The organism is Palleronia sp. LCG004, from assembly GCF_032931615.1.
Lineage (GTDB): Bacteria > Pseudomonadota > Alphaproteobacteria > Rhodobacterales > Rhodobacteraceae > Palleronia.
In genome coordinates, this window is record NZ_CP136759.1 from 1,805,769 (window position 1) to 2,254,824 (window position 449,056).

Below are 449,056 nucleotides of genomic sequence, written 5' to 3' on the forward strand. Positions count from 1 at the left end.
AGAACCGACTCGCGGGCGATATCGGTACCGAGCCGTGTTGCTCCTCCATCCCAGAGCAGGAGCTCGGCAGAGATACCGATGGTGGAGGTGGTGTTCGCGTCGTCGCCGATCCGGGTGTCAGGCGTGATCTGCATGCCGTTCGCCGATTGCCCAGGCACAGTCCGATCGTTCGGAAATGTCCAGGTGCGACGTATATTCGCGGAGTAGCTGACGATCGGGCGCAACTGCGAGAGCGCCTGCGCGACGTTTTCGTCCGCGGCCCGCAGGACGGCACGGTTCTTCTCCAGAAGTCCGGCATGGCGATAAGCCAGAACGAGCGCGTCGCCGAGCGTTTCGGCCTGGGCGCTCGCCGTCGCGGCAAGCGTGCCCAATGCCAGGGCGCTCGCGCGCAGAAGGCGACCCGCGGCCCTCACAACGTGAACTCCCGCGTGCGTTCGTAGCCCGGAAGCACCGGAGCCGAAGCGTTGAATGCATAGCGCCAGTGGATGCGGCCATCGACCTTGCGGCCGATCCGTGCAGTGCCGAGCTCACGTTCCATGAAGATGCAGCAGATGCGGCCATTCTCGGCAAGCTGGTCCACGATCGTATCGGGCAGGACTTCGATACCACCCTGAATCACGATCACGTCGAACGGCGCATATTCCGGGGCACCCTCGTTGAGCGCGCCTTCGTTGATGGCGGCATTGTCGATCCCCGCCTCGGCAAGCGCCGCTTGCGCCTCCGTCACGTAGGCCGGCACCGGCTCCACCGCGACGACGGCCTGCGAGAGCCTCGCGAGGATCGCGCTCGAATATCCCATACCGGGACCGATATCGAGCACGAGATCCTCGGGCGTCACGTCGAGCGCATCGCAGAGCTTTGCAAGCGTGCGCGGATCGAGGATCACGCGCCGACTGTCGAGCGGCAGATGCTCACCGCTATAGGCCGCCTCGCGCAGGGCCTGAGGAACGAACAGCTCGCGTGGAACGTCGAGCATCGCGTCGATGATCGGAAATTCCGTGACGTCGGAAGGTCGCACCTGCGTGTCGACCATCATGATGCGGCGTCTGGTATAATCGGCCATCGGCTAAACTCGTCCGTTCATTTCTTGCCTTCCCCGGAAGTGCCACAGGTGCGGCCCGCTGGCAACGCCGATATGCCGGCTCATCTCGCGGGCAGCAGAAGCGAGGCATCTCCGTAGCTGAAGAAGCGGTAATTCGCCGCGATCGCATGGGCATAGATCTGACGGATCTCCTCCAGCCCGAGGAAGGCCGAGACGAGCATCATCAGCGTGGATCTGGGCAGGTGGAAATTCGTCATGAGCCCGTCGGCGATGCGGAATTCGAAGCCCGGCCGGATGAATATGTCTGTATCGCCGCTCCATGCCGCGATCTCGCCCGGCGCGGTCGCGGCCGTCTCTATGAGCCGCAGGGCGGTGGTGCCGACGGCGACGATCCGGCCGCCGGCCGCCCGCGTGGCCATGATCTCGGCCGCCGCAGCCTCGCTCACCTCGCCCCATTCGGCATGCATCCGATGCTGCGACACGTCGTCCACCTTCACGGGCAGGAAGGTTCCCGCGCCGACGTGGAGCGTCACGTGGGTGAGGTCCACACCGCGGGCGGCGAGCGCAGCCATGAGTTCGGCATCGAAATGAAGCGACGCGGTCGGCGCCGCGACGGCCCCTTTTCGCGCAGCCCAGATCGTCTGGTAATCCTCTCGGTCCTGCGCATCGGCGGCGCGTTTGGCCGCGATATAGGGTGGCAGCGGCATGGCACCGGCTTCGGCGAGCGCGGCATCGAAATCGTCGCCCGTGACGTTGAACCGAAGATTGGCCGTACCCTCCTGCCGACCTTCGACTTCGGCGGAAAGCGCGTCGGAGAAGACGATCGTCTCCCCGTTCCGCACCTTCCTCAGGGGCTTCAGCAAGGCGGACCATGTCCCGTCCGCCTGCGGCTCGAGCAGCGTCGCCTCGATCCGGGCCTCCGACGGTCCCGCGTCACCGATGCGTCGGCGCAGCCCCGAAAGCCGGGCGGGGATCACCCTCGTGTCGTTGAGGATCAGCCTGTCGCCGGGCCTAAGCCAATCGGGCAGGTCGAAAACGTGGGCATCGATGATGGAGGAGCCTTCTGCCACCAGCATCCTTGCCGACGAGCGTGGTCGCGCAGGCCTGACCGCAATCCGGTCATCTGGCAGGTCGAAGTCGAAATCCGAAAGTCGCATCGTCAGTTCTCCGCACGTGTGGGTGCCGGACGGCGAAAGATATCGCGAAACATTCCCGGCGTCAGGATCGAGAGCGGATTGACCCCGACCTGTGGATCGGAGACGGCTCCCCGCAATGTGAAGTTCACGCCGAACAGCCCCTCTCCCGGTCGGGTGAGCCCGGCACCCACGCGGTTCAGCACATAGATTGGCGAGACGACGCCCTGCATGTCCATCCTCTTGGTTTCCGGGTCGAAGAGGCCATCCATCGACAGGCCCAGCGCGTTGCCGACCGCCGAGGAGCGGTAAAGCGTGATCCGCCCCGGGCTCAAGCGGAAATCGGCCGTCACCTCGTCGAAGGGAATGCCCTGACCGCGCAGTTGCTCGACAAGACCCACGCCCGATATCGCGCTCAGAAGCTTCGCCATAGCGGGCGCGTTCCTCAGACGCGGCCCCGTGACGGCGACCTCGCCGTCATAGACGCCTTGTCCCTCCGCCGGTCTGAGCGTGAGGTCGAGCGCGCCGCCGGTCACGTTCTCGAAGAAACCCGCATCCCGCAACACCGCGCCTGCATCGCGCGAGGTCACTTGGATCTTCGGGCCGTTCGCCGATTGCGACAACGTACCTGAGATAGGCGCCCCGCCATTCACCCCGCCGCGGAATTGTCCGGAAAGCCCCCGGCCCGCGGCGATCTCTCCCGCGAAATCGTCGAGCGCCAGCGTATCCGTAACCCGCAAACGGTCGAGCCTCAGCTCAATCGGACCGTGCGCGCCCCCGTTTCCGCCACCGCCACCGAGCTCCGCACGGCGGATGTCGATCTCGCCACCGCTCACGCTGATCGCGGGCGACGCTCCCTCCCCTCGCGAGCGAAGCGTGACCGCCCCGTCGAGCCAACCGCCGAGCCGTACGCGGTCGAGCTCCAGCGCCTCGAATCGAGGGCCGGGGGCAAGTCGTACCCGACCACGCGCGTCGAGACCCGGAGCGTCGAGGGAGAGGGTGTCGATCCGTGGAGGAGACCCGAGCGTCATCGCAAGATCGAACTCCGCCGCCCGTTCCACGGCCTTCGACCATGCGACGGCCGGAATGCTGAGACCAAGCCCGACGAGATCCGAGGTGAGCTCCATCCGCGGCGGCACATCCGGTGCGAGGGTCAGATCCATCCGCGCCGTTCCCCGCCCCGACAGGAATCCCTCTGGCAGTGACACGCCGAAAGCACCGAGCGCGTCCGGAGACACCTCGATCTCGCCCTCGACCGATCCGTGTCCGCGATCGTCGCCCACGAGCTGTTGAGCCCAGCTTCCGTCGAACCCCACGCCATCAAGCGTCGCACGTCCCTCGCCCGAGAGCCTGTAATCCTCGAACGCGACCTCCATTCGGTCTGCCCGCAGGTTGCGCCCCTCGACGATGCGCTCGGACGAGAGGTCGTGGATCGTGGCGTCCGCTTCGATATCGATGTCCTCGGGTCGATTGCCCGGCTGCAGGACGAGGTCGATCCGCGCGCGCCCCTCGATCCTGCCGCTTGCGAGATCGGCGTCGCGGCCCCCGCGGCTCAAAAGGCTCATGGGCGGTCTGTCCAAGATCGCCAGAAGCGCGCCGAGGGGGCCATCCGCGCGAATGTCGATCTCGGCGGGGTTGGGCTTGATGCGCCCGTCGGGGATCGTGAAGGTCGTGCCGGCCATCCTCAACGTACCGCGATCGGGCGCGACCATTTCGCCCTCTTCCACCAGAATAGCGAGGCGATGATCGACGAGCGAACCGATCCCCGCTCCGTTCGTCACCGGCGGCAATCCATTCATCACCCTTACCTTCGCATCGCGGAAGCCGAAGGTGAGGTTCAGCTGCGGCTTGTCGAAGTCGGGCCTGTGGCGCAGCGCGAGGACCGCATTCTCGGCCGTTCCGGCAAGGACGTTCTCGTCGAGCCATCTCCGTGCATTGGGCGCGACCGGCAGCGGCCAGAGCTCCAGCAGACGCTCGATGCCGACGGCACCGGCTTCGCCATCGACGGAGACGGTCCATCCGCCCGCCTCGGGGGCCGCGCGGCCGGACAACGTGAGATCACGTCCCGCCCCCCCGAGCGCGGGCAGGTCGAGCGCGCCGATCTCGATCGACAGGGGATCGACCCGCAGCCGCATGTCGAGCTGGCCGCTGTCGATCCGCACGGGATCGGCGAATATCTCAGGCGCATCGAATGCGACCTCCTCGATCGTGAGCTGCCCGAGAAGCGCGCGGGGAAAACCATCCGTTCCGATTTCTGAGAGATAGGCATGGCCGCTAACCCGGCCCTGCCCCAGCGCGCCTCTAACGGATATCTCGTCGAAATTCAGGCGGCTTCGATCGGGATCGAACCCGAAATAGGCCTTCGCCCGATCGAACTCGATGGGCTCGGCCCCGGCCCGCGTGGCGACCGTTCCCGCCCCGATCTCGAACGTACCGGCAAGATCGCCCAGAGCGCCGTCCCCCGACACCTCCGCGCGCAGCGATCCCGAAAGCGGGGCCTCGAGCACGCCGAGGAAGGCCAGCGCGGGGCTTTGAAGGGCGATATCGTCCGAGCGGATCCCGTCGAGCTCGACCTGAGCCACGGTGTCCCTGCCGGGTCCGCCCGTGCGAATATCCGCCGCGATCCGCCCAAGTGCGTCGGTTCCGTTGAAGATATCGGCCGATACCGACAGGCCGAGGCCGGGCGACCTGCGCCGCGCAAGGATGCGGGCACCGCTCAACTGCCAGATCCGCGCGCTGCGCGCATCCTCGACGGTGACGCTTGCCCTTTCGAGCGTCACGCGCGTTATCCGGTCAAGCGGTGCGGTTGCGAGTCCCTCGTCGATTGCGGCCAGAAGGCCTCCGATCCCGCCCTCGAACCGACGCCCGCCGCCGCCGAAGGCAAGCTCGAACACCCCCTCGGCATCGCGACGGAGCGTGATCGTCGCACCCGCAATATCGAGCGAGCGCGGTGCGAGCCGGCCACGGATCGCTGCAAGCGGATCAAGGGCGAGCTCGGTCTCGGCCAGCTGCGCGACGGTCTGCCCGCCCGGAAGTCTGAACCGCAACCTCTCGATCCGAAGCAGCGGAACGAACCCTTCGGCAAGCCCGACAGAGATCTGCCCAAGGTCGATGTCGACATTCGGCGTCGCCTCATCGAGCCTCGTTTCGATCCGGCGGCCGAGATCGGCCGGCAGGACGATCCGCTCCTCCCCCGAACCGAAGATCGCCACTCCGGCCAGTACCGCCGCAACGAAACCCAGAACCAGCGTCCAGGCCCCGGCATGGGCATGGCCTAGCCATCCGCGTCTGCGCCGCGCCGAAGCCCTCATGACGATCCGCCTGCTTTCATGATCCCCTTATCGCCGCGACGACCGGCGCTGCCCAGAGTGCGTACGGCCCGCTGGATCACGAAAGGTCGAGTCCCGCCGCGTATCCGCATCGGATCGGGATGTTGCCGCTTCTTCCTCGCCCGCCTATCGAGAACGACAGGTCCGAAAACGCAAGGAGATGCGACATGACTATGGTCGACCAGCAGGCCCCAGATTTCACCCTGCCCCGCGACGGCGGTGGCGAAGTGACGCTTTCCACCTTCGAAGGTCCGGTCGTGCTCTACTTCTATCCGCGCGACGACACCTCTGGCTGCACGACCGAAGCGCTCGACTTCTCCCAGGCGAAAGAGGCATTCGACCGGCAGGGAGTGACGATCCTCGGTGTCAGCAAGGACAGCGTGGCGAAGCACGACAAGTTCCGGGACAAGCACGGGATCGGCGTGGCACTCCTGAGCGACGAGCACGGCGACGTCTGCGAACGGTACGGCGTCTGGGTCGAAAAGAAGATGTACGGCAAGACTCATATGGGAATCGAACGCTCGACATTCCTGATCGATGCCTCGGGCACGATTCTGCGCGAATGGCGCAAGGTGAAAGTCCCCGGACATGTCGAGGAGGTCCTCGATGCCGCCACCAACTCGCCCAGGGCGGGCGCGAAGTCTTAACGGCTTTCGCACTGGGCGCATCCGATTCCTTTGTCCTCCCGTACGAATGTCGCCTATCGATTCCGCCGTCTTCGGCGGGATCACGCCGATTCCCCAACTGCAAATGGAACCTGTGCCGACCTCGGGGCAAAAATCTTGCGGTGTGACATTCAGGTTGCTAGGCACCCTCAAGCCTAGACGGTCCGTTGGGGAGCGGGCGCTGCCAGAATGACAGCAAAGGGACATGTTTTGACTGCTTCAACGCCAAACCCGATCGGCCGTGCGCTCGCACGCGCCTTTCCCGAAAAGCGACTCTTCCTGCGGTCGAACACGGACACCAGATACGTCCGGCTCAGCCCCTCCACCCAGTGCTTCGCGCTGACCGGAATAGCCGCGGTCTGCGGCTGGACCATCATCGCCTCCGCCGTCCTTCTGATGGATTCGATCGGATCCGGTCACGAACGCGATCAGGCCGCCCGAGAGCAGATGGTCTACGAAGCGCGTCTCAACGCCATGTCGATCGAACGCGACACCGCCCTGCGCGAGGCCGCCGACGCCCATGAGCGCTTCAACGCCGCGCTGCGCCAGGTCAGCACGATGCAGAGCGAGCTTCTCGCCTCCGAAACCCGCGCCGCCGAGCTCGATCGCGGGATGGAGGCAACCTACGGCAAGCTGCGCGACGCCGTGGCCGAACGCGACGCGGCACGCGACAAGGTCGAGACGCTGAACGCGCAGCTCGACGGATCCGGCGACGAGGGCTACGACCTCGCCCGGCTCGGCGACATGGAGCAGACGCTCGACCTTCTCACGGCCGCGCTCAGCGCTGCCTCCGGACAACGCGACGCCATGGCCCTCGAAGCCGAGGAAGCCGAGGATTTCGCCGAGGAGATGATCTTCGAGGCGCGCCTCAAGCAGGATCGCAACGACCGCATCTTCACTCAACTCGAAGAGGCGCTGACGGTCTCGGTCTCGCCGCTCGACGACATGTTCAAGAGCGCCGGCCTTGATCCCGACAACCTTCTGAACCAGGTGCGTCGCGGCTATTCCGGTCAAGGCGGCCCGCTGACGCCGATTTCCTTCTCGACCAAGGGATCCATGCCGGATGCCGAAGGTCTGCGCGCGAACGGGATTCTCGAGAAACTCGACCGGATGAATCTCTACCGGATCGCCGCGCAGAAGACGCCCTTCGCGCTGCCCATCAAGGGTTCCTTCCGCTTCACCAGCGGCTTCGGCCCGCGCTGGGGACGGATGCATAACGGCACCGATTTCGCGGCCTCGCATGGGACGCCGATCTATTCGACGGCCGACGGCGTCGTGACCCATGCGGGTCGGATGTCCGGCTACGGGATTCTCGTGAAGATCCAGCATGAATTCGGCATCGAGACACGCTATGCCCACATGTCCCAGGCACGGGTCAAAGTGGGGCAAAGGGTATCGCGCGGTGAGCGGATCGGTGATATGGGCAATACCGGACGCTCGACCGGCACGCACCTGCACTACGAGGTGCGCGTGGGCGGCAACCCCGTCAATCCGATGACCTACATCAAGGCAGCGCAAGATGTTTTCTAAGAGCAAGATCAACGAGCCCGGCCCGAAACAGGGCGGCGAGGCCGTGTCCAGATCCACCAGCGAGAGTTCCATGAACGCACCGAAGACGAACACCGACGCGCCATCCTCGGCCTCAAAGGCCAAACCCCCGGCATCGATCCTTTCCTCGGACCTGACGGTCAAAGGCAACCTCAAGACGACCGGCGACATCCAGATCGAAGGCAATATCGAAGGCGATATCCGGGCGCATCTGCTGACCGTGGGCGAAGGTGCCACCGTCAAGGGCGAAGTCATGGCTGACGACGTCGTGGTCAACGGCCGCGTCGTCGGTCGCGTGCGCGGCCTGAAGGTACGGCTGACCTCGACCGCGCGTGTCGAAGGCGACATCATCCACAAGACCATCGCAATCGAAAGCGGGGCACATTTCGAAGGCTCCGTCGCACGTCGCGACGATCCGCTAAACACCAACAGCGGCAATGGCGGCGCTGCACGACAGGCGACGTCCGGTGCGTCGAGCCAGTCCACGGGGTCGAGCGCTGCCTCCTCCGCGGCTTCGCATTCGGCCAGCCCCGCAGCCTCGGAAGGCTGATCGCAGCCCCATCGGTCGGAGCGACCTGAATTTCTAAAGGGCACGTAGCGGTGACGCACGTGCCCTTTTTCGTCGGAGAGAAGGTTGTAATGATACCGACGGCCCCTCAGCGCTCGGAGCTGATCTTCGAATAGCCATTCTGTCCATCGTTACGCGAGTGTTACCTCGGCAACCTAGACCTCGTCCCATGCCAAACCGGATGGCGGGTGACGACCGGAGCATGCTGCAATGACGGGATATGAGAAAGGTGCGAAAGAGGTCTTCCGCGCATTTCTCAAACTCGGACTGACCTCGTTCGGCGGGCCGATCGCGCATCTGGGCTATTTCCGGGACGAGTTCGTCACCCGCCGGGGCTGGCTCGACGATTGCGCCTATGCGGATCTTGTCGCGCTCTGCCAGTTCCTTCCCGGACCGGCATCGAGCCAAGTGGGGTTCGCGCTGGGGCTGATGCGGGCAGGCTGGATCGGGGCCCTTACGGCCTTCGCGGCCTTCACCCTGCCCTCCGCGCTGATCCTGATGGGTTTCGCCACAAGCGTCGGCAGCATTTCGGGTCCGGTCGGCACTGGCGCACTCGATGGGCTGAAGATCGTCGCCGTCGCCATCGTCGCGCAGGCTGTGGTCGGAATGGCACGAACTCTCTGTCCCGACAGGGAGCGCGCGGCAATTGCCGTCGGTGCGGTAGTCGTGCTGGCCTTCATCCCCGGTGCGACCGGGATGATCGCAGCCATCGCCCTCGGGGCCTTTGGGGGCCTCGTCCTCAAGCAAGGTGGAAACAAGAAGGCGGGCCTTCCAGTCGCGATGCCGGTCCGCCGCTCTCACGCAGTGACCTGCCTTGCGGCTTTTGGCATTCTTCTGTTCGCCTTGCCGCTCGTCGCGCACTTATCTCAGGGCCTTGCCGTCGTGGACAGCTTCTACCGGGCCGGTGCGCTTGTGTTCGGGGGCGGGCATGTCGTGCTGCCGTTGCTCGAAGCGGAAACGATTGCACCGGGATGGGTGACGCCCGATGCATTCCTCGCCGGATACGGTGCCGCACAGGCCGTGCCGGGACCACTCTTTACATTCGCCGCCTATCTGGGCGCGGTCCTCGGGCCTGAGCCGAACGGGCTCGTGGGTGCTGTAATCGCACTCGTCGCACTTTTCCTCCCCGGCTTCCTGATCCTGTCGGGAACCCTGCCCTTCTGGGATCGCGTGCGGACGATGCCCCGCGCGCAATCTCTGATGCGGGGGACAAACGCCGCTGTCGTGGGAATTCTCGCAGCCGCGCTTTATTCCCCCGTTTTCACCAGCGCGATCGGAGACATGCGGGATTTCGCGCTTGCGTTGCTCTGCTTCGTGCTGCTCGTTGCATGGAGAATGCCACCCTGGGCGGTGGTACTCGTCGCTGCGTTCGGCGGTGTGGGGCAGACACTCGCCCGGTGACGCTGTTCACCCGGACCGAACCACCTCACCATCCTCTTTCGTGAACGGCCCGATGTCACGATCGAGTAGCTCCAATACGCGCTCCGACGGTCGGCAGAGGCGCGTTCCCTTACGGCTTTGCACGATCGGTCGGTTGATCAGGATCGGATCCGCAATCATGGCATCGATCAAATCGTCGTCTGTCAGCGCCGGATCGCCAAGCCCCAGTGCATCGTAAGGCGTCCCCTTCCGGCGAAGCAGATCCCGCGTCCCAAGCCCCATCGCGGCGATCAGCTCCACGAGGCGTTCACGCGACGGCGGCGTTTCCAGGTAGAGAACCACCTTCGGCTCCACACCCGACGCCCGGATCATGGCGAGCGTGTTGCGAGAGGTTCCGCAGGCGGGGTTGTGATAAATGGTGATCATGCAACCTCCGGAAATCTGGCGCGGGTTCGGTTGGCGAATGCGACAAGCGACAGCATCACCGGAACCTCGACGAGCACTCCCACCACAGTCGCGAGCGCCGCGCCTGAATTGAGTCCGAAAAGGCTGATCGCGACGGCGACCGCAAGCTCGAAGAAATTCGACGTGCCGATCATGGCGCAGGGGGCGGCTATACGGTGCGGCACCTTCATCGCCCATGCGGCACCATAGGCCAGAGCGAATATTCCGTAGCTCTGGATGAGGATCGGCACGGCGATGAGCGCGATGACCAGAGGCCGGTCGAGGATCACGCTACCCTGCAACCCGAAGAGGATCGCAACGGTGGCGATCAGGCCGATGGCGGAGACCGGCTTCACCCGCGCGGTGAAGGCGTCGATACGGCTTTGCGATCCGAGCACCGCCCGCGTCGCCAGTCCCGCAAGAAGCGGCATCAGCACGTAGAGCAGCGTGGCGAGTACGAGGGTTTCCCAAGGCACGGAGATTTCCGTCACGCCGAGGAGGAAGGCCACGATTGGCGCGAAAGCCACGATCATGATGAGATCGTTCACCGAGACCTGCACCAGGGTATAGGTCTCGTCGCCCCGCGTGAGCTGCGACCAGACGAACACCATCGCCGTGCAGGGCGCGGCCCCGAGCAGGATCAGCCCCGCAACATACTGGGCGGCATCGTCAGGCGCGATAAACGGCGCGAAGACCACTTCGAAGAAAAGAACGGCGAGCCCTGCCATGGTGAACGGCTTGATCAGCCAATTGATGACCAGCGTGAGGACGAGCCCTTTCGGCTGGCGTGCCACCTGACTCACCGAACCAAAATCGACCCCGACCATCATCGGATAGACCATCGCCCAGATCAGGACCGCGACGACGAGGTTGATGGACGCGACCTCTGCCGCGGCGACAGCCTCGAAAAGACCGGGGGCCAGCGACCCGAGTGCAAGCCCCGCCAGAATGGCGAGCGCCACCCAGAGCGAAAGCAACCGCTCGAAACTGCCCATGGGGGACGGCGCGGATGCGGTCGTATCTGTCATTTTCAGTCGGTCCTTCCAATCGCTCAGCAGGCGCAGGCGATGTCGTCGATCAACGATTTGCAGAGCGCAGGCTCCCCCCCGCAGCATTCCTCGAGCAGGAAGCGGAGCAGTGTCGCGAGCCCGTCGAAATCGGCATAATAACGGATGGAGCGGCCCTCTCGCTCGTTCCGGATGAGGCCCGCGTGACGCAGGACCGTCAGATTGTTCGAGAGAGTGTTCTGCCGCACGTCGAGGATCTCGCCGATATCGCCCGCGATCATCCCGTCGCGGCCCGCCTTCACCAACAGTCGAAAGGTGTCGAGTCGGGTCGGCTGGCTCAGCGCGGCGAACGCGGAAAGTGCGTCATTCTTATCCATACTTCATGTAATAATGAAGTATTTTCCGCCGTCAAGACACCGTCGCCCCGGTCATTCGACCGGCAGTGCAAGCTCTTGGAGAACAGGCAGAATTGCCTCTCTGGCTAGTCGGCGTTCGAAGCCTCTGCTCGCGACTTGCCAGAGACGTCCTGCGCCAGGGTCGCCGCCATGAAGCGGTCGAGATCGCCGTTCAGGACCCCTTGCGTGTCGCTCGTCTCGACGCTCGTCCGCAGATCCTTCACCATCTGATATGGCTGCAGGACGTAGGAGCGGATCTGGTTGCCCCAACCCGCGCTGCCCTTGTCCTCGTGCGCCTCGGTAATGGCGGCGTTCCGACGGTCGAGCTCCATCTGATAGAGTCGCGATTTCAGCGCCTTCATGGCGATGTCGCGGTTCTGGTGCTGCGACTTTTCGGAAGACGTCACGACGATCCCGGTAGGCTCGTGCGTGATCCGGACGGCCGAGTCGGTCGTGTTGACGTGCTGACCGCCAGCCCCGGAAGAGCGATAGGTATCGATGCGGATATCGGCGGGATTGACCTCGATCTCGATATTGTCGTCGACGACCGGATAGACCCAGACGGAACTGAACGAGGTATGCCGCCGCGCCGCGCTGTCATAAGGCGAGATCCTGACGAGGCGATGAACGCCCGATTCGGATTTCAGCCAGCCATAGGCGTTGTGACCGCTGATCTTGTAGGCAGCGGATTTGATTCCCGCCTCTTCGCCGGCGCTCTCGGATTGTAACTCGACCTTGTAGCCCTTCTTCTCGGCCCAGCGAACATACATCCGCGCAAGCATCGCGGCCCAGTCGCAGGACTCGGTCCCGCCGGCCCCCGAATTGATCTCGAGGAAAGTGTCGTTGGCATCGGCCTCGCCGCTCAGCAGCGCTTCGATTTCGGCTGCCGCCGCGCGCTCCTGCAGTTTGGAAAGGGCAGTCTCGGCCTCGCGCACGACTTCCGCATCGTTCTCCATCTCGCCGAGCTCTATCAGCTCGACATTGTCGGAAAGCTCCTGCGTCATCCCTTCGTAGGTGGACATCGCATCGACCAGGGCCTGACGGTCGCGCATCAACTTCTGCGCGTTCTCCGGATCGTTCCAGAGCGTCGGATCCTCGACCCGCGCGTCGAATTCCTCGAGCCGGTAGGCCGCCGTCTCCCAATCCATGCGCTGGCGCAGAAGCTCCAGCGACTTCTCGATGGCCGCGACACTGTTCTGGGTCTCTGCGCGCATGACGGTCCTCCGTTACAGGCGCATCATCTATCAAGCGGAGGATACGCCCGCAACGGGGCGGGCCTCTAGTAAAGCCCGCCGGAGCTCATCGTGCCGTAGGTGGCCTTCTGCTGGGGGATCGTCACGGTGTTGCCCGACGCGTTCTGCACCTGCTGCCCACGCGATGCCTCCTCGAACAGCGGCAGGTTCGACCCCATCGCGAAACCTCCGTCGAAGGCCACACCGAAGACCGGCTCCTCGCCCAGACGGAAATATTCCGCCACGACGTTGTCGCCCGTGGCACCGTCCGAAAGACGCGCGCCGGTGAAGCGGTCGATATTGATGAAATGGCCGCCCGGCGGCACCTCGAACGGTCCGCCGCCGTATTTCTCGGTCGCGACCTGCATGAACTCGTTGAAGACCGGCGCACACAGACCGCCACCCGAACCCGAGCGTCCCATCGGTCGCGGCTGGTCATAGCCGATATAGCATCCCGCAGCGATGTTCGAGGTAAAGCCCACGAACCAGGCGTCCTTCTCGTCGTTCGTCGTGCCCGTCTTGCCTGCGACCGGCACGCTCAGGTTGACCTTTCCGGCCGCGGTACCGCGTTCGACCACGCCCTTCAGCATGGAGGTCAGCTGATAGGCGGTGATCGCGTCCATCACGCGTTCCCGGTCCGACACGATGCGGGGACCGACGCCGGGGTCGAGCGAACTCACCCGGCAGTTCACGCAATCGCGCTCGTCGTGGCGATAGACGGTCTCGCCGTAGCGGTCCTGCACCCGGTCGACGAGGGTCGGCTGCACGCGCTCGCCGCCATTGGCAAACATCGAGTAGGCGGCAACCATCCGGTAGAGCGTCGTCTCCTCCGCCCCGAGCGAATTGGCAAGGAATGTCGTCATGTTGTCGTAGACGCCGAAACGCTCGGCGTAGCTCGCCACGACGTCCATGCCCACTTCCTGGGCCAGACGCACGGTCATGAGGTTCCGCGACTTCTCGATCCCCGTGCGGAGCGGCGTTGGGCCGTAGAACTGGTTGGAATAGTTCTTGGGACGCCACATGCCCTGCGGCGTGTTGATCTCGATCGGCGCATCCACGACGATCGTGGCAGGCGAGAACCCGCTGTCGAGCGCCGCGGCATAGACGAAAGGCTTGAACGACGATCCGGGCTGACGCGTCGCCTGCGTCGCGCGGTTGAAGACCGAATGCTGGTACGAGAACCCGCCTTGCATCGCCAGCACGCGACCCGTCTCGACATCCATCGCCATGAACGCACCCTGGACCTGCGGCACCTGGCGCAGCGTCCAGCGGATGAGCGATCCGTCCGCATCGTTCGTCATCTCGCGAACATGAACGACGTCACCGCGCTCGAAATTGTCGGCGAAACTTCCGCGGATCCACGAGATGTCGTCACGCGGGATCGACTGCTCGCCGTGTCCTTCGACTCCCACGCGCATCGACTGATCGCCGATCTCGAGCACGACGGCCGGGTACCAGCGGTTCACCAGGTCGATGTCGCGGGCAAGCGAAACACCCGCGAGGGCCGTTTCCCAATCGCCGAGCGCATCGGCAGATATCGTCTTGCCTGTGCCGCGCCAGCGACCCAGACCACGGTCGTATTGTTCGAGCGCGCGGCGCAGGCTCACCGCCGCGACCTCCTGCAGCTCCTCGTCGATGGTGGCACGCACCGACAGGCCGCCGGCGAAGAACTCGCCCTCGCCGTAATCACGGCTCAGCTGGCGGCGGATCTCGTCGGTGAAGTAGTCACGCGGCGGGATCTCCTCGCGGAAGCTCGGGAAATCGCCGCCCTGAACCGTCCGGAGGGGAGAAACGCGCGCCTCGCGATAGGCGGCCTCGTCGATATAGCCGTTCTCGAACATCTCGCGCAGCACATAGTTGCGGCGCGAGATTGCGAATTCGCGGTCGCGGACGGGATGTGTATAGGCAGGCCGCTGCGGCAGCGCCCCGAGATAGGCGGCCTCGGACACGGTCAGTTCGTCGAGCGACTTGTTGAAATAGGTCTGCGCGGCAGCCGCGACGCCGTAGGAATTCTGGCCCAGGTAGATCTCGTTCAGATAGAGCTCGAGGATCTCGTCCTTGCTCAGCGAATTCTCGAGCCGGACCGAGAGGATCAGCTCCTTGATCTTGCGCTCGGCCGTCCTGTCGGAGCTCAGCAGGAAGTTCTTCACCACCTGCTGCGGGATCGTCGAAGCCCCCCGGAGCCGTCCTCCCCGCGCCATATCGGCCGCGGCCGACAGCATGCCGAGCGGGTCGTAACCCTGGTGCTGATAGAAATTCTTGTCCTCGGCCGAGATGAACGCGTGCTTGACCAGATCGGGAATGTCCTGCGCCTCGACGAAGAGCCGCCGTTCCTTCGCGAACTCGTCGATGATCTCACCCTCGGAGGAATAGATCCGGCTGATCGTCGGTGGCTGATACTGGCTCAGCTGATCTGTATTCGGAAGATCACTTCCGTACATCCAGAAGATCGCGCCGATGGTCAGCGCCATGGCCAGAAGCCCCATGGTGACGAGCGTGAAGATGCCGCCGAAGATCGAAAGGATGAAACGGATCATGTGACTTGGGCCCCCCAATGTCGCCCGGTGGCCCGCTATATCGCGAGGATGCTAAGAAATCAAAAGCGCAACACCACCCCGATCGGCTGAATGACGCGAAGGTGAGACCTTCGCGCCGACCCCGTTCATTGCCGCACGACGGCCCCTGCCGCGGCATCTTCCTCCGCCCAGGACGCGATCGCCTCGCGCAGGCCCGCGACGGCGCGGGCGCGCCATGCGGGATCGGCGAGATCCGCCCGATCCTCTGCGACGCTCGCGAAATCGAGCGAGACGTGGATGGCCGGAAGCGACGCGGCCTCCGGCACAGAGAACCCCGCGCTGAGACGTGGCCGACGGTGCAGGTCGTCGGTATGTCTGGCAAGCCCGTCGACGATCCAGGCCGCGAGCCTCTCTCCCCTCGGCGCGGCCTCGAGCAGATCGCTATCGTTCCGGGCCGGATCGTCGGACGCAGCTTCCGCGTCCTGCAGCCGCGCGGCGGGAGGGGCAATCCGCCAGGGAGCATCGTCCGGCGCGGCATCTGCGCGAAGCGACAGGACCAGATCGGCGTTTGCGGCACGCGGACCGGGATCGTCTCCCGGCCCGAGCAGATGCACCTCGTGGCCGTCCCGGCCGAGCGCATGGGCAAGCGTGCGTGCGACACCCGCCAGAAGCGCCGACATGTCCTGCGAACGCGGGGCCGATTCGGAAGAGGGTTCGGCACGGCCGGTGTCGATGACGACCTGCAGGCGACCATCCCGGCTTGCTGGAGGCAACTCAGGCGCATCGCTTCCGGGAAGGACGAACAGATCGCTCTCGGGCGCGCCGGAGACCGCCTCGAAATCGCGATCGCTCGTGGGTGCGAGGGACATCTTCAGGACCGCCGCTCCGGGTTGGGCCACCGCTGAAAGGCCCGCCGTCTCGACCCGCATCGGCTGCGCAAGGACGAGCACCATCCTCGACCATCCGGCCCGATAGCGCCCGTAGGTCACGCCTTCGACCAGGTCCGCGTCGACAAGCGCGGCAAGATCGACCTCCGAAAAGTCGAGTTCGGCGAAATCTGCGACCAGACGATGCGGATCGTCGAGCGTGAAGACCCGCCACGGAACCGCTTGGCTCAGCGCGAGCTCGATCTGCAGATCGGACCCGAAATCCTCGATCCGACTGCCGGCCGGGTCGATCTGCGCGATCGCAAGCGGCGCTGCACCGGGCTCGTTCGCGGCCACGGCCGCAGGGCCAAGGATCAGAAGGGCCGGAAAAAGACACGCCCCCACCGCGCGCCCGATAGACGTCTTGAATACCATCGATTGTGCCTCGGTCACTGCCTTCGGGGGTCTTGTCGCCCCTCTCCCTGCAAGCTTAACGCGCGAAATCTTGCCGGGGAAGCGAAAAGCTGCCGATCAGGCCCGGCGACCCTCGCGCCAGCGCTTGAGCCGGGCGAGCCCCTCCGCGATCTCCTCCGTGGATCCTGCGTAGGAAAACCGCAGCATCCGCCCCCCGCGGTCGGGATCGAAATCGAGCCCCGGCGTCACAGCGACCCCGGCCTCGTCCAGTATCTCGGCCGACAGGGCAAGCGCGTCGTCAGTCAGATCCGACACGTCCGCATAGACGTAGAACGCCCCGTCGGGCGGTGCGAAGCGCGAAAAGCCCGCCTCCGCCAGGCCTTCGATCATCGCTTCGCGATTCGCGGTATAGACCGCAAGATTTGCCTCGAGCTCCTCGCGGCAGTCGAACGAAGCGAGTGCGGCGACCTGGCTCGCATGCGAGGGGCAGATGAACATGTTCTGCGCCAGCCGTTCCACCATACGGACATGCGCCTCGGGCACGACCATCCAGCCGATCCTCCACCCGGTCATCGAGAAATACTTGGAAAACGAATTCACGACATAGACATCGTCGGCAAGCTCCAGTGCCGAAACAGGACGACGCTCGTAATCGATACCGTGATAGATCTCGTCCGAGATGAGTGCCACGTCCCGGCCGGCGCAGGCTTCGATCAGCGCACCCAGCGCCTCCTTGTCGAGCATCGTGCCGGCGGGATTTCCCGGCGATGCGAGGATGAGGCCTGCCGCGTCTTCGGGGATCTCCTCCGGGACTGGCTGGAAACGGTTCTCCATCCTGGTCTGGATCCCCACGGGATCGAGGCTCATGGCCTTCAGGATATGACGGTAGGACGGATAGCCGGGAAGGCCCAGCGCAACCCGGTCGCCCGCATCGAAGAGCGCCGAGAACGCCAGCACGAACCCAGCCGAGGCCCCGGCCGTCACGACGACACGCGCGGGGTCGAGATCGACGCCGTAGCGCTCTCCGTAATGCCGCGCGATCCGGGACCTCAGTTCCGGCAGGCCCAGCGCCACGGTATAGCCGAGCGGACCGCGATCCATCGCCGCCCGAAGCGCGTCGCGCGCGCCCTTCGGGGCGGGGGTGCCCGGCTGGCCCACCTCCATATGGACGATATGGCGACCCTCGGCCTCGGCCGCGCGTGCGCGCTCCATCACGTCCATCACGATGAAGGGGTCCACCTGACCACGTCGGGACATGCGCATCGGGCTCTCCTCTCCGGGTTAGGTCGCGTGCCTGCCCCGGCGCGCGCGCCCCGTCAAGCGCTTCACATTCGCCTCATCACGGGTTGCGGATCGGCCGCGATCTGCGAAGTTGACCGCGACATTTTACAGGAGCCGTCCGCGATGAAGACTTCCCTGATCGCCGCAATCCTCGCCCCCTGCCTCATCCTTTCCGCGCCTGTCATGGCGCAGGAGGACGACGCGGAATTCGGCGAGCGTGTGCGCGCCTATCTGCTCGAGAACCCCGAGGTCATCATGGAAGCGGTCGCGGCGCTCGAGGCCCGGCAGGCCGAGGTGCAGACCGCCGCCGACGCGGATCTGATCGCGGCAAATTCGGACGCGCTCTTCCAGAGCGGGGACGACTGGATCGGCGGCAATCCCGAAGGCGACGTGACGATTGTCGAGTTCTTCGACTATCGCTGCGGATACTGCCGCCGCGCGCATCCCGAAGTCTCCGAACTGATCGAGAGCGACGGAAACATCAAGCTGATCCTCAAGGAATTCCCGATCCTCGGTCCGCAATCGGTGCTGGCCTCGCGCTTCGCGCTCTCGACACGTGCCGTCGCGGGCGACGAGGCGTATGGTCAGGTCAAGGATGCCCTGATGACCATGGAAGGGGACATGACGCCCGACAGCCTTCTCGCACTCGCCGAAGAGCTCGATCTCGACGGTCAGGCCATTCTCGACGGCATGGGCGAACCCGAGATCGAGTCGACGATCTCCGCGAACCACGCCCTCGGTCAGGCGATGGGGATCAGCGGCACGCCCAGCTTCGTCTTCGGCGACCAGATGGTGCGTGGTTATGTCCCGCTCGACGCGATGCGCGAACTCGTCGAGGAAGAGCGCGGCGAGGGCTGAGCGGGCTTTGACTTCACCGCAAACCCGCTAGGTCGTGGCTCGGATCGGTCACGACAGGAGAAAGACATGGAGCGCCACCGCAAGCTTGCAGCCGGAAACTGGAAGATGAACGGCCTGTCCGATCATCTGGGCGAGATCGCCGCCCTGATCGGGAGCCATGGCGACGCGACCTGCGAGATCCTGATCTGCCCGCCTGCGACGCTCGTCGCTCCGATGGCGGCGCATGCCGGATCGCGCATTGCCGTGGGCGGACAGGATTGCCATGCCGAGGCGAACGGAGCCCATACCGGCGATATCTCCGCCGAAATGCTGCGCGATGCGGGTGCGACGTATGTCATTACCGGCCATTCGGAACGCCGCGCCGATCATGGCGAAAGCGACGAAGCCGTGCGTGCCAAGACCGAGGCCGGCTGGAAAGCGGGCCTCGTCGTCATCCTCTGCATCGGTGAGACGCTCGATCAGCGCGAGGCTGGCGAGACGCTTTCGGTGATCGACGGCCAACTTGCCGGTTCGGTCCCCGAAGGTGCGACAGGCGACAACCTCGTAATCGCCTACGAGCCGGTCTGGGCGATCGGCACGGGCAAGGTTCCGTCGGTCGAACAGATCGCAGAGGTCCACGACCACATCCGCAAGACACTGTCGGAGCGGTTCGGCACAGGCACCGCCGATGCGGTCCGCCTGCTCTACGGTGGATCGGTCAAACCCGGAAACGCGTCCGAGATCTTCGCGGTCGACAATGTCGACGGTGCGCTGGTCGGGGGGGCGTCCCTCAAGGCGGACGATTTCGGCGGCATCATCTCGGCCCTCGAAGGCTAGGTCACATCGACGGCTCTGCGGTCACGTCGTGTCCGTAGAGCCAGTCGAACCGCTTCAACATTATGCCGGGCGCGAGGTTCGCGAGCTTCAGCCCCGCATGCGCCGCGGCCTTTATCGCGCCCGAAAGATGATAGTTCCGCGCATTGGAGTTCGCCATCGCGATCGCCCGCGCGACGCGCGGCGCGCGACTCGCATGGTAATCGGCAAGCGCCGCGTCGCGATCATCGCGCGAAAGCGCCGCTGCAAGGCACCACGCATCCTCGAGTGCGAGATTTGCCCCCTGGCCCAGGAATGGCAGCGTCGGATGCGCCGCATCGCCCAGAAGCGCCATCGACCGCCCGTGCCAAACGCGGGCCACCGGATGAACGTAGAGCCCCCAGAGGTGACAGGTCTCGACGATGCGAAGCCAATCCGCCACCGGCGACGCGAAACCTGCGAATGCGCGGCGCAGAGCGTCCGGATCGCCCTCGACATGCCAGCCTTCCTCCGCCCAGTCGGCTCGCTCCTCCACCGCGACGAGGTTCAACCGCCCCTCACTCAGGGGATAGGCCACCAGATGACGCCCTGGCCCGACGAAGATCTGCGCCTCGGGGGGCGCGTCCGCAGCGATGGTCGCACGCCATGCGACCTGCCCGGTGAACTCCGCCCGATCGGTTCCGTTCAGCGCCGGGCGAAGTACGGAGTTGATCCCGTCCGCACCGACAGCGAAGCCGGTTTCCTCGGTTCCGCCATCGATGACGAACGTGGCAGCCGTGCCGTCTTGCGCGCTTTCGACACGGGTTCCCGGACGGATCGTGACGCCGGCGTCGCGCGCCGCGCCTTCCAGGATGGCGATAAGGGTCGCCCGATGGACAAGACGGTAATCGCGGCTCTTCATCGGCATGCGGATCAGGCTTCGCCCCGTCAGCCCGTCGGTCAGATGCACCGCGCGGCTCTCGATCGATGCCTTCTCGAGCGCGTCGCCGAGCCCGAGCGCACGCAGGACCGCCATTCCATTCGGGCTGATCTGAACGCCCGCTCCGACCTCGGCGATCTGCGGCGCGCGTTCGAGGATCTCGGAATGGATTCCGCGATGCGCAAGAGCGATCGCATGGGTAAGCCCGCCGATCCCTGCCCCGACGATGCTCACGTAATTCCGCATCGCAGCCTCCCGAACGCAGGACACCGGAGCGGTGACCGCCCCGGTGTCCGGAAATCCTGCAAGGGGATCGGCCTTACTCGTCGCGATGAACCTTCTCGCGGCGCTCGTGACGCTCCTGCGCCTCGAGGCTCAGGGTCGCGATCGGCCGTGCGTCGAGCCGCTTGAGCGAGATGGGTTCGCCCGTGACCTCGCAATAGCCGTATTCCCCGTCCTCGATCCGGCGCAGCGCGGCGTCGATCTTGGCGACCAGCTTGCGCTGCCGGTCGCGGGTCCTGAGTTCGAGCGCGCGATCCGTCTCCTCCGATGCGCGGTCCGTCACGTCGGGTATGTTGCGCGTCCCGTCCTGAAGGCCGGTAATGGTGCTGCGACCCTCGTCGAGAAGGTCGTTGCGCCATGTCATCAGCTTGCGCCGGAAATAGTCGAGCTGACGGTCGTTCATGAACGGTTCGTCCTCGGCCGGCCGATACTCGTCCGCAAGAATGGTATCAACTTTCATCGCGAGCTCCCATTGGATTTCGGCCTGGCCGAACATCCGCTTTCCCCTGCTACTGGGGCGGGAATTAACGCAACGACAATGACTTGTCACGCTCCATATACGTCGGTTGCGACCCTGCCGGGCGGCGATTAAGGTTCGGGCGACGGTCGATTAAGGATTGGGCGCAATGCGGTTCACCTCCACCGAGAGCTACGTCGCGACGGATGATCTGACGCTTGCCGTGAATGCCGCGATCACGCTCGAACGGCCGCTGCTGGTCAAGGGCGAGCCCGGAACCGGCAAGACCGAGCTGGCCCGGCAGGTGGCCCGCGGGCTCGGGCTCGAAATGCTCGAATGGCACGTCAAGTCGACGACCCGCGCTGCGCAGGGGCTCTACGAATACGACGCCGTGAGCCGTCTGCGCGACAGCCAGCTCGGCGACGAACGGGTGCGCGACATCTCGAACTACATCCGCCGGGGCAAGCTCTGGCAGGCCTTCGACCGCGAAGATCGCTGCGTCCTGCTGATCGACGAGATCGACAAGGCCGACATCGAGTTTCCGAACGACCTTCTGCAGGAACTCGACCGGATGGAGTTCCACGTCTACGAGACAGGCGAAACGATCCGAGCCCGCCAGAGGCCGATCGTCATCATCACGTCCAACAACGAGAAGGAACTGCCCGACGCCTTCCTCAGGCGCTGTTTCTTCCACTACATCCGCTTCCCCGACATGGAGACGATGAAACGCATCGTCGAACTGCACCATCCCGGCATAAAGCAGGGCCTTCTGACGGCGGCGCTCACGCAATTCTACGAGTTGCGTGATCAGCATGGCCTGAAAAAGAAGCCTTCCACCTCGGAAGTGCTCGACTGGCTGAAGCTCTTGCTGGCCGAGGACATGGATGCCGCCGACCTGCGACGGGACGGGGGCGCGAGCCTTCCGAAGCTTCACGGCGCGCTTCTCAAGAACGAACAGGACGTCCATCTCTTCGAACGTCTGGCCTTCATGGCCCGGCGGCAGGGGTGAGAGGCCGGTCCGGGCCGGATGTTTCGCGCACGAAACATTTTCGCGGCGGGTCCCCGCCGAAGCGCGCCTGCGAGGACGAACCGCTTGGCATTCGCGACGGGTTCGTGAAACAGACAGGGGCGATGGTCCTGCGATCTCTTCTCCTCGGCGCGACGCTCGCCCTGACGGCCTGCGGTCCGCCAGCGCTCGACCTTGCCGACCGGCGAGGCGGAGCACCTTCGGCCCTGCCCCCGATGAAGACCTTCCCGGGGCCACGGATCACGCGGCCGACACGATCAAATACCGATATCGCACGAGATTTCCTCGACCTGACATTCGAGCTGGAATCGGGGCGCGCGGTTCCCGTTTTCACCCGGTTCGAGGGGCCGATCAGCCTGCGGGTGCGGGGCGAGATCCCGGGCTCGCTGGAACGCGATCTCTCGCGGCTGCTCGGTCGCTTGCGGGACGAGGCTGCGATCGATATCTCGCGTGTCCGTCCCGATGGCCCCGCGAACATCACGATCCAGACGATCTCGCGCCGCGACCTCGAACGCAGCGTTCCGGAAGCCGCCTGCTTCGTCGTCCCCCGCGTCGGAAGCTGGGACGAATTCCGCGCCAATCGTCGCAACGAGGTGACCGACTGGACGACCCTCTCCCAGCGAGAGACATTGTCGATCTTCATTCCCGCCGACGTTCCCCCGCAGGAACTGCGCGATTGCCTGCACGAAGAGCTCGCCCAGGCGCTCGGTCCGCTCAACGACCTCTACCGGCTCGAGGATTCCGTCTTCAACGACGACAATTTCCATACGGTTCTGACCGGGTTCGACATGCTGATCCTGCGAATGACCTATGCCCCCGAGCTGCAGAACGGCATGAGCCGCGCCGAGGTGACCGAACGCCTGCCAGCCATCCTGTCGCGGCTGAACCCCGCGGGCAGCAATCGGCCAAGCGACGGGCGCGGCCCGAGCCCGCGCGGCTGGATCGATGCGATCCACGCCGCCCTTGCACCGCGCGGGTCGCAGGATACACGGCGCGAGGCGGCACTCGAGGCCCTCGCAATTGCCCGCGAAGAGGGATGGGACGACAATCGCATGGCGTTCTCGCTCTTCCTGATCGGGAGGCTGACCCTCGACGTGGCACCGGGCCTCGCGCTCGGAGCATTCCTTCAGGCCGCCAACATCTATTCCGCCGATCCATCCACCCAGATCCATGAGGCCCATGTCGGCATGCAGCTTGCGGCCTTCGCACTGAGCGCAGGTGCCGCCGACCAGGCCGTGGCGATCGTCGATGCAAACACCGATGCGGTCATCGCCGCCGAGAACGCCGCTTTGCTGTCGACGCTGCTCTTCATCAAGGTCGAGGCATTGCAACTCATGGGACGTGCGGGCGAGGCGCAGAGCCTGCGTCGCGAGGCGCTCGGCTGGGCGCGCTATGGTTTCGGAAGCGATGAGGAGGTAAGGCGGCGAATGGCCGAAATCGCGGCGATAACGCCCGAACGCGAAGAGGAGACGGCATCGTGATCATCCTGATCTGCATCCTGGCGGGCATCGCCTGGGGAATCGCCGCCGCGCGGAAGGGGCAAGGCAACAGGCTCGACATGCTGCAATACGCGGCTGCCGCAGGGATCGCCGGCGCGCTCGGCGGCCTGCTCCTCACCATCGTGGTCGAGCGGCTTCTGGGATGACGCGCGGCGCGGACTGAGATGTTCCTGCCCTTCTTCACCGAGTTGCGTGCGCGCAAGGTGCCCGTCGGGCTGGGAGAGTTCCTCGACTTTCTCGCGGTCCTGAAGACCGGTCTCGTCATCTACGACGTGGACGGGTTCTATCACCTCGCACGCGCCACCTTGGTCAAGCGCGAGACGCATCTCGACCGTTTCGACCAGGCCTTTGCGGCCGCGTTCCGGGGAATCGAGGCAATTCCGCCCGAAGCCGTCCTCGACGCACTCGACCTGCCCGAGGATTGGCTGAGGACGATGGCGGAGAAGCATCTTACCCCCGAGGAACGCGCCGAGATCGAGGCGCTGGGCGGCTTCGACGCGCTGATGAAGGCCCTGCGCGAACGCCTGGAGCAGCAGCAAGACCGGCACGAAGGCGGCAGCAAATGGATCGGCACCGCCGGGACATCGCCGTTCGGGGCCCAGGGCTACAATCCCGAAGGCGTTCGGATCGGGCAGGAAAGCTCGCGCCAGCGTCGCGCGGTCAAGGTCTGGGACCGGCGCGAATTCCGCAATCTCGACGATGACCGGGAACTCGGGACACGCAACATCAAGGTCGCGCTCAAACGACTTCGCCGCTGGGCCCGCGAAGGCACCGAGGAAGAGCTCGATCTGCCCGCGACGATCCGGTCCACGGCAAGGAACGGCTATCTGGATGTGCAGACCCGACCCGAACGGCGCAACGCAATCCGTGTCCTGCTCTTTCTCGACGTCGGCGGGTCGATGGACGAGCATGTCGATGTGGTGTCGGACCTCTTCTCGGCCGCCAGATCCGAATTCCGCCATCTCGAACAATTCTACTTTCACAACTGTCTTTACGAAGGGGTCTGGCGCGACAATCGCCGCCGCCGAAACGAACAGGTCCCGACCTGGGATGTCATCCACCGTTACGGTCCGGAATGGCGATGCATCTTTGTCGGCGACGCGGCGATGAGCCCCTATGAGGTCGCGGTCCCGGGCGGCGCGAACGAACACTGGAATGCCGAAGCCGGTGCCACGTGGCTTGCACGGGCGGCCGATCACTGGCCCGCACATCTGTGGATCAATCCAGCGCCCGAGGTTTACTGGTCGCAAACCCGATCGACGCGCATGATCGCGGAGATCCTGGCCCAGGATCGAATGGTCCCCATGACGCTCGACGGGCTGACACGCGGGATGAAGGCGCTCGGCTGAATCGGTCCGATCCTGCCGAGGCTCTTCGATCACTGATCGGAACGTATGGTCCAGAACTGCGTTTTGCCTGCGAACGACGAATAGTAGGAGATCGACATGATCAAGAAGCATGGCAGCGCGAACTGGAAAGGCTCTCTCAAGGAAGGCAACGGTACGGTTTCGACCCAGACGGGCGTGCTCGACAAGCAGAATTACGGGTTCAAGTCCCGCTTCGAAGGCGGCACGAACACCAATCCAGAGGAGCTCATTGGTGCAGCCCATGCCGCTTGCTACTCGATGGCTCTCAGCATGATCCTCGGCCAGAGCGATCTGACGCCCGACAGCATCGACACCAAGGCGACCGTGTCGCTTGACGAGGTCGATGGCGGTTTTGCCGTCACGAAGATTCATCTCGACGTGACGGCCTCGATCCCGGGTGCCGACGACGCCAAGTTCCAGGAAGCGGCACAGGCCGCCAAGGAAGGTTGCCCGATCTCGAAGCTCGTAACCGGTGCCGAGATCACGATGGACGCGAAACTCGTCTGATCCTCTTCGCAGAACATTTCGGGTAAGTTTGGAAACACGGCCTGCATCAACGATGCGGGCCGTGTTCGTTTCTGCCCGCAGAGGGTCAGGCAGTTACATGGTCCGACAGTCTTCACGAACCTTTCCGCGACTTCGACGCTGCAGCTGTTGATCGCGCGCCATGGGTAGCCCATCTTCTCGGGATGCTGAAGTTCACGCCGGTCCTGCTCGCGATCCTCTACGCTTTGGCCATGTACCGCTTTTCGGTCTGGCGCACATCCAAGGAGCTCGACGCGAAATCGACCGAGCTTGCAGATGGAAGGCTCAAGGCACTCTGCGACAGGATGGCGAGTGCTCTCGATCTCGACCGGATCCGTGTCCACGTCTACGAGATCGATCCCGTGAACGGGCTCGCCGCACCGGATGGCCGGATCTTCATCACGCGCGGTTTCTATGAAAAATACCGCCAGGGACATGTGAGCGCCGAAGAACTCGCCTCTGTCATCGCGCATGAGCTCGGGCATGTCGCGCTCGGTCACTCGCGGCGGCGAATGATCGACTTTTCCGGCCAGAACGCGATCCGGACGGCACTCGCGCTCGTCCTCGGACGGATCCTGCCGGGGATCGGTATTCTCATTGCGAATGCGCTCGCCTCGCTTCTGGCGGCAGGGCTTTCGCGAAGCGATGAGTACGAGGCCGATGCCTATGCGTCCGCACTTCTCATCAAGTCGGGGATCGGAACCTCGGCACAGAAATCGCTCTTTGCAAAGCTCGATGCATTGTCCGGCGGATCGGGACGCACGCCCGCCTGGCTCATGAGCCATCCCAAGACCGAGGAACGCGTCGCCGCAATCGAGGCGAACGAAGCGAAATGGCTCGACGGATGACCGCCTAGCGCGTCATCGCCTTTCCAAGCTTGGGCAACCGCGCCCGCTTCAGCAGATCGCGGATCGGCCAGACCTCTCCCGATAGCCGCTCCGCCGTTCGGTGTATGGCGGTCACGACCTCGCGAACGGCATCGGGATCCCTGCCCCAGCACATCTGCAGGAATTGATCGGGATCGAGCCGTACGAGCCCTTCCTCGGCAAGCGTCGCCCGAGGGAAGTCACGTGCGTTGAAGGTGCAGATCGCATCGGCATGGCCAGCAATCGCGCTGGCCAGGACATGAACGTCGTTCGGGTCGGGCAGCGACAATCGCTTCAGATCGGCCTCACGTGGCGGGATCTCCGCCTCTGGCCACTCGGACCTGAGGATCTCAATCTCGCGTCGTGCGACCGTTTCGGCCCCGGCCCCGAGCTTCGGCGTTGCCCGCGCCCATTCCTCCAGGATCCGCGCCGACCAGACAGGTTTGAAGAGACCCTTCGAGGCGCATCCCACCAGGATCTCGCGCAGCACCGTCGGATAAAGCACGCAGGCATCGAGGCAGACCCGCGTGGTCACGGGCTGTATCGATCCCACATGCGTATTTGAAGAAAGCAAAGAGGTCCGGGCGCATCCGGAAACTCTTTGCTTTCGAAAATACGCATGGCGACTCCGATCGTCAGAGGCGGAAGTAGAGGGATTTGAGGTATCCGCTCTCCGCGAGTTGCGGCAGCTGCGGATGGTCCGGGCCCGCGAACCCCGTATGGACGAGTTGCCCACGCCGACCGCCCCTCCCGATGCCGCGTGCGCTTGCGTTGCGAAAGGATGCGAGGTCGGCGGCATGCGAACACGAGCACAGCACCAGATACCCGCCGGGGGCGACCAGCGGCGCCGCGAGCCGGGCCACACGCTCGTAGGCGCGCAGGCCTGCCTCGCGCGCGGATTTCGACGGTGCGAAGGCGGGCGGATCGCAGACGACCATGTCGAAACGCGCCTCCTCCCGACCGAGTTCTTCCAGCACCGCGAAGGCGTCGCCGCGCCTCGTCTCGAACCGCTCCGCCACATTCCCGGCCTCGGCACCCGCCCGCGCAAGGGCCAGCGCAGGCTCCGATCCGTCGACGGCCAAAGCACTCGCCGCACCGTTCGCGAGCGCGGCCAGCCCGAAGCCGCCCACATGCGAAAAGACGTCCAGCACGCGACCGCCCCGTGCCAGTCGCGCGGCGAAGGCATGGTTTTCCCGTTGATCGTAGAACAGCCCCGTCTTCTGGCCGCCCTCGAGATCGGCCATGTAGGTCGCACCGTTCATGACGACCGGGATCGGCCCGGTGAGCGTTCCGCGAATCACGCCGCTCTCATCGTCCAGACCTTCGAGCTGACGGGTCCGACCGCTGGCGCTTTTGACGATCGTCGTCACTCCCGTCACGCGGACCAGCGCCTCGATGAGCGGTTCGAGCAGCCTCTCAGCCCAGGCCGCGTTCGGCTGAACGACCGCCGCATCTCCGAAGCGGTCGATCACGACGCCCGGCAACCCGTCGGCTTCGGCATGGATCAGGCGGTAGAAGGGCAACGGATAGAGCCGTTCGCGATGCGCCAGCGCCTGGCCGATACGATCCGCGAACCAGTCGACGTCGATCCGCGCGTCTATGTCGCGATCGAGCATCCGAGCGATGATCTTGGAAGACGGCGTGAGCGCCACGACACCCAAGGGGTTGCGTTCCGCATCCTCGAGTTGCGCGATGCTACCGGCGGAAAGGGCTTTCGTCCGCCGATCGGTCACGAGTTCTTCGGAGAAGATCCACGGAAAACCGTGGCGGATCGCGCGGGCATTGGCCTTCGGCTTCAACCGGACGATCGGGAGGGATGCGTTCATCATGATGAGCGCCTTACGCCAGCCGCGCTCCCATGAAAAGCACGGAGCCATGGCTGGTAGCGCTACCCGCGCTATGGTAGATACCTCGCGACAGCTGAGCAGCGAGGCCAACATGACGCTTCAAGCCACGATTACGGACGTCACCGAGCGTATCATCGACAGATCGAAGGACACGCGAGCCACCTATCTCGACCGCATGGCGCGCGCCGCCGAGGAAGGCCCCCGTCGCGCGCATCTGACCTGCGGCAATCAGGCCCATGCCTATGCAGCCGCGGGACCGGATCAGGGCGATCTTGCCCATGGCAAGCAGCCCAATCTGGGGATCGTGACGGCGTTCAACGACATGCTTTCGGCGCATCAGCCGTTCGAGCGGTTCCCGGACCTCATCCGCAAGGCGGCGCGCGAGAACGGCGCGACCGCGCAGGTCGCGGGCGGTGTCCCGGCCATGTGCGACGGGGTCACGCAGGGCCAGGTCGGAATGGAGCTTTCGCTCTTTTCGCGCGACGTGATCGCGCTCGCCGCGGGTGTCGCGCTTTCGCACAATGTCTTCGACGCCGCGCTCTATCTCGGTGTCTGCGACAAGATCGTTCCGGGTCTCGTCATCGGGGCCGCCACCTTCGGCTATATCCCCGCCATCTTCCTCCCGGCGGGTCCGATGACCAGCGGCCTGCCCAACGACGAGAAATCGGCGATCCGCCAGAAATTCGCCGCCGGCGAGGTCGGCCGCGAGGAACTGATGAAGGCCGAAATGGCAAGCTATCACGGCCCCGGGACCTGCACCTTCTACGGCACCGCAAATTCGAACCAGATGTTGATGGAGTTCATGGGGCTGCACCTGCCCGGGGCGAGCTTCGTGAATCCGAACACGCCGTTGCGCGACGCGCTGACGGCCGCCGGTGTCGCACGCGCGACCGAGATCACGCAGATGGGCAACGATTACCGTCCGGCGGCGCATGTCCTCGACGAGAAGGCCTTCGTCAACGGCATTGTGGGGCTGATGGCGACCGGTGGCTCGACCAATCTGCTGATTCACCTGCCCGCCATGGCACGGGCCGCGGGGATCCAGCTCGATCTCGAGGATTTCGCCGATATCTCTTCGGTCGTGCCGCTGATGGCGAAGGTCTATCCGAACGGATTGGCCGACGTGAACCATTTCCATGCGGCGGGCGGGCTCACCTACATGATCGGTGAACTGCTGGATGCGGGCCTTCTCCACGACGACACGCTGACCGTGATGGGATCGGGGCTCGGCGATTACGTGAAGGAGCCGAAACTGCGGGGCTCCGAGGTCGTCTGGGAAGATGCCGATCGCTCGACGCTGAACGACAAGATCCTGCGTCCGGCCTCGGACCCGTTCCAGAAGACCGGTGGCCTTGCCGATCTCAAGGGCAATCTGGGGCGCGGCGCGATGAAGGTCTCCGCCGTAAAACCCGAGCATCATGTGATCGAGGCCCCCTGCCGCATCTTCCAGGACCAGGAGGCGGTCAAGACGGCGTTCCGCAACGGCGAATTCACCGAGGACACGGTCGTCGTCGTGCGTTTCCAGGGCCCCCGGGCGAACGGCATGCCCGAACTGCATTCGCTGACGCCGACCCTTGCCGTGCTACAGGATCGCGGATTGAAGGTCGCGCTCGTGACCGACGGCCGGATGTCGGGTGCATCGGGCAAGGTCCCGGCCTGCATCCATGTTTCCCCCGAAGCCGCGCTCGGCGGGCCGATCGCGCGTCTTCGCGACGGCGACGTCGTGCGTGTCGATCCGGAAAGCGGAACGCTCGAGGTGATCGACGTCGATCTCGATGCGCGCGAGCCCGCGACGGCAGACTTGTCCGGGAACGGACATGGCGTGGGCCGCGAGCTCTTCGAGGTGTTCCGGCAGAATGTCGGCCTTGCCAGCCATGGTGCCGGCGTGGTCGTCTGAGCCGAATCGAGACCAAGGACAACAAGGAAGCCAAGACATGACGCCTGAAACCGCCTCGGAACGCGCCGAGGAGATCTGCCGCCTCGCACCGGTGATCCCGGTCCTCGTGGTCCACGATCCCGCCCATGCCGAGCCCCTGGCGCGCGCCCTGGTCGAGGGCGGCCTGCCCGCGCTCGAGGTGACCCTGCGCACGCCGGCCGCGCTCGAGGTCATCGCCGAGATGGCGAAGGTCGAAGGTGGAACGGTCGGTGCAGGCACCCTTCTCACGTCAGCGGATGTCGAGAAGGCGATCGCGGCCGGCGCGCGCTTCGGAGTTTCGCCTGGCGCGACACCGCGCCTGCTCGACGCCGCCGAGGAGGCCGATCTGCCGATGCTGCCCGGGGCTGCCACGTCGAGCGAGGCGATGCTTCTGCTCGAACGCGGCTACACGGTCCAGAAGTTCTTTCCCGCCGAGGCCAATGGCGGTGCAGCCGCGCTCAAGGCCATCGGCGCGCCTCTGCCGCAGATCCGCTTCTGTCCGACCGGTGGCGTCAGTCTCTCGAATGCAGGCGACTATCTCGGGCTGTCAAACACGCTCTGCGTCGGTGGGTCATGGGTCGCACCGCGCGACAAGGTCGAGGCGGGCGACTGGGACGGCATCACGGCCCTTGCGAGGGAGGCGGCAGGCCTGTCGCGCTGACCTGGCAGCGCGCATGGCGGACGTCCTTCCGAAAGAACATCAGGACAGACGAAGCCCGGCTCACGCCGGGCTTTGCTATATCTGGCGTTATCGAAGATATACCTAGGGCCGCGTGGGAGAGCCGGGGACTTCAGTGCGGCCTTGCCGGGCGAGGGCCGCGGCGGGACCTGGTCGGGCGACGCTCCAGCCCCTCGCGCAGCAGGACGTGCATCGGGTGGTCTGAGGGGGCATCCGAATGACGGTCTATGAGAACCCGGATCGCGCTTTCTGGGGTGACCTCGTCAGGCAGTGACAGCGCCCAATCCACGAGGATCGAACGGCACTGATCGGCCGTGATGCCGTCGATCCTGAAAGCCTCGCGGACGAGGCCCTTCGGGTCGTTCGGATCGCCTTTGCCTTTCATGGTTTCGCCCCTTTCTCTTCCTGCGGCTCGCGACCGAGGAACGTCTCGAATATTCCGGCGGCCCGCACCGCGAACTCGTGCAGGATACGAGGAATCTCGTCGAACCGGTCGCAACCGGCTGCGCGCAGCAGAAGGGCCTCTCCGGACGCGCCGAGCGCCTCGGGTTCGATCGTGTCCTCTCCGAGAAGGCGGGTCGCGGTCCTGTAATTGGCGAGCGTGTCGTGCGCCTCGCGCAGCTTTACTGCATCCTCTGCCTCGATCAATCCAGCCGCGGTGCCAGCACGGATCTGCTGGGCAACCGCCCGGGCGGGACTGCGGGAAAGCAGACCCAGCGTCATCGCCAGAAGCTCGATATCCTGGAGCCTTCCGGGTCCGGCCTTCGGGTCGAGCGGGGCTTCGGGCCGCGCCTTCTCGAGCCTTCGACGCATGTCGGCGACATCCGCGCGGATCGCACCGGCGTCCTGCGGCGCGGCGAGCACCTCGTCCCGCACGTCCGTGATCCCCAGTGACAGCACATCGGGTCCGGCAACGACGCGGGCCCGCGTCATGGCCAGATGCTCCCAAGTCCACGCCTCGCCCCGATGGTAGGTCGCGAAGGATTGCAGCGAGGTCGCGACCGGACCCTGCCGGCCTGACGGACGCAGCCGCATGTCGACTTCGTAGAGCCGGCCCTGCGGCATCGGTGCCTGCAATGCGGTGACGAGCGCCTGGGTCAACCGCGTGTAGTAGAGCCGCGCGCCGAGGGGACGGCGGCCATCCGACGCCTCAACCCCGTCCGCGTCGTAGATCACGATGAGATCGAGATCGGAGCGGGCATGAAGCCGCCCTGCCCCGAGCGACCCCATTCCGACGATCGCGGCACCGTGGCCCGGCGGCGGACCATGGCGGGTCGAGAAATCGGCGACAACTTCCGGCCAGATCTGCCTCAGGACGGCCCCGGCAAGATCGGCATATTGCGCCCCCGCCTCTTCGCCGTCGATCAGACCGCGCAGGTGGTGCACCCCGATCCGGAAATGCCAGTCGCGCGCCCATGCGCGGGCCGCGTCAAGCCGCGCTTCGTAATCGGACGCCCGGGCCAGAACCTGCGCCAGCGACGTCTCCAGCGCCGTCTGACCTGGCCACTCGGCAAAGAACGATCCCCCGATCACCGCATCGAGCACCGCGGCGTTGCGCGCGAGATACGAGGCGAGATCGGGCGTCGTTCCCGCGATGTCGGCGATCAGATCGATCAGCTGGGGATTGGCCTCGAAAAGCGAGAACAGCTGCACCCCTGCCGGTAGGCCGCGCAGGAAATCGTCGAACCGTGCGAGCGCCTGATCGGGCCTTGGGCTTTCCAGCAGACGTTCGAGCACCTTGGGCCGGATCCTGTCGAATATGTCGAGCGCACGTTCCGATCTCAGCGCCGGCACGTTGCGCCACTTGGCGACGAGCGTCGCCTGCGCCTCGGTCAGATCGGGATCGCCAGAGCGGGGCGGAGCGTCGGGCGAGAAGAAATCCTCGGTCAACTCGGCCACGTCCGACAGGCGTTCGGTGATCTCCTTGCGCAGATCCTCGGGATCACGGTCCATCATCGCCGCGACGCGTGCGAAACCTTCTTCGTTTTCGGGCAGTGAATGGGTCTGTGCGTCGGCGATCATCTGTAGGCGATGCTCGACCAGGCGATGGGCCTCGTAATGGTCGGAAAGGCGGAAGGCCACGTCCTCTCCGATCCAGCCCGCTGCCGTCAGCCGCGCGAGCCCGTCGAGCGTGCCGCGCACGCGGAGTGCGGGATCGCGCCCCCCGGCGATGATCTGCCGGGTCTGCGTGAAGAACTCGATCTCGCGGATGCCGCCACGTCCGAGCTTCATGTCGTGACCTGGAAGCGTGATCGGACCGCCGAGCCCGCGGTGATCGCGGATCCGCAGACGGATGTCATGGGCATCCTCGATCGCCGCGAAATCGAGATGCTTGCGCCAGATGAAGGGGCGCAGCCGTTCGAGATAGGCCTCTCCCGCCGCGATATCTCCGGCCGCCGGGCGGGCCTTGATATGGGCCGCCCGCTCCCACGTCCGACCGAGCGATTCGTAGTAGCGTTCGGCCCGCGCCATCGCCATGGCGACAGGGGTCACGACCGGATCGGGGCGCAGGCGCAGATCCGTGCGAAAGACGTAGCCTTCGGCCGTCTGATCGGAGAGCAAGGTGCACATACCACGCGCGGCCTTGACGAAAGCCGCCTGCGCTTCGGGGTAGTCGTCCGGTGCGAAGCGGCTCTCGTCGAACAGGCAGATGAGATCGATATCGCTCGAATAATTGAGCTCACCCGCGCCCATCTTGCCCATGGCAAGCGCGACGAGGCCGCCGCCGTCGTCGGCATTCTCGATCCCGGGAAGTTTTCCGCGCTCGATCTGCCGACGGACCTGGTCCTTCAGGGCGAGATCGACGGCCATGTCGGCGAGCCGCGTGAGCGCGCCGGTGACATCGTGAAGCGACCAGACCCCACCCAGATCCGCCAGCGCGGCAATCAGCGCCACCCGACGCTTGGCGACGCGCAATGCCGGACCGAGAGGGCTCTCGATCGCGCCGAGCGCGCCATCGACCGCCGCTTCGGGCCCGTCGGAAAGCGCCTGCCGGAGCCACTCCGCTTCGCGCCGCATGAGGCCGCGCAGATAGGGGCTACATCCGGCCGCGCCGGCCAGTAGCTCCCGGATGGCGGGGGGTTCGCCCTCGAAAAGGGCGGATACCTCTTCGGCCGGGTCGGGGTCGAAGGGGCGCGGGCAACGGGTCAGACGGTTGGCGAAATCCATGAGGCGAGGCTGACGCCAGCCGGCCGTCGGGGTCAAGCGGTGCTTGCGCCCGCACCGCTCCGATGGCACGAGACGAGGATGAGCAAGAGCCTGAAACGCGTATCCGCCGCGCTCGAAAGTGCGGGGATCGAAGGTCGCCCGGTCGAGGCGACGGAGACGACGCGCACGGCCGCCGAGGCTGCCGCGGCCCTGGGCGTCGAGGTCGACCAGATCGGCAAGTCGATCATCCTGCGCGGCGAGGTCTCGGATCGCGCGGTCCTGTTTCTCACCGCGGGTGGCAACAGGGTCGATGCGGCGCTCGCAAGCGCACTTGCCGGCGAAAGCCTCGGCAAGGCGGATGCGGCTCTCATCCGCGCACAGACGGGCTTCGCGATCGGCGGCGTCGCTCCTGTCGGTCATCTAAAGGAGATCCGGGGCTGGATCGACCGGCGTCTTCTCGATTTCGACGTGGTCTGGTGTGCGGCCGGGACACCACGGCACAATTTCCCCGTGGATCCGCGCCAGCTGATCGAAACTTTCGGCCTTGTACCGGGTGATTTCACGAGCTGATCCAAAATGTAAAAAGAGTTTACATCGACCCTTGAAGGGCGGCTGCCGCATGCGCATCTCCTGTCATGTAAAACGGATTTACATGGACCGGCAGACAAAGGAGTTCCCGGATGAGCACTATCGCAGACGTTCCGACCCAGCGCGGCAACTGGCTGGCCCGCGCCGAGAACTGGCTCGATGCCCGTGGCAAGGCGGCCTGGATCGCGGCCATGGTCGTGGGTTTCATCGCCTTCTGGCCCATCGGCCTCGCGCTTCTCGCGTTCATGCTGTTTCGCGGCAAGTTCGGCGAGACGCGGACCTCCTCCCGTGCGCCGCGCTTCATGACGCGGGGCTCCTCGGGCAACGCGGCCTTCGACGCCTATCGCAACGAGACGTTGCGCCGGCTCGAGGACGAACAGAAAGCCTTCGAATCCTTCCTTGAGCGTCTGCGCGAGGCGAAGGACAAGGCCGAGTTCGATGAATTCATGAAGGATCGTGCCGCCAGGCACGACGAGGAACGGCCCGTCGAGGCCTGATCTCAACTTCGGCCCGCCCCGATCGTCGGGGCGGGACATACCAGTTCTGCAGGAGGCCCGAGATGACCGCGATCGGATTGCCGGATCCCGACACGCTGCCGGAATTCTATTCCGATATCCCGACGAAGCGCGCGATGGCCTGGATCGTCGACGTGATCGTCATCACGTTGATCTCCCTGCTGCTGACCCCGCTCACGCTTTTCACCTCGATCTTCTTCTTTCCGATCTTCTATTTCTGCGTGGGATACGCCTATCGCGTGGCGACGCTCGCACGGGGATCGGCCACATGGGGCATGCGTCTCATGGCGATCGAGATTCGCGACCGGACGGGCGGGAAACTCGATCTCGCAAACGCGTTCCTCCACACGACCGGCTATGCGATCTCGGTCGCGGTGTTTCCGCTGCAACTGATCTCGGGCGTCTTGATGCTCGCGACGCCGCGGGCCCAGGGCTTGACCGATCACGCCATGGGATCGGCCGCGATCAACCGCGCGACGCTCTGATCCCCCATTTTGGGGGGCTTGGCGAGGCCCGCGGGCGTTGCTAGGCTCGTCCGAGGTCGGGAGACATCTCATGCGCCATACGCTGCCCATCGCGCCGCAATTCTACGTTACGGCGCCACAGCCCTGCCCCTATCTGCCGGGTCGGATGGAGCGCAAGCTCTTCACCGGGTTGCAGGGCGACGAGGCACCGCTCCTGAACGACAGCTTGTCGAAGCAGGGCTTCAGGCGATCCCAGAACGTCCTCTATCGGCCAAGCTGCGCGGAATGCTCGGCCTGTCTCTCGGCACGAATCCGGGTGGCGGATTTCCGACCCAGCCGCACGCAGCGACGGGTCGCGCGCAGGAACGGATACTTGCGGCGAACCGCCAACGCGCCCTGGGCGACGGAGGAGCAATACGCGCTCTTCCGCGACTATCTCGATTCACGGCATGCCGACGGCGGCATGGCCGACATGGATATCTTTGAATTCGCCGCAATGATCGAGGAAACGCCGATCCGCAGCCGCGTCATCGAGTATCGCGATCAGACCGGGGAGGAAGCCGAGCTTGCAGCCGTCTGCCTGACCGACGTGCTCGATGACGGGTTGTCGATGGTCTATTCCTTCTTCGATCCCGACCGCGTGGGCGACAGCCTCGGCACCTACGCGATCCTCGACCATGTCGAGATCGCACGGGAATCGGGCCTTCCCTACGTCTATCTCGGCTATTGGGTGCCGGGATCGCCCAAGATGGGCTACAAGGCGAAGTTCGACGCGCTGGAGATCTATTTCGGTCGCGCCTGGCAGCCGTTGGGAGATCCCGAGGCATTCGCGGCAGCCCAGCGGCCGCGTGCCACCGATCCGATCGCCGAACAGGTGGCGCGGATCTCGCTTCCCGACACGATGACACGGCGCGACTAGATCCCGCCCGCCCCGACCGTTCTCCCGATCCCCCGCGCTCAGTTCGGAAAGAGCGCGGGAACCAGCGTGACGACACCCGGGAAGAACCACAGCAGCATGAGCCCCAGGATCTGGATCCCCACGAAGGGCAGGACCCCGCGATAGATGTGTCCGGTCGTTACCGATTTCGGCGCGACGCCTCGCAGGTAGAAGAGTGCGAAGCCGAAAGGCGGCGTCAGGAACGACGTCTGCAGGTTCACCGCGATCATGATCGTGACCCATTTCGGATCCATCGTGCCGCCATAGATGACCGGTCCCACGATCGGCACCACGATGTAGATGATTTCGAGGAAGTCGAGCACGAAGCCTAGGACGAAAAGCACCAGCATCACGATCAGGAAGACGACCATCTCGTTGTCGAAACTGCGCAGGAATTGCTGGATGTAATGCTCTCCCCCGAAGGAGATGACGACGAGGTTCAGCAATTGCGATCCGATGAGAATGGTGAAGACCATCGAGGTGACCTTTGCCGTCTCGCGCACCACCGCCGGCAACACCCCTCCGAACCACAGTACCACGCACGCATAGAGCAGTCCGAACATCGCGAAGAGATAGGCAGCCTGCGCCATGAGGAAGGCCAGCCATTGCTCGACATTCGTCTCGCCAAGCCCCACGCGCAGGTCGAAGTTCACGCCGATCAGGATCATCACGATGATGGCGTAGGTCGACCAGATGATGACCCATCCGGACTTGCCCTGATCCTGCAGCTTCCGGAACGCGGCGAGCATGATCGCGCCGCCCGCCCCCAGCGCCGCGGCAGGCGTCGGATTGGTGATCCCTCCGAGGATCGAGCCCAGCACCGCCACGATCAGGACGAGCGGAGGAAAGACGACGCGTACCAGATCGTTGCGCATCAGCATCCCCGAGGACGCCCGAAGCCCGTAGAGCATGAGACCGATCGGTATCAGGAGAATGAGGAACGTGAGCCCCGGTGTCGTCGTGGGTGCGATCAGCACGATGTCGAGGAGCAGCGCGAGAACGACCCCGAGCGCACCCACCATCAATGGCCGGTGATCGTCTAGGGGGGCCACGCCACGCGCAAAGGCAAGGACCAACCCCACGAGCAGAAGGCCCACCGCGATGCCGGTTCCGATGGGCGCGCGGTCCGCGATCCGCGCCTCCACCGCCGCGGCACGCTCCTCGTCCGTGAGACGGACGGCCTGCGCGGCACCGCCCGACGCGTCGATCGCCTGCTGCTGCGCGACGGCTTCGTCCCATGCGTTCTGGCCGTGCAGTTCGATCATCGCGGCCTGGCATTGCGGCGAGACATTGGTTCGCAGCGACGCGCTCTCTCCCGCTTCGGTAAAGCTGCCGACGAAGAAATTCTGCGATCCGATCACGTTTGTGGCGCTCAGCGCGAAGAACCCGAGCAGGAGTGCTGCCGGAACGCCGAGGAACCATGTCAGCGCCTCGTTCCGGGTAATGATCTCGCCCGTGGGGGCACCGCTCACGACCGGCGGGGCCTTGGACGGGTTCAGCAGCGCGAAGCAGAGCGCATAGCCGCCGTAGAGAAGCGCCAGAAGGATGCCGGGCAGCAGCGCCGCCTGGAACAGCGTTCCGACCGAGACGACCGCGGCCTCCCCCAGATAGGTCAGCGCGTCGGAGCAGCCGGCAAGCTGGGCCCGCGTCTCCTGCGCGGTGGAATAGATGTCGCCCGCGAGTGTTCCGAGCAGCACGATGACGATCGAGGGCGGAATGATCTGACCGAGCGTCCCCGAGGCCGCGATGACCCCGGTCGCGAGTTCGGGGGAATAGTTGTTCCGCAGCATCGTCGGCAGCGAAAGAAGCCCCATCGTCACCACAGTCGCACCGACGATCCCCGTGGAGGCGGCGAGAAAGGCCCCCACCACCACGACCGACACGGCCAGCCCGCCCGGAAGCGGGCCGAAGACCCGCGCCATGGTCGTCAGCAGGTCATTCGCGATCCGCGAGCGTTCGAGCGTGATCCCCATCAGGACGAACATGAGAACGGCCAGAAGAGTCTCGATGCTCTGCCCCGCCAGGACGCGTTCGTTGATCCGGTTGACGATGAAGCCGATATTGCGGTCGAGCGCGGTCTCCCATCCCTGGGGGAACAGCGGCTCCGTATAGGTTGCCAGGTCGGGATATCTGAAGCGCGAGATCGCATCGGACCTCACCCCGTCCGCGATCAGCGCGCGATAGGCCTCTGAGCCGGTATCGACGGCCTGGTGAACGAGGATGCCCGCGGAATCGAGAGCCGCGATGATCGCGAAGGAGATGACGGCCGCACCGCCGATCGCGAAGGCCACGGGGAACCCCGACAGGATTCCGCCGAACAGGCACAGGAACACGATGATGAGGCCGATCTCGACGCCGTCCAGTCCGAAAAGCATTGCTTCGATCTCCTAATGCGTTCCGGTGGCGACATCGTCGTCGCCCATCGTGTCACGGTCGAGATATTTCCCTTCGCTCTCGGGCCCTTCGCGGAATTCGAGATAGGCCCGGTAGAAGACCGACACCGCCTGCAGGAAGACCAGCGCGGTGAAGAGCAGGAGCAGCACCTTGAAGAGGAAATACGCGTTGAAGCCGTTGGGCGAGAAGCCGATCGTCTCGACATTCCAGCGCAGCGCGCGGGCGCGCATCAACAGCTGGTCGAGCGTGTTGCTGGCCGAGGGGTTCGGCACGATCAGAACCCGCCACAGGAAGAACCATGCATAGAGCCATGCCAGAAGCGCGAAGGGCATCATGAAGACGACCGCGCCCACCATGTCGATGATCTTCTTGGTGCGGAAGCTCGCCGGCCCGTAGAGCAGGTCGACGCGGACATGGCCGCCCTGCACGAAGGTATAGGCGCAGCACATCACGACGACGAGGGCGTTGTAGAGCTTCAGCTCTTCTGACCACCAGCTCACGTCGAAGCTCATCACGCCACCGAACCCGAAGCTCAGTTGTGACGCCGCGAAGATGCGCTGCATGAAGATGATCACGATCTGCTGGAGCACCATGAGCAGCCCCGCCCAGGCGAAGAACCGCCCGAGCGCGTTGGCCCCCGTCTCGAGCACACGGACCGAGCCCCACATGATCGAATGCCGCCACATCCCCAGACCCGTGAGGATCAGGAAAAACACCAGCACCACGAACAGGAATTCGACCGAGGCCCCGTAATAGACGAACCGCATCAACGCCTCGGGGTTCGACCAGTCGAGCCACGATGACGGGTGCGTCACCGCATAGCCGAAATTGTAGAATGCCAATGCGATATTGGTGATGAGCCAGATCAATCCGTCCAGCATGCGCGCCCTCGCCTGTCGCCTTGAGGCCCCGGCCCTGCCGGACCGGTCCCGTCGCTTCGTCGCTCGGCGGTCGCGGCACCGTGGCCTGCGCCACCAAGCCTTCCGACAGGGTGGCGCAGTGCCGCGGAATGCCGCGGACCTTCCGATCAGTAGCCGCGGATGCGGTCGCGCTGCCGGGTGAAGGTTCCCTCGGAGGTGCTGATCCAGCCTGCGGAGCTTTGCAGCGAGTTCATGTAGCTTTCGTAGATCCGGGCGTAGAGCTCGTCTCCCATCGGCTCCTGCAGAACTTCCTCGGCCGCCGCGCCGAACGCGTCCCAGACCGAATCCGGGAATTCGAGGATCTGCACACCGCCCGATTGCAGGCGCTGCAATGCCGCCGCGTTGTTCGCCATGAAGAGCGTGTAGGTCCAGAGGTTGCAAGAACGCGCGGCGTGCTGGACGATCTTCTGATGCGCCGGGCTCAACTCCTCGTAGACGCCGAGATTGACGCAGAGGTTCAGGTTCGGCCCGGGCTCATGGAAGCCGGCAGTATAGTAATTGTTGGTGATCTCCTGGAAGCCCGCGGTCTCGTCCGCCCAGGGGCCGATCCACTCGGTTCCGTCGATCGCGCCGGACGACAGCGCCTGATAGACCTCGGCACCGGGCAGGTTCTGCACCGACGCGCCGAGCTTGCCGAGAACCTGACCGCCCTGCCCCGGCATCCGGAACCTCAGTCCCTGGAAATCCTCGGGCGCGTTGATCTCCTTCGCGAACCATCCGCCGGATTGCGGGCCGGTATTGCCGGTCGGGAACGGAATGAGGCCGAAGATCGAATAGAGCTCGTGGGCCAGCGCCATGCCGCCCTCGTGGTAGTACCAGTTGTTGTATTCGGTGAAGGTCATCCCGAACGGCACCTGCGAGAAGAACGACAGGGCCGGATGCTGGCCGAGGAAGTAGTAATCGACGCCGTGATACATGTCGGCCTGTCCGGCGGAGACCGCATCGAAGACCTCGAACGCGCCGACCAGCTCGCCTCCCGCGCGCAGGTCGACGGTCAGTTGGCCGTCGCTCATCTCGGTGATCGCATCCGCCACGTATTGCGCGCTGTCATGCACCCCCGCGAGACCGCGCCCCCAGGTCGTGACCATCGTCAGCGTCCGGTTTCCCTGCGCGTAGACGGGCGCGGCGAGCGTCGATGCGGCGGCGGCCCCTCCGCCCAATGCGGACGTTCTCAAAAAAGAGCGTCGATCCATGTTTGTCCTCCCATGGAGCCCGGGTTGCCCCCCGGGCAGTCGGTTTCGGTCTGCGAACCTTAGCGACACCGCTCCACGTGACAAACAAAAAGATCGGCCAACTTGCCGGTTTCGTTGGCGGATCGCGGTCAGGCTTCGGATTCGCGGGAAACCTTCCGCTCGGAGGATTTCCGTTCGAGCAGCTTCGAGACCAGCGCCCCCAGAAGCACGATGCACGAGGACAGCCACATCCAGACGAGCAGGATGATCGTCCCGCCGATCGCTCCGAAGGTCTCGTTGTAGGACCCGAAATACCGGACGTAGATCGCGAATGCGGCGCTGCCCACGATCCACATCACGCAAGCCAGCGCCGCACCGGGCACCAGCGGACCCCAGCCCCTGAAATGACGCGCGGGAGCGATGCGGTAGGTCAGGATCATGCCGAACGCGGCAATCGCGAGAAGGACGGGCCAGCGCAGCAGCATCACCGCGGTCTCTGTCGCGCCGCCGAGAGGCAGCCAGGTGAGAACGGCCGGCACGATCGCCGCGACGGCCACGCAGAAGAGCACGCCCAGGATCAGGCCCAGCGTCAGCCCCAGCTTCGTGAGTGTGGCCCGGATGATGCCACGATCCTCTTCGGTCTCGTGGATCAGGTTCAGCCCGTCCATGAGCCCCTGCATCGCCTTCGAGGCGGAATAGAGCGCGACCAGTATCCCGAAGAGCGCGGCAAGCCCGAGCCCCCCGCTATCCGATCCGGCGACGCTCTGCGCCTGGTTCACGATGATGTCGTAGGCCGCCTGCGGAACCACGCCTTGCAGGACAGACAGCTGATCGACGACCTGTTGCGGATCGGCGAGGATACCCGCGATCGCCATCATGGCACCGATTCCGGGAAACAGCGCGAGCAGCCCGAAGAAAGCCACGCCCGCCCCCAGAAGCGTGAGCTTCATCCGGAAGGATTCGTTGTAGACCGCCTGCGCCATCGCGAAGAGGGTCTGCGGTCGTTTGGTGATGCTGCTCATCGGCGGCGTCCTTTTCCTGGGGCGTGGCTGCAACGCAGGGGGGAAACACGATTTCTTGAGCGGCGTTCCCATGCCCGGACACTCCGACGCAAGGCTGTTGCACTTTTGCGGATCGGTCGCGGAAAGGCGTCGTGGCGAAATAAAGATACCAGAAACCTGTCCGTTTGGTCATTTTTATCGCGGGTTGGTGGTTGACCCCATCGGCAGAGGGGCCTAAGCACGATTGTATCGGATCAAGGATGGCGCGAGATGACGGTCGTACGGATTATTTTGACGAAAGGGCGCCGGGGCCGGTAGTGCCGACCCCTTTCCGATGAGGACATGCGCCCCCGACTGATCCTCGGGGGCTTTTTCTTGCGCGACGATGTGAGGACGGAAACGATGACGAAGCCGATGACCGGAGCGAAGATGGTGGTTCAGGCCCTGAAGGATCAGGGCGTGGAGGTCGTGTTCGGATATCCTGGCGGCGCGGTCCTGCCGATCTACGACGAGATCTTTCAGCAGGAGGACATCCGCCACATTCTGGTGCGCCACGAACAGGCGGCGGTCCATGCGGCCGAGGGCTATGCACGCTCCACCGGCAAGGTCGGCGTCGCGCTCGTCACCTCGGGACCGGGCGCGACCAACGCCGTGACCGGCCTGACGGACGCCCTCATGGATTCGATCCCGATCGTCGTCCTGACGGGTCAGGTTCCGACCTTCATGATCGGCAACGACGCCTTCCAGGAGGCCGACACGGTCGGCATCACCCGCCCCTGCACCAAGCACAACTGGCTCGTGAAGGAGACGGACGCACTGTCGGGCGTCATTCACGAGGCGTTCCACGTCGCCTCGGCGGGCCGTCCGGGTCCGGTGCTCGTCGACATTCCCAAGGACGTTCAATTCGCGAACGGACGCTACACACCGCGCAAATCCGCCAATGTCAGCCGCTACCAGCCGCAGCGCAAAGGCCACCCCGAGACCATCGCGGAACTCGCCGACGCGATCGCGCGTGCGCGCAAACCGGTCATCTATTCGGGCGGTGGCGTCATCAATTCCGGTCCGCAAGCCTCGCATCTGCTGCGCGAACTGGTGGCGGAGACCAATTTTCCCATCACCTCGACGCTGATGGGTCTGGGGGCCTACCCCGCCTCGCGCGAGAACTGGCTCGGCATGCTCGGAATGCACGGGCTCTACGAGGCCAACCTCGCCATGCACGGCTGCGACCTGCTCATCAATGTGGGCGCGCGGTTCGACGATCGCATCACCGGCCGGGTCGACGATTTCAGCCCGCATTCGCGCAAGGCGCATATCGATATCGACGCCTCGTCGATCAATAAGGTCGTGCATGTCGACATGCCGATCCTCGGCGACGTGGGCGAGGTGCTTGGGCAACTGCTCGAGATATGGCGCGAGAAGGGATCGCAGACCGACGGCCAGGCGCTGAAGAAATGGTGGTCGCAGATCAACGAATGGCGCGCGGTCGAATGCCTGGGCTTCAAGCCGTCCGAAAAGGTCATCAAGCCGCAGCACGCGCTGTCCCGGCTCGAGGCGCTGACCAAGGATCACGACCGCTACATCACCACCGAGGTCGGTCAGCACCAGATGTGGGCCGCGCAATATCTCGGCTTCGAGGCACCGAACCGCTGGATGACGTCAGGCGGCCTCGGAACGATGGGTTACGGGCATCCGGCCTCGATCGGGGTCCAGATCGCGCATCCCAACGCGCTCGTCATCAATGTCGCGGGCGAGGCATCGTGGCTGATGAACATGCAGGAGATGGGAACGGCGGTGCAGTATCGCCTGCCCGTCAAGCAGTTCATCCTCAACAACGAACGGCTCGGCATGGTGCGCCAATGGCAGGAACTCCTGCACGGCGAACGCTATTCGCATTCCTGGTCCGAGGCGCTTCCGGATTTCGTGAAGCTCGCCGAGGCGTTCGGCGCGAAGGGGATCCAGTGCTCGGATCCGGCCGATCTCGACGATGCGATCCGCGAGATGCTCGCGCATGACGGGCCGGTCCTCTTCGACTGCCTTGTCGAGAAGCACGAGAACTGCTTCCCGATGATCCCGTCGGGCGAGCCGCACAACAAGATGCTCCTCGCCAATGCCGAGACGCAGGGCCAGATCACCGCCCCCGGCGCGGTGCTGGTCTGAGAGGCCGATCCGGGGGACGTCGCGTTCCCCGGGCCACCCGGACAGTATTTTTCGACAGATGATGGGGCACCGCCCCCGGGAATGGAGACCGAGATGGCGCTGAAGCTCAAGAAGGGGACGTCGAAGCATTCGGCCTACGATCTACGCGACCCGAATTCCCAGGTGATCGAGCGGCATACCCTTGCCGTGATCGTCGACAACGAGGCGGGCGTGCTCGCGCGCGTCATCGGTCTCTTCTCCGGGCGCGGCTACAATATCGAGAGCCTGACCGTGGCCGAGATCGACCACGAGGGTCGCACCTCGCGCATCACCATCGTCACGACCGGCACGCCCGCCGTGATCGAGCAGATCAAGGCGCAGCTCGGCCGGATCGTGCCTGTGCACGATGTCCACGACCTGACCGTCGAGGGGCCGTCGGTCGAGCGTGAGCTCGCGCTCTTCAAGGTCGCGGGCGAGGGCGACAAGCGGCTCGAGGCATTGCGGCTCGCCGATGTCTTCCGCGCGCGCGTCGTCGACAGCTCGCTCACCTCGTTCATCTTCGAACTGACGGGCAGCCCGGAAAAGGTCGACGCCTTTGCCGAACTCATGCGGCCCCTCGGCCTGAAGGAGCTTGCGCGGACCGGTGTCGCGGCGCTTTCGCGCGGAGAGCCTCTGGCCTCGGCAGGCAGGCTCTGACGCCGGCGGAATACAAGGCGCGTCAACGAAATCGACATTCTTCGGCGGCATCTATCGGTGCCGTGCATCCGCAGAAGGTTCCAGCCATGTCCGCCCCGACCAGACCGACCCCCTCGAAGGATGCCAGAGACCGGCCGCCCGCCCCGATCCGGTTCCAGGACTGGGCCAGCATCTGAACGTGGAGGAACCGCACCGGCCCGCGTCGTGTTCACGGGTAATGGAGCAGCATCCCCACTTTCATCGGCTCGAACGGCTCGAACGGCTCGCCGTCAAGCTCGACAGCGCCTTTCGCATTCCCGGCACGAAGATCCGCGTCGGCTGGGACCCGATCGTCAGCGTGGTGCCACTGCTGGGCGACGCGCTCGCGCTCGCGCCGGGGGCCTACATCCTGAACGAATCCCGAAGGATGGGCCTGCCGCGCCACAAGCTTGCCAAGCAGGTCGTGAATTGCGGTATCGATTTCGCGATCGGCTCGATCCCGGTGCTCGGAACCTTCTTCGACGTGGGCTTCCGATCGAACAAGCGGAACGTGAAGATCCTGCGCGACCATCTCGAAGGTGAAATGAAAACGGCCCCCGCCATGGGCGAGGGCCGTATGTCGTCGCATCACCCCGAGATCGGGGGACGCCGCGGAGTTTAGCCGACCAGCTCGAGCCCGGCGAAGAAGTAGGAGATCTCTTCCTTCGCGGTTTCGGGCGCATCCGATCCGTGGACCGAGTTCTCGCCGACCGATTCGGCGAATTCTGCACGGATGGTTCCGGCATCGGCATCGGCGGGATTGGTCGCGCCCATGACTTCACGGTTCTTCGCGATCGCGTCTTCCCCTTCGAGGACTTGCACGACCACCGGCTCGGACGCCATGAACTCGCACAGCTCGTCGTAGAACGGGCGTTCCGCGTGGACCTTGTAGAACTCGCCGGCCTGCGCCTTGGTAAGCTGGATCCGCTTCTGCGCGACGATGCGGAGACCCGCATCCTCGAACTTGGCATTGATCTTGCCGGTCAGGTTGCGCCGCGTCGCGTCGGGCTTGATGATGGACAATGTACGCTCGGTGGCCATGTCGTGCCTCCTCTTGGATCCGGCGGGCCCTGTGCCTGCCTGTAAATTGCGCGTTCCGATAGCATGGGGTTCCCGCGTTGAAAAGGCGGCGGGCAGCAGGCGCGGATCAGCTCTCCGGCATGACGGGTCCGGTCGCGTCGATCGCGCGGATGACGGCCGGCAGTTCCAGCAGACGGTCGAGATAGGCATTCGCGGCATCGCCGGAGAGCACGCCGGCATAGCGCGCCATGGCGAGGAGGTACGAAATCTGCATGTCGGCGAGTGTCAGCGCATCGCCCGTGAGAAACCGGTTTCGTGCCAGATGGTCGTCGATATAGCCCATGTGAAGCGCGATGGCGTCCGCCGATCTGCGGTCGAGCTCGGTTCCCGACCGCCTGGCCCAGAAGGCCGCACCCACCGGACGCGACAGCGATCCCTCGACGTAATCGAGCCATTCGTCGTGATGCGCCCCTTCCGGGGTACCGGGCTCGGGCGCGAAGCGACCCGCACCGTGACGCGCATGGATATAACGAAGAATTGCAGCGGATTCGGCAAGAACAAGGTCGCCATCCTCGATGATCGGCGACTTGCCGAGCGGGTGGATCCGGCGGAGCGCTTCCGGCGCGGTGTAATCCTCGGTGCGGGGATAACGGACAAGCTCGTAGGGCTGGCCCAGCTCCTCGAGCAGCCAGACGATCCGCACGGATCGCGAATATGCGAGCGAATGGACCTTGATCGACATCTGGCGCGGACTCCTCTTTCGCGACCGTTCGAAAGGCGAGCTAGCCACGATCGCAGTACAGTCCACGTCTTTCGCCCGACCCGCCGCTCTGCTAAGCGCCGCACATGCTGCGAATTGACAACATCACCTACGCCGTCGAGGGCCGTACGCTCTTCGAGGGCGCATCCGCGACGATCCCCGAAGGCCACAAGGTCGGCGTGGTGGGGCGCAACGGAACCGGCAAGACGACGCTCTTCCGGCTCATCCGCGGCGAGCTCGTGCTCGAAGGGGGAAGCATCGGCCTGCCCCCGCGCGCGCGGATCGGCGGCGTGCGCCAGGAGGTGCCCTCGTCGGACGTTTCGCTCCTCGACACGGTCCTCGCGGCAGATACCGAACGCGCGAGCCTTCTTTCCGAGGCCGAGACGGCGACCGATCCCGCCCGCATCGCAGAGGTGCAGACACGGCTCGTCGATATCGACGCCTGGTCGGGAGAGGCCCGCGCCACGCAACTGCTGCGGGGGCTGGGCTTCACCCAGGCCGAGATCGCCATGCCCTGCAGCGCCTTCTCGGGCGGCTGGCGGATGCGCGTGGCGCTGGCGGGGGTCCTCTTCTCCCAGCCCGACGTGCTACTGCTCGACGAGCCGACGAACTATCTCGATCTCGAAGGCGCGCTCTGGCTGGAGAATTACCTGACGCGCTATCCGCACACGGTCATCATCATCAGCCACGATCGCGGCCTGCTGAACCGGTCCGTGAACGCGATCCTGAACCTCGAGGCGAAGAAGCTCACGCTCTATACCGGCAATTACGACACCTTCGCGCGCACCAAGGCCGCGCAACGGGCCGCTGCCGAGAGCCAGGCCAAGAAGACGGATGCCCGACGCGCCCATCTTCAGAAGTTCGTCGATCGCTTCCGCGCGCAGGCCACCAAGGCCAAGCAGGCGCAATCGCGGATCAAGATGATCGAAAAGCTCGAAACGATCCAGACGCCGCAGGAGGCCGCCCTGCGCGCCTTCTCCTTCCCGGAACCCGAAGAACTGTCGCCGCCCATCGTCAACCTCGAATCGGCGAGCGTGGGCTACGGCGAGCGCGTGGTGCTGGGCAAGATGACGCTCAGGATCGACCAGGATGACCGCATCGCGCTTCTCGGGCGCAACGGCGAGGGCAAATCGACCCTGTCGAAGCTGCTCGCCGGCAAGCTCGAACCGATGGGCGGCAATATCACCGCCGCCTCGAAACTGCGCGTGGGCTATTTCGCTCAGCATCAGGTCGACGAACTGCATATCGACGAGACGCCGATCGATCATATCCGCCGTCTCCGCCCCGAAGAGGCCCCGGCGCGGCATCGCGCGCGGCTCGCGGGCTTCGGACTGGGGGCCGATCAGGCCGAAACACTGGTCGGCAAGCTGTCCGGCGGGCAGAAGGCGCGGCTGTCGCTGCTGCTGGCGACGATCGACGCGCCGCACATGCTGATCCTCGACGAGCCGACGAACCACCTCGATATGGAAAGCCGCGAGGCGCTGGTCGATGCGCTGACCGCCTATTCGGGCGCGGTCATCCTCGTCAGCCACGACATGCATCTGCTCAGCCTCGTGGCCGACCGGCTCTGGCTGGTGAAGGACGGGCGCGTCACGCCGTTCGAGGACGATCTCGACGCGTATCGCCGGCTACTGCTGCAACCCGACGAGCCGAAGAAGAAGGATGCACCGAAGCCCACCCCGAAACGGGCGAGCCGCGACGACATCCTCGCGCTGCGCTCCGAGGTTAGAAAGGGCGAGGCGCGCGTCGAAAAGCTCAGCGAGATGCGCGACAAGCTCGCGAAGAAGCTGGCCGATCCCGCCCTCTACGACGACGGACGCTCGGGCGAGCTCGAGACCTGGAACCGCAAATACGCCGAGGTGATGGACGGTCTCGACCGGGCCGAGGCATTGTGGATGGCCGCGCTCGAAAAGCTCGAGCGCGCCCAGGCGTGAGGGGGCGATGACGCCGGATTTCTACGTCACCGCCTTCGTCACGCTCTTCGTGATCATCGATCCGATCGGCACGACGCCGATCTACATGGCGCTGACGCAGGGCATGGCGCGGCGGCGCAGGCGGGCGATCGCGATGCGCGCCTGCATCCTCGGCATGGCGATCCTGCTCCTTTTCGGCCTTCTGGGCGAACAATTGCTGGGCTTCGTGGGCATCTCGATGCCGGCCTTCCGCATCGCCGGCGGGATCCTGCTGTTCCTGACCGCGCTCGAAATGCTCTTCGGACGGCGCACGCAGAGACGTCACGATCAGGCCGATCTCGACGATACCTCGCCCGAGGACGACCCCTCGGTCTTCCCCCTCGCCATCCCGCTGCTGGCGGGGCCCGGCGGCATCGCCTCGATCATCCTGCTGACCGACCAGACTGGCGGCGACATCTGGGCGCAGGTCGGGATCTTCGGCGTGATGATCGTCATCTTCGCGATCGTCTTTGCGCTGTTCCTGGCCGCGGGCCTCATCGAAAAGGCGCTGGGCGATACCGGGATCCTGGTGGTCACGCGACTTCTCGGCATGCTGCTCGCCGCGCTCTCGGTCCAGTTCGTTCTCGAGGGGCTCGCCAATTTCGGTCTCGGCTGAGATGACATTGGCCGTCATCGCGCCTATCTGAGCGGCATGGACGGGAACTCCTTCGCATCGCTGCTCTACCTCGTGCTGCTCGGCTGCTTCATCGGCAGTTATTTCGTCGTCTCTCGCCGGAATCTCGGCAAGACCATCCAGCAGGCGGCGATCTGGGCGCTGATCTTCTTCGGCGCGGCCGCGGCAGCTGCGCTCTGGTCCGACCTCGGCCACCGCATCGTGCCCAGCCAGAACGTCGCGATCGACGGCAGCGTCGAGGTGCCGCTCGGCTCCGACGGGCATTACCACATGACGCTCGAGATCGACGGCACACCGATCCCCTTCATCGTCGATACCGGCGCGAGCGATCTCGTGCTCAGCCGCCGCGACGCCGAACGGGTGGGCATCGACCCCGATGGTCTCGCCTATCTTGGGCAGGCCCAGACGGCGAACGGGATGGTCCCGATGGCGCGGGTCGTCCTCGACGAGGTGAGCCTCGGCGGCGTGACCGAGCAGAATGTCGGTGCGTCGGTCAATGGCGGCGAGATGGACGGTTCTCTGCTGGGGATGAGTTATCTCAGCCGCTTCGGCCGGATCGAGATCGAGGGCGGCAGGCTGACGCTCCGCCGCTGAGCGTCAGGCCTCGGCCTTCTTCTCCCACTTCCCCGTCTCCTCGGACCAGTATTGCGCCGACGCCCCCGCCTTGGTGAGCGCCCGCCATTGCGACCGCGCCTTTTCGAGCGCACCATGGTCTGTTCCGTCGAAGAGGATGCAGACCCTGTCGAGCCGTTCGACCTCCTCGGCAGACACGTCCGCGCCATCGACGCTCATGAGGCACGCGATCCCTTCCGGAAGGTCGCCCGGCGGCGCGATCAGGATCGGCTGCGCGTCGTCATGCGGCCCTCCGGCGCGCCCATGCGGCAGGAAGCTCGCCTCCCCGTAGGTCCAGAGGGCGATGTCGATCTGGTCGAGCCGGACCTCGTTGCCCCCGCGCACGAGGACGCGCCATCCGGCCCCCCGTGCACGTTCGAGAAGCTGCGGCAGGACGACCTCGAGCGGGCGCTGCGTCAGGTGATAGAAATAGGCCGCGCCCATCAGCGCCCGGACATCTCGCGCACCATCCGGTCGAGCGTCCGGACCCCCCATCCCGACGCGCCCGCCGGCGCATAGGGGCTGTCGCCCTTGGTGCTCGCCACACCGGCGATGTCGATATGGCACCAGGGCGTGCCGTCCTTGACGAAGCGACGGAGGAACTCGGCGGCGGTCACGGAGCCCGCAGGTCGACCGCCCACGTTCTTGACGTCGGCGATGCGCGATTCGAGCAGTTTCGCATAGGCCTTGCCCAGCGGCATCCGCCACGCGCCCTCGTCCTCGGCACGCGCGGCGGACAGAAGCGCGTCGCAGAGCGCGTCGTCGTTGGAGAAGACACCCGCATTCTCGTGACCCAGCCCCACGATGATGGCACCGGTGAGCGTCGCGAGATCGATCAGCCCCGACGGCTCGAACCGCTGCTGCGCGTACCACATGACGTCCGCGAGGACGAGCCGGCCTTCGGCGTCCGTGTTGATGACCTCGATCGTGTCGCCCTTCATCGCGGTCACGACGTCGCCCGGACGCGTCGCGTCGGGACCGGGCATGTTCTCGACCAGACCGACCAGCCCCACGACATTCGCGCGCGCCTTCCGCATCGCGAGCGTCTTCATCAGGCCCGCGACGACGCCCGCCCCGCCCATGTCCATCGTCATGTCTTCCATGCCCGCCGCGGGCTTGAGGGAGATGCCGCCGGTATCGAAGACGACACCCTTGCCCACGAAGGCAAGCGGAGCCTCATCGCCGCCTCCCTGCCAGCGCATGACGACGACCTTCGACGGGCTCGCGCTGCCCTGCCCGACCGACAGCAGCGCGCCCATGCCGAGCTCGGCAAGCGCGTCTTCCTCCAGCACCTCGACCTCGAGCCCGTGTTCGGACAATGCCTCGAGCCGCCGTGCGAATTCGGTCGTCGTCAGGACGTTCGCCGGCTCATTGACGAGATCGCGGGTGAAGAACACGCCCTCCGCAACGGCCATGAGCCCCTCGGCATCGATCGCGGCCGGATCCTCGACCATCAGCGTGATCGTCGCGGGTTCCTCTTCCGCCTCCTCGGATTTCGTCTTGTGATCGGTGAACTCGTAGCGGCGCAGCAGGGCACCGAGCGCGATCTCGGCCGCATCCGCGCGACCGTCCGCGACGATGGTAAGATCGCCCGTCCCCGCACGGGAAAGCGCCACGCCCGCGCGCCGCGCGGTCTCCGTATCGTCATCGGCATCGAGGCGGGCAATCAGGACGGTCTCGGCCTCCATCCCCGCGGGCCAGGCGATCGCACGGGCCTCGCCCGGCTTCATCCTCGAAGCGGCGCGGCTCGCCGCGAACCGCCCGACGGCACCGTTCGTCAGCGCATCGACGCGTTCGGCACCGCCACCGAGCGCGCCGCCCTCGCCCATGAACGCGGCAACGCTGCCTTTGCTCTGGCCGAGCGTATCGAGGTCCATCGGCACGATCTCGAGAGTGGCGGGACGGGTCATGCGGGCTTCCTTTCCTCGGGCGATGTCGCGCCGACCCTAATCCCGCGGGCCGCCACTGGCCAGAAGGCAGTTTCGCCCGCGCGCGGCATTGGCTAATCTCCGGACGCAAGGAACGCTCGATGGGATGGCACGCTTGGGTCGATTGGACAGGTATCTGCTGTCGCAGCTTCTGATGCTCTTCGGCTTCTTCAGCCTGGTGCTGGTCCTCGTCTACTGGATCAACCGGGCCGTGACGCTGTTCGACCAACTCATCTCGAACGGCCAGACGGCGATCGTCTTCCTCGAATTCACCGCGCTCAGCCTGCCGAACGTGATCCGCGTCGTGCTGCCGGTCTCGGCCTTTGCCGCGTCGGTCTACGTCGCCAACAGGCTTCGGGGCGAGAGTGAGCTCGTCATCATGCAGTCGTCGGGCTTCTCTCCGGCGCGGCTCGCCCGTCCGGTCGCGATCTTCGGCATGTTCTGCGCCCTCGTGACGCTCGTCCTCACGCATCTGTTGGTCCCGCTGTCCAGCGGCCGGCTCGATCAGCGCGCGGCCGAGATCGCCCAGGACGTGACGGCGGGCCTGCTGACCGACGGCGAGTTCCTGCACCCGACGGACGACGTGACGATCTTCATCCGCGAGATCACGCCCGAGACCGAGCTCCTGGGTCTTTTCCTTTCGGATGCCCGCGATCCGCGCAAGCGGCTGACCTATACCGCACGCCGCGGTCTGCTGGTCCGCACCGATGACGGGCCCCGCCTCGTGATGTATTCTGGGCTGGTGCAGGACCTTGATCTCAGAACCGAACGGCTCGCCACGACGCGGTTCGAAAGCCTCTCCTTCGACATCTCGGATCTGGTCGAGATGACCGACGACATGCGCCGCGACGCCTCGGAAGTGCCGACATGGGAGCTTCTGACCGCCGGCCCCGCGCTCAGCGACGAGACGGGCGACAGCGTGACGGAGCTGGTCTACGAGGCACATGAGCGGTTCACCCAAGGGCTCTCGGCGCTGGTGACGCCCCTGGTGGGTTTTGCCGCGATGATGCTCGGAGGTTTCTCGCGGTTCGGGGCCTGGCGGCAGATCACCGGCGCGATCTGCGGTCTCATCGCGGTCGAGCTGGTCGACAACATCGCGGGCGCGCAGGTGCTGGCAGGTGCGCCTTGGCCCGTGGCCTACGCCTCGATCGCCCTTGGGCTGATCCTGACGGCGATCCTCCTTCTGCTGGCATCGCGTCCGGCGCGACGTGCGCGGGGGGCCGCCGCCGCATGATCCTCCATCGCTATTTCGCGCGACGCTTCCTTCGCAGCTTCGTCATGGTCGGCGGTGTCTTCCTCGGCATCCTGGTGCTGCTCGATCTCGTGGAGCAGGTGCGCCGCTTCGACGATGACGGGGCGGGCTTCGCGACGCTTCTGGGGCTGACCATGCTGAGCGTGCCGGAAACCCTCTACAGGATCCTTCCGCTCCTCGTGATCATGGCGACGCTCGCGCTCTTTCTCAATCTCGCGCGCACTTCCGAACTCGTCGTGACGCGCGCCTCGGGTCGGTCGGCCCTGCGCGCGCTCAAGGCCCCCGTCGTCATGGCGATGCTGCTGGGCATCCTCGCCGTCGCGGCGATGAACCCGATCGTGGCGGCCACGACGCGGCATTACGACGTTTTGGCCGAGCGGATCTCGGGCTCGAACGGCAACACCCTCTCGATCAGCGACGAGGGTCTCTGGCTTCGTCAGGGCGGCGGCGCGGGCTCGCAGACGGTGATCCGCGCGACCCGCGCCGACCGCGAGGGCACGACGCTCTACGACACGAGCTTCCAGGGCCTCAGCCTCGCGGGCAGCCCGGTCTTCCGCATCGATGCCGCGATCGCCCGGCTCGACGGTTCGCGCTGGGTTCTGAGCGATGCGAAGGAATGGCGCTTCGACAGCCCCAACCCGGAACAGGGCGCACGACTGCACGACGAGCTCGAGATCGACGCCACGCTGACGGCCGAACAGATCCTCGACAGCTTCGCCACGCCCTCGGCCGTGTCGATCTGGGACCTGCCGGCCTTCATCGCGCAGCTCGAGAATGCCGGCTTCTCGGCGCGCAAGCACCGCGTCTGGTTGCAGATGGAACTCGCGACGCCGCTCCTGTTGACCGCAATGGTGCTCGTGGGCGCGGGTTTCACCATGCGCCACACGCGTTTCGGTCGCACCGGGCTCATGGTGCTTCTCGCACTCGCCATGGGCTTTACCCTTTTCTTCATCCGCAACTTCGCGCAGATCCTTGGAGAGAACGGTCAGATCCCCATCGCGCTCGCCGCATGGGGGCCGCCGGTGGCCGCGATCCTGCTGCCGCTTGGACTGCTTCTGCATTGGGAGGACGGCTGACATGCGCGCGATCTGCCTGAGCCTCGCGCTCGCGCTCGCCCCGTTGTCGGGCACCGCACAGGAACTCGCGACCCTCGTCGCCGACGAATTGCGGGTCGAGGGCGACGATGTCCTCGTTGCCGCGGGATCGGTCGAGGTCCTTTACGGCGAGACGCGGCTCGAGGCTGCGGGCATCGTCTACGACCAGTCGACCGACCGGATCAGCGTCACGGGCCCCATCACCCTCGAGGAAGGGGACCAGATCCTCGTCCTGGCCGATCAGGCCGAACTCGACGCCGATCTCGCCGATGGGATCCTGCGCTCGGCACGGCTCGTCCTCGACCGTCAGCTCCAGCTCGCCGCGACGCAGATCGCGCGGGTCGAGGGACGCTACACGCAGCTTTCGAACACCGTGGCCTCGTCCTGCGAGATCTGCGCCGCGAACCCGACCCCCACATGGGAGATCCGCGCCCGCCGCGTCATCCACGACGAGCAGGAACGCCTTCTCTATTTCGACAATGCGACCTTCCGGCTCCTCGGCGTCCCGGTCGCCTATTTCCCGCGGTTGCGCCTGCCCGACCCGACGCTCTCGCGGTCGAGCGGGTTCCTGATCCCCCGGCTCCGCACCACGTCGCGGTTGGGTACGGGGTTCAAGATCCCCTATTTCCAAACGCTCGGCTCCCATGCCGACGTGACCCTGTCGCCCTACCTCTCCGGCTCGACCAGCACGCTCGAGACGACCTACCGGCAGACCTTTCCGAACGGGGCGCTGCGCTTCGACGCCGCGATCACCCGCGACGATCTCCTGCCGGACGAGACGCGACACTACGTCTTCGCGCGCGGTGCCTTCGACCTGCCGCGCGGCTTCCAGCTCGAATTCGATGTCGAACAGGTTTCCGACGAATCCTACCTCATCGATTACGGCTATGCCGATACCGACCGGCTCGAGACCGGCGTGCGGATCTTCCGCGCCCGTGCCAAGGATCTCTTCAACGCCAGCATCGTCAGCTTCGACACGTTGCGCGGGGCCGAAGGCGCGATTTCGGATCGCCTGCCCTCCTATTACGGCACGGTCGATTACCAGCGCGCCACGCCCTTCGCCCAGGGCGAGGTCGTGCTCGACGTCAACGCCGCGACGCTCTCGCGGTCCTCGACGATCGACGGTGCCGGCCGCGACGTGTCGCGACTGGGGATGGGACTGTCCTATCGGCGCGACTGGATCACGCGCACGGGGATCGCGGGCGAGGCCGAGGCCGGGATCGCGGGGGCGCTCTACACCATCCACAACGACAGCCGTTTCGGAAGCGAGGCCGCGCGTCTCACCCCCTATGCGAGCGTGGATCTGCGCCTGCCGCTCCAGCGCAGTTCGGCGGGCGGCGTGCGCGAGCTGATCGAGCCGATGGTCCAGCTCGCGTGGTCGGACGTGACCGGCGATGCGGTCCCCAACGAGGACAGCATCCTCGCGGAGTTCGACGAGGGCAATCTCATGGCGCTGTCGCGCTTTCCGGGCGACGACCGGATCGAAACGGGCGCGCGCGCCAATGTCGGCGTGCGGTTCACCCGGACGAGCCCGGAAGGCTGGACCCTCGGGGCCGTCGCCGGTCGCGTCTTCCGCACGACGAGCGAGAACGACCTCGACGGCGGGGCCAGCGACAGCACCGGCGGCTTCACCCGTGGGTCCGGCCTCGGGGGCAAGAGCTCCGACTGGCTCGCCGCCGCGCAGGTCCGGCTGGGCGAGCGGATCGCGTTCACGGGGCGGACCCTCTTCGACGACGAGCTCGAGCTCACCAAGAACGAGGCGCGGCTCGGCTATCTCGGCGAGCGTCTCGCGCTCGAGACGGCCTATGTTTTCCTCGACGGCGAGCCCGCCGAGAACCGCCCCCGCGACACCCACGAACTCACCCTCGAGGGCGAGTGGCGGTTGTCGCGCCACTGGATCGGAAAGTTCGATACCCGTTACGATTTCGACGTGGACCGCGCGCAGCGCTCCGGTCTCGGGCTCGAATACCGGTCGGAATGCATCAGCGTCGACATGTCCCTCTCCCGCCGCTTTACGCAGACCGACATCGTGGATCCGGCCACGGAATTCGGGATCACCGTCGCGCTTGCGGGCTTCGGCGACAGCCGTGTCGACGAGACCTTTCGCAAGCGCTGCGATGGATGATATGAGCCCCGCGACACCGCCCCAGCGACGAGAGCGAGCGCCGACATGACATTCCGCCTGTCCCATCTCCTGCTCTGTGCGCTGCTCGCAGCCCCCCAATGGACCTTCGCGCAGAACCTCTTCGCCCCCGCGATCGAGGTCGACGGCCGCGTCGTCACCCGGTTCGAGGTCGATCAGCGGGCACGCATGCTCGAACTCTTCAACGCGCCCGGCGATCCGCGCGAGGCCGCGCGCGAAGCCCTCATCGACGAGCGTCTGCAACTCGCCGAAGCCGCCCGGATCGGACTTGCCATCTCCGAGGAGGATCTCCTCTCCGGCATGGAGGAATTCGCCGCCCGCGCGGATCTCTCGCGCGAGGAATTCGTGGCGCAGCTCGCGTCGCAAGGCGTCGACGAGACCTCGTTCAGGGATTTCGTGCGCGCCGGGATCGCATGGCGGCGCATCGTGCGCGCCCGCTTCGGCAACGAGGCCTCGCGCGTCACCGAGGCCGATGTCGAGGACGAGATCCGCACGCCCCCCGCGCCGGGCCTCCGCGTCCTCATGAGCGAGATCATCCTGCCCGCCAACAATCCCCAGAACGCCGCGCGCTCGCGCGAGATCGCTCCGCGGATCGCCGAGATCGACACGATCCCCGCCTTCGCCGCCGCCGCCCGCGAGATCTCGGCCTCGCCCTCCCGCGATCGGGGCGGTCAGCTCGACTGGCTGCAGCTCTCCGAACTGCCGGGGCCGCTGCGCTCCGCGATCTCGTCTCTCAGCCCGGGCGAGGTGACGCAGCCGCTGTCCTTGCCGAACGCCATCGCCTTCTTCCAGCTCCGCGCGATCGAAGAGGTCGCGATGGATGCGCCGATCCGCTCGATCGACTATGCCGCCTTCTACATTCCCGGCGGCCGTTCGCCCGAGGCGCTTCGACAGGCCGCGGAACTCGACGCGAACGTGCAGACCTGCGACGACCTCTACGGCGTGGCCGAGGGCCTGCCCCCCTCGCGGTTGCAGCGCGATCGCCTGCCCCCCGACCAGATACCCGCCGATGTGGCGGTGGCGCTGTCCCAGCTCGACGAGAACGAGGTTTCAACCGCGCTGACCCGCGCGGACGGGCAGACGCTCGTCTATCTCATGCTCTGCGGTCGCTACTACCAGGACGAGGACACGCTCGAAGCGGTCGATCGCTCCGCCGCGCGCGACGCCCTCATCAACAGGCGGATCGGTCGCCGCGCCGACGCCTATCTCGCCGAGCTGCGCGCGAACGCCGACATCTCCTATCCATGAGCGCGCCCGTCGCGCTCAGCTGCGGAGAGCCCTCGGGCGTCGGCCCCGAGATCGCGGCGGCGGCCTGGCGCGCCCTCGGCCCCGCCCTGCCGTTCTTCTGGATCGGCGACCCCGCGCATCTGCCCCAAGGCACGCCCGTAGCCGAGATCGCGACCCCCGCCGAAGCCGCGGCGGTCGCAGGACATGCGCTTCCGGTCCTGCGTCACCGTTTCGCCGCCCCCAATGTTCCCGGCCGTCCGGACCCCGCGAATGCGGCGGGCGTCGTCTCCGCCATTTCGCGCGGGGTCGATCTCGTCCAATCGGGAGAGGCATCGGCGCTCTGTACCGGGCCCATCCACAAGAAGGCCCTGATCGACGGCGCGAATTTCGCCTATCCGGGCCATACCGAATACCTCGCGGCCCTTGCCGGGGTCGACCGCGTCGTCATGATGCTGGCCTGCGAGGCCCTGCGCGTCGTGCCCGCCACGATCCACATCCCCCTCTCCGACGTGCCGCGCGCCCTGACGCGGGAGGGGTTGGAGGCGACGATCCGCATCACCCATGCCGCCCTCATCCGCGATTTCGGGATCGCCGCGCCGCGGATCGCCATTGCGGGCCTCAACCCCCATGCGGGCGAAGGCGGTGCCATCGGCGGCGAGGAGATCTCGATCATCGCTCCGGTGATCGACGCCTTGCGCGCCGAAGGGTTCGACCTGCGCGGGCCGGCATCCGCGGACACGATGTTCCATGCCGAGGCCCGGTCGCGCTACGATGCCGCGATCGCCATGTATCACGACCAGGCGCTGATCCCGATCAAGACCATCGACTTCTCGGGCGGCGTGAACGTGACGCTGGGCCTTCCGTTCATCCGCACGTCGCCCGACCACGGCACCGCGCTCGACATCGCGGGCACGGGCCGGGCCGATCCGACATCGCTGATCGCGGCGCTCCGCATGGCCGCGCGGATGGCGACCGCCCGGGCCGCGGCATGAGCGCGATCGACGACCTCCCCCCGCTTCGGGCTGTGATCGCGGAGCATGGTCTCTCGGCCCGAAAGTCTCTCGGACAGAATTTCCTCCTCGATCTCAACCTCACGGCCAAGATCGCGCGCCAGGCGGGCGATCTGTCGTCCTCGGACGTGCTCGAGATCGGGCCGGGGCCGGGCGGGCTCACGCGGGGGCTGCTTGCCGAGGGCGCGCGCCGGGTCCTCGCCATCGAGAAGGACGCGCGCTGCGTCCCGGCGCTGCAGCAGATCGCCGACACCTATCCCGGGCGGCTGGAGATCGTGAACGGCGACGCGCTCGAGATCGACCCCGAGGCAAGGCTCACCCCGCCGATCCGGATCGCGGCCAACCTGCCCTACAATGTCGGAACGGAACTGCTGACGCGGTGGCTCGACCCGCCCGACTGGCCGCCCTTCTGGACGTCGCTCACGCTGATGTTCCAGAAAGAGGTCGCGGAACGGATCGTCGCACGCCCGGGCTCGAAGGCCTATGGCCGGCTAGCCATCCTCGCCCAATGGCGCAGCGAAGCCCGGATCGTGATGGAGCTTCCGCCCGAAGCCTTCACGCCGCCGCCCAAGATCCGGTCGGCCGTGGTGCACCTGACGGCCCTGCCCGAGCCGCGCTTCCCGGCTCCGGCGGATCGGCTGTTCCGACTGACGACGGCGGCTTTCGGGCAGCGGCGCAAGATGCTGCGCGCCTCGCTGAAGCCGCTTCATCCCGAAATCGAGGATATCCTGGCCGAGGCCGGCATCGCGCCGACACGCAGGGCCGAGGAGCTTTCGGTCGAGGAATTCTGCACGCTCGCGCGGACCTGGGCCGCGCGTTGAGGCGGCCTTATTCGGCCGCCTGATTCTCGCCGCCGCCATTGCCTTCCTGCGGGGTGTCGTCCGCAGTCTTGCGCTTGCGGGTCCGGCGCGGTTTAGGCGCATTTTCCGGCGTTTCGACAAGGCCCGATCCGCTTTCATCGGATCCGGTGTCGATCACGTCGTCGCGCGGGCCTTCCGTCTTCTGCGGCTCGTCCTTGGGGGCGGGCTTGCGACGGTTGCGCGGCTTGCGGACGGGTTCGGCAGGTGCCTCTTCCTGTGCCGCGGGTTCGGCTGGCCTGGCCTCGTCCCGGCTGCGATCGCCATCGTCCTGTCCCCGCCCGTCATCCGGGCGGCGGGCATCCCCGCCGTCGTTCTGCTGGCGCGGCTGATCGGAATTCGGCTGGCGGTTCTGGTTCTGCTGCTCGTGCTGCTCGCGCTTCTGATCCATCTCGCGCTGCGCCTCGGCCAGCATGCGCGTGTAGTGCTCGGCATGCTGGGCGAAATTCTCGGCGGCGACGCGATCGCCCGAGAGCTGCGCGTCGCGGGTCAGCTGATTGTACTTGTCGATGATCTGCTGCGGCGTTCCGCGCACCTTGCCCTCCGGGCCGGAGCTGTCGAAGACCCGGTTGACGATATTGCCGCCGGAGGGACGATTGCGGTTGTTCTTGGACCGCGAGCGTTTGTTCGAAGTTCGCATATGGAGAAGGTTCCGGCCTGTTATGTGACACGCGCCAGTCCCGTTTGTTGCAAGGGGCCGCGAATGGCGGCCTCGGGTCGGCGTCGATGTTCTGGCTATGCCAGAGGCGAACGCGACCGCGTCCCGCCATCTGTGATCCTTGTCAGACCATGTCGGGATCGTCGTGACAAGGGATTTCTTTCGAATTGCGCGTGTTTTCGCTGTATTTTATCCCGCCAGCCCCAGAACGACCCGATCGCGTCCTTCCAGATCGGCATGACAGGCGATCGACCGGAACCCGGCCGCCTCGAAAAGCCCTTGGACGGCACCGCGCTGCCGCCAGCCGATCTCCACGGCGAGCCAGCCGCCCGGATGCAGGTGATCGCGCGCGCCCTCGACGATCCGGCGGTAGGCCCCGAGGCCGTCGGCCTCGTCCGTCAGCGCGCCGCGGGGATCGTGCCCGCGCACGTCCGGCGACAGGCCCTCCATTTCGTCGAGCGCGATATAGGGCGGGTTCGACACGATCAGGTCGAACCGCCCCGTGACATGCGCGTACCAGTCGGATTGCAGGAACGACGACCGCCCCTCGAGGCCCAGCGCCCGCGCATTGCGCGCCGCGATCCCGAGCGCTCCGTCCGAGACATCCGTCCCCACGCCCCGCGCGTCCTTTCTCTCGGACAGAAGGCTCAGCAATACGCAGCCCGACCCCGTCCCGAGGTCGAGGCAACTCGCCCAGTCGAGGTCTAGCGCACGAGCCACGAGCGTCTCGGTATCGGCACGTGGATCGAGCACGTCATCGCCGATCTCGAACCGATGCGTCCAGAACTCCCGATATCCAAGGATGCGCGAAAGGGGCCTCCCCCCGGCACGCGAGGCCACGAGCGCCTCGAATCGCGGGGCGACCTCCGCGATCCGGTCGTCGTCGAGATCATGGAGCCGGTCTCGCCCCACCCCCGCCGCATGCGCCAGAAGTGTGCGCGCCTCGCGCATGGGATCGGCCAGCCCGGCAAGTTGCGCCCGGCCCCGGGCGAGCAACGCGTCGCGCGGCCTCACCCGTCCATTTCCGCAAGCCGCGCGGCCTGATCCTCGGCGGTCAGGGCCGAGACGATCTCGTCCAGATCGCCCTGCATCACCTGGTCGAGCTTGTAGAGCGTCAGGTTGATGCGGTGATCGGTCATGCGGCCCTGCGGGAAATTGTAGGTGCGGATCCGCTCGCTCCGGTCGCCCGACCCGACCTGGCTCTTGCGTGCGCCGGCGCGTTCGTCGGCCATGCGCTGGCGTTCCGCGTCGTAGAGCCGCGCGCGCAGCACCTGCATCGCGATCTCGCGGTTGCGGTGCTGCGACTTCTCGCTGCTCGTGACGACGATGCCGGTCGGCAGATGGGTGATGCGCACGGCCGAATCGGTCGTGTTGACGTGCTGGCCGCCCGCGCCGCTGGCGCGCATCGTGTCGATGCGGATGTCGCCCGGGTCGATCGCGATATCGACCTCCTGCGCCTCGGGCAGCACGGCCACCGTCGCGGCCGAGGTGTGGATGCGCCCGCCCGATTCGGTGGTCGGCACCCGCTGCACGCGATGCACGCCCGATTCGAACTTCAGCGCGGCGAACACCCCCTCGCCACGGATGTTGGCGACCAGTTCCCTCAGCCCGCCAAGCTCGGTCTCAGCACGTTCGACCACGTCGAAGCTCCAGCCCCGCGCCTCGGCAAAGCGCTGGTACATCCGCATGAGGTCGGCCGCGAAAAGCGATGCCTCCTCGCCACCCGTGCCGGGCCGGATCTCGAGGATTGCGGGGCGTCCATCGGCCGCGTCCTTCGGCAGGAGCGCCACGCGAAGGCTTTCCTCGACCTCCGGGATGCGCTTGCGCAGGACGGGCAGTTCCTCCTCGGCAAGCTCGCGCATCTCGGGATCGGCAAGCATGGCCTCGGCCTCGGCGATGCCGTCGAGCAATGCGCGGTATTCGCGGATCTCGGCCACGATCGGGCGCAGCTCCGCATATTCGCGGCCCTGCGCGGCGATATCGCCGCCGCCCTGGGACATCGCGGCTTCGAGATACTCGAACCGGTCGGTGATCTGCGCAAGTCTGTCGAGGGGAACCATGGCTCGCGTCATTCGCCCGAAAGCGGCCTCCCGGTCAAGCCCCGTCCCCGTCGAGCCCCGCATCGGCGAGCCATCCGCGCACGCGACGCGCGTTCACGCCCATGTCGCTCTTGCCCATCACCAGATGCCCCGAGATCAGCACGCGGCCGTCCTCGGTCCAGAGATGCGTGACGTCGGGAAATCCCAGGATCCGCGTCCGCGTCACCGCGATGAGCCGCCCCTGGCCCGGACCGCCTTCGCGCAGCGTCGTGCGCGGCGCATCCTCGATGATCCGCGCGAGATCGCCATAGGCGACATCCGGATCGTCGGGCGCGCGCACCGCCACGATGCCCGTCGATTCGACGTGATCCCCGATCGACCAGTCCCCTTTCGGCCAAGCGAGCGCGTCCTCCGGCACCGGACGCGTCCGCACCCAGACCGAGACCGCGGCGATGCCCAGAAGAACGATGACGAGCGCTGTCAGCATGGTTGTCCTCACATCGGCGGCTGGCGCAGTTCGACGAGCCGCGCGAAGAAGCTCGCCCCGAGGGGGGCGATCTCGTCGGGAAAGTCGAATGCGGGATGATGACAGAGCGGACCGCCGCCCGTACCGAGCTTGAGATAGGCCCCCGGCCGCGCCTCGAGCATGTAGGAGAAATCCTCGGCCCCCATCGCGGGACGGACGTCGCGATGGACGCGCGCCTCGCCCACGAGGTCGGCCGCGACATCCGCGGCCCGCCCCGCCTCGCGCGCGTGGTTCACCGTCGGGGGATAGTCGCGCAGATAGCCCGTATCGACCTCCACGCCGAACATGGCGGCCGCACCGTCGGCGATCTCGCGGATGCGCCGCTCGGCCAGGTCGCGCATCGCGGGCGTGAAGCTCCGGACCGTGCCCGCGATCGTGCCCCGCCCCGGCGTCACGTTCATGGCGCTGCCGGCATGGATCTGCGTGACCGTCACGACGAGGCGGTCGATCGGATCGGCGTTGCGCGAGACGATCGTGTCGAACCCCTGCGCGATCGCGACCAGCGCCGGGATCGGATCGACGCAGGTATGCGGATAGGCGGCATGTCCGCCCCGACCCGACACCTGGATCGAGAACTCGTCCACCGCCGCCATGATCGGCCCCGGACTCGTCAGGAAATGCCCCGCCTCGAATTGGGGCGCATTGTGGATGGCATAGACCTCCGACACGTCGAAGCGGTCCATCACGCCCTCCTCGACCATCACGCGGCCGCCGCCGCCCGTCTCCTCGGCGGGCTGGAAGATCAGCGCGACGCGGCCCGCGAAATTGCGGGTTTCCGCGAGGTATCGCGCCGCCCCGAGAAGCATGGCCGTATGACCGTCATGCCCGCAGGCATGCGACCGCCCCGGAACGGTCGAGGCATGCTCGGCCCCGCTCTCATCCGCCATCGGCAGCGCGTCCATGTCGGCGCGAAGCCCGATCGTCGGCCCCTCGCCCCGCCCTTCCAGGATGGCGACGACACCGCTCGTGGCGATCCCCTCGTGGATCTCGTCGACGCCGAATTCCCGCAGCCGCGCGGCCACGAAAGCGGCGGTCTCGTGGCATTCGAACCCGAGTTCGGGATGGGCGTGCAGATGCCGCCGCCATGTTTTCATGTCGTCGGCGAAGGCCGCGATGCTGTTGAGGACGGGCAACTGGACACTCCGGATCTGATGCGCCAACTCTGCCCCCATGTCTTTCGCAAAGCCGGGCAGACCGCAATGACCGATCCGATTCTCGACATGCCAGACGGACTGCCGCGCCTGCGCGCCGTGATGGCGCGGCTGCGCGATCCCGAACGTGGATGCCCCTGGGATCTCGAACAGGATTTCGCGACGATCGCCCCCTACACGATCGAGGAGGCCTACGAGGTCGCCGACGCGATCGAACGCGACGCGATGGACGAGCTGCGCGGAGAGCTGGGCGATCTGCTCTTCCAGTCGGTCTATCACGCGCAGATGGCCGAGGAACGCGGGGCCTTCGACCTCGACGACGTGATCGCGACGATCACCGCCAAGATGATCGACCGTCATCCGCATGTCTTCGGCGAACAGTCGCGCGACAAGTCCGCCGCCCAGCAGTCGGCCGACTGGGAAGCCGTGAAGGCGGCCGAGCGGGGCCGCGCCGGCACGCTCGACGGCGTGGCGCTGGGCCTGCCCGCGCTGCTGCGTGCGGAAAAGCTGCAGAAGCGTGCGGCGCGCGTGGGCTTCGACTGGCCCGACACGGCCCAGGTCGCCGCCAAGATCGCCGAGGAGGCGCAGGAGCTGGTCGAGGCCCGCGAGACGCTCGATCCCGCCCGGATCGAGGACGAGATGGGCGACATGCTCTTCGCGCTCGCCAATCTCGCGCGGCATCTGGGCATCGATCCCGAGGCCGCCCTGCGCGGCACCAACACCAAGTTCACCCGCCGATTCGCGCATATCGAGGCCCGCCTGGCCGAGCGGGGCCGCAACCCCGCCGACAGCGACCTTGCCGAGATGGACACCCTCTGGGACGAGGCGAAGCGGATCGAGAAAGGCTGACCGCCCCTTGATCCCGCGCCGCGGCTGTAGGACCTTCGCGGCGATCCACCCTCACCCGGCGAGGCCATGCCCCCCTTTCGCTTCATCCATTCGTCGGACCTGCATCTGGGACGCAAGTTCCTCGCAGTGCCCGAGCCGCCCGACGGCAACGTGCGCGGCCGCCTGATGGAGGCGCGCCACGCCGCGATCGGACGCCTTGCGGCCGCCGCGCGGGATCGCGGCGCGCGGCATGTCCTGCTTGCGGGCGACACGTTCGACAGCGCCACGCCCTCGGCGCAGGTCGTCCGCCAGGCGCTCGGCGCGATGGGTGACGCGCAGGACGTCGAGTGGTGGCTCCTGCCCGGAAACCACGACAACCTGCGCGATGCCGAACCCCTCTGGGAGGGGATCGTCCGAGACGCACCCGCCAACGTCCACGCGATCCGCGAGGCCGCGCCGGTCGATCTCGGCGGCGCGACGCTCCTGCCCGCGCCCGTCACGCATCGCGATCCGGGCCGCGACCTCACCGAAGCGCTCGTCGACATGCCCTCGCCCGACGGCATGCCGCGCCTCGGCCTCGCCCATGGCGGGGTCACCGACTTCTCCGAAGGCGGGGCCGTCGTGCCGTCGGATCGCGATCGCAGCGCGCGGCTCGACTATCTTGCGCTCGGCGACTGGCACGGGCGGCTCGCCATCGGTCCGCGCGTGCAGTTCAGCGGCAGCCCCGAGCAGGACAGGTTCCGCCACGACCGACGCGGCTGCTGCCTCTCGGTGAGCCTCGGAGGGCCGGGTACCGAACCCGCCATCGAGGAGGTCGAGACCGGCTCCTTCCTCTGGGCACGGTCCGACCTGCGCCTCGGCGAAGGCGAGGACGCGGCGGCGGCGTTCCGCGCGGTGCTGCCCGGAACGGGGCGGCGCGATACCCTGCTGAAACTGGTCGCCACCGGTTGGGCCACGCTGCCGCAGCGCGCCGCGCTGGAGGACGCCGCCCTGGCCGAAACTCCCGACTTCGCCTTTCTCGACCTCGACATGGCGGCGCTGGGCCTTCTCCACGACGAGGCCGATCTCGACGGGATAGATCGCTCGGGCGCGCTCCGCATGGCGGCCGAGGATCTGCATGCCGCCGCGCGGGACCCCGCCACCGCCGAAGCCGACCGCGAGATCGCGGGCGCGGCGCTCGCCCGGCTCTACGGCTACATGCGGGCCTTCGACGCATGAAGCTGCGCGCGATCAGCCTTGTCAATGTGCGCAAGTTCACCGACCCCGTGATGGTGGACGGCCTCTCCGACGGGCTCAACATCCTGAGCGAGCCGAACGAGGCGGGCAAATCCACCCTCTTCGACGCGCTCCGCGCGCTCTTCTTCGTGGCCCATCGCTCAAGGTCCAAGGAAATTCTGGGCCTCAAACCCCATGCCGACGGCGCGCCCGAGGTCACCGTCACGATCGAGACCGAGGACGGGCTCTTCGACATCACCAAGCGCTGGCTCTCGCGCCCCGAAGTGCGGGTCGTGCAGGGCGGGCGGCTGATCGCGCAGGCCGATGCCGCCGAGGACTGGATCGCGGCCCGGCTGTCCGGCGGCGAAGGCGGACCCGCCGGTCTCATCTGGGCCCGCCAGGGGGCGACCCATCTCCAGGGCGCGGGCGGCAAGGAAAGCGAGCAGGCGCTCGACGCCCGGCGCGACCTGCTCTCCTCCGTCACGGGCGAGGTCGAGGCGATGACCGGCGGGCGGCGCATGGATGCGGCCGTCGCGCGCTGCCGCGACGAACTCGCCGCGCTCGCCACCAAGACAGGCGCGCCCAGGGCGCAGGGCCCGTGGAAGGCCGCGCGCGACCGCGTGGCCCTCCTGAGCGAACTTGCGGCCGATCTCGACGGCACCGCGCGCCTCCTCCACGATGCGCTGGATCAGCGCCGCCGCCAGCGCGCCGCCCTGGCCGAGCTCGAGGATCCGGAGCGGCGCGAGGAGCGACGCGCCCGTCGCGCCCAGGCCGAGGCCGCCCATGCCGAGGCCGAGCGTCACGCGCAGGCGCTCGAGACCGCCACCGCCGCCGTCGAGACCGCGCGCCTCACGCTGCAGGCGGCCGAGGCGCGGCGCGATGCCCTGGACGCCGCGCGCACCGATCTGGCCGAGGCCGAGAGCGCCGCGCGCGATACGGCCCGTGCCGCCGATTGCGCCGGCGAGGCCGCCCGCGCGGCCCGCACCCGGCTCGACACCGCGCGCGAGGCCGCCGACGCGTCCGAGCGGCGCGTGACCGAAGCCGAAGCGCGCCATGCCCGCGCGCAAAGACGCCAGGCCGCGCGCGAAGGTGCCGCCCAGCGCGAGGATCTCTCCCGCCGCATCGCCGAGGCCGAGACACTGCGCCGCCGCGCCGAGGAGGCCGACGCCCGCGCCGCCGCCGGGCCGGACGATGCGGCCCTTCGCAATCTCGACACGCTGGCCGCCGATGCCGCCCGTGCCCGTGATGCGCGCGCGGCGGGCCTCGCGCATCTGACCCTCCGCTATTCGCGGGACGATGCGCCGCGCCTCGCGATCGACGGAAAACCGCTCGAAGACGGAGCCCGCGTGACGCTCGACACGGCGACCGACATCGCGATCGCCGGGATCGGGACGCTCTCCTTCGCGCCGGGCGCGGGCGGCGCGGATCCCGCCCCCCTGCGGCGGGCCGAGGCCGCCCTCGCCCATGCGCTCGATGCGCTCGGAACCGACGACATCGCCGCGGCACGCGCGATGGGCGAGGATCGACGCATGGCCGAACGCGCCGCGGGCGAGGCGCGCGCGACGCTCGCGGGTCTCGCGCCGCAGGGCATCGAAGCGCTGCGCGCCGCACATGCGCGAATCCCGCCCCCCGACCCCGACGAGTCCGACGACATCCCCGACCCGACCGAGACCGACGCCGCACTGGTCGCGGCACGCGAGGCGCGGATCGCCGCCCGCGGCCCGCTCTCCGCCGCGCAGGATGCGCTGGCGCAGGCCGGAAACGATGCCGCCCGGGCCGAGGCGGCCCGTGACGCGGCGGGCGATCGGCATGCGCGGGCAAGGGCGTCGCTCGAACGTCTCGCCCCCGAAACCGACCCCGAGGCACCGCTCGCCGCCGCCCGCGATGCCCATGCAAAGGCATCCGAGAGGCGCGAGGCCGCCGCGGCCCTCGCCCCCGATCTCGAGGCGAGCGCCGCGACGCTCGCCCGCGCCCGGGCCGTCGAGACCAACGCGGAGGAGCGCATCGCGACGCTGCGCCCCGAACTCGCCACCCTCGACGAACGGATCCGCCGCGCCTCCGGCGATGCGGTGGAGGAACGGCTGGCCGAGACGCGCGACATGCTGCACGCGGCCGAGCAGGATCTCGCCCGGATCGAACGCGAGGTCGCGATCCTGATGCGGCTCCGCGCCGCACTCGAGGACGTTCAGGAGACGGCGCGCGAACGCTATTTCGCGCCCGTCGCGGCCGAGCTGCGGCCTCTTCTGAACCTGCTCTGGCCGCAGGCCGAGCTCAGCTGGGCCCCCGAGACGCTTCTGCCGGACGCCCTCATCCGCGACGGACACCGCGAGCCGGTCGAGATCCTGTCTGGCGGCACGCAGGAACAGATCGCGATCCTCGTCCGGCTGGCCTTCGCGCGGATGCTCGCCCGCGCGGGACGGCACGCCCCCGTCATCCTCGACGACGCGCTGGTCTTCACCGACGACGACCGGATCGAGCGGATGTTCGACGCGCTCCATCGTCAGTCGGGATCCGCGCAGATCATCGTCCTGACCTGTCGGCAGCGCGCCTTCCGCGATCTCGGCGCGCGCGAACTGAGCCTCGCGCCGCTGAAGCGGGCCGACCCCTCCGACTAGCGGATACCGCCTCGCCTGCTGCCGACGCGCATCGCCCGGCACATCGTGCATGCGGGGGCGCTTGCGCTCCCGCCCCGGCTGGCTCAGGGGTAGCGTCGAGAACCTCGAGGGGATCGTGCAGGATGGACGAAAGACGCGGAACCGACGCAGCAGGCGGCGTGCTGGTCGCGGCGACCATGATCCTCGTCGCGATCCGGGAATGGGGCGGCGGCGCGGTCTTCTCCTATGCGTCGATGGCCACCAGCGTGGCGGCCCTCGTGCTGCTGTCGCTGAACGTGCGCTGGTCGCGCCGTGCCTTCCTGGTGATCGGTGCCGCGCTTTCTGCCATCGCCGTCGCGACCCTGCCCGACTGGCCCGGGGCGATCGCCCGGGCGCTTGGCGGCGCGGCCTTCATCATCGCGTTCTTCACGGCCCTGACGAGCCTGCGCAGCGCAGCCATCTCGTCCAAGCCGGTCTCCGATGCGGGACGTTTCCTCGCCGATCAGCCGCCCGGCCGGCGCTACCTCGCCCTGACGCTCGGTGGCGCGCTGTTCGGGCTGATCCTGCTTTACGGCGCGATCACGCTTCTGGGCTCCCTCTCGCGGCAAAGCGCGCAGGACGAAGCCAACCCCGAGATCACGCGGATCAGGCTGCGCCGGATGATGGTCGCGATCCAGCGCGGCTTCATCGCGACGCTGCCATGGTCGCCGCTGACCTTCGCCATGGCCATCTCGACAAGCCTCGTGCCCGGGTCGAGCTGGGCGGCGGCAGTCCTGCCGAGCCTCGTCTCGGGGCTGCTTCTCGCCGGGATAGGCTGGGCACTCGACACGGCGCTGAAACCCCGGATCACCGGCCCCCGCCCCGTCCGCCGCGCGCCCGAGGGCCGATGGGGCCGCAAGCTCGCGCCGCTTCTCATGCTCCTCGCGGTGCTGGGCGCGCTCATCACCGGGATCCACATCGCGACCGGCGTGGGTGTCGTCGGCGTCGTGATGGTCGTCGTGCCCCTCCTGTCGCTGCTGTGGATGGTCGAGCAGGACGTCCTCGGCCATCGCCGCGGCGTGATCGGCCATGTCGCCGAGCGCGCGCGCGACTTCGCGACGGTCGAGATGGCGGGCCTCAGGGCCGAGGTCGTCCTCCTCGCGATGGCGGGCTTCATCGGATCGCTCGGATCGAGCCTGACCGCACCGCTCATCGCGGATCGCGGCATCGACCTCGCCGGCATCTCGCCGTACTTCCTGCTGCTCGGCATCTTCTGGATCATCCCGATCACGGGCCAGTTCGGCATGAACCCGATTCTCTCGGCCTCGCTGATCGTGCCGCTGCTGCCGCTGCCCGCCGAGATGGGCGTGGCCCCCTCGGCCGTCATCCTCGCCATCACCAGCGGCTGGGCGCTCAGCGGGGCGACCTCGCCCTATACGGCATCCGTGATGATGGTCGGGCAATACGGCGGCGTCAGCGCGCTGCATGCGGGTCTCAGGTGGAACGGGCTCTACGCGCTCATCTGCGGCATCGTTCTGTCGGGATGGATCGCGCTCGCGGCGACGATCCTCTGAGGCATCCGACATTCGGGGAATGAGTGGCGCGGTTGACGGGGCTCGAACCCGCGACCCCCGGCGTGACAGGCCGGTACTCTAACCAACTGAGCTACAACCGCACTCTCGTTCGACGGGTCGTTCGGGGCAATGGTGGCGCGGTTGACGGGGCTCGAACCCGCGACCCCCGGCGTGACAGGCCGGTACTCTAACCAACTGAGCTACAACCGCCCATTGCCCGCTCGGACCCGGTCCGAACGTGAGGGGCGTTCTAGAAGCGCCGTCCGGGACCGTCAAGCGCGATCGGCCGCGATCCGTCGTTTTTCGACAGAAGCGGGCCGAGCCTGTTCCAGATCACGGCGACGATGGGGGTCGGATGGCCGAGCACGGACGTCGTCGTGGGCCCGGCCTCGATACCGCCATGCGCGGCATAGAACCGCCGCGCGGTACGATTGGCCGAAATCACGGTCAGCCAGACGCGCCCCTCGCCCCGCGCGTCCAGCCGTTCGGCCGCCGCGCGAATCAGCCGATGGCCGATCCCCGTTCCACGCCGCTCGGGCGATGCATGAAGGTTGTCGATGAACGGCCAGCCATGGCGCGTCATCAGCCTGACGAAGCCCACCAAGCGGTCCCCCTCGACCGCGCAGATCACGTCGGGCGGCAACACGGCCCAGCGCGCCGCCATCTCGGGCTCCAGCCGGTCGATCGCCTCCGCCGGCACGAACGGGGCGTAGGCCGACCGCCAGCTCGCGGTGTGAAGCGCGCGGATCGCGTCGAGGTCACCGGGCGCGGCGTCGCGCAGCGTGATCGTCAAGGTTGAGGTCCCGGCCCGGCTTCGGGCTCGAAGCTCATTCGAGCTCGTCCAGCGCGACCGATTTCCGCTCGATCTGGGCAGAGATATGCACCAGGTCCGCGACGCTGGCGGGCGGCCAATGCGTGGCGTTGTCGTAGGCCACCATCTCGCACAGCCGCGCCGAGAGGTTCAGCAGAACCCGGTCCCGGCTGCCATGATCGAGATTCCGGACCTGCACGCCGAGCTTCTCGAACAATGTGTTGAGGATGGCTTGATCTTCGTCCGGCAGGTAGTGATGCGGCATACCGTTGCTCCGTTGGGAATGGCACCTCGTCCTACGCGTTCGACAGGAAACAGGAAACGACCCGCCCCTGCGACGAATGCAGCACGTCGCTACCACACGTGGACCAATCGTGCAATTTCCAGCGCAAGCCCCGGCCTTCCCGGCCGGGCGCGGTGGTGGGCGATGACGGGCTCGAACCGCCGACATTTTCGGTGTAAACGAAACGCTCTACCAACTGAGCTAATCGCCCCTGAGCGCGTCTTATAGCGACGCGCGCGCGTCGGACAACCCCCCGTCGCGGGCTTGGGCCCCCGTCCGTTCAGCCGGCCACCTTTTCCCGAAGCGCGCGCTCGACCGCCGTGGGCACGAACCGCGAGACGTTGCCGCCGAGCCGCGCGATCTCCTTGACCAGCTTCGAGGCGACGGCCTGATGCTCGGTATCGGCCATGAGGAACACCGTCTCGACCGAATCATCGAGCACGCGGTTCATGCCGACCATCTGGAATTCGTATTCGAAATCCGCGACCGCCCGCAGTCCGCGGATGATGAGCTGCGCGCCCACGTCGCGCGCGCAGTCGATCAGCAGGTTCTCGAAGGGATGCACCCGGATCGTCATGCCGAAGCGTTCCTGCAGCGGACCGCATTCCGCCTCGATCATCGCGACGCGCTCGTCGAGCGAGAAGAGAGGCCCCTTGTCGCCGTTGATCGCGACCCCGATGACGAGCTCGTCGACAAGGGTCGCCGCGCGCTGGATAATATCCATATGCCCGAGCGTCACCGGATCGAAAGTTCCGGGATATAATCCAGTCCGCATGGTCCCTCCCCGTCCATTCGGGTGAAGCAACGCGATCGGGCGCGCGATTGCAAGGCCCAGTCAGTACCCCATGACCATCCCTTCGAGGGCGTCGCGCTCCATCCTCAGTTCCGACAGCCGCGCCTTGACCACGTCGCCGGTCGAGATGAGCCCGACCAGCCGCTCGTCCTCGACAACGGGCATGTGGCGAAAGCGGCCTTCGGTCATCCGCGTCAGGATCTCCTCAGTATTGTCCTGCCCCACGCAGGTCTCGACCTTGCGGGTCATGAGGTCCTCCACCCGCGCATCGAGGCATTCGGCCCCCTTGCGCCCGAGCTCGCGCACGATGTCACGCTCGGACAGGATGCCATCGGCCCGCTGACCGTCGCGCGACACGACGAGCGCACCGATCCTCTTCTCCGAAAGCACCGCCACCGCGTCGGCCACGCTCGCCTCGGGTGCGATCGTCTCCACCCCCGGTTGCGGCTTCGAGCTCAGGATCTGCTCTACCTTCATCGCGTCTCCTCCCTGCGAAATGGTCCTTTCACGATACATGCCCGGCGGGAATCCCAAAGGATTTTTCTCGCGATGGATCGAGACACTTTCACTCCCCCCTCCGCCCGCATACGCTGCCCCCGACCCGTTCCGTAGGAGGATTCCATGACGACCGAACTCAGCCACTGGATCGACGGCAGGCACGTGCCGGGCACGTCGGGCCATTTCGCCGACATCTTCAACCCCGCCACCGGCGAGGTTCAGGCCAAGGCGCCGCTGGCCACCAAGGACGAGCTCGACGCCGCCGTGCAGAGCGCCGCGAAGGCGCAACCGGGCTGGGCCGCGACCAATCCGCAGCGCCGCGCGCGGGTGCTCATGGAATTTGTGCGACTGCTGAACCGCGACATGGACAAGCTCGCCGAAGCGCTCTCGAAGGAGCACGGCAAGACCTTCGCCGACGCCAAGGGCGACGTGCAGCGCGGCCTCGAAGTGGTCGAGTTCTGCATCGGCGCGCCGCATCTGCTCAAGGGCGAATACAGCGACGGCGCGGGCCCGGGCATCGACATCTATTCCATGCGCCAGCCGCTCGGCGTGGTCGCGGGGATCACGCCCTTCAACTTCCCCGCCATGATCCCGATGTGGAAGTTCGCCCCCGCGCTTGCCTGCGGCAACGCCTTCGTCCTCAAGCCGTCCGAGCGCGACCCCTCCGTGCCGCTGATGCTGGCCGAGCTGCTGAAGGAAGCGGGTCTTCCCGACGGCGTTCTGCAGGTGGTGAACGGCGACAAGGAGGTCGTCGACGCGATCCTCGACAACGAGGTGATCCAGGCCGTGGGCTTCGTCGGCTCCACCCCCATCGCCGCCTATATCTACGAGCGCGGCTGTGCCAACGGCAAGCGCGTGCAGTGCTTCGGCGGTGCCAAGAACCACATGATCATCATGCCCGACGCCGATCTCGACCAGGCGGCCGATGCGCTGGTGGGCGCGGGCTACGGCGCGGCGGGCGAGCGGTGCATGGCGATCTCGGTCGCGGTGCCGGTGGGCGAAAAGACCGCCGACGCGCTGATCGAAAAGCTCAAGCCCCGCGTCGAGAAACTCAATGTCGGCCCCTGGTCGGACGAGGGCGCGGATTACGGCCCGGTCATCACCGAAGCCGCGCGCGAGAAGATCAAGGGCCTCGTCGAAAGCGGCGTCGAGGCGGGGGCCGATCTCGTCGTCGACGGACGCTCCATGGCGGCACCGCAGGGCTACGAGGACGGCTTCTGGGTCGGACCGCATCTCTTCGACAACGTCACGCCCGACATGGAGATCTACAAGCAGGAGATCTTCGGGCCGGTCCTGTCGACCGTGCGCGCCAAGTCCTACGACGAGGCGATGACGCTCGCCATGGACAACGAATACGGCAACGGCATCGCGATCTTCACGCGCGACGGCGACGCCGCACGCGACTTCGCCAACCGCATCAACGTGGGCATGGTGGGCGTCAACGTGCCGATCCCCGTGCCGCTCGCCTACCACACGTTCGGCGGCTGGAAGAAATCGGCCTTCGGCGACCTGAACCAGCACGGGCCCGACGCCTTCAAGTTCTACACCCGCACCAAGACCGTGACCGCGCGCTGGCCTTCGGGCATCAAGGAAGGCGGCGAGTTCAACTTCAAGGCGATGGACTGATGGAACGGGGTCCGGACCTTCCGCGACCGGGCGGCCCGTTGCGGCCATGCGACCCGGCGCGGGCGCGCCGGACCCCCGCCCGCGAAGGGCGCGGCCCGCGATGAGCGGGCCCGCCCCCATGACGCCGCCCAGCGCCGCGATCGTGGTCGGCACCTATCGCCATCCCTCGCAGACCTTCGTCAACCGACATGTGGACCACCTCTTCGACGGGCGGACCTGCATCATCGCGAGCGATCGCCGCGACGATCCGGGCAACCGCCCGGTCTTCGATCGGCAGGCCTTCCGCGGGCCGCTCCTCTGGCGCGCGGGGCGGCCCGTCGCCGCCGCCGCGCTTCATCTCGGGCGCGGAACGGGGCGCATCCCCTGGGGGGCCGAGAAGGCCGCGATCGCCGATTTCATCCGCGCCTCGGGCGCGACGGTGATCCTGTCGGAATTCGGCAGCAAGGCCATCCACGTGAGCGCCATCGCGCGCGAGCTGTCCCTGCCCTGCTTCACCTATTTCCGCGGCTCCGATGCCAGTTCCGAGCTTCGCAAGGCCCGGCGGCGGCGCAGCTACCGCGCGATGATGCCCGATCTCAGCGGCGTGATCGCCGTCAGCCGCTTCCTTCTCGACAATCTCGCGGCCGCCGGGATCGAGCATCCGAACGCGCATGTCATTCCCTCGGGCGTCGATCCGCGCCGCTTCGCCCCCGCCGAAAAGATCCCGGCGAGCTTTCTCGCCGTCGGCCGCATGGTCGAGAAGAAGGCCCCCGACATCACGCTTCGCGCCTTCGCCCGCGCCACCCGCGACCGTCCGGACGCGACCCTGCGCTTCATCGGCAGCGGTGCCCTGCTCGACCCCACGCGCGCGCTCGCGCAAGAGCTCGGACTGGCCGATCGCGTCCGCTTCGACGGCGCGCAGGACCACGAGACGGTGCGCCGCGCCCTCGCCTCAGCCGAAGTCTTCGTCCAGCATTCCGTGACGGCCGCGGACGGCAATACCGAAGGCCTGCCCACGTCGATCCAGGAGGCGATGGCCTCGGGCTGCGTGACGGTCGCCACGCGCCATGCCGGGATCCCCGAGGCGATCGACGACGGGGTGAGCGGCTGGCTCGGTCCCGAACGCGACGAGGATGCCTTCGCCGCGCTCATGGAACGCGCGCTCGCCGCCGATACCGCCGCGATGGGGGCCACCGCCCGCCGCGTGGCCTGCGAGCGGTTCGACAACACGCGGCTCCTCGCGCGGCTCGAGGACGTCCTGCAGGGAGCATCGCGATGAGCGACGGCACATCCTTCACCATCGGCATCGAGGAGGAATACCTGCTCGTCGATGCCGAGACGTTCCAGCTGTCGGATGCGCCCGACGAGATGCTCGGGGCCGCCCGCGACGCGCTCGGCGATCAGGTCGCGCCCGAATTCCTGCGCTGCCAGATCGAGGTCGGCACGAAGGTTTGCGCGGGCATTTCCGAGGCGAGACAGGATCTGTCGCATCTGCGCCGCGAGATCGCCCGCATCGCGGGCGAGTTCGGCCTGAAACCCATCGCCGCGGCCTGCCATCCAACCGCCGACTGGACCGAACAGACCCACCGCGACCGCGACCGCTACAACGATCTCGAGCGGGATCTCGCCGCGATCGGGCGGCGCATGATGATCTGCGGCATGCACGTCCATGTCGGCATTCCCGACAATGACGACCGCATCGACCTGATGAATCAGGCCAAGTACTTCCTTCCGCACCTGCTCGCGCTCTCGGCCTCCTCGCCGTTCTGGCAGGGCGAGGATACCGGCCTCGCCTCCTACCGGGTCGGGGTCTTCGACAACCTGCCGCGCACGGGCCTTCCGCCCCGGCTCGACGGATGGGGCGACTACCGGCGGTCCGTCGACACGATCGTCGCCACCGGCATGATCGAGGATGCCTCAAAGATCTGGTGGGACCTGCGCCCCTCCGAGAGTTTCCCGACGCTCGAGACGCGGATCTGCGACGTGATGCCGAGGCTCGACGACACGCTCGCCGTCGCGGCCCTCATCCAGTGCATCCACGGGATGCTCTCGCGGCTCAAGGATTCCAACCAGCGCTGGCGCATCTACGAGAACTTCCTCATCGACGAGAACCGCTGGCGCGCCCAGCGCTACGGCTGCGACGAGGGGCTGATCGACCTCGGCCAGGGCGCGGTCAAGCCGATGCATCTCCTCGTCGACGAACTCATGGACCTCGTCGCCCGCGAAGCCGAGATCTTCGACTGCCAGGGCGCGATCGCCCGCCTCCGCGACATCGTGCGCGAGGGCAATTCCGCCACCCGGCAGCGCGCCGTCCATGCCCGCGCCAGGGCCGAAGGGGCCGACGACGCGCAGGCGATGAACGCCGTCATCCGATCGCTGACCGAGGAATTCCTCGCGGGGGGCGACGCATGAACTTCGCCATGACCGAAGAGCAGGAGGCCATCTTCGACATGGCCCGGTCGTTCGGGCGGGATCGCATCGCACCCCATGCGCGCGACTGGGAAGCGCAAGGCACCATCCCCCGCGATCTCTGGTCCAGGGCCGCCGAGCTGGGCTTCGGCGGCCTCTACGTCTCCGAGGAGGCGGGCGGCGTCGGCCTCTCGCGGCTCGACGCGACGCTGGTCTTCGAGGCCCTCAGCATGGCCTGCCCTTCGGTCGCCTCGTTCCTGTCGATCCACAACATGTGCGCGTCGATGCTCGACCGATACGGCTCGGACGATCTCAGGGCGCGTCACCTCGCGCCCGCCATCGCGATGGACCACGTGCTGAGCTACGCGCTCACCGAACCGGGATCGGGCAGCGATGCCGCCGCGCTCTCCACCCGGGCGGTCCGCACGGATGACGGCTTTTCCGTCACGGGGTCCAAGGCCTTCATCTCCGGCGGGGGCTATTCCGACGCCTATATCGTCATGTGCCGCACGGGCGGGGACGGACCGCGCGGCATCTCGGCGCTGGTGATCGAGGACGGGGCCGAGGGCCTTGGCTTCGGCGGGCTCGAGGACAAGATGGGCTGGCGGTCCCAGCCGACCCGCTCGCTCCGGATGGACGAATGCCGCGTCCCGGCCGCCAACCTGCTGGGCGACGAGGGGGCGGGCTTCCGCTATGCCATGGCCGGGCTCGATGGCGGGCGGCTCAACATCTCGGCCTGCTCGCTCGGCGCGGCGCAGGCCGCGCTCGACGCGACGCTCGGCTACATGCGCGAGCGGAAGGCCTTCGGATCGGCACTGTCCGAGTTCCAGGCCCTGCAATTCCGCCTCGCCGATCTCGAGATCGAGCTTCAGGCCGCGCGCGTCTTCCTCCGGCAGGCCGCGTGGATGCTCGACCAGGGGCATCCGGCCGCGACCAAGCATTGCGCGATGGCCAAGAAATTCGTGACCGAGGCCGGAAGCCGCATCGTCGATCAATGCCTGCAACTTCACGGCGGCTACGGCTATCTCGCCGATTACGGCATCGAAAAGCTCGTCCGCGACCTGCGCGTGCACCAGATCCTCGAAGGCACGAACGAGATCATGCGCCTCATCACCGCAAGGAGCCTGCTCAGCCAATGACCGACACGATCATCCGCAGGACCGGCCGGGCCGGGCGCATCACGCTCGACCGCCCTCGCGCGCTCAACGCGCTCACCCACGCGCAGAGCCTCGAGATCGAGGCCGCGATCACCGCCTGGGCCGACGATCCCGAAGTGGACGTCGTCGTGCTCGACGCTATGGGCGAAAAGGCCTTCTGCGCCGGCGGCGACATCGCCGCGATGTACCATGCGGGGATCGCGGGCGATGTAGAAAGCGCCCGTGCCTTCTGGCGCGACGAATACCGTCTCAACGCCAGGCTCGCGACCTATCCGAAGCCGATCGCCGCCTTCATGCAGGGCTTCACCATGGGCGGCGGCGTGGGCCTGGGCGGGCATGTCGGCTGCCGCGTCGTCGGCGACAGCACCCGCATCGCGATGCCCGAATGCGGCATCGGTCTCGTCCCGGATGTGGGCGGGTCGCTGCTTCTGGCGCGGACACCGGGACATGCGGGCGAATATCTGGGCCTCACCGGCGCGCGGATGAAGGCCGCCGACGCGATCTGGGCGGGTTTCGCCGATCTCTACCTGCCCGAAGACGGCTGGCCCGACCATATCCGCAAGATCGAGGAAACCGGCTCCCTCGACGCGCTGCGCGAGGCGGCACGCGATCCGGGCGCATCCGATCTGGCGGCCCGCGCCCCCTGGATCGACGAATGGTTCGCGCATGAGGACCTCGTCGACGCCTTGCAGCACCTCGAGGGGCAAGACGACGGTTTCGCGCGCGAAACGTATGAGGCCGTCACCCGCGGATCGCCGCTTTCGGCCGCGGTGACCTTCGCGCTCATCCGCGACGTGCGGGGCCACGGCACGATCGAGCATGCGCTCGACATGGAATACCGTGCGACGCATCGCGCGATCTCCGACGGCGACCTCCTCGAGGGGATCCGCGCCGCGGTGATCGACAAGGACCGCACGCCGAAATGGCGCCACGACCGCATCGCGGACGTCACCGGGGACGAGGTCGCGGCCATGCTCGCGCCGCTCGGCACCTGATCGAGATCACGGATGGGGGGAGACATCATGAAGATCGGCTTTATCGGCCTCGGGAACATGGGATTGCCCATGGCCGAGAACCTCGCCCGCGCGGGCCACGACATCGCGGGCTTCGACGTGGCGGGCATCGGCTCGGACATGTTCACCAGCGCCGCCAGCGCGGCGGAGGCCGCGCGCGACGCGGATGTCGTCATCACGATGCTTCCGAGCGGCGAGATCCTGCGCCGCGTGACGGACGAGATCGTCCCGGCCATGAAACCGGGCTCGGTCTTCCTCGACTGCTCGACCGTCGACGTGGAAAGCGCCCGCGACGTGGCCGAGACGGCGCGACGCGCCGGTCTCTCCGCGCTCGACGCGCCCGTGTCGGGCGGGATCGGCGGGGCGAAGGCCGGCACGCTCACCTTCATGGTGGGCGGCGATGCGGACGGGTTCGAACGGGCCGGATCGCTCTTCGACATCATGGGGGCCAAGGCCGTCCATTGCGGGCCGTCCGGCAACGGTCAGGCGGCCAAGATCTGCAACAACATGATCCTCGGCATCACCATGATCGGCACCTGCGAGGCCTTCGCCCTCGCCGACCGGCTGGGGCTCGACCGGCAGGCGATGTTCGACGTCGTCTCGACCTCCTCGGGCTATTCCTGGTCGATGAACGCCTATTGCCCGGCGCCCGGGATCGGCCCCGAAAGCCCCGCCGACAACGACTACAGGCCCGGCTTTTCGGCCGATCTCATGCTCAAGGATCTGCGCCTCGCGCAAAAGGCGGCCGAGGCCGCGGGGGCCGACACGCCGCTCGGCCTCGCCGCGCGGGACCTCTATGCCCGCTTCGTCGAGGAGGAGGACGGTGCGGGGCGGGACTTCTCGGCGATGCTGCCGCGTTTCGCGGGAAGGAAACGGTGACGGGGGCGCTGCCCCCGATCGCCGCGGCGCGGCGATTCCCCCGGAGTATTTGAGGGACAGATGAAGGGGGCCGAGTGGCGGGGATAGCCCTCCGGGCGCGGGTGGTTTAAGAGGCTCCGAATTCCTTGCCCTGCCTTTCCGGAGCCACCCATGGACCGCATCCTCGTCACGTCGGCCATTCCCTACATCAACGGGATCAAGCATCTCGGCAATCTGGTGGGCAGCCAGCTTCCCGCGGATCTGTTCGCGCGGTTCCAGCGCGCCCGCGGCCGCGAGGTCCTGTTCCTCTGCGCGACGGACGAACACGGCACGCCGGCCGAGCTTGCCGCCGCCAAGGCCGGTAAGCCCGTCGCCGAATATTGCGCCGAGATGTGGCAGGTCCAGAAGGACCTGAGCGACGGTTTCGGGCTCAGCTTCGACATGTTCGGGCGGTCCTCCTCGTCGCAGAACCGCGCGCTCACCCAGTATTTCGCGGGCCGGCTCTTCGAGGCGGGACTGATCGAGGAGCGCTCCGAGACGCAGATCTATTCGAAGGCCGACGGCCGCTTCCTGCCCGACCGCTATATCGAGGGCACCTGCCCCAATTGCGGCTACGACCGCGCGCGGGGCGATCAGTGCGAGAATTGCACCAAGCAGCTCGACCCGACCGACCTCATCGACGCGCGCAGCGCGATCTCGGGCTCCACGGATCTCGAACCGCGCGAGACCAAGCATCTCTATCTCCTGCAAAGCCGGATGCGCGACGACCTGCGCGACTGGATCACCGGCAAGACCGACTGGCCCATCCTCACGACCTCCATCGCGCGGAAATGGCTCGACGACGGCGAGGGGCTGCGCGACCGCGGCATCACCCGCGATCTCGACTGGGGCGTGCCGGTCCGTCGCGGCGACGCGGATTGGCCGGGAATGGAGGGCAAGGTCTTCTACGTCTGGTTCGACGCGCCGATCGAATACATCGCCGCGGCCCATGAATGGGCGGATGCGAACGGCCTGTCCGAGGCGGACTGGCAGCGCTGGTGGCGCACGGATGCAGGCGCGGACGATGTCCGCTACGTGCAATTCATGGGCAAGGACAACGTGCCCTTCCACACGCTGAGCTTCCCGACGACCATCATGGGCACCAATTCCGTCGGCGCGGAACAGTGGAAGCTCGTCGATTACATCAAGTCGTTCAACTACCTCAATTATGCGGGCGGTCAGTTCTCGACCAGCCTCGGGCGCGGCGTCTTCATGGACCAGGCGCTCGAGATCCTGCCGGCCGATTACTGGCGCTGGTGGCTTCTGAGGAACGCCCCCGAGACGAGCGATGCCGAATTCACCTGGGAAAGCTTCCAGGCCGCGTCGAACCGCGACCTCGCCGACGTGCTCGGCAATTTCGTGAGCCGCGTGACCAAGTTCTGCCGCTCGAAATTCGGCGAGACGGTCCCCGCGGGCGGCACCTACGGCGAGGCCGAGGACGCCGTGATCGCCGATCTGGAGATCCGCGTCGCCGCCTATACCGCGCATATGGAGGCGATCGAGGTCCGCAAGGCCGCCTCCGAGCTCCGCGCCATCTGGGTCGTCGGCAACGAGTACCTTCAATCGGCCGCCCCCTGGTCGGTCATCAAGGAGGACGAGGACCGTGCCGCGGCGATCATCCGCTTTTCGCTCAACCTCGTGCGGCTCTATGCGGTGCTCTCGGCACCCTTCGTGCCGAATGCCGCGCAGAAGATGCTCGACGCGATGGACTGCCCGGCCGACTGGCCCGACGACGTGCGGCAGGCTTTGTCGCATCTCGACGGCGGCCATGCGTTCGAGGTGCCCGAGAACCTCTTCGGGAAGATCACCGACGAGGAACGGGACGACTTCGCCGCACGTTTTTCGGGCACGCGCTGACGCGAAAGCCGCCTGTCGCGACCGGGTCCGCCGGCGCGCTCCGAGAAGACTGGCGCAAGATGGCGCAAATGTGATTTGATGGCACCACAGCCCGGCATGATCCGGTGCAGAGAGGGGGCCCCGTGAACGAAGAGGAGAAGGCCCTCGCGGCCGAATACGCGCTCGGCCTTCTCGACGACGAGGAGGCGCGACGGATGACCCGCCTGCGCGAGGACGATCCCGCGCTGGGGGCCGAGATCGCCTTCTGGCAGGAACAGATGGCGAGCCTACTGGCGAGCGTCGAGCCGATCGCGCCGCCGCCCCGCATCCTCGACGGGATCGAGGGACGCATATTCGACGACGCGCACCATCAGGACTGGCTCGGCACACTCCTCCTCCCCGAGAACCGCCCGATGCTGGTCGCGATCGTCGCCGCGAAGGCCGTACTCATTGCCGGCATCCTGATCTTCCTGCTCTGAGCCCCGATCGTGCAGGCGCTACCGCGCCGCGCGCGTCTCCGTCCCGTCCTCGGTCCGGGATTGCGGGCCAAGGCACTGCCCCAGATAGAAGAACAACGCGATCGCCGTCAGCAGCGTCGCCCCGAAGCTCGTGAGGATGATCGGCCAATCCCCTTCCGTCCCGTCGCTGATGACGAGCGTCAGGATCGCGGCCAGCGGGATATGCGACAGGACGATGCATGCGAGCCGGATCCGTCTGATGGCCGCCTGTCTCATCGCCTCTCGGCCTCGCCCGTTTCGCGAATACGCATCTCGCGCGCCACTCTAGGGCGATCCGCGCGGGCTTGCAAACGGCGCGTGACCGCACGAATTCGTGATTCTAACCGCGCGGGCGCGCCCGCATGTCGGAGATCTTCGGCTGGAGCGGGTGAAGGGAATCGAACCCTCGTCTTAAGCTTGGGAAGCTCCTGCTCTACCATTGAGCTACACCCGCCTCAGGCGCGGTGATTACGCCGGGCGGGCCCGCGTCGTCAAGAGGCGGCGGAGCACCGCCTCCGCGATGGAATCGCCCCTCCCCGCCCCTAGATAGGAGGCGAAAGCAATCGAAGGAGCATCCGGATGTCTTTGAAGAACATGGCCGTGAAGATGGCACTCGCATTCGCCGCGGCGAAGGGCGTGCAGGCGTTCCAGAGCGCTGGCGGCATGGAAGGGCTCAAGCGCAAGATGGCCGAACAGCAGCGCAAGCAGGGCAGCGGCGCGGGCGCGAAGACACCGGGCCTCGGCTCGGGCGGATCGGGCGGCGGGCTGAGCGACATCCTCGGATCGCTGGGCCTCGGCGGCAGCGGCGGCGGCACGGCTGCGGGCGGCAGGCATGGCGGCAATTCGCTCGCGGGCATTCTTGGCGGGCTCGCCGGGGCCTCGAGCGGCGCGGCCGGGGCCGGCAAGATGACCGGCCTTCTCGACCGCACGCGCGAGACGCCCGAGGATACCGCCGAGGAGGAGCAGGTCTCGGGCCTTATGGTGCGCGCAATGATCCAGGCCGCCCGCGCGGATGGCGAGATCGACCCGACGGAGCGCCAGACCCTGATGGAGATCATCGGCGACAGCGACCCCGAGGAGACCGCCTTCATCCAGGCGCAGATGACCGCGCCGGTCGATGCCGAGGCCCTGGCCCGCGACACGCCCGAAGGCCACGAGATCGAGATCTACACCAGCGCGGTCCTCGCGATCGAGCCCGACAACCGGGCCGAGGCCGAGTTCCTCGACACCCTCGCGCAGGGCCTGAAGCTGACGCAGCATCAGGTCAACGACATCCACGACGCGCATGGCAAGCCGCCGCTCTACACGCTGTAATCCGGTGTCGCGCTATCTCGTCTACGACGTGTTCACGGATCGCCCCTTCGGGGGCAATCCGCTCGCGATCTTCCCCGAGGCGGACGGCATTTCCGAAAATGCGCTGCAATCCATCGCGCGGGAGTTCAACTTCTCCGAGACGGCCTTCGTCCTCGCGGACGAGGATCACGACGCCCGCATCCGCATCTTCACCCCGACGCAGGAGGTCCCCTTCGCGGGCCATCCGCTGATCGGCACGGCCGTCGCGCTGGCCGATGCGGGGGCCGGACCGGGGCTCAGCCTCGCTCTGTCCGGCGGCATCGTCGCGGCCCGGGCCGAGGGCGGGCGCGCGTCCTTCCTGCGCGACGCCCCGCTCGACATCCTGCACGACAAGGTCGATCCGGCCATCGTCGCGCGCTGCCTGGGCCTTCCGCAAGCCAGCGTCGCGGGGGCGGTCATGGCATCGGTCGGCCTGCCCTTCGTGCTTGCCGAGACGGGATCGCGCGAATGCCTCGACGCGGTGCTCTGCGACATCGACGCCTTTCGCCGCGGTCACGCGCTCTACCCGTCGGATTTCGATTTCGCGATCCTCGCCTATCACCGCGAGGGGTCCGCGATCGAGGCGCGGATGTTCGCCCCGCTCGACGACATCCCCGAGGACCCGGCGACCGGCAGCGCGGCCGCCGCGCTCGGGGCGTTCCTGCGCGCATCCGAAGGGCGCGATCTCGATCTCCGCATCTCGCAGGGGGTCGCCATGGGCCGCCCCTCGCTGATCGAGGTCTCGGCCCGCGCCGAGGGCGTCACCATCGCGGGCCATGCCGTGCGCGTCATGGAGGGGCGGCTCCTCGTCTGAAGAATGCGCTGGCCCGGCGGGCATGCAGGCGATAGACCGGCTCGGCGTCGAGACCAGCGAGAGAGCGCCCATGCCCGACACGATCCGAGATCGCTGCGCCGCCCAGGGGCTGCGGATGACCGGCCAGCGCCGCATCATCGCGCAGGTGCTCGAGGACAGCCGCGACCACCCGGATGTCGAGACGCTGCATTCCCGCGCCTCGGCGCTCGACGCGAACATCTCCCTCGCCACCGTCTATCGCACGGTGCGCCTGCTGGAGGACGAGGGAATCCTCGAAAAGGTCGATTTCGGCGACGGGCGCGCGCGCTACGAGGATGCCGAGCGTGACCACCACGACCACCTGATCGACCTCCAGACCGGCCGCGTGATTGAGTTCGTCGACCCCGAGATCGAGGCCCTGCAGGAGCGTATCGCCGCGCGGCTCGGCTATCGGCTCAAGGGCCACAAGCTCGAGCTCTACGGCGTCAAGATTCCCGAGGACTGAGCGATGGACAACCTGCGCGCCATCGCCCTCATGTGCGTGGCCATGGCCTGCTTCGCGCTCGAGGATCTCGTCATCAAGCTCCTGGCCGAGACGCTGCCGACCTGGCAGATCTTCATCCTGATGGGCGGCACGGGGGCCGCGCTCTTCGCCGTGATCTGCCGCGCGCGGGGCGTGCCGCTCTTTACGCGCGCCTTTCTCACGCCGCTCGTCATCCTGCGCAACATGGGCGAGGTGATCGGCGGCCTCGGTTTCGTGACCGCGCTGACGCTGGTGCCGCTGTCGCTCGCCACCGCGATCCTGCAGGCGACGCCGCTCGCGCTCACCGCGGGTGCCGCGATCTTTCTGGGCGAGAGGGTCGGTTGGCGGCGCTGGGTGGCGGTGCTGATCGGGTTCGTCGGGATTCTCGTCGTCCTCGATCCGTTCTCGGCCGATTTCGAACCCGCGGCGCTGCTGGCCGTCGTGGGCGTGTTGGGGCTGGTGATGCGCGATCTCGCGACACGGGTCCTGCCCGACGACCTGCCCTCGCCGCAGATCTCGTTCTGGGCCTATTGCTGCATGCCGATCTCGGGGCTGATCCTGCTGCCTTGGGGCGGCGCGGGGGTGATGCCGGGTGCGGCCGGTTGGACCGGGATCGTCGTCGCGGCCTCGATCGGCGCGATGGGCTACTGGGCGATCACGCTCGCCATGCGGCTGGGCGAGGTCGCGGCCGTGATCCCGTTCCGCTACACCCGGCTCATCTTCGCGATGGCGCTGGGCATCGCGGTTCTGGGCGAACGCCCCGACGCCACGACCCTCGCGGGCGCGGCGCTCGTCGTGCTGACGGGCCTCTACACCGTCTGGCGGGAACGCAAGCTGGCGGCCGAGGGCCGGGAGGTCGACCTTTCCCCCCGCGCCGAGCCGCGCTAGGTATCGCCCCGAACGAGGGATAACGGAGCATTTCCATGAGCACGATCGTCGACATCATTGGACGCGAGATCCTCGACAGCCGGGGCAACCCCACGGTCGAGGTCGACGTGATCCTCGAGGATGGCACGATGGGCCGCGCAGCGGTGCCCTCGGGAGCATCCACCGGGGCACACGAGGCGGTCGAGCGGCGCGACGGCGACAAGAGCCGCTATCTCGGCAAGGGCGTGACCGAGGCCGTGTCGAGCGTCAACAGCGAGATCGCCGAAGGGCTCGTCGGGATGGACGCGCTCGAACAGGAATCGATCGACGCGATGATGATCGAGTTGGACGGCACCGACAACAAGGGCCGTCTCGGCGCGAATGCCATCCTGGGCGTGAGCCTCGCCACCGCCAAGGCCGCCGCCGACTATACCGGCCAGCCGCTCTTCCGCTACGTGGGCGGCACCGCCGCGCGCACCCTGCCCGTTCCGATGATGAACATCATCAACGGGGGCGAGCATGCCGACAACCCGATCGACATCCAGGAATTCATGGTCATGCCGGTCTCGGCCCCCTCGATCCGCGAGGCGGTGCGCATGGGGTCCGAGATCTTCCACACGCTCAAGAAGGAACTGACCTCCGCCGGCATGTCCACCGGCCTCGGCGACGAAGGCGGCTTCGCGCCCGCGCTGGGCTCCACCCGCGACGCGCTCGACTTCATCCTGCGCTCGGTCGAAAAGGCCGGCTACACGCCCGGCGAGGACATCATGCTCGCCCTCGATTGCGCCGCGACCGAGTATTACGAGAACGGCAAGTACGAGATGAAGGGCGAAGGCGCCTCGCTTTCCTCCGAGGAGAACGTCGCCTATCTCGAGAAGCTCTGCGCCGACTACCCGATCCTGTCGATCGAGGACGGCATGTCCGAGGACGACTGGGACGGCTGGAAGATGCTGACCGACGCGCTCGGCGACCGCGTGCAGCTCGTGGGCGACGACCTCTTCGTCACGAACCCCAAGCGCCTCGCCGACGGCATCGCCAGGGGCTGCGCCAACTCGATGCTCGTGAAGGTCAACCAGATCGGCACCCTCAGCGAGACGCTCAAGGCCGTCGACATGGCCCATCGCGCGCGCTTCACCAACGTCATGTCCCACCGCTCGGGCGAGACGGAGGACGCGACCATCGCCGATCTCGCCGTCGCCACGAATTGCGGGCAGATCAAGACCGGATCGCTCGCGCGTTCCGACCGGCTCGCCAAGTACAACCAGCTCATCCGCATCGAGGAACTGCTGGGCGAGACGGCCCATTACGCCGGCAAGTCGATCCTGAGGTGATGATCGAGGAGGGCTATCACCCGGTCCCTCAAGGCATGCTCGCGGCGGTGGTCACGCACCTCGTCTGCGAGCGGCCGATCGATCCGCGGCCCACGCCGCCGGGTCTCAGGCTCGTGCGCGAGACGCGGATGCCGGCGGCCACCTACCGCGACCTCTATCGCCTCATCGGCCGCGACTGGCTCTGGACCAGCCGGCTGATGCTGGGCGACGAGGATCTGACCTCGATCATCTTCGACCCCGATGTCGAGCTCTACGTCCTCGACAGCGACAACGGCCGCCTCGGCATGGTCGAGCTCGACTTCCGCGACCACGCCAACCCGCAGATCGCCTTCTTCGGCCTCGCGCCGAACGCGATCGGGCGCGGCATCGGCCCGTGGCTGATGGCGACGGTGCAGCGGATGATGGCCGATCAGGGGGCCGAGAGGATCAGGCTCAATACCTGCACGCTCGACGCGCCGCAGGCGCTGCGCTTCTACCTGCGCCACGGCTTCCGCGCCGAGCGGCGCGAGGTGCAGATCTTCCCCGACCCCCGCGTCGTGGGTGTGATCGACACAGATGCCGCACCGGCGGTGCCGCTCCTGTGACGGGGGACGAGATCGCGGCCACGCTCGGCCTCGCCCCCCATCCCGAGGGCGGCCATTACCGCCAGACCTGGATCGCCGACGGCGAGGGTCGCCCTGCCGGGACCTGCATCTATTTCCTGCTCAAGGCCGGCGAGACGAGCCACTGGCACCGCGTCGATGCGGCCGAGATCTGGCATTTCTACTCCGGCGCGCCCCTGATCCTGTCGATCGCGGCGACCGAAACCGGCCCGGCCGAGGATCGCGTCCTGGGGCCGGACCTCGCCGGCGGAGAGGTCCCCCAGATCGTCGTGCCCAAGGATGCTTGGCAGATGGCGCGCAGCACGGGCGACTGGACGCTCGTGGGTTGCACGGTCAGCCCCGCCTTCCGGTTCGAGGGGTTCGAACTCGCCCCGCCGGATTTCGACATTCCGCACAGGCGCACATGAAAAAGGGGCCCCGAAGGCCCCTTTCTTTGTCGCCAGCTCTGACGATCAGTTCCAGAAGCCCTCGTCGACATCTTCCATCTGCTCGAGCTCTTCCTCGGTGCGGTTCGTCACGTAGGCGTAAGTCTGGTCGTCCACCGCCACGAGATTGACGTTTTCGAGCGGGATCATCACGTGCTTGTCCGCGATATCGAGGAACCCGCCGATCTCTGCCACGATGCCGACCATCTGGCCGCTCTGGTCGAGAACGATGTCCTCGATCTCACCGATATCGTTCCAGTTCTCTCCGACGCCGTCATACATCTCGCCATCGGTCCAGTCCGAGGCGTCACCGGTCGTGTAGATGTTGCCGCCCGTGATGTCGCGCGTCCGGATGAGCTGCGCGCCGTCCGATGCCGTCGCCGTCCCGGACGACATCGCATCGCCGGCCGCGCTGTCGCTGCTCGACTGGGCGTAGGCCCCCGTCGTGGCAAGGCCCATGGCAAGCGCGGATACGGTCAACAGTTTCATAATACTTCCACTTTTCAAGTCTGTTCACCGTCCCAACAAGGGCACCGGGGCGTTGTTCCACCCCTTGGTCCGCGTCGCAGAAACGTGAGGGGGCCCCGGATGCACCGATCCCGGGGCCTCACGCCTCGTCGAACGGCTCCACGATCTCGCGCCGCCCGAAGAGGAACGCATCGGCCACCTGCACCAGCGGACGGTCGTCCACATCCGATCGCCGCTCGCGCAGCAGGGTCGCGAAATGACGATAGAGACCGGGATATTCCCCCGGCCCTTCCGCGCCCTGATCGACCCCGTCGATCTTGAGGATCGCCGCCCCCTCCTCGAGCCGGATCGTGCCGTCCTCGGTCTGGAACTCCATCGTCCAGCTCGCCGTCTCCTCCAGCCGCCAGTCGAAATCGGCGGTGATCACCGCCCCCTGCATGTCCACGAATGTCAGATCGACGGCGATCGGCGTGTCGCGGTTCTCGGGAAACCGCAGAACCGAGTCGCGCAGCCGAACAGGTGCGGGCAGTATCTCGGTCAGGATCGACAGCGCGTTGATGCCGGTGTCGAACACGCCCTGCCCGCCCGGCTCCCAGATCCATTGCTGGCCGGGATGCCAGACGCGCACGTTCTCCTTCCACGAGATATGCCCACCCGTCACCTTGCGCCGCGCCAGCCAGTCGCGCGCATCCGCCACGCCCAGCGCATGGCGCAGGTGCCAGCTCGCATAAAGCACCGTGCCCTTCTCTTCCGCGAGATCGGCAAGCTGCCGGACCTCGGCCACCGTGACGCCCGGCGGCTTCTCCAGAAGCACGTCGCGACCCGCGGCGATGGCCTCCCGCGCGGCCTCGAACCGCGGGACGGGCGGCATCGTCATGACGATCGTTCGGATATCCTCCCGCGCATCCAGCAGGTCCGTCAGAGACTCGTAATTCTCGATCCCGTCGACCCCGCCCGACCCGCTGACCGTGGCGGCCAGTTCGAAATCGGGACTGTCCGCGATGGCGGGGATATGCTGATCGTGGGCGATCTTGCCCACGCCCACGATGGCGATCCTGGTCGCACTCATTCTGTCTTCCTTCCGAAACCCGTGTCAGGTGCGGATGTGGCGCGCGGGCATCCGGGATCAATGTGGCGCGCCTTCACACCGGGCGTGCGCTGCGGCATAGATTGACGCGAAACGAAGGAAACATGCCGATGACGGACAGACATGCCGATACCAGGACCCTTATCCTCGGCGGAACGCAGGGCGTGGGCCTCGCCATCGCGCGGCGACTTGCCGCAGAGGGATGCCGCCATCTGATCGTTACCGGACGCGACGCCGCGCGGGGCGAGGCTGCGGCCGCCGGGATCGGCGCGCGGTTCGTGGCAAGCGATCTGTCCGATACCGACGCCACGACGCGCGTCGTCGATGAGGCGGCCGAGGCCTTCGGACGGCTCGACGCGATGGTGGTGGCCGGTGCGCTGACCGATCGCGGCTCGATCCTCGACGCGACGCCCGAGACGTTCGACGCGATCATGGCCACGAATGTCCGAAGCCCGTTCTTCGCGTTGCAGCGCTTCGCGCAGCGCGCCCGCGCGGCCGGCCATTCCGCATCGGTGGTCAACATCCTGTCGATCGTCATTCATGGCGGGCAGAGCTTCCTCGCCCCCTATGCCGCGTCGAAGGCCGCGCTGGCCAACGTGACCAGGAACGCGGCCAGCACGCTCGCCCCCGACCGGATCCGCGTCAACGGCATCAATATCGGCTGGATGGACACCCCCGGCGAGGACGCGGTCCAGCGCAAGTTCCACGGCGGCGGCGACGACTGGCTCGCCCGCGCCGAGGCGTCGCGCCCGATGGGCACCCTCGTCAAACCAGATCACGTCGCGGCCCTCGCCGCCTACATGCTCAGCGCCGAGGCCGGCGTCATGACCGGCGCGCTCGTCGATTTCGACCAGCTCGTGCCGGGGATCTATCCCGAATGAAGATCCTCGACGGCGCGCATCCGTTCTTCCGCCCGCTCTGGCGGCGGGTGGTCATCACGGCGATCTGCCTCGTCTGGGCGGTGGTCGAACTCTCGCGCGGATCGCCCGGCTGGGCCGCGATTTTCGGCGCGATGGGCGCACTCTGCATCTACGAATTCTTCATCGTCCGTCGCTCCGACGACGACAGGTGACACGAAAAAAGGGCCCCCGCAGGGGCCCTTGGAAGTTTCGCGCACCAGTCTCTCTCGTTACCGCTCGTTCAATGTTATCTGCCTGCGTCCTGGCGCACGTCCAAGGCGAGCGCACCCGCCTCGTGACCGGTCGAAAGGGAGGAGGTTTCGCCGCGAAACCTCCCCCCTTCTGCAAACTCCGTTCTCAGCTACACCCGGACGTCCCGCCGCAGGTGTTGCACTTCATGCAGGTGCCGTTGCGCACCAGCGTATAGTTTCCGCATTCCCCGCACGGATCCCCCTCGTAGCCCTGCATCCGGGCCTTGGCGCGGGCATCCATCTGGGTCGCGGGGGCCGTTTCGGTCGCGACGGCCGCCACCGTCTCGCCCCCCTCGTCGAGGGCGACGGCCTGACCGGCATTGCCCTGCAGGACGACGAAGTCCTTGGGCGCGCGGCCCCGCAGATATCCGGTCGAGGCCACCTGCCGCAGCACGTCGAGCGGCGAGGACCCGCCCGATTGGGGCATGTCGGCGAAATTCCGCTTACCCTCTTCCTCGCCTCGGCCGAGTTCGTCGAAGCTCGCGCCTTCGGGTTTCACATGGGCCAGGTCCGTACGGTCGAGATAGCTGACGGCAAGCTCTCTGAAGATGTAGTCGAGAATCGAGGTCGCATTCTTGATAGTCTCGTTGCCCTGCACCATCCCGGCGGGTTCGAACCGGGTGAAGGTGAAGGCGTCCACGAATTCCTCGAGCGGCACGCCGTATTGCAGGCCCACCGACACGGCGATGGCGAAGTTGTTCATCATCGCCCGGAAGCCCGCGCCTTCCTTGTGCATGTCGATGAAGATCTCGCCCAGCTTGCCGTCGCGGTATTCGCCGGTCCTGAGATAGACCTTGTGGCCGCCCACGATCGCCTTCTGGGTATAGCCGCGGCGGCGTTCGGGCATCCGCTCGCGTCCCTTGGCGACCTCTTTCATGACGATCTTCTCGACGATCTTCTCGGCCAGGACGCCCGCCTTTTCCTGGTGCGAGCCGGTGGCGAGGATCTCCTCGGCCTCCTCGTCGTCCTCGACCAGGGCGGCGGCCAGCGGCTGGGACAGTTTCGAGCCGTCGCGATAGAGCGCGTTGGCCTTCACGCCCAGCGACCAGCTGAGCTCGTAGGCGCGCTTGCAATCCTCGATCGTGGCGTCGTTGGGCATGTTGATCGTCTTGGAGATCGCACCCGAGATGAAGCTCTGCGCGGCGGCCATCATGTGGATGTGGCTCTCGACGCTGAGATAGCGCTTGCCGGTCTTGCCGCAGGGGTTCGCACAGTCGAAGATATGGTAATGTTCGCGCTTGAGATGCGGCGCGCCCTCGAGCGTCATGGTCCCGCAGACATGGGCGTTGGCGGCCTCGATATCGGCGCGGGTGAAGCCCAGGTGACGCAGCAGGTCGAAGGTCGGATCGTTGAGCTTGGCGGTGGGGATGCCCAGCGTCTCGCGGCAGAATTCCTCGCCCAGCGTCCACTGGTTCATCACGAAGCGGATGTCGAAGGCCGACGGCAGCGCCGCCTCGATCCGGTCGATCTCGGCCTGGCCGAAGCCGTGGCCGACCAAAGCCTGGTGGTTGATGCCGGGCGCGTTGCCGAGCGTGCCGTGGCCGACCGCATGGCTGACGATCTCGGCGATCTGGGCCGATCCGTAACCGAGATTCTCGAGCGCGGCGGGGACCGAGCGGTTGATGATCTTGAAGTAGCCGCCGCCCGCGAGCTTCTTGAACTTCACCAGAGCGAAGTCGGGCTCGATGCCCGTGGTGTCGCAATCCATGACGAGCCCGATCGTGCCGGTCGGCGCGATGACGGAGACCTGCGCGTTGCGGTAGCCGTGCTGTTCGCCGAGAGCCAGCGCGTCGTCCCACGCACGGGTCGCCAGCGACAGAAGCGACTTGTCGGGGCAGTTGTCGTGGTCGAGCGGCACGGGCTTCACGTCGAGCGCCTCGTAGCCCGACGCCTTGCCATGCGCGGCGGTGCGGTGGTTGCGGATCACCCGCAGCATGTGGGCCGCGTTCTTGGCGTAGCCCGGGAAGGCCCCGAGTTCGCCCGCCATCTCGGCGCTGGTCGCATAGCTCACGCCGGTCATGAGCGCGGTCAGCGCACCGCAGAGCGCGCGGCCCTCGTCGCTGTCATAGCCGTGGCCCATGTTCATCAGCAGACCGCCGATATTGGCGTAGCCCAGACCCAGCGTCCGGAAATCGTAGCTGCGCTGCGCGATCTCCTTCGAGGGGAACTGCGCCATCAGCACGGAAATCTCGAGCGTGACGGTCCAGAGCCGCGTGGCGTGCATGTAATCCTCGGACTGGAACGCGCCGTCCTTGAGGAAGGTCAGCAGGTTCATCGAGGCGAGGTTGCAGGCCGTGTCGTCGAGGAACATGTATTCGGAACACGGGTTCGAGCCGCGGATCTCGCCGTCCTCGGGGCAGGTATGCCAGGCATTGACCGTGTCGTGATACTGGATGCCCGGATCGGCGCAGGCCCAGGCGGCATGGCCGACCTTTTCCCACAGCTCGCGGGCGCGGACGGTCCTTGAGACCTTGCCGTCGGTCCGCGAGATCAGATCCCAGTCGGCATCCTGTTCGACCGCCTTGAGGAAGGCGTCGGTCACGCGGATCGAGTTGTTGGAATTCTGGCCCGAGACGGAGGAATAGGCCTCGCTGTCCCAGTCGGTGTCGTAGGTCGGGAACTCGATCGCGTCGTAGCCCTGCTTGCCGTAATCGAGCACGCGCTTGATGTAGGTCTCGGGGATCGAGACCTTCTTGGCGGCCTTGACCGCGGCCTTCAGCGCGTCGTTGATCTTGGGATCGTAGGCATCCTCGGGCTTGCCGTCCCAGACCTTGAACGCGGCGAAGATGTCGTTGAGATATTTCTCGTGCATCTTCGATCCGGCGACGATCGAGGCGACCTTCTGCTCCTCGAGGACCTTCCAGTCGATGAAATCCTCGATGTCGGGATGGTCGGCATCGACGATCACCATCTTGGCCGCGCGGCGCGTGGTGCCGCCCGACTTGATCGCGCCCGCCGCGCGGTCGCCGATCTTGAGGAAGCCCATCAGGCCCGACGACTTGCCGCCGCCCGACAGCGATTCGCCCTCGGCGCGGAGCGACGAGAAGTTGGTGCCGGTGCCCGAGCCGTACTTGAAGAGCCGCGCCTCGCGCACCCAGAGGTCCATGATGCCGCCATCGTTGACCAGATCGTCGCTGACCGACTGGATGAAGCAGGCATGGGGCTGCGGATGCTCGTAGGAGCTTTGCGACTTGGTGAGCTTGCCGGTCTGGAAATCGACATAGTGGTGGCCCTGCGCGGGGCCGTCGATGCCGTAGGCCCAGTGCAGGCCCGTGTTGAACCATTGCGGGCTGTTGGGCGCGGCCTTCTGCGTCGCCAGCATGTAGCGCATCTCGTCGTAATAGGCGCGGGCATCGGCCTCGGTCGTGAAGTAGCCGCCCTTCCAGCCCCAGTAGGCCCAGGCCCCGGCAAGCCGGTCGAAGACCTGCTTGGACGAGGTCTCGCCGCCCATGACCGCCCCCTCCTCGGCGACGGAGCGCCAGAGGAATTCGGGGACGCCCTTCTCCTTCACGCGGCGGAGATTCGAGGGCACGCCGGCCTTGCGGAAGTATTTCTGGGCGATCACGTCGCTCGCCACCTGGCTCCAGGCGGAGGGGACCTCGACCGCGTCGTTGCGGAAGACGATCGTGCCGTCGGGATTGCGGATCTCGCTCACCGTGGTGGTGAAATCGAGCTCGGCATAGGCGTCCTGCCCGGATTTGGTGAACCTGCGATCGATCTTCATGACGTGTGCCCCATTCGTTTCTTGTCGAGCGGGCGTTTCGCCACCCGCGGATCGCCCGACAGCGGACGTGGCGATTCCGTTGACCGAAACGGGGCATCCGCTTCGGCCTTGTGGTCGCAACTACATCTGGTGCTGTCTTGGCTTGCCGGTACAAATTGGCGCAAGACCCCCGACCGGGCAACGAAACTTTGCGCTTGACCGGGGCTTTTCCACAAGATCTTGGGCCCCTCTTGGAAGCCCTTCAAATTCAACGCTTTCATCGCCGACAGCGAATCGCGCCGCCGTGAACGGAGAAAGAACGTTAACGATTTGTTAAGGATAAATCCGGGGGTGCCCACGACATATCGGGCACAGGAGGCGGAAAAGCGCCCCATCTGGTAAGGAGTTCGATATCTGTTGTGTGATGGTCGGGGCGATAGGATTCGAACCTACGACCTACGGTACCCAAAACCGCCGCGCTACCAGGCTGCGCCACGCCCCGACGCGGCCCTCATAGACCGCCGCCGGGGATTTGGAAAGGGCCGCGCTACTCGGCGCAGGGCCAGGCGGCATCGTCCTGCGGCAGGGCGGCGTGGCGCAGCTCGCTCCCCTCCTCGATGCCGATGCGGGCGGCGAGGCCGCCATTGATCTCGAGCACCGAGAGCACGTTGTCGCCGCCCGGGATCGACGTCTCGTCGAGCGGGACCGCGTTGGCATGGACGCGCGTGACCGTTCCGGTCGCGTCCGCGAAGATCATGTCGAGAGGGATGAGGGTGTTGCGCATCCAGAACGAGACCGGTCCGGCCTCCTCGTAGACGAAGAGCATTCCGCGCCCGGCCGGCAGATCCTCGACATGCATGAGGCCGCGGGCCTGTTCGGCGGGATCGTCGGCGACCTCGACCCGGAAGCGCGCCTCGCCGAAATCGCCGCGCAACTCGACCACGCCGTCACGGCAGGCGGCCATCGCCGCCGGCGACGTCACTCCGATGGCGAGTCCGAGGACGGATCCGAAAAATTGGCGCTTTCCCATACACTCACCTGTGTTGCCAGCTGTCCCCGCTCGCCGTCGGCGACGCGAATCGCGACCGCCTCGCCGGGTTGCAGATCCGACAGCGCGGAGCGGCGCAGGACGTCCATATGTATGAAGACATCATCGCTCTTTCCGAAGACGTTGGCAAACCCGAAGCCCTTGGCGCGATCGAACCACTTGACCCGCGCGGCGACGAGCGGACCCGCCTCGGCGTCGAGGGCGGCATTCTCCGCGCCCTGCTCGTCCACCGTCACCGGAGGTGCCTCGATCGAGAGGATCTCGATCGCCTGGAACCCGCGACGGGTCTCGATCATGTGAAAGCGGATCACCGATCCGTCGGACACCGAACTCTGCCCGAAATTCCGCAGGACGTTGGCATGCAACAGGATGTCGCTGTCCACCGATTCCGTGCGGACGAACCCGTAGCCCTTGGCGGCGTCGAACCACTTGACGTGACCGAGAACACCGTCGGCGCTGTGTTCGCTTTCGTCGCTCATTTCGACTTCTGATGCGACATCCGCAATCTGGTCCATGGCTCTGAGGTGTGGTTCGGTAAAGTATTTCAAATTTTCGACATACCCTTGACGGTCGCGGGTGTTTACTCGGACAACACCTACCTTGCTATGGGAAAAGACATAGCGTTGTCCACCTGCCTTCTTCGCCGGAAGGCTTCCAGACTTCGCGGTCGTGCAGGCGGAACGCACCGTCGGCCCAGAATTCAAAGGATGTCGGGCGGATGCGGAAGCCCCCCCAGAAGTCGGGCCGCGGCGGATTGTCACCGAATCGCTCGGCTACATCGGCCACGCGCGCCTCGAGCTCGGCGCGGCTTTCGAGCGGGCGGGACTGGAGCGATGCCCATGCCCCATGCCGCGAGGCGAGCGGCCGCGAGGCGTAATAGACGTCGGCCGTCGCGCCGTCCTCGCGCGTGACGGTGCCCCGGACCCGGACCTGCCGTCGCAGCGATTTCCAGTGCATCACGAAGGCGCATTTCCCGCTCTGCGCGATCTCTTCGGCCTTCGCGCTTTCGTAATTGGTGTAGAAGACGAAGGCGTCGTCCTCGATCCCCTTGAGCAGCACGATGCGGACATTCGGCATCCCCTCGGCATCCACGGTCGAGAGCGCGATCGCATTCGGATCGTTGGGCTCCGTCGCCTCGGCCTCGGCGAGCCAGGCCCGCGTGAGCGCGAACGGATCGTCCGCGCCGAAGATGCTCGTCTCGCTGCCCATGGCCTCCCTTCCCCGATGCTTGAAGCGCTCAGGTGAATGGCCTAAGCCGACCTGACCACCGGGAATAGGGCGTGAGGGGATTGCGATGTCAAACAATTTGATGGCTGGAAAGCGGGGCCTGATCATGGGCCTGGCGAACGACAAGTCCATCGCCTGGGGCATCGCCCGGACCCTCGCCGATGCGGGCGCGGAGCTCTGCTTTTCCTACCAGGGCGACGCGCTGAAGAAGCGGGTCGAACCGCTGGCCGCACAGCTCGGATCGGATTTCCTCGTGCCCTGCAACGTGGCCGAGATGGAAAGCGTCGACGCGCTGTTCGACGCGATCGGCGAGCGCTGGGGCGAGCTGGACTTCGTGGTCCACGCCATCGGGTTCTCCGACAAGAACGAGTTGCGCGGCCGGTATGTCGATACGAGCCGCGAGAACTTCCGGATGTCGATGGATATCTCGGTCTATTCCTTCACCGCCGTGATGAACCGCGCCGAAAAGCTGATGAAGAACGGCGGATCGGCCCTGACCATGACCTATTACGGTGCCGAGCGCGTGATGCCGCATTACAACGTCATGGGCGTGGCCAAGGCCGCGCTGGAGGCGTCGGTGCGCTATCTGGCCGAGGATCTCGGCAAGGACGGCATCCGCGTCAACGCGATCAGCGCGGGGCCGATCAAGACGCTGGCGGCCAGCGGCATCGGCGATTTCCGCTATATCATGAAGTGGAACGAGCTGAACTCGCCCATGCGGCGCAACGTGAGCATCGACGATGTCGGGGGATCGGCGCTCTATCTGCTGTCCGATCTCGGGCGGGGCACGACGGGCGAGGTGCTGCATGTCGATGCGGGATACCACGTGGTCGGCATGAAGGCGGTGGACGCGCCCGACGTCACCAAGGAGTGACGCGCATGGGCCGGGAGGATCTTCTGGCCTTCGACCCGGCGGTGGCCGACGCGCCGTCGGCGGCCCGCGCGCCCGGCTTGCGGACATGAGCGTCGCGGCCTTCGCGGGCGTGGCCTTTGCGCATCTGCTGGCGGCCATGTCGCCGGGACCGGCCTTCGTCCTGGCCGTGCGGACGTCGATCCTCGAAGGGTTCCGCCCCGCGCTCGGCCTTGCCATCGGGATCGGCATGGGGGCGGCGTTCTGGGCCTTCGCCGCGATCGCGGGGCTGGCGCTGGTCTTCGAACTCGTCCCGCCGCTGTTTACCGTGCTGAAGGTCGCGGGCGGGATTTTCCTCGTCTATCTGGCCGTGATGATGTGGCGGCACGCGCGCGACCCGATGCCCGAGATGCCCGAGGGGCGGCCGCCGCGCGGCATGATCTCGGCGATCCGGCTCGGGGGGTCCGCGATGCTGGCCAACCCGAAACCCGCGATCTTCTTCGGCGCGGTCTTTGTGGGGCTGGTCCCCGCGGCGGCTGAATTCGCCGACAAGACGCTCGTCCTCTTCAACGTGCTCTGGGTCGAGACGGCGTGGTACGTCGTCGTCGCCTGGGTTTTCTCGCGTCCGGGGCCGCGCCGTGCCTATCGTCGCGCCAAGACCGCGATGGATCGCGGCTTCGGTGGACTCTTGGGCGCACTCGGGGCAAAAGTCGCGATCAGTTGAGGCCAGAGAGGTTGAGGCACGTGACAGACCGCCTTCCGCACGAAAAGGGGTTCCACGTCTCGTGGGACCAGATCCACCGCGACGCGCGGGCGCTTGCCTGGCGGCTAGACGGCCTGGGGCCCGACGGCGATGCCGGGGCCAAGGGCGGCGGCTGGCGCGCGGTCGTGGCGATCACGAGGGGCGGCATGGCCCCCGCGATGATCGTCGCGCGAGAGCTCGACATCCGCACCGTCGATACGATCAGCGTCAAGAGCTACGACAACCAGGACCAGTCCGAGGCCCAGGTGCTGAAATCGCCCGATGCCGGGATGATGGGCGACGGCACCGGCATCCTCGTGGTCGACGATCTGGTCGATAGCGGCCGCACGATCGAGCTGGTGAGGAGCCTCTATCCCAAGGCGCATTTCGCGACCGTCTACGCCAAGCCCGAGGGCCGCCCGCAGGTCGATACCTTCATCACCGAGGTGAGCCAGGATACCTGGATCTTCTTCCCCTGGGACATGGCGATGCAATACGTGCCGCCCTATCGCGGGAGCGACTGAGCCCCGCGGACGAAAAGGGGCAGGACGACGCGCCCTGCCCCGGTCCAGATCGACCCGGCGCGGATCAGGCCGCGTCGAGTTCGTCCTTCACGATCTTCTCGATATCGTCGAGCGAATGGTTGGTCAGCGTCTTGGGGATCTCGGCGATGACCTTCTGCGTGACCTCCTGGTGGAGGTTGTCGCGCAGCTCGCCCAGGATCTTGGGGGAGGCCACGATGACGATGCTGTCGAACGCCTTGCCGTGCGCGCGCTTGTAGAGCATGTCCGACACATCGCTCGCGAACTGCTCCTTGGCCAGTTCGTGCCAGTCGGTATCCTCGACGGCCGAGCGGTGCACGCCGTTGCTGTCGTTGAAGCGCCCGCGCCGGTTCGCCGATTGCTCGCGGTCGGGGGGATTCTCCTGCTCCTCCTTGGTCAGGACGGTCAGGTACGGATCCTCGTGATCGGTCTGGTTCTCGAGGATGAGGGCCTTCTCGCCGTCTGCGATCAGAACCCAGGTGCCTTCGGTCAGACGCGCCATCTCACTTGTCCTCGCCGGTGCCGTGATGTCCGCCGAGATTGCCCTCGCCTTCCTCGTCGGACTTGGTGACGCGGGTCGCGCCGCCGCCGCCCACGCTCTGCTTCTTCTCGTCGCGCGTGCCGACGCTGCGTTCGAGCTCGCCCTCGGCGCGGCTCGCCTGGCCGGGGGCCCCGGCCTTGTCCTCGTCGTCGAGGAATCTCTCGGTCTCGCTCACGCCGTCGTTGGATCTCTTGCGTTCGGCCATATCGGCGCTCCTTCCATGTCGTTGCGATCGACCAACCCGGGCCCGCAAGGGGCGGTTCCATAAAGGAAAGGGCCCGCCGAAAGGCGAGCCCCACTTGGTCGAACCGGACGTGCCGTGCCGTCACATGCGGCTGGCGACGTTCTCCCAGTTCACCAGCTTGTCGAGGAAGTTCGACAGATAGGCCGGACGCTTGTTGCGGAAGTCGATGTAGTAGGAATGCTCCCACACGTCGCAGCCGAGAAGGGCCGTCTGGCCGAAGCAGATCGGGTTCACGCCGTTCTCGGTCGAGGTGATCGACAACGCGCCGTCGCGATCCTTGACGAGCCATGCCCAGCCGGACCCGAACTGGCCGCCGCCGGCCGCGGCGAAGTCTTCCTTGAACTTGTCGACCGAGCCGAAGCTGTCGGTCAGCGCTTTCTCGAGCTCGCCCGGCATCTTGCTCTCGCCGGGGCTCATCATCTGCCAGAACTGGTTGTGGTTCCAGTACTGCGAGGCGTTGTTGAAGAGGCCCGACTGCGCGACGGCACTGCTGTCATAGGTGCCCGAGATGATCTCCTCAAGGGACTTGCCCTCCCACTCGGAGCCCTTGACCAGGTCCGCCGTCTTGTCGGCATAGGCCTTGTGGTGGATGTCGTGGTGATATTCGAGCGTCTCGCGGCTCATGCCGTTATCGGCCAGAGCGTCGTGCGCATAGGGAAGATCGGGAAGTTCGAAAGCCATGTGTCCCTCCGTGACGGAATTTCTATGTCTTGGCACCGGGTCGCCACCGCGTGCTGGCGGCACCGCGACCCCGCGCCGGTCGGCAGGAGAAACGAGATAGGCCGTACGATGTTCCGGAAAAGGTCGGAGCCGGCACTCTGCACGGCCCCGCCTCTTTGCTTTTCCAAATACGCATGTCCCGCCCTCGCCCGCTCGCGCAGCCGTGCGCCATGACGCCTTTCGGGCGGGTCGCGGATTCGATATGACATCCGCGATGACACAGAGCCCCCCGGATCCCCGCCCATGTTCTGGCTGATCGCCGCGATGCTGACGGGCCTCGTTCTGGCTCCGGTCGCGGCCGCGCTGCTGCGCGGTGCGCCCGATGCGCGCCCCTCGCCCGACATCGCCGTCTATCGCGACCAGCTGTCCGAGATCGACCGCGATCTGGCGCGCGGCACGCTCGACCCGGACGAGGCGCAGCGCACCCGGCTCGAGGTGCAGCGCCGGCTGCTCGACGCCGATCGGGCCGGCGTCTCGACCCATGGCAGGGCATCGAAGCCGGTGCGGCTTGCCATGGCCGGGCTGGTGGCGATCGGGATCATCGGCGGCGGGTTCGGCCTCTATGCGGTGCTGGGCGCGCCGGGCTATCCCGACCTGCCGATCCAGGCCCGCTTTGCCCAGTCGGAAGAGATCGCGGCGAGCAGGCCGGATCAGGCGACGGCCGAGGCCGAAGCGGCCGAAATCCTGCCCCCGCCGAGCGAGCCCGAAGGCGAGTTCGGCACCCTGATGACGCGCCTTCGCGAGGTTCTGGCCGAGCGCCCGGACGATATAGAGGGTCTGCGGCTTCTCGCCCGGAACGAGGCGGGGCTCGGCGATTTCCGGGCCGCCCGCATCGCGCAGGCCCATCTCGTCGAGGTGCGGGGCGATGAGGCCACGCCCGAGGATCTGGCCGCGCTGGGCGAATTCATGGTGCTGGCCACGGGCGGCTTCGTCTCGCCCGAGGCGGAGCAGGTGATCGACCGCGTCCTGACGGAAAATCCGGGGAACGGGCGGGCGGCCTATTACAAGGGGCTCGCGCTCGCGCAGGTCGGGCGGCCAGACCGCGCCTTCGGCATCTGGCGCGACCTGCTCGAACGCAGCCCCCCCGACGCGCCCTGGGTGGCCCCCGTCCAGGGCCAGATCGTCGAGGCGGCCGAACGTGCCGGCATCCGCTACGACCCGCCCGAGACCCCTGCCCCGCGCGGGCCGAGCGCGGTCGACATCGAGGCCGCCGCCGACATGTCCGAGGAGGATCGCGCGGCGATGATCTCGAACATGGTCTCGTCGCTGTCGGAGCGGCTCGCGACGCAGGGCGGCCCGTCGACCGACTGGGCACGTCTGATCGTCGCCTATTCCGCGCTCGACCGGACCGACCGCGCGCGGGCGATCCTCGAGGAGGCGCGAGACGTCTTCGGCGAAAGCCCCGCGGATCTTTCCACGATCGACGACGCGGCAGCGCGGGCGGGCCTCAGATGATCCACGAGGAAATCGGGGACTTCGCGGCCGCCCTGCCGCCGCGCCGCGCGATTGCCGGGCTCGACCTCGGGACCGTGACGATCGGGGTCGCGGTCACGGACGCGTTCCTGTCGATCGCGACGCCGCTGAGGACGATCAAGCGCAAGAAGTTCACGCTCGACGCCGAGGCGCTGATCGCGATCCTGAAGGAGCGCGAGATCGCGGGCCTGATCCTCGGGCTGCCGCGCAACATGGACGGCAGCGAGGGACCGCGCGCGCAATCGACGCGCGCCTTCGCCCGCAACCTCGACCGGCTCGTCGACCTGCCGATCGCCTTCTGGGACGAGCGGCTGTCGACGGTGGCGGCCGAGCGCGCGCTGCTCGAGGCCGACACGTCGCGGCGCAGGCGCGCGGAGGTCATCGACCACGTGGCGGCCAGCTATATCCTGCAGGGCGCGCTCGACCGTCTCCGCAATCTCGGAGCCGCCCCATGACCGACGAGCCACCCGTCTGGAAACGCCGCGAGATCGCCTCGCCCTGCGTGAATATCTGCGTCATCCATCCCGCCGAGAAGATCTGCGCGGGATGCTACCGCACGACGGCCGAGATCGCCGCGTGGTCGCTCATGTCCGACGAGGAACGCGCGGCGATCATGGCCGAACTGCCCGAGCGCGCGCCGAGGCTGAGGAAACGGCGCGGCGGACGGGCCGGACGGACGAGCTGAGCCGCCCCGGGGTTTCGCGCGCGAAACATTTTTCGAGGCGACCGTTAGCGTGTTTGAGTTGCCCTCGGGCAGGCCCGCGCCTAGTCATGCGGCAACACAACATTCAACGGAGGCGGCCATGAAGGCATCGCGCAAAGTCCAGAAGATCCTGTCGAATTACGAGGGCGAGACGCCCGGCGTGAAGGGCAATCTGTGCCGCATGCTGATGGAAGGCCGGCTGAAGGGCACGGGCAAGATGATCATCCTGCCCGTCGATCAGGGGTTCGAGCATGGCCCCGCGCGCACCTATGGGCCCAACCCGCCGTCCTACGACCCGCATTATCACTATCAGCTCGCCATCGATGCGGGCCTCAACGCCTTCGCGGCACCTCTCGGGATGCTCGAGGCCGGGGCCGATACCTTCGCCGGTCAGATCCCGACGATCCTCAAGGCGAACTCGGCCAACTCGCTGATGTCGAACACCGCGGGCAAGGACCAGGCCGTGACGGCCAGCGTCGATGACGCGCTGCGGCTCGGCTGCTCGGCCATCGGCTTCACGATCTATCCCGGCTCGGACGCGCAGCTCGACATGTACGAGGAGATCGTCGAGATGCGCCGCGAGGCGGCCAGCGTCGGCCTGCCCACGGTCATCTGGTCCTATCCGCGCGGCGAGGCGATCAGCAAGGAAGGCGAGACCGCGATCGACGTCGCGGCCTATGCCGCGCAGATCGCGGCGCTGCTGGGTGCGCATATCATCAAGATCAAGCTCTCGACCGACCATCTCGAGGTCCCCGAGGCGAAGTCGATGATCGAGGAGCAGGGCATCGACGTCTCGACCCAGGCCGCGCGCGTCGCGGAATGCATGCGCTCGTCGTTCAACGGCCGCCGCATCGTGGTCTTCTCGGGCGGGGCGAAGAAGGGCGAGGATTCGGTCTATGACGACGCCCGCGCGATCCGCGACGGCGGCGGCAACGGCTCGATCATCGGCCGGAACTCGTTCCAGCGCGAGAAGTCCGAGGCGCTCGCCATGTTCGACAAGCTCGTGTCGATCTACAAGGACAACGGCTGAGCCGTCTCCCCCGCGGCGACCCGCGGGGGATTCCCAAGACGCGGGAATCGTGTCATCGTCCTGCCCGAGAGCGTTCCGTCAGAGAGCGCCCAGTCGCGAGGCAGACGATGACACATCCGCGCAAGAGCCCGGCCCTGGGCCTGCTCGTCTATTTCACACTGACATTCGTTCTCGGGCTCTATTTCGCCTTCGCCTCGGTGCAGGGCGATTTCGGCCTGCTGCGCCGCATGGAGATCCAGGCGGAGGAGCGCATCCTGCAGGCCGAACATGCCGCGCTCACGGCCGAGGTGGCCGAGATGCGGAACAAGACCCGGAGGCTGTCGGACAAGTATCTCGACCTCGACCTGCTCGACGAGCAGGCGCGGTCGGTGCTGGGCTATCTGCGCAGCGACGAGATCGTCCTGCGCTAGTCGGGCGTTCCGCCGAAGAGGTGGTTCATCACGATCGAGGGCTGTTCGCAGCCCGCCTCTCCGACGATGCGGGCGGGGACGCCGGCCACGGTCTTCATCGGCGGCACTTCCTCGAGCACGACCGAGCCTGCCGCGATGCGCGAGCAATGTCCGACCCGGATCGCGCCCAGAACCTTGGCCCCCGCGCCGATCAGCACGCCGTCGCCGATCTTGGGGTGACGGTCGTCATGTTCCTTGCCGGTCCCGCCGAGCGTGACCGAATGCAGCATCGATACGTTGTCGCCGACCGTCGCGGTTTCGCCGATGACGATGGAATGGGCGTGGTCGATCATGATCCCCTTGCCCATCTTCGCGGCCGGATGGATGTCGACGCCGTAGACCTCAGAGACGCGCATCTGGATGAAATAGGCGAGATCCTTGCGGTCGCGTTCCCAGAGCCAGTGGCCCACACGGTAGGCCTGCACCGCCTGGAACCCCTTGAAGTAGAGAAGCGGCTGCAGGAAGCGGTGGCAGGTCGGGTCGCGTTCGTAGGTCGCGACGAGATCGGCGCGCGCGGCCTCGGTCAGGGTCGGATCGTCGTAATAGGCCTCGTCGGCGATCTCGCGCATGAGCTGCTCGGGCATCTCGCCCGACGAAAGTTTCAGCGACATGCGGAAGGCCAGCGCGTGCGCCAGCGACTTGTGGTGCAGGATCGAGGAGTGGAAGAGCCCGCCCAGCAGCGGCTCGTCGGCGGTGGCCTCCTGGGCCTCGGAGCGGATGCGGCTCCAGACGGGGTCGATCGCGGCGAGCGGCTTGGGATTGAGGCTCATGGCGCGCATCTCCTTCGAGGGTCTCTGGCGGCACTATATAGGGTCGCATCGCGTGGGAGAAAACGACTTATCGCGAAGCCCGCCATCACGAGCGGAGATGCGGCCGTGGCGTTGACGCCCCCCCCGGAATAGGGCTAGGCGGGGCCGTCGGCCCGCCACATTGCCACTTCGACCTCTCCGAAGAAGCCGCAGCGGACCTGTCACCGCCCCCCGGGGCCCGTCCGGAGAGCATGGAATGCTGCGAGATTTCTTCGCCTATTACCGGCCGTGGAGGAAGCTCTTCTGGCTCGATTTCGGCAGCGCGATCGTGTCGGGGCTGCTGGAGCTGTCGTTTCCGCTGGCCATCAAGCTTTTCATCGACGTGCTGCTGCCGCGGGGCGACATCGCACTGACCATCGTGGCCGCGGTCGGCCTTCTGGTGATCTACGCGATCAATACGGGCCTCATGTATATCGTGATCTACTGGGGTCACATGCTCGGGATCAATATCGAGACCGAGATGCGCAGGCGGGCCTTCGACCAGCTCCAGAGGCTGTCCTTCTCGTATTTCGACAAGGTGCGGACCGGCAAGCTGGTGGCGCGCGTGACGCGCGATCTCGAGGAGATCGGCGAGGTCGCCCATCACGGGCCGGAGGATCTGTTCGTTGCGGTGATGACCTTCATCGGTGCCTTCGTGATGATGATGTTCATCGACCTCGAACTGGCGCTCATCACGGCGGCGATCGTGCCGATCTGCGCGGGCATCGTGGTCGTCTTCGGCGGCCGCATGACCAGGACCTGGCGGTCGATCTATGCCCGCGTCGCCGATTTCAACGTCCGCCTCGAAGAGAATGTGGGTGGCATCCGCGTGGTGCAGGCCTTTGCCAACGAACATCACGAAAAGACGCTCTTCGCGCGGGACAACGCGCGGTATCGCGACACGAAGCTGTCGGCCTACCGCGTGATGGCGGCGTCCTCGACGCTCAACTACATGGGCATGCGCTTCGTCCAGGTGACGGTGATGGTCGTCGGCGCGGCCTTCGTGCTGCAGGACACGCTGACGACGGGGGGCTACGTCGCCTTCCTGCTGCTGGTGGGCCTGTTCTTCCGCCCGCTGGAGAAGATCGCCGCGGTGATCGAGCTCTATCCGCGCGGGATCGCGGGCTTCCGCCGCTACCGCGAGCTGATGGCGACGACGCCCGACATCGAGGATGCGCCGGGCGCGACCGACGCGCCGGACCTGTCGGGCGAGATCCGCTTCGAGGGGGTCGGCTTCGGCTACGACGTCGAGCGGCCGGTCCTGTCGGACGTCACGATGCATGTGGGGGCCGGCGAGACGGTCGCCTTCGTGGGTCCGTCCGGCGCGGGCAAGACCTCGCTCCTGGCTCTGGTGCCCCGCTTCTACGAGCCACAGGCCGGGCGCATCACCATCGACGGGATCGACACGCGGACGATGACCCTGACCTCGCTGCGCCGCCAGATCGGCATCGTGAGCCAGGACGTGTTCCTCTTCGGCGGCACGCTGCGCGAGAACATCGCCTATGGCAGGCTCGACGCGACCGAGGAGGACATCCTCGACGCGGCCGGAAAGGCGCGGCTGGGCGAAGTGATCGCGCGGCTGCCCGACGGGCTCGACACCGTGGTGGGCGAGCGTGGCGTGACGCTTTCGGGTGGACAGAAGCAGCGGGTCGCGATCGCGCGGATCTTCCTCAGGAACCCGCCGATCCTGATCCTCGACGAGGCGACCTCGGCCCTCGATACCGAGACGGAGCGGCAGATCCAGCAGGCGCTCAACGATCTGTCGCGCGGGCGCACGACGCTGGTCATCGCGCACCGGCTCGGCACGATCCGCGACGCCGACCGGATCGCGGTGATGCAGGACGGCCGCATCGTCGAGACGGGCAGCCATGCCGACCTGCTGGAGCGCGGCGGGGCCTATGCGCGGCTGAGTGCCGCCTGATCCACGCCGAGGAGCCGCATCGCGTTCTCCTTCAGGATCAGGGGGCGGACCTCGTCCTTGATCGGGGCATCCGCGAAATCCGCGAGCCAGCGATCGGGTGTGATGGCCGGCCAGTCGGACCCGAAGAGCATCTTTCGCTTGAGGATCGAATTGGCGTATTTCACGAAGATCTCGGGGAAGTATTTCGGCGACCAGCCCGACATGTCGACATAGACGTTGGGCTTGTGCTGCGCCACGGCGAGCCCCTCCTCCGTCCAGGGAAAGGAGGGATGGGCGAGCACGATGGGCATGTCGGGGAAATCGACCGCGACATCGTCGAGATGCATCGGGTTGGAGTATTTCAGGCGCATCCCCATCCCGCCCCGCATGCCCGATCCGACGCCGGTCTGCCCGGTATGGAAGAGCGTGATGACCCCCTCCTCCGCGCAGGCTTCGAGCACGTCGTAGCAGGCCGCCCGGTCGTTCGGGAAGAAACCCTGCATCGTGGGGTGGAACTTGAAGCCCCTGACGCCGAAATCGCGCGCGAGGCGGCGGACCTCGCGCGCGCCGGCGCGGCCCTTGTGCGGATCGACCGAGGCGAAGGGAATGAGGATGTCGTCGTTCTCGGCCGCGATGCGGGCCACGTCCTCGTTCGAATAGCGGTTGAAGCCGGTCTCGCGCTCGGCATCGACGGGAAAGATCACGGCGGCGATGTTGCGGGCGCGGTAATGGGCGGCGGTCTGCTCGACTGTGGGGAGCATTCCGTCGGCCCCGGCGGGGTTGCGGAAATACTTGGCCATCGCGGCCTGGAACTCGGTATATCCGTCGTCGCGCGGCCCGCAGCAGGGCTCCTCGGCATGGGTGTGGAAATCGATGGCCTCGATGGATGCGAAATCGACCATGGCGTGATCCTCCCTCTCGCCCGTCGAGCGTAGCAGAAGAAAACGCTATGCGGAAGAATTGTTAATCCCTATAACCATTCCGAGCCGCGACGCGGGAGGCAAAGATGGGCGCAGGCCGCGACGACATCGTCCGGATCGAACGCGAGGGCGACATCGCGACGCTGGTCCTCGACCGGCCCGCGAAGCGCAACGCGATGAACGATGCGCTGGTCGACGCGCTCGACGCGTTCTTCTCCCGCCCGCCGGACGGCGTGCGCGCAGTGATCCTGAAGGGCGAGGGAGGGCATTTCTGTTCCGGCCTCGACCTGAGCGAGCACGAGCATCGCAGCCCGGAAGAAACGGTCTTTCATTCGCGCAACTGGCACCGTGTCGCCGACCTGATCGAGACGGGCGGCCTACCGGTCGTGTCGGTCCTGACCGGCGCGGTGATCGGCGGCGGGCTCGAGATCGCGGCGGCGACCCATGTGCGCATTGCCGAGCCCTCGGTCCGGTTCCAGCTGCCCGAGGGGCGGCGCGGGATCTTCGTGGGCGGGGGCGCGACCGTGCGCGTGGGGCGCATCCTGGGCCCCGACCGGATGCGGGAGATGATGCTGACGGGCCGGAGCTTTGGGGTGGAGGAAGGATTGTCGCTGGGGCTTGCGCATTATTCGGTGGGCGCGGGAGAGGGCCCCGCGCTGGCCGCCGAGCTTGCGAGCCGGATCGCCGACAATGCGCCCTTCTCGAATTACCTGATGCTGCAGGCCATTTCTCGGATCAACGAGATGAGCCGGTCGGACGGGCTTTTCACCGAAAGCCTCGCGGCGGCCATGGCGCAGACCTCGGAAGGCGCGAAGGAGGGATTGCGCGCCTTCCTCGAGAAGCGGGAGCCGAAGTTCAGGTCGTGAAGACCGCGTGCATGCCGCCCCGCCCTCGGGCAGGATGGCGAACGTCAACTGGGAGGACGACATGAGGAAACGCACTTTTCTGGCCGGTCTGGGCGTCATCGCCGCAACCGCGCTGCCGATGGGGCTCCATGCGCAGGAGGTGACGCTGAGACTGCACCAGTTCCTGCCGCCGCAGGCCCCCGTGCCGCAGGAGATCCTGAAACCCTGGGGCGAGCGGGTGTCCGAGGCGACCGACGGCCGCATCGCGATCCAGCATTTCGACGCCATGGCGCTGGGCGGACGTCCGAGCGACCTGATGGACCAGGCGCGCGACGGGGTCGTGGACCTCGCCATGACGCTGGTGGGCTATACGCCCAACCGCTTTCCCCGCACCGAGGTCTTCGAGCTGCCCTTCATGATGACCGAGCCCCGCGCCACGGCGCTGGCCTTCTGGGACATGGTCGAGACCGACTGGCAGGACAACGAATACGGCGATCTGAAGGTGCTGGGGGCCTGGGTCCACGGTCCGGGCGTGATCCACACGGCCGATCCCGTCGAGACCCTCGACGACATGCAGGGCAAGGCGATGCGTGGCCCGACACGGGTCATCAACGACATGTTGCAGGAGCTCGGGGCCACGCCGGTCGGGATGCCGCTTCCGGCGATCCCGGAGGCGCTGTCGAAGGGCGTCGTCTCGGGCACGGTCATTCCGTGGGAGGTCACGTCGTCGATCCGCCTGACGGAGCTCGTCGACAATCACACCGAATTCGGCGGGGACGAGGCGCTCTATACCGCGACGATCGTTCTGGTGATGAACCGCGACAGCTGGAACGCCCTCGATCCCGACCTGCAGGAGGCGCTGATGGCGGAATCGGGTGCCAAGCTGTCGGGAGAGGCGGCGCAGATCATGTACGATTTCGACGCCCCGGCGCGCGAAATCGCGGTCGAGGCCGGCAACAACATCATCACGCTCGGCCCGGAGGAGGTCGCCCCCTGGAAGGAGGCGGCGCAGCCGGTCATCGACCGCTGGGTCGGGGAGATGGACGGACGCGGGATCGACGGGCGCGCCCTGATCGAGCAGGCCCGCGGCCTGATCGAGCAGCATTCGCAGTGACGTCACGGCGGGAGGCATTCCGACTCCCGCGCATTCCCGGAGCCGGGCCCGACCGTGTATGACCTTCTCGCCAGACTTGCCGATGCGATCGCGCGGATCGCGGCCCTCGCCGGGGGGATCATTCTCCTTGCCATCACGGTGCTGACCTGCGTGTCGATCATCGGCCGCGCGCTGGTGCCGCTGGGGATCGGCCCCGGCCCGATCCGGGGGATCTACGACTATACCGAGATCGCGATCGCCGTCGCGATCTTCGCCTTCCTTCCGATCTGCCAGTTGCAGCGCGGCCATGCGACGGTCGATCTGTTCACGCCCTATTTCCCCGGCACCGCGAACCGGGTGCTGGACCTCGTGATGGACATCGCGATGTGCGCGGTGGCCGTGGTGGGCGCGCAGCGGCTCTATCTCGGGATGCTCGACAAGCTCGGCTACGGCGAGACGACGCTGATCGCGCAGGTGCCCGTCTGGCAGGGATATGCCGCGGCGCTCGTCGGTGCGGTGGCCTTCGCGCTGGTGGCCGCGTTCTGCATCCTGCGATCGGCCCGCGCGCTTCTGCGCGGCGAGACGGACGATCCCCGCCATGTCTGACTTCGCGCTCGCGCTCTGGTCGTTCCCGGTCCTGCTGGCGCTCGTCTTTGTGCGGATGCCCATCGCGCTCGCCATGATCGCGGTGGGGGTCGGCGGGTCGTGGATGGTGCTCGGCACGCCGATGATGATGCTGAACCAGTCCAAGACGCTCGTCTACGGGACGTTCTCGAACTATTCCTTCTCGATCATTCCGCTGTTCCTGCTGATGGGCCAGTTCGCGACGCTTTCGGGCATGTCGGCCTCGCTTTTCCGGGCGGCAGAGGCGTTTCTGGGCCACAGGCGCGGTGGCGTCGCGATGTCGGCGGTCGGGGCCTGCGCGGGCTTCGGGGCGATCTGCGGATCGTCGCTCGCCACGGCCGCGACGATGGGCCAGACCGCCCTGCCCGAGATGAAGCGCTACGGCTATCCCGGATCGCTCTCGACGGGCGCGCTGGCGGCGGGCGGCACGCTCGGCATCCTGATCCCGCCATCCGTGATCCTCGTGATCTATGCAATCCTCGCGGAGCAGAATATCGAGAAGCTCTTCGTCGCGGCGCTGATCCCCGGCATCCTCGCGGCCCTGGGCTACATGCTCGCCATCTCGGTCTGGGTGCGGGTGTCGCCAAACGCGGCACAGGTCAAGGCGCGCGTGCCCTGGTCGGGCCGGCTTTCGGCGCTGGCGCAGGTCTGGCCCGTGATGACGATCTTCGTGGCGGTGGTGGGCGGCATCTATGCCGGGATCTTCACGCCGACCGAGGCGGCGGCGGTCGGGGCCGCGGGCACCGGCATCGCCGCGCTCGCCGCCGGGCAGCTCGACTGGCGGCGGCTGAAGCTGGCGATCTACGCGACGGCGTCGTCCTCGGCGATGATCTTCCTCATCATCCTGGGCGCGGGGATCTACAACAGCTTTCTCGCGCTCACGCAGCTTCCGCAGACGGCATCGGCCTGGATCGGGGGGCAGGATGTCTCGCCCTGGATCGTGCTGGCCGCGGTTCTCGTCATGTACCTGATCTTCGGCTGCATCATGGACAGCCTGTCGATGGTGCTGCTGACCGTGCCGATCATCTATCCGATCGTGAGCGTTCTCGATTTCGGACTGGCACCGGGGGATTTCGGGCTCTGGTTCGGGATCCTCGTCCTGATCGTGGTGGAGGTGGGGCTGATCACGCCGCCCGTGGGCATGAACCTTTTCATCATCAACTCGATGGATCGCGACACGCCGATCGGCCAGACCTATCGTGGCGCGCTGCCCTTCGTGCTGACCGACATGGTGCGGGTCGCGATCCTCGTGGCGTTTCCGGCGATCACGCTCTGGCTCGTCCGGTTCATCGACGGGTTGGGCTGAGCGATGGCGTCACTCCCCCTCCCCGCTCTCGTGCGCGGCGCGAAAGTCGCGCAGGATTTGCAGCAGCCGGCGGCGATCGGCGGGCGCGAGGCCGGAAAAGAGGGCCTCTTCGTGACGCTCGACCGCGGCGCGGGCCTCGGCATGGGCCGTGCGGCCCGCCCGCGTCGGGACGAGCGCCTGGATCCGCCGGTCGCCCGGCACCGCCTCCCGGTCGAGATAGCCCTGCCTTTCGAGCGTATCGATGATCGCGACGAGGCCCGAGCGTTCGATCCCGAGCATCCGTGCCAGCGCGCTCTGCGTGACGTGCGGGTTCTGCACGACGAGCGACAGCGCCGAGAAGGAGCGTGGCGAGAGCCCCTCCTCGCCCAGAGTCGCGCGAAAATCGTTCAGCACGATCACGTAGGCGCGCTTGAGATTGTAGCCGATGAGTCCTTCGAGATCGGACGTCGCGGCGAGGTCGCCGTCGGTCGCGTCGAGATCGCTCGTCTGGCCCATGATCGGCCCTCGGATCGTGCGGGGGCCGAAAGCGCGGCCCGGCGGATTTCGGTTCGTTTACATGGTGAACGATATGCAAGGGCCCGGGGCCTGTCCACGCGAATATGCCCCGCCATACCGGACCGGGCAGAGGGGGAATTGCGATGACACGCAGCCAGGTCGTCATCATTGGCGGCGGGCCGTCGGGCCTGCTCCTCGCCCGATTGCTGGCGGTGCGCGGGATCGAGAGCGTCGTCCTCGAACGGCAGACGCGGGACTACGTGCTGGGGCGCATCCGCGCGGGCGTGCTGGAGCGGGGTCTCGTCGAGCTGATGGACGAGGCCGGGATCGGCGCGCGCCTCCACCGAGAGGGGCTGTCCCATGACGGCGTGGTGCTCGCCCGGGGCGATGACGCGTTCCGCATCGATTTCCGCGAGATGACGGGCCATTCGGTCTTGGTCTACGGCCAGACCGAGGTGACGCGCGATCTCTACGACGCACTCGAGGACGCGGGGCATCCGATCGAGTACCGGGTCGAGGATGTCGAGATCCACGATGCCGATACCGACACGCCCCACGTCACCTATCGCGTCGATGGCGAGAGCCGGCGCATCGACTGCGACTTCGTCGCGGGGTGCGACGGGTTCCATGGCGTATCGCGCAACACCATTCCCGAAAGCGTCCGCCGCGATTTCGAACGGGTCTATCCCTATGGCTGGCTCGGCATCCTGTCGGAAACGCCGCCGGTCCATCACGAGCTGATCTATGCCAACAGCGACCGGGGCTTCGCGCTGGCCTCGATGCGCAACCCGCATCTGAGCCGGTCCTACGTGCAATGCCCGTCGAGCGACCGGCCCGAGGACTGGTCCGACGACCGTTTCTGGGCGGAGTTCCGAAGGCGGCTGCCGCGCGCGCATGCCGATGCGCTGGTCACGGGGCCGAGCATCGAGAAATCGGTCGCCCCGCTGCGCTCCTTCGTGACGGAGCCGATGCGCTGGGGGCGGCTCTTTCTCTGCGGGGATGCGGCGCATATCGTGCCGCCCACGGGGGCCAAGGGGCTCAACACCGCCGTCTCGGACGTGCGGTACCTGCACCGGGGGCTTTGCCGGTACTACGAGCAGGGCGAGAGCGCCGGGCTCGACAGCTATTCGCAGGATGCGCTCGCCCGCGTCTGGAAGGTCGAGCGGTTCTCCTGGTGGTTCTCGCAGATCATGCACCGCACCGACGATCAGAGCGCGTTCGACCGCAAGATCCAGCTCGCCGAGCTCGATTTCCTGCGCGGCAACGCTGATGCGCAACGGGCGATGGCCGCCAATTACGTGGGCCTGCCCTATTGAGGGGTTGACGGTGAACCGTTTCGACCGCGGCATGCAGGTCCGGCGCGAGGTGCTGGGCGATGCCCATGTGGACCGCGCCGAGGCCGCCTAGACCGAACTCGACCTGCCCTTTCAGGGGCTCATCGCCGAAGGGGCATGGGGGAATGTCTGGGCCGACGACACGATCAGCCGGCGCGAACGCTCGATGCTGACGCTGGCGCTTCCGGCCGCGACCGGCAATTTCGAGGAAATCCCGATGCACGTCCGCGCCACGCGACGCACCGGGGCGCGGACCCTTCGGCAACGGGCGGGTGCAGGCCCCACATGTCACGCTCTGGATCGTGGCGCGCGGGATCTATCTCGGGCTTCATACCCGCGCCTATTTCGCCGACGAGGCGGCAACGAATGCAGAGGATCCGATCCTCGCGCGTATCGAGCATCGCAGCCGCGTCGCGACGCTTCTGGCCCGGCCGCAGGAGGAGGGATCCCTCTTCGACATCCATCTTCAGGGTCCGGACGAGACCGTCTTTCCGGATATCTGAGCCATGGGCACCCCCTGCATCATCCGTTTCGCCATCACTGGATCGCTGCCGCAGAAATCCGACAATCCCGCCGTGCCGATCACCGTGGCCGAACAGGTCGAATCGACCCACGAGGCCTTCGAGGCGGGGGCGAGCATCTGCCACGCCCATGTCCACAACGACGACGGAAGCCCGTCCGCGGACCCCGAGACGTCCGCACGCCTCGAGGAAGGGATCGGGGCGCATTGCCCCGGCATGATCGTGCAGCTCTCGACCGGAGGGCGGTCGGGCGCGGGGCAGATCGTGCTGAATGAATGGGCCATCGCGGCGGGGGGACATGCGCGCACGGGGCTGGAGGCAATGTCCGCCTCGACCGCGACACGCTCGCGCCCTCGAACGCGGCGCTGGTCGGACGCGCGGCCTGCATCCTCGGATAGCCCGTCGACGTGCGATGACCGTGGGCCCCGGAGGTCCGCCACAGGGTTGTCTCTACCCCGGCGATCCTGCGCTGCAGGATCTGGGCCACTGCCCTGAGGGTCAGCACCATCGCGGTGTCGATCACGTCCTGCGTCGTCGCACCCTGATGAAGCGCGCCTGCCTCATGGCCCGCCCGGGCCTTCAGCTCCGCGATCATCCGCGGCACCGGCAGGCCGTCCCGCTCCGATCCGCGCGCGAGGTCCGCGAGATCGACCGAACCGGGCACGAGGGTCGCGAGCGCGGCCTCCGCCGCATCGGCACCCGCCACGCCGAGATCACGGAGGCCCTCGGTCCAGGCGCTCGAACTCGATCATCCGCCCGAGGAACGCCGTCCCCGGGAATTCCGCCGCGATCCCGGGCGCGTCGATACAGCTTCCGAACGGGCCGTTGCCGGCGAAGGCCCGATCATTGCAGGAGCACCGGCATCGTGATCGGCCCGCGAAAGCCGAAGCCGCGCCAGATGACCGCGTCGCGATCGGGGATCGTCATCCTCGGGAACCGGTCGAACAGGATCGGCAGCATGATCTGGCCGACGGCGCGCCGCGCGACATGGGTGCCCTGACAGAAATGCGGACCGTTTCCGAAACTCTGATGCGGGGTCTTGTCGCGATAGACGATGAAGTCCTCGCCGTTCTCGATCACGTCCTCGTCGCGGTTCGCGCTGGCCTGGATCGTCATTACCGTGTCGCCCTCGGGGATCAGGCAGCCGCCGAGTTCGGTATCCTCGGTCACGAGCCGCGAGGAAGCCTGGATCGGCGCGACCCAGCGCACCCCCTCCTCGAAGGCGCGATCCCAGTCGGCGTTGCGCACCACCTCTTCGCATTGGTCGGGATGGGTGAGCAGACCGTAGAGGATCGTGTTGAGCGCGTCGCGCGGCTCGTTGATGCCGCCGCCGATGGCGATCTTGATGTTGGCGTAGATCTGCGAAAGCTCGATCGGATCCTCGGCGTTCAGCATGACCGACAACGCCGAGTTGTCGGGCTCTGCGCAGTGGCGGTCGAGCAGCCCGTCGAAGAGTTTGTTCATCTCGGCATTGGCGCGGTCGCTGACCTCGAACGGCCCGTCGCGCCAGCCGAAATTTCCGGCCCCGTCGATCAGGGCCTGCGACCAGCGCTGCATCTCATCGTCGGTCGCCTCTTCGATGCCGAGAAGGATCGCGAGGCCGCGCGCGGCATAGGGGCCCGAAAGCGCGGGGAAGAGGTCGACGATTTCGCCCCTGGGCAGGCGCGCGACGTATTCCTCGGCGATGCGGGCATAGCGCGGCATCCAGTCGTCGCGGATCACCCGGGGTGCGAAGGCGGGGGCCATCGCCATCCGCTCTCGCAGATGGTCGGGGCCATCCTTGCGCATCAGGGTATGGGCCTGGAAGGCGCGCTTCATCGGTGTGTCCGGATCGTTCGAGCTGAAGAGATCGGGATTGTCCTTCACGTATTTCGTCTCGGCCGCCTTGGTCAGCAGGGTACGACGTGCGGCGGCCACCCGGCAGACCGGGGCCTCGGCCCGCAATCGGCGATAGATCGGGTAGGGATCGCGATCGAGCGCGTCGAGCGTGATCGTCTCGTCGAGCGGTGCAAATTTGGCCATCGTCCCCTCCCCGGTCGCGGCCCGGAACGCAAGCATGCGAAACCGTTCACCCGGTAAACGATAGACCTCGGATTCCGGTCGTGCACCATTTTTCTGAGGAGGTCGCGACCTTCGCCGCGCGGTCCAAGGGAATTGCAATCGCGTTCAAATCTGGTCACGATAGCGTCAGACATACTCGAGAGCCACGGCATGATCGCGCGACCCGCCTCCCTCGTTCTTTGGACGGGCCTATTCATTCTCGCGCTTGCCGCATGCGACGGACCGCAATCCGCGCTGAGCCCCGGGGGGCGCGACGCGGAGGTTCTCGCCGGGCTCCTCTGGGTGATGCTGGCGGGGGCCGTCGCGATCTGGTTCCTGATCAACGGCCTCTTCTTCTTTCTCACGCGGATCAGGCCCACGCCGATGTCGCGGCGCAAGGCCGAAATGCTAATCATCGGCGGCGGCATCCTGTTCCCGACGGTCGTCGTGGGCGGGTTGCTGACCTACGGCCTGTCGATCATGCCGGACCAGCGCGCGCCGGGTCAGGGCACGCGCATGGAGGTCGTGGGCGAGCAGTGGTGGTGGCGGGTCCATTACTGGCCCGAGGGGGCCGACACGCCCATCGTCTCGGCCAACGAGATCCGCTTTCCCGTGGGCACCCGGTCGGAGATCACGCTGGAGGCCGCGCGGGTCATCCATTCGCTCTGGATTCCCGGGCTCGGCGGCAAGACCGACATGATCCCCGGACGCACCAACCGCATGTCTCTCGAACCGCTCGATGTCGGAACCTATCGCGGGCAATGCGCCGAGTTCTGCGGCGACAGCCATGCGCTGATGGCGCTCAACGCCGTGGTCATGCCGCGCGAGAGCTTCGACGCCTGGCTCGGCCGCATTTCCCGGCCCGCAGCTCCGCCCGAGGGCGCGCTCGAACGGGAGGGGCAGCGGGTGTTCTTCTCGGAAGGGTGCGGTGCCTGCCATGCGGTGCGCGGGACCCAGGCGGCGGGCAGGCTCGGCCCCGATCTCACCCATCTCGCCGGCCGCACGTCGCTTGCCGCCGGCATCATGGAGCTGACGGGAGACAACCTCGCGCGCTGGATCCGTGATCCCGACGAGGTCAAGCCCGGGGCGAGGATGCCCGCATACGATCACCTGAGCGAGGCGGAGATGTCCGCGCTCGTGGCTTATCTCGAGGGGCTGGAATGAGCGCGACCGAATTCACCCCCGATCCCGCCCGGATCTCGGCCGCCGTCGATCAGGACGTGACGCCCGAGGGCATCTATCCCCCGACCGAGGAGATGCTGGCCGAACCCGTCGATCCGGAGGTGGCGCGCGCCCAGGAGGCGCGGTTGCGCGAGGTCTGGGCCGATCCCAAGGGGTTCCGCTACTGGTCCGCCGTGAACAATTCCGAGGTCGGCAAGTGGTACTGCATGATGGCCTTCGGCTTCATGCTGGCCGCCGGGCTTCTGGCGCTTTTGATGCGGGTGCAGCTCGCCGTGCCGGACAACGACTTCATCAGCGCGGACCGGTTCAACCAGTTCTTCACGATGCACGGCTCGGCGATGATGTTCCTCTTCGCGGTGCCGATGTTCGAGGCGATCTCGATCCTGATCCTGCCGGCCTTCCTCGGGGCACGCGACATGCCGTTCCCGCGGCTTTCGGCCTACGGGTTCTGGTGCTTCGTGATCGGAGGATTCTTCGTCTTCGGGTCCGTATTGTTCGATTCCGCGCCGAAATCGGGCTGGTTCATGTATCCGCCGCTTTCGATGCTCGACGGGGGGATCGGGGCGGATATCTGGCTTCTGGGGCTGTCCTTCATCGAGGTCGCCTCCATCGCGGCGGCCGTCGAGCTCATCGTCGGCGTCATCAAGTGCCGCCCGCCTGGGATGCGGATCAACCTCATGCCGCTCTATGCGTGGTATGTCCTCGTCGTGGGGGGCATGATCCTGTTCGCGTTCCCGCCGCTCATTGCGGGCGACCTGCTCTTCGAGATGCAGCGGAGCTTCGACTGGCCGTTCTTCGACCCCGACCGCGGCGGCGATCCGATGCTCTGGCAGCACCTGTTCTGGATCTTCGGGCATCCGGAGGTCTACATCATCTTCCTGCCTTCGATCGCGATCGCCGCGATGGTGGTGCCGACGGCGGCGCAGATCCCGATCTGGGGCTACAGCTGGATCGTGCTCTCGGCGATCGGCACGGGATTCCTGAGCTTCGGGCTCTGGGTGCATCACATGTTCACGACGGGCCTGCCGGCCATGTCGCTCGGCTTCTTCTCGGCGGCGTCGGAGGCTGTGGTGATCCCCACCGGCGTGCAGTTCTTCGCCTTCATGGCGACGCTGATGGTGGGCCGGGTCAAGATGATCCTGCCGATGCTCTGGATCGCGGGGGGCGTCGCGATCTTCACCATGGGGGGACTGACCGGCGTGATGGTCGCGCTCGCGCCCTTCGACTGGCAGGTCCACGACAGCTATTTCATCGTGGCGCATCTGCATTACACGCTGTTCGGCGGGATGATCTTTCCGGTGATCGCGGGCGTCTATTACTTCTATCCGTTCTTCACCAAGAAGAAGATGTCGCCGAAACTGGGACGGATCAGCTTCTGGCTGACCTTCGTGGGCTTCAACATCTGCTTCTTCCCGATGCATCTGACCGGGCTGAAGGGAATGCCGCGGCGTGTCTTCACCTATCCCGGCGATATTGGCTGGGACTGGCTCAACGCGATCTCGACGGCGGGGGCCTTCGTCACGGCGGCGGGAATCCTCGTCTTCGCCTGGGACCTGCTGCGCCCGAAGGGCCACCAGCCCCTGACCGAGCGGAACCCCTGGAACGCCGGGACGCTCGAATGGTCGCATGACGTGCCCGAGGAGTTCTGGGGCGTGCGGTCCGTGCCCTACATCACGTCGCGCTACCCTCTCTGGCAGCAGGAAAGGATCCTCGAGCGGATGGATGCGGGGCGCTACTACCTGCCCGATTCGCAGTTCGGGCATCGCGAGACGCTCATCACATCGGCCATCGACGCGCGGCCGCAGCACATCGCGCGCGTCACCGGGCCCGCATGGTGCACGATCTGGGCCGCGGCCTTCACCGGCGGTGCGTTCATCTTTCCGACCTTCCACATCTACACGCCCGCGATCGTTTGCGGCGCGTTCGCGGTGGTCTGCATCCTCTACTGGCTCTGGACCTCGACCGCCCTGCACCCCGAGGTCGAGAAGCAGGATGTGGGTCTCGGCCTCAAGCTGCCGATCTACGTCTCGGGAAGCGCGGCACCGGGGTGGTGGGGCGTCTTCATCACCATGCTGGGCGACATGACCGCCTTCGCGAGCCTGCTCTTCGGGGTGTTCTTCTACTGGACCGCGCGGCCCGACTTCCCGCCCGAGGGGTCGGAACACGCGACGCTGTCCTGGGTCTATGCGGCCGTGATCTGCTATACCCTCGCCTGGGCCGCGACATGGGGCGCGCGCAACGTGAACCGGGCGGGATCGAGCCGGCGGGCGCTTTTCCTGCTGATCGGGGGGGTCGTGCTGACGCTGATCGGCGCGGGCGCGCTCTTCCAGTCACTCTGGGGCGCGGCGATGAACCCGGTCGAGCATGTCTATCCGGCGATCATGTGGGTGCTGGTGGTCTGGGTCCTGGCCCATACGCTTGCCGGGCTCGTCATGCTCGGCTTCTGCATCGCGGGGATCGTCTTCGGGCGGCTGACACCGCGCTACGACGCGGATCTCTGGAACGTGACGCTCTTCTGGCACTTCCTCGCGCTCACCGCCTTCGCCACCTGCGCGATGATCGGCGCGGTCCCGAGGCTGATGGGATGAGCGATCGTGCGAAACCCCATGTCCCGCCCAAGACGGCGATGTGGCAGCTCATCGCCGGGCCCATCATCTGGTCGGTGCATTTCGTCCTGACCTATGGCGGCACCGCGATCTTCTGCGCCAAGCTCGAGATGGGGCCGCTCGCCCTGCCGCTGCGCGGCTATGTCGCCGGCGTCACCATCGCCGCGCTGGTCGCGATCGCGATCACCGGCTGGCTCGCCTGGGTGAAATGGGACCTCACCGACGACTGGGACTACATCCACGAGGAACCGACCGACGAGGAACGGACCGAGTTCCTGGGCCATGCCGGCGTGCTGCTCTGTGTCGTCTCGGCCATCGGGGTGATCTTCGTAGGGCTTCCCGCGCTCCTCATCACGGGGTGCATCTGATGGCATGGGCCGGGATCGCGGCGGCGCTGGCGGCGATGCTCTGGGCATTGCCGTGGAATGCGTGGATCGGCGAATTCGCGACCCACATGCTGCGCCATATCGCGCTGGTCGCCATCGTGGCCCCCGTCCTCGCGCTGGCGATGCCGGAACGCTGGCGGGGCTTCGCGCCGCCTGTCCTTGCCGGGGCGGTCGTGGAGTTCTTCGTCGTCTGGGGCTGGCATCTGCCGGGGCCCTATCTTGCGAGCACCGAGGCAGGATGGATCGAGGCGGCGCAATACCTGTCGTTCCTGATCGTCGGGCTCGCCGTCTGGTGGGGAGCCTTCGCGGCGGAAAGCCCGCTCGTCGGGGCGGCGGGGCTGTTCCTGACCTCGATGCACATGACGCTGCTGGGCGCGATCCTGATCTTCGCGGGGCGCACGATCTGCGACAACGGCATGACGCTGGCCGACCAGCATCTCGGCGCGATGATCATGCTTGCCGTGGGCACGCCCGCCTATCTGCTCGGCGGGCTCGTCCTCGCCTCCCGCGTGCTGTCCCTGCCCGAGGAAAGATCGACATGAAGACCGTGCTCAGAACCCTCGCGGCGCTCGCGATCCTCGGGGCGCTTGCCGGCGGATCGGTCGTGCTCTTCGGGCTCTACAATGTCTCGGCCCGGCTGGGGCATCTGCCGTTCGTCACTCCGATCCTGCACACGACCTTCCGCAACTCGGTCGAGACATGGTCGATGGGAACGGACGTGCCCGAGGATCTCGGGACGGCCGATCGGGTCGATCTCGGGGCGGGGCATTTCGACACGGCCTGCCGGACCTGCCACGCGGCACCCGGCGACATCCGCTCGGCCACGGTGCTGTCGATGGTGCCGCAGCCGCCCCATATCCGCGAGGCGGTGGGGCACTGGGACGCGGGCGAGCTGCACTGGATCGTGTATCAGGGCGTGAAGATGAGCGGGATGCCCGCATGGCCCGCCGATCGCCCCGACGAGGTCTGGTCCGTCGTGGCGTTCCTCCAGCAGGTCGAGGATATGGACGAGACGCGCTACCGCGCCCTGAACGAGGTCGAGGTTCCCGCAGATGCGCCACCCAAGACGGCCTATTGCGCCTCGTGCCACGAGGCCGACGGCGTGTCGGGCAACGCGCTGATCCCGCGTCTCGACATCCTGTCGGAGACCTACATCGACGCGGCGCTCGACGCCTATCGCGGCGGAGATCGCGAGAGCGGGTTCATGCGGCAGGCGGCGACATCCATCGGGGAAAGCGACCTCGCGGCGCTGGCCTCCTATTTCGCCTCGCGCGGGCCGGGCGCAGCGGCGGAGACGACGGCCGCGCCCGAGCAGGTCGAGCGCGGCCGCGCCATCGCCTATGCCGAGGTGCCGGGATCGGAGGACGTGCCGGCCTGCCGCGCCTGCCACGGCCCCTGGCCCGAGCCCATCGACCAGGCGTTCCCCTCGCTGGCCGGTCAATACGCCCCCTATCTCGAGACGCAGCTCGACCTCTGGCGGGAGGGGGAACGGGGCGGCGGGCCGCGCGCGGAACTGATGCACGAGGCGGCCGAACGACTCACCGACGAGCAGATCGCCGATGTCGCGGCCTATTACGCCTCGCTGGCACCCGCGACCCTCGACGAGGTCGCGGAGTGACCCGTCAGGTCATGCCGAGCGCTTCCATGTACATCTCGAGCATGGCTTCCTCCTCGGCGAGGTCGTTCTTGTCGCGCTTCCTGAGCGCGATGACCTTGCGCATCACCTTGGTGTCGTAGCCGCGGCCCTTGGCCTCGGCCATCACTTCCTTCTGCGCCTCGGCGATGTCCTTCTTTTCCTGGTCGAGCCGTTCGTAACGCTCGATGAATTGCCGCAATTCGTCGGCGGTGACGTGGTAGGAGCTGTCGGTGACGTCGGCGTCGGACATGGAGCGCGATCCCTCGGGCGATGTTGTGTGACGGGCCCCTCCCCTAGCCGCAGCGCCCGCTCTGGGCAAGGCCCCCGCGGCTTGCGCGCGAGGGCGCGATCGCCTAGCGGAGGATCCGGAGAAGCTGGGAAGGACGCGATGGGCTTTCTGATCTGGATCGGTGCCGCGCTTGCGGTTCTGGGGCTCGCGGGGCTCGTCTACTGCATCGTCGCGGCGCTGAAGGCGCGGCGCGCGGGTCTCGACGACGAGGCGCTGCGCGCGCGGCTACAGGGTCTGGTCGCGTGGAACCTCGGGGCGCTTCTGCTTTCGAGCCTCGGGCTCGGCTGCGTGATCGTGGGGATCGTGCTCGGCTAGGAAGGCGGCCCTTGAGATTGGCGGGCGCAGGGTGCAGATTCGCCACCGCGCCACTGACCGAGGAGACGCGTCATGGATATCCGACCCATCACCGACGGCTATGCCGTCTCGCCGCAGATCGATCCGGGCGATCTGCCCGAAATCGCCGCGCGCGGCTTCGTCACGGTGATCTGCAACCGCCCCGACGCGGAGGTCGGCCCGGACCAGGCAAGCGACGCGATCCGCAAGGCGGCCGAAGCGGCGGGTATGAGCTTTGTCTTCAACCCGGTCGTGAACGGCGCGATGGGCCCCGACGAGGTGGACGCGCAGGCGCGGACGATCGAGGGAGCGAACGGTCCGGTCCTTGCCTATTGCCGCTCGGGAACGCGGTCCTGCTTTGCCTGGGCCTTCGGCGCGGTGGAGACGATGCCGGTCGAGGACATCGTCGCGGCAGGCGGTCAGGCGGGCTACGACCTCGGCCCGGCGGTGCCGCAGCTTCGCGCGATGGCTGAGAACGGCAGGGGCTGACACTCCATTCCTATATTGACCGCGGCGACCCGGCCGGGCTGGCGAAGTCACGCGGTCGAGGGGGCAGCTCGACGGTCAGATCGGGTATCGCGGCCTTACCGTAGAGATGACTGACCGGGGGCCGAACGCGCGGCTCAGCCCTCGCCGTTCGGTCCCGGAATGTCGCGGGGCGCACTGGCCCGGGGGAACTCCGCCTCGGTGAATTGCGGAACGGCCTCGCCGATGCGGACAGCCTTGCGGCCGGCGCTCTGGCCCAGACGGCCGAAGCAGAGGGGATGGTTGCCTTGCGCGACGAGGCGGACCGCCCCCATGGAATGCCGCCCGAGCGTCAGCGTATCGCCGGGGCCGAGTGCCTCGATCTCGCCCACCGAAAGGCTCAGCCGCGCGAGTTCCGCGCGCAGGACGACCTCCGCCCCGAGGACCCGCGCCTCGATCTGGTCGCCCCATTCCCGGCTCTCGCCAGCCGCGCTCACCGGTTCCTTCGGGCAGCGCGGGAGAACGATGTCGAGTCGGCCGTTGCGCGGGCCGCCCGGCCCCGCCGTGACCGAGATGGAAAAGAGATCGTGCACCTCGTCCTCGAGCGACAGCGCGATCTCGACAAGGTTCTCGACCCGCGTCGCGTAGCGATAGCCGCTCGCCATCGCCTTCGGGGGAAGTTCGGCGACGAGGGTTTCCTGCGCGGTGAGGACCCGGTCGATCGGATCGGCCACCATCGCCGCGTCGGTCGCCGTCACGGGGCGCGCCGAAAGCTTGCGCGTCTGCACGCGGCCGAGGGTCTGCACCTCGAGCATCGCCGCCAGCAGATCGTGGGAGACGATCGCCACGCCGTAGCCGTGAGGCCCGTCGAGCAACACGGCGAGCGCACCGGGCCCCGCGCGTCGCGCGATCTCCTCGGGGGCGATCGGCTCCTCGATCACGTCCTCGATGACCGTTTCGAGCCCGATGGCCCGGGTGAAGCCGTGCGAGACCGCGCGTCGCCAGACGCGGGACACCGTCAGGGGCGGCGGCGCGCCGGCCGACCGACGGGGCCCGATCTTGCGGAGCAGCGGCGAGGAAGAGGTCATGGGTGTGCAGGGCCTTGGGGGGAATCTCGATTGCATCATCGGCAAGGAGGGTTACCAAAGCTTGAAGATCGGCCCGGCCCCGCCGGGGATGGCGCACCGCGAGCGCCATGCTAGATGTTTCACCGATCGTGGATGGAGGAGAAATTCATGTCAGATCATGCGGAAAAGCGAGCGCCCGATGCGGCTTTCGCCAAGGCGGCCCGGGTGGATGCGCGCCGCTACGACGAGATGTATCGCCGGTCCGTCGAGGACCCCGAGACGTTCTGGCGCGAGGAGGCGCAGCGGCTCGACTGGATGAAACCGTTCAGCAAGGTCCGCGAGGCGAGCTTCGATTACGGCAATGTCGAGATCAGCTGGTTCGGCGACGGCACGCTCAACGTCGCGCAGAATTGCGTCGATCGCCACCTGAAGGACCATGGCGACGACACCGCGATCATCTGGGTTCCCGACGACGATGACGGGTCCGACCAGCATATCAACTACGCGCAGCTTTCGAGCCATGTGAACAAGTTCGCGAACGTGCTGAAGAAGATGGGTGTCGAGCGTGGCGACCGGGTCGTGATCTATCTTCCGATGATCCCGCAGGCGGCCTATGCCATGCTTGCCTGCGCGCGGATCGGGGCGATCCATTCGGTCGTCTTCGCGGGCTTCTCCCCCGACGCGCTTGCAAGCCGGATCGAGGATTGCGGTGCCAAGGTCGTCATCACGGCCGATGGAGGACCGAGGGGCGGCAAGCTCACCGCGCTCAAGAAGAATACCGACGCGGCCTTCGACAAGCTCGACACCGACGCGAAGATGCTGGTCGTCAAGCGCGCCGGCAACGAGATCGCCTGGACCGAGGGACGCGATCACTGGCTCCACGAGATGGAGGAGCAGGTCGACGACGATTGCCCGCCCGAGGAGATGAACGCGGAGGATCCGCTCTTCATCCTCTACACCTCCGGGTCCACCGGCGCGCCCAAGGGCGTGGTCCACAGCCAGGCGGGCTATCTGCTGCATACCGCGATGAGCTTCGAGCTGGTCTTCGACTACCGCCCCGGCGACGTCTACTGGTGCACCGCCGATGTCGGGTGGGTCACCGGCCACAGCTATATCGTCTACGGGCCGCTCGCGAACGGAGCGACGACCTTGATGTTCGAGGGGGTTCCGACCTGGCCCGATGCGGGTCGGGCCTGGAAGATCTGCGAGGATCACGGGGTCGCGCAGTTCTATACCGCGCCGACCGCGATCCGCGCGCTGATGGCGCGGGGCGATCAGTTCGTCGAGCGTCACGACCTTTCGTCGTTGAGGGTGCTGGGCACGGTGGGCGAGCCCATCAATCCCGAGGCCTGGGCCTGGTACGACCGGGTGGTGGGCAAGGGGCGCTGCCCAATCGTCGACACGTGGTGGCAGACCGAGACCGGCGGCCACATGCTGACCCCCCTGCCCGGCGCGACGACGACGAAACCCGGATCGGCGACGATGCCGTTCTTCGGGGTCCGGCCGCTCGTCCTCGATCCGCAGAGCGGCGAGGTTCTCGAGGGCAACGGCGTGGAGGGCGTGCTCGCCATCGCGGAAAGCTGGCCCGGTCAGATGCGCACCGTCTGGGGCGACCACGAGCGATTCATGAACACCTATTTCCAGCAATATGAAGGCGTCTATTTCAGCGGCGACGGCTGCCGGCGCGACGAGGACGGCTATTACTGGATCACGGGACGCGTCGACGACGTCATCAACGTCTCGGGCCACCGGATGGGAACGGCCGAGATCGAATCGGCGCTCGTCTCGCACGAGGCGGTGAGCGAAGCGGCGGTGGTCGGCGTCCCGCACGACGTGAAGGGCCAGGGCATCTACTGCTACGTCTCGCTCATGGATGGCAGGGAGCCGACGGACGAACTGAAGAAGGAATTGCGCGACTGGGTCGCGCAGGAGATCGGGCCGATCGCCAAGCCCGAACATATCCAGTGGACGCCGTCGCTGCCCAAGACGCGATCAGGCAAGATCATGCGCCGGATCCTGCGGAAGGTCGCGGCGAACGAGCACGACCAGCTCGGTGACACATCGACCCTCGCCGAGCCGGAAGTGGTCGATACGCTGATCGCCGAGCGGCAGAACGTCTGAAAGGTGCGGGAGGGGGCCGGTGGCCCCTCCCGACGATGGCCGTGAAGATGAAATACCCCGAGACGCCGGACGGACGTTATTTTGTCGCCAAGGGGCGTCTCTGGCGAAAGACCGACCCGGGCATAACCAAATCGGCACGCGAGGAGGCGGTCTCGCGCCTCATGGCGGCGCGACGTGCCGTGGGACAGGCGAACGACGACGACGAACGGGTCCGCGCACGTGCAAAGGTCGATGCGGCGAAGCGCGATCTGGGCGAGCGGGGGCCTGTCTGGTGGTCCGACGGGAAGCCTGACGAGACGCGCAAGGCCCCCTGGAACTCGAGCTATGCCGAATGGTGGGAGACGCTCGACGAGGCCACGCGCGAGGCGGGGATCGGTTGACCGTTCAGAGGCCGTGCGACCGGTCGTATTGAGACCGCTCGGGTTCCTCCCAATCGGGGCCGCCCCCGAGCACGATCATGTCGAGCGGGTGACAGACGGCCCGATCGCTCGAATGGATGTCACCGCAATCGCCCCCGGGACAGGTGCTCAGCACCGCGAGGAGGTCGATCTCGGCCAGAAGGTCCAGATGATCGCCCGCGCGGGCGGGACTCGCCTTCATGAAATAGCGCCCCTCGTCGGCCGTGAAGCCGGTGCACATGAAGACGTTGAGCACGTCGTGGACATGCGCCTCGGCGATATGAGGATCGAGCCCTGTCGCACGGGCGAGCGCGCGCGTGAGGTTCGAATGGCAGCAATGCTGGTAATCCTCGCCGGACAAGAGCCGCCCGGTATAGGGATCGCAGCGGGTGCCGATCACGTCGTGGACCCGCCCGCCGAACGCATCGGTGCCGTACCAGTCGAGCGTATCGGCCACGATCGTGGCCATCGGCCGCAGATGCGGAAAACAGGACCAGAGCCGGTCGCCGGTCTCCAGATGCGTACCGTGCAGCGCACGGGTCTTGCCCGAGAAGAATCGCTCGGAGAGATCATCGTGGGCGAAGAGGTTCAGATCGCCGACCTGCGACCCTTCGGCGCAGAGGATCCGCAGCACCGCCCCGCGGGGAACACGGATGGCGCGCGCATCGCGCGGGGGCACCCTCACCCTGTCGATCTCGACAAGATCCGCGACCTGCCGCGCGATCCGCGCCGTGTCAGGCCGTGGGAGCGTTCCGGTCGGATAGCAGAGGACGGGCGCGACCGCGCGGCGGTCGGCGGCGTCCTCCGGCGGGGTCACGTATCGCAGACCTGCTGGCCGGTGGCGTCGCGCAGCGGCGGGCCGTTCGGAGCTTCGGAAGCCTCGAGAGCCACGCCGTAGCAGCCATTCTCGTCGCGGATGAGGAAGGCGGGATCGACCCCTTGCGGCAGCGCGGCGAGCGCGGCGGGCGATACGTCGCGGACCCGGCCGGGCTCCTCCTCGGGCATCATGCAGCTCGCAGGCGCGGCCGTCACCAACGCAATCATCGCCATAATCTTCACTTGCGGATCTCCAGCCGGTCCTTGGAATGCCGACCGAAGCTACCAGAGCGGTCCGTGCAGTCAAGCGAGCGGGAAGGTTGCCGATGTATTGCAGCCCCGAACGCTGCCGGGATCGCGGCTTTCCACAGCCGCCATGCTGTCCTATACCGTTGCCGATACGAACGTCCCACAGGCTTGGGACGCCAGATGGGACGAGGATGGCATGACGGATACCCCGCACGACGGAGATGTGAGCTTCATCAAGGCACTGGCCGAGCTTCTCCGCGAGAACGACCTGACGGAGCTGCGCGTGAAGCGCGAATACGGCGAAGACGACAGCCTCGATGTCCGGGTCAGCCGCGGGCAGGTGATGGCCGTGCCCGCCCCGCCCCCGCCGAGCCTGCCCGGCCCCGCGCAGACCTCCGGCGCGGCACCCGCTGCCCCGAGCTCAGAGCCCGAGGCGGACCTTTCGAGCGACCTCGGCGCGGTGACTTCGCCCATGGTGGGCACGGCATACCTCGCCCCGGAGCCGGGCGCGTCGAACTTCGTCGTTCCGGGCGACGCGGTGCAGGAGGGTCAGACCCTTCTCATCATCGAGGCGATGAAGACGATGAACCACATTCCCGCGCCCCGTGCCGGCATCGTGCGTCGGATCATCGTCGAAGACGGCGCGCCGGTCGAGTTCGGCGCCCCCCTGATGATCCTCGAATAGGCCGCATCGATGTTCGAAAAGATCCTGATCGCCAATCGCGGCGAGATCGCCCTGCGCGTGATCCGCGCGGCACGCGAGATGGGGATCGGCACGGTGGCCGTTCATTCCACCGCCGATGCCGACGCGATGCATGTGCGCATGGCCGACGAATCGGTCTGCATCGGTCCCCCGCCCGCCGGGCAGAGCTATCTGAGCTTTCCGGCCATCATCTCGGCCTGCGAGGTGACCGGCGCGCAGGCGATCCATCCGGGCTATGGCTTCCTGTCGGAAAACGCCAACTTCGTGCAGATCGTCGAGGATCACCAGATCACCTTCATCGGTCCCTCGGCCGAACATATTCGCATGATGGGCGACAAGATCACCGCCAAGGAGACCATGAAGGCGCTCGGCGTGCCCTGCGTGCCGGGATCCGAAGGCGGGGTCGCCAACCTCGAGGCCGCGCGCGAGATCGCCGACAGCATGGGCTATCCCGTAATCATCAAGGCGACCGCAGGCGGCGGCGGACGCGGCATGAAGCTTGCCCGGACCGAAGGCGATCTCGCCTCCGCCTGGCAGACCGCGCGCGCCGAGGCGAAGGCCGCCTTCGGCAACGACGAGGTCTATATCGAGAAGTATCTCGACACGCCGCGCCATATCGAGGTGCAGGTCTTCGGCGACGGCAAGGGCCGCGCCGTGCATCTGGGAGAGCGCGACTGCTCGCTCCAGCGGCGGCACCAGAAGGTCTTCGAGGAGGCTCCGGGGCCCGTCATCACGCCGGAGCAGCGCGCGCATATCGGCGCGATCTGCGCGAATGCGGTCGCCCGGATCGGCTATGCCGGTGCCGGCACGATCGAATTCCTTTACGAGAACGACGAGTTCTACTTCATCGAGATGAATACCCGCCTCCAGGTGGAGCATCCGGTGACCGAGGCGGTCTTCGGGGTCGATCTCGTCCGCGAGCAGATCCGCGTCGCGGCCGGACTGCCGATGGATTTCGAGCAGGACAAGCTCACGCTCAACGGACATGCGATCGAGGTGCGGCTCAATGCCGAGAAGCTCCCGACCTTCCGTCCGTCGCCGGGGCGGATCACGCAGTACCACGCTCCGGGCGGCCTCGGTGTCCGGATCGACAGCGCGCTCTACGACGGCTACCGCATCCCGCCCTACTACGATTCGCTGATCGGCAAGCTGATCGTCCACGGGCCCGACCGTCCGGCCGCGCTCGCCAGATTGTCGCGCGCCCTGGGAGAGCTGATCATCGACGGGGTCGACACGACCGTACCGCTGTTCGACGCGCTGCTTCGGGAGCCGGCCATTCAAAGCGGGGATTACACGATCCACTGGCTCGAAAAATGGCTCGAGACGAACCTTCAGTAAGAGCCGGGGTCACACCCGAACTGCTGCTGCAGGCTTATGTGCAGGGCATATTTCCCATGTCGGACGGCGCGGGCGAGGAGGACATCTTCTGGGTCGATCCCCGCCTGCGCGGAATCCTCCCGCTCGACGGCTTTCACCTTTCGCGGTCGCTGAGGCGGAGGATCCGGGCGACCCCGTTTGAAATCACGTTCGACCAGGATTTCGCGGGCGTCCTCGGGGGATGCGCCGATCGGGAAGAAACCTGGATCAACCCCGTCATCGCCGACCTCTATCTTCGTCTGCACGAAAGGGGCGTCGCGCATTCGATCGAGGTCCATGAAGAGGGCGCGCTTGTCGGGGGTGTCTACGGCGTGACGCTTGGCGGGGCGTTCTTCGGCGAATCGATGTTCTCGGTGCGGCGGGACGCGTCCAAGATCGCGCTCGTCTATCTGATCGACCGCCTGCGGGAGAACGGCTTCACGCTCTTCGATACGCAGTTCGTCACCGATCATCTCGTGACGCTCGGTGCCATCGAGATCCCGCGCGATGAATATCGCACCCGTCTTTCAAGCGCGCTTTTGCGGCGGGTCAGGTTCGACGCGTCGGCACCGATCCCCTCGCCCGATCACCTGTTGCAGCGCATGACCCAGACGTCGTAGCGGCGATGTTCGAGCGGGTTGAGCGCGGGCGACGCGGCGATCATCCACCCTGCGAAGGCCGGCTGCTCCTCTCCCGCTTCCCGGATCACGAGATAGGCGAAGGCATCGCCTGCGGGGTTGTCCTGCGGATAGCGACACTCGCCGAGGGTGACCTGAAGGCGGCCGAAACCGACCGTCTCGCCACGGTCGAGTTCGAGGTCGCGAACCTCTCCCGTCATGCGGTCGAGCCCGCGCAACACGGCGGAACTGCCGGTATCGGTCAGAACCTCGGTCGTCGAATGGTCGCGATATTGCGCTGAGGCGAGGCCGGGAGCGAACAGGAAGACGAGCGCAATCGCGCGGATCATTCCGGGCTCCAGGCCTCGTAATCGCCGCGGGGCTTCGGCTGTTCGCGGCGGATCGATCCGACCGGCGCATAGGCCGCGGGCGTGCCCGTCATGTTCGGAAGATGCGCCTTCTCCCACGCCTTCTTCACGACCGGTCGGTCGATCGGCGTTTCGTCCCAGGTGTGGTGCAGCCACCCATGCCAGTCGGGACCGATGCGGCTGCCTTCGACCAAGCCGTTGTAGATGACCCAGCGTCGGCTGTCATCGGCGTTGCGATAGAAGACGTTGCCCGCATCGTCCTCGCCGACCTTGGTGCCCTTGCGCCAAGACCAGAGACGGGTGTTGAGGGTGGCACCGTTCCACCATGTCACGACGCTCAGAAACCTGTCGAGGATACTCATGTCTCGGCTCCGCTTGATCTTGGCGACATATGCCGCATCGGCTGTCCCGCGTCCAGTGGGTGGAGGGCCTGAGCCTCGATCTCGATCTTCATCTCCGGCAATTGCAGCCCTGCCGAGATCATGGTGGCAGCAGGCGGATGCGCACCGAAGACCGCACGCGTGACAGGCCAGCAGAGCGGCCAGTCGCCGGGATTGGGCACGATGTACCTGACCCTCACCACGTCGCGCATCCCCGCACCAAGATCCGCCAGCGCCCGCTCGATCGTCCCGAGGGCGTTCCGGCACTGGGCCACGACGTCGTCGGGCATCACCATCGTGTCGCAATCGTAGCCCGTCGTGCCCGAAACGAAGATCCAGCCGCCGCTGGCGATGGCCCGACAATAGCCGATCTCCGCCTCGAAGAGGGATCCGCTCGTCACACGATTAACGCGGCTTTCATCTTCGTTGGACACGATGATCCTCGATCGTGAAAGAACGGGGGCTGCGTATGAAACGCGTGATCGTCTTCTGTTTCGCAACTCTGGTCGGAGCTGCCGGCACTCTCGTCCTGTCGGCGCACGGTGCCACGGGCATCGTCGCGCTTCGCCACGACCCTCGCATGCCGCTGCCCGAAGCGAGCGTCCTGGAACGGCTGGGAGGAGAGGCCGCGGAGGTTTTCGAGACCGCGATGCTTCGCGCGCTGGAATTCCGGCAAAGGTACCTTCGGCAGAATTCCTGAGCACCAGAGGACCGTGCGCCGCCACTGGCGTGGCGGCGGCGAGACGATCAGGCGGACGCAGTTTCCTTGCCCTCGGCATGGATCATCAAAGGGGCCGCCTCGGATGTCACCGCTTCGTCGTTGACCACGACTTCCTCGACGCTGTCCTGCCCCGGCAGGTCGAACATCGTGTCGAGCAGGATGTCCTCCATGATCGAGCGGAGACCACGCGCACCGGTCTTGCGCTCGATCGCGCGTTTGGCGATGGCGCTCAGCGCGTCTTCGGTGAAGGTGAGCCTGGTATCCTCGAGCTCGAAAAGTCGCTGGTACTGCTTGACGAGCGCGTTCTTGGGCTTCGTCAGGATCGTGACCAGCGCGTCCTCGTCGAGATCCTCGAGCGTCGCGATCACCGGCAGACGACCGACGAATTCGGGGATGAGACCGAATTTCAGCAGATCCTCCGGCTCGAGCGAGGAGAGCTGCTCGCCCACGCCGCGTCCCTCGGCATCCTTGACGTCCGCACCGAAACCGATGCCGGACCCCTTGCCGCGCTGCGAGATGATCTTCTCGAGGCCGGCGAAGGCACCGCCGCAGATGAAGAGAATATTCGTCGTGTCGACCTGCAGAAATTCCTGCTGCGGATGCTTGCGGCCGCCCTGCGGCGGAACGGATGCGACGGTTCCCTCCATGATCTTCAGGAGCGCCTGTTGCACCCCCTCCCCGGAGACGTCTCTCGTTATACTCGGATTGTCGGACTTCCGCGTGATCTTGTCGACCTCGTCGATATAGACGATGCCGCGCTGCGCGCGTTCGACGTTGTACTCGCTCGCCTGCAGCAGCTTCAGGATGATGTTCTCGACATCCTCGCCGACATAACCCGCCTCGGTCAGCGTCGTGGCATCCGCCATGGTGAAGGGCACGTCAAGGATGCGCGCCAGCGTCTGCGCGAGCAGCGTCTTGCCGCAGCCCGTCGGGCCGATCAGCAGGATGTTCGACTTGGCGAGCTCGATATCCGTCTTTCCGGCGTGATTGAGGCGCTTGTAGTGGTTGTGCACCGCAACCGAGAGGACGCGCTTCGCATGGATCTGGCCGATGACGTAATCGTCGAGAACTTCGCAGATCTCCTTCGGGGTGGGCACGCCCTCAGAGGATTTGAGCCCCGCGCTCTTCGTCTCTTCGCGGATGATGTCCATGCAGAGTTCGACGCATTCGTCGCAGATGAACACCGTCGGGCCGGCGATGAGCTTTCGGACCTCATGCTGGGACTTGCCGCAGAAGCTGCAATAGAGCGTGTTCTTGCTGTCGCCTGAATTCGTCGCCATCGCTTGTCCTTCCGGGGCATCAGGCCCCGCATCTGGTGTCGCGGGGGCCGGTTTCCTACCCGCCCCGCACCTTGTCCTGACCTCGTGCCGGTAAGCCTAGGACAGCGGATCTGTACCCGCAATCGCAAAAACCCGGCACGACGGGCGTCCTTCGGCCGCGCCCGAGGCCATTCCGGTCACGCCTTCGGATCGTCGCCCTTGGGCCTGTTCTCGACGATCTCGTCGATGAGACCCCATGCCTTGGCGTCCTCGGCGGACATGAAGTTGTCCCGTTCGAGCGCCTCGACGACCTTCTCGAGCGGTTGTCCCGTATGCTTCACGTAGATCTGGTTCAGCCGGTCCTTGAGCTTCTGTGTCTCCTGGGCGTGGATCATGATGTCCGTCGCCTGACCCTGATAGCCGCCCGAAGGCTGGTGGACCATCACGCGGCTGTTCGGAAGCGAGAAGCGCATTCCGGGCTCGCCTGCCGTGAGAAGAAGCGAACCCATCGAAGCCGCCTGCCCCACAACCAGCGTCGAGACCGGCGGCTTGATGTACTGCATCGTGTCGTAGATCGACAGACCGCTCGTCACCACGCCACCGGGGCTGTTGATGTACATGCTGATCTCTTTCTTCGGGTTCTCGGCCTCGAGATGCAGCAGCTGAGCGACGATCAGCGACGACATGCCGTCATGCACAGGACCGGAGAGAAAGATGATCCGCTCTTTCAGGAGGCGTGAGAAAATGTCGTATGCCCGCTCGCCGCGGCTGGTCTGCTCGACCACCATCGGGACGAGGTTCATGTACTGCGCGATGGGGTCTTGCATGGGATCTGCCTCGGGCTTGTCGGTATCGGGATTACCCCGAACGGGTTTCGAGAGTCTTATTATCGCACCAAGCCAGCCGCAAGGGCGGCCGGCTTTCCGCCCGGGGACCAAGGCAATTCGGGCACCCCCCTGCAATTCCCGGGCCGGGGCGCTATAGTTTCCGCCGACAAGCGAAGGAAAGGGCGCAGGCATGGCCGACAGGCAGGACGGGCTCCATGATCTTTTCGTGATCGGCGGCGGCATCAACGGCACCGGCATCGCGCGCGACGCACAGGGTCGCGGCCTCAGCGTCGTGCTGGCCGAGATGGGCGATCTGGCCGGTGCGACATCGTCGAAATCGACGAAGCTCTTCCATGGCGGGCTCCGCTACCTGGAATTCTTCGAGGTGGGACTGGTCAAGAAGGCACTGGTCGAGCGCGAGACCCTTCTGGAGGCGATGCCGCATATCTCGTGGCCGATGCGCTTCATCCTGCCCTATTCGCCCGACATGCGGTTCGAGGGCGACACCCCGACCTCCCGGCTGCTCGGATGGACCATGCCCTGGCTCAAGGGCCGCAGGCCGTCATGGCTGATCCGGGTCGGCCTCTTCATGTACGACAATCTCGGCGGGCGGAAATATCTTCCCGGCACAAAGACGCTCGACCTCGACACGTCGCCCGAGGGCAAGCCGATCGGCGATCGCTTCCACAAGGCTTACGAATACAGCGATTGCTGGATCGAGGATTCCCGCCTCGTCGCGCTCAACGCGCGCGATGCAGAGATCCGCGGCGCGAAGGTGATGACGCGCACCAAGGTCGTCAGCGCGGAACGCCAGGGCCATCACTGGTCGGTCACGGTCGAAGATGTCGAGACCGGATCGCAGCAGACGTTCCGGGCCCGCGCCCTCGTCAATGCCGGCGGCCCGTGGGTCGAGAACGTCGTCAAGAACACGGTTCGGATGAACAGCTCGGAAGGCGTGCGCCTGGTCCGGGGCTCGCATATCGTGACGAAACGTCTCTACGATCACGACAAGTGCTATTTCTTCCAGGGAGAGGACGGTCGTATCGTCTTCGCCATTCCCTACGAGACCGACTTCACCCTGATCGGGACGACCGACAAGGATCACGGGCACGACCCGAGCGTGCCGGCGGAATGCACGCAAGAAGAGCAGCAGTATCTCTGCGACTTCGTGTCGAATTATTTCGAGAAGCCGGTGACGCGCGACCAAATCGTCTGGACCTATTCGGGTGTTCGCCCCCTCTACGACGACGGGGCGAAATCGGCGACGGCGGCGACGCGCGACTACGTGCTGAGCCTCGATGCGGGGCCCGCGACAGACGGGGGCCGGGGATCCGAGCCGCCGCTCCTCAACGTGTTCGGCGGCAAGATCACGACCTATCGCAAGCTCGCCGAACAGGCGCTGACCAAGCTCGAGCCCTTCTTTCCCGAGATGCCCGGCAAGTGGACCGCGGGCGTGGCGCTGCCGGGCGGCGATTTCCCCGTGGACGGCGTGCATAAGCTGACCTCCGATCTCAAGGCCGCGTATCCGTTCCTCGACGACTACTGGTGCGGGCGCCTGATCCGCGCCTACGGCACCGAGGCGCGGGAGGTCTGCGGCGACGCCAGGTCGGCGGAGGATATGGGCCGCGGCTTCGGCGGAACGCTGACCGAAGGCGAGGTCGACTGGCTCATGTCGCGCGAATATGCGCGCACGGCCGAGGACGTCGTCTGGCGGCGCACCAAGCTCGGCCTGCGGATGAGCGCCGAGGAGATCGCGGCGCTCGACACATACATGAAAGAACGGCGCGACGCCCAGCACGCGGCCGAGTAGCAGCCGGCAGCGCGACCGACTTGCGCCCCGCGGTCCGTCGCGCCACCTTGGCCGCCAAGAGATGAGGGAGGCATGATGACGCATATTCTGGCCATCGACCAAGGCACGACTTCGACCCGCGCGATCCTGTTCGACGGAGACATGCGCATCACAGCGTCGGCACAGGAGGAGTTCGAGCAGCACTTCCCGTCGAGCGGCTGGGTGGAACACGAGGCCGACGACCTGTGGGAGACGACGGCCGCCACCTGCCGCGCGGCGATCGAGAAGGCCGGGATCGAGCCCGGCAAGATCCAGGGCATCGGCATCACCAACCAGCGCGAGACCGTCGTCGTCTGGGAGAAATCCACCGGACGGCCGATCCATCGCGCGATCGTCTGGCAGGATCGGCGCACGTCCGAGATCTGCCAGGAGCTGCGCGCGAAGGGCTACGAGGATCAGGTGATCGAGAAGACGGGACTGCTGCTCGATCCCTATTTCTCGGGCACCAAGCTCAAGTGGATCCTCGACAATGTCGACGGCGCGCGCGATCGCGCCAGGAAGGGCGAGCTGCTTTTCGGAACCGTCGATACCTGGCTCATCTGGCATCTGACGGGCGGCAAATCGCATGTCACCGACGCGACGAATGCCTGCCGGACATTGCTCTACGACATCTACAAGGGGCGGTGGTCGACGACGATCGCCAAGATGCTCGACATACCGATGGAGATGCTGCCCGAGATCCGCGACACGGCTGACGATTTCGGCGTGACGCGTGGCGATCTCTTCGGGGCGGAGATCCCGATCCTCGGGGTGGCGGGCGACCAGCAGGCGGCCACGATCGGGCAGGCCTGCTTCAAACCCGGCATGCTGAAATCGACCTACGGCACGGGATGTTTCGCGCTGCTCAATACCGGTGACACGCCGGTCAAGTCGAGCCACCGCCTGCTCACCACCGTGGCCTATCGCTTCGACGGAAAGCCGACATACGCCCTCGAGGGTTCTATCTTCATCGCGGGGGCCGTGGTGCAGTGGCTGCGCGACGGGCTCGGCATCATCGACAAGGCTTCCGCCACGCAGGATCTGGCCGAGAAGGCCGATGACGGTCAGGATCTCGTTCTGGTGCCGGCCTTCACGGGCCTGGGAGCGCCCTACTGGAACGCCGATTGCCGCGGGGCGGTCTTCGGCCTCACGCGCAGTTCCGGCCCGGCCGAGTTCTCGAAGGCGGCGTTGCAATCGGTGGGGTTCCAGACCCGCGACCTGCTCGAGGCGATGCAGGCGGACTGGGAGAGCGGAGAGGAGCCCGAGACGCTTCGCGTCGATGGCGGCATGTCGGCCTCGAACTGGGCGATGCAGTTCCTCAGCGACATCATCGGCGCCAAGGTCGACCGGCCGAAGATCCTCGAGACGACCGCGGTGGGCGCAGCCTGGCTCGCGGGCATGCGGGCCGGGTTCTACCCCGATCAGGAAGGCTTCGCCCAGCGTTGGGAGATCGACCGCAGCTTCGACCCGGCGATGGACGATGCGGAGCGGCAGACGAAATACGAGCGGTGGAAACGCGCGGTGCAGGCGACGATGGACGTCTGACCGGACATGGTGGCCTGACCGAACCCCGTTCGGCTCGGCCACCATGCCTCCTCTTTCAGGCGAAACCTCGGGCGGGGTGAACCTTCCCGGCATATCGCTTCAACCGTGAGCAGCGCGATTTCCGGGCCATCTGCCCTGAAACCGCATGTGCAGACACGATGGCCGGACCGCCATCATAGAAGGCGAACACACCGACTGGATCAGGCGGAAGAACGCCGGAAAGGTGAAACCGCTGCCAACCTTCGTGCAATCCGCAACGGTCAGAAACGGTGGAGCCGAGGCCGGTGATGTCGCGACGCCGGGACCATCCCGAACGCCACATCGGTTCGGGTCTGCGACGCGATAAGGCCTGACTTCACGACGAAAAAGGCCCGGCACTTTCGTACCGGGCCTCGTCTTCGGACTGCGCGCCCTGTCAGATTTTCTGCAGGAGCGCGTTCACGGATTCCTTGGCATCGCCATAGAGCATCCGCGTGTTCTCCTTGAAGAAGAGCGGGTTCTCGATGCCGGAATATCCGGTCCCCTGCCCGCGCTTCGAGACGAAGACCTGCTTGGCTTCCCAGACATGCAGCACCGGCATCCCAGCGATGGGGCTGTTCGGGTCGTCGTTGGCGGCAGGGTTCACGATGTCGTTCGAGCCGATGATGATGACGACGTCGGTGGATTTGAAGTCGTCGTTGATCTCGTCCATCTCGAGCACGATATCGTAGGGCACCTTCGCCTCGGCCAGAAGCACGTTCATGTGCCCCGGAAGGCGACCGGCGACGGGGTGGATCGCGAAGCGGACCTGCTTGCCCTGATCGCGCATCTTCTTGGTGAGCTCGCTCACCGCCTGCTGCGCCTGCGCCACCGCCATACCGTAGCCCGGCACGATGATGACGCTGTCGGCATCCTCGAGCGCGGAGGCCACGCCGTCGGCCTGGATGGCGACCATCTCGCCCTCCATCTCCATCTGCGGGCCGGAGGCACCTCCGAAACCGCCGAGGATGACCGATACGAACTTCCGGTTCATCGCCTTGCACATGATGTAGCTCAGGATCGCACCCGAGGAGCCTACCAGCGCGCCCGTCACGATCAGGAGATCGTTGCCGAGCGTGAAGCCGATCGCCGCCGCGGCCCAGCCGGAATAGGAGTTCAGCATCGACACGACCACGGGCATGTCCGCGCCGCCGATCCCCATGATGAGGTGCCAGCCGATGAACCCCGCGACGATTGCCACCAGGATGATCGTCCAGATGCCCGCCCCGTTGAAGTAGAGCAGCCCGAGGATCAGGCAGAGGATCAGCGCGCCCAGGTTCAGCATGTGGCCGCCAGGCAGCTTCGACGGTTTCCCGTCGACCTTGCCCGAGAGCTTGCCGAAGGCGATGACCGAGCCGGTGAAGGTCACGGCACCGATGAAGATCCCGAGGAAGACCTCGACCTTGAGGATCGCGACCTCGACCGCATCCTTCATCCACAGAAGCTCGCCGAAGCCGGTGAGGTTCGCATCGGCAGGAATGGGCGGCGTGTCACCGGTGAAGACGGGGATCACCCCGCCCGGAGCCGGAATGGCCCCCGCGGCCTTCAGATCCTGAACCGCCTGCAGCATCAGCTCGGCATTGAGGCCGATGAAGACCGCCGCGAGGCCCACGAAGGAATGGAGCGCCGCGACGAGCTGCGGCATCTCGGTCATCTGGACCTTGCCGGCGACGTACCAGCCGGCGAAACCGCCCGCCGCGATCGCGATGATGATCAGCCAGACATTCTGCACGCCCGGCCCGAAGACCGTGGCAAGCACGGCAAGGCCCATGCCCACGATCCCGTACCAGATGGCACGCTTCGCGCTTTCCTGATCCCTCAGCCCGCCGAGGGAGAGGATGAACAGGATGGTGGCGACGATATAGGCCGCCGATTGGATACCGATTCCCATCGTTCCCTCCCCTTACGACTTGACGAACATGGCGAGCATCCGGCGCGTGACCAGGAACCCGCCGACGATGTTGATCGATGCGATCACGACCGAGATCAGCGACAGGATCACCACGATCCAGTTGCCCGACCCGATCTGGAGCAGCGCGCCGAGGATGATGATCCCCGAGATCGCGTTCGTCACCGCCATGAGCGGCGTGTGAAGGCTGTGCGCGACGCCCCAGATGACCTGGAACCCGACGAAGCAGGCCAGCGCGAAGACGATCATGTGGCTCATGAAGCTCTCGGGCGCATAGGCCCCGATCAGGAACATGACCAGCGCGCCGATTGCGAGAAGGCCCACCTGGCTCTGCGTCTGCTGACGGAAGGTCTCGACCTCCTCCGCGCGCTTCTCCTCGGGGGTCTTTTCCTTCTTCTTCTCCTGCTTCGGCTTCGCCGGAGACGGATTCTCGCGCTTGGGCGGTGGCCAGGTGACCTCTCCGCCATGGGCGACGGTGCTGTCGCGGATGACCTGATCGTCCATGTTGTGGTCGATCTTGCCGTCCTTCTCGGGCGTGAGGTCGGCAATCATGTGACGCACGTTCGTCGCGTAGAGCGTCGAGCTCTGCTTCGCCATCCGGCTCGGGAAGTCGGTATAGCCGATGATGACGACGCCATTGTCGGTGACGATGCGCTTGTCCTTCTGCGTCATCTTGCAGTTGCCGCCCTTCTCGGCGGCAAGGTCGACGATGACGGAGCCCGGCTTCATCGCGCGGACCATCTCCTCGGTCCAGAGCTCGGGGGCCTCGCGGTTCGGGATGAGCGCCGTCGTGATGACGATGTCGACATCCGGTGCCTGCTCGAGGAAGAGCGCGAGCTGCTTCTCGCGGAATTCGGGGCTCGACGGTGCGGCATAGCCGCCCTCGCCCGACCCGCCGGCATCGTCGAAATCGAGGAACAGGAATTCCGCGCCCATCGACTCGATCTGTTCGGCCGTCTCGGGGCGCACATCGAAGGCCCGCACGATCGCGCCCAGCGACGTCGCCGTGCCGATCGCGGCGAGCCCCGCCACACCCGCGCCCACGATCAGGATCTTGGCCGGCGGGACCTTGCCCGCGGCGGTCACCTGACCGGTCAGGAACCGGCCGAAATTGTTCGCGGCCTCGATCACCGCGCGGTAGCCCGCGATATTGGCCATCGAGCTCAGCGCGTCCATCTTCTGCGCACGGCTGATGCGGGGCACCATGTCCATCGCGATGAGGGTCGCGCCCTTGTCGGCGGCCTTCTTCATCAGGTCTCCGTTCTCGGACGGATAGAAGAAGCTGATGAGGGTCTGCCCCTCGCGCAGCATGTCCACCTCGGCCTCCGAGGGCGGACGGACCTTGGCCACCACGTCGGCGGCGTCGAACACGGCCTTCGCGTCGTCGAGAACCTCGACGCCCGCCTCGCGGTACATCTCGTCGGTGAAATCGGCCTTGGCACCCGCTCCCGACTCGATGACGCAGTCATGTCCGAGTTTCCTGAGCTGTTCGGCGGAGGCGGGCGTCAACGCGACGCGTGCCTCGCTTTCCTGGTGCTCTGCAATCGATCCGAATTTCATCTCGCTCCCCGTCCCTGCGATAAGGTCATCACTTTTTGTCTAGCGACCGCTTCTGATGGACGCAAGCAACGGGCGGCACGGGGATCGAACGGGACCGGTCCCGCCGGTCAGTTCCTGAGGATCGTCCCGCGGCGCGGACAGAGGACCCGTTCGCCACCGATCCGCCATGCGACCGGCCAGCTCTTCCGGCCCCCATTCGCGAGCGGCGTATAGAGTTCGAAATGCAGATGCGGCGATGCGGAGTAGCCGGTATTGCCCGACAGCGCGATCATGTCGCCCGCCTGGACGCTCTCGCCTTCGGCGACCCTCGCGCTCCGGTAGCTCAGATGCGCGTAGTTCGCGATGGATCCGTCGGCATGTTCGATGAGGATCGTGTTGTCGCGCCCGATGAAGCGCCGGGCGCGGCCGCCCTCGCGGCTGTCCGTGCGCACCATGACGACCCGCCCTGTCCGCGCCGCATGGACGGGCGTTCCGATGGGCATGCCGAAATCCACGGCCTGATCGGCCTCGCCCCTGTGCGAGAACCAGCCGCCGCAGGATTGCACGACCGGCAGTGCCGCGCGGCGGAACGGCAACGCATAGGTTGCGCCGGGATCGGGCCGCGCGCGCGTGTCCCCCGGCACCCATTGGTACCGATAGCGATATTCGTATGGCGGCGATCCCGACGGCGTCAGCGTCACGAAATCGCGGATCTCGCCCGGTCGCAACGTGGCGTTCGCGACGCCCCGTGCGATCATGTTGTCGAGGTCGAGCGTCAGCGCGGCGGTGATCGGCGCATGACCGCTCGCGTTGCGCGCCGACAGGATGACCGATGCATCGCGCGTTTCGGCGATGATGCAGAGGAGACCGTAGCATGTCTCGCTTCGCTGGGCCGACGCGATGCCGGGCCAGACGAGGACGATGCTCAGAAGCGCCGCGCGCAGCATGTCAGCGATCTCAGGCGACCCGGCTCACGTGATGCGGACGCCGCCCTTCGGCCCAGTCGCGGACGGCATCGCCGAACGCCGTAAAGAGCACGCGCGAGACCGGGTCGGCGGCGGCATTGTATTCAGGGTGCCACTGGACCGACAGCGTGAAGCCCGGCGCCCCGTCGATATAGGCCGCCTCGCAGGTACCGTCGGGCGCATGGCCGTCGATCACGAAGCGTGTCCCGGCTTCGATCACGCCCTGCCCGTGGAGGGTGTTGGTCATCACCTCCTGCGCGCCCATCAGGCGGTGGAACGGTCCGCCCTCGGTGAAGGTGACCTTGTGACGAAGGGCGAATTTCTCCTCGATCGTGCCGTCGGGGGGCATGCGGTGATTCTCGCGCCCCGGAAGGTCGCGGATCTCGGGATGGAGAGTGCTTCCCATCGCGACGGCGACTTCCTGAAAACCGCGGCAGATCGCGAAGAACGGCTGACCCGTCTCGGCGCAGGCGCGGATGAGGGCCAGCGCCACGCGGTCGCGCGGCCGGTCGAAGGTGCCGTGCGCCGGCGTCTCGTCGTGGCCGTATTCCTCGGGATGGACGTTCGGGCGACCGCCGGTGAAGAGAAAGCCGTCGCAGGTGGCCATGAGGTCGGCGACGTCGACGAGCTCGGGGTCGGCCGGAATGATCAGCGGCACCGCCTTCGTCACCTGCGCGATGGCCTCGCTGTTCATCCGGCCGCCGCCATGGATCTCGTAGCTGTCGTTGATCAGATGGTGATTGCCGATGATGCCTACGACCGGACGTCTCATACGCGAACTCCAATGGAAGTGCGCAGATTACCAGAAATCTCCGGGATGGCCAATCTTCCGCGTGGGAAGGTGGCGCGAGGGTCTCCCCCCGCGCCACCGGGATCAGGCTTCGCCGTCGAGGCCCGCCGCCTGAAGGCCGGCAAGGCCGGCTTCGGCATCGTTGTCGGAGGTGTCGCCGGTCACGCCCAGCGCGCCGATGACGCGGCCCTCGCCGTCGCGCACCAGCAGGCCGCCCGGAACGGGCACGACCTGCCCGCCGAAGACGCCGTTCGCCGCATTCATGAAATACGCCTGCGATTCGGCGCGGTTCATCTGCTGGGTGCCGGTCATGCCGAGCATCACCGCGCCGTAGGCCTTGCCATGCGCGATGGCATAGCGACCGGGCGAGGCTCCCTCGCCCCGAAGGAATGCCAGCGGGTGCCCGCCCGCATCGAGCATGATCGCCGAAAGCGGCTTCATCCCGCGCTCGCGTCCCGCGGCAACGGTTTCGGTCACGGCCTTGAGGGCCTGGTCCGTCGTGATCATCGCTTATCCTTTCGCCTTGAGTTCCTGCCGCCGGGCATGAAGCACCGGCTCGGTATAGCCCGAGGGCTGTTCGCGGCCGCGGAAGACGAGATCGCAGGCCGCCTTGAACGCAACCGTGTCGTAGCCCGGCGACATCGGCCGATAGGTCTTGTCGCCTTCGTTCTGGCGATCGACCACCTCGGCCATCTTCTTCATCGTCTCCATCACGCGATCCTCGGTCACGACGCCATGATGGAGCCAGTTGGCCAGCGCCTGCGAGCTGATGCGGCAGGTCGCGCGGTCCTCCATCAGGCCCACATCGTGGATGTCGGGCACTTTGGAACACCCGACGCCCTGATCGACCCAGCGGACGACATAGCCGAGAATGCCCTGGGCGTTGTTCTCGATCTCCGAGGTGATGTCGTCGTCCGACCAGTTCGTCCCCTGCGCGAGCGGGAGGCGCAGAAGCTCGTCGAGCGAGCGGCGCGGCCCCCCACCGGCGATCTCGTCCTGAACGGCGAAGACGTCGACCTTGTGGTAATGCATCGCATGCAGCGTCGCGGCCGTGGGCGACGGCACCCAGGCACAGGTCGCGCCCGCCTTCGGGTGGCCGATCTTCTGCTCGAGCATGTCGGCCATGAGGTCGGGCATCGCCCACATCCCCTTGCCGATCTGCGCCCGCCCCTTGAGCCCGCAGGCAAGACCGATATCGACGTTGCGATCCTCGTAGGCCTTGATCCAGTCCGAGTTCTTCATCTCGCCCTTGCGCACCATCGGGCCCGCTTCCATCGAGGTATGGATCTCGTCTCCCGTGCGGTCGAGGAAGCCCGTGTTGATGAAGGCCACGCGCGACTTCGCGGCGCGAATGCATTCCTTGAGATTGGCCGACGTGCGCCGCTCCTCGTCCATGATGCCGAGCTTCACGGTGTTGGCGGGCAGGCCCAGCACGTTCTCGACATGGCCGAAGATCTCGTCCGCGAACGCGACCTCGGCGGGCCCGTGCATCTTGGGCTTCACGACATAGACCGAACCGTGAAGCGAATTGCCGCCGTCGCGCCGCAGATCGTGCATCGCGATGAGGGTGGTGAACATCGCGTCCATCAGCCCCTCGAACACCTCGTTCCCGTCGCGGTCGAGGATCGCGGGGTTGCGCATCAGATGACCCACGTTGCGGATCAGCATGAGCGCGCGGCCCTTGAGCCTGAGTTCGCCGCCATCGGGTGCGGTGAAGGTCCGGTCGTCGTTGAGCTTGCGGGTGAAGGTCTCACCGCCCTTCGTGACCTCCTCCGTGAGGTCGCCCTTCATGAGGCCCAGCCAGTTCGAATAGGCCAGCACCTTGTCGGGTGCATCGACCGCCGCGACGCTATCCTCGCAATCCATGATCGCGCTCATCGCGGATTCGAGCTGGATATCGGCCACGCCCGCCGCATCAGACGCGCCGATCTGATGATCCCGGTCGATGCGAAGCTCGATATGCAGGCCGTTCTTTCTCAGCACGACCGAGGTCGGTGCATCGGCATCGCCCGAATACCCCACGAACTGCTCGGGGTACCTGAGCGGCATGCCATGCTCGACCCGCGGGGTCTCTTCGGCACCGGGCTCGTCGCGCGACTGCGTGGTCTGCGTCCCGCGCCAATCCTCGCCGTTCAGGTGAAGTCCCTCGAGCTTGCCGTCGACGATGCGGTAGCCCACCAGCTGCCGGTGGCTGCCCGACATCATCGGTGCCGCCTCGTCCAGCATGTCCTTCGAGCGGTCGATGACGCGCGATCCCCGGTCCGGATCGTAGTCGCGGCCCTTCGGCAGATCGCCCAGCGCATCCGTGCCGTAAAGCGCGTCGTAGAGCGACCCCCAGCGCGCATTCGCAGCATTGAGAGCATAGCGCGCATTCATGATCGGCACGACGAGCTGTGGCCCGGGCACGTCGGCGATTTCCGGATCGGTGCGCTCGGTCTCGATCGTAAAATCGGGGCCTTCCTCGACGAGGTAGCCGATCTCGCGCAGCATCTCGACATAGGCGCTCTGATCCTCGACGGGCCCGGGATTGTCCCGGTGCCAGGCGTCGAGCTTGGCCTGCATGTCTTCGCGGACCTTCAGGAAATCCGCGTTGCGCGGTCCGAAATCGTGCACGAGATCGGAGAAGCCGTTCCAGAATTTCTCGGCATCCACACCGGTTCCGGGCAACGCCCGTTCCTCGATGAATTCGGCGAGTTCCGTCGCGACCTGCAATCCGGCCCGTTCGCTGCGTTCAGTCATGTCCTCTCCCTGCATTGTCCGCCCCGCGCGTGTCGGATCGACAGCGCGCCGAGCAATATCTCACGTTCTCCCAGTCGCGACGCCACTTCTTGCGCCACGCGAATGGACGCCCGCATCGGGCGCAGATCTTCGTTGGCAGGTCCCCCTTGGACCGCGCCTTCGACATCTATTCCGTCGCCGAGGCCTCCGAGCCCGCGCCGGCGGTCGGATCGACGGATCCTTCCTCGTCGCCCGGCTCGTTTCCTCCCGCGCTCAGGTAAAGCACGAGCAGGATCAGGAGAACCACCGCGAAACCGATCATCCAGGCCATCCCCGCAAGGGGGACCTTGTGACGACGTTTCTGCTTTTCGACATTGGTTTTCGGCGCTGACATCTGGATCTTCTCCGCAATTCCTTCGCCCGCTTGCCGGCGGGACCGTGGGTCCGTAACCTAGTGCGCTGATTAGAACCCCCAAGCCTCGAAAGGCAATCTTCATGAAAGATGCCGCTCCCCGTGCCGTCCATCTGTCGCAGTATCGACCGTTTCCCTATCTGGTCGACGACGTGTCGCTGACCTTCCATCTGCACCCGACGGAGACGCATGTGGTCTCGCGCATCGCGTTCCGCCCCAATCCCGAGGCCGAGCGCGGGCCGCTTCATCTCGACGGCGAGGGGGTGCGTCTCGTCCGCGCGACAATCGACGGCGCGCCGCTGCGCGATCCACGGATCGACGATCACGGCCTGACCGTCGAGGCCCCCGACACGCCCTTCGTCTGGGAGGCCGAAGTCGTGATCGACCCCTCCGCGAACACCGCGCTCGAAGGCCTCTACATGTCGAACGGCATGTTCTGCACCCAATGCGAGGCCGAGGGCTTTCGCAAGATCACCTACTATCCCGACCGCCCCGACGTGATGGCCCCGTTCGACGTGCGCATCGTGTCGGACCTGCCCGTCCTCCTGTCGAACGGCGATCCGGGCGATCGCGGCATAGGCTCCGCACAGTGGAGCGATCCGCACCCGAAACCCGCCTATCTCTTCGCGCTGGTCGCGGGCGACCTCGTTGCCCATTCCGACAGGTTCGTCACGATGGAAGGCCGCGACGTCGCGCTCAACATCTGGGTGCGGCCGGGCGACGAGGGACGCTGTGCCTATGCGATGGACGCGCTCAAACGCTCCATGAGTTGGGACGAGCGGGTCTACGGCCGGGCCTACGACCTCGATGTCTTCAACATCGTGGCCGTCGACGACTTCAACATGGGCGCGATGGAGAACAAGGGTCTCAACATCTTCAACGCGCGCTACGTGCTGGCCTCGCCCGAGACGGCGACGGATGCCGATTACGCCCGGATCGAGGCGATCATCGCCCACGAATACTTCCACAACTGGACGGGCAACCGCATCACCTGTCGCGACTGGTTCCAGCTCTGCCTGAAGGAGGGGCTGACCGTCTATCGCGACCAGCATTTCTCGGGCGACGAGCGCGGCCACGCGGTCAAGCGGATCGAGGACGTGCAGATCCTGCGCGGACGCCAGTTCCGCGAGGATGCAGGCCCCCTCGCCCATCCGGTCCGTCCCAGATCCTACATCGAGATCAACAACTTCTACACCGCGACGGTCTACGAGAAAGGGGCCGAACTCATCGGGATGCTCCGGTCGCTCGTCGGCGACGAGGCCTACCGGCGCGCGCTCGACCTCTATTTCGAGCGTCACGACGGACAGGCCTGCACGATCGAGGACTGGCTGCGCATCTTCGAGGACGCGACCGGCCGGGACCTCGCGCAATTCGCACTCTGGTACGCGCAAGCCGGCACGCCGCGGCTCGACGTCACGACGCGGATCGAGGACGGCACGCTGATCCTGGACTTCGCGCAGCACCTGCCCGAGACGCCGGACATGGAGGAGAAGAAAGCGCCGCAGGTCATTCCCGTCGCCGTCGGTGCGATCGGCCGCGATGGCCGCGAAGTGCTGCCCACCCGGCTGGTCGAGGTGACATGCGCGGAACAGAGCGCGCGGTTCGAGATCGGCACCGACGACGCCGTCGCGTCGGTCCTGCGGGGCTTCTCGGCCCCGGTCATCCTGCGGCAGGACATCCCGCGCGCGGATCGCGCCCTGCTCTTTGCGCATGACACCGACCCCTTCAACAAGTGGGAGGCGGGACGAACGCTCGCCAAGGACGCGCTGGCTGCGATGATCACCGACGGGGGCGAGCCCGACCCCGCCTATCTCGACGCGTTGCCCTCGGTCGTGGGCGACGAGACGCTCGACCCGGCATTCCGTGCCCTCGTCCTGGGCCTGCCCTCCGACGACGACATGGCGCAGACGCTGGCACAGGCGCATCACGTTCCCGACCCCCGGTCCATCGACGCGGCGCGTCAGAGGATGCAGGTCGCGATGGCGCGCCATCTCGAGGCCGATTTCCGCGCGGTGATCGAATCCCCGGGCATTCCCGACGGCTACAGCCCCGATGCCGAATCGGCTGGCCGGCGCAGCCTGCGCAACGCGGCACTGGCCCATCTGACGCTGATCGACGGCGGCGACCTTGCCCGGGCGCAATTCTCGCAGGCCGACAACATGACCGACAGTCTCGGAGCGCTCGTGCCGCTGATCCGGATCGGCGCGGCCGAGGATGCGCTGGCCGCGTTCTACGACCGCTGGCAGAACGATCGCCTGGTCCTCGACAAATGGTTCTCGCTGCAGATCGGCGCGGCCCCGGGCGAGACCGGCGCGGCCATCGCGGCGCGCCTTGTCGAGCATCCGGATTTCGACTGGAAGAACCCCAACCGGTTCCGCTCCGTCATCGGCGGGCTCGGCATGAACCATTCGAGCTTCCATGCCGCGGACGGGTCGGGATACAGGCTGGTGGCCGACTGGCTGCTGCGGCTCGATCCGGTCAATCCGCAGACCGCCGCGCGGATGACGACCCTGTTCGAGACCTGGAAACGATACGATGTCGATCGGCAGGAGATGATCCGCGATGCGCTGGAACGGATGCGCGCGACGGGCGAGCTGTCGCGCGACACCGGCGAGATGGTCGGTCGAATCCTCGGCCGATGAGCGTGGCGGCCAGCGGTTCCGGCGACCGGAACCGCGGCAGCACGACGGTGTTGGACGGGCAAATCCAAACAGAAGATTGGAGACATCCATGCCCGATATCGGCACTGCGAAGATCATCATCATGGCGTCCGACGGTTTCGAACAGGTCGAACTGACGACGCCGAAGGAACAACTCGAAAAGGCCGGTGCGACGGTCCATGTCGCGACGCCCGATGGCGGCGAGATCACCGGATGGTATTTCGACCGCTGGGGCGACAAGATCCCCGGCGACCTGAAGATCTCGGACGTCAATCTCGGTGACTACGACGCCATGGTCCTGCCCGGCGGCCAGATCAATCCCGACGTGTTGCGCACGGACGAGACGGCGGTGGCCAAGATCCGCGACTTCGCGGCGACGGGCAAACCGCTTGCGGCGATCTGTCACGCGCCGTGGCTGCTGATCGAGGCCGACCTCGTGCGCGGCAAACGCCTGACGTCGTACCACTCGATCCGGACGGATCTGAAGAATGCGGGGGCAGACGTGGTCGACGAACAGGTCGCCATCGACGGCAACCTCATCACCAGCCGCAACCCCGACGATCTCGACGCCTTCTGCAAGGCAGTGATCGATGCGGTCGAGACGAAGGCGCAAGCCGCGTGAACGGCTCGGCCCGGCAGGCGAAGACACGCCGGAAGGCCTCTCCTGCCGGGCCGAAACTTGCCTTTTGCGTTCAATCGTTCCATCTGTCAGGCATTGGTGAGAAACCTCAGGTGTCCTCGTGGGCGTAAAAGAGCGGATAGATCAGCAGATCCTCGAGCGTGCCATGTGGCTGCGCCGCGAAACTCTTCCCGTGCGCCTGGCGCGTCCCTGTCTCAATCGGCTCCTCAGCTACGACCGCACGGTCACGCTAGGCCAGGAGATGGAGGACTGGACCGGTCGCGCCCTCATGGACCGCATGAGCGAGATGCTCGCACGCGAAGTCGACGTGACCGGGCTCGAGAACATCCCGCGTCAGGGCGGCGCGATGGTCGTCGCGAACCATCCGACCGGGATCGCGGACGGGATCGTCCTGCATCACCTGCTGGCCCCCCTCCGGCCCGACCTTTTCTTCTATGCCAATGTCGACATCCTGAAGGTCGTGCCGCAGCTCACCTCGATGATCGCGCCCGTCGAATGGCGGCACGACAAGCGCACGCACGGCAAGACGCGCGAGACGATGGCCTTCACCCGCAAGGCGATGGACGAGGAACGGCTCGGGATCATCTTTCCGTCCGGCCGCCTAGCCAAGCGACGCGGTCTGCGACTGTTCGAACGGGACTGGATGCCGTCGGCCGCGATGATCGCGCGCAAGTTCGACGTGCCGATCATTCCGATCAACATCCGCGCGCGCAACTCGGTCCTGTTCTATCTCTTCGACGTGGTTCACCCGAGCCTGCGGGACATCACGCTCTTCCACGAGACGCTGAACAAGGCGCGGCAACCTTATCGCGTCGTCGTCGGCTCGCCCATCTCGGCCAAGTCCCTTCCGACGAGTTCGGAAGGTGCCATCGCCGCGCTCAAGGACGCGACGCTCGCGCTCGGCGGGGCCAAGACGGCTTCGGTCTCGCTCGTCGATTCGTCGCGCCGTCCGTTCCTCTTCGCGCGTCAGAGCAGCCGGCCGGGCTCCGCCTGAAACTCAGCGCGGGCTACGTGCCGCAATGCGTACCGCCTTGGCGTTCGACCGATCGTCACGTGCTTCCTGGGCCAGCTCAGGGCGGGCTTCCGGCCGCGGCGAGGAGAAGAGCTGGCAATATTCCTGCCCTCTGAGCCATTCGCGCATGTCGGCGCGTTTCGACGCGCTGCGCATCGGCCCCCAATCGGCCGAGACACCGCCCCAATCGGGTCCCGACGAATGGATCACCCCGTCGCGCGGAACGGTCGTCGCCATGATGCGGATCGCACAGGCGAGGTTCTTGCCCCCGTCCTTCAGGGCACCGCCCGACCGCGCCTCGCAGCGGTAGCCGTCGGCCGTCGCCGGAGCGATCTGGACGAGACCGAACCAACGCCCCCCACCTCCGACGGCACCCGGCCGCCAACGGCTTTCGTACTCGGCGAGCGTGGACAGGAAGCCGACCCAGAAGGCCCGCCGCGCATGATCCGGCGCACCGTCATATCCCGGGCACCACCGCCCGATATCGCGTGGCGTGAGATCGACGAGAGGGCTGCCATGATCCTTGAGGGCGCGCAGCGCGGCCCGTGTCCAGTCATCCCCCTCGCTTCGGTGGTCCCACCGGGTCGCGGGGATCGGGTCGGCCGCCGGACGGGATTCCGGCCGCATCTCATCGGCCGCGACCGGTGCGGACAGCGTGGCCAGCGCCAGAAGCGCGCCGAGGCAATATCGAAGAACGCCGGGAATCGTTCCGCCCTCAGACCGGTTTCTGGCAGTAGGATTGCGCCCGCGTCCACGCGGACATCTCGGCGCGCTTCGCCGAGGAATGGAAGGGGCCCCAATCGCGCATGCCGCGATCGATGCTGCCCCGGCGGCTGACCTGCGCGGCGGCGATGCGAACCGCGCAGCGAAGGTTCGCGACGCCATCCTTCAGGGCCGATCCGGTCCGCGCGTCGCAGCCATAGCCACGTGCCGTCGCCGGCGCGATCTGCACGAGACCGTACCACGCCCCGCCCCCACCCACGGCTTCGGGGTTCCACGTGCTCTCGTGCTTGGCGAGCGCCGACATCAGACCGGTCCAGAAGGCCGCGCGATTCTCGGCGCTCTGGTCGGGATAGCCGGGGCACCATTGCGCGTAATCCGCGGGCACCATCCGCGGCAGGGCCGATCCGTGCGCCTTGAGCGCGGCGAGCGTCGCCTCCGTCCAGTCGTTCGATTCGGGCCGGAAATCCCAACGTGCAACCGGCAGATCGGTGGGGGCCTCCGGGGTTGAGGCCGGGGTCACGGTGGCACAGGCAGGCAGCAGAAGACACAGCAGGATGGCCAGACGACGCATCATATGGAAACCTTCGGTCGTTTCGATCGAAGCGACGTAGCCCGATTCAGCGAAATCTGACCAGCTGGCCTTCCGGTTACCGGCGACATCCCGCCACCCATCCCTTGCGAAAGGGCGGAGGCGCGCCTATTCGATGGCCTTTAGCGCCCCCTACTGCCCGGAGACGATCCATGCTGGACCTGACCTACGAGCCGCCCGCCCCGAAGGTGATCCAAGGCGCGCACGAGGATTGGGAGCTCGTCATCGGGCTCGAAGTCCATGCGCAGGTCGCCTCGAAAGCCAAGCTGTTCTCGGGCGCGTCGACCCTTTTCGGGGCCGAGCCGAATTCCAACGTCGCCTTCGTCGATGCCGGGATGCCCGGAATGCTGCCGGTGATCAACGAGGGATGCGTCGCGCTTGCCGTCAAGACGGGGCTCGGCCTCAATGCCGCGATCAATCTCCGCTCGGCGTTCGACCGCAAGAACTACTTCTATCCCGACCTGCCGCAGGGCTACCAGATCAGCCAGCTCTACCACCCCATCGTGGGCGAGGGCGAAGTGCTGGTCGACATGGCCCCCGGCATCGCCCGGCTCGTCCGGATCGAGCGGATCCATCTCGAGCAGGATGCCGGCAAGTCGATCCACGACATGGACCCCAAGAGCTCCTTCGTGGATCTCAACCGCACCGGCGTCCCGCTGATGGAGATCGTCTCGCGCCCTGACATCCGCGGCCCCGAAGAGGCGGCCGCCTATGTCGGAAAGCTCCGGCAGATCCTGCGCTATCTCGGGACCTGCGACGGCAACATGCAGAACGGCAATCTGCGCGCCGACGTGAATGTCTCGGTCTGCCGGCCGGGCGATTACGAGAAATACCAGGAGACGCAAGATTTCTCGCATCTCGGCACCCGCTGCGAGATCAAGAACATGAACTCCATGCGGTTCATCCAGCAGGCGATCGAGGTCGAGGCACGTCGCCAGATCGCCATCATCGAGGATGGCGGCAAGGTGGTGCAGGAAACGCGGCTCTTCGATCCCGACAAGGGCGAGACGCGGTCGATGCGCTCGAAGGAAGAAGCGCATGATTACCGCTACTTCCCCGATCCCGACCTGCTGCCGCTCGAGATCGAGCAATCCTTCGTCGACGACATCCGCGCGACCCTCCCCGAGCTGCCCGACGAGAAGCGCGCGCGCTTCGTGACCGAGTTCGGGATGACGGAATATGACGCTTCCGTCCTGACCGCCGATATCGAGGACGCGGCCTATTTCGAAAAGGTCGCGGCGGAGGCCGGGGACGGCAAGATGGCCGCGAACTGGGTCATCAACGAACTCTTCGGTCGCCTGAAGAAGGACGATCGCTCGACCTCCGACAGCCCCATGAGCCCCGCGCAGCTCGGCGCGATCGTCCGCCTCATCAAGTCGGACGCCATTTCGGGCAAGACCGCCAAGGACGTTTTCGAGATCGTTTATACCGAGGGTGGCGATCCCGAGGTCATCGTCGAGGAGCGCGGCCTGAAGCAGGTGACCGATACCGGCGCGATCGAGGAAGCCGTCGATCGGATCATCGCCGAGAATCCCGCGCAGGTCGAAAAGGCGCGGTCGAACCCGAAACTCGCCGGCTGGTTCGTGGGCCAGGTGATGAAGGCGACCGGCGGGACCGCGAATCCCAAGGCCGTGAACCAGATCGTCGCGTCCAAGCTCGGGCTCTAGAAAAAAGCGCGCCGTCCCGGAGGACGGCGCGCCATGCAGACTTTCGGAAAATCAGGCGCGCGGCGCGTTGTCGCGCCGCCATTCCGATCAGTCGCCGATACCGGGCTCGTTGTCGAAGCCGTCGGTGGGCTCGGCGATGGTATCGCCAAGCGTGGCCTGCGGATCTTCGTCGACGACGGCGCGGCCGCCATTCGACTGGCAGGCGGCAAGTGCGGTCAGCAGGACGAGCGGAAGAAGAATGCGTTGCATGTAAGCTCCGTATGGTTAATCGCGACGGACCTGAACGCAGCCGGTCGATGCGCAGTTCCCCGCCGGGCCCGGACTGGACAGAACGCCCCCTTTCAAGCATAGACGGACGTCCGAAACGGCCGAGAGACGAGATCCCGAACATGTCCTATTACGAATATCGTGTCGTTCCCGCCCCCAAGGACGCGCCGAAGGCGAAGGGCGTGAAGGGAATTGCCGCGCGGTTCTCGCAGGGAATGGAAGCCGCGCTCAACGCCGAAGGGCTCGACCGGTGGGAATACCAGCGCTCCGAGACGATGCAGGCCGAAACCAAGCGCGGCCTTTTCCGCAAGACCGTGGTCGAACCCGTGACGGTGCTGATCTTCCGCCGCTGGGTCGAGACCACGGAGATGCCGTTCGCCGGATCGCGTGACGTGCAGACGCTCGGGCAAGCCCGGGCCGAGCCGCAGCAGGCCGACATACCCGCGAGCCCCTCATCGTTCGACGCGGGCCATGGCACGCAGCAACAGCCTCCGATGGGTGCGGCGCCGACCGGTCAGCAGCAGGCCCCCGCCCTCAGCGCCCAGAGGGAGCCGCGCGGCGCGTTGCGCCCCGTTCCGGGGCCGGCCCGCGACTAGTCGTCGATGTCGAGCGCCAGCGCATGGATGCGCCCCATCAGATCCGCGCCGAGCGCATCATGGACCGCCCGGTGACGGGCGATGCGCGACATGCCCCCGAACCGTTCGGCCCTGATCCGGACCGAGAAATGGCTTTCGCCGCCCGCAGGTGCCCCGGCATGCCCGGCATGCGCGGCACTGTCGTCGGCGACATCGAGCTCACGTGGAGCGATGACGTCTTCGAGACGTCGGCGAATTTCGTCTTTGACGGACATGGAACGCAATTTCTCTCTTCACCTCTGATGCACATTCCCTAAACTCTCCCCTCCGCCCAGGAAAGGAGCCATCATGTCGAAAAGTGATCCCTTCGGATTCGATCTCAGGGTGTCTTCGGCGAAGAAGAAGAACCCGCGCGGCAAGCGTGGCATGTCGGGCGCGTTCGAGACCTCGACCCGCATCTGCGAACATCCCGGCTGCGAGGAACACGCGCAATACAGGGCCCCCCGCTCGCCCGACCACCTCGACGAGTATCTGTGGTTCTGCAAGGACCACGTGCGCGAGTACAACCTGAAGTGGAACTTCTTCAACGGGCAGACCGAAGAGGAATTCGACGACCAGATCGCCAACGACCGGGTCTGGGGGCGTCAGACGAAGCCGTTCGGCAAACGCTCGGACGAGCAGCGCGCATGGGCGCGTCTCGGGGTCGACGACCCGCACCAGGTGCTGGGCGACAATGCGACGCGCAATCCCGGCAAGTCGCAGACCGGCGGCACGACGCGCCGCCTGCCCTCGACCGAACGCCGCGCGATCGAGATTCTCGACGCCAAGGACCATTGGACGAAGGCCGAGATCCGCAAGGCCTACAAATCGCTCATCAAGGTACTGCATCCCGATATGAACGGCGGCGATCGCGGCCACGAGGAGCAGCTGGCCGAGGTCGTCTGGGCATGGGACCAGATCAAGGATAGCCGCAACTTCACGAGCTGAACCAAAAAGACCGACCCGGCGCTCGGCCGGGTCGGTCTTTTTCTATCGGTCGATGAACCGATCGGGACCAGCCGTGCCGGTCTCTGCGCCATCTAGCCGATGACGGGCTCGCCCGAACCGGCGGGGCGGAAGACCATCGCGATGCCGTTGATGCAATGGCGCTTGCCGGTCGGTTCCGGTCCATCGTCGAAGACGTGACCCATATGCGATCCGCAGCGATCGCAATGTACCTCGGTCCGCATACCGAACCAGCCCGGATCGGGCTTCGTCGCCACGGCATCCTCGACCGGAGCGTAGAATGACGGCCAGCCGGTGCCGGATTCGAACTTGGTCTTGCTCGGATAGAGGGCCTGGTCGCAGCCCTTGCAATGGAACGTCCCGTCGGCCTTGACGGCGTTGAGCGGCGAGGAATTCGGACGCTCCGTCCCCTCCTCGCGCATCACGTCATAGGCGGCATCCCCGAGCATCCTGCGCCATTCCTCCGGGCTGTGCGTGACCTCGAAGGTCTCGCCCTCGGCGGCGGACAGAAATGTCGGAGCGGTGAATGCGGCGGCACTGCAGGCAAGGAAATGGCGTCGTCTCATAGCGTTCTCCCTTATGCGGTCATCTTTGTACGTTCTTTCCGACGTTTCGCCGAATGTAGAATGTCCGCGAGTTCCGATACAGGGGACATACCCGCCTTTCCCGTCAACTCGCGACACTTTGAACGTCGCTCAGCCCTGCTGAACCTCGCCGATCGCAAGAACGTTCCCGGTCGGACCGGCCCGGGGCGAGCCTCCCGGCGGCTCTTCGGAGATCTCGAGAAGGCCGCCCGGAATGCCGGCCGCCGCGTCGGGGGCAAGCTCGACCACGATCTCCCGCGCCTGCGGCAAGAGCCCCAGCGACAGAGGAACCTCCGCGCCGTCGGGCAGCAGCCAGAGTTGCAGCACGCGCCCCTCGGGGGCCTCGACGTTCAACGATTCGAGGACGAGCACGTCCTCGCGCGGATCGAAGCGCGCCTGCACCGCAACCAGACCGTCTTCCGTGGAAAGGTCGGCGGCATAGATCGGGCCGTCATGCGGCGGCTGAACGACGGGCAGCATGACGGCAAGAAGGACGAGCGCGGCCACCGCGACGAGTGCGCCTCCGAACATGCCGCGCATCATCTGCGACATCGAGAACCGGCTGCGCGTGACGCGGGCGCGATCCGTGCCCTTCACGAACTCGGCCAGTCGCGCTCGCACATGCGCGGGCGGCTCGACCGGCGCGATTTCGTCCGCCATGGGCGCTAGGCGCTCGCTCCAGGCCTGGACCCGCGCGCGCAGACCGCCCTCGACGTCGAGCCGGTTCTCGAACCGCACACGCTCGTTGACGCTCAGCAGATGCAGGACGTATTCCGCGGCGAGCATGTCGTCGACGGGTCCATCCCCGCTCCTATCGATACGATCGCTGCTCATGCGCTCAGGCAATCCTTGAGCCGTTGCAGGCTCCGGCGCAGCCATGTGCGCATCGTGTTGAGCGGCACGTCGAACTTCGTGGCGAGATCCTGGTAGGACAGGCCGTCGAGATAGGCGCCGCGGACCGCCTGGGCGCGGTCGCGCTCCAGCTCGTCGAGACAGGCCGCGATGCGCCTCGCCTCGGAGGCGGCGATGGCCGCCCCTTCCGGTGACGGGCCGCGATCGGGCAAGCGTTCGAGCACCTCTGCGTCCTCCGTTTGCGTCTTTCTCGTCCTCAGGCGGTCGATCGCCGCGTTGCGCGCGATCGTGACGAGCCACGTCATCGGAGAGAGACCGTTCACATTGTATCGTCCGGCATTCCGCCAGACCTTCACGAAGACCTCCTGCAGGACGTCTTCGGCATCTGATCTGTCCTTGAGGACACGCAGGCAGACGCCGAAGAGTTTCGCGCTGGTCGCGTCGTAGAGCGCGAGGAACGCATCCCGGTCGCTGTCCGCGATCCTCAGGATCATTCTTTCGATGTCAGCGACGTCGCGTGCCACGCTTGCCTCCCCGTCCGGTTGGGGGGACTAGATCAAATCGCTTCGGGCATGGCCAGTGGCAAAGCGCGGGCCCGGACCTTCCCCTTGCGGCGTCAGGTGATATGTTGCACCACGCGCAGCGAAGCTTGGGGCCCGCTGCATGCGGTATCCCGAAGGAAGGAAAAGACGATCATGGCCGACGGCAGCATGGATATGGACACGCAGCCCGATACCGAGATCTCGGTACGAGACGTCTTCGGGATCGACAGCGACATGAAGGTCCAGGGCTTTGCCGAACGGACCGCGCGCGTGCCCGATCTCGACAGCACCTACCGGTTCGATCCCGATACCACGCTCGCGATTCTGGCTGGTTTCCAGTACAATCGCCGCGTGATGATCCAAGGGTATCACGGCACCGGCAAGTCGACCCATATCGAACAGGTCGCGGCCCGCCTCAACTGGCCCTGCGTGCGGGTGAACCTCGACAGTCATATCAGCCGGATCGACCTGATCGGCAAGGATGCGATCAAGCTCCGCGACGGCGTGCAGGTCACCGAGTTCCAGGAGGGAATCCTTCCCTGGGCGCTGAGAAATCCCACTGCGATCGTCTTCGACGAATACGATGCCGGCCGCGCCGATGTCATGTTCGTGATCCAGCGCGTGCTCGAGGTCGATGGCAAGCTGACGCTTCTCGACCAGAACAAGGTGCTGACGCCGCACCCCTATTTCCGGCTCTTCGCCACGGCCAACACCGTCGGGCTCGGGGATACGACCGGGCTCTATCACGGCACGCAGCAGATCAATCAGGGCCAGATGGACCGCTGGTCGCTGGTCGCGACGCTGAACTACCTTCACCACGACGCCGAAGCCGAGATCGTCGTCTCGAAGCTTCCGGGCTATGGCAGCGATGAAGGCCGCAAGACGATCTCGCAGATGGTCACGGTCGCCGACATGACCCGGACCGCCTTCATGGCTGGTGATCTGAGCACGGTCATGTCGCCCCGCACGGTGATCGCCTGGGCGCAGAACGCCAACATCTTCAACGATGTCGGCTATGCGTTCCGGCTGTCCTTCCTCAACAAATGCGACGAGCTCGAGCGCGAGACGGTGGCCGAGTTCTATCAGCGCTGCTTCGACGAGGAATTGCCCGAAAGCGCCGCTTCGCTGAGCCTCGGCTGACCGAGCTCGATCCCCGGATCAGGCAACGGCCAGACCCGTCGCCGCGATACCCGACCATGAAAAAAGGCGGCCCCGAAGGGCCGCCTTTCACATTTCGGGAGATCCCGGAATTACTGCGACTGGGTGCCTTCGGCCTCGGGTGCCGTGCCTTCGCCCGTGCCGCCGCCGCTAGTCGCCATGCCGTCGGTCGCCATGCCGCTACCTTCGCCGGACATCGCGTCGCCCTGCTGCTCGGTGGCCTGCTGCTGCTGCTCCATCGCCTCCTGCTGGTTCGCATCCACGAAGGCTTCGGCCGCTTCGAGGTCTTCCTGCGTGGCGCTGGTGACGAGCTGGATGTTGCCGTTCTCGTCGGTCTGCGTGGAAAGCGAATCCATCTCGAGCGCGACGGATTTCTCGCCGATGCCGAGGAAACCGCCCACACCGATCACAATGCCCTGCACGGTGCCGTCGAGCTGCACGATCATGTCGTTGATCTCGCCGATGCTGTCGCCGTCCTGCGAATAGACCGGGCTGCCGATCAGGTCGTTGGCCAGGATCGAATCCTCGTCCTGCATGACGATCTGTCCTTCGACCGGCTGCGCGGGCTGCTCTTCGCTGGCCATCTCGTCGCCGGACATGTTGTCGCCCGACATGCCGTCACCGGACATTCCTTCGGAGGATCCCTCCGTCGCCATGTCTCCGCTCTCGGTGCCGCCTTCGGTCGTCATCTCGCCCTGACCCTCGGTCGCGGTGGTCGCCGCCGGGTCTTCGCTGGTTTCGCTGCTCGACTGCGCGAACGCTCCGACAGGTGCAACTGCCAGCATACCGACCAGCATTGCGGTCGCGGTCTTGTTGGTGAACATGGTCATATCACGTAACTCCTCACAGTCCTGATCCGCGCAGATGACCGACGTCGCTCGCTCATCCGGGATAGGTTGCCCATGAAAGTCGCGAACCCGCGTCCTGGGTCCCCCCTTTACGACGGTTTTGCTCCCTATTCGGCAAAATCTCGCAAATGTGATCACAACCTTCGGCGGAAACCCGTTCGCACAACCGGGGCACGAATTTGTGTCGGAACCGAACGTCGTTTGCCGATTCGACATCGATCGGCCTTCAGCGGGCCCCGGCCGGGATTGTGTCCGCGGCGTCTGCGGCTAGATTGCAGGGCATGAGCAAGAAGAACGACAACCCCGCCGATCCGTTCAAGAAGGCGCTGGCCGAGGCCACGCGCGTCATGGCGAACGATCCCGAAATGGGCGTCAGCTATTCGGTCGATCCGCCGGGGATGAACAACGACGGCCTGCGCCTGCCGCAGATCAGCCGCCGTCTGACACGCGACGAGGTCCTGCTCGCCCGAGGGACGGCCGACGGCTACGCGCTCAGGCGGCGTCATCACGACGCCAAGACGTTCAACCGCTACGCCCCGCAGGGTCAGATGGCCCGCGATCTCTACGAGGCGATGGAACATGCCCGCTGCGAGGCCGTGGGCGCGCGCACCATGCCCGGCACCGCCGGCAATATCGATGCGCGGATCGACGTGGAAGCCGGGCGCAAGGGCTACGAACAGGTCCACGACCGCAGCGACGTGCCGCTTTCGGTCGCCGCGGGCTACCTGATCCGGCAGTTGGCGACGGGCCGCGATCTCCCAGCCGGTGCCGAGAAGGCCGCATCGCTCTGGCGGTCCTTCTTCAAGGATCAGGCGGGCGAAACGCTCGAGGGATTGCAGGACGCGCTCGCCGATCAGGCGGGGTTCGCGCGCCTGTCGCGCCGCGTGATCGAGGATCTCGGCTATGGCGACCAGCTCGGCGACGATCCCGACGCCGAGGACCCCGACGAGGAGACCGACGCCGAGGAGGATGGCGAGGACGGCCAGGACCCCGAGGAGTCGGGCGGCGACGAGGACAGCAGCGAGGAGGAGGATGCAGACGCCTCCCAGTCGCAGGAACAGACGCAGGAGGCCGCGCAGGCCGATCTCTCCTCCGACGACAGCGCCCAGAGCGAGGCCGAGGACGAGACCGAGATGCCCGAGGGAGAGGCTCCGTCCGAGCCCCCTCCCCCGCCCGCCGTCTCGGATGCCGATCCCGGCTACAAGGTCTACGAGCAGCGCAACGACGAGGAGATCCGCGCCGAGGAGCTTGCCGAGCCCGCCGAGCTCGAACGCCTGCGCGCCTATCTCGACCAGCAGCTCGACCCGATCAAGGGCGCGGTCGGCAGGCTCGCGAACAAGCTTCAGCGCCGCCTCCAGGCCAAGCAGAACCGGTCGTGGGAATTCGACATGGAAGAGGGTATCCTCGACGCGGGCCGCCTTGCGCGCGTCGTCGTCAGCCCGACCACGCCCCTGTCGTTCAAGGTCGAGCGCGACACCGAATTTCGCGACACGGTCGTGACGCTCCTGCTCGACAATTCGGGCTCGATGCGCGGTCGGCCGATCTCCATCGCCGCGATCTGCGCCGACATCCTCAGCCAGACGCTGGAACGCTGCGACGTGAAGACCGAGGTCCTGGGCTTCACCACCCGCGCGTGGAAGGGCGGTCAGGCACGCGAGGCCTGGCTCAACGCGGGTCGGCCGAAACATCCCGGCCGCCTCAACGATCTGCGGCACATCATCTACAAGGGTGCCGATGCGCCCTGGCGTCGCGCGCGTCCCAATCTGGGCCTGATGATGAAAGAGGGACTGCTCAAGGAGAACATCGACGGCGAGGCGCTCGAATGGGCCTATCGCCGGCTGAGCGGCCGCCCCGAGGCGCGCAAGATCCTCATGGTCATCTCGGACGGCGCGCCGGTCGACGACAGCACGCTGTCCGTGAACCCCGCCAATTACCTCGAGAAGCACCTGCGCGACGTGATCGCCATGATCGAACGCCGCCGTCAGGTCGAGCTCATCGCCATCGGGATCGGCCATGACGTCACACGCTATTACAGCCGCGCCGTGACCATCACCGATGCCGAACAGCTGGCCGGTGCCATGACCGAACAACTCGCCGGGCTCTTCGACAGCGACCCGAGGAAACGCGCCCGCACGCTCGGCATGCGCAAGGCGGGCTGACGCCCCACCGACAAGGACATCATCGCCAATGTATCAGGATTTCAAGGTGTCGAGCCGCCCCGAACAGGGGCCGCCGCGCCTCGGGGAATTGCGCGCACGCATGGCCGAAACGGGGATCGACGCGTTCCTCGTGCCGCGCGCCGACGCGCATCAGGGCGAATACGTGGCCGATCGCGATGCGCGGCTCGCCTGGCTGACGGGCTTCAGCGGATCGGCCGGCATGGCGGTCGTGACGCGGGACGAGACCGCGCTCTTCGTTGACGGAAGATACACCATTCAGGCCCGCGGTCAGGTCGCGGACGAGATCGCGGTGCACGAGATTCCCGGCCGGAAGCCCGCCGACTGGCTGGTCGAACGGCTTTCCGCGGGCGCTGTGCTGGGCTTCGATGCCTGGCTCCATACCCGCGCCGAGATCGACCGGCTCGAGGCCGCCCTCGCCGGCCGCGACGTGGCGCTTCGTGCCATCGACAATCCCGTCGATGCGATCTGGACCGACCAGCCCGGCCCGCCGATGGGTCGGATCACCGCTTTCCCCGACGAAATCGCTGGCAAGACCCGCGCGGGGAAATGCGCCGAGATCGCGAAGGATCTGCGCGATGCGGGCCACGCCTGGGCGGTTCTGACCCTTCCCGATTCGATCTGCTGGCTGCTGAACGTCCGGGGCTCCGACATTCCGCGCATCCCGATCGCGCAGGGCTTCGCCCTCGTCGAGGCCGCAACGGGCGAGGTGCGGCTCTTCGTGCATTCCGACAAGATCGACGCCGATCTCCTGCCCGGGGTCGAGATCCTGCCGCCCGAAAGCCTGAATGCGGCACTCGCCACGCTTGGCGGTCCTGTCCGGCTGGACCGAGACACCGCACCAGTGATCCTTGGCCGCACCCTTGAAGAGGCCGGCATCGAGGTCGCTTGGGCCACCGATCCCTGCATCCTGCCCAAGGCGCGCAAGACCGATGCCGAGATCGAGGCCAGCCGTCAGGCCCATCTGCGCGACGGCGCGGCGATGTGCGAGTTCCTCTACTGGCTCGACGGCAGGCTCGCAGACGTGCTCGTAGGCGAGCGGTTGACCGAAATCGACGTGGTCCGCGCGCTCGAGAGGTTTCGCCGCGAAACCGGCGAGCTGCGCGACATCAGCTTCGACACCATCGCGGGCACCGGGCCGAACGGCGCGATCACCCATTACCGCGTGAGCGAGGAAAGCGACCGCGCCGTGTCGCCGGGCGATCTGCTGCTGGTCGACAGCGGTGGCCAGTATCTCGACGGGACGACGGACATCACCCGCACGATGGCAGTGGGCGATCCCGACCCCGAGCAGGTCGCGGCCTTTACCCGTGTCCTGCAGGGCATGATCGCGATCAGCCATGCGCGGTGGCCGAAGGGCCTTGCCGGTCGGGACCTCGATGCGCTGGCGCGCGCGCCGCTCTGGATGGCGGGGCAGGATTACGGCCACGGGACGGGCCATGGCGTCGGCGTGTTCCTCAGCGTGCACGAGGGACCGCAACGGCTCAGCCGGCAGAGCGAGGTGCCGTTCGAACCGGGGATGATCGTCTCGAACGAGCCCGGCTATTACCGCGAGGGGGCCTGGGGCATCCGGACCGAGAACCTGGTCGTGGTGGTCGAGGCCGAGCCCCTGCCCGACGGCGATGCCCATCGCGAAATGCTGGCTTTCGAGACCCTCACCTGGGTTCCGATCGACCGCAGGCTTATCGATATCGATACGCTTTCTCCGGCCGAACGCGCCTGGATCGACGCCTATCATTCCGGGGTGGCGAACCGGATGGCGGGCCGTCTGAGCCCGGAGGCGACGGAATGGATCGGCCGCGTGACGGCCCCTCTTTGTCAAGTTGTATGACCTCAACTTTCTGGTAGGGTCCGGCGGAATGCTTAAGGGAGAGACGTTCATGTCGGATCGCATCAAGATCGAGAAGGCCGCGGGCACATGGACCGTGCGTGCCGGCGGGGCGATTCTCGGAGAATCGGACGGGGCACTGCTGTTGCACGAGGACGGGCACGACGAGGTCGTCTATTTCCCCCGTGTCGACATCGCGATGGAGTTCCTCGACCGCTCGGAGAAGACCACGCAATGCCCGCTGAAGGGCGAGGCCGCATATTTCTCGATCATGAGCGAAAGCGCCAAGATCGACGATGCGGCCTGGAGCTACGAATCTCCCAAGGACGACGTGTCGGAAATCGCGGGCTACATCGCCTTCCATACCGAGGACGTGACGGTCGAACGCATCTGACGGCCCGCGCGAGAGCGCGGCCGCGTCAGGAATGTTCCTCGGCGGCGGTGGCGGCGAGCGCCCGGTTGTAGGCACGCAGCGCATCGACATGGAAGAGCGCCCCGAGCATCTCGGGCGGCTCGCCCCGCGCGCCGATGCGGACCACCGGCAGGAAGAGCCGCGACGTCGCCTCGAAGATCGGCATCGCCTCGTCGAGCGTCGCGTCGCCGTCGATATGGATGCCCTGCTCGATCGCCTCCCAGATCGCATCGCGCGGAGCGGCCCATTTGTGGTCCGGGCCGCGCATGACGTTTCGCACGCGGAACATGGTCAGCAGGTAGGCCTGCGGGCCCTTCGAGAGGTGAATGTTCCTCCGCTCGAGCTGGGTGAGGAAGAAGCTGCGATCGACCAGCCGAGAGGCGAGCGCGGTGGATGTCGACACCGCAACCATCACGGCAAGCCCCGTCTGCCAGTCACCCGTCAGCTCGAACACGATGAGCGTGGTTGAGATCGGAGCCCCCAGAACGGCCGCCGCCACGGCCCCCATCCCCGCGAGTGCATAGAGCGTTTCGGCCCCCGAGACATTCGGGAAGAGCCCCGTCGCGACGAGCCCGTAGGCCAGACCGACGAGCGCCCCGAGCATGAGGGAAGGAGAGAACACGCCCCCGCCCATCCGGCCGCCCATCGTGATCGCGACGGCCACGGTCTTCATCACCGCGAAGACGACGACCTCGTGCAGGGCGAGCTCACCCGTGAGCGCGAGGGAGGTCGTCTCGTACCCGACGCCGATGATATGCGGATAGAAGTTCGCGATCGCGCCCAGAAGCGCACCGGCGAACATCGGCCGCATCCAGCGCGGAAGTCGCATCGCGGCCTGCCCCCTGGTCGCGATCGCGTCCGCCCAGAAGATCGAGCGCATCAGGATCACGGCCATCAATCCGCAGACCAGCCCGAGGATCAGGAAGGCCGGGAGTTCACGGTAGAAGGTGAGCACCCCCTCCTGCATCAGGGTGAATTCCGTGACGTCGCCGAATTCGAGCCGGTTGATGACGGTGCCCGCGGCCGAGGCGATCACGATCGGCGCGAAGGCATGGACCGCGAAATGCCGCAGCACCACCTCGAGCGCGAAGAGCGCACCCGCGATGGGCGCGTTGAAGCTGGCCGAGACGGCGGCCGCAACGGCGCAGCCCAGAAGATCGCGGGCCGTGATGCCGCGTGCATTGATGAAATTGTTGACGATCGTCGCCATGACGGCGGCGAGATGGACGACCGGCCCCTCGCGACCGGACGAGCCGCCCGATCCGAGGGTGATGAGAGAGGCGGCGGCCGAGGCGAGGCCCGCGCGCACCTCGACCCGCCCGTCATGGAGGGCGGCCCCCTCGATCACGTCGGCGACGGACCTGACCCGTCCGCCATCGGTGAAGCGGTGCAGGATCAGCCCGACGATGAGACCGCCAAGGATCGGATAGCCGAGGATGAGGTACCACGGCAGTTGCGAGGCGAAATGGGTGAGCGCACTGATGTCGTAGGTGCCGTAGAGCGCCGCCTGGAGGCCGTTGATGCCCTTGCGGAACAGGAGCGCCGCAAAGCCGGAGGCGGTGCCGACGGCCAGCGCGATGAACCAGAACTGGATCTGTCCCGGACCGTGCACGACAAGGGCGCGCCAGCCCTCGCGACGTGCGAGACGGGCCCGGTCGATCCGGTTGCGATCTTGCGGCGCAGCGCGGTCGCCCATACCGATCAGATATCCCCCGCAACCCAAGGTGCCGTTGCCCGAGGTCTGTAAGGGATCGCGCCGCGCTCGAAAAGGAGGAAAGCCGTTGGAAACTCCCGAAGAGATGCCTGAACGCTTCGCCCTTGCCTGGGCCGCGCGGGATGCGGAAAGGCTCGGCGCGCTCTTCGCCGAGGACGCCGATTTCGTGAACGTCACAGGGATTCGATGGCGCAGCCGGGAGGCGATCGTGCGCGCCCACGATTACGGGTTCCGCGTGCTGTTCGCCCGATCGAAGCTCAGGGTCGGACGCGTGACGGTTCGCGATCTCGGCGAGGTGGCGGTGGTGCATGCACGACTGCTTCTTGACGGGCAGGTCGACCCGGCAGGAATGGAGGCGGGTCCGCGCCGTACCGTCATGAGCTTCGTGATGGCATGGCGCGAGGGCGGCTGGATCTGTGTCTCGGCGCAGAACACCGACATCGTGCCGGGTGCCGAAAGCCATGTGAATACGGGCGGCACCCTGCTGCCGGCCGATTACAGGCCGTGACGGCGCGCCATGCGTATTTGGGAAAGCAAAGAGGTCATGCCGGTCAGCCCGCGTCGATGAGCGCACGAGCCGCGGCGCGCGCCTCTCCGGTCACGGTATCGCCGGCGAGCATGCGGGCGATCTCGTCCACGCGGTCCGATGCGTCGAGGGGGACGACATCGGTGGTGGTCATGCCGTCGGCGACGCGTTTCTCGACCCGCCAGTGATGTTGCCCAAGCGCCGCGACCTGGGGCGAATGGGTGACGACAAGGACCTGCGCATCCTCGGCGAGGGCCGCGAGACGGCGCCCCACCGCATCGGCGGTGGCCCCGCCGACGCCGCGGTCGATCTCGTCGAAGATGAGGGTGAGGGAGGTCTGCGCCTCGGTCAGGCAGACCTTGAGCGCGAGAAGAAAGCGCGAAAGCTCTCCGCCGGAGGCGATCTTGCCCAAGGGGCCCGCCGGTGCGCCGGGATTGGTGGCGACGCGGAATTCGACGGTGTCGCGGCCCGCGGGGCCGGCGGGGGCTTCGCCCAGGCGGGTCTCGAAGACCGCGCGGTCCATCTTGAGCGGTGCGAGTTCGGCGGCCATCGCATGATCGAGGCGGAGCGCGGCCTCGGCACGCGCGAGGCTCAGCCCCTGGGCGGCGGTATCGTAGCGCGCTTCGGCCTCGGTCAGTGCCGCCTGCAGATCGGCGATGTTGCGCGCTCCGCCGTCGAGAGCGTCGAGCCGCCGGCGCAGGTCCTCCCCGAGATCGGCGAGCGCGTCGGGCAGGACGTCGTGTTTGCGCGCGAGGCCGCGGATGGCGAAGAGGCGTTCCTCGATCCGTTCGAGCTCGTGCGGGTCGAAGTCGAGCGCGTCGAGCGCGCCCGAGACCCCCTGCTCGGCCTCGGCCAGGGCATCCATCGCGCGGCCGAGCGCCTCGATCGGGGCGTCGAGCCGACCTTCGGCATGGGTGGCAGCCGCGTCGAGCCAGCGCGCGGCGTCGATCATGGGGCCCTCGGCCCCGCCGGAGCCGAGCGCGTCGAGCGCGCGGGAGATGTCCTCGCGGATACGGACGCCCGCCTGCATCTGACGGCGGCGGGTGTCGAGCGCCTCGTCCTCGCCCTGTTCGGGAGACAGGGTGTCGATCTCGCCCACGGCATGGCGGAGGTATTCCTCCTCGCTCTGCAGCGCGGCGAGCGCGGCCCGGGCGGCTTCGAGGGTGCGGGAGGCCTCGCTCCGGCTGCGCCAAGCCGAGGCGACTTCGGCCAGTCGCGCGGCGTTTCCGGCGAAATCGTCGAGCAGGGCGCGATGGCCCTTGGGGTCGAGAAGACCGCGATCGTCGTGCTGGCCGTGAAGTTCGACCAGCGTCTCGCTCAGCCGGCGGAGGACGTCGCCGGAGGCGCGACGGTCGTTGATCCAGGCTGTCTTGCGACCGTCGGCGGTGTTCACGCGACGCAGGATGAGTTCGTCCTCGACCTCGATCCCGGCCTCGGCGAGGACCGCGCGGCCGGGATGGTCGGGGACCAGATCGAAGCTCGCCGTGACCTCTCCGCGATCGGCACCCTGACGGACGAGTTCGGCGCGACCGCGCCACCCGAGGACGAACCCGAGACTGTCGAGGAGGATGGACTTGCCCGCGCCGGTTTCGCCCGTCAACACGTTCAGACCCGGCTGGAATTCGAGTTCCAGACGGTCGATCAGCAGCATGTCCCGGATATCAAGACCGCGCAGCATACCGGATCTTTCGCATGTGGGGCGTCAGAGCCACTCCCCGCGGACGACCTGCCGGTAGACCGCGCTGAGCCAGGAATCGCCCCGTGCCTCGGGACGCAGACCCCGGCCCGTCAGCAGCGTATAGGCGTCGCGATACCATTCGGTCGATTGGTAATTATAGCCGAGGATCGCGCCGGCCGTCTGCGCCTCGTCCACGAGGCCGAGCGAGAGATACGCCTCGACAAGACGATAGAGCGCCTCGGGCGTATGGGTCGTTGTCTGGAAGTCCTCGACGACGACGCGGAAGCGGTTGATCGCGGCGGTATGGTGATCGCGGCTGAGATAGAAACGACCGATCTCCATCTCCTTGCCGGCGAGATGGTCGAAGGCGAGGTCGAACTTGAGGATGGCGGAGCGGGCATATTCGCTGTCGGGATAGCCCTCGATCACGCCGCGAAGCGCCTGCAGCGCCTGAAAGGTCAGCCCCTGATCGCGGCCGACATCGTCGATCTGGTCGTAATAGCTGAGCGCGAGGAGATATTGCGCATAGGCCGCATCCTCGCCCCCGGGATAGAATTCGAGATAGCGCTGCGCCGAGGCGCGGGCCGCCTCGTAATCGCGATCGCGATGATAGGCGAAGGCCTGCATGACGAGGGCCCGCTTGGCCCATTCGGAATAGGGGTACAGGCGCTCCACCTCGCCGAAGAAGCGCGCGGCCTCGTCCGGGTTGCTATCCTCGAGCTCGAACTCGGCGCGGCGATAGATGTCTTCGGCGGCGAGCGACTCGAGCGGGACGTCGCGCGAGGCGAAGAGATTGGCCGCCCGTTCGCAGCCCGAAAGCGCGAAGACCAACGTCAGAAGGACGGTAAGGCGCGTGATCCGATTTGCAGCCGGCATATGTTCCGAAATCCCTGCCCCAGGTGTCGCGGACCGGATCCGCGTCTGCGGCCATCGTCTAGCATAGAAAGATTCCGTGCAAAACGCCTTTGGTCCCGCGAAACCGCGATCAGGCGGCGAGCCGCGGTGCGTCGTCCCGGCCAAGTCCGGCACCCGGCAGACCGGCGGCCATCTCGGCATCGACCTCGATCATGCGACAGGCACCGGGACGCGCGAAAAGCGTCCTGAGAAGCGCATTGGTCATCGCATGGCCCGATTTCACGCCCGTATACCGCCCCAGGATCGGAGCACCGGCCAAGGCCAGATCTCCGAGCGCATCGAGCATCTTGTGGCGCACGGCCTCGTCGCGGTGACGCAGACCGCCGGGCGACAGGACGTCGGCCCCGCTGACCACAACGGCATTGTCGTAGGTTCCGCCAAGGGCCAGTCCACGGGCGCGCATCATGTCGATATCGGCCTCGCGGCAGAAGGTCCGGCTGTCGCAGAGTTCGCGCACGAAGGCCCCGTTCGCGAGCTTGAGGACTTTCTGCTGCTGACCGATGGCGGCATCGGCGAAGTCGATCTGGAAGTCGATCTCCAGCCCGGATGCGGGTTCGAGCCGAGCCCAGGCATCGCCGTTGCGGACCTCGACCACGTCGAGAACGCGCAAGGCCCGGATCGGCGCGGCAAGATCACGCAGGCCGGTGGCGAGGATCGCGCGGACGAACGGAGCGCTCGACCCGTCGAGGATCGGCGCTTCGGGACCGTCGATGTCGATCGTCACGTTATGCAACCCGCAACCGGCGATCGCGGCCATGACGTGCTCAATCGTCGAGACGTCCACACGGTCGGAATTGACGATGCGGGTGCAGAGCTCGCCCTGCTCCACAACGCTCCAATGCGCGGGGATGAGCGTGTTCCGCCCGGTGATGTCCGTGCGACGGAACCAGATGCCGAACTCGGCGGCGGCGGGCCGCAGAACCATCCTGACGGGGCGGCCGGTATGCAGCCCGACGCCCGTGAAGGTGATCGCCTTTTTCAAGGTCGTTTGCATCGTAGCCCCCAATCTCCGGCGCTTGGCGGCCGGTGAGACAGATCTAGGCGCGGGGGGCGGGACGCTCAAATCAACGATTGCAACGGTGTGTAACAGGCGAATGACGCGATCAGGCCGTTTTCGCGAATTTCCGGCGGAAAGCATGCCGGGACAAAGGTTAACGAAACGAAAAAGGCCGGCTTGCGCCGGCCTCTCGTTCACGAAATCCGAATGGGATCAGTTGGCCTGCCGGCGGAGGAAGGCCGGAACCTCGATCTTTTCCTGGTCCTGGTTCGGCTCGTTCCGCGGTTCGGCGCGATGCATCTGCGGCTGCTGCGGCCGGCGCGCGGGCTGCTGTCCGGCATGCGCACGCTCGCCACCTTCAGGCTGGCCCGTCATGCGGCCGATCAGCGAGTTGATCCCGAAGCGGGGACGCTCGGCCCCTGCATTGGCGGGCTGCGCGGGACGCTGGTTGCCGACCTCGGGATTGCCGCCCTTCTGCGGTGCGGACGGTGCCTTGCGGACCGCCTGCTCGAGCCGCGTCAGCGCCTCGACCGAAGGCTCGCCCGGGGTGGCTTCGCGGCGGACCGGCTCGGCGACGTAGGCAGGTTTCGGAAGACCGTCGTCCTGCTGGACTTCCTCGGCACTGACCGCCTCGGCGTCGTGGCGCGCATCCCAATCGGCGAAGAAGTCGGAATCCTCGTTCACTTCCTCCTGGACCGGCTCGGGACGGGAGGCCGCGACACGGGGGGCGGCGGCAGGCTCGGCCGCGCGCGGCTCCTCGGTGCGGGTCGGGAGCGGCTCGGACAGGCGGCGGCGCGGAACCGGCGTATCGACCGCGGCCTCGACGGCATCGATGCCGGTCGCGACGACGCTGACGCGCATGCGGCCCTCCATCGCCTCGTCGAGGGTCGAGCCCACGATGATATGCGCGTCGGGATCGACCTTCTCGCGGATGACGTTGGCGGCCTCGTCGAGCTCGAACAGGGTCATGTCGTAGCCGCCGATGACGTTGATGAGCACGCCCTTCGCGCCGTTGAGGCTGATCTCGTCGAGAAGCGGGTTGGCGATCGCAAGCTCGGCCGCCTTCAGCGCGCGGTCCTCGCCTTCGGCCTCGCCCGTGCCCATCATGGCCTTGCCCATCTCGTCCATGACCGACCGGACGTCGGCGAAGTCGAGGTTGATCATGCCCGGACGGACCATGAGATCGGTCACGCCCTTCACGCCCTGGTAGAGCACGTCGTCGGCAAGGCCGAACGCCTCGGTGCAGGTCGTGTTCTCGTTCGCGAGACGGAACAGGTTCTGGTTGGGAATGATGATCAGCGTGTCGACCATCTTCTGCAGCGCGTCGATGCCCTCTTCGGCCTGACGCATCCGCTTGGAGCCCTCGAACTGGAAGGGCTTCGTCACGACGCCGACGGTCAGCACGCCAAGCTCGCGCGCGGCCTGCGCGATGATCGGGGTGGCACCGGTTCCGGTGCCGCCGCCCATGCCGGCGGTGATGAAGCACATATGCGCGCCGGCGAGATGATCGACGATCTCCTCGATGCTCTCTTCGGCGGCGGCGGCCCCGACGGCCGCGCGCGCGCCGGCACCGAGGCCTTCGGTCACCTTGACGCCCATCTGCACCTTGGTCGTCGCCATCGACTGGGCGAGGGCCTGCGCGTCGGTGTTGGCCACGACGAACTCGACGCCGTCGAGCTGCTTCTCGATCATGTTGTTGACGGCGTTGCCGCCCGCGCCACCCACGCCGAACACGGTGATGCGCGGCTTCAGATCGTCACGCTGGGGCATGCTGAGATTCAGAGTCATGATAATGTCCGCCTGTTTTCTTATGCCCGGACTGCGACCGGGATTTCGCCTTATTTTGCCCAAGTCTAGACACAGTGGCCGAGCGCGTCACCCGAAAAAACGCGTTTATTCCATGAATTTCCGCAGCTTAACAGAGTTAATGCGGTTTCTGAACTTCAGGCTTCTACCGTCTGGCACAAAACACTTTTCGGCGATTTTTGTCCGTCGAGCCCGGGTATTCGCCCGCCTTGCGCCGGGCTTCGGGTCACCAATTGTCCTTGAACCACTTCACCGCGCGGCGAAGCGATCGGGCGGGATACCGGTCGGCGGGAATCTCGAAGTCCCACCATTCGTCTTGCGGGTGTGCCGCGAAGAGGCAGAGGCCGACCGCGCTGGCGAAGGCGGCACCGGTGGCTTTTTCCGGCAACCCGGAAACGCGCAAGGGCCGTCCGATCCGGACCTGCCGTCCGAGGATGCGCGGAGCGAGATGATCGAGGCCCGGCACCTGCGACGCCCCGCCCGTCAGCACGATCTGCTGGCTCGGCAGGTGCTCGAACCCGGCCGCGTCGAGACGGGCGCGCACGTCGTCGAGGATCTCTTCCACCCGGGGGCGCATGATGCCGATGAGGTCCGCGCGACTCACACGTCGCTGGTCACGGTCCCAGTCGCCGGTCTCACCGCCGAGTGCGATCATCTCGCGGTCGTCCATCGAGGTCGCGACCACGCCGCCATGGAGGGTCTTGAGCCGCTCGGCCGTGGCGAGCGAGACCTGCATGAGCTTGGAGATGTCGGCGGTGATGTTGTCGCCGCCGAGCCCGACGGAATCGGCGTAGATCATGTGCTTCTTCATGAAGATCGACACGCCGGTCGCCCCGCCCCCCATATCGATGCAGGCAGCGCCAAGTTCCTGCTCGTCCTCGACGAGGCTCGAGATGCCGCTGACATAGGAAGAGGACGCGATCCCGGCGAGGTCGAGATCGCAGCGCTTGAGGCAGTGGATGAGGTTCGCGATGGAGCGGCTGTCGACCGTCAGCAGGTGCATGTCGCAGGCAAGCGTGTTGCCCATGTGCCCGCGCGGATCGGTCATGCCGCTGCGGTAATCGAGCGCGAAGTTCACCGGATGGGCGTGCAGCACCTCGCGGGCATCGCCGATATCGGGAACGTCGCAGGCGGCGAGGCAGCGCGCGACATCCTGCTCCGAGACGGGGCCGCCCTCGACATCGATCTCACCGGCGAGACCGTAGCTGCGCGGGTCGCCGCCCGAGAACGTGGCGATGACATGGTCGACGCGGACCTGCGCCATCTTCTGCGCCCCCTGCACCGCCGTGCGGATCGCCCGCTCGGCCTCGGGCATCGCATCGACATCGCCGAAGCGGATCCCGCGAGAGCGGGTCGTGGCGGCACCGATGATCCTGAACGCGCTCTGCCCCGCCATCGAACCGATGCCGTCGGAGGCGCGGAACCGTTCCGGCCCGTCGAAGCGCAGCACGAGACAGGCGACCTTGGACGTGCCGACGTCGAGAACCGCGATCACGCCACGCTGCATCGCGGCCTTGCGCATCGCCCGCATCGCGCGCTGGGATTGGTACAGATCGGTCATGTCTCAGTCGTCTCCCAGCTCGGTCATCATGGTCTGGCGCAAGGTACGCGCGCTTTCTTCGGCAAGGCGCGCGGTCGGTCGTTCGGAATCGCGGAAATCCACCAGCGTCACGTCGCGCGCCAGAAGGTCCTGCGCCTCGTCGAGGGCGAGGATCTGTTCGAGCGCCGCGACCGGTTCCCTTTCGGGAAGAAGCAGACGCTGATCGCGGTCGAGCACTATCGTCCAGCGCCGCTCGCCCATGCGGACGAGGCCGCGCATCCGGTCCTCGAGCGGCGCGGCCGCGGCGATCAGGGCGAGCGCCTCGGGCACCACCTTGTCGGCCCCGCGTCCGGAGACGAGCGGCAGATCCCCGCGATCGAGTCTGCGGGTCAGGGCCGCCGTCTTGCGCCCCTGGTCGTCGAGCAGGTCGAGCCCGCCGGAATGACGCCAGACGATCGCCGGCACGCGTTCGGCCACCTGAAGATGCAGGACGCCGCCGGACTTGATCACGAGATCCGCACGTTCCACCGCGTCGAGGGCCGCGACGCGGGCCTGGAGCGCCGGCAGGTCGAGATCGAAGGAACTGGTCGGAAGCTTCAGCGGCAGAAGCTCGCGGATCTCGGCCTCGATCTTGGGGGTGGCCCCGTCGACCGCGAGGAGCTTGACCATGAACTCGTCGCGCTGCTGGATCTCGGATTTGACCTCCTGCCACCAGGTCGCCATCGCCTCGCGCCGTTCGACATCGCTGAACGACAATCCGATGACGAGCGCGATCGAGGAGAGCGGCAGACCGAAGACGAAGGCACGGCGGACACTGGGCGTCAGGGCAAGCCGCTGGAGCCTGTAGGAGAGGCGCGAGGGCGCCGGATCGCGACGCGGTGCATTGCTCATCGCTGGCACGACGCGTCTTCGACGATCCAGCGGCAGAACGCGCCGAACTCGATCCCCGCATGGCGGGCCTGCTCGGGGGCGAGCGAGGTGGGCGTCATGCCGGGCTGGGTGTTGAGCTCGAGCACGACCAGACCGTCGAGGCCGCGGCTCTCGTCCCAGCGGAAATCGGTGCGCGAGATCCCCCTGCAGCCGAGAACCTCGTGCGCCTTCAGGGCGTGATCGAGACAGGCCGCATAGATCTCTGTCGGGATCTCGGCCGGAATGACGTGACGCGACCCGCCATCGACGTATTTCGCGTCGTAATCGTACCAACCGTCGGTCAGGATGTCGGTGACGCCCAGCGCGCGCGCCTCGCCCTGAGGACCCGCACCCATCACGGTCGTGGTCAGCTCGCGGCCGGGCGCGAAACGCTCGACCATCACCGTCTCGGGCATGTCGGGCGCAAGATCGGGCGGACCGTCGGCACCGTCACGGACAAGATAGACGCCGACGCTCGACCCTTCGTTGTAGGGCTTTACCACATAGGGCGGGTCCATGACGTGCCCGCCGCGAACGTGGCGCGACAATGCCAGCATCGACGGCAGCACGGGAAGGCCCGCCTTGCGGAGCGCGTCCTTCGTCCGCTCCTTGTCCATCGCGAGGGCCGAGGAGAGGACGCCGGAATGAGTGTAGGGAAGGCCGAGCCATTCGAGGAGGCCCTGGACGCAACCATCCTCGCCCCATCGACCGTGGAGCGCGTTGAAGACCACGTCCGGCGCGATGTCGGACAGCACGATCGGGAGATCGGGTCCCGCATCGACCTCGACCACGTCGTATCCTTCGCCCTCGAGTGCGGCGGCGCATTCGCGTCCCGACGACAGCGACACCCGGCGCTCGGCCGAGGGTCCGCCCATCAGTACCGCCACTCTGGGGGGTGTCCTGCTCGACCTGCCCGCCATTCGTGTCCCTAGGGCCCTTTGCGGACCCTCTTCGTTGTGGGGGTGTTTTCACCCCTGCGGATCGGTTTCTCCGACCCGCTTGATTTCCCACTCTAGACGAATCCCGCTCTTGTGAAAGACCTTTTCGCGGACTTCCTCGCCCAGAGCCTCGAGATCGGCGGCCGTGGCACCGCCGGTATTGACGAGGAAATTCGAATGCTTGGGCGACATCTGCGCGCCTCCGCGCGTGGCACCGCGCAGGCCCGCTTCGTCGATTACCTTCCAGGCCTTGAGGTCGTGGACATCGTCCTGACGACCGGTACTGCTGAAGCCCGCGGGATTGCGGAAGGTCGATCCGGCCGTCCGGTCCTTGGTCGGCTGCGTGGCATCGCGACGGGCGAGCTGATCCTCCATCAGCGCGGCGAGTGCTTCGGGGTCCCTCTCTTCGGCGCGGAACGTCGCGCGCGTCAGGACCGCCCCGTCGGGCAGGTCGCTGCTGCGATAGCCGAGGTTCAGGTCGGCCGCGGGGATCAGGACCCGCTCGCCCGAGCGGGTGACGGCCTCGACCTCGACCAGATGGTCGGCCACGTAGCGTCCGTAGCAGCCCGCATTCATCCGCACGGCCCCGCCGATCGCACCCGGGATCGTGCGCAGGAAGGTCAGGTCGCGCCCGGCCTCGGCGGCCCTTCGCGCGACATGGGCGTCGAGCGCCGCCGCACCGGCATGGACCAGATCGCCCGCGACCTCGATCCCGTTGAACCCGCGCCCGAGCCGGATGACGACGCCCCTGAGCCCACCGTCGCGGACGATGAGGTTCGACCCGACGCCCATTGGAAAGACGGGAATTCCGTCCGGAAGCCCCGCCAGGAAATCGGCCAGGTCCTCCGGGTCGGCGGGCTGGAACAGGATCTCGGCCGGTCCGCCGACACGCAGCCAGGTGACGTCCGCCAGAGGAAAGTCCGGCGTGATCCGGCCGCGCACCTGCGGCAGGTCGTCGAGCGCGATCCTGTCCATGCCGCCCCCGGCCCTAGCCTTCGAGGCGTGCGGGCAGGTTGTTCGCCCATGTGCTGATCGTGCCCGCCCCGAGGCAGACGACCATGTCACCCTCGCGCGCCTGTTCGCGCACCAGCCGTTCGAGATCGTCCTCGGAATGGATGGCGCGGGCATGGCGATGGCCGTGACGGATGAGGCCCGTCACCAGATCGTCGCGGCTCGCCCCCTCGATCGGATCCTCGCCGGCACCGTAGACATCGGCGATGGCCACGACATCGGCATCGTTGAAGCAGCCGCAGAACTCCTCGAAAAGCGAACTCAGACGCGAATAGCGATGCGGCTGGTGCACGGCGATCACGCGGCCCTTGCTCGCCTGTCGCGCGGCCTTGAGAACGGCGGCGATCTCCACCGGATGATGGCCGTAATCGTCGATTATCGCGATGCCGTTCGGGGTGCCGACCTTCGTGAAGCGCCGGTTCACGCCGCCGAACTTGGCGAGGGCGGAGCGGATCTCCTCCGGCTCCATCCCGAGATGACGCGCGACCGCCACGGCCGAAAGCGCGTTCGACACGTTGTGGTCGCCCGGCATCGGCAGGGTGCAGCCTTCGATCACCGTGCCTTCGTCCTGCAACGCGATATCGAAGCAGGCCGAGCCCGCATCGTACGTCAGGTTGATCGCCCGGACGTCAGCCTGCGCGTTGAAGCCGAAGGTCACCACGCGGCGATCACTGATGCGGCCGACCAGCGACTGCACTTCGGAATGGTCGGTGCAGCAGACGGCAAGGCCATAGAACGGAATGTTCGACACGAAATCCAGGAACCCCTGTCGAAGCCGGTCGAAATCGCCCCAATGCTCCATGTGCTCGGGGTCGATATTGGTGACGATGGCGATCGTCGCGGGAAGCCGGTTGAAGGTGCCGTCGCTCTCGTCCGCCTCGACGACCATCCATTCGCCGCCGCCCATCCGGGCGTTCGAGCCATAGGCGTGGATGATGCCGCCGTTGATGACGGTCGGGTCGATCCCCCCCTCGTCGAGGACGGCTGCGACCATCGTGGTGGTGGTGGTCTTGCCGTGCGTGCCTGCGACCGCGATGTTGGAGCGGAGGCGCATGAGCTCGGCCAGCATCTCGGCCCGGCGCACGACCGGCAATCCACGCGCGCGCGCGGCGTCGAGCTCGGGATTGCCCGGTTTGATCGCCGAGGAGATCACCACGACCTCGACCCCCTCGAGATTCTCGGCCCGCTGGCCCTCAAAGATCGTGGCCCCGAGACCCGCGAGCCGCTCGGTGATCTTCGAGGCTTTCGCATCCGACCCCTGGACCTTGTAGCCATGGCTCAGCAGCACCTCGGCAATGCCCGACATGCCGATGCCGCCGATCCCCACGAAGTGGATCGGTCCCATCTGGGTCGGCAGCTTGGTCGGTCGCGGGGTCATGGCATATCCCGGCTCGATGGTTTCGTGTTTCATCTCTGCTCTGCCTTTTATCTTGTTCTCTTGTCCAGACCGGCCAGCGCAATGGCCAGATCCGCCAGATCGCCCGCCGCGTCGGGCCGTCCGACGCGGAGCGCACCCGAGGCCATCTGCTGGGCCGCGTCCGGCTGGCTCAGGATCATCTCGAGTGACGATGCGAGGGAGGCGACGCTCAACTGCGATTCGGGAATGACGATCGCCGCGTCGGCCTCGGAAAGACCGCGGGCATTCGCGCTCTGGTGATCGCCCGCCGCGGCCGCGAAGGGGATCAGGATGGACGGCCTGCCGATCACGGCGATATCGGCCACGGAACTCGCCCCGGAGCGCGAGACGATCAGCTGCGCCTCGCTCATCCGGCGGGCGATGTCGTCGAAGAACGGCGCGACCTCGGCCGATATGCCGTTCGCGTCGTAGAACTCGCGCACCCGTGCCTCGTCCTCGCCGCGGGCCTGATGGGCCACCCGGACATTCGCGCGAAGAGGTTCGGGAAGGGTCGCGACGGCCTCGGGCACGATGTCCGACAGGATCCGCGCGCCCTGACTGCCGCCGATGACGAGCAGCGACATGGGATAATCGCCCGGCGCGATATAGGCCGATCCGTTGAGCTTCAGGACGCTTTCGCGCACCGGATTGCCGGTAAAGACCACCTCGGTTCCCTCGGGCAGTTCGGTCGGCCAGACACCGCAGGCAACGACGTTCACGCGTGTCGCGAAGAGCTGGTTGACCCGACCCGGAACGCCGTTCTGTTCATGGATCATCCGCGGCAGCCGCAGCATGGTCGCCGCGGCGAGCGCGGGGATCGACGGGTAGCCGCCGAAACCCACGACGATGGCCGGAGGATCGCGCCGCATGGCGAGGGCCGCCCGCGCCACGCCGCCACCGATGCGGAACGGTACCGCCATCTTGGCAAGCGTTCCGCCGCGCGCGAAAGTGGCCGAGGAGACCTGTTCGATCTCGACCGCCTCGGGAAATCCGCCTGCGTAGCGAGCGCCACGCGCGTCGGTCGAGAGCTTCACCCGCCAGCCACGGTCGAGCAGCGTCTCGGCCAGGGCCTGCGCGGGGAACATGTGTCCGCCGGTGCCGCCGGCCGCGAGAATGGCGAGCGGTGCGCTCAAATCGCCCCCCGGCGCGTCAGGATGTCCCCGATCTCGCCCTGCGGTCTCGTGCGTGTGAAGGCAAGGAGCATCCCGACCGCGATTCCGCCCGCGATGAGCGATGAGCCGCCATAGCTCACAAAGGGCAGCGTCATGCCCTTGGCGGGCAGCAGCCGGACGGCGACGCCCATGTTGATCATCGCCTGGACGCCGAACGTGCAGGCGAGGCCCGTGCCGGCCAGCCGGATGAACGGGTCGCGTTCCCGCATCAGCCGGATGAGCGAGCGCACCACGATGAAGCCGTAGAGCGCGATGATCAACAGGACGAGCATCAGGCCGTATTCCTCGGCCGCGACCGCGATGATGAAGTCGGTATGCGCGTCAGGCAGCGATTGCTTGACCTGCCCCTCGCCGATGCCCACGCCGAAGAAGCCGCCCTGCTGGATCGCGTTCGTGGCGTAGCCCAGCTGCGTCGTCGGATCGAGATCGGGCGAGAGGAAGCCGTCGATGCGGCGCGCGAAATGCTCGGAATTCGAATAGGCGAATGTGCCCGCCGCGGCGACGATCCCCGCCAGGATCATCAGCAGCGTGATGGGCGCGCCCGCGACGAAGTACATGACGCCCCAGGAGAACAGCACCAGCGCCGCCTGGCCGAAATCGGGCTGCATCGCCAGAAGAAACACGATGAGCACCGTCAGGACGAAGCTGTAGGTCCTGCCCGGCGGGCCGCCCAGATGCTGGCTGGCCGAGATCATCCATGCCGCAACAACCACGAAGCCCGGCTTGAGGAACTCGCTCGGCTGGACCGAGGCGAAACCCAGCGAATACCACCGGACCGCCCCCTTGCCGAAATCCGTGCCGAGGAACGGCAGCCCCGCGAGGGCCACGAAGGCGACCGCGAAGCCGATCACCGCAAGCCTTCGGACCAGCGTCGGCGACATCATCGTCGTGACCAGCATGGCGATCAGGGCGAGACCGCCGAAGACCGCCTGACGCTGGACGTAGTGGAACGGCTCGAACCCGTTGCGGGCGGCCAGCGGCGGAGAGGAAGCGAGGCCCAGCAGGAGGCCGATCGCGCAGAGCAGCAGCACGCAACTGAGCGACCACTTGTCGAGCGTGCTCCACCATCTGGGAAGAATGGGATCGCCCCGTTCAACGGGGATCGCGCCATAGACCATTTCAGTCATGGATAAACACCGCCACTTGCCTCGAACGCCCGTTTTCCGGGTCTGTCGCCCAATAGACACGAAATGCCGCGTCGATCCACCCCCGGATGGGCCTTGCGCGGGGATCCGCCGCGTGCTTTCCCGCGATGATGACCCGATCGACACGATATCGGACCCTGATCCTCGGTGCCGGGGCGGCGGGAATGATGTGCGCGGCACAGTCCGGGCCGGGAACGCTCGTCGTCGATCACGCCAAGGCCCCGGGCGAAAAGATCCGTATTTCCGGCGGCGGTCGCTGCAACTTCACGAATACCGGCTGCGACCCGGAGGCGTTTCTGTCGGAGAACCCGCATTTCGCCAAGAGCGCGCTCAGCCGCTATACGCAGTGGGATTTCCTCGACCTCGTCCAGCGTCACGGCATCGCCTGGCACGAGAAGACGCTCGGGCAACTCTTCTGCGACGGATCGGCCAAGGAGATCATCGCGATGCTGCGGTCCGAGATGGACCGCGCGGGTGCCGCGCTCTGGCTCCGGACGGAAATCGGCGACGTGTCGCGTGACGGAGACCGATTCTCGGTCGCACTTACCCGCGAGGGAGAGACGCATCGCATCACCTGCGAGCATCTCGTGATCGCGACGGGCGGCCTCTCGATCCCCAAGATGGGGGCGAGCGGCATCGGCTACCGGCTGGCCCGGCAGTTCGGGCTCGGGATCGTGCCGACGCGTCCGGGCCTCGTTCCGCTCACCTTCTCGGGCGCGCCGCTGGACCGGCTTCGCGCGCTGTCGGGCGTCGCGCTTCCCGCCCGGATCCATGCCGATGGTCCGGCCTTCGACGAGGCGCTGCTCTTCACCCATCGCGGGCTTTCCGGCCCCGCCATCCTACAGGCCTCGAGCTACTGGGCCGAGGGGCGCGCGGTGTCGGTCGACCTCGATCCGGGCGGGGCCGTCCTGCCGGCCCTGAAGGAGGCGCGGTCGAGCGCTGGCCGCAAGTCACCCGGCACGATCTTGTCGCGGCACCTGCCCGCCCGTCTCGCCACGGCCCTCCTCGACGAGGTCGAGTTGCCGCGCACGATCGGCGATTGCGCCGATGCGGATCTCGAACGGCTCGAGGACCGCGTCCGTCGCTGGACCATCGCGCCCGCCGGGACCGAAGGGTACCGCACGGCCGAGGTGACGCTCGGCGGCATCGATACCGCCGCGCTCGACAGCAAGACGATGGCAGCGCGCGCATGCCCAAGCCTTTTCGCGATTGGCGAGGCGGTGGATGTCACCGGCTGGCTGGGCGGCTACAATTTCCAGTGGGCCTGGTCGTCGGGCTGGGCCGCCGGTCGGGCGATCTCGGCCCTCAAATCCCCGGAAGCGATCTGACCAGACGCACGAAGTGCTCTCCGCGCTTCTCGAAATCGGAATATTGATCGAAACTGGCCGCTGCAGGTGCCAGCAGCACGACTTCGCCGGGCTCGGCCTCGGCGGCGGCGCGTTCGACCGCATGCTCCATCGTGTCGCAGATCTCGACCGGGATATCGGTAAGCTGTACCGCGAAGTCACGCGCCGAATGACCGATGAGATAGGCCTTCGATACCGATCCGAGGCTCTGCTGCAATCCCGCGAGCCCGCCGTCCTTGCCGAGGCCCCCCGCGATCCAGCGGATCCGCTGGAACGCCGACAGGGCCTTGGCCGCCGCATCGACATTGGTGGCCTTGCTGTCGTTGACGAAGCGCACGCCCTCGCGTTCGGCCACGAACTGGCTGCGATGCGGCAGACCCGCAAAGGATCTGAGCGCCTCCTCGATGGCCCGCGGTGCCATGCCGAGCGTCCGTGCGACGGCATAGGCCGCGCAGGCATTCTGGTGATTGTGGACGCCCGGAAGGCCCGCGATATCGCGCAGGTCGATCGAGGCCACCTGACGCGACTTGCGCCGCTCGGACAGGAACCCCTTGCGCGCCGTGACGGACCATCCCGGCCCCGAAAGCTTCCGCGCGACCGAGATCTCGATCACCCGGTCGTCCGCGCGTGCCTCCGACAGCTGCCCCGCGAGATAGAGTCCCTCGATCTCGTCCACGCCGATCACCGCACGATCCGGCCCGCCTTCGGCGAAAAGCCTGCGCTTCGCCGCGAAATAGCCGCCGGGACCGCCATGCCGGTCGAGATGATCCGGAGACAGGTTGGTGAAGACCGCGATATCGGGCGTCAGCGCGCGGGCAAGTTCGGTCTGATAGCTCGACAGCTCCAGCACGATCACCGAACCGCTGACGGGCGGGTCGAGGTCCAGCACGCCACGGCCGATATTGCCGGCAAGCTGCACCGTCCGCCCGTCGCTGCGCAGGATATGGTCGATCAGCGCCGAGGTCGTCGACTTGCCGTTCGAGCCGGTCACCGCCACGACCCGCGGCGGCACATCCATCGCGGCCCACGCACCCGTCGCGATCGAGCGGAAGAAGAGGCCGATATCGTTGTCGATCGGCACCCCCGCTTCGAGCGCCGAGGCCACGACCGGATGGGGCTTCGGATAGAGATGCGCGATACCTGGGCTCACGACGAGGGCCGATACCGCCTCCCACGCGCCGGGCCGGGTCAGGTCGATCAGCGTGAATCCTTCGGCCTCGGCGCGTGCGCGCCCCTCGTGGCTGTCGTCCCAGCAGACCGGCGTCGCCCCGCCGGCCTCGAGCGCGCGCGCGGCCGAAAGCCCCGACCGCCCGAGCCCGAGCACCGCCACCCGTTCGCCTTCGAAGCCTGCGACAGGGATCATCGCGCGCGCCCTTTCTCTTTGCTTTCGGAAATACGCATGTCCGACGGCCGACGCCTGCGGATCATCTCAGCTTCAGCGTGGCGAGACCGATCAGCGCCAGGATGAGACTGATGATCCAGAACCGGATGACGATCTGCGGTTCGGCCCAACCGCGTTTCTCGAAATGATGGTGGATCGGGGCCATCAGGAAGACCCGCTTGCCGGTGCGCTTGAAGTAGAGGACCTGCACGATCACGCTCAGCGCCTCGACCACGAAGAGACCGCCGACGATGCCGAGCACGAGTTCATGCTTGATCGCAACCGCGATCGCCCCGAGCGCCCCGCCGAGCGCGAGGGATCCCGTATCGCCCATGAAGACCGCGGCAGGCGGCGCGTTGTACCACAGAAAGCCGAGGCCCCCGCCGATCAGTCCGGCGGTGAAGATCAGGATCTCGCCGGTTCCGGGCACGTAATGCACGTCGAGATATGTCGTGAAGTCGACGCGCCCCACCGCATAGGCGATCACGCCCAGCGTCGCGGCGGCGATCATGACGGGCATGATCGCGAGCCCGTCGAGCCCGTCGGTCAGGTTGACCGCATTCGCGGCCCCCACCACCACGACCATCGCGAAGGGAATGAAGAAGATCCCCATGTCGAGAAGCACGTTCTTGAAGACCGGAAAGGCGAGTTGTCCGGTCAGTTCCGCCGGATGCGCCCACATCGCGACCAGCGCCGCAACGGCCGCGATGGCAAAGCCGAGGGCCAGTCGCGTCTTGCCCGAGACGCCCGCATGGGTGTTCTTTGTCACCTTGGCGTAATCGTCGGCGAAGCCGATCGCGCCGAAGGCCATCGTCACGAAGAGCAGCATCCAGATATACGGATTGTCGAGCCGCGCCCAGAGCAGCGTCGAGAGGATCAGCGCGCCGAGGATCAGCACACCGCCCATCGTGGGCGTGCCCGCCTTCGTCGACAGGTGTGTCTCGGGGCCATCGGTGCGAATCGGCTGCCCGTGCCGCTGCCGGCGGCGCAGAAGGTCGATCAGCGGTCGCCCGAAGAGGAAGCCGAAGACGAGCGCCGTGAAGAACGCCCCCCCGGAACGGAAGGTGATGTACTGGAAGAGATTGAAGAATCCTCCTCCGGTCGAAAAATTCGATAGCCAATAGAGCATTGCGCCCCCCTCAGGCGTCTTGACGCGAGCGATGGTCCATCCTGCGGATGGCATCGACGATGCGCGCGGTCTTTGCTCCTTTGGAGCCTTTGACAAGCACGATGTCGTCCGCGCGCACCAGGTCGCGCAAGGTATCCGTCAGTCCGTCGGCGGTTTCCGACCAGAGCCCCCGCTGCGTCTCGGCCAGCGCCTCGTATGTCGCGCTGCTGAGCGGACCCGCGCAGTGGATGACGTCGATGGCCTCGATCCCGGGATGTCGGGCGATCGCCGCGTGAAGCGCGACTTCCTCCGCCCCGAGTTCGAGCATGTCTCCGAGAAACGCGATCCGGCGTCCCTGACCTTCGGGCCTCGCGGCGATCAGAACGTCGAGCGCTGCGGCCACCGAGACCGGATTTGCATTGTAGGCGTCGTCGATGAGCGTGAGGCCGCGTTCCTGCCCGTCGTCGAGGATGATCCATTCGCGACGTCCCCGGCCCGATGCGGGCTGCCACGTGCCGAGCCCCTGTGCGGAAAGCGCGAGATCGGCCCCCGCGGCAACCATCGCGGCAAGTGCACCGAGGGCGTTCGATGCAAGGTGCCGCCCCGCCCCCTCGAGCGAAACGTGGGCGGTGGCCCCCGGCGTTATGGCGCTCATCACGAGTGCGCCCGACGCGCTCTGGCGCAGATCCTCGACACGCCATTCGGCCGAAGCCGCGGTGCCGAAACGCTGAGAGGCGATCCTGTCCGCAATCCCGTCTACGACCGCGAGCGCCTCGGCCGGAAGGTCCGCGGGCAGGATTGCCATGCCGCCGGGGACGAGCCCTTCGACGATCGCCACCTTCTCGCGCGCGATCGCCGCGAGCCCGTCGAACGCTCCGAGATGGGCGGGTGCGATCGTGGTGATCAGGGCCACATGCGGACGCGCCAGACGGGCCAGCGGCGCGATCTCGCCGGGATGGTTCATGCCGATCTCGATGACGGCGAAATCCGTTTCGGCCGGCATGCGGGCGAGCGTCAGGGGAACCCCCCAATGATTGTTGTAGCTCGCCTCGGCCGCATGGACGCGCCCCTGCCCCGCAAGGCCCGCGCGCAGCATGTCCTTCGTGGTCGTCTTGCCGACCGATCCCGTGACCGCGATGACTTTCGCGCCGGATCGCGCGCGACCCGCCGTGCCCAGCCGTTCGAGAGCCTTCAGCACGTCGTCGACCAGCAGGAGCGGCGCGTTCCCGAGCCCGTCGGGCACGCGCGAGACCATTGCCGCCGCCGCACCGCGCTCGAGCGCCTGCGCGACGAAATCGTGTCCGTCCCGCTGGTCGGTCAGCGCGACGAAGAGATCGCCCGGTGCGATCGTGCGCGTGTCGATCGAGATGCCATGGGCCGACCACGTGCCGGTCGACGTGCCACCGGTGGCGGCACTGGCGTCCTGCGAGGTCCAGAGGGGATCGTTCATACCAACCGTCCGTCGAGCGCTGCCACCGCGACGCTCGCCTGCTCGGCGTCGTCGAAGGGAAAGACCGTATCGCCGACGATCTGCCCGGTCTCGTGGCCTTTTCCGGCAACGAGAAGCGCGTCGCCCGGCTCCAGCGCGTCGACGCCCCGCAGGATCGCCTCGGCGCGATCCGCGATCTCGATCGCGTCCGGGTCGGATGCCAGGATCGCGGCGCGGATCGTCGCCGGATCCTCGGAACGTGGATTGTCGTCCGTAACGATGCGGACATCCGCATGATCGCGTGCGGCCTCGCCCATCAACGGGCGCTTGCCCCGATCGCGATCGCCGCCTGCGCCATAGACGACGATCAGACGCCCCATCACGTGCGGGCGCAGCGCCTTCAACGCGGTCTCGAGCGCGGCGGGCGTATGCGAGTAATCGACGAAGACGGCCGCGCCGCTCTGCCGAAGCGCCACCATCTGCATTCGGCCGCGCACCGTGCAGACCCTGGGCAGCACCGAGAAGACGTCTCGCGGCTCGATCCCGCTCGCAATGGCGAGCCCCGCGGCGAGCAGCACGTTCTCGGCCTGGAACCCACCGATCAGCGGCAGGCGAACCTGCCGCGCGGTGCCGTTCCATTCGAACCTGAGATATTGGGCGGTCGGGTCGAACTTCTGCGTCACGATCCGCAATGCCGCATCCGGCCTGCGCCCGACGGTCAGCACGTCCTGGCCGCGCGCCTCGGCCAGGCGCAGCATGTCGGGACCGCGCGGATCGTCGATATTGATGACGGCCGTGGCGTCCTCGGGCAGGACCCGCTGGAAGAGTCCGGCCTTGGCCGTGAAATAGCTTTCGATGTCGGGATGATAGTCGAGGTGATCCTGACTGAGATTGGTGAAGGCCGCGGCCGTCAGCGTCACCCCGTCGAGCCGCTTCTGGTCGAGCCCGTGCGAGCTCGCCTCCATCGCCGCGTGGGTCACGCCGTGGCGTGCCGCCTCGGCGAGCGTGCGGTGCAGCGTCACGGGTTCGGGCGTCGTGTGGGCAAGCGGGGCCTCCCACGACCCTTCCACGCCCGTGGTCCCGAGATTGACCGCATCGAGCCCCAGCGCGCGCCAGATCTGACGGGTGAAATTCGCCACGCTCGTCTTGCCGTTCGTGCCTGTGACGGCGACGCAGACCTGCGGCTGGCGGGCGAACCAGAGGGCCGCCGCATAGGCGAGGGTCTGGCGCGGGTCCTCGGCCAGGATCAGCGCCGCGTTGCTCGCGTCGATCGCCTCGCGCGCGATGACGTATCCCGCGCGGTCGGTCAGGATTGCCCCCGCCCCCATGCGCAGCGCGTAGCCTATGAACTCCGCGCCGTGGGTCCGGCTGCCCGGCAGGGCCGCGAAGAGATGTCCGTCCAGGACTTCACGGCTGTCGACCGACAGGCCCGTCACCTCGGCATCGCGTCCCGATGTCGAGGTCAGGCCCAGCTCGGCCAGCGATTTCGTTCGATCGGCCATGTCCCGCCCCTCGTCAGTTCGAGGTCAGTGTTAACGCGTCGGGGGTGGCGGGTTCAATCTCGGGTCTGAGCCCGAGGAGCGGGGCCGTGCGCCGGATGATCTCGGCCGAGACGGGAACGGCGGTCCAGCCGGCGGTGCGGCGCGGCTCGGATCCCGAATTGTCGGATGCCTCGTCGAGGGAGACGACGAGGACATAGGCCGGGTCGTGCGCGGGAAAGACCGCGGCGAACGTGTTGATGTTCTTGTCCTTGTGATAGCCGCGACCGTTGGTCAGCGGCTTGTTGGCGGTCCCGGTCTTGCCGCCGACATCGTAGCCCGGAACGGCCGCGAAGCTCGCCGTGCCGCGGGTCACGACCGCGCGCAGCATCTTGGCGCTCGCCGCGCTCACCTCGGGCGAGACGATGCGCTCGCCGGGCTCCGCACGGTCGCGGCGCAGGATCGTGGGCGAAACCTTGGTCCCCCCGTTCAGGAGCGTCGAATACGCAGCCGCCAGATGCAGCGGAGAGGCGGAGAATCCGTGGCCGTAGGACGCGGTGATCGTCACGATCTCGGACCAGTTGGGCGGCAGAAGCGGCTTGCCCGTCGGTGCCTCGACCAGCTCGATCGGCGTCGGCTCGAAGACACCGAGGCTCCGCAGGAAGTCCTGCTGCCGCTTGCCGCCGATCTCGAGGGCGATATTGGCCGTTCCGACATTCGACGACTTGACGATGACATCCGTCACCGACAGCAGCGGTCCGTAATTCTTGTTCTGAAATTCCTTGATGTTGAACCGGCCCCACCGCATCGGCGCATCGGCATCGACGAGGGTTTCGGGCCCGACGAGGCCAAGCTCCATCGCCTGTGCCGTCGCGAAGATCTTGAAGGTCGAGCCGAGCTCGTAGACGCCCTGGACCGCCCGGTTGAAGAGCGGCGAGTCGCTGGCGTCACCCTGGGTCAGCGGACGCGGACGATCGTTCGGATCGAAATCGGGCAGCGACGCCATGGCCACGACCTCTCCGGTGTGGATGTCCATGAGGATGCCCGCGGCACCCTTCGCGTTCATGAGCTTCATCCCGCCATAGAGCACCTCGCGCATCGCGCTCTGCACCGTGAGGTCGAGCGACAGCACGAGCGGTTGGCCGCCATTGGCCGGGTCGCGAAGGTAGTCGTCGAACTGCTTTTCGACGCCAGCGACGCCGATCACTTCGGCCGAGCTCACGCCTTCGCGCCCGAAGCTCGCGCCGCCGAGGACATGGGCGGCAAGCTTGCCGTTCGGATAGAGCCGCATTTCCCGCGGGCCGAAAAGAAGCCCGGGATCGCCGATATCGTGAACCGCCTGCCGCTGCTCGGGGCTCAGCTTCTTCTTGATCCAGATGAACTTGCGGTCGCCGGTGAAGTCCTTCTTGAGCCGCTCGACGTCGAGATCGGGAAAGATCGCGGCGAGCTTCTCGGCCGCACCGACCTTGTCGATCATGTGAGGAGGCTGCGCATAGAGCGCGTAGGTCGAGAGATTCGTCGCGAGCACCCTGCCCCGGCGATCGGTGATGTCGGCACGCTGGGCGAGGATCCTGCTGGCCGAGGCCGAGGCGCGCGGCTCCATCGGGTCGGACGCGGCCATCAGGCCCATCCGCGCGCCGACGACGCCGAACGCGCAGAAGAAGAACATCGCCAGCACGAGAAGCCGGCCCTCGGCGCGAAGCCGGGCCTTGTCGCGCATGACCTCGTGGCGCACGCGCAGGTTCTCGCGTTCGATCGCGTCGGGATTCTCGCCGCGACGGCGGGCGTCGAGGATACGCGCGAGGGGACGCAGCGGGGTGCGGCTCATGGAAATTCTCCGTCGCTTTGCAGAACGATGGGCTCGACCTCGACCGCTTCGAGCGAAAACGGGTCGAGCGCGAACTTGTCCGGCGGATAGCCGACCTGGTTCACCAGGGCGAAATGTTCGGGTGCCAGCGGCAGAAGGCCCAGCCGGTCGAAATTAAGCTCGGCCAGGTCCCGCAACCGTTCGGGCCGGTTGAGATAGGCCCATTCGGCCCGCAGGATCGAAAGGGTCTCGCGTTCGGCACCGATCCGGGACTGCAGCCGGTCCACGGATTTCAGCACCTCCTGCGTCTCGTAATTCTCGGAATAGGCCCAGAATGCGAGGCCGATGACCGCCACACCGGGCAGAAGATAGAGAACGGTGCGCATCTAGAGGCCTCCTTCCAGATCCAGTTTCGGCAATCCAAGGCGCGCCCGGTCGACGGGACCGGCTGACGCGTCGGTCCGCCGCGCGATCCGCAGACGCGCCGATCTGGCCCGCGGATTGCGGGCGATCTCGTCCTCGTCTGCCGAAATGCCCTTGTTGAGGGCGGCGAATCGCGGCGCGTCCTCGGTCTGCGCCGGGGCATAGCGGTTCGCGTTGCCGCCGCCGCCCGATCGCGCCTGGAGGAACCGCTTGACGACACGGTCCTCGAGCGAGTGGAAACTCACGACCGCCAGCAGGCCGCCGGGGCGCAGCGCGCGTTCCGCGGCTTCGAGCCCCGCGACCAGCTGCCCGAACTCGTCGTTGACGGCGATCCTTATGGCCTGGAACGTGCGGGTCGCCGGGTGGCTCTGACCGGGTTTCGGACGCGGCAGCGCCCGCTCGACGATCCCGGCGAGCTGCGCCGTCGTGGTGATCGCCGCCTCGCTACGGGCCCGGACGATCGCGCGGGCGATCCGGCGCGACGCGCGATCCTCGCCATACTGATAGATAACGTCGGCGAGCCGCCCCTCGTCCAGTTCGGCCACGAGATCGGCCGCGGAAGGCCCTCCCTCGCCCATGCGCATGTCGAGTGGGCCGTCACGCAGGAAGGAAAAGCCGCGCTGCGGCTGGTCGAGCTGCATCGACGACACCCCGAGATCGAGAACGACGCCATCGACCGGTTCCCCGGCAAGGCTGTCGAGATCCGAGAATGTCCCCTGCACGAGGTGCAGCGCGGCCCCGTAGGTATCGACCCATTTTTCTGCAAGTGCGAAGACGGTCGGATCCCGGTCAATGCCGATGACATGTTCGGCACCAGCCGCGAGCAGTCCGCGCGCGTACCCGCCCGCGCCGAACGTACCGTCGACCCAGGTCCCCGCAATCGGCGCGGCCTCGCGCAGGATCGGGTTCAGAAGAACCGGGATATGTGGATCGCGATCGCTCATCCGAACTCCCGGTCGAGCGGCTTGCCCTTCAGATAGGTTGCCGGATCGACACTCTCGTCAAAGTTGTCGTCGGGCGGCAGACCCTTCATATCATTGCGCGAATAGGTTTCGGGCTCCCAAATCATGAAGGTGCCACTGTTGCCGAGCACCAGCGCCTTGTCCGTAAGGCCGATCTTGGTGCGCAGGTACGAGTTGAGGACGACCCGACCCGTCTCGTCGAGTTGTGCCGGCTGGACCTGGTGCGCGAAGAGTCGCTGGAGTGCGACCTGCTCGCGGGAGTTCTGGTCCTTCGCCTGAATCTGACGATGCACATCGCGGAAATCGTTGACCGAAAAGATCTCGAGGTAATCGCGGCGTTCGTCGCCGAAGACGATGAAGAGGTGGGCATTGGTGCCCGGCTCCCATTTCGGGTCGTTCTCTTCCAGAATCCTGCGGAAATCAGCGGGTATCGACAGCCGCCCCTTGCTGTCGATCTTGTTCTCGTATCGGCCGATATACATGCCGAACACGCGCGCGATCTCCTGGTCCTGCCTCTGGCGCGATTCGCGCCGCCATGGTAGAAACGGAAACGGCGACCGGAACTGCTGCCACGGTTCCGATCGCCGCCCTCGTCCCGTTCCCGGGGTGTCCGATCACACGCGCCATCTGGGGGGATGCTTACCGCCCGCGTGCCGGATCTCTCTCACCGAAGAAGTCTGCCTGTATGAAACCTAAGCCTCTGTTATCGTTGGAACCTTGCGGATCTTTGCGTCCGTCTTGGCCCTGCTCTTCGATGAATTAGGGATCGCATGGGAAAGTTTGCCACGCAAGGAAAAATTGCCTGAGCGGGCCGCTCGGCGGCTCTGAGCTATGGCCCAAATCCCACATTACGGCGAAATCACGGCACCGCGATTGCTGTATCGAGTGCCAAGGATGATTTCCGACACAAGATGTAGGTCCTAAAAATTTCTGCTTTCGGCAGCACAACCAGGGCGCGAAATCGGCCGAGCGGCTGTGCCGACCGCGTCGGACGGGGAATCGAACGAGAATCGCCCCTCCCTCCCATGCCGGCCCAAATCCGCTCCCAGGGTGAAGACCCGGCCCATTCCATCCCAATTCGGCGCCCAGGCACGACGAGGATTCGCGAACCGTTAACGCACGTCTCGAAACGCATGCACTTGCTGCATGGCAGCATTGCCTATTCGTGGGATTGTGCATCTGCAGCATGATCGTATGTTCACTGCAACAGAGACGGAAACACGCGAAAGCGAGACGTTCAAATGACCATGTACACACAGACCGACATCCGCACCGGACGCGACAACCTTTTCGGAAACGCGTTCTCGAACCTTCAGGCCCAGTATGGCCGCTGGCGCATGTATGTCCGGACCCGCAACGAGCTGATGTCACTTTCCAACCGCGAGCTCGCCGACCTCGGCATGACGCGTAGCGGCATCAAGTCCATCGCTCTCGAAGCGGCTTACGGCAACGCCTGAATTATTTTCGCCTTGTTCCCCATCGGGTCGATCGAGGCGGACGGAACACCATCGATGAGCTGAAATCGGCCAGCAGGAAGACCGATCGAAGACAGCTCCTCGAAAAGTACAACGATAGATCCTACCTCCTCCCGGGATCGATCGTTTCAGGCGACGGGGCCGACCTCCTCCCCGGTCCCGTCGCCTCTAAGATACCGGGCCGAACGGCCCAGCGAGACGCGGTAGCCCTACCTCCTCCCAGGGCGAGCCGTTCAGGCGACGGGGCCGACCTCCTCCCCGGCTCCGTCGCCTCCAGATACCGGGCCGAACGGCCCAGCGAGACGCGGTAGCCCTACCTCCTCCCAGGGCGAGCCGTTCAGGCGACGGGGCCGACCTCCTCCCCGGCTCCGTCGCCTCCAGATACCGGGCCGAACGGCCTAGCGAGACGCGGTAGCCCTACCTCCTCCCAGGGTGAGCCGTTCAGGCGACGGGGCCGACCTCCTCCCCGGCACCGTCGCCTCCAGATACCGGGCCGAACGGCCCAGCGAGACACGGTAGCCCTACCTCCTCCCAGGGTGAGCCGTTCAGGCGACGGGGCCGACCTCCTCCCCGGCACCGTCGCCTCCAGATACCGGGCCAAACGGCCCAGCGAGACGCGGTAGCCCTACCTCCTCCCAGGGTGAGCCGTTCAGGCGACGGGGCCGACCTCCTCCCCGGCTCCGTCGCCGCAGAAATACGGACCCAACGGTCCGGCCGAGGCGCTAGGCCCTACCTCCTCCCAGGGTCGATGCGAAAGAACGGCGACGTCCACCTCCTCCCGGGCGTCGCCGTTTCGCGTTTCAGAGGGTGTCAGGACAGTCTCGGCAATCCTGCGATCGCCAAGCGGCTCAGAACGGCACGTTGCCGGCTTCGTCCGCATCGATGAGGAACTTCGCGACGACCTTCTTCCGTCCGGCCTTGTCGAAGCTGATATCGAGCTTGTCGCCTTCGATCGCGCTGACCGTGCCGTATCCGAACTTGCTGTGGAACACGCGATCCCCGTCCTCGAACGACGAGATCGCCGTGGCGTCGATCATCATGTCGCGGCTTTCCTGCGGCTGCCGCATCGGGCGGTTCGCGCTGCGCTCCTGCAATCTGCGCCAGCCGGGGGAATTGTAGACATCAGCCCGCCCCGCGCGATCGTGCAGATCGCTGGCCTGCGCGGCCATGATCGCCGGCGACGCGCTCGACGCCATGCCCGCCGCACCGTAGCCCCCGCCATAGAGCCCCGGTGGCGTCAGGACCTCGACGTGATCCTCGGGCAGTTCGTCGATGAAGCGCGAGGGCAACGCGGATTGCCATTGGCCATAGACGCGCCGGTTCGCCGCGAAACTGATCGTGCAGATCCTCTCGGCCCGGGTGATGCCGACATAGGCGAGGCGACGTTCCTCCTCCAGACCCTTGAGGCCCGATTCGTCCATCGACCGCTGCGAGGGGAAGAGGCCGTCCTCCCAGCCCGGCAGGAACACGACCGGAAACTCGAGCCCCTTCGCGGCATGAAGGGTCATCACGCTGATCTTCGCGCCGCCCTCCTCCGTCTCGTTGTCCATGATGAGGGCGACATGCTCGAGGAATCCCTGAAGGTTCTCGAATTGCTCCAGCGCCTTGATCAACTCCTTGAGGTTCTCGAGCCGCCCGGGGGCCTCGGGCGTCTTGTCGTTCTGCCAATGCGCGGTATAGCCCGATTCCTCGAGAATGGTCTCGGCAAGCTCGATATGGCTCTGATCCGGCCGGCGGGTCAGATCGTGCCAACGCGCGAGATTGTCGACCAGCAGGCGAAGTTCGGCCCCGCCCTTGCCGCCGAGTTCGCCTTCGGACAGCAGGATCCGCGCGCCGTCGATCAGCGTGGCACCGTTTTCCCGCGCGGTGCGCTGGATCTTCTGCTGTGCCTTGTCGCCGAGCCCGCGCTTGGGCGTGTTGACGATTCGCTCGAACGCGAGATCGTCGTCCGGGCTGACGGCGCAGCGGAAATAGGCCATCGCATCGCGAATCTCGAGCCGTTCGTAGAATCGCGGCCCCCCGATTACGCGGTATGGCAGGCCGATCGTCAGGAACCGGTCCTCGAAGGCACGCATCTGATGCGAGGCGCGGACGAGAATCGCCATGTCGTCGAGCGAGATCGGATCGATCCCGCGCGTTCCACGAGACAGCGATTCGACCTCCTCACCGATCCAGCGGGCCTCCTCCTCACCGTCCCAATGGCCGATGAGACGCACGCGCTCGCCTTCGGTCAGGTCGGTGAAGAGCGTCTTGCCCAGCCGCCCCTCGTTCGCGTCGATCACGCCCGCGGCCGCGGCCAGGATGTGCGGCGTCGAGCGGTAGTTCTGCTCGAGCCGGACGACCTTCGCGCCCGGAAAATCTTTCTCGAACCGGAGGATGTTGCCGACCTCCGCCCCGCGCCAACCATAGATCGACTGGTCGTCGTCGCCCACGCAGCAGATGTTCTTGTGCCCCTGGGCCAGCAGCCTCAGCCAGAGATACTGCGCGACGTTCGTGTCCTGATACTCGTCGACGAGGATATAGCGGAACCAGCGCTGGTACTGCGCGAGCACGTCGGGATGGTTCTGGAAGATCGTCACGACATGGAGAAGGAGATCGCCGAAATCGACGGCGTTCAGCGTCTTCAGCCGCTGCTGGTAATAGTCGTAGAGCTCGGTGCCGCGATGGTTGTAGGCCCCTGCCTCGGCCGCGGGAACCTTGTCGGGCGTCCAGGCGCGGTTCTTCCAGTGATCGATATGGCCGGCGAGCTGGCGCGCGGGCCAGCGCTTCTCGTCTATGTTCTCGGCCGCGATCAGCTGCTTCAGCAGCCGGATCTGGTCGTCCGTGTCGAGAATCGTGAAATTCGACTTCAGATCCACCAGTTCGGCATGACGGCGCAGCAGCTTGACGCAGATCGCGTGGAACGTGCCGAGCCAAGGCATCCCCTCGATCGTCTGCCCGAGCAGACCGCCCACGCGCTCCTTCATCTCGCGCGCGGCCTTGTTGGTGAAGGTCACGGCGAGGATCTCGTTCGGACGGGCACGACCTTGCGTCATCAGATGCGCGATGCGGGCGGTGAGCGCCCGGGTCTTGCCGGTTCCGGCCCCCGCCAGCATCAGGACCGGGCCGTCGAGCGCCTCGACCGCCTCGCGCTGCGCGGCGTTGAGCCCGTCGAGATAGGGCGTCGCGGCCGGGGCCATGGCGCGTTGCGACAGCGGCACCGCCGCGCGTTCGAATGCGTCGTTCTCGTCGAAGCTGCTCATGCGCCCTGCTTAACCATGATCGATCCGTTTGGAAAGCGGCGACGTTCCCCTTGCGTTCCACCTCGTGGCGATTGTCAGCCGCAGGGAGACGGCGCATAGATCGCGACATGGATCTCGACGATACGCATCCCGCCCTCTCGGACCTCGCCGCCCATGCGCGAAAGCGGGTGCCGCATTTCATCTGGGAATACCTGCAGAGCGCGACGGGCGACGAATCCTCGGCCCGCCGGTCCGCCGAGGCGCTCGACCGTATCACGCTCGTGCCGCGGAACCTGCGCAAGGTAAGCCCGGATCTCGGGACGACGTTCCTCGGACAGCGATTCGACCTCCCCTTCGGCATCGCACCCGTCGGCATGTCTGGGTCGGTCTGGCCCGGGGCCGAAGCGATGCTGGCGCGGTCGGCCGCCAGGAACGGCGCGCCCTTCTCGCTCAGCACGGTGGCCGCGATGACGCCCGAGGCGGTCGGCCCGCATCTCGGCACGGGCTGGTTCCAGCTCTACGCGCCGGGCGATCCGGAAATCCGGCGCGACATGCTGAAACGCGCCCGCGATGCGGGGTTCACCGGCTTGATCCTCACCGTCGACGTCCAGACCCCGAGTCGCCGCGAACGCCAGCGCCGCGCGCGGCTGACGAACCCCATGCAGTTCACGCCGCGCATCCTGTGGCAGACGGCGCAGGCCCCGTTCTGGGCGCTTGCGATCGTGCAGAACGGCGTCCCGAAGCTCAGGACGCTCGAGAAATACGCGGGCGACACCAAGGCCAAGGGCGAGACGACGAGCCATATCGGCTACATGCTGCGGACCGCGCCCGACTGGGAGTATCTCGCGGCCGTTCGTGACGAATGGGACGGCCCCCTGATGGTCAAGGGCGTGCTCTCGGCCGAGGATGCCGCCCGCGCGACCGATCTTGCCGATGCGGTCTGGATCTCGAACCACGGCGGCCGGCAGTTCGAGGCCGCCCCCGCCCCCGTCGACGTCCTGCCGGCGATCCGGCAAGCCGTGGGTCCGGATTACCCCCTGATCGCCGACGGGGCCGTGCGGTCGGGCACCGACATCCTGCGACTGATCGCGAAGGGGGCCGATTACGTCATGCTCGGCCGCGCCTTCCACCACGGGGCCGCGTCCTTCGGCGAGCGTGGGGTCGACCACGTCTTCCACATCCTGCGCGAAGGGCTCAAGGCCGATATGGGACAGCTCGGAATTTCCCGCCCCGAGGAGGTTCGCGACCATCTCGGCTGAGTGCCGTCGGCGGCCCCCGTGCCGCTGACATTAGTTCTTTCGCAACGGCGCGGCATGGCTATGCTGCATCCGCAAAGAAGGAGACCTTGAGATGGCCGAGTTCCAGAAGATCCTCATCGCCAATCGGGGGGAGATCGCGATCCGCGTCATGCGCGCCGCGAACGAACTCGGCAAGCGGACGGTCGCGGTCTATGCCGACGAGGACAAGCTCAGCCTGCACCGATTCAAGGCGGACGAGGCCTATCGCATCGGCGAGGGGCTCGGCCCCGTCGCGGCCTATCTCTCGATCGAGGAGATCATCCGCGTGGCCCGTGCCTGCGGCGCCGACGCCATTCATCCGGGCTATGGCCTCCTGTCCGAGAACCCCGATTTCGTCGATGCCTGCACCGAGGCCGGGATCTCCTTCATCGGCCCCAAGGCCAAGACGATGCGGCAGCTCGGCGACAAGGCCTCGGCCCGCCGCGTGGCGATCGAGGCGGGCGTTCCCGTCATCCCCGCGACCGAGGTGCTGGGCGACGACATGACCGCGATCCGGAAGGAGGCGTCCGAGATCGGCTATCCCCTCATGCTGAAGGCGAGCTGGGGCGGCGGCGGGCGCGGCATGCGACCGATCCTCGAGGAAAAGGAACTCGAGGAGAAGGTCCGCGAAGGCCGTCGCGAGGCCGAAGCCGCCTTCGGCAACGGCGAAGGCTATCTCGAGAAGATGATCGCCCGCGCCCGCCACGTCGAGGTGCAGATCCTGGGCGACAGCCAGGGCAACATCTATCACCTGTGGGAACGCGACTGCTCGGTCCAGCGCCGCAACCAGAAGGTCGTGGAACGCGCGCCCGCCCCTTACCTTTCGGGCGCGCAGCGCGAGCGGATCTGCAATCTCGGCAAGAAGATCGCCTCCCATGTCGGCTACGAATGCGCGGGAACGATCGAGTTCCTGATGGATATGGAAACGGGCGAGTTCTACTTCATCGAGGTGAACCCCCGCGTCCAGGTCGAGCATACCGTGACCGAGGAGGTCACCGGCATCGACATCGTCCGCGCCCAGATCCTGATCGCCGAGGGCAAGAGCCTGATGGAGGCGACCGGCACGGCGAGCCAGTACGACGTCGAACTGTCCGGCCATGCCATCCAGTGCCGCATCACGACCGAGGATCCGTCGAACAACTTCATCCCCGATTACGGTCGCATCACGGCCTATCGCGGGGCCACGGGCATGGGCATCCGGCTCGACGGCGGCACGGCCTATTCCGGCGCGGTCATCACGCGCTACTACGATTCGCTCCTCGAGAAGGTCACCGCCTGGGCTCCGACGCCCGAGGCCGCGATCGCCCGGATGGACCGTGCGCTCAGGGAGTTCAGGATCCGCGGCGTCAGCACGAATATCGACTTCGTCATCAACCTGCTCAAGCATCCGACCTTCCGCAATTACGAATACCACACGAAGTTCATCGACCAGACGCCCGAGCTCTTCGATTTCAAGCCGAGGCGCGACCGGGCGACGCGGATTTTGCGCTACATCGCCGATATCAGCGTGAACGGTCATCCCGAGACCGAAGGCCGGGCCATGCCGCCCGCCCACACCAAGACACCGGTTCCGCCCGCGCCGCAGAGCGAGGGCATCCCCCACGGCACGCGCCAGATCCTCGACCAGTTCGGGCCGCAGGCCGTCGCCGACTGGATGCTCGACCAGCCGCAGCTCCTCGTGACCGACACGACGATGCGCGACGGCCACCAGTCGCTCCTCGCGACCCGGATGCGCTCCATCGACATGATCCGCGTGGCCCCGACCTATGCGACGAACATGTCGGGGCTCTTCTCGATGGAATGCTGGGGCGGCGCGACCTTCGACGTCTCCTACCGCTTCCTGCAGGAATGTCCGTGGCAGCGGTTGCGCGACCTGCGCGCGGCCATGCCGAACCTGATGACGCAGATGCTGCTGCGCGCGTCGAACGGGGTTGGATACACCAACTATCCCGACAACGTGGTCGAGGCCTTCATCGCGCAGGCGGCGAAAAGCGGCGTCGACATCTTCCGGGTCTTCGACAGCCTCAACTGGGTCGAGAACATGCGCGTCGCGATGGATGCCGTGCTCGAGCAGAACAAGGTCTGCGAAGGCACGATCTGCTACACGGGCAACATGCTCGACCCCGACCGGTCGAAATACGACCGTGACTACTACGTGAACATGGCCAAGGAACTGAAGGCCGCGGGCGCGCATGTGCTGGGCCTGAAGGACATGGCGGGCCTGATGAAGCCCAATGCCGCGCGGGTCCTGGTCAAGGCCCTGAAGGAAGAGGTCGGCCTGCCGATCCACTTCCATACCCACGACACGGCCGGCATCGCCAGCGGCACGATCCTCGCCGCGGCCGAGGCGGGCGTCGATGCCGTCGATTGCGCGATGGATGCGCTGTCGGGCAACACCTCCCAGGCGACAATGGGCACGGTGGTCGAGGCGCTGAAAGGGACCGATCGCGATACCGGGCTCGACGTGGAGGCGATCCGCGCGATCTCGAATTACTGGGAATCGGTACGGGACCACTACGCCGCCTTCGAATCGGGCATGCAGGCCCCCGCATCCGAGGTCTATCTCCACGAGATGCCGGGCGGGCAGTTCACCAACCTCAAGACCCAGGCGCGGTCCATGGGGCTCGAGGATCGCTGGCACGAGGTGGCCAGGACCTATGCCGACGTGAACCGGATGTTCGGCGACATCGTGAAGGTCACGCCCTCCTCCAAGGTCGTGGGCGACATGGCCCTCATGATGGTCAGCCAAGGGCTGACCCGTGCCGAGGTCGAGGATCCGAAGAAGGATCTCTCCTTCCCCGATTCGGTCGTCGAGATGATGAAGGGCTATCTCGGCAAACCGCCGGGCGGCTGGCCCGAGGCGATCCAGAAGAAGGTCCTCAAGGGCGAGAAGCCCCTACAGGACCGTCCCGGCAAGGCAATGAAGCCGGTCGATCTCGAAGAGGCGCGCGCCCAGGCATCGAAGGCCGCGGGCGGCGTCGAGATCGACGACGAGGATCTGATGGGATACCTCATGTATCCCAAGGTCTTCACCGAATACCGCCTTCGCAACGAGGAATACGGCCCCGTCCGCGTCCTGCCGACCGAGACCTTCTTCTACGGGATGGAGCCCGGCGACGAGATCTCGGCCGAGATCGACCCGGGCAAGACGCTCGAGATCCGGATGCAGGCCCTTGGCGATACCAGCGATCAGGGCGAGGTGAAGGTCTTCTTCGAGTTGAACGGCCAGCCGCGCACGGTGCGCGTGCCGAACCGCAAGCTCGCCGGGACGAGCGTGGCCAATCCCAAGGCGGAGCCGGGCAATCCGAACCATGTCGGCGCGCCCATGCCGGGCGTCGTGGCAAGTGTCCATGCCGAGGCCGGAAAGGCCGTGTCGCAGGGCGATCTGCTGCTCACGATCGAGGCCATGAAGATGGAGACCGGCATCCATGCCGAGCGGGACGGGACCATCAAGGCCGTCCATGTCTCGAACGGCACGCAGATCGACGCGAAGGACCTCCTGGTCGAATACGAGGGCGGGTGACACGATCACGCCCTCGGGAACATTCCGGCGCGACCGCGCTTTCGTCTTGCGACGCGCGGTCGTCAGGCAATGCCGGGAGTTTTTAGCATGGCACATTCCAACGTAATTCTTGCGATCGGCTTTCTGACGATCCTCTCGGCCTGCGGCAGTTCGCCCGCCGGTCGTGCCGCGACGGGCGGCCTCGGTGGTGCCATGGTGGGTGGTCCGGCCGGCGCGATCGTTGGCGGAACGGTCGGGGCCGCCACGGCCGAGTGATCGTGTCTGAAATCGGGTCGGGAAAAATCGTCTTTCCTATTGCGCCGCTTTCGCCGCTTGGCTAAATGCGTGTCACTCGACGGTAAGCGGGCGTAGCTCAGGGGTAGAGCATAACCTTGCCAAGGTTAGGGTCGTGAGTTCGAATCTCATCGCCCGCTCCATCGAGACTGACCAATCTGGCGCGCGGGCGTAGCTCAGGGGTAGAGCATAACCTTGCCAAGGTTAGGGTCGTGAGTTCGAATCTCATCGCCCGCTCCAGATTGATCTAGCTTCCGCTCAGACGTCCATCCGACAGGCGCAACGCACGGTCCATCCGGCCGGCGAGCTCGAGGTTGTGCGTCGCGATGAGCGCGGACAGCCCCGTCTCCCGCACCAGCGTCATCAACGCATCGAACACCCGTTCCGACGTTTCGGGATCGAGATTGCCCGTCGGCTCGTCCGCGAGAAGCAGTTTCGGCCCGTTGGCGAGCGCGCGGCAGAACGCGGCACGCTGCTGCTCTCCTCCGGACATGGCCGAGGGACGGTGATGGGCCCGGTGCGAAATCCCTACAGATGCGAGAAGGCTCTCCGCCCGCGCCTCCGCTGCGCCGCGTGCCACACCGTGGGCCAGCTGCGGCAGGATGATGTTCTCGGCCGCCGTGAATTCCGGCAGCAGGTGGTGGAACTGGTAGACGAAGCCTATATCGGCCCTCCGCGCGCGGGTGCGACGCCGATCCGTGAGGCCGGCCATCTCCTCTCCGGCCAGGACGACATTTCCCGCATCCGCGGTATCGAGCAGCCCCGCGATATGCAGAAGCGTGGACTTCCCGGCCCCGGACGGGGCCACCAGCGCCACGACCTCGCCCTCCGCCAGGTCGAGCGAACAGTCGCGCAGGACCTGCACCTCGTTCGGATGACCGCGGTTGTAGACCTTCTCGATTCTCTCGAGCCTCAGCGTGCTACTCATAGCGAAGTGCCTCCACCGGGCTCATTCGTGCGGCGCGGCGCGCCGGAAAGATCGTGACGATGAAGGACAGGCCCAGCGACAGCGCGACGGCCGAGGCCACGTCCGCGAATTCGAGCTTCGCCGGCAATGCGTAGATGCCCCGGATCGAGGGGTCCCACGCCTCCCCGCCCGAAAGGTAGTTGATCGCCGAGAAGATCGGGTCGATCCAGATCGCGAAGGCGCAACCGAGGATCACGCCGAAGAGCGTCCCGAGAATGCCCGTCATCGAACCGCAGATGAAGAAGACCCGCAGGATCGACCCTTCGGTCAATCCGATCGTCCTGAGAATGCCGATGTCGCGGCCCTTGTTCTTCACCAGCATGATCAGACCCGAGACGATGTTCATCGCGGCGATGAGGACGAGAATCGACAGGATCACGAACATGACGTTGTCCTCGATGTCGAGCGCACGCAGGAACGACCCGCTGGCGTCCCGCCACGTCCAAAGCAGCGCACGCTCGCCGGCAGCCTCCATCAGCGCCATCGCCATGGCATCGACCTCCTCGGGGTCCGACACCATCACCTCGAGCTCGTCGGCGGCCCCTTCCGAATTGAAGTAGATCTGCGCCTCGTCGAACGGCATGTAGACCCGCGTCCGGTCGATATCGTACCTTCCGGCGGTAAAGACATAGACGACCTCGTAGTTGGAAACGCGTGGCGAGGTGCCAAAGGGCGTGCTGACACCATTGGGCGAGATGAGCTGGATCGTGTCGCCGATATTCGCCTGCAATTCGCGGCTGACGCCCGAACCGATGGCGATCCCCGGCACGCCGTCCTCCCCGAACCGGGCAATTTCGCCCCAGGATTCGACGGGATCGGCCACGCGCGGGATCTTTGCCAGATCCTCCGGCCGGATGCCGAACACCTCGACTCCGCTCGTGTTGCCGCGGACGCTGGCCATGACCTGTCCCTTGACCAGCGGGGCCACGCTGGTGACGCCCGGAACGTCCGCGACCCGGGCCGCCATCGCGTCGAAATCGGCGATCTCGCGCGAGGTGTTGCCGGCTTCGTCCACGTAGCCCGCCGAATAGACGGTCACATGCGCATTCGCGCCAAGGATGGTGTCGATGAACTCGGCCCGGAATCCCGTCCGCACGGCAAGCGTCGCGATGAGCGCGAAGACGGCGAGCGTGATGCCGATCAGGCTGATCCAGGTCATCGTGCTGACCCCACCCTCTGCACGTCTGGCGCGAAGATACCGCCAGGCGATCATCCATTCGAAACGGGAAAACGGGGCTGGGGACAAGGGGATCGGCTCCGGAAATCAGGCTTGCGGAGCCATGGGCTTTCGCCCGTCCCGCGTCAAGTCAGGGGGCCGTGAGGCCGGGCGCATGAGCTGCGCGGCCTCACGCGTGGTTCAGGAATCGCCTTCGGGCGTCAGGCGCAGGACCGATCCGTTATCCGCATCGACGAGAACGAGGATCGCGCCTTCCCCGTCCACCGCGACATCGCGGATGCGGCCCTGATCGGTCAGCAGACGCTCCTCTCCGCTCACCCTGTCGCCATCGAGGGTCAGACGGACCAGCGCGCCCGGCGAGAGCGAGCTCGCAAGCACGTCGCCGTCCCAGTCGGCAAACATATCGCCCTCGTAGAACACGAACCCACCCGGCGCGATGACCGGATCCCAGTAATATTGCGGCTCGACGAACCCTTCGCCACGCGGCTCCCCGCTGCCGATCGGCCCGCCGGAATATTGCTCGCCGTAGCTCACGACCGGCCAGCCGTAATTGGCTCCCGCCTCGATCCTATTCAATTCGTCGCCGCCCGCGGGTCCATGCTCGAGCCCCCAGAGTTCGCCGGTTTCGGGGCGGATATCCGCCCCCTGGATGTTCCGATGTCCATAGGACCAGATCTCGGGCAGCGCGCCGTCCTCATCCGCGAACGGATTATCGTCGGGGATTTCGCCCGACAGCGTGACGCGCACGATCTTGCCGTAGGTCTTGTCGAGATCCTGTGCGAAGACGCGCTCCTCCATCGAGGAATGCTCGCCCGTCGTGATGAAGGCGTGCTCGCCGTCCAGGACGATGCGGCTGCCGTAATGTTTGGGGGTGGGCGACGGTGGGTCCTGCACGAAGATGTCCTCGACCTCGGACAGAGAGGTCCGGTCGTCGTTCAGAACGCCCCGCGCGGCGGCGGTGGCCGACATGCCATCGCCCATCGGCTTGGAATATGTCAGGAAGATCACGCCGCTTTCAGCGAAGTCATCGGCGACCTCCACGTCGAGCAGTCCACCCTGATCCTGACTGAATACGTCCGGAACGCCATCGATCGCATCGTGCAGGTTGCCCTCGGCGTCGATCATCCGCAGACGCCCCTCGCGCTCGGTCACGAGGTATCCGCCATCCGGCAGCACGGCCAGCCCCCAGGGATGGACAAGGCCGTCGGCCACGGTCTCGACGGCGAGGTCCACTCCGCTATCCGTCGCGGGGGCGCGGGTCTGGTTCGGCCAGGCCGGTTCGAATTCCGGTACGTTCTTCGCGCCCTGCGCGACCGGTTCAGCGGACGATTGCGCGAAGGCAGGTGCGGAAAGCGCGGTCCCGAGCAGAAGGACGGTCATCGTACGTGTCATCGGCTATTCCTCCGTAAAGGTGGAGGAACGCCGGCTTCAAGGCGGCGTTCCGGCCGCCCCGCCGGGACGCCATCACAGTCTGTTCAGGACGTGTAGATCTGCACGAGCCGGTCGACGGCGGCCTCGACCGACATCTCCTCGCTCTCGCCGGTCCGGCGCGAGGTAAGCTCGACCACCCCGTTCTTGAGACCGCGCGGACCCACGGTGATCCGCCAGGGCAGCCCGATCAGGTCCATCGTCGCGAACTTGGCCCCGGCCCGCTCGTCGCGGTCGTCGTAGAGCGGATCGAGCCCGGCGGTCATCAGTTCCGCCTCGATCTGCGCGCAGACCGCGTCGCATTCGCTGTCGCCCTGGCGCAGGTTGACGATCCCGCAGGCGAAGGGCGTCACGCCCTCGGGCCAGATGATGCCCTTGTCGTCGTGGCTCGCCTCGATGATCGCCCCGACAAGCCGCGACACGCCGATCCCGTGCGAGCCCATGTGAACGGGCACGACCTGCCCGTCCGGGCCGGTCACCTTGGCACCCATGCTCTCGGAATACTTCGTCCCGAAATAGAAGATCTGGCCCACCTCGATCCCGCGCGACACGCGACGGCGCTCCTCCGGGGTCTCCTCGAACAGGGCTTCGTCATGGGTCTCGTCGGTACGCGCATAGGGCGCGGTCCATTCGTCGAAGACGGCCTGGCACTGCTCGACGCTGTCGTAGTCGATCGGGCGCGCGCCGAGATGCAGATCGGTGATCGCGGAATCGTAGAACACCTCGCTCTCGCCGGTCTCGGCCAGGATGAGGAATTCGTGCGTATCGTCCCCGCCGATCGGGCCGCTATCCGCGCGCATCGGGATCGCCTTGAGGCCCATCCGCTCGTAGGTCCTGAGATAGCTCACCAGGTGGCGGTTGTAGGCATGCATCGCCGCCTCGCGATCGATGTCGAAATTGTAGCCGTCCTTCATGTAGAATTCGCGGCCCCGCATCACGCCGAAGCGTGGCCGGGTTTCGTCGCGAAACTTCCACTGGATGTGATAGAGCGTCATCGGCAGGTCGCGATAGCTCGTGACATGGCTGCGGAAGATGTCGGTGATCATCTCCTCGTTCGTGGGCCCGTAGAGCATGTCGCGCTCGTGGCGGTCGCGGATCCTGAGCATTTCGGGCCCGTAGGCGTCGTAGCGCCCGCTCTCGCGCCAGAGATCGGCCGATTGCAGCGTCGGCATCAGCATCGGGATGTGGCCCGCGGCCTGCTGCTCCTCGTGGACGATGCGCTCGATGTTCTTGAGGACCTTGTAGCCCAGCGGCAGCCAGGAATAGATCCCCGCGCTCGACTGCTTGATCATTCCCGCGCGCAGCATCAGGCGGTGCGATGCGATCTGCGCCTCGGAGGGCGTTTCCTTGAGGACCGGCAGGAAGTAGCGGCTGAGACGCATGGAAATGTGGGCCTTTCGTTGACACTGGCCCCAAGCGGTATGCCAAACGGCATGACGCCGCAAGTTTCACTCGCGCCAGTGATCGGCCACCCAGGGGGCGGGCAACAGGTAATGGCGCAGATACTTGTCGATCCGCTCGGGCCGGTCCGCCGAGAACGCCCCCCTGAGATGCTCCACCGGACCCTTGGGTTCGTATCGCTCGCCGTAATGGCCCGCGATCGCATGCGGCGGATGCACGCCGCCCGGAAAGATCACGATCTTGGCCCCATCAGGCAGTTTCGGGGCCAGCATGTAGTTGAGCGGGAAGGTCCGCGTGCAGTCCTGCCGGTAATGCAGCACCCAGGATCGGGGGAAAAGCTTGATGCCGCCCGGCGCGTTGCGGGTCACGAAACGCTGCTCGAAGCGGTGCTCCTCTGCCAGCCGCTGCGGATCCGAGGCCAGATGATCCTGCATCGGTTTCAGCGCGCCCACCGGAAAGCGGAAGACGGATGTCTGACCCAGCCGTTCGAACGGCGTCGACTGGTTGCGCGCGAGGATGACGTCCTCCGGCTCACCCTCCTCGAAGAACGGATCGAGATTGCCCACCACGACCAGATCGAGATCGAGAAAGAGAACCGGTCCCTCGAGATCGCCGAGCCGCTCGCCCCAGAGCCGCGATTTGGGCCAGATGCCGTAGCGGGTCTTCGGAATCTCGAAATCGACCTCGGGCAGCGGAAACGTGCGGATCTCCTCCCTCATTCCCGCGGGATCGTCGCAGAAACAGGTGAAGCTGAAGGGCGGCGTGATGTTGCGCGCCACCATGGCATAGAGCCTGTTGACGAAGGGGGGGCCGTATTTCGTACCCCAGTTGATGCAGATGACCTGTTTCATCCGCCTTTCCTAGCGCGTCGCGGCCCCGTCGCACAGTCCCCGCCCCTTGCGCGAGCGGGCCTTACGTTGGACAAGGGTCCGACGCCCGTCCAGCGAGATGCCCATGGCCCTGCCCGTTCGCGAACAGCTCAAATATTGGGGGGCGGCCCTGGCCGTCTTTCTCTTCCTGCTCTGGTGGGTCGGGAACGTCATCCTGCCCTTCGTTCTCGGGGCGGCGGTGGCCTATCTCCTCGACCCGATCGCCGACCGGTTCGAACGGCTGGGCCTGAGCCGCGTCCTGTCGGTCACGGTGATGACGTTGATCGGGCTCTTCCTGTTCATCGCGATGGTGCTGCTCGTCATCCCGGCGCTGATCAACCAGGTGGGATTGCTGGCCGAGCGGATCTCCGACATCGTCGAGTCCGCGCCTTCGAATGTCGCGAACCTGCAGGACTGGCTCGAAGCCAACTATCCCGGCCTCGTCGAGCGTTTTCCCGATATCGGCGATCTCGATTCCACCCTGCGGCGGTTCCTCGAACAGGCGACGGCCGCGATCAACGAACGTCGCGGCACGCTGATCGAGGGTGCGCTCTCCTCGGTCGGAAGCGTCGTCAACGTCCTCGTCCTCTTCGTCATCGTGCCGGTCGTCGCGTTCTACCTCCTGCTCGACTGGGACCGGATGGTGAAGCGGATCGACGACCTCCTCCCGCGCGAACATCAACCGACGATCCGCCGGATCGCGCGCGAAATCGACGAGACGCTGTCGTCCTTCATCCGGGGTCAGGGCACGGTCTGCCTGATCCTCGGCGTCTACTACGCGCTGACGCTCGCGCTGGTGGGGCTGCAATTCGGCTTCATCGTCGGGGCGATCGCCGGATTCCTGACCTTCATTCCCTATGTCGGCGCGCTCGTGGGCGGGATCCTCGCGATCGGGCTCGCGCTCTTCCAGTTCTGGGGCGACTGGATCTGGATCGTCGCCGTCTGGGCGATCTTCCAGTCCGGCCAGTTCATCGAGGGCAATTTCCTGACGCCGAAGCTCGTCGGCGACAGCGTCGGCCTGCATCCCGTCTGGCTGCTCTTCGCATTGTCGGCCTTCGGTGCGATCTTCGGTTTCGTGGGCCTTCTCGTCGCGGTGCCCGTCGCGGCCGTGATCGGCGTGATCACGCGCTTCGCGGTGCGCCAGTATACCGACAGCGCGCTCTATCGCGGCACCGATCCCGAAGACGACGCGCGGACCGGCCCCCGCTGATGGCCGAGCAGCTGAGCTTCGATCTGCCCGTGCGGGCCGCGCTGGGGCGCGAGGATTTCTTCGTGACCTCGGCCAATGCCGGACCCGTCGCGATGATCGAGGACGTGGCTCACTGGCCCGGCGGCAAGCTCGCCATCTCGGGCCCCGAAGCGTCGGGCAAGACGCATCTCGCGCATGTATGGGCGGACCGGACCGACGGCGTGGTCATCTCCGCCTCGGATCTAGCCCGGTTCGACATCCCCACGCTGGCGAGCGCCGTCAACGTCGCGGTCGAGGACGTGCCGCACATCTCCGGCCGCAGACGCGAGGAGAACGCGCTCTTCCATCTGCACAACCTGCTCTTGTCGGAAGGCGGGCGGCTTCTTCTCACGGGGCGGGAAGCTCCGACCAGGTGGGCGATCGACTTGGCCGATCTGCGGTCGCGGCTTGCGGGCACGACGCTCGTCACGCTCGATCCTCCCGACGACGCGCTTCTGGCGGCGCTTCTCAAGAAACAGTTCCACGACCGGCAGATCCGGGCGGGCGACGGGTTGGTCGACTATCTCCTGCCCCGCATGACACGCTCGGGTGCCGCGGCGCGCCGTCTCGTCGCCCTCATCGACAGGCTGTCGCTGAACGAGCGGCGGTCGATTTCCGTGCCTCTGGCCCGCCGCGCACTGGAAATGTCGCAGAATCGTGACGAAGATGGTGCAGAGGATCATCCATGACCATCGCAGACTTCCTGAGCGCCCCGCTTCCCGCCCCGTCCGAACCGCCCGAAGGCGAGGATTATTCCGGACCCGACCGTTTCTTCAATCGCGAACTGAGCTGGCTCGCCTTCAACTGGCGCGTGCTGGAAGAGGCCGAGAACCTGCGGGTGCCGCTCTTGGAACGTCTGCGGTTCCTCGCCATCTCGGCCAGCAACATGGACGAATTCTACACCGTCCGCGTCGCGGGTCTGCGCGAGCTCGCCCATGCCGGCAACACCACGCCCGCCGCCGACGGCCGGACACCGGCAGAGCAGCTTCGCCTCATCAATTCCGATGCGCGCGAACTGCTCGCGCATCAGCAGAACGTCTATCGCACCCTCTGCCGCGAGATGTCTGCCGAAGGCATCCACATCCTGTCGATCGAGGATCTCCGCCCCGAGGACGAGAGCTTCCTCGACGAGGTCTTCCTGTCGAGCGTCTTCCCGATTCTCTCGCCGCTCGCCATCGACCCGGCGCATCCCTTCCCCTTCATTCCCAACACAGGCTATTCCTTCGCGCTGCAGCTCGAGCGTGATTCGGACAAGCGTATTCTCCGCGCGCTCCTCCCGATCCCCAGCCAGATCGAGCGGTTCATCCGCCTGCCCGCGCCCGAGGGTCAGCATCGGTTCCTGCCGCTCGAGGATCTGCTGCTCACGCACCTGGGCTCCCTCTATCCGGGCTACAGGATCAAGGGGCACTGCACCTTCCGCGTGCTGCGCGACAGCGATCTCGAGGTCGAGGACGATGCCGAGGATCTCGTGCGGGAATTCGAGGTCGCGCTCAAGCGGCGGCGCCGCGGCGAGGTGGTGCGCCTGACGATCAGCGCGGGCGCACCCAACGGGCTCAAGCGCGTCATCATGTCGGAACTGCCCGTTCGCGACGACGAGGTCGTCGAGGTCGACGGCATCATCGGTGTCGCGGCACTGTCCGAGCTCGTCCTGTCGGACCGGCCCGATCTGCTCTGGCCGATCTTCACGCCGCGCGTCCCCGAGAGGGTGCAGGATCACGACGGCGACATGTTCGCGGCGATTCGCCAGAAGGACATGCTGCTCCACCACCCCTACGAGACCTTCGACATGGTGATCCGCTTCCTCGCGCAGGCGGCGAACGATCCGCAGGTCGTGGCGATCAAGCAGACGCTCTATCGCACCTCCTACGACAGCCCGATCGTCGATGCGCTCTGCGAGGCGGCCGAACAGGGCAAGTCCGTCACGGCCCTGGTCGAACTCAAGGCCCGGTTCGACGAGGCGGCGAATATCCGGCAGTCACGCAAGCTCGAACGGGCGGGCGTGCATGTGGTCTACGGCTTCCTGAACCTCAAGACCCACGCCAAGATCAGCACCGTCGTCCGGCGCGAGGGCGACAGGATGGCGACCTATTCGCATTTCGGGACGGGCAACTACCACCACATCACCGCGCGGATCTATACCGACCTGTCGCTCTTCACCTGCGATTCGGCCCTCGGGCGGGACGGCACGCGGCTATTCAACTACCTGTCCGGCTATGCGCAGCCGCAGGCGCTCGAGAACCTTTCGATCTCGCCGATGGACCTGAAATCGACGGTCATCAAGCGAATTGCCGAGGAAGCCGAGCATGCCCAGGCGGGCCGGCCGGCCAAGATCTGGGGCAAGATGAACGCCCTGATCGAAACCGACGTGATCGACGCCCTCTACGCCGCCTCGCAGGCGGGGGTCGAGATCAGCCTGGTGGTGCGCGGCATCTGCGGGCTCAAGCCCGGCATCAAGGGCCTGTCCGAGAATATCCGCGTGAAATCGATCGTCGGCCGTTTCCTCGAACACAGCCGGATCGTGTGCTTCGGCAACGGCCACGACCTGCCGTCGAAGCGCGCGCGGGTCTATATCTCCAGCGCCGACTGGATGGGCCGCAACCTCAACCGCCGGGTCGAGACGCTGGTGGAATGCACCAATCCGACCGTCAAGGCGCAGATCGTGTCGCAGATCATGGCGGCCAATCTCGCCGACGAGGCGCAGAGCTGGGTGCTCCGGCCCGACGGGACATTCGTCCGCCCCGCGGGCGACGAGGGGCAGCGGCTCTTCAACTGCCACCGTTTCTTCATGGAAAACCCCTCTCTGTCGGGTCGCGGCTCCGCAGGTGCCAGCGATGTTCCGGAGCTTACCCATTCCGACGATTGACGCCCGGGGGCGCAGGAGGCAGTCTCCGCTCCAATCGAGGGGGATGTATCGATGAACGACGCCGCGGCAGGACAGGCCGACGAATTCGGCCCCTTCGGCAAGCCGCTCTTCGACGATCCTTCGGCCCGCGCGCTGAGCCGGGTCGGCGTGATCGATGTCGGATCGAACTCCGTCCGGATGGTCGTCTTCGACGGCGCGGCGCGGTCGCCCGCGTATTTCTTCAACGAAAAGGTCATGTGCGGTCTCGGCCGCGACTTCGCCGAGACGGGACGGCTCCACGCCGACGGCCGCGACCGCGCGCTGCGCGCGATGAAGCGGTTCGCCGCCCTCGCGCGTGGCATGGGGGCCGCGCCGATCGTCACGGTCGCCACCGCCGCGATGCGTGAGGCAGCGGACGGCCCCGAATTCCGCGATATCGTCGAACGCGAGACCGGCCTTCCCATGTGGGTCATCGACGGCCAGGAGGAGGCGCGGCTCTCGGCGCAGGGCGTGCTTCTCGGTTGGCCGGGGGCCGAAGGGATCGTCTGCGATATCGGCGGATCGTCGATGGAGCTCGCGCAGATCGCGAAGGGCTTCGTCGGCAAGCGCGTGACCTCGCCGCTCGGGCCGTTGCGCCTGCAGGGGATCGAAGGCGGCAAGAAGGGCATCCGGGAGGAGATCCGCTCCGTCCTCGAAACTCTCGTGGCCGAGGTCGGGTCGGGCCACAAGCGCCTCTTCCTCGTCGGCGGATCGTGGCGCGCCATCGCGCGGATTGACATGGCACGGCGCGGCTATCCGCTGCACGTCCTTCACGAATACAGGATGACCCGGAAGAGCGTGCAGGACACGCTCGCCTATATCGACGAGCACGACATCAACGAATTGCGCGCCGAGACTGGGATCGGCGAATCGCGCATGTCCCTCGTGCCGCTCGCCTCGCTCGTCCTGCGCCAGCTCGTCACCGCCCTGAAGCCCCGCGACATCGCGATTTCGAGTTACGGGATCCGCGAGGGCCTGCTCTACGAGCAGATGCCGCAACGTCTGCGCGACCGCGATCCGCTGATCGAGGCGTGCCGCTTCCAGGAACAGAAGGATGCGCGCCTGCCGGGGTTCGGTCGCGCACTCTATCAATTCATCCTGCCGATCTTCAAGGGCGAGCGTGATTCGCGCCTGCGCATCATCCGCGCCGCCTGCCTGCTTCACGACGTGAGCTGGCGCGCGCATCCCGATTACCGCCACGAGGCGTGCTTCGACAACGCGACGCGCGCCAATCTCGGCGGCCTGACACATTCCGAACGGATCTTCCTCGGGCTCGCCCTGCTGCACCGGTACAAGAATTCGCGCCAGGGAACCCGGTTCGAGGATATCATCGGCATCCTCGACGAAGCGCAGATCGCGCAGGCGGAAATCCTGGGCCGCGCGATGCGGTTCGGGGCGATGTTCTCGGCCCAGACGCCCAGCGCGCTCGGCAAGCTCAAGTGGTTCCCGAAGAAGAAGCATCTCGAACTGCAGCTGAGCGACACGGCGCAGGACCTTTTCGGCGAGGTCGCGCAATCGCGGTTCTCATCGCTGGTCTCGGCCCTCGATGCGACGTCGGAGATCAAGCGGCTGCGCGAAACGCAGTCCGACGCCGCCACCTAGATGTCGATCTCTTCGCCGTCCTCGGGCAATTCGGGTGCATCGGGTTTGCGGCGGATGATGATGTCGCCGTTGGGCAGAACCTCCGGCGGCTGATAGCGCCCGAGATCGTCGATGCCGATCCCGTCGAAATCCCAGTCGCGGAACCGTTCCGCCAGATCGCGCATCGCGGGATCGACCTCGCCCATCAGACCTTTCAGAAGACGCCGCGCGCCTTCCGACATCATCTCGACACCGTCCTCCAGATCCTGGCGCGCGTCGCCATCCTGCGCGGCGGCAGGCACCGGCGACAACGCCAGAAGAAGGATCAGGATGTATCTCATGGCGGAAGACCTAGCCCGCCAGCCGCGTGCGACCAGATCGTTCAGGCCGCCTTGCCCGAGATCTCCTCGTAGGCGCGGTTGATATCGACCAACCGCCGTTCGGCCATCCGCACCGCCTCGCTCGGTACGCCGCGCGCGATCATCCGGTCGGGATGGCTCTCCCGCACGAGCTGCCTCCACCTGCGCCGCACCTCCGGAAGCGGGGTGTCCGGATCGAGGCCCAGCACGTCCCACGGGTCGGGTTCGGCACCGGGGACGAAACGGGATCTCAGCCCGCGGAACTGGCGCTCGTCGATCTCGAAGATCTCGGCCACGCGCGACAGGAACGCCTCCTCCTCGTCCTGATAGCTGCCATCCGCCACCGCGATGAAGAACAGCCCCTCCATGAGGTCGCAGAGCGTCCGGTCGCCCGGCGCGAACATCGCACGGATCCGATGGGCGTATTCCTCGAACCCCGCGACGTCCTGACGGGCGAGGTTGAAGACGCGCGCGGCCGCATCCTCGTCCTTCTCGGGGATGTGGAACACCTCGCGAAAGGCCGCGACCTCGCCACGCGTGACCCGTCCGTCGGCCTTGGCCATCTTCGCGCCAAGGCCGATCACCGCGATCGTGAAGGCGACGGTCCGCTCCGGCGGGCTTCGCAGGATGTCGAAGACGGCCGCGAGCCCCTCGCCCGCGGCAAGTGCGGCGAGTGCGTCCGCGATGCGTTGCCAGAGGGACATCGTCGCCCGCCCCCTCTATCCGGCGAGCCCGAGGCTCGACAGCGAGACGAGCCCGCGCGGCGTCACGATCTCGGCCACGAGCGACGGCGTCGGCGTGATTTCGAGGGCGACTTGCGTCATTTGAGCCAGTGCCGGCCATTCCGCCGTGATGCGCTCCATCTCGGGATGACCGAGGACGATCCGCTTCAGTTTGACCGGGCTCTCGGCGAGGCGCGATTGCGGACGCGCGCCCTTCCACTGGATGAGGGCCGGAAGAATACCGTCCTCGGGAAGGCGTCCGCTGCGCGGCACGGCCATCGACCAGGCCAGGTCTCCTCGTTCGAACTCCATGACCTCTCCCATGCCCATCGGGGCCTCGCCGAGCTGCGCGCGCAGATCGGTGCAGCGCGCGACCCAGTTCCCCAGCCGTGGCGGCCCCGATACCTCGTCGAGCGCGAACCAGCGCGAACGATCGGGCGCATCGGCCTCGGGATCGACGGCGATCACCTCAAGATAGACGTCGGACCCGAGAGACAGCACACGGTTATGCGTTCCCATCACGGGATGCCGGCCGCCCGGTTCGAGCTTCGCGCCCAGCATCTGCTCCACCGCGGACGTCCCCTCGTCGAGATCGGTCGCGACGATGGCGAGATGATCGATATCCATGCTTCAAGTCCTTTTCCACGCACCGACGCAGACGCGCCGGATCCTCCACGCGCTTATCCATCCCATGGCCGGGTGACAACCGGGCAGGCCCGCGCAGGTACCATGGGGCAAGGCGGGGCGGGCAATTCTCGGGGCCGGCCCGGGCCGGTCCGGCGATGCGGGGTCAGCCGCGCCGTCGTGCCGCGCGGATCAGGTCCAGGATCTCGCGCGCGGCCTTGGGGATATTGGTCCCCGGTCCGAAGATCGCGGCGACGCCTTCCTCCCTCAGCCGTGCATAGTCCTGCGCGGGGATCACGCCACCGCAGACGACGAGGATCTCGCCGGCATCCTCGGCCCTGAGTGCCGCGATGAGTTTCGGGGCGAGCGTCATGTGCCCGGCCGCCTGGCTCGAGATACCGATGACATGAACATCGTTGTCGAGCGCGTCCTGCGCCGCCTCCTCGGGCGTCTGGAAGAGCGGTCCGACATCCACGTCGAAACCGATATCGGCGAAGGCCGTCGCGATGACCTTTGCCCCCCGGTCATGCCCGTCCTGCCCCATCTTGACGACCAGCATCCTCGGGCGGCGTCCCTCCTCCTCGGCGAAGGTCTCGACGTCGCGCTGGATCTGGGCGAACCCTTCGTCGCCCTCGTAGGCAGCCCCGTAGACCCCCGCGAGCGTCCGCACCTCCGCGCGGTGACGACCGAAGGCGCGTTCCATCGCGTCGCTGATCTCGCCCACGGTCGCGCGCGCGCGCGCGGCTTCGATCGCGAGCGCCAGAAGGTTGCCGTCGCCCCGCGCGCCCTCCTCGAGCGCGGCCAGCGCCGCATCGCAGGCCGCCTGGTCGCGGCGCGCGCGAAGCTCGGCCAGGCGTTTCATCTGGCTCGTCCGCACCCCCGCATTGTCGATGCTGCGGATGTCGAGATCGTCCTCCTTCTCGAGCCGGAACTTGTTGACGCCGACGATCACCTCCTCGCCGCGATCGATGCGGGCCTGCTTGCGCGCCGCCGCCTCCTCGATCCTGAGCTTGGGCATCCCCGATTCCACCGCCCGGGTCATGCCGCCCAGATCGTCGACTTCGGCGATCAGCTTGCGGGCCTCCTCGATCAGGTCGGCCGTCAGTTTCTCGACATAATACGAGCCCGCCAGCGGATCGACGACGTTCGTCACGCCCGTCTCGTTCTGCAGGATGAGCTGCGTGTTGCGCGCGATGCGGGACGAGAAATCCGTGGGCAGCGCGATCGCCTCGTCGAAGGAGTTGGTGTGCAGCGACTGCGTCCCGCCCAGAACCGCGCTCATCGCCTCGTAGGCCGTGCGGACGATGTTGTTGTAGGGGTCCTGTTCGGCCAGGCTCACGCCGCTCGTCTGGCAATGCGTCCGCAGGATCGTCGAGCGTTCGTCCCTCGCACCCAGCCCGGTCATGATCTCGTGCCAGAGGAAACGCGCGGCGCGAAGCTTCGCGGCCTCCATGAAGAAGTTCATGCCGATCGCGAAGAAGAACGACAGCCGCGGCGCGAAAGCGTCGATGTCGAGGCCCCGCTCCACCGCGGTCTTCACGTATTCCTTGCCGTCGGCGAGGGTGAAGGCAAGCTCCTGCACGAGGTTCGCGCCGGCCTCCTGCATGTGGTAGCCCGAGATCGAGATGGAGTTGAAGCGCGGCATCTCGCGGCTGGTATAGTCGATGATGTCCGCGACGATCCGCATGCTCGGCGCGGGCGGATAGATATAGGTGTTGCGGACCATGAACTCCTTGAGGATATCGTTCTGGATCGTGCCGGAAAGTTTCGCGCGCGGGACGTTCTGCTCCTCTCCCGCGACGATGAAGCTGGCAAGGACCGGGATGACCGCGCCGTTCATCGTCATGGAGACCGAGATTTCGTCCAGCGGGATCTGATCGAAGAGGATCTTCATGTCCTCAACGGAATCGATCGCGACCCCGGCCTTTCCCACATCGCCCTCGACGCGCGGATGATCGCTGTCATAGCCGCGATGCGTGGCAAGATCGAAGGCCACGCTCACGCCCTGCTGCCCGGCGGCGAGGGCGCGGCGATAGAACGCGTTCGAGTCCTCGGCCGTGGAAAACCCGGCATATTGGCGGATGGTCCAGGGACGGCCGGCATACATCGTGGCCTTCGGCCCGCGGGTAAAGGGCGGCTCGCCCGGCATCGCGCCCATATGGGTGTGACGCGCCGCATCCTCGCCACCATGAACCGGCGCGATATCGATCCCCTCGGCGGTCCGCCATGTAAGATCCTCGAGCGGCCGCCCCCTGAGCTCCGCCGCAGCGCGCGCTTTCCAGTCGGTCATGGACAGGCCTCCTCCTGGCCCGAAGGGCGGTTCACACCAATGTGGGTCGCGGCTTCGGGGCTTCGTAATTCAGCGATTGCATCCTATATTGGCGGCATGGACAAGGTGATGCATCGTGGGTTTCTGATTTTCCTGGCTGGTCTGATGATGGGGGTTCCGGTCGTGGCGCAAGAGATCGCCCAGCCCGCCGCCCAGAACGTCGAGACCGAGCTCGCGCCGACCGAGGCATGGGGCGAGGATCGCACAATCGTCTTTGACGCAAGGGATATCGACCTTGCCGATTTCCAGTGGATCGCCCGGCCGGTCGTCGTCTTTGCCGACAGCACGAACGACCCGGCTTTCCAGCGCCAGATGGAACTCCTGCGGGCGCGCCCCGAAGCGCTTGCCGACCGGGACGTGGTCGTCGTGACGGATACCGACGCGTCCGAGCTTTCCGATATCCGCCGCAAACTCAGGCCGCGCGGCTTCATGCTGGTGCTCATGGGCAAGGATGGCGGCGTGAAGCTTCGCAAGCCCTTCCCGTGGGACGTGCGCGAGATCAGCCGGTCGATCGACAAGATGCCGATGCGCCTTCAGGAGATGCGCGAAAGATCGAGCGCGACGCCCTGACGCAGGCCGCGGAGTCGCGTCAGTCGAATTCCATGATGATATCGTCGACGGCAAGGCTGTCGCCCTCCGACGCGTTGATCCGGGCGACCGTTCCCTTGCGTTCGGCGCGAAGGATGTTCTCCATCTTCATCGCCTCGATCGTGCAGAGCGCCTGCCCCTGCTGCACTTCCTGCCCCTCGTCCACGTCGATCTTCACGACGAGCCCCGGCATCGGGCAGAGCAGCAGTTTGGAGGTATCGGCCTCCTCCTTCTCGGGCATGTGGCGCTTGAGCTCGGCCTGACGGGGCGTGTAGACCAGCACGTCGAGATCCGCACCTCGGGTTCTCAGCCGGTAGCCGCCGGTCACCCGTCCCACCTTCAGGACGAGCGGGCGTCCGTCGACCTCGAGCCGCGCGAGCGGCTCGCCCGGCTGCCAGGAAGCGCTCACCCGCATTTCCGTTCCGTCCTCGTGGCGCACCGTCGCGCCGTCGCGATCGGCCGCGATCCTGACCGGCATCTCCCTGCCCTGCGCGAACACGACCCAATCGTCGCCGATCCGACGCTCGTGATTGTCCATCCGCCCCGAGATGCGGGTCCGGCGGATCTCGGCCACGCGGTTCATCGCGGCCGCGGCCGATGCCACGCGCCGGAGGTCTTCGGGCGAAAGCTCCACGCCGGAAAAGCCGTCGGGATATTCCTCGCCGATGAAGGCGGTCGTCATCTCGCCTTCCGCGAATTTCGGATGGTCCATCACCGCGCTCAGGAACGGCAGGTTGTGCCCGATCCCCTCGACCTCGAACCGGTCGAGAGCGATGCGCATCGCCTCGATCGCCGCCGCACGGTCGGGTGCCCAGGTGCAGAGCTTCGCGATCATCGGGTCGTAATGCATCGAGATCTCGCCGCCCTCGAACACGCCCGTGTCGTTGCGGACCGCGACATCGCCCTCCGCGGCATCGGGCTCGTGCCACTTGCCTGCCTCGGCAAGCGGCCCGGCGGCGCGTTCCGCGGGCGGACGATAGCGGGTCAGCCGCCCGATCGAGGGCAGGAAGCCGCGATAGGGATCCTCGGCATAGAGCCGGCTCTCGATCGCCCACCCCGTAAGCGTCACGTCGGATTGCGCGACCGAGAGCGCCTCACCGGCCGCGACTCGGATCATCTGCTCGACGAGATCGATCCCGGTGACGAGTTCGGTCACCGGATGCTCCACCTGCAGACGGGTATTCATCTCGAGGAAGTAGAAATTGCGGTCCCCGTCCACGATGAACTCGACCGTCCCGGCACTGGTATAGCCCACGGCCGCGGCCAGCGCGCAGGCCTGCTCGCCCATCGCCCTGCGGGTCGCCTCGTCGAGGAAGGGCGACGGTGCCTCTTCGATGACCTTCTGGTTCCGCCGCTGGATCGAGCATTCCCGCTCGCCCAGATAGATCGTGTTGCCATGCGTGTCGGCGAGGACCTGGATCTCGATATGGCGGGGCTGGGTCACGAACTTCTCGATGAAGATCCGGTCGTCGCCGAACGAACTCGTGGCCTCGTTCCGCGCGCTCTGGAACCCCTCGCGCGCTTCCGCCTCGTCCCAAGCGATGCGCATGCCCTTGCCGCCGCCCCCGGCCGAGGCCTTGAGCATGACGGGAAAGCCGATCTCAGTGGCGATCGCAACGGCCTCGTCGGCATCCTCGATCAGGCCCATATGCCCCGGCACCGTCGAGACGCCGGCCTCGTCGGCGAGCTTCTTCGAGGTGATCTTGTCGCCCATCGCCTCGATCGCCCCCTTGGGCGGCCCGATGAAGGCGATGCCGGCCTCGTCCAGCGCGGCCGCGAATTTCGGGTTCTCGCTCAGGAAACCGTAGCCGGGATGAACGGCATCCGCGCCCGAGCTGCGGATCGCCTCCATCACCCTGTCGATCGAGATGTAGGACTGGTTCGCCTGGGCCGGCCCGATATGCACCGCCTCGTCGGCCATGCGGACATGCAGCGCGTTGCGATCCGCATCGGAATAGATCGCGACCGTCGAAATGCCCATCCGACGTGCGGTCTTGATGACACGGCAGGCGATCTCGCCGCGATTGGCGATCAGGATCTTCTTGAACATCGCGACTCCCCCCTCAATAGGCGCAGAGTTGCGGCACGACGCCCTTGCAGGGATCGTCGGGGGCGTATTGCGGCGAAGTGGCTTCTTCCTCGAGCGGTATGCCGGGACCCGGCCCGCAGGCCACCAGAACGACGCTCGTCAAGCAAAGCCACAGAATATGCCGCATGTCTTCCTCCCCTGGGATCCCCGCGTCCCTTCAGTTGCCACGATGCAAACGTGAAGGACAATGGGTCATCTGGCGCAAGCGGGGGAGAGTGACACGAAAACGGCGCATCCCCCGTGGGAATGCGCCGTGTCTGGCCCTGCGCACAGGGATATGCGTCAGATATCGTCGGAAAGCGCGCCTGCCGCACCGCCGAGCGCGGCACCCGTCAGGGGATCGTCGCTCGCGACCTCGCCCACGGCCGCACCCGCCGCAGCACCGGTGCCTGCCCGTTCGAGGTCCGTGTTGCCGCATGCGGCCAGACCGAGAGCGCCGAGAAGCGTGATGATCGGGAGTGTCTTGGGCATCTGGTGAATTCCTCGTTCCATTTTGCAAACGCCGCCCCAACGCGATCGCGATCGACCATGTTCCTGAAAGAAAAAAGGCCCGATCGCGGACGACCGGGCCTAAGGGGAAGGGTAACGGTATTGACAACGGACAGGGCCGGTGCTGACGCCCCTGTCCTGAACTCGGTTCTAACCGAACCTGCGCATCCGCCAAGCATAACCTTCAGGTTGAGTGCCGCTCGGCTTAAGCGCGCCCAAATCCGTCCGGGCGCGGCGGAAACCCGCTTACGATCAATCGTCTATGATGCCCGGAAAGTTCGCCCGCGCCCGGGCGGCGTCGATCCTGAGATATGCCTCGTAGCTTTCGGGGTCGAACGGATCGTCGGCAGGCACGACCTCGCGACCGAACAGCCAGCTCAGGCGTCCCGCATCGAGATTGCCCCGCTCGAACGGCTCTTCGCCGAAATGCTGCCAGAGCGCCCAGAGAAATCCTTCATCCGCCGCGCGATCGGCCGGACGACGATCACCGTAGCGTTCCCGCGCGATGAGGCGCGTCGCGCCCTTGGGATTGGGGCGACGGATCACGAACTGGAAATCCGTGCCGGGAAGCCGGCCGGGAAATCCGCGATGCTTGGTCATCTCGGCCTTCATGCCTCAGCCTTCCCTTTCAAACGCGAACGGGCGAGCACCATGGCCCGCCCATCCGGCATCCGACATGTGTCGGATCAGTACTTGGAATAGGTCGGCTCGGCCACGATGGGGGCGGGCTCGACATAGGTGGGGGCGGGCTCGGGCTGGCTGCAGCCGGCGACGAAGGCGGCCAGGCCGAGGCCCAGCGTGATCTTGACGGTATTCGACATCACTGTCTCCTTTGGCGTTTTTTCTGGGGCCGCGGCCCTCGTTCGGACCTGCGGTCCGGGTCGATATATCAGGGTTGAGACATCCATCGCCAATCCAAAAGCGACGACATGCGCTTTGAAGGCCGAGTATTGCTCAAAAGCCATCCCAGACGCAGATTTCGCCCTCTGCGCGGTAGATTTCGAAAAATTGCGTCGCGTCGGGAACCAGATCGCCGAATTCCGTGGGGCGGTCCGACAGGCTGATGACGACGCGCGGCAGTGTCGCGCCGATCCTCGGCAGGCGCGGAAGCGCGTAGCTCTGGCAAAGGTGGATCATGTCGGTCGCCGCGGTCTTGTAGTCGATCGCGCCCGCGATCTCCGGGGCCACGAAGCGGAAGCGGTACGCCAGCCCGAGGCCGGGCGCATCGCGGACCACCTCGACGAACTCGACCGCCTGGCCCGAGGGAACCGGGACCGTTTCGGCCCCGGCCTCCGAGGCGAAAGCAAGGCCCGCGATCAGCGCCGCGGCCCGCCCCTCGCGCCTCAGAGCGGAATATTGTCGTGTTTCTTCCATGGGTTGCTCAACTTCTTGCCTCTGAGTGAGGCGAAGGCGCGACAGATCCGCCGCCGGCTCGACCGGGGGAGGATCACCTCGTCGATGAAGCCGCGCTCGGCGGCCTTGAACGGATTGGCGAAGTTCTTTTCGTATTCCGCCCTGCGCCCCTCGATCTTCTCGGCATCCCCGAGCTCGCTGCGATAGAGGATCTCGACGGCCCCCCTCGCGCCCATGACGGCGATCTCGGCCGAGGGCCAGGCATAGTTGCGATCGCCCCGCAGATGCTTCGACGACATGACGTCGTAGGCTCCGCCATAGGCCTTGCGCGTGATGAGAGTGACCTTCGGCACGGTCGCCTCGCCATAGGCGAAGAGAAGCTTCGCGCCGTGCTTGATGACCCCGCCATATTCCTGCGAGGTCCCGGGAAGGAAGCCCGGCACGTCGACAAGCGTCAGGATCGGGATCTCGAACGCGTCGCAGAACCGCACGAACCGCGCGGCCTTGCGGCTCGAGTCGATGTCGAGGCAACCGGCCAGCACCATCGGCTGGTTCGCGACCACACCAATCGTCGACCCTTCGAGCCGGATGAACCCCGTCAGGATGTTGCGCGCGAAACTCTCCTGGATCTCGTAGAAATCGCCCTCGTCGGCGAGCTTCTCGATCAGCTCCTTCATGTCGTAGGGCGTGTTCGGGTTGTCGGGCACGAGCGTGTCGAGGCTCTCCTCGATCCGGTTCGGGTCGTCGAAGAACGGACGGCGCGGCGGCTTTTCCCGGTTGCTCAGCGGCAAGAGGTCGACAAGGCGGCGCACCTCGATGAGCGCATCGATATCGGTCTCGAACGCGGCATCGGCCACGGAGGATATCTTGGTATGCGTCGTCGCCCCGCCAAGCTCCTCCGCGGTCACCACCTCGTTCGTCACGGTCTTGACCACGTCGGGGCCCGTCACGAACATGTAGCTGCTGTCCTTCACCATGAAGATGAAGTCCGTCATGGCCGGCGAATAGACCGCCCCGCCCGCGCAGGGCCCCATGATGACGCTGATCTGCGGAATGACGCCCGAGGCCAGGACGTTGCGCTGGAACACCTCGGCATAGCCCGCGAGCGAGGCGACACCCTCCTGGATGCGCGCGCCGCCCGAATCGTTGAGCCCGATGATCGGCGCGCCGTTCTGCATGGCCATGTCCATGACCTTGCAGATCTTCTGCGCATGCGTCTCCGAAAGCGATCCGCCCAGGACGGTGAAGTCCTGGCTGAAGACGAAGACCTGACGGCCGTTGATCGTGCCCCAGCCGGTGATCACGCCGTCGCCGGGGATCTTGCTCTCGGCCATGCCGAAATCGGTCGCGCGATGGGTGACGAACGTGTCGAACTCCTCGAAGCTGTCGTCGTCGAGCAGAAGCTCCACCCGCTCGCGCGCGGTCAGCTTGCCCTTGCCGTGCTGCGCGTCGACGCGGGTCTGCCCGCCCCCCGCGCGCGCTTCGGCGCGCCGCTTCTCGAGCTGCTCGACGATGTCCTTCATGGCGTCCCCATCCCTCGTTTTTCGCGGTATTGTCTGCACCCTAGGTCCGCTTTCTCCGCCATGGAAGGCGAAATGCCGGAGCGTCTCCGACACCGGGCGCTCTGGACCCTACCCGTTCGTCGGAATAGGTCTGACGAAATGAGCAATCCGAACCCGCCCCGATTCCTCGACCGCAGATCGGCGCCGCATATCGCGACGATGATCCTGCTCACCTCGCTGGCCGCGCTGTCGATGAACCTCTTCCTGCCGTCGCTTCCGGGAATGACGCTCTTCTTCGACACCGAATACCGGGTCATGCAGGTCGCCGTGGCGGGGTATCTCGGCATCTCGGCGGTGCTACAGCTCGTCATCGGGCCGATCTCCGACCGCTACGGGCGACGATCGGTCATGCTCGTCAGCATCGTGGTCTTCATCCTCGCATCGATCGGCTGCGCACTCTCGACCCATATCGTGACCTTCCTCGTCTTCCGGATGATCCAGGCGGCGATCGTGGCGGGCCTGATCCTGCCGCGCGCGGCGATCCGCGACATCTATTCCCAGGCGCAATCCGGCGCGATGATCGGCTGGGTGACGATGGGCATGTCGGTCGCGCCGATGATGGCCCCTGCGCTCGGCGGCGTGCTCGACGGCGCATTCGGCTGGACCGCGAATTTCTGGGCCCTCGCGGTCATCGGCACGGCGGCCCTGGCGCTCGCCTATGCCGACATGGGCGAGACCGCGGTCAAATCGACCGGGAACCTGCGCGAGCAGATCGCGCAATATCCCTCGCTTCTCCTCGCCCCGCGCTTCTGGGGCTACGCCCTGACCGCGGCCTTCGCATCGGGGGCCTTCTTCGCCTATCTCGGCGGCGCGCCATATGTGGGATCCGAGGTCTACGAGATGTCTCCCGAACGGCTCGGGATCTATTTTGGAGCGCCGGCGATCGGCTACATGGCCGGCAACGGCATCTCGGGGCGCTTCTCGAACGAGGTCGGGATCCGCAAGATGATCGCCTGGGGCACGATCGTGACCGTGCTGGGGCTGGGCCTCGGTCTTGCCGTCGACATGGCGGGATACAACACGCCGCTCAGCTTCTTCGGCTTCATGATCTTCGTGGGTCTCGGGAACGGTCTCGTCATTCCGAACTCGATGGCGGGAATGCTGTCGGTCAGGCCGAACCTCGCGGGGACCGCATCGGGGCTCGGCGGCTCGATCATGATCGGCGGCGGTGCCGGCCTCTCCACGCTGTCGGGCATCCTGCTCGAGAATGGCGAGGGCGCGACACCGCTCCTGTGGCTGATGTTCCTCACCTCCGTCGCATCGGTCGTCGCGATCGCGCTGACGATCCGTCGCGAGACCCGCCTCGAGGCCCTCGGAGGCGACGCGCCCGCCGAGTGACCCTCAGTGGATCTCGGGCGCGTAGGTCAGGATGACCGGCACGACCAGATCCTCCTCGTCGGTCAGGTGCCGGTCGAGGAAGAGGTCGAAAGCGCCCAGCTGCCGTTCCAGATCGCCGGCCCCCTTGCGCGGGTCGGGGCCTGACAGCCCCTTCAGCATGGCGTTCGTCCCCTTGGCGAGCGCGTCGATATGCCCGTCGAGCGCCTTGTGATCCGCATCGAGAAGCGCGAATCCCCGCCCGAGCCGATCGTCCAGCCCTTCGAGAACCGGGAAATAGTGATGGTCCTCGATATCGTGATGCGAATGGAGCTGCTGGAGGAAGAACTGCGCCATCCGCGCCGTCTCGTGCCCGTAGCGATCGGGTGCGACATTGCCGTCGAGAAAGTCGCGGCTGCCCTGCGTGAGCTGGCCCAGGACGTCGCGGAACATCAGATGCCGGTCCAGCCAGAACCGCGTCAGGGGCGAGAAGTTCGGGTGCGCCTCCCAGGTGCCACGCGGCAGGGCCTCGACCAGGACGCGCAGCGCGTCGGGCAGCCCCTCGCGTTCCTCGAGCGTCAGATCCGTCATCGCATCACCTCCATCACCTGGGCGATCGCCGCGTCGGGATCGGCCCGCCCGCTCAGCGCCGCGCGCAGATAGACGCCGTCGATGAGCGCTGCAAGCGTCTCGGCCATTCCGGCCGGATCGGGGTGGCCCCGCTCCCGCAGACCGAGTCGCAGGTTCGACCGCGTGCGCCCCTGGTAGATCCGCAAGAGCCGCGCGGCCGTGTCCGATTTGTGCGCCTGGACATAGAATGTCAGCCACGCGGCGACGATATCGCTCCGGAAATTCTCGGGGGCGAAGCTCGCCGCGACGATCGCCTGGACCCTGTCGCCGCCACCGGCAAGCTCCCGCCGCACGGCGGCCCCGTATTCGCGCAGGATATGGCGCATCGCATGGTCGAACATGTCGGCCTTGCCCGCGAAGTAATGATGGGCAAGCGCCGTGCTCACGCCCGCCTGCTTGGCGATCTGCGCCACGGTCACGTCCATGCCATGCACGCCGACCTGAGCGATAGCCGCGTTGACCAAAGCCTGCCGCCTGATAGGTTGCATCCCGAGTTTCGGCATCTATACCAGCCCACGTACTTGAAATCGTTGCTTTTTGATTGATCGGCCGATCAACGCGTCGCGCCGCTCTTCACCAGGGAGATAAGACATGAAAACCGGACTTTCCATACTCGCGCTCGTCGCCGGCTCCGGCGCGGCATTCGCCGATTGCGAAACCGTGACCTTCTCGGATGTCGGCTGGACCGACATCACCGCGACCACCGCCGCGACCACCGCCGTTCTCGAGGCGCTGGGCTACGATACCGAGACCCGCGTCCTGTCGGTTCCCTTCACCTACACCGCGCTCGCCAACGGCGATGTCGATGTCTTCCTCGGCAACTGGATGCCCACGATGGAGAACGACATCGGCCCCTATCTCGACGATGGCACGGTCGAGGTCGTCCGCACCAATCTCGAGGGCGCGAAATACACGCTCGCCACGAATGCCGCCGGGGCCGAGCTCGGCATCGAGAGCTTCGCCGACATCGCCGAGAATGCCGACGCGCTCGGCTCCGAGATCTACGCGATCGAGCCCGGCAATGACGGCAACCGCCTGATCCAGGACATGATCGCCGATGACGCGTTCGGCCTGTCGGATTTCGACGTGGTGGAATCCTCGGAACAGGGCATGCTTGCACAGGTCGATCGCTCCAGCCGCCGCGACCAGCCGATCGTCTTCCTCGGGTGGGAGCCGCATCCCATGAACGCCGCCTACGACATGACCTACCTGACCGGGGGCGACGATTATTTCGGGCCCGACCTCGGCGGTGCCACGGTCCAGACGAACGTCACCGCGGGCTTCGTCGACGAATGCCCGAATGTCGGCGCGTTCCTCGAGAATCTCAGCTTCACGCTCGAGATGGAGAACGAGATCATGGGCGCGATCCTCAACGACGGCAAGCAGGCCGAGGACGCGGCGACCGAATGGCTGACCGCCAATCCCGAGATCCTCGAGACATGGCTCGACGGCGTCGAGACCCCATCCGGCGAGGAGGGCCTGCCGGCCGTCCGCTCCGCACTGGGTCTCTGAGAGGGCACCATGCGGATCTTCGTGGCGCTCGACCTGCCGGACGAGCTAACCGGCGCGCTCTCGGCGTTGCAGGACAGGCTCCTCGTCGGGCGTCACGTCCCCGAGGACGACCTGCACCTGACGCTCGCCTTCCTGCCGGAGATCCGCCTGCCCGAGCTCGACGAGCTCGCCCTCGATTTCGAGATGATGTCGACCGGTCCCCTCGCCATCGGGGTGGCCGGACTCGACATCTTCGGCGGCGCGCATCCGCGCAGCGTTCATGCGACGGTCACGCCCTCCGAGCCGCTCGCCCAGCTTCAGGGCAAGGTCTCGACGCTCATCCGGCGGGCGGGCCTCGACCTGCCGCATCGCCGCTTCGTGCCGCATGTCACGCTCGCGCGGTTCCCCAACACGATGCCGCCCGAGGACCACGCACGGCTCGGGCGGTTCCTGCAGGCCCATGGCGACTGGTCGCACGAGCCCGTCCTGCCCGAGGCGCTGACCATCTACCAGTCGCGGCTGCGCGACGACGGCCCGGTCTACGACCCGCTTCTCTCGCGGCCCCTCATCTAAGCGGCGCGGAACCGCCGCCCCCCTCCCCCATCAGGATCATCCGAAGGCCCTGCGTCACATCCGTGCGCACCGCCAGCCGCAATCCCGGCTCGTCCCCCGCCTCGAGCGCGGCCAGGATCGTGCGATGCCCGGCCGGGGCCTCGGTCCGCCCCATCCGGCCATAGAGCGCGCGCATCGTCGGGCCGAGCTGCAGCCAGACGGTCTCGGCCATGGCGAGCATCGCCGGGGCCTGCGCCCTGAGATAGAGCATCCGGTGGAATTCGAGGTTCAGCCTGAGATAGCCGATCGCGTCGCGTTTCGCGACGACCTCGGCGATCGCGACGTTGACCGACCGCATCCGGTCGATCATCGCGATATGCGCCCGCGGCAGCGCACGGCTGGCGAGTTCCACCTCGATGAGCGCGCGCAGCGCGGCCAGCTCCTCGATGCGGTCCGGCGCGAGGACCGGCGTCGTCACCCGGCCGGACGGGCTCATCGTCAGCGCCCCCTCGGCCACCAGCCGCCGTGCGGCCTCGCGCGCCGGGGTCATCGACACGCCGAATTGCCGGCCGATCCCGCGCAGCGTCAGCGACGCGCCGGGGGCCAGTTCGCCATGCATGATCTGCAGGCGCAGGGCGCGATAGACGCGATCATGCGCCGCCTGGATCGGGGCGGTTTCGGGGCGTTGCTGGATCAACATGCGCCCGATCCTGCGCCTGTCGCCGCGCCATCGTCAATCATTCGAACCGCCAGCCATGCAGCCGCGAGCCTTCCCGCCTGAGCCAGTCGCGATGATCCCGCCAATCCGGCCGAAGCTCCTCCACGACCGACCAGAAGGCCCGCGAATGATCCATGTGGCGCAGATGCGCGACCTCGTGCGCGGCCACGTAGTCGAGCACGTCCGGAGGCGCCAGGACCAGACGCCAGCTGTAGTTGAGATTGCCCTCGGCCGAACACGACCCCCAGCGCGAGCGCGTGTCGCGCATCGTGATGCGCCCCGGCCGGCATCCGATCGCGGCCGCGTGGCGGCGGCTCGCCCGTTCCAGCGCGTCGCGCGCGGCCTCCTTCAACAACGCGGCGACCTGCGGCCCGATCGCGCGGCGGGCCGAGACGCGGATCTCGCGGTCGAGAAGCGCGGCCCCCCCGCTGCCGATCGCCACTTCGCGCGGGCGGCCCAGAACGCTCAGCACCGTGCCCGGTCCCACCTGCGCCGCCGGAACCCCGCAGGCCAGCTGCGCCCTGATCCAGCTCGCTTTCGACGCCGCGAAATCGAGGGCCGCACGTTCCGATGCCGCGGCGGGGACGCTCAGCGTGACCCGCCCGTCGAGCGCCGAGACGCGCAGGCTGATCCGGCGTGCCCGGCCCGACCGGCGGATCACCAGTTCCACCGGGGGCTCTCCGGGCAGCGTCTTGCGTCGGGCGCGGTCCTGTACCATATCCGAAAGCTCTAATCGCGCCGCGAGGGCCGCGCCAGTCCCCCGAAAGCCTTTGACAGCCTTCCGAGGGTATGGCAGTTGGCGGCCTGTTTTTCGAGACATTCAGGAAACGAAAGGGTCTTCGATGCCCAAGGAAGAATGGGGAACCAAACGCGTCTGCCCCACAACCGGCAAGCGCTTCTATGACCTCAATGCCGATCCGGTCGTGAGCCCCTATACCGGCGAGGTCGTCCAGCTCGATACCGGCAAGGGCAATCGTACGATGCTGGCCGACAAGGCCGACAAGGATTCGGCCAAGAAGGATCAGACCGAGGACGAGGAAGACGTCATCCTCGACGACGACGACAGCGACGAGTCGAGCGATGTCGATCTCGGCGACGATGTGCTCGAGGATGACGACGACAATGTCTCCCTCGACGATATCGCCGACGTTTCGGGTGAAGACGACGACAATTGATCGTCCGAAGAATCCTCCGGACGATGGTCGCTTTTCCGCTTGAACCTCGTCCGGCCACGTTCTAGAGACGCACCCATCGCGGGGACGACGCCCGCGCCCGGGCCCTTAGCTCAGCTGGGAGAGCGCCTGCATGGCATGCAGGAGGTCAGCGGTTCGATCCCGCTAGGGTCCACCAAATCCCTTTTTGGTAAGTGACGGACTGATCCGGTCCGACTCCGGCCGACCATTGCCGCCGCGCATGGTGCGGATCTAAGGATCGCCCAGCGCGACGGCTCTTCATGGGCGGTCACGACCGACACCTCGCTCCGATCTGTCCGGACATCCGAAGGCGGCCGCGCAACATGACGGCACCGCCCGAGGCCCCTTCCGTTCGACCCGATTGCGGCTCGCCGATCCAGCCCCTCGGGCCGGATCGGCGGAACGGCATCAGCCCCGCAGGACCGCGCGAATCTCGGGGTCCTCGAGCGTCTGGTCGAGCACGAGACGCGTGCGCTCGACGATGGCGTCGATCTCGCCTTCCGTGCAGCAGAGAGGCGGCGCATAGCCGAAGATGCCCGTCGGGAAGGCCCTCACGATGAGTCCCGCCTCCCACGCCCTGTCGAAAAGCCGCGTGGCCGCCTGCACCTCCGGCGGGAGCGGCGTCTTCGCCGCCTTGTCCGTCACGAGCTCGATAGCGGCCAGCATGCCGCGACCCCGCACGTCACCGACGAGCGGATGATCCGCGAGGCCGGCGAGGCCCGCCTGCAGGCGCTCTCCCATCCTGCGCCCGTTCTCGAGCAATCCACCCTCGTAGAGCTTCAGCACCTCCAGCCCGACGGCCGCCGAGACGGGATGCGCCGAATAGGTGAAACCGTGCCCGATCGCGCGCATGCCCGCGCCGTCCGCCATCGCGTCATAGACCCTGTCGCTGAGAAAGACGGCCCCCATCGGCGCGTAGCCCGAGGTCAGCCCCTTCGCCACGGTCATCAGATCCGGGACGATCCCCTCGTCCTCGCAGGCGAAAAGCGGCCCCGTGCGGCCGAAGCCGGTGATGACCTCGTCCGCGACGAAGAGGATGCCGTGCTCGGCGCAGACCGCGTGCATCGCCTTGATCCAGCCCGGCGGAGGCACCAGCACGCCGCCGGATCCCTGGATCGGCTCGACATAGAAGGCCGCGACCCGCTCCGCCCCGATCTCGGCGATCTTGGCGCGAAGCTCGGCCACCGATGCGTCGATCACCGCTTCGGGATCGTCGCCCGCCGCATTGCGATAGACATAGTGCGACGAGATCTTGTGCTGCCAGTCGAAGGGAAGGCCGAACCCCTCGTGAAAGGCCGGAAGCGCCGTCAGGCCCGCACCGCCCGCCGTCGATCCGTGATAGCCCTGCCCGACCGAGATGAACTGGTCACGCCCGGGCGCGCCCTTCGCGTACCAGTAATAACGCACGTACCGGATCGTGCTGTCGACCGCGTCGGATCCGCCGAGCGTGAAATAGACGTGGTTCAGGTCACCCGGCGCCCGCTCGGCAAGCTCGGCCGCGAGCCGGATCGCAGGCTCCGACCCGAGGTCGAAATAGCCGGTCGCATAGGGCAGCCTGCGCATCTGTTCGGCGGCGGCCTCGACCACGCTTTCGTGGCCGTAGCCCGCATTCACGCACCAGAGGCCGGCAAAGCCGTCAATCAGCTCGCGTCCCTCGGCATCGGTGACGATCGCGCCCTTCGCCGAGGTCAGGATGCGCACGCCGCGCGCCTCGTGCCCGCGATAGGACGAGACCGGGTGGACCAGGTGCCGCCGGTCGAGTTCGGCCAGTGAATTGCTCAGCATGTCGGTGTTCTCCGAAAGATGTCGTGTCGAGCCCGGCGCGACGTGTCGTCCGCCGAACCCATGTCGGTCGCGGGCGCGGTGCGCCCGTCAACGCCCCCTCGCCCCGACCCTGACACGCCGTCCCTGGCAGGACGCACCGGATCGCGCCGTTCCGCAGGGAATTGCATCACCCGGGGGCCCGGTTCGCCACAGGATATGCCGACCGGGCCGGGATGCGGCCTCCGTCACTCCCCGTAGGGCACCCAGATGTTCTTGACCTGGGTCGCGCGGTGGAGGAAGTCGCGGCCGAACCCGTCCGGCCCCGACCAGTCGCGCGCGCCGTCGGTTTCGGTCCAGCTCTGCTTGAGGTTGCCCGCGCTCTCGCGCTCGACCATCGCCGCGCCGTCGGAGCCCCCGACATACCAGATCCCGGCCACGTCGTCGTGGCCCGCAAGGGTCTTGGCGAGCTCGTCGCGCGGCCCCGTGACGATGTTGACCACGCCCGCCGGGACGTCCGACGTCTCGAGCACCTGATAGAGATCTGTCGCCGCCAGCGGATGCACCTGCGACGGGACCACCACGACTCGGTTGCCCATGGCGATCGCCGGAAGGACGAGGCCGAGGACCCCCAGAAGCGGCGCGCCGGTCGGACAGACGAGGCCCATGACACCCAGCGGCTCGGGCATGGCCAGCGTCACATGCGCGGATTTCGTCTGATGCACCGCGCCGTCGAACTTGTCGGCCTGCGCGGCATACCAGAAGCAGCGCCGGATCGCGGTCTCGACCTCCGTCTCGGCCACCTTGCCGCGCGCGCCGAAGCCTTTCAGCCGGTCGGCGAATTCGGCCGCGCGGGCCGACAGGTTCTCGCCCAGGTAATAGAGGATCTGCGCGCGGTTATGGCCCGTCGCACGGCCCCAGCCTCCCGCCTTGCCCGCCGCCTCGACCGCGTTGCGGATGTCCTTGCGGTTGCCGAGGCCCGCCAGGCCCGACGGCCCCTTCGCCCCCTGCACGGCATAGGAATAGCCCGAATCGGGCCGCGCCTGCTTGCCGCCCACGAAAAGCTTGGCGGTCCGGTCGATGCCGGTCGGGACGCCCCCTGCCTGCGGCAGGGCTTCGAGGTCCGGCAACCGGGCGGCCTCGCCCGCCGGGGCGGGGGGGCGCAGGTAGGCCCGCATCCCCTCGCGCCCGCCCTCGCGGCCGAAGCCGCTCTCGCGATAGCCGCCGAAGCCCGCGCCCGCGTCGAAGACGTTGGTACAGTTGATCCAGACGACGCCCGCCTTCACCTGCGCCGCGATGTCGAGGCAGAGATTGACGTTCTCGGACCAGATCGACGCGGCCAGCCCGTAGCGGGTGTTGTTGGCGATCTCCACGGCATCCGACGGCGTGCGGAAGGTCGTCATCGTGACCACGGGGCCGAAGATCTCCTCGGTGGACAGAACGCTCGCCGGTTCGACATTCGTCACCAGCGTCGGCGGATAGAAGCACCCCTCGGGGGCCGTCCCCTGATGCAGCACCGCACCCTCGGCCTCGCCCAGCGCCACGAGCTCGCGGATCCGGGCCAGCTGCACCGGATGGACGATCGCACCCATGTCGGTCGACTTGTCGAGCGGATCGCCCACCCGCAGCACCGCCATCCGCGCGCGGAGAAGCCTCTCGAACCGGTCCGCCACGGCTTCGGCCACGAGGATCCTCGCACCGGCACAGCAGACCTGCCCCTGGTTGAAGAAGATCGCGTCGACCACCCCCTCGACCGCCGCGTCGAGATCGGCATCGGCAAAGACCACGAAGGGCGATTTCCCCCCGAGCTCCAGCGTCAGCCCCTTGCCCGACCCCGCGATCTGCCGCCGGATCGTGCGGCCGACCTCGGTCGATCCGGTGAACGCCACCTTGTCGATGCCGTCATGCCCGACGATCGCGGCCCCCGTCGCGCCGTCACCGGTCACGATGTTGACGACGCCGTCGGGCAATCCGACCTCGGCGCAGATCTCGGCGAAGGCGAGCGCGGTCAGCGGCGTGTATTCCGCGGGTTTCAGAACCACCGTGTTGCCGGCGGCCAGCGCCGGGGCGATCTTCCAGGCCAGCATGAGAAGCGGGAAGTTCCAGGGGATGACCTGCCCGCAGACCCCCCATGGCGCGCTGCCCGCGAACTCGTCCTCGGCGATCTCGGCCCAACCGGCATGATGGTAGAAATGCCGTGCGACGAGCGGCACGTCGATGTCGCGCGTCTCGCGGATCGGCTTGCCGTTGTCGATCGTCTCCAGAACGGCCAGGAAGCGGGCATGCTGCTGGACGTGCCGCGCGATCGCATAGAGATATTTCGCCCGCTCGTGCCCCGACAGCCCGGCCCAGCCCTTCTGCGCGCGCCGCGCGGCGGCGACGGCCGCATCGACATCGGCCCCGCTGCCTTGCGTCACCCGCGCGATGACCGATTCCGTCGCCGGATCGCGCACCTCGAACGTCTCGCCCGGCCGGGTGAAGGCCCCGCCGATGAAATGGCCGAAACCGCCCTCGTGCCGGGCAAGCCAGTCGCGGGCGATCCGCGAATCCTCCGGCGCGGGACCGTATTCCATGCTTTCCATGATCTCCCGAATGCTCATCTTGGTCCCTTCACGACATGGCGTGGCGATGCGAGGCGGCATAGCGCCCCGTCACGTGGTGTTCGAGTTGCCGCTCGATATCGCCGAGCATCGACGACGCCCCGAAGCGCAGAAGCTCGGGCTCCAGCCAGTCGCGGCCCAGTTCTTCCTTCATCAGGATCTGCCACGACAGCGCCTCCTTCGCCTGCTTCATCCCGCCGGCGGGCTTGAAGCCGATCCGGTGGCCCGTCGTGGCACCGTAATCCCGAAGCGCGCGGATCATCACGAGGCTTACGGGAAGCGTCGCGTTCACGCCCTCCTTGCCGGTGGAGGTCTTGATGAAATCGGCCCCCGCCTGCATCGCGACCATCGACGCGGCATAGACGTTCCTCAGCGTCTGGAGGTCTCCCGTCGCGAGGATCGCCTTCATGTGGGCCGCGCCACAGGCCTCGCGCATCGCGCGGATCTCGTCATGCAGTGCCTGCCAGTCCTGGCGCAGGACATGTTCGCGGGTGATGACGATGTCGATCTCGGCCGCCCCCTGCGCCACCGCCCATTCGATCTCCCTCAGCCTCAGGTCGAGCGGCATGAGCCCGGCGGGAAAGCCCGTCGCGACGCTCGCCACCGGGATGCCGGACCCGTCGAGCGCCTCGACCGCATGGGGCACCATCGTGGGATAGACGCAGACCGCGCCCACGGTCAGATCCATGTCCGCGATCCCGAGCCCGTCGAGGATCGAGGCCGCCAGCGGCCGCCGCGCCTTGGCACAGAGCCTCCGGACCCGCCCGGCCGTGTCGTCGCCCGCAAGCGTCGTCAGATCCACGAGCCGCACCGCATTGACGAGCCATGCGGCCTGATGCGCCTTCTTCACCGTCCGCCGCCCGCCCAGCGTCGCGACCCGGCGTTCGGCCGCCGACCGGTTCACCGCATGACCCTCGAACATCGAGGGGTCGAGCGGCATGCCCGGATTGCGGGCCATCTCGTGCGGATCTGGGGCGGGTGTCATGTCGTCTCTCCTGGCGTCTCGTCGGTCTCCGGGGCGCATGGCACCGTTTCGTGGGCCGGAGCTTCGCGCGCTCCGCTCATCTACGCAACCGCATCCGATGGCGAGCGGCTTTTCCGCCCGCACGGGCGAAAAGTGCAACCGGATCGGCGATCGCGCTTCCGGTGCCGCCGGTCATTCACGGCCGTCGGCGGGCCGAGAAGACCGTTCCGGTCCCCACCCTTTCCGATATTCCGCATTGCGGGTCCTGCACGGCCGCGTCGCAGGTGCCACGGACCCAGCCTTGATCTTCGGCCCGGCAGGCGTCAGATTCCTGCGCAGGCGCGGACGACCGCGCCCGACCGAACGGTCGACAGGCGGGACGGCCCGAGACAATCGAGGTTTTCCCATGCGCAGCACTTTCGACCGCATCCGCCAGGCCCTCCTCTTCGAGGGGATCGGCATTCTCATCGTCACGCCGCTTTTCGCGCTGATCTTCGATCATGGTCTCGATGAAATGGGCGTCCTCGTCCTCGTCGGCGCGACCGTGGCGGCGGGGTGGAACTATGCCTTCAACCTGGGCTTCGACCACGCGCTCCGCCGCTGGCGGGGCGATGTCCGCAAGACCGCCGGCCTCCGGGTCCTGCACGCCTTCCTGTTCGAGACGACGCTCCTGATCATGCTGCTGCCGTTCATCGCGTGGTGGCTGGGCATCCCGCTGCTGGCCGCGCTCGCGATGGACCTGCTCTTCGCCGGATTCTACATGATCTATGCCTTCGTCTTCACCTGGGGCTACGACGCGGTGTTCCCGCCCGACGGGTCCGGCGCACGGGCCTGATCCCGAAGGTCCTCCACGCGCCCCGCCCCTTGCGCGAAACTTTCGAGGATCGCGCAATCCGGCCGATCGTCGCCCGCGCATCTTCCGATCAGGGCCCCGAGCGTGCCCCGCATCTCCTCGAGCTCGGCGATCTTCGCGTCGATCGTCGCGAGCTGCTCCTGTGCCAGTGCCTTCACATCCGCGCTGAGCCGCGTTTCGTCCTCGCGCAGCGAGATCAGCCGCCGGCAATCCTCGATCGAGAACCCGAGCGACCGCGCGCGCGCCAGGAATTGCAGCCTGCGCGCATCGCTTTCGTGGAACGCGCGATAGCCGTTCGGATCGCGGCGCGGCTTCACCAGACCGACCTGCTCGTAGTACCGGATCGTCTTCGCGGGCAGTCCCGACAGCGACGAGATTTCTCCGATGGTCATGCGATCCCTCCGATCCTTGTCGATCCGGTCCTGCCCGGCACCACAGATGAGGGCGCTCGCCGCCCCGACATCAAGCCCGCCCCCTCACCGCGCCGCCTGCGCCTCGCGGATCTCGGCGGGCCATGTCGACTTGATGTACTCGACAACATCGCGGATCTCCCCTTCCGTGAGGATATCACCGAAGGCGGGCATGCCGCTCGGAAAATCCGCGACGCCTGCCCGCGCCATCATGCCCGCACCGCCGAGCGTCGTATAGTCGATCAGCGTGGCGTCGTCGTGGTGCCAGGTATGGCCCGTCTCGTCATGGGGCGGCGCGGGCAGGATACCGTCCGGCCCCGCCACCCGCCAGTCGGGCTGCCCCTCGAGCTCGGCCCCGTGGCACGCCGCGCATCGCGCATCGTAGATCGCGGCCCCGCGCGCCAGATCCACCCCCGCCGCCGCGACCGTGTCCGCCTGCCGCGTCGCGGCCCAGAGCGCCACGGCGGCAAGGCCGCCGCCCATGACCACAAAGGCGATCCGCATCCTGTCTCTCCGTATTCCAGGCTCTCTTTCACGGGGCCGGGTTCGATCGCCTGCCAGCGCTGGAAGGTCAAGCGGCCCGTGCCGCACGACATGCCGAAGGGGTCACAATCGGTTGACCCCCCTGCCGAAACGGGCGGTCGCGTTGCAAGATGGGGTGCGAGGTTGCTAATGGACCCGCACGGGCCGGCGGCCCGCCGGACCGGAGAGCGGCCTTTGGCGAAGACGATGACAGCGATAGTCCAGACCGCCGGCGCATCGACCGCCCGGCCACGGCACGCGCCGTGCTGAGTCTCCTGCGCACCCTGCTCGCGGCGATGCTCGTCGCCGGCCTGCCCGGCATCTCGGCCGCCGCGACCTCCGATCCGGTGAACTCTCCCGCGCTGTCGGCCGAACTCGTCACCGCGCAGAACGGGATCGCGCCCGACACGCGCACGATCTCGGCCGGCCTCGACATCACGCTCGAGGACGGCTGGAAGACCTACTGGCGGTCCCCCGGCGAGGTGGGCTTCGCCCCCGAGATCGACTGGGCCGCGTCCGAGAACGTCGCGGATGTCACGTTCCAATGGCCCGCGCCCGACCGTTTCACCGCCTTCGGGATCGAGAATATCGGCTATCACGACGAGGTTCTCTTCCCCCTCCTGATCGAACTCGAACGTCCCGGAGAGGCCGCGACGCTCGCCGCGGATGTCGAGCTTCTGGTCTGCTCGGACATCTGCATCCCGCAGACCTTCTCGCTGTCGCTCGACCTGCCGCTGGTGGACGGGTTCGACCAGGCCTCGGCCGATCGGATCGCCGCCTTCTCGGCTCGGGTGCCCCAGCCCGCCGAGACGGCCCGCGCCGTCGCCCATCGCGACCGGGATGCCACCACGCTGACCCTCTCGGTGACGAGCGATACGCCCTTCGCCGACCCCGACGTCTTTCCCGAATTCGACCGCAACGTGGCCTTCGGCAAACCCGATCTGCGCCTCTCCGACGATGGCCGCACTCTCTGGGCGCGGCTCGACATGCGCGGGGCCGACGATCTGGGCGCATTGCCGCGCCTGACGGTCACCGACGGCGAGGCGCGCGCGCTGGCCCTCGCCCCCGCCAGCGTCGAGACTGCGCCCGAGCCGCCCTTCGCACTCGACGGCGGCGCCGCGCCCGGGATCGCCGCGCTCCTCTCCATCGCGCTGGTGGCGTTTCTGGGCGGTCTCGTGCTCAACGTCATGCCCTGCGTGCTGCCGGTCCTGTCGATCAAGCTGTCCTCGGCGATGAAATCGGGCGGCCGCGATCCCGCCGCGATCCGGGCGGGGTTCCTCGCCGCGGCGGCGGGCGTCATGGCCTTCATGTGGGCGCTCGCGGCCGTTCTCTTCGCGCTGCAACAGGCGGGCGCGGCCGTCGGCTGGGGCGTGCAGTTCCAGAACCCCGTCTTCCTCGCGCTGATCTTCGTCGTTCTCGCGGCCTTCGCGGCCAACATGTTCGGCGCGTTCGAGGTCAGCCTCCCCTCCTCCCTCCAGACCCGTCTGGCCGGAACGGGCGGGCGCGCCGGATACGGGGCGGATTTCCTGACGGGCATGTTCGGCGCGGTCCTCGCCACGCCATGCTCCGCACCGTTCCTCGGCACCGCGATCGCCTTCGCGCTTGCCGGACGCGGCATCGACATCGCGGTGGTCTTCACCGGGCTCGGCCTCGGGCTCGCCCTGCCATATCTCGCCGTCGCGGCGATGCCGCGGCTCGTCGCGATGATCCCGCGGCCCGGCCGCTGGATGCTCTGGATCCGCAGCGCGCTGGGCCTGCTGCTGCTCGGGACGGCGGGCTGGCTCTTCTGGGTGCTTCTGGGCGTCGCGGGCCGCGATGCGGCGCTCGCCGTGCTCGGCCTCTCGCTCGTGCTGGTCGCGGTGCTGTCGTGGTCGCGCCTCGCGCCCGTCCTGCGCTGGGGCGGCGTCGCGATCTTCGTGGCCCTACCCCTCGTCGCCGCCGGCACGCTCGCCGAAACGGGCGCGCGCGGGACGGTGACGCAGACCACGATCCCCTGGACCGCGTTCGAGCGGGCCGAGATCGCGCGCCACGTCTCGCGGGGAGAGACGGTCTTCGTCGACGTGACCGCCGATTGGTGCCTGACCTGCATCGCCAACAAGACGCTGGTCCTCGAACGCGATCCGGTCAGCGACGCCCTGTCGGAGAACGGCATCGTCGCGATGCAGGCCGACTGGACCCGCCCCGACGAGGGGATCTCCCGCTATCTCGAAAGTTTCGGTCGGTACGGCATCCCGTTCAACGTCGTCTACGGCCCCGACGCCCCCGAGGGCATCGTCCTGTCGGAAGTGCTGAGCGGCGATGCCGTCCTCGCGGCGATCGAACGGGCGGGCGGCCCCACCCGGCAGGCCGAGGCGCGATAGTCCCGACACGCGTCGATTTCGTCTATGCGCGGCGGATCGCGAATGGCATCACCGCCCGAGACCGTTGTCCCTCATGCGCGATGTGAACCTGGAATGAAGAAATACTGCCTGACCGTCGATTGCCACTCACGTCGCGGGATCGTGGCCGCGATCGCGGCCTACCTCGCGAGGAACGGGTGCAACATCACCGACAGTTCGCAATTCGACGATACCGAGACCGGGCATTTCTTCATGCGCGTGAGCTTCGTCTCCGAAGAGGGCGCGACGCTCGACGATCTGAGGCAGGGCTTCGACGAGACGGCCGTTCCGCTGGACCTCAACTGGCAGATGCACGACGAATCCGTGAAGATGAAGGTCATCATCATGGTCTCGCGCTTCGGGCATTGCCTGAACGACCTGCTCTACCGCTGCCGGATCGGCGCGCTGCCGATCGAGATCGTGGCCGTGATCTCGAACCACATGGATTACCAGAAGCTCGTCGTGAACCACGACATCCCGTTCCATTGCATCCGCGTGACGAAGGAGAACAAGCCCGAGGCCGAGGCCGCCATCATGCGCGTCGTGGAGGAGACCGAGGCCGAACTGATCGTGCTGGCGCGCTACATGCAGATCCTGTCGGACGAGATGTGCAGGCGGATGTCGGGCCGGATCATCAACATCCACCATTCCTTCCTGCCGAGCTTCAAGGGCGCGAACCCCTACAAGCAGGCCTTCGACAGGGGCGTGAAGCTGATCGGCGCGACCTCGCACTACGTGACCAGCGATCTCGACGAGGGGCCGATCATCGAGCAGGACACGATCCGCGTGACCCATGCCCAGAGTCCGATGGACTACGTCTCGCTCGGCCGCGACGTCGAGGCGCAGGTGCTGGCGCGGGCGGTTCACGCCCACGCCCATCATCGCGCCTTCGTCAACGGCACCAAGACCGTCGTCTTCCCGTCCTCGCCCGGCAGCCACTCGTCCGAGAGGATGGGCTGAGGGCCGTCAGCCCCGCCCGATGAAGGGCATCGCGCTCGCCATCACGGTCAGGAACTGCACGTTCGCCTCGAGCGGCAGCGTCGCCATGTGCAGGACCGAGCTCGCCACGTGGCTCGCATCCATGACCGGCTCGACCTTGCGGCTGCCATCGGCCTGCGGCACGCCCTTCGTCATCTTCTCGGCCATGTCGGTCAGCGCGTTGCCGATGTCGATCTGACCGCAGGCGATGTCGAAGGGCCGCCCGTCGAGGCTGACCGTCCGCGTGAGGCCGGTCACGGCGTGTTTCGACATCGTGTAGGCCGCCGATCCCGGTCGCGGCACATGCGCCGAGATCGAGCCGTTGTTGATGATGCGTCCGCCCTGCGGGTCCTGCCGCCGCATGAGCCCGAAGGCCGCGCGCGCGCAGATGAACATGCCGGTGATGTTGACGTCGCAGAGCTTGCGGAAATCGGCGACCGCGATCTCGTCGAGCGTGCCGTCGGCGATGTTCATGCCCGCATTGTTGAAGAGCACGTCGAGCCGGCCCCATTCCTGCGCGACCTTCACGAAGGCCTCGGTCACCGCGTTCTCGTCGGTGACGTCGAGCGGCAGGATCAGCGTGCTGTCCTCGTGCCCCTCGGCCGTCTCGCGCAGCGCCTCCTCGCGCCGCCCGACAAGCGCGACGTTCCACCCCTCGTCGAGGAACGTGCGCGCGGTCGTCCGGCCGATACCGCTGCTCGCGCCGGTGATGAGAATGTTGCGTGTCATCGAAGCTCCTCAGTGATTGTCGCGCGGAAGGCTTTCGCGGATCCGCTGATAGGCCGTGGCGAGTTCGAGGCACCCGCCCTGCGCCAGCTGACCGACATGGGTGCGGTAGATCTCCTCCCACGGCGTCTGGTGGACGAGCTCGGGCGGCTGCCAGGCGGCCTTGCGCGCCTCCCATTCGTCCTCGGGGACGAGCGCGTTCAACGTGCCCGCATTGAGGTCGAGCTTCACCCTGTCGCCCGTCCTGAGATAGGCGAGCCCGCCGCCCACCGCCGCCTCGGGCGAGGCGTTGAGGATCGAGGGGCTCTCGGAGGTGCCCGATTGCCGTCCGTCGCCCACCGTCGGCAGGTGGACGATCCCGCGGCGCAGCACCTCGTCGGGCGGCTGCATGTTCACGACCTCGGCCGATCCGGGATAGCCGACGCAGCCGACCCCCCGGATGAACAGGATCGTCGTGTCGTCGATCTCGAGCGTCACGTCGTTGATCCGGTCGTGATAATCCTCGGGCCCCTCGAAGACGACGGCGCGCGCCTCGTAGGTCCCCTCGCTGCCCGGCGTGTCGATGTAGCGCTTGCGGAAATCCTCGGAGATCACGCTCGTCTTCATCAACGCGGAATCGAAGAGGTTGCCCGACAGCACCACGAAACCCGCATTGGGGCGCAGCGGCTTGTCGTAGGTCGTGATGACGTCGTGGTCGGCACTGTCGCGACCGGCGATGTTCTCGCCCATCGTCCGGCCCGTCACCGTCATGCACCCTTCGTGGATGCGCCCCGCCTTGGCGAGTTCGGCCATGATCGCGGGCACCCCGCCCGCACGCTGGAACGATTCGCCCAGATAGGCCCCGGCGGGCTGCATGTTGAGCATGAGCGGCACGTCGTAGCCGATCTTCTGCCAGTCCGTCACGTCGAGCTCGACGCCCGCATGGCGCGCGATCGCCTGCAGGTGCGGGGGCGCGTTGGTCGATCCGCCGATGGCCGAATTCACCACGATCGCGTTCTCGAACGCCTCGCGCGTCAGGATGTCCGACGGCTTGAGATCCTCGTAGGCCATCGCGACGATGCGCTTGCCGGTCTCGTAGGCCATCTCCATCCGCTCGCGGAACGGGGCCGGAATGGCCGAACAGCCGGTCAGCGACATGCCCAGCGCCTCGGCCATCGCGTTCATCGTGCTGGCCGTGCCCATCGTGTTGCAATGGCCCATCGACGGGGCCGAGGCACAGGCGCGGTCCATGAACTCGTCATAGTCGATCTTGCCCTCCGCAAGCAGGCGCCGTCCCTCCCAGATGACGCCGCCCGATCCCACGCGCTTGCCCTTCCACCACCCGTCGAGCATCGGCCCGCCGTTGAGGGTGATCGCCGGGATGTCCATCGTGGCCGCGCCCATCAGCATGGCGGGCGTGGTCTTGTCGCACCCGGTCGTCAGCACCACCGCGTCGATCGGATAGCCGTGCAGCACCTCGACCAGGCCCAGATAGCTCAGGTTCCGGTCGAGCGCGGCGGTCGGCCGCTTGCCCGTCTCCTGGATCGGATGGACCGGGAATTCCATCGGGATGCCGCCGCCGTCGCGGATGCCGCTCTTGATCCGGTCCATGAGAAAGACGTGGATCTTGTTGCAGGGCGCGAGATCGCTGCCCGTCTGCGCGATGCCGATGATCGGCTTGCCCGATTGCAGCTCGGAGCGGTTGAACTGCTGGTTCTGGTAGCGTTCCAGATAGAGGGCGGTCATGCCCGGATTGTTCGGGTTGTCGAACCATTCCTGCGAGCGGAATTGCTTGTTTGCGCGCGTATCGGCCATGTCATCTCCTCTTCGGGCGACCTCCATGCCGTCCGCCCGATCGCATATTCCCGTTTGGTATACCAAATTGCAAGGGACAATCCGCGCGGCGCGACCCGGCGATCCCGAAGCCGCCCGGGACCGGCGCAGGTTCACCTGCCCCGCCCTCGCGGCACGCGACCCTTTCTAGAGGCATGACGGGGCGGAGCGCCCCGCAGGATTTAACGGATCATGCGAAGGCCGATTTCGCGCCGCCCGACCGCTGCATCCCGAAGATCGAGCTCGTATCCCCGGCGGGCGGCAGCGGCATCGTGACCGGCACCTCCTTCAGTCGCGGCGAAAGGCAGGGGCTGCCCGCGATGGTGCGGTCCTGAAGGTCCTCCCAGAACCGCCGCTGGCCGAGTTCGTGGATATACGAATTCGCGCCCAGGATCGGCCAGGCATCGGCCGCCGCGCATTCGAAGAAGAGGATGAGCCGCGGCCGGTCCGACACGTTCGGGGCCGATCCGTGCAGCAGCCGCGCGTGATGCACGCTCATGCTGCCCGCCCTGCCCGTCAGCGTCACGGCCCGGTCCCGCTCGAAAAGCGGATCCGCGGGGTCGATCGCACCGCAGAAGACGCCGTTCGCGCGATGATCGAGGATCGGCCCGCGATGCGTGCCGGGAATGACCATCAGCGGCCCGTTCTCCTCGTCCACGTCGTCGAGCATCAGGCCCACGGCCAGCAGATCGTCGTTGGTATGCGGATAGAAGGCCCAGTCCTGGTGCCACTCGACCGCCGCGCCGCCGCCCGGTGCCTTGGTGTTGAGCTTCGACGTCAGCAGCGTCACGTCGGCCCCCAGCAGGTCGGTCAGCACCTCCGTCACGCCCGAGGATCGCAGCGCGTCGTCGAAACAGGCATGGCGCTTGTGCGGCAGCTTGATCCGCGTGAGTTTGGGCTGCTCCCGCGAATGCCCGCGATCGAGATCGTAGACCGCGTCGCTCTCGCTCACCTCGCGCGACGCCTCGATCAGGTCGCGCGTGACCGATCGCATGGTCCCGAGCTGCTCCTCCGTCACGACGTTCTCGACCATCAGATATCCGTCTTCCGCATAGGACGCCTTCTGCGTGTCGCTCAGCATCTGCCCCTCCCGGCCCATGTTGACACCGCCCCCGAGGAACGGTTTCCTCCCCGGACGCTACATCAGTTCGGCGACAGCGCAAGAATGCGGGCCCGCCGCGCCCCTCGCCATGGATCGCCCGATGCTGACATTCGCGGCCGCCGTCTTCTTCCTCATCATCACGCCCGGACCGGGGGTCCTCTCGGCGGCCGGGATGGGGTCGGGCTACGGCTTCCGCGCGGGGCTGCGATACCTCGTCGGGCTCTTCGTCGGCACGAACCTCGTCGCGATCGCGGTCATCACCGGGCTCGGCGCGATCGTGCTGTCGGTGCCGTGGCTGAGGTGGATCCTGATGATCGCCTCGGTGGGCTACCTGCTCTATCTCGCCGTCCGCATCGCGACCGCCGGCAGCCGCATCGCCTTCGTCGAAAGCACGCGCGCCCCCGGCATGGGCGCGGGGCTTCTGCTGCAGGCGATCAATCCCAAGGCCTACGCGGTCAACACCACGCTCTTCGCGGGCTTTCCCTATGCCGCCGACAGCTATGCCTTCGAGGTGGCGAGCAAGCTCGTCATCACCAACGCGATCTGGATTCCGATCCATCTCGCCTGGCTCTGGGCCGGCGCGTCCTTGCACCGGCTCGCATTGGATGAGACGACACAGCGACGCATCAACTACGCCATGGCCGCCTCGATGCTTGCGGTGGTCGCCCTGGCCCTGATTTCCGGAACGAGACAGACATGACGAGCGAACGCAGCTTCCTTTCCATCGGCGAATGCATGGTCGAACTCGCCCAGACCGGGTCCGACACCTATCGGCGCGGCTTTGCGGGCGACACGTTCAACACCGCCTGGTACGCGCGCAGGCTCCTGCCCGACGAATGGCGCGTCTCCTACGGAAGCTGCATCGGCACCGACGCCGTGTCCGAGGAGATGGCCGCCTTCATGGAGGCCGAGGGCATCGACACCACGACCCTGCGCCGCGTCCCCGACCGCAGCGTCGGGCTCTACATGATCTCGACCGAAGGGGGCGAGCGCAGCTTCTCCTACTGGCGCTCGCAATCGGCCGCGCGGCTTCTGGCCGACGATTCGGGCTGGCTCGACGAGGTGCTGGGCAGCCGCGACTACGTCCACCTCTCGGGCATCACGCTCGCCATCCTTCCCGCCGCCCAGCGCAGCAACCTCTGCAACGCGCTCAAGCGCGCGCGCGAGGGCGGGACCTTCGTCTCGTTCGACACCAATCTCAGGCCCCGCCTCTGGGAGGACGAAAAGACGATGCGGGAGGGCCTCACCATGGGGGCCGAGGCCGCCGATCTGGTCCTGCCGAGCTTCGACGAGGAGACCGGGCTCTTCGGCGACCCGACCCCCGCCGACACGGTCGCGCGATACCGCGCGGGCGGCGCGCGCATGGTCGTCGTCAAGAACGGCGGCGAGGACGTGACGCTCTGGTCGGCGGACGGCACCGACACGGCGCTGTCGCCCGAGCGCGTCGCCGATCCGGTCGACACCACCGCCGCCGGCGACAGCTTCGCGGCTGCGGTGCTGGCCGGGCTCGCCACCGGCAAATCGCTCGAGGACGCGGTCGCCGTGGCGATGATCCTCTCGGCCAAGGTCATCCGCAGCCACGGCGCGCTCGCCCCGGCGATCTTCGACTGAGCGCGGGGGGCACCGGCGGGGTTTCCCCTTGAAACTCCGCGCCGTCCGCGCTTTGGTATACCAAACCGGGAGGATTGGGAATGAGCAAGCAGACAGCCGCCGTGATCGGCCTCGGCTCCATGGGCTACGGCGTGGCGTCGTCGCTCCTGCGGGGCGGACATGCGGTGCACGGTTTCGACATCAACGAGGCGAGCGTCACGCGCTTTCGCGACGCGGGCGGGGCCGATGGCGGCATGGATGCGGTCGCCTCCGGTCTCGACGTGGTCCTGACCGTGGTCATCAACGCGGCCCAGACCGAGGACGTGCTCTTCGGCGAGGGCGGGATCGTGCCTCATCTGGCCCCCGGCACCGTCATCGTCTCCTGCGCGACCGTCGCGCCCGATTTCGCCCGCGAGATGGAGGCCCGCTGCACCGAGGCCGGGCTCCTCTATCTCGACGCGCCGATCTCCGGCGGCCCCGAGCGCAGCGCGCGCGGAGAGCTGTCGGTCCTGGCCTCGGGCCATCCCGACGCCTTCGCCAAGGCGCGCCCCTGCCTCGACGCGATGGCCTCGCAGGTCTACGAACTCGGTGACGAGGCCGGCCCCGGATCGGCCATGAAGGCGATCAACCAGCTCCTCGTCGGCGTCAACCTCGCCGCGATGGCCGAGGCGATGACCTTCGGCATGACCCAGGGCGTCAGCCCCGAGAAATTCGCCGAGATCATCCCCCAATGCGCGGGAACGAGCTGGGTGCTCGAGAACCGCGCACCGCATGTGGTCGAGGGCGATTACACGCCGAAATCGGCCGTCGACATCTGGCCCAAGGATCTCGGCATCGTGCTCGACACGGCGCATGCGTCGAAGTTCAGCGCGCCATTGACCGCCGCGGCGCTCCAGCAATGGGTGGCGGCGCAGGGCCAGGGCCTCGGCCGCGAGGACGACGCCGCGCTCATCAAGGTCTATGCCCGCAATGCGGGTCTCGACCTTCCGCAGAAAAAATGACCGATCCGGCCTGCCGGCACTGCCGGCACGCCCAGATGCAGAGGATGCAGGGATCATGCAGACCGTAAGACTGTCTCCAGAGGACAACGTCGTCACCGCCATCGTGCCGCTCGAAGTCGGCCAGGAGGGGGCGACGACCCTCGTGCCGCGCGGCCACAAGATGGCGACCGTGGACATCGCCAAGGGCACGCCCGTCCGCAAATACGCCCAGATCATCGGCTATGCCCACGAGGACATCCCGAAGGGCGCGCATGTGCACAGCCACAACCTCGACTTCCGCGCCGTCGATCAGGAATACGAGTTCTCGACCAACCTCCGCCCGGTCGAACCCGCCAGGACGCAGGACACGTTCAGGGGCTTCCGCCGCTCGACGGGCCGCGTCGGCACGCGCAACCACATCGCGATCATCACCTCGGTCAATTGCTCGGCCACCGCCGCGCACAAGATCGCCGAGCACTTCACCGAAGAGCGTCTCGCCGAATATCCCAATGTCGACGGGGTGACGGCCTTCGTGCACGGCACCGGCTGCGGCATGGGCGGCGACGGCACCGGCTTCGAGGCGCTGCAACGCGTGATGTGGGGCTTCGCGCGCAATCCCAACGTGGGCGGCGTGCTGATGGCGGGCCTCGGCTGCGAGATCATGCAGATCGACTGGCTGATCGAATCCTACGGGCTCGAGCCGGGGCCGCTCTTCCAGGCGATGAACATCCAGGACGTGGGCGGCCTCGCCAAATGCGTCGAGCTCGGCATCAAGAAGATCGAGGGCATGCTGCCCATCGTCAACGCCTTCGAGCGCGAGGAATGCCCCGCCTCCGAGCTGATGGTCGCCCTGCAATGCGGCGGATCGGATGCGTGGTCCGGCATCACCGCGAACCCCGCCGTGGGCCATGCCTGCGATCTGCTGGTGGCCCAGGGCGGCACCGGCGTGCTGGCCGAGACGCCCGAGATCTACGGGGCCGAGCATCTCCTGACCGCGCGGGCCGTCGATCGCGAAGTGGGCGAAAAGCTCGTCGGCCTCATCCACTGGTGGGAGGATTACACCGCCCGCGCCAAGGGCTCGATGGACAACAACCCCTCCCCCGGCAACAAGCGCGGGGGCCTGACCACGATCCTCGAGAAATCGCTCGGTGCGGCGGCCAAGGGCGGCACGACCCCCCTCACCGGCGTCTACAAATATGCCGAGCCGGTCACCGCCAGGGGGTTCACCTTCATGGACAGCCCCGGCTACGACCCGGCCAGCGTCACCGGACAGATCGCGTCGGGCTGCAACCTCGTCTGCTTCACGACGGGCCGCGGATCGGCCGCGGGCTACAAGCCATCACCCTCGATGAAGGTCGCGACCAACAGCGAGATGTACAATCGCATGGTCGACGACATGGACATCAACGCGGGCACGATCCTCGAGGGCAAGAAGTCGGTCGAGGAAGTCGGCCGCGAGATCTACGAGATGTGGCTCCGCATGGCATCGGGCGAGCAGAGCAAGTCGGAGCTTCAGGGGCTCGGGGATTACGAATTCGTGCCCTGGCAGATCGGTTGCACGATGTAGGGCCCCGAGGGTCCGTCCCGTCCATCGGCAGAAGGAGCGTGAAAATGAAGTTCTCGGCCAATCTCGGCTTTCTCTGGACCGATCGCGCCCTTCCCGACGCGATCCGCGCGGCCAGCGCCGCGGGCTTCGACGCGGTCGAACTGCACTGGCCCTACGAGACGGATCCGGCCGAGGTCAGATCCGCGCTCGACGAGACGGGCCTGCCCTGCCTCGGTCTGAACACGCCGCGCGGCGATACGGGCGCGGGCGAGAACGGCCTCTCGGCCCTGCCCGGCCGCGAGGGCGAGGCCCGCGCCGCGATCGAGCAGGCGCTCGACTACGCGGTCGCGATCGACGCGGCGAACGTCCACGTCATGGCGGGCGTGGCCGAGGGCCCCGAGGCCGAGGCGGCCTTCATCGCGAACCTGCAATTCGCCGCCGCCCGCGCCGGTCGGCGCGGCATCCTGATCGAGCCGCTCAACCATTACGACGCGCCCGGCTATTTCCTGAACACCGCGACCCAGGCCGCCCGGATCGTCGAGACGGTCGGCGATCCGAACGTCAAGATCATGTTCGACTGCTACCACATCCAGCTGATGCAGGGCGATCTGACCCACCGGCTCCGCACGCTCCTGCCCGCGATCGGCCATATCCAGATCGCGTCCGTTCCCGACCGGGGCACCCCCGATCACGGCGAGTTAAATTATTCCTACATCTACGATCTGCTCGGGGAACTCGGCTGGCAAAGCCCCCTCGGGGCCGAATACAAGGTCGCAACCCCCACCGACGAGACCCTCGACTGGCTGCGCGCCGCGCGCGGCTGAGGTTTCGCGGCGAAACCTCGAAGTGGCCCCGGACCGCGATCCGGGGCCTTTTTCCGTTCAGTCGGCGTTGGCCACGTCCTGGCGCTGATCGCCGAGGCCCTCGATGCTGACCTCCATCACGTCGCCGGATTTCAGCCAGACCTGGGGGTTCATCCCCATGCCGACGCCCTCGGGCGTGCCGGTCGCGATGATGTCGCCCGGCATCAGCTGCATGAACTGGCTCATGTAGGAGACGATCTCGCGCACGGTGAAGATCATGTCCGAGGTGTTCGACTTCTGCATGACTTCGCCGTTGAGCTTGAGGCTCACGTCGAGTTTCTGCGGATCGGCCACCTCGTCGGCGGTCACGAGCCAGGGGCCCACGGGACCGAAGGTCGGGGCGGACTTGCCCTTGGTCCACTGGCCGCCACGCTCGGTCTGAAAGGCCCGTTCGCTGACATCGTTAACCGTGCAGTAGCCGGCCACGTAGTCGAGCGCCTCGTCCTCGGAGACGTAGAGGCAGGGCTTGCCGATGACCACGCCGAGCTCGACCTCCCAGTCGGGCTTGGTCGAGTTGCGCGGAATGATGACCGTATCGTTCGGACCGCAGAGGGCGGAGCTGGTCTTGTTGAAGAGAATCGGCTCCTTCGGCTCGTCGGCACCGGTTTCGGCGGCGTGCTTGGAGTAGTTGAGACCGACGCAGAAGAAGTTCGGCACCCATGCGAGGGGCGATCCGATGCGGCCGGGATCCGAGACGACGGGAAGGCTGTCGATGTCGATGCCGCGGATCTTTTCGAGCGCCTCGAGCGACACGCCCGGACCGGCCAGTTCGTCCACCTTGCCGCTCAGGTCGCGGACCTGACCGTCGCCATCGAGGATCCCCGGCTTTTCCTGTCCCTTGGGCCCAAATCTCAGAAGCTTCATGTTTCTCCCTTCCGGCCGCTCGGCCGATTGCTTCAGGTTTCTTCCAGCTCGAACACCTGCCGCATGTCTTCGGCCAGATGTCCGGTGTGGTCCTCGAGCGCCTTGTCGAGCGCCGCGTGATCGCGCCGCCGCAGCGCATCGAGGATCGCCGCGTGCTGTTCGAGCACGACGGAGCGATTCTTGCGCCGGCGGGACGTGAGATATCGAATGCGCCAGAGCCGCGCCAGATAGGCGTGATGCGTTTCGGCGAGCGCATGGTTGCGCGAGGCGACCGCGATCGCCTTGTGGAATTCCATGTCGTTCTCGAAGGAATCGAGCCGGTCGGCGGTGTAGAACTCGCGCTCCATCCGGTCCGCGATCTCGACGATCCGGTCGATATCCTCCTCGGTCGCGTTGCGGCAGGCGAGCTCGGCCGAGAGCTTTTCGAGGGCCTGCAGCACGACCAGCTGGTCGACGACCTCGTCGAAGGGCGGATCGGCGACGAGCGGACTGCGCGACAGGCGCAGGACCACCAGCCCCTCCTGCGCGAGGATGCGAATCGCCTCGCGCATGGGCGTGCGGCTCACCCCCATCTCGAGCGCGGTGTCGCGCTCCTTGATGGGCGCGCCGGGCTTGAGCTTGCCGCGGAGGATGTCGCGGCGCAGCTCGGCCGCGATCTGCTTGGGCAAAGACTCGTCCGCCATTCCCGCGCCTTTCCGTCCTTGTGGAAACCGGGCCGCCCCCGCGGCCCTTTCCGATTTTGGTATACCAAAAAAGGTTGATTGTCGATCCGTCGTTCTCTAGCGTCCTTTTCGATGGTATACCATCTCGGCCACGCGCGAATGTGCAGGTGCCATAACGATGAGACGACAGCAAAGTCGCTCAGGGAGGAGACAAAGATGACGACGACCAAGATGCTGCTTGGTGCCGCTGCCGGTGCCTTGATCGCGGGAACGGCCTCGGCCCAGGAGGTGACGCTCCGCATCCAGACCCATTACGCGACCGAAACCCCGAGCGGTCAGCTGATCGCCCAGTGGGTCGAGGACGTCCAGACGATGTCGGGCGGCGACATCGCGATCGAGATGTTCTATTCCTCGGCCGTGGTCGGCACGACCGAGACCTTCGACGCCGCGATCAACGGCATCCTCGATTGCGACGCGACGGGCGGTGCCTATCAGACCGGCAAGAACCCCGCCTTCCAGTTCGTGGGCGACATCATGGGCGGCTACGACACGCCCTGGCAGCAATACAGCTGGCTCTATTACGGCGGCGGCCTGGAGGCGGCGCAGGAACTCTACAACGCCAACGGGATGCAGCTGATCGGGTGGTCGATCTACGGGCAGGAATCGCTGTCCTCGGCCACGCCTCTCGAAGGGCCCGAGGACCTGCAGGGCTGGAAGTTCCGCTCGCCCCCGGGAATGGAGACCGAGATCTTCGAGGAGCTCGGCTCCTCGCCCATCGTGATGGACTTCACCGAGATCTTCACCGCGCTCGAGACCGGGATCATCGACGGCACCGATGCGAGCGGCCTCGCCAACAACGTGGGCCTCGGCCTCTATGACGTGGTCAAGCACGCGACCTTCCCCGGCTTCCACTCCATGCCGTCCGACCACCTCGCCTGCAACCAGCAGGTCTGGGAGGGGCTGACCGACCAGCAGCGCCGCATCATCGAGGTGGCGTGGCAGAAGCTGTCGTTCCAGATCGCGCTGACCTTCGAGAAGGCCAATGCCGAAGCGGCCGCCATGCTGCAGGAACAGGGCGTGACGCTCTATGACTGGTCCGACGAGGGTCGCGCGACCTTCCGCGAAGCCGCACAGGTCGCCTGGGAGGACTGGGGCAGCCGCTCGCCCGAGGCCGCGGCCCTGCTGGAAAGCCACAAGGCCTATCTCTCCGATCTCGGCCTGATCTCGAGCGACGACAGCTCGGGCGGCGAGAGCTCGGCCGAGGACGGCTCCTCCGGCGAGAGCACGGCCAACTGATCCCCGGGCGGGCGCGCGCGCCCGCTCCAGCATCGAGGCGGTCCCGAAAACGGGGCCGCCTTTCCAGGATTACGGATCCTTGAAACAAGGGGGGGAGGCCCATGCACGGAAACAGCGTCTGGCTCGGGCGGGCGAGACAGCCCATCAAGTTACTGATGTTCGGCTTCATCGCCGTCTCGCTACTGCTCTACGCGTGGCTCGTCGTCAGCCGGTTCATCGATCCCAATGCCTATGGCATGTACGAGATGATCCGCCCGTCGGGCAAACCGCTCGTCCAGCTGAGCCTGTTCTGCTTTTCGGGCGCGGTGATCCTCGCGGCGATCTACCTGTCGGATTTCAACGGCGAGATCGAGCCGCAGCATACCGGCTTCTTCGACATCCTGTCGCTCGTGCTCAGCCGCATCGCGATGATGATGATCGCCTTCATCGTCCTGGTGATGTTCTACGAGGTCGTCAGCCGCTACGTCTTCCTCGCGCCGACGCTCTGGGCCAACGAATTGTCGCTCTGGGGGGCCGCCTTCGTGTTCCTGCTGTCTGGGCAATACGCGATGCAGCAGCGATGCCACATCCGCATTCCGGTCATCTACGACAGGATGCCGTTCTGGATGCGCAAGGTGTCCGACACGCTGTCGGTCCTGCTGATCTGCGCCTTCGTCCTCGCGCTCGTCTGGGGCGGCTACAACGACGCCGCGACGCGCTTCGCGCGGATGGAGACCTTCGGCACCGCCTGGGATCCGCCCATCCCGGGCATCATCAAGCCCTTCCTCCTGCTCGCCATGGTTCTCGTGGCCCTCCAGTCGGTGTCGAACCTGATCGCCGACTGGAACAAGGAGAACGCCTACGAAGACCCCGAAGGCGTCGACGAGACCGAAATCGAGAACATCAAGCGCACGCTGGAGGAAAGATAGATGGTCGATATCGGCACACTCAGCCTGATCATCCTCCTGGCGATGTTCGCCCTGCTCGCGATCGGGATGCCGCTGGGCTTCGCCTCCGCCTTCCTGGCGGTCGTGACGCTCGCCCTGCGGTTCGATCCGGCGATCATCTTCGGGGATTTCGGGCGGGGGCCTCTCTCGGTCCTCGCGCAGGCCGTGTATCGGCAGATGACGAACTACGTCCTCATATCGATACCGCTCTTCATATTCATGGCCGCATTGCTCGAGCGATGCGGCATCGCGCGGGACATGTATTCGTCGCTGAACGTCTGGCTCAGCCGGACGCGTGGCGGCATCGCCATCGTGACCTCGATCATGGCCGTCATCATGGCCGCGATGTCGGGCATCATCGGCGGCGAGGTCGTGCTTCTCGGGCTCATCGCGCTGCCGCAGATGCTGCGGCTGGGCTACAACCAGAACCTCGCCATCGGGACGATCTGCGCGAGCGGATCGCTGGGCACGATGATCCCGCCGTCGATCGTGCTGATCTTCTACGGCCTCGTGACCGAGACCTCGATCAAGTCGCTCTTCACCGCGGCGTTCCTGCCGGGCTTCATGCTGGCGTCGTTCTTCCTCATCTACATCCTGATCCGGACGCGCATCACGCCGTCGCTCGCCCCGCTGCCCGAGGCGGATCCCGACGATCCGCAGGGCAAGGAAAAGGGACTGATGTTCCTGGGCTTCCTCGCCCGGATCACCTGCTGGATCTCGGCCGCGCTGCTGCTGAGGGCGCTGTTCTTCACGGTGACCTCGGCCAACGTGGTCCGCGAGGGGGTCGATCCGATCCTGCTGGGGATGGTCAGCGACATTCCCTATCTCGTCGGGGCGTTCCTCATCGCGCTCGCCACGATCTTCTTCGTCGTGGGCCGCGAGCGGACCTCGCAGGGGTGGAAGATGGGCAAGGGCCTCGTCGCGCCGATCCTCGTCATCGGCGTGGTGCTGGGCTCGATCTACGGCGGCATCACGGGGATCACCGAGGCGGCCGGGATGGGCGCGATCGCGGTCTTCGTCATCGGCCTCGTGCGGCGCGAGATGACGTTCCAGATCCTCTGGGACAGCCTGATGCGGACGCTGAAATCGACCGGCACCATCATCTGGGTGACGATCGGTGCGGCCGCGCTCGCCGCGGCCTACACGCTGGCCGGGGGTCCGACCTATGTGGCGAACCTGATCGTGGGCGCGGACGTGCCGACGATGGGCGTCATCCTGATCATGATGTTCGTCTTTCTCATCATGGGGATGTTCATGGACTGGATCGGCATCGTCCTGCTGATCATGCCGGTCTTCCTGCCCATCGTGACGCGCCTGCCGCCCGACGAGATCGGCTTCTTCGCGTCGGTCGATCCGCGCTTCCTGCCGATCTGGTTCGGGGTGGTCTTCTGCATGAACATGCAGGTGAGCTTCCTCTCGCCGCCATTCGGCCCCGCGGCGTTCTATCTCAAGTCGGTGGCTCCGCCGCATATCGAGCTGACCGACATCTTCAAGGGCTTCCTGCCCTTCATCGCGCTGCAGCTTCTGGCGCTGGCCGTGATGCTCGCCTACCCGCCGATCGTGACGGTGTTCCTCTAGCATCTCGCGACCATCGGACAGGACGCGGCGCGGGCGATCCCGGGATCGTCCGCGCCGTCCCGCCCGCGGGAGCACATCCCGCGAGATCGCTCTCGACGCCGTGAACCTACCTGTTAGTTTGCACCGCAAGAGGCGCGACAGACCGGGGGCGCGAACGTTTCGCGATCGATCCCACCGCCCGGCCGCCGTTGCGCCGGCACGTCTCCAGGAGGAAAGAACATGAGCGACGAGAAAATCGGCTTCATCGGCCTCGGCCTGATGGGCCGCGCGATGGTCGAATGCCTGCAAAAGGCCGGCCATCCCGTGACGGTCCTTGGGAACCGCGACCGCACCGGCATCGAGGAGGCGCTCGCGCGCGGGGGCAAGGAGGCGTCGACCGCCCGCGAGCTGGCCGAGGAGAGCGACATCGTCATGCTCTGCATGGGCACGTCGGACCATGTGGAAGGCCGCATCTACGGCGATGACGGCGTGCTGGCCGGAACGAAGGATGGCCAGATCGTGATCGATTTCGGCACCTCGCTGCCGACCTCGACCATCGAGATCGGCAAGGCGCTGGCCGAGAAGGGCGCGCAGTATCTCGACGCGCCGCTCGGCCGCACGCCCGCCCATGCGGTGGACGGCAAGCTCAACATCATGTGCGCCGGCGACGAGGCCGCCTACCAGCGGGTCAAACCCGTGCTCGACACGCTGGGCGAGAACGTCTTTCACCTGGGCGAGCTCGGCAACGGCCACAAGATCAAGCTGATGAACAACTTCTTCGCCATGACCACGGCCATGGCCATGTCCGAGGTCTTCGCAACCGCCGACAAGGTCGGGATCGAGCGGCAGATGGTCTATGACGTGATGTCGGCCGGTCCGCTCAAGTCGGGCATGATGGACTTCATCAAGAACTATGCGACCGACGGCCAGATCGACCTTGCCTTCTCGGTCGAGAATGCCGCCAAGGATGTCGGATATTACCGGACGATGACCGAGAATTACGGCCTCGAAAGCCGCATGTCCTCATGTGCCGCGAACACGCTCGCGGCCGCCCGCGACGGCGGCGATGGCGGGCTCAACGTCCCTGAAATGGTCGACTGGATGACCAAGAACCTCGGAGCGAAGTGAATGAGACTCGAAGGAAAGCGCGCATTCGTCACCGCGGCGGGCCAGGGTATCGGCCGTGCCATCGCCAAGGGCATGGCCGCCCAGGGTGCGGAAGTCGTGGCGACGGACCTGAACGGCGATCTGCTGTCGGATATCGGAACGGCCGAGCATTTCGCGCTGGATGCGACCGACAAGGCCGCGCTGCAGAAGGCGGTGAAGGAGGCCCAGGCCGATATCCTCGTGAATTGCGCGGGCTTCGTGCATAACGGCACGATCGCGGATTGCACGGACGAGGAATGGGAATTCGCCCACAACCTCAACGTGCGGTCGCAATTCCATTCGATGCAGGCCGCGATCCCCGGCATGGTCGAACGCGGCGGCGGGTCGATCATCAACGTCGCCTCGGTGGCCAGCTCGATCATCGCCGCGCCGAACCGCTTCGTCTATGCCGCGACCAAGGCGGCGGTCATCGCGATGACGAAATCCGTCGCGCTCGACTTCGTGACGACCGGCGTGCGCTGCAACTGCATCTGTCCCGGCACGGTCGAGAGCCCCTCGCTGCACGATCGCTGGAAGGCCAGCGGCGATTACGAGGCCGCGCAGAAGGCCTTCATCGCGCGTCAGCCGATGGGCCGCGTCGGCACGCCCGAAGAGATCGCCAACCTCGCGATCTATCTCGGATCGGACGAGAGCAGCTTCACCACCGGCCATGCGCATGTGATCGACGGCGGCTGGTCGGTCGGCTGATGGCCGACCGGCTGCATCACGAAGTCGCGCAGCGCGAGGACAAGCTCGGTCTCGGCATCGGCATCATGGCCCTTGGCGTGACCCTGTTCACCTGCATCGACAGTTCGGCCAAATGGCTGGTCCTGGCCGGGCTGCCGGCGCTGCAGGTGGTCTTTGTCCGCTATGCCGTGCATTTCGCGATGTCGCTGGTTCTGTTCCTGCCGCGCGAGGGGATGGATGCGATCCGCTCCAACGCCCCGGTGCGGCAGGCCCTGCGCTCGGCTTGCCTGTTCGGCAGCACCCTATGCAACTTCACCGCGCTGCAATACCTGCCGATCACCGTGACGACGACGATCATGTTCTCGGGTCCGATCGCGGTCACGCTGCTGTCGATCCCGATCCTGGGCGAGAGGGTCGGCCTGCCCCGCCTCATCGCCGTCTGCGTGGGCTTCGTCGGCGTGCTCGTCGTGATCCAGCCCTGGGGCGCGGAATTCCACCCGGCCATGCTGCTGAACCTCCTCGCGATGGTTCTCGCGTCGCTCTACTTCGTGCTGACCCGGATGCTGGCCGGGATCGAATCGAACGCCACGGCGCAGGTCTGGTCGTCGGGGCTCGCCTCGATCCTGCTCGCGCCCGTGGTCTATTCGCTCTGGACCTGGCCCGAGAACACCATCGACTACGTGGTGATGGGCCTGATCGGCATCTTCGGCGGATCGGCGCATATCTTCGTGACGCAGGCCCACCGGCTGGCCGATGCCTCGATCCTCGCGCCGATCATCTATTTCCAGGTGCTGACGGCGGCGCTGGCCTCGATCGTGATCTTCGGCGAATGGCCGACGATGTGGACCGTCGTGGGCGGCGCGATCATCATCGCCGCGGGCGTCTATATCTGGCACCGCGAACGTCGCCAGGCGGGCATCACGCCGCCGCCGGCCGACCCCCGCACGGCGCGCTGAGCGTCAGTTCACCCGCGTGAGCAGCGCGCGGCCCGCATGGAAGGCCGCGATGTTGTCGCGTTGCAGACGCCCCATCGCCGCCCGCGTCGCATGCGTGCCCGAGCCCTGATGGGGTTGCAGGACGACGTTCCCGAGCGAGGCGAAGCGTGGGTCGATCTCGGGTTCGGACGCGAAGACGTCGAGCGCGGCACCGGCGATCCGGCCGCTTTCCAGCGCGTCGAGAAGCGCGGCCTCTTCGATCGTGGACCCGCGCGAGATGTTGACGACCACGCCCTCCCCGCCCAGCACGCGCAGCATCCCGGCCGAGACCATGCCTTCGGTCTCGGGGCCGCCGACGAGGCTCACGACCAGGATGTCGACGGCGCGGGCGAGATCCATCGGATCGGCGTGGTGGGTCCAGCCCGCGGGCGTCTCCTTTGGCGACCGCGACCAGTAATGCAGCTCCATCCCGAAGGCGGCGAGCCGGGTGGCGATGGCATGCCCGATCCGGCCGAGGCCGAGGATCCCGACCGTCGCCCCGCTCATCTTGCGATTGAGCGGAAAGGCCTCTCCCCGCGCCCATGCCCCCGACCGGACATGTGCGTCGCCCTGCACCATGCGCCTGCCCTGCATGAGCAGCATCGCCACGGCGAGGTCGGCCACGTCGTCGTTGAGCACGTCGGGCGTGTTCGTAACCGCGATCCCGCGGGTCCGGGCGGCGTCGACGTCGATCGCGTCGTAGCCCACGCCGAAATTCGCGACGAGGCCGAGCTTCGGGAAGGCCTCCATCGCGTCGCCGCCGAAGGCCGAGTGCCCCTTGTAGGCGATCGCGGTGATGGCGGACCGGGTCTCCTCCGGCAGGGCGAGCGCCTCGTCGAGCGTCTGGGCCCTCAGAGCCCCCAAATCGGCCTCGAGCGACCGTTCGTCGATCTCGGTATAGGCTCCGATTGCCAGCGTCTCGGTCATGGAAATGCTCCTCCGCGTTGTCGTTCTCGTTCCGGGCCTCCGGAAGGCCGCGCCTACCAGAGCGTCTCGGGGGCTTCCTTCGCCCAAGCGCGGTCGTATTCGCGCGCCTCGATCGCCTCGGCGGCCATCGCGGCGAGCATGTCGCCCGCGCTCGGCAGGTCGGCGCTTTCGTCACGCCCGCTCCAGAGGTTCGAGCGCAGGATCGCGCGCGCGCACTGGAAATAGACCTCGGCCACCTCGACCGACAGGACGGTAGCGGGCGGCTTGCCACGATGCGCGAAGCTTTCGAGAAGCGCGTCATCGACGACGAGCGTTCCGTGCCCGTTCACGCGCACCACGTTGCGGCTTCCCGGGACGAAGAACATCAGCGACACGCGCCCGTCCTCGACGATGTTCTCGAGCGAATCGAGGCGGTTGTTGCCGTACCAGTCGGGCATCAGCAGGTGCCGCGCATCGACGATGCGCACCACGGGGCCGTCATCGCCACGCGGCGAGGCGTCGGTCCCCTCCGGGCCGACGGTCGAGAGCACGCAGAACCGCGACCGCGCGATCCACGCGGCATAGACCGGCGTGATGTCGCGGGCGACCTTTTCCATCGACGTGCGTTTCGGCGCGGCATAGCGCGCGCGCAGTTCCTCGATCGTTCCGATCGTCTTCATCACGAAATCCTCCCGAAGCCGGCCTCGCCGTTCAGCCTGTCCGACGCGCCCTCCACCCTCGTTTCAAGCTCGCGCATGAAGGCGGCCTTGGGCAACCCCGTCTCGATGCGGGGCATGAATTCGAAGACGGCGATGCCCGGCTCGCGCATGATCCCGCGCTTGGGCCAGAAGACCCCGACATTCGTCGCGACCGGAACGCAGGGCTGACCGAGCTGCGCATAGAGCGCGTGCGTTCCGCTTTTGTAGGGGGCGGCCGTGCCCACGGCGATGCGCGTGCCCTGCGGATAGATGCAGAGCTGTCCGGGCTCGCGCAGGCCGCGTTGCACATCGGCGAGCATCTGCGCGATGGCCTTGCCGCGCTTGCCGCGATCGACCGGCACGCATCCCAGCCGATAGGCGTATTGCCCCAGGATCGGCGCATACATCAGCTCGCTCTTCATGATGAATTTCGGCCGGGGCAACGCGTGGAAGATCACCAGGATGTCGAAGAAGGACTGGTGCTTGGCCGCGACGAGGACCTCGTCGGAGGGGACCTCGCCCCGGATCTCGACCTTCAGACCGACCATCCAGGATGCCGTCCAGATCACCCAGCGGCAGTAGAGCTTGCAGGCGAACCGCGCCCCGCCCGGATCGAGCAGTGCCCAGGGCAGGCAGACGATGCCGATCACGATCATCGCGAGGTACATCTGGATGTTGAAGATCAGCGATCTGAGGAATTGCAGCGCCTTCATGGAGTCTCCTTCGGGGGACGCGTCGGGCCGTCCGACCGCATGAGGAAGACCGCGATCAAAGCAGCAAGCGGCGCGATCGGCAAGGGCAGCGGCCGATCGCGCGGCGATCGGACCCGGCGCGACGGTTGCGCAGCGCGGCAAAGTGTTGGAAACATGTGCCCGGATGACCGAGAAGATCCGCCCGCACGAGCGGAGGTCGAAATCCGGACGGGACGGGATACTTGGATGCGGCTCACTTGCCCGAACTGCGCGGCGCAGTACGAAATCGACGCGTCTCTCATCCCCATCGACGGGCGGGAGGTCCAGTGCGCGAATTGCAGCCATACCTGGTTCGCGCGACGCGACCCCGCCGCGGCCGAACGGCCCGCGCGCGCCGAGAAAGAGGCGGACACCAGCAAGGCCGAGCCCCCCTCACCGCCCCTGCCCGACACGCGGGCGGAAGAGGAGCCGGAGGGCGTCGACCCCGAATCCGGATCCGGGCCGGAGGATGCGGCCGCGGTTCCGCGCCGGCGCGAGCTTGACCCCCGGACGCGCAGCATCCTGGAGGAGGAGGCCGCGCTCGAGGCCGAGCAGCGCCGCCGCGACGCGTCGAAGCCCGCCGACCCCGAGCCGGCACCCCGGAGGGACGTCCCCCCGGCCCCGCCGGAACGGGCGCGCGCGACGCACAGATCGACCCCGACCGTGCCCATGGCGGCCAACGACACCGATCCCCTGCCCGACCGGGACCGGATCGGCGCGACGCTCGACACCGCACCGGCGCATACGGAAAAGCCGACGGTTCCGCCCGTCACCGACGGCGCGACGCCGCGCGGATTCGTTGCGGGCTTTGCCCTCGTCATCGCGATCGCGGCGCTTTTCGTGCTGGTCTATGTCGAGGCATCGACGCTCGCCGCCGCGTTCCCCGAGATCGAGGGATCGCTCGCGGCCTATGTCGACCGGGTGAACGCGCTGCGCGCGGGTTTCGACGGCTGGATCGGCAATCTCGCGGGACGGATCTGACGCTAGACGCGGATGCCCGCCGCCGTCAGACGTTCGGCGATACCGTTGAAATCGCTGCCATGTTCCACGGTCACGCCGAGCCTGCGGATCGCGGCCATGGCCTCGCGGCTCGCCGTGTCGGGGCCCGGACCGGGTTCGCGCAGGACGATGGCCCGGATCCGCCCCGCATGGCGGTGGCAGGCCTCGAGATAGACCTCCGCGTCGTGCTGCCCCGTATCGCCGATCAGCACGAAATCGAGACCGGGATTGGCCCCGAGCACGCGGTCGATCGCGTCGCCCTTGTGGTCGCCATGCGTGCCGGTGATGAACTTCGTCTCGCTGATCCCCAGATCGCGCAGGAACATCGGACCCGCGACGAGGCCCGCGCGGTCGAAGACACGCTCGAGGAAGGAATGCAGGTTCCAGGGGCTCGAGCTGACGTAGAAGACCGGATTGCGTCCATGATTGCTGAGATGATCCATGAGCACGATCGCGTCGGGAAAGATCCGCCGCGTCGTCGCCGACCCCGTGAAGGTGGTCCAGAGGTTGCGCGCCAGCGAATAGGCCCCGGTCTGGAGCATGGTGTCGTCGATATCCGACACGATGCCGATCCGTGCGTCGGGCGACGGGACCATGGCGCGGAAATTGCGCCGGCTTTCGGGGTCCCCGGCGATCTGCAGCGGCACCTCGTGCCAGCCCGGCCGGCTTAGATCGACCGGCACCTCCATCACGACATAGCCCTCGGGATCGCTCAGCGACGCGACGCCGTGCGAGGGGGCCACGACCTCGACCTCGGCGACCTCGTTCGTAAAGAAGAGCGATGCCATCTCGCGCATGTTCTGCCAGCGGCTCTGGCCCGGGTCGGGCGTGGTGCGGCGCAGGCTTGCCAGGACGCGGCCGCGCAGCACGACGCCGTGCCCCGCAATGGCGTAGCCGCGATAGGAATCGAGGACCGGCCGGTCGGGCACCTTGCGCGGGCGCACACGGTCGAACCATGCCTCCGCCCTGATGGCCAATCTGTGCAGCCGACCGGGCTTTGCCACGTCAACTTCCTTCAGTTTCCCCGAGCCGCACACTAGCCCAGCGTGCGGCATCGGCAACGCCTTCGTCGGGGTCCTGTGTCAGTCCGGCCACAGCGCGCGAAAGCTCGGGACGGGCGGAATTGCCGATCGCGTAGCAGACGTTGCGCACCAGCCTGTCGCGGCCGATCCGCTTGATGGGCGAGCCTGCGAACATCGCGCGAAACCCCGCATCGTCGAGCGCCGCAAGCGTCGCGAGTTCCGGCGCGCGCCGTCCCGGCTGCGGCGACAGGCGCATGTCGCGCGCGGCGGTGGCGAACTTGTTCCACGGGCAGATCGCGAGGCAGTCGTCGCAGCCATAGATCCGGTTGCCCATGCCGGGACGCAGCGCCGGATCGACGGGGCCGCGATGCTCGATCGTGAGATACGAGACGCAGCGCGTCGCATCGAGACGGAAGGGCGCGGGAAACGCGTCCGTGGGACAGATGTCGAGGCAGCGCGTGCAGTTGCCGCATCTTTCCGTTGCGGGCGTGTCGGGCGGCAGGTCGAGTGTCGTGAAGATCGCACCGAGAAAGACCCAATTGCCGAGATTGCGCCCGAGAAGGTTGGTGTGCTTGCCCTGCCAGCCGAGCCCGGCAGCGGCGGCGAGCGGCTTTTCCATCACGGGTGCGGTATCGACGAAGACCTTGATCTCGGCCTCGGGGCCGGCCTGTTCGATGAGCCAGCGGCCGACCTTCTTCAGGCGCTTCTTGACGACGTCGTGATAGTCCCGCCCCTGGGCATAGACGCTGACGGCCCCCCGGTCCGACAGCCCCACATCCTCGAGCGGATCGTGCCCGGGGGTGTAGCTTTCGGCCAGCATCACGACCGAGCGCGCCTCGGGCCAGAGCGCGGAGGGGTCGCCGCGCCAGCCCGTCCGTTCGGCCATCCATCCCATCTGGCCGTGATGGCCCGCATCCAGAAACGCATGCAGACGGCCGGCCGCCTCGGGGATCGCGTCGGGGCGACAGATCCCCATCTTGGTGAATCCCGCCTCGAACGCGAAGGCTCCGAGCCGCTCCTTGAGGTCGCGCCCGGTCATCGCGGGCTCAGAAGTCGAGATCGGCGTAATGGGAGGGTGGCGGGAATCCCGGGACCTGATCGGCGAGGATGTTGCGGAAGGCGGGGCGCGACTTGATCTTGGCGTACCAGTCCTTGACCGTCTCGGACCGGCGCCAATCGACGTCGGAGATGTAGTCGAGCGACGACAGATGCGCGGCGGCCGTGAAATCGGCGAGCGTCAGGTGATCGCCGGCGAGCCAGCGCCGCTGGTCGAGAAGCCACGCCATGTAGTCGAGATGGAACTTGATCGCCCGCGCACCGGATTTCACCGCGGTGCTGTCGGGATAGCCCTGCCCCATCATCTTCTTGTTGACCCGCTCGTAGAGCAGCTTCGACGTGACCTCGTGGAAGAACTTGTCGTCGAACCACCCGATGAGGCGGCGCACCTCGTAGCGGCCCTCGGGCGTATCGGGCATCAGGGCGGTCTCGGGGTGCAGCTCCTCGAGATATTCGCAGATCGCCGCCGATTCCGACAGGTGGTTCCCGTCGACGCGCAGGATCGGCACCTTTCCGGCAGGATTGCGGCGCAGGAAGTCGCCGTCCTTTTCCCAGTACCGCTCCTCGACGAGTTCGACCTCGATCCGTTTCTCGGCGAGGACCAGCCGCACCTTGCGGCAGAATGGCGAGAGCGGGACGTGGAACAGACGGTACATGCCGGGCCTCGGGGTCGTTTGGGATCCCCTCTCCATGCCGCGTAAGGGGGTGGCGTTCAAGTGCGGGACGGCGCGATCTAGCTTTCGAAACAGGCCGCGCGGCCGTCGGCGGCGATCGTCGCCGCGCCGTCGCGGATGGATTGCGCGCGCCTTTCGACGAAATTCGAGGGCCGGGCCGCCGACCGTTCCTTGGGTGCCGGCAGGATCGCGGCCAGCCGCGCGGCCTGCGCGGCCGAGAGATCGGCGGCCGACACGCCGAACGCATGGCGCGCCGCCGCCTCGATGCCGAAGACCCCCTCGCCGAACTCGGCCACGTTGAGATAGACCTCGAGGATGCGCCGCTTGCTCCAGAACGTCTCGACCAGCGGCGTGAGGGTCGCCTCGAGCGCCTTGCGCGGCCATGACCGCCCTTGCCAGAGATAGACGTTCTTGACGACCTGCTGGCTGATCGTGGACGCGCCACGATTGCCGCCCGCGGCAATCGCAGAGCGAATCGCGTCGAGATCGAACCCCCAGTGATTGCAGAAATTGGCATCCTCGGCTGCCACGACCGCCCGAGCCATCACCGGTGCGATCTCGTCCATGGGCACCCAGCGACGTTCCACCCCGTCGAGGCGCCGCGCCTCGGTGAGGATGTAGGGCGTCGTCGGCGGGTTCACGACCGTGTAGAGCCCGACGACGGAGAGGAGCAGCGCCGCGACCGCCAGCGCCGCCCGCAGGGCTATCCGGCCCAGCGGCGGGCGCGTCGCGCGCTTCGGCGCGGGCGGCGTCTTCGAGGCGGATTTCCGGGCCATGCCGGTCCTTTGCCGCCCAAGCCCGCCCCAGGTCAAGCACCCGCAAGAGAAAAGGGCGCGCCACATGGCCCGCCCTTCCTGCAACATCTTGTTTTCACGGCACGAAAGACATTCGCGCCACGATCCCGATCAGTTGTTGACGCTGTCCTTCAGGGCCTTGGCGATCGTCATCTTGACGACCTTGTCGGCATCCTTCTTGATCTGCTCGCCGGTGGCGGGATTGCGGACCATGCGCTCGGGACGCTCGCGGCAATAGATCTTGCCGACGCCCGGAAGGGTCACGGCACCACCACCCGAAACTTCCTCGGTGATGACCTCGGTGATCGCATCGAGTGCTTCGCCGGCGGATTTCTTGTCGCTGTCCATCTTCTCGGCCAGCGCTGCGACGAGCTGCGTCTTGGTCATCGGTTTGGTCGCCATTTTGTCTCTCCTCGACAGGTTATCGGCAGCATGACGCGAAATATGCCGCCATGTATCGGCGCAACACAACGCCAAGGGCGGGGCTCGTCAAGGAAAACAAGGGGTGCAGCCGCGAAAAAGCGCCGATTGCGCCGGATCGGCCCGCCCGACACCCCCCGGAACGGCTGCCTTGCCCCGGGGGTGGCCCGGCCGGACCGGCGCGGCACGGGCGTCAGAGGAACGCCGTCTCCTCGAAGGAGCGGAGCTTGCGCGAATGGATCCTCTCGAGCGGCATCTCGCGGATCACCTCCATCGCGCGCACCCCGATGAGCAGGTGCCGTGCGACCTGGGTCTTGTAGAAGTCGGACGCCATGCCCGGCAGCTTGAGCTCGCCGTGGAGGGGCTTGTCGCTGACGCAGAGAAGCGTGCCGTAGGGGACGCGGAAGCGGAACCCGTTGGCCGCGATCGTGGCCGATTCCATGTCGAGCGCCACCGCGCGCGACTGCGAGAGCCGCTGGACGGGGCCGGAATGCTCGCGCAGTTCCCAGTTGCGGTTGTCGATCGTGGCGACGGTGCCCGTGCGCATGATCCGCTTGAGCTCGTACCCTTCGAGCTCGGTCACCTCCTCGACCGCCTGGGCCAGCGCGATCTGCACCTCGGCCAGCGGCGGGATCGGCACCCAGACCGGCAGATCGTCGTCGAGCACGTGATCCTCGCGCAGATAGGCATGGGCGAGCACGAAATCGCCCAGCCGCTGCGAATTCCTGAGGCCGGCGCAATGGCCCACCATCAGCCAGGCATGCGGGCGCAGGACCGCGATGTGGTCCGTCGCCGTCTTGGCGTTCGACGGGCCGATGCCGATATTGACCATCGTGATTCCCTGACCGTTCTCGCGGATCAGGTGATAGGTCGGCATCTGCGGCATCTTGGTCGGCAGCGTCATCGGCGCTTCGGGATCGGTGATGACCTGGTTTCCGGGCCCCACGAAGGCGGTGTAGCCGCTGTCCGGGTCGGCCAGCGCCGCGCGGGCGTAGACCTCGAATTCCTCGATGTAGAACTGGTAGTTGGTAAAGAGCACGTGGTTCTGGAAATGGCCCGGATCGGTCGCGGTGTAATGCGACAGGCGCGCGAGCGAATAGTCGATCCGCTGCGCGGTGAAGGGTGCCAGCGGCCGCGAGCCGTCCGCGTGCCTGAAATTCTGGCCGTTGACGATGTCGTCATGCGTGGTCGAGAGATCCGGCACGTCGAAGACGTCGCGCAGCGTGAAATCCATCACCCCGTCCTGCGGCACGCTCAGCGTCGGGTCGCTCGCCACGGCGAAATGCACGGGCATCGGCGTCTGCGACGCGCCGATCACCACCGGGACGTTCTGGTTCTCGAGCAGGAAGCGAAGCTGCTGGCGCAGGTAATTGCCGAAGAGGTCCGGCTGCGTGATGGTGGTGGAATAGACCCCCGGCTCGGCCACGTGACCGAAGCTCAGCCGGCTATCGCTGTTGGCGTAGCTCGTCGAGGTCATCCGGATTTCCGGGTAGAAGGCGCGATATCGCGACCCGGGCATCCCGTTCCTGACGGCATGGGCGAATTTCTCGCACAGGAAGCTCGCCGACTGGAGATAGATCTCCTGCAGCCGCGCGACCGCCTCGGCCGGATCCGTGAAGGCCTGCGGCTGCGGCGCGTCCGGGGATTCGATCGGCAGGCTCTCGGATTGGGTCATGGGCGCACTCCTCGGCTTGGGTCCGGGCTTACCGAAAAGCCCCTGCGCCGACAAGCCGCAGCCCCGGAACCGCGCCCCCGAACCGGCGTTCCGGCCAGACCATGCAGGATATACCCGATCTCGTCTATTTTCCCGACACGCGCCCCGGCATCACCCGGAAGAAGGCAGGGCGCGGCTGGTCCTATCGCGCGCCCGACGGGACCCGGATCGAGCAGAAGCGCGAACGCCAGCGCCTCGATGCGCTGGCGGTGCCGCCGGCCTATCGCGACGTGTGGATCTGCCCGCGATCGGACGGGCATCTCCAGGCCACCGGCCGCGACGACCGCAAGCGCAAGCAGTACCGGTATCACGAGGCCTGGACCGCGTTCCGGTCGCAGAAGAAATACGGCGACCTGCCCGCCTTCGGCGACTGCCTGCCGCAGATCCGCCGCCGCATCGCGCGCGATCTGGCCGGCGACGTGGGCGACAGGGCCGTCGCGACGGCCGCCGTGCTCGCCATGATCGACCGGCTGTCGATGCGGGTGGGCAACCGCGACTATGCCGAGGAGAACGGCACCTTCGGGGCCACCACCCTGCGTCCGCGACATGTCGCGCTGACGCCCGAGGCGCTCAAGCTCGATTACAAGGGCAAGGGCGGGATCAGAATCCGCCGCACGCTGCGCGACAGGCGGCTTGCCAAGGTGCTGCACCAGCTCGACGACCTGCCGGGCGCAACCCTCGTCACGTGGCTCGACGAAGACGGCGACGCGCACGAGGTCACGTCGGGGGAGGTCAACGAGCTTCTCCACGACATCACGGGCGTCGCGGGCTTCACCGCCAAGACGTTCCGCACCTGGAACGGCACGGTTGCGGCGATGGAGGTCGCGTTGTCCGAGGAAAAGCTCAGCATCAAGGCGATGGCCGAGGCCGCGTCCGAACGGCTGGGCAACACCCCCGCCATCGCGCGCAACAGCTATATCCACCCGCAGGTCATCGCGCTGAGCGAGGTGGCCCTCGACGATCGCGCGGCCTTCGCGAAGACGGTGGAGGAGCGGCGCGGGCTCAGGCGATCCGAACGGGCCCTCCTCAAACTGCTTGCGGGATGAGCCTTGCCTTGTCGCCCCGCTCGCGCCAAGTCTTGCCCCATGGAAAGCCTCGACCGTTTCGTCGCCGCGCAGGACGGCGTCTATCCCAAGGCCCGACGCGAAGTGATCGCGGGGCACAAGGCGTCGCACTGGATCTGGTTCATCTATCCGCAATTGCGTGGGCTCGGCCGGTCCGAGATGTCGCATCGCTACGGCATCGCCGATCTCTCCGAGGCGGAGGCCTATCTCGCCCATCCGGTGCTGGGGCCGCGTATCGTCGAGATGTTCGAGATCCTGATCGAGCATCACAGGAGCATGGACCCCGCCGACATCTTCGGGGATCTGGACGCGCAGAAGGTCCGCAGTTCGGCCACGCTCTTTGCGCGGGCCGAAGGCGCGCCGGAGATCTTCGAGCGGGTGCTCGACATCTTCTACGACGGACCCTGCCCCGCAACGACGAGACGCCTTTGAACCTTCTTTCCTTCGGTCACGGCTATTCGGCCCGCGCGCTCGCGACGCAGCTCCTGCCCCGGGGCTGGCGCATCACGGGGACCACGCGCTCGGACGAGAAGGCGCGCGCGATCGCCGATCGCGGGGTCTCGCCCCTGATCTTTCCGGGCGACGACATCGCAGGGGCGCTCGGGCGGGCCACGCATCTGCTGATCTCGGCCGGGCCCGGCGAGGACGGCGATCCGGTGCTGAATGCCTGCGCCGACGAAATCGCGCGTGTGGCGCCGCATCTTTTCTGGGTCGGATACCTTTCGACCACGGGCGTCTATGGCGACCGGGAGGGCGACTGGGTCGACGAGGAGAGCGCCCTCGCCCCGTCGACCGAGCGGGGCGCTGCCCGCGTGCGGGCCGAGACCGCCTGGACGAATTTCGCATACGAGACGTCCCTGCCCCTGCATATCTTTCGCCTCGCCGGGATCTACGGCCCCGGTCGCGGGCCGTTCGAGAAGCTGCGACAGGGCAAGGCGCGCCGAATCGTGAAGCCCGGACAGGTCTTCAGCCGCATCCATGTGGACGACATCGCGCAGATCCTCGCAGCCTCGATCGCCCGGCCCGATCCGGGCGCGATCTACAACCTCTGCGACGACGATCCCGTACCGCCGCAGGACGTGATCGCCCATGCCGCCGATCTGGCCGGTCTCCCGCGGCCGCCCGAAGTCGCGTTCGAGGATGCCGACCTCTCGCCCATGGCGCGCAGTTTCTATGCCGAATCGAAGAAGGTGCGGAACGACCGGATCAAGCGCGATCTGGGTGTGCGCCTCCTCCATCCCGATTATCGCAGCGGCCTCTCGGCCATCCTCTCGGAAGAAGAGGGCTGAGGCCCACCCCCCAGGACACATGCCCATGTCAAAGAAGCACGGAAGTTTCGTCGTCGTCGGTCTCGGCAATTTCGGCAGCACCGTCGCGACCGAACTTGCCCGGTTCGAGAATTACGTGATCGGAATCGACCGCGACGATGCCCGCGTCGGACCGATCGCCGAGCATCTGAACCAAGCGCTGATCCTCGATGCGCGCGACGACGACGCGCTGCGCGACGCGGGCGTGTCGGAATGCTCCACCGGGCTCGTCGCGATGGGCACGGACCTCGAATCGAGCGTGCTGGCGACGATGAACCTCAAGCTTGTGGGGGTCGAGACGATCTGGGCCAAGGCCACGTCGAAGACCCATCACCGGATCCTGTCGCGGCTGGGCGTCGACCGCGTCATCCACCCCGAGGTCGAGGTCGGCCGACAGGTGGCGCAGATGCTGCACAACCCGCTGGTGCGGGACTTCGTGACCGTCGGCAACGGCTATCACGTGGTCAACCTGACCATCCCGAAGGAGTTGAACGAACGCTCGCTCGACGATCTCAACTTCGGCAAGTTCGACCTGCGCTGCGTGGGCGTCATGCGCGGCACCGAGTTCCTGGGCCAGCAGGGCGACGAAATCGTGCTGCACAGCGACGACCGGCTTCTCCTTCTCGGACGGCGGCCGGATCTAAGAAACTTCACGTCCAGCCTATGACGAACTGGGTCAAGTGGTTCAAGGCGCTGCCCCCTCCGGGGATGCTCGCCTGTTTCTACGCGGTGTTCATCGCGATCGGGGCGTGCGTGCTGCGCCTTCCGGTCATGCATAACGGCGATGTGGGCTTCGGCGAGGCCCTCTTCACCTCGGTCTCGGCCGTGACGGTGACGGGCCTCATCGTGGTCGATACCGGATCGGTCTTCACCATACCGGGACAGATCGTCATCGCGATCCTGATCCAGATCGGCGGGCTCGGGCTGATGACCTTCGCGGTCCTGCTGCTCTCGGCGCTCGGGATCACGATCGGGATGCCGCAGCGGATGATCCTGCGCGAGGACCTGAACCAGACCTCGATGTCGGATCTGAGCCGCCTCGTCCGGGTGATCCTGTTCGTCGCGCTCGCCGTGGAGGCGGCGGGGGCCGTGATCCTGACCTTCGTCTTCGTGCCAGACGAGGGCTGGGGCCTCGGCATCTGGCACGCGATCTTCCATTCCGTCTCGGCCTTCAACAATGCGGGCTTCTCGACCTTCCGGGATTCGCTGATGGGCTATGCCGGGAACCTTCTGGTGACGGTCACGATCTGCTCGATGTTCATCATCAGCGGGCTCGGATTCGTCGTCATCGCGGAGCTTCTGCAAAAGCGCGACTGGCGGCGGCTGTCGCTTCATTCGAAGCTGATGCTGGCCGGAACGGCCGTTCTCATCGTGATGGCATGGGTGCTGTTCGCGGCGCTCGAATGGAACAATCCCGGCACGCTCGGCCGGCTGGGAAGTGCGGCCGACCGGATCGAGGCGAGCTTCTTCCAGGCGGTGACGCCCCGCACCGCGGGCTTCAACTCGATCGACACGACGGCGATGCGCGATTCGACCGCGCTGATGACGATCTCGCTCATGCTCATCGGCGGCGGATCGACCTCGACGGCGGGCGGAATCAAGGTCACGACCGCGATCGTCCTCGTGCTCGGCACGATCGCGTTCTTCCGCCGCTCGACCCAGCTTACCGCCTTCGGGCGGTCGATCGGGCTGCAGCAGGTTCTCAAGGTCATGGCGCTGACGACGATCAGCATCCTTCTCGTCTTTGTCAGCCTCTTCCTGCTGACGCTGTCGCATGACGTGGAATTCCTGACGCTCGGGTTCGAGGTCGCCTCGGCCTTCGGGACCGTGGGCCTGTCGATGGGGGCCACCGGGGAGCTCGACACGTTCGGGCGGGTGGTGATCATGATGGTGATGTTCGCGGGCCGGGTCGGTCCGCTCGCGCTCGGGTTCTTCCTCGCCACCCGTGTGACGCCGCGCGTGCGATACCCCGCCGGGGAGGTCTATCTGGGCTAGCGCACGCTTGCTTGCGCCCCCTGTCCGGCCCATATGAGCCGCGATCGACCCAAAGGGACAGACATGACCTTCCGCGACAGACTTGCCGCCATCCTCGACCGCCGCGCGACGAGGGATTTCATCCTCTGGGTGATCGTCTTCAACGCGATCCTGCTCGGGCTCGAAACCTCGGAGGAGATCATGTCCGAGATGGGCGCGGTGATCGTCGCGCTCGACCGGGTATGCCTTGCCATCTTCGTGATCGAGATCGGGGCCAAGCTCGTGGCGCATGGGCGCGGCTTCTTCCGATCGGGTTGGAACGTCTTCGACGCGATCATCGTGGGCATCGCGCTGTTTCCCGCGGGACAGGGCCTGTCGGTGCTGCGTGCGCTCAGAATCCTGCGGGTGCTGCGGGTGATCTCGGCCGCGCCGCGCCTGCGCCGCGTGGTCGAGGGGTTCGTCACCGCCCTGCCCGGCATGGGCAGCGTGTTCCTGTTGATGGGTCTGATCTTCTATATCGGCGCGGTGATGGCCACGAAGCTGTTCGGGGACGCCTTTCCGGAATGGTTCGGCGATCTGGGCCTGTCGGCCTATTCGCTCTTCCAGATCATGACGCTGGAATCGTGGTCGATGGGCATCGTTCGCCCGGTGATGGAGCAATTCCCCTATGCCTGGGCGTTCTTCGTGCCGTTCATCATGGTCACGACCTTCGCGGTCGTGAACCTTCTGGTGGGCCTCATCGTCAACTCGATGCAGGACGCCCATGCCGAGGAATCGAACAAGGCGACCGACGCCTATCGCGACGAGGTGATGGCGCGCCTCAGATCCATCGAGGAGCGCCTGGCCAGCCGCGAGGGCTGAGCCTCAGGCGCGCCGGGCGATGCTCTCGACGCCCAGGACCGACAGGACCTTGCGCTCGATATGCTCGGCGTTGAGTTCGGCCGCGTCGTACATCTCGCGCGGGGAGGCCTGGTCGATGAACGTGTCGGGCAGGACCATGGAGCGATAGACGAGGCCCGCGTCGAAGACGCCTTCCTCGGCCAGAAGCTGCGCCACGTGGCTGCCGAAGCCGCCCACGGCCCCCTCCTCGATCGTGATGAGCGCGTCGTGATCGCGCGCGAGCCCCAGGATCATCTCGCGGTCGAGCGGCTTGGCAAAGCGCGCATCGGCAACGGTGGGCGTGATCCCGCGCGAGGCCAGCGCCTCGCAGGCATCCTCGACCTCTCCCAGACGCGCGCCGAAATTCAGGATCGCGACGCCCTTGCCCTCGCGGATCATCCGGCCGCGCCCGATCTCGAGCACCTCGCCCTTCTTGGGAAGCTCCACGCCGCGCCCCTCGCCGCGGGGGAAGCGGAAGGCGATCGGGCCATCGTCATGCGCGGCGGCCGTTGCGACCATGTGCATGAGCTCGGCCTCGTCCGAGGCGGCCATCACGGTGAAACCGGGCAGGTTCGCCAGATAGGCGACGTCGAAGGACCCCGCATGGGTTGCGCCGTCGGCCCCGACGAGGCCCGCGCGGTCGATAGCGAACCGCACCGGAAGCCCCTGCAACGCCACGTCGTGGACCACCTGGTCGAAGCCGCGCTGCAGGAAGGTCGAATAGATCGCGCAGAAGGGTTTCATCCCGCCGGCGGCAAGCCCGGCGCAGAAGGTCACGCCGTGCTGTTCGGCGATGCCCACGTCGAAGCAGCGGCTGGGATAGCGTTCCGCGAACTTGGTGAGGCCGGTGCCGTCAGGCATCGCGGCGGTCACGGCGCAGACGCGTTCGTCCTCGGCCGCCTCGGCCAGAAGGGCCTTGGCGAAGACGCTGGTATAGGACGGGCCGCCGGGCTTGGATTTCGCCTGCTCGCCCGTCATCACGTCGAATTTCGAGGTCGCGTGACCGCGATCCGCGCGCTCCTCGGCGGGGGCGTATCCCTTGCCCTTCTTGGTGATGGCGTGGATCAGGACCGGGCCGGTCGCGCGGGCGCGTACCGTCCTGAGCACCGGCAGCAGCTGCTCCATGTCGTGGCCGTCGATGGGGCCCACATAGGAGAAGCCGAGTTCCTCGAACATCGTGCCGCCGATCACGGAATGCTTGAGCAGGTCCTTGGCGCGGCGCGCACCGCTCTGGAAGGGCTGCGGCAGCATGGAGACCGCGCCCTTGGCCGCGGCCTTGAGCTCCTGGAAGGGGGCACCGGCATAGAGGCGGCTGAGATAGGACGACATCGCGCCCACGGGCGGGGCGATCGACATCTCGTTGTCGTTGAGGATCACGAAGAGTCGCTTGTCGAGTGCACCGGCATTGTTCATCGCCTCGTAGGCCATGCCGGCGCTGAGCGCGCCGTCGCCGATCACCGCGATCGCGTCGCCAAGCGACGGATCGGGCGCGCCGCCCAGATCCCGAGCCACCGCGAACCCGAGCGCCGCGCTGATCGAGGTCGAGCTGTGGGCCGCCCCGAACGGATCGAAGGGGGATTCGGTGCGCTTGGTGAACCCGCTGAGCCCGTCCTTCTGGCGCAGGGTGCGGATGCGGTCGCGCCGCCCGGTCAGGATCTTGTGCGGATAGCTCTGGTGGCTCACGTCCCAGATCAGCCGGTCGCGCGGCGTGTCGAACACCGCATGGAGCGCCACGGTCAGTTCGACCACGCCCAGCCCCGCGCCCAGATGGCCGCCCGTATGACTGACCGCGTCGATCGTCTCGGTCCGAAGCTCGTCTGCCACGCGGCGCAGATCCGCATCGGAGAGGTCACGCAGATCCGCGAGGCTCTGGATCCGGTCGAGATGGGGCGTTTGCGGGCGATCGGTCATGGCATCCTCGGCTTGACAAGTGGTTCAGCCTAACCCGACAGACGGGGTGTGGCAAAGGGGATCGGCTTTCAGCGGTCCCGCGACACGACGAAGCGGGCGCAATCGCGCAGGGTCTCGGCCTCGGGGCCGTAGGGCGCGAGCGCGTCGCAGGCCTCCGCGACCAGCGCGTCGGCGCGCGCGCGTGCGCCGTCCACGCCCAGCAGCGAGACGAAGGTCGCCTTGTTGGCACCGGCATCCTTGCCCACGGCCTTGCCCGTGGCACCGGCATCGCCCGTCGCGTCGAGAAGGTCGTCGGCGATCTGGAAGGCCAGTCCCAGCGCGCGGGCATAGGCCCCGAGAGGTTCGGGATCGCCGCGCCCGAGGATCGCGCCCGCCCGTCCCGACCATTCGATGAGCGCGCCGGTCTTGCCCGCCTGCAGACGCATGATCGCGTCGAGATCGAGCGGGCTCTCGGCCGTCTCGGCCTCGATGTCGCGGGCCTGGCCCAGCACCATTCCCGCGGCCCCCGCGGCGTTGGCGAGGGCGGCCACGAGCGCCACGCGGATACCGGGATCGGCATGACAGGCCTCGGAGGCCAGAAGTTCGAAGGCCAGCGTCTGGAGCGCGTCGCCGGCGAGGATCGCCGTCGCTTCGTCCCATTTGCGGTGCAGGGTCGGCTGGCCGCGGCGCAGATCGTCGTCGTCCATCGCGGGCAGATCGTCGTGGACGAGGCTGTAGGCATGCAGCGCCTCGATCGCGGCGGCGGCCGTGACGGCGTCGCCGACATCGTGGAGCCGCGCGCCCTCGATCACCAGAAACCCGCGCAGCCGCTTGCCGCCCGTCAGCGCGTGGCGCATCGCGTCATGGAGCGGATCGCGGCCCGGCACGGCCTGCAGAAGCCGCGCCTCGACCTCGGCCGCCGCCCCGTCGAGAGCGTCGCGAAAGCTCACTGCGGATCGATCGGGGTGGTGCCTTTCGGCTGTCCGTCGGCGTCGAGCGTGATGGCCGCGACCTTCTCCTCGGCCTCGGCCAGCTTGTCGGCGCAGCGTTTCTTGAGGTCGGCCCCGCGCTGGTAGAGCGTGATCGATTCCTCGAGCGGCACGTCGCCCGAATCGAGCTTGGCCACCACCTGTTCGAGCTCGGCCATCGCCTCCTCGAAGCTCATCTCCGTCACCGGCCTGTCGCTCATGCCGCGCGCTCCTGCAAGGTCGTCACATGGGCCGCGACCGACGCGGCCAGCGCGTCAAGATCATATCCCCCCTCGAGAGTCGAGACGATCCGCCCGCCGCAGACCTCGTCGGCCACGTCGGCCAGCCGGGCGGTGAGCCATGCGAAATCGTCGGTCTCCCAGTCGAGCTGGGCAAGCGGATCGTCCGCATGGGCATCGAACCCCGCGGAGATCAGTAGCAGATCGGGCTTCCAGTCGAGAAGTTTCGGAAAGACACGATCCTCGTAGACATCGCGCATGTGCTTGCCGTCGGTCATCGGATGCAGCGGCAGATTGACGATCTGGCCGTGCGCGCCCCTCTCGGACGGCTGGCCCGTCCCGGGATAGAGCGGCGATTGATGCGACGAGACGAAAAGCGCGCGCCCCTCGTCCCAGAGCAGGTCCTGCGTGCCGTTGCCGTGATGCACGTCGAAATCCACGATCGCGACCCGGTCCAGCCCGTGCCGGTCGAGCGCGTGCCTGGCGGCGATCGCCACGTTGCCGAAGAGGCAGAATCCCATGGCGGTCTGCCGTTCGGCATGGTGGCCGGGGGGACGGCAGCCGACGAAGGCGGACCTGGCCTCGCCGCCCAGAACCGCATCGACCGCCGCGACGCAGCCGCCGACACCGCGAAGCGCCGCCTCGACCGAGCCGTTGGTCAGATGGGTGTCGGCGTCGAGCTGCCGATGGCCGTGTTCGGGCTCGGCCGCGCGGACCTTGGAAAGATATGCCTGCGGGTGGCAGAGCAGCACGTCGGCATCGTCGCAGATCGGCGCGGCGCGCCGTTCGAGCCCCAGCGGGGCCAGCGCCGACTCGACCGCCTCGAGCCGGGCGACCTGTTCGGGATGGCCCGCGGGCGTGACGTGACGCCGTCCCGCATCGCTCGAATACCAGATCATGTCGGTTCTCCTCCGCCCGGTCGCCTCCCGACGTCGCCCATAAGCGCGGCCGGATCAAGCCCGGCTCAGTCGCTGAGCAGGACGTATCCCGATCCGCGCACCGTCTGGAGATAGCGGGGCTGCTTCGGATCGGCCTCGATCTTGCGCCTGAGCCGGGTGATCTGGACATCGACCGCGCGGTCCTGCGCGATCTCTCCGTCGGGGCCGGTGCGGCCCAGGTCCTCGATGAGCTTGGCGCGGCTCACCGTCTCGCCCACATTGCCCGAGAAGATCCGCATGAGCTGTGCCTCGGTCGTGGTGAGGCGCACGGGCTGGTCGCCCTGCCACATCTCGCCACGCCCCACGTCGTAGCGGACCGGCCCGAGTTGCAGGATCTTCGGTGCCTCGCCGGGATCGACCTCGTGCGGGACACGCCGCAGGATCGCGTTGACCCGAAGCAGAAGCTCCTTCGGCTCGAAGGGCTTTGCGAGATAATCGTCCGCCCCGGCCTCGAGCCCGTCGATCCGGTCCGACGTCTCGCCCAGAGCGGTCAGCAGCAGGATCGGCATGTCGCGGCTGCGCCTGAGATCGCGGGTGAGGCTGACGCCGTCCTCGCCCGGCATCATCACGTCGAGCACGATCAAGTCGAAATCGAGCCCCCCGAGGAGGCGTCGCGCCTGTTCGGCATCGCGCGCGCCCGTGACGTAGAAGCCGTTGCGCGACAGGAACCGGCAGAGAAGCTGCCGGATCCTCTCGTCGTCGTCGACGATCAGCAGATGGGCATCGACCTCGCCCGTCATTCCGCAGCCTCGCGCACGGCCTCGAACTGGTTGCGCTGTTCGGGGTCCATCATCGCCTCGAGCACCGCGCGGAAGCCCGCGACCGCCTGCGGCCCCGCCTCCCGGAAGGCCGCGCGGAGCCGTGCGCGCTGCGCCTCGCCCAGCTCGGCCTCGAGCGACAGGCCGGTCTCGGTCAGGTGGAGGTGACGCTCGCGCCGGTCGCGCGACCCGATGCGGCTCTCGACGAGGCCGTCCTCGATCAAGGTTCTCAGGACGCGGTTCAACGACTGCTTGGTCACGCCCAGAATGCCCAGGAGGCTCGTCACCGTGGTGCCCGGCGCGCGATTGATGAAATGCAGCGCGCGGTGATGCGCCCGGCCGTAGCCATGCTGCACCAGGATCCGGTCGGGATCGTCGGTAAATCCGCGATAGGCGAAGAACATCGCCTCGACCCCGCGCCGCAACTGCGCATCGGTCAGAAACAGAAGGCTTTCGCCCCCCGATCGCGTCCTGTCCATGCGGTTCCTCCTTGCTCCCTCGGGGGCACATTACGTCAGCCTTGTTGACATTCCAAGTCGCCACTGTTACCCGAGACTGTCGTTTGCAGCAACAATATGTCCGAAACGGACATTGCATCGCAACATATGAAATTCAAGGAAGGGGATTGGTGGACATGTCCGGAGGCTACGACGATCGCGACGGAAAGATCTGGATGGATGGCGCGCTGGTGGAATGGCGCGATGCGAAGGTGCACATCCTGAGCCACGCGCTGCATTACGCAAGCTCGGTGTTCGAGGGCGAGCGCTGCTACGACGGAACGATCTTCGAGGGTCACGCCCATTCCGAGCGGCTGATCCGGTCCGCCGCGCTGATCGATTTCGAGATCCCCTACACCGCCGAGCAGATCGACGCCGCCAAGGAAGAGGTGCTCAAGGCCAACGGGCTCGAGAATGCCTATGTCCGCGCGGTCGCGTGGCGCGGGGCGGGCCCCGACATGGGCGTGGCCTCCGCGCGCAATCCGGTGCGGATGGCCGTCGCGGCATGGGAATGGGGCAATTACTACGGCGATGCCAAGACGCGCGGCGCCAAGCTCGACCTGTCGAAATGGAAGCGGCCCTCGCCCGAGACGATCCCCTCAGAGGCCAAGGCCGCCGGTCTCTACATGATCTGCACGATGTCGAAACACGCCGCCGAGGCCAAGGGATGCTCGGACGCGATGATGCTCGACTATCGCGGCTACGTGGCCGAGGCGACGGGGGCGAACATCTTCTTCGTGAAGGACGGCGAGGTGCATACGCCGCTGCCCGACTGCTTCCTCAACGGGATCACGCGCCAGACCGTCCTGAAGATGCTCAAGGAAAAGGGCATCACGGTCCACGAGCGCCACATCATGCCCGAGGAGCTGGAAGGCTTCCAGCAATGCTGGCTGACCGGGACCGCGGCCGAGGTCACGCCCGTGGGGCAGATCGGCGATTACAGCTTCGAGGTCGGCGCGCTGACCCGCGACATCTCCGACAGCTACGAGAAGCTCGTCCGGAGCTAGAAGGTCACGCCCCCGCCCGGCGACTGATCGCCGGGCGGGGGCGGTCTCACATCATCCCCTTGGAGCGGAGCTTGCGCCGCGCGATGGCATCCTTGGCGAGCCTGCGCTCGCGCAGCACGATGATGATGCCCGCCGCGATGACGAGCACGGCACCGGCCAGGGTCTGGACCGTCGGGATCTCGGAAAACCAGAGATAGCCCACCAGGATCGCCCAGAGCATCGAGACATAGGTGAAGGGGGCGAGCGCGCCGGCATCGGCATGGCGATAGCTCGAGGTCAGCAGCACCTGCCCCAGCGCCCCGATGAGCCCCGCCCCGATCAGGAGCGCCCATTCCCGCGCATCGGGCACCACCCAGCCGAAGGGCAGCGTCAGCAGCGACAGGACCGACGCGGTGGCCGAGAAGTAGAAGACGATCGCCTCGACCCGCTCGGTGCCGGACATCGCCTTGATGAAGGTCTGCGCGAGGGCGGCGAGCGTCGCGGAGGCGAGCGTGAGGCCCACGCCCAGAAGCGCGCCCGCGCCCAGAGAATCCTGCCCCAGACGCGGCCAGACGATGATCGTCACGCCGAACAGCCCCAGGATCACGGCGAGGATGCGGATGACGCGGAACGTCTCGCCCAGGATGAGCGCGGCGAAGATCACCAGCATGACGGGCGTGACGAAGCGGATCGCCGTCGCCTCGGCCAGCGGCAGGTAGGCGAGGCCCGCAAAGCCCATCCCCATCGCGCAGGTGCCCGCGATGCCGCGCACCGCATGGGCGCGCCAGTTGTCCGTCTGAAGCCCCGCACGCAGATCGCGCCGCCACCAGAGCCAGAGCGCGATGAGCGGCAACGACAGGAAAGCGCGGAAGAAAACGGCCTGCCCCGCCGGCACGCGGACCGAGGCCGCCTTGATGAAAGCCTGCATCAGCGTGAAGAGTGACACGGCGCAGAGGATGAGGAGAATGCCGCGAACGGGAGCCATGCCTGAGGGCCTACACCCGCGCCAAGAGAAGGGCCAGAGGGCTAGATCCCCTCTCGCGCCGCGATCCCGTCGAGTGTGAGATCGGCGCCGATGCCGAGGATCCAGCCCTCCTCCCGCCGCGCGGCGGGCGGTGCGGCATCGAGCAGCGATTCGAGCTGGCCCGTGCGGCAGGCGGCAAAGACGATCCGGGCGAGCGCCGAGACCTGTGCCGCATCCTTGACCGGGCCCTTCGACGTGCGCGGCAGATCCGGATCGAGCAGACGCCGCGCGACGGTTTCACGGGCGAGCGACGGCCAGATCTCGACAAAAGCGACGGGGGCCTCGAGCGGATCGAACGGCCAGATTGCCAGATCCGCCCCGAGCGCCCGGCGCAACCGTGCCAACGTGGCCATTCCGGTCATCGCCTGCGATCCCACCGCGCCCGTACCGCCCATCTGCCAGCAATCGAAGCTGCCCTTCGCCAGATCCTCCACCGCCCGGCGGGCGGGCAGGCCCGGATCGCGGAGGGGCTTCCTGCGGGGAAGGTCGGCGATGTCGCGCGTCGGCAGGCCGTTGAACCAGAAGGGACCGTCGCCCGGCAGCAGTCGGTTGAGACGACCGGCGATGTCGAAGCGCCCCTCGCCCGGCGGCAATTCGTCGAACGCATCGGCGAACCAGTCCCAGAGCGCGCGGACGTCGTTCCGGCCGGTGATCCGCCATGCGAGGCCTTCGGGATAGCCGAAAGGGAAATCGAAGCCCACGAGACTGCGGCGGCCCGCGCGCCGCTCTCTGGCGATCAGGTCGAGCAGCCATGCCTCGGCCACGCCCGGGTTGCGCAGATAGACCGATGGCAGCTCTCCCGCAGGGCCGATGACGCTGGCCCAGATCGCGTCGGGCTTCGGCGAGAGGCCCCGGTCGTGCGCGCCGGACCAGTCGATCATCACCACGGTCCCGAAGGTCACGCGGTCCCTTCCGCAAGATCGCGGGCGAGTGCGAGGTCTTCCGGGGTGTTGACGTTCAGGAACGGATCGCCGCGATCGATCGCGAAAAGCGCCTCGGCCGCCCCCATCCCCGTCGCCCAACGGCCGATCCGGCGCGTCCCCGCCGCAAGGGCCGCCCTCAGATCGTCGCGCAGGGCGACGGGCCAGAGGCCGAAGGTCGGGTGCAGGCGCAGACCGTCCGCACCGCGTGTCGCCGCAAGGGCTATCGCCGCGCCTGCGCCTTCTGCCGCGAGCTGCAGGCGCGGCACGAGATCGCACGGGAAGAACGGCGTGTCGCCCGCGACCGTCACGACATGAGTGGCCCCCTCGCCCGCCGCCCAGTCGAGCCCGGCCAGAAGACCGGCAAGCGGCCCGGCATCCTCGATCCCGTCGGGCAGCACCGGCAGCATGAACCCGGCGAACCTTTCCGGATCGCCGTTCGCGCTGAGGGCAAGTGCCGCGACCTGCGGCTCCAGCCTGTCCCTCACCCGCTCGAGGATGGTGGCGCGGCCGAGGCGCAGCAGACCCTTGTCGCCACCCCCCATCCGCATCGCGCGTCCGCCGGCGAGAATGACGCCGAGCGGAGCCGTGATCGCCGGTTCCGGTCCGGCAGGTTCGCCAGTTTGCATTTGAACTTCCCGCAGAGCCGGGCCTATCAGGGGCCGTCACGCGCAATCTAGGACGCCCCGATGGAGGTCACCACCACCAAGTCCGCCTATCTGAGGGGGCTCGTCCTGGGCTTGCCCTTCATGCTGGTGATCGCGCCCTTCGGAATGCTTTTCGGGGTGGTCGCGACCGAGGCGGGGCTCGACCTCTGGGCGACGATGGGGTTCTCGGTCTTCGTGATCGCGGGGGCCGCGCAATTCACCGCGCTGACCCTTCTGGGTGAGGGCGCGCAGACCTGGATCGTGGTTCTGACCGCGCTCGCCGTCAATCTGCGCATGGCGATGTATTCGGCGGCGCTGGTCCCGCATCTGGGCGATGCATCGCTCGCGAAGCGCGCCTGCGTGGCGTATCTCACGCTCGACCAGACATATGCGGGTGCGATCACCGCCTACGAGGCGGAGCCCGGCATGACCACGTCGCGCAAGCTCGCCGTCTTCTTCGGCATCGCGACGCCGGTCGTGCCGCTGTGGTATGTGGCGACGCTTGTCGGTGCGCTGGTCGGTGCGGGCATCCCCGAGGCCTGGGCGCTCGACTTCGCGCTGCCGCTGACCTTCCTCGCGATGCTGGGTCCGATGCTCAAGAGCCTCGCCCATGTGGGCGCGGCGCTCATCTCGATCGTGCTGTCGATCGCGCTGGCCGGATTGCCGTCGGGTGTCGGGCTTCTTCTCGCAGGGGCGGCCGCCATGTGCGCCGGGGCCGCGATCGAGACGCTGCAGGAGCGGCGCGCATGACCGATCTGCAGGTCTGGATCGTGATCCTGGCGCTCGGGGCCGGCACCTATGCCTGCCGGTTCTCGTTCCTGGGATTGATCGGGTCGGGGCGGATGCCGCCCTTCGCCATGAAATTGCTGCGCTATACCGCCGTCGGGATCTTTCCCGGCATCGTCGCGCCGCTGATCCTGAGCCCCGCGGCCACGGATGGCGACTTCGATCCGGCGCGCGGGATCGCGGCGCTCGTCACGCTCGCGGTCGCGCTTGCGACGCGCAGTCTGCTCGCCGCGATGGTCACGGGCGCGGCGAGCCTCTATCTGATGCTCTGGCTGATCGGCTGACGGGTCAGTAGACCGGAAGCGGCGTCGCCAGTTCGGTGTCGAAGACCACGTCGTGGCTCGTATCGACATTCGTGTTGTCGAAGAGTTCGGACCGCACGCCGGGAACCTCGGCGAAACTGCGCATCAGCGATTTCGGGAACCACGTGCGCCCCACATCGATCCCCGCCTCGCGCAGGATCCCGCTGGTCGAGCGCGCGCAGGTCGAACGGTTGGCCGATCCGTGCGCCTCGGCCAGCCGGATGAGTTCGCGCGCCTGCGCCTCGCTCACCCGGAGCGTCTGGACCTCCATCGAGAAATTCGGGCGGACGTGGTAGTCCACATAGGCCTTCCGGATGTTCTCGGTGATGCCGTAATGCACGTCGCCGCGTTCGGGGACATGCGGGTGGCGGAAGGAACCGGCCGGATCCCAGAGCACGCGCTGATCCCCGTTGATGAGCAGCGCGGTATGCGCGCCAGACCCGTTGGTGACGTTCAGCACGGTATAGAGCGTGATCTCGGGCGGGCCGTCATGGACATAGGCGCGGCGCTGCACCTCGGACATCGGGGCGGGCGCAAAGGTGTCGGCCCCGCTGCAGGCCGCGAGGACCATGAGCGACAGGAGCCCGGCAATCAGACGTGTCATGGATCAGCCGTTGATGAGGCCGAGCAGGATCAGCGCGACGATGATGGCGATGACGCCCCGCGTCGTCCAGGTCACGAAGCCCTTGAAGGTCCGCTCCTGATCCGTGATGTCCATCGAGCCGTGGGAATGTTTTGCCATGTCGCGTCTTCCGAATCCTGCCGTTTCGCCGGTCTCTTAGACCATTCGGGCGGGCATGTCATGACCCGCCTGCCGGGTCATTCCGGGGCTGTGTCCTCCGCGTCGAGATCCGCGGCGAGGCGAAAGCCGATCCGGCGCGGCGCGGCCGCCGCGGCGGGCTTGGGCAGCGCCCGCAGCCGGATCGAGAGCTGCGTGACATGCTGGACCAGCTGGGTGCGCGCGCCGCTCGCGTCCTGGCCGTAGAAGGTGATGATGTCCGGATCGAAAAATCCCATCCCCATGATCCGGATCACGCCCGTCTCGTCGCCCGCGAAGGCCATCGCGACCTCCTGATCCTCGTCGAGGCCCTCCTCGAACTTCTTGATGTAGAGGATCATGCGCTGATACGCCCATTCCGCCGGGCTGCGCGCCTTCTGCGCCCCCTGGGGGAGCGGCGGGGCCGAGGCCATCGGCGCTTCGGGCTCGGCCTTCACGGCATGGGAGCGCGGCATCGCGTCGTCCTCGAGCGCTTCGGCGGCGGTGCGGATGTCTGTCATCGGCTGAGGGCCCTCTGCACGGTGTCCTGGAGCAATCTCACGATCGTCTCCTGATCGAGATAGCCCGTACCGGGCAGCTGGGCAGTTTCCTGATAGGCCCGGATCGCGAGGCGCGTGCGATCGTCGAACTGGCCGTCCGGCGTTCCGGGGTCGAACCCCTCGCCCGCGAGACGCTGCTCGACCGTGCGCCGCATGAGCTCGGGCAGGCCGAGCGCCTCCTCGCGCGCGCGGGCCGCCTCGTCGGGCCGGCCGCCGCCCTGACGCAGCTGCGACATGCGCTGACGTGCCTCGTCGGCGTGGACGCCGCGCGGAAAGGCGCGGGCGTAATCGGTGTAGGCCTCGACCGTGTCGCTCTCGCGCGCCTGGTTCCAGAGGACCTCCTCTCGGCGCGAGATACCGCCCACGGTCAGCCGGCCGTCGCGGATCTCGCGCAGGCGACGCTCGGCCCTGTCGGAGCGCGCACCGTCGGGATAGCGTTCGAGAAAGCGGATGAGGCCCGCCTCGTCCGTGCCCTCGCCCGTTTCGCGCCAGAACCTGTCCTCGGGCGTCTCGGCGCTGTCCGCCTGCTCGGCGATCCGGGCGGCCATGCCCGCATCGAGATAGCCCGTCCGCGGGCGATCGTTGTCGCCCTGCCAGCGCTCGATCGCGCCCCTTGTGCCGGGACCGAAGATGCCGTCGATGCCGCGGGTGTCGTAGCCCAGCGCCACGAGGTCGCGCTGGATACCGCGCCGCGCCGCCCGGTCGAGGCCGAGCGCCGCCTCCGCCGCCCGCTCGGGCGATTGCGGTGCCTGACGGACCTCGGCCAGACGGCGGATCGCCTCGGCCGCGTACTCGCCCTCGGGATATGCGTCGAGATAGGCGATGTAGCTTTCCTCGCTGTCGCCGTCGCGGGCGCGCTGCCAGAAGGCGCGCTCTCCGGTCCCGACGCTGTCCGATCGCTCGCCCGTTTCGGACGACAGGAACGACCAGCCCGATGGCAGATCGCCGCGCAGGTCGGCCCATTCGGTCTCCGACAGCCGGTCCTCGAGCGCCTCGCCCGGAACGGCGAGCGTGTCCGACAGGATCGTGCGCGCGGCGACCGGCCAGGCCTCGATCAGCGTCACGTCGCCGGGAATGTCGATCGGCCCGATCCCCTCGTCGAGGCTGCCCCATTCACCGCGCTGATCGAGCATCGTGGCGAGCAGCAGGACCGAGCGCCGGCCGGTGCGTTCGAGAATCTCGGTGATCGAGGAGAGCGGGATCGCGTCGAGCGATGCTTCGGCGACGGAGCCCGCCTCCGCATCGACGGGCAGGAACCATGTCTCGCTGTCCGAACGCACGAAGCGGCCCGACAGCGCGACCAGCAGGCGGTCGGCATCCTCTCCGGCCGCCTCCAACCGGCGCAGGGCCGCGCCGATCTCGCCGCGATCGGCGTCGCGCAGGGTCTCGACCGACAGGCCCGCGTCACGCAACGTGTCGGCGGTATCGGTCACGGCCTGGCCGTTATCCATGTCCCGCGCATGCTCGTAATCCGAGTTGCCGATGAGGAGCGCGGCATTCTCGGCCGAGACGGGCAAGGCCAGCCACGGAGCGAGCGCGAGAGGCAGGAAAAATCTGGAATTCGGCATGGTCTATCCTTCGTAGTCTCTCTGGTCTTCGATCACGATGCCGTCGCGGGGCAGCGATCCGGGCTCTGCGATGCGCACGTCGCCACGCAGCTTCAGCACGTCGCGCACCGACGTCTCGTAGCGCGTTGGATCACCCGGCGCTGCGGTTTCGAGCGCGACCGACATCGCATCGGCCTCGCCGTCGCGCGTGATCGTCACGCGGGCACGCGCGATCTCGGGATGGCGCGCGACCAGATCGGCGACCTGTTCGGGGCGCACGAACATGCCCTTCACCTTGGCCGTCTGGTCGGCACGGCCCATCCACCCCCTGATGCGGGTGTTGGTCCGACCGCAGGGCGACATCCCCGGCATCACCGCCGACAGATCGCCGGTCGCGAACCGGATGAGCGGATATTCGGGGGTGAGCGTGGTGACGACGACCTCGCCCACCTCGCCGTCGGGCACCGGATCGCCGGTGCCGGGGGTCACGATCTCGACCACGACGCCGTCATCGACGATCAGCCCCTCCATCGCCTCCGATTCGTAGGCGATATTGCCCAGATCGGCGGTGGCATAGCATTGCAGGCAGGCGATGCCGCGATCCGCGTAGAACGCCCTCAGCGACGGGAAGAGCGCCCCGCCCGAAACCGCCGCGCGCGTGATCGACAGCGCGAGGCCCATTTCGTCGGCCTTCTCGAGGATCGTCTTGAGATAATCCGGTGTGCCGGCATAGGCGGTCGTGCCGTAATGATGGCCCGCGCGCACCTGAAGCTCGGTCTGGCCGGTGCCGGCGGGCAGGATCGTGGCCCCGACCGCGCGTGCGGCGCTTTCGAACATCATGCCCGCGGGCGTCAGGTGATAGCCGAAGCAGTTCTGAACGATGTCGCCCGCCCCGATGCCGCAAGCCCTGAGGAACCGGCCCAGCCGGAACCAGTCGCCGTCGACGCGGCCGGGCTCGTGGATCGGACCGGGCGACTGGAAGACATGCGAGAATTCCGTGACGGGCGCGGCCAGACCGCCGAAGGGCGGCACGGTCCGCTGCGCCTCGATCAGCATCTCCTTGCGCAGCACGGGCAGTCGGGCGAGCGCGCCTGCATCGGTGATCGCATCGGCCTCGACATCGTCGAGCGCACCCGTCCCGCCCAGCGCCTGCGCGCGCGCGATCTGGCGCGGCAGTTCCAGGGCCAGATCCGCGGCGCGGGCCTCGGGGGGGCGGAATTCGGGGTCGGTCATCTGCATGGTCCCTTCGTCGCTGATCTTGCGCGGTAAGACGATCACGGGCCGCCGGTTATCGCATAACCTGCGGCCCGGTTGGCATTCTTCAATGTCGGATCGGGGATCGTGCGGCCGTCAGGACAGCCAGCGCTTGCGACGGCGATAGGATCGCGTGTCGCGAAAGGATTTCCGCCCCTCGTCCGACATGCCGAGATAGAATTCCTTCACATCGGGATTTTCGCGCAAAGCATCGGCCGCGCCGTCCATCACGACCCGTCCCGATTCGAGGATGTAGCCGCGATGCGCGAAGCGGAGCGCAACGTTGGTGTTCTGCTCGGCCAGCAGGAAGCTCACGCCCTCGCGCTCGTTCAGGTCCTTCACGATGCCGAAGATCTCCTCGACGAGCTGCGGAGCGAGGCCCATCGACGGCTCGTCGAGCAGGATGGTCTCGGGGCGGGACATCAGCGCGCGACCGATCGCGCACATCTGCTGTTCCCCTCCCGACGTGTAGCCTGCCTGCGAGCGGCGACGCTCTCGCAGCCGCGGGAAATAGGAATAGACGAGCTCCAGATCCTCTTCGATGCGGGCGCGGCCGTCGCGTCGCGTATAGGCCCCGGTCAGCAGGTTCTCCTCGATCGTGAGATGCTCGAAGCAGTGTCGTCCCTCCATCACCTGGATCACGCCACGTTTCACGAGGTCCGACGGCACGAGATCCTGCACGCTTTCCCCGCGATAGAGGATCCGCCCCTTCGTGACCTCGCCCCGCTCGGATCTGAGCAGGTTCGAGATCGCCTTGAGCGTCGTAGTCTTGCCCGCGCCGTTCCCTCCCAGAAGCGCGGTGATCCCGCCCTTCGCCACTTCGAGGCTCACGCCCTTCAGCACGAGGATCACCGAATTGTAGATCACCTCGATGTTGCGCACGTCGAGCAGCGGCTCCGCGGCGGGGCTGCCCGGCGCGGCGGCGGGATCGGTGGCGGTGTCGCTCATTCCGGGCTCCTTCCGTTTGGCGACGGGAACGGCCCTTGCCGCCCCCGCCTGCTGCGCGTCATTCACATTGCGGCGGGATGCCGTTTTCCTGCGCGTAGGCGGTCGAATCCTCCTCGACCAGACGTGCGATCAGCTCCTGGTCGGACTGGATGTAGTCGGTCAGGACCGACCAGGTCTGATCCCCGGCATTCCACTGGTTGATCGCGACGCGGCCCGAACCGCCGTGATTGCGGCACGAGGCCGAGAAGGTCGGCCCGAACCCGGCGAGCCCGAGTTCGGCCATCTTTTCCTCGGTCATCTCGAGCTGCTCGAGACCGTCGCGCATCTGGGCCGCGTCGATCGCGCTCACGCCGTGGATCTCCTGCGCCTTTCTTGCCGCCTCGACCGCGATCATCGCGGCATAGATCCCGCGGTTGTAGATCACCGATCCCGCATATTCGCCGCCACCGGCCCCGAGGCCCTGCGACCAGACGTATTCCTCGAGCGCGTCGTAGAGCTCGAAATCGTCGCCGACCGCGTGGAAGTTCAGCGCCTTGTAGCCGTCGGCACCGTCACCGGCGGGCAGCACGTCGACCTCGGACCCGGCCCACCAGCTGCCGATGATCTGGTCCATCGGATAGCGGATATTGGCGGCCTCCTGGATCGCGACCTGGTTCATCACACCCCAGCCCCACATGATGACGTAATCCGGACGGTCGCGCCGGATCTGCAGCCATTGGGATTTCTGCTCCTGACCGGGGTGATCGACGGCGATCTGGCTGAACTCGAATCCGTGCATCCCCGAGAGCTCGGTCAGGGTGCGGATCGGCTCCTTGCCGTAGGCTGAGTTGTGATAGAGCAGCGCGATCTTCTTGCCCGAGAGATCCCCGCCATTCTCCTCAAGCAGGTACTTGATCGCGACCGACGCGCCGTCCCAATACGTTGCGGGATAATTGAAGATCCACTTGAAGACGTCCCCGTCGGAAACCGATGTCCGCCCGTAGCCCAGCGTGTGCATCGGAATTCCGTCGGCGGCGAGCTTTGGGATCAGCTGGTAGGTGATCCCCGTCGAGAGCGGCTGGTAGATCAGCGCGCCGTCGCCGGCATTCTTGGTGGATTCGTAGCATTCCACGCCCTGTTCGGTGTTATAGGCCGTCTCGCATTCGGGCATGTTGATCATCTCGCCCCCGATGCCGCCGTCCCGCGCGTTGATGAGCGCGAAGTAATCGGCGTAGCCATCGGCGAACTGCATCCCGTTCGCGGCATATGGCCCCGTGCGGTAGCTGAGCGACGGGAACGTCAGATCGGCGAGCGCGGGGCCCCCGGTCAGGGCCGCGCCGAGCGCGAGGCTTGTCAGGATCGTCTTCATTCTCTTCCTCCCTCGGGCCCGTTCGGGGGGCCCTTCTCGTGTTCCTCCGGAGACCTGTCCCTCGGAGGTCTGCCCTCGGGCCCTAATGCGGGAAGGGCCACAATCTCAGCTTCTCCTTGGTGACGCGCCAGAGTTGGGCGAGGCCGTGCGGCTCCACGATCAGGAAGAACACGATGAGCCCGCCCACGATCATGACCTCCAGATGCGCGGCCAGCACCGTGGGCCAGCCGAAACCGCCCACCAGCACGTTCTTGAGAAGGACCGGCAGCAGGACCATGAACGCCGCGCCGAGGAACGATCCGAGGATCGAGCCGAGCCCGCCGATGATGATCATGAAGAGGATCAGGAACGACTTGTTGATCCCGAAGGCCTCGCCCACCTCGACCGCGCCCAGATAGACCGCGAAGAAGAGCGCGCCGGCGATCCCCACGAAGAAGGACGACACCCCGAATGCCGAGAGCTTGGCGCGCAGCGGGTTCACGCCGATGATCTCGGCCGCGATGTCCATGTCGCGGATGGCCATCCATTTCCGCCCGATCGCCCCGCGCGTGAGGTTGCGGCAGATCCATGCGCTCGCCACAAGGAAGGCGAGGCAGAAGAGATAGGTGGCCCAGGCCTGCGTCCCGGCGCCGGTGATCGGCACGCCGAGGAGCGTCCGCTCGGGCGCGTTGATCTGGCCCGAGGCGGAGTAGTTGTAGAACCACGGCACCCGGTTGAAGAGCCAGACGAGGAAGAACTGCGCGGCGAGGGTCGCGACGGCGAGATAGAAGCCCTTGATCCTGAGGCTCGGCAACCCGAAGAGCATGCCCACGGCCGCCGTGACGAGCCCCGAGATCACCACGTGGATCGCGATGTTGATGTCGGGGAACGCCGTCATCAGCTTGTAGCAGCTATAGGCCCCGACGGCCATGAAGCCGCCCGTCCCGAGGCTGAGCTGCCCGCAATAGCCCACGAGGATGTTGAGGCCCAGCGCCGCGATGCCGTAGATCAGCACCGGCAGGAAGATCGCGTTCAGCCAGTAATCGTTGATGACGAGCGGCACGATCAGCACGGCCGCGGCAAGCGTCGCGTAATAGGCCCACCGGTCGAGCCGGATCGGGAACGTCTGGCTGTCGGCGCGATAGCTCGTCTTGAAATCGCCCGCCTCGCGATAGAGCATCAGACCCCTCCCCCCTGGTTGCTAGACGCGTTCAATGATCCGCTCCCCGAAGAGGCCCTGCGGCCGGAAGACGAGAAAGACGAGCGCGAGGACATAGGCGAACCAGTTCTCGGTCGCGCCGCCGACGAGGGGGCCCACCCAGAACTCGAAGAGCTTCTCGCCCACCCCGATGATGAGCCCGCCCACGATCGCGCCCGGAATGGAGGTGAAGCCGCCCAGCATCAGCACCGGCAGCGCCTTGAGCGCGATGAGCGAGAGCGAGAATTGCACGCCGGATTTCGCGCCCCACATGACCCCCGCGACGAGCGCCACGAACCCCGCGATCGACCATGTCAGCACCCAGATGAAGTTGAGCGAGATCCCGACGCTGAGCGCGGCCTGATGATCGTCGGCCACGGCCCTGAGCGCGCGCCCCTCCTTGGTGTATTGCGAGAACGCGACCAGCCCCGCGACCAGAAGCGCCGCGATGATCGTCGCGGTGATGTCGAGATTGTCGATGAAGAGCCCGTATCCGAAGGCGTCGAACGTCACCTGGTCGACATAGGTGTTGATGCCCTGCGGCAATCCGATGTCGAGCGTGCGGATCCCCGACCCCCACATGATGTCGCCGAGACCTTCGAGGAAATAGGCGAGCCCGATCGTCGCCATGAAGAGGATGATAGGGGGCTGCCCCACCAGATGCCGGAGCACGACCCAGTTCACGGCCCATGCGAAGATCACCATCACGACAATGGTCAGCACGATCGCGAGAAGCGCGGGGACCTGCCATCCGAAGCCGTGGATCTCGGTCCCGAAGGTCGCGTTCACGAGATGCGCGAACGGGACCTGTCCCTCCATGATCCCCACGAGGGTCAGCGCCGCGAAAAGCGCCATCACCCCCTGGGCATAGTTGAAGATCCCGCTCGCCTTGAAGATCAGGACGAAGCCGAGGGCGACGAGCGCATAGAGCACGCCCGCCATCAGGCCGTTGATCGTCACCTCGATCGCGAAGAGTAGCTGGTCAGGCATCGCGCCGTCCTTTCGCCCCTGGGGCGGATCCGGTCGGACAGTTCCGGCGCGATGCCCGCATCAGATTCCCCTATTCATGCTGTGTGCCCGGCGTGCCCGCGTCGCGGCCGGGATTGGGACCGGTCGCCGCGGGACAGGTGCAATCGCCCAGAAGCTCGTTCGCCTTCTCCGAGCGCTCGCCGGCGGGCTGCGCCTCGAGCGCGCTGCGCGCGGCCCTGAGGCCCCAGTCGATATCGCCCTCGACGAAGGCGGGCTTGTTCCTGTCGCCGGAATGAAAGTCGGTCTGGCGCGCGTCGCGCGATTGCCGCGCCACGCGGCCCAATGCGCCCAGCACCGCCTCGCGCTCGTTCGTGCGCAACTCGTCGAGATCCTCGGGACGGAACTTCGCCACCATCTCGCCCGCCCAGTCGGGCAATCCCCGATCGGCCCCGAGCGCATCGGCCAGCGTTTTCTTCTGCCATGTCAGATCGGCCATCTCGTATCTCCTTTTCCGTAGATACGGGTCGAACGATGCGACAGGGCGAGACGGTCCATCCTAGTCATGCGCGACCCCCAGATAGGCGTCGATCACCTGCTGGTTGGTCCGCACCTCGTCCGGCGTGCCGTCGCCGATCTTGCGGCCGTAATCCATGACGACGACGCGGTCCGAGATGTCCATGACCACGCCCATGTCGTGCTCGATCAGAGCGATCGTGGTGCCGAGCTCGTCGTTCACGTCGAGGATGTAGCGGCTCATATCCTCCTTTTCCTCGACGTTCATGCCGGCCATGGGCTCGTCCAGAAGCAGCAGGTCCGGCTCGGCGGCGAGCGCGCGGGCCAGCTCCACCCGCTTCTTGAGGCCGTAGGGCAGCCGGCCGACGGGCGTCTTCCGGATGTGCTGGATCTCGAGGAAATCGATGATCCGCTCGACCTTCTCGCGGTTCAGGGTCTCCTCCCGCTCGGCCCGGCCGATCCAGAATGCCTGCGCCAACATGCCCGCCCGCATGGCGTTCAGCCGCCCCGTCATGATGTTGTCGAGAACGCTCATCCCGTCGAAGAGCGCGATGTTCTGGAACGTCCGCGCCACGCCGCTGCGCGCGACCTTGTAGGGCTTCATCGGCGGTCTGGTTTCGCCGCGAAACCTCACCTCGCCCTCCTGCGGGTGGTAGAACCCGCTGATCACGTTCAGCATCGACGACTTGCCAGCACCGTTCGGGCCGATGATGGCGCGGATCTCGCCCTCGCGGATATCGAACGAGATGTCCTTGATCGCCTCGACGCCTCCGAAGCGCAGCGTGATGTTGCGCAGATCGAGGATCACGCCTCCGATCGTGCGGCCATCCGCGGTGACGTGGCTCTCGGGGGCGCTGTCCCTCATTCCGCGGCCTCGCGGATCTCGGGGCCGGCGGGCCGGATCGCGGCATCCTGAAGCCTGAGCGTGGCCGCGATCCGGCCTTTCCGGCCATCCTCGTAGGTGACCTCGGTCTCGGTATAGATCTCGTCGCGCCCGTCGTAGAGCGCCGTGAGGATATCGTCGAACTTCTCGCCGATGACCTTGCGGCGGACCTTCTGCGTGCGGGTGAGTTCCCCGTCATCCGCATCGAGCTGCTTGTGGAGCACGACGAAACGATGGACCTGGCAGCCCGACAGCATGTCGTCGCGGGCCACGGACCGGTTCACCTCGGCCACGTGGTCGCGCATCATCTCGAGCACCTTCGGATGCTGCGACAGCTCCTGGTAGGAGCCGTAGCCGATATTGTTGCGCTCCGCCCAGTTGCCCACCGCGTTGAGATCGATGTTGAGGAACGCCACGCAGGTCTCGCGGCCCGCACCGAAGACGACGGCCTCGAGAATGTTGGGAAAGAACTTGAGCTTGTTCTCGACATATTTGGGCGCGAACATGCCGCCGCCCGCGAGCTTTCCGACATCCTTGGCGCGGTCGATGATCCTCAGATGGCCCGACCCGTCCTCGAAGAAGCCCGCATCGCCCGTGGCGACCCAGCCTTCGGCATCCTTGGTCTCGGCCGTGCTGTCGGGATTGCGGAAATATTCCACAAAGACGCCCGGCGAGCGATAGAAGACCTCGCCGCTTTCGGCCACGCGGATCTCGACGCCCGGAGAGGCCACGCCGACCGTGTCGGAGCGCACCTCGTTGTCTGGTTGCTGGGTGATGAAGACGGTCGCCTCGGTCTGGCCGTAGAGCTGCTTGAGGTTGATCCCGAGGCCCCGGTAGAAATCGAAGATCTCGGGCCCGATCGCCTCGCCCGCGGTGTAGCCGACGCGGATGCGCGAGAATCCCAGCGTGTTCTTGAGCGGTCCGTAGATCATCAGCTCGCCCAGACGATATCGCAGCCGGTCGGCCGCGCTTACCTTGCGGCCGTCGAGGATCGCGGGGCCCACCCGCTGCGCATGCGCCATGAAGTGGTGAAACAGCGCCTTCTTGATGCGCGTCGCGTCCTCCATCCGGATCATCACGTTGGTCAGCTGCGTCTCGAAGACGCGCGGCGGTGCGAAGTAATAGGTCGGCCCGATCTCGCGCAGATCGACCATCAGTGTGTCCGGGCTTTCGGGGCAGTTCACGCAGAACCCGGTCCAGTAGGCTTGCCCCACCGAGAAGATGAAATCGCCGACCCAGGCCATCGGCAGATAGGCCACGACCTCCTCGGCGGCCGTGAGGCGGTCGAATTCGGCCGAGGCCTTCGAGGTCGCGATGATGTTGCGGTTCGACAGGACGACGCCCTTCGGACGGCCCGTCGTGCCCGAGGTATAGAGCATGACGCACACGTCATCGAGCGTCAGCGCATCGGTGCGCGCATCGAGTTCGGGGCCGAGCCGGTCGCGCGCCGCGCGGCCCGCCTCCTGGACACCGGCATAGGATCCGAGGCGGGCATGGTCGTAATTCCTGAGCCCGCGCGGATCGAGATAGATCAGCCGCCGCAGCGCGCCGCCATCGCCCGCGGCCTCCTGCAGCTTGTCGACCTGTTCCTGATCGCCGACCACCGCCATGACCGCACCGCAATGGTCGAGCTGGTAGGCGATCTCGTCCACGGCGGCGTCCTGGTAGATCGGCACCGGGATGGCACCCGCGCGCTGGATCGCGACCATCGCCCAGTAGAGCGCGGGGCGGTTGCGCCCGGATATGACGACATGCTCCCCTTGGGCGAGCCCCAGATCGAGCAGGCCGAGGGCAAGGGCCTCGACCTCGGCCGCGATCTCGGACCAGGTCCAGCTCTGCCAGATCCCGAATTCCTTCTCGCGGTTCGCCGGGCGGTTCGCGTGCAAGGTCGCGTTCCGCGCAAGCAGCGCAGGTATGGAGACAGGCGTCTCGCTCAAGCAATGATCCTCCCGAAGCCGCCTCCCCGCGGCTCCCTGTCGAACAGCCTGTCACAAATCGACGATGCGTCAATAGGCTCGCATGATCGCGAGGGTGCCCGGCCCCTGCGTCAAACGGAAAAGGGGCGGTACCTTTCGGTACCGCCCCTCGTAACTTCCGGCCTGAGCCGAAAGCGATCAGTTGAAGCTGTAGACCAGCGAAACGCCGAACAGGTGCTCGGTGCTCTTGTTACCGGGGGCCGGATCGGTGTGGTACTCGGACAGCAGCGAGGTGCGAAGCGCGAGCGCGTCGCTCATCGACACGTTGAGCGCCAGGTCGTTGTAGACGACCGTGTCCGAGTCGGACCAGATCACGTCGGAGTCGTTGGTCAGCGCAACGGTGTCGTTGATGCGCTGGTAGTAGTCCGACGAGATCGCAACCGCGAATTCCTCGATGTCGTCGCCGTCGCCGTTCGGATCGCGCAGGACGTTGCCGATTTCACGGAAGCTCGCGAAGCGGTAGCCCGGACCGGCCTGGACAGCCCACTGCTGCTCGGGCGTGTCGATCACGCGGTAGCCGAGACCGAGGCCGAGGAACGCGTCGTTCTCACGCTCGAACGTGTCGCGGTCTTCGTTGTCGTCGTCGACGTTGCCTTCGTAGGTACCCTGCAGTTTGGCGAAGCCGTAGAGGACGTCGCTGAAGTCACGGGTGTACTGGAAGCTGTAGAGCAGGTCGTCCTGATCCGTATCGCCATCCGACTCGGCATAACGGTAGTTCAGGCCGAGGTCGAAGCCGTTCAGGCCCATGACGTAGGTGAAGTTCGCGCCGATGCCGAGATCGGTCGACTCGTCGTTGTCGGACTGCGACGACCCGGTGCCGGCGAAGGCGCGGAGCGACACGGAACCGGTGAAGCCGTCGGCGCGGCCTTCGTTGCCGAGACGGAACGTCTCGCGCTCGAAATCATCTTCGATGTCGTCGGCCAGGTCTTCGTTCGCGGTCTCGACGGCGCTGTCGCCGATGAGGCCCGTGTTGTTGAACGTGTCGGTCTGGGCGTAAGCCGACCCGGCGATGAAGCTGGTGATCACCGCCGCGGTGAAGATGGATGCGTTGTTTTTCATCTGATGGTCTCCCAATGAGTTCGGAGAGCGACGTTGTCCGTCACTTTCCACGATGCTTTAGCGCCTTGCACCCGTTTGGGTTCAGAGGGAAAGCACATCGAGGAAACGGTTGTTGCAAGTTTGTCATTTTCGCAACGCTCACCGGATCGTAACCTTTGGAAAACCCTTTATTTACAATATCTGAGCGGATTTTGGCCGCATGGGTGCGGAAAAAATCTCGGCGGCTCTTGAACGGCTTTCTCGCCGAAGTTGCGAATGCACTCTGCGAATCGCTTCGGTGTGCGAGACGCGTTTGCGCGGGCCCGCGAAACCCGCTAGGCCCCGCGTCGGAGGTGATCGAGATGGGTGAGATCGTACTGGTGCGTCACGGTCAGGCGAATTCGAACGCCGACAACGAGCGCGATTACGACCGGCTGAGCGAGCTCGGCCATCTGCAGGCCCGTTGGCTGGGCGAGTGGCTGGGCGATCTCGATGGCGGCTTCGACCGGATCCTGAGCGGAACGCTCCGCCGCCATGTCGAGACGGCGCAGGCGATGGGCGTCGAGGCGATCCGCGATCCCCGGCTCGACGAGATGGACTATTTCAACCTCGGCCACGCGCTGTCGGACGTGCACGGCGTGCCGATGCCCACCGCCGACGGCTTTCCCGAACATCTTCCGCAGGTCATGCGCGCCTGGCACGCGTCGGAGATTCAGGGCGACGAAAGCTTCGCGGCGTTCGAGGCGCGGATCGTCGACGTGCTGACCGAGGCCGCGACGGAAGGACGGCGCACGCTGTGCGTGACTTCGGCGGGCGTGATCGCCATGGCGATGCGCCATGTTCTCGATCTCGATCCGCGCAAGCTCTCCATGGTGCTGCTGCCGATCCGCAACACGTCGATCCATCGCTTCCACGTGCGCGGCGACGAGATGTTGCTTTCGGGTTTCAACGCGGTGCCGCATCTCGAACGGGCGGACCGGGCCTACGCCCTGACCCATTACTGAGGCCCGCGGACCCGAGAGGGTCGCTAGCCGAAGATCCGGTAATAGAGACCGTCGGGCAGGAAGTTGCCGAGCCGGAAGAGCGCGCCGAACCCCCAGGGGAAGTTCAGCGCGAAGCGGTTGCCGTTCATGTGCTCGAAATAGAGCCGGGCGGCCTTTTCGGGGTCCATGATGAAGGGCATCCGGAAGTCGTTCTTGTCGGTGAGACGCGTCCGGATGAAGCCGGGATTGACCAGTTGCACGTCGATTCCGATGCGGCGCAGGTCGGCATACATCGACTCGGCAAGGACCATCAGGCCAGCCTTGGACGCGCCGTAACCGATCGCGCCGGGAAGTCCTCGATAGCCCGAAAGGGAGCCGGTCAGGACGACATGTCCGGATCCCTGCGCGACCATGGCCGGAACGACCTGACCCAGGACACGCGCGGCACCGGTCGTGTTCACGTCGAGCATCCGCGTGACGCGGCTCGCATCCCAGTCCTGCGCCCGCAGCGGCCAGTAGATGCCGGCGATGTAGACGAGCCCGTCGACCCGGCCCGCGCTTTCGGCGGCGCGCCTCACGTCGACGTCGTCGGTCACGTCGAAGGGGAGAACCTCGCTCGGTCCGTGCAACTGGTTCGACAGGTCATTGAGGCGGTCGCGATTTCGGGCCGACAGGATCACGTGGGCCCCCGTGCCGCTGATCCTACGCGCCACCTCGCGGCCCAGGCCTTCGGATGCCCCGACGATCCAGTAACGCTTTCCGGACCAATGCCTCACCCCGGGCTCTCCGGCCGGATCGTAGCGACGAGTTCGGCCACGCGCACACCGAATTTCGTGAATTGAGACCGGTTTATGATCGTTCCGCTCTCGCAGAGATACATCCAGTCCACGACGTCGAGCTTATGGCCGCCCGCCTCGTAGGGCAGGATGATGCGATACCGAAGCCGCACCGCGGGGCCGGAGATCTCGCCCGCTCCGCGCCCCACGATATCTTCGGCATCGGCGACGAACCGGCCGTCGTCGCCAAGGATCAGATGCCATGCCCGCGTCTGCTTGGTGCCGCTGTCATAGGCGAATTCCTCGTGGAGCACCCCATGATCGCCGTCCCACTCGCCTTCCATGAGCGCCCGGAACCGCGAGGTCACGCGCCCCGTCGGCCCGAAGATCACCCCGTCGCAGATGAGGCGGCCGTTCAGGTGCTCGCGCGGGTCGAAGGATGGGCCGAGCCCCTCGTAATCGCGCGCGGACTGGCCCTTGAACGACAAAAGCCGATTGCGCAGCGCGATGAGGCCGATGATGACCACGGCGAACACGGATATGTAGATGAATATGTCCAAGTTCTGTCCTCGATCGCCGACTCGGCAGCCGGGAATTTCCGTGGTGCGGGTACCGCGCGATCAGTTCATCGAATGGTCAGATGATCCTGTTCGTCTCCCGTCCTGCCTCAGCGGCGCTCGGCCAGCTTGGTTCCATGCACTGTCGTCAAACGGCCTCGTGCCGCGACGTCGGGACCGCTCAGGTCGCTTTTCCCGGGATCCGGCCTTGACCGGAAGCGCGCGCCCTTGCGCCAGAGGAGGAGCGCCTGCCAATGGATCAGGGCCAGCACCCTTCGTGGCCCGAAAGGGCGGCGCAGCGTGGACATCACGATCGTGCGATTGGTCATTCTGCGCCGGGCCCCGCCGAGCGTGGCATGAAGGCCCCCGCCCCCTTCGACCCGGTAGTCGATCGCGATGGCCACACGCTCCTCTCCGATATCGAAACGGAAGGCGTATTCGCCCGTCACGTCCTGAAACGGCGAGACATGCAGGACCTTGCGCGCGACGAGCCGGTCCCGAGGCGTGATCGCCGCCAGATCGTCGCGGCGACAGAGGTAGCAATGCCGATCGCCGTAGGTGTTCGTGACCTCGGCGATCACGACACGCAGATCGTCCCGCCGGTCGCGGACGAGCCAGAAGCTCACCGGATTGAAGGCATGGCCAAGCACGCGCGGCTGCGCGAGCAGTTCGATGCGATGGGCGATCCGGTCCAGCCCCCGCTCCGCCAGCCTCTCGCGCACCCAGGCCGCGCCGCGACCGGCACGCGGTGGCCCGCCGTGATCGGTATCGTGGAGCGCCATCGGCCGCGCTCGGTTTCGCCCAAAAAACACCGGAGCCTCGACGGGGCCTTCGGCATCGAGCAGCACGTAGTCGATGCTATAGGCGAAGGCATTCGCCGGGGCGTCGCGGCGGGAATGGACCGTCCGGGCGGCGATATGGTCGATCCCGTTCATTCCGCGGCGAGGAGCGCGGGGGCACGGCACCCCATCGCATCGACCACGTCGCAGGCCGAGGCGAAGCCGTCCTCGTGAAAGCCATTGCGCATCCAGGCACCGCAGAACCAGGTCCCGCCCGTCCCGTTCAGGGCGCGGATCTCCCGCTGGGCGGCGAGCATCGCGGTGTCATAGACGGGGTGGCGGAACGTCGTCTCGTCGAAGACGAGGCGTTCGTCGATCTGCCGGCTCGCATTCAGCGTGACGAAAAGCGGGTCATCGGGCGGAATGTCCTGCAGCGAATTCATCCAGTAGTTGACCCCGATCCGATCCCCTGCCCCGTTGTCGGGTTCGCAATAGGTCCAGCTCGCCCAGACCTTCTTCAAGCGGGGCATCACCCCCGGATCGGAATGAAGGATCATGTGGTTCGGCTGATACCGCACCTTCGCGAGGGCCCGCCGTTCGTCGGGCGTGGGATCGGCCAGGAGCCGCGCGGACACATCCGCATGGGTGGCCAGGATCACCTCGTCGAAATGTTCGGGTGGGTGACCTTCGGCGGCGATCCCGACCCCGAGGGGGCCGCGCGCGACCCGGCGGACCGCAGCCCCCGTGCGAAGGGTGACGCCCGCCTGCCGCAGGTGCCTTTCCAGACGGCGGACATATTCGATCGACCCGCCCGCGACGCTGTACCATCGGTGCTGGCCCGAATAGCCGAGCAGCCCGTGATTCTCGAAGAACCGCACGAGGGCCTCGGCCGGGAAGTCGAGGATCCCCGCGCACGGCGTCGACCAGATCGCGCCCGAGAAGGGCAGGATGTAGTAATCGCGAAACCAGCGCCCTGTCCCGAGCGAGGTAAGCAGATCGCCGATCGACATGTCCGGGCGGACGACCCGGCGGGCCCGCATGTTGAATCGCATCAGATCGCGCAGCATGTGCAGGAAGCGTGGATCGCCCAGATTGCGGCGCTGCGCGAAGATCGCGTCGATGCCGTGCAGGGCATACTCGATCCGCCCGCGCCGTGCCGAGACGCCGAAGCTCATCGAACTGTCGACCCGGGTCACGCCGAGTTCGTCGAAGAGTTTGGTGACATTCGGATAGGTCGCGTCGTTGAAGACAATGAAGCCGGTATCGACCGGCTGATCCCCATGGCGGCCCGCCATCACCGTCCGCGCATGCCCCCCGAGACGCGGTGCGGCCTCGAAGAGAGTGACACGATGGGTGTCCTTGAGAAGATACGCGGCGGCGAGGCCCGAGATCCCACCGCCCACGATCGCGACGCGGCGGCGCGGCGGGGAAGATCGATGCGTCACTTGCGATCCGTCCCGGGCGATCCTCGTGGGGCTCTGCGGGGGCGGGCCGTCCCGTCCGGCGGGGTCCCCTGGCGGGTGACTATGGAGGGTCATCCTAGCCCCGCGCCTCGATGTCGGCGGGGGACTCGGCCTCGTCGAAATCGAAGGCATGCAGGCGGCTTGCGCGCTTGCCCGCCCGCTCGCCCGAGATCAAGATTTCGTCCACGTCCTTGCGGGCCTGCGCGAAGTGTCTGTCGAGATTGCCGACACGCGCGACCAGACGCTCGCAATCGGCGTGAAGCAGGCCGAGTTCGCGCCGGATCGCACCGGCCTGTTCGGCCATGCGCGCATCCTTGAGAATCGCGCGCATCGTGTTCAGCGTCGCCATGCAGGTCGTGGGCGACACGATCCAGACCCGCTGCGCGAAGCCCTCGCGCACGACCTCCGGCAGGCGCGCATGCAGTTCGGCATAGATCGCCTCGGATGGCAGGAACATGATCGCGCCGTCGGCGGTCTCTCCCTCGATGATGTAACGCTCGGCGATGTCGCGGATATGCTTGCGCACGGCCTGGCCCAGGCTCGCCAGCGCGCGAGCGGCCTCCTCCTTGGTTTCGGCTGCGGCGAAACGCTCGAACGCCTCGAAGGGAAACTTCGCGTCAATGACAATCGGCCCCGGCGGCTGCGGCAAGTGGACGAGGCAATCCGCCCGCTTTCCGTTCGATAGCGTCTTTTGCAGGGTGTACCCGCCCGCTGGAAGCGCCTGACCCACGATGTCGGCGAGCTGGATCTCGCCAAAAAGGCCGCGGCGCTGCTTGTTCGACAGGATGTCCTGCAGGCTGAGGACATCGCCCGAGAGCTTGGCGATATTGTCCTGCGCGCGGTCGATGACCGACAGGCGCTCGCGCAGCTGGGTCAGCGAATTGGTCGTTTTCTCGCCCTGCCCGTGCAGCGTGTCGCGCATCCTCTCCTGCATGTCCGACAGGGCCCGGGCCGAGCGCGCCGCGTTGTCGGCAAGTCGGTCGTTCATCCGCCCCTGGACGTCGGCGAGCCGCGCCTCGACCGTCTGGACGAGATGGAGCTGAGCGTTGGACTGCGTGTCGCTCACCATCTGGAGATTGCCGGCGAGCTGGGCCTGCCCCGCACCGAGACGGGCGAGCTGTGCGGCCAGGGCGCGGGACTGACGACCCGCGCGCAGCATGGCAGCCACGAGCAGCACCGCGAGGATGGCGACCACCACCGCCGCGATCCCCGCCACGACCAACGGGTCGGCGATCAAGGCTTCGATCTCGGCCCGGCTCATCGGCGTCCGAAAAGCCGTTCGATATCGCCGAGCCTCAGCTCGACATAGGTGGGGCGTCCGTGGTTGCACTGGCCCGAATGGGGCGTGGCTTCCATCTCGCGCAGGAGCGCGTTCATCTCGGGGGCGGACATCCGACGACCGGAGCGGATCGATCCGTGGCAGGCGACGCGGCTCAGCACCGCCTCGATCCGGGCCTTCACGCCGAGGCTTTCGCCGAGATCCTCGAGCTCGTCCACGATGTCACGGATCAACGCCTGCGTATCGACGGGACCGAGGATCGCGGGCGTCGCCCGCACCGCGATCGCGCCCCTGCCGAAGGCCTCGATCTCGAGCCCGAGCTGCGCGAGATCGGCACCGAGGTCGAGGAGCATCGCCGCCGCCCCGTCCGACAGCTCGACGATGTCGGGAATGAGCAATGCCTGTGCGGCGACGCCGTTCTCGGCCATCTGGCGCTTGAGCTTTTCGTAGACGAGGCGCTCATGCGCCGCGTGCTGGTCGACGATGACCATTCCGGCCTCGGTCTGCGCGATGATGTAGTTCTCGTGGACCTGGCCCCGGGCGGCACCCAGCGGGTGATAGGCGGCCTCCGGCTCGGGCGTGTCGTCGACCGGATCGACCCTGGCGAAAACCTCGCTCGTTTCGGCAAAACCCGGATGCGGCATCTGCGGGCGCGGCGCGGGGCGGTCCATCTGGTAGACGCGCGGGGGTTCGGCCCCGCTTGCGCCCTCGGGGCGCATCGCGCCGAGCGTGGCATCCGCGACAGTGCTCGACGCGCGGTGCCCTGCCCCCGCGAGCGCGTGTCGCAGACCCGACACGATCAGGCCCCGTACCGTTCCGGGGTCGCGGAACCGCACTTCGGTCTTGGCCGGATGGACGTTCTGGTCGACCGCCTCGGGCGCGCATTCGACGAAGAGAGCCGCCGCCGGATGACGATCGCGGCTCAGGAAATCGGCATAGGCCCCGCGCAGAGCCCCGTTGAGAAGCTTGTCGCGGACCGGGCGGCCGTTGACGAAGAGATATTGATGCGTCGCGGCACCCCGCGAATAGGTCGGCAGCGCCGCATATCCCGTCAGCGCGATCCCGTCGCGCTCTGCGTCGATCCTGAGCGCATTCTGCGCGAAATCCGTCCCCAGGACCCGTCCGAGACGCCCTTGCAGCGCATCCCACAGATCGCCCGTGCCTGGATCCGCGCGAAAGACGACACGCCCCTCTCCGCCGCCGGACATGTCGCGCAGCGTGAAACCGATCTGCGGTTCGGCCATGGCGAGACGTTTGACCACATCGCCGATCGCCTGCGCCTCGGCCCGGTCGCTGCGCAGGAACTTGAGCCGGGCGGGCGTCGCGTAGAAGAGGTCCCGGATCTCGGCGATCGTGCCGCGCGTGATGGCGGCGGGCCGCACCGCATCCGCCACGCCCCCCGCGACGCGGATCGCCGCACCCTCCGCCCCGTCGGCGCGCGAGGTCAGGGTCAACCTGCCGACGGCGGCGAGCGAGGCGAGCGCCTCGCCCCGAAAGCCGAAGGACGTGATGTTGAGGAGATCCGCGCCGTCGATCTTGGATGTCGCGTGACGCGACAGCGCCAGCGGCAGATCCTCGCCCGTCATGCCGCACCCGTCATCGGTGACGCGGATCAGCGTCTTGCCGCCATCGGCATAGGCGACCTCGATCCGGGTGGCACCGGCATCGATGGAATTCTCGACCAGTTCCTTGACCGCGGAAGCCGGGCGTTCGACGACCTCGCCGGCGGCGATGCGATTGATCGCACCTTCGTCGAGCGCCCTGATCTGTGGCCGATCGGCACGTATCTTGGGGTCATGCAGCGTCATGCCACAAGGGATAGCATGAGCGATAAGGCTTTGCATCGGCAAAATGGAGCACCGGAAAGGGCCGGAACCGGGCTTTCCATGGCGGTTCGCTGGCCCCTGCATTTCGTTGCGCAGCGAAGGGCAGCGATGCCTCGCCGGATTTCATCCGGCGCCGGTGCTAGTTCGTGGCCTCGATCCCGTCGGGCTGCCCGACGATGGTGAAGCTCAGATCGTCGGGCCGATAGATCCGCTCGGCCACACGAGCGATATCGTCGAGCGTCACCGCCTCGATCTGATCGTTCCGCGTCTCGATGTAATCGATCCCGAGATCGTCCATCTGCATGCCCACGAGGATGCTCGCAATCGTGGAATTGCCGTCGAAGCGGAGCGGATAGGCCCCGGTGAGATAGGTTTTGATCTCCGCCAGCTCTTCCTCGCTCACGCCTTCGGCCACGCGCGCCCATTCGTCAGAGACGACCTCGACGGTCTCGGCGGTGCTTGCATTGGCCGATGCCGCCTGCCCCATGAGAAGCGCGCCGTTCTCCATCGGCTGCAACCAGGTACCGATGCCGTAGGTGAGACCCCGCTCGACACGCACCTCTTCCATCAGGCGCGAGTTGAAGCCGCCGCCACCGAACATCTCGTTGAGGATATAGGCCGCCATGAAGTCCGGATCGTCACGTGCGATCCCCTTGTGGCCGAAGAGGATCATGGATTGCGGCGTGTCGAACTCGATGATGTCGACGCCGGGTTCGGCCGAGTAGACCGCCTCTCCGGGAAGGTCTCCGCCCGTGCGGGGCAAGTCCCCCAGCAGATCGTCGAGCAGTTCGCCCAGCGCCTCGGGCGTGATGTCGCCGACGGCCCCGACATAGACGCGGTCGGTGACGAAGGTGTCCCGATGCGCCTCGACGATATCCTCGCGGGTCAGATCCGTGACGCTTTCGGCGGTTCCGTTATTGGGCGCGCTGTAGGGATGGTCGGGAAAGGCTTCGTCCATGAAGGCGCGCGAGGCGATCGCACCGGGATCGTTCAGATCGCTCGCGATGATCGACAGGACCTGGTCGCGGACCCGGTCGACCGCATCCTGATCGAATCGCGGCTCGACCAGCGCATCGCGCAGGAGGTTCACCGCAGCATCGCGATTCTCGGTCAGGAACCGCGCAGAGACGCTGATCGCGTCGTCGTTGGCATCGAAGCTGTAGCTCGCCGCGAGTTCCTCGCGGGCGAGAGCGAAGGCCTGCGCATCCCTGTCGGCCGCACCCTCCTCGATGAGTGCCGTCATGAGGTTCACCGCACCGCCCTTGCCGGGCCGATCGAGCGCGGTGCCGCCACGAAACCGGATCTCGAGCGCGGTGAAGGGAATGGTGTGATCCTCGACAAGCCACGCGTCTATCCCGTCGGGAGAGGTCACTTCCTGAACGTCGACCGCGGCCCGCGCGGGAAGCGCGGCCCCGAGAGCCAGAGCGAAGGCGAGGGCAAGGCGCATCATTGGGTCATCTCCATCGTCTCGGTCGTTCCGACCGGCAGTCCGGCGGCGGCGGCCTCCTCGGAGGTCGTCTCCTGCCCCGGCGCACGCAGCCAGCCGGTGACCGCACTATCCCGGTCGAGCACGTCACGACCGGCCGCGACGATCTCCTCGGCCGTGATGGATTGCAGGATGTCGGGCCATTCCTCGACATCCTGCACCGTCAGTCCGGTGGTGAGCGCCGTGCCGTAGCGGCGGGCCAGCGATTGCGCGCTGTCGGCCTCGTAGACTTCGCCCGCCCTCATGCGGAATTTCAGCCGCTCCAGCTGTGCGGCATCGACGCCATCCTCGAGAAACGCCGCGACCTCGCGATCGAGTGCCGCCTCGGCCTCCTCGAGCGTGACGCCCGGAGCCGGCACGATGACGAGACCGAAGGTCGTCTCGTCGAGCGAGGTCCCGCGATAGAAGGCGGAGGTGTAGAGCGCCTCCTCGCTGCCGAATTGCAGCCGCCGGGCGAGTTCCGACGTCTGCCCCTGCCCGAGGATGTCGGCGAGAAGGGTGAGCGCGGCGGCTTCGCGCTGGTCGCCCGAATTGCGTTCGGGCGCGAGATAGGTGCGGATGACATAGGGCTGCGCGACGCGCGGATCCTCGAATGTCAGGCGACGCTCGGCGCGTTGCGGGGGCTCGTGCGGGCGGACGCGTTCGGGCAGATCGGCAGTCGGCTCCAGAGGTCCGTAATGCTCCTCGGCAAGCGCACGCACTTCGTCGGGCGTCACGTCGCCCGCCACGATGAGGATCGCGTTGTTGGGGGCGTAGAAGCGCTCGTAGAATTCGGTGACGTCGTCGAGGTCCAGCGCCTCGATCTCGTGCATCCAGCCGATCACGGGAATGCCGTAGGGGTGGTTCTGGTATTGCGCAGCGTCGCGCTGCTCGGAGAAAAGAGCGCCCGGGTCGCTGTCGGTGCGCTGGTTGCGCTCCTCGGTGATGACCCGCCGCTCGGTCACGATGTCGCGTCCGTCGAGATCGAGATCGCGCATCCGGTCGGCCTCCATCTCCATCATCAGGCCGAGACGGTCGCTGGCCACGCGCTGGAAATAGGCGGTGTAGTCCTGCCCGGTGAAGGCGTTGTCGGTGCCGCCGTTCTCGGCCACGACGCGGCTGAACTCACCCGGCTCGCGGTCGTCGGTCCCCTTGAACATCAGATGTTCGAGGTAATGCGCGATGCCCGAGACGCCCGGATCCTCGTCGGCGGCACCCGCGCGGTACCAGACCATGTGCACGACCACGGGGGCGCGGTGATCCTCGAGCACGACGACTTCGAGGCCGTTGTCGAGCGAGAAGGTCGAAACCTCGGCCGCGCGGGCCGTCATCGGCAATGAGAGGAGCAGAATGGGAAGAAGCGCACGCAGCATGAGCAAAGGCCTTTGCGTAGGGTCGCGGTCTGGGGCGCAATCTACGCCCCGTGCTTCCGGGCACAATGGCGGGGCACGGGCTTGTGACCCGGCCCGGCGCGAAACAGTCGCGCGCGAAACGTGCCGCTAGTCGACGGGCGTCTCGGGCGGGGCGGCGGGCGTGCGCACGCCCCGTGCGCGCATCCGCTCGAGTGCGTCGTACTGGTCGAGCGATTGCGGCGCATAGAGGCGGAAATATCGCGTCGCGTTGAACAGCCGTTCGAGCGGACGGCCGACATTGCGGCCGCGGAACTCGGCATCCTCGGCGGCGAGCGTCGCGCGAATGCCGGGTGCCGTTCCGAACCGCCCCGCATGGGCCAGCAGCGCGGTCCCCTCGGGACCACGATTCGCGGCGGCCGGATTGCCGCCCAGCGCCGCGATCGCATCGGCCTGCGGCGTCTGGTCGGTGCGGTTCGGGCCACCGGGTGTCGGCGGGGGAAGCGCGTCGAAATTGCCGGGGAGCTCGAGCGGACGGTTCGGCAGAATGGAGAATTCGTCCGGCCCCTCCCCGCCCGAATCGAGCGCGATGAGATCGGGTTCTCCGCCGCATCCGGCGAGACCGGCGACAAGGATCGCAACCGTCGCGTATCTCAGGATCTGCCCGGGCATCGACGCCCTCCTTCCGCCGCGTTCGGCCAGAGCCATATCCGATGCCGGACCGGGCGTCACGGGGTCTTTCCCTTGCGCCCGCCCCCGGTGAAGGCGATGAGCCCGATCGCGCCCGCGAAAATCGCGATGTCGGCCACGTTGAACGCATAGGGATTCTCGACCCCGCAGCACGACATGTTGAGGAAGTCCGCCACCGCGCCGTAGATCAGCCGGTCGACGACGTTTCCGATCGCGCCGCCGACGAGAAGCCCGCCCGAGATCATCGCCCACTTGCCCTGACGCTCGCGCCGGAGCCACAGGATCACCCATCCCGAGATCGCGAGAGCGACCGCGATCAGGATCCACTTCGTCGCGTCGCTGTCGCCCGAGAGCAGCCCGAAATTGACGCCGCGATTCCAGGCCATCCGGAAGTTCACGAAGGGCGGCAGAACGTCGATCGACCCGCGCGAGGCGAGGTTCAGGATCTGCACCACCAGGACCTTCGTCACCTGGTCGAGGAGGAACACGATCCCGGCCCATGTCCAGAGCCTGCGCATCAGTGGCGGAAGTGCCGCATGCCGGTGAAGACCATGGCGATGCCGGCCGCATCCGCCGCCGCGATCACCTCGTCGTCACGCACCGAGCCACCCGGCTGGATCACGGCGCGCGCACCGGCCTCGGCCGCGGTCATGAGGCCGTCGGCGAAGGGAAAGAACGCGTCGGACGCCACGACCGAGCCCTGGGTCGGCGGTGCGGAAAGGCCCAGTACCTCGGCCATGTCCTCGGCCTTGCGCGCGGCGATGCGGGTGCTGTCGACGCGGCTCATCTGGCCTGCGCCGACACCCACGGTCGCACCGTCGCGGACATAGACGATCGCGTTCGACTTCACGTGCTTGGCCACGCGCCAGGCGAAGAGCAGGTCGTCCATCTGCGCATCGTCGGGGGCGCGCTTCGTCACGACCTTCAGATCCTCGCGGTCGAGCCTGCCGGTATCCTTGTCCTGCACCAGGAAGCCGCCGCCGACCTGCCGCCAGACGCGGCCGCCCGCAGCTGGATCGGCAAGCCCTTCGGTCGTGAGCAGGCGGAGGTTCTTCTTGGCGGCGAAGACCTTGCGCGCATCGTCGTCGGCACCCGGCGCGATCACCACCTCGGTGAAGATGCTCGCGATCGCCTCGGCCGTTTCACCGTCGAGGGGGCGGTTCAGCGCCACGATCCCGCCGAAGGCCGAGGTGCGGTCGCAATCGAAGGCGCGCCGATAGGCCTCGGCCAGTGTCGCGCCGCGCGCGACGCCGCAGGGATTGGCATGCTTGACAATGACGCAGGTGGGCTCGCCGCCCGCGAATTCGCTGACGAGCTCGAATGCCGCATCGGTATCGTTGATGTTGTTGTAGCTGAGCTCCTTGCCCTGATGCTGGACGGCATTGGCCAGGCCCGGCCGGTCGGTGCCGTCGGTGTAGAACGCGGCGGCCTGATGCGGATTCTCGCCGTAGCGCATCGTCTGGCGAAGCTTGCCGGCGACGGCACGGCGGCGCGGTGCCGGATCGCCCAGCGCGTCGGCCATCCATGTTGAGACGGCCGCGTCGTAGGCCGCGGTGCGCGCGAAGGCACGCTGCGCCATGACCTGCCGGAACGCGTGGGTCGTACCGCCCTCGTTGCCGTCGAGCTCGACCAGGAGGGCGTCGTAATCCTCGACATCGACAATCGTCGTGACGTGCCCGTGATTCTTGGCCGCCGCGCGGATCATCGCGGGTCCGCCGATATCGATGTTCTCGACGGCTTCGGCATAGTCCGCGCCCCGCGCGACCGTGGCTTCGAACGGATAGAGATTGACGACCAGCAGGTCGATGCCGACGATCCCGTGTTCCTCCATCGCCGCGACATGGCTCGCGTCGTCGCGCAGGGCGAGAAGCCCGCCATGGACCTTCGGGTGCAGCGTCTTGACCCGGCCGTCCATCATCTCGGGAAAGCCGGTTACGTCCGCCACGTCGCGCACCGCGATGCCCGCCTCGCGGAGCGCCCTGGCCGATCCCCCGGTCGAGAGGATCTCGACCCCCCGATCCGCGAGCGCACGGCCAAGTGCCTCCAGGCCCGTCTTGTCGGAGACGGAGATGAGCGCACGGGAAACGGGAACGGTATCGGTCATGAGGGAGGCTCCTCTCGCGGGTCAGGCCAGAACGGGGTTTTCGTCATGGACGAGGTCGCGCACCGCATCGGGTGTTTGGCGCGCTTTTGCAAGGGTCCAGCTGACCCGCGTGGCGTAATCGACGGCCGTGGTGCTCAGCACGATCTGCCGCGTCGGCCGGGGCGAAAGCGAGACGCTGTCGAGATAGACCGACGGCTCGATCGTCACGGCCGCCCTTCCGCCGTGGCGGAAGACCCAGAGTTCGCCGCCCTTGGTCATCAGCAGAACGCTGCCAGGATCCTCGTCCTTCTGCGCCACGATGTCGGGGTGGAGGTGGAACCGCACGGCGAACGGAAAGCCACGCTGCCCGGCTTCTTCCATGGCCCGGTCGAAGATCGCCTCGTCCTCGCGTTCCACCGTGGCAAGAACGTCCTCGCCACTGAGGGACCGGCCGGCCTGATCGAGATGAAGCTGGCGGATATGCGTGAGACCATGGCTCGGGACGTAGCCGTCATGCCCCGCGACGAGGCCGGTCGACGTCTCGTCCCGACGACGTTCCATCCGGACGTCGCGTGGGGCCTGCGACAGCCACCCGTCCTCGCCACCGATCCGGGCAGAGGAATATCCGTCGATGGCGAGCGTCGAATGGGAGGCTGTCGCGCGCGCGGCACGCCGCCATTTCGGGCCGAAGCTGCGCCCCGCACCGCATGACACGATGATCGGCCTGCGCCCGGAGGTGAGCTCGAAGGCGAGAGTCGAGGCATGGGCCTCGGAGGAAAGCGAGCCCTCGGGGGGCGCTGCGGCATCGACGATCAGCGTCGTGCGGCCATGCGCGATCCGCGCGAAGCCCATCGCCCGGTCGGGGGCCGGTCGCGCGCGCCCGGTGCAGGCGAGGCCCGCATCGAGCCGCCCCGGCACACCGCGGCCGCCGCCGTGGAACCGCGCGAGCGATCCGTCGGCATGGCGCAGTGCCCTGAGGACCGGAGCCGCGCGGCCGAGCGCGCCATCGATCGATCCGGGCACCTGGCACCCTGAATTGCGCAGTGCCTCCGCCGCATGGGCGAGGCGGACGAAGATCTCGGACAGGTCCTCGGGATTGCGCCAGGCGACCCCGCCCTCGGCATCGACGAGGCGGTCGGCCTCGGCCGCGAGACGAGCGGCGGCGCGATCTCGGTGACGCTCATGACCTTCAAGATGCAGCCCCGCGAGAAGCAGCGCATGAAGGGCATCGAGCCTGTCGCGCCCCTCGGTCACATGGCGCAGGCGGCGCGACAGGAACGCCACCTGCCGCGAGAGGGAGCGGAAGAAGCGCCTGCGCGTCGCCGGATCCACATCCTCGAGCAGCATCTCGCCATGCGCGATCCATCCCGCGACGCGGCGTCCCGTCAGATCCGCGCGCCAGCCCGGACCGCCTCCCGCGCCGAAGCGCCGGGCCCAGTCGTGGACCCATTCGCGGGAGAGACGGCCGGCCCGGGCCGAACCCTCGGCCGCCAGATCGTCGAGCCAGGCGCAGCCGTGAAGCTCGGCCTCGAATTCGGGATCGTCCGGCAACGGCAGGTCCCAGATCGAGCGGCCCTGCGCCTCGACCATGTAGCCGCGAAAGAGGAACCGCCCCGCGACGATCTGTGCGCCGCGCTCGACCGAGCCTACGGTTCGCGGTTCGGGCCCCGGCCGGGTGAAGCCGCGGGCACCGCGCGACAGGACCGCCAGGCGGGCGGCCAGCCGCTCGGATCTCGGAGGGGTGGGTCGGGGCATGGAACTCGATCTCGCCTGCCGCGTCTCGCGCGCGTTTCAGATTGCGAGACTAGCGGGACCTGGCCGTGCTGTCACCGTCCGGGATCGTCCCCCACGCGGAAGGCCGCCACGAAGAAGCCGTCCATGCCGCCGGCCCCGGGCCAGAAGTCGGGGCGAAGACGCAGGCCGTGGTCGCCGATCCAGTCCGCCTCGATGCCGGGAAGCCGCAGCGCGGACAGGTCGAGCGACAGGTTGGGATGGCGTGCGAGCGCCGACTCGACCTGACGCTCGCCCTCCTCCGGCAGAAGGGAGCAGGTACAGAAGACGATATGCCCGCCGGGCCGCACCAGGTCCATCGCGCGGTCGAGTAGCCGTGCCTGCAGATCGATGAGGGGTCCGAAATCCTGCGCCGCCTTGGCGCGCGGCAGGTCTGGATGGCGGCGAATCGTCCCGGTCGCCGAACAGGGTGCATCGAGCAGGATCGCATCGAACGGCGCGTCGGGCGCATAGCCCAACGCATCGGCCACGACAGTCTTGGCCCTGAGCCCGCATCGCGCGAGGTTCTCGGCCACGCGGGCCATGCGGGTTTCGGAGATGTCGAGTGCGGTCACATGCGCGCCCGCCGCGGCGAGTTGCAGCGTCTTGCCCCCCGGGGCCGCGCAGAGATCGAGGACGCGGAGGCCCGCGACCTCGCCCAGGGCACGCGCGGGGATCGCAGCGGCCGCGTCCTGCACCCACCAAGCGCCTTCGTCGTAGCCGGGAAGCGCACTCACCTGGCCGGGATTGTTGAGCCTGACGGATCCCGTGGCCACAGGCACCCCGCCGAGCCTCGCGGCCCAGCCCGCCGGGTCCTCGCGCACGGTCAGGTCGAGCGGCGCGGCACGGGAGAAGGCCTCCTCCATCGCGGCCGTGAGATCCTTTCCGTATGTCTTCAGAAGCGGCTTTCTCAGCCATTTGGGCAGGCGCGGGATCGGCAGGCTCTCCCAACTCCCTGTCCTCAGCACGTTGCGCAGAACCGCGTTGACGAGGCCCCCCTGCGCTGCGCCCCGCTCGGTCGCACGCGCCAGATCCACGGCGGCGGCCACGGCCGCGTGGGGCGCGGTGCCGCCCTCGTGGATCTCGTAGAGTGCAAGGCGAAGGATGTCGTGGATCTCGGGCCAAGGCTTCATCCGGAGATGCGGCCCGAGCGCGCGATCCGCGCGGTCCATCCAGCGCAGCGTGCCGGTGGCGAGCCTCTGCGCGCGGGCCCGGTCGGAGGGCGCGAGCGGCGCAAGCGTTCCGGGCAGAACCTCGCTCAGCAGGCGACCGTCCTGCAGGACCTGTCCCACCAGATGCAGCGCCGCCTGGCGCACGGGGTCCGGATCGGCCATCGTCTGGGCCCTCTCGCCACGACCTCCCGACCTTGAGCCGGGACCTGTCGCGACGTATATGAAGGGCGCGAGTACAGCAACCCGACCGGAGAGCGATCATGCAGCGCGACGACCTTCCCGAAGCCGCAAGGCGCGCCCTCGCCGAGGCGGAGGAGCGGCGGCGCAAGGCCAACGACGCGGAGTTGCCCGTCGAGCTCGGCGGTCGCGATGGCCCCGAGCCCGTGCGTTACGGCGACTGGGAGAACAAGGGCCTCGCCATCGACTTCTGACGGTGCGGAAACCCGTTTCGCAAAGCCCCGGCCCGAGCGGTCAGCCGAGCCCCAGAACGCTCAGCATGTCGTAGGAACCGGGGGCCCTCCCTTCGGTCCAGAGGGCGGCCTTGACCGCACCACGCGCGAAGAGACCGCGATCGCTCGCCTGATGCGACAGCCGGATCGTCTCGCCGTCGCCCGCGAAGATCACCTCGTGATCGCCGATGATGCTGCCGCCGCGAATGGCGGAAAAGCCGATATCGCCGACCCGTCGCGCTCCGGTGATCCCGTCGCGTCCGCGATCCGAGACCTCCGCCAGATCGACACCCCGCCCTTCCGCCGCGGCCTGACCGAGCATGAGAGCGGTCCCCGAGGGCGCATCGATCTTGTGGCGGTGATGCGCCTCGACCACTTCGATATCGAACGCCTCGTCGAGGGCGGCTGCCACCTGCGACACGATCCGCGTCAGGAGGTTGACCCCGAGGCTCATGTTGCCCGCGCGCACGATCACCGCGCGACGGGCGCTTTCGTCGAGCTGGGCGATCTCGTCGTCCGAGAACCCGGTGGTGCCGATCACGATCGCGCGTTCGAGATCGGCCACGATGCGCGCATGTTCGACGGTGGCCGCGGGCATGGTGAAGTCGATGACCGCATCGGCCCCTTCGAGGGCGGCAGACAGGTCGTCCGTCACGATCACGTTCCGGGCAGTACCGCCCATCGCCTCGCCGAGATCGCGGCCGATCCAGGGATGGCCCTCGCGCTCGGTCGCGCCGGCGACTTCGATCCCTCCCTCGGCCGCGTCGATCGTGCCGATCAGCATCCTGCCCATGCGCCCCGAGACGCCCGTGATCACGACCTTCATCGCTTCGACCTCCTGCCGGTTTCCGCCGAATGGCTACAATCGCCGGGCCGCGGGCGCAACGGCGCGGTTGCGCGTCTGCGCGCGGGGGCCTAGATGCGGGCGCATGTCCAAGAACCGCTTCAACGACGGGCCCGGTCCCTCGAACCGCCAGCTTCGCGTGGGCGAACTCATCCGGCGCACGCTGTCGGACGTGCTCAACCGCGGTGACATCCACGACCCCGAGCTGAACCGCATGTCGATCACCGTGTCCGAGGTGCGTGCGACGCCGGATCTCAAGATCGCGACGGTCTACTGCCTGCCTCTGGGCGGGGGGAACCGTCCGGAGGCGATCGCCGCGCTCAAGCGCAACAAGCACGAACTTCGCCGCGCGCTCGGCAAGGAAATGACGCTCAAGTACACGCCGGACCTGCGCTTCGTCATCGACGAGACCTTCGACCGGATGGACGAGACCCGCGAGCTCTTTGCCCGCGACGAGGTGCGCCGAGATATCGAGGACGACGCCCCGGACGGAGACGGCGAATGATGCTCCGCCTCGCGGCGATGCTCGCGGCGCTCGCATTGCCCGGCTGGGCCTCGGGCGGGGATTGCGAGACGACGCGCTTCGACGGTGCGCGCTTCACCGTCTGCGAGGTCGATCTGCGGACCGAGACACTGCGGCTCTGGCTCGGGGATGCGGACGGCACACCCTATGGCAGTTTCTCGGCGCTCGACCGTGCGCTGTCGACGCGCGGGGAACGGCTCGGCGTCGCGATGAATGCGGGCATGTACCATGCGGACCGCTCTCCCGTCGGGCTCTTCGTCGAAGAGGGCGAGGAGCGGCGCGGCATCGTCACGCGCGAGGGCCCCGGCAATTTCGGGCTGCTCCCGAACGGCGTGCTCTGCTTCGGGGAGGATCGCGCCCGGATCATCGAGAGCCGTCGTTTCGCCGAGACGCGGCCCGATTGCCGCTTTGCGACGCAATCGGGGCCCATGCTGGTGATCGGTGGCGACCTTCATCCCCGCTTCCTGCCTGACAGCACCTCGATCTATGTCCGCAACGGCGCGGGGGTGAGCGAGGACGGTCATAAACTCTGGCTCGTAATTTCGGAGGATCGTGTGAATTTCGACCTGTTCGGGCGGTTCTTCCGCGACGGCCTCGGGCTGCGCGACGCGCTCTATTTCGACGGCAACATCTCGCGGCTCTACGACGCCGGAACGGGCCGCAACGATTTCGGGCGACCGATGGGGCCGATCATCGGCACCGTCAGCGAGGCCGGCTGAGATGGGGCGCAGACGCAAGGGCCGCGACGTCTCGGGCTGGGTCGTCATCGACAAGCCCGCCGGGATCGGATCGACGCAGGTCGTGAACAAGGTGCGCTGGGCCTTCGAAGCGAAGAAGGCGGGCCATGCCGGAACGCTCGACCCGGACGCGACCGGCATTCTGGCCGTCGCACTCGGCGAGGCCACGAAGACCGTGTCGCTTCTGACAGATGCGCTCAAGGCCTACGAGTTCGGCATCGCCTTCGGGGCGGCGACCACGACCGACGACGCCTCGGGCGAGATCATCGCGACGAGCGACGTGCGCCCCTCGGACGCCGCGGTCGCCGACGCGCTGCCGGCCTTCGTGGGTGAGATCGAGCAGGTCCCGCCCCAGGTTTCCGCCGTCAAGGTCGAGGGCGAGCGTGCCTACGACCTCGCCCGGGAGGGGGTCGAGATGGAGCTTGCCGCGCGACCGCTTCATGTCGAGAGCCTCGATCTTCTCGGCAGGCCCGATCCCGACCGTGCGATCCTGCGCCTGGTCTGTGGCAAGGGCGGGTACGTGCGCTCCATCGCGCGCGATCTGGGCGAGGCCCTCGGCACCCGCGCGCATGTCACGCATCTGCGGCGGATGTGGTCGGGGCCCTTCACGCTCGACGATGCGGTGCGGTTCGAGACGATCGACGAACTCGCGCGGACGCCCGCGATCGACGAATTGCTGCTCGGGATCGAGGCGGGGCTGGGACATGTGCCGGTCGCGCAGGTGGCCGGGATGTCTGTGTCGAAGCTTGCCAACGGCAATCCGGTCGAGGTCCTGCGGACCGATGCCGATTTCGGCGATACCGTCTGGGCCATGCATGACGGACGCGCGCTCGCCATCGGGACATATCGCGCGGGGATGATCCATCCGTCACGCGTGCTGAACCGTCCGGCATGATCGAACGGTCTTTCCAGAAGGGCGATGCGGAAAGCATCGCCACATATTCCGATTGCGAACGCTACCGCTTCGCGCTGACGCGTATCTGGGATCCAGAGGGGCCCAGGGTCCTCTTCGTCATGCTGAACCCTTCGACCGCGACGGAATACCAGAACGACCCGACCGTGGAACGTTGCGAGCGTCGCGCCCGCGCACAGGGCTTCGGCGCCTTCCGGGTCTGCAACATCTTCGCTTGGAGAAGCACCGATCCCAAGGGGCTAAGGACCTGCGGGGAGCCGGTGGGTGCCGGAAACGACGGCGCGATCCTCGAGGGGGCCGATTGGGCCGACCGTGTGGTCTGCGCCTGGGGCACGCATGGTGCGCTTCTCGATCGCGGACGCGAGGTCGAGGGGCTGCTGAGGGCGCATGGCGTAGCCGTGCACCATCTGGGCCTGACGAAGCACGGCCATCCGAAGCATCCGCTCTATATCGGCTACGGGGTCGCGCCTGCGCCCTGGGGATCCGACGGGGGTTCCCAAGAGGCCGCGAATCCCCTATAGGCGCGCATCCGCAAGATCGCGGCACATGGGCCGGCACTGGACGACATCCCGGGCCGCGCCGTCTCAAGACACCTCGAACGAAGGAGATCCCCGATGTCGATCACCCCTGAAGAAAAGCAGCGCGTCCTCAAGGATTTCGCGACGAAGGACGGCGACACCGGTTCGCCCGAAGTGCAGGTTGCGATCCTCACGCACCGCATCACGTCGCTGACCGAGCACTTCAAGACGCACAAGAAGGACAACCACTCGCGCCGTGGCCTTCTGAAGCTCGTGGCCCAGCGCCGCAAGCTGCTCGACTATACCAAGGCCCGCGACGAGGCCCGCTATCAGGACCTGATCAAGCGCCTCGGCATCCGCCGCTGAGCGCCGAAGATCGAAAGGGTCGCCATCGGGCGGCCCTTTTTCTTGTGCCCCTCGCAATCCCCCGCATCGCGAACCCGATTGCCGCCATGTCACGTCGAGCCCTTCTTGCAATACTGAGCCTCGGAGCGCCCGCTGGCTGCGTCATGTTTCCAGAAAGCGGCGAGGCCCCGACAAAGCCGGGCGATGTCGTGGATGCGTATTATTCCGCGCTCGCCTCCGGCCAATACGCCCGCGCCCACGCCATGTGGTCTCCCGCATCCCCCACCGGCGCGGAGGGGATCGACGAGTTCGAGCGCGCGATGCTGTCCTACCAGTCGGTCGAGGGACACGCCGCTGGCCCCGCGCGCCTCGAAGGGGCGGCCGGCACGATCTATGCCGAGGTTCCCGTGACCGTTTCGGTCGTGAGACGCGGCATTCCCGATACGAGGTCCGGAACAGCGACCCTGCGGAAATGCGACGACGTGCCGGGCTGCACGGCGACCGAACGTCGCTGGCACCTCTCGGCGATCGAACTCGGCGCATCCGGAACCTGACGCGGCAATCGTCCGAAGGCCGACACTGGCCAAGGAAGGGCGTTTCCTGTATGTGCCCGCAATCTGAGACGTGACGCCCCGGGCCCCTGGGTGCCATGAAACGATGGACGAAGAGGGGTCGGCGGCAATACGGCCGCCATGAAACAGGGCCGCCGGGGAACGCTCCGTGCCGGTCCAGATAGGATACGACAGATGTTCAACGAAACGAAAAAAGAGATGCAATGGGGCGAGGAGACCCTGACGCTCGAGACCGGCAAGGTCGCGCGTCAGGCGGACGGCTCCGTGATCGCGACGCTCGGCGAGACCAGCGTCATGGCCAACGTGACCTTCGCCAAGGAGCAGAAGCCGGGCCAGGACTTCTTTCCGCTGACCGTTCACTACAACGAGAAATACTATGCCGCCGGCAAGGTCCCGGGCGGCTTCTTCAAGCGCGAGGCGCGCCCGACCGAGAAGGAGACGCTGACATCGCGCCTCATCGACCGGCCGATCCGTCCGCTGTTCGTACCGGGATTCAAGAACGAAGTCCTGGTGATCTGCACCGTGCTGAGCCATGACCTCGTCAACGATCCCGACATCGTGGCGATGATCGCGGCCTCGGCTGCGCTGACCATTTCGGGCGCGCCGTTCATGGGACCGATCGCCGGCTGCCGCGTCGGCTACGAAGGTGGCGAATACGTCCTCAACCCCGAGATCGACGACATGCACGATCTCAAGAACAAGCCCGATCAGCGTCTGGACCTGGTCGTCGCGGGCACCAAGGACGCCGTGATGATGGTCGAGTCCGAGGCCTACGAGTTGACCGAGGCTGAGATGCTCGGCGCGGTGAACTTCGCGCACGAACAGTTGAAGCCGGTCGTCGACCTCATCATCTCGCTTGCCGAGGATGCCGCGAAGGAGCCGTTCGACTTCCAGCCGGCCGATTACTCCGTGCTCTTCGACGCGGTGAAATCCGCAGGCGAGCAGAAGATGCGCGATGCCTATGCGATCACCGACAAGCAGGAGCGGACGAACGCGGTCTCCAAGGCCAAGGAGGACATCCGGGCCGCGCTGACCGAAGATCAGCTCGCCGACGAGAACCTGGGTTCTGCGCTCAAGAAGCTCGAATCCTCTGTGCTGCGCGGTGACGTGGTCAAGTCCGGCAAGCGCATCGACGGCCGTCGCACCGACGAGGTTCGTCCGATCGTGGCCGAAACCGGCCTTCTGCCCCGGACCCATGGATCGGCGCTCTTCACCCGGGGAGAGACCCAGGGCCTCGTCATCACGACGCTCGGCACCGGCGACGACGAGCAGATGATCGACGCGCTGCAGGGGACGTATCGCTCGAACTTCCTGCTGCATTACAACTTCCCGCCCTACTCGGTCGGCGAAGTGGGCCGTTTCGGACCTCCGGGTCGTCGTGAGATCGGCCACGGCAAGCTCGCCTGGCGTGCGCTTCAGGCCGTCCTGCCTGCCGCGACCGACTTCCCCTACACGATTCGCGTCGTGTCCGAGATCACCGAATCGAACGGCTCCTCCTCGATGGCGTCGGTCTGCGGCGGATCGCTCAGCATGATGGATGCGGGCGTGCCGCTGAAATCGGCGGTCGCGGGCGTCGCGATGGGTCTGATCCTGGAAGACAGCGGTGAATACGCGATCCTGACCGACATCCTCGGCGACGAGGATCACCTCGGCGACATGGACTTCAAGGTCGCCGGCACCGAGAACGGCATCACGTCGCTGCAGATGGACATCAAGGTCGCGGGCATCACGTCCGAGATCATGGAGCGCGCGCTCGATCAGGCCAAGGCCGGCCGGATGCACATCCTGGGCGAGATGAACAAGGCCCTTTCGGGTGCCGGCGAGTTCAGCTCCTACGCTCCGCGCATCGAGACGATGCAGATTCCGACCGACAAGATCCGCGAAGTCATCGGATCGGGCGGCAAGGTGATCCGCGAAATCGTCGAGACGTCGGGCGCGAAGGTCGACATTAACGACGACGGCGTGATCAAGATCGCATCGGCCGACGGTGCTGCGATCCAGCGTGCCTACGACATGATCCATTCGATCGTCGCCGAGCCCGAGGAAGGCAAGGTCTACCGCGGAACGGTCGTGAAGATCGTCGATTTCGGTGCCTTCGTGAACTTCTTCGGCAAGCGCGACGGACTGGTCCATGTCAGCCAGATCGAGAATCGCCGCCTGAACCATCCTTCGGACGTCCTGAAGGAAGGCCAGGAGGTCTTCGTGAAACTTCTGGGCTTCGACGATCGCGGCAAGGTGCGCCTTGCCATGAAGATGGTCGATCAGGAGACCGGCGAAGAGACGCAGAAGGAGGAAGCGGCCGAATAAGCCGCCCCTTCCAAACGACCGGTGCCGGGCCCCGCATGACCTGCGGGGCCCGTCGCCGTTCGGGAACATTGGAATTTCACGAGAAGTTCGGGCATGATACGGTCGATTGCGGATCGCGCCCATTCCATCAAAACCGCGTGAGACGCATCGCACGATCCGGTCGTGATCGCGTTGAGGTCCGCAGGCATTTCTGGAGAAAATGATGAAAAGACGTGATTTCATGATGACGGGCCTGGCGGCCTTCGGTGCGGCTGGACTGGCCTCTTCGCGGGTCGAGGCGCAGGCAGCGGGCGTTCCACCCCCGACGCTGGTGCAGATGCGCGCGCCGCTGCCGCCCAACCAGATCCACGTATTCCCCGATCATTTCCAGCTTTTCCATACGCGACCCGAAGGGATGGCGATGCGGTATCCCTGCCGCGTCGGGCGCGACTCGCTTTATGAGGCGGGTCAGTTCTATGTCGGAGCCAAGAAGAAATGGCCATCCTGGAAGCCTACACCCGGCATGATCGAACGTGAGCCCGAGCTTTACGCGAAATACGAGGAGGACGGGATGCCCGGCGGCCCGGGCAATCCGCTGGGCGCGCGCGCGCTCTATCTCTTCCAGCCGGGTCGTGGCGACACCTATCTCAGGATCCACGGCACTGGCGATCAGCGGTCCATCGGTCAGGCCGTCTCCAACGGCTGTGCCGGCCTTATCAACGAGCATATCACGATCCTCTATGACAATGTGCCGATTGACACGACCGTCGTCCTCTATCCCAAGATGGGCTAGAGCGGCCGCAAGGTGACGATCGACGCAGTGATCGCCTGGGTGGATGGGGCCGATCCCGTCCACCGGGCAGCTCGCGCGGAATACGCGCAGGCACCGGCGGACGGGGACGAGACCCGTTTCGTTCAGTCCGGCGAGATCTATGTCGCGATCGCGTCGATCCTGAAATTCGCGCCGTTCATCCGTCGCATCTTTCTCGTCACCGACAATCAGGTCCCCGCGGATCTGGAGCTTTTCGCGGCGAGCGGACTTTCCGCCCCCGACGGCATCGAGGTCGTCGATCACGATGTAATCTTCAACGGGCTGCCGGCCGCGCGTCCCAACTTCAACACGCGCGCTATCGAAGGGGCGATGCACCGGATCCCCGGCCTTTCGCCGAGCTTCGTCTACTTCAATGACGACATGTTCCTGAACAGCACCGCGACACCGGGCGACTTCTTTCAGGGGGGACTCCCGGTCCTGCGGGGCGAGATGATAAAGACCCGCGCCGCGCGGCCCCTCTTCCGGGCGAAGTCAGCGCTCAAGCGTGCTGTCGGCCGCCCCGACACCCGCCCGTCGCATCTCGTCTCGCAGGAGGTGGGTGCGCGCCTCATGGGATTCGAGAGGACATTCCTGCGCGTCCCCCACGTGCCGCATCCACTTCGCGTGCCGACGATCGAGGAGGCGCTTGCCGCGCATCCGGGGTTGCTCGACGCACAGGTCTGGTTCCGCTTTCGCGACCGCGCGCAGTATTCGGCCGTCTCTCTCGCCAATCATGCGGAAATGGCGCAGGGCGTTCCCGTGCTGCCATCACCCGACCTCGTCTATCTGCGCGACGGACGGGATTCGAGTTTTGCGGACGACCTTGCGCGGATCGCGGACGGCGCGGCACCCTATGCCTGTCTCCAGGGTGTCGAAGGCCTTGCGCCCGAGCGGCGACGCGACCTGATGGAGACTCTCGTCAAGCGTTTCGCCTCGCATCTGCCGAACAGGATCAGGGAAAGGCTTCTCGACCCCGATCAAGACGCTAGGTCATCGTGTCATATTGGTGGCAAGATGGCTTCAAGCTAGTTCAGGATCGTCCAACTCCGCGAGGTATCCCATGGACATGTCCCTCGGCTTCGACGCGATCCTTCTTGCCCGGATCCAGTTCGCCTTTACCGTCGCGTTCCATTTCATCTTTCCCGCATTCACCATCGGGCTCGCCAGTTTCCTCGCTGTCCTAAACGGTCTCTATCTCTGGTCGCGGGACGAGGCATATCTCAGGCTCTTCACCTACTGGGTGAAGATCTTTGCGATCAGCTTTGCGATGGGCGTCGTGTCGGGCATCGTCATGTCCTACCAATTCGGGACCAACTGGTCGGTATTCTCCGATCTTGCGGGGCCGGTGATCGGTCCGCTCATGGCATACGAGGTGCTGACCGCGTTCTTCCTCGAAGCGGGATTCCTCGGCATCATGCTCTTCGGTCGCGAGAAGGTCGGCAACGGCCTCCACATGGTCGCCTGCCTCATGGTCGCCGTCGGCACAGCGATCTCGGCCACGTGGATCCTGTCGGTCAACAGCTGGATGCACACGCCCGCCGGATACATCATCGGCGAGAACGGCCAGTTCCTTCCCCAGGACTGGTGGGCGATCGTCTTCAATCCGTCCTTTCCCTATCGCCTCGTCCATACGCTCATCGCCGCATATCTGACGACCGCCTTCATCGTCGGCGGCGTGGGGGCCTGGCACCTGCTGCAGGGGCGCGGCCACAATCGGGGCGTGCGGACGATGTTCTCGATGGCGATGTGGATGGCCGCGCTGGTCGCCCCGCTGCAGATCGTGGCGGGTCACGAACAGGGTCTCAACACCTTGGAGCATCAGCCGACGAAGGTCCTCGCCATGGAGGGCCATTTCGAGAGCAGCGAGGACGGGATCCCGCTCATCCTCTTCGGCATTCCCGATCAGGAGGCGCAGGAGGTGCGCTGGAAGGTCGAGATCCCGCATATCGGCGGTCCGATTCTCGAAAAGGGCTGGAACGCGTCGCTCGACGGCTTGGACACGGTCGCGCGCGATCTGCAGCCGCCCGTGGCCATCGTCTTCTGGAGCTTCCGCGTCATGGTCGGGCTCGGCCTCCTGATGGTCGGGGTCGGGATCTGGTCGCTCTGGTCGCGCTGGCGCGGGGATCTCTACTACGATCGGTGGTTGCATCGCGCCGCCCTCCTGATGGGGCCATCCGGCCTCGTGGCGGTGCTCGCAGGATGGATTACGACCGAGGTGGGGCGCCAGCCCTACACGATCTACGGAGAGCTGCTGACGGCGGAATCGGCCTCCCCCCTCGCCGCGTCGGCGGTCGGGGCGTCCCTCCTCGCCTTCATCGTCATCTATTTCGCGATCTTCGGCGCAGGCGTCGTCTATCTGTTGAAGCTCATGGCCAAGCCACCCGAACGCGGCGAGACGAACGACGATATCCATCAGGGCCCGATCCGCACGGCCGGCATCACGCCCGCCCCCGGCGAGACGCTGCGCCACTCTCCCCATCCAGCGGAATAGGTGTGCCATGGAAGTGAGTTTCGACCTTACGATCGCCTGGGCGCTGCTTCTGGCCTTCGCCGTCTATGTCTACGTGGTGCTCGACGGGTTCGATCTGGGCATCGGGATCCTCTATCCCTTCTTTCCCGAAAAGCAGGATCGCGACCTCATGATGAACACGGTCGCACCGGTCTGGGACGGTAACGAGACGTGGCTGGTCCTGGGCGGAGGGGGTCTTTTTGCAGCGTTCCCGATGGCCTACGCGATCATCATGCCGGCGGTCTATCCGCTCGTCATCGCCATGCTTCTGGGCCTTGTCTTTCGCGGCGTGGCTTTCGAATTTCGCTGGCGCGCCGCGGGACGGTTCGCCGAATGGTTCTGGGACGGGGCCTTCATCGGCGGATCCCTGGTCGCCGCACTGACGCAGGGCATGATCCTCGGCACGCTTCTGCAGGGGATCGAGGTGGACGGTCGCGCCTACGGGGGTGGTTGGCTCGACTGGCTCACGCCGTTCACGATGCTCTGCGGGGTTGCGGTCGTCTGCGGATACGCGTTGCTCGGCGCGTGCTGGCTCAACTGGCGCGTCGCGGGCCCCGCCCAGCATCGCATCCGCGTGCTGGCGCGGACATTCGGGTTCGCCACCGTGGGCTTCATCGGGGCGGTCAGCCTTGCCACGCCGTTCCTTGAGCAATCGTATTTCGAACGCTGGCTCGCTTGGCCGCAGATACTCGAGGTCTCGCCGGTGCCGATCGTGGTCGTGGGACTCGCGCTCTGGCTTGCCAAGGAACTTTTCGACGAGCGCAACGACTGGATGCCCTTCGCGATCAGTCTTGCACTCTTCGGGCTTTGCTTCGTGGGGCTGGGGCTGAGCATGTGGCCTTACGTCATCCCGCCGGAAGTCACGCTTTGGGACGCGGCCAGCCCCGAGAGCTCGCAGCTCTTCATGTTCGTGGGCGCAGTGATCCTCGTACCGATCATCCTGGCCTATACGATCTATGCCTACTGGGTCTTCCGCGGCAAGCTGGGCCATGGCGACGGCTATCACTGATGCTGAGACGGCTCGGATGGTTCGTCCTGATCTGGGTGCTGAGCGTGGCCGCGCTCGGGGTCGTGGCTCTCGCGATCAGGACGATGATCGCCTGAGCGCGCGCCGCTGGTGCGAGAGATATAGCGCGAGTGAGACCACCACGATCGCGCCACCCAGTAGCGAGAGCGGCGGAACCGCCTCGCCCAGCGCGATCCAGACGATGATCGGCCCCAGAACCGTTTCGAGCAACATGAAGAGGCTGACATTCGCACCGCTCGTGTATCGCGATGCGCTGCCCAGCATGAAGAACGCTGCCGGAAGAATGATGGCCCCTGTCGTCGCGATGGCGGTGAGCGCTAGACCGTCTGCCTCGCCCCCTCCGGAAACCACGAGCCCGAGAGTACCGCCAAGACCCGCACCGACCCCGAGGCTGAGCATGATCGGCAGCCGGGGGGCCGCGCGATAACTCGTGAACGCGCCCGCAAGCGCGATCGCCGTCAGGAGCCCGCAGAACGCCCCGAGAACCGGATTCACGCCACCATCGCCATGTCCGCCCGCAAGCACCGAAAGTCCGATCCCCGCGAGCACGGCAATGCAGGTCACGGCCGTCGCGCGGCCGATCCTGTCCCCCAGGAAAAGCGCGCCGAGGATCGCGGCCCAGATCGGAACCGTGGCGAGCGCGAAGAGCACGACCGCCACTGGGGCAACCGCGATGCCGGTCGCGAAAAGGATCGCATTGGCAGCCTGGCAGAGCGTCGCGACCAGTCCCGGCCCGCTGGCGAAGGCCGCAAGATCGCCCGACCTGTCGCGAGAGGTCACGAGCCAGAGCGACAGCATCACGATCGACACGAGCCCTCCGCGCCAGGCCATCATCTCGAACCCGTCGAGCCCGGACACCCGCATGAGGAGGGTGTCGGGCGACAGCAGAAGCACGGCGGCCAGCGCCAGGCTGAGACCAAAAGTGGAATTCTGTGGCAAGAGCCCTCCGGCGGACGGGGCGAACTACCCGGTTACTGACACGGATCGACAAGCGTCGCGAGGGGCCGCATGCCGTATCACTGAAGTCAGGCACCACTCATGGCGCTCACCGCCTGGGAGGGACTGAACCGGATGTCGAGGCGGGCCGACGCGCTATCCCGTCAGGATGACGCGCCGGCCTCGGCCACCGGAGTTATCCGGGCTGCTTCGTGGTCCGCAGATACGGAAGCTTCTGCTCGAAGCTGCCGAATTTCTCGCGCGCCTCGTCGTCGCTGACGGCACCGGTGACGATGACGTCGCCGCCCTGAACCCAGCCCGCCGGCGTCGCGACCTTGTGTTCGGCCGTGAGGCGGATGCTGTCGAGCGCCCGCAGGATCTCGTCGAAGTTGCGGCCGGTCGTCATGGGATAGGTCAGGCTCAACTTCACCTTCCGGTCGGGCCCGATGATGAAGACGGTGCGGACCGTCTGGTTGTCCGCCGGCGTCCGCTTTGAAGGATCGCCCGACGCCTCGGCAGGCAGCATGTCGTAGAGCTTGGCGATCTCCATATCGGGATCGCCGATCATGGGATAGCGGACCTCATGGCCGGTATAGCTCGCGATATCGCTCTTCCATCTCACGTGATCCTCGACCGGATCAACCGAGATTCCCATGATCTTGGCATTCCGCTTCGCGAATTCCTCGGACATTCCGGCCATCGCACCGAGTTCGGTCGTGCAGACGGGCGTGAAATCCTTCGGGTGGCTGAAGAGGATCGCGTAGCCATCCCCGATCCAGTCGTGGAAGCGGATCTCGCCTTCGGTGGAATTGGCGGTGAAATCCGGTGCGGTGTCGCCGATACGCAAGGCCATTTTGGGCTCCATCTTGGATATGTCTCGCAAGGCCATGTAAGCGTCGCCGGGCACGTTTCAAAAGCCTCGCACCGGCAAAAGGACCGGAAGCCCCCTGCCCGATCATTCACGCGAACGTATGATCGGGCCGTCAACGCGTGGATGGGACATCCGCAGAGGGACGGGGGTTTCGCCGCGCGCCGTCCTGTCGCATTCTGCAAGAAATTTCTTGAAGCGAGAAGCCATAGATGCGCAACGCCGTCAGCGGACTTCATCACGTCACCGCCCTCTCATCGGACGCACGGAACACGGAAGCCTTCCTTGCGGAAACGCTCGGGCTCCGTCGAGTGAAGAAGACCGTGAATTTCGACGCACCCGAGATCTATCATCTCTATTACGGAGACGAGATCGGCCGGCCCGGCACGGTCATCACGTATTTCCCCTTTCCCGATGCCGCACGCGGACGCCCTGGAACGGGAGAGGTGTCGACGACGGCCCTGTCGATCCCCGAGGGCAGTGCGGAAGACTGGATCGAACGGCTTGAGGCGCGCGGGGTCGCTGTCGAGCGGGGCGAGAACGGCTTTGGCGAGACGCGCCTTCAGGTCGCAGGGCCGGACGGCGCTGACCTGGCGCTTGTCGAGGATCCGGGCGACACGCGAGCGCCTTGGACCGAAGGAGGCATCCCCGAACGGATGGCGATCCGCGGCCTTCATTCCGTCACGCTGCGCCTTCGCGACTCCGATGCGACCATTGCGCTGTTGCGCTTCATGGGGTATGAACAGATCGAAGTCTGCGACGAGGTCACACGGCTGGCCATCACGGACGGGACAGCCGGGATCGTCGATGTCGAGGTCGCGGAGGACATGCCCCCCGCGTCGCAGGGGGCCGGGTCCGTCCACCATGTCGCCTTTTCGGTCGCGACGCGTGCCCGCCAGCTCGAGATGCGCGCGGAACTCGTCTCGGCCGGCTACGATGTCACGCCGCCGATCGACCGCGACTATTTCTGGGCGATCTATTTCCGCAGCCCCGGCGGCGTCCTTTTCGAAATCGCGACGGACGAGCCGGGCTTCGAGCGTGACGAGGATCGGGAGACGCTCGGTCGGGCGCTGAAGCTGCCGGCGCAACACGAATACCTGCGCGAAAGGCTTGAACGCGAGCTCGTGGACCTCGGGTGAGTTTCGTGGCGAAACGTTCGGCCGGGACAGACGATCATCTGGTCCTGACCTTCCATGCAGAGGGACGGCCCGTCGACCAGCTTCACGGTGCGGCATGCACGTTCCTGCCCGAAGCGCATGTGGTCTCGACCTCCCGGGAGACGGGCGGGACAGGCGAGCCCGATCTTGCGGAACTGGGTCGGGCCATGGCGTCCGCCGCGAGAGAAGAGATCGAACGAACGGGCGCACGTCGCGTTACGGGGATCGGTCATTCTCGCGGAGCGGACGTGCTTGCGGCCGTGGCAATCGCTGCGCCAGGGCTCTTCGATGCGATCGCACTCCTCCACCCGACGCGGCCCATCGCCGGGGGCGACGTTCCCGCGCTTGCCATGACGCGCGTGCTCGTGACAGGTGGAAAGACGGATGACAGCCCTCCGCCCGAGGTCACGCAGGCGATCGCCGATTGGTTCTCGATGCAGAAGGCCGACGTCATGCTGGCCTGGCACCCCGGAAAGCACGAGATCCCCCAGTCGGAGGTCGATACGCTCGGGGATTTCCTGATCTGAGGATCAGAGGTTGTCAGCGACTGCAAAGCCCTCGGGGATCGTGTCGTGTCCATCGAGGATCAGGTCGGCCATGACGCGCGCGACCTCCGGGGCCATGCCGAAGCCGATCTTGAATCCGCCATTGGCGACGAAATGCCCCGGCCGGCCGGGCCATGGCCCGAGCATCGGCGCGCGCGAGCGTGCCCGTGGCCTGAGCCCCGCCCAGCGCGCGACGACCGGGGCGTCTTCGAGCCATGGCAGGCTCGAGCGAATACGGGCGACGATGCCCTCTGTCTGAGCGTCGCAACGGTCGGGCGTATCGAAATCGCGCTCGGTGGTCGATCCGACGGCGATCGTGCCGTCGGCATGAGGAACGACGTGCAGACCATCGACGAAGAGTTGCGGCATATGCGGTGCCGAATAGGCAAGGAGCGCCGCCTGCCCCTTGATCCCCCGCCCGACCTCGCGCCCCAGATCCTGCGACAGCGCCGCAAGGCCGGCGGCACCGGTGGCCCAGACCACGGCACCCTCGTTAAGCCCCTCGCGCGCCACGATACCGCCCTGCGTCTCGATTGCGGCGGCGAGGGCCCGGCAGGCGCGGGCGGGATGGATCCGTGCGCTCAGCGTGTCGCGGACGAGCCACCCCGAAGGCGCGGAGATCGGCTGATCGTCCGAACGCTCGACGCACCAATCCGCCTGTCCCTGCCAGAGCGTCGCGGCGGATCGGGCGCGCGCATGGGCCAGCGCGACGGCATTGTCATCCGCAAGGGGCTGCAACCGGCCGCTCCGCGCATAGCCGGGATCGATGCCGCCGGCTTGGGCAATCCCGGTCCAGAAGGTCTCGGCCGACAGGAGCGAACGAAGCTGGAAGGCCTTCTTCGCGTTCCAGTTCTCGGGCACGTGCGGAGCGAGCGCGCCGACGATTCCACCCGATGCCCCTGCCCCGGGACCGTTTGGGTCGATGATCCGGACTTGCGCACCGCGACAGAGCAGCACCCATGCGATCGAGAGCCCGAAGATTCCGGCACCCCGGATGGTCACGTCGATTGCCATGAAAGCCCCTTCCGCCGATGGACACGATCAGCTACGCCGCGCGAAGACCGGCCGGCAAGGGGTGGCAGTCATGTCAGAGAGAATCGACTGGCGCGAGGAAGTGCCCGTCTCTTCGCGATACGACGACCCCTATTATTCGTTGAATGGCGGCCTCGACGAGACGCGGCACGTGTTTCTCGACGGCAACGACCTGCCCGCGCGGTTCAGGCCGGGATTCCATATCGCGGAACTGGGCTTCGGCACCGGCCTCAACGCGCTTGCCGCCTGGGCGCTCTGGCGGGAAAGCGGACAGGACGGCACCCTCGCCTTCACGAGCTTCGAGGCGCATCCGCTGGGCGCGGATGAGATGGCGCGCGCACTGGCGGCCTTTCCGACGCTCGCACCGCTCGCCGCCGATCTATGTGAGGCATGGGCGACCGGCACGCGCGAGATCGCGCTGCCGGGTCTTTCGCTTCACGTGATCGAAGGCCCTGCGGAAAAGACCCTGCCACCGTGGCGCGGACGAGCCGATGCGTGGTTTCTGGACGGGTTCTCGCCAGCGAAGAACCCCGCCCTCTGGTCCGATACGATCCTGTCGCAGGTCGGAGGCCATACAGCACCCGGGGGGACCGCTGCCACCTACAGCGCGGCCGGCCACGTGCGTCGCGCTCTGGCAGATGCAGGATTCGAGGTGGCGCGCATCCCGGGCTTCGAACGGAAACGCCACATGACGCGCGCGTGGATGCCTCAGGGTTTGTAGCGACGGAGCGTGTCGCCGTGCGAGATGCGCGGCTCGATCTCGATCCGCTCTCCCCCGCCTCCGCCCTCTGCGCGTCGGGCGACGATACCCGCCGCCTCGCGCCCGATCTGGTGACGCTCGGTATCCATCGTGGCGAGCCTGCGCGGCAATCCCTGCAGCAGCTCGACGCCGTTGAACCCGGCAAGTCCCAACCGCCCCGGAATGTCGTAGCCGCGTTCGATACAGTAGAGAAGTCCGCCGGCCCCGATGAGGTCGTTGGAGTAATAGAGAAAATCGATGTCAGGCGATCGGTCGAGCATCGCCGCCGTCATCTCGCGCCCTTTCAGAAGGGCCGATCCGCCGGAATAGAATTCCTGGTCCGCGACCTCGAGCCCGGCCTTGGCGAGCGTCTCGGTGAAGCCCTCGAACCGTTTGCGGGCGCGATGATCGAGCGGCATCTGCGTGCCGAGGAAACCGATCTGCTCGAAGCCCTGCTTCAGGATCGCCTCGGCCATCTTCCGGCCCGCGCGCCTGTGCGAGATGCCGACGACCGCGTCGACCGGCTCTCCGTCGACATCCATGATCTCGACCACCGGCGCGTCGGCTGCGCGCAGCATCTGTCGCGAGATCTCGGAATGTTCGATTCCCGCGACGATGATGCCCGATGGCCGCCAGGACAGCATCTCGTAGAGGACCTTTTCCTCCCTCTCGGGGCTGTAATTCGTGACGCCGACGACCGGCTGCAGGTCCGTTCCGTCGAGAACTTCGGCTATTCCCGACAGCACTTCGGGGAACACCATGTTCGACAGGCTCGGAATGACCACCGCCACGAGGTTCACCCTGCTCGAGGCCAGCGCGCCCGCGATCTTGTTCGGAACGTAGCCCAATGTCCGTGCGGCCTCGAGCACGCGCTCTCGCGTCGCCTCGCTCACATCGCCGCGATTGCGCAGGACGCGGCTCACCGTCATTTCGCTGACCCCGGAGGCTTCCGAGACATCGCGCAAGGTCAGGGGGCGGCGTGACGGGGTCGAACGGGTATCGGTCATGGATTAGCTTTCCTGCGCTTTGACCCAATCTAGCGGGAACAGGCGGCCGCGCCTAGCAGGATGCGTGCAAGGCGCAGACATCTCACCCGGGCGATGCGGCGAAACGCCCTGTCGCTGCGCCGCCCGCGCACCTAGATTAGGGATCATGCCAAGTCTCTGCCGCGATTGTCACACGACCTTCGACGCTGCACGGCGCTGTCCCGCCTGCGGCTCGCCCCGGGTCACGTCGCATCCGGAGCTTCGCGATCTCACGATCGCACATATGGATTGCGATGCCTTCTACGCGAGCGTCGAGAAGCGCGACGACCCGGCCCTGCGCGACAAGCCCGTGATCGTCGGCGGCGGACGTCGCGGCGTGGTGACCACGGCCTGCTACATCGCGCGGATCCGCGGCGTGCGATCTGCGATGCCGATGTTCCAGGCGCTGAAGCTCTGCCCCGAAGCAGTGATCGTGAAGCCGCGTTTCGAAGTCTATTCCGCCGTCTCGCGGCAGATTCGGGCGATGATGGATGAGATCACGCCGGTCGTCGAACCGCTGAGCCTCGACGAGGCATTCATGGATCTGGGAGGGACCCATCGCCTCCACGGCGCGCCACCCGCCGTCATGCTGTCGCGCCTCGTTGCCCGGATGCAGTCGGAACTCGGGATCACCGGGTCGATCGGCCTTTCGCACAACAAGTTTCTCGCGAAGATCGCATCGGATCTCGACAAGCCTCGCGGCTTTTCACTGATCGGCCGCGCGGAAACCGAATGTTTTCTGCGCGACAAGCCGGTCGGCCTCATCTGGGGTGTCGGGCAGGTCACGCGCGAAGCGCTCGACCGGGCTGGGATCCGGACGATCGCGGATCTCCTGCGGTGGGACGAACGCGATCTGGAGGCGCGCTTCGGCGGGATGGGAACGCGCCTGTGGCAACTGGCACGGGGCAAGGACGCGCGCCGCGTCTCGGCACACGAACCGGTCAGGGGCCTGTCGAACGAGACGACTTTCGGCGAGGATATCTCGGATCCGGATCTGCTCGACGGTCACTTGTGGCGGCTTTCGGAGAAGGTATCGGGTCGCGCCAAGGCGAAGGACCTGGCCGGTCGCGTCGTGACGCTGAAGCTCAAGCGCGCCGATCACCGGATCCTGACGCGACGGTTGACGCTCAGGGATCCCACGCAGGTTGCAGACAGGATCTACCGCACGGCACGAGGACTTTTCGATCCGGTTGTCGGCGAAGGGCCGTTCCGGCTGCTGGGGGTCGGCCTTGCGGATCTCTGTGCCGCCGACGAAGCCGATATTGCCGGGGATCTCCTCGATCCGCTTGCCGTCAATCGGGCGCGTGCCGAACGCGCAACCGATGCGATCCGCGCCCGCTGGGGTGAGGGTGCGATCATTAAGGGGCGCGCCCTGAGATGAGTGGGCAGTGGGTTCGGTGCGTCCGACAGGCGGATCTAAGGAAAGCGATGCAGAACGGTCACGTGGATCTGCCCCGTAGTCTCACTGGATACGATCAGGGAAGTCGCAATTGCCTTTCGCGACGACGCGTCACTCCGCCGCCAGCGACTGCGTGCGATGGCGGCCGATTTCCGTGATGGCCTCGATGGCATTGTCCATCACGGACTTGAACGCGTCGAAGCCCTGATGCGGCTCGATCCGCACCTCGTCCATGTAAAGCGCGCGGTCGATTTCGATCTGGACCGCGTGCTGACCTTTTGCGGGCCGCCCGTAATGTTGTGCAATGTAGGCCCCCGCGAACGGCACGTTGCGCGCGCATGACAGCCCCAGATCAGTAAAGATCGTCTGCAGGCGATCCACGATCTCGACGCTCGCGGCCGCGCCGAACCGGTCGCCGAGCACGATGTCGGGCCGCTTGCCGGACAGATGCTCGAGGGCTTCGTGCGGCATCGAATGACAATCGATCAGGATCGCCTCGCCGAAACGGTTGCGCGCGTCGCTGACGAGTTCTCGAAGCGTCCGGTGATACGGGTGCCATGCATCCCGAATGCGCTCTTCTGCTGTGGCGAGCGCGATCTTTCCTTCGTAGATCGGCCTTCCGCCGGAGACGACGCGCGGCACGACGCCAAGGCCGGAGGCGACCCTGGGATTGTGGGGCCCGCGACCGAGCCCCTTGATGAGGGCGGGATCGAGTTCGCCGGGCGCCCGGTTCAGGTCGAGCCACGCACGCGGCAACCGCGCGCAGAGAAGAGGTGCACCCGTCTCGGGCGCATGCATGAGCAACCGGTCGACGAATGCATCCTCGGATGATCGGAGAATCGCCGGTGCCAATGTGGATTCACGCAGCAATTCATCCGGATAGTCGCGTCCCGAATGGGGGGATGCGAAGACCACGGACGTCGTCGGCACATCCGGCCGGTGGAGATCGAAAGGCTTCTGCTCCATCTCGTCCTCGGTTTTGCGGGGCCCTTACCCGGCGGTTTCGCAGGAATGCAAATGGTCCGGCAAAACCGCTTGAACAGGGGCGTATGACCATTTATAGACCGCGCACCGGCAGGGGAACCCGTCACAGGATCCTCGGCTCAGGCACGGGTAAGGGCGATTAGCTCAGCGGTAGAGCACTTCGTTGACATCGAAGGGGTCACTGGTTCGATCCCAGTATCGCCCACCATGTGCCACATGATATTCGCCGTCGGGTCCGCCCCGGCATGTTTCACTTCGGCGCGAGCCCCGCGCCGCGAAAAAGGGAGAGAACGGATGAAGGTTCGCAACTCGCTTCGTTCGCTTAAGTCCCGCCACCGGGATTGCCGTGTGGTGCGCCGCAAGGGCCGCGTGTACGTCATCAACAAGACACAGCGCCGCTTCAAGGCCCGTCAGGGCTGAAACGTCGCACCGTATCGTTTCAGAAGGCCGTTCGATCCGTCGAACGGCCTTTTTCTTTGCCTGATGGGTCAAGTCGTCCGCGATTGCGCAGACGGATCCGTTCATGCCGCGTCAGAGTGCCGTGTAGTACCACGCCCCATCGGATCCCATCTCGCGCGTGGCCCGACCCAGATGGACGAGATGCCGACAATGCGCGGCCGCTTCGCCGAGTGCGAGGCCGTACTCACCCGATCCGATCCGCCTCTTGAAAAGCGGAGCAAAGCATTCTCCGGCGGTCCGGGGTTCCGAGATGTGATGGAGAAGCCTTTCGAGCGCGCCTTGGTGATTCGCGATGAGCTGCCCCAGCCTGAGCGGCAAACCGCGATATGGCATCTTGTGGCCCGGCAGGACCAGTTGATTTGCCGTCGCGATCTCGAGAAACCGCTCGCACGAGGCCAGCCATTCGCCGACCGGATCCGCGTCCGGCTCGGTCGCATAGAGACTGAGATTCGGTGAGATCGACGGCAGGAGCTGATCTGCCCCGATGACGAGGTCTTCTGCCTCGCACCAGAAGGTCGCCTGATCGGGCGCGTGCCCCTGACCCATCCGGATGATCCAGTCGCGTCCACCCATGGCGATCCGCGCGCCGTCTTCCAGCCGGTTCAGGCCGAGAGGCATGTCGCTGAGCATATCGGCAAAATTGAACGGTCGTTCGGTGATCCTGCGGGCGAGGATCTCGCGGTCCATCCCGCAGGCCTTCCAGAACTCGACGGTCTCCGGCGCGGGAAGGTCCCGTATGTCGAGCAGAAGCATCCTTGCCGTCAACCACGCGACGCGGCTCATCCAGAGTTCGGCCCCCTGCGACTGGAACCACCCGGCAAGCCCGACATGGTCGGGATGGTGATGGGTCACGACGATCCGTCCGACACGTCGGCCGCCGAGGACCCGGGCCCAGAGATCCCGCGTCTCCGGAGTATCGAATCCGGTATCGATCACCGTGACGGAGCCATCCCCTTCGTCGAGAATGAGGCAGTTCACATGGTCGAGCTTCATCGGCAGTGGCATCCGGACGAGCGATATACCAGGCGCGACGACAAGCGGCGCCCCGACCTGCGGTGGGTCGGACCATGAAAATGACAGTGTTCCCGTCACGATGCGGTGCGGCCGATCGGCACGTCGGTTCGGATCATTCTCAAGCGGCGGCGAGATCGTCGAGCGTCAGGTCGAAGAGCCCGTCCCCGCCGCGGCGCACCTGCACCTGGAGACCGGCATGTTCGGGCAACATCCGCTCGATGTAGAACCGGGCCAGCGCGCGACGCGCATCGTTCCCGTTGCGCGCAGAGCGGAGGTGATAGTGCGCACCGAGGATCCGTGCAAATGCCCTGAGATAGGCCACGGCCCCCGGCAGGCGGTCGGACATGTCCTGCCCGACGAGCCATTTCGTCGTCTGCTCGAGCATCTCGGCCGCCTCCCGCACGGTTTGGGCAAGATCCGGCATCTCGCCCGCGCAGGCATCCGTTTCGGCCAGGATCTCGGAGACGAGGCGCGTGGCGGTCTCGCCGCCATCCTTCAGCTTGCGACCGACGAGATCCACGGCCTGGATGCCGTTCGTCCCCTCGTAGATCGAGGTCACCCGGACATCGCGACTGTACTGCGCGGCACCCGTCTCCTCGATGACCCCCATGCCGCCGTGGACCTGGATGCCTTCCGTGGCCACGAAGATACCGGTCTCGGTGCCGAAGGCCTTGGTGATCGGCGTCAGGAACGCCGCACGGGCGACCCAGTCCGGCGCGCCGGTCGCATTCGCCATGTCGATCGCCTTTGCATTGGCGAGCGCAATGGCACGTGCGGCGTGAATCTCGGCCTTCATGGTGGTGAGCATCCGGCGCACGTCCGGATGTTCCACGATCGCACCCGATCCGCCGGCCTTGCCCTGACGTCGGTCCATCGCATGGGCGAGCGCGTGCTGATAGGCACCTTCGGCGGCACCGATCCCCTGCCCGCCGACGCCGAGGCGGGCGTTGTTCATCATCGTGAACATCGCCGCCATCCCGCCGTGATCCTCGCCTATCATCCAGCCGGTCGCACCCTCATATTCCATCACTGCCGTGGGCGATCCATGCAACCCGAGCTTGTGTTCGAGGCTCAGCACCCTGAGCTCGTTCACCCGGCCGGGATTTCCATCCGCATCCGGCAAGTACTTCGGAACGAGGAACAGACTGATCCCGCGCGTTCCCTCGGCCCCCCCCGGAAGCCGCGCGAGAACGAGGTGGCAGACATTCGCGGAAAAATCGTTGTCGGCCCAGGAAATGTAGATCTTCTGCCCGGTGATGGCATAGGTACCGTCGCCCCTTGCCTCGGCCCGCGTCGTGAGCGCGCCCACGTCGCTGCCGGCCTGGGGCTCGGTCAGGTTCATGGTGCCGCACCATTCACCGGAGGCGAGTTTCGGCAGGTAGAGCGACTTGATCTCGTCGCTGGCGTGATGTTCGAGCGCCTCGATCTGGCCCTGGGTCATCAGGGGGTTGAGCTGCAAGGCGAGGCAGGCAGACGCCATCATCTCGTTCACCGCGCTGGTGACCGAAAGCGGCAAGCCGAGCCCGCCATATTGCGGATCCGCAGACATGCCGACCCAACCGCCCTCGGCGATCGCACGATATCCTTCAGCAAAACCCGGCGACGTCCGCACGATCCCGTTCTCGAGCCGGGCGGGATGGGTGTCGCCCACCCGCTGAAGCGGAGAAAGCACCTCTTCGCAGATGCGACCGGCTTCGAGCAGGATGGCGCGAACGGTCTCGTCCGTCGCCTCCGAGAAGCGGTCGGTTGCGGTCACCTCGTCGAGGCCCACGACGTGTCGGAGCAGGAAACGATACTCTTCGACGGGCGCGCGATACGGCATGGGCTCCTCCTCCCCCGGGAACGGCGGCTTGGCAAGCACGGCGTCGCCGCGCTATGGCCATTCTAGCACGTGTATGAGCCTAAGCCCCATGGGCCCTCGGGCAATGCCAACGCCACGTCAACACGGGCCGATGGCGCGCTTCGGTGCCAGTGTCGACTGCGTGTTTGAGAAAGCAAAGAGACGGATGCCACGGATGAGTGCCGAACGACTGACAGGGCAGGACGGGATCGCGCGGGCAGCGGAACTTCTTATCGATGGCCGGCTCGTGGCGTTTCCGACCGAGACGGTCTATGGCCTCGGTGCCGATGCGACGTCCGATCTCGCGGTCGCGGCCATCTACGCCGCAAAGGACAGGCCGAGCTTCAATCCGCTCATCGCCCATTTGCCGGATCTCGATGCCGTCGGCGCACTCGTCAGCCTCGAAGGCGACGGTCTTCGCTTGGCGCGCACCTTCTGGCCGGGGCCGATGACGCTGGTCCTGCCGATGCGGGAGGGCGCGGAGATCTCGTCGCTCGCCACGGCGGGACTTGCGACGCTGGGAGTTCGGGTTCCGGGCAACGCCATGGCGCGCGAGTTGTTGACCAGAGTAGGCCGACCGATCGTGGCCCCGTCTGCCAATCCGTCAGGCCGGGTGAGCGCGACCAGCGCCGAGCACGTGCTCGGGCATCTGGGCGACCGGATCGATGCCGTTCTCGACGGGGGGCCTTGCGATGTCGGGGTCGAGTCGACGATCCTTGCAGTACGCGACGGCGACGTGGCGCTGCTGAGGCCGGGTGGATTGCCCGTCGAGGCAGTCGAGGAATGCCTGGGGGGGCCCGTCGCCCGGGAGGAGCCGAAAGCGAGACCGGACGCGCCGGGTCAACTCCTTTCGCATTACGCCCCGAGAGGGCGCGTGCGGCTCGACGCCAAAGAGCGCCGCCCGGGCGAAGTCCTTCTGGGGTTCGGAGATGTCGAATGCGATCTGAACCTGTCGCCCGGCGGCGATCTGACCGAAGCGGCGGCGCGGCTCTTCGAGCATCTTCATGCCTTCGACAGGATGGGCGCGGAGGCGATTGCCGTCTCGCCCATCCCCGATCGAGGATTGGGCCGCGCGATCAACGACCGGTTGAGACGCGCTGCTGCCCCGAGGGGTTAGGCCCGGCCGCCGGCACCCGAAAGAAGGCGCGGATCGATGCCCATGGCGCGGATCGCCGCGCCCCAGATCGAGGCCGCTTCCGGATCGAAGATGAGATCCGCGCTTGCATCCCCGACGAGCCAACCATTGTCCGCGATCTCTTCCTCGAGCTGTCCGGGGGACCAGCCGGCATAGCCGAGGGCCACGAGCGTGCGGGCGGGTCCAGTGCCCCGGGCCATGTCGCGCAGAACCTCGAGCGTGGCGGTCATCCGGATGCCGGAAGGCAGGCTGAGACTGCTTTCATCGCCGGCATAGTCGTCCGTATGAAGCACGAAACCGCGCTGAGCCTCGACCGGTCCACCGAAATGAACGGGATGGCTCAGATCCTCGGTATGCTCGATCTCGAGCTGGGACAGCAGGTCAACGAGATCCAATTGGGGGGCAGGCTTGTTGACGATCAAACCCATGGCACCATCCGCCCCGTGATCGCAGATCACGATGACCGAGCGGGCGAACCGCGGATCGCCCATCCCGGGCATCGCGACAAGAATCTTTCCGGTCAGGTCGATTTCCTTCATGACGTTCAAGATGGCGTTCGACGACGGCGTCGCAAGGGGCCGCGGACCTCGTCCTTCCCCCAATCGTGATTTCCCTGTCCCCGGAGACGACGCGAAAAGGTATCATGGTGTTTCGCGCGATCCTTCTGCTGCTACTGATCCTGGCGGCACCCCTTCGGGCCTCGACCGCGGACGTGTCGCTCCTCGAAGGGTGGCGGGAAGGAGCGGTCCACATCGCGGCGATCGACATCGCGTTGGAGCCGGGCTGGAAGACCTACTGGCGCGCGCCGGGGGCCACCGGCATTCCACCGCAGTTCGACTGGTCGGGCTCGCGCAATGTCGCCGACCTCAAGATCGCATGGCCGGTGCCGCACGCATTTTCGCAGAATGGCGTCACGTCGATCGGTTATGCGGAAGGCGTGGTCTTGCCGTTGATCGTGACGCCGCGCGATCCGGCGCGCAGCGTGGATCTTCGTTTGACACTGTCGATCGGAGTCTGCCGCGAGATCTGCGTGCCCGTCACGGCGCACGTTACCGGATCGCTCACGGCCGCCCGTAGCACGCCTGACGCGCAGATCCGCACGGCGCTCGCCAACCGGCCCGCAGGTGCGGCAGATGCCGGGGCTGGTCCGCTGCGGTGTCGCCTTGCACCTGCCCCGAAGGGTGCCCGGATCACGGCGGAAGTGAACATGCCGGTTCTGGGACGGCAGGAACATGCGGTGATCGAACTTGCCGATCCGTCGATCTGGGTCGGGGTTCCCCAAATGCGACGCGAGGGGCGTCTGCTGAAGCTCGACGTCCAGATACGGTCGCCACGCGGTACGGCGATCGGTTTCAACCGTCAAGCGTTGACGCTGACGGTCATCGGCGACGATCGTGCCATCGAGATCCGGGGATGTGACTAGGCGGCGCGCCCGCGCGGCCTGAGAAGGAACAGCCCTGCGAGCGTTGCCGCGAAAAGCAGTGCGACGGATCCTGCCAGGAAAACCGAAAGCGCCGACCATGGCCCGGAACCGAACGAAGTGAGCGGGCCGACCATTCGTCCGGTGACCAGCCATGTGCCGAGCGTTGCCGTGAAGAGCATGGCCTGAAGCCCCCCGGTCGCAAGAAGAAGCGCACGGGCCCCGCCCGTCGCATGTCCGCCGCGGGTAAGCCGGCGGAACGCGCGGACGTGGCGACCGAAATCCTGCCCGATGGCGAGGATCGCGGGCACGAGAAGAAGAACAAGGAACATCCCGAAACCGAGCCCGTAGACCAGCGTGATGACCGTGGGCTTCAGAAATTGCGCCTGGCTCGAGCTTTCGTAGAGAAGCGGCGCAAGGCCGAGAACGGTCGTGAGCGTGGTCAGCAGGACAGGACGCAGCCGGTCGCAGGCCGCATCCACGATCGCCGGAACGAGGCCTCTGTTCTCGGCATATTCGTCGATCGTCGTAACGAGGACGATGGAGTCGTTAATGACGATCCCCGTCATGCCGATCATTCCGACCACGGTGAAGATCGAAAGCGGCATGTCCCACACGTAATGCCCCCAGACCGCACCCACGAGACCGAACGGGATGACCGCCATAACTACGAGCGGGCGGGTCCATGAGGCGAAGATCCACGCAAGCGTCAGATAGATGCCGAGAAGGCAGAGCGAGAACCCGATCACCGCATCGGTGAGGAATTCCGCTTCGTCCTCGGCAAGGCCAGAGAGAGAGGTCTGGATGCCGAAATCCTGTTCGAGCCGTGGCAGGATCTCGGTTTCGAGTGCAAACATGATATCGGAGGCGCGCGCCGGATCGTCCTCCGAAATGTCGCCGATCACGCTTGCAAGACGGATGCCGTTCTCGCGGCGGATGGTGGAGAAGCCCTCGGTCACGTCGATGGAAACCAGATCGCCGACCCGGGCGAGCCCTGCATCGGTCCGGATCACGGCACGATCGAGGAAATCCGCAGCCCGCTCGCTCTCGGGAAGTTCCACGCGGATCGTGGCCGACCTCTGGCCGTCGGGGAAGGACGCGGCCTCGATTCCCGACAGACGATCACGCAGCACGCGGCCGAGCGCGTCGATGGAGACACCGAGCGCCTCGCCCTGAGGGGTCAGCGTCAGGACGAGTTCCTGCTTGTCATAGGCGAGGCTGTCCTCGAGGCCGCTGACCTCGGGGAATTGGGACAGCTCGGACTTGAGCGCTTCGGCAGCTTCTTTGAGAATGCCCGCGGATGCGCCGAAAAGCTCGACATCGAGCGCATCGCCACCGGGGCCCGATCGCCAGCCGCGGAAGCTGATCTGCTCAAGTTGCGGATGGCGTGGCACCGCGTCCTGCAAAGCGGCAACGAACTCGGAACTCGAAAACGGCCTCAGATCGGGTTCGATCAGCTCGATCGAGATCGCTCCGAGCAGGTCGGCATCGGTGTTCTCGGTTCCAGACAGGCCGCGGCCCGCCGACCCGCCGATCTGCGCTATGGCATAATCGACAGGGCTGACGCCGTATTCGTCCTCGAAGCTCTGGGCCACCTCATCGACGGTCTGCTGGAGAAGTGCGATCTGTTCGAGCGTATCTTCTCGCGATGCGCCGGCCGCCATGGCGAAATTGCCGCTGACGCTACCCTCCTCTGGCGAGTTGAAGAAGCGCCACGTCACGTCGCCGGTCAGGAAGAGCGCGCCCTGCACCGACAAAAGGACCATCGCACCGGCGAGGACCGGATAGCGCGCCCAGACGACCATGCGCATGAGCGGCCGGAACGCACGCTCGCGCAGCTTGGCGAAGCCCCGATTGACCAGGCGGCTGGGCAGGTCATACCACTTTTCCCCGCCGACATTGCCGATCGAATGGGCCATGTGGTTCGGCAGGATCAGAAAACATTCCACGAGGCTCGCCATGAGGACGACGATCACGGTGAAGGGAATGTCCGCGATGAGCGTCCCGAAGGTGCCACCGATCGCGACGAGCCCGAAAAAGGCGATGACGGTCGTGAGCGTTGCCGACAGGACCGGCGCGAACATCCGTCGCGCGGCGTTTTCGGCAGCGCTCTTCGGGTCCTCGCCAAGGTTGCGGGCCCGGAAATCGGCATGCTCACCCACGACGATCGCGTCATCGACCACGATGCCGAGCGTGATGATGAGCGCGAAGAGCGAGATCATGTTGAAGGTGAGACCCGCCGCATACATGAGCGCGATCGCCGCGGTCATGGCGACGGGAATGCCGGCGGCGACCCAGAAGGCGGTACGGGCATTGAGGAAGAGAAAGAGCAAGGCAACGACGAGAGCGAGCCCCGTCGCGGCGTTGTCGAGAAGGATCTCGAGTCGGCCCGAGATGTAGTCGGCACGCGTGCGGATCAGGTCGATCGTCACCCCCTGCGGGAGGGAGAAAGAAAGATCGGCCGCGATCTCTTCGACCTGGCGCTGAATGGCGATCGCGTCGCCACTGGCACTGCGCTCGACGCGGAGGGTGATGGCGAGATCTCCGCCCACGAAATAGGCCGCGTCGCGGTCCACTCCGAGCGTCTCGATCCGCGCGACGTCGCCGATACGGAGCGCGTCTCCCCCCTCGTTCACCCGCAGCACGATGGCCGCAATGGAATCGGCATCCCGCCGCGCCGATCCCGCCCTGATCCGGGCTGTGCCGCCGACCTCACCGGCCTGCGATGCGTCGGCCTCGGCTCCGATGGCCTCGGCCACCTCCCGCAGGGTGATGTCGTATTGCACGAGCGCGCGCTGAGGCACTTCGACGAGGATCTCGCCGTCCGCGATACCGGCGATACTGGTGCGCGTCACACCAGCCTGAAAAAGTGAATTGCTGAGGGCGTCCGCGATCCGGGCGAGCTGGTCCACCCCGACGGGCCCCGTGACGACGACATCCGTGACCCGGTCGCGCCACGTACTGCGCCGGATCTCAGGATCCTCGGCACCTTCGGGCAGGTCGGTGATCGCGTCGAGGGCGGTATCCACGTCGTTCGAGGCACGGCTCATGTCCCAACCGGGCTCGAACGTAACCTCGAAGCTGGCGCGACCTTCGCTCGCACGGGCCTCCGTGTCGGTCACGCCCTCGATCGCGAGCAGGGCAGGTTCGATGACGCCGACGACCGCCTCGTCGACGGCTTCGGCCCCCGCGCCGGGCCAGACGACTGTCAGATCGATATCGTCCGAAACCACGTCGGGAAAGAATTGCGCGCGCATCTGCGGCACGGATGCCAGACCGAGCGCCAACATGACGACGAGGAGCAGGTTCGCTGCGGTCGGGTGGCGGGTGAAATATCCGATGATGCCACCGGCCCCTCCAAGACGACGCATCATGATCCGCACGCCCCGATCATCCGCCCATTCGGCCTTCGATGCGTTCCACCACGCCCGCCGGGACACGCGTCTCGCGCAACTGGGCGAGCACGCGCTCCTTCGCGTCCTGGGGCATCCGCTCGTTTCCTTCGACGAACGCCACGAGACGGGCCCTGCGCTCGTCGCTGAGCTCGAGGAATTCGGCGACACCCTCGGCTTCGGGCGCGGGTGCCTCGCGTTGCGGACGAACCTTGATTCCCGCGCCGAGGCTCGGGCTTCGCTGTGTCACGACCTCGCGACCGGCGAGGTCGCCCGGTCGCACGAGGAGGTCGTCGCCCTGACGACGCACGATCTCGACATTCTCGGCCAAGAGGCGGTCTTCAGGGCCGAGGACCAGAACGCCTCCCATCGAGTCCACCGCCCCGGCCGGCAGCCGGGTGATACCGGGAAGGGAGGGTTCCTCGACCGCGGCAAGAACGAAATCTCCGGCCCTGAACCCCCTCGGATTGACGAGGCGCGCGAATATCTGGCGACCTGTCTGCCCCTCCCCCACCTGCGCGCTTTCACGCGTGATCGTCGCGGGCGAACTCAGCGTGTAGCCTCCGGCCTCGAGCATGACGGTCACGTCGCGCGTCGTGAGGTGGCCTGCCTCGTCCAGGAGGCGCGCATATTCGCCGGCCGACACACGGAACCCCACTTCGAGAGCATCAGGATCGATGAGTGAGGCGAGCCGTTCGTTCTGCGAGACGAGCCCGCCTTCGACGACCGTCACATCGCCAAGGATACCGTCGAAGGCCGCGCGGATCTCGGTATCGTCGCGTGCTCTCTCGGCCTCAGACAGCGCGATGCGGGCCCGTTCGAGCGCGGTACGCGCCTGCGCGACTGCGGCATCTGCGTCCGCGCGGGACTGCCTGCGCGAGAGCAGCGCCTGATCGGCGGCGGCAACGGCAAGCTCGGCCGTCTCGAGCGCCTGCGTGCTGCCGATCCCGCGCCCCTCGAGATCGCGCTGTCGATTGGCAGCGTTCCGCCGAAGTTCGAGCTGGGTCCGGGCATTCTCGACATCTTCGGCAGAAAGGCCGGCCGAACGTTCCGCATCGGCGAGTGCGGCTTCCGCATCGCGCAGATCGGCCGCGCGCACTGCAAGCGCGCGATCCGCCTCCCGCGGGTCGATCTGGAACAGCAACTGACCTTCGGCAACGCTTCCACCTTCCTCGACATTCTCGCCCATCTCGATGACGCGGCCGCCGACGCTCGCCCGCACTTCCAGCGTACGGCGGCTCGCGATCTGGCCGAACGCATCGAGGATCGGCACGATCGTCTCGGGATCGAGCGTCCGGACAGGAGCGGCAAAGACCTGTTCGCGCGCCTCGCGCGACGGCGCTTCGCGCGCCGCACGTTCCTCGAGCGCGCCACGGAGCAAACCGCCCGCAACGGACAGCAAGCCGATCGTCAGTGCCAGCAGGAACAGGCCCGACAGGGCCCGGGAGAAGAAACGCATCCGTCAAATCCCTTGGGATTGACCGGAGCATAGCCCGGATGCGGCGGCACAAAAAGCACCGCCACGCGACTGTGACAACTGCGCTATTTGCGGCGCAGATGCTCGTCGAGCCGCGGAAGGATCTCGACGAAGTTGCACGGGGCGTGGCGATAGTCGAGCTGCGGAGCCAGAATCTCGTCCCAGGCATCGCGACAGGCACCGGGACTGCCCGGCAACGCGAAGAGGTAGGTTCCGTTCGCCACACCGCCCGTCGCGCGGCTCTGCACCGCGCTTGTCCCGATCTTGGCCATTGAGACGTGGGCGAAGACGATGGCGAAGGCATCGATCTCCTTCTCGTAGACGTCGCGATGTGCCTCCACGGTCACGTCCCGTCCCGTCAGACCCGTCCCGCCCGTCGAGATCACGACATCGATCCCGTCATCCGCGCACCAGTCGCGAAGCAACGCCGCGATGTCCGTCCTGTCGTCGGGAAGGAGGTCGCGGGCGGCAAGTTCGTGGCCCGCTTCCTTCAGGCGCGCCACGAGAAGGTCCCCCGATCGATCGTCGGCGGGCAGACGCGTGTCGCTGGTCGTCAGGATCGCGATCCGGACCGGAACGAAGTCGCGCGCCGCTTTACTCATCCGATCTTGTCCTGAGTGCGCGTTTCGAAATCGCGGGCGTCGTGCCGTTCGTGAAGCTGCGTCTCGGGCTCGCCCGTCATGCGATTGACCATTCGGCCACGCTCGACCGCCGGGCGTTCGGCGATCTCGCTGGCCCAGCGCTGAACGTTCTCGTAGGTCTGAACCTGCAGGAACTTGGCCGATCCTTCGTATTGCCGACCGAGCGCGAGCTGCCCGTACCAGGCCCAGATCGCCATATCCGCGATCGAATAAGCATCACCGGTCACGTAACGACGATCTGCGAGATTGCGGTCGAGCACATCCAGCTGGCGCTTCGTCTCCATCGCGAAACGGTCGATCGGGTATTTCATCTTTTCCGGAGCGTAGGCGTAGAAATGACCGAAACCTCCGCCGAGATAGGGTGCCGATCCCATCTGCCACATGAGCCATGACAGCATCTCGGATCGGTTGTCGCCAAGAAAGGCTCCGAACTTTTCAGCCAGATGCAGCAGGATCGCGCCGGATTCGAAGACGCGGACGGGCGCGGGCCCGGAATTGTCAATAAGCGCAGGAATCTTGGAGTTCGGGTTCACGTCGACGAACCCCGATCCGAACTGGTCGCCGTTTCGGATGTCGATGAGCCAGGCGTCGTATTCAGCGCCCGTATGGCCGGCTGCGAGAAGCTCCTCGAATAGGACCGTGACCTTCACGCCGTTGGGCGTCGCCAGCGAATAGAGCTGAAACGGATGCTTGCCGACCGGAAGCGTCTTGTCGTGGGTCGGTCCCGCAACGGGGCGGTTGATGCTTGCGAATTCTCCGCCGGACTCCTCCGGCTGCCAGATTTCCGGCGGTTGGTAGCTGTCGGACATGATGTCTCTCCCGATCGTTCGGGAGAGACGTAAGACGCGATCAGGCAGATGCCAGCCGAACGATCACGCGACAGGCGTAAGAAGCGGCTTTCCCGCCTTGTGCGCGCGCAGGTTCTTCACGACCAGATCGCCCATGGCCGCACGGGTCTGGTGCGTGGCGCTGCCGATATGAGGCAGGAGGACGGTGTTCTTCATTCCGCGCAACTTCTCGGGCACATGCGGTTCGTTCTCGAATACGTCGAGGCCGGCACCTGCGATGCCCCCCGAGGCGAGGATCTCGATCAGTGCGGTCTCGTCCACGAGATCGCCGCGCGCCATGTTGACGAGACGGCCCTCGGACCCGAGCTGCTCGAGCACCTCGCGGCTGACGATGCCACGCGTCTGCGGGGTGGAGGGCGCAATGACGACCAGCCAGTCCACATCGCGGGCCATCTCTTCGAGATCTGCGTAGTACGGATAGGGCTGGTTCGCCTGTTCGTTACGCCCGTGATAGACCACCTGCATCTGGAAAGCCTGTGCGCGGCTGGCGATCGCCTTGCCGATCCGCCCGAGGCCGAGAATGCCGACCGTCTTGCCTGTGAGCTCGGCCGTCAGCGGCATCGAGCCGTCGCTTTCCCATTTGCCGTCGCGAACATAGGTGTCGGATTCAGGGATTCGATGCGCGAGGGCCAGCATGAGGCCCAGCGTCACTTCGGCCACGCATTCGTTGAGCACATCGGGCGTGTTCGTCACCCGCACGTCATGTTCCCGCGCGGCCTCCACATCGACCGCGTCGTAGCCCACCCCGAAGGACGAGATCACCTCGAGCGCGGGCAGAGCCTCGATGATTTCGCGCGTGCATCCTGTGCCGCCGCCGGTCGCCACGAAGCGGATGCCCTCCGGGCAGTCGCTTAGGAAGGCCTGCTTGTCGTCGGCCTCGCAATAACGGTGAACCGTGAAGTCGTCCTCGAGCTGCGAGACGACGCGATCGGCGAGGTTTGCGACGAGAAGAAGGTCGGGTTTGCTCATTGTCTGCTCCTGAAAGGGGTCAAGATGTTCGGGCACCACCGCCGCGACGCGCGAACAGCATCAGCAGAAGCGGAATGCACCAGATGGCGATCGTGGCCACGCCGAGACCGGCGGCGATGGGACGTTCGAAGAAGGCGATGAAGCTGTCTTGCGACTTGATCATCGACGTGACGAAGTTCTGTTCCAGCATCGGCCCGAGGACCAGCCCGAGAATTGCCGGGGCGATGGGGATGTCGTTCTCCTCCATCAGGAAGCCCACGATCCCGAAGATCAGCATGAGCCAGATACCGAAGGGAGAGTTGTTGATCGCGAACGAGCCCACGATGCAGAAGAGCAGGATGATCGGCATGAGGGTGCGCTGCGGGATCGACAGGATCGTGCCTGCGCCCTTGATGGCGAGCCACCCGAGCGGCAGCATGATGAGGTTTGCCAGCAGGAAGGTGAAGAACACCGCGTAGATCATCTGCGGTTCGTTGATGAAAACGGTCGGGCCGGGATTGATGCCCTTAATGTAGAGGACGCCGATCACGATCGCGGTGATGGAATCGCCCGGAATTCCGAAGACGAGCGCAGGAATCCATGCCCCGCTCATCGCGGCGTTGTTCGAGGCCCCACTTTCCACGAGCCCCTCGACATGACCGGTGCCGAACTTCTCCGGCGTCTTGGAAAACTTCTTGGAGACGGCATAGGAGATCCATGCGGCGATATCCGCACCCGCACCCGGAAGCGCGCCGATCGCGGTGCCAAGCGCACTGCCGCGGATGACCTGAAAGGGATATTTGACGAAGTTCTGGAACTGCTGGGCGAAGATGCCGCCGCCACCGCTGTTGACCGCCGGGATCTCGGTCCGGTTCAGCACGGAGCGAAGGATCTCGGACACCGCGAAGAGGCCGATCATCGCCGGGATGAACTGGACACCTGCATAAAGCTCGACATTGTCGAATGTATAGCGCGGCACGCCCGCCGGATTGTCGATCCCGACCGTCGCGGCGAAGAGGCCGATGAAGAGCGATATGAGCCCGCGCGCCGGCGATCCGGGCGAGACGAAGACCGCGCAGGAAAGCCCCATCACAACGAGCCAGAAATACTCGAAAGACGAGAACTTCAGCGCCACCTCGGCCAGTATCGGCGAAGACGTCATCAGAACGATCGTCCCGAAGATGCCACCGAGCGCCGAAAAGACGAGCGAGGCACCGAGCGCTCCTTCGGAATTGCCCTTCCGCGTCATCGCATAGGCATCCTGGACATAGGCGGCACTGGCCGGCGTCCCCGGCATTCGCAAAAGCGTTCCGGGAATGTCGCCCGCGAAGATCGCCATGGCCGTCGCCGTCACGATGGCGGCGATCGCGGGGACGGGATCCATGAAGAACGTGACCGGCACCAGCAGCGCCGTCGCCATCGTCGCCGTCAACCCGGGGATGGCCCCCACGAACATTCCGAACGCAGCCGCGCCGAGGATGACGAGCAGAACCTGCGGCTGCAGGACGAGAAGCGCGGCCTCGAAGAGGATCATGTCAACTCACCACAGGAATGAAAGGAAATCGCTGCGCGGAAGCGGAACGAGGAGAAGCCGTCCGAAACTCTGCTGGATTGCGAGTGTCGCGACGAGAGATACCGGAACGGCGATCAGCGGCCCCGTCCCTAGGCAGAGCATCGCAACCAGAAGAATGGCGAAGGCCGTCGGAGCGAAGCCGAGGATCGGTGCGGCAAGGATGTAGAAGACGATCAGTCCGAGGATCATCGCAATCCTTGCCAGAGATCGGGGATTGCGGACCCAGTCCTCGAACCTGACGCCGAGGCGGCCACGCGCGAGCAGCGCCTTGATGGCGATGAAAGCTCCGGTTCCGACCGTTGCGAAGGCAACGGCGCGGGGCATCGTGCCTGCACCGTAACTCTGTCCAGGAATCACGGAGAAATCCATGGCCGAGATATAGATTGCGATCCCGGCGAGGATCGTCAGCAGTCCGAGCGTCAGATCGGTGACGCGCATTGGCACACCTCGAATTGTTAACCGGGATCACGTCCCAGATTGGTGACGCGGGCGGCTTCGACCGCCCGCAATCAGTTCAGCTCATCGATCGCGTCGCGTGTCACTCGGACGCGAGACCGGCTTCGCGCATGACTTCGCCGAAGGCCTCGTCATCGGATGCGACGATCTCGGTCGCCTCCTCCGGGCCGGCCCAGCGCAGGCCGAAGCCGCGTTCCTGCATGAAGTTCTGGTATTCGTCGGAATTGTACGCAGTTTCGATCGCATCGACGAGCTTCTGCTGGACATCCTCGGGAAGGCCTTGGGGTGCCGCGACGGTACGCCATACGGACACCGTCCAGTCGGACCCCGTCGTCTCGGCCAGCGTCGGGACGTCCGGGAACATTTCCTGACGTTCGGCGGACATCGTGGCGAGCGGCAGCACGCGTTCGGCGTCGATCATCGAAAGCCCCTCGGCCAGCGACGAGGGGATCATCGTCACTCCGCCCGCGACCATATCGGTGATGCCGGGTGCGGCACCCTGGCTCGGAACGAAGGTGATCTGGTCGGCTGGCAGATCCTCCGAGAGGAGCCAGCCCGCCATCCCGACATGCCAGATGCCGCCCTGCCCGGTGCCGGACGCGGTATACGTGCCCTTCGGTTCCGACTTCACCGATTCAAGGAACCCCTCGATGCTGTCCCATTCCGAATCGGCAGCGACCATCACCCCGCCGGGATCGGCGTTGACCATGGCGAGGATGTCGAAATCCTCGTAGGTCAGATCCGTCAGTCCCTGCCAATGCATCATGTCGATCTCGATCGTCATGATGCCGATCGTGTAGCCGTCGGGCTCCGCGTTCGCGATCGCGCTGTGGCCCACCACGCCCGAGCCGCCTGTGCGGTTCACGACGTTGACCGGCACGCCGAGCTCCTGCTGAAGCTGCGTGGCGATGATGCGACCGACGGCGTCCGTACCGCCCCCCGCGCCCCATGGCACGATCATCTGGATCGGCCGTTCGGGATAGCTGTCCTGCGCAAGCGCCGGTCCACCCAACGTCAGCCCCAGAGCCGTACCGAGCAAAGCGATCTTTTTCATTGCATATGTCCTCCCTGACATGCCCGGCCGATGCATGTCGCCGGACGTCGCCCGAGACTAGGCAGAGCCAAATCGCGAAGTCAACTTTGGTATACCAAAATCGACTACCTCGGGTGTTCCGACTATGTCAGAGTTCGAACCAGACAGGATCGGGACCGAGGTTGCGCCATTCCGTCGATCCGATCCGTCCATGCGAACCCCAGCAATCGTGGACATGGCCAAAGATGCAAAGGCTGGGCGAAAGCCGCAGGAGCGCCGACTTCACGGCATGCGATCCGACATGTCCTTCCTGCGAATGCGCATCGCCGAGACCGAAGGGGGGCGAATGGCTCACCAATATGTCCGCCCGCTCGATCCGGTCGAGCAGCGATGCCGCCTCCGCTTCCCCGAGGTCCCAGGAGCGCCCCGTCGACGATGGCACAGGCGGTACTCCGCCGCCGATACCGGCGATGACGAAGCCGTCCCGGGTGGTCGAATTGCCGTGCAGGACGAGGGCATTTGTCGCGCCTCGAAGTTCATCGATCGATTCGTTGTTGCCCGGCACGACCAGCAGTTTTGCGGCAATCGGAGCAAGCCGATCCATGATCCCTTGCAATCCTCGCCGGTCATCCGCGAAATCACCTGCCCCGATCACGAGATCCGCTGGCGCGGAAAGGGCGACGAGCCGATCGGCCGCGTCGAAATCGAGATGCAGATCCGAGAAGGCAAGAAGCCTCATGCGAGCCGGGCGCGAAGGCTCAGAAGATCCGCCCAGGCCTCACGCTTGGCCGCGGGGTTCCGCAGCAGGTAGGCAGGGTGGAACATCGGGAGCGCGGGGCGCCCCACCGCCTCGCTCCACTGTCCGCGCAGCCGCGTGATCCCCTTGCGCCCGAGCATCGCCTGACACGAGACGTTTCCCATGAGGATCAAGATCTCAGGATCGGCAAGCGTCACGTGCCGTTCGACGAACGGCAGCATCATCGCGATCTCGTCCGGGCGCGGCTCCCGGTTCTGCGGGGGCCGCCACGGCAGCACGTTCGTAATGTAGACCGATCCGGTGCCTTCCCGATCGAGCCCGATCGCGCCCAGCATGCGGTCGAGCAGTTGTCCGGCCCGCCCGACGAAGGGGCGGCCGGACAGATCCTCGTCCCTGCCCGGAGCTTCGCCGACGATCATCACCCGCGCTGCCGGATCGCCGTCGGAGAAAACGAGGTTGCGTGCGCCCCGCTTGAGCTCACATCCCTCGAATGCCGCGATCGCCGCGCGCAGTCCCTCGAGGCCGTTCGCCGCAGCGGCCGCCCGACGCGCGACCTCGACCGGATCGGGGTGAGCGTCGTTCTGCCGGACCGACTGTACAGGTTCGGCTTCGGCTGCCGGTTCGGGTTCGGGCGTCTTGGCATATCGGTCGACAGGCGCATCGCCGATCGCCTCGTCCGCACCGAGTTCGATCTGCCATTCGAGCGCCGCACGCGCCGCCATGTACGATTCCCAGTTTTCCATGTGGCGACCCTATCGCAACGCACCTGCTCGGCCCATCTCTCTTTGCTTTCGCAAATACGCATGTCCTGCGACTCGCTCATCTCGCAGGCCTTGCCGGGAGACGCAGCCCCGCCTATACCCGCGATCCGTATGACGAGGGAGCGCAGCACCCGAATGGCATTCCGTCAGAAACACCTGCTGGGAATCGAACCGCTTGCGCCGGACGAGATCTCGACGATCCTCGATCTTGCCCAGGACTACGCGACACGGAACCGTTCCGGCGGCAATCATGAGCAAGCGCTTCGTGGTCTTACCCAGATCAACATGTTCTTCGAGAACTCGACCCGCACGCAGGCGAGTTTCGAGATCGCGGGTCTGAGGCTTGGTGCACATGTGATGAACATGCCGATGCAGGCGAGTTCGATAAAGAAGGGCGAAACGCTCATCGATACGGCACTCACGCTGAACGCGATGCATCCCGACCTGCTCGTCGTTCGTCATCCCCATTCGGGGGCCGTGAACCTTCTGGCCGAAAAGGTCGCTTGCGCGGTCCTGAACGCAGGCGACGGGCGGCACGAACATCCGACGCAAGCGCTGCTCGACGCATTGACGATCCGGCGCAAGAAAGGCCGGCTCCACCGCCTCAGTGTCGCGATCTGCGGCGACATCGCCCACAGCCGCGTCGCACGATCGAATATCTGGCTGCTGGGCAAGATGGAAAGTCGCCTGCGGCTTGTCGGCCCGCCCACGTTGATCCCCGCCCAGGCCCGCGACTGGGGCTGCGAAGTCTATCACGACATGCGGGAGGGTCTGAAGGATGCCGACGTGGTGATGATGCTGCGCCTCCAGCGCGAGCGCATGGATGGCGGCTTCATCCCATCCGAACGGGAATACTACCACCGCTACGGGCTGGATGCCGAGAAACTTTCGCACGCGAAACCCGACGCGATCGTGATGCATCCCGGCCCGATGAACCGCGGCGTGGAGATCGACGGCACGCTCGCCGACGACATCAATCGCTCCGTCATCCAGGAGCAGGTCGAGATGGGTGTGGCCGTGCGAATGGCGGCAATGGACCTTCTCGCGCGCAATCTGCACGCCGCCCGAGCCGCTTGAGGGAACGCAGGTTCGCTCCTGCCCGTTCGCGCAGGACATCCGCGATCTGAGGCTGCGCATAATGAACGACATCATCCGGGTCTTTTCCATCGACCTTCCGCCCGAAGAGGCTGCCCGTTTCGCCCGCGACGCGAAAGCGCTCGAAAGTGCGCTCGGCGTCGCCGTCCCGCCGGATCGGGTTCAGGTGGTCGAGCCAGCGGCTCTCGCCGATATCGGACTTGCGAATTACCTCGTCGAGGGCGAGGGGGCAAAGGCCGATGCCGTCGCGATCGACAGGTCGCGGCTCGAGAAGATCAGGATGCCCATACTCCTGATCCTCCCCGATGCGATCAAGGGGCCGGTGACACTGCGCCCCGCCCCTCCGCTCGAGCTTCTGGGAGAATATCCGCTCGAAGAAGCGCGCGGTTCCGATGGAGCGATCCGCGCCCGAAGCGCCGAAGGGCCCGTGGCCGGACCGCCCCCCCGCACGGACGATGCCACGACCGATCGCCGGGCCAGCGGGTATGTCGCGGTTGCCGCCCTTGTCGTCGCGCTTCTGATCGCCGCGATCGTTTGGCTGGTCGCGATCTGACACGCTTGCGCGGCGATCCTTCCGCCCCTAGGAACACCTGGACGCGCGACCGATCCGGGGCCCGACCATGTCCATTCTCTTCCGCAATGCCCGTCTCGTCGATCCCGAAGCGGGAACCGAGGAGGTCGGCACCCTCACGGTCCGGGACGGTCGCATCATCGGGCGCGACCTGCCCGGGGAGAACGCCCAGACAGTGGTCGAATGCGGCGGAAAGTGCCTCGCCCCCGGGATCGTCGACCTTGGCGTGAAGGTGTCCGAGCCAGGCGAACGGCACAAGGAATCCTTCCGGTCCGCCGGTCTAGCCGCGGCGCGTGGAGGGGTGACCACGATCGTCACGCGGCCCGACACGGACACTGCCATCGACACGCCCGAAGTCCTCGAATTCGTCGCCCGGCGCGCAGCGGCCGACGCGGTCGTCAATGTCCGTCCGATGGCCGCACTGACCAAGGGGCGCGCGGGCCGAGAGATGGTCGAGATCGGCTTCTTGCGCGATGCGGGTGCCGTGGCGTTTACCGATTGCGACCGCGTCATTGGCGACACCAAGGTCTTCTCTCGCGCGCTTGCCTATGCTGCCGGGCTCGGTGCGCTCGTGATCGCCCATCCGCAGGATCCGGGGCTTTCGCAGGGGGCCTGCGTGACGGGGGGCAAATTCGGCGCGCTCATGGGACTTCCCGGAGTGAGTGCAATGGCAGAGCGGATGGCACTCGACCGTGACCTCGCCCTCGTCGAGATGACGGGTGCGCGCTACCACGCAGATCAGATAACCAGCGCGCGGGCCCTGCCTCCGCTCGAACGCGCGAAGCGCAACGGGCTCGACGTGACCGCCGGCATCGGCATCCATCACCTTACCTTGAACGAACTCGACATCGGGGACTTCCGAACCTTCTTCAAGCTGAAGCCGCCCCTACGTTCGGAAAGCGATAGGCTCGCGATGGTCGAGGCGGTGGCGAGCGGTCTGATCGACGTGATCTGCTCGATGCACACACCCCAGGACGAAGAGAGCAAGCGCCTTCCCTTCGAAGAGGCCGCAAGCGGTGCCGTCGGGCTTGAGACATTGCTGCCGGCAGCCATGCGCCTCGTCCATTCGGGCCATATCGACATGCCGACGCTTTGGCGGGCACTCTCGCTGAACCCTGCCCGCAGGCTCGGCCTCGATGCGGGACGGCTCTCGGCCGGGGCACCCGCCGATCTCGTGCTCTTCGACCCCGACGCACCCTTCGTGCTCGACCGTTTCGCCCTGGCCTCGAAATCAAAGAACACGCCATTCGACGGCGCGAGGATGGAAGGCCGTGTCCTTGGCACGTGGGTCGCGGGAAATCGCGTCCATCAGGCGTGACCCGCTTCACCTCATCGACGGGATCGCTCGCCATGCGACTGACGATTGCCTCTCTTCTCCTTCTGACGATCCTGGCGGCCTGCAGTCGCCCTTCTGGCCCGCCCGGCACACCGCTCAGACTGAATCCGGCCTTCGGCGATCTCAGTCCGACCGATTGGGGCGCAGGCCCCGCGCCTCAGCGTTACGCGATCCATGGCATCGACATTTCCCGCTGGCAGAGAGGCATCGACTGGAACCGAGCACACGAGGCGGGTATCAGCTTCGCTTTCGTCAAGGCGACGGAAGGCGGCGACATGATCGACCCGGCCTTTCCCGGACATTGGGAAGGCGCGGGCAAGGCCGGGATCGCCCGCGGGGCCTATCATTTCTACTACTTCTGCAGATCGGCCGAGGATCAGGCGCGCTGGTTTATCCGCAACGTTCCGCGCGACCCCGACATGCTGCCCCCGGTGCTGGACATGGAATGGAACCCCTTTTCGCCCACCTGCACCTACCGGCCGCCCGCGGAAACCGTTCAGGCCGAGGCGCGCAAATTCATCGAGATCGTATCTCGACATTACGGAAAGCGCCCGATCATCTACACCACGCCGGACTTCTACGAGCAGACGGGTATAGGTCAGGTGGACGCGACCTTCTGGCTCCGCGCCGTCGCAGAGCATCCGCGCGAGATCTATCAAGGCCAAGATTGGGCCTTCTGGCAATATACCGGGACAGGCATCGTTCCCGGCATTCCCGGCGGCGTCGACATCAATGTCTTTTCCGGCAGCCCGGCGGAATGGTCACGGTTCACCACCCGCTAGAGCGTCTGGAGAATTCCTTCGATCTGGCGGATGCGGCTGTCAGGCGTCGGATGCGTCGCGAGAAATTCCGGCCCGCGATTGCCCTGTGCACGTTGCATCCTCTGCCAAAGCTCCACGGCTTCGCGCGGATCGTAGCGAGCCATCTGCATCGTCTCCAGGCCAAGCCGGTCGGCTTCCAGTTCCTGATCGCGCGAATATGGCAGCAAGAGCCCGACCTCCACGCCGAGGCCGAGTGCTGCCGCGATCTCGGCGGCGTACTGCACGTCACCCATGTTGAGCAGCCAGGCAACGACCCGCATTCCGGCATTCTTCGCGACCTGCGCCGACATACGTGCTTGGGCGTGTTCCGCTCCGAGGTGTCCGATCTCGTGACCGACAATGGCGGCCAACTGATCCTCGTTGGCGAATACCTCGAACATGCCCTCGTAGACGCCGATCTTGCCACCGGGCAACGCGAATGCGTTGACCTGCGGCGACGCGAAGACGAGTATTTCCCAACCTTCGGAATCCACATTCTGCGCCGCAAGCAATCGGGCCGCAACCTGATCCAACGCCCCCTGATAGTCGCGGTTAGCGCTGACCTCGGTATTGGCGCGGATGTCTTGCCAAGCCTCCAGCCCCATCTTCTCGACCTGCTCGTCCGAGACCAGATCGGGCGGCCTGTCGCATCCCGCAACCGCCCCTGCCCCGGCCAATGTCAGAAAGGACCGGCGAGAAAAGCATATCTGACACATTCGGGAACCCCTGGCTGACCGGCATCGGAACGCAACGGATGACCCCCCGTTCCGTCGGTTGGTCTGCAAACTGCAGGACCAGGTTCAGACAGCAGAGAGCCCAGCTTCATCGGTACTCGCACCCGAATGTCCAAGGACGCAGATGCGGCCCTTGAAGCTAGCCTGACGTTCGAGCGAATGTATGATCCTAAAGGACCCCCGAAATTGAACACCATGAGCCGGGTGCAACCGCCTCGGTGTTCGTTCCGCCTCGGCTTTTCGCAAGCGCCGCTCGCTGAACGGGGGCTGAGGACATTTGCAGAAGTAGAAAAGGCCCCGAACCTCAGGTCCGGGGCCTTGTCCGCTTAATGAACCACAGCGTCCTGCGGCTTTTCGCGCTTCGACGAGGACACCCGGTCGCCGACGATGAGGCCATCGGAGCCCGCGCTCACATGAACCGTCGCACCGTCCTCGACATCGCCGCCGAGGATCATCTCGGCAAGCTGGTCCTGAAGCGCGCGCTGGATCACCCGTTTGAGCGGCCGCGCCCCGAAGACCGGATCGTACCCCTCGTCGGCCAGCCATTTGTGCGCGCCTTCGTCGAGATCGAGCGTGATCTTTCGACCCGCGAGACGCCGCTCCAGCCTGCCGAGCTGAATCTCGACGATTCCGTCCATATCCTCGCGCGTGAGGCGGTCGAAGATTACCGTCTCATCCAGCCGGTTGAGGAATTCGGGACGGAAATGGGCCCGCACCGCATCCATCACGTCCCGCTTGGCCAGCGCTCCATCCGCGCCTTCGGGAAGCTGACTGAGCGCCTGAGACCCGAGGTTCGAAGTAAGAACGATCAGCGTCTGCTTGAAATCGACAGTGCGTCCCTGCCCGTCCGTCAGCATACCGTCGTCAAGCACCTGCAGAAGGATGTTGAACACGTCCGGATGCGCCTTCTCGACCTCGTCGAAGAGGATAACCTGGTAAGGTCTCCGCCTGACGGCCTCGGTCAGCACGCCCCCCTCGTCGTACCCCACGTAACCCGGAGGCGCACCGATCAGTCTGGCGACACTGTGCTTCTCCATGAACTCCGACATGTCGATCCGGACCATCGCCTGATCGTCGTCGAAGAGGTACTCGGCGACGGCTTTCGTAAGCTCGGTCTTGCCGACACCGGTGGGCCCGAGGAACAGGAACGAACCGAGAGGCCTGTTCTCGTCGTTGAGACCCGCACGAGCGCGCCGCACGGCGTTCGAGACGGCCTGCACGGCCGCTCGCTGGCCGATGACGCGACGCCCGAGTTCCTCTTCCATCTTGAGAAGCTTCTCGCGCTCGCCCTCGAGCATCTTCGACATCGGGATCCCGGTCCAACGTTCGACGACCTGCGCGATCTGCTCGGGCCGCACAGCCTCCTCGACCATCACATCGCCCTCGCGGTCCTCGGCCTCGCCCAGTTCGCGCTCGAGCTGCGGAATGATGCCATAGCTGAGCTCACCCGCACGCGCGAGGTTGCCCTCGCGCTTGGCGATATCGAGATCGGCACGTGCCCGATCGAGCCTCTCCTTCAGGTCGCGGCCCGCATTGAGCTTGTCCCGCTCCGCCTGCCAGCGCGCAGTCATCTCGTCGGCACGTTCCTGGATGTCGGCCAGTTCACGCTCAAGGCTCGCCAGACGGTCCTTCGACGGCTGGTCGTCCTCCTTCCTCAGAGCCTCGGCTTCGATCTGCTTCTGCAGGATGTCGCGATCGAGAGCGTCGAGTTCTTCGGGCTTGCTGTCGACTTCCATCCTGAGCCGAGACGCAGCCTCGTCCATGAGGTCGATTGCCTTGTCCGGAAGGAACCGGTCGGTGATGTAGCGATGAGAAAGGGTCGCAGCCGCAACAAGCGCGCTGTCGCTGATCCGTACGCCGTGATGAAGCTCGTACTTCTCCTTGATCCCACGCAGGATCGATATTGTATCCTGAACACTGGGTTCCTCGACCAGAAGCGGCTGGAACCGACGGGCGAGCGCCGCATCCTTTTCCACATGCTTACGGTATTCGTCGAGGGTCGTCGCGCCGACGCAATGCAGCTCGCCACGCGCCAGAGCGGGCTTGAGCAGGTTCGATGCGTCCATCGCACCATCGGCCTTTCCCGCGCCGACAAGGGTATGCATTTCGTCGATGAAGAGGACAATTTCGCCTGCGGCGCTCGTCACCTCGGACAATACGGCCTTCAGCCGTTCCTCGAACTCACCGCGGTACTTCGCACCTGCGATCAGCGCGCCCATGTCGAGCGAGAGCAGCCGCTTGTTCCTGAGACTTTCGGGAACATCGCCATTCACGATCCTGAGCGCGAGCCCCTCGGCGATCGCCGTCTTGCCCACGCCGGGCTCGCCGATGAGTACGGGATTGTTCTTGGTTCGCCGGCTCAGCACCTGCATGGTGCGCCTGATCTCGTCGTCACGACCGATGATCGGGTCGATCCGACCCTCGCGGGCCCGCGCGGTGAGATCGAGACTGTACTTCTTCAGTGCGTCGTAACCTTCCTCGGCCGTCGCAGTATCGGCGGTCCGTCCCTTGCGCACATCGTTTATCGCCGCGTTGAGCGCCTGGGCATTCACGCCCCCGGCCTCGAGTGCATCGCGCGCCTTCGTCTTGACCATCGCCATCGCGGTAAGCAACCGCTCGACGGGGACGAAGCTGTCGCCGGATTTCTTCGCGAGCTTCGACGCTTCGTCGAGCACGCGTGCGACCGATTGATCCATGTAGATCTGCGCGCTGTCACCCGACACCTTTGGCTGTTTGCCTAGGGCGAGCGTTACATGCTCGGTCACGCGCTTCGCATCGCCGCCGGCCGCGTTGATGAGATTTGCAGCCAATCCCTGTTCGTCGTCGAGCAAGGCCTTCAGCAGATGCTCGGGAACGAGCCGCTGATGACCTTCCCGCATCGCGATTGTCTGGGCCGCCTGTATGAAACCGCGCGACCGTTCGGTGAACTGATCCAAATTCATGTCTTTTCTCCATCTCAAGCGTTCCACCCCGGTGCCCGGCAATTGCGGCGCATCCATATTCGGAACCTCAGGCAGCAGATGGGGGGGCCGATCTTGCCGGTCAAGCAGGCAGCGTGCCAATTTGTCACAGCAGCGTGAGAAACGCACGGGGAACTTATCCACATCGACATTGTTCGATTGACAATGCGGAACAAGCCGCCCCGAGCAGTCAGGAGTCAATGATGGCCCAGTATCATGGAACAGACACGATAAGCTGCGACACCGTTACGCCGATCCGAAGCGATCTACACACTGTCGGAAACCGGCATGCCAGTCCTGCCACCGATCGCAAGCGGGACTTCATCCTCTTGGACGGCAAGATAACGAATGTTCATCATGACCGGGATTTTGGCCGTATCGAGGCCAGCGTGACATTCCTGATGAAATGTCCCGGACAACCGGTCCGCCCCGTAACAATTCGCACCAACGTCCCGGTGCATGGAAACAGGCCGTTGCGTCGGCGTCTTATCGAAGATGCAGACCATCTGGTCGACCGCATCGTCATCTCGCCCGTCGATCTGCCGCGGGTGGCCTAAGCTGACGATATCGCCCGGTCCCGTCCCGGACCGGGCACCTGCCTCGCAGAACTACTCAGGTGTCGTGCTCTGCACGGCACCTTTTTTTGTCGGTGATCGGCTGAGGATAGCTTACCAGAAAAGGCCTTGAACAGAGAAGACCGGCCAAACAGGCCGGCCTTCAAGCTGATAGCTAGCGTGGGCTTACTCAGCCACCGTCTCGTCATCTCGACCATCAGGCCCGGACGGCGTTGCGATGAAGGCCGCACCTCCATCATCGGTGTCACGCACAACATCATCTTCGTTCTCGGGATCGAGATCGGTTTCCGCGTCGCGTCCGGCTGGCAATCCTTCGCCTGAGGGATCGACGACGTCGTCAGTCGGCTGCTCGTTGCTGTTTTCATCTAGTATAAAGTTGTCGCTGGACCCGGCGGCATCGTCTTGGGCATCTTCGTCAACCGCCTGCCCAGTTTCTTCGGTCTGTGCTTCGTCGGCTTCGCTTCCCGACCCGGCAGCCTGTGATCCCGGCTCATCCGTCACAACCGGTTGATCGGCGGTGCCGGCAGTGGTCTCGTCCGCACTCGTCTCGCCCTCGGCCTGCTCATCCGATCCGTTTTCCGGCTCGTTATCTGCAGGAGGAACACTCTCTTCACCCGGAGCCGCGGGAGTGACGTCGTCGAGCTGGTCTGTCACGCCCTCCATGGACTCGTCCGCTTCACCTTCCGGCGTCGTGCCGGCCCCGGCGGGCGTGTCGGGTGCGTCATCCTCCGCGATGATGGTCGGTTCGTCCGGGACATCTTCGGAAGACATACTGAAGGTAAAGACGAGTATGCCGACCACGACGACGGCAACTATGACGAGCGGCCCCAGTAGATTGCCCGCCCCCTTGGAAGATCTGGCCATGAAACTCTCCTCTTTGTGAATTGCGAACGGATCGCGCCGGTCCTGGTTCCAAGGGCTTGCCTCGATGCCATCGATCGGCCACGACGTTCCCGAAAAGGAGATCCCTCAATGTCCGATGACCGCCTTATCGTCGCCCTCGACCTCCCTCATGCTGTCGCAGGGCTCGAACTTGTCCGACGGATCGGCCCCGAGGTCGGGTTCTACAAGATCGGCCTTGGCATGCTGACGGGGGGCGGCCTTGCACTGGCGCAGGAACTCAAGGACGAACACGGCAAGCGTATTTTCCTCGACATGAAGCTCTTCGACATCGGCGCAACGGTCGAAGCAGCCGTGAAGGGCCTCGCCCGCTTCGATATAGACTTTCTGACGGTCCATGGAGATCCACATGTCGTGCGCGCCGCAAAGGAAGGTGCCGCCAATTCCGGCATGCAGATCCTTGCAGTCACAATTCTGACCTCCCTCGACCGAGAAGACCTCGACGCCGGTCTCATGCGCTCGGGTACGATGACTGAAATGGTCGAGGCGCGGGCGGCAGCTGCATTCGAGGCAGGTGCCGACGGCGTCATCGCCTCCCCGCAGGAGGCTGCCGGTATTCGCGCAATGACGGAAGCTGCAGGCAAGCTCATCGTAACACCTGGCGTCCGACCGACTGGCAGTGCGACGGGCGATCAGAAGCGGATCGCAACCCCGGCAAGCGCCGTTTCGGCTGGCGCGGATCATATAGTCGTCGGGCGCCCGATCACCCAGGCGGTGGATCCCGCGGAAGCAGCCCAAAGCATTCTCGCCGAGCTTGCGACATCGCGCCCGAGCAACTAAACGGGCGCAGAGTGGCCCCGTGGCTCAACTGGATAGAGCAGCCCCCTCCTAAGGGGCAGGTTGCAGGTTCGAATCCTGCCGGGGTCACCATTTCCGAGTTTTTGTCAAAAAAAGGGAAAGCTTGCGTAAAAGACAGCAGTTGCGTGCGCAAGATCCTTTAAAAATCGCTATGACGTCGCAGAATACTCAGCGTTGTCAATGCGTTGACCGTCACGCTCCGATATCTGGTCGCGCATGGCGACCTTCTAGAGATTCCGGCTTGCGCGTTCTCGCCCTGCTGACCTAAGCATTAAGCCGCCTGACGCTCTCACGTGGTCAAGACGTGGCATAAAGGACTGCTTTGTCTTGTGGGCGGGTCAGCCTTCGTCAATCAGACCGGTGGCTGTCGAGGAAGGGACGGACATCCTCGACCAGGTAAAGCGGGCCGAACTTAACGTCATTCGCCTGGAACTGCTGGATACCCGCCGCTTTCAGGCGGCAAGCGACATTCCGGCTGTCGAGCCCCACGACCGTGGCGATCAGCCGGACGGTCGTGAACTTGGCATGAAAGATTTCGGCATCGCGCTCGGTCACGAAAGTGTCCTGCCTTCGGGTGAGCGGATTGAAGCGGATCGAGGTGATGTCGACGAAGCCGAGGAAAGTCTCCGCGGTCTTGTCGTAACGCATGGCCACGCGGCGGGCATTCTTCAGCTTGTTGAAACTGCGCTCCACCAGGTTGCGTAATCGGTAGAGCGACCGGTCCACGCCGACGCGCTTCTCGCGGGACTTGCGCATCGGGATGATCGGCAGAACCTTGCGCGCCTGCATGCTCGCCCTGACGCTATCAACGTCGTAGCTTCGATCCACCAGCAGCACGATCGGCGTTGCCAGTTTGTCAGCCATGACCAGATCGAAGCCTTGATAGTCCGATGCCTGACCCGGCGTAATCTCCAATCTCATGAGCAGTCCGCTCGGAATCTTCCTTGGGCCGAAAGCGAAAAATGCCTCGCCGTTGACAAGCAGGCGGATCCTGGTCGTGACACCACCACGAGAACGGCCAAAGCCCTGTTGCGGAGTCCTCCTTATGAGCCCGCTGCCTGATGGTGAGCGCGAACCACGGTGCTGTCGATCAGCTGGAGCGCGTCCGGTACGGCCACACCGCGGTTCAACGCTTCCGCGATGTCTTCTCAGAGCCCGGCCAGCGTCCAGCGCCGGAACTGCCGGTAGACGCTCGACCACTTGCCGAATTCTTCCGGCAGATCACGCCACGGAGCACCCGTTCGAGCGATCTAGAACACCCCGTCCAGAACACGGCGGTTGTCGACAGGTTTGCGTCCGTTCGCGGCGCGGACGGCCAGGATGAAAGGCTCGAAGAACGTCCGCTCCTCGTCCGATATCGGGTTGCGTGCCAAGCTGGCCTCCATCGCAGATGCCAGCTTGAATCACGCCCTCCGCTCGATGTGAATCCCTTTCTCGAAAATGACTTAGGCTGCCGTCATCGTCGACGCTTTTTCACGAATGATCCCGGGTTTCAGCACGAGAGCTGTTGCAAGGGCGAGCGTCGCGGCACCTAGGAACATGGCAACGTCCCCCACTGTCGATGCAGCCAATCCCCCGATCGCAGGGCCGGCAATGTTGCCCGCGCCGGTGATCAGCAAGGCCGCGGTGAAACTGAGCGACGACAGATCCGGAAATAGACGCTCCGACCAGAGCGAGAGAACGGCACTGATCATCATGACGAAGATGCCTTGAAGGCCGGCCGAAATGATTACCCCGGACCACGACGTCGGTGCCCATGCAATAATCGCAATGGATAGCGCGGCGGCAATGTTGAGCGCGCGCAAAAGCCACGACAAACCAATAACCGACTTGACCCTCGCAGTCAGGAGCCCGAGCAGTCCGAACGCTCCGTAGGCGGCAAAGACGATTGCGCCGCTCGCATGTGAAGGCAATCCGTCAAGACCGCCCTGTTCCGTCACCCGGGCCGCGACGAAAGTGACGTAGACCCCATTGGTCATTCCGAAGGAGAACGCAACGAGATAGAGCGGGATGGCAGACCGGGTGAGGAGCTCGCGCCATTTGCGCGGCGGAGCATCACCCGCCGGTTCGACTGTGTCGGACAGAGCCGTGAGGTTGGCGAGTGCCGCCCCAACCGCAGCAGCGGCGAAAACTGCCCATACGATGCGCCAACCATACCCAAAGAAGGCAAGCGACAACGCAAGGAGGCCCGCCAGCAATACCCCGATCGCGGTTCCCGAGCTGATGACGGATAATGCCCCGGGGCGCTCGCCTTCGTAGAGAACCCGCTGGGCGGCGTTGTTGAATGGCGACCACGAGAACCCCGCGCTGGCGCTCGCAAGGCAGATGCCGACCGCAAGCACGATCATGTTCGGCGCGGCAGCGACGGCCGACAGGCCGAGGGCTGCCGCGATCATGCCGACCACGATGGGGACGCGCGGACCGGCACGAGCAATCAGTTTGTACGAGCACCCGAGAGCCAGAAAGAAAGTGGCAAAGCTGAGGCTCGAGATCATACCCGCTGTGCCTGTCGAGATCGAGAATGCCTCGCGGAACTGCGGCAGGAAGAGGCCGAATCCGATCCGTGCGGGGCCGAATGCTACAGCAGTGGCCGCGGACCCGGCCGAGGCGATACGTGTGATAGTCTGCATGTCCGCCTCCTCTAGCTCGGGGCCAATGGAGCAAGGAGGATTCGAGTTCCGCGATACATATTTCCGGCAATTGCGGAAGCGTTCGCGTGGAACCAGCACACGCGGATTGGCGTCACCAAACGCACGAGCCTGCGCGCCCTGCTCTTCTCCGAACTACGGCAAGGTCTGCGGGTGCATTTCTAGGCTACGCGGCGTGGATCGCCAGTCAGCGCCGAGCCACGAAGTTGATTGGTTGGATGTTCCCAAGGCCGTATGCTCGCCGTAGCAATGGCGTTTTCTGATTTCTTGTCGTGCTTTGGCTGGCATGGGGAACAGCACCTCGTTCACGATCTTGTCTCTCCGCCATCCATTGAAGCTTTCGACAGCGAGCGGTAAGTGCGACCGGTCCGAAGCCGCCGAGAGCGCTCTAGATGAATTTTTGGTACAAGGTACTGTCAATCGCGCTCGACGTACCGGTACCACGATAGCACCGCCCTGGACGTCCGTTCCGGGCGAATGTCCGCCATCGTTTGACGGTCGCTCTTCGCGATCGGGGCATAAAGCTCCCCGACGACCAGAAAGTCGGAGGTCGACATGTCGGCGATCAGAGCTCTCGCCAGTGTCGCTCGGACCGTGTATGGATGGCCCCTCGGCAAGAGCTTTGTTTGGGTCCGGCATTCCGGTCGGACGTGGCCATGTATGCGGCGTCTGATCTGCGAGCTGAACTGCCGCGCGCCCTGATGAAGTCCGCTGGGGGCGGTAGGTCCCGATCAATGATCCGCGTTCTGCGCCGCACGGGTCAGAACTGGGTGTCGCTGTCCGCCCTGTCTGAGCCTCGTCGCCATCACCTCACGTCGCGCCTTACCATCTCGGTGCCACCGGACGCTCCCAGGCGGTAATCCTTTTCTCAGCCCGGCAGGGCCCGGTAACTTCCGCCGCGGGCGATGAGCGCCCAGACGGTACGGGCCATGCGCGAGGCAAGCGCGACAGCGACGACCTTCACCGGTTTCCTTGCAAGCATTCCATCAAACCAGTCAGGCACCTGCTCCCCGGGAACGACCCGCCGTCTCTGCTGCTTGCTGATCGTTCGCCATCGGTATCAAACGCATGGCGACCTAATTGCTCACCATGGCTCCGAGGTAGAGAAGGCGGCACAGGTAGCGGCTTCCGGCTTTGAAGGTCCGTCCAAGCCGCTCTTTGCCGCCGAACGAATGCGCTTGGAGTGTCGCGGGCCGGAACGCGATCCGTCCGAGAGACGGACCGCACACCGAGCTAGGCGGTGTAGCCGCAGGCGGAACGGAAGACGGCCACGTCGGGCGTGGTGGCCGCAAGGGCCGCGGACGCAATGGGTCCGGGTCCGGGAATGGTGGCCAGCCGCCGGGCAAGTAGATCGGTCCTTTGGGCCGCCGTGATCCGCCCCGTTGCGAGGTCGATCTTCTCCTCCTGATCGCGCAACCGACCGACGAGCAGGTCGAGCGCCGGGTGCGCTACCTCGGGCACATCGCGCACGGCTTCGAGCAGCCGGTTCTTCGGCGGGCGATCGCGGGTCCATCCACGATCGCTCGTCCGCCTCACCATGGATGCTTTTGGCAACCACACTTGGCGAAGGGTGCGGGCTTGCCTGCATGAAACGCTCCGGGGGAGCGTTTCGACCGAGCCGAGGCCCGCAGGGCCTGATCTCCGACAGTTGCGCGCGGATCGCGTTCGCCGTCTGGATGCGCTGGCGCACGAGGAAGTCCCACGCCTTGTGATCCAAGAGCCCCGCCCGACGGTCGGTTGACTTCAAAGTTACGAAACGCATCGTCTGGCGACGTCCCGCCCCTCCGCGTCGGCAACGTGAACCTGAAAAAAGCTCTTGGCCAGATCGAGGCCGATGGAAATAGGCTGATCCTTGGATGGCTCCCCTCGGTGGAATGCTTCACAGCTCCCACACTGGCACATCGCGATGCCGCTGGCGGGGTAATCCGCACCATCAATGGCGCGACAAAGCATATCATTCTAGCCTGCGCTCACCGACCAAGACCGGCTACGAAATCGGCGACCACCGGCATTTAAATCGCCAACCGATGCGAGGCTTCAGCAGGACGTTTTCGCATTCGACACCAGCGCAAGCCGGCGCATCTCGAGGACCCACTCCTAGCGGCCCCGGCAACACACCCGAAGCCTTTTCCCACCAGATCCGCCGGAGCTTTGTAATGTTCATCCACAGCCGAACAGGCAATTTGGCAAAACCGAATTTGTTAAGAACGACGATACCCTGTCGCTCGATCATGACATGCACCCGAACCGGCATCGTCCAGCCTCATGCTTCGCTCACACGCGCTCGAGCGATCCATTCCAAGCGCCTGATCCGGCCAACGCAGACTTACCCCAAGGCGCTTCAAGAGGTGCATTACTGCCTCCAGTCTCCCACCGGGCATCGGCATCCTAGATGCGACATCCTTTGCGGTCGCATTGTCGAGCGTAGTCTTGCCGGGACATTTCTCGATCTTCGGGTCTTTGCCTAGCAGATATGGAGGCATTTGGCACTCAACACCTTGCGCTCACCGAACTTCGCCTTCAATCGATGGAATTTCTCTAAGCTGCGCCTGCAAGCCCGGCAGACATCAACCGAGTGCATCCGTCGACGGAATGCGTCGACCCTGATCGTAGGGCATCGCACCGATCTGATATCCGTCGAGCTTTGATCACTTATTTTTCTGTCACCTCAATCAAAATGGATGCTACCTCAGAGCAAGGGAGGGAACGAACCATTGGTAAAACCGGCCAACCTCCTCGGTAACCGAGGCAATGGCCGACCAGCGCGATCCAAGTCGTCCTAAATCATCGAGGACTATCCGTCCTGCGTACAAGCAGGGCAAACTCCCTCACCAATTAATTACGCCAACCCTAAACGATACAAAGTTTGAGGCCTTAGAGCTCTACCTTGTTGCGCTGAATCCATGTGGCCCCCAAGAGGTATAAAAATCGATGAAGGTGCTGCAATATCCCCTTTCAAAGTAACGTGAGTGTACTGTTTTGAAGTTAGGAGAATCACGCGTTACGGCCGGAAATCCGCACGGCAAAAGTGAACATAATCAGGAGCGGAGTTGGTTCAGTGCATCGCGCTCAAAGTGAAGAACCTTGCGTAATTCAGCCACCGAAATTGGCTTGAGCATTAGGCGTCCTGCTGAGAGGTCGCGTGCCTCGGCGATGAGCCGGGCAGCGAGGGCATTGACGTCCGAGCCGCCTGTCATGAAGCGGATACGCATAGCACCGTTCAGATCGGGTAGTTCCCTTGCAACTTCGGTTCCATCCAGATGTGGCATGTCGAGATCGCAGAGGATGAGGGCAGGACCGCCTTCGCGTTTCATCGCCTGAATCAACTCGCGACCGTCCCGGCATAGTACTGGCGACCAACCATCCTTCCGCGCGACCTCGGCGCAGAATTCTGCGAACTCGGCATTGTCGTCTGCGATGAAGATTCTCAAGAAACGTCTCCTGAATAACGACAGCATATTCCTTGCGATGATCCGCTTGCAATCTCTCTATCTTAAATTCTGAAGCTTGAATAACCTTCAATCGCCTTTTCATAGTGGATATATCCATCTCTTTCGTTGCTTTAAAAGATTCTTCATTACGGACATCAAAGCCTAGGAATCTGGTACGTCATTCATCCTTTTCCGCAAAGTAGCGTTTAGTGTCTTGATAAGCTCGGAACGGGCGACAGGCTTCGTAAGACGGCCGTCGTCCGACTGCAGCCCGTTCCCGTGGACTGTTGCCTCGGATGCGTATCCGGACATGAAAACTATCGGAAGGTCCGGCCGTTGCTCGCGAAGTTTCTTCGCAAGATGCGTTCCCTGAAGATTGCCGGGCATCACGATGTCGGTCAGCAGGATATCGTAATCGCTGGTGCCCCCCCATAGTGAAAAGGCCTCGTCGCCGGACCGAGCTGTGACCACGTCGAAGCCGGCCTTGGTAAGCGTCTCCTGAATCGTCGATAGGACCATGGCTTCGTCTTCGACCACGAGCACGCGCGCACCCCTCCCTCCTGTGGCGTCCGCTCTCTCCTCGGGCAGGACATCAGGAGCCAACGTACCGTTGCTGGTCTTGAAGTAGAGCTTGAACGTCGTCCCCACTCCGACTTCGGAATAGACCAAGATGGTTCCCTTAGACTGGCGCATGAAACCCATTACCATCGCCAGACCCACACCGGATCCCTGACCGGGAGGCTTGGTGGTAAAGAAGGGCTCGAATATCCTTCTGAGATTTTCCGGATCAATGCCCGTACCGGTGTCGCTTACCGCAATCATTGCATACCGGCCTGGTTCTATTTCCTCACCACGCGAGTCGATATAATCGTCGTCGATCCGGATATTTGCAGTCTCGATGGTAATTTGACCACCACTCGGCATCGCATCACGCGCATTGATGATGAGATTGAGGATGGCATGGTCGACCATATCCCGATCCACCTCGACTGACCAAAGCCCCGCCGACAAAGCGGTTTCAAGGGAGATCGTAGCAGGCAAGACACGTGAGGTAATCTCGTTACTTTTTCGCAAAAGCTCGTTTAGGTCGGTCAGCTCGACATGAAGCTGAGACTTTCTGGCAAAACCAAGGATGCTTCGGGTCAGACTTGCGCCTTTCCTGGTCGCCTCCAAAGCCGATTTCGCGTGTCGTTGGACGTCATCCTGTTTGTCGGATTCTATCAACAATTCCAGATTGCCGAGGATGACGGCAAGGAGGTTATTGAAGTCGTGGGCAACCCCCCCGGCAAGCTGACCGATTGCCTCCACCTTTTCCGCCTGACGCAATCGATCCTCCAGTTCGATGATCTCGGTTATATCCTGAATTGTCCCGGTGAACCCCGCAACTTCGCCTATGGAATTGTAGGTAACTTCACCGATATCGTTTACGATAATGGTCTTTCCGTCAGGGCGTATCATTCTGTGAACACAGGAAAAATTTCCGTCACCCTCTACAGCTTTGCGCATCGCGCGCCGTAGTTGCCCCCTGTCTTCGGGATGGACAAGTTCCCAGGCGTAATCCCGCGATCCGTCAAACTCCTCAGCTTCGACGCCAAGCAGGCGATGAGTGGATTCCGACCAAGTAATCCGATCACGTAGATTGCTTTCCCACCGTCCCAGCTTAGCCAGATCTTCCGCTTTGCGGAGGATGCGGTCGTGTCGTTCGATCGCTGCGGTATACTCATGGAGTTTGCGTCTTCTCAAAAAGCTGAAAGTTAGTAGTGCTGCGAAAAGCAATAAGGATGAAATTAGACTCGCGATAAATGTTACCGACAGGCGTGTTTGACGGTAGGCAAGTACGTCTTCTATCTCGGCCTCAAAGCCACGTATCGCAGCGCCGGCAGATTCATCTGAAACGCGAACTATATCGTCTATCTCCGCGCTGCTGAGACCATCCAATGACAAAGCTTGGATTCTATCGAGGTTGCTTCGATATTCGCTAACTGTCTTGGCTACGGCATCCAGATCATGTGGAATGCCAAGCTCATCAGCGAGCCGGCTGGTCGTCTCGACGATATACAAAACTTCCGCGAAGTCCGACCGGGCGCGATCTTGATAGATCGGTTCATCAGGTCGAAGCACGGCGTTCTTGAAATTGTGGATGAACCCGTCGTAGCCGATCGTTCGCTCCAACCTGAGGAAAAGGCGGGAAATTTCCAGGCCGTGCTGCGTGGTTAATATATACCGCCTGGCAGACATGACGCTCAGGAGGACAAGCAAGCAGAGCCCGAATCCCGCAACAAGGGCGACAAACGAGCCTGAACGCGCGGCATTGAGCGATCGCATGAGGCTTGATGCTCCATCTCGGTTCATGCCGAGTATGGAGCGACTCACGGAATTTCTCAAACAGAACCGTATTTTCGCGGCGCATTAATGCGAATTTATTTCTTAATATCGATCCTAATTTTATCTGATCGTAATTCAGAAAATTATCGGTATCAGCTTGATCGTGTTCGCCCAGTAAGGTCACGCCGTGCGCTGTCGTAATCCAGCTTAGTGTCTGAAATAAATAATAGCTTGAACAAAACTTGATGTTGAACGAGGAGCGGGTACTCTTCGCGCTCTCCATTTCCGCAATTCGCGCTCGGAACGGATGCAAACCGCCAACCGCCGTCGTGGGCTGGATGGCGTTATCTAGATTGCCGGGACCGGGTTGCCGCGGCAAAATCTACCCGAAGGATGGGACCGAGTTGTCGAACGCTTGCCGCCAGTTCTGGCGCTAGACGCCGGCCAGGCTTCGAGACGATATCCCCGCGTTGAACCACGCTGGCACCGCGCAGGACACACTCCGCATGGTCGGCTCCACGGTGGTCCGCGCTCATTATCATGAAGCAGGCTAGAAAGGGGCTCTTGACAGATTTGTGCCGGCCGCGCGGCGCGCTTCGAGATCAGGTCCACATCCTTGTCAATGGTGAGGCGCTGATCGGTCATCTGTCCAAGGACCATGTCGGTCCATGCTCTATTCCAGAACCGATATCACACCAAAACAGACCTTCGACCACCTCAAGCACGATCCGGTAGTGGCAAACAACCTGCTCGCCCCAAGCGCCGTACTCGCCGACCGCCGCTATGACACAGACCACATACGGAAAACCGTCAAGCGCTCCAAAGACCTACCCATGATCCATTTAGGGAGGTGCCGCGAGAAGCACATCGGGATTTTTCGATGCCTGTCCCGCGCCCGCAAATCCATCGAACGCTGTCCCCATAAGCTTAGAGACGCTCACCACGGGGCCAGTCAGGACGATGGTACCATGGCGCTCTTTCTGGGCGCCATCAACATCACCTCGAGCCGGTTTTCACCCCTCAATTTGTCAATATAACTTAACACAGTTACGCCGTCGAACGAATGATCTATCTGTGGACCTATGGAACCCTGCTGCTCACAACCCTGTCGTTGTGGTTGGGTTGAGCTGAACAACTAAGAAGGGGGAACACCATATGTTCGACTGGATAACGGGATTCATCGACTCTGTCGGAGCACTCGGCATCGGTTTCCTGATGCTACTGGAGAACGTCTTTCCGCCAATCCCCTCGGAACTGATCATGCCGCTCGCAGGGTTCAACGCAGCTGTCGGTCAGCAAAGCCTTGCCGGGGTAATCTCAGCCGGTTCGGCTGGTTCTCTGTTGGGAGCCCTTCTCTGGTATTGGATCGGCAGAAAGATCGGAATGGACCGCCTCAAGCGTCTCGCGAACAGGCATGGCCGTTGGCTGACAATCACACCTGACGAGTTGGAACGGTCAAACGCATGGTTCCAGCGGCATGGCGGAATGGCGGTATTGATCGGTCGACTAATTCCGACTGTGCGCACATTCATATCAGTTCCAGCAGGCGTGGCACGAATGCCGATTGCCAAATTTCTGGCATACACAACCGTCGGCACGGTGGCATGGACCACTCTTCTCACGCTTGCTGGCTACTGGCTCCAGTCGCAATACACCAAGGTCGCGGGTTGGATGAATCCGGTTTCCACCGGTGTGGTGATCCTCCTAGTTGCCTACTATTTTTGGCGCGTCGCAACATATCGTCGGCGTGTTCTGAAAGCATCAGACCATTCCGACGTGATTTCTTGATTCTCGTGAATCCCACAACCTGATAGGCGTTGTTGCAGAACTCTGTCTGCGGGCGATTCACAGCGTGAATCCAGTTGGTTAGACGGGCTGCATGAGCAAGCCTTCCCCCGCCCGCTACCGCACGACGAACTGGTCCAGCTACAACGCTGCCTTGCGCAAGCGCGGCTCAATGCTGATCTGGATAGACCGGGAGATGGCTTGGCTGGCGCCGCATAAAGGTCGGCTCGGACGTCCACCCGTCTTCTCAGATGCCGCTATCCAGTTTTGTCTGTCGGTCAAAGTTCTCTTCAAGCTGCCCTTGCGACAGACCGCCGGTATGGTGGCCAGCCTGCTCCGGTTGGCGGGGCTGAACTGGTCCGTCCCCGACTTCAGCACCCTGTGCCGCAGGCAAAAGACCTTGGCGGTCCAGATCCCGTATCGCTGCTCCGATGGCCCGCTCAACTTGCTCGTGGATAGCACGGGCATCAAGTTCCTCGGCGACGGTGAGTGGCAGGCGCGCAAGCATGGCGCCCAAGGCCGTCGTCAGTGGCGCAAGGTGCATCTCGCCATGGATACGGCCACTTCCGACATCCGGGCCGTCGAGTTCACTCCAAGCCGCGATGGCGACAGCCCGATCCTACCCGAGCTACTCGGCCAGATCCCCGAGGACGAGCAGATCGGCACGGTGACCGCCGACGGTGCCTACGACACACGTCGCTGCCATGCTGCTATCGCCGACCGGCAAGCCACACCGATCATCCCGATCCGGAGAAACGGGCGCGCCTGGAAGGAAGACGGCCCGGCAGCGAAGGCGCGGAACGAGACGCTGCGCGCCACGAAGCATTACGGCAGAGCATTCTGGAAGTACTGGACCGGATACCACGCACGCAGCCGCGTGGAGGCGAAAATGCGATGCCTCAAAGCATTCGGCGAACGCATAGCCGCAAGAGACCCTGACCGCCAAACCGCCGAGATCCACATTCGCGTCGCACTCATGAACCGCTTCAATGCCCTCGGCACTGCCGAGATCGTTCGCGTCGCATAACCTCAGCGGGGGAAGGGGAAGTCATGCCTCAAGCGTGAGTTCTGCAACAATGCCAACCTGATAAGCAACTTCATTCCGCGCATTTTAAATTCATCCGTATTCTTAAACGGTCCACCTTGCCGTGATCACTTCATCCAAGAAGCGACGCGCTCCCGATAGGAATCAAATCCCTACAGAGCTTCGGATTATTTCGCCATCGGATGGACATAAATCTAATCTGAACTAGTCAGTCGAGTTCGCCCCCTTCCCCCTAGATTGAGGTTTCAAGGGTCATCCATCATGTATGACAATCACCACTACAGACGGCGTGACCGCATCGAAATTTGAGTCGGGCGGCTCGAAGGCCTTCGTCAGATTGCGACCAATAATTGCAGTGGTCAAAAATTTATTTCTTGGCAGCCCCAATCGCAGCTCTGGTCAAATACAAACTGAACACCTCGCAATTCTGCACTTTGGTTTGCATAGCAGAAAATGTCGTCGGCCGACCACCGCGAAGCGGGTCGGCCGACGACAGTGTCAATTCTGCTGACCGGGGAGCTCACCCGCAGATTGCTTGTCCTGCATGAACTGGGCGAAGTTGGACTCGGCCACCTGCTGCCATAGGAAATGTTCGGCCTGAAACGCCATTTGACTATCATAGATGGGGCCCCAAGCTTCCTCGCTGTCGCGCAACTCGGAGTAGAGGTCGAGCGCGGCATCGTATGTTGCGTCCAGTATTTCCCGGGGGAAGGAGCGTAGACGTGCGCCATTCTGCACGAGGGACCGCAAGGCCGTGGGGTTCTTGTAGTCGTATTCGGCCAGCATTTCTGTATTGGCAGCTCGGCATGCGGTTTCCAGCAAGCTCTTGTAATTTTCGGGAAGGCTGCCCCAGGCGTCGTTACCGACGAAGCAATTGAGGGTAAGGTTACCTTCCCACCAGCCGGGATAGTAGTAGTAGGGCGCGACCTGATAGAAACCGAGCTTCTCATCGTCGTAGGGCCCGATCCACTCGGCGGCATCGATGGTTCCACGCTCGAGCGCCGGGTAGATATCACCGCCCGCGACCTGCTGAGGCACGACGCCGATACGTTCCATGATGCGGCCTGCAAGTCCGGCAATACGCATCTGCAGGCCATCCATATCGGCAAGCCCATTGATCTCGTTGCGGAACCAGCCGCCCATCTGGGTGCCGGTGTTGCCGGCCGGCAGGTATTGCAGTCCCTGCCCGTTATAGAATTCGTTCAGTTGGTCCATGCCCCCGCCGTAATAGAGCCAGGCATTCATACCGCGCGCATTCAGGCCGTAGGGGATCACAGCACCCAAAGCCCAGGTGGGTGACTTGCCGACGTAGTAATAGGCGGCCGTATGGCACATCTCGACCGTGCCGTTCTGCACGGCATCGGCGGCTTGCAGGCCAGGTACGATTTCGCCGGCCGAGAACACCTGGATTTCGAAAGCACCGTCCGAGGCCTCGCTTACGTAGCGAGCCACATCCTCGGCACCGCCATAGATCGTGTCGAGCGATTTGGGGAACGAAGACGTACAGCGCCATTGTACCTGCGGACGCTCCTGCGCGATGGCGGGTGCAGCCAGTGCTGTAACGCCTGCCCCGCCCATCGTGGCCGTGGCCAGAAACTTACGACGATCCATGGTTCTCTCCCTTTGATGATTTTCTTGCACTGACATCTAAAATGCGACCCGCTACGGTCCACCATATTCGATCCGACGCATTGACGTCGGGCGACAGGGAGGGATCGCAGATGGCCACTTTGCTTACGCTTGCCCGCATGATTGACCGCGTCAACAGTATGATCGGCCGGAGCTTCGCCTGGTTGATCCTCGTCGCGATCCTGATCTCGGCGGGCAATGCGGTGATCCGCAAGGCATTCAACATGTCTTCGAACGCATGGCTCGAGGGACAATGGTACCTGTTCGGGGCCGTTTTCATGATGTGCGCGGCCTGGACCTTGCGCGAGGACGAGCACGTTCGCGTCGACGTCCTGTCTCAACGCCTATCCATGCGCACTCGGACCTGGATCGACCTTGTTTGCCATATCCTGTTTCTGTTGCCGTTCGCAACGCTTATGGTCTGGCTCGGCTGGCCCTTCTTCATGTCGTCCTTCCTGTCCGGCGAACAATCGTCGAATGCCGGCGGGCTGATCCGTTGGCCGGCAAAGATCTGGATCCTGCTAGGCTTCGTTCTCTTGGTGGCGCAGGGCTTGTCCGAAATCATCAAACGAAGCGCGATGTTGACCGGGGATCTGCCGTTGCGGGAACCGGGCGACGGTGAAGACCTGCCCCCTGTCGCACGCAACGCCGGACAAGGAAGCTGACGCCATGATCGAGCTTATCGCCCACAATCTTGCCCCCATCATGTTCATCTCCGTCATGGGGATGCTGATCCTGGGCTACCCGGTGGCGCTGACCTTGGCCGCGGGTGGCCTTTTCTACTTCGTCGTCGGCGTCGGCCTCTCGGACTATTCGAACGAGATCAACCTGTTCTGGCCCCTCCTCCGGGCCATGCCGGAACGTGTCTTCGGCATCATGTCGAATGATACGTTACTTGCGATCCCATTCTTTACATTCATGGGGCTGATCCTCGAACGATCCGGCATGGCGGAGGACCTGCTCGATACGGTCGGCCAGCTTTTCGGCCCCCTGCGGGGCGGCGTGGCGTTCGCGGTCGTTCTGGTCGGCGCGCTACTGGCTGCGACCACGGGTGTCGTGGCGGCCTCGGTCATCGCCATGGGTTTGATCTCGCTGCCGATCATGCAGCGTTACAGATACGATCAACCGGTTGCCACAGGGACCATCGCCGCAGCGGGAACGCTGGCACAGATCGTGCCCCCAAGCCTCGTTCTGATCGTCATGGCCGACCAACTCGGCGTGTCGGTTGGCGACATGTATCTCGGTGCCATCTGGCCCGCGCTCATCATCATCGCGTCCTACTGCGCCTACATCCTGCTCCTGACATTCATCAGACCCGATGCCGTTCCAGCCCTTCCCCCCGAAGCGCGAAAGCTGGGATCCGGCGTATGGTCGCTCGTCGTGATGGCCGTCCTGGCGGTTGCCCTTTACCTGGTCGGATCGCGCATCCTTTTTGCCGAATACATTCCCGCGACGAGAATCGTGTTCGCCGCGGCCTTCTCGGTCATAATCTGCTACGTAATCGCACTCGCCAACCGCACGCTGTCGCTGAACTGGCTTTCAAGGCTCGCAGAGACGGTCGTGATCGTCCTAATCCCACCGCTGGCACTGATCTTTCTGGTTCTCGGCACGATCTTCCTCGGGATCGCCACACCGACAGAAGGCGGCGCGATGGGGGCTGTGGGCGCGCTTCTATTGGCGCTCGCAAAAGGCCGGCTGTCTCTTGGCATCCTGCGCTCATCGGTCGAGGCGACAGCGAAACTGTCCGCTTTCGTGCTTTTCATCCTCATCGGCGCGCGGGTGTTCGGCCTGACGTTCTATGGCGTCAATGGTCAGGTGTGGCTCGAGGAATTGCTGCTGGGCCTCCCGGGCGGCCAGTTCGGCTTCCTCGTGGTCGTTACCATCGTGATCTTTATCCTCGGCTGCTTCCTCGACTTCTTCGAAATCGCATTCATCCTGGTGCCCCTTCTCGCGCCAGTGGCAGATACACTCGGAATCGACCTCATCTGGTTCGGCGTCATCCTGTCGATGAACCTTCAGACCAGTTTCCTCACGCCTCCTTTCGGGTTCGCGCTCTTCTATTTGCGAAGCGTCGCACCGACGGAGGACTGGACCGACGATCAGACCGGCAACCGGATGGACCGGATCCGCACGAACGATATCTACAAAGGTGTGCTGCCGTTTATCGCGATAAACTTCGCACTTATCCTGCTGGTCATATCCGTGCCGGGCCTCGTGACACATTATAAGTCCGACCGAGGCGTGCAGCAGATCGCGCCCGACAGCGCCGCCACAGGGGGGCTCAACTTCGGCGGAGGAGGCGAAAGCATTCCGACCAACGAAGCCGACACGGGATCGAGCAACGAGGGTGGCTTCAACTTCGGCGGCGATGCGCCTGAAACGAGCACTGGGGATACGGAGCCAAGCGATACAGGCGGCTTCAATTTCAACTAACAAATACGGATCGATAGATATTGACTGAAACGATAGATTCTCTTTCGATCCGGAATATCTGGAGCCAGTGTGTCGCCGTACTGGCCCTTTAGGCAGAACTCTTGCGGGATTCATATCGAAAATTCTGCATGTTTTCTTGATCAGATGCGCAAACCCATAAATACCCTGCCAAACAGAAGTCCTTATGGTTCACGATTGCGTTCGATATGATTTTTCGGAAAGTAATCGATCTTTTAAAAGCCTGCTGCGGCAAGTTCTAGAGGATGAAATTGCAGTTTAAGGCAAGACGTTCGAGGAAAAACTGACCGTGTCTAAAGGCCATCGGCGTGCTGTCGTCGCCGGTGAGTGCAATCTCAAGTGCCCGCGCTAGATCGACATAGTTCACCCACTCGTCCATGATCAGAAATTCGCGCAATCGGAATGGAGCGATTGTGCAGGCGAGACCTGTCTGCAAACGTTCGTCCCGGCCAGTTGCAGGGCATCCGCGTCCCTAAAGCGGGAACGCGAGTACGCAATCAGGTAATGCGATTAGTTCGCATTGAAGTTGAGGCGGCGGAAGGTCTCGTACAGCGACAGGTCTGGTCCGAGAAGACTTCCGTTCCGGTCCGCTTAGGCGCAGTTGACCTCGTGCCGTACCTGCCGCTGTCACAGACCTCCCTACCCTAGGTTCTACCAGCGCTGCCCTGCTGCTACCGCTCGGCCAGTCGACCGCGATACGTTCGTGGCCAGTAAGGGTCAGTAAGAGGTTGCGCAGGAATGTAGGTAACGGATCCGGGACATCGGTGATCTCATCGAACCAAACCACAGCCCGCGAACGCGGCAGGCCGATCACTGCGATCTTCAGAGAGAACGGCCCTGCCTGCTCTCAGGCCCTTGGCAGACGCAAGCACGCTAAAGCTTTGCCGTTCCAGCACAGTCAGGCATTCCTCCCGGCGGACACTTCGGTCCACGACTGCCGGCGCTCATCATACGCTGGATGATTTCTCTTTGCGGCCAGTATTCGCACATTGAAAGTTGGCGGCTGGACTACAGTACGATGCTGCCCACCGGTCGTCTTTCTTATGCCGGCCGAGCGGGATCCATAGGATAACGGAATGCACGTGTTCCGTTCATCACTTCGCGTATCCTTGGTTGCTGGAACTCGCACACCTCCGGTCCGACCTCTCTTCGTTTCGTGCTCAGTGGCCTGATCAACGATCGCAGGTGCAGTGACGCGACCCATGGTTATGCGTCTCCGGCGGCATGTGGCCCTATCGGGCGGTCGGCGGGAAAATCGACCCTGATTTGTATCGCGGCCTGACTTCCACCAGTAGCAATGGCTTTCGTTAGGTGACATGATCGCTCATTCGTCGGCTACAATGTCGGACATGATTACATGAGTGAGCTCCTTGGCGTAGACGCGCCCATCCTCGCGCTCGTCATTCTCGTACTTCTCTTCGTCGCCTTCACCATCGAGCGTTACCCGCCTGAGGTCACGGCAGCTGGCGGAGCGGCGCTTTTCATCGTTCTGGGACTCGTGCCGGACGACGAGGTGATGGACGTGTTTTCGAGTTCCGCACCGATCACCATCGCAGCGATGTTCGTCGTCTCAGGTGCGCTGGTCCGGACCGGAGTACTCGATGCGTTGGCGAACGCGCTCGTGGAACGCGCGCGGAGCCGGCCGGCGCTTGCCATTGCAGGCTTCATCTTCGCGACCATCGCCGCCTCGGCCTTCATGAACAACACCCCCGTCGTGCTGGTTCTGATCCCCGTCGTTATCCGGCTTGCGGCGAGCCTGGAGCTCGCCCCGACGCGCCTGCTCATCCCGCTTTCCTATGCCGCCATCCTCGGCGGAACCTGTACGCTGATCGGGACCTCGACCAACATCCTCGTGGATGGTGTGGCGCGGGAAAGCGGGCTCGAACCGTTTTCAATCTTCGAGATCGCGCCTGTGGGCATCTGCGTCGCGATCGTCGGTGGCGTTGCCATGCTGCTTCTCGGGCCCTTCCTGTTGCCCGCCCGCGCCTCACGCGATGGCGGCGCAGGCCCGGCGGAAACCGATTACCTCTCCGAGGTAACGATTTTGGCTGATTATCCCCATATCGACCGGCCGCTCGGTGAAATTTCGGACTTCCGGAGATCCAGCATTCGCGTGACCGGATTACGTAGGAAGGGCCAGATAGAGCGTTCCGATCTCGACTCCCGGACGATCCGGAAGGGTGATGCGGTCGTCCTCGTTGCGGGGACCTCCGAGCTTCTGACCATCGCCGAGCAAACCGGCCTGCGGGTCGGTCAGCGACGGTCCGTTGAGCTCGACGCCGAAGCCGAGATCACTGTCGTCGAGGCTGTCGTCACGCCGTCGCGCCGCAGTTCCGGCATACGGATCGCCGATCTCGCGCTTGGCCGGCGGGCAGGCATCCGCGTGCTGGGAGCGCACCGCCCGCGCCATGTCGCCGGGGCGGATCTATCAAGCGTACGGCTCCGGCCGGCCGACAAACTGTTACTGGAAGGTAGCGCCGAAGGGTTCGAGGAAATCACACGCTCCGGAGACGTGGTTTCGGTCACCGCGCCGGGGGGACGTGCCTTTCGACGAAGGCAGGCACCCATCGCGGTCATGGCTCTCATCGGTATCGTCGCGTTTGCCGCATTCGACGTGATGCCCATCGGCATTCTCGCGCTGGTCGGCGTTGCCGCGATCCTGGTTCTGCGTTGCATTGACAACGATGAGGCCTGGGGCTCCATCGACGCATCGATCCTGATCCTGATCTTCGCAATGCTGATCGTCGGCGCAGGGCTCGAAAACACCGGAGCCGTCGAGCTGATCGTGACGACACTGACCCCCTGGCTCGAAACCCTGCCCCCCGTCTTGACGCTGTTGGCGATCTACGCCGTCGGATCGATCCTGACCGAGACCGTCACCAACAACGCCGTTGCGGTCATCTTCACGCCGATCGTCGTGTCGCTCGCCACCAATCTGGGGGTCGATCCCCGCCCCTTCGTGGTGGCGGTCATGTTTTCGGCAAGTGCCAGTTTCGCGACCCCGATCGGCTATCAGACCAACACGCTAGTCTACGGTGCGGGGAACTATCGGTTCGCCGACTTCCTGAAGATCGGCATTCCGATGAACATCATAGTCGGCCTCGCCACCGTCCTCGTAATCCCCTTCTTCTTTCCACTTTAGCGAGGAGCAAACCGAACAGGACGTCGGTGCTTGATACGAACAGGCCCCCGGAACGGGGCAAAAGCGATATGTTCGAAATAACATGGACTTGACCAGTTTCCAGGGCGGCGATGTTTCGCGAGCAGCGATAACCAAACCGCTCCGTTCGCCTATGTTGAGCATCCGAAGAAACATCATGATTATGCCGCCAGCCATCGCCGTGAACCGGAAATGGAAACCGCCGATCAAAACATCCGACGTATGAAGATATTACCGACCTACCCGGCCAAGAGCCAACGGCGACGCGAAGCGCCACGGGTGATCCGAGAGAGCTAAATTTTCTTGCTCGCTCAGTGGCGGTCGCCAGGCAAAACCTTGTATAGCGTCGGCAAATCGCGGGGCTCGGTGAACGCCGCAAACCTCGACGAAAGATGGATTGGCCGAGGAGCAGGCAATGGATACGTACCTCAACGCGCTCAGGACGGTCAGGGACGATGGGGTCCGCTCTACGGACCGGACGGGCACGGGAACCATCTCCTACTTCGGGATGCAGTGTCGTTACCCGCTGGCTGACGGGTTCCCTATGGTAACCACCAAAAAGCTCCATATCCGCTCTATTCTGCACGAGCTTCTCTGGTTCCTGTCGGGCGATACCAACATTCGATACCTCCAGGAGAACGGCGTCTCGATCTGGAACGAATGGGCCGATGAAGAAGGCGAGCTGGGGCCAGTCTACGGCCATCAGTGGCGACGTTTTCCGGTTGTCCGGGAGGAGGACGGACGCGTGGTGGCCGGAAGTGTCGATCAGATTTCGAAACTAATCGAGGGCATATCCAGTACGCCGGATTCGCGAAGGCTGATCGTCTCCGCCTGGAACCCGGGCGAGGTGGACCAGATGGCCCTTCCTCCCTGTCACACGCTCTGGCAGGTCCGTGTGCTTGACGGAAAGCTGCATCTGCAACTCTACCAGCGCTCGGCCGACATGTTTCTGGGGGTTCCGTTCAACATCGCATCATATGCACTGCTGACGCATATGCTCGCACATGTGACGGGATACGTCCCCGGAGATTTCATCCATACGATCGGCGATGCTCACATCTATCTCAACCATCGAGATCAAGTCGAAACCCAGCTTTCACGGACGCCGCGACCTTTGCCCCGGGTTCGCATCACGCGGCAGGTCCCTTCGATCTTCGATTTCCGGTACGACGACTTCGAGTTCGAAGGCTACGATCCGGCACCCGCGATCAAAGCGCCGGTGGCAGTGTGATTACCCTGATCGTAGCCCGGGCGCGAAACGGCGCGATCGGAAAAGCGAACCAGATCCCGTGGCACGTTCCCGCAGACCTCAAACTCTTTCAACGAGAGACATTGGGCGGAGCCATCATCATGGGTCGCAACACGTGGGAAAGCCTGCCGGTCAAACCACTCAAAGGCAGGTTGAACATCGTTGTGTCACGTGATGCGAGCTTGACAGAGACCGTCGTGCGCACGGTCGAGCAGGCCATCGAGCTTGCGCTTACAGCGGGACACATGCGGATATACGGGATCGGTGGCGAGCAGATCTACCGCGAGATGCTCGCCCTCACCGATCGGCTTTTGATTACGGAAGTCGATTTGACTATCGAGGCCGCGGACGCATTTTTTCCGCAGTTTGATAGAAGCGAGTGGCAACATCTCACTGAAATGCCCATCGAGAGCGACGATGCCTGCTGCGTTGCGCATGAATGGATCCGGTGCCGATCTGACCAGTATGCAGAGGCTCATCCTGTACAGAGCTGACATCGCGGTCTGGCCTTGGAGCGCAAAGCTCGCCCGAGCTTCACATTGCGGTTCGAGTGCCATGGCTGGATAGCATGTCCACGCTGGCACCAACTCGCTACCACACTTGGAATTGTCCGACCTATAACACGACGCTGAGTGAGCGTGGGTCGCTGGCAGTCCCCTTAGACCCTGGCATACGATGCCTCCGGACAAGCGCGGGCGGTAGAAGAGCTTGAGGAGGGCGCGTTGGGCATAAGATCAACCTCGCTCTCCTCAATCGCTTCACAGCCCTCGGCATCTCCATCAGACTGCCCGGCGACTGACGTTAAACAAGAAATTCACTTGGCAGGAGATGTGCCCAACAGAACCCTCCGAAGGCTGTGCAGGCCAGTATGCATGCAGACCCGCGCTTTTGAGATTCGGGAATGTAAACGTGGACGGAGCAAACCCACTGACGGCCTGAACTATAGAAGGACAACACTATGCCGCTGAAGACAAAAAAATCCCGACCGCCTTGCGGCGATCGGGACATATCCAAAGGCAGCGACCGATCCCAACGGCAGAGACGTGGGCCGACTGCCCTTTGAACGCCAGGTTCCGGAGACAGGGTACTGCGCCTGCTCGACGAGCGCGTCAGCCTCCGCTTCCCGCGACCTCGGCGACATAGGTCGAGACCGTTTCAATCTCTTCTTCGCTCAACGTATCGGCAAAGGCGGGCATGACGCCCACCCCGCTCGTCACGGCCGCGCGAACCTGATCGACATCAGGTTTAAGCTCGTCGAGGTTCGGACCCACTTTGCCTGTGGCATCGGCATCCGCAAGGACATGGCAAAGCGCACATTGCGGTTGGGAAGTCTCGGAAAAGATTGCCCGGCCGTCCTCCTGTGCGGCGATTGGGGCCCCGGAGGCGCAGAGCAGCGCGATACTTGGGATCATTATGCGAATACGAGAAACGGTTCGACCTGTCATCTTTTGAACTTTCACCTTCACTTGCTTAACCAATGTTTACTTCGACCGCATGACCGCGCCAGCCATTGTGACCGTAACCACGCTCGTTTGGTTCGAACTCCTCGGGCTGCGTATCGCCATTGCCGTTGGTGGCCCGGCTCGCAAGCGTGTGCATCCCTGCTTCGAGGTCGACGACAAGGAAGAATGGCCTCCAGGCATACGGGCCCATGTCTGGGCCGAGAAGTTCGGCTTCCTGCCAATTGTTGCCCCCGTCGGTGGAAACTTCCACGCCTGTCACGGCGCTGGTGCCGCCCATGGCAAGACCTTCGATCCGTACACGTCCAGTACTCGCATCCTCCAGTGGCCCGGTAATCCACGACTTGACGCTCATCTCGTACATGGAAGGTTGTGAAGGATCGCCCGAGACGCCTACGGGGCGAACGCGGTAACCGGTCTGCTGGATCTTGGCGGGACTCTCCTCCGCGGTAAAGGCGAGACGCTTGAGATACTTGACATTGTTGACGCCGTAATAGCCCGGAACGATCAACCGGAGCGGACCGCCATGTGCCAGCGGAATTGGCTCTCCATTCATGTCCCAGGCCAGAATAGCCTGTTCCATGGCCGCCACCGGCACGGAGCGTTCGACCTGGATGCTCTCGGGCGGCAGGCCGTCGGGGATCTCCTCGCCTCCCGTGCCGGTCAGGAAGGACATGTCTCCCTTAATGCCACCCATCGCATCGACCACCGCGCGGACAGGAACGCCGGTCCAGATGACATTGCCGGCCGCGCCGGTCGCCCACTGCGAGCCGCTGGCTTCGTGGTCGAAAAAGGCCCGACCGTTGCCCGAGCATTGCAGCACCGCAACCACGGTTTCCGAGCCGAGCAACTTCAGATCACCGAGTGTTATCGCGCCGGGCTCGGCAACGCCCTCGATCGACATTTCCCATGCGTCACGATCGGCAACGATCTCGTCGGACGGCGCGGGCAGGTTGTTGCGGATGTAGAGATCGCTCGACGGTGTGATCAGCGCATCGCCCTGCGCGGCCCGCGTCGTTTCGAGCGTTTCGCTCGTATGAACGATCACGTCGCTCGGATCCTTCCAGGCAACGTAAGCGGGCAGCTTCTCGCCCTCCTGCGAGATCGCCGGCAAACCTGTCACGGCGGCGCTGGCAAGGCCGGCCGTACCGACAAGAAACTGGCGGCGTTTTACCGGGTATACAATGGTCATAGTGTCCTCCCTCTAGGTAGAGAACTATACTGTACCTGATTGAAGGACGATCAGTACGGTTAAATATCCCATCTAAAGGCAGGCCGTTGCTGCTTTGGATAAATCGGAATGGCATCCGCGCGCTTCTTTGATCAAGATCCGTATGCCAGAACCCGAACTCAAGCTCCGCAAATTGAAGAAATACGCGGTCGTTTCAGCCATTCTATCGGGCTGATAAACGCAAGAAGTAAGTAACCGACCTTCCTGTCGCCAAGCCAAGCCCTATCGCGAGGTGCGTGCAGTTAGCCGCAACCCTCTGAGACTGAGGGGTCTAAAAATACAGAACGCGGAAGGCATGTGAAAACACACAAGATGCTCCCCCATCGTGCGGATGTAGGCCATCCCAATAGGATCAGCGCCGCAGCCATCTCTCACATTTGCACGAGAGCCGCCTTCGGTGGAGACGCACTCACGTTTGGCCGGGCATCATATGCAACGAGCGTTCGGAAAGCAGGTCAACGATCCGAACTCGCCGGGCAAGCCGGTTGGCCAGTCATCCTTTCGCCCATTTCACAGGGATACCGCAAACTTGCTTCGAGCCTTTTTAAGCTAGGATGAACGGTCCTTTTCGGCATGTTCAGTGACACACAAAATGTAGTTTCGCCTCTGCGGCTCAACTATCCACGCCAGCCTACATACGCTTCCCGCTCTTCGGGTCGATCGCTATTTGCATCCCGAAGCGGCCCACCGGCTCCTTACCCGCATTTCGAGAACCCACAAGCGGCGCAGGTCATACACCCTTCGACCATCCGCATCTCGTAGCTTCCGCAGGAGGGACAGGCCTTTGCCGAGCTTCCGCCAAGCGGGACGACCTCCGCCTGCGGATCGGTCTTCAGCCCTAGCCCCTCGCCGGCGAGGAACCCCGTCGCGATCATGTGTCGCTCGATGACGCCGCCGATCGCCGCGAGGATCGAGGGAATGTACTTTCCTTCCATCCAGGCCCCGCCGCGAGGATCGAAGACCGCCTTCAGCTCTTCCACGACAAAGCTCACGTCCCCGCCGCGCCGGAAGACCGCCGAGATCATCCGCGTGAGCGCCACGGTCCAGGCGAAATGCTCCATGTTCTTGGAATTGACGAAGATCTCGAAGGGCCTCCTGTGACCCGCCTGAACGAGGTCGTTGATCGTGATGTAGATCGCGTGCTCGCTCATCGGCCATCTGAGCTTGTAGGTATGCCCCTCGAGCGATTGCGGACGCTCCAGCGGTTCGGACATGTAGATGACCTCCCCCTCGCTGTCGGCCTCGCGGGTCTGTTCTGGCGCGGCGCTCGTGGCCTCCGACACGCTCAATACGCTGCCGGTAACGGCGTTCGGGCGATAGGTTGTACATCCCTTGCAACCGCTCTCGTAGGCCTGCATGTAAACGTCCTTGAACGCTTCGAAGTCGATATCCTCGGGGCAGTTGATGGTCTTCGAGATCGACGAATCGACCCATTTTTGCGCTGCGGCCTGCATCCTGACATGCTCGGAAGGCGAAAGCGTCTGCGCGGAAACGAAATGGTCCGGCAGGGGTGCGTCGCCCATTCGGTCGCGCCAGACCTGCACGGCGTAATCGACCACCTCTTCCTCCGTGCGGGACCCGTCGCGCTGCAGGACCTTGCGCGTATAGGCATGGGCAAAGACCGGCTCGATCCCCGACGAGACGTTCCCGGCCAGCAGGCTGATCGTGCCCGTGGGGGCGACGCTCGTCAGCAGCGCATTGCGGATGCCATGGGTGCGGATCGCCTCGCGGACGTCCTCGTCCATGGAAGCGAGGGCACCGGAAGCGAGGTAGCTTTCTGCATCGAAGAGCGGAAACGCTCCCTTCTCGGCTGCCAGATGTGCCGACGCAAGGTACGCGGCGCGGGCGATCCGGTGCATCCAGTCCTCGGTCCGACGCGCCGCCTCTTCCGACCCGTAGCGCAAGTTCACCATGGCCAGCGCATCGGCGAGGCCCGTGACCCCGAGCCCGATTCGGCGCTTGGCCGCGGCCTCCTGCGCCTGCGCCTCGAGCGGAAAGCGCGAGGCATCGACGACGTTGTCCATCATCCGCACGGCATTGGTCACCAGCTTCTCGAGAGCGGCATCGTCGAGGCGCGCATCCTCGGCGAAAGGATCGGCCACCAGCCGCGCGAGGTTGATCGAGCCGAGGAGACAAGCACCATAGGGTGGGAGCGGCTGTTCGCCGCATGGGTTCGTCGCCGCAATTTCCTCGCAATAGGCGAGGTTGTTCTGTTCGTTAATGCGGTCGATGAAGATCACGCCCGGCTCGGCGTAATCGTATGTCGCCCGCATGATCGCATTCCAGAGATCGCGCGCCTTCAACGTCTTCATCACCCGGCCATCGAAGACGAGCTCCCACGGGCCGTCGGCCTTCACAGCCTCCATGAACGGATCTGTGACGAGCACGCTTACGTTAAAGTTCCTCAGCCGGGCCGGGTCCGATTTCGCCTCGACGAAAGCCTCGACGTCCGGATGGTCGCATCTCAGCGTCGCCATCATCGCACCGCGGCGCGCGCCTGCGGACATGATCGTACGGCACATCGCGTCCCAGACATCCATGAACGACAGGGGACCAGACGCATCGGCCGCGACGCCCTTGACGACCGCCCCCCTCGGTCGGATCGTCGAAAAATCGTAGCCGATCCCGCCGCCCTGCTGCATGGTCAACGCCGCCTCGCGCAGATGTTCGAAGATCCCCGACAAGCTGTCGGGAATCGTGCCCATCACGAAGCAGTTAAAGAGCGTGACGGTACGCTCGGTCCCCGCACCCGCGATGATCCGACCCGCCGGCAGGAACTTGAAATCTTCAAGCGCGTCGAGAAAATCCGCCTCGTAGCGCTCGGGTTCCTCCTCGACCGAGGCGAGCGCGCGTGCGATGCGACGCCACGTCTCTTCAACGGAGTGGTCGATGGGCGTGCCGTCCGCCTCCTTCAGGCGGTACTTCATATCCCAGATCTGTTCGGAGATCGGCGCGGCAAAACGGCTCATGGCAAGTCATCCTCGGACGGAACGCGATGCTCGGGCGCATGGTTAATCCCGTGCGGCATCGCTATATCAAGCGTTGGAGCGCCCTGACTATACACCATTTGCGGGCGACGAAACCAAATTGCGGACTGGGCGAGAATGACGGCAAAAGTTCACCTTCTGAAGCTCAGCGTCGGTTCCGAGAGCGTCGAGGGCCTTCGCGACTGGCAGACGCGCAGATCCGGCCAGCGCAAGGATGGCCGTTATTTCCATATCACCCGCATGTGGCCCAAGCGCGAGGCCGAGCTTCTCGATGGCGGCTCGATCTACTGGGTAATCCAGCGCGTCATCCAGGCCCGACAGCGTATCACCGCGCTGGAGGAGATCCACGGAGAAGACGGGATCAGGCGTTGCGCGATCTTCCTCGACCCCGAAATTGTCCGGGTCGAGGCCGTACCCCGCCGACCTTTCCAGGGTTGGCGATATCTCGACCCGAAGGACGCACCGCGCGACTTAGCCCCCGCTCGGCAGGGAGAGCAGGACCTTCCTCCCGAACTCGTTGCCGCGCTATCCGAAATCGGGGTGCGCTGAATCTTTCGGTTAATAAAAGTTAACGCCGCCGAAACTCCATGGTTAACGCATTCGTGTCTTCTGCGTGAGGGACCGGTTCCAGGCACTTGCCCGGCCGCATCCATCCAATCAGGGAGAGTCCATATGAAACGCCATCTCATCGCGCTTGCCGCAACGACTGCGGCGCTCGCCGCGCCGGCGATCGGTCACGCAACGACGACGTCGTATGTCGCCGTGTTGAAAGAGCTGAACAATTCCGGCGTCTCGGGCCGCGTGAACTTCTTCGTCGAGGACTCGGTCCTGCGTGTCGAGGCCGATATCCGCGGCCTCGTGCCATCGCTGCCCCATGTCAATCACATCCACGGTCGCTTCAACGAGGATGGCACTCCTCGCAAATCCCTCTTTCCGGGGACCGAGCAGGATATCGCAGATGCAGGGTTCGCCGTTGATGGCGACGGCCTCGCCGAGGTCTTCGAGGCCGCTCCGCTTTACGGTGACGTGCTGCTGTCGCTCGAGAACCCCGAGCCGCGTCCGGGCATGGGCAACTTCCACCAGGGCCCCGTGGCAGATGCGGACGGCAATCTGAACTACAGCTACACGTTCAGCCTGCTCGATCCGGATCCGACGGACGCAACCGACGACCCGTTCTTTTCCACGGTCGGCGGCCCGGACTACCAGCCATCGGACATCTTTCCGCTCGACCTGCGCGAATACGTCATCCACGGGGCCTTCGTGCCGGGATCGACGTTGAACGAAGGCTTTTCCTTCGTGCCGGGAACGGAACGGGCCGACGGTACCGGCTATTCGGCTACCCTGCCCGTCGCCGCGGCGCAGATCTCGGCAGTCCCGCTGCCCGCGGGCGCGCTACTTCTGCTGACGGGTCTCGGCGGCCTCGGCTACGTCCGCAAGCGGCGCAAGGCCGCCTGACCGGACCGACGATCCCGATCTAGAGATCGAGCCTCGCCTGCAACCGGGCGAGGCTCTTTCGTGTCGGTTCGTCCCATTCCGCCGTGCGCGAACGGAAGAGCGTCGCCTGACTGGCAAGGACCGGTCCGTCCGACAGCATCCGCAGATGGTTCGCCCTGAGCGTATCGCCGGTCGAGGTGATGTCGGCAATGGCCTCGGCCGTCTCGTTGCGCACGGTGCCCTCGGTCGCACCCTGGCTGTCGACGAGCTGGTAATCCGCCACGCCTTTCTCCCGGAGGTAGTCCCGCATCAGGCGATGATATTTGGTCGCGATCCTGAGCCGCATCCCGTGCCGGGCGCGAAAGGCAGCCGCCGCCGCGTCGAGATCGTCGATCGTGTCCACATCCACCCAGAATTGCGGTACGGCGATTACCAGATCGGCCTGCCCGAACCCCATGAGGGCGAGTTCCTCGACGCGTCCGCTCCAGCCTGCGAGGCGTTCGCGCACCAGATCGGTTCCAGTGACGCCCAGATGGATCCGCCCAGCGGCAAGCTCACGCGGAATCTCTCCCGCGGACAGCAGGACGAGCGATACGCCGTCGACGCCCGAGACCTCGCCTGCATATTCGCGATCCTCTGGCTTCTCCATTTCGACGCCGCGCGCGCCGAACCATTCGAAGGTCTTCTCCATGAGCCGACCCTTCGAGGGGACGCCGAGCTTGAGCATCACGCCCCCCCTTCGAGCATCACGGCCGGGCGGATGACCCCGCCCACCGCACGGATCCCGTCCGCTCCGCCCAGCGCGCGCGTTAGCGCGTCGTAGCGCCCCCCGGTAGCGAGCGGTGGCAGATCCGGTCGATTTGGAAGCTGGAAGGTAAAGACGAAGCCATCGTAATATTCCATCGTACTGCGCCCGTGGCTTCCTTCGAAGGACAGGTTTCCAACGTCGATACCCCGCGCCTCGAGCGCGGAGAGACGCTGCGCGAGCCCCTCGACCGAAGGCAGGATTGCGGGCAGATCGACGGCAATGTCGCGGAGCCGCTCGAGCGCGTCCCGCGCCGGGGCAGAAAGATCGAGTAGCCCGTCGAGGAGCGCCACGAGATTGGCCGAGAGTGGCGGCTCCTGCGCATCGGCGCGCAGGGCTTCGATCCGCTCCGCGATCTCGGCGCGTTCGCGCAAGCCGATCTCGGGGCCTGCACCCGCAAGCGGATCCTCGGAGCCCAGCAGCGCCGCCCGCGCAGGCGGCATCGGGGCCTTGCCTGCGAACCTTTCCAGCAAGGCGCGAAACCGCCTTGGCCGCCAGATATGCCGCATGAGCGCTGCCTTGCGTCGTTCGCTCGCCTCGAGTCCCGCGACGGCGGCGGTCAGGATGGCGGTGTCGCCCGTGGTGATGCGCGGTGCGAGCGGCGCAAGTTCTGCATGGATCGTCGCGAAGACTTCGGCGTCGGCCTCGGCCGCGTCGTCGCCAAAGACCTCGTATCCCGCCTGAAAATATTCGTGCGGCCGGTCGCTGTCGGTCTGACGGCGAAATATCTCGCCCGCATAGGCGTATCGCGCGGGCCCGTCGCGTGTCGCCATGTGGCGCTGTACGACCGGAACGGTGAAATCCGGCCGCAGCATCGCCTCGCCCCCATCGGGGCCCGCCGTCACGAAGGCACGGGTACGTATGTCCTCGCCATAGAGATCGAGCAGCGTCTCGGCAGGCAGAAGGATTTCGGGTTCCACCCGCTCGGCTCCGGCGGCGAGGAACGCGGCGAGCAGCCGCTCTGCCGCCTCCCGCTCGGCCGCCTTCGTCGCGCGGGTCATGCGAGGCGCTTCTGGATCTCGGCCACAAGATCGCCCAGCGCGCATTCGAACTGCGCAGGCTGATCGCGCCATTCCTCGTGGGACAGTTCGGCGGCGAGCTTCGCGCCGAGCTTCAGGTCCTTGACTTGCACGACGCCCCGAGCGGCCTCGTCCTCGCCCTGGATGATCGCGAAGGGTGCGCCACGCTTGTCGCAATACTTGAGCTGGTTGCCGAAGTTCTTCGGGTTGCCGAGATAAAGTTCGGCCCGGATGCCTGCGCGCCTCAAGGTCGCGACCATTGCCTGATAGTCGTCCAGCCGGCTCTTATCCATCACCGTCACGACGACGGGCCCGTCCACTTTGTCCGAGAACCGCCCCTGCGATTCCAGCGCGGCCAGCAGCCGGTCGACTCCGATCGACACGCCCGTCGCCGGTACCTCCTGCCCGGTGAAGCGCTTGACGAGATCGTCATACCGTCCGCCACCCGCGACCGACCCGAACCGCGCGAGATCACCGGTCAGTTCGGCCTCGTAAACGGCACCGGTGTAATAGCCGAGACCCCGGACGACAGAGGGATCGACGACGATGCGATCGGGACCATAGCCTTGCAAACTCAAAAGTTCGGAGATTTCCGCCAATTCACGAACGCCGTCGCTGCCCAGCGGCGATTGCTCGATGAGTTCATCGAGAACAGCAAGGGTTTCCTCGGCAGTCTCCCGCTTCGCATTCAGGAACCTCATGACTTTGTCGGACTGGCTCTGATCCAACCCAGCCCCTTTCGTGAAATCCCCGCTCTCGTCGCGCCGCCCTTCGCCGAGGAGCGCACGGACGCCCGCCTCGCCGAGCCGGTCGAGCTTGTCGATCGCGCGCAGTACGATACCCCTCTCGCGCTCATGCTCGGCCCCGCCGATGCCCGCGACCTCCATCACGCCGTTCAGGACCTTGCGGTTGTTGACGCGGATGACGTAATCGCCGCGCGCGATCCCCACGGCTTCGAGCGTGTCGGACAGCATTGCGCACATTTCGGCATCTGCCGCCGGTGACGCACTGCCCACGGTATCGGCATCGCATTGATAGAATTGACGGAACCGCCCTGGCCCGGGTTTCTCGTTACGCCAGACGGGGCCCATCGTGTAGCGGCGATAGGGGGACGGCAGATCGTTGCGATACTGTGCCGCAACCCGTGCCAACGGAGCTGTCATGTCGTAGCGGAGCGCAAGCCAGTCGCCGTCCTCCTCCCAGGCGAAGACGCCTTCGTTCGGGCGGTCCACGTCGGGAAGGAACTTGCCCAGCGCTTCGACCGTCTCGACGCCGCTCGTCTCCAGCGCGTCGAAGCCATAGAGGCGATAGATCCGCGCGATCTCGGCCAGCATCTCGGTGCGGCGCGTGACCTCGGACCCGAAATAGTCGCGAAACCCCTTCGGTGTCTGCGCCTTGGGGCGCGGCTGTTTCTTGACTTTGGCCATGTCGCGGGGTCCCCTGGGTCTCTCCGAACGCGCGCCCCGATTAGCCCAGCGCCCAGCCTGCTGCAAGCGATGGCCCCGGCGGGCGCTCCATGATACATGCTTCCCCATGGACCTGTCCCGCATAGAAGAGCGCATCGCGCATCTCATCCGTGCAAACGATGACCTGTCGGAGATCGTCCGCGATCAGGCCGATCGCATCGAGCTGCTCGAGCGCCGCGTGCACATGCTGATGGAGCGAGAGGCGCGTCGCGATGCCGACGACGGCGGCTCCATCCCTTTCGGCGACGAGCGACCACCCCACTGGTAGGCGTTCAACGCGATGCGGCCACCAGATCGCCCTGGTCGAGGAGAAGCTCGACCTCGGCCGGTCCGCCGAAGACCGGATAGATCGTCACGAAGGCCGCACGTCGCGTCAGTCGATCCATTCTGCCTGCCGGACAGGGCGTACGCGCACCGACGCCGCAAACACGCCCCTTGATCCGCTCGTAGGCGGTGTCGATCTCGGAATATGCGGCCCCGTTGCCGGCGGCATAGCGAACCGTCTCATGCACTGCGGGCGTACCGAAGACGACGAGCGCCGCGTTGACCTGTCGCGCGCAGCCATCGTCGAAGCCCGTGATGTATTGCGGCCGCGCGGCGGTACTGCCCGGCGCTGTGTCGATAATCCGCCAGCGGGTCCGGCCCGTATCCGGGGCGGTCTCCACCTCGGTTCCGCGCACCCGGCCGCAGACGCGGCGAACCTCCCCCGGCCCCGCGAGCGTCCCGTCGCCGCCAGACCCCACGACCGACAGATCGCCCGCCCCGTCCGAGATGGTACCGTCTGAGACACAGCCCGAAAGCGCCATCGCCAATACCAGAAGACCGGCACGCATCATATGTCCTCCACCGTCATCACACCCGAGACGGCCTTGAGCGCGCCCTTGATCTGCGGATTGACGGGGAACGCATCGCCGAGCGAGACCTCGACCTCGCCCGGCAGGTCCGGCCCCATGAGACACAGGCTCACCGGCCCCCGCGCCCGGATCCGTGCTTCCTGCTTCGCGCGTTCCAGAATCGAGGCCACGACGCCCACCGCTTCCTCGGCGTCCACGAAGATCCTGAGCCCACCGCCGATGACCCCGTCGATCGCGGTGTCGACCGGCGCGACGGAGCGGCAGAGAAGCTTCAGCTGCTCCGCCTCGATCGTCGCCTCGACCTGCATCACGACGTTCGATCCCGCTTCGAGCAGGTCGCGCGATGTCTCCAGCGTATCGGAGAACACCATCGCCTCGAAGAGGCCAGTCGGATCGCTCGCCTGCACGAAGGCGAAACGGTTGCCCTTGGCCGACTTGCGCTCCTGCCGGCCGGCGACGGTTGCGGCGATCTTCGCCGCCTGCGGACCCTCGAGCGCTTTCTGCCGCAACGCTTCCAGCGTCATCACGCCCTTGCGTTTGAGCGCCGGCATGTAATCGTCGAGCGGATGGCCGGAGAGGTAGAACCCGATCGCGGTATGCTCCTCGGCCAGGCGTTCCGCCGGCAGCCAGTCGTCGGAACGCGACAGACGCGGCTCCGGCAGGTCGTCGCCCGCATCCCCGAAAAGGGAAACCTGATTGCTCTCACGCTGCTCGTGGATGGCGGCGGAATAGGCGACAAGCGCGTCGAGGCTCTCGAAGACCCGGCGGCGGTTTGGATCGAGCTGGTCGAACGCGCCCGCCCGTGCCAGCATTTCCATCGGACGCTTGCCGACCCGCTTGAGATCCACGCGCCGCGCGAGATCGTAGAGCGTCGCGAAGGGCCGGTCGCGGCCCTTGTCCTGCTGGGCCATCATCTGCGTGACCGAAGGCTCGTCTCCGCCCATGCCGAGCGCGGGCTTCGACGCGATCTTGCCGGCCGTCTGGTCGCGTCGTGCCGCGACGATCAGACCCATCGCCTCGAGCCCGACGTTCTTGAGCGCGCCAAGCCCGTAGACCACGCGGCCTTCGCTGACCGAGAACGCCGCCTCGGACCGGTTGACGCAGGGCGGCACGATCTCGATAGCGAGGCCCCGACGCACTTCCTCGGCATAGATCGCCAGCTTGTCGGTAAGGTGGATATCGCAGTTCATGACGCCTGCCATGAACTCGACCGGGTGGTTCGCCTTGAGCCACGCGGTCTGGTAGCTCACTACCGCATAGGCTGCGGCATGCGATTTGTTGAAGCCGTAATTGGCGAACTTGTCCAGCAGGTTCCAGACCTCGAGCGCCTTGGCCTCGTCGACGCCCTTCTTCTTGGCGCCTTCGAGAAATTTCGGGCGTTCGGCATCCATGGCAGCCTGAATCTTCTTGCCCATCGCGCGGCGCAGCATGTCGGCACCGCCCAGGCTGTAACCGGCCATGTCCTGCGCGATCTGCATCACCTGTTCCTGGTAGACGATGATGCCCTGCGTCTCGTCGAGGATGTGATCGACCAGCGGGTGCAGCGTGTCGCGCTCGCTGATCTCGTTCTTCACCTCGCAATATTTCGGAATGTTCTCCATCGGGCCGGGCCGGTAGAGCGCGACGAGCGCCACGATATCCTCGATGCAGGTAGGTTTCATGCGCCTCAGCGCATCCATCATGCCCGTCGATTCCACCTGGAACACAGCGACCGTGCGCGCCTTCGCGTAGAGCTCGTAGGATTTCGGATCGTCGAGCGGGATCAGGTTCATCTGGTTCTCCGCCCCGTCGGCGGGGCGGTAGAGCTCGGACCCGTCGGGCGCGACATGGATCGGACGGCTCAGGTTGATGAGATCGACCGCGTTCTGGATCACCGTCAGCGTCTTGAGGCCCAGAAAGTCGAACTTCACGAGGCCCGCCTGCTCGACCCATTTCATGTTGAACTGCGTCGCCGGCATGTCGGATTTCGGATCGCGATAGAGCGGCACCAGCTCGTCGAGCGGCCGATCCCCGATCACGACGCCCGCCGCATGGGTCGATGCGTTCCTGAGCAGTCCTTCGACCTGCTGGCCGTATTCCAGAAGGCGCGCGACGACCTCTTCGTTTCGGGCCTCCTCGCGCAGGCGCGGTTCGTCCTGCAACGCCTTGTGGATCGAGACGGGCTTGACCCCCTCGACGGGGATCATCTTCGACAGGCGATCCACCTGGCCGTAGGGCATCTGAAGCACGCGGCCAACATCGCGCACCGCCGCCTTCGACAGGAGCGCGCCGAAGGTGATGATCTGTCCCACCTTGTCGCGACCGTATTTCTCCTGGACGTAGCGGATGACCTCCTCGCGACGATCCATGCAGAAGTCGATGTCGAAGTCGGGCATCGAGACCCGTTCGGGGTTCAGGAACCGCTCGAAAAGAAGACTGTAGCGCAGAGGATCGAGGTCGGTGATGGTGAGCGCGTAGGCAACGAGGCTGCCCGCGCCCGATCCGCGCCCCGGCCCCACGGGGATGTCGTGCTCTTTCGCCCATTTGATGAAGTCGGCAACGATCAGGAAATAGCCCGGAAAGCCCATTCCCTCGATGATGCCGAGCTCGAATTCCAGCCGCTTCTCGTAATCCTCGACTGGCGCAGCATGCGGGATCACGGCGAGCCGATCCTTGAGGCCCGCGATCGCCTGCCGCCTGAGTTCGTCCACCTCGTCGGCGGCGAAGCGCGGCAGGATCGGGTCGCGGCGCTCGGCTGCGAAGGCACATCGCCGCGCGATCTCGACGCTATTCTCGAGCGCTTCGGGCAGGTCGGCGAAGAGTGTCGCCATCTCTGCCGGGGACTTGAGATAATGCTGGGCCGTCAGCCTCCGCCGTGGCTCGTTCTGATCGACATAGGCCCCGTCGGCAATGCAGATGAGCGCGTCATGCGCCTCGTACATGTCGGGTTTCGGGAAATGCACGTCGTTCGTCGCGACCAGCGGCAGATCCATCGCGTAGGCCATTTCGACATGACCGCGCTCTGTCGCGGCCTCGGCCTCGGGCAATGCGCCGCCCTCGCCCGGATGGCGCTGCAACTCGACATAGAGCCGCCCGGGATAGATCGCGGCCAGCTCGGCCATCAGCGCCTCGGCCTTGTCCCGCGCACCCTGCCGCAGGAGCCGTCCGACAGGCCCGTCCGGCCCGCCCGACAGACAGATGAGCCCCTCGCCATGCGCGGCGAGATCCTCGAGCGTCACATGCACCACCGACCGATCCCCCCGAAGATAGAGCGCCGAGCTCAGCTTCATCAGGTTCTCGTATCCCCGCTCGCTCTGCGCGAGCAGGACCAGCGGCGCGGGCCGCGGAATCTGCCGGCCCTGCGCGGCCTCTCCGAAACCCAGGAGAGAGACTTGGCATCCGACGATCGGCTGCACCCCGGCCTCCCATGCGCCGACCGAGAATTCGAGCGCGGCGAACATGTTGTCGGTATCGGTGACCGCCACGGCGGGCATGCCCATGCCCGCGACGAGGCCCGGCAGCTTCTTCAGCCGCACGGCCCCTTCGAGGAGCGAGTACTCGGTATGGACGCGAAGATGGATGAATCGGGGATCTGACATGGCGAGAGGTTAATCCCGCCCGCGATCCGCCGAAAGGCCGGATCGGTCGAATGGGCGAAAAGGCCCGCAGCGGAAAGGATGCTTTCCGCGCGGAACATTTGGGCGGTGCACAAATCCGTTTCCGCTTGCCAATGCCGCCCGCGCGCCCCTAGCCTCGGAACAGATTGGCCCGCATGCGTTCTACGCCGCATCGAACGCATGCTCCGGCGCGGGACGACAGTAAGGCGGCAGGCAAATTCCATGCAGATCTCGTTTCTTCTCAACGGAGAGACCACCACGGTCGACGTGCCGCCCACGACGACCCTGCTCGACTGGCTGCGCGAGAGCCGCGGCCTTACCGGTACGAAGGAAGGTTGCAACGAGGGCGATTGCGGTGCCTGTTCCGTCATCGTCACCGACGAGGACGGTCCCCGCGCGCTCAATGCATGCATCCTCTTCATGGGGCAGCTTCCGGGCCGGGCCGTGCGCACGGTCGAGGGGATCTCGGGCCCCGACGGCACGCTTCATCCGGTGCAGCAGGCAATGATCGACGCTCATGGATCGCAATGCGGTTTCTGCACGCCGGGCTTCATCGCCTCGATGGCCTGCGCGCATCTGCAAGGTGCCACGGACCACGACGACAGGCTCGCGGGCAATCTCTGCCGCTGTACGGGCTATGCGCCAATCATCCGCGCGGCCAGGGCTGCCGAAAGCGCGGCCGTGCCCGGCTGGATGCGCGACCAGCCCCCTGGCGAAGATGGAAATGAAGTTTCCCCCGGCGAGGCGAATAACGAGCCCGCCCCGTCGCATTCCGACGTGACAGCCGATTGGGGCCATCGCGATCCCGTCGCAGGAACCGGAGCGTCGGCCGCAGGCGATCCCGGGCAAGGCGGCGGGGCCTTCCGCCCGCGCAGCACCGACGCCCTGGCCGAGTGGTACGCCGCGAACCCCGGCACGACGCTCGTTGCGGGGGCAACCGATGTGGGATTGTGGGTGACGAAGGGGCTCAGGGATCTGGGCACCGTCGCCTTCCTGAACGGCATCGAAGAGATGCGGCGGATCGAGGAGACGGGCGACGGTCTTTGCGTCGGGGCGGGCGCGACCATCGCCGCGTTGCGCGGTGTAGTCGCAGGGCGCTATCCCGCGCTGGCCGAACTTCTCAGACGTTTCGGATCGCAGCAGGTGCGCGAAGCCGCGACGATCGGCGGCAACATCGCCAATGGATCGCCCATCGGCGACGGAGCCCCCGCCCTCATCGCGCTCGGCGCGCGGCTGCATCTGAGGCAGGGCGATGCACGACGCGAAATCCCGCTCGAGGACTTCTTCCTAGATTACGGCAAGCAGGACCGTCGACCGGGCGAGTTCGTCGAGGCGCTGACAATCCCGCACCGCGACGGACGCCTCGCCTGCGAGAAGGTGTCGAAGCGGTTCGACCAGGACATCTCGACGCTCTGCGGTTGTTTCTACGTGGAGATGGATGGCGGGGCCGTAAGGCTCGCCCGGCTCGCCTTCGGCGGGATGGCCGGAACGCCCAAGCGCGCAAGATCGGCCGAGGCCGCGCTCGAAGGACGGAGCCTCGTCGACGGGCTTGCCGGGGCGAAGGCCGCGCTGGCCGAAGATTTCACCCCGCTTTCGGACATGCGGGGATCGGCGGCCTATCGGCTCGACGCGGCGCGTGGTCTGCTCGCGCGGTTCTGCGAGGGTGAAGGCGCCCTGCCCCGTCACGTGCTGGAGATCCGGGCATGAGCGTCGCGCATCCCCTGCCCCACGATTCGGCGCGCGCGCATGTGACCGGATCGGCACGTTACATCGACGACATCCCCACACCTGCCAATTGCCTGCATCTGGCCTTCGGCTTGTCGGACGTCGCCCACGGGCGGATCGTTTCGGTCGATCTCGACGCAGTGCGCGCCGCACCGGGCGTCATCGCCGTGATGGAGGCGCGGGATCTGCCTTTCGCCAACGACGTCTCGCCTTCGATACACGACGAGCCGTTGCTGGCCGAAGGCCATGTCCACTACATGGGTCAGCCGATCTTCGTCGTAGCTGCCACATCGCATCTTCTGGCGCGGAAGGCCGCACGGCAGGCGAAGATCGAGATCGAGGCGCTTCCCGCGATCCTCGACATCGATGCGGCGCTCGCCGCCGATGCGCGGTTCGAGGACGGCCCCCGGATCTATGCGAAGGGGGACGCAGCCAAGGCAATCGGCGATGCACCGCAGGCGCTTTCAGGGCGGATCGAGATCGGCGGTCAGGAGCATTTCTACCTCGAGGGCCAGGCCGCGCTCGCCCTTCCGCAGGAGGATGCGGGAATGGTCGTGCATTCCTCCTCGCAGCACCCGACCGAAATCCAGCACAAGGTCGCCGAGGCGCTGAGCCTGCCGATGAGCGCCGTGCGCGTCGAAGTCCGGAGGATGGGTGGCGGTTTCGGCGGCAAGGAAAGCCAGGGCAATGCGCTGGCCGTCGCCTGCGCGGTCATGGCCGCCCTGACCGGTCGTCCGGTCAAGATGCGCTACGATCGCGACGACGACATGGTGGTCACCGGCAAGCGGCACGATTTCCGAATCGACTACGAGGTCGGCTTCGATGACGACGGACGTGTCAGGGGCATCGACTTCGTGCAATATGCACGCTGCGGCTGGGCGCAAGATCTGTCGCTCGCCGTGGCCGACCGGGCCATGCTGCATGCCGACAACGCCTATCATCTGGAACATGCACGGATCACGTCGCACCGGCTCAGGACGAACACGCAATCGGCCACTGCCTTCCGCGGCTTCGGCGGTCCGCAAGGCATGGTCGGAATCGAACGGGTGATGGACGAGATCGCCCATCATCTCCGGCGCGACCCTCTGGAGGTGAGGCGCGCCAACTTCTATGCGCCGGCGCGGGAGGAGACTGCGGGACCGGGGGGCCAGCCCCCCGGAGCCCCCCGGAGTATTTCGAGACAGATGAAGGAGGAGGCCGGCCGCGTGGGCGGCGAGACGCCACTGCATGGCGAGGGGGACGTGGCGAGCCGCGGCGCGCTTGGGGACCGGGCCGAGCCCGTGGGACCGGTCGCCGAGCCGAGGGGCGTGCAGACGACGCCCTATCACATGGGGGTGACCGATTTCATCCTGCATGAGATGGTCGACCGCCTGATCGAGACCTCGGATTATCGCGCGCGGCGACAGGCCGTCGCGGAGTGGAATGCGGGAAACGAGGTGCTGAAGAAGGGGATCGCGCTGACGCCGGTGAAATTCGGGATCTCGTTCACGCTGACGCATCTCAATCAGGCGGGCGCGCTGGTCCATGTCTATCAGGACGGGTCGGTCCATCTGAACCATGGCGGGACCGAGATGGGACAGGGCCTGCACCAGAAGGTGCGTCAGGTCGCCGCCGAGCGGTTCGGCATCGATGCCGATCACGTGCGGATCAGCGCGACGGATACAGGCAAGGTCCCGAACACGAGCGCGACAGCCGCGTCCTCGGGGGCGGATCTGAACGGCATGGCGGTCGCTGCGGCCTGCGACACGATCCGGGAACGGATCGCGGAGTTCCTGGCCGTTCTCCATCAGGCCGATCCAGACAAGGTGCGGTTCGCCGATGGCCATGTCGTGGTGGGGGGCGAAAGCTACGATTTCGCACGGGCGGTGACGCTCGCCTATCAGGGCCGGGTGAGCCTTTCGGCCACAGGGTTCTACCGCACGCCGGATCTCGACTGGGATCGGATCGCAGGACGCGGGCGGCCGTTCTTCTACTTCGCCTACGGCGCGGCGGTCAGCGAGGTCGCGATCGACACGCGGACCGGCGAAAACCGGATCCTGAGGGCGGATATTCTGCACGATGCGGGACGATCTCTGAATCCCGCGCTCGATATCGGGCAGATCGAAGGAGGCTTCGTGCAGGGTGCCGGATGGCTTACCACCGAGGAACTCGTCTGGGACGCGTCGGGACGGCTCATGACGCATGCCCCGTCCACCTACAAGATCCCGGCGACATCGGACCGGCCGGAGGTGTTCAACGTCGCGCTCTGGGACGGAGAGAACAAGGCCGAGACGATCTACCGCTCCAAGGCGGTGGGCGAGCCGCCGCTGATGCTCGGGATCTCGGCGCTGATGGCGCTGTCGGATGCGGTGGCATACTGCGGACCTGCCTATCCCGCCCTCGACGCACCGGCGACGGCCGAGCGGGTACTGGCCGCCGTCAAACGGGCCCGCGGATGAGCGCGATCCGCGTCACGATCGCGCGGGCGCGCGGCTCGGTACCGCGCGCGGCGGGCACATCGATGCTGGTCGATGTGCATGGCATTCGCGGCACGATCGGGGGCGGTGCGCTCGAATGGTCCGCGATGACGGAGGCGCGTGCGATGCTGGCCGAAGGTCGTCGGAGCGCAGAGCGTCTGGTGCCGCTCGGCCCCGCCCTCGGGCAATGCTGCGGCGGTGCCGTGACGCTGCGCTTCGAGCGGGCGGAGGATACGACCGAACTCGCGCGACCGCTGTGGATCTGGGGGGCTGGGCATGTGGGACGCGCGCTCGTCTCGGTGCTGGGTCCGTTCGAGGATCTGGCGATCACCTGGATCGACGATGCGGAAGACCGCTTCCCCGACGTGCCGGAGAACGTCATGCGACTGGTGGCGGCCGAGATGCCGGTGGCCGCACGGCATGCGCCTGCCGAGGCCGAACATCTGATCGTCACATACAGCCATGAGATCGATCTGGCACTCTGCCACGCTCTCTTAAGTCGGACGACGGGCCAGATCGGTCTGATCGGCTCCGCGACGAAATGGGCGCGGTTCCGTGCGCGGCTCGGGGCTCTCGGGCATGGGCCATCCGCGATCGCGAGGATCCGCTGCCCGATCGGGGATCCGAGCCTGGGCAAGCATCCGCAGGCGATCGCCGTGGGTGTCGCGGCCAGGATGCTGCGCGCGCCCGCAATGGCCGAAAGGGATGCCGGATGAGCACGCCTCTTCTCGAGATCCGCGGCTTGACCAAGGCCTATCCCGGGGTGGTGGCCAACGAGGACGTGTCCTTCGCGATCGCGCCTGGCCAGATCCACGCGCTTCTGGGCGAGAACGGCGCAGGCAAGTCGACGCTCGTCAAGATGATCTACGGGCTCGTTCGGCCGGATGCGGGAGAAATGCGGCTCGGCGGCGCGCGCCACGCGCCCGACACGCCGCTCGCCGCTCGCGAGGCGGGCGTGACGATGGTGTTCCAGCACTTTTCACTCTTCGATGCGCTCGACGTGGCAGAGAACGTTGCACTCGGCATGGCCGATCCACCCCCGCGCCGCCTGCTCGCCGAACGGATCAGAACCGTCAGCCGCGATTACGGATTGCCTCTCGAGCCGGGGCGTATCGTCGGCGATCTGAGCGCGGGCGAGCGGCAGCGGGTCGAGATCGTCCGCTGTCTGCTGCAATCGCCGAAGATCCTCGTCATGGACGAGCCTACCAGCGTGCTGACGCCGCAGGAGGTCGCCATCCTCTTCGCCACGCTGCGCAAGCTGTCGTCCGAGGGGACCGCGATTCTCTACATCTCGCACAAGCTCGAGGAGATCCGCAGCCTCTGCGACGCCGCGACAATTCTCCGGCGGGGGCGCGTCGTCGGGCGGTGCGATCCGCGCGAATCTTCGGCACGGGAACTTGCCGAGATGATGGTCGGCAGCACGCTCGCCGCCCCCGCGAGCGCCCAACGCAAAACCGGCGAGGTCCTTCTTGAAGTCGATGGGCTGAGCCTGCCGCCGGCACATGCCTTCGGCACCCCGCTCCGCGATGTGACACTCAGGCTTTCGGCGGGCGAGGTTCTGGGGATCGGCGGCGTTGCGGGCAACGGTCAGGACGAGCTTCTGGCCGCACTTTCGGGCGAACGGCTATCACCGAAGGGGAACGTGCGGATCGGCGGACGCGACATCTCGCGCCTCGGACCCGAGGCGCGTCGGGTGGAGGGGCTGCTCTCGGCCCCCGAAGAGCGGCTCGGCCATGCCGCGGCACCCGACATGTCTCTGACCGAGAACGCGCTCCTGACCGCGCGGACGCGGCGCGGATTGACACGCAGCGGCTTCGTCGGCTGGGCCGGCACCGCAGCCTTCGCTCGTGAGGTCATCGCGACGTTCGACGTGCGTACGCCAAGCGAGCGGGTCGCGGCACGATCGCTTTCGGGAGGCAACCTTCAGAAATTCGTAATCGGCCGCGAGGTGCTCCAGGAACCCCGCGTTCTCGTCGTCAATCAACCCACCTGGGGCGTCGATGCGGCGGCTGCGGCCGCGATCCGGCAGGCGCTTCTCGATCTCGCCGCACGCGGTGCCGGAGTGATCGTGATCTCGCAGGATCTCGATGAGATCGTCGAGATTTCGGACCGTTTCGCCGCACTGAACGAGGGGCGGCTGAGCGTGCCGGTGCCGACCGCGACCCTCGATGTCGAGCGGATCGGCCTGATGCTGGGCGGCGCGCACGATCTGGAGGGCGCGCATGCTTGACGGGACGGGAGAGGCGTATTTGGAAAAGCAAAGAGGAGCGGTCTCGAGATGATCGGCCTCCGGAAACGTCCCGAACCGTCGCGCGCCTGGGCCTGGGCCACGCCGGTCCTCGCAGTGGCTCTGACCCTTCTGGCCGGGGGCGCGATGTTCGCGGCGCTCGGAACGGATCCGGTCGCGGCGATCCGAACGATCTTCTACGACCCGCTCTTCGATCCGCAATTCGCGGCCTATTCGCGCCCGCAGCTGTTGGTGAAGGCTGCACCTCTCATCCTGATCGCGACGGGCCTCGCCATCGGGTTCCGCGCGGGCATCTGGAACATCGGGGCGGAGGGGCAGTACATCATGGGCGCGATCGCGGGGGCCGCGGCCGGTCTCGCGCTCTACCCTGTCGAGAGCCGCGCGATCTTTCCGCTGATGATCGTGGCAGGCGCGATCGGCGGATGGGCTTGGGCGATGATCCCCGCGATCCTGAAGACGCGGTTCAATACCAACGAGATTCTGGTCTCCCTCCTGCTCGTCTACGTGGCCGAGAGCCTGCTCGCCTCGATGGCGGTCGGTCCTCTCAGGAACCCCGAGGGGGGCGGATTTCCGGGCTCGCGCAACCTCGCCCGCTGGGACGCGTCGGCCAATCCGGAACTCATTGCGGGAACGGGGATGCATTGGGGCGTGGTCGCGGCGATGATCGCCGTGATCTATGCCTATATCCTGCTCAACCGGCATATCACGGGTTTCCATATACGCCTCGCAGGACAGGCCCCGAGAGCGGCCCGTTTCGCGGGCGTGCGACCGAACCGGATGATCGTCTTCTGCCTCGGGCTTTCGGGCGCGCTGGCGGGGCTCGCCGGCATCTTCGAGGTGACGGGGCCCGCCGGCCAGATCAGTATCGACTTCAACGTGGGCTACGGCTTTACGGCGATCATCGTGGCGTTCCTGGGGCGGCTCAATCCGCTGGGGATCGCGCTGGCGGGGCTCCTGATGGCGCTCACCTATATCGGGGGCGAACTCGCCTCGTTCACGCTGGGGATTCCGGTCGCGGCGATCCAGGCGTTTCAGGGGATGCTGCTTTTCTTCCTGCTGGCGGTCGACGTGCTCACGAATTATCGCATCCGCTTCGGCCGGGAGGTCGCGGCATGATCCCATCGACGGAGGCAAGGCAGTGCTAGGCTCGATCTCTCCGGAATTGCTTGTCGCCGCGTTGATGGTGGCGGCGACGCCCATTCTGCTCGCGGCTTTGGGCGAGTTGGTCGTGGAACGGGCGGGCGTCCTGAACCTCGGGGTCGAGGGGATGATGATCGTGGGGGCCATCTGCGGGTTCGCGGCGGCGGTCGAGACGGGATCGCCGGTACTGGGCTTCGCGGCGGCAGCGCTCGGGGGGGCAGCGCTCTCGCTCGTCTTCGGGGTGCTGACCCAATTCCTGCTGTCGAACCAGGTGGCAACGGGGCTCGCCCTCACGCTTTTCGGACTTGGGCTCTCCGCACTTCTTGGTCAGGGCTACGTAGGGGTGAAACCTCCCGCGACGGCCCGGCTCGATCTCGGGCCGCTCGGCGATCTGCCATTCGTGGGCCGTGTTATCTTCGGTCATGACTGGGTGGTTTATCTGAGCCTCGCGCTCACGGTCGCGATCTGGTGGTTCCTCACGCGCAGCCGTGCGGGGCTCAGGCTCCGCGCGGTCGGCGAAAGCCACGACGCGGCGCATGCGCTGGGCCTCAGGGTCAGGGCCACGCGGATGGCGGCGATCGCCTTCGGCGGCGCGATGGCCGGGCTGGGCGGGGCGTATCTGAGCCTCGTGCGGGTCCCGCAATGGACCGAGGGCATGACGGCTGGCGCGGGCTGGATCGCGCTGGCCATAGTGGTCTTCGCCTCGTGGCGGGCGGGGGGCGTTCTGATCGGTGCCTATCTCTTCGGCGGGGTGACGATCCTGCAGCTCAACCTGCAGGCGGCGGGGGCGGCCATTCCGGTCGAGTACTTGTCGATGTCCCCCTATCTGATAACGATTGCGGTATTGGTGCTCATCTCGGCGCGGGGCAACCGCCGCACCCTCGGCGCGCCTGCCGATCTGGGCCGGCAATTCCACGCGACCCGATGAGAGGCGCGATCAACAAGGGACGAGAGATGAAACGCAGAACATTCCTGGGCGCGGCTGCGACCGCCGCCCTCATCGCCACTGGCGCGACCGCGCAGGACGAGCCGCTGAAGGTCGGCTTCATCTATGTCGGCCCGGTTGGCGATGGCGGCTGGACATACGAACACGACCAGGCGCGTCAGGCGGTCGAGGCCGAATACGGCGACCGGGTCGAAACCGTCTTTCAGGAGAGTGTTCCCGAAGGCGCGGATGCCGAACGAGTGATGACGCAGATGGCGCTGAGCGGCGCGGATCTGATCTTCGCGACCTCCTTCGGTTTCATGGATCCGGTCATGAACGTGGCCGAGCGCTTTCCTGACGTTAAGTTCGAGCATGCGACAGGCTACAAGACGGCCGAGAACGTCTCGAACTACTCGGCTCGCTTCTACGAGGGGCGCGCGATCCAGGGCTACATCGCGGGCGAGATGACCGAGACGAACCAGATCGGCTACATCGCCTCGTTCCCCATTCCCGAAGTCGTGCGCGGTATCAACGCGGCGTATCTCGCCGCGTCCGAGGTCAACCCGGACGTGCAGTTCAACGTCGTATGGCTGTCGACATGGTTCGATCCCGCGCGCGAGGCCGACGCGGCGCAGGCGCTGATCGAACAGGGCGCGGACGTGATCCTGCAGCACACCGATTCCACCGCGCCCCAGGCCGCGGCAGAGGCCGCCGGCAACGTCATCACCTTCGGCCAAGCGTCGGACATGGCGGAATATGCACCTTCCCCGCGCGTGAGCTCGATCATCGACAACTGGGCTCCTTACTACATCGATCGCGTCGGTGCCGTACTCGACGGGACCTGGGAATCGCAGTCGGTCTGGCAGGGAATCGACAAGGGCATGGTCGAGATCGGCGAGATCACCGACGCGGTGCCGGAGGACGTCCGCGCCGAGGCGCAGCGCCGGATGGACGCAATCGCAAACGGCGAGATGCATCCCTTCGCGGGGCCCATCAACCGCCAGGATGGGTCGGCCTGGCTGGCAGAGGGCGAAACGGCAGACGACGCCACGCTGCTCGGAATGGATTTCTATGTCGAGGGACTGACGGGCGACATCCCGAACTGAGGCATCGCAATCCGGTCGCGGATTCCGCAACAGGACGGAATCCGCGACCTTCCTACATCCTGCGCCGGTCGGGAAATCTCCGCATGACGTCCACCGCCTGACCATCGGCGGTCGCCATCTGCATGTAGCACAGCGTTTCCGAAAGGGTGGCGACGGACAGATCGCGCTTCCGGCCGAGATCGCGGTGAAACTCGGAAAACCCGAGCGCCCCGCGCGAGGCATAGGCCATCTCCCACCCAGCGAAGAGCCGGGGCGTCATGACCCCCTGTGCGAGGATCCGCAGATCGGTATGGCGAGGATCCTGCATGATGAGCGAACGCAGGCGAAGGATGCTTTCCGTCTCCCCTTCGATGTACTGGGCGTAGTGATCGCATTCGCGGTGAAGAAAGCCGGTAATGCAGAGGTCGCGATTGCGTCCCCGCGACTTGAGATAGATCCCGACATCGTCCAGCGAGCCTTCGGACGTCGTCGCCCGCGAGATGTACATCCAACGATAGACCAAATGGGGACCTCTTCCGGCGAAATTGCTGTCAGGAAGCCACTTTCCTTGTTTCGCCAAAGCATGAAGAAATCCTCGGCTTTGCGCACGCTCTCCCCCGGCGGTACGCCGCCCACGGCGGGTCGCGGGACCTTCCTAATCGGGGTAGCGTCTGTCATCCTGCGATCATGACAGAGATCAAGACGCCAGACGGCACCGCCATTTCGTCCCTGTGCTTCGGCTGCATGCAATTCGGCGACAAGGCCGGTGAGGCGGCCAGCCGGGAGATGTATCGCGCCTGCCGCGAAGCGGGGATCAACTTCTTCGACACCGCGCATGCTTATACCGACGGCACGTCCGAGAACTGGCTGGGCCGTTTTGCGGCCGAGGAACGCGATGCGGTCGTCATCGCGAGCAAGGCGGCGTTCAAAACCGGCAGCGGACGCACCGCCCTGCGCGAAAGCCTCGACACGTCGCGCAAGCGGCTCGACCAGGATGTCATCGACATCTACTACCTCCATCGCTGGGACGACGAGACGCCGCTCGAAGAAACGTTCGAGACGCTCGCCGAGATGCAGCGCGACGGGGCGATCCGCCATATCGGCGTGTCGAACTTCGCCGCGTGGCAGGTGATGAAGGCGCAGGCCGTGGCCGCCCGGTTCGATACCCGAATCGACATCCTGCAGCCGATGTACAACCTCGTGAAGCGCCAGGCCGAAGTCGAGATCCTGCCGATGGCGATGGCCGAAGGGATCGCGGTCGTACCTTACTCGCCGTTGGGCGGCGGTCTTCTGACAGGCAAGTATCGTGCCGGCGGTCAGGGTCGCATCACCGAGAACGAGATGTATTCGGCCCGCTATGCGCAGGAATGGATGCACAACGCCGCCGCCGATCTGGCCGCGCTCGGCCGTCAGATGCGCGTCGATCCCGCGACGCTCGCCGTCGCATGGGCCGCGCGCCACCGTGGGGTCACCGCGCCCATCATAAGCGCCCGCGACGTGGAACAGTTGCGACCCTCGCTCGACGCCATTTCCTTCGGAATGGACGACGAACTCTACGAGCGGATCACCGCGCTCACGCCGACGCCGCCGCCTGCGACGGACAGGCTCGAGGAAGCTCAATAGCTCTGCGCGGCCTGCCGCCAAGCGAGAACGAAGGCCGCGAGCACGACGATCGGCAGCACGAAGAGCTTGAACACGAAGACCGCGAGGATCATCACGAAGCTCGCCACGAGGTCGTCGGCCCGGTTGTAGATACCGACCGCGAAAGTCCGGTAATCGGCAATCGACCCGAGCGAATCGCCCATGGTCGCGATCCAGCCCTCACCCCGCGCATCGTCGAGCCCCGCCGGCTCCGCGATGCCGCGGGTGATGTCGGCGATGATCGCCTGATGCCGGACCCAGACCGCGTCCGTCAGCGCGTCGGCGACCCCCGCGGCGATCACGAATGCCAGCGGCAATGCCACTGCAAGGAATGCGCCGTAACCCAGAAGCGGGCGCGACAGTGCCGCCCGTCGACCCAGCGAAAGCTCCGCAACGGCGACGCCGCAGCCGAGAGCCAGCAGCATCCATCCTCCCGTCCCCAGCGGCCCGAGCGCCACCGCCACGATCCCGGTCGCGGCCATGATCGCGAAGATCGCGCCCGCCACCCGCTCCACCGTATCGTCTATGGGCTCCAGCACCTTCAACGGCTGCACATTGCCAGAAACGAACAGCGATCCGCCGACCTCGATCTCCTGCGCTGTAGAAAGAAACGCGTTCAGCGTACGGAGCGTCACATAGGTCGCGGCCGAACTCGTCGCGACGGTCTCGGCATAGGCTTGCGCGCGACCGACGAGCGGTGCGTCACGCGCGACCACTGCAATCGCGGCCGATGCGAGCCCGAGACATAAGATGACCATCGTGCAGAAGATCCGCATCCGGTTGCCCTGTTCCCTCATCGTCCGCGTCCTCTCCTCTACCGCCCCTTCCATCCCTTGCGCCGGGCCGCAGGGAAGGCAAGCAGTGTCTCGGGGGATCAGATCGAACTGGTCCAGCGTCATATCGTGATGTAGCGTTTCCGAAGAGGTGCCGGCCCCGCGCCGCCCCGCCCCATTGCTCCCGGAGGTTCTGCCATGACCCTGCCCTTCCAGGCCAACGACCCGCGCAACGTGATCGAGGCTGACCGCGCCCACGTCTGGCACCACCTGACCCAGCATGCGCCGTATGTTTCCGCCGATATCGACCCGCGCATCATCGTCGAAGGCAAGGGCCTCAAGCTCTGGGACATCACCGGCAAGGAACATATCGACGCGGTGTCGGGCGGCGTCTGGACCGTGAACGTGGGCTATGGCCGCGAGCGCATTGCCGATGCGGTGCGCGATCAGCTCGTCCGGATGAACTTCTTCGGCGGCTCGCTCGGGTCGATCCCCGGCGCGCGCTTCGCTGAGCGTCTGGTCGAGAAGATGCCGGGCCTCTCCCGGGTCTACTACGCCAATTCGGGCTCCGAGGCGAACGAGAAGGCCTTCAAGATCGTCCGTCAGATCGCCCACAAGCGCCATGGCGGCCGCAAGCACAAGATCCTGTTCCGCGACCGCGACTATCACGGCACGACGATCGGCTGCCTCTCGGCCGGTGGCCAGCAGGAGCGCAACGCGCAATACGGCCCCTTCGCGCCCGGCTTCGTCGAGGTTCCCCATTGCCTCGAATACCGCAAGCACGAGCAGGGTCTCGAGCATCTGTCGGGCGAGGATTACGGCCGTGCCATCGCCGACGAGATCGAGAAGGTCATCCTGCGCGAGGGTGCCGATACCGTCGGCGCGCTCTGCCTCGAGCCGGTAACAGCCGGCGGCGGTGTCATCGCGCCGCCCGAAGGGTACTGGCCTCGCGTCCAGGAGATCTGCCGCAAGCACGATGTCCTGCTCATCATCGACGAGGTGGTCTGCGGGCTGGGACGCACGGGGACTTGGTTCGGATACCAGCAATACGGGATCCAGCCCGACATCGTGACGATGGCCAAAGGCGTGGCGAGCGGTTACGCCGCGATCTCGTGCTGCGTGACCACCGACGCCGTGTTCGAGATGTTTCACGACGACGCTGGCGACCCGCTCAACTATTTCCGCGACATCTCGACCTTCGGGGGCTGCACTGCCGGTCCGGCGGCAGCGCTCGAGAACATGTCGATCATCGAGGAGGAAGACCTCCTCGCGAATGTCGACCGGATGTCGGAGCGGATGCTCGGCAACCTGCATGCACTGGCCGGGAAACACCCCGCGATCGGCGACGTGCGCGGCAAGGGTCTTTTCCTCGGTGCGGAGCTCGTCTCCGACCGCGAGACGCGCGAGGTCCTGCCCGAGCCTCAGGTGCAGGCGATCGTCAAGGATTGCATGGCGCAGGGCGTCATTATCGGGGCGACCAACCGATCGGTCCCGGGGCGCAACAACACGCTCTGCTTCTCGCCGGCGCTGATCGCGACCGCGGACGAGATCGACCACATCACCGATGCCGTCGATCAGGCGATGAGCCGCGTCCTCGCCTGACCATGCCGAATGACCGGGAGGAATACATGACGGTCGAACCCGACTGGATCGCGGTCGATTGGGGGACGAGCCATGCCCGCGCCTGGGCCATGTCCGGTGAGGCCGTACTGGCCGAAGGCGCGCCGGGCCCCGGTATGGGAACGCTCTCGCCCGACGGTTTCGCGCCGGCGCTCGCGCGGATGATCGACGGCTGGCGCATCACGCCCGAGATTCCGGTCGTCGCCTGCGGCATGGTGGGTGCCAAACAGGGATGGCACGATGCGGGGTACCGCACGGTGCCTGCCACCCCCCTTCCCGACCGCCTTGCCCGCGTCCCGGCCGACATCGCGCTCCATATCGTGCCGGGGCTGAGCCAGACCGCTCCTGCGGATGTCATGCGCGGGGAGGAGACGCAGATCGCCGGGTTCCTCGCGCTCAACCCCGATTTCGATGGGGCGATCTGCCTGCCCGGAAGCCATTCCAAGTGGGTGCAGATCAGCGCCGGTGAGGTCGTGTCGTTCCGCACCATGATGACGGGCGAGCTCTTCGCCGCGCTCTCGCGCGAGACGATCCTGCGTCATTCCGTGGGCGAGGGCTGGGACGATGCGGCCTTCGCCGAGGCGGTCTCCGAGACGCTCAGCCGACCCGAGGCCCTCGCAGCCAGGCTTTTCTCGATCCGTGCGGAAGGACTCTTGGCCGGGCTTTCACCCGGTGCCGCGCAGGCGCGTCTGTCAGGATTGCTCATCGGTGCGGAACTCGCCGCGGCAAAACCCTATTGGCTCGGGATGCCGGTCGCCCTGATCGGGGCCGCGACGCTCGCGGGACGCTACGCCACGGCGCTCGAGATGCAGGGCCTGCAGGTCGTACGCACCCGAGGAGAAGCGTTGACGCTTCGCGGCCTCACCGCAGCACTCGGATCGACAAAAGGAAATACCGCATGAGCCGCCCGCTGATCGCCATTCTGCGCGGGATCGATCCCGAGGCTGCCCGGTCCGTCGGGCAGGCCCTGATCGATGCCGGGATCGACCGGATCGAGGTGCCGCTCAACTCCCCCGATCCGCTTTCGTCCATCCGCATCCTGGCCGAAGCCTTCGGTGATCGCGCCGAGATCGGGGCAGGCACGGTACTGACCACCTCGCAGGTCGACGAGGTTCGCGAGGCAGGCGGCCGGATGATCGTCTCTCCCTGCTTCGATGCCTCCGTCGTCGCGCGTACCATCGGGCAGGGAATGGCAAGCTATCCCGGCGTGCTGACCCCGTCGGAATGTTTCGCGGCGGTCCTCGCCGGGGCGACGGGGATCAAGGTCTTTCCCGCGTTCCAGATGGGCCCCGAGGGCCTCAGGGCGCTGCGCGCTGTGCTGCCGCCCGAAACGCGGGTCTACATGGTGGGCGGGGTCGGCCCCGGCAACTTCGCCGACTGGCTCGCCGCAGGGGCCACGGGCTTCGGCATCGGAAGTGCGCTCTACCGTCCGGGTGACGGGCCCGAAACGGTCGGTGCGCGCGCAAGGGAAATGGTCGCAGCCTACGACGCCGCGGCGTAAGGAGGTCGATCATGTTCAAGACGGAAGAGCCCCAAGTTCACGAGAATACCCGCTGCCTGCTCGGCGAGGGCGGTCTCTGGCATCCCGAACGGCAGCAATTCTTCTGGTGCGATATCCTGTCGAAGCGTGTCCTGTCCCATGTCGATGGGCGTCTGAGGGCCTGGGAGTTTTCGGGCCATGTCTCCACGCTCGGATGGATCGACCGCGACCATCTGCTCGTTGCGGGGGCCGGTGCGCTGGTGAAGCTCAACGTCGAGACGAATGCGCGCGAGACGATCACGCCTCTCGAAGACGACAAGCCCGGGAACCGGCCGAATGACGGTCGCGCGGATCCCGAAGGCGGCTTCTGGGTCTCGACCATGAGCCTGCGCAAGGAAACGGGAGCGGGCGCGCTTTACCGCTATCATCGTGGTGAGGTCCGTCAGCTCAAGGCCGGAATGTCGATCCCGAACACGATCTGTTTCACGCCCGATGGATCGCACGCATTCTTCACCGACACGCCGACGCGGATGATCATGCAGTGGAAACTCGGTCCCGATGGCTGGCCCGAGGGCAAGCCCGAGACCTGGCTCAATTTGCGCGGGACCGATTATTTCCCCGACGGCGCGATCTGCGACAGCGCGGGCAACCTCTGGTCCGCGCAATGGGGGGCGGGACGCGTTGCCTGCTATTCGCCGCAGGCCGAGTTCCTGCAAGAGATCGCATTGCCCGGAAAGCTCACCACCTGCCCCGCGCTCGGCGGCCCGGACCTCGATACGCTCCACGTCACGACCGCGGCCGTGGGGCTCGACGAGCCGACCATCGCCACCGAGGACGGACATGGCCGGACCTTCACGGTCGCGACAGACGCGAAAGGCCAGGCGGAGCATCGCGTGAACGCCTGAGCCTGGGGGCACACGATCGGGATCCGACGACCTCGGGCCCGCGTTGAACGCCCGGTGCCGAAAGTGCCACTGCCCCATTCCCGAACACGTACTGGATCGTTCATGTCACTCGAAAGCTTCGGACATCTGTCGGACGGACGTGAAGTCCACCGCGTCACCCTGTCGAACGGAACGCTCAGCGTGAGCCTGCTGACGCTCGGCGCGATCATTCAGGACGTCCGTCTCGATGGCGTGGATTTTCCCTTGACCCTCGGTGGCCGGACCGCGCGCGATTATGACGGCACCATGGCGCATTTCGGTGCGATCATGGGACCTGTCGCCAATCGCATCCGCGACGCGCGGGCCGAGATCGACGGAGAGACCTTGAGCTTCGATCCCAACCAGGACGGACAGCATACGCGGCATGGCGGCAAGGCCGCCTTCCATCGCAAGATCTGGCGCATCACCGATCGCGACGACGACTCGGTGACCTTCACGCTCGATGTTGAGGATGGCGAAGGCGGTTTCCCGGGCAAGCGCCGGATCGAAGCACGTTACGCGATCGAGGGCTCATCGCTCATTGTCGAACTGCGCGGGGCGACGGACAAGCCGACGCTCATGAACCTCGCATGCCACGGATACTGGACGATGCAGCCCCCCGGCGATTGGAGCGGTCAGCACCTGCGCATTGCCGCCGATCGCTACCTGCCCACGACGGACGACAACTTGCCCACGGGCGAGATCGCGGATGTCGCCGGCACGCCGTACGATTTCCGCGAGGGGGTCACCCTCGACACCAGGACCGCGCCGAAGCTCGACAACAATTTCTGTCTCGCCGAGGAAGATCGCGAAATGACGTCCGTCGCCACCCTCACCGGACCCACGGGTCTGACCCTAGAAGTATCGACGACGGCTCCGGGGCTTCAGCTTTTCGGCATGGGCAGCTTCTCGGTCGAGGAGGACACGATCCATGGTGCGCCCTATCCGAAATTCGCGGGCCTCGCCTTCGAGCCGCAACACTGGCCAGATGCGCCGACCCATCCCGCCTTTCCGTCCATCGTGCTGAGGCCCGGCGACGTCTACGAGCAGCTGTCCCGATACGAATTCACACGCGCGGCGGGCTGACCCACCGCGCGCCGATTTCACGACGCGAAGAGACGCCGCAGCTTGTCGGTGGCGCGCTCGATCCCCTCGCCATAGCCCACAGGCTCGAACAGGGTGCCGTTCTCGTCGAAGAGGAGGACGGCGGAGGAATGATCCATCGTGTAACCACCACCGTCCAGCTCGACCTTGCGTGCGTAGATGCGGAAATCGTCGATCGCCTCCTGCACGGCTTCGGGCGATCCGGTCACTCCAGTGACGCCCGGCGCCCACGAGACGTAGTCCCGCATCGCTTCCTGGGTGTCGCGCTCCGGGTCGACCGTGACGAAGAACGCCTGCAGGTCATGCCCCTCTTCCTCCATGACCTCCTGCCATTTCGCCACGTCGGCGATCGTCGTGGGGCAGATGTCGGGGCAATAGGTAAAGCCGAAGAACACGGCCGACGGCGTGCCCTTGAGGCTTTCCTCGGTGAAGGCGGTCCCGTCGCTCGTGACGAGTTCGTAGTCACCCTTGCCGATCGTGTCGGCGACGGCGCTGCTGCCCTGATCGCGCCCCATGGTCGTCCAGACAAGCCCGAGCACCGCGATCGCGACGAGGCCCCAGAGCACGAAGATGACGGGTTTGAGTTTCGAGCCGGTCAATGCATCTCTCCATGATCCATGCCGCCAGCGGCATCCGCGATGGCGAGCGGAATTTCGACATCGCCCGCGCGCTCGAAGCTGAGCGTGATCTGCGCCACCTCGCCCGCCACGAGCGGTGCCTCGAGATCGACGAACATCACGTGATAGCCTCCGGGCCTGAGCTCGACCGTCTCGCCGGCAGGGATCGCGATACCCTCGACCGGGCGCATGCGGGCGACGTCGCCCTCCATCACCATCTCGTGGATCTCGGCACGCGCCGACAGGGTCGAACTGACTGAAAGAAGCCGGTCGTCAGTGTCACCGGTATTGGTGATCGTCATGTAGCCGCCGCCGACCGGCGCGCCCGGAGGCGTCGCGCGCGAGAAGGCACCGCTGATCGACAGATCGCCCGCCTCCACTGCGGTCGCGCCGTGGTCCATCGCATGCTCTTCGCCATGCGAGCTGGCGAGCACGACCGATGTGCCTTGCGCCGCAGAGGCAAAAGCGGCGGGCGCAAACAGCGACAGGAACGTCGCGGCGAGAACAGGTCTTGCCAGGTTCATATCTAAATCCTCTCGTGAGGGACCGGCTTCGGGCCGGTAATTTTCCGAAGGTCGTTTCCGCGGATGCGGTGCCGAAATACTCGTTTATCGGGAATTCAGGCGCGGATCGGCGGGGCCCGCGCATGCGTGCCGTCCGGCCGCGAGAGAGGCCCCGCGACCAGATCGCCCGTGATCCGCACGACGCCCTGTGGCAGGACCGTGACGCGAAGCTCTCCGCTCCGCATGCGAGGCGGATCGGGCAGCAGGTTGCAGAACGGGCAGCGATGCGTCGCTCCGTCCTCCGAGGTAAGGCAGAGATCCGCGCTTCCCAAGCTTGCCGCCGAGGCAGCACGGGCAAGGACGTCGCGATCGGGTGCGACCTGCGCGATCGCCACCACTCCAGCCGCCACGAGCAGGAGCGCGGCGAGCGTCAGGGACAGGCGATGCAGGAGACGCGCGATCATGGCCGGGACAATGCCCGAAAGCGTCGCCCCCGAAAAGGGTCGTCTGGTCGCGGTTCGCGCTTGATGCGTCCGCGCGAAGATCGGACGATCGTGAAGACCAAGGAGAATATGATAGAATGAGAGTGATCGGCTGGTCCGGCCCGCGAAACCTTTCGACAGCGATGATGTACGCCTTCGGGGCGCGTCCCGATTGCGCGGTAAGCGACGAACCCTTCTATGCCGCATATCTCGCCGCGACCGGCGTCGAGCATCCGATGGGCGACGCGGTGCTCGGTGCCCAGCCGACCGATCCCGCGCGCGTGGCGCGGGAATGCTCAGGGCAGGCCCCGGGCGGGCGGACGTACTGGTACCAGAAGCATATGTGTCAGCACATGCTCGACGACTTTCCGCTCGACTGGGCCGAGGGGGCGCGACATGTCTTCCTGATCCGGCATCCCGCACGCGTCGTCGCGAGCTACGCGCAAAAACGCGGCCTGCCGACGCTCGATGATTTGGGATACGTGCGGCAGGCGGCGCTGCATGCGCGCTTCGGCGGTCCGGTGGTCGACAGCACGACGATCCGCGCGGATCCGGCTGCCGCCCTCGGCGCCCTGTGTGATGCGATCGACATGCCCTTCGATCCCGCGATGCTCACATGGCCCGCAGGCGGGCATCCCTCGGACGGGATCTGGGCCGCGCATTGGTACGACGCGGTCCATCGCAGTACCGGTTTCGCCGAACCCGAGGGGCCGCTGCCGGTACTGGACGGGTCCGCCGGGCAACTGGTGGCCGACGCGATGCCTTATTACGAGGCCCTACTCTCCGTGGCGCTCCGCTAGAGGTCGAAGGTCATCAGGACCGGCGCATGGTCCGAAGGCTTCTCCCAGCCGCGGACATGGCGCAGGACCCGTGCCGAATGGGCCGCCCCTGCGATATCGGGCGTGGCCCAGATATGGTCGAGCCTGCGGCCCTTGTCGGCCGTGTCCCAGTCGGGCGAACGATAGGACCACCACGAATAGAGCTGCCCCTCGGGAATATCCTGCCGCACGACGTCCACCCAGGCTCCGGCTTCCTGCGTCTCGCCCAGCTGGGCGACCTCGACCGGAGTGTGCGACACGACTTTCAGAAGCTGTTTGTGCGACCAGACGTCGTCTTCGCGCGGGGCAATGTTCAAATCACCCACCAGGATCGAACGTTCCGGGCGGGTTGCGCGGAAATCGTCGCGCATCTCGGTCAAGTAATCGAGCTTCTGCCCGAACTTCACGTTCACCTCGCGGTCGGGAACGTCGCCGCCCGCGGGCACGTAATGGTTATGGATCACGATGCCATTTTCCAGCCGCGCGGCCACATGGCGCGCATGGCCCAGCGAGGCGTGATCGAAAGCCCCCACTTCCTCGATCGGACGTTTCGACAGGATCGCGACGCCGTTGTAGCCCTTCTGACCCCGCGCGACGATATGGGGGTAACCGTCGGCCTCGAACGAGGGAATCTTGTCGACCGGGGATTTGCACTCCTGCAGACAAAGGATGTCGGGCCCCTCTGCGGCCAGGAAATCCGAGACGAGCCCCGCGCGAAGGCGCACGGAATTGATGTTCCAGGTGGCGATGGTGAAGGGCATGGTCAGGGCTCCGCGCGGAATTTCGGTCCACGCGCTCCTAGCGCATACTATCCGGCGGCGACACCCTGCCCCGGAAAACCGCATATCACCCGTCTGTCGGTGAATAAGATCAACAGGTCAGCACATCGTCGCGTGAGTGCCTGCCGATGGGAACCCGGGGTTGAGCCAAGACAAATGTCACGTTTTTCGCCAAATACCACACAAAGGCGATCATCGACGGCTCGTCTGCCGGTACTGAGGATGGATGACAGCACACAAGGAACCAAGGCTCCGCGGAGAATAAAGAACCGGGCGGATCGATCGATCCGCCCGGTTCCCGAAGTCCGTCAGTGTGCGAGGCGATAACCGCCCTGCTCGGTCACCAGGATGCGCGCGTTCGAGGGATCGGGCTCGATCTTCTGGCGGAGCCGGTAGATATGCGTTTCGAGCGTGTGGGTCGTGACACCCGCATTGTATCCCCAGACCTCGTGCAGAAGGACGTCGCGCGCCACGACACCATCCGTCGCCCGGTAAAGGAACTTGAGGATGTTAGTCTCCTTCTCGGTCAGGCGGATTTTCTTGTCCGCCTCGTCGACCAGCATCTTCTGGGCCGGCCGGAACGAATACGGCCCGAGCGAGAAGACCGCATCCTCAGACTGCTCGTGCTGACGCAGCTGCGCCCGGATCCGAGCGAGCAGCACCGGGAACTTGAACGGCTTGGTGATGTAGTCGTTGGCACCTGCATCGAGGCCGAGGATGGTGTCCGCATCGCTGTCCTGACCGGTCAGCATGACGATGGGGCATTTGACGTTCTGCTTGCGCATGAGCTTGCACAGCTCGCGCCCGTCAGTATCGGGAAGGCCCACGTCGAGGATCACGAGGTCATAGAGCCCTTCCTTCGCCTTCTCCATCGCGCCCGCGCCGTTCTCGGCCTCGAAGACGTCGAAATCCTCGGTCAGGACCAGCTGCTCGCTCAGCGCCTCGCGCAGATCGTCATCGTCGTCGACCAGAAGGATTTTCTTGAGATTGCTCATCTTTCGCTCCAATTCCACTTGAGAACGAAGTGGGTCGCGGGTTCGTGAGCCTCAAGGTTTGCAACATGCCGCTCACGCGCACGTGTCGGGAGGGCACCTAATGTTTCACTTTTTCCGGGCCGGGGCCTAAGGGAGGCATATGAATTCCGACGATCCCTTCGCCCCGACGCTTTCCGAACGCCTCTCCCGCGCGACCGCCGATCTGCGGATAGGCCTGCCCATCGCGATCGCCGGTGATCGGGACTGCCTTCTCGTCATCGCCGCCGCCCGCGGTAGCGATGCACGGCTCGGAGCGATGGTGTCGGCCGGCGGGTCCGAACTGGTGCTCACGCAGTGGCGCGCCCAAACGCTCAAGATCCGCGTCTACGACGAGGATCTCGTGCGCCTTCCCCTCGATCCGGAGACCCCGGCGGGACGCATCCGCGCCCTCGCCGATCCGAAGGACGATCTGTCGAACCCTATGATGGGCCCCTTCTCTCCGTCACGGGGTGGCGACGTGGGGCCCGAGCGCGCGGCGATCAAACTGGTCCGTCGGGCACAGATCCTGCCGGCGATCGTCGCGGTCCGGGTGGCGCGGCCGCCTGCCGGTGTGCTCACGCTCACCCCCGAGGACGTCGCCGCCTCGATCCCGCTGAGCCTTGCCGAGACCGTCTCGGCCAGCCTGCCGATCTCCGCCTCGGCCAAGACCCGGCTGCATGTCATGCGCACGAATTCGAGCGATGAGGAGCATTACGCCGTCGAGATCGGCAATCCCGACCGCACCCGGCCCCTTCTGACGCGCGTCCATTCCGCATGCTTCACCGGCGACGTGCTTGGGTCGCTGAAATGCGATTGCGGGCCGCAGCTCGACGCGGCACTCGGTCAGATGGCCGCGACCGGCGGCGGCGTATTGCTCTATCTCAATCAGGAGGGCCGTGGCATCGGTCTCGCCAACAAGATGCGAGCCTACGCGCTGCAGGATCAGGGTTTCGACACGGTGGAGGCCAACCATCGCCTTGGCTTCGAGGATGACGAGCGCGATTTCCGGATCGGCGCGACGATCCTGAAGCAGATGCGGATCGGTCGCGTGCGGCTTCTTACCAACAATCCCCGGAAGGTCGCGATGCTGTCCGAGAACGGGATCGAGGTCATCGAACGCGTCCCCCTCTGGGTGGGCGAGACCGCCTTCAACCGTGACTATCTCCGCATCAAGACGGAACGATCCGGCCACATGAAATGAGGCCTGCCGATCTGGTCCTCACACCGCGCGGGCTGCGCATCGCCGGGCGATACCTGCCCTGCACGATCGGTCGCGGCGGCATCGCAACCGACAAGCGCGAGGGCGACGGGGCGACGCCGCGCGGGGTCCACCGGATCGTGGGGCTGCTCTACCGCGCCGATCGCATGGCGCGCCCTGCCCCCTGGGCCCGCGCCATCGGGCCGCGCGATCTCTGGTCCGACGATCCGGACGCGCCCGACTACAATCACAACGTCCTCGCCCCCTATCCCCGTTCGCACGAACGGCTTTGCCGGGCAGATCGGCTCTACGATCTCGTGCTGATCACCGACTGGAACTGGCCGCATGCCGTGCCGGGCCGTGGCTCGGCAATCTTCATACATCGCTGGCGTGCGCGCGGATTTCCAACTGCCGGATGTGTGGCGCTGTCGCCCGAACACCTGTTCTGGCTTGCCGGCCGTGTTTCCCTCGGCACGCGGCTGATCGTGCGCTAGTCGTAATCGCGCGCCCCGAAAATTGCCGAGCCCACCCGCACATGCGTGGCTCCGGCAGCGATCGCCGCTTCGAAATCCGCGCTCATCCCCATGGAAAGACCGTCGAGCCCGTTCCGGTCCGCCATCGCAGCAAGCGTCTCGAAATGGGCGGAGGGATCGTCGTCGACCGGCGGAATGCACATGAGGCCCCTGATCGGCAGATCGAGCCCCCGGCATTCGGTTACGAAATCGTCCAGCGCGTCGCACGCGATCCCCGCCTTCTGATCCTCGTTACCGATATCGACCTGGATGAACAGATCCGGGCAGCGCCCCATCTCCTGGGCGAGCCGCGCGATCGTCCGGGCAAGCTTTGGCCGGTCGAGCGTGTGGATCACGTCGAACAGCTCCATCGCCGCGCGCGCCTTGTTGGTCTGGAGAGCCCCGATGAGATGCAGCTCCACCCCGGCGAATCGCTCGGCGAAGCCCGGCCACTTGCCTTGCGCCTCCTGAACGCGATTCTCTCCGAAGACGCGGTGACCTTCGTTCAGCACTGCCTCGACCCGTGCATCGGGCTGGACCTTGCTCACCGCGATGAGCGTGACGTCTTCGCGCGCGCGCCCCGCCTTTCGGGTGGCGTCGTCGATGCGGGTTTCGATCTCGGATAGCGACATGATGCGGTCCCTCCTCTGCCCCTCTTGGCCATGACGGGGCGCAAAAGAAAAGGGCGGGTCCGAAGACCCGCCCGATTCTCGATCCTGATCCGAATGGGATCAGAAGTTCATGCGGATACCGAGCGAGAAGTTGTCGGTGTCTTCGAAGCCGCCGATGTTGTCGTACTCGCTGCGAGCCCAGCCACCCTGAAGGTTGGCACCGCCGCCGAGGTCGTAGTTGGCGATGAGGCCGAGACCCTGCACGTCGCCCTGGTCGGTTTCGAAGATGCCGTAGTTGGCGGCAACTTTGAAGCCGGCGATGTCATAGCCGAGCGCCAGACCGTAATGGTTGTCGAGCATGGCGTTGTTCGGCTGACCGACGAACTCGTTCTGGATCGGGCTGGTGGGGTCCTGCTGGACCGTGCCGACGACGAGCGGAGCGTTGTCGTAGGTCGAGTAGTTGAAGATCACCTGGAGACCGAAGCCCAGGATCGTGTCGAGGCTGAGACCCGTGACATTGGTGTCGCCGGCCTGCTGGTAGCCGAGGCCCGCACCGAAGTCGTTGCCGGCAAAGGTTCCTGCATAACGAACACCGACGGCAAGAACGTTGTCGTCCTCGATCTCGTCGAGCGAGTCGCCGAAGTCGAAGTCGGCATCGGAATCCGAGTCACGGTCATCGTCGATCTCGGCCGAAACGGCCACCGAGAAGTCGCCGAAGGAATAGTCGTAGCGAGCGACCTGACCGTCGTAGGTGCCGTCGAGGCCGGAGTTGCCGTTGTAGCCGGCATGCTCGTGAACGTCGTCGATCGTGCCGCCGATGATCGCTTCCTGCATGACGAAGTCGAGCGCACCGTCGGTGTCGCCCATGGTCAGCGTGCCGAAGGCGCTCGAAACGAAGATCGCGGTGTCGCTGCCGCCGTCGGTGGTGACGAAAGCACCGCCGTCGCCCTGCGTGGAGTCGAGATCGACGAACGCACCGAAGGTGAGGCCGTTATCGGTCGTGCCCGACATGGAGAAACGGACGTCGATGTCGCTGTGGAACTGCGTATCGCGGTCGCTGCCGTCGGTCTCTTCACCGCCGATGATACCCATTTCGGCCCAACCCGACAGGTCGACGTCGGCCATCGCGAAGGTGGTGGACGCAACCAGCGCGGTGGTCGCCATAAGAATGTTCTTCATGCTTTCCCTCATGATCTCTGTTCCGGCCCCAAAAGGTAAAGCGCCTCATGGGTACAGGCCGTGGAGTGCGCTTTTACGACCATCGTTTCAAGAAATCCCGGCGCGGCCCCGAGGTTTGCGAAGCCAGATGGTGCAAGGGTGCCACACTGGTTGCGGCCCGATCAGGGCCCGGAAAGCAATGAAAAAAGGCCGCCCCCTAATAGGAGACGGCCCGTCGTTCGAACCCCGCTGACGCGGAGAGCGGATTACTCTTCCGAGCCGCGAACGATGCTTTCGATCTCGCCGCAGGTATCCGCCGCGTCCGAAGACGACGCGGTCAGCGTGATGCCCGCGACCTGTGCCATGGTCAGGGTGTCGATGACGTTCGTGTCGATTTCGCAATCGCGCAGCGCACGATAGACCTGACCCGTCAGCATGCTCATATCGGAGCCCTGCTGGGCCATTGCGGCCGGGGCGGTCACACCACCGAGCGTTGCGGTCGCGGCGATAACGGTAAGGAAACGCTTCATAATGGATGGTCCTTTTCTCTGTAGACCCACGACAGATAGACCGGGGGAACGCTTTGGCAAATCGTGTCGCAAAGACGATCTCCGAAAGGTTGCCCCCCCGTCTACAGAGCTTTCTTGCCCGGATGGGACCACTGCGCTAGGGATGCGGCAATCGCGATCAGGGCAGAGCGGGTGGACATGCGTATCACGACCACAATCCGGGCGGGCGGCCTTCTGACGGCGCTGGCAATCCTCGCCGCCTGCGGCGAGAACGAATCGCGCGCCTTGCCCGAGCCGACCGAACGCTCGACCATCTGGGATCTCTTCAGGTCCGAAGATCCGAACGTCACGATCGCCGTTAACAAGTATATCTGGACCGCCGCGCAACAGGTGCTGGACTTCATGCCTGTCGAGACGGCAGATCCGTTTTCCGGCGTGATCGTCTACGGCTACGGCCGTCCGCCGGGCGGCGGCCCCGCCTATCGTGCCACGGTCTACGTGCAGGATCCCGCGCTCGACGCCCGTTCGCTCAACGTCGCGCTCGCGACGCAATCGGGTCCCGCCAGCGCCGACACGATCCGCGCCATCGAGGACGCGATCCTGACCCGTGCACGGCAATTGCGGCTGAGCGACGCGCGTCTCTAGCGTTCCGTCAGCGCGCGTATCCATTCGAACTGCACAGGCAGGGCAACCCGCTTGAGATCGTAGTTCCCCACGACATGCGCCCTGGCGGCACGGCCGAGCCTTTCTCGCAGGTCCGGATCGTCCAGCAGATCGCATGTCCGGGACACGAGCGCCCCGGTGTCGAAGAAATCGACCGTCAGTCCCGTCTCGTCATTGTTCAGGACCTCTCGCACGGGCGGCGTGTCGCTCGCCACGATCGCCGCGCCCGATGCCATCGCCTCGAGCAGGGACCAGCTCAGAACGAACGGATACGTAAGGTACAAATGCACGCGCGCCACCTGAAGCGCCCGCGTGAAGTCCTCGCGCGGCAGGCGCCCGAGGAAATGCACGCGCGCCCAGTCGGCATCCGGAATATCCGGGCGGACCTCGCGGGTCATCGCCTCGCGCCAGGTACCGCCCCCGTCGGGGCCCGTGCCATAACTCACGCCGTCCTCGCCCACGATCAGCACCTGTGCACGGGGCCTTCGCCGCAGCAGTTCGGGCAGCGCGCGCATGAAGACGTGGAAACCGCGATAGGGCTCAAGGTTACGGTTGACGAATGTCACGACCTCGTCCGCACGGCTCCAGCTTCCGTGACTCTCGACCGTCAGGCGCACCCCGGGATCGGGACGGATCGCATCGGTGTCGATGCCGTCATGGATCACGTCGATCCGCTCGCGCAGGCACGGCGGATGCGCGTCCGCCTGCCAGCGCGTCGGGCTGATCCCGCGATCGGCCGCCTCCAGCTGGAGCCGGAGCGGCAGGTTCTTCATGTCGACGCGATGCGCCCGCCCGATCTCCGCGCCTTTGCGGAACTCCGGGTCGAAGTCGATATCGGCACCCTCGGCCCGATAGAAGAATTCCGAGAACACACCGATCCGCGCATCGGGCCAGACATCCCTGAGAAACAGCGCCTCGCCCCAGCCCGAATGGGCCACGATGGCGTCGGGCCTGAGGCCCTTCTCGCGCAACGAAAGGCAGGCACGGTGAACCGCCGCCCCGCGATCGACCGCCCGGTTCATCGCCCCGAGCCATGGATGCAGCCGCGCATCGGCGGGCGGCTCGTACCGATACGAAAGGATCCGCACCCCCCGCCAGGTCCGCGCCTCAGAAAAGCGGGAGGCGAGCGCCGCGACGCGGTGGCCCTTCGCGGCAAGCGCGGGGGCGAGATGGGCGAACTGGCCCGGAAAGTTCTGGTGGATGAACAGGAATTCCATCTCGGGCTCCGTCTTCGGCGGGCATTCCGGCCCGTCATACCGCAATTTCCGCGCGGGATAAGGCCGAACCGGGGCCTTGGCGCTGGACCCCCCGGACGCGCGGCCATATCACTCGGGGGAAAATTCCAAGATCGCGAAAGCCATCCATGCCCCGCTACGACGCATCGAAATCCGAACCTTTCTGGCAGGACGCCTGGGCCCGCGCGGGAACGTTCACCGCCCGCCGCGACGAGACCAAGCCGAAATACTACGTGCTCGAGATGTTTCCCTACCCTTCGGGCGCGCTGCATATCGGGCATGTCCGCAACTATTCGATGGGGGACGTCGTCGCGCGCTACAAGATCGCGACCGGCCATGCCGTGCTGCACCCGATGGGCTGGGACGCGTTCGGCCTGCCCGCCGAGAACGCGGCGCAGGAACGGCGCGTCCATCCCGGCGACTGGACCTACGAGAACATCGCCAGCATGAAGGCGCAATTCGCGCGGCTCGGCCTCTCGCTCGACTGGAGCCGGGAGTTCGCGACCTGCGATCCCGACTATTACGGCCAGCAGCAGGCGATGTTCATCGACTTTCTCGAGAAGGGCCTCGCCTATCGCAAGAACGCGGTGGTGAACTGGGATCCGGTCGACATGACCGTGCTCGCCAACGAGCAGGTCGAGGACGGGCGCGGCTGGCGGTCCGGCGCATTGGTCGAGCGGCGCGAACTTACGCAGTGGTTCTTCCGCATCTCGGATTATTCCGATGAGCTTCTCTCGGCGCTCGACCGGCTCGACAACTGGCCGGACAAGGTCAAGACGATGCAGGCGAACTGGATCGGCAAGTCGCGCGGTCTGCAATTCGCCTTCTCGGTGATCGACCCGCCCGAAGGTCACGACCGCGTCGAGGTCTACACGACCCGTCCCGACACGCTCATGGGAGCGAGCTTCGTCGGCATCTCTCCCGATCATCCGCTGGCCCGGTCGCTCGAGCGCGACAACGCCGATCTTGCCGCGTTCAACGCCGAATGCCGTCGCATGGGCACGGCCGAGGAAGAGCTCGAAAAGGCCGAGAAACGCGGCTTCGACACCGGCCTCAAGGTCCGCCATCCGTTCGACACGTCATGGGAGCTTCCCGTCTACGTCGCCAATTTCATCCTGATGGGTTACGGCACCGGCGCGATCTTCGGCTGCCCCGCCCACGATGCACGCGACCTCGAATTCGCCCGCAAGTACGATCTGCCCGTCGCCTCGGTCTTCCGCCCCGAAACGGGCGAACACGTCCTGCCCGAGGAGGGCGGTGCCGCCTGCGTGCCCCCGAAATCCGAGGAAGTCATCTATCTCCGCGGCTTCGCCGGCGACGAGGTGCAGACCGGCGACGCCGCGATCGAATCCGCCATCGCCTTCTGCGAGACGAACGGCGTCGGCCATGGCGTGACCAAGTTCCGCCTGCGCGATTGGGGCCTGTCGCGGCAACGCTATTGGGGCTGCCCGATCCCGGTCGTCCATTGCGAGACCTGCGGCACCGTGCCCGAAAAGAAGGAGAACCTGCCGGTCAAGCTGCCGCAGGACGTGAATTTCGACATACCGGGCAACCCGCTCGACCGGCACCCGACCTGGCGCGACGTGCCCTGTCCCGCATGCGGCGCACCCGCAAAGCGCGAGACCGACACGATGGACACCTTCGTCGATTCGTCGTGGTACTTCGCGCGCTTCACCTCGCCCCATGCCTCGACGCCGACCGATCCGGAGGAAGTCGCCTACTGGATGAACGTCGACCAGTATATCGGCGGTGTGGAACACGCGATCCTGCACCTGCTCTATTCGCGCTTCTACGCACGCGCGATGCAGGTCTGTGGCCACCTTCCCGAAAGCGCGGCCGAGCCGTTCGACGCGCTGTTCACCCAAGGCATGGTCACGCACGAGATCTACCAGACCGCGACCCCCGAAGGCCGCACCGAATACCACTTCCCCGGAGACGTGGAGATCCGCGACGGCGTCGCCACGCTCAAGTCCGACGGACGTCCCGTGACGGTCGTCCCCTCTGCCAAGATGTCGAAATCCAAGCGCAACGTCGTCGATCCGGTCGAGATCATCGACCGCTACGGGGCCGATACGGCGCGCTGGTTCGTTCTTTCCGATAGTCCGCCGGAGCGTGACGTGGAATGGACCGCAGCAGGGGCCGAGGCCGCCTCCAAGCATCTCGCCCGTGTCTGGCGCATCGCCGAAGGCGCGCGCGAGGCCCCCGAAACCGGGCGCGGCGACGAGGAGTTGCTGCGCGAGATGCACAAGGCGATCCACGACGTCACGATCGGCATCGAAAGTTTCGGCTTCAACACGTCCGTCGCGCGCCTCTATGCCTTTGCCAACGCGCTTTCGAAATCCGAGGCCGGCCGTCACGCGCAGGTCGCGGCTGCGCGTGTCATGGCGCAGCTCATGGCCCCGATGACCCCGCATCTGAGCGAGGAGATCTGGCACCTTCTGGGTGGAGAGGGCCTTGTGGCCGAGGCGTCCTGGCCCGTGGCCGATCCCGCCATGCTGGTCGAGGACGAGGTCACGATGCCCATTCAGATCAACGGCAAGCGCCGGGCAGAGATCCGGGTGCCCGCCGATCTCGACAAGGAGGCAGTCGAAGAGCGCGCCCTCGCGACCGAGGCCGTGCAGAAGGCGCTTGGCGGTGCGAGCCCCAAGAAGGTCATCGTCGTGCCCGGCCGGATCGTCAATGTCGTGGTCTGACACCGCACGCACGTGCCGCGGGGTGCCGGCCAAGGTCCGGGGCCTCGCCGGTCTCCTCGCCGCGGCGGCCCTTCTGGCCGCCTGCGGTTTCACCCCGGTCTACGGGCCGGAGGGGGCCGCCCGCGGGCTTCCGGGCGATATCGCCATCGCCACGCCGCGCGACGTGGCGGGCTATCTCCTCGTGGAGGAGCTCGAACGCCGCCTCGGACGCGCGGGGCCAAGTCCCGCCTATGACCTCACCGCCGATATCGATCTGGACGAGACCGGTCTCGGCATCACGGCGGATCAGGAAACGACGCGGATCCGCCTCGTGGGAGAGCTCGATTACGCGCTGAGCGAGACCGGAACGGGCCGCGTGGTCAAGCGGGGATCGGTGCGGAACTTCACCTCCTATTCCGCGCCCGTCTTCAGCATCGCGCGCAATTCCGTCGCGGGCAACGCCGTGTCGGTGCAGGCCGCCGAGGAGGACGCCATCGCCCGCCTCATGGTGATCCTGGCCGATCAGCTCGCCGCGGAACTGCTCGCGACGGCACCCGATTGGCGGGCCTCGCCGTGAAGCTCGCCAGATCGGATGCCGCCGCCTGGATCGCGAAGCCACCCGAGGATCGCCCCGGCACCCTGCTTTATGGCGAGGACGCGATGCGCGTGGCGCTCAAGCGACAGGACCTTGTCCGTGCGCTCATCGGCCCCAAGGGCGACGAGGAGATGCGCCTCGAACGGATCTCGCCCTCCGATCTGACGGCCGAGAAAGGCGCTCTTGTCGATGCGATCAAGGCGCAGGGGTTCTTTCCGGGTCCGCGCGCCATCCTCGTTGAGGACGCGACGAACAGCCACGCGAAACCGATCCTCGATGCCCTCGGGGAATGGAGACCGGGCGATGCGCATATCGTCGTGACGGCCCGCGCGCTGAAGCCTGCCTCGCAGCTCAGGAAAGGGTTCGAGGGACATCGCGCCGCCGCATCCATAGGCATCTACGACGAACCGATGGACGCGTCGGAGATCCGTGCCGCGCTCGAACGGGCCGGTCTCTCGGGCCTCGACCGCGATGCGGAGGGCGTGCTCCGTGGCTTTGCGGCGACGCTCGACCCCGGCGATTTCCGCCAGCTTCTCGAGAAGATCGCGCTCTACAAGTCGGGCGACGAGACACCCCTCACCGAAGCCGAGATCGCCCTCTGCGCGCCGGCCTCGACCGAGGCCGAGACTGACGAGATCGTGGCCCTTGTGGCCGACGGGCATGCCGACCGGATCGGTCCGATCATGAATCGCCTCTGGGCGCAGGGCGCGCAGCCCGTCGCCCTCTGCATCGCGGCCGAACGACATTTCCGCACCCTTCTAAGCGCAGCGGCCGACCCCGGTGGCCCCGGCACCGGCGTCGGCAAGCTGCGCCCGCCGGTCTACGGGCCGCGCCGCGATGCGATCCTGCGGCAGGCCCAGCGCTGGGGCGTGCTGAGGCTCGAACAGGCGATGCGCCTGCTGACCGAGACCGATCTCACCCTCAGATCGAGCGCGCGCGCGCCGCATATGGCGGTCCTCGAACGCGCCTTCATTCGGCTCGCGATGATGGGCGGACGCTGAGGCGGGGGAACGAATGGAACCTCCGGGCGCTTGGCCACGGATATCCCCCCTGCGGAGCCGCGATCATGCCAGGAAAGTCAGCCATCGTCTGCGGCGGCAGCGCCGGGATCGGTCGGGCGATCGTCTCGGCGCTCGTCGATCGGGGTTACCGCGTGGGCGTGATCGCAAGGGGCCGGGACCGGCTCGAGGCCATGGCGGAGGATCCCAACATTGCCACCGCCGCCGCCGATGTGAGCGACGCCGCCGCGCTCGAAGCGGCGATCGAGGCGCTGGTGGCCGAGATCGGCACGCCGAGCGTCTGGATCAACTCCGCGATGCTGACGGTCTTCGCGCCGTTCGAAGAGGTTTCGGCGGAGGAATTCGCGCGCATCGTCGATGTCACCTTCATCGGTCAGGTCAACGGAACGCGGCTCGCGCTCAAGCATATGAAAGCGGGCAATATCGTCAATGTCGGGTCCGGCCTGGGTTATCGGCCGGTGCCGTTGCAATCCGCCTATTGCGCGGCGAAACATGCGATCAACGGTTTCACCGGATCGCTGCGATCGGAATTGATGCGTGACGGACGTCCGATCGCGCTGTCGATGGTGCAGTTGCCAGCTGTCAACTCCCCGCAATTCGACTGGGCGATCAACCGGCTCGAGAAGAGGCCGCAGCCCGCGCCGCCGATCTACCGCCCCGACCTCGCCGCCCGTGCGGTCATGCGGGCGATCGACGAGGATGCGCGCGAAATCTTCGTCGGAAGCTCTGTCCTGAAGCTCGTCCTGCCGAATTTCCTCCTGCCCGGATGGCTCGACCGCAAGATGTCGACTAGCGGTGTCAGCGCGCAGAAATCCGCAACCGACGAACCCGGCAACCGACCCGGAAATCTTTGGGACCCGGTCAGCTACGCCCCCCGTGCCGAAGGCAGCTTCGGCGACCGGGCAAAGGCGGACGGCATCATCGTCGATGCCGATCTCGTACGAAAACTGACCCTCGCCGCGCTGGTAGGGGTGCCGCTGATCGTCGGCCTCATCCTCGGGATGCTGATCGGCTAGCCGCGGCGCAGGATGCCGCCCCAGCGCGGCAACCTGTCGTCCACACGGCCCGTCTCGGCCAGGATTTCCCCCTCTCCCGCCGCGATGGGGGCCTCACCGAAGTTGAAGATCGCGACGTAACGCGCTTCCCCGAGCTCGATGCGAAGCGTCAGGGCATCGCCTGCGGCTTCGGGATCGACACGTACCGCATGGGCAAGGCCAAGCTCGCGCCTCAGACGCAGGACCACGCGGTAGAATGACAGCACACTTTGCGGATCGCCTTCCTGCGCCGCGACCGACAGCCCCCGCCCCCAGTCCATGGGCAGCCATGGCTCGGCCGTGCTGAAACCGCGATGCGGCTCATCCTCGAACCATGGGATCGGCACGCGCGCCCCCGACCGGCCCGGCCCGTCCGGCCAGTAGAGCAGGTCGTGCGGATCGCTCACCACATCCTTCACGAGGTCGGGTTGCGGCAGGCCGAGCTCTTCGCCCTGATAGATCAGGATCGTGCCCGGCAGGACCGACAGCAGCAGCGCAAAGAATTTGGCCGAGGCCGCGCTTTCGTCGCCGAGCGTCGAGACATGCCGCGCGCCGTCGTGATTGCTGAACCACCAGGGCGCGATCCAGCGCCCGTCGAGCGCCGCGATCGTGTCGGCATAACCCTGCGGTCCATCCGCGATGGAGGCGAGCCGCAATGCGTAGGCCGCGTCGAGCCGCCCTTCGCGCGTGAAATCCAGCGACATCTCGATCGCGCGGTTTCCGGAATTGTTCTCGCCCATGATCCAGATGTCGGGCCCGGCCCAATCCCGCACCGTCTCGCCGAAGGCCGCACCGTCGCCCGGCAGCATGTCATAGACATGATCCTGAAACGTATAGGGATTGAACGGCTCGCCGGTCACCTTCGCGCGGACTTCGGGAGCGGCGGGAGGATTGTCCTTGAGCGATTCGTCGAAGAGGTAGGACGTGATCGCATCCATCCGAAAGCCGTCGACGCCACGCGCGACCCAGAACTCGACCGTTTTCCGATGACCGACACGCACGGCTTCGTGCCGAAGGTCGAGCGAGGGCTGGCAGGTCAGGAACTGGTGGAAATAGTATTGCCGCCGTTTGTGGTTCCAGCTCCAGGCACCTTCGCCGAAGAAGCTGAGCCAGTTGTTGGGCGGCGATCCGTCCGGCTTCGCGTCGCGCCAGACATACCGGGCCGCTGCGTCCTCGTCCCCCTCGATCGAGGCGAGGAAATCGGGATGCTCGCAGGAGGTATGATTGAAGACGAGATCGAAGATCACCTTCAGATCCAGCTCGTGCGCGCGCGCGATCAACGCGTCTACATCTTCCATCGTGCCGAAGCGGGGATCGACCGCGCAGTGATCCACGATGTCGTAACCCGCATCGGCGAGCGGCGAGACGAAGAACGGCGCGAGCCATACGGCATCCGCGCCGAGATCGCGCACGTGTCCCAGCTTTTCGATGACGCCCCGGAGGTCCCCCTCGCCCGTTCCGGTGCTGTCCCGGAACGAACGTGGGTAGATCTCGTATATCGTCGGATGCCTGAGCCGTTCAGGCACCGACGATCATGCCACCGTTCGGATGGAGAGTCTGCCCGGTGAAGTAGCTTCCGTCGCTCGACGCAAGGAAGAGAAACGCGGTCGCGACTTCCCATGGCTGACCGGCACGGCCCATCTTGGAGCCCGAACCGAACCCCTCGACGTCTTCCTCCGGCAGGGATCCGGGGATGAACGGCGTCCAGATCGGACCGGGGGCGACGGCGTTCACCCGGATTCCCCGAGGTGCGAGGTTGGATGCCATCGAACGCGAGAAGGCGAGAGAGGCCCCGCGCGTGGTCGAATAGGTGATGAGCGTGTCGTTGCCTTTGAACGCGTTGACCGAAGTCGTGTTCACGATGGCCGCCCCTTCCTTCAGATGGGGAAGCGCCGCCTGTGTGCAGAACATGTACGACATGACGTTCGCATCCATCATCTGCCTGAGCAGATCCTCGTCGAGCTTGTCGAAGTCCTCGTCGACATATTGCTGGGCGGCATTGTTGATGAGGATGTCGAGCTGGCCGAACGCATCCACGGTCTTCTGGACGGCCGCCTCGCAATTTGCCTTCTTCGCAAGATCGCCCTCGATCAGCAGGGCCTCGCTGCCCTCTTCCTCGACGAGACGCTTCGTCTCGCGGGCATCCTCGCTTTCCTCGAGATAAGCGATCGCGACCTTGGCCCCCTCCCGTGCAAAGAGGACGGAGACTGCACGACCGATGCCGCTGTCCCCGCCGGTCACGAGGGCGACCTTGCCCTTGAGCTTGCCCACGCCGGGATGGCGGGGGGTGTAGTCGGGGGCGGGCGTCATCGCGTGTTCGTCCGCCGGCATCTTGTCCTGATGCTGGGCGGGAATCTTGGGATCGTTGCTCATGGAGAGCCTCCTTAGGTATTCATGGATCCGACGGCGCCGCCATCGACGCGGTAGGCGGATCCGGTGGTGAAGGTCGCCCGGTCCGAGCAGAGAAGCGCGATCACGGCCGCGACTTCCTCGGGCTGGCCGCGACGGCCTATCTTGAGGAACGGACGTTCCTCCTTGAGGAAGCTCTCGATCGCTTCCTCCTTGCTGACGCCGAGCTTTTCGGACCGCATCTTCATCATGCCGTCGGTCATCGGTGTCTCGATGAAGGCGGGAGCGACCGTGTTCACGAGCACGCCCTTGGGCGCGTAGACCTGCGCGAGGCCCTTGGTGAAGTTCAGAAGCGCCGCCTTCGACGTGTTGTAAACGGCCTCGTCCTCGTAGGGTTGCACCGCGTTTTCCGACGTGACGCAGACGATGCGTCCCCAGCCATTCTCGGCCATCTGCGGAACGAAAACGCGCGCCATCCGCACGGCGCTGAGGAAGTTCGTCTCCCAGACGCGGTGATATTCCTCGTCCGTCATCTCGAGCGGGTCGCCCTTGTCGCCCGTCACGCCTGCCGCGTGGACCAGGATGTCGATCCCGCCCTTGTCGGCCATGTGCTTGCGCAGCTTTTCGATGTCGTCGGGATCCGTCAGGTTCGCGGCGATCGTGTCGACCTGTCCGTCGAAGGTTTCGGCCGCCTGCGACAGATCGTCCGCATTCAGATCGGTGAGGGTCAGGTCGACCCCTTCGGCCGCGAGATCGCGCGCCGCGGCAAGGGCGAGACCCCCGCTGCCACCGGTTACCAATGCTTTTTTACCCTTGATTTTAAGGTCCATGAAACGCGTCCTTGTTTTCGGTCAGACCGACAACCCGCGCCCCCGGACCGTGTTCCCGGCGCTAGTCGAACCGGTCGAGGACATGGCGCGCGGTCATGAGGTCGAGATGCGCGCCCCCGCCATTCTTGAAGACGGTGATCTCATGGGATGTTTCGCGCGCGAAACGTTCCGGCGGATCGTAGTAGTCTGCAATGACGTCCGCCTCGGCCAGTGTGCCCTTGCCGATCGGAATCGCGAGTTCGCCGATATGACCCAGAACCGTGGCGCGGCTGTCGACGAAGACGCGACCGCGGCGCAGGACCTCGTCGTCAGCCTCGCGCATGTCGGGGCGGTAGGCCCCGATCAGATCGACATGCGTGCCGGGCTTCAGCCATGCGCCTTCGAGGATCGGCTCACGGCTCATCGTGGCGGCCGAGACGATGTCGGCCCGCCTGACGGCCGCCTCGAGGTCTGCGACAGCCTCGGCCCCCGTCTCCCCGGCCAGCGCCTCGGCCCGCGCGCCCGTGCGATTCCAGACAAGAAAGCGGGCCTCGGGAAAGGCGGCGGAATAGGCCGAGATCATCGACCGGGCGACGGTGCCCGCGCCGACGATCAGGATCGTTCGGCTGTCCGGCCGGGCAAGCCTGCGCGCGGCGAGCAGGGAATCGCCCGCCGTCTTCCACTTGGTGACGAGGTGAAAGTCGATCACCGCCCGAAGCGTGCCGTCGCGGTCGGAATAGAGGCAGACACCGCCATTGACGCTCGGCACGGTCGTGTTTGCGGGAAAGATCGTCGCCGTCTTCACGGCGAGGCCGAGCCCGTCGATCCATGCGGCCCGGTTGAGGAGCGTGTCCTCGCCCCGATAGAGGAACCCGTCGGTGATCTCGGCGCGGGGCAACCGGTGCCCCGCGGCCAGCGCGTCGGTCAGGGTCAACCAGTCGAGACGGGCCTCGCCCTCCTCGAAGCCGACGACCCTCATGCCCGCGCTTCGGCCTCGCTCAGCAGGCCCTCGTCCATCAGCCGTGTGGCCCATCCATGCGGACCGTCGAAATGATGCACCTGCCATCCGCGCGCCGACGCGGCGGCGATGTTGTCCTGCTTGTCATCGGTGAAGAGCAGGCGATCGGCCTGGAACGGGCTCTCCTCCTCGACCATCTCGTAGATGCGCGGATCGGGCTTGATGACGCCCATATGGCCCGAGACGAAAAACCGGTCGAACTCGTCCAGAAAATCGTAGTGCAGCTTCGCGAAGTCGAAGCTCTGGATCCCGAAATTCGTGAGGCACCAGACGGGTATGCCCTTGGAGCGAAGGGCGCGGAGGAGGAACACCGATTGGGGGATGGCGGGCGTCGCCATCTCGATCCAGCGGTCATGCCACATACGGATCTCGTCGGCCCATTCGGGATTCGCATCCGCCGCTTCATAGACGACCGATCGGAAATCCTCGCCCGCATCGACGCGGTCGTTCATCGCATGGAGGTCGATCGCCGCGAACATCGCCTCGCGCCGGTCTCGGCCGATCTCGGAATCGTAGAAACGTTCGGGCTGCCATTCGATCAGCACGTTCCCGATATCGAAGATGACGGCATCAACGGCCATTGCCCTGCTCCCTTGCTGCGGCGCGCATCGCTGTTTCGAGCGCGTTTGAAAATCTGGACCTGTCGGCCTTGGAAAACGGTTTGCCGCCACCTTGCCGGAACGGATCGGCAGCACGCAGGTCAGTCATGAGATCGCGGGTGGCGAGCGCCGCGCCGACATTGGCCGAACTCAGGCGCTCGCCGTCGGGGCGCAGCACTCCGGCTCCGGCCTCGACGCATTTCGCGGCGAGCGGGATGTCGTTCGTGACCACGACGTCGCCCGGCCCCGCGCGCTCGGCGATCCACATGTCGGCCACGTCGGGCCCGTCGGGGACGAAGATCATCTCGATCAACGGGTTCTGCGAGGGGCGCAGCCCGCCGTTCGAGACCATGAAGACCTGCGCCCGGTGGCGCGTGGCGACGGCCTCGATCTCGGCCTTCACCGGGCAGGCATCGGCATCGACGTAGATCATTCAGGCCCAGAGCGCCGCGGCATGAAGGGCCATGTGATCGTCGATGAAGCTCGACACGAAGAAATAGCTGTGATCGTAGCCCGGCTGCATCCGGAAGGTCGCGGGCTGGCGATGGGTGGCGATGGCCTGAGCCAGCGCCTCGGGCTTCAACTTGTCGAGGAACTGGTCGTTCGTGCCCTGGTCGATCAGCATCGGCCCGTCGAAGCCCGCATCGCCGATCAGCAGGCTCGCGTCGTGGCGGCGGTGCGCGGCCTTGTCGTCGCCCAGATAGGCGGTGAGCTGCGGCGCACCCCAATCGCTGTCGGTCGTGTTCGCCATCGGTGCAAAGGCCGAGACGCTGCGGAAACGACCCTTGAGCCCCATGGCGAGTGTCAGCGCGCCGTGACCGCCCATCGAATGCCCGGTGATCGACTGACGCTCCATGTCGAGCGGAAAGTTCTCGGCCAGCAACGTCGGGAGATCGTCGGCGATATAGCTCCACATCCTGAAATGCTTGGCCCAGTCGCCCTCGGTCGCATCGACATAGAAGCCCGCACCCTGCCCCATCGCGAAATCGTCTGCATCGGCAACGCCTTCGCCACGGGGCGACGTGTCGGGAAAGACGACGGCCACGCCGGCCTCGGCGGCGACGGCCTGCGCCCCGGCCTTGGTCATCGCGTTCTCGTGCGTGCAGGTGAGCCCCGACAGGAACCACAGAAGCGGCACCGGCCCCGACCGTGCTTCGGGAGGCAGGTAGAGCCCGAAGGTCATGTCGCACCCGGTCGCGTCGGAGGCGTGGGTATAGACTCCCTGCGTTCCACCGAAGCTCACGTTTTCGGAAACGGTCTTCATCTCGGCCCTCCTGTCGCCATTCGCGCCATGAGCTAGCGCGCCCGACCTCCAGCGTAAAGCGTCAGACCAGCAACGCGAGGATCACGGTGACCGTCACGACCGAGAGCGCCGTCGAAACGAGGATCGCGGCGGAGGCACGCTGCGGGGCCACGCCGTAGCTCTGCGCCAGGATGAAGACGTTGCCCGCGACCGGAAGGGCCGCGGCGGCGACCATGACCCCCGCCGCGACGGGATCGACCGCGAAGACGAGGAACGCCATCGTGCCCACGGCCGCCGGATGCAGGACGAGTTTGCAGAACGACAGCCAGCCCGCGACGCTCAGCCGTTCCGCGGACTTGCCCGCCAGCGATGCGCCGATCGCGAAGAGCGCGCCCGGTGTGGCGGCGGCACCGAGGATCTCGAGGAACCTGTCGGCGGGCCCCGGGATCGGCAACGACGTCGCCGACCAGACGAGGCCCAGCGCGATCGAGACGATCATCGGGTTCCGCGCGAGGCCGACCCCTACCCCGCGCGCAAGTTCCGCAACGTCGCCCCGCCCCCGGTCCAGCGTGATGAGGACGACGATCACCGATCCGAAGAGAATGAGATCGACCGTGATCATCTGCAGGATCGGACCCACCGCCGCCTCGCCCATCAGCGTGCCGAGCATTGGAATGCCCAGGAAACCGATATTGCCGATGACGGCGCATTGCGCCTCGACCGCCGTTTCGCCCATGCCGCGACCACGGACGACGCCCACGACCGTCGCGAGGAGATAGACGGCGAGCGTCCCGCAGAAATAGGCCAGAAGGAAGCGGACGCTCAGCACCTGCGACAGGTCGAGGCCCGCGGTGAACCGGAACAGCAGCGCCGAGAGGGCGAAATAGAACACGAAAGAGGTGAGCGCGGCGGTGGCGGCCGCGCCGAACATGCCCACGCGTCCCGCCCCGTAGCCGAGACCGATCAGCGCGAAGAAGGGGAGGGTCTGGGCCAGCACGTCCATCCCGAGATCGCTAGACCCGCGTCCGTCCGCACGCAATGCCCCCTCGAACCGAAGCGCGACACCCTTCCAAGATCGCGCTGCAGGTCCCACATATGCCTTGCCCTCGCCGCCGAGCGCACGGCAGGATGACCCTCACGAGAAGGAGCGCGCATGAACCGGCAGGTCGAGCTCAAGAAGGGGCGCAAATACGAGCAGGTTCTCGACGGCGCGCGTCAGGTCTTCATGGCCGACGGCTTCGAGGGGGCGAGCGTCGACACGATCGCGAAGCGCGCAGGCGTGAGCAAGGCGACCCTCTACAGCTATTTCTCGGACAAGCGGCTGCTCTTCATGGAGGTCGCGACCTGCGAATGCGGCAAGCAGGCCGCCACCGCGATCGACACGCTCGACCTCGACGATGCGCCAGACGCGGTGCTGCGGCTGGCGGGCCACCAGATGCTGGGCTTCCTGCTGTCGGAATTCGGCCAGCGCATGTTTCGCATTTGCGTGGCCGAGACAGACCGCTTCCCCGAACTCGGGCACCGTTTCTGGGAATCGGGTCCGGGCCTCGTCGAGCGGGTCCTGCGCCGTTATTTCGAACGCGCGATCGCGCGGGGCGAACTCAGGATCGAGGACAAGGCGCTCGCCGCCCATCAATTCGCCGAGCTCTGCAAGGCCGAGCTCTTTCCCCGGCTGATCTTCGGAATGCAGACGGAGTTCAGCGAGGCCGACCGCGCGCGCGTCGTGGACGGCGCGGTCGACATGTTCCTCGCCCGCTACGCCGCCTGAGGGATCAGTCGACCCGGCGCAGGTGGAGCTGGTTGCCGATCTTCTTGGTCTCGAACCGCTTCAGATCCTGAACCAGATCGCTTAGCTTTCGCTTGCCGTATGTACGGGTGTCGAAATCGGGCGTTTCGGCGATGATGTACTGGCCGAGCTGGCCCAGCGCGTACCACTCGTCGTCCTGCTCGATCTTGTCCATCGCGCGCAGGATCAGCGGCACCGCCTCCATCGGCTCGACCTTGCCCGTCGGCGACGGCCCCGGGCCCGAAATCTCGGATTTCGGCTGCAACGGTTCGTCGACGATGTTCTCGATCAGCAGGAAGCGATTGCAGACGTTCCTGAGCGATTCGGGGGCCTTCCGCTCGCCGATGCCGATCACGTCGAGCCCCTGTTCGCGGATGCGATTGGCGAGCGCGGTGAAATCGCTGTCGGAGCTGACGAGGACGAAGCCGTCGAACCGACCGGTGTGCAGGATGTCCATCGCGTCGATGACGAGACCGATATCGCTGGCGTTCTTGCCGACAGTATTGGCGCTTTCCTGATGCGCGACGAGACCGAGATCGCGGACCGTGCGCGACCAATTGGCGAGACGGCCCGAGGACCAGTCGCCATAGACCCGCCGCAAAGCCGGCTCACCCAGCGAGGTGATCTCTTGCAGGATCGGCGCGGCGAACTTCGCCGGAATGTTGTCGGCGTCGATGAGGACGGCATAGAGCTTTCGCTCGCGTTCGCTCGGCATGGGGCACCTCGATCAGCAATGCCGGACGGGCTTGGGGGAGACGGGCGGGGATGTCAACTTGGCCCGGCCGCGACGATCGTGCGCCGCGGGCTCGGGAACCGACCCCATCCCGAGGGCATTGCCCTGCAAATCCCCGGAGATCCTCCCGCATGCCAGACCGATCCGCCTGGTGGCCGTTCGTGGCCGTCAGCTTCGCGTTTTTCACCGTCATGTCGGGCGCGACGATACCGACACCCCTCTACCCCATCTATGCCGAACGCTACGGGTTCTCGCCGCTGATCATCACGACGATCTTCGCGGCCTATTCCGCGGGCGTCGTCGGCATGCTGCTGGCGACCGGCCCGTGGTCCGAACAGATCGGCCGCAAGCCGCTTCTCTATGCGGGGCTTGTCGCGACGTTCGTGGCGGGCATCGCCTTCGCCCTTGCGGACGGGCTGATCCTGCTGTTGCTCGCACGGTTCCTGCAAGGTGCCGCCGTCGGGATCTTTGCCTCGCATGCCACGGTCGCGGTGACCGAGCTTGCGCCGAAGGGGCATTCCCGGATCGGGGGGTTCGGCGCGACCGCCGCTAATATGGGAGGGCTCGGGTCGGGTGCGATCATCTCGGGGCTCGTCATCACGTTCGTCCCCGCCCCGCTTGTGACGCCATACCTCGTCCATCTCGGCATGGCGGCGTTGTCGTTCCTGCTGATCCTGCCGGCCCCCGAGCCCGTCTCTCCGGCCGAGCATCCGCATCTGCGACCGCAAGGGATGGCGGTGCCGGAAGCGGTTCGTGGCGTCTTCGTCCCCGCGGCGCTCGCCTGCTTCGCGATCTTCATGATCTGCGGCTTCCTCGGGGCCGTCGCACCGAGCTACCTGGGAAAGATCCTCGGCCACGAGGGCGATCATATCCTGATCGGATTCGCGGCTGGCACGATCTTCCTCTTCTCGATCGCGGGCCAGGCGATCGAGGACTGGTTGAACGACCGGATCGTCCTGCCCGTCGGCATGGGGATCATGACGCTCGGCATCGCGGCGATCACGGCGGGCTTCCTCTTCGAGAGCCTCTGGGGATTGATGGCGGCCTTCTGCTTTGCCGGGATCGGGCACGGCATCGCGTTCCGCGGCGGGCTGACGGCGCTTTCGGACGGCGCACCGGACGACAAGGTCGCAGGGGTCACCGCGACCTACTTCGTGGTCGCCTATGTCGCCATCTCGATCCCGGTCCTGGTCATCGGCGCGACGCAGGAGACGATCGGATTGCAGCCGGTCACGGTGGCATACGCCGTCTTCTCGACCGCGCTATCGGCGCTGGCCTTCGTCATGATCCTCAGGCGCGGATAGAGAAAGGGCGGGACCGCTTGTCGCGGCTCCGCCCCCTGGCTGTTCCGAAAGTGCTTTGCATGACGCGCGGGAACGCCCCCCGCGCACACACGACATCAGTACTCGACGACCGCCCGGATCGACTTGCCCGCATGCATCAGTTCGAACCCTTCGTTGATCGTGTCGAGGGTCAGCTTGTGGGTGATCATGCTGTCGATGTCGATCTTGCCCTGCATGTACCAGTCGACGATCTTCGGAACGTCGGTACGCCCGCGCGCGCCGCCGAAGGCCGATCCGCGCCACGACCGTCCGGTGACCAGCTGGAACGGACGGGTCGCGATCTCCTGGCCCGCGCCCGCGACGCCGATGATGATCGATTCACCCCAGCCCTTGTGCGCGCATTCGAGCGCCTGACGCATGACGTTCACGTTGCCGATGCATTCGAAGGTGTAATCGGCACCGCCGCCCGTCAGTTCGACCAGATGCGCGACCAGATCGCCCTCGACCTTCTTGGGATTGACGAAATGCGTCATCCCGTAGCGCTGGCCGAGCTCTTCCTTGTCGTCGTTGAGGTCGACGCCGACGATCATGTCGGCCCCGACCATGCGAAGCCCCTGGATGACGTTCAGCCCAATCCCGCCCAGTCCGAAGACCACGCAGTTCGATCCCGGCTCGACCTTGGCGGTGTTGACGACGGCACCGACGCCGGTGGTCACGCCGCAGCCGATATAGCAGATCTTGTCGAAGGGCGCGTCCTTGCGGACCTTGGCGAGCGAGATCTCGGGCAGGACCGTGTGGTTGGCGAAGGTGGAGCAACCCATGTAGTGATAGATCGGCGTTCCATCGAGCATGGAGAACCGGCTCGTCCCGTCGGGCATGACGCCCTTGCCCTGTGTCGCCCTCACCTTCTGGCAGAGGTTCGTCTTGGGGTTGAGGCAGTACTCGCACTCCCGGCATTCGGCCGTGTAGAGCGGGATCACGTGGTCGCCGACTTCGAGCGAGGTCACGCCCTCGCCCACCTCAACCACGACGCCCGCGCCCTCATGGCCCAGAATCGCGGGAAAGATGCCTTCGGGATCGTCGCCCGAGCGGGTGAACTCGTCGGTGTGACAGATGCCCGTCGCCTTGATCTCGACGAGGACCTCGCCGGCCTTCGGCCCGTCGAGATTGACTTCCATGACCTCGAGCGGCTTTCCGGGTTCGAGGGCGACGGCGGCACGGGTTCTCATGGGGCTACTCCTCGGGGTCGGTAATGGCGGCAATTCCACCCGAATTCGGCCCCTATTGCAAGCGATCCGACTGGTCAAGCGACGCCGCTGCGACTAGATCTCGGCTCCGAACCGGAGGGCATTCCCCATGAAGATCGTCGCCTGCAGCCTTGCCGCGCTCCTCCTCGCCGCGCCCCTTCGGGCCGAGACAGCGCGCTTCGACGTGACGTTGGCCGGAATAGATCTCGGCGCGATCTCGGTCACGCGTGAGGGGGACGACGCGCGGATCGACAGCGTCATGGACAATACCCCGCTCGGCGTCGGCGACGGCACCTATGAGGCGAGCGTGACAGGCGGGGCCTATCGCAGCGTCGAGGTATCGGGGGCCGAGACCCGCCGCATCGAGGTCGATTACTCGGGCGGTGCCGTTTCCCGTGTATCGGTCACCCCAGAAAGCGAGGCGACCGCCGCATCCGATCCGGCACAGGTACCCGCGGGCGTCATCGACCCAGCCCAGGGCCTCGCACGCATCGCGCTCGCCAGGGATTGCGTCGGACCGTTCCAGGTCTATGACGGCCGCCGGGTGGTCAGCGTGGGGCTGAGCGCGCGGACGCTCGATGCGGATACGCTCGTCTGCGACTATGCCTATCGCGTCACCGGCGGGCCCGGGCATCTTTCGCCCTTCCGCTTCACCGAGATCTCGTTGCGTGCGAGTTACGACCTGGAATCGGGAACGGTCACCGGCGCGCGCGACATCGCGGTGTCGGCAGGCCCGTTTACCGTTCGCCTCGTCGCCCACTGACCATCATCGAACCGGAGGACCCCGCCATGCGCGCCATCTTGCTTCTCGCTGCCCCTGCCTTTCTTCTCGCCTGCCAGACGACGCCCGTGAGCGATGGAGGCCCAGCGCCCGACACCGCCGCCTGTGGTGCAGATGCCTTGGCCCCCTTCGTGGGCGGTCCCGTCGCGGACGCGCAGCAGGCGGCCGGGCAATCGATCACGCGCGTCTATGCCGAAGGCGATCCGGTCACGATGGACTACCTGCCCGAGCGGGTGAACATCGTCACCGACGGGTCGGGCCGCGTGATCCGGATCGCCTGCGGCTGAGCTAGGGGCTCAGCCCAGATCGGGTTCGGTCTTCGCGAAATCGGGATCGGCGCTCAGCCGCTCCCACCACTCCGCAAAGCCCCCGATCTGCAGGAGCTCGTCCTTGTGGGGCGTCATGCCCGTGTAGAACAGGATCGGTCCCAGCATGTAATCGGCCAGCGAGATCGTCGATCCCGCCAGCCATTGATCGCCCGCACGGATCTCGTCGACGAGCTTCAGGAACGTCCTGGCGTTTTTGAGCGTCTTCTCATGCGCCTCTTCGCCCGGATTGCCGATGAAATCGGGCTTGATGTGATAGAAGGCCACCCCAACGAGCGCATCGTAGCCATAGGCGTGGATCAGCGACATGACCTCGGACATGCGCGCGATGTCCCAGGCGGTCTCGGGGACCGATGACGGCCCCTCCCGCGTCTGTTCCACATAGTTCACGATCGCGTCGGTCTCGCGCAGGCGGTGACCGTCGATGTCGAGAACCGGCACCTTGCCGAACGGGTGACGTTTCAGGTGCTCGGGCTGTCGCGGCTCGCCCTTGAGGACGTCGACGGGTACCTGATCGTACTCGACGCCCTTTCGGTTCAGAACGATCTTCACGGTCCGCACATATGTCGATCCGTCGAAGCCGTACAATGTCGTCTCTGCCATCTCGCTCGTCTCCCTCGCTTAGGCTGCGGGGAAGGCTAGCGCGCGGCGGGGTCGGGGAAAGGGACAGGACGCGAGCCCCGATACCGCGCGACGTTGGGGGCTCTGACGCGGTACCGGGGTCACGTGCGACGATGTCGCCGGGTATCTGATGGCCTGTCGCGATGGCGATGTGATGGCGCGACGGGGGCCATTCGGCGCCGTCGCCGCGCCGACTTGCCAAACAGGCCCGCACGGCCCACCTTGTCTGACATGACATCGATGCAGCCAACGCCATTTCCCGGGCGGCCCGATCCGAACGACCGCACAGCCTTCGACCGGCACGAGCTCGGGACGATCCTCGGGCTCTACGGCCGCATGGTGGCGGCCGGCGAATGGCGGGATTACGGCATGTCCTTCCTGCGCGACGTGGCGATCTTTTCGGTCTTCCGCCGCACCGCCGAGCATCCGATCTACCGGATCGAGAAACGGCCCAAGCTGCGCGGCCGTCAGGGACAATACACGGTGATCGGAATGGACGGCCAGATCCTCAAGCGCGGCCACGACCTCAAGACCGTGCTTCGGGTCCTGGAACGCAAGCTCATCCGCGCCGTCGGAGAGTGACCGGGGCCAAATGCCCCCTAGTCGTCTGCGAATGCCCGCAGTTCGGGGCGGCACACCGATCGACAGCAGATCAGAGGCGTCTCCGCGTGGTGACCGGCCCGCCTCCCTGCGCTTCGATCCGGGCGATTGCGTCGGATGCGGGCTCGTAGCTTACCGCCATGTGGTAGGCGTTGGCATGGATCAGGACCTCGCGATCGACCGCCATCGCGACATGCCCCCGCCAGAAGAGCAGATCCCCCCGCTCCATCGGCTCGTCGGGTTCGAGGACACGTCCGACCGCCCCCTCCTGCAGGTCGCTGTCGCCGGGACAGGGATGTCCCGATGAGATGAGGGCGGCCTGCACGAGCCCCGAGCAGTCGATCCCGTCCGCACCGTTCCCGCCCCACAGATACGGCACACCGAAGAACAGCTGCGCGACCCGCGCAGGATCCTCGAAGGGCTTGTTCGCCGGTCTCAGATGCGGTCTCGGGACATGACGCCCGTCCCAGAGCTCGAAGAACCCATCGGACGCCGCGACCACGCGCAGCCGCGCGCCAAAGCTCAGCCGTGCGACCGGCGGCACCTTCATGTCCGGAACGGGATAAAGGTGGGACGCCGGCACGCCCACGATATGGGTGGCACTCGGAATGTCGCCCAGCGCCGCCTCGGCGACGTACCCCACATATCCGTCGCGATCGGCGCGGACGAAGGCCATGCCGTCCACCCGCTCGTAGATCCGCACGCTGTCGCCCATCAGAAGCTGGCGATCGCGGGCGCGGGCATCCGGCGCGGCCCAGAGATCGGCGACGGGAAGGATCACGCCCGCAGCCTCGCCCTCGACATACCGGGCCGCATCGACGATGCCGCGCAGATGGGCGGCCGCGACCCGGCCGTTGGCGGGGAGGAGGCGGCGGTCGCTCATCCTTCGCCAAGACCGGGCAGGATCTCGAGAATGGCGCGCCCGCCCTGCCCGACGCCGCCCTTTGGACGCGCGGGGGCAGCCTGCGGCTGCCAGCCATAGATGTCGAAATGCGCGTATCGCACGGCCCCGCCCGCGAAGCGGCGCAGGAAGAGCGCGGCCGTGATCGCCCCCGCGAAGCCGCCGGAGGGCGCGTTGTCGAGATCGGCGATACCGGGTTCGATCATCGTCTCGTAAGGCTCCCAGAAGGGAAGCCTCCAGACCGGATCGCCCACCGCGCGTCCGGCCGAAACCATTGCGTCGGCCAGTCCGTCGTCGTCGCAGAAGAGCGCCCCGAGATCGGGTCCGAGCGCCACGCGCGCCGCCCCTGTCAGCGTCGCCATGGAGACCATGAGGTCGGGCCTTTCCTCGGCCCCGAGCGCGAGCGCATCGGCCAGGACCAGCCGCCCTTCGGCATCGGTGTTGTTGATCTCGACGGAGGGGCCCTTGCGCGATCGCAGGATGTCGCCGGGCCGGAAGGCATCGCCCGAGACCGCGTTCTCGACCGCAGGCACGAGGACGCGCAGTCGCACCTCGAGGCCCAGCGCCATGATCATGTGCGCAAGCCCCAGCACGGTCGCAGCACCGCCCATGTCCTTCTTCATGAGCGCCATCGAAGATCCGGGCTTGAGGTTCAGGCCGCCCGTATCGAAGCACACCCCCTTGCCGACCAGCGTGACCGTCGGTCCCGATGTCCCCCAGCGCATGTCGATGAGCCGCGGCGCACGGTGCGGCGCGGCCGCCCTGCCGACCGTATGGATGAGCGGCAGATCGTTCGACAGAAGCTCCTCGCCCCGGATCACGGACATCTGCGCGCCGTGCCGGGTGGCCAGATCCTCGGCCGCTGCCTCGAGCTCGGCAGGTCCCATGTCGTTGGCCGGCGTGTTGATGAGATCGCGGGTCAGCGCCTCGCCGGCCGCGATCGCCGCGATGCGATCGGGATCGCACCCCTCCGGCGGAACGAGCCGGGCCTTCGGCGGCTCGGCACCGGCGTAACGGTCGAAGACGCATCCCGCCAGAAGCCAGCCGAGCGCCGCTTCCGCCTCCGCTCCGGGGGCAAGCCCACTCTCGATCCGCCAGTCGCCTGCGGGCAGGGCCGCACGCGCCTGGGCAAGCGGGAACCGTCCGCGCGCACGCGACGTCGCATCGCCGAGACCGAAGAGCGCGCCGCCGATCCCGCCATCGGACCCCGGAAGGAGCAGGACGCGGCCCGCCTGCCCCGAGAACCCCGCGGCAGCGATCCAGTTTCGCCGTGCATCGTCCTGCCGGCCCAGCCAGTCGCCGAAGGTATCTGCGTCGATGAGGTGAAGCGGTCGGGTATCGGCCGCGTCCTGCGGCGCGAAGCCGGTCGAGAGGTCTTTCATGAAATCGGTGCCTCGGATATCAGGTGTCGCGCCAAGCTAGCGCGCACGGGGACCGACCGAAACCCCCGCCCCACACCAGGATCAGTAACGGGCGTCCTGCTGCTGCCACCCCACCGACACCACCTGATCGCCGAGCCGGATGAGCCGCGTCACATTCGCCGCAAGCGCGGCGACGTCGTGCCCGTGCGACAGCGCGACGACATGCCTGCAAACGCGGAAAAGCCTGTTGAGCCCGAGCGCATGCGCCTGATCGGCCAGCCAACGCGCCTGACGGGCAACCTCGTCGAACCGGCTTTCGCGATACGCCACGGCGAGACGATCGAAGGCCACCCCGAGATCGTCGAGAAAGGCGTCCCAGCTTTCCAGCCCTTGATCTTGGACACGGCGCATCGCCGTTTCGCTGAATCGCTCCAGGTCGCAATGCACCGCTTCGCGCGGGCACAGCACGATCATCTCGCCCATATGGGGGTTCTCCTTCTGCTCTCGGCGCATCATTCTCCCGGCGGGCTAACAAAGCGTTTTTGCCCGTCGTCATGAATGCTCGAAAATGCGTAAAAGGTCAGCTATCTGAACAACGGACCAGCAACCGAGAGGATTCTCAGATGATCAAGGCCAAGCCGCTTCCGACTTTCCTCACGCAGAGATTCCATGGCTGGCGCGCGACGACCTTCGCCGAGAACCAGTCCTGGTACCGACGCCTGGCCGAGGAAGGGCAGCGCCCGCGGGTCATGGTCATTTCCTGCTGCGACAGCCGTGTCCACGTGACCTCGATCTTCGGGGCCGAGCAGGGCGAGTTCTTCATACATCGCAACATCGCCAATCTCGTCCCCCCCTACGAGCCCGACGGAAATCAGCACGGCACGTCGGCTGCGATCGAATACGCCGTCACGGCCCTGCAGATCACGAACCTGATCATCATGGGGCATTCGCGCTGCGGTGGCGTGCGGGGATGCTACGACATGTGTTCGGGATCGGCCCCCGAGCTCGAGAAGACGTCGAGCTTCGTGGGCCGCTGGATGGACCTGTTGCGTCCGGGTTTCGAGGCGCTCGAGGACGGGGACGAGGCGGCGCGGATCGAAGCGCTCGAGAAAGGCGCCGTGAAGGTCTCGCTCGCGAACCTGATGACCTTCCCCTTCGTGGCCGAGCGCGTCGACGACGGACGGTTGAGCCTGCACGGCCTCTACAACGACATCGTCGACGGAGAACTCTTCGCCTACGAGGCCGACGCCGACCGCTTCGTCAAGGTTTGAGCATCCCCCGCGCGCGCCCGAAAGAAGGCGCGCGCATCGGCCAAGATCGCAACATGTCCCGCTGCCCTCAGGCGGCGAGCGGAGGCAGCGCGATCAGCTCGTCCTGCAGTATGGCCTCGATCTCGTGCCGATCGACCCGTCGGACTGATTTGCGCGGCGCGCCGTCGCGTAGTTCGTTGATTGATTTGCGGTCGCCGAAGATAATTTGCAGCATCTGGTTTCCCCTTCTTATTCCGACGCTCATTTTCGCACGCGTCGTTGGCCCGGTTTTGACCATGAAAGGGTTGGCGATTGGTTTCCGGATTCCAGACGATTGGATGGATCACCCCGGAATACGGCAAACCCTTGTCGAGATTGCGTTTTCCGGGGCGCGAATTATCTAGGATTTAATTAGATAGCATCGCGTTTTTCGCCCTTTCAACCTTGGCGATATCAAAGCCCGATTGGGCATTCGCCAAGGCTGCAAGACAATACCGAATTCAGGCCTTCTTGAGAACTTCCCGGCCCAGAAGTTCGGCGATCTGCACCGCATTGAGCGCGGCACCCTTCCGAAGATTGTCGCTGACACACCACAGATTGAGGCCGTTCTCGACCGTCGGATCCTGACGGATGCGGCTGATGAAGGTGGCGAAATCGCCCACGCATTCGATGGGGGTCACGTATCCACCATCCTCGCGCTTGTCGATGACCATGAGGCCCGGTGCCTCGCGCAGGATGTCGCGCGCCTCGTCCTCGTCGAGGAAATCCTCGAACTCGATGTTGATCGCCTCGGAATGGCCGACGAAGACCGGGACCCGAACGCAGGTCGCCGTCACCTTGATCTTCGGATCGACGATCTTCTTGGTCTCGGCGACCATCTTCCATTCTTCCTTGGTCTCGCCGGAATCGAGGAACACGTCGATATGCGGGATGACGTTGAAGGCGATCTGCTTGGTGAACTTCACCGGCGGCTTGTCGTCGGTGGGGTTGTAGATCGACTTCGTCTGATCCCAGAGCTCGTCGATTCCTTCCTTCCCGGCCCCCGAAACCGATTGGTAGGTGCTGACGACGACGCGCTTGATCCGCGCACGGTCATGCAGCGGCTTCAGGGCCACGACCATCTGCGCCGTCGAGCAGTTGGGGTTCGCGATGATGTTCTTCTTGGCATAGCCATGAACGGCCTGGGGATTCACCTCGGGCACGATCAACGGGATGTCCGGATCGTACCGATAGAGAGAGCTGTTGTCGATGACGACACATCCGGCCTTGGCGGCACGCGGCGCGTGGATCTTCGTGGCGTCGGACCCGATGGCGAAAAGGGCCATGTCGAAGCCGGTGAAATCGAACTGCTCGAGATCCCTCGTCTTCAGCGTCTGGTCGCCATAACTGATTTCCGTGCCCTGCGACTTGCGCGACGCAAGCGCCACCACCTCGTCGGCAGGAAACTGGCGCTCGGCCAGGATATTCAGCATTTCGCGGCCCACATTGCCTGTGGCCCCGGCGACGGCGATCCGATAGCCCATGACGATCCTCGCTGGTGAAAGACGCGTCCCCTTAGACCATAGCCGAGCCCGGCGAAAGGGCGGACGATGGACAAACGCCGGATCGCGCTACTATCCTGGTTATCGAACCCTAGGAGAGTTGGCCCATGTATTTCATCGTCCTGATCATCCTCGTCATCCTGCTCGCCGTGACGGTCCTCGGCTACATCTCGACGGGCCGCTGATACCGGGGGCGGGCGCCGCGCTCAGGCGACCGGCGGAAGCGGAACCCGCCCGCGGCGCTCGCTCAGCGTGAATGCATTTCCGCCGTCGAGTGCGACGGGCACGAGCGGATTGCCGTAGCCCGCGCCGCCATCGACGTTGATGCGGTTGCCGTAATTCTCCGGCGCGTCGAGCGCGGTGTGTCCGTGAACGACCATTTTGCCGTGATCGCGCGTATCCTCAAGCCAGCCCTCGCGAATCCAGAGCAGATCGTCCTCGTCCTGCTCCTCGAGAGGGATGCCGGGGCGCAAGCCCGCATGGACGAAGAGGTATCCATCCTCGACATGCCAGAGCGGCCGCTGCGCGAGAAACTGCAGATGCGATTGCGGCACCGCCTCGCGCGCGCGGATGATCAGTTCCTGCGGATCCAGCAGATCGCCCGCCACCTGATAGGATGCGAGCGTCTCGATCCCGCCATTGGCCTGATGGAGAAACGCGGCCCCTTCCCCACCGAGCCCGTAGGAACCGAGCGTCGACGGGCCGCCGAGCCGCTTGTTCATCCAAGACAACCCCGACTTGATGCGGTCGTCGTTCTCGAGCCCGTCCGTCAGGAACCGCTCGAACATGCGGTCGTGATTGCCCTTGACGCAAACCCAGTTGCGACCCTCGGCCAGCCCTCCGATCAACCTGTCGAGGACACCGCGGCTGTCTGGTCCGCGATCGGTGTAATCTCCCAGGAAAACGATGCGGGCGTCGCGCCCGCCGTCATTCTCGACGAGCGAGAGCGCCCGGTCGAGTTCGCCGGATTGACCGTGAATGTCGCCGATCGCATAGATCGTCATCGTCGCCCTTCCTTCGTGATGCCGAAGGGGCGACTGCGCGCCGCCCCCTCTTTGCTTTTCAAAATACGCACGGCCCGCCATGGGCCACAAGCGGACCGGCGACCTATTCGACCGCGAATTGCAGCGGACGGATCTGCTGGAAGAGCCCCGTGTCGCGCAGTTTCCCCAGAACGTCCTGCGGTGGCTGTTCGTCGAGATAGAGCAGGGCGATCGCCTGTTTGCCACGCTCCGACCGGCCCAGCGTGAAGTTCGCGATATTGACGCCGTTCTGCCCGAGCGTCTGGCCGAGCGTGCCGATCACGCCCGCACGGTCCTCGTTCGTGGTATAGAGCATGTGCGCACCCACTTCGGCGTCGATGTTGATGCCCTTGATCTGGATGAAGCGCGGCTTGCCATCGCTGAAGACCGTGCCCGCGATCGAGCGTTCGCGCGTCGGCGTCTGCACCAGGATCTTGATGTAGCCCTCGAAGACGCCGGTCTGATCCTGGGTGGTCGTCGCGATCTCGATTCCGCGATCGCGCGCCAGGATAGGTGCCGAGACCATGTTGACGTCGGGATTGACCGACCGCATCAGCCCCGCGATGGCAGAAATGTTGAGCGCGGCGGTGTTCATCGTCGCCGCCCGGCCGTCATAGGTGATGGTGATCCGTTCGATCCCCTCCTCGGTCAGCTGGCCGCAGAAGGCCCCCAGATGCTCGGCGAGCTTCAGCCAAGGCCCCATGATCTTGGCCTCTTCGGCGGTGACCGACGGCATGTTGAGCGCGTTCGTCACGGCCCCCGTCAACAGGTAATCCGACATCTGCTCGGCCACCTGCAGCGCCACGTTCTCCTGCGCCTCCGTGGTCGATGCCCCGAGATGCGGGGTCACGACGACGTTCTCGAGCCCGAAGAGCGGGGAATTCGTCGCGGGTTCCTCGGCGAATACGTCGAAGCCCGCGCCCGCGACGCGGCCCTCCTTGATCGCCTCGGCCAGTGCCTCCTCGTCGACGAGCCCGCCCCGCGCGCAGTTCACCACACGGACGCCCGGTTTCAGCTTGGCGATGTTCTCGCGCGACAGGATGTTTCGGGTCTTGTCGGTCAGCGGCACGTGCAGCGTGATGAAATCGGCGGCCCCGAGAAGCTCGTCGAGCTCGACCTTGCGCACGCCCAGCTGGTCGGCACGCTCCTCTGTCAGGAAGGGGTCATAGGCGATGACCTTCATCCTGAGCCCGCGCGCGCGGTCGATGACGACCGAGCCGATATTGCCCGCGCCGATCACGCCCAGCGTCTTGGCGGTCAGCTCCACCCCCATGAAACGCGACTTTTCCCACTTGCCGGAATGGGTCGAGGCATTCGCCTCGGGGATCTGGCGGGCGACCGCCATCATCAGCGAAATCGCGTGTTCGGCCGTGGTGATCGAGTTGCCGAAAGGCGTATTCATCACGATCACGCCCTTCTTCGAGGCGGCCGGAATGTCGACATTGTCGACACCGATCCCGGCGCGGCCGATCACCTTCAGCCGGCCGGCCTTTTCGAGCAGCGTCGGCGTGACCTTGGTGGCCGAACGGATGGCGAGGCCGTCATACTGGTCGATCACCTCGGCGAGCTTGTCCTTGTCCTTGCCGATAGAGGGATCGAACGTGACGTCGATGCCGCGGTCGCGGAAGATCTGGACGGCGGTGTCGCTGAGCTTGTCGGAAACGAGAACTTTGGGGGCCATGTCAGGCACTCCTTCGAAAGGATCGCGAACTCATGCCCCGGGCCTGACCCGGAGCTTCGCGGAAAGGGAGAGAGGCCCCGGGCCAGGCCCGGGGCGAAACGGTCACGGATGTCAGGCGGCGGCGCGCCGGTCGAGCTCGGCATGATAGGCCCAGTCGATCCATGGCATCAGCGCCTCGAGATCCGCAGTCTCGATCGTGCCACCGCACCAGATCCTGAGGCCCGGAGGCGCATCGCGATAGCTGCCGACATCGAGCGCGACGCCCTCGGCGTCGAGACGCTTGACGACGGCCTTCGCGAAATCCGCGTCGCCCGCGACCGCCGGATCGGTGAAGGCAAGGCAGACCGACGTGTTGGACCGTGTCGCGGGATCAGTGGCGAGGTTGCCGATCCAGTCGCGCCCCTCGCAGAAATCCCAGACGACATTCGCGTTGCGGTTCGCGCGATCGAACAGACCGTTCAGGCCACCCACCGAACGTGCCCAGGCGAGGGCCTGGAGATAATCCTCGACGCAAAGCATCGAGGGCGTGTTGATCGTCTCGCCACGGAAGATCCCCTCGTTGAGCTTGCCGCCCTTCGTGAGGCGAAAGATCTTGGGCAGGGGCCACGCTGGGGTGTAGCTTTCGAGCCGTTCGACGGCGCGGGGGCTCAGGATCAACATGCCATGCGCGGCCTCGCCGCCCAGCACCTTCTGCCACGAGAAGGTCACGACATCGAGCTTGTCCCAGGGCAGATCCTGCGCGAAGGCGGCCGACGTCGCGTCGCAGAGCGTGAGACCGGCGCGGTCGGCGGGAATCATGTTGCCGTCCGGCATGCGGACGCCGCTCGTCGTGCCGTTCCAGGTGAAGCAGACGTCGCGGTCGTAATCGAGCGCGGACATGTCGACGATCTCGCCGTACTCGGCCTCGTGGACGCGCGCGTCGAGTTTCAGCTGCTTGACCGCATCCGTGACCCAGCCGGAACCGAAGCTCTCCCAGGCGACCATCTCGCAGGGGCGTTCGCCCAGCATGGTCCACATCGCCATCTCGAAGGCACCGGTATCGGAGGCCGGCACGATGCCGATACGATATCCGTCCGGAACGCCCAGCATCTCGCGCGTCTCGTCGATCGCCTGGGCGAGCTTCGACTTGCCGATCGAGGCGCGATGCGAACGGCCGAGCGGCGCGTCAGAGAGCGTCGAAAGATCGAATGTAGGGGGTTTGGCACAGGGGCCGGATGAAAAGCGCGGATTGCCCGGCCGCGCGGCCGGAAGCGACGTCGCCATTACTGGTATCCTTCCAGATATATGCCCTTCGTTGGGGAAGGGTGTCCCGCCGCCGCACATACGGACAGTTCGACGGAGAGGCAAGAGATTCCGATTGCGAAGTGTTCGTCCCTCGCAAGACATGCAGACCCCCGCATTCTGCAATGAAGCGGAGACCGCTTCGGCATTCGTCACGCACCGGGATATTTCGCATCGGACGCCGGGATGTGAATCGAGGAGCCTGGGCAGGACGGTCGCGACGGTGCAGCCCTGAGAAAAACAGCGGAACCTTTTTTCCGAGCGCGACCGAGCCAGCGGAATCCGCCTTCCTGTCCTTGGGCCCACAAGCGCGCGGGCCTCCGGTCCGGTATGCTCCCGGAATCACCGATCCTCGAACCGGGGGCGACGATACCCTCGGCCATTCCCCTTTTTCCCGATTGTCCGAGGGTTGGTGCCCGACCCGGGCGACGGAGCGGTGTCCGTCGGCCGCAGGACGGGATATGGACGCCTCGAATGTCAGCAAGCGGAGCGCGCCCATGCATGTCGTCACCTTGATCGGAAACCCCTTGGACCCGAGTTTCGCCCATGCGTTGCGCGATGCCTGGGGCGGCGGCGAGGTGATCTGGCTGTCGCCGGACCGGGCTGCGGAATTCGCGATGGCGCAACTTCCCGGCAATCTCGGCGAGGTTCGGGATCAGGCACACGGGATGCGGATCGACCTCGTCGTGCAGCCCGCCGAAGGACGCCGCAAGCGTGTGCTTCTGGCCGACATGGACAGCACCATGATCGGGCAGGAATGCATCGACGAATTGGCCGACATGGCGGGCGTCGGAGCCGAAGTATCGGAAATCACGGCGCGGGCGATGAACGGAGAGCTCGATTTCGAGGGAGCGCTCCGCGCGCGCGTTGCCCTTCTCGAAGGGCTCGACGCGGATGTGATCGAGCGGGTCTGGCAGGAGCGCATCACGCTGACGCCCGGCGGCGAGACGTTGCTGGCGACGATGAAGGCCGGCGGGGCCTATTGCGCGTTGGTCTCGGGCGGCTTCACGGCCTTCACCGAGCGGGTGGCGCGCAGGCTCGGCTTCGACGAGCATCGTGCGAACGGCCTGCCCGTCGAGGCGGGTCGGATCACGGGCAAGGTGGCGGAACCGATCCTCGGCCGGGAGGCCAAGGTCGCGGCGCTGGAGGAGATCTGCGCGAGAATCGGCGTCCCGGTCGCGGACGCGATGGCGGTGGGCGACGGCGCGAACGATCTCGGCATGCTGCAGCTCGCCGGGGCGGGTGTGGCGCTCCATGCGAAGCCCGCGGTCGCGGCGCAGGTCCAACGGCGTGTGGATTTCGCCGACCTGACGGCCCTGCTCTATCTGCAGGGCTATTCCGACGCGGAGTTCGTGCGGCAACAACGATGAGTGGAGGCTCCGGACGCGTCAGGAGCCCCTGTTCGGGCAGCGATCGCCTCAGATCGGAAAGCCCTCGGCAGCACGGACACGTCCGACCTCGAGGCCGGCGCGGTTGAGGATCGGTGCATCGAGATAGCGTCTCGCGGCCGGGTGCGTCGCGTCGAGCACCCCCAGATGGACGAGAAGCGCCGTGATCGCGGCCTCCGACGCGCGCGTCGCGCCGTCCACGACCTTGAGCGCGACGCCCAGCCGCTGCTCGGGCAGCATCGCGACGAAAACGGCCTCGGCCCCCGTCTTTACGGCGACGCGCCCGCCCATCGCGCGCATCAGATCGGTACAGGCGCGGGTTTCGCCAGCGACCAGATCGGGGTGCAGGCACATCGCGTCCCTCAGCCGCGCCATCGCGTCGCCCCGTGCGCCCTGCCCTTCCCGGGCGGCCGCGAAGCACGCCATGGCGCGGGCGAGGCCATGCACGCTTGTCGCGAAATTCGGGGCCGAACAGCCGTCGATGCCGAAACCCGGACTGTCCATTCCGGTCAAGTCCTCGTGAGCGTCGCGGACCGCGCGCTGCACCGGATGATCGGGATCGACGTAATCGGGCCCCGCATTCAGGTGCTGTGCGAATGTCAGAAAACCCGCATGCTTTCCCGAACAATTGTTGTGGACCTGACAGGGGCTCTCGCCCTCTCGGATCATTCGCAGTTTCAGGTCCTTGTCGCGGCTGACCTCGGTCCCGCAGAGGAGATCGTCGTCCCCCAGACCGAGATCCGCGAGCCAGGCGCGCACCTTCTCGACATGGACCGGAGCGCCCTGATGCGACGCGCAGGCAAGCGCCAGCCGTTCGGTGGGCAGGCGGATGCCCGCCTCAACCATCGGCAGGGCCTGCATCATCTTGCAGGAGGATCGGGGATAGATGGTCGCGTCGGGGTCGCCCCAGGCGGCGACGACTTCGCCCCTTTCGTCACAGACGACGGCATGTCCGCAATGCCACGATTCGCGCAGATCGCCGCGCCAGAGTTCGATCATATTCCGGGGGTCGGTCATGGGGGCCTTTCAACTCTGGGCGATTTTTCGTCGGGGGGGCTTCCAAAAAACGACGATCTGCCATTATGGTCTCACCGCTTGAACGAGAATGGAACCGCTGGCGTCAAGATCCCGGAAGACGGATCGGGCGCAGAAACGAACCGAGGCAGACGGTTGGAGGCTTTGAGAGACATGAGAGCGATCCTCGCAGGACTTATCGCAGGTGCCACATTGACGGGCCCCGCGGCGGCTCAGGACGAATCCACCAACCGCGTCGCGGTCGAGACCGCATGGAGCGTCTTCGTCGAGGACGATCCGCAGGAATGCTGGTCGGTCAGTCGGCCGACCGAGACCCGCAACACCCGCGGCGGCGAGGTGGTCGAGGTCACGCGCGGCGATATCCTGCTGTTCGTCACGTTCCGCCCCGGCGGCGGCGCGGGCGAAGTGTCGTTCACCGGCGGCTATCCCTTCGCCGGCGATTCGGATGTCGAGGTCGATATCGGCGGGACGACCTTCCAGATGTTCACCGACGGCGAATGGGCCTGGCCGAGATCGGCCTCCGACGACGCGGCGATCATCGCGGCGATGCGTGGCGGCGCGGAAGCGGAACTGACCGCACGGTCGAGCCGCGGCACCCAGACCGAGGATACGTTCTCGCTCTTCGGGTTCACCGCTGCGCTCGAGGAAGCGGAGAACCGCTGCGGCTGAGGTTGCGGCGTGAGGGGCCGGCCCCTCCTGCACCCCCGAGCATTCGAAGACAGACGACGGAGCGGCCGCCCGGGGCTTTATCGGGCGGCCGCTTTGGCCTATATGGGATGATCCTGCGACGCGAGGCCGCCCATGACCGATATGCTACAGAACCCGATCACCCAGGACGTCCTGACGCTTCCCCGGAAGGTCGAAGAGGGCGATCGCCGCAACCTCGTGGGGCTGACCCGCGACGCACTTCGCGAGGCGTTGATCGGGGCGGGCACCCCCGAACGTCAGGCCAAGATGCGCGCGGGCCAGGTCTGGCAATGGATCTACCAGAAAGGTGTGCGCGACTTCGACGCGATGACGAACCTCGCCAAGCCCTACCGCGAGCTGCTGCGCGAGAACTTCGTCGTCGAGGTCCCCGAGATCGTGCGCCGCGAAGTATCCTCCGACGGGACGCGCAAATACCTTCTCAGGATCGCCGGCGGGCACGAGGTCGAGGCCGTCTATATCCCCGAGGAGTCCCGCGGGACGCTCTGCGTGAGCTCTCAGGTCGGCTGCACCCTGACCTGCTCGTTCTGCCATACCGGCACCCAGCGACTGGTCCGCAATCTCACCGCCGGAGAGATCGTCGGTCAGATCATGGTCGCCCGCGACGACCTCGGCGAATGGCCCGCCCCCGGGCGGAATCCCAAGGACGAACAGCGCCTGCTGTCGAACATCGTTCTGATGGGTATGGGCGAGCCGCTCTACAATTTCGACAACGTGCGCGATGCGATGAAGATCGCGATGGATGGCGAGGGCATCTCGTTGTCACGTCGGCGCATCACGCTGTCGACCAGCGGCGTCGTGCCGGAAATCGCCCGCACGGCGGCGGAGATCGGCTGCCTTCTGGCCGTGTCGTTCCACGCGACGACGGACGAGGTGCGCGACAAGCTCGTCCCGATCAACAAGCGCTGGAACATCGAGACGCTGATCGCCGCCTTGCGCGAATACCCGAAGGCCACGAATTCCGAGCGTATCACCTTCGAATACGTCATGCTCAAGGGCGTGAACGACAGCGACGAGGATGCGCACAGGCTCATCGAGCTGATCCGCGGGATCCCCGCCAAGATCAATCTCATCCCGTTCAACGAATGGCCCGGAGCCCCCTACGAGAGGTCGTCGAACAACCGTATCCGGGCCTTCGCCGACATCGTCTACAAGGCCGGATATGCCTCCCCCATCCGCACCCCGCGTGGCGAGGATATCATGGCGGCCTGCGGGCAGCTCAAATCCGACAGCGAACGCGAGAGGAAATCGCGCCGCCGCGCCGAGGCCTGATCCCGCCTTCACCGGTGCGACATCCGTGACCGGAACGATTTCGCCCGCCCGTGCGTCGACGCCCCACGAAACAGTGGAGCGAAGATCACCATGGCAAAGCATTACGAGGAAGGCGACAAGGTCGAGTGGGACTGGGGCAACGGTACCGCCACCGCGACCGTGAAGCAGAAATACACGCAGAAGCGTACGCTCAAGATCGACGGGAACGAAGTCACCCGCGATGCCGATGACGACGATCCGTCATACAAGCTCGAGCAGGATGACGGATCGATCGTCCTGAAATCGCACAGCGAATTGCGCAAAGCCTGATCGTCAACGTCCCGGGATGGTGTCGCGTGTTTCGTCGGCACCGTCCCAATTTTCCATCGCCTCGATCGCGTCCGATGCGGTCTCGACGAATCTGAACAGGTCCAGATCGGCCTCCGCGATGGTGCCGGCCTCGGCCAGGGCCCCGAAGTCGATGATCCGGTTCCAGAACGCCTTGCCGAACAGAAGGACCGGAATGCGCTGCATCCGGCCTGTCTGGATCAGTGTCAGCGCCTCGAACACTTCATCGAGCGTCCCGAATCCGCCCGGAAAGACGCAGATCGCCTTGGCCCGCAGCAGGAAATGCATCTTGCGGATCGCGAAATAGTGGAAGTTGAAGCAGAGACCCGGCGTGACATAGGCGTTCGGGGCCTGCTCGTGCGGCAACACGACGTTCAGTCCGATCGACCGCCCACCGGCTTCGCTCGCCCCGCGATTGCCTGCCTCCATCACGCCGGGTCCGCCGCCCGTCACGATGACGTCTTCGCGGCCACCGCCTTCGAGGCTCCTCAGCGTGACGAGCCGGGCGAATTCCCGCGCCTCGTCATAGAATGACGACAGCTCGGCAAGCGTCTTCGTCCTCGCCAGATCGCGGTCGGCGGGTGCGGGAATGCGCGCTCCGCCGAAGATCACGATGGTCGAGACGATATCCTCGTCGTTCATCGCGAGCTCCGGCTTCAGCAATTCGAGCTGGAGCCTGACCGGCCGGAGTTCCGCACGCCCCAGGAAATCCTCGTCGGCGAAGGCGAGCCTGTAGGAGGGCGCACGTGTCTGCGGGGTATCGGGGATTTCGTGCGCGGTCTCGATATCCTCCTGCGCCTCGCGCAGGGGCGACGTCTTTCGATCTGTCATGCCGTCCTCCAGTCAGGAGCGACAGACCTAGGAAGATTTGGGCTCAAGTCCAAGGCGCAAGGTAAAAGGGCACCCGAAGGTGCCCTTTCCAAGTACGGACCATCGGAGTGATCAGGCTTTCGACTTGCGGCGGCGCAGCGCACCGAGACCGCCGAGACCGCCCATCCCCGCGAGGAGGAGGATACCGGCCGCAGGCAGCGGAACGGCAGCGAC

At 66.0% G+C, this 449,056-nt stretch carries 434 protein-coding genes, 10 tRNA genes and 4 pseudogenes (2 of these 448 only partly in view); 206 read left to right on the forward strand and 242 right to left on the reverse strand.

Features of this window, described 5'->3' with window-relative positions; all coding sequences use genetic code 11:
- The 4 genes from RVY76_RS08795 to RVY76_RS08810 all read right to left on the reverse strand — a co-directional run.
- A protein-coding gene (locus RVY76_RS08795) for a TolC family outer membrane protein (protein WP_317373503.1) crosses the window boundary here: on the reverse strand, positions 1–413 show its 5' portion. The gene continues 1,024 nt to the left of window position 1, outside the view; the window shows 413 of its 1,437 coding nt (coding positions 1–413); the start codon lies at positions 411–413; its stop codon lies beyond the left edge, outside the window.
- Positions 410–1,063 carry a protein-L-isoaspartate O-methyltransferase gene (locus RVY76_RS08800; RefSeq protein ID WP_317373504.1) on the reverse strand — a complete coding sequence of 218 codons (654 nt, stop codon included), beginning with the start codon at positions 1,061–1,063 and terminating at the stop codon, positions 410–412. Before RVY76_RS08800 ends, RVY76_RS08795 begins: the two co-directional genes overlap by 4 nt.
- A gap of 80 nt (positions 1,064–1,143) precedes the next feature.
- Entirely contained in the window at positions 1,144–2,199 is a 1,056-nt protein-coding gene (queA, locus tag RVY76_RS08805; protein WP_317373505.1) for a tRNA preQ1(34) S-adenosylmethionine ribosyltransferase-isomerase QueA, read from the reverse strand.
- A 2-nt stretch (positions 2,200–2,201) separates the two neighbouring features.
- Complete coding sequence (locus RVY76_RS08810) at positions 2,202–5,486, reverse strand: DUF3971 domain-containing protein (protein ID WP_317373506.1); 3,285 nt, start codon at positions 5,484–5,486, stop codon at positions 2,202–2,204.
- 185 nt (positions 5,487–5,671) lie between these two features.
- Between RVY76_RS08810 and RVY76_RS08815 the strand changes: the two genes are divergently transcribed.
- From RVY76_RS08815 to chrA, 4 genes are all read left to right on the forward strand, one after another.
- Entirely contained in the window at positions 5,672–6,151 is a 480-nt protein-coding gene (locus RVY76_RS08815) for a peroxiredoxin (protein ID WP_317373507.1), read from the forward strand.
- 228 nt (positions 6,152–6,379) lie between these two features.
- Complete coding sequence (locus tag RVY76_RS08820) at positions 6,380–7,699, forward strand: DUF5930 domain-containing protein (protein ID WP_317373508.1); 1,320 nt, start codon at positions 6,380–6,382, stop codon at positions 7,697–7,699.
- A complete protein-coding gene (locus RVY76_RS08825) occupies positions 7,689–8,267 on the forward strand; it encodes a polymer-forming cytoskeletal protein (RefSeq protein ID WP_317373509.1) in 579 nt (192 codons plus the stop codon). The genes RVY76_RS08820 and RVY76_RS08825 overlap by 11 nt, the downstream gene beginning before the upstream one ends.
- Before the next feature lie 228 nt (positions 8,268–8,495).
- The gene (gene chrA / locus RVY76_RS08830; RefSeq protein WP_317373510.1) at positions 8,496–9,686 is read left to right on the forward strand and encodes a chromate efflux transporter; all 1,191 of its coding nucleotides are present in this window, start codon (positions 8,496–8,498) and stop codon (positions 9,684–9,686) included.
- A 6-nt stretch (positions 9,687–9,692) separates the two neighbouring features.
- On the opposite strand, the gene arsC is transcribed toward chrA, so the two are convergent.
- The 7 genes from arsC to RVY76_RS08865 form a co-directional block, all read right to left on the reverse strand.
- Complete coding sequence (gene arsC, locus RVY76_RS08835; protein ID WP_317373511.1) at positions 9,693–10,091, reverse strand: arsenate reductase (glutaredoxin); 399 nt, start codon at positions 10,089–10,091, stop codon at positions 9,693–9,695.
- The gene (gene arsB, locus RVY76_RS08840) at positions 10,088–11,137 is read right to left on the reverse strand and encodes an ACR3 family arsenite efflux transporter (RefSeq protein ID WP_317373512.1); all 1,050 of its coding nucleotides are present in this window, start codon (positions 11,135–11,137) and stop codon (positions 10,088–10,090) included. Before arsB ends, arsC begins: the two co-directional genes overlap by 4 nt.
- A 23-nt stretch (positions 11,138–11,160) precedes the next feature.
- Positions 11,161–11,493, reverse strand: coding sequence for a metalloregulator ArsR/SmtB family transcription factor (locus RVY76_RS08845; protein ID WP_317373513.1), 333 nt, complete (start codon positions 11,491–11,493; stop codon positions 11,161–11,163).
- A gap of 104 nt (positions 11,494–11,597) precedes the next feature.
- Positions 11,598–12,725 carry a peptide chain release factor 2 gene (gene prfB / locus RVY76_RS08850; RefSeq protein WP_317373514.1) on the reverse strand — a complete coding sequence of 376 codons (1,128 nt, stop codon included), beginning with the start codon at positions 12,723–12,725 and terminating at the stop codon, positions 11,598–11,600.
- A 65-nt stretch (positions 12,726–12,790) separates the two neighbouring features.
- On the reverse strand, positions 12,791–15,280 hold the full coding sequence (locus RVY76_RS08855; RefSeq protein ID WP_317373515.1) for a penicillin-binding protein 1A: 2,490 nt from the start codon (positions 15,278–15,280) through the stop codon (positions 12,791–12,793).
- A 125-nt stretch (positions 15,281–15,405) separates the two neighbouring features.
- Positions 15,406–16,560, reverse strand: a complete 1,155-nt coding sequence (locus RVY76_RS08860) for an N-acetylmuramoyl-L-alanine amidase (protein ID WP_317373516.1) — start codon at positions 16,558–16,560, stop codon at positions 15,406–15,408.
- 96 nt (positions 16,561–16,656) lie between these two features.
- Positions 16,657–17,802 (reverse strand): pyridoxal phosphate-dependent aminotransferase, encoded by a 1,146-nt coding sequence (locus RVY76_RS08865; RefSeq protein WP_317373517.1) that lies wholly within the window; start codon positions 17,800–17,802, stop codon positions 16,657–16,659.
- Positions 17,803–17,943: 141 nt separating this feature from the next.
- Between RVY76_RS08865 and RVY76_RS08870 the strand changes: the two genes are divergently transcribed.
- Positions 17,944–18,678, forward strand: a complete 735-nt coding sequence (locus tag RVY76_RS08870) for a DsbA family protein (protein ID WP_317373518.1) — start codon at positions 17,944–17,946, stop codon at positions 18,676–18,678.
- Positions 18,679–18,744: 66 nt separating this feature from the next.
- Positions 18,745–19,494, forward strand: coding sequence for a triose-phosphate isomerase (tpiA, locus tag RVY76_RS08875; protein ID WP_317373519.1), 750 nt, complete (start codon positions 18,745–18,747; stop codon positions 19,492–19,494).
- A 1-nt stretch (position 19,495) separates the two neighbouring features.
- Here tpiA and RVY76_RS08880 read toward each other — a convergent pair whose 3' ends face one another.
- Together RVY76_RS08880 and dksA are read right to left on the reverse strand one after the other, a co-directional pair.
- Complete coding sequence (locus RVY76_RS08880; protein WP_317373520.1) at positions 19,496–20,635, reverse strand: FAD-dependent monooxygenase; 1,140 nt, start codon at positions 20,633–20,635, stop codon at positions 19,496–19,498.
- 73 nt (positions 20,636–20,708) lie between these two features.
- Positions 20,709–21,131, reverse strand: coding sequence for an RNA polymerase-binding protein DksA (dksA, locus tag RVY76_RS08885; protein ID WP_317373521.1), 423 nt, complete (start codon positions 21,129–21,131; stop codon positions 20,709–20,711).
- A gap of 166 nt (positions 21,132–21,297) precedes the next feature.
- Between dksA and RVY76_RS08890 the strand changes: the two genes are divergently transcribed.
- The 6 genes from RVY76_RS08890 to RVY76_RS08915 all read left to right on the forward strand — a co-directional run bounded on the left by RVY76_RS08890 (position 21,298) and on the right by RVY76_RS08915 (position 26,394).
- Positions 21,298–22,137 (forward strand): MoxR family ATPase, encoded by an 840-nt coding sequence (locus RVY76_RS08890; protein WP_317373523.1) that lies wholly within the window; start codon positions 21,298–21,300, stop codon positions 22,135–22,137.
- 128 nt (positions 22,138–22,265) lie between these two features.
- A complete protein-coding gene (locus tag RVY76_RS08895; protein ID WP_410796027.1) occupies positions 22,266–23,636 on the forward strand; it encodes a DUF2927 domain-containing protein in 1,371 nt (456 codons plus the stop codon).
- Positions 23,633–23,800: a hypothetical protein gene (locus RVY76_RS08900; protein ID WP_317373526.1), complete on the forward strand. Its 168-nt coding sequence runs from the start codon at positions 23,633–23,635 to the stop codon at positions 23,798–23,800. Before RVY76_RS08895 ends, RVY76_RS08900 begins: the two co-directional genes overlap by 4 nt.
- An 18-nt stretch (positions 23,801–23,818) precedes the next feature.
- Positions 23,819–25,003: a vWA domain-containing protein gene (locus RVY76_RS08905; RefSeq protein ID WP_317373527.1), complete on the forward strand. Its 1,185-nt coding sequence runs from the start codon at positions 23,819–23,821 to the stop codon at positions 25,001–25,003.
- Between the two features lie 96 nt (positions 25,004–25,099).
- Positions 25,100–25,528, forward strand: a complete 429-nt coding sequence (locus RVY76_RS08910) for an OsmC family protein (protein ID WP_317373528.1) — start codon at positions 25,100–25,102, stop codon at positions 25,526–25,528.
- A 182-nt stretch (positions 25,529–25,710) separates the two neighbouring features.
- The gene (locus tag RVY76_RS08915; protein WP_317373529.1) at positions 25,711–26,394 is read left to right on the forward strand and encodes a M48 family metallopeptidase; all 684 of its coding nucleotides are present in this window, start codon (positions 25,711–25,713) and stop codon (positions 26,392–26,394) included.
- A gap of 4 nt (positions 26,395–26,398) precedes the next feature.
- Here the strand turns inward: RVY76_RS08915 and RVY76_RS08920 are convergent, their stop codons facing one another.
- Together RVY76_RS08920 and RVY76_RS08925 are read right to left on the reverse strand one after the other, a co-directional pair.
- Complete coding sequence (locus RVY76_RS08920; protein WP_317373530.1) at positions 26,399–26,947, reverse strand: RSP_2648 family PIN domain-containing protein; 549 nt, start codon at positions 26,945–26,947, stop codon at positions 26,399–26,401.
- A 100-nt stretch (positions 26,948–27,047) separates the two neighbouring features.
- Entirely contained in the window at positions 27,048–28,241 is a 1,194-nt protein-coding gene (locus RVY76_RS08925; protein ID WP_317373531.1) for an RSP_2647 family RNA methyltransferase, read from the reverse strand.
- Positions 28,242–28,350: 109 nt separating this feature from the next.
- Between RVY76_RS08925 and edd the strand changes: the two genes are divergently transcribed.
- The gene (edd, locus tag RVY76_RS08930) at positions 28,351–30,156 is read left to right on the forward strand and encodes a phosphogluconate dehydratase (protein ID WP_317376742.1); all 1,806 of its coding nucleotides are present in this window, start codon (positions 28,351–28,353) and stop codon (positions 30,154–30,156) included.
- Positions 30,157–30,193: 37 nt separating this feature from the next.
- Positions 30,194–30,835 carry a bifunctional 4-hydroxy-2-oxoglutarate aldolase/2-dehydro-3-deoxy-phosphogluconate aldolase gene (gene eda / locus RVY76_RS08935; protein ID WP_317373532.1) on the forward strand — a complete coding sequence of 214 codons (642 nt, stop codon included), beginning with the start codon at positions 30,194–30,196 and terminating at the stop codon, positions 30,833–30,835.
- 130 nt (positions 30,836–30,965) lie between these two features.
- Here the strand turns inward: eda and RVY76_RS08940 are convergent, their stop codons facing one another.
- Complete coding sequence (locus RVY76_RS08940; RefSeq protein ID WP_317373533.1) at positions 30,966–31,238, reverse strand: hypothetical protein; 273 nt, start codon at positions 31,236–31,238, stop codon at positions 30,966–30,968.
- On the reverse strand, positions 31,235–34,021 hold the full coding sequence (locus RVY76_RS08945) for a glutamine-synthetase adenylyltransferase (protein WP_317376743.1): 2,787 nt from the start codon (positions 34,019–34,021) through the stop codon (positions 31,235–31,237). Before RVY76_RS08945 ends, RVY76_RS08940 begins: the two co-directional genes overlap by 4 nt.
- A gap of 78 nt (positions 34,022–34,099) precedes the next feature.
- Here RVY76_RS08945 and RVY76_RS08950 point away from each other — a divergent pair, with 78 nt between their 5' ends.
- The 4 genes from RVY76_RS08950 to RVY76_RS08965 all read left to right on the forward strand — a co-directional run bounded on the left by RVY76_RS08950 (position 34,100) and on the right by RVY76_RS08965 (position 36,486).
- On the forward strand, positions 34,100–34,570 hold the full coding sequence (locus RVY76_RS08950) for a YbaK/EbsC family protein (protein ID WP_317373534.1): 471 nt from the start codon (positions 34,100–34,102) through the stop codon (positions 34,568–34,570).
- Between the two features lie 110 nt (positions 34,571–34,680).
- A complete protein-coding gene (locus RVY76_RS08955; protein ID WP_317373535.1) occupies positions 34,681–35,085 on the forward strand; it encodes a DUF2852 domain-containing protein in 405 nt (134 codons plus the stop codon).
- Positions 35,086–35,147: 62 nt separating this feature from the next.
- Entirely contained in the window at positions 35,148–35,588 is a 441-nt protein-coding gene (locus tag RVY76_RS08960; protein ID WP_317373536.1) for an RDD family protein, read from the forward strand.
- A 70-nt stretch (positions 35,589–35,658) separates the two neighbouring features.
- Positions 35,659–36,486, forward strand: coding sequence for an arginyltransferase (locus RVY76_RS08965; RefSeq protein WP_317373537.1), 828 nt, complete (start codon positions 35,659–35,661; stop codon positions 36,484–36,486).
- A 38-nt stretch (positions 36,487–36,524) separates the two neighbouring features.
- Here the strand turns inward: RVY76_RS08965 and RVY76_RS08970 are convergent, their stop codons facing one another.
- The 4 genes from RVY76_RS08970 to RVY76_RS08985 form a co-directional block, all read right to left on the reverse strand.
- A complete protein-coding gene (locus tag RVY76_RS08970) occupies positions 36,525–38,879 on the reverse strand; it encodes a TRAP transporter large permease subunit (RefSeq protein ID WP_317373538.1) in 2,355 nt (784 codons plus the stop codon).
- Between the two features lie 12 nt (positions 38,880–38,891).
- Positions 38,892–39,779, reverse strand: a complete 888-nt coding sequence (locus RVY76_RS08975) for a TRAP transporter small permease subunit (RefSeq protein WP_317373539.1) — start codon at positions 39,777–39,779, stop codon at positions 38,892–38,894.
- Positions 39,780–39,925: 146 nt separating this feature from the next.
- Positions 39,926–41,011 (reverse strand): TRAP transporter substrate-binding protein, encoded by a 1,086-nt coding sequence (locus tag RVY76_RS08980; protein ID WP_317373540.1) that lies wholly within the window; start codon positions 41,009–41,011, stop codon positions 39,926–39,928.
- A gap of 128 nt (positions 41,012–41,139) precedes the next feature.
- Positions 41,140–42,012, reverse strand: a complete 873-nt coding sequence (locus RVY76_RS08985) for a YihY/virulence factor BrkB family protein (protein ID WP_317373541.1) — start codon at positions 42,010–42,012, stop codon at positions 41,140–41,142.
- A gap of 381 nt (positions 42,013–42,393) precedes the next feature.
- Here RVY76_RS08985 and RVY76_RS08990 point away from each other — a divergent pair, with 381 nt between their 5' ends.
- From RVY76_RS08990 to RVY76_RS09000, 3 genes are all read left to right on the forward strand, one after another.
- Positions 42,394–44,148: an acetolactate synthase 3 large subunit gene (locus RVY76_RS08990; protein ID WP_317373542.1), complete on the forward strand. Its 1,755-nt coding sequence runs from the start codon at positions 42,394–42,396 to the stop codon at positions 44,146–44,148.
- A gap of 93 nt (positions 44,149–44,241) precedes the next feature.
- Positions 44,242–44,823: an acetolactate synthase small subunit gene (ilvN, locus tag RVY76_RS08995; RefSeq protein ID WP_317373543.1), complete on the forward strand. Its 582-nt coding sequence runs from the start codon at positions 44,242–44,244 to the stop codon at positions 44,821–44,823.
- 217 nt (positions 44,824–45,040) lie between these two features.
- The gene (locus RVY76_RS09000; protein WP_317373544.1) at positions 45,041–45,463 is read left to right on the forward strand and encodes a DUF4112 domain-containing protein; all 423 of its coding nucleotides are present in this window, start codon (positions 45,041–45,043) and stop codon (positions 45,461–45,463) included.
- On the opposite strand, the gene ndk is transcribed toward RVY76_RS09000, so the two are convergent.
- Positions 45,460–45,882 (reverse strand): nucleoside-diphosphate kinase, encoded by a 423-nt coding sequence (gene ndk, locus RVY76_RS09005; protein ID WP_317373545.1) that lies wholly within the window; start codon positions 45,880–45,882, stop codon positions 45,460–45,462. The two genes, RVY76_RS09000 and ndk, sit on opposite strands and share 4 nt — an antisense overlap.
- A gap of 106 nt (positions 45,883–45,988) precedes the next feature.
- Entirely contained in the window at positions 45,989–46,603 is a 615-nt protein-coding gene (locus RVY76_RS09010) for a glutathione S-transferase (protein WP_317373546.1), read from the reverse strand.
- A 104-nt stretch (positions 46,604–46,707) separates the two neighbouring features.
- Between RVY76_RS09010 and RVY76_RS09015 the strand changes: the two genes are divergently transcribed.
- Genes RVY76_RS09015 through RVY76_RS09025 form a run of 3 tightly spaced genes read left to right on the forward strand, consistent with a single transcriptional unit; the run spans position 46,708 to position 49,801 of the window.
- A complete protein-coding gene (locus RVY76_RS09015; protein WP_317373547.1) occupies positions 46,708–48,555 on the forward strand; it encodes an ABC-F family ATP-binding cassette domain-containing protein in 1,848 nt (615 codons plus the stop codon).
- A gap of 7 nt (positions 48,556–48,562) precedes the next feature.
- Positions 48,563–49,189 carry a MarC family protein gene (locus RVY76_RS09020; protein WP_317373548.1) on the forward strand — a complete coding sequence of 209 codons (627 nt, stop codon included), beginning with the start codon at positions 48,563–48,565 and terminating at the stop codon, positions 49,187–49,189.
- Between the two features lie 36 nt (positions 49,190–49,225).
- The gene (locus tag RVY76_RS09025) at positions 49,226–49,801 is read left to right on the forward strand and encodes a TIGR02281 family clan AA aspartic protease (protein ID WP_317373549.1); all 576 of its coding nucleotides are present in this window, start codon (positions 49,226–49,228) and stop codon (positions 49,799–49,801) included.
- A 3-nt stretch (positions 49,802–49,804) separates the two neighbouring features.
- On the opposite strand, the gene RVY76_RS09030 is transcribed toward RVY76_RS09025, so the two are convergent.
- Positions 49,805–50,263 carry a DNA polymerase III subunit chi gene (locus RVY76_RS09030; protein ID WP_317373550.1) on the reverse strand — a complete coding sequence of 153 codons (459 nt, stop codon included), beginning with the start codon at positions 50,261–50,263 and terminating at the stop codon, positions 49,805–49,807.
- Complete coding sequence (locus tag RVY76_RS09035) at positions 50,263–51,729, reverse strand: leucyl aminopeptidase (protein ID WP_317373551.1); 1,467 nt, start codon at positions 51,727–51,729, stop codon at positions 50,263–50,265. The genes RVY76_RS09030 and RVY76_RS09035 overlap by 1 nt, the downstream gene beginning before the upstream one ends.
- 124 nt (positions 51,730–51,853) lie before the next feature.
- Here RVY76_RS09035 and lptF point away from each other — a divergent pair, with 124 nt between their 5' ends.
- From lptF to rsmA, 6 genes are read left to right on the forward strand one after another with little or no spacing between them, the layout of a single operon-like run.
- Positions 51,854–52,981: an LPS export ABC transporter permease LptF gene (gene lptF / locus RVY76_RS09040; RefSeq protein WP_317373552.1), complete on the forward strand. Its 1,128-nt coding sequence runs from the start codon at positions 51,854–51,856 to the stop codon at positions 52,979–52,981.
- Entirely contained in the window at positions 52,978–54,075 is a 1,098-nt protein-coding gene (gene lptG, locus RVY76_RS09045; RefSeq protein ID WP_317373553.1) for an LPS export ABC transporter permease LptG, read from the forward strand. Before lptF ends, lptG begins: the two co-directional genes overlap by 4 nt.
- Before the next feature lies 1 nt (position 54,076).
- Entirely contained in the window at positions 54,077–56,218 is a 2,142-nt protein-coding gene (locus RVY76_RS09050) for an LPS-assembly protein LptD (protein WP_317373554.1), read from the forward strand.
- Positions 56,219–56,263: 45 nt separating this feature from the next.
- Positions 56,264–57,484 (forward strand): peptidylprolyl isomerase, encoded by a 1,221-nt coding sequence (locus RVY76_RS09055; protein ID WP_317373555.1) that lies wholly within the window; start codon positions 56,264–56,266, stop codon positions 57,482–57,484.
- Entirely contained in the window at positions 57,481–58,455 is a 975-nt protein-coding gene (gene pdxA, locus RVY76_RS09060; protein ID WP_317373556.1) for a 4-hydroxythreonine-4-phosphate dehydrogenase PdxA, read from the forward strand. Before RVY76_RS09055 ends, pdxA begins: the two co-directional genes overlap by 4 nt.
- The gene (gene rsmA / locus RVY76_RS09065; RefSeq protein ID WP_317373557.1) at positions 58,452–59,294 is read left to right on the forward strand and encodes a 16S rRNA (adenine(1518)-N(6)/adenine(1519)-N(6))-dimethyltransferase RsmA; all 843 of its coding nucleotides are present in this window, start codon (positions 58,452–58,454) and stop codon (positions 59,292–59,294) included. Before pdxA ends, rsmA begins: the two co-directional genes overlap by 4 nt.
- A gap of 7 nt (positions 59,295–59,301) precedes the next feature.
- Here rsmA and RVY76_RS09070 read toward each other — a convergent pair whose 3' ends face one another.
- From RVY76_RS09070 to RVY76_RS09090, 5 genes are all read right to left on the reverse strand, one after another.
- A complete protein-coding gene (locus RVY76_RS09070) occupies positions 59,302–59,970 on the reverse strand; it encodes a DUF4167 domain-containing protein (RefSeq protein WP_317373558.1) in 669 nt (222 codons plus the stop codon).
- Positions 59,971–60,177: 207 nt separating this feature from the next.
- Positions 60,178–61,002, reverse strand: a complete 825-nt coding sequence (gene prmC / locus RVY76_RS09075) for a peptide chain release factor N(5)-glutamine methyltransferase (RefSeq protein ID WP_317373559.1) — start codon at positions 61,000–61,002, stop codon at positions 60,178–60,180.
- Positions 60,999–62,048, reverse strand: coding sequence for a peptide chain release factor 1 (gene prfA / locus RVY76_RS09080; RefSeq protein WP_317373560.1), 1,050 nt, complete (start codon positions 62,046–62,048; stop codon positions 60,999–61,001). The genes prmC and prfA overlap by 4 nt, the downstream gene beginning before the upstream one ends.
- Positions 62,049–62,082: 34 nt before the next feature.
- A complete protein-coding gene (locus RVY76_RS09085) occupies positions 62,083–62,514 on the reverse strand; it encodes a DUF1499 domain-containing protein (protein WP_317373561.1) in 432 nt (143 codons plus the stop codon).
- 8 nt (positions 62,515–62,522) lie between these two features.
- Complete coding sequence (locus RVY76_RS09090) at positions 62,523–63,686, reverse strand: M20 aminoacylase family protein (protein WP_317376744.1); 1,164 nt, start codon at positions 63,684–63,686, stop codon at positions 62,523–62,525.
- A gap of 66 nt (positions 63,687–63,752) precedes the next feature.
- On the opposite strand from RVY76_RS09090, the gene mazG reads away from it, so the two are divergent.
- The 4 genes from mazG (at position 63,753) to RVY76_RS09110 (ending at position 69,894) form a co-directional block, all read left to right on the forward strand.
- Positions 63,753–64,553 (forward strand): nucleoside triphosphate pyrophosphohydrolase, encoded by an 801-nt coding sequence (gene mazG / locus RVY76_RS09095; protein WP_317373562.1) that lies wholly within the window; start codon positions 63,753–63,755, stop codon positions 64,551–64,553.
- A 66-nt stretch (positions 64,554–64,619) separates the two neighbouring features.
- Positions 64,620–65,750, forward strand: a complete 1,131-nt coding sequence (locus RVY76_RS09100) for an exonuclease SbcCD subunit D (protein WP_317373563.1) — start codon at positions 64,620–64,622, stop codon at positions 65,748–65,750.
- On the forward strand, positions 65,747–68,362 hold the full coding sequence (locus RVY76_RS09105; protein WP_317373564.1) for an AAA family ATPase: 2,616 nt from the start codon (positions 65,747–65,749) through the stop codon (positions 68,360–68,362). Before RVY76_RS09100 ends, RVY76_RS09105 begins: the two co-directional genes overlap by 4 nt.
- 122 nt (positions 68,363–68,484) lie before the next feature.
- On the forward strand, positions 68,485–69,894 hold the full coding sequence (locus tag RVY76_RS09110) for a hypothetical protein (protein ID WP_317373565.1): 1,410 nt from the start codon (positions 68,485–68,487) through the stop codon (positions 69,892–69,894).
- Positions 69,895–69,918: 24 nt separating this feature from the next.
- On the opposite strand, the gene RVY76_RS09115 is transcribed toward RVY76_RS09110, so the two are convergent.
- The 7 genes from RVY76_RS09115 to RVY76_RS09145 all read right to left on the reverse strand — a co-directional run bounded on the left by RVY76_RS09115 (position 69,919) and on the right by RVY76_RS09145 (position 72,258).
- Positions 69,919–69,995 (reverse strand) — tRNA-Asp (locus RVY76_RS09115).
- 32 nt (positions 69,996–70,027) lie between these two features.
- Positions 70,028–70,104, reverse strand: a tRNA-Asp gene (locus tag RVY76_RS09120).
- A 40-nt stretch (positions 70,105–70,144) separates the two neighbouring features.
- Positions 70,145–70,687, reverse strand: a complete 543-nt coding sequence (locus RVY76_RS09125) for a GNAT family N-acetyltransferase (RefSeq protein WP_317373566.1) — start codon at positions 70,685–70,687, stop codon at positions 70,145–70,147.
- Positions 70,688–70,721: 34 nt separating this feature from the next.
- Positions 70,722–70,970, reverse strand: a complete 249-nt coding sequence (locus RVY76_RS09130) for a hypothetical protein (RefSeq protein ID WP_317373567.1) — start codon at positions 70,968–70,970, stop codon at positions 70,722–70,724.
- A 153-nt stretch (positions 70,971–71,123) separates the two neighbouring features.
- A tRNA-Val gene (locus RVY76_RS09135) sits at positions 71,124–71,199 on the reverse strand.
- 69 nt (positions 71,200–71,268) lie between these two features.
- Positions 71,269–71,763 carry a pantetheine-phosphate adenylyltransferase gene (gene coaD, locus RVY76_RS09140; RefSeq protein WP_317373569.1) on the reverse strand — a complete coding sequence of 165 codons (495 nt, stop codon included), beginning with the start codon at positions 71,761–71,763 and terminating at the stop codon, positions 71,269–71,271.
- Between the two features lie 60 nt (positions 71,764–71,823).
- Positions 71,824–72,258 (reverse strand): CBS domain-containing protein, encoded by a 435-nt coding sequence (locus RVY76_RS09145; RefSeq protein ID WP_317373570.1) that lies wholly within the window; start codon positions 72,256–72,258, stop codon positions 71,824–71,826.
- Positions 72,259–72,402: 144 nt separating this feature from the next.
- Between RVY76_RS09145 and RVY76_RS09150 the strand changes: the two genes are divergently transcribed.
- The 8 genes from RVY76_RS09150 to RVY76_RS09185 all read left to right on the forward strand — a co-directional run bounded on the left by RVY76_RS09150 (position 72,403) and on the right by RVY76_RS09185 (position 81,675).
- Positions 72,403–73,905, forward strand: coding sequence for a CoA-acylating methylmalonate-semialdehyde dehydrogenase (locus RVY76_RS09150; RefSeq protein WP_317373571.1), 1,503 nt, complete (start codon positions 72,403–72,405; stop codon positions 73,903–73,905).
- A gap of 100 nt (positions 73,906–74,005) precedes the next feature.
- Positions 74,006–75,163: a glycosyltransferase gene (locus tag RVY76_RS09155; RefSeq protein ID WP_317373572.1), complete on the forward strand. Its 1,158-nt coding sequence runs from the start codon at positions 74,006–74,008 to the stop codon at positions 75,161–75,163.
- Positions 75,160–76,296 carry a carboxylate-amine ligase gene (locus RVY76_RS09160; RefSeq protein WP_317373574.1) on the forward strand — a complete coding sequence of 379 codons (1,137 nt, stop codon included), beginning with the start codon at positions 75,160–75,162 and terminating at the stop codon, positions 76,294–76,296. The genes RVY76_RS09155 and RVY76_RS09160 overlap by 4 nt, the downstream gene beginning before the upstream one ends.
- A complete protein-coding gene (locus RVY76_RS09165) occupies positions 76,293–77,432 on the forward strand; it encodes an acyl-CoA dehydrogenase family protein (RefSeq protein WP_317373576.1) in 1,140 nt (379 codons plus the stop codon). Before RVY76_RS09160 ends, RVY76_RS09165 begins: the two co-directional genes overlap by 4 nt.
- Entirely contained in the window at positions 77,429–78,445 is a 1,017-nt protein-coding gene (locus RVY76_RS09170; RefSeq protein ID WP_317373577.1) for a 3-hydroxyisobutyryl-CoA hydrolase, read from the forward strand. Before RVY76_RS09165 ends, RVY76_RS09170 begins: the two co-directional genes overlap by 4 nt.
- A 27-nt stretch (positions 78,446–78,472) precedes the next feature.
- A complete protein-coding gene (gene mmsB, locus RVY76_RS09175; protein ID WP_317373578.1) occupies positions 78,473–79,342 on the forward strand; it encodes a 3-hydroxyisobutyrate dehydrogenase in 870 nt (289 codons plus the stop codon).
- Positions 79,343–79,492: 150 nt separating this feature from the next.
- Entirely contained in the window at positions 79,493–81,217 is a 1,725-nt protein-coding gene (gene metG, locus RVY76_RS09180) for a methionine--tRNA ligase (protein WP_317373579.1), read from the forward strand.
- 122 nt (positions 81,218–81,339) lie between these two features.
- A complete protein-coding gene (locus RVY76_RS09185) occupies positions 81,340–81,675 on the forward strand; it encodes a hypothetical protein (RefSeq protein WP_317373580.1) in 336 nt (111 codons plus the stop codon).
- A gap of 18 nt (positions 81,676–81,693) precedes the next feature.
- Here RVY76_RS09185 and RVY76_RS09190 read toward each other — a convergent pair whose 3' ends face one another.
- On the reverse strand, positions 81,694–81,930 hold the full coding sequence (locus RVY76_RS09190; RefSeq protein ID WP_317373581.1) for a hypothetical protein: 237 nt from the start codon (positions 81,928–81,930) through the stop codon (positions 81,694–81,696).
- Between the two features lie 143 nt (positions 81,931–82,073).
- Positions 82,074–82,147: transfer RNA gene (locus RVY76_RS09195), tRNA-Gly, on the reverse strand.
- Between the two features lie 125 nt (positions 82,148–82,272).
- Here RVY76_RS09195 and RVY76_RS09200 point away from each other — a divergent pair.
- The 7 genes from RVY76_RS09200 to RVY76_RS09230 all read left to right on the forward strand — a co-directional run bounded on the left by RVY76_RS09200 (position 82,273) and on the right by RVY76_RS09230 (position 87,548).
- Positions 82,273–83,007: a DUF533 domain-containing protein gene (locus RVY76_RS09200; protein WP_317373582.1), complete on the forward strand. Its 735-nt coding sequence runs from the start codon at positions 82,273–82,275 to the stop codon at positions 83,005–83,007.
- Between the two features lie 4 nt (positions 83,008–83,011).
- The gene (locus RVY76_RS09205; protein ID WP_317373583.1) at positions 83,012–83,839 is read left to right on the forward strand and encodes a PhzF family phenazine biosynthesis protein; all 828 of its coding nucleotides are present in this window, start codon (positions 83,012–83,014) and stop codon (positions 83,837–83,839) included.
- 70 nt (positions 83,840–83,909) lie between these two features.
- Positions 83,910–84,323, forward strand: a complete 414-nt coding sequence (locus tag RVY76_RS09210) for a Fur family transcriptional regulator (protein WP_317373584.1) — start codon at positions 83,910–83,912, stop codon at positions 84,321–84,323.
- Positions 84,324–84,326: 3 nt separating this feature from the next.
- Positions 84,327–85,229: a DMT family transporter gene (locus RVY76_RS09215; protein WP_317373585.1), complete on the forward strand. Its 903-nt coding sequence runs from the start codon at positions 84,327–84,329 to the stop codon at positions 85,227–85,229.
- Between the two features lie 35 nt (positions 85,230–85,264).
- Positions 85,265–86,539 (forward strand): phosphopyruvate hydratase, encoded by a 1,275-nt coding sequence (gene eno, locus RVY76_RS09220; protein ID WP_317373586.1) that lies wholly within the window; start codon positions 85,265–85,267, stop codon positions 86,537–86,539.
- Positions 86,539–87,123 carry a GNAT family N-acetyltransferase gene (locus RVY76_RS09225; protein ID WP_317373587.1) on the forward strand — a complete coding sequence of 195 codons (585 nt, stop codon included), beginning with the start codon at positions 86,539–86,541 and terminating at the stop codon, positions 87,121–87,123. Before eno ends, RVY76_RS09225 begins: the two co-directional genes overlap by 1 nt.
- Entirely contained in the window at positions 87,120–87,548 is a 429-nt protein-coding gene (locus tag RVY76_RS09230) for a cupin domain-containing protein (RefSeq protein WP_317373588.1), read from the forward strand. Before RVY76_RS09225 ends, RVY76_RS09230 begins: the two co-directional genes overlap by 4 nt.
- A gap of 45 nt (positions 87,549–87,593) precedes the next feature.
- On the opposite strand, the gene RVY76_RS09235 is transcribed toward RVY76_RS09230, so the two are convergent.
- The gene (locus tag RVY76_RS09235) at positions 87,594–88,055 is read right to left on the reverse strand and encodes a PRC-barrel domain-containing protein (RefSeq protein ID WP_317373589.1); all 462 of its coding nucleotides are present in this window, start codon (positions 88,053–88,055) and stop codon (positions 87,594–87,596) included.
- A 118-nt stretch (positions 88,056–88,173) separates the two neighbouring features.
- The gene (locus RVY76_RS09240) at positions 88,174–89,103 is read right to left on the reverse strand and encodes a Gfo/Idh/MocA family oxidoreductase (RefSeq protein WP_317373590.1); all 930 of its coding nucleotides are present in this window, start codon (positions 89,101–89,103) and stop codon (positions 88,174–88,176) included.
- A gap of 128 nt (positions 89,104–89,231) precedes the next feature.
- On the opposite strand from RVY76_RS09240, the gene RVY76_RS09245 reads away from it, so the two are divergent.
- Together RVY76_RS09245 and RVY76_RS09250 are read left to right on the forward strand one after the other, a co-directional pair.
- Positions 89,232–90,002: an SDR family oxidoreductase gene (locus RVY76_RS09245; RefSeq protein WP_317373591.1), complete on the forward strand. Its 771-nt coding sequence runs from the start codon at positions 89,232–89,234 to the stop codon at positions 90,000–90,002.
- Positions 89,999–90,193, forward strand: a complete 195-nt coding sequence (locus RVY76_RS09250; protein ID WP_317373592.1) for a hypothetical protein — start codon at positions 89,999–90,001, stop codon at positions 90,191–90,193. The genes RVY76_RS09245 and RVY76_RS09250 overlap by 4 nt, the downstream gene beginning before the upstream one ends.
- Positions 90,194–90,377: 184 nt before the next feature.
- Here RVY76_RS09250 and RVY76_RS09255 read toward each other — a convergent pair whose 3' ends face one another.
- The 5 genes from RVY76_RS09255 to pdxH form a co-directional block, all read right to left on the reverse strand.
- The gene (locus tag RVY76_RS09255; protein ID WP_317373593.1) at positions 90,378–93,995 is read right to left on the reverse strand and encodes a vitamin B12-dependent ribonucleotide reductase; all 3,618 of its coding nucleotides are present in this window, start codon (positions 93,993–93,995) and stop codon (positions 90,378–90,380) included.
- A gap of 404 nt (positions 93,996–94,399) precedes the next feature.
- Positions 94,400–94,476: transfer RNA gene (locus tag RVY76_RS09260), tRNA-Pro, on the reverse strand.
- Between the two features lie 45 nt (positions 94,477–94,521).
- Positions 94,522–95,004, reverse strand: coding sequence for a DUF192 domain-containing protein (locus RVY76_RS09265; protein WP_410795988.1), 483 nt, complete (start codon positions 95,002–95,004; stop codon positions 94,522–94,524).
- Positions 94,953–95,501 (reverse strand): cold shock domain-containing protein, encoded by a 549-nt coding sequence (locus RVY76_RS09270; protein ID WP_317373594.1) that lies wholly within the window; start codon positions 95,499–95,501, stop codon positions 94,953–94,955. The genes RVY76_RS09265 and RVY76_RS09270 overlap by 52 nt, the downstream gene beginning before the upstream one ends.
- Positions 95,502–95,625: 124 nt before the next feature.
- Positions 95,626–96,231, reverse strand: a complete 606-nt coding sequence (gene pdxH, locus RVY76_RS09275; RefSeq protein ID WP_317373595.1) for a pyridoxamine 5'-phosphate oxidase — start codon at positions 96,229–96,231, stop codon at positions 95,626–95,628.
- Positions 96,232–96,316: 85 nt separating this feature from the next.
- Here pdxH and fabI point away from each other — a divergent pair, with 85 nt between their 5' ends.
- From fabI to gpt, 3 genes are all read left to right on the forward strand, one after another.
- Positions 96,317–97,123 (forward strand): enoyl-ACP reductase FabI, encoded by an 807-nt coding sequence (gene fabI, locus RVY76_RS09280; RefSeq protein WP_317373596.1) that lies wholly within the window; start codon positions 96,317–96,319, stop codon positions 97,121–97,123.
- A gap of 85 nt (positions 97,124–97,208) precedes the next feature.
- Positions 97,209–97,823, forward strand: a complete 615-nt coding sequence (locus tag RVY76_RS09285; RefSeq protein ID WP_317373597.1) for a LysE family translocator — start codon at positions 97,209–97,211, stop codon at positions 97,821–97,823.
- Between the two features lie 20 nt (positions 97,824–97,843).
- Entirely contained in the window at positions 97,844–98,365 is a 522-nt protein-coding gene (gene gpt / locus RVY76_RS09290) for a xanthine phosphoribosyltransferase (RefSeq protein WP_317373598.1), read from the forward strand.
- 64 nt (positions 98,366–98,429) lie between these two features.
- Here gpt and RVY76_RS09295 read toward each other — a convergent pair whose 3' ends face one another.
- The 3 genes from RVY76_RS09295 to RVY76_RS09305 form a co-directional block, all read right to left on the reverse strand.
- A complete protein-coding gene (locus RVY76_RS09295; protein WP_317373599.1) occupies positions 98,430–98,885 on the reverse strand; it encodes a host attachment family protein in 456 nt (151 codons plus the stop codon).
- A gap of 1 nt (position 98,886) precedes the next feature.
- A complete protein-coding gene (locus tag RVY76_RS09300; protein ID WP_317373600.1) occupies positions 98,887–99,129 on the reverse strand; it encodes a hypothetical protein in 243 nt (80 codons plus the stop codon).
- 120 nt (positions 99,130–99,249) lie between these two features.
- Entirely contained in the window at positions 99,250–99,849 is a 600-nt protein-coding gene (locus RVY76_RS09305) for a superoxide dismutase (protein ID WP_317373601.1), read from the reverse strand.
- Positions 99,850–100,131: 282 nt separating this feature from the next.
- On the opposite strand from RVY76_RS09305, the gene ccmI reads away from it, so the two are divergent.
- The 5 genes from ccmI to RVY76_RS09330 all read left to right on the forward strand — a co-directional run bounded on the left by ccmI (position 100,132) and on the right by RVY76_RS09330 (position 103,504).
- On the forward strand, positions 100,132–101,343 hold the full coding sequence (gene ccmI, locus RVY76_RS09310; RefSeq protein ID WP_317373602.1) for a c-type cytochrome biogenesis protein CcmI: 1,212 nt from the start codon (positions 100,132–100,134) through the stop codon (positions 101,341–101,343).
- A complete protein-coding gene (gene ruvX / locus RVY76_RS09315) occupies positions 101,340–101,816 on the forward strand; it encodes a Holliday junction resolvase RuvX (protein ID WP_317373603.1) in 477 nt (158 codons plus the stop codon). The genes ccmI and ruvX overlap by 4 nt, the downstream gene beginning before the upstream one ends.
- Entirely contained in the window at positions 101,813–102,046 is a 234-nt protein-coding gene (locus RVY76_RS09320) for a DUF1289 domain-containing protein (RefSeq protein ID WP_317373604.1), read from the forward strand. Before ruvX ends, RVY76_RS09320 begins: the two co-directional genes overlap by 4 nt.
- Positions 102,047–102,164: 118 nt before the next feature.
- Positions 102,165–103,094, forward strand: coding sequence for a class I fructose-bisphosphate aldolase (locus RVY76_RS09325; RefSeq protein WP_317373605.1), 930 nt, complete (start codon positions 102,165–102,167; stop codon positions 103,092–103,094).
- Positions 103,095–103,201: 107 nt separating this feature from the next.
- On the forward strand, positions 103,202–103,504 hold the full coding sequence (locus tag RVY76_RS09330) for an FtsB family cell division protein (RefSeq protein ID WP_317373606.1): 303 nt from the start codon (positions 103,202–103,204) through the stop codon (positions 103,502–103,504).
- On the opposite strand, the gene cysE is transcribed toward RVY76_RS09330, so the two are convergent.
- Positions 103,501–104,313 carry a serine O-acetyltransferase gene (gene cysE / locus RVY76_RS09335; protein ID WP_317373607.1) on the reverse strand — a complete coding sequence of 271 codons (813 nt, stop codon included), beginning with the start codon at positions 104,311–104,313 and terminating at the stop codon, positions 103,501–103,503. The two genes, RVY76_RS09330 and cysE, sit on opposite strands and share 4 nt — an antisense overlap.
- A 235-nt stretch (positions 104,314–104,548) precedes the next feature.
- Between cysE and RVY76_RS09340 the strand changes: the two genes are divergently transcribed.
- Entirely contained in the window at positions 104,549–106,252 is a 1,704-nt protein-coding gene (locus RVY76_RS09340) for an ABC transporter ATP-binding protein (protein ID WP_317373608.1), read from the forward strand.
- On the opposite strand, the gene RVY76_RS09345 is transcribed toward RVY76_RS09340, so the two are convergent.
- On the reverse strand, positions 106,228–107,133 hold the full coding sequence (locus RVY76_RS09345) for an amidohydrolase family protein (RefSeq protein ID WP_317373609.1): 906 nt from the start codon (positions 107,131–107,133) through the stop codon (positions 106,228–106,230). The two genes, RVY76_RS09340 and RVY76_RS09345, sit on opposite strands and share 25 nt — an antisense overlap.
- A gap of 104 nt (positions 107,134–107,237) precedes the next feature.
- Here RVY76_RS09345 and RVY76_RS09350 point away from each other — a divergent pair, with 104 nt between their 5' ends.
- The 4 genes from RVY76_RS09350 to RVY76_RS09365 all read left to right on the forward strand — a co-directional run bounded on the left by RVY76_RS09350 (position 107,238) and on the right by RVY76_RS09365 (position 111,019).
- Complete coding sequence (locus RVY76_RS09350) at positions 107,238–108,017, forward strand: crotonase/enoyl-CoA hydratase family protein (RefSeq protein ID WP_317373610.1); 780 nt, start codon at positions 107,238–107,240, stop codon at positions 108,015–108,017.
- A gap of 61 nt (positions 108,018–108,078) precedes the next feature.
- Positions 108,079–109,110, forward strand: a complete 1,032-nt coding sequence (locus RVY76_RS09355; RefSeq protein ID WP_317373611.1) for a TRAP transporter substrate-binding protein — start codon at positions 108,079–108,081, stop codon at positions 109,108–109,110.
- Between the two features lie 54 nt (positions 109,111–109,164).
- Positions 109,165–109,695 carry a TRAP transporter small permease gene (locus tag RVY76_RS09360; RefSeq protein WP_317373612.1) on the forward strand — a complete coding sequence of 177 codons (531 nt, stop codon included), beginning with the start codon at positions 109,165–109,167 and terminating at the stop codon, positions 109,693–109,695.
- The gene (locus RVY76_RS09365) at positions 109,688–111,019 is read left to right on the forward strand and encodes a TRAP transporter large permease (RefSeq protein ID WP_317373613.1); all 1,332 of its coding nucleotides are present in this window, start codon (positions 109,688–109,690) and stop codon (positions 111,017–111,019) included. The genes RVY76_RS09360 and RVY76_RS09365 overlap by 8 nt, the downstream gene beginning before the upstream one ends.
- Before the next feature lie 9 nt (positions 111,020–111,028).
- Here the strand turns inward: RVY76_RS09365 and RVY76_RS09370 are convergent, their stop codons facing one another.
- Complete coding sequence (locus tag RVY76_RS09370) at positions 111,029–111,514, reverse strand: MarR family transcriptional regulator (protein WP_317373614.1); 486 nt, start codon at positions 111,512–111,514, stop codon at positions 111,029–111,031.
- A 143-nt stretch (positions 111,515–111,657) separates the two neighbouring features.
- Between RVY76_RS09370 and pobA the strand changes: the two genes are divergently transcribed.
- The 4 genes and pseudogenes from pobA to RVY76_RS09390 all read left to right on the forward strand — a co-directional run.
- Complete coding sequence (pobA, locus tag RVY76_RS09375; RefSeq protein ID WP_317373615.1) at positions 111,658–112,830, forward strand: 4-hydroxybenzoate 3-monooxygenase; 1,173 nt, start codon at positions 111,658–111,660, stop codon at positions 112,828–112,830.
- A gap of 31 nt (positions 112,831–112,861) precedes the next feature.
- Positions 112,862–113,098: pseudogene (locus RVY76_RS09380) on the forward strand (carboxymuconolactone decarboxylase family protein); the annotation flags it as partial.
- Positions 113,091–113,351 (forward strand): annotated as a pseudogene (locus tag RVY76_RS09385) (protocatechuate 3,4-dioxygenase subunit alpha); the annotation flags it as partial. The pseudogenes RVY76_RS09380 and RVY76_RS09385, both read left to right, overlap by 8 nt.
- Before the next feature lie 3 nt (positions 113,352–113,354).
- Positions 113,355–113,752 (forward strand): annotated as a pseudogene (locus RVY76_RS09390) (3-keto-5-aminohexanoate cleavage protein); the annotation flags it as partial.
- Between the two features lie 460 nt (positions 113,753–114,212).
- Here RVY76_RS09390 and RVY76_RS09395 read toward each other — a convergent pair.
- Positions 114,213–115,391, reverse strand: coding sequence for a cytochrome P450 (locus RVY76_RS09395; RefSeq protein WP_317373616.1), 1,179 nt, complete (start codon positions 115,389–115,391; stop codon positions 114,213–114,215).
- A gap of 189 nt (positions 115,392–115,580) precedes the next feature.
- Here RVY76_RS09395 and RVY76_RS09400 point away from each other — a divergent pair, with 189 nt between their 5' ends.
- The 5 genes from RVY76_RS09400 (at position 115,581) to RVY76_RS09420 (ending at position 121,201) form a co-directional block, all read left to right on the forward strand.
- Entirely contained in the window at positions 115,581–116,573 is a 993-nt protein-coding gene (locus RVY76_RS09400; protein ID WP_317373617.1) for a c-type cytochrome, read from the forward strand.
- Between the two features lie 92 nt (positions 116,574–116,665).
- Positions 116,666–119,179 carry a cbb3-type cytochrome c oxidase subunit I gene (locus RVY76_RS09405; RefSeq protein ID WP_317376746.1) on the forward strand — a complete coding sequence of 838 codons (2,514 nt, stop codon included), beginning with the start codon at positions 116,666–116,668 and terminating at the stop codon, positions 119,177–119,179.
- A complete protein-coding gene (locus RVY76_RS09410) occupies positions 119,176–119,565 on the forward strand; it encodes a hypothetical protein (RefSeq protein WP_317373618.1) in 390 nt (129 codons plus the stop codon). Before RVY76_RS09405 ends, RVY76_RS09410 begins: the two co-directional genes overlap by 4 nt.
- Complete coding sequence (locus RVY76_RS09415; RefSeq protein WP_317373619.1) at positions 119,565–120,125, forward strand: cytochrome c oxidase assembly protein; 561 nt, start codon at positions 119,565–119,567, stop codon at positions 120,123–120,125. The genes RVY76_RS09410 and RVY76_RS09415 overlap by 1 nt, the downstream gene beginning before the upstream one ends.
- Positions 120,122–121,201, forward strand: coding sequence for a c-type cytochrome (locus RVY76_RS09420; protein WP_317373620.1), 1,080 nt, complete (start codon positions 120,122–120,124; stop codon positions 121,199–121,201). Before RVY76_RS09415 ends, RVY76_RS09420 begins: the two co-directional genes overlap by 4 nt.
- A 4-nt stretch (positions 121,202–121,205) precedes the next feature.
- Here the strand turns inward: RVY76_RS09420 and RVY76_RS09425 are convergent, their stop codons facing one another.
- Positions 121,206–121,469 (reverse strand): DUF2312 domain-containing protein, encoded by a 264-nt coding sequence (locus RVY76_RS09425; protein WP_317373621.1) that lies wholly within the window; start codon positions 121,467–121,469, stop codon positions 121,206–121,208.
- Between the two features lie 138 nt (positions 121,470–121,607).
- On the opposite strand from RVY76_RS09425, the gene RVY76_RS09430 reads away from it, so the two are divergent.
- Together RVY76_RS09430 and RVY76_RS09435 are read left to right on the forward strand one after the other, a co-directional pair.
- Positions 121,608–121,823, forward strand: a complete 216-nt coding sequence (locus RVY76_RS09430) for a hypothetical protein (RefSeq protein WP_317373622.1) — start codon at positions 121,608–121,610, stop codon at positions 121,821–121,823.
- 72 nt (positions 121,824–121,895) lie between these two features.
- Positions 121,896–122,330 (forward strand): TIGR01244 family sulfur transferase, encoded by a 435-nt coding sequence (locus RVY76_RS09435; protein ID WP_317373623.1) that lies wholly within the window; start codon positions 121,896–121,898, stop codon positions 122,328–122,330.
- A gap of 134 nt (positions 122,331–122,464) precedes the next feature.
- Here RVY76_RS09435 and RVY76_RS09440 read toward each other — a convergent pair whose 3' ends face one another.
- Complete coding sequence (locus RVY76_RS09440; RefSeq protein ID WP_317373624.1) at positions 122,465–123,394, reverse strand: FliM/FliN family flagellar motor switch protein; 930 nt, start codon at positions 123,392–123,394, stop codon at positions 122,465–122,467.
- A gap of 147 nt (positions 123,395–123,541) precedes the next feature.
- Here RVY76_RS09440 and acs point away from each other — a divergent pair, with 147 nt between their 5' ends.
- Together acs and RVY76_RS09450 are read left to right on the forward strand one after the other, a co-directional pair.
- Positions 123,542–125,494 (forward strand): acetate--CoA ligase, encoded by a 1,953-nt coding sequence (gene acs / locus RVY76_RS09445; RefSeq protein ID WP_317373625.1) that lies wholly within the window; start codon positions 123,542–123,544, stop codon positions 125,492–125,494.
- A 47-nt stretch (positions 125,495–125,541) separates the two neighbouring features.
- On the forward strand, positions 125,542–125,874 hold the full coding sequence (locus tag RVY76_RS09450) for a hypothetical protein (RefSeq protein WP_317373626.1): 333 nt from the start codon (positions 125,542–125,544) through the stop codon (positions 125,872–125,874).
- 4 nt (positions 125,875–125,878) lie between these two features.
- On the opposite strand, the gene RVY76_RS09455 is transcribed toward RVY76_RS09450, so the two are convergent.
- Both RVY76_RS09455 and RVY76_RS09460 read right to left on the reverse strand, forming a co-directional pair.
- Entirely contained in the window at positions 125,879–126,709 is an 831-nt protein-coding gene (locus RVY76_RS09455) for an urea carboxylase-associated family protein (protein ID WP_317373627.1), read from the reverse strand.
- Positions 126,706–126,936, reverse strand: coding sequence for a hypothetical protein (locus RVY76_RS09460; protein WP_317373628.1), 231 nt, complete (start codon positions 126,934–126,936; stop codon positions 126,706–126,708). Before RVY76_RS09460 ends, RVY76_RS09455 begins: the two co-directional genes overlap by 4 nt.
- A gap of 217 nt (positions 126,937–127,153) precedes the next feature.
- Between RVY76_RS09460 and accB the strand changes: the two genes are divergently transcribed.
- The 3 genes from accB to aat are packed head-to-tail and all read left to right on the forward strand — an operon-like array spanning position 127,154 to position 129,636.
- The gene (gene accB / locus RVY76_RS09465; protein WP_317373629.1) at positions 127,154–127,642 is read left to right on the forward strand and encodes an acetyl-CoA carboxylase biotin carboxyl carrier protein; all 489 of its coding nucleotides are present in this window, start codon (positions 127,154–127,156) and stop codon (positions 127,640–127,642) included.
- A 9-nt stretch (positions 127,643–127,651) separates the two neighbouring features.
- Entirely contained in the window at positions 127,652–128,998 is a 1,347-nt protein-coding gene (gene accC / locus RVY76_RS09470; protein WP_317373630.1) for an acetyl-CoA carboxylase biotin carboxylase subunit, read from the forward strand.
- A complete protein-coding gene (gene aat, locus RVY76_RS09475) occupies positions 128,974–129,636 on the forward strand; it encodes a leucyl/phenylalanyl-tRNA--protein transferase (RefSeq protein WP_317373631.1) in 663 nt (220 codons plus the stop codon). Before accC ends, aat begins: the two co-directional genes overlap by 25 nt.
- Here the strand turns inward: aat and RVY76_RS09480 are convergent.
- The 3 genes from RVY76_RS09480 to RVY76_RS09490 are packed head-to-tail and all read right to left on the reverse strand — an operon-like array spanning position 129,603 to position 130,815.
- Complete coding sequence (locus RVY76_RS09480; protein ID WP_317373632.1) at positions 129,603–129,983, reverse strand: DUF2155 domain-containing protein; 381 nt, start codon at positions 129,981–129,983, stop codon at positions 129,603–129,605. The genes aat and RVY76_RS09480 overlap by 34 nt on opposite strands.
- Positions 129,980–130,363 carry an NADH:ubiquinone oxidoreductase subunit NDUFA12 gene (locus RVY76_RS09485; protein WP_317373633.1) on the reverse strand — a complete coding sequence of 128 codons (384 nt, stop codon included), beginning with the start codon at positions 130,361–130,363 and terminating at the stop codon, positions 129,980–129,982. Before RVY76_RS09485 ends, RVY76_RS09480 begins: the two co-directional genes overlap by 4 nt.
- Positions 130,360–130,815 (reverse strand): RidA family protein, encoded by a 456-nt coding sequence (locus tag RVY76_RS09490; protein ID WP_317373634.1) that lies wholly within the window; start codon positions 130,813–130,815, stop codon positions 130,360–130,362. Before RVY76_RS09490 ends, RVY76_RS09485 begins: the two co-directional genes overlap by 4 nt.
- Before the next feature lie 35 nt (positions 130,816–130,850).
- On the opposite strand from RVY76_RS09490, the gene RVY76_RS09495 reads away from it, so the two are divergent.
- Positions 130,851–131,081, forward strand: coding sequence for a hypothetical protein (locus tag RVY76_RS09495; protein ID WP_317373635.1), 231 nt, complete (start codon positions 130,851–130,853; stop codon positions 131,079–131,081).
- A 47-nt stretch (positions 131,082–131,128) separates the two neighbouring features.
- Here RVY76_RS09495 and clpX read toward each other — a convergent pair whose 3' ends face one another.
- Positions 131,129–132,382: an ATP-dependent Clp protease ATP-binding subunit ClpX gene (gene clpX, locus RVY76_RS09500; protein WP_317373636.1), complete on the reverse strand. Its 1,254-nt coding sequence runs from the start codon at positions 132,380–132,382 to the stop codon at positions 131,129–131,131.
- Between the two features lie 176 nt (positions 132,383–132,558).
- On the reverse strand, positions 132,559–133,188 hold the full coding sequence (locus tag RVY76_RS09505) for an ATP-dependent Clp protease proteolytic subunit (protein WP_317373637.1): 630 nt from the start codon (positions 133,186–133,188) through the stop codon (positions 132,559–132,561).
- A gap of 190 nt (positions 133,189–133,378) precedes the next feature.
- Between RVY76_RS09505 and glpD the strand changes: the two genes are divergently transcribed.
- Both glpD and glpK read left to right on the forward strand, forming a co-directional pair.
- On the forward strand, positions 133,379–134,998 hold the full coding sequence (glpD, locus tag RVY76_RS09510; protein WP_317373638.1) for a glycerol-3-phosphate dehydrogenase: 1,620 nt from the start codon (positions 133,379–133,381) through the stop codon (positions 134,996–134,998).
- A 75-nt stretch (positions 134,999–135,073) separates the two neighbouring features.
- Positions 135,074–136,561, forward strand: coding sequence for a glycerol kinase GlpK (gene glpK, locus RVY76_RS09515; protein ID WP_317376747.1), 1,488 nt, complete (start codon positions 135,074–135,076; stop codon positions 136,559–136,561).
- Positions 136,562–136,976: 415 nt separating this feature from the next.
- On the opposite strand, the gene RVY76_RS09520 is transcribed toward glpK, so the two are convergent.
- The 8 genes from RVY76_RS09520 to RVY76_RS09555 form a co-directional block, all read right to left on the reverse strand.
- Positions 136,977–138,470, reverse strand: a complete 1,494-nt coding sequence (locus RVY76_RS09520; RefSeq protein WP_317373639.1) for an NAD(P)(+) transhydrogenase (Re/Si-specific) subunit beta — start codon at positions 138,468–138,470, stop codon at positions 136,977–136,979.
- Between the two features lie 12 nt (positions 138,471–138,482).
- A complete protein-coding gene (locus tag RVY76_RS09525) occupies positions 138,483–140,048 on the reverse strand; it encodes a Re/Si-specific NAD(P)(+) transhydrogenase subunit alpha (protein WP_317373641.1) in 1,566 nt (521 codons plus the stop codon).
- 107 nt (positions 140,049–140,155) lie between these two features.
- On the reverse strand, positions 140,156–140,974 hold the full coding sequence (locus RVY76_RS09530) for a M23 family metallopeptidase (RefSeq protein WP_317373642.1): 819 nt from the start codon (positions 140,972–140,974) through the stop codon (positions 140,156–140,158).
- Between the two features lie 10 nt (positions 140,975–140,984).
- Complete coding sequence (locus tag RVY76_RS09535; RefSeq protein WP_317373644.1) at positions 140,985–141,764, reverse strand: gamma-glutamyl-gamma-aminobutyrate hydrolase family protein; 780 nt, start codon at positions 141,762–141,764, stop codon at positions 140,985–140,987.
- A 102-nt stretch (positions 141,765–141,866) separates the two neighbouring features.
- Entirely contained in the window at positions 141,867–142,289 is a 423-nt protein-coding gene (locus RVY76_RS09540) for a GlcG/HbpS family heme-binding protein (protein WP_317373646.1), read from the reverse strand.
- 3 nt (positions 142,290–142,292) lie between these two features.
- Positions 142,293–144,521: a malate synthase G gene (locus RVY76_RS09545; protein ID WP_317373648.1), complete on the reverse strand. Its 2,229-nt coding sequence runs from the start codon at positions 144,519–144,521 to the stop codon at positions 142,293–142,295.
- Positions 144,514–144,687, reverse strand: a complete 174-nt coding sequence (locus tag RVY76_RS09550) for a DUF2256 domain-containing protein (RefSeq protein WP_317373650.1) — start codon at positions 144,685–144,687, stop codon at positions 144,514–144,516. Before RVY76_RS09550 ends, RVY76_RS09545 begins: the two co-directional genes overlap by 8 nt.
- The gene (locus RVY76_RS09555; RefSeq protein WP_317373652.1) at positions 144,688–144,894 is read right to left on the reverse strand and encodes a hypothetical protein; all 207 of its coding nucleotides are present in this window, start codon (positions 144,892–144,894) and stop codon (positions 144,688–144,690) included.
- Between the two features lie 101 nt (positions 144,895–144,995).
- On the opposite strand from RVY76_RS09555, the gene pepN reads away from it, so the two are divergent.
- The 3 genes from pepN (at position 144,996) to RVY76_RS09570 (ending at position 149,206) form a co-directional block, all read left to right on the forward strand.
- A complete protein-coding gene (gene pepN / locus RVY76_RS09560; RefSeq protein WP_317373654.1) occupies positions 144,996–147,554 on the forward strand; it encodes an aminopeptidase N in 2,559 nt (852 codons plus the stop codon).
- Positions 147,555–147,642: 88 nt separating this feature from the next.
- Positions 147,643–148,194: a type 1 glutamine amidotransferase domain-containing protein gene (locus RVY76_RS09565; protein WP_317373655.1), complete on the forward strand. Its 552-nt coding sequence runs from the start codon at positions 147,643–147,645 to the stop codon at positions 148,192–148,194.
- Positions 148,195–148,357: 163 nt separating this feature from the next.
- Positions 148,358–149,206, forward strand: coding sequence for a 1-acyl-sn-glycerol-3-phosphate acyltransferase (locus tag RVY76_RS09570; RefSeq protein WP_317376748.1), 849 nt, complete (start codon positions 148,358–148,360; stop codon positions 149,204–149,206).
- A gap of 3 nt (positions 149,207–149,209) precedes the next feature.
- Here the strand turns inward: RVY76_RS09570 and RVY76_RS09575 are convergent, their stop codons facing one another.
- Entirely contained in the window at positions 149,210–149,851 is a 642-nt protein-coding gene (locus RVY76_RS09575; RefSeq protein WP_317373656.1) for a transglycosylase SLT domain-containing protein, read from the reverse strand.
- A gap of 88 nt (positions 149,852–149,939) precedes the next feature.
- On the reverse strand, positions 149,940–150,521 hold the full coding sequence (locus tag RVY76_RS09580) for a transglycosylase SLT domain-containing protein (protein WP_317373657.1): 582 nt from the start codon (positions 150,519–150,521) through the stop codon (positions 149,940–149,942).
- Positions 150,522–150,688: 167 nt separating this feature from the next.
- On the opposite strand from RVY76_RS09580, the gene gatB reads away from it, so the two are divergent.
- Positions 150,689–152,203 (forward strand): Asp-tRNA(Asn)/Glu-tRNA(Gln) amidotransferase subunit GatB, encoded by a 1,515-nt coding sequence (gene gatB, locus RVY76_RS09585; RefSeq protein WP_317373658.1) that lies wholly within the window; start codon positions 150,689–150,691, stop codon positions 152,201–152,203.
- A gap of 87 nt (positions 152,204–152,290) precedes the next feature.
- On the opposite strand, the gene RVY76_RS09590 is transcribed toward gatB, so the two are convergent.
- Complete coding sequence (locus RVY76_RS09590) at positions 152,291–152,452, reverse strand: lipoprotein (RefSeq protein ID WP_317373659.1); 162 nt, start codon at positions 152,450–152,452, stop codon at positions 152,291–152,293.
- A gap of 140 nt (positions 152,453–152,592) precedes the next feature.
- On the opposite strand from RVY76_RS09590, the gene RVY76_RS09595 reads away from it, so the two are divergent.
- Positions 152,593–153,066: a DUF4177 domain-containing protein gene (locus tag RVY76_RS09595; RefSeq protein ID WP_317373660.1), complete on the forward strand. Its 474-nt coding sequence runs from the start codon at positions 152,593–152,595 to the stop codon at positions 153,064–153,066.
- Here the strand turns inward: RVY76_RS09595 and RVY76_RS09600 are convergent.
- Entirely contained in the window at positions 153,063–153,320 is a 258-nt protein-coding gene (locus RVY76_RS09600; protein WP_317373661.1) for a BolA family protein, read from the reverse strand. The two genes, RVY76_RS09595 and RVY76_RS09600, sit on opposite strands and share 4 nt — an antisense overlap.
- A gap of 73 nt (positions 153,321–153,393) precedes the next feature.
- Between RVY76_RS09600 and RVY76_RS09605 the strand changes: the two genes are divergently transcribed.
- Entirely contained in the window at positions 153,394–154,032 is a 639-nt protein-coding gene (locus tag RVY76_RS09605; protein WP_317373662.1) for a J domain-containing protein, read from the forward strand.
- A 92-nt stretch (positions 154,033–154,124) separates the two neighbouring features.
- Here RVY76_RS09605 and msrB read toward each other — a convergent pair whose 3' ends face one another.
- The 3 genes from msrB to RVY76_RS09620 form a co-directional block, all read right to left on the reverse strand.
- Positions 154,125–154,616, reverse strand: a complete 492-nt coding sequence (gene msrB / locus RVY76_RS09610) for a peptide-methionine (R)-S-oxide reductase MsrB (RefSeq protein ID WP_317373663.1) — start codon at positions 154,614–154,616, stop codon at positions 154,125–154,127.
- Positions 154,617–154,745: 129 nt separating this feature from the next.
- The gene (locus RVY76_RS09615; RefSeq protein WP_317373664.1) at positions 154,746–155,468 is read right to left on the reverse strand and encodes an anti-sigma factor domain-containing protein; all 723 of its coding nucleotides are present in this window, start codon (positions 155,466–155,468) and stop codon (positions 154,746–154,748) included.
- Entirely contained in the window at positions 155,465–156,010 is a 546-nt protein-coding gene (locus tag RVY76_RS09620) for a sigma-70 family RNA polymerase sigma factor (protein WP_317373665.1), read from the reverse strand. The genes RVY76_RS09615 and RVY76_RS09620 overlap by 4 nt, the downstream gene beginning before the upstream one ends.
- 171 nt (positions 156,011–156,181) lie before the next feature.
- Between RVY76_RS09620 and cobS the strand changes: the two genes are divergently transcribed.
- Positions 156,182–157,168 carry a cobaltochelatase subunit CobS gene (gene cobS / locus RVY76_RS09625; RefSeq protein WP_317373666.1) on the forward strand — a complete coding sequence of 329 codons (987 nt, stop codon included), beginning with the start codon at positions 156,182–156,184 and terminating at the stop codon, positions 157,166–157,168.
- A 110-nt stretch (positions 157,169–157,278) separates the two neighbouring features.
- Here cobS and RVY76_RS09630 read toward each other — a convergent pair whose 3' ends face one another.
- Entirely contained in the window at positions 157,279–158,016 is a 738-nt protein-coding gene (locus RVY76_RS09630; protein ID WP_317373667.1) for a PRC-barrel domain-containing protein, read from the reverse strand.
- 299 nt (positions 158,017–158,315) lie between these two features.
- On the opposite strand from RVY76_RS09630, the gene cobT reads away from it, so the two are divergent.
- The 3 genes from cobT to RVY76_RS09645 are packed head-to-tail and all read left to right on the forward strand — an operon-like array spanning position 158,316 to position 162,433.
- Complete coding sequence (gene cobT, locus RVY76_RS09635; protein ID WP_317373669.1) at positions 158,316–160,193, forward strand: cobaltochelatase subunit CobT; 1,878 nt, start codon at positions 158,316–158,318, stop codon at positions 160,191–160,193.
- A 28-nt stretch (positions 160,194–160,221) separates the two neighbouring features.
- Positions 160,222–162,042, forward strand: a complete 1,821-nt coding sequence (locus RVY76_RS09640) for an aminopeptidase P family protein (protein ID WP_317373670.1) — start codon at positions 160,222–160,224, stop codon at positions 162,040–162,042.
- 49 nt (positions 162,043–162,091) lie between these two features.
- Positions 162,092–162,433: a DUF427 domain-containing protein gene (locus RVY76_RS09645; protein WP_317373671.1), complete on the forward strand. Its 342-nt coding sequence runs from the start codon at positions 162,092–162,094 to the stop codon at positions 162,431–162,433.
- Positions 162,434–162,458: 25 nt separating this feature from the next.
- On the opposite strand, the gene RVY76_RS09650 is transcribed toward RVY76_RS09645, so the two are convergent.
- Positions 162,459–164,147 carry a chloride channel protein gene (locus tag RVY76_RS09650; protein WP_317373673.1) on the reverse strand — a complete coding sequence of 563 codons (1,689 nt, stop codon included), beginning with the start codon at positions 164,145–164,147 and terminating at the stop codon, positions 162,459–162,461.
- 85 nt (positions 164,148–164,232) lie between these two features.
- Between RVY76_RS09650 and RVY76_RS09655 the strand changes: the two genes are divergently transcribed.
- Positions 164,233–164,673, forward strand: coding sequence for an SgcJ/EcaC family oxidoreductase (locus RVY76_RS09655; RefSeq protein ID WP_317373675.1), 441 nt, complete (start codon positions 164,233–164,235; stop codon positions 164,671–164,673).
- Between the two features lie 43 nt (positions 164,674–164,716).
- Here RVY76_RS09655 and recN read toward each other — a convergent pair whose 3' ends face one another.
- The 11 genes from recN to ftsW form a co-directional block, all read right to left on the reverse strand.
- On the reverse strand, positions 164,717–166,369 hold the full coding sequence (gene recN, locus RVY76_RS09660) for a DNA repair protein RecN (protein ID WP_317373676.1): 1,653 nt from the start codon (positions 166,367–166,369) through the stop codon (positions 164,717–164,719).
- A 24-nt stretch (positions 166,370–166,393) separates the two neighbouring features.
- A complete protein-coding gene (locus RVY76_RS09665; RefSeq protein ID WP_317373677.1) occupies positions 166,394–167,245 on the reverse strand; it encodes an outer membrane protein assembly factor BamD in 852 nt (283 codons plus the stop codon).
- A 109-nt stretch (positions 167,246–167,354) separates the two neighbouring features.
- Positions 167,355–168,278, reverse strand: coding sequence for a UDP-3-O-acyl-N-acetylglucosamine deacetylase (lpxC, locus tag RVY76_RS09670; protein WP_317373678.1), 924 nt, complete (start codon positions 168,276–168,278; stop codon positions 167,355–167,357).
- A 216-nt stretch (positions 168,279–168,494) separates the two neighbouring features.
- Complete coding sequence (gene ftsZ, locus RVY76_RS09675) at positions 168,495–170,069, reverse strand: cell division protein FtsZ (protein WP_317373679.1); 1,575 nt, start codon at positions 170,067–170,069, stop codon at positions 168,495–168,497.
- Between the two features lie 244 nt (positions 170,070–170,313).
- Positions 170,314–171,648 carry a cell division protein FtsA gene (ftsA, locus tag RVY76_RS09680; protein WP_317373680.1) on the reverse strand — a complete coding sequence of 445 codons (1,335 nt, stop codon included), beginning with the start codon at positions 171,646–171,648 and terminating at the stop codon, positions 170,314–170,316.
- Between the two features lie 3 nt (positions 171,649–171,651).
- On the reverse strand, positions 171,652–172,518 hold the full coding sequence (locus RVY76_RS09685) for a cell division protein FtsQ/DivIB (protein WP_317376749.1): 867 nt from the start codon (positions 172,516–172,518) through the stop codon (positions 171,652–171,654).
- The gene (locus RVY76_RS09690; protein WP_317373681.1) at positions 172,515–173,456 is read right to left on the reverse strand and encodes a D-alanine--D-alanine ligase; all 942 of its coding nucleotides are present in this window, start codon (positions 173,454–173,456) and stop codon (positions 172,515–172,517) included. The genes RVY76_RS09685 and RVY76_RS09690 overlap by 4 nt, the downstream gene beginning before the upstream one ends.
- A gap of 48 nt (positions 173,457–173,504) precedes the next feature.
- Complete coding sequence (gene murB / locus RVY76_RS09695; RefSeq protein ID WP_317373683.1) at positions 173,505–174,449, reverse strand: UDP-N-acetylmuramate dehydrogenase; 945 nt, start codon at positions 174,447–174,449, stop codon at positions 173,505–173,507.
- A 13-nt stretch (positions 174,450–174,462) separates the two neighbouring features.
- Complete coding sequence (gene murC / locus RVY76_RS09700; protein WP_410796028.1) at positions 174,463–175,863, reverse strand: UDP-N-acetylmuramate--L-alanine ligase; 1,401 nt, start codon at positions 175,861–175,863, stop codon at positions 174,463–174,465.
- Between the two features lie 47 nt (positions 175,864–175,910).
- Positions 175,911–177,014, reverse strand: coding sequence for a UDP-N-acetylglucosamine--N-acetylmuramyl-(pentapeptide) pyrophosphoryl-undecaprenol N-acetylglucosamine transferase (locus RVY76_RS09705; protein ID WP_317373685.1), 1,104 nt, complete (start codon positions 177,012–177,014; stop codon positions 175,911–175,913).
- Positions 177,011–178,180 (reverse strand): putative lipid II flippase FtsW, encoded by a 1,170-nt coding sequence (ftsW, locus tag RVY76_RS09710; RefSeq protein WP_317373686.1) that lies wholly within the window; start codon positions 178,178–178,180, stop codon positions 177,011–177,013. The genes RVY76_RS09705 and ftsW overlap by 4 nt, the downstream gene beginning before the upstream one ends.
- Before the next feature lie 128 nt (positions 178,181–178,308).
- On the opposite strand from ftsW, the gene RVY76_RS09715 reads away from it, so the two are divergent.
- Positions 178,309–179,526, forward strand: coding sequence for an NAD(P)/FAD-dependent oxidoreductase (locus RVY76_RS09715; protein WP_410796029.1), 1,218 nt, complete (start codon positions 178,309–178,311; stop codon positions 179,524–179,526).
- Here RVY76_RS09715 and murD read toward each other — a convergent pair.
- The 8 genes from murD to RVY76_RS09755 all read right to left on the reverse strand — a co-directional run bounded on the left by murD (position 179,504) and on the right by RVY76_RS09755 (position 188,614).
- The gene (gene murD, locus RVY76_RS09720; RefSeq protein WP_317373688.1) at positions 179,504–180,907 is read right to left on the reverse strand and encodes a UDP-N-acetylmuramoyl-L-alanine--D-glutamate ligase; all 1,404 of its coding nucleotides are present in this window, start codon (positions 180,905–180,907) and stop codon (positions 179,504–179,506) included. The genes RVY76_RS09715 and murD overlap by 23 nt on opposite strands.
- A gap of 61 nt (positions 180,908–180,968) precedes the next feature.
- Positions 180,969–182,054, reverse strand: coding sequence for a phospho-N-acetylmuramoyl-pentapeptide-transferase (mraY, locus tag RVY76_RS09725; protein ID WP_317373690.1), 1,086 nt, complete (start codon positions 182,052–182,054; stop codon positions 180,969–180,971).
- A gap of 10 nt (positions 182,055–182,064) precedes the next feature.
- The gene (locus RVY76_RS09730) at positions 182,065–183,483 is read right to left on the reverse strand and encodes a UDP-N-acetylmuramoyl-tripeptide--D-alanyl-D-alanine ligase (RefSeq protein WP_317373692.1); all 1,419 of its coding nucleotides are present in this window, start codon (positions 183,481–183,483) and stop codon (positions 182,065–182,067) included.
- Positions 183,480–184,964, reverse strand: a complete 1,485-nt coding sequence (locus tag RVY76_RS09735) for a UDP-N-acetylmuramoyl-L-alanyl-D-glutamate--2,6-diaminopimelate ligase (protein WP_317373693.1) — start codon at positions 184,962–184,964, stop codon at positions 183,480–183,482. Before RVY76_RS09735 ends, RVY76_RS09730 begins: the two co-directional genes overlap by 4 nt.
- 13 nt (positions 184,965–184,977) lie before the next feature.
- On the reverse strand, positions 184,978–186,768 hold the full coding sequence (locus RVY76_RS09740; protein WP_317373695.1) for a penicillin-binding protein 2: 1,791 nt from the start codon (positions 186,766–186,768) through the stop codon (positions 184,978–184,980).
- Complete coding sequence (locus RVY76_RS09745; RefSeq protein ID WP_317373697.1) at positions 186,765–187,133, reverse strand: cell division protein FtsL; 369 nt, start codon at positions 187,131–187,133, stop codon at positions 186,765–186,767. The genes RVY76_RS09740 and RVY76_RS09745 overlap by 4 nt, the downstream gene beginning before the upstream one ends.
- On the reverse strand, positions 187,134–188,114 hold the full coding sequence (rsmH, locus tag RVY76_RS09750; protein WP_317373699.1) for a 16S rRNA (cytosine(1402)-N(4))-methyltransferase RsmH: 981 nt from the start codon (positions 188,112–188,114) through the stop codon (positions 187,134–187,136).
- Positions 188,111–188,614, reverse strand: coding sequence for a cell division/cell wall cluster transcriptional repressor MraZ (locus RVY76_RS09755; RefSeq protein ID WP_317373700.1), 504 nt, complete (start codon positions 188,612–188,614; stop codon positions 188,111–188,113). Before RVY76_RS09755 ends, rsmH begins: the two co-directional genes overlap by 4 nt.
- A gap of 759 nt (positions 188,615–189,373) precedes the next feature.
- Here RVY76_RS09755 and RVY76_RS09760 point away from each other — a divergent pair.
- On the forward strand, positions 189,374–189,589 hold the full coding sequence (locus RVY76_RS09760; RefSeq protein ID WP_317373702.1) for a DUF1127 domain-containing protein: 216 nt from the start codon (positions 189,374–189,376) through the stop codon (positions 189,587–189,589).
- Positions 189,590–190,455: 866 nt separating this feature from the next.
- Here RVY76_RS09760 and RVY76_RS09765 read toward each other — a convergent pair.
- Positions 190,456–192,849 (reverse strand): ATP-dependent helicase, encoded by a 2,394-nt coding sequence (locus tag RVY76_RS09765; protein ID WP_317373703.1) that lies wholly within the window; start codon positions 192,847–192,849, stop codon positions 190,456–190,458.
- Between the two features lie 107 nt (positions 192,850–192,956).
- Here RVY76_RS09765 and RVY76_RS09770 point away from each other — a divergent pair, with 107 nt between their 5' ends.
- The 5 genes from RVY76_RS09770 to RVY76_RS09790 all read left to right on the forward strand — a co-directional run bounded on the left by RVY76_RS09770 (position 192,957) and on the right by RVY76_RS09790 (position 198,141).
- The gene (locus RVY76_RS09770) at positions 192,957–194,087 is read left to right on the forward strand and encodes an alpha-hydroxy acid oxidase (RefSeq protein ID WP_317373705.1); all 1,131 of its coding nucleotides are present in this window, start codon (positions 192,957–192,959) and stop codon (positions 194,085–194,087) included.
- Positions 194,088–194,178: 91 nt separating this feature from the next.
- Positions 194,179–197,628, forward strand: coding sequence for a pyruvate carboxylase (locus RVY76_RS09775; RefSeq protein ID WP_317373707.1), 3,450 nt, complete (start codon positions 194,179–194,181; stop codon positions 197,626–197,628).
- 87 nt (positions 197,629–197,715) lie between these two features.
- Positions 197,716–197,883, forward strand: a complete 168-nt coding sequence (locus tag RVY76_RS09780) for a hypothetical protein (RefSeq protein ID WP_317373708.1) — start codon at positions 197,716–197,718, stop codon at positions 197,881–197,883.
- Positions 197,884–197,969: 86 nt separating this feature from the next.
- A tRNA-Gly gene (locus tag RVY76_RS09785) sits at positions 197,970–198,044 on the forward strand.
- Positions 198,045–198,066: 22 nt separating this feature from the next.
- Positions 198,067–198,141, forward strand: a tRNA-Gly gene (locus RVY76_RS09790).
- Between the two features lie 7 nt (positions 198,142–198,148).
- On the opposite strand, the gene RVY76_RS09795 is transcribed toward RVY76_RS09790, so the two are convergent.
- From RVY76_RS09795 to RVY76_RS09815, 5 genes are all read right to left on the reverse strand, one after another.
- Positions 198,149–198,829: an ABC transporter ATP-binding protein gene (locus RVY76_RS09795; RefSeq protein WP_317373709.1), complete on the reverse strand. Its 681-nt coding sequence runs from the start codon at positions 198,827–198,829 to the stop codon at positions 198,149–198,151.
- A complete protein-coding gene (locus RVY76_RS09800) occupies positions 198,822–200,081 on the reverse strand; it encodes a lipoprotein-releasing ABC transporter permease subunit (RefSeq protein ID WP_317376750.1) in 1,260 nt (419 codons plus the stop codon). The genes RVY76_RS09795 and RVY76_RS09800 overlap by 8 nt, the downstream gene beginning before the upstream one ends.
- Positions 200,082–200,225: 144 nt before the next feature.
- Complete coding sequence (locus tag RVY76_RS09805) at positions 200,226–201,437, reverse strand: PQQ-dependent sugar dehydrogenase (RefSeq protein ID WP_317373710.1); 1,212 nt, start codon at positions 201,435–201,437, stop codon at positions 200,226–200,228.
- 83 nt (positions 201,438–201,520) lie between these two features.
- Positions 201,521–202,855 (reverse strand): proline--tRNA ligase, encoded by a 1,335-nt coding sequence (gene proS, locus RVY76_RS09810; RefSeq protein ID WP_317373711.1) that lies wholly within the window; start codon positions 202,853–202,855, stop codon positions 201,521–201,523.
- Between the two features lie 66 nt (positions 202,856–202,921).
- A complete protein-coding gene (locus tag RVY76_RS09815) occupies positions 202,922–203,725 on the reverse strand; it encodes a glycosyl transferase (RefSeq protein ID WP_317373713.1) in 804 nt (267 codons plus the stop codon).
- 103 nt (positions 203,726–203,828) lie between these two features.
- Between RVY76_RS09815 and RVY76_RS09820 the strand changes: the two genes are divergently transcribed.
- The 4 genes from RVY76_RS09820 to RVY76_RS09835 are packed head-to-tail and all read left to right on the forward strand — an operon-like array spanning position 203,829 to position 209,454.
- Positions 203,829–204,953 carry an AI-2E family transporter gene (locus RVY76_RS09820; RefSeq protein ID WP_317373714.1) on the forward strand — a complete coding sequence of 375 codons (1,125 nt, stop codon included), beginning with the start codon at positions 203,829–203,831 and terminating at the stop codon, positions 204,951–204,953.
- Positions 204,953–205,660: a DnaA ATPase domain-containing protein gene (locus tag RVY76_RS09825; RefSeq protein ID WP_317373716.1), complete on the forward strand. Its 708-nt coding sequence runs from the start codon at positions 204,953–204,955 to the stop codon at positions 205,658–205,660. The genes RVY76_RS09820 and RVY76_RS09825 overlap by 1 nt, the downstream gene beginning before the upstream one ends.
- Positions 205,657–207,834 (forward strand): RNA degradosome polyphosphate kinase, encoded by a 2,178-nt coding sequence (locus RVY76_RS09830; RefSeq protein ID WP_317373718.1) that lies wholly within the window; start codon positions 205,657–205,659, stop codon positions 207,832–207,834. Before RVY76_RS09825 ends, RVY76_RS09830 begins: the two co-directional genes overlap by 4 nt.
- 51 nt (positions 207,835–207,885) lie before the next feature.
- Positions 207,886–209,454 carry a Ppx/GppA family phosphatase gene (locus tag RVY76_RS09835; protein WP_317373720.1) on the forward strand — a complete coding sequence of 523 codons (1,569 nt, stop codon included), beginning with the start codon at positions 207,886–207,888 and terminating at the stop codon, positions 209,452–209,454.
- Here RVY76_RS09835 and RVY76_RS09840 read toward each other — a convergent pair.
- The 4 genes from RVY76_RS09840 to scpA all read right to left on the reverse strand — a co-directional run bounded on the left by RVY76_RS09840 (position 209,451) and on the right by scpA (position 213,428).
- On the reverse strand, positions 209,451–209,774 hold the full coding sequence (locus RVY76_RS09840; RefSeq protein ID WP_317373722.1) for an AAA+ family ATPase: 324 nt from the start codon (positions 209,772–209,774) through the stop codon (positions 209,451–209,453). The genes RVY76_RS09835 and RVY76_RS09840 overlap by 4 nt on opposite strands.
- A 41-nt stretch (positions 209,775–209,815) precedes the next feature.
- Positions 209,816–210,496 carry a molecular chaperone DjiA gene (locus RVY76_RS09845; RefSeq protein WP_317373723.1) on the reverse strand — a complete coding sequence of 227 codons (681 nt, stop codon included), beginning with the start codon at positions 210,494–210,496 and terminating at the stop codon, positions 209,816–209,818.
- 15 nt (positions 210,497–210,511) lie between these two features.
- Positions 210,512–211,141, reverse strand: coding sequence for a VOC family protein (locus tag RVY76_RS09850; RefSeq protein ID WP_317373724.1), 630 nt, complete (start codon positions 211,139–211,141; stop codon positions 210,512–210,514).
- Positions 211,142–211,304: 163 nt separating this feature from the next.
- Positions 211,305–213,428 (reverse strand): methylmalonyl-CoA mutase, encoded by a 2,124-nt coding sequence (gene scpA / locus RVY76_RS09855; RefSeq protein ID WP_317373725.1) that lies wholly within the window; start codon positions 213,426–213,428, stop codon positions 211,305–211,307.
- A gap of 108 nt (positions 213,429–213,536) precedes the next feature.
- Between scpA and RVY76_RS09860 the strand changes: the two genes are divergently transcribed.
- Complete coding sequence (locus tag RVY76_RS09860) at positions 213,537–214,037, forward strand: DUF4174 domain-containing protein (RefSeq protein ID WP_317373727.1); 501 nt, start codon at positions 213,537–213,539, stop codon at positions 214,035–214,037.
- Between the two features lie 19 nt (positions 214,038–214,056).
- On the opposite strand, the gene RVY76_RS09865 is transcribed toward RVY76_RS09860, so the two are convergent.
- The 7 genes from RVY76_RS09865 to RVY76_RS09895 form a co-directional block, all read right to left on the reverse strand.
- Complete coding sequence (locus RVY76_RS09865) at positions 214,057–216,105, reverse strand: acetyl/propionyl/methylcrotonyl-CoA carboxylase subunit alpha (RefSeq protein ID WP_317373728.1); 2,049 nt, start codon at positions 216,103–216,105, stop codon at positions 214,057–214,059.
- 13 nt (positions 216,106–216,118) lie between these two features.
- Entirely contained in the window at positions 216,119–216,271 is a 153-nt protein-coding gene (locus tag RVY76_RS09870) for a hypothetical protein (protein WP_317373730.1), read from the reverse strand.
- Between the two features lie 155 nt (positions 216,272–216,426).
- Positions 216,427–216,615, reverse strand: a complete 189-nt coding sequence (locus RVY76_RS09875; RefSeq protein WP_317373731.1) for a hypothetical protein — start codon at positions 216,613–216,615, stop codon at positions 216,427–216,429.
- Positions 216,616–216,885: 270 nt separating this feature from the next.
- Positions 216,886–217,233, reverse strand: coding sequence for a hypothetical protein (locus RVY76_RS09880; RefSeq protein WP_317376751.1), 348 nt, complete (start codon positions 217,231–217,233; stop codon positions 216,886–216,888).
- Between the two features lie 86 nt (positions 217,234–217,319).
- Positions 217,320–217,454 carry a hypothetical protein gene (locus tag RVY76_RS09885; RefSeq protein ID WP_317373732.1) on the reverse strand — a complete coding sequence of 45 codons (135 nt, stop codon included), beginning with the start codon at positions 217,452–217,454 and terminating at the stop codon, positions 217,320–217,322.
- 133 nt (positions 217,455–217,587) lie between these two features.
- Positions 217,588–218,007, reverse strand: a complete 420-nt coding sequence (locus RVY76_RS09890) for a DUF6497 family protein (RefSeq protein WP_317373734.1) — start codon at positions 218,005–218,007, stop codon at positions 217,588–217,590.
- Positions 217,977–219,509, reverse strand: a complete 1,533-nt coding sequence (locus RVY76_RS09895) for an acyl-CoA carboxylase subunit beta (protein ID WP_317373736.1) — start codon at positions 219,507–219,509, stop codon at positions 217,977–217,979. The genes RVY76_RS09890 and RVY76_RS09895 overlap by 31 nt, the downstream gene beginning before the upstream one ends.
- A gap of 138 nt (positions 219,510–219,647) precedes the next feature.
- Between RVY76_RS09895 and RVY76_RS09900 the strand changes: the two genes are divergently transcribed.
- Entirely contained in the window at positions 219,648–220,886 is a 1,239-nt protein-coding gene (locus RVY76_RS09900; protein ID WP_317373737.1) for a multidrug effflux MFS transporter, read from the forward strand.
- 3 nt (positions 220,887–220,889) lie between these two features.
- Here the strand turns inward: RVY76_RS09900 and RVY76_RS09905 are convergent, their stop codons facing one another.
- Positions 220,890–221,453, reverse strand: a complete 564-nt coding sequence (locus tag RVY76_RS09905; RefSeq protein WP_317373738.1) for a hemerythrin domain-containing protein — start codon at positions 221,451–221,453, stop codon at positions 220,890–220,892.
- Positions 221,450–221,995: a transcriptional regulator BetI gene (gene betI, locus RVY76_RS09910; protein ID WP_317373739.1), complete on the reverse strand. Its 546-nt coding sequence runs from the start codon at positions 221,993–221,995 to the stop codon at positions 221,450–221,452. The genes RVY76_RS09905 and betI overlap by 4 nt, the downstream gene beginning before the upstream one ends.
- A gap of 88 nt (positions 221,996–222,083) precedes the next feature.
- Here betI and choX point away from each other — a divergent pair, with 88 nt between their 5' ends.
- Complete coding sequence (choX, locus tag RVY76_RS09915; RefSeq protein WP_317373740.1) at positions 222,084–223,004, forward strand: choline ABC transporter substrate-binding protein; 921 nt, start codon at positions 222,084–222,086, stop codon at positions 223,002–223,004.
- 9 nt (positions 223,005–223,013) lie between these two features.
- A complete protein-coding gene (gene thpR, locus RVY76_RS09920) occupies positions 223,014–223,556 on the forward strand; it encodes an RNA 2',3'-cyclic phosphodiesterase (RefSeq protein ID WP_317373742.1) in 543 nt (180 codons plus the stop codon).
- Here the strand turns inward: thpR and RVY76_RS09925 are convergent.
- Both RVY76_RS09925 and RVY76_RS09930 read right to left on the reverse strand, forming a co-directional pair.
- Complete coding sequence (locus RVY76_RS09925) at positions 223,549–224,235, reverse strand: GntR family transcriptional regulator (RefSeq protein WP_317373744.1); 687 nt, start codon at positions 224,233–224,235, stop codon at positions 223,549–223,551. The two genes, thpR and RVY76_RS09925, sit on opposite strands and share 8 nt — an antisense overlap.
- Before the next feature lie 37 nt (positions 224,236–224,272).
- Positions 224,273–224,971, reverse strand: a complete 699-nt coding sequence (locus tag RVY76_RS09930; protein ID WP_317373746.1) for a SprT family zinc-dependent metalloprotease — start codon at positions 224,969–224,971, stop codon at positions 224,273–224,275.
- Positions 224,972–225,095: 124 nt separating this feature from the next.
- On the opposite strand from RVY76_RS09930, the gene RVY76_RS09935 reads away from it, so the two are divergent.
- Positions 225,096–225,428, forward strand: coding sequence for a TIGR02300 family protein (locus tag RVY76_RS09935; RefSeq protein ID WP_317373747.1), 333 nt, complete (start codon positions 225,096–225,098; stop codon positions 225,426–225,428).
- Positions 225,429–225,527: 99 nt separating this feature from the next.
- Positions 225,528–225,603, forward strand: a tRNA-Ala gene (locus RVY76_RS09940).
- Positions 225,604–225,854: 251 nt separating this feature from the next.
- Here the strand turns inward: RVY76_RS09940 and RVY76_RS09945 are convergent.
- The 3 genes from RVY76_RS09945 to deoC all read right to left on the reverse strand — a co-directional run bounded on the left by RVY76_RS09945 (position 225,855) and on the right by deoC (position 230,792).
- A complete protein-coding gene (locus RVY76_RS09945; RefSeq protein ID WP_317373748.1) occupies positions 225,855–227,231 on the reverse strand; it encodes an aspartate aminotransferase family protein in 1,377 nt (458 codons plus the stop codon).
- A gap of 224 nt (positions 227,232–227,455) precedes the next feature.
- Positions 227,456–229,807: an aldehyde dehydrogenase family protein gene (locus tag RVY76_RS09950; RefSeq protein WP_317373750.1), complete on the reverse strand. Its 2,352-nt coding sequence runs from the start codon at positions 229,805–229,807 to the stop codon at positions 227,456–227,458.
- A gap of 10 nt (positions 229,808–229,817) precedes the next feature.
- On the reverse strand, positions 229,818–230,792 hold the full coding sequence (gene deoC / locus RVY76_RS09955; protein WP_317373752.1) for a deoxyribose-phosphate aldolase: 975 nt from the start codon (positions 230,790–230,792) through the stop codon (positions 229,818–229,820).
- Between the two features lie 385 nt (positions 230,793–231,177).
- Here deoC and RVY76_RS09960 point away from each other — a divergent pair, with 385 nt between their 5' ends.
- Positions 231,178–231,606, forward strand: coding sequence for a PACE efflux transporter (locus RVY76_RS09960; protein ID WP_317373753.1), 429 nt, complete (start codon positions 231,178–231,180; stop codon positions 231,604–231,606).
- Here RVY76_RS09960 and RVY76_RS09965 read toward each other — a convergent pair.
- A complete protein-coding gene (locus RVY76_RS09965) occupies positions 231,561–232,016 on the reverse strand; it encodes a MerR family DNA-binding protein (protein ID WP_317373754.1) in 456 nt (151 codons plus the stop codon). The genes RVY76_RS09960 and RVY76_RS09965 overlap by 46 nt on opposite strands.
- An 84-nt stretch (positions 232,017–232,100) precedes the next feature.
- Positions 232,101–232,538 carry a cytochrome c gene (locus RVY76_RS09970; protein WP_317373756.1) on the reverse strand — a complete coding sequence of 146 codons (438 nt, stop codon included), beginning with the start codon at positions 232,536–232,538 and terminating at the stop codon, positions 232,101–232,103.
- Between the two features lie 281 nt (positions 232,539–232,819).
- Here RVY76_RS09970 and RVY76_RS09975 point away from each other — a divergent pair, with 281 nt between their 5' ends.
- Positions 232,820–234,916, forward strand: coding sequence for a protein-disulfide reductase DsbD family protein (locus RVY76_RS09975; RefSeq protein ID WP_317373757.1), 2,097 nt, complete (start codon positions 232,820–232,822; stop codon positions 234,914–234,916).
- 93 nt (positions 234,917–235,009) lie between these two features.
- Positions 235,010–235,894, forward strand: a complete 885-nt coding sequence (purU, locus tag RVY76_RS09980) for a formyltetrahydrofolate deformylase (protein ID WP_317373758.1) — start codon at positions 235,010–235,012, stop codon at positions 235,892–235,894.
- 6 nt (positions 235,895–235,900) lie between these two features.
- Here the strand turns inward: purU and RVY76_RS09985 are convergent, their stop codons facing one another.
- The 3 genes from RVY76_RS09985 to RVY76_RS09995 all read right to left on the reverse strand — a co-directional run bounded on the left by RVY76_RS09985 (position 235,901) and on the right by RVY76_RS09995 (position 239,531).
- Entirely contained in the window at positions 235,901–236,641 is a 741-nt protein-coding gene (locus RVY76_RS09985; RefSeq protein WP_317373759.1) for an SDR family oxidoreductase, read from the reverse strand.
- A gap of 9 nt (positions 236,642–236,650) precedes the next feature.
- A complete protein-coding gene (locus RVY76_RS09990) occupies positions 236,651–238,432 on the reverse strand; it encodes an IlvD/Edd family dehydratase (RefSeq protein ID WP_317373760.1) in 1,782 nt (593 codons plus the stop codon).
- Positions 238,433–238,640: 208 nt separating this feature from the next.
- Entirely contained in the window at positions 238,641–239,531 is an 891-nt protein-coding gene (locus RVY76_RS09995; RefSeq protein WP_317373761.1) for a phytanoyl-CoA dioxygenase family protein, read from the reverse strand.
- A gap of 121 nt (positions 239,532–239,652) precedes the next feature.
- Between RVY76_RS09995 and RVY76_RS10000 the strand changes: the two genes are divergently transcribed.
- The 5 genes from RVY76_RS10000 to RVY76_RS10020 all read left to right on the forward strand — a co-directional run bounded on the left by RVY76_RS10000 (position 239,653) and on the right by RVY76_RS10020 (position 244,492).
- Positions 239,653–240,252 (forward strand): LysE family translocator, encoded by a 600-nt coding sequence (locus tag RVY76_RS10000; RefSeq protein WP_317373762.1) that lies wholly within the window; start codon positions 239,653–239,655, stop codon positions 240,250–240,252.
- The gene (locus RVY76_RS10005; protein ID WP_317373764.1) at positions 240,249–241,163 is read left to right on the forward strand and encodes a sugar kinase; all 915 of its coding nucleotides are present in this window, start codon (positions 240,249–240,251) and stop codon (positions 241,161–241,163) included. The genes RVY76_RS10000 and RVY76_RS10005 overlap by 4 nt, the downstream gene beginning before the upstream one ends.
- An 80-nt stretch (positions 241,164–241,243) precedes the next feature.
- A complete protein-coding gene (gene ltnD, locus RVY76_RS10010; protein ID WP_317373765.1) occupies positions 241,244–242,143 on the forward strand; it encodes an L-threonate dehydrogenase in 900 nt (299 codons plus the stop codon).
- A gap of 55 nt (positions 242,144–242,198) precedes the next feature.
- Positions 242,199–243,689: an altronate dehydratase family protein gene (locus tag RVY76_RS10015; protein WP_317373766.1), complete on the forward strand. Its 1,491-nt coding sequence runs from the start codon at positions 242,199–242,201 to the stop codon at positions 243,687–243,689.
- A gap of 44 nt (positions 243,690–243,733) precedes the next feature.
- A complete protein-coding gene (locus RVY76_RS10020) occupies positions 243,734–244,492 on the forward strand; it encodes a hydroxypyruvate isomerase family protein (protein ID WP_317373768.1) in 759 nt (252 codons plus the stop codon).
- Positions 244,493–244,549: 57 nt separating this feature from the next.
- Here the strand turns inward: RVY76_RS10020 and RVY76_RS10025 are convergent, their stop codons facing one another.
- Positions 244,550–245,395: a fumarylacetoacetate hydrolase family protein gene (locus tag RVY76_RS10025; RefSeq protein ID WP_317373770.1), complete on the reverse strand. Its 846-nt coding sequence runs from the start codon at positions 245,393–245,395 to the stop codon at positions 244,550–244,552.
- A gap of 32 nt (positions 245,396–245,427) precedes the next feature.
- Positions 245,428–246,078: a GntR family transcriptional regulator gene (locus tag RVY76_RS10030; protein WP_317373771.1), complete on the reverse strand. Its 651-nt coding sequence runs from the start codon at positions 246,076–246,078 to the stop codon at positions 245,428–245,430.
- A 195-nt stretch (positions 246,079–246,273) separates the two neighbouring features.
- Here RVY76_RS10030 and RVY76_RS10035 point away from each other — a divergent pair, with 195 nt between their 5' ends.
- The 6 genes from RVY76_RS10035 to RVY76_RS10060 all read left to right on the forward strand — a co-directional run bounded on the left by RVY76_RS10035 (position 246,274) and on the right by RVY76_RS10060 (position 252,625).
- Positions 246,274–247,353: a TRAP transporter substrate-binding protein gene (locus tag RVY76_RS10035; protein ID WP_317373772.1), complete on the forward strand. Its 1,080-nt coding sequence runs from the start codon at positions 246,274–246,276 to the stop codon at positions 247,351–247,353.
- Positions 247,354–247,454: 101 nt separating this feature from the next.
- Positions 247,455–248,261: a TRAP transporter small permease gene (locus RVY76_RS10040; RefSeq protein WP_317373773.1), complete on the forward strand. Its 807-nt coding sequence runs from the start codon at positions 247,455–247,457 to the stop codon at positions 248,259–248,261.
- On the forward strand, positions 248,262–249,857 hold the full coding sequence (locus tag RVY76_RS10045; RefSeq protein WP_317373775.1) for a TRAP transporter large permease subunit: 1,596 nt from the start codon (positions 248,262–248,264) through the stop codon (positions 249,855–249,857).
- Positions 249,858–250,076: 219 nt separating this feature from the next.
- Positions 250,077–250,964: an NAD(P)-dependent oxidoreductase gene (locus RVY76_RS10050; RefSeq protein ID WP_317373777.1), complete on the forward strand. Its 888-nt coding sequence runs from the start codon at positions 250,077–250,079 to the stop codon at positions 250,962–250,964.
- Positions 250,965–251,690 (forward strand): SDR family oxidoreductase, encoded by a 726-nt coding sequence (locus RVY76_RS10055; RefSeq protein ID WP_317373779.1) that lies wholly within the window; start codon positions 250,965–250,967, stop codon positions 251,688–251,690. It begins immediately after the preceding gene.
- Positions 251,690–252,625, forward strand: a complete 936-nt coding sequence (locus RVY76_RS10060) for a DMT family transporter (RefSeq protein ID WP_317373781.1) — start codon at positions 251,690–251,692, stop codon at positions 252,623–252,625. The genes RVY76_RS10055 and RVY76_RS10060 overlap by 1 nt, the downstream gene beginning before the upstream one ends.
- Positions 252,626–252,628: 3 nt before the next feature.
- Here the strand turns inward: RVY76_RS10060 and RVY76_RS10065 are convergent, their stop codons facing one another.
- From RVY76_RS10065 to RVY76_RS10075, 3 genes are read right to left on the reverse strand one after another with little or no spacing between them, the layout of a single operon-like run.
- A complete protein-coding gene (locus tag RVY76_RS10065; RefSeq protein ID WP_317373782.1) occupies positions 252,629–253,570 on the reverse strand; it encodes a 2-hydroxyacid dehydrogenase in 942 nt (313 codons plus the stop codon).
- A 53-nt stretch (positions 253,571–253,623) separates the two neighbouring features.
- The gene (locus tag RVY76_RS10070) at positions 253,624–254,229 is read right to left on the reverse strand and encodes an MSMEG_1061 family FMN-dependent PPOX-type flavoprotein (RefSeq protein WP_317373784.1); all 606 of its coding nucleotides are present in this window, start codon (positions 254,227–254,229) and stop codon (positions 253,624–253,626) included.
- Positions 254,229–254,960, reverse strand: coding sequence for a lysophospholipid acyltransferase family protein (locus RVY76_RS10075; RefSeq protein ID WP_317373786.1), 732 nt, complete (start codon positions 254,958–254,960; stop codon positions 254,229–254,231). Before RVY76_RS10075 ends, RVY76_RS10070 begins: the two co-directional genes overlap by 1 nt.
- Positions 254,961–255,185: 225 nt before the next feature.
- Between RVY76_RS10075 and RVY76_RS10080 the strand changes: the two genes are divergently transcribed.
- A complete protein-coding gene (locus RVY76_RS10080; RefSeq protein WP_317373788.1) occupies positions 255,186–255,959 on the forward strand; it encodes an MJ0042-type zinc finger domain-containing protein in 774 nt (257 codons plus the stop codon).
- A gap of 2 nt (positions 255,960–255,961) precedes the next feature.
- Here the strand turns inward: RVY76_RS10080 and RVY76_RS10085 are convergent, their stop codons facing one another.
- From RVY76_RS10085 to RVY76_RS10110, 6 genes are all read right to left on the reverse strand, one after another.
- A complete protein-coding gene (locus RVY76_RS10085; protein ID WP_317373790.1) occupies positions 255,962–256,981 on the reverse strand; it encodes a phosphatase domain-containing protein in 1,020 nt (339 codons plus the stop codon).
- 1 nt (position 256,982) lies between these two features.
- Complete coding sequence (gene queG, locus RVY76_RS10090; protein WP_317373792.1) at positions 256,983–258,038, reverse strand: tRNA epoxyqueuosine(34) reductase QueG; 1,056 nt, start codon at positions 258,036–258,038, stop codon at positions 256,983–256,985.
- Positions 258,039–258,045: 7 nt separating this feature from the next.
- Positions 258,046–258,711, reverse strand: coding sequence for a glutathione S-transferase family protein (locus tag RVY76_RS10095; protein WP_317373794.1), 666 nt, complete (start codon positions 258,709–258,711; stop codon positions 258,046–258,048).
- A gap of 77 nt (positions 258,712–258,788) precedes the next feature.
- Entirely contained in the window at positions 258,789–259,505 is a 717-nt protein-coding gene (gene mtgA / locus RVY76_RS10100) for a monofunctional biosynthetic peptidoglycan transglycosylase (protein WP_317373796.1), read from the reverse strand.
- Between the two features lie 129 nt (positions 259,506–259,634).
- A complete protein-coding gene (locus RVY76_RS10105; protein WP_317373799.1) occupies positions 259,635–259,925 on the reverse strand; it encodes an HU family DNA-binding protein in 291 nt (96 codons plus the stop codon).
- A 211-nt stretch (positions 259,926–260,136) separates the two neighbouring features.
- Positions 260,137–261,618, reverse strand: a complete 1,482-nt coding sequence (locus RVY76_RS10110) for an AMP nucleosidase (RefSeq protein WP_317373801.1) — start codon at positions 261,616–261,618, stop codon at positions 260,137–260,139.
- Between the two features lie 101 nt (positions 261,619–261,719).
- Between RVY76_RS10110 and RVY76_RS10115 the strand changes: the two genes are divergently transcribed.
- From RVY76_RS10115 to RVY76_RS10140, 6 genes are all read left to right on the forward strand, one after another.
- The gene (locus RVY76_RS10115; RefSeq protein ID WP_317373802.1) at positions 261,720–262,703 is read left to right on the forward strand and encodes a DNA topoisomerase IB; all 984 of its coding nucleotides are present in this window, start codon (positions 261,720–261,722) and stop codon (positions 262,701–262,703) included.
- 39 nt (positions 262,704–262,742) lie between these two features.
- Entirely contained in the window at positions 262,743–263,153 is a 411-nt protein-coding gene (locus RVY76_RS10120; RefSeq protein ID WP_317373804.1) for a DUF1810 domain-containing protein, read from the forward strand.
- A complete protein-coding gene (locus RVY76_RS10125) occupies positions 263,150–264,010 on the forward strand; it encodes an SDR family oxidoreductase (RefSeq protein ID WP_317373806.1) in 861 nt (286 codons plus the stop codon). The genes RVY76_RS10120 and RVY76_RS10125 overlap by 4 nt, the downstream gene beginning before the upstream one ends.
- 25 nt (positions 264,011–264,035) lie before the next feature.
- On the forward strand, positions 264,036–264,695 hold the full coding sequence (locus RVY76_RS10130) for a TrkA family potassium uptake protein (RefSeq protein ID WP_317373808.1): 660 nt from the start codon (positions 264,036–264,038) through the stop codon (positions 264,693–264,695).
- On the forward strand, positions 264,692–266,023 hold the full coding sequence (locus tag RVY76_RS10135; protein WP_317373809.1) for a TrkH family potassium uptake protein: 1,332 nt from the start codon (positions 264,692–264,694) through the stop codon (positions 266,021–266,023). Before RVY76_RS10130 ends, RVY76_RS10135 begins: the two co-directional genes overlap by 4 nt.
- Positions 266,024–266,086: 63 nt before the next feature.
- A complete protein-coding gene (locus tag RVY76_RS10140; protein ID WP_317373811.1) occupies positions 266,087–266,863 on the forward strand; it encodes an ion transporter in 777 nt (258 codons plus the stop codon).
- Positions 266,864–266,866: 3 nt separating this feature from the next.
- On the opposite strand, the gene dxs is transcribed toward RVY76_RS10140, so the two are convergent.
- The 6 genes from dxs to RVY76_RS10170 form a co-directional block, all read right to left on the reverse strand.
- On the reverse strand, positions 266,867–268,792 hold the full coding sequence (dxs, locus tag RVY76_RS10145; protein ID WP_317373813.1) for a 1-deoxy-D-xylulose-5-phosphate synthase: 1,926 nt from the start codon (positions 268,790–268,792) through the stop codon (positions 266,867–266,869).
- Positions 268,793–268,860: 68 nt separating this feature from the next.
- A complete protein-coding gene (locus RVY76_RS10150; protein WP_317373814.1) occupies positions 268,861–269,721 on the reverse strand; it encodes a farnesyl diphosphate synthase in 861 nt (286 codons plus the stop codon).
- Positions 269,718–269,960 (reverse strand): exodeoxyribonuclease VII small subunit, encoded by a 243-nt coding sequence (locus RVY76_RS10155; protein ID WP_317373816.1) that lies wholly within the window; start codon positions 269,958–269,960, stop codon positions 269,718–269,720. Before RVY76_RS10155 ends, RVY76_RS10150 begins: the two co-directional genes overlap by 4 nt.
- Positions 269,957–270,877 (reverse strand): histone deacetylase family protein, encoded by a 921-nt coding sequence (locus tag RVY76_RS10160; protein WP_317373818.1) that lies wholly within the window; start codon positions 270,875–270,877, stop codon positions 269,957–269,959. The genes RVY76_RS10155 and RVY76_RS10160 overlap by 4 nt, the downstream gene beginning before the upstream one ends.
- Positions 270,878–270,942: 65 nt before the next feature.
- On the reverse strand, positions 270,943–271,656 hold the full coding sequence (locus tag RVY76_RS10165) for a response regulator (RefSeq protein WP_317373820.1): 714 nt from the start codon (positions 271,654–271,656) through the stop codon (positions 270,943–270,945).
- Positions 271,653–272,153, reverse strand: a complete 501-nt coding sequence (locus tag RVY76_RS10170; RefSeq protein ID WP_317373822.1) for a MarR family winged helix-turn-helix transcriptional regulator — start codon at positions 272,151–272,153, stop codon at positions 271,653–271,655. Before RVY76_RS10170 ends, RVY76_RS10165 begins: the two co-directional genes overlap by 4 nt.
- 155 nt (positions 272,154–272,308) lie before the next feature.
- Between RVY76_RS10170 and RVY76_RS10175 the strand changes: the two genes are divergently transcribed.
- On the forward strand, positions 272,309–273,178 hold the full coding sequence (locus tag RVY76_RS10175; protein ID WP_317373824.1) for a branched-chain amino acid aminotransferase: 870 nt from the start codon (positions 272,309–272,311) through the stop codon (positions 273,176–273,178).
- A 46-nt stretch (positions 273,179–273,224) separates the two neighbouring features.
- Here RVY76_RS10175 and RVY76_RS10180 read toward each other — a convergent pair whose 3' ends face one another.
- The 3 genes from RVY76_RS10180 to mobA are packed head-to-tail and all read right to left on the reverse strand — an operon-like array spanning position 273,225 to position 275,694.
- Complete coding sequence (locus tag RVY76_RS10180; RefSeq protein ID WP_317373825.1) at positions 273,225–274,142, reverse strand: DMT family transporter; 918 nt, start codon at positions 274,140–274,142, stop codon at positions 273,225–273,227.
- A 41-nt stretch (positions 274,143–274,183) separates the two neighbouring features.
- Positions 274,184–275,083, reverse strand: a complete 900-nt coding sequence (locus RVY76_RS10185; RefSeq protein ID WP_317373826.1) for a molybdopterin guanine dinucleotide synthesis — start codon at positions 275,081–275,083, stop codon at positions 274,184–274,186.
- Positions 275,080–275,694: a molybdenum cofactor guanylyltransferase MobA gene (mobA, locus tag RVY76_RS10190; protein ID WP_317376752.1), complete on the reverse strand. Its 615-nt coding sequence runs from the start codon at positions 275,692–275,694 to the stop codon at positions 275,080–275,082. The genes RVY76_RS10185 and mobA overlap by 4 nt, the downstream gene beginning before the upstream one ends.
- Positions 275,695–275,790: 96 nt before the next feature.
- Between mobA and RVY76_RS10195 the strand changes: the two genes are divergently transcribed.
- Entirely contained in the window at positions 275,791–276,498 is a 708-nt protein-coding gene (locus tag RVY76_RS10195; RefSeq protein ID WP_317373828.1) for an AzlC family ABC transporter permease, read from the forward strand.
- On the forward strand, positions 276,495–276,818 hold the full coding sequence (locus RVY76_RS10200; RefSeq protein ID WP_317373829.1) for an AzlD domain-containing protein: 324 nt from the start codon (positions 276,495–276,497) through the stop codon (positions 276,816–276,818). Before RVY76_RS10195 ends, RVY76_RS10200 begins: the two co-directional genes overlap by 4 nt.
- A 4-nt stretch (positions 276,819–276,822) precedes the next feature.
- On the opposite strand, the gene RVY76_RS10205 is transcribed toward RVY76_RS10200, so the two are convergent.
- From RVY76_RS10205 to RVY76_RS10265, 13 genes are all read right to left on the reverse strand, one after another.
- The gene (locus RVY76_RS10205; RefSeq protein ID WP_317373830.1) at positions 276,823–277,440 is read right to left on the reverse strand and encodes a hypothetical protein; all 618 of its coding nucleotides are present in this window, start codon (positions 277,438–277,440) and stop codon (positions 276,823–276,825) included.
- A 3-nt stretch (positions 277,441–277,443) separates the two neighbouring features.
- Positions 277,444–277,578, reverse strand: coding sequence for an aa3-type cytochrome c oxidase subunit IV (locus tag RVY76_RS10210; RefSeq protein ID WP_317373832.1), 135 nt, complete (start codon positions 277,576–277,578; stop codon positions 277,444–277,446).
- A 77-nt stretch (positions 277,579–277,655) separates the two neighbouring features.
- On the reverse strand, positions 277,656–278,114 hold the full coding sequence (locus tag RVY76_RS10215; protein ID WP_317373834.1) for a hypothetical protein: 459 nt from the start codon (positions 278,112–278,114) through the stop codon (positions 277,656–277,658).
- Positions 278,111–279,721 carry a peptidoglycan-binding protein gene (locus tag RVY76_RS10220; RefSeq protein ID WP_317373836.1) on the reverse strand — a complete coding sequence of 537 codons (1,611 nt, stop codon included), beginning with the start codon at positions 279,719–279,721 and terminating at the stop codon, positions 278,111–278,113. The genes RVY76_RS10215 and RVY76_RS10220 overlap by 4 nt, the downstream gene beginning before the upstream one ends.
- Positions 279,722–279,724: 3 nt before the next feature.
- Complete coding sequence (locus tag RVY76_RS10225) at positions 279,725–280,933, reverse strand: phenylacetate--CoA ligase family protein (protein ID WP_317373838.1); 1,209 nt, start codon at positions 280,931–280,933, stop codon at positions 279,725–279,727.
- 117 nt (positions 280,934–281,050) lie between these two features.
- Entirely contained in the window at positions 281,051–281,902 is an 852-nt protein-coding gene (locus RVY76_RS10230; protein ID WP_317373840.1) for an ABC transporter ATP-binding protein, read from the reverse strand.
- A gap of 58 nt (positions 281,903–281,960) precedes the next feature.
- Positions 281,961–283,250 (reverse strand): ABC transporter substrate-binding protein, encoded by a 1,290-nt coding sequence (locus RVY76_RS10235; protein ID WP_317373842.1) that lies wholly within the window; start codon positions 283,248–283,250, stop codon positions 281,961–281,963.
- Positions 283,251–283,332: 82 nt separating this feature from the next.
- Positions 283,333–284,409 (reverse strand): branched-chain amino acid ABC transporter permease, encoded by a 1,077-nt coding sequence (locus tag RVY76_RS10240; RefSeq protein WP_317373843.1) that lies wholly within the window; start codon positions 284,407–284,409, stop codon positions 283,333–283,335.
- 21 nt (positions 284,410–284,430) lie between these two features.
- The gene (locus tag RVY76_RS10245; protein ID WP_317373844.1) at positions 284,431–285,417 is read right to left on the reverse strand and encodes a branched-chain amino acid ABC transporter permease; all 987 of its coding nucleotides are present in this window, start codon (positions 285,415–285,417) and stop codon (positions 284,431–284,433) included.
- Between the two features lie 70 nt (positions 285,418–285,487).
- A complete protein-coding gene (locus tag RVY76_RS10250; protein ID WP_317373845.1) occupies positions 285,488–285,892 on the reverse strand; it encodes a hypothetical protein in 405 nt (134 codons plus the stop codon).
- A 60-nt stretch (positions 285,893–285,952) separates the two neighbouring features.
- Positions 285,953–286,774 carry an ABC transporter ATP-binding protein gene (locus tag RVY76_RS10255; RefSeq protein WP_317373847.1) on the reverse strand — a complete coding sequence of 274 codons (822 nt, stop codon included), beginning with the start codon at positions 286,772–286,774 and terminating at the stop codon, positions 285,953–285,955.
- On the reverse strand, positions 286,771–288,729 hold the full coding sequence (locus RVY76_RS10260; RefSeq protein WP_317373849.1) for an AMP-binding protein: 1,959 nt from the start codon (positions 288,727–288,729) through the stop codon (positions 286,771–286,773). The genes RVY76_RS10255 and RVY76_RS10260 overlap by 4 nt, the downstream gene beginning before the upstream one ends.
- A gap of 177 nt (positions 288,730–288,906) precedes the next feature.
- Positions 288,907–289,842: a YdiY family protein gene (locus tag RVY76_RS10265; protein ID WP_317373850.1), complete on the reverse strand. Its 936-nt coding sequence runs from the start codon at positions 289,840–289,842 to the stop codon at positions 288,907–288,909.
- 326 nt (positions 289,843–290,168) lie between these two features.
- Between RVY76_RS10265 and RVY76_RS10270 the strand changes: the two genes are divergently transcribed.
- Positions 290,169–290,810 (forward strand): histidine phosphatase family protein, encoded by a 642-nt coding sequence (locus RVY76_RS10270; protein WP_317373851.1) that lies wholly within the window; start codon positions 290,169–290,171, stop codon positions 290,808–290,810.
- A 23-nt stretch (positions 290,811–290,833) separates the two neighbouring features.
- Here the strand turns inward: RVY76_RS10270 and RVY76_RS10275 are convergent, their stop codons facing one another.
- The 13 genes from RVY76_RS10275 to RVY76_RS10335 form a co-directional block, all read right to left on the reverse strand.
- On the reverse strand, positions 290,834–291,565 hold the full coding sequence (locus RVY76_RS10275) for an SDR family NAD(P)-dependent oxidoreductase (RefSeq protein WP_317373853.1): 732 nt from the start codon (positions 291,563–291,565) through the stop codon (positions 290,834–290,836).
- Positions 291,562–292,125 carry a DUF3833 family protein gene (locus tag RVY76_RS10280; protein ID WP_317373854.1) on the reverse strand — a complete coding sequence of 188 codons (564 nt, stop codon included), beginning with the start codon at positions 292,123–292,125 and terminating at the stop codon, positions 291,562–291,564. Before RVY76_RS10280 ends, RVY76_RS10275 begins: the two co-directional genes overlap by 4 nt.
- A 107-nt stretch (positions 292,126–292,232) precedes the next feature.
- Complete coding sequence (locus RVY76_RS10285; RefSeq protein ID WP_317373855.1) at positions 292,233–293,057, reverse strand: DUF1365 domain-containing protein; 825 nt, start codon at positions 293,055–293,057, stop codon at positions 292,233–292,235.
- On the reverse strand, positions 293,054–294,346 hold the full coding sequence (locus RVY76_RS10290; RefSeq protein WP_317373856.1) for an NAD(P)/FAD-dependent oxidoreductase: 1,293 nt from the start codon (positions 294,344–294,346) through the stop codon (positions 293,054–293,056). Before RVY76_RS10290 ends, RVY76_RS10285 begins: the two co-directional genes overlap by 4 nt.
- 94 nt (positions 294,347–294,440) lie before the next feature.
- Positions 294,441–295,625 (reverse strand): DNA recombination protein RmuC, encoded by a 1,185-nt coding sequence (locus tag RVY76_RS10295; RefSeq protein WP_317373857.1) that lies wholly within the window; start codon positions 295,623–295,625, stop codon positions 294,441–294,443.
- The gene (mutL, locus tag RVY76_RS10300) at positions 295,622–297,451 is read right to left on the reverse strand and encodes a DNA mismatch repair endonuclease MutL (protein WP_317373859.1); all 1,830 of its coding nucleotides are present in this window, start codon (positions 297,449–297,451) and stop codon (positions 295,622–295,624) included. The genes RVY76_RS10295 and mutL overlap by 4 nt, the downstream gene beginning before the upstream one ends.
- 157 nt (positions 297,452–297,608) lie before the next feature.
- A complete protein-coding gene (locus RVY76_RS10305) occupies positions 297,609–298,919 on the reverse strand; it encodes a pitrilysin family protein (protein ID WP_317373860.1) in 1,311 nt (436 codons plus the stop codon).
- Positions 298,916–300,307: a pitrilysin family protein gene (locus RVY76_RS10310; protein ID WP_317373862.1), complete on the reverse strand. Its 1,392-nt coding sequence runs from the start codon at positions 300,305–300,307 to the stop codon at positions 298,916–298,918. The genes RVY76_RS10305 and RVY76_RS10310 overlap by 4 nt, the downstream gene beginning before the upstream one ends.
- Positions 300,308–300,433: 126 nt before the next feature.
- Complete coding sequence (locus RVY76_RS10315) at positions 300,434–300,955, reverse strand: DUF3035 domain-containing protein (RefSeq protein ID WP_317373863.1); 522 nt, start codon at positions 300,953–300,955, stop codon at positions 300,434–300,436.
- Positions 300,956–301,011: 56 nt separating this feature from the next.
- A complete protein-coding gene (gene lspA, locus RVY76_RS10320; RefSeq protein ID WP_317373864.1) occupies positions 301,012–301,491 on the reverse strand; it encodes a signal peptidase II in 480 nt (159 codons plus the stop codon).
- The gene (purH, locus tag RVY76_RS10325; RefSeq protein WP_317373865.1) at positions 301,491–303,077 is read right to left on the reverse strand and encodes a bifunctional phosphoribosylaminoimidazolecarboxamide formyltransferase/IMP cyclohydrolase; all 1,587 of its coding nucleotides are present in this window, start codon (positions 303,075–303,077) and stop codon (positions 301,491–301,493) included. The genes lspA and purH overlap by 1 nt, the downstream gene beginning before the upstream one ends.
- A gap of 21 nt (positions 303,078–303,098) precedes the next feature.
- Positions 303,099–304,811 (reverse strand): heparinase II/III family protein, encoded by a 1,713-nt coding sequence (locus RVY76_RS10330; RefSeq protein ID WP_317373866.1) that lies wholly within the window; start codon positions 304,809–304,811, stop codon positions 303,099–303,101.
- A gap of 71 nt (positions 304,812–304,882) precedes the next feature.
- Complete coding sequence (locus tag RVY76_RS10335) at positions 304,883–306,160, reverse strand: RsmB/NOP family class I SAM-dependent RNA methyltransferase (RefSeq protein ID WP_317373867.1); 1,278 nt, start codon at positions 306,158–306,160, stop codon at positions 304,883–304,885.
- Between the two features lie 98 nt (positions 306,161–306,258).
- On the opposite strand from RVY76_RS10335, the gene RVY76_RS10340 reads away from it, so the two are divergent.
- Positions 306,259–306,429 carry a DUF1674 domain-containing protein gene (locus tag RVY76_RS10340; protein ID WP_317373868.1) on the forward strand — a complete coding sequence of 57 codons (171 nt, stop codon included), beginning with the start codon at positions 306,259–306,261 and terminating at the stop codon, positions 306,427–306,429.
- A 40-nt stretch (positions 306,430–306,469) separates the two neighbouring features.
- On the opposite strand, the gene dapB is transcribed toward RVY76_RS10340, so the two are convergent.
- Positions 306,470–307,273 (reverse strand): 4-hydroxy-tetrahydrodipicolinate reductase, encoded by an 804-nt coding sequence (gene dapB, locus RVY76_RS10345; RefSeq protein WP_317373870.1) that lies wholly within the window; start codon positions 307,271–307,273, stop codon positions 306,470–306,472.
- Between the two features lie 103 nt (positions 307,274–307,376).
- Here dapB and rbfA point away from each other — a divergent pair, with 103 nt between their 5' ends.
- The 12 genes from rbfA to RVY76_RS10405 all read left to right on the forward strand — a co-directional run bounded on the left by rbfA (position 307,377) and on the right by RVY76_RS10405 (position 317,609).
- Positions 307,377–307,796: a 30S ribosome-binding factor RbfA gene (gene rbfA, locus RVY76_RS10350; protein ID WP_317373871.1), complete on the forward strand. Its 420-nt coding sequence runs from the start codon at positions 307,377–307,379 to the stop codon at positions 307,794–307,796.
- Entirely contained in the window at positions 307,796–308,533 is a 738-nt protein-coding gene (locus RVY76_RS10355; RefSeq protein ID WP_410796030.1) for a phosphodiester glycosidase family protein, read from the forward strand. The genes rbfA and RVY76_RS10355 overlap by 1 nt, the downstream gene beginning before the upstream one ends.
- A 1-nt stretch (position 308,534) precedes the next feature.
- Positions 308,535–309,446, forward strand: a complete 912-nt coding sequence (truB, locus tag RVY76_RS10360; protein ID WP_317373873.1) for a tRNA pseudouridine(55) synthase TruB — start codon at positions 308,535–308,537, stop codon at positions 309,444–309,446.
- The gene (locus RVY76_RS10365) at positions 309,443–309,985 is read left to right on the forward strand and encodes a DUF1643 domain-containing protein (RefSeq protein ID WP_317373875.1); all 543 of its coding nucleotides are present in this window, start codon (positions 309,443–309,445) and stop codon (positions 309,983–309,985) included. Before truB ends, RVY76_RS10365 begins: the two co-directional genes overlap by 4 nt.
- A 93-nt stretch (positions 309,986–310,078) precedes the next feature.
- On the forward strand, positions 310,079–310,348 hold the full coding sequence (rpsO, locus tag RVY76_RS10370; RefSeq protein WP_317373876.1) for a 30S ribosomal protein S15: 270 nt from the start codon (positions 310,079–310,081) through the stop codon (positions 310,346–310,348).
- 143 nt (positions 310,349–310,491) lie between these two features.
- Positions 310,492–310,881, forward strand: coding sequence for a hypothetical protein (locus RVY76_RS10375; RefSeq protein ID WP_317373878.1), 390 nt, complete (start codon positions 310,492–310,494; stop codon positions 310,879–310,881).
- A gap of 192 nt (positions 310,882–311,073) precedes the next feature.
- Complete coding sequence (pnp, locus tag RVY76_RS10380) at positions 311,074–313,206, forward strand: polyribonucleotide nucleotidyltransferase (protein WP_317373880.1); 2,133 nt, start codon at positions 311,074–311,076, stop codon at positions 313,204–313,206.
- A 220-nt stretch (positions 313,207–313,426) separates the two neighbouring features.
- A complete protein-coding gene (locus RVY76_RS10385) occupies positions 313,427–313,978 on the forward strand; it encodes a L,D-transpeptidase (protein WP_410795990.1) in 552 nt (183 codons plus the stop codon).
- A gap of 12 nt (positions 313,979–313,990) precedes the next feature.
- Positions 313,991–315,025 carry a Stealth CR1 domain-containing protein gene (locus tag RVY76_RS10390; RefSeq protein WP_317373882.1) on the forward strand — a complete coding sequence of 345 codons (1,035 nt, stop codon included), beginning with the start codon at positions 313,991–313,993 and terminating at the stop codon, positions 315,023–315,025.
- A 31-nt stretch (positions 315,026–315,056) separates the two neighbouring features.
- Positions 315,057–316,487 (forward strand): cytochrome ubiquinol oxidase subunit I, encoded by a 1,431-nt coding sequence (locus tag RVY76_RS10395; protein ID WP_317373884.1) that lies wholly within the window; start codon positions 315,057–315,059, stop codon positions 316,485–316,487.
- 7 nt (positions 316,488–316,494) lie between these two features.
- On the forward strand, positions 316,495–317,514 hold the full coding sequence (gene cydB, locus RVY76_RS10400; protein ID WP_317373885.1) for a cytochrome d ubiquinol oxidase subunit II: 1,020 nt from the start codon (positions 316,495–316,497) through the stop codon (positions 317,512–317,514).
- Positions 317,514–317,609, forward strand: coding sequence for a DUF2474 family protein (locus tag RVY76_RS10405; protein ID WP_317373886.1), 96 nt, complete (start codon positions 317,514–317,516; stop codon positions 317,607–317,609). Before cydB ends, RVY76_RS10405 begins: the two co-directional genes overlap by 1 nt.
- Here the strand turns inward: RVY76_RS10405 and RVY76_RS10410 are convergent.
- Positions 317,590–318,471, reverse strand: a complete 882-nt coding sequence (locus RVY76_RS10410; protein WP_317373887.1) for a DMT family transporter — start codon at positions 318,469–318,471, stop codon at positions 317,590–317,592. The two genes, RVY76_RS10405 and RVY76_RS10410, sit on opposite strands and share 20 nt — an antisense overlap.
- A 193-nt stretch (positions 318,472–318,664) precedes the next feature.
- On the reverse strand, positions 318,665–319,321 hold the full coding sequence (locus tag RVY76_RS10415; protein ID WP_317373888.1) for a peroxiredoxin: 657 nt from the start codon (positions 319,319–319,321) through the stop codon (positions 318,665–318,667).
- 227 nt (positions 319,322–319,548) lie between these two features.
- On the opposite strand from RVY76_RS10415, the gene RVY76_RS10420 reads away from it, so the two are divergent.
- A complete protein-coding gene (locus tag RVY76_RS10420) occupies positions 319,549–320,475 on the forward strand; it encodes a VOC family protein (RefSeq protein ID WP_317373890.1) in 927 nt (308 codons plus the stop codon).
- 5 nt (positions 320,476–320,480) lie between these two features.
- Positions 320,481–321,020 (forward strand): alpha/beta hydrolase, encoded by a 540-nt coding sequence (locus tag RVY76_RS10425; RefSeq protein ID WP_317373891.1) that lies wholly within the window; start codon positions 320,481–320,483, stop codon positions 321,018–321,020.
- 3 nt (positions 321,021–321,023) lie between these two features.
- On the opposite strand, the gene RVY76_RS10430 is transcribed toward RVY76_RS10425, so the two are convergent.
- Positions 321,024–322,052 carry an FAD-binding oxidoreductase gene (locus tag RVY76_RS10430; RefSeq protein ID WP_317373893.1) on the reverse strand — a complete coding sequence of 343 codons (1,029 nt, stop codon included), beginning with the start codon at positions 322,050–322,052 and terminating at the stop codon, positions 321,024–321,026.
- 70 nt (positions 322,053–322,122) lie between these two features.
- Between RVY76_RS10430 and mnmD the strand changes: the two genes are divergently transcribed.
- Complete coding sequence (gene mnmD / locus RVY76_RS10435; protein WP_317373894.1) at positions 322,123–322,791, forward strand: tRNA (5-methylaminomethyl-2-thiouridine)(34)-methyltransferase MnmD; 669 nt, start codon at positions 322,123–322,125, stop codon at positions 322,789–322,791.
- Here the strand turns inward: mnmD and RVY76_RS10440 are convergent.
- Positions 322,779–323,816, reverse strand: coding sequence for a LacI family DNA-binding transcriptional regulator (locus RVY76_RS10440; protein ID WP_317373896.1), 1,038 nt, complete (start codon positions 323,814–323,816; stop codon positions 322,779–322,781). The two genes, mnmD and RVY76_RS10440, sit on opposite strands and share 13 nt — an antisense overlap.
- Positions 323,817–323,961: 145 nt before the next feature.
- Between RVY76_RS10440 and RVY76_RS10445 the strand changes: the two genes are divergently transcribed.
- The gene (locus RVY76_RS10445) at positions 323,962–325,215 is read left to right on the forward strand and encodes a DNA polymerase IV (RefSeq protein ID WP_317373897.1); all 1,254 of its coding nucleotides are present in this window, start codon (positions 323,962–323,964) and stop codon (positions 325,213–325,215) included.
- A 129-nt stretch (positions 325,216–325,344) separates the two neighbouring features.
- Here the strand turns inward: RVY76_RS10445 and RVY76_RS10450 are convergent, their stop codons facing one another.
- A complete protein-coding gene (locus RVY76_RS10450) occupies positions 325,345–326,199 on the reverse strand; it encodes an N-formylglutamate amidohydrolase (RefSeq protein WP_317373898.1) in 855 nt (284 codons plus the stop codon).
- A gap of 151 nt (positions 326,200–326,350) precedes the next feature.
- Between RVY76_RS10450 and RVY76_RS10455 the strand changes: the two genes are divergently transcribed.
- Both RVY76_RS10455 and ykgO read left to right on the forward strand, forming a co-directional pair.
- Positions 326,351–326,425, forward strand: a tRNA-Val gene (locus RVY76_RS10455).
- Between the two features lie 86 nt (positions 326,426–326,511).
- Entirely contained in the window at positions 326,512–326,637 is a 126-nt protein-coding gene (gene ykgO / locus RVY76_RS10460) for a type B 50S ribosomal protein L36 (protein ID WP_028287243.1), read from the forward strand.
- A 111-nt stretch (positions 326,638–326,748) separates the two neighbouring features.
- Here the strand turns inward: ykgO and RVY76_RS10465 are convergent, their stop codons facing one another.
- Positions 326,749–327,669, reverse strand: a complete 921-nt coding sequence (locus RVY76_RS10465) for an MBL fold metallo-hydrolase (protein ID WP_317373899.1) — start codon at positions 327,667–327,669, stop codon at positions 326,749–326,751.
- A 139-nt stretch (positions 327,670–327,808) separates the two neighbouring features.
- Positions 327,809–329,512: an acyl-CoA dehydrogenase gene (locus RVY76_RS10470; protein WP_317373900.1), complete on the reverse strand. Its 1,704-nt coding sequence runs from the start codon at positions 329,510–329,512 to the stop codon at positions 327,809–327,811.
- A 184-nt stretch (positions 329,513–329,696) separates the two neighbouring features.
- On the opposite strand from RVY76_RS10470, the gene RVY76_RS10475 reads away from it, so the two are divergent.
- Positions 329,697–330,647: an L-threonylcarbamoyladenylate synthase gene (locus tag RVY76_RS10475; RefSeq protein ID WP_317373902.1), complete on the forward strand. Its 951-nt coding sequence runs from the start codon at positions 329,697–329,699 to the stop codon at positions 330,645–330,647.
- Here the strand turns inward: RVY76_RS10475 and RVY76_RS10480 are convergent.
- Complete coding sequence (locus tag RVY76_RS10480) at positions 330,644–331,204, reverse strand: YqgE/AlgH family protein (RefSeq protein WP_317376754.1); 561 nt, start codon at positions 331,202–331,204, stop codon at positions 330,644–330,646. The two genes, RVY76_RS10475 and RVY76_RS10480, sit on opposite strands and share 4 nt — an antisense overlap.
- A 104-nt stretch (positions 331,205–331,308) precedes the next feature.
- On the opposite strand from RVY76_RS10480, the gene RVY76_RS10485 reads away from it, so the two are divergent.
- Positions 331,309–332,088: a protein-disulfide reductase DsbD domain-containing protein gene (locus RVY76_RS10485; RefSeq protein WP_317373904.1), complete on the forward strand. Its 780-nt coding sequence runs from the start codon at positions 331,309–331,311 to the stop codon at positions 332,086–332,088.
- Here the strand turns inward: RVY76_RS10485 and RVY76_RS10490 are convergent.
- From RVY76_RS10490 to RVY76_RS10535, 10 genes are all read right to left on the reverse strand, one after another.
- A complete protein-coding gene (locus tag RVY76_RS10490) occupies positions 332,085–335,459 on the reverse strand; it encodes an efflux RND transporter permease subunit (RefSeq protein ID WP_317373905.1) in 3,375 nt (1,124 codons plus the stop codon). The two genes, RVY76_RS10485 and RVY76_RS10490, sit on opposite strands and share 4 nt — an antisense overlap.
- A 16-nt stretch (positions 335,460–335,475) precedes the next feature.
- On the reverse strand, positions 335,476–336,936 hold the full coding sequence (locus RVY76_RS10495; RefSeq protein WP_317373906.1) for an efflux RND transporter periplasmic adaptor subunit: 1,461 nt from the start codon (positions 336,934–336,936) through the stop codon (positions 335,476–335,478).
- Positions 336,937–337,019: 83 nt separating this feature from the next.
- On the reverse strand, positions 337,020–337,556 hold the full coding sequence (moaB, locus tag RVY76_RS10500) for a molybdenum cofactor biosynthesis protein B (protein ID WP_317373908.1): 537 nt from the start codon (positions 337,554–337,556) through the stop codon (positions 337,020–337,022).
- A complete protein-coding gene (gene yghU, locus RVY76_RS10505; protein ID WP_317373910.1) occupies positions 337,553–338,404 on the reverse strand; it encodes a glutathione-dependent disulfide-bond oxidoreductase in 852 nt (283 codons plus the stop codon). Before yghU ends, moaB begins: the two co-directional genes overlap by 4 nt.
- Before the next feature lie 63 nt (positions 338,405–338,467).
- Entirely contained in the window at positions 338,468–339,412 is a 945-nt protein-coding gene (locus RVY76_RS10510) for a 2-hydroxyacid dehydrogenase (RefSeq protein WP_317373911.1), read from the reverse strand.
- 19 nt (positions 339,413–339,431) lie between these two features.
- Positions 339,432–340,925 carry a tripartite tricarboxylate transporter permease gene (locus RVY76_RS10515; RefSeq protein WP_317373912.1) on the reverse strand — a complete coding sequence of 498 codons (1,494 nt, stop codon included), beginning with the start codon at positions 340,923–340,925 and terminating at the stop codon, positions 339,432–339,434.
- Positions 340,926–340,931: 6 nt separating this feature from the next.
- Entirely contained in the window at positions 340,932–341,402 is a 471-nt protein-coding gene (locus RVY76_RS10520) for a tripartite tricarboxylate transporter TctB family protein (protein ID WP_317373913.1), read from the reverse strand.
- Between the two features lie 100 nt (positions 341,403–341,502).
- Positions 341,503–342,474: a tripartite tricarboxylate transporter substrate binding protein gene (locus tag RVY76_RS10525; RefSeq protein WP_317373915.1), complete on the reverse strand. Its 972-nt coding sequence runs from the start codon at positions 342,472–342,474 to the stop codon at positions 341,503–341,505.
- A 127-nt stretch (positions 342,475–342,601) separates the two neighbouring features.
- Positions 342,602–343,192 carry a metallophosphoesterase gene (locus RVY76_RS10530; RefSeq protein WP_317373916.1) on the reverse strand — a complete coding sequence of 197 codons (591 nt, stop codon included), beginning with the start codon at positions 343,190–343,192 and terminating at the stop codon, positions 342,602–342,604.
- Complete coding sequence (locus RVY76_RS10535; RefSeq protein ID WP_317373917.1) at positions 343,189–343,953, reverse strand: uracil-DNA glycosylase; 765 nt, start codon at positions 343,951–343,953, stop codon at positions 343,189–343,191. Before RVY76_RS10535 ends, RVY76_RS10530 begins: the two co-directional genes overlap by 4 nt.
- A 153-nt stretch (positions 343,954–344,106) precedes the next feature.
- Between RVY76_RS10535 and RVY76_RS10540 the strand changes: the two genes are divergently transcribed.
- The 4 genes from RVY76_RS10540 to RVY76_RS10555 all read left to right on the forward strand — a co-directional run bounded on the left by RVY76_RS10540 (position 344,107) and on the right by RVY76_RS10555 (position 347,755).
- Positions 344,107–345,048, forward strand: coding sequence for an aspartate carbamoyltransferase catalytic subunit (locus RVY76_RS10540; protein WP_317373919.1), 942 nt, complete (start codon positions 344,107–344,109; stop codon positions 345,046–345,048).
- A 61-nt stretch (positions 345,049–345,109) separates the two neighbouring features.
- Positions 345,110–345,619 (forward strand): hypothetical protein, encoded by a 510-nt coding sequence (locus RVY76_RS10545; protein ID WP_317373921.1) that lies wholly within the window; start codon positions 345,110–345,112, stop codon positions 345,617–345,619.
- A gap of 67 nt (positions 345,620–345,686) precedes the next feature.
- Entirely contained in the window at positions 345,687–346,955 is a 1,269-nt protein-coding gene (pyrC, locus tag RVY76_RS10550) for a dihydroorotase (protein ID WP_317373922.1), read from the forward strand.
- Positions 346,956–346,987: 32 nt separating this feature from the next.
- The gene (locus tag RVY76_RS10555) at positions 346,988–347,755 is read left to right on the forward strand and encodes a GH25 family lysozyme (protein ID WP_317373923.1); all 768 of its coding nucleotides are present in this window, start codon (positions 346,988–346,990) and stop codon (positions 347,753–347,755) included.
- Here RVY76_RS10555 and RVY76_RS10560 read toward each other — a convergent pair.
- Positions 347,752–348,489: a M48 family metallopeptidase gene (locus RVY76_RS10560; RefSeq protein WP_317373924.1), complete on the reverse strand. Its 738-nt coding sequence runs from the start codon at positions 348,487–348,489 to the stop codon at positions 347,752–347,754. The two genes, RVY76_RS10555 and RVY76_RS10560, sit on opposite strands and share 4 nt — an antisense overlap.
- A gap of 344 nt (positions 348,490–348,833) precedes the next feature.
- On the reverse strand, positions 348,834–351,449 hold the full coding sequence (clpB, locus tag RVY76_RS10565) for an ATP-dependent chaperone ClpB (RefSeq protein ID WP_317373925.1): 2,616 nt from the start codon (positions 351,447–351,449) through the stop codon (positions 348,834–348,836).
- 218 nt (positions 351,450–351,667) lie between these two features.
- Between clpB and RVY76_RS10570 the strand changes: the two genes are divergently transcribed.
- Positions 351,668–352,024: a hypothetical protein gene (locus tag RVY76_RS10570; RefSeq protein WP_317373927.1), complete on the forward strand. Its 357-nt coding sequence runs from the start codon at positions 351,668–351,670 to the stop codon at positions 352,022–352,024.
- A 183-nt stretch (positions 352,025–352,207) separates the two neighbouring features.
- Here RVY76_RS10570 and RVY76_RS10575 read toward each other — a convergent pair whose 3' ends face one another.
- Complete coding sequence (locus RVY76_RS10575) at positions 352,208–352,906, reverse strand: hypothetical protein (protein WP_317373929.1); 699 nt, start codon at positions 352,904–352,906, stop codon at positions 352,208–352,210.
- Between the two features lie 108 nt (positions 352,907–353,014).
- On the opposite strand from RVY76_RS10575, the gene pyrF reads away from it, so the two are divergent.
- Both pyrF and RVY76_RS10585 read left to right on the forward strand, forming a co-directional pair.
- Positions 353,015–353,722 (forward strand): orotidine-5'-phosphate decarboxylase, encoded by a 708-nt coding sequence (gene pyrF, locus RVY76_RS10580; RefSeq protein ID WP_317373930.1) that lies wholly within the window; start codon positions 353,015–353,017, stop codon positions 353,720–353,722.
- Positions 353,723–353,735: 13 nt separating this feature from the next.
- Positions 353,736–353,812 (forward strand) — tRNA-Arg (locus RVY76_RS10585).
- Between the two features lie 516 nt (positions 353,813–354,328).
- On the opposite strand, the pseudogene RVY76_RS10590 reads toward RVY76_RS10585, so the two are convergent.
- From RVY76_RS10590 to RVY76_RS10610, 5 genes and pseudogenes are all read right to left on the reverse strand, one after another.
- Positions 354,329–355,125, reverse strand: a pseudogene (locus RVY76_RS10590) (IS5 family transposase); the annotation flags it as partial.
- Between the two features lie 60 nt (positions 355,126–355,185).
- The gene (locus tag RVY76_RS10595; RefSeq protein WP_317373931.1) at positions 355,186–356,370 is read right to left on the reverse strand and encodes an MFS transporter; all 1,185 of its coding nucleotides are present in this window, start codon (positions 356,368–356,370) and stop codon (positions 355,186–355,188) included.
- Between the two features lie 1,251 nt (positions 356,371–357,621).
- Positions 357,622–357,927: a hypothetical protein gene (locus tag RVY76_RS10600; RefSeq protein ID WP_317373933.1), complete on the reverse strand. Its 306-nt coding sequence runs from the start codon at positions 357,925–357,927 to the stop codon at positions 357,622–357,624.
- A gap of 1,499 nt (positions 357,928–359,426) precedes the next feature.
- Positions 359,427–359,819 carry a response regulator gene (locus tag RVY76_RS10605; RefSeq protein ID WP_317373934.1) on the reverse strand — a complete coding sequence of 131 codons (393 nt, stop codon included), beginning with the start codon at positions 359,817–359,819 and terminating at the stop codon, positions 359,427–359,429.
- A gap of 162 nt (positions 359,820–359,981) precedes the next feature.
- On the reverse strand, positions 359,982–362,144 hold the full coding sequence (locus RVY76_RS10610; protein ID WP_317373935.1) for a PAS domain-containing hybrid sensor histidine kinase/response regulator: 2,163 nt from the start codon (positions 362,142–362,144) through the stop codon (positions 359,982–359,984).
- A 668-nt stretch (positions 362,145–362,812) separates the two neighbouring features.
- Here RVY76_RS10610 and RVY76_RS10615 point away from each other — a divergent pair.
- The 3 genes from RVY76_RS10615 (at position 362,813) to RVY76_RS10625 (ending at position 364,956) form a co-directional block, all read left to right on the forward strand.
- Positions 362,813–363,181, forward strand: a complete 369-nt coding sequence (locus RVY76_RS10615) for a hypothetical protein (RefSeq protein ID WP_317373936.1) — start codon at positions 362,813–362,815, stop codon at positions 363,179–363,181.
- A 118-nt stretch (positions 363,182–363,299) separates the two neighbouring features.
- On the forward strand, positions 363,300–363,932 hold the full coding sequence (locus tag RVY76_RS10620; RefSeq protein WP_317373937.1) for a DedA family protein: 633 nt from the start codon (positions 363,300–363,302) through the stop codon (positions 363,930–363,932).
- Positions 363,933–364,023: 91 nt separating this feature from the next.
- A complete protein-coding gene (locus RVY76_RS10625; RefSeq protein ID WP_317373939.1) occupies positions 364,024–364,956 on the forward strand; it encodes an IS5 family transposase in 933 nt (310 codons plus the stop codon).
- Between the two features lie 516 nt (positions 364,957–365,472).
- Here RVY76_RS10625 and RVY76_RS10630 read toward each other — a convergent pair.
- Positions 365,473–366,585, reverse strand: a complete 1,113-nt coding sequence (locus RVY76_RS10630; RefSeq protein ID WP_317373940.1) for a TRAP transporter substrate-binding protein — start codon at positions 366,583–366,585, stop codon at positions 365,473–365,475.
- Positions 366,586–366,695: 110 nt separating this feature from the next.
- Between RVY76_RS10630 and RVY76_RS10635 the strand changes: the two genes are divergently transcribed.
- The 5 genes from RVY76_RS10635 (at position 366,696) to RVY76_RS10655 (ending at position 373,957) form a co-directional block, all read left to right on the forward strand.
- On the forward strand, positions 366,696–367,268 hold the full coding sequence (locus RVY76_RS10635; RefSeq protein ID WP_317373941.1) for a TRAP transporter small permease subunit: 573 nt from the start codon (positions 366,696–366,698) through the stop codon (positions 367,266–367,268).
- A 4-nt stretch (positions 367,269–367,272) separates the two neighbouring features.
- Positions 367,273–369,036: a TRAP transporter large permease subunit gene (locus RVY76_RS10640; RefSeq protein ID WP_317373942.1), complete on the forward strand. Its 1,764-nt coding sequence runs from the start codon at positions 367,273–367,275 to the stop codon at positions 369,034–369,036.
- Positions 369,037–370,411: 1,375 nt separating this feature from the next.
- A complete protein-coding gene (locus RVY76_RS10645; RefSeq protein ID WP_317373944.1) occupies positions 370,412–372,196 on the forward strand; it encodes an SLC13 family permease in 1,785 nt (594 codons plus the stop codon).
- A 433-nt stretch (positions 372,197–372,629) separates the two neighbouring features.
- Positions 372,630–373,445, forward strand: coding sequence for a thymidylate synthase (locus tag RVY76_RS10650; protein WP_317373945.1), 816 nt, complete (start codon positions 372,630–372,632; stop codon positions 373,443–373,445).
- Positions 373,442–373,957, forward strand: a complete 516-nt coding sequence (locus RVY76_RS10655; RefSeq protein ID WP_317373947.1) for a dihydrofolate reductase — start codon at positions 373,442–373,444, stop codon at positions 373,955–373,957. The genes RVY76_RS10650 and RVY76_RS10655 overlap by 4 nt, the downstream gene beginning before the upstream one ends.
- A 615-nt stretch (positions 373,958–374,572) precedes the next feature.
- Here RVY76_RS10655 and RVY76_RS10660 read toward each other — a convergent pair.
- From RVY76_RS10660 to RVY76_RS10670, 3 genes are all read right to left on the reverse strand, one after another.
- The gene (locus RVY76_RS10660) at positions 374,573–374,875 is read right to left on the reverse strand and encodes a cytochrome c (RefSeq protein ID WP_317373948.1); all 303 of its coding nucleotides are present in this window, start codon (positions 374,873–374,875) and stop codon (positions 374,573–374,575) included.
- Positions 374,876–374,933: 58 nt separating this feature from the next.
- Positions 374,934–376,115, reverse strand: a complete 1,182-nt coding sequence (locus RVY76_RS10665) for a sulfite oxidase (protein WP_317373949.1) — start codon at positions 376,113–376,115, stop codon at positions 374,934–374,936.
- 734 nt (positions 376,116–376,849) lie between these two features.
- On the reverse strand, positions 376,850–379,123 hold the full coding sequence (locus RVY76_RS10670; protein WP_317373951.1) for an adenosylcobalamin-dependent ribonucleoside-diphosphate reductase: 2,274 nt from the start codon (positions 379,121–379,123) through the stop codon (positions 376,850–376,852).
- A 135-nt stretch (positions 379,124–379,258) separates the two neighbouring features.
- Here RVY76_RS10670 and RVY76_RS10675 point away from each other — a divergent pair, with 135 nt between their 5' ends.
- Complete coding sequence (locus RVY76_RS10675; protein WP_317373953.1) at positions 379,259–379,690, forward strand: DUF1489 domain-containing protein; 432 nt, start codon at positions 379,259–379,261, stop codon at positions 379,688–379,690.
- A gap of 123 nt (positions 379,691–379,813) precedes the next feature.
- A complete protein-coding gene (locus RVY76_RS10680; protein ID WP_317373955.1) occupies positions 379,814–380,596 on the forward strand; it encodes a VPLPA-CTERM sorting domain-containing protein in 783 nt (260 codons plus the stop codon).
- 19 nt (positions 380,597–380,615) lie between these two features.
- Here RVY76_RS10680 and hisG read toward each other — a convergent pair whose 3' ends face one another.
- From hisG to hisS, 3 genes are read right to left on the reverse strand one after another with little or no spacing between them, the layout of a single operon-like run.
- Entirely contained in the window at positions 380,616–381,305 is a 690-nt protein-coding gene (gene hisG / locus RVY76_RS10685; protein ID WP_317373957.1) for an ATP phosphoribosyltransferase, read from the reverse strand.
- Positions 381,302–382,381, reverse strand: coding sequence for an ATP phosphoribosyltransferase regulatory subunit (locus RVY76_RS10690; protein WP_317373958.1), 1,080 nt, complete (start codon positions 382,379–382,381; stop codon positions 381,302–381,304). Before RVY76_RS10690 ends, hisG begins: the two co-directional genes overlap by 4 nt.
- On the reverse strand, positions 382,378–383,826 hold the full coding sequence (gene hisS / locus RVY76_RS10695) for a histidine--tRNA ligase (protein ID WP_317373959.1): 1,449 nt from the start codon (positions 383,824–383,826) through the stop codon (positions 382,378–382,380). Before hisS ends, RVY76_RS10690 begins: the two co-directional genes overlap by 4 nt.
- Before the next feature lie 106 nt (positions 383,827–383,932).
- On the opposite strand from hisS, the gene RVY76_RS10700 reads away from it, so the two are divergent.
- Entirely contained in the window at positions 383,933–384,133 is a 201-nt protein-coding gene (locus tag RVY76_RS10700) for a SlyX family protein (RefSeq protein WP_317373960.1), read from the forward strand.
- Between the two features lie 4 nt (positions 384,134–384,137).
- Here RVY76_RS10700 and RVY76_RS10705 read toward each other — a convergent pair whose 3' ends face one another.
- On the reverse strand, positions 384,138–384,701 hold the full coding sequence (locus RVY76_RS10705) for a hypothetical protein (protein WP_317373961.1): 564 nt from the start codon (positions 384,699–384,701) through the stop codon (positions 384,138–384,140).
- Positions 384,698–388,297, reverse strand: a complete 3,600-nt coding sequence (gene dnaE, locus RVY76_RS10710; protein WP_317373963.1) for a DNA polymerase III subunit alpha — start codon at positions 388,295–388,297, stop codon at positions 384,698–384,700. Before dnaE ends, RVY76_RS10705 begins: the two co-directional genes overlap by 4 nt.
- Positions 388,298–388,537: 240 nt before the next feature.
- On the opposite strand from dnaE, the gene xdhA reads away from it, so the two are divergent.
- The 7 genes from xdhA to RVY76_RS10745 all read left to right on the forward strand — a co-directional run bounded on the left by xdhA (position 388,538) and on the right by RVY76_RS10745 (position 397,915).
- Positions 388,538–390,022 carry a xanthine dehydrogenase small subunit gene (gene xdhA, locus RVY76_RS10715; RefSeq protein WP_317373965.1) on the forward strand — a complete coding sequence of 495 codons (1,485 nt, stop codon included), beginning with the start codon at positions 388,538–388,540 and terminating at the stop codon, positions 390,020–390,022.
- Positions 390,019–392,478: a xanthine dehydrogenase molybdopterin binding subunit gene (locus tag RVY76_RS10720; protein ID WP_317373966.1), complete on the forward strand. Its 2,460-nt coding sequence runs from the start codon at positions 390,019–390,021 to the stop codon at positions 392,476–392,478. Before xdhA ends, RVY76_RS10720 begins: the two co-directional genes overlap by 4 nt.
- The gene (gene xdhC / locus RVY76_RS10725; RefSeq protein WP_317373967.1) at positions 392,475–393,212 is read left to right on the forward strand and encodes a xanthine dehydrogenase accessory protein XdhC; all 738 of its coding nucleotides are present in this window, start codon (positions 392,475–392,477) and stop codon (positions 393,210–393,212) included. Before RVY76_RS10720 ends, xdhC begins: the two co-directional genes overlap by 4 nt.
- Entirely contained in the window at positions 393,209–394,726 is a 1,518-nt protein-coding gene (locus RVY76_RS10730) for an ABC transporter ATP-binding protein (protein ID WP_317373968.1), read from the forward strand. The genes xdhC and RVY76_RS10730 overlap by 4 nt, the downstream gene beginning before the upstream one ends.
- 48 nt (positions 394,727–394,774) lie before the next feature.
- Positions 394,775–395,860: an ABC transporter permease gene (locus tag RVY76_RS10735; RefSeq protein ID WP_317373969.1), complete on the forward strand. Its 1,086-nt coding sequence runs from the start codon at positions 394,775–394,777 to the stop codon at positions 395,858–395,860.
- Positions 395,861–395,924: 64 nt separating this feature from the next.
- The gene (locus RVY76_RS10740; protein ID WP_317376755.1) at positions 395,925–396,812 is read left to right on the forward strand and encodes an ABC transporter permease; all 888 of its coding nucleotides are present in this window, start codon (positions 395,925–395,927) and stop codon (positions 396,810–396,812) included.
- A 26-nt stretch (positions 396,813–396,838) separates the two neighbouring features.
- Positions 396,839–397,915: a BMP family ABC transporter substrate-binding protein gene (locus RVY76_RS10745; protein WP_317373970.1), complete on the forward strand. Its 1,077-nt coding sequence runs from the start codon at positions 396,839–396,841 to the stop codon at positions 397,913–397,915.
- Between the two features lie 52 nt (positions 397,916–397,967).
- On the opposite strand, the gene RVY76_RS10750 is transcribed toward RVY76_RS10745, so the two are convergent.
- Positions 397,968–398,417 carry a BLUF domain-containing protein gene (locus RVY76_RS10750; RefSeq protein WP_317373971.1) on the reverse strand — a complete coding sequence of 150 codons (450 nt, stop codon included), beginning with the start codon at positions 398,415–398,417 and terminating at the stop codon, positions 397,968–397,970.
- Between the two features lie 164 nt (positions 398,418–398,581).
- Here RVY76_RS10750 and RVY76_RS10755 point away from each other — a divergent pair, with 164 nt between their 5' ends.
- A complete protein-coding gene (locus tag RVY76_RS10755) occupies positions 398,582–399,517 on the forward strand; it encodes an aldo/keto reductase (RefSeq protein ID WP_317373973.1) in 936 nt (311 codons plus the stop codon).
- On the opposite strand, the gene RVY76_RS10760 is transcribed toward RVY76_RS10755, so the two are convergent.
- On the reverse strand, positions 399,511–400,332 hold the full coding sequence (locus tag RVY76_RS10760; RefSeq protein ID WP_317373974.1) for a hypothetical protein: 822 nt from the start codon (positions 400,330–400,332) through the stop codon (positions 399,511–399,513). The genes RVY76_RS10755 and RVY76_RS10760 overlap by 7 nt on opposite strands.
- A gap of 174 nt (positions 400,333–400,506) precedes the next feature.
- On the opposite strand from RVY76_RS10760, the gene RVY76_RS10765 reads away from it, so the two are divergent.
- From RVY76_RS10765 to RVY76_RS10785, 5 genes are all read left to right on the forward strand, one after another.
- Positions 400,507–401,910 (forward strand): aspartate aminotransferase family protein, encoded by a 1,404-nt coding sequence (locus RVY76_RS10765; protein ID WP_317373975.1) that lies wholly within the window; start codon positions 400,507–400,509, stop codon positions 401,908–401,910.
- Positions 401,911–401,936: 26 nt separating this feature from the next.
- Positions 401,937–402,830, forward strand: a complete 894-nt coding sequence (locus tag RVY76_RS10770) for a 2-dehydro-3-deoxygalactonokinase (RefSeq protein ID WP_317373976.1) — start codon at positions 401,937–401,939, stop codon at positions 402,828–402,830.
- Positions 402,827–403,429, forward strand: coding sequence for a 2-dehydro-3-deoxy-6-phosphogalactonate aldolase (locus tag RVY76_RS10775; protein ID WP_317373977.1), 603 nt, complete (start codon positions 402,827–402,829; stop codon positions 403,427–403,429). Before RVY76_RS10770 ends, RVY76_RS10775 begins: the two co-directional genes overlap by 4 nt.
- 11 nt (positions 403,430–403,440) lie before the next feature.
- Positions 403,441–404,313, forward strand: a complete 873-nt coding sequence (locus RVY76_RS10780; protein ID WP_317373978.1) for an SMP-30/gluconolactonase/LRE family protein — start codon at positions 403,441–403,443, stop codon at positions 404,311–404,313.
- Between the two features lie 102 nt (positions 404,314–404,415).
- Complete coding sequence (locus RVY76_RS10785) at positions 404,416–405,417, forward strand: aldose epimerase family protein (protein ID WP_317373979.1); 1,002 nt, start codon at positions 404,416–404,418, stop codon at positions 405,415–405,417.
- A 17-nt stretch (positions 405,418–405,434) separates the two neighbouring features.
- Here RVY76_RS10785 and RVY76_RS10790 read toward each other — a convergent pair whose 3' ends face one another.
- The 3 genes from RVY76_RS10790 to RVY76_RS10800 form a co-directional block, all read right to left on the reverse strand.
- Complete coding sequence (locus tag RVY76_RS10790) at positions 405,435–406,034, reverse strand: SCO family protein (RefSeq protein WP_317373981.1); 600 nt, start codon at positions 406,032–406,034, stop codon at positions 405,435–405,437.
- A complete protein-coding gene (locus tag RVY76_RS10795) occupies positions 406,031–406,576 on the reverse strand; it encodes a copper chaperone PCu(A)C (protein ID WP_317373983.1) in 546 nt (181 codons plus the stop codon). Before RVY76_RS10795 ends, RVY76_RS10790 begins: the two co-directional genes overlap by 4 nt.
- Before the next feature lie 95 nt (positions 406,577–406,671).
- On the reverse strand, positions 406,672–407,019 hold the full coding sequence (locus RVY76_RS10800) for a hypothetical protein (RefSeq protein ID WP_317373984.1): 348 nt from the start codon (positions 407,017–407,019) through the stop codon (positions 406,672–406,674).
- Between the two features lie 116 nt (positions 407,020–407,135).
- Here RVY76_RS10800 and RVY76_RS10805 point away from each other — a divergent pair, with 116 nt between their 5' ends.
- Positions 407,136–407,837 carry an HAD family hydrolase gene (locus tag RVY76_RS10805; protein WP_317373986.1) on the forward strand — a complete coding sequence of 234 codons (702 nt, stop codon included), beginning with the start codon at positions 407,136–407,138 and terminating at the stop codon, positions 407,835–407,837.
- Here the strand turns inward: RVY76_RS10805 and RVY76_RS10810 are convergent.
- Together RVY76_RS10810 and RVY76_RS10815 are read right to left on the reverse strand one after the other, a co-directional pair.
- Positions 407,834–408,616, reverse strand: a complete 783-nt coding sequence (locus RVY76_RS10810; RefSeq protein WP_317373987.1) for an exodeoxyribonuclease III — start codon at positions 408,614–408,616, stop codon at positions 407,834–407,836. The genes RVY76_RS10805 and RVY76_RS10810 overlap by 4 nt on opposite strands.
- 326 nt (positions 408,617–408,942) lie before the next feature.
- Complete coding sequence (locus RVY76_RS10815; protein WP_317373988.1) at positions 408,943–409,629, reverse strand: response regulator transcription factor; 687 nt, start codon at positions 409,627–409,629, stop codon at positions 408,943–408,945.
- A 139-nt stretch (positions 409,630–409,768) separates the two neighbouring features.
- On the opposite strand from RVY76_RS10815, the gene ribA reads away from it, so the two are divergent.
- Entirely contained in the window at positions 409,769–410,848 is a 1,080-nt protein-coding gene (ribA, locus tag RVY76_RS10820; RefSeq protein WP_317373990.1) for a GTP cyclohydrolase II, read from the forward strand.
- On the forward strand, positions 410,845–411,339 hold the full coding sequence (locus tag RVY76_RS10825; protein WP_317373991.1) for a L,D-transpeptidase: 495 nt from the start codon (positions 410,845–410,847) through the stop codon (positions 411,337–411,339). The genes ribA and RVY76_RS10825 overlap by 4 nt, the downstream gene beginning before the upstream one ends.
- On the opposite strand, the gene RVY76_RS10830 is transcribed toward RVY76_RS10825, so the two are convergent.
- The 3 genes from RVY76_RS10830 to RVY76_RS10840 form a co-directional block, all read right to left on the reverse strand.
- Positions 411,336–411,989 (reverse strand): YggS family pyridoxal phosphate-dependent enzyme, encoded by a 654-nt coding sequence (locus tag RVY76_RS10830; protein WP_317373993.1) that lies wholly within the window; start codon positions 411,987–411,989, stop codon positions 411,336–411,338. The genes RVY76_RS10825 and RVY76_RS10830 overlap by 4 nt on opposite strands.
- A gap of 99 nt (positions 411,990–412,088) precedes the next feature.
- On the reverse strand, positions 412,089–413,147 hold the full coding sequence (locus tag RVY76_RS10835; protein ID WP_317373994.1) for a porin: 1,059 nt from the start codon (positions 413,145–413,147) through the stop codon (positions 412,089–412,091).
- A 245-nt stretch (positions 413,148–413,392) separates the two neighbouring features.
- A complete protein-coding gene (locus tag RVY76_RS10840; RefSeq protein ID WP_317373995.1) occupies positions 413,393–413,656 on the reverse strand; it encodes a hypothetical protein in 264 nt (87 codons plus the stop codon).
- Between the two features lie 177 nt (positions 413,657–413,833).
- Between RVY76_RS10840 and RVY76_RS10845 the strand changes: the two genes are divergently transcribed.
- On the forward strand, positions 413,834–414,280 hold the full coding sequence (locus RVY76_RS10845) for a DUF3576 domain-containing protein (RefSeq protein WP_317373996.1): 447 nt from the start codon (positions 413,834–413,836) through the stop codon (positions 414,278–414,280).
- On the opposite strand, the gene RVY76_RS10850 is transcribed toward RVY76_RS10845, so the two are convergent.
- Complete coding sequence (locus tag RVY76_RS10850) at positions 414,277–415,515, reverse strand: glycosyltransferase (RefSeq protein WP_317373997.1); 1,239 nt, start codon at positions 415,513–415,515, stop codon at positions 414,277–414,279. The genes RVY76_RS10845 and RVY76_RS10850 overlap by 4 nt on opposite strands.
- 146 nt (positions 415,516–415,661) lie before the next feature.
- Here RVY76_RS10850 and leuS point away from each other — a divergent pair, with 146 nt between their 5' ends.
- The 4 genes from leuS (at position 415,662) to RVY76_RS10870 (ending at position 420,835) form a co-directional block, all read left to right on the forward strand.
- Entirely contained in the window at positions 415,662–418,226 is a 2,565-nt protein-coding gene (gene leuS / locus RVY76_RS10855; RefSeq protein WP_317373998.1) for a leucine--tRNA ligase, read from the forward strand.
- On the forward strand, positions 418,213–418,782 hold the full coding sequence (lptE, locus tag RVY76_RS10860) for an LPS assembly lipoprotein LptE (RefSeq protein WP_317373999.1): 570 nt from the start codon (positions 418,213–418,215) through the stop codon (positions 418,780–418,782). The genes leuS and lptE overlap by 14 nt, the downstream gene beginning before the upstream one ends.
- Positions 418,779–419,801 (forward strand): DNA polymerase III subunit delta, encoded by a 1,023-nt coding sequence (gene holA, locus RVY76_RS10865; protein WP_317374000.1) that lies wholly within the window; start codon positions 418,779–418,781, stop codon positions 419,799–419,801. Before lptE ends, holA begins: the two co-directional genes overlap by 4 nt.
- Before the next feature lie 65 nt (positions 419,802–419,866).
- Complete coding sequence (locus RVY76_RS10870; protein WP_317374001.1) at positions 419,867–420,835, forward strand: SDR family oxidoreductase; 969 nt, start codon at positions 419,867–419,869, stop codon at positions 420,833–420,835.
- On the opposite strand, the gene RVY76_RS10875 is transcribed toward RVY76_RS10870, so the two are convergent.
- From RVY76_RS10875 to RVY76_RS10910, 8 genes are all read right to left on the reverse strand, one after another.
- The gene (locus RVY76_RS10875; RefSeq protein ID WP_317374002.1) at positions 420,832–422,379 is read right to left on the reverse strand and encodes an alpha-amylase family glycosyl hydrolase; all 1,548 of its coding nucleotides are present in this window, start codon (positions 422,377–422,379) and stop codon (positions 420,832–420,834) included. The two genes, RVY76_RS10870 and RVY76_RS10875, sit on opposite strands and share 4 nt — an antisense overlap.
- Positions 422,372–423,226, reverse strand: coding sequence for an SDR family oxidoreductase (locus RVY76_RS10880; protein WP_317374003.1), 855 nt, complete (start codon positions 423,224–423,226; stop codon positions 422,372–422,374). Before RVY76_RS10880 ends, RVY76_RS10875 begins: the two co-directional genes overlap by 8 nt.
- An 11-nt stretch (positions 423,227–423,237) precedes the next feature.
- The gene (locus RVY76_RS10885; RefSeq protein ID WP_317374004.1) at positions 423,238–424,032 is read right to left on the reverse strand and encodes an SDR family NAD(P)-dependent oxidoreductase; all 795 of its coding nucleotides are present in this window, start codon (positions 424,030–424,032) and stop codon (positions 423,238–423,240) included.
- A 61-nt stretch (positions 424,033–424,093) separates the two neighbouring features.
- Entirely contained in the window at positions 424,094–424,990 is an 897-nt protein-coding gene (locus RVY76_RS10890; protein WP_317374005.1) for an ornithine cyclodeaminase family protein, read from the reverse strand.
- The gene (locus tag RVY76_RS10895) at positions 424,987–425,610 is read right to left on the reverse strand and encodes an HAD family phosphatase (protein WP_317374006.1); all 624 of its coding nucleotides are present in this window, start codon (positions 425,608–425,610) and stop codon (positions 424,987–424,989) included. Before RVY76_RS10895 ends, RVY76_RS10890 begins: the two co-directional genes overlap by 4 nt.
- Positions 425,600–426,061 carry a YaiI/YqxD family protein gene (locus tag RVY76_RS10900; protein WP_317374007.1) on the reverse strand — a complete coding sequence of 154 codons (462 nt, stop codon included), beginning with the start codon at positions 426,059–426,061 and terminating at the stop codon, positions 425,600–425,602. Before RVY76_RS10900 ends, RVY76_RS10895 begins: the two co-directional genes overlap by 11 nt.
- Positions 426,062–426,892, reverse strand: coding sequence for an S-formylglutathione hydrolase (gene fghA, locus RVY76_RS10905; RefSeq protein WP_317374008.1), 831 nt, complete (start codon positions 426,890–426,892; stop codon positions 426,062–426,064).
- 61 nt (positions 426,893–426,953) lie between these two features.
- Entirely contained in the window at positions 426,954–427,874 is a 921-nt protein-coding gene (locus RVY76_RS10910) for an AEC family transporter (protein ID WP_317376756.1), read from the reverse strand.
- Between the two features lie 150 nt (positions 427,875–428,024).
- On the opposite strand from RVY76_RS10910, the gene RVY76_RS10915 reads away from it, so the two are divergent.
- Positions 428,025–428,639, forward strand: coding sequence for a TetR/AcrR family transcriptional regulator (locus tag RVY76_RS10915; RefSeq protein WP_317374009.1), 615 nt, complete (start codon positions 428,025–428,027; stop codon positions 428,637–428,639).
- Positions 428,640–428,643: 4 nt separating this feature from the next.
- Here RVY76_RS10915 and RVY76_RS10920 read toward each other — a convergent pair whose 3' ends face one another.
- On the reverse strand, positions 428,644–429,372 hold the full coding sequence (locus RVY76_RS10920) for an NYN domain-containing protein (RefSeq protein WP_317374010.1): 729 nt from the start codon (positions 429,370–429,372) through the stop codon (positions 428,644–428,646).
- Positions 429,373–429,521: 149 nt separating this feature from the next.
- Here RVY76_RS10920 and RVY76_RS10925 point away from each other — a divergent pair, with 149 nt between their 5' ends.
- Positions 429,522–430,694, forward strand: a complete 1,173-nt coding sequence (locus tag RVY76_RS10925; protein ID WP_317374011.1) for an MFS transporter — start codon at positions 429,522–429,524, stop codon at positions 430,692–430,694.
- Between the two features lie 95 nt (positions 430,695–430,789).
- Here the strand turns inward: RVY76_RS10925 and RVY76_RS10930 are convergent, their stop codons facing one another.
- Positions 430,790–431,902: an S-(hydroxymethyl)glutathione dehydrogenase/class III alcohol dehydrogenase gene (locus RVY76_RS10930; protein WP_317374012.1), complete on the reverse strand. Its 1,113-nt coding sequence runs from the start codon at positions 431,900–431,902 to the stop codon at positions 430,790–430,792.
- 127 nt (positions 431,903–432,029) lie between these two features.
- On the opposite strand from RVY76_RS10930, the gene RVY76_RS10935 reads away from it, so the two are divergent.
- Entirely contained in the window at positions 432,030–432,683 is a 654-nt protein-coding gene (locus RVY76_RS10935) for a DUF3108 domain-containing protein (RefSeq protein WP_317374013.1), read from the forward strand.
- 26 nt (positions 432,684–432,709) lie between these two features.
- Positions 432,710–432,988: an I78 family peptidase inhibitor gene (locus RVY76_RS10940; protein WP_317374014.1), complete on the forward strand. Its 279-nt coding sequence runs from the start codon at positions 432,710–432,712 to the stop codon at positions 432,986–432,988.
- A 9-nt stretch (positions 432,989–432,997) separates the two neighbouring features.
- On the opposite strand, the gene RVY76_RS10945 is transcribed toward RVY76_RS10940, so the two are convergent.
- The gene (locus RVY76_RS10945; RefSeq protein ID WP_317374015.1) at positions 432,998–433,630 is read right to left on the reverse strand and encodes a glutathione S-transferase family protein; all 633 of its coding nucleotides are present in this window, start codon (positions 433,628–433,630) and stop codon (positions 432,998–433,000) included.
- Between the two features lie 258 nt (positions 433,631–433,888).
- On the opposite strand from RVY76_RS10945, the gene RVY76_RS10950 reads away from it, so the two are divergent.
- Complete coding sequence (locus RVY76_RS10950) at positions 433,889–434,230, forward strand: DUF2794 domain-containing protein (RefSeq protein WP_410795991.1); 342 nt, start codon at positions 433,889–433,891, stop codon at positions 434,228–434,230.
- A gap of 70 nt (positions 434,231–434,300) precedes the next feature.
- On the opposite strand, the gene RVY76_RS10955 is transcribed toward RVY76_RS10950, so the two are convergent.
- The 3 genes from RVY76_RS10955 to RVY76_RS10965 form a co-directional block, all read right to left on the reverse strand.
- Complete coding sequence (locus RVY76_RS10955) at positions 434,301–435,131, reverse strand: NlpC/P60 family protein (protein ID WP_317374017.1); 831 nt, start codon at positions 435,129–435,131, stop codon at positions 434,301–434,303.
- Positions 435,128–436,531 (reverse strand): leucyl aminopeptidase family protein, encoded by a 1,404-nt coding sequence (locus tag RVY76_RS10960; protein ID WP_317374019.1) that lies wholly within the window; start codon positions 436,529–436,531, stop codon positions 435,128–435,130. Before RVY76_RS10960 ends, RVY76_RS10955 begins: the two co-directional genes overlap by 4 nt.
- Positions 436,532–436,612: 81 nt before the next feature.
- Positions 436,613–436,993: a hypothetical protein gene (locus tag RVY76_RS10965; RefSeq protein WP_317374021.1), complete on the reverse strand. Its 381-nt coding sequence runs from the start codon at positions 436,991–436,993 to the stop codon at positions 436,613–436,615.
- A gap of 140 nt (positions 436,994–437,133) precedes the next feature.
- Here RVY76_RS10965 and RVY76_RS10970 point away from each other — a divergent pair, with 140 nt between their 5' ends.
- Complete coding sequence (locus RVY76_RS10970) at positions 437,134–437,781, forward strand: carbonic anhydrase (protein WP_317374023.1); 648 nt, start codon at positions 437,134–437,136, stop codon at positions 437,779–437,781.
- A 67-nt stretch (positions 437,782–437,848) separates the two neighbouring features.
- Here the strand turns inward: RVY76_RS10970 and RVY76_RS10975 are convergent, their stop codons facing one another.
- From RVY76_RS10975 to RVY76_RS10995, 5 genes are all read right to left on the reverse strand, one after another.
- A complete protein-coding gene (locus RVY76_RS10975) occupies positions 437,849–437,995 on the reverse strand; it encodes a hypothetical protein (protein WP_317374024.1) in 147 nt (48 codons plus the stop codon).
- Between the two features lie 265 nt (positions 437,996–438,260).
- Entirely contained in the window at positions 438,261–439,283 is a 1,023-nt protein-coding gene (locus RVY76_RS10980) for an aspartate-semialdehyde dehydrogenase (RefSeq protein WP_317374026.1), read from the reverse strand.
- A gap of 224 nt (positions 439,284–439,507) precedes the next feature.
- Entirely contained in the window at positions 439,508–440,305 is a 798-nt protein-coding gene (locus tag RVY76_RS10985) for a metallophosphoesterase family protein (protein WP_317374027.1), read from the reverse strand.
- 103 nt (positions 440,306–440,408) lie between these two features.
- Entirely contained in the window at positions 440,409–442,004 is a 1,596-nt protein-coding gene (gene serA / locus RVY76_RS10990; protein ID WP_317374029.1) for a phosphoglycerate dehydrogenase, read from the reverse strand.
- Positions 442,005–442,115: 111 nt separating this feature from the next.
- Positions 442,116–443,267 carry a phosphoserine transaminase gene (locus RVY76_RS10995; RefSeq protein WP_317374030.1) on the reverse strand — a complete coding sequence of 384 codons (1,152 nt, stop codon included), beginning with the start codon at positions 443,265–443,267 and terminating at the stop codon, positions 442,116–442,118.
- Positions 443,268–443,782: 515 nt separating this feature from the next.
- On the opposite strand from RVY76_RS10995, the gene serB reads away from it, so the two are divergent.
- A complete protein-coding gene (gene serB, locus RVY76_RS11000) occupies positions 443,783–444,655 on the forward strand; it encodes a phosphoserine phosphatase SerB (protein WP_317376758.1) in 873 nt (290 codons plus the stop codon).
- A 48-nt stretch (positions 444,656–444,703) separates the two neighbouring features.
- Here serB and RVY76_RS11005 read toward each other — a convergent pair whose 3' ends face one another.
- Positions 444,704–445,690, reverse strand: coding sequence for an asparaginase (locus RVY76_RS11005; protein WP_317374031.1), 987 nt, complete (start codon positions 445,688–445,690; stop codon positions 444,704–444,706).
- 171 nt (positions 445,691–445,861) lie between these two features.
- Between RVY76_RS11005 and RVY76_RS11010 the strand changes: the two genes are divergently transcribed.
- The 3 genes from RVY76_RS11010 (at position 445,862) to RVY76_RS11020 (ending at position 447,994) form a co-directional block, all read left to right on the forward strand.
- Entirely contained in the window at positions 445,862–446,377 is a 516-nt protein-coding gene (locus RVY76_RS11010; RefSeq protein ID WP_317374033.1) for an invasion associated locus B family protein, read from the forward strand.
- 132 nt (positions 446,378–446,509) lie between these two features.
- On the forward strand, positions 446,510–447,685 hold the full coding sequence (rlmN, locus tag RVY76_RS11015; RefSeq protein WP_410795992.1) for a 23S rRNA (adenine(2503)-C(2))-methyltransferase RlmN: 1,176 nt from the start codon (positions 446,510–446,512) through the stop codon (positions 447,683–447,685).
- Positions 447,686–447,775: 90 nt separating this feature from the next.
- Positions 447,776–447,994 (forward strand): DUF2945 domain-containing protein, encoded by a 219-nt coding sequence (locus tag RVY76_RS11020; RefSeq protein ID WP_317374034.1) that lies wholly within the window; start codon positions 447,776–447,778, stop codon positions 447,992–447,994.
- A 3-nt stretch (positions 447,995–447,997) separates the two neighbouring features.
- Here RVY76_RS11020 and RVY76_RS11025 read toward each other — a convergent pair whose 3' ends face one another.
- Together RVY76_RS11025 and RVY76_RS11030 are read right to left on the reverse strand one after the other, a co-directional pair.
- Positions 447,998–448,843 carry a TIGR00730 family Rossman fold protein gene (locus tag RVY76_RS11025; RefSeq protein WP_317374035.1) on the reverse strand — a complete coding sequence of 282 codons (846 nt, stop codon included), beginning with the start codon at positions 448,841–448,843 and terminating at the stop codon, positions 447,998–448,000.
- 111 nt (positions 448,844–448,954) lie between these two features.
- A protein-coding gene (locus tag RVY76_RS11030) for a hypothetical protein (RefSeq protein ID WP_317374036.1) crosses the window boundary here: on the reverse strand, positions 448,955–449,056 show its 3' portion. Its footprint extends 489 nt past the window's final position; only the last 102 of its 591 coding nucleotides appear in the window; the start codon falls outside the window, past its right edge; it ends in the stop codon at positions 448,955–448,957.

Excerpts from the sequence above, each read along its gene's own strand:
- RVY76_RS08800 (WP_317373504.1), bottom strand. The coding sequence starts at position 1,063 with ATGGCCGATTATACCAGACGCCGCATCATGATGGTCGACACGCAGGTG.
- queA (WP_317373505.1), bottom strand. The coding sequence starts at position 2,199 with ATGCGACTTTCGGATTTCGACTTCGACCTGCCAGATGACCGGATTGCG.
- RVY76_RS08810 (WP_317373506.1), bottom strand. The coding sequence starts at position 5,486 with ATGAGGGCTTCGGCGCGGCGCAGACGCGGATGGCTAGGCCATGCCCAT.
- RVY76_RS08815 (WP_317373507.1), top strand. The coding sequence starts at position 5,672 with ATGACTATGGTCGACCAGCAGGCCCCAGATTTCACCCTGCCCCGCGAC.
- RVY76_RS08825 (WP_317373509.1), top strand. The coding sequence starts at position 7,689 with ATGTTTTCTAAGAGCAAGATCAACGAGCCCGGCCCGAAACAGGGCGGC.
- chrA (WP_317373510.1), top strand. The coding sequence starts at position 8,496 with ATGACGGGATATGAGAAAGGTGCGAAAGAGGTCTTCCGCGCATTTCTC.
- arsC (WP_317373511.1), bottom strand. The coding sequence starts at position 10,091 with ATGATCACCATTTATCACAACCCCGCCTGCGGAACCTCTCGCAACACG.
- arsB (WP_317373512.1), bottom strand. The coding sequence starts at position 11,137 with ATGACAGATACGACCGCATCCGCGCCGTCCCCCATGGGCAGTTTCGAG.
- RVY76_RS08845 (WP_317373513.1), bottom strand. The coding sequence starts at position 11,493 with ATGGATAAGAATGACGCACTTTCCGCGTTCGCCGCGCTGAGCCAGCCG.
- prfB (WP_317373514.1), bottom strand. The coding sequence starts at position 12,725 with ATGCGCGCAGAGACCCAGAACAGTGTCGCGGCCATCGAGAAGTCGCTG.
- RVY76_RS08855 (WP_317373515.1), bottom strand. The coding sequence starts at position 15,280 with ATGATCCGTTTCATCCTTTCGATCTTCGGCGGCATCTTCACGCTCGTC.
- RVY76_RS08860 (WP_317373516.1), bottom strand. The coding sequence starts at position 16,560 with ATGGTATTCAAGACGTCTATCGGGCGCGCGGTGGGGGCGTGTCTTTTT.
- RVY76_RS08865 (WP_317373517.1), bottom strand. The coding sequence starts at position 17,802 with ATGCGCATGTCCCGACGTGGTCAGGTGGACCCCTTCATCGTGATGGAC.
- RVY76_RS08870 (WP_317373518.1), top strand. The coding sequence starts at position 17,944 with ATGAAGACTTCCCTGATCGCCGCAATCCTCGCCCCCTGCCTCATCCTT.
- tpiA (WP_317373519.1), top strand. The coding sequence starts at position 18,745 with ATGGAGCGCCACCGCAAGCTTGCAGCCGGAAACTGGAAGATGAACGGC.
- RVY76_RS08880 (WP_317373520.1), bottom strand. The coding sequence starts at position 20,635 with ATGCGGAATTACGTGAGCATCGTCGGGGCAGGGATCGGCGGGCTTACC.
- dksA (WP_317373521.1), bottom strand. The coding sequence starts at position 21,131 with ATGAAAGTTGATACCATTCTTGCGGACGAGTATCGGCCGGCCGAGGAC.
- RVY76_RS08890 (WP_317373523.1), top strand. The coding sequence starts at position 21,298 with ATGCGGTTCACCTCCACCGAGAGCTACGTCGCGACGGATGATCTGACG.
- RVY76_RS08905 (WP_317373527.1), top strand. The coding sequence starts at position 23,819 with ATGTTCCTGCCCTTCTTCACCGAGTTGCGTGCGCGCAAGGTGCCCGTC.
- RVY76_RS08910 (WP_317373528.1), top strand. The coding sequence starts at position 25,100 with ATGATCAAGAAGCATGGCAGCGCGAACTGGAAAGGCTCTCTCAAGGAA.
- RVY76_RS08915 (WP_317373529.1), top strand. The coding sequence starts at position 25,711 with ATGCTGAAGTTCACGCCGGTCCTGCTCGCGATCCTCTACGCTTTGGCC.
- RVY76_RS08925 (WP_317373531.1), bottom strand. The coding sequence starts at position 28,241 with ATGATGAACGCATCCCTCCCGATCGTCCGGTTGAAGCCGAAGGCCAAT.
- edd (WP_317376742.1), top strand. The coding sequence starts at position 28,351 with ATGACGCTTCAAGCCACGATTACGGACGTCACCGAGCGTATCATCGAC.
- eda (WP_317373532.1), top strand. The coding sequence starts at position 30,194 with ATGACGCCTGAAACCGCCTCGGAACGCGCCGAGGAGATCTGCCGCCTC.
- RVY76_RS08940 (WP_317373533.1), bottom strand. The coding sequence starts at position 31,238 with ATGAAAGGCAAAGGCGATCCGAACGACCCGAAGGGCCTCGTCCGCGAG.
- RVY76_RS08945 (WP_317376743.1), bottom strand. The coding sequence starts at position 34,021 with ATGGATTTCGCCAACCGTCTGACCCGTTGCCCGCGCCCCTTCGACCCC.
- RVY76_RS08950 (WP_317373534.1), top strand. The coding sequence starts at position 34,100 with ATGAGCAAGAGCCTGAAACGCGTATCCGCCGCGCTCGAAAGTGCGGGG.
- RVY76_RS08955 (WP_317373535.1), top strand. The coding sequence starts at position 34,681 with ATGAGCACTATCGCAGACGTTCCGACCCAGCGCGGCAACTGGCTGGCC.
- RVY76_RS08960 (WP_317373536.1), top strand. The coding sequence starts at position 35,148 with ATGACCGCGATCGGATTGCCGGATCCCGACACGCTGCCGGAATTCTAT.
- RVY76_RS08965 (WP_317373537.1), top strand. The coding sequence starts at position 35,659 with ATGCGCCATACGCTGCCCATCGCGCCGCAATTCTACGTTACGGCGCCA.
- RVY76_RS08970 (WP_317373538.1), bottom strand. The coding sequence starts at position 38,879 with ATGCTTTTCGGACTGGACGGCGTCGAGATCGGCCTCATCATCGTGTTC.
- RVY76_RS08975 (WP_317373539.1), bottom strand. The coding sequence starts at position 39,779 with ATGCTGGACGGATTGATCTGGCTCATCACCAATATCGCATTGGCATTC.
- RVY76_RS08980 (WP_317373540.1), bottom strand. The coding sequence starts at position 41,011 with ATGGATCGACGCTCTTTTTTGAGAACGTCCGCATTGGGCGGAGGGGCC.
- RVY76_RS08985 (WP_317373541.1), bottom strand. The coding sequence starts at position 42,012 with ATGAGCAGCATCACCAAACGACCGCAGACCCTCTTCGCGATGGCGCAG.
- RVY76_RS08990 (WP_317373542.1), top strand. The coding sequence starts at position 42,394 with ATGACGAAGCCGATGACCGGAGCGAAGATGGTGGTTCAGGCCCTGAAG.
- ilvN (WP_317373543.1), top strand. The coding sequence starts at position 44,242 with ATGGCGCTGAAGCTCAAGAAGGGGACGTCGAAGCATTCGGCCTACGAT.
- RVY76_RS09000 (WP_317373544.1), top strand. The coding sequence starts at position 45,041 with ATGGAGCAGCATCCCCACTTTCATCGGCTCGAACGGCTCGAACGGCTC.
- ndk (WP_317373545.1), bottom strand. The coding sequence starts at position 45,882 with ATGGCCACCGAGCGTACATTGTCCATCATCAAGCCCGACGCGACGCGG.
- RVY76_RS09010 (WP_317373546.1), bottom strand. The coding sequence starts at position 46,603 with ATGTCGATCAAGGTCCATTCGCTCGCATATTCGCGATCCGTGCGGATC.
- RVY76_RS09015 (WP_317373547.1), top strand. The coding sequence starts at position 46,708 with ATGCTGCGAATTGACAACATCACCTACGCCGTCGAGGGCCGTACGCTC.
- RVY76_RS09020 (WP_317373548.1), top strand. The coding sequence starts at position 48,563 with ATGACGCCGGATTTCTACGTCACCGCCTTCGTCACGCTCTTCGTGATC.
- RVY76_RS09025 (WP_317373549.1), top strand. The coding sequence starts at position 49,226 with ATGGACGGGAACTCCTTCGCATCGCTGCTCTACCTCGTGCTGCTCGGC.
- RVY76_RS09030 (WP_317373550.1), bottom strand. The coding sequence starts at position 50,263 with ATGGGCGCGGCCTATTTCTATCACCTGACGCAGCGCCCGCTCGAGGTC.
- RVY76_RS09035 (WP_317373551.1), bottom strand. The coding sequence starts at position 51,729 with ATGACCCGTCCCGCCACTCTCGAGATCGTGCCGATGGACCTCGATACG.
- lptF (WP_317373552.1), top strand. The coding sequence starts at position 51,854 with ATGGCACGCTTGGGTCGATTGGACAGGTATCTGCTGTCGCAGCTTCTG.
- lptG (WP_317373553.1), top strand. The coding sequence starts at position 52,978 with ATGATCCTCCATCGCTATTTCGCGCGACGCTTCCTTCGCAGCTTCGTC.
- RVY76_RS09050 (WP_317373554.1), top strand. The coding sequence starts at position 54,077 with ATGCGCGCGATCTGCCTGAGCCTCGCGCTCGCGCTCGCCCCGTTGTCG.
- RVY76_RS09055 (WP_317373555.1), top strand. The coding sequence starts at position 56,264 with ATGACATTCCGCCTGTCCCATCTCCTGCTCTGTGCGCTGCTCGCAGCC.
- pdxA (WP_317373556.1), top strand. The coding sequence starts at position 57,481 with ATGAGCGCGCCCGTCGCGCTCAGCTGCGGAGAGCCCTCGGGCGTCGGC.
- rsmA (WP_317373557.1), top strand. The coding sequence starts at position 58,452 with ATGAGCGCGATCGACGACCTCCCCCCGCTTCGGGCTGTGATCGCGGAG.
- RVY76_RS09070 (WP_317373558.1), bottom strand. The coding sequence starts at position 59,970 with ATGCGAACTTCGAACAAACGCTCGCGGTCCAAGAACAACCGCAATCGT.
- prfA (WP_317373560.1), bottom strand. The coding sequence starts at position 62,048 with ATGGTTCCCCTCGACAGACTTGCGCAGATCACCGACCGGTTCGAGTAT.
- RVY76_RS09085 (WP_317373561.1), bottom strand. The coding sequence starts at position 62,514 with ATGCTGACAGCGCTCGTCATCGTTCTTCTGGGCATCGCCGCGGTCTCG.
- mazG (WP_317373562.1), top strand. The coding sequence starts at position 63,753 with ATGACCGATCCGATTCTCGACATGCCAGACGGACTGCCGCGCCTGCGC.
- RVY76_RS09100 (WP_317373563.1), top strand. The coding sequence starts at position 64,620 with ATGCCCCCCTTTCGCTTCATCCATTCGTCGGACCTGCATCTGGGACGC.
- RVY76_RS09105 (WP_317373564.1), top strand. The coding sequence starts at position 65,747 with ATGAAGCTGCGCGCGATCAGCCTTGTCAATGTGCGCAAGTTCACCGAC.
- RVY76_RS09110 (WP_317373565.1), top strand. The coding sequence starts at position 68,485 with ATGGACGAAAGACGCGGAACCGACGCAGCAGGCGGCGTGCTGGTCGCG.
- RVY76_RS09130 (WP_317373567.1), bottom strand. The coding sequence starts at position 70,970 with ATGCCGCATCACTACCTGCCGGACGAAGATCAAGCCATCCTCAACACA.
- coaD (WP_317373569.1), bottom strand. The coding sequence starts at position 71,763 with ATGCGGACTGGATTATATCCCGGAACTTTCGATCCGGTGACGCTCGGG.
- RVY76_RS09145 (WP_317373570.1), bottom strand. The coding sequence starts at position 72,258 with ATGAAGGTAGAGCAGATCCTGAGCTCGAAGCCGCAACCGGGGGTGGAG.
- RVY76_RS09150 (WP_317373571.1), top strand. The coding sequence starts at position 72,403 with ATGACGACCGAACTCAGCCACTGGATCGACGGCAGGCACGTGCCGGGC.
- RVY76_RS09155 (WP_317373572.1), top strand. The coding sequence starts at position 74,006 with ATGAGCGGGCCCGCCCCCATGACGCCGCCCAGCGCCGCGATCGTGGTC.
- RVY76_RS09160 (WP_317373574.1), top strand. The coding sequence starts at position 75,160 with ATGAGCGACGGCACATCCTTCACCATCGGCATCGAGGAGGAATACCTG.
- RVY76_RS09165 (WP_317373576.1), top strand. The coding sequence starts at position 76,293 with ATGAACTTCGCCATGACCGAAGAGCAGGAGGCCATCTTCGACATGGCC.
- RVY76_RS09170 (WP_317373577.1), top strand. The coding sequence starts at position 77,429 with ATGACCGACACGATCATCCGCAGGACCGGCCGGGCCGGGCGCATCACG.
- mmsB (WP_317373578.1), top strand. The coding sequence starts at position 78,473 with ATGAAGATCGGCTTTATCGGCCTCGGGAACATGGGATTGCCCATGGCC.
- metG (WP_317373579.1), top strand. The coding sequence starts at position 79,493 with ATGGACCGCATCCTCGTCACGTCGGCCATTCCCTACATCAACGGGATC.
- RVY76_RS09190 (WP_317373581.1), bottom strand. The coding sequence starts at position 81,930 with ATGAGACAGGCGGCCATCAGACGGATCCGGCTCGCATGCATCGTCCTG.
- RVY76_RS09200 (WP_317373582.1), top strand. The coding sequence starts at position 82,273 with ATGTCTTTGAAGAACATGGCCGTGAAGATGGCACTCGCATTCGCCGCG.
- RVY76_RS09210 (WP_317373584.1), top strand. The coding sequence starts at position 83,910 with ATGCCCGACACGATCCGAGATCGCTGCGCCGCCCAGGGGCTGCGGATG.
- RVY76_RS09215 (WP_317373585.1), top strand. The coding sequence starts at position 84,327 with ATGGACAACCTGCGCGCCATCGCCCTCATGTGCGTGGCCATGGCCTGC.
- eno (WP_317373586.1), top strand. The coding sequence starts at position 85,265 with ATGAGCACGATCGTCGACATCATTGGACGCGAGATCCTCGACAGCCGG.
- RVY76_RS09225 (WP_317373587.1), top strand. The coding sequence starts at position 86,539 with ATGATCGAGGAGGGCTATCACCCGGTCCCTCAAGGCATGCTCGCGGCG.
- RVY76_RS09235 (WP_317373589.1), bottom strand. The coding sequence starts at position 88,055 with ATGAAACTGTTGACCGTATCCGCGCTTGCCATGGGCCTTGCCACGACG.
- RVY76_RS09240 (WP_317373590.1), bottom strand. The coding sequence starts at position 89,103 with ATGAGTGCGACCAGGATCGCCATCGTGGGCGTGGGCAAGATCGCCCAC.
- RVY76_RS09245 (WP_317373591.1), top strand. The coding sequence starts at position 89,232 with ATGACGGACAGACATGCCGATACCAGGACCCTTATCCTCGGCGGAACG.
- RVY76_RS09250 (WP_317373592.1), top strand. The coding sequence starts at position 89,999 with ATGAAGATCCTCGACGGCGCGCATCCGTTCTTCCGCCCGCTCTGGCGG.
- RVY76_RS09255 (WP_317373593.1), bottom strand. The coding sequence starts at position 93,995 with ATGAAGATCGATCGCAGGTTCACCAAATCCGGGCAGGACGCCTATGCC.
- RVY76_RS09265 (WP_410795988.1), bottom strand. The coding sequence starts at position 95,004 with ATGGGAAAGCGCCAATTTTTCGGATCCGTCCTCGGACTCGCCATCGGA.
- RVY76_RS09270 (WP_317373594.1), bottom strand. The coding sequence starts at position 95,501 with ATGAGCGACGAAAGCGAACACAGCGCCGACGGTGTTCTCGGTCACGTC.
- pdxH (WP_317373595.1), bottom strand. The coding sequence starts at position 96,231 with ATGGGCAGCGAGACGAGCATCTTCGGCGCGGACGATCCGTTCGCGCTC.
- fabI (WP_317373596.1), top strand. The coding sequence starts at position 96,317 with ATGTCAAACAATTTGATGGCTGGAAAGCGGGGCCTGATCATGGGCCTG.
- RVY76_RS09285 (WP_317373597.1), top strand. The coding sequence starts at position 97,209 with ATGAGCGTCGCGGCCTTCGCGGGCGTGGCCTTTGCGCATCTGCTGGCG.
- RVY76_RS09295 (WP_317373599.1), bottom strand. The coding sequence starts at position 98,885 with ATGGCGCGTCTGACCGAAGGCACCTGGGTTCTGATCGCAGACGGCGAG.
- RVY76_RS09300 (WP_317373600.1), bottom strand. The coding sequence starts at position 99,129 with ATGGCCGAACGCAAGAGATCCAACGACGGCGTGAGCGAGACCGAGAGA.
- RVY76_RS09305 (WP_317373601.1), bottom strand. The coding sequence starts at position 99,849 with ATGGCTTTCGAACTTCCCGATCTTCCCTATGCGCACGACGCTCTGGCC.
- ccmI (WP_317373602.1), top strand. The coding sequence starts at position 100,132 with ATGTTCTGGCTGATCGCCGCGATGCTGACGGGCCTCGTTCTGGCTCCG.
- ruvX (WP_317373603.1), top strand. The coding sequence starts at position 101,340 with ATGATCCACGAGGAAATCGGGGACTTCGCGGCCGCCCTGCCGCCGCGC.
- RVY76_RS09320 (WP_317373604.1), top strand. The coding sequence starts at position 101,813 with ATGACCGACGAGCCACCCGTCTGGAAACGCCGCGAGATCGCCTCGCCC.
- RVY76_RS09325 (WP_317373605.1), top strand. The coding sequence starts at position 102,165 with ATGAAGGCATCGCGCAAAGTCCAGAAGATCCTGTCGAATTACGAGGGC.
- RVY76_RS09330 (WP_317373606.1), top strand. The coding sequence starts at position 103,202 with ATGACACATCCGCGCAAGAGCCCGGCCCTGGGCCTGCTCGTCTATTTC.
- cysE (WP_317373607.1), bottom strand. The coding sequence starts at position 104,313 with ATGAGCCTCAATCCCAAGCCGCTCGCCGCGATCGACCCCGTCTGGAGC.
- RVY76_RS09340 (WP_317373608.1), top strand. The coding sequence starts at position 104,549 with ATGCTGCGAGATTTCTTCGCCTATTACCGGCCGTGGAGGAAGCTCTTC.
- RVY76_RS09345 (WP_317373609.1), bottom strand. The coding sequence starts at position 107,133 with ATGGTCGATTTCGCATCCATCGAGGCCATCGATTTCCACACCCATGCC.
- RVY76_RS09350 (WP_317373610.1), top strand. The coding sequence starts at position 107,238 with ATGGGCGCAGGCCGCGACGACATCGTCCGGATCGAACGCGAGGGCGAC.
- RVY76_RS09355 (WP_317373611.1), top strand. The coding sequence starts at position 108,079 with ATGAGGAAACGCACTTTTCTGGCCGGTCTGGGCGTCATCGCCGCAACC.
- RVY76_RS09365 (WP_317373613.1), top strand. The coding sequence starts at position 109,688 with ATGTCTGACTTCGCGCTCGCGCTCTGGTCGTTCCCGGTCCTGCTGGCG.
- RVY76_RS09370 (WP_317373614.1), bottom strand. The coding sequence starts at position 111,514 with ATGGGCCAGACGAGCGATCTCGACGCGACCGACGGCGACCTCGCCGCG.
- pobA (WP_317373615.1), top strand. The coding sequence starts at position 111,658 with ATGACACGCAGCCAGGTCGTCATCATTGGCGGCGGGCCGTCGGGCCTG.
- RVY76_RS09395 (WP_317373616.1), bottom strand. The coding sequence starts at position 115,391 with ATGGCCAAATTTGCACCGCTCGACGAGACGATCACGCTCGACGCGCTC.
- RVY76_RS09400 (WP_317373617.1), top strand. The coding sequence starts at position 115,581 with ATGATCGCGCGACCCGCCTCCCTCGTTCTTTGGACGGGCCTATTCATT.
- RVY76_RS09405 (WP_317376746.1), top strand. The coding sequence starts at position 116,666 with ATGCTGGCCGAACCCGTCGATCCGGAGGTGGCGCGCGCCCAGGAGGCG.
- RVY76_RS09410 (WP_317373618.1), top strand. The coding sequence starts at position 119,176 with ATGAGCGATCGTGCGAAACCCCATGTCCCGCCCAAGACGGCGATGTGG.
- RVY76_RS09415 (WP_317373619.1), top strand. The coding sequence starts at position 119,565 with ATGGCATGGGCCGGGATCGCGGCGGCGCTGGCGGCGATGCTCTGGGCA.
- RVY76_RS09420 (WP_317373620.1), top strand. The coding sequence starts at position 120,122 with ATGAAGACCGTGCTCAGAACCCTCGCGGCGCTCGCGATCCTCGGGGCG.
- RVY76_RS09425 (WP_317373621.1), bottom strand. The coding sequence starts at position 121,469 with ATGTCCGACGCCGACGTCACCGACAGCTCCTACCACGTCACCGCCGAC.
- RVY76_RS09430 (WP_317373622.1), top strand. The coding sequence starts at position 121,608 with ATGGGCTTTCTGATCTGGATCGGTGCCGCGCTTGCGGTTCTGGGGCTC.
- RVY76_RS09435 (WP_317373623.1), top strand. The coding sequence starts at position 121,896 with ATGGATATCCGACCCATCACCGACGGCTATGCCGTCTCGCCGCAGATC.
- RVY76_RS09440 (WP_317373624.1), bottom strand. The coding sequence starts at position 123,394 with ATGACCTCTTCCTCGCCGCTGCTCCGCAAGATCGGGCCCCGTCGGTCG.
- acs (WP_317373625.1), top strand. The coding sequence starts at position 123,542 with ATGTCAGATCATGCGGAAAAGCGAGCGCCCGATGCGGCTTTCGCCAAG.
- RVY76_RS09450 (WP_317373626.1), top strand. The coding sequence starts at position 125,542 with ATGAAATACCCCGAGACGCCGGACGGACGTTATTTTGTCGCCAAGGGG.
- RVY76_RS09460 (WP_317373628.1), bottom strand. The coding sequence starts at position 126,936 with ATGATTGCGTTGGTGACGGCCGCGCCTGCGAGCTGCATGATGCCCGAG.
- accB (WP_317373629.1), top strand. The coding sequence starts at position 127,154 with ATGACGGATACCCCGCACGACGGAGATGTGAGCTTCATCAAGGCACTG.
- accC (WP_317373630.1), top strand. The coding sequence starts at position 127,652 with ATGTTCGAAAAGATCCTGATCGCCAATCGCGGCGAGATCGCCCTGCGC.
- aat (WP_317373631.1), top strand. The coding sequence starts at position 128,974 with ATGGCTCGAGACGAACCTTCAGTAAGAGCCGGGGTCACACCCGAACTG.
- RVY76_RS09480 (WP_317373632.1), bottom strand. The coding sequence starts at position 129,983 with ATGATCCGCGCGATTGCGCTCGTCTTCCTGTTCGCTCCCGGCCTCGCC.
- RVY76_RS09485 (WP_317373633.1), bottom strand. The coding sequence starts at position 130,363 with ATGAGTATCCTCGACAGGTTTCTGAGCGTCGTGACATGGTGGAACGGT.
- RVY76_RS09495 (WP_317373635.1), top strand. The coding sequence starts at position 130,851 with ATGAAACGCGTGATCGTCTTCTGTTTCGCAACTCTGGTCGGAGCTGCC.
- clpX (WP_317373636.1), bottom strand. The coding sequence starts at position 132,382 with ATGGCGACGAATTCAGGCGACAGCAAGAACACGCTCTATTGCAGCTTC.
- RVY76_RS09505 (WP_317373637.1), bottom strand. The coding sequence starts at position 133,188 with ATGCAAGACCCCATCGCGCAGTACATGAACCTCGTCCCGATGGTGGTC.
- glpD (WP_317373638.1), top strand. The coding sequence starts at position 133,379 with ATGGCCGACAGGCAGGACGGGCTCCATGATCTTTTCGTGATCGGCGGC.
- glpK (WP_317376747.1), top strand. The coding sequence starts at position 135,074 with ATGACGCATATTCTGGCCATCGACCAAGGCACGACTTCGACCCGCGCG.
- RVY76_RS09520 (WP_317373639.1), bottom strand. The coding sequence starts at position 138,470 with ATGGGAATCGGTATCCAATCGGCGGCCTATATCGTCGCCACCATCCTG.
- RVY76_RS09525 (WP_317373641.1), bottom strand. The coding sequence starts at position 140,048 with ATGAAATTCGGATCGATTGCAGAGCACCAGGAAAGCGAGGCACGCGTC.
- RVY76_RS09530 (WP_317373642.1), bottom strand. The coding sequence starts at position 140,974 with ATGCTGCGCGCGGCGCTTCTGAGCATCGTCCTCGTCTGGCCCGGCATC.
- RVY76_RS09535 (WP_317373644.1), bottom strand. The coding sequence starts at position 141,764 with ATGAGACGTCCGGTCGTAGGCATCATCGGCAATCACCATCTGATCAAC.
- RVY76_RS09540 (WP_317373646.1), bottom strand. The coding sequence starts at position 142,289 with ATGATCACGACGGACCAGGCCCTCAAGGCCGTGACCGAAACCGTTGCC.
- RVY76_RS09545 (WP_317373648.1), bottom strand. The coding sequence starts at position 144,521 with ATGACTGAACGCAGCGAACGGGCCGGATTGCAGGTCGCGACGGAACTC.
- RVY76_RS09550 (WP_317373650.1), bottom strand. The coding sequence starts at position 144,687 with ATGTCGAAGGCGCGGTCCAAGGGGGACCTGCCAACGAAGATCTGCGCC.
- RVY76_RS09555 (WP_317373652.1), bottom strand. The coding sequence starts at position 144,894 with ATGTCAGCGCCGAAAACCAATGTCGAAAAGCAGAAACGTCGTCACAAG.
- pepN (WP_317373654.1), top strand. The coding sequence starts at position 144,996 with ATGAAAGATGCCGCTCCCCGTGCCGTCCATCTGTCGCAGTATCGACCG.
- RVY76_RS09565 (WP_317373655.1), top strand. The coding sequence starts at position 147,643 with ATGCCCGATATCGGCACTGCGAAGATCATCATCATGGCGTCCGACGGT.
- RVY76_RS09570 (WP_317376748.1), top strand. The coding sequence starts at position 148,358 with ATGTGGCTGCGCCGCGAAACTCTTCCCGTGCGCCTGGCGCGTCCCTGT.
- RVY76_RS09575 (WP_317373656.1), bottom strand. The coding sequence starts at position 149,851 with ATGCGGCCGGAATCCCGTCCGGCGGCCGACCCGATCCCCGCGACCCGG.
- RVY76_RS09580 (WP_317373657.1), bottom strand. The coding sequence starts at position 150,521 with ATGATGCGTCGTCTGGCCATCCTGCTGTGTCTTCTGCTGCCTGCCTGT.
- gatB (WP_317373658.1), top strand. The coding sequence starts at position 150,689 with ATGCTGGACCTGACCTACGAGCCGCCCGCCCCGAAGGTGATCCAAGGC.
- RVY76_RS09590 (WP_317373659.1), bottom strand. The coding sequence starts at position 152,452 with ATGCAACGCATTCTTCTTCCGCTCGTCCTGCTGACCGCACTTGCCGCC.
- RVY76_RS09595 (WP_317373660.1), top strand. The coding sequence starts at position 152,593 with ATGTCCTATTACGAATATCGTGTCGTTCCCGCCCCCAAGGACGCGCCG.
- RVY76_RS09600 (WP_317373661.1), bottom strand. The coding sequence starts at position 153,320 with ATGTCCGTCAAAGACGAAATTCGCCGACGTCTCGAAGACGTCATCGCT.
- RVY76_RS09605 (WP_317373662.1), top strand. The coding sequence starts at position 153,394 with ATGTCGAAAAGTGATCCCTTCGGATTCGATCTCAGGGTGTCTTCGGCG.
- msrB (WP_317373663.1), bottom strand. The coding sequence starts at position 154,616 with ATGAGACGACGCCATTTCCTTGCCTGCAGTGCCGCCGCATTCACCGCT.
- RVY76_RS09615 (WP_317373664.1), bottom strand. The coding sequence starts at position 155,468 with ATGAGCAGCGATCGTATCGATAGGAGCGGGGATGGACCCGTCGACGAC.
- cobS (WP_317373666.1), top strand. The coding sequence starts at position 156,182 with ATGGCCGACGGCAGCATGGATATGGACACGCAGCCCGATACCGAGATC.
- RVY76_RS09630 (WP_317373667.1), bottom strand. The coding sequence starts at position 158,016 with ATGACCATGTTCACCAACAAGACCGCGACCGCAATGCTGGTCGGTATG.
- cobT (WP_317373669.1), top strand. The coding sequence starts at position 158,316 with ATGAGCAAGAAGAACGACAACCCCGCCGATCCGTTCAAGAAGGCGCTG.
- RVY76_RS09640 (WP_317373670.1), top strand. The coding sequence starts at position 160,222 with ATGTATCAGGATTTCAAGGTGTCGAGCCGCCCCGAACAGGGGCCGCCG.
- RVY76_RS09645 (WP_317373671.1), top strand. The coding sequence starts at position 162,092 with ATGTCGGATCGCATCAAGATCGAGAAGGCCGCGGGCACATGGACCGTG.
- RVY76_RS09650 (WP_317373673.1), bottom strand. The coding sequence starts at position 164,147 with ATGGGCGACCGCGCTGCGCCGCAAGATCGCAACCGGATCGACCGGGCC.
- recN (WP_317373676.1), bottom strand. The coding sequence starts at position 166,369 with ATGCTGCGCGGTCTTGATATCCGGGACATGCTGCTGATCGACCGTCTG.
- RVY76_RS09665 (WP_317373677.1), bottom strand. The coding sequence starts at position 167,245 with ATGCCGGCTGCAAATCGGATCACGCGCCTTACCGTCCTTCTGACGTTG.
- lpxC (WP_317373678.1), bottom strand. The coding sequence starts at position 168,278 with ATGCAAACGACCTTGAAAAAGGCGATCACCTTCACGGGCGTCGGGCTG.
- ftsZ (WP_317373679.1), bottom strand. The coding sequence starts at position 170,069 with ATGACTCTGAATCTCAGCATGCCCCAGCGTGACGATCTGAAGCCGCGC.
- ftsA (WP_317373680.1), bottom strand. The coding sequence starts at position 171,648 with ATGACCGATCTGTACCAATCCCAGCGCGCGATGCGGGCGATGCGCAAG.
- RVY76_RS09685 (WP_317376749.1), bottom strand. The coding sequence starts at position 172,518 with ATGAGCAATGCACCGCGTCGCGATCCGGCGCCCTCGCGCCTCTCCTAC.
- RVY76_RS09690 (WP_317373681.1), bottom strand. The coding sequence starts at position 173,456 with ATGGCGGGCAGGTCGAGCAGGACACCCCCCAGAGTGGCGGTACTGATG.
- murB (WP_317373683.1), bottom strand. The coding sequence starts at position 174,449 with ATGGACAGGATCGCGCTCGACGACCTGCCGCAGGTGCGCGGCCGGATC.
- murC (WP_410796028.1), bottom strand. The coding sequence starts at position 175,863 with ATGACCCCGCGACCGACCAAGCTGCCGACCCAGATGGGACCGATCCAC.
- ftsW (WP_317373686.1), bottom strand. The coding sequence starts at position 178,180 with ATGACTGAAATGGTCTATGGCGCGATCCCCGTTGAACGGGGCGATCCC.
- RVY76_RS09715 (WP_410796029.1), top strand. The coding sequence starts at position 178,309 with ATGACCCGATCGACACGATATCGGACCCTGATCCTCGGTGCCGGGGCG.
- murD (WP_317373688.1), bottom strand. The coding sequence starts at position 180,907 with ATGATCCCTGTCGCAGGCTTCGAAGGCGAACGGGTGGCGGTGCTCGGG.
- mraY (WP_317373690.1), bottom strand. The coding sequence starts at position 182,054 with ATGCTCTATTGGCTATCGAATTTTTCGACCGGAGGAGGATTCTTCAAT.
- RVY76_RS09730 (WP_317373692.1), bottom strand. The coding sequence starts at position 183,483 with ATGAACGATCCCCTCTGGACCTCGCAGGACGCCAGTGCCGCCACCGGT.
- RVY76_RS09735 (WP_317373693.1), bottom strand. The coding sequence starts at position 184,964 with ATGGCCGATCGAACGAAATCGCTGGCCGAGCTGGGCCTGACCTCGACA.
- RVY76_RS09740 (WP_317373695.1), bottom strand. The coding sequence starts at position 186,768 with ATGAGCCGCACCCCGCTGCGTCCCCTCGCGCGTATCCTCGACGCCCGC.
- RVY76_RS09745 (WP_317373697.1), bottom strand. The coding sequence starts at position 187,133 with ATGCGCACCGTTCTCTATCTTCTGCCCGGTGTGGCGGTCATCGGCCTC.
- rsmH (WP_317373699.1), bottom strand. The coding sequence starts at position 188,114 with ATGAGCGATCGCGATCCACATATCCCGGTTCTTCTGAACCCGATCCTG.
- RVY76_RS09755 (WP_317373700.1), bottom strand. The coding sequence starts at position 188,614 with ATGTATATCGGCCGATACGAGAACAAGATCGACAGCAAGGGGCGGCTG.
- RVY76_RS09760 (WP_317373702.1), top strand. The coding sequence starts at position 189,374 with ATGACCATGTACACACAGACCGACATCCGCACCGGACGCGACAACCTT.
- RVY76_RS09765 (WP_317373703.1), bottom strand. The coding sequence starts at position 192,849 with ATGAGCAGCTTCGACGAGAACGACGCATTCGAACGCGCGGCGGTGCCG.
- RVY76_RS09770 (WP_317373705.1), top strand. The coding sequence starts at position 192,957 with ATGGATCTCGACGATACGCATCCCGCCCTCTCGGACCTCGCCGCCCAT.
- RVY76_RS09775 (WP_317373707.1), top strand. The coding sequence starts at position 194,179 with ATGGCCGAGTTCCAGAAGATCCTCATCGCCAATCGGGGGGAGATCGCG.
- RVY76_RS09780 (WP_317373708.1), top strand. The coding sequence starts at position 197,716 with ATGGCACATTCCAACGTAATTCTTGCGATCGGCTTTCTGACGATCCTC.
- RVY76_RS09795 (WP_317373709.1), bottom strand. The coding sequence starts at position 198,829 with ATGAGTAGCACGCTGAGGCTCGAGAGAATCGAGAAGGTCTACAACCGC.
- RVY76_RS09800 (WP_317376750.1), bottom strand. The coding sequence starts at position 200,081 with ATGATCGCCTGGCGGTATCTTCGCGCCAGACGTGCAGAGGGTGGGGTC.
- RVY76_RS09805 (WP_317373710.1), bottom strand. The coding sequence starts at position 201,437 with ATGACACGTACGATGACCGTCCTTCTGCTCGGGACCGCGCTTTCCGCA.
- proS (WP_317373711.1), bottom strand. The coding sequence starts at position 202,855 with ATGCGTCTCAGCCGCTACTTCCTGCCGGTCCTCAAGGAAACGCCCTCC.
- RVY76_RS09815 (WP_317373713.1), bottom strand. The coding sequence starts at position 203,725 with ATGAAACAGGTCATCTGCATCAACTGGGGTACGAAATACGGCCCCCCC.
- RVY76_RS09820 (WP_317373714.1), top strand. The coding sequence starts at position 203,829 with ATGGCCCTGCCCGTTCGCGAACAGCTCAAATATTGGGGGGCGGCCCTG.
- RVY76_RS09825 (WP_317373716.1), top strand. The coding sequence starts at position 204,953 with ATGGCCGAGCAGCTGAGCTTCGATCTGCCCGTGCGGGCCGCGCTGGGG.
- RVY76_RS09830 (WP_317373718.1), top strand. The coding sequence starts at position 205,657 with ATGACCATCGCAGACTTCCTGAGCGCCCCGCTTCCCGCCCCGTCCGAA.
- RVY76_RS09835 (WP_317373720.1), top strand. The coding sequence starts at position 207,886 with ATGAACGACGCCGCGGCAGGACAGGCCGACGAATTCGGCCCCTTCGGC.
- RVY76_RS09840 (WP_317373722.1), bottom strand. The coding sequence starts at position 209,774 with ATGAGATACATCCTGATCCTTCTTCTGGCGTTGTCGCCGGTGCCTGCC.
- RVY76_RS09845 (WP_317373723.1), bottom strand. The coding sequence starts at position 210,496 with ATGTCCCTCTGGCAACGCATCGCGGACGCACTCGCCGCACTTGCCGCG.
- RVY76_RS09850 (WP_317373724.1), bottom strand. The coding sequence starts at position 211,141 with ATGGATATCGATCATCTCGCCATCGTCGCGACCGATCTCGACGAGGGG.
- scpA (WP_317373725.1), bottom strand. The coding sequence starts at position 213,428 with ATGACCGACTGGAAAGCGCGCGCTGCGGCGGAGCTCAGGGGGCGGCCG.
- RVY76_RS09860 (WP_317373727.1), top strand. The coding sequence starts at position 213,537 with ATGCATCGTGGGTTTCTGATTTTCCTGGCTGGTCTGATGATGGGGGTT.
- RVY76_RS09865 (WP_317373728.1), bottom strand. The coding sequence starts at position 216,105 with ATGTTCAAGAAGATCCTGATCGCCAATCGCGGCGAGATCGCCTGCCGT.
- RVY76_RS09870 (WP_317373730.1), bottom strand. The coding sequence starts at position 216,271 with ATGCGGCATATTCTGTGGCTTTGCTTGACGAGCGTCGTTCTGGTGGCC.
- RVY76_RS09875 (WP_317373731.1), bottom strand. The coding sequence starts at position 216,615 with ATGCCCAAGACACTCCCGATCATCACGCTTCTCGGCGCTCTCGGTCTG.
- RVY76_RS09880 (WP_317376751.1), bottom strand. The coding sequence starts at position 217,233 with ATGACCAAGCATCGCGGATTTCCCGGCCGGCTTCCCGGCACGGATTTC.
- RVY76_RS09885 (WP_317373732.1), bottom strand. The coding sequence starts at position 217,454 with ATGTCGAATACCGTCAAGATCACGCTGGGCCTCGGCCTGGCCGCCTTC.
- RVY76_RS09890 (WP_317373734.1), bottom strand. The coding sequence starts at position 218,007 with ATGGAAGAAACACGACAATATTCCGCTCTGAGGCGCGAGGGGCGGGCC.
- RVY76_RS09895 (WP_317373736.1), bottom strand. The coding sequence starts at position 219,509 with ATGAAGGACATCGTCGAGCAGCTCGAGAAGCGGCGCGCCGAAGCGCGC.
- RVY76_RS09900 (WP_317373737.1), top strand. The coding sequence starts at position 219,648 with ATGAGCAATCCGAACCCGCCCCGATTCCTCGACCGCAGATCGGCGCCG.
- RVY76_RS09905 (WP_317373738.1), bottom strand. The coding sequence starts at position 221,453 with ATGACGGATCTGACGCTCGAGGAACGCGAGGGGCTGCCCGACGCGCTG.
- betI (WP_317373739.1), bottom strand. The coding sequence starts at position 221,995 with ATGCCGAAACTCGGGATGCAACCTATCAGGCGGCAGGCTTTGGTCAAC.
- choX (WP_317373740.1), top strand. The coding sequence starts at position 222,084 with ATGAAAACCGGACTTTCCATACTCGCGCTCGTCGCCGGCTCCGGCGCG.
- thpR (WP_317373742.1), top strand. The coding sequence starts at position 223,014 with ATGCGGATCTTCGTGGCGCTCGACCTGCCGGACGAGCTAACCGGCGCG.
- RVY76_RS09925 (WP_317373744.1), bottom strand. The coding sequence starts at position 224,235 with ATGTTGATCCAGCAACGCCCCGAAACCGCCCCGATCCAGGCGGCGCAT.
- RVY76_RS09930 (WP_317373746.1), bottom strand. The coding sequence starts at position 224,971 with ATGGTACAGGACCGCGCCCGACGCAAGACGCTGCCCGGAGAGCCCCCG.
- RVY76_RS09935 (WP_317373747.1), top strand. The coding sequence starts at position 225,096 with ATGCCCAAGGAAGAATGGGGAACCAAACGCGTCTGCCCCACAACCGGC.
- RVY76_RS09945 (WP_317373748.1), bottom strand. The coding sequence starts at position 227,231 with ATGCTGAGCAATTCACTGGCCGAACTCGACCGGCGGCACCTGGTCCAC.
- RVY76_RS09950 (WP_317373750.1), bottom strand. The coding sequence starts at position 229,807 with ATGAGCATTCGGGAGATCATGGAAAGCATGGAATACGGTCCCGCGCCG.
- deoC (WP_317373752.1), bottom strand. The coding sequence starts at position 230,792 with ATGACACCCGCCCCAGATCCGCACGAGATGGCCCGCAATCCGGGCATG.
- RVY76_RS09960 (WP_317373753.1), top strand. The coding sequence starts at position 231,178 with ATGCGCAGCACTTTCGACCGCATCCGCCAGGCCCTCCTCTTCGAGGGG.
- RVY76_RS09965 (WP_317373754.1), bottom strand. The coding sequence starts at position 232,016 with ATGACCATCGGAGAAATCTCGTCGCTGTCGGGACTGCCCGCGAAGACG.
- RVY76_RS09970 (WP_317373756.1), bottom strand. The coding sequence starts at position 232,538 with ATGCGGATCGCCTTTGTGGTCATGGGCGGCGGCCTTGCCGCCGTGGCG.
- purU (WP_317373758.1), top strand. The coding sequence starts at position 235,010 with ATGAAGAAATACTGCCTGACCGTCGATTGCCACTCACGTCGCGGGATC.
- RVY76_RS09985 (WP_317373759.1), bottom strand. The coding sequence starts at position 236,641 with ATGACACGCAACATTCTCATCACCGGCGCGAGCAGCGGTATCGGCCGG.
- RVY76_RS09990 (WP_317373760.1), bottom strand. The coding sequence starts at position 238,432 with ATGGCCGATACGCGCGCAAACAAGCAATTCCGCTCGCAGGAATGGTTC.
- RVY76_RS09995 (WP_317373761.1), bottom strand. The coding sequence starts at position 239,531 with ATGCTGAGCGACACGCAGAAGGCGTCCTATGCGGAAGACGGATATCTG.
- RVY76_RS10000 (WP_317373762.1), top strand. The coding sequence starts at position 239,653 with ATGCTGACATTCGCGGCCGCCGTCTTCTTCCTCATCATCACGCCCGGA.
- RVY76_RS10005 (WP_317373764.1), top strand. The coding sequence starts at position 240,249 with ATGACGAGCGAACGCAGCTTCCTTTCCATCGGCGAATGCATGGTCGAA.
- ltnD (WP_317373765.1), top strand. The coding sequence starts at position 241,244 with ATGAGCAAGCAGACAGCCGCCGTGATCGGCCTCGGCTCCATGGGCTAC.
- RVY76_RS10015 (WP_317373766.1), top strand. The coding sequence starts at position 242,199 with ATGCAGACCGTAAGACTGTCTCCAGAGGACAACGTCGTCACCGCCATC.
- RVY76_RS10020 (WP_317373768.1), top strand. The coding sequence starts at position 243,734 with ATGAAGTTCTCGGCCAATCTCGGCTTTCTCTGGACCGATCGCGCCCTT.
- RVY76_RS10025 (WP_317373770.1), bottom strand. The coding sequence starts at position 245,395 with ATGAAGCTTCTGAGATTTGGGCCCAAGGGACAGGAAAAGCCGGGGATC.
- RVY76_RS10030 (WP_317373771.1), bottom strand. The coding sequence starts at position 246,078 with ATGGCGGACGAGTCTTTGCCCAAGCAGATCGCGGCCGAGCTGCGCCGC.
- RVY76_RS10035 (WP_317373772.1), top strand. The coding sequence starts at position 246,274 with ATGACGACGACCAAGATGCTGCTTGGTGCCGCTGCCGGTGCCTTGATC.
- RVY76_RS10040 (WP_317373773.1), top strand. The coding sequence starts at position 247,455 with ATGCACGGAAACAGCGTCTGGCTCGGGCGGGCGAGACAGCCCATCAAG.
- RVY76_RS10045 (WP_317373775.1), top strand. The coding sequence starts at position 248,262 with ATGGTCGATATCGGCACACTCAGCCTGATCATCCTCCTGGCGATGTTC.
- RVY76_RS10050 (WP_317373777.1), top strand. The coding sequence starts at position 250,077 with ATGAGCGACGAGAAAATCGGCTTCATCGGCCTCGGCCTGATGGGCCGC.
- RVY76_RS10055 (WP_317373779.1), top strand. The coding sequence starts at position 250,965 with ATGAGACTCGAAGGAAAGCGCGCATTCGTCACCGCGGCGGGCCAGGGT.
- RVY76_RS10060 (WP_317373781.1), top strand. The coding sequence starts at position 251,690 with ATGGCCGACCGGCTGCATCACGAAGTCGCGCAGCGCGAGGACAAGCTC.
- RVY76_RS10065 (WP_317373782.1), bottom strand. The coding sequence starts at position 253,570 with ATGACCGAGACGCTGGCAATCGGAGCCTATACCGAGATCGACGAACGG.
- RVY76_RS10070 (WP_317373784.1), bottom strand. The coding sequence starts at position 254,229 with ATGAAGACGATCGGAACGATCGAGGAACTGCGCGCGCGCTATGCCGCG.
- RVY76_RS10075 (WP_317373786.1), bottom strand. The coding sequence starts at position 254,960 with ATGAAGGCGCTGCAATTCCTCAGATCGCTGATCTTCAACATCCAGATG.
- RVY76_RS10080 (WP_317373788.1), top strand. The coding sequence starts at position 255,186 with ATGCGGCTCACTTGCCCGAACTGCGCGGCGCAGTACGAAATCGACGCG.
- queG (WP_317373792.1), bottom strand. The coding sequence starts at position 258,038 with ATGACCGGGCGCGACCTCAAGGAGCGGCTCGGAGCCTTCGCGTTCGAG.
- RVY76_RS10095 (WP_317373794.1), bottom strand. The coding sequence starts at position 258,711 with ATGTACCGTCTGTTCCACGTCCCGCTCTCGCCATTCTGCCGCAAGGTG.
- mtgA (WP_317373796.1), bottom strand. The coding sequence starts at position 259,505 with ATGGCCCGGAAATCCGCCTCGAAGACGCCGCCCGCGCCGAAGCGCGCG.
- RVY76_RS10105 (WP_317373799.1), bottom strand. The coding sequence starts at position 259,925 with ATGGCGACCAAACCGATGACCAAGACGCAGCTCGTCGCAGCGCTGGCC.
- RVY76_RS10110 (WP_317373801.1), bottom strand. The coding sequence starts at position 261,618 with ATGACCCAATCCGAGAGCCTGCCGATCGAATCCCCGGACGCGCCGCAG.
- RVY76_RS10115 (WP_317373802.1), top strand. The coding sequence starts at position 261,720 with ATGCAGGATATACCCGATCTCGTCTATTTTCCCGACACGCGCCCCGGC.
- RVY76_RS10120 (WP_317373804.1), top strand. The coding sequence starts at position 262,743 with ATGGAAAGCCTCGACCGTTTCGTCGCCGCGCAGGACGGCGTCTATCCC.
- RVY76_RS10130 (WP_317373808.1), top strand. The coding sequence starts at position 264,036 with ATGTCAAAGAAGCACGGAAGTTTCGTCGTCGTCGGTCTCGGCAATTTC.
- RVY76_RS10135 (WP_317373809.1), top strand. The coding sequence starts at position 264,692 with ATGACGAACTGGGTCAAGTGGTTCAAGGCGCTGCCCCCTCCGGGGATG.
- RVY76_RS10140 (WP_317373811.1), top strand. The coding sequence starts at position 266,087 with ATGACCTTCCGCGACAGACTTGCCGCCATCCTCGACCGCCGCGCGACG.
- dxs (WP_317373813.1), bottom strand. The coding sequence starts at position 268,792 with ATGACCGATCGCCCGCAAACGCCCCATCTCGACCGGATCCAGAGCCTC.
- RVY76_RS10155 (WP_317373816.1), bottom strand. The coding sequence starts at position 269,960 with ATGAGCGACAGGCCGGTGACGGAGATGAGCTTCGAGGAGGCGATGGCC.
- RVY76_RS10160 (WP_317373818.1), bottom strand. The coding sequence starts at position 270,877 with ATGATCTGGTATTCGAGCGATGCGGGACGGCGTCACGTCACGCCCGCG.
- RVY76_RS10165 (WP_317373820.1), bottom strand. The coding sequence starts at position 271,656 with ATGACGGGCGAGGTCGATGCCCATCTGCTGATCGTCGACGACGACGAG.
- RVY76_RS10170 (WP_317373822.1), bottom strand. The coding sequence starts at position 272,153 with ATGGACAGGACGCGATCGGGGGGCGAAAGCCTTCTGTTTCTGACCGAT.
- RVY76_RS10175 (WP_317373824.1), top strand. The coding sequence starts at position 272,309 with ATGTCCGGAGGCTACGACGATCGCGACGGAAAGATCTGGATGGATGGC.
- RVY76_RS10180 (WP_317373825.1), bottom strand. The coding sequence starts at position 274,142 with ATGGCTCCCGTTCGCGGCATTCTCCTCATCCTCTGCGCCGTGTCACTC.
- RVY76_RS10195 (WP_317373828.1), top strand. The coding sequence starts at position 275,791 with ATGGAGGTCACCACCACCAAGTCCGCCTATCTGAGGGGGCTCGTCCTG.
- RVY76_RS10200 (WP_317373829.1), top strand. The coding sequence starts at position 276,495 with ATGACCGATCTGCAGGTCTGGATCGTGATCCTGGCGCTCGGGGCCGGC.
- RVY76_RS10205 (WP_317373830.1), bottom strand. The coding sequence starts at position 277,440 with ATGACACGTCTGATTGCCGGGCTCCTGTCGCTCATGGTCCTCGCGGCC.
- RVY76_RS10210 (WP_317373832.1), bottom strand. The coding sequence starts at position 277,578 with ATGGCAAAACATTCCCACGGCTCGATGGACATCACGGATCAGGAGCGG.
- RVY76_RS10215 (WP_317373834.1), bottom strand. The coding sequence starts at position 278,114 with ATGACAGACATCCGCACCGCCGCCGAAGCGCTCGAGGACGACGCGATG.
- RVY76_RS10220 (WP_317373836.1), bottom strand. The coding sequence starts at position 279,721 with ATGCCGAATTCCAGATTTTTCCTGCCTCTCGCGCTCGCTCCGTGGCTG.
- RVY76_RS10225 (WP_317373838.1), bottom strand. The coding sequence starts at position 280,933 with ATGACCGACCCCGAATTCCGCCCCCCCGAGGCCCGCGCCGCGGATCTG.
- RVY76_RS10230 (WP_317373840.1), bottom strand. The coding sequence starts at position 281,902 with ATGAGCGACACCGCCACCGATCCCGCCGCCGCGCCGGGCAGCCCCGCC.
- RVY76_RS10235 (WP_317373842.1), bottom strand. The coding sequence starts at position 283,250 with ATGAAGACGATCCTGACAAGCCTCGCGCTCGGCGCGGCCCTGACCGGG.
- RVY76_RS10240 (WP_317373843.1), bottom strand. The coding sequence starts at position 284,409 with ATGCTCTATCGCGAGGCGGGCGATTTCAAGACGAGCTATCGCGCCGAC.
- RVY76_RS10245 (WP_317373844.1), bottom strand. The coding sequence starts at position 285,417 with ATGCCTGACCAGCTACTCTTCGCGATCGAGGTGACGATCAACGGCCTG.
- RVY76_RS10250 (WP_317373845.1), bottom strand. The coding sequence starts at position 285,892 with ATGGCCGATCTGACATGGCAGAAGAAAACGCTGGCCGATGCGCTCGGG.
- RVY76_RS10255 (WP_317373847.1), bottom strand. The coding sequence starts at position 286,774 with ATGAGGGACAGCGCCCCCGAGAGCCACGTCACCGCGGATGGCCGCACG.
- RVY76_RS10270 (WP_317373851.1), top strand. The coding sequence starts at position 290,169 with ATGGGTGAGATCGTACTGGTGCGTCACGGTCAGGCGAATTCGAACGCC.
- RVY76_RS10285 (WP_317373855.1), bottom strand. The coding sequence starts at position 293,057 with ATGAACGGGATCGACCATATCGCCGCCCGGACGGTCCATTCCCGCCGC.
- RVY76_RS10295 (WP_317373857.1), bottom strand. The coding sequence starts at position 295,625 with ATGAGCCGGGCCGAGATCGAAGCCTTGATCGCCGACCCGTTGGTCGTG.
- mutL (WP_317373859.1), bottom strand. The coding sequence starts at position 297,451 with ATGACGCTGCATGACCCCAAGATACGTGCCGATCGGCCACAGATCAGG.
- RVY76_RS10305 (WP_317373860.1), bottom strand. The coding sequence starts at position 298,919 with ATGATGCGCCTTGCCCTCGCCTTCGCTCTGGCTCTCGGGGCCGCGCTT.
- RVY76_RS10310 (WP_317373862.1), bottom strand. The coding sequence starts at position 300,307 with ATGCTGCGTGCGCTTCTTCCCATTCTGCTCCTCTCATTGCCGATGACG.
- RVY76_RS10315 (WP_317373863.1), bottom strand. The coding sequence starts at position 300,955 with ATGCCCGGGCAGATCCTGAGATACGCGACGGTTGCGATCCTTGTCGCC.
- lspA (WP_317373864.1), bottom strand. The coding sequence starts at position 301,491 with ATGCGCAGGCTCTGGACATGGGCCGGGATCGTGTTCCTCCTCGACCAG.
- purH (WP_317373865.1), bottom strand. The coding sequence starts at position 303,077 with ATGACCGATACCGTTCCCGTTTCCCGTGCGCTCATCTCCGTCTCCGAC.
- RVY76_RS10330 (WP_317373866.1), bottom strand. The coding sequence starts at position 304,811 with ATGCCCCGACCCACCCCTCCGAGATCCGAGCGGCTGGCCGCCCGCCTG.
- RVY76_RS10335 (WP_317373867.1), bottom strand. The coding sequence starts at position 306,160 with ATGGCCGATCCGGACCCCGTGCGCCAGGCGGCGCTGCATCTGGTGGGA.
- RVY76_RS10340 (WP_317373868.1), top strand. The coding sequence starts at position 306,259 with ATGCAGCGCGACGACCTTCCCGAAGCCGCAAGGCGCGCCCTCGCCGAG.
- dapB (WP_317373870.1), bottom strand. The coding sequence starts at position 307,273 with ATGAAGGTCGTGATCACGGGCGTCTCGGGGCGCATGGGCAGGATGCTG.
- rbfA (WP_317373871.1), top strand. The coding sequence starts at position 307,377 with ATGTCCAAGAACCGCTTCAACGACGGGCCCGGTCCCTCGAACCGCCAG.
- RVY76_RS10355 (WP_410796030.1), top strand. The coding sequence starts at position 307,796 with ATGCTCCGCCTCGCGGCGATGCTCGCGGCGCTCGCATTGCCCGGCTGG.
- truB (WP_317373873.1), top strand. The coding sequence starts at position 308,535 with ATGGGGCGCAGACGCAAGGGCCGCGACGTCTCGGGCTGGGTCGTCATC.
- RVY76_RS10365 (WP_317373875.1), top strand. The coding sequence starts at position 309,443 with ATGATCGAACGGTCTTTCCAGAAGGGCGATGCGGAAAGCATCGCCACA.
- rpsO (WP_317373876.1), top strand. The coding sequence starts at position 310,079 with ATGTCGATCACCCCTGAAGAAAAGCAGCGCGTCCTCAAGGATTTCGCG.
- RVY76_RS10375 (WP_317373878.1), top strand. The coding sequence starts at position 310,492 with ATGTTTCCAGAAAGCGGCGAGGCCCCGACAAAGCCGGGCGATGTCGTG.
- pnp (WP_317373880.1), top strand. The coding sequence starts at position 311,074 with ATGTTCAACGAAACGAAAAAAGAGATGCAATGGGGCGAGGAGACCCTG.
- RVY76_RS10385 (WP_410795990.1), top strand. The coding sequence starts at position 313,427 with ATGATGACGGGCCTGGCGGCCTTCGGTGCGGCTGGACTGGCCTCTTCG.
- RVY76_RS10395 (WP_317373884.1), top strand. The coding sequence starts at position 315,057 with ATGGACATGTCCCTCGGCTTCGACGCGATCCTTCTTGCCCGGATCCAG.
- cydB (WP_317373885.1), top strand. The coding sequence starts at position 316,495 with ATGGAAGTGAGTTTCGACCTTACGATCGCCTGGGCGCTGCTTCTGGCC.
- RVY76_RS10405 (WP_317373886.1), top strand. The coding sequence starts at position 317,514 with ATGCTGAGACGGCTCGGATGGTTCGTCCTGATCTGGGTGCTGAGCGTG.
- RVY76_RS10415 (WP_317373888.1), bottom strand. The coding sequence starts at position 319,321 with ATGGCCTTGCGTATCGGCGACACCGCACCGGATTTCACCGCCAATTCC.
- RVY76_RS10420 (WP_317373890.1), top strand. The coding sequence starts at position 319,549 with ATGCGCAACGCCGTCAGCGGACTTCATCACGTCACCGCCCTCTCATCG.
- RVY76_RS10430 (WP_317373893.1), bottom strand. The coding sequence starts at position 322,052 with ATGGCAATCGACGTGACCATCCGGGGTGCCGGAATCTTCGGGCTCTCG.
- mnmD (WP_317373894.1), top strand. The coding sequence starts at position 322,123 with ATGTCAGAGAGAATCGACTGGCGCGAGGAAGTGCCCGTCTCTTCGCGA.
- RVY76_RS10440 (WP_317373896.1), bottom strand. The coding sequence starts at position 323,816 with ATGACCGATACCCGTTCGACCCCGTCACGCCGCCCCCTGACCTTGCGC.
- RVY76_RS10445 (WP_317373897.1), top strand. The coding sequence starts at position 323,962 with ATGCCAAGTCTCTGCCGCGATTGTCACACGACCTTCGACGCTGCACGG.
- RVY76_RS10450 (WP_317373898.1), bottom strand. The coding sequence starts at position 326,199 with ATGGAGCAGAAGCCTTTCGATCTCCACCGGCCGGATGTGCCGACGACG.
- ykgO (WP_028287243.1), top strand. The coding sequence starts at position 326,512 with ATGAAGGTTCGCAACTCGCTTCGTTCGCTTAAGTCCCGCCACCGGGAT.
- RVY76_RS10465 (WP_317373899.1), bottom strand. The coding sequence starts at position 327,669 with ATGAAGCTCGACCATGTGAACTGCCTCATTCTCGACGAAGGGGATGGC.
- RVY76_RS10470 (WP_317373900.1), bottom strand. The coding sequence starts at position 329,512 with ATGCCGTATCGCGCGCCCGTCGAAGAGTATCGTTTCCTGCTCCGACAC.
- RVY76_RS10475 (WP_317373902.1), top strand. The coding sequence starts at position 329,697 with ATGCCACGGATGAGTGCCGAACGACTGACAGGGCAGGACGGGATCGCG.
- RVY76_RS10480 (WP_317376754.1), bottom strand. The coding sequence starts at position 331,204 with ATGAAGGAAATCGACCTGACCGGAAAGATTCTTGTCGCGATGCCCGGG.
- RVY76_RS10485 (WP_317373904.1), top strand. The coding sequence starts at position 331,309 with ATGGTGTTTCGCGCGATCCTTCTGCTGCTACTGATCCTGGCGGCACCC.
- RVY76_RS10490 (WP_317373905.1), bottom strand. The coding sequence starts at position 335,459 with ATGATGCGTCGTCTTGGAGGGGCCGGTGGCATCATCGGATATTTCACC.
- RVY76_RS10495 (WP_317373906.1), bottom strand. The coding sequence starts at position 336,936 with ATGCGTTTCTTCTCCCGGGCCCTGTCGGGCCTGTTCCTGCTGGCACTG.
- moaB (WP_317373908.1), bottom strand. The coding sequence starts at position 337,556 with ATGAGTAAAGCGGCGCGCGACTTCGTTCCGGTCCGGATCGCGATCCTG.
- yghU (WP_317373910.1), bottom strand. The coding sequence starts at position 338,404 with ATGTCCGACAGCTACCAACCGCCGGAAATCTGGCAGCCGGAGGAGTCC.
- RVY76_RS10510 (WP_317373911.1), bottom strand. The coding sequence starts at position 339,412 with ATGAGCAAACCCGACCTTCTTCTCGTCGCAAACCTCGCCGATCGCGTC.
- RVY76_RS10515 (WP_317373912.1), bottom strand. The coding sequence starts at position 340,925 with ATGATCCTCTTCGAGGCCGCGCTTCTCGTCCTGCAGCCGCAGGTTCTG.
- RVY76_RS10520 (WP_317373913.1), bottom strand. The coding sequence starts at position 341,402 with ATGCGCGTCACCGATCTGACGCTCGGACTGCTGACGATCCTCGCCGGG.
- RVY76_RS10525 (WP_317373915.1), bottom strand. The coding sequence starts at position 342,474 with ATGAAAAAGATCGCTTTGCTCGGTACGGCTCTGGGGCTGACGTTGGGT.
- RVY76_RS10530 (WP_317373916.1), bottom strand. The coding sequence starts at position 343,192 with ATGAGGCTTCTTGCCTTCTCGGATCTGCATCTCGATTTCGACGCGGCC.
- RVY76_RS10535 (WP_317373917.1), bottom strand. The coding sequence starts at position 343,953 with ATGGAAAACTGGGAATCGTACATGGCGGCGCGTGCGGCGCTCGAATGG.
- RVY76_RS10540 (WP_317373919.1), top strand. The coding sequence starts at position 344,107 with ATGGCATTCCGTCAGAAACACCTGCTGGGAATCGAACCGCTTGCGCCG.
- RVY76_RS10545 (WP_317373921.1), top strand. The coding sequence starts at position 345,110 with ATGAACGACATCATCCGGGTCTTTTCCATCGACCTTCCGCCCGAAGAG.
- pyrC (WP_317373922.1), top strand. The coding sequence starts at position 345,687 with ATGTCCATTCTCTTCCGCAATGCCCGTCTCGTCGATCCCGAAGCGGGA.
- RVY76_RS10555 (WP_317373923.1), top strand. The coding sequence starts at position 346,988 with ATGCGACTGACGATTGCCTCTCTTCTCCTTCTGACGATCCTGGCGGCC.
- RVY76_RS10560 (WP_317373924.1), bottom strand. The coding sequence starts at position 348,489 with ATGTGTCAGATATGCTTTTCTCGCCGGTCCTTTCTGACATTGGCCGGG.
- clpB (WP_317373925.1), bottom strand. The coding sequence starts at position 351,449 with ATGAATTTGGATCAGTTCACCGAACGGTCGCGCGGTTTCATACAGGCG.
- RVY76_RS10570 (WP_317373927.1), top strand. The coding sequence starts at position 351,668 with ATGATGGCCCAGTATCATGGAACAGACACGATAAGCTGCGACACCGTT.
- RVY76_RS10575 (WP_317373929.1), bottom strand. The coding sequence starts at position 352,906 with ATGGCCAGATCTTCCAAGGGGGCGGGCAATCTACTGGGGCCGCTCGTC.
- pyrF (WP_317373930.1), top strand. The coding sequence starts at position 353,015 with ATGTCCGATGACCGCCTTATCGTCGCCCTCGACCTCCCTCATGCTGTC.
- RVY76_RS10595 (WP_317373931.1), bottom strand. The coding sequence starts at position 356,370 with ATGCAGACTATCACACGTATCGCCTCGGCCGGGTCCGCGGCCACTGCT.
- RVY76_RS10600 (WP_317373933.1), bottom strand. The coding sequence starts at position 357,927 with ATGGTGAGGCGGACGAGCGATCGTGGATGGACCCGCGATCGCCCGCCG.
- RVY76_RS10610 (WP_317373935.1), bottom strand. The coding sequence starts at position 362,144 with ATGCGATCGCTCAATGCCGCGCGTTCAGGCTCGTTTGTCGCCCTTGTT.
- RVY76_RS10615 (WP_317373936.1), top strand. The coding sequence starts at position 362,813 with ATGCTCTATTCCAGAACCGATATCACACCAAAACAGACCTTCGACCAC.
- RVY76_RS10620 (WP_317373937.1), top strand. The coding sequence starts at position 363,300 with ATGTTCGACTGGATAACGGGATTCATCGACTCTGTCGGAGCACTCGGC.
- RVY76_RS10625 (WP_317373939.1), top strand. The coding sequence starts at position 364,024 with ATGAGCAAGCCTTCCCCCGCCCGCTACCGCACGACGAACTGGTCCAGC.
- RVY76_RS10630 (WP_317373940.1), bottom strand. The coding sequence starts at position 366,585 with ATGGATCGTCGTAAGTTTCTGGCCACGGCCACGATGGGCGGGGCAGGC.
- RVY76_RS10635 (WP_317373941.1), top strand. The coding sequence starts at position 366,696 with ATGGCCACTTTGCTTACGCTTGCCCGCATGATTGACCGCGTCAACAGT.
- RVY76_RS10640 (WP_317373942.1), top strand. The coding sequence starts at position 367,273 with ATGATCGAGCTTATCGCCCACAATCTTGCCCCCATCATGTTCATCTCC.
- RVY76_RS10645 (WP_317373944.1), top strand. The coding sequence starts at position 370,412 with ATGAGTGAGCTCCTTGGCGTAGACGCGCCCATCCTCGCGCTCGTCATT.
- RVY76_RS10650 (WP_317373945.1), top strand. The coding sequence starts at position 372,630 with ATGGATACGTACCTCAACGCGCTCAGGACGGTCAGGGACGATGGGGTC.
- RVY76_RS10660 (WP_317373948.1), bottom strand. The coding sequence starts at position 374,875 with ATGATCCCAAGTATCGCGCTGCTCTGCGCCTCCGGGGCCCCAATCGCC.
- RVY76_RS10665 (WP_317373949.1), bottom strand. The coding sequence starts at position 376,115 with ATGACCATTGTATACCCGGTAAAACGCCGCCAGTTTCTTGTCGGTACG.
- RVY76_RS10670 (WP_317373951.1), bottom strand. The coding sequence starts at position 379,123 with ATGAGCCGTTTTGCCGCGCCGATCTCCGAACAGATCTGGGATATGAAG.
- RVY76_RS10675 (WP_317373953.1), top strand. The coding sequence starts at position 379,259 with ATGACGGCAAAAGTTCACCTTCTGAAGCTCAGCGTCGGTTCCGAGAGC.
- RVY76_RS10680 (WP_317373955.1), top strand. The coding sequence starts at position 379,814 with ATGAAACGCCATCTCATCGCGCTTGCCGCAACGACTGCGGCGCTCGCC.
- RVY76_RS10690 (WP_317373958.1), bottom strand. The coding sequence starts at position 382,381 with ATGACCCGCGCGACGAAGGCGGCCGAGCGGGAGGCGGCAGAGCGGCTG.
- hisS (WP_317373959.1), bottom strand. The coding sequence starts at position 383,826 with ATGGCCAAAGTCAAGAAACAGCCGCGCCCCAAGGCGCAGACACCGAAG.
- RVY76_RS10700 (WP_317373960.1), top strand. The coding sequence starts at position 383,933 with ATGGACCTGTCCCGCATAGAAGAGCGCATCGCGCATCTCATCCGTGCA.
- RVY76_RS10705 (WP_317373961.1), bottom strand. The coding sequence starts at position 384,701 with ATGATGCGTGCCGGTCTTCTGGTATTGGCGATGGCGCTTTCGGGCTGT.
- dnaE (WP_317373963.1), bottom strand. The coding sequence starts at position 388,297 with ATGTCAGATCCCCGATTCATCCATCTTCGCGTCCATACCGAGTACTCG.
- xdhA (WP_317373965.1), top strand. The coding sequence starts at position 388,538 with ATGCAGATCTCGTTTCTTCTCAACGGAGAGACCACCACGGTCGACGTG.
- RVY76_RS10720 (WP_317373966.1), top strand. The coding sequence starts at position 390,019 with ATGAGCGTCGCGCATCCCCTGCCCCACGATTCGGCGCGCGCGCATGTG.
- xdhC (WP_317373967.1), top strand. The coding sequence starts at position 392,475 with ATGAGCGCGATCCGCGTCACGATCGCGCGGGCGCGCGGCTCGGTACCG.
- RVY76_RS10730 (WP_317373968.1), top strand. The coding sequence starts at position 393,209 with ATGAGCACGCCTCTTCTCGAGATCCGCGGCTTGACCAAGGCCTATCCC.
- RVY76_RS10735 (WP_317373969.1), top strand. The coding sequence starts at position 394,775 with ATGATCGGCCTCCGGAAACGTCCCGAACCGTCGCGCGCCTGGGCCTGG.
- RVY76_RS10740 (WP_317376755.1), top strand. The coding sequence starts at position 395,925 with ATGGTGGCGGCGACGCCCATTCTGCTCGCGGCTTTGGGCGAGTTGGTC.
- RVY76_RS10745 (WP_317373970.1), top strand. The coding sequence starts at position 396,839 with ATGAAACGCAGAACATTCCTGGGCGCGGCTGCGACCGCCGCCCTCATC.
- RVY76_RS10755 (WP_317373973.1), top strand. The coding sequence starts at position 398,582 with ATGACAGAGATCAAGACGCCAGACGGCACCGCCATTTCGTCCCTGTGC.
- RVY76_RS10760 (WP_317373974.1), bottom strand. The coding sequence starts at position 400,332 with ATGAGGGAACAGGGCAACCGGATGCGGATCTTCTGCACGATGGTCATC.
- RVY76_RS10765 (WP_317373975.1), top strand. The coding sequence starts at position 400,507 with ATGACCCTGCCCTTCCAGGCCAACGACCCGCGCAACGTGATCGAGGCT.
- RVY76_RS10770 (WP_317373976.1), top strand. The coding sequence starts at position 401,937 with ATGACGGTCGAACCCGACTGGATCGCGGTCGATTGGGGGACGAGCCAT.
- RVY76_RS10775 (WP_317373977.1), top strand. The coding sequence starts at position 402,827 with ATGAGCCGCCCGCTGATCGCCATTCTGCGCGGGATCGATCCCGAGGCT.
- RVY76_RS10780 (WP_317373978.1), top strand. The coding sequence starts at position 403,441 with ATGTTCAAGACGGAAGAGCCCCAAGTTCACGAGAATACCCGCTGCCTG.
- RVY76_RS10785 (WP_317373979.1), top strand. The coding sequence starts at position 404,416 with ATGTCACTCGAAAGCTTCGGACATCTGTCGGACGGACGTGAAGTCCAC.
- RVY76_RS10795 (WP_317373983.1), bottom strand. The coding sequence starts at position 406,576 with ATGAACCTGGCAAGACCTGTTCTCGCCGCGACGTTCCTGTCGCTGTTT.
- RVY76_RS10800 (WP_317373984.1), bottom strand. The coding sequence starts at position 407,019 with ATGATCGCGCGTCTCCTGCATCGCCTGTCCCTGACGCTCGCCGCGCTC.
- RVY76_RS10805 (WP_317373986.1), top strand. The coding sequence starts at position 407,136 with ATGAGAGTGATCGGCTGGTCCGGCCCGCGAAACCTTTCGACAGCGATG.
- RVY76_RS10810 (WP_317373987.1), bottom strand. The coding sequence starts at position 408,616 with ATGCCCTTCACCATCGCCACCTGGAACATCAATTCCGTGCGCCTTCGC.
- RVY76_RS10815 (WP_317373988.1), bottom strand. The coding sequence starts at position 409,629 with ATGAGCAATCTCAAGAAAATCCTTCTGGTCGACGACGATGACGATCTG.
- ribA (WP_317373990.1), top strand. The coding sequence starts at position 409,769 with ATGAATTCCGACGATCCCTTCGCCCCGACGCTTTCCGAACGCCTCTCC.
- RVY76_RS10825 (WP_317373991.1), top strand. The coding sequence starts at position 410,845 with ATGAGGCCTGCCGATCTGGTCCTCACACCGCGCGGGCTGCGCATCGCC.
- RVY76_RS10830 (WP_317373993.1), bottom strand. The coding sequence starts at position 411,989 with ATGTCGCTATCCGAGATCGAAACCCGCATCGACGACGCCACCCGAAAG.
- RVY76_RS10835 (WP_317373994.1), bottom strand. The coding sequence starts at position 413,147 with ATGAAGAACATTCTTATGGCGACCACCGCGCTGGTTGCGTCCACCACC.
- RVY76_RS10840 (WP_317373995.1), bottom strand. The coding sequence starts at position 413,656 with ATGAAGCGTTTCCTTACCGTTATCGCCGCGACCGCAACGCTCGGTGGT.
- RVY76_RS10845 (WP_317373996.1), top strand. The coding sequence starts at position 413,834 with ATGCGTATCACGACCACAATCCGGGCGGGCGGCCTTCTGACGGCGCTG.
- RVY76_RS10850 (WP_317373997.1), bottom strand. The coding sequence starts at position 415,515 with ATGGAATTCCTGTTCATCCACCAGAACTTTCCGGGCCAGTTCGCCCAT.
- leuS (WP_317373998.1), top strand. The coding sequence starts at position 415,662 with ATGCCCCGCTACGACGCATCGAAATCCGAACCTTTCTGGCAGGACGCC.
- lptE (WP_317373999.1), top strand. The coding sequence starts at position 418,213 with ATGTCGTGGTCTGACACCGCACGCACGTGCCGCGGGGTGCCGGCCAAG.
- RVY76_RS10870 (WP_317374001.1), top strand. The coding sequence starts at position 419,867 with ATGCCAGGAAAGTCAGCCATCGTCTGCGGCGGCAGCGCCGGGATCGGT.
- RVY76_RS10880 (WP_317374003.1), bottom strand. The coding sequence starts at position 423,226 with ATGAGCAACGATCCCAAGATTCCCGCCCAGCATCAGGACAAGATGCCG.
- RVY76_RS10885 (WP_317374004.1), bottom strand. The coding sequence starts at position 424,032 with ATGGACCTTAAAATCAAGGGTAAAAAAGCATTGGTAACCGGTGGCAGC.
- RVY76_RS10890 (WP_317374005.1), bottom strand. The coding sequence starts at position 424,990 with ATGAGGGTCGTCGGCTTCGAGGAGGGCGAGGCCCGTCTCGACTGGTTG.
- RVY76_RS10895 (WP_317374006.1), bottom strand. The coding sequence starts at position 425,610 with ATGGCCGTTGATGCCGTCATCTTCGATATCGGGAACGTGCTGATCGAA.
- RVY76_RS10900 (WP_317374007.1), bottom strand. The coding sequence starts at position 426,061 with ATGATCTACGTCGATGCCGATGCCTGCCCGGTGAAGGCCGAGATCGAG.
- fghA (WP_317374008.1), bottom strand. The coding sequence starts at position 426,892 with ATGAAGACCGTTTCCGAAAACGTGAGCTTCGGTGGAACGCAGGGAGTC.
- RVY76_RS10910 (WP_317376756.1), bottom strand. The coding sequence starts at position 427,874 with ATGGACGTGCTGGCCCAGACCCTCCCCTTCTTCGCGCTGATCGGTCTC.
- RVY76_RS10915 (WP_317374009.1), top strand. The coding sequence starts at position 428,025 with ATGAACCGGCAGGTCGAGCTCAAGAAGGGGCGCAAATACGAGCAGGTT.
- RVY76_RS10920 (WP_317374010.1), bottom strand. The coding sequence starts at position 429,372 with ATGCCGAGCGAACGCGAGCGAAAGCTCTATGCCGTCCTCATCGACGCC.
- RVY76_RS10925 (WP_317374011.1), top strand. The coding sequence starts at position 429,522 with ATGCCAGACCGATCCGCCTGGTGGCCGTTCGTGGCCGTCAGCTTCGCG.
- RVY76_RS10930 (WP_317374012.1), bottom strand. The coding sequence starts at position 431,902 with ATGAGAACCCGTGCCGCCGTCGCCCTCGAACCCGGAAAGCCGCTCGAG.
- RVY76_RS10935 (WP_317374013.1), top strand. The coding sequence starts at position 432,030 with ATGAAGATCGTCGCCTGCAGCCTTGCCGCGCTCCTCCTCGCCGCGCCC.
- RVY76_RS10940 (WP_317374014.1), top strand. The coding sequence starts at position 432,710 with ATGCGCGCCATCTTGCTTCTCGCTGCCCCTGCCTTTCTTCTCGCCTGC.
- RVY76_RS10945 (WP_317374015.1), bottom strand. The coding sequence starts at position 433,630 with ATGGCAGAGACGACATTGTACGGCTTCGACGGATCGACATATGTGCGG.
- RVY76_RS10950 (WP_410795991.1), top strand. The coding sequence starts at position 433,889 with ATGCAGCCAACGCCATTTCCCGGGCGGCCCGATCCGAACGACCGCACA.
- RVY76_RS10955 (WP_317374017.1), bottom strand. The coding sequence starts at position 435,131 with ATGAGCGACCGCCGCCTCCTCCCCGCCAACGGCCGGGTCGCGGCCGCC.
- RVY76_RS10960 (WP_317374019.1), bottom strand. The coding sequence starts at position 436,531 with ATGAAAGACCTCTCGACCGGCTTCGCGCCGCAGGACGCGGCCGATACC.
- RVY76_RS10965 (WP_317374021.1), bottom strand. The coding sequence starts at position 436,993 with ATGGGCGAGATGATCGTGCTGTGCCCGCGCGAAGCGGTGCATTGCGAC.
- RVY76_RS10970 (WP_317374023.1), top strand. The coding sequence starts at position 437,134 with ATGATCAAGGCCAAGCCGCTTCCGACTTTCCTCACGCAGAGATTCCAT.
- RVY76_RS10975 (WP_317374024.1), bottom strand. The coding sequence starts at position 437,995 with ATGCTGCAAATTATCTTCGGCGACCGCAAATCAATCAACGAACTACGC.
- RVY76_RS10980 (WP_317374026.1), bottom strand. The coding sequence starts at position 439,283 with ATGGGCTATCGGATCGCCGTCGCCGGGGCCACAGGCAATGTGGGCCGC.
- RVY76_RS10985 (WP_317374027.1), bottom strand. The coding sequence starts at position 440,305 with ATGACGATCTATGCGATCGGCGACATTCACGGTCAATCCGGCGAACTC.
- serA (WP_317374029.1), bottom strand. The coding sequence starts at position 442,004 with ATGGCCCCCAAAGTTCTCGTTTCCGACAAGCTCAGCGACACCGCCGTC.
- RVY76_RS10995 (WP_317374030.1), bottom strand. The coding sequence starts at position 443,267 with ATGGCGACGTCGCTTCCGGCCGCGCGGCCGGGCAATCCGCGCTTTTCA.
- serB (WP_317376758.1), top strand. The coding sequence starts at position 443,783 with ATGCATGTCGTCACCTTGATCGGAAACCCCTTGGACCCGAGTTTCGCC.
- RVY76_RS11005 (WP_317374031.1), bottom strand. The coding sequence starts at position 445,690 with ATGACCGACCCCCGGAATATGATCGAACTCTGGCGCGGCGATCTGCGC.
- RVY76_RS11010 (WP_317374033.1), top strand. The coding sequence starts at position 445,862 with ATGAGAGCGATCCTCGCAGGACTTATCGCAGGTGCCACATTGACGGGC.
- rlmN (WP_410795992.1), top strand. The coding sequence starts at position 446,510 with ATGACCGATATGCTACAGAACCCGATCACCCAGGACGTCCTGACGCTT.
- RVY76_RS11020 (WP_317374034.1), top strand. The coding sequence starts at position 447,776 with ATGGCAAAGCATTACGAGGAAGGCGACAAGGTCGAGTGGGACTGGGGC.
- RVY76_RS11025 (WP_317374035.1), bottom strand. The coding sequence starts at position 448,843 with ATGACAGATCGAAAGACGTCGCCCCTGCGCGAGGCGCAGGAGGATATC.